Below are 461,373 nucleotides of genomic sequence, written 5' to 3'. Positions count from 1 at the left end.
ACACACCGAAAAAATTTTCAAAGTACGGCACTAATACTCGTCCAAAATCATATTCGAACCACTCGTCAAAAATGGTAGTAAGGAATTGTCCCCATTGCGCAGAGTCGACACTCCAAGGTTCAACCTCACCTGATACGGGTATGATCGCTTGTTGGTTGCTCAACCATTTATTGTTGGTATGAGCCTCGCGCTTATCCACCACAGGAATAAACTGCAGCTGCTTCGAACCCACTTCATCGCGCAGAAAACGATAGACTTCTAACGGGTATTTTCCTGTCACATTATTCACGCAAGTTAGGGTCGCAAACTCGACGTTACTTTGTTTTAAGTAGCGAATACCACGCATTGTTTGAGAAAAAGTGCCTTTGCCTGCACGGTTGGTTCGGTAGTGATTGTGTAAGTACTCGGGGCCATCAATGCTCACGCCAATAATAAAGTCATTCTTCTTGAAGAACTCACACCAAGCATCATTCAGTAAGGTGCCATTGGTTTGAAGGTCATTGCTGATCTTGCTGTGGCTTGGGCAGTATTTTTTCTGTAATGCCACCACCCTTTCAAAGTACTCAATACCGAGAAGAGTTGGTTCTCCACCATGCCAAGAAAAGATGATTTCAGGCGTGTTCTGTCCTTCGATGTACTGCTTGATATAACGCTCTAACAGAACTTCATCCATCGTATATTGGGAGCCTTTTGGGTATTCGAGCAGCTGTTGTTTTTCTAAATAATAACAGTAGGTGCAACTGATGTTACACACCGCCCCAATGGGTTTTGCTAATGCCTGCAGCTTGCTGTGTGCTTTGCCATTGAACTGCGGAACCGAACTCAAATTTGATAGCGATAATGTCGTCATGAAGAGTGCCTCGATGTAAAAGTCTTTGTATTAGCCAAAACAATTCGTAATTCCTTTACACGGTGTTCATCGGCCAACCAAGCTTGATGGCATTAGGTTGGCCGAGTGGTTTTTTCCTCTATTTCACGTTTTCAAACGGGTTCCACGCTTCATCGACTGGGACGATATTTTGCGTTTTTTCGTATTCTTGATATTCAGCGACCATTTCAAGGAACAGATCTGGCATTTCATTTCTTAAGTCATGTTGCTCAGCAGGATCTTTCTTGGTGTTGTATAAGTGCCACTCACTGTCACCGCCCATTCCTGTAGAAATTCGAATGATCTTGTAATCACCTTTAAGCAAAATCCCGCTACCAAACAATTCGAATGGAATCGCATTATTGGCACTGTGCACCTCTGCCGTTTCACCTTTGAAGTAAGGCAACAAGCTCACACCACTCATCGGCGCAACTTCTCGACCTTGATATTCCGTCCCCGGGTGCTCTACCTTTGCAATTTCAAGGATCGTGGCTGCGATGTCTTTCACTTGAGACAAATCATCCGTCTGAGTTCCCGGCTGCAACGCATTTTCATCTTCTAAAAGCACTTTTGCTGGCTTGACGATAAACGGCACACGGATACCGCCCTCTGCTGTATAAGCTTTATACCAAGACAGGCCGCCAGTTGAAGCACTTGCCCACTCAGGACCAAGTGACACACTGGAGTTCGCCTTACCCAAGTTTTCAGTCGAATTATCGAAGTGATGAGCGGTCCATGTTCGGATCAGATCACTGATATTTTCACCTGTAATATCCGTTGCTTCTGGACCATTATCCGCAAGATACATAATGTAGGTATTGTCGTATTCCCCGATGTCTTTCAGGTAGTCGACTATCTGCCCCACTTGTTGGTCCTGCATTTCCATCATGCCCATCGCGACAGCCATTTTCTTGCCATACCACTTTTGTTCTTTCTCAGAGAGCGAGTCCCAAGGTCGACTTAGTGCGTTACGATCTGAAATATCGGCGTCTTTTGGAATCACACCCATCTTTTTCATGCGTTGAAAACGGTCTTCTCGAATCGAGTCCCAACCATGTTCAACGTAGTAATCGACTTTGTCTTGATAGGCCGACTCTGGAGCTTGTAGCGGAAGATGTATTGCAGTGAAAGGGACATAGGCGAAGAAAGGCTTACCGTCGTCTTTTTTACTGTCGATCATCTTGATGATTTCGTTGGTGTAAACTTGATCGGAGTACTCGCCTTTGTATTTATCTTCTACCACTTCACCATTTCGGTAGATTGGCTCCAGTTCAACGCCGGGAATATCACCTTTTTGCAGCGCATCCGCTGTCGCGGCATTTTTGGCAGGGAACATCATGTCGCGGTTAAAGTGATTCGAGCCGCCAGCTAAGATCCCATAACTCTCTTCAAAGCCTCGATCGTCAGGTAAAAAGCCATCGTCGTGACCCAAGTGCCATTTACCAGAAAGGTAAGTGTTATAGCCGCTCTCTTTAAGCAGCGTTGCGACCGTGACGCCTTTCTTGGTGAGGTAACCTTCATAACCCGGTTTACCAATCGCGCCAGGATAGACGGCATAGTCGAAGGTGCCTAACCCAACCTCGTGGCTATTTGCTCCGGTTAACATCATAGATCGCGTTACCGATGAGGTCGGTGACGCGTGAAAGTTAGTAAACTTAACCCCCTCTTCAGCCAACGCCATTAGGTTTGGTGTATTAACTTCCGAGCCATAAGGCTGTGTATCGGCAAAGCCCACATCGTCACCAACAATGACAACAATATTCGGTTTGTCTGATTCTGCGGCCAGAGCAGCACTACTTGCCGCAGCCATTGCAGTGAACAGTAAAGATTTCTTGAATATCTTCATAAGACGTTCTCCAATTTCTGTGATTAACTTTTTCAGTAATTAACTTTTCTGCTATTAACTTGTTCTGTGAGTAAGTTTTTCTGTGATTAACCTGAGTTAGGATTTGAATTAGTGCGCGGCTTGCGACATCCAATGTAATAAGTCGAGCGCAGGGTCATACTCTTGAGCTGCTGCCAACCCGATCCAGGTGACAGCTTCCGCTTGGCTAACCTGAACGCCACTTCCAGAGAGATACATCAACCCAAGTTGTGTTTGGGCTTCAGGGCTACCGTTATTGGCTGCGGTGATAAACCATTCCGCGGCTTTTTCATCATTCTGTTCCACGCCTTCTCCGCTCAGATATAAGTAAGCAACAGAGAGTTGAGCTTCTAACTGTCCTTGGTAAGCTTCTTCCAACAGTTGGACAATATCTGGACGCTGTTGCGATTGAGCCATTGTGGCTTCATTCTCAGAGCTCTCACTTCCGACACTTACTTTGGAAAAAAGCAGAGCAACCAAAGCACCTATCAGAATCACGGTAGTTAAACGTTTCTTGAGCATTTACTTCCTCCTCGGGAATAAAGGTCACAACGTCCCTGTTGAATGAGTTAGGTGAAAAGCAGCAATGGCGCGATGATGCACAAGCTTGATAGCAATACGTTTTCAATTTTCATAATTGGCTCTCGAGTAATGATTGTTGAGTGGATCAGGGAGTGAATCATCGACTGAATTAAATAATCAAAGAATTCAGTCGATTAAGACAGAGACTTAAATCGCTTTCTCTATGATGGTTTCAATCGTTTGTTTCGAGATTGGGTAGAACTGAAAACATATATCTCTTTCAATCGCTTGAGCAATATTGCGCTTCTCTTGCTCATCAAACTTCCAGTTGCTGAAACGCTTCATCGCACCCACACTGGTTTGGAAGTTATTTAAGAAATCCAACACGCGTAGGTAAATCATTTCATCGGTTCCAGTGCTATCGACAGAGAATGCTTGAGCTAACTTCGCCGCATTCGGCATGTAGAACTCCGGCAGTGCTTCAATCACAACGGGCATCAATACCGTGTTGGCATCGCCATGTGGAATGTGACTAATCGCACCAAAGGCATGAGCACAGTTGTGAATCGGAATGCCACCTAAAGACGAATAAAATGCAGAGATCGCCATAGTACTTGCTTGAAGAAGGTTGCCACGTGCGGTTAGGTTTTCTGGCTCTTTAAGTGCCAAGGGTAAGTTTTCAACAATCAGCTTTGCTGCCTGAATGCCGTAAGCGTCTGTGAATGCATTACTCATTGGCGACACAATCGCTTCAACAGCGTGTGTTAGTGCATCCATGGCTGTAGAACGCGTAAGGTGAGCAGGCAACTTGGTGGTGACGGTCGGATCAAGAATCGCAATGTCAGCCTCCAAACCAGACGCCACTAAGCTTGCTTTAATGTTTTCATGCTCGTTGTAAAAAACAGCAATCGGAGAAGCTTCTGCGCCCGTACCAGCCGTTGTCGGAACAGCAATGTGTGGTACTTGAATATCTTTATTGTTTGGCCACACATCCATATGACCACCACCTGCAATCACCGTACGGATATCATCTATCTGCTTATGAAATGCGTATTTCACACCTTTAGAAGCATCAATCACACTGCCACCACCCACAGACAGAATGGCATCGGCGTCGACACTTTTAGCAAACCGAATCGCAGAGTTAATATTCTCACAAGTAGCATCCGGGGCAATATCGGTGTACACACCAACAAGCTGAACCGCTTGTGCATTGCCTTGCTGGTTCACCTTCTGGTTTACAAACAACGCCGAGAACTGTTCAACAAAGCCAAGAGACTCCAAGCCTTTATCAGAAAAGAGCACGACTCTTTGCGCACCTAAGCGACCAAATAGAGAAGGGATATTTTCAATGCCGTTCTCTTGAGCATGAACAATGGTTTTAAGTTGAAAGTTAAAATTATTGGTTGTCATGGTGTTTACCTCATTTCTAGTTGATGACTAAACAATAACCAAAACAAACCGGTCGGTCTAGAGTGACAATGTCAAAGATATGTCAATTAAGATCTTTATGGATCATTGCCCAAAAACGAAAAAAGCCCGCAAGTGCGGGCTGTAGTAATAAGTAAGCTGCTGATCATTAAATAAGCGCCATTGACTCACCATGGGCAACTCATTAACTATTAACTATTAACTATTAACTATTAGCGAAGATGAGCTGGGACCTTGCCTTTGTCTCTAGTAAAGTAGTAATACAGGTAAACCAACGAATAGACAGTTACAAATCCATCGAGCGCAAACACACCACTCCAACCATAAAACCAGTCATAATCGTTGATACACACGTTGTATAAAAATATGCCCACAAACATCGACTTCTCAAATGCACTGTAAATCATGGTCGAAGTACGCAGCGATTTGTACTTCGCCGAGAACATTAACAACACACCAATACTGCCAACCATGACTCCCCAGTGTTGATAGGTACCCATAAGATACTCTTTGTTCACCATCATCGTATCGTTGTAAGAAAATAGAGTCTGCATGCTCCAATCCGGCGCAAGAAAAGTAGAGAAAGCGGTTGCGGTTAAGAATCCTGTAACCATCAAATACGCTTTCATCGTTCGTTCAAAAAATCGCTCTAACATAAAAATAACCTCTTAAAATAACGTCGTAAAAATAACGCCTTAAAAATAACTTCTTGTAAATAAATTGAGTAATGACAGAAATGATTTACTTACCAAGCATGCTCATCACTGCGGTCTTTAATTCGTTGTCTTCTTTTGAAAACAGATGTTTAACTCGATGGTTTAAACCCGTTTCTAAGACTGTTTTTGCATGGGAGAAAGTAAGAAAACCTTCTTTACCGTGATAATTCCCCTGCCCTGATTCACCAATGCCACCAAACGGCGCGTCATCAACCGCTAAATGGAAAACACAGTCATTGATACACATCCCACCGGAATGAACTTGGTGTTTAACCTGAGCTTGTAAACTCAAATCAAAGCTCATCAGATAGAGCGCTAACGGCCTTGGTTTGCTATTGATGACTTGGAACGCCTCTTCGATATCGCGATAAGTAATCAAAGGTAATAGTGGGCCGAAAATCTCTTCGTTCATCACCTTAGATGACAAGCTTGGTTCAACAATCAGGTGCGTCACTAAACGGTGGTTATCTAAGTCCATCGCGTCGTCATGGCAGGCCACAGTTCGAGTTCCAGCTTGTTGCTCTTCATTCAACAAACCAACTATGCGGTCGCATTGACGAGGATTGATTAGGGACGTCAAATTCTCAGAATAGACACCTTCATCGAACAACAATTGGTACTGTTTTTTATACTCTTCAATGAAAGATTCAACTTTTCCTTCCGGTAGCAATACATAATCAGGAGCAACACACACCTGGCCGTTGTTTAGGCTCTTGCCATAAATGATTCGCTCTACCGCAATATCAATCGGCATGTCTTCTGCCACGATAACCGGCGACTTTCCACCGAGCTCTAGCGTGACTGGAGTTAGCGTGTCAGCCGCTGATCTCATCACTTGGCGACCCACTTGGGTTGACCCCGTAAACAGAAGATGATCAAACGGCAACGCCGAAAATGCGGCTGCGATTTCTACCTCACCTTCAACCAAGCACACCTCATCGGCATGGAAAACTTCCGCCAATAGCGCTCTCAATACTTGGTTTGTCGCAGGGGTAAACTCGCTCATCTTGATCATGGCGCGATTTCCCGCCGCCAATGCCGAAATAAGCGGGCCGACGGATAACATGATCGGGAAGTTCCACGGAGCAATGATCCCAACAACGCCTTTGGGTTGATAAACCACTTCAACACGAGAAGTTGAAAGCAATGGGCCAGAATGACGAATAGAAGATGTCGACCAATGAGGTAAACACTCTATGGTGTGATCAATATTTCCGATGCAAGGCAATATGTCGGCTATCAAAGTGTCTTGTCGACTTCGGTGACCATAATCTTCACTCACGGCTGAACACAAACAATCTGTGTAATCGATAAGCACAGATTTAAGTGCGAGCAACTGCTCAATTCTCACCGATACCGCTGGCATCGGGTTCTGTGCAAAAGCTCCCTGCATGTTGTTCAACGTCATGGTCATTTGTGTTGGCGTCAATTCGTATTTCATACATCACCTCGTGGTTAGGATAAGCACACAATAATACATAACAAACCGGTCGGTCTAGTGTTATTTTGTCAGAGAATCGTCAATGCTTTTGTAAGATAAGTGAATAAACGTTGAACAAATTAAAAATAGGAAAGCTTGGAAATTTATAATAGGAAGAGATAACTAGAAGATTTTGTAGACAAGTATGGGCGAAGAAATGGGGTCAGCAAGATCAAAAATGGTCGCTAGAAGCGACCATTCGATAATGTTCTAATACATTGTTTTTAAACAACTAAACCAGTTAACTGATTAGCTCTTAGCAACGTTAGCAATGCCTTCAAGCTGAAGTACTGGAGCGGCGTCAATGTCTTCTGCGTTCATCATTGATGATACTCGTTGCATTGAAGAAAGCAGTAAACTCTGCTCCCACGGCTCTAGGTTTTGGAATTTTTTCACGAAGTTATCTTGCAGCGGCGGTGGCGCATTATTTAGCAGCTCTTGACCTTTTTCGGTCAGGTTCGCGTGTACTTTGCGGCGGTCCGATGAACTGCGTACTCGTTGTACATAGCCGTTTAACTCTAGACGGTCGATGATCGTAGTCGTCGTTGCTTGGCTTACATTGGTCTGGTTAGACAATTCTTTGATCGTCACATTACCCATTTCTTGGATTGCTCTCATTAAGATTAATTGAGGGCCAGTCAAACCATACTCTTTACTCAGCTTCTTCGAGTGTAAATCGATAGCGCGAATAATTTGGCGAATAGCGACCAGGATTTCGTCATGTTTGTCCAAGATGCAGACCTTTGTACTAATATACTGTGAATGATTTTACAGCGTCGAAGCGATGAAATATCTCGAGTGATTACGTCACGCGCGCTCGAATTACACTGTAAATTGATAAATTACTTCATTGATTTTTCCGCATTGTACTGATGTTCATACTATTCTCAATCTTTTATATGCCTCTGAATTTGCGCATGGCAACACTTTTGTACAATGAGTAGCGATATTCAGTCTTAAAGCCGCTAACAAGGTAAGAAAAAGCGAGAAATTGCAGGTAAATAAAAAGGCGCATACTCAAGATAGTTGGATTTGCAGCTAGGCAACAAGTAAGTTCATCCCTACGAGCATAGAAGTTCTATGTGATTAGGGGGCACTTTAGCCGTTAACAACGCTGCAGCTTCAAGCATGCAGAGTATAGAGTCATATAGGTAGCGTGATTTTGAACTCCTCACTACCTATTTTATTCGTTAGGGAACGAATTAGTTCAGCTCAAGCCATTAAGCGGCGTTATTGAGTTGAAAATTACCCGTTAGCGCGTTGTAAAACTCGCTGTTATCCAAAATCCCGACCAATTGATTGTTTTCAACCAACAGAATTGGGTGGTTACTGATCTGTTTAAGCTTAATCGCATCACGCATGCCAATCTCCGGACTTGTCACTACCACACTAGACGCGTTAATCGCAGTTAGGTCGTCAGACTCGCTCCACTCAACAAGCTCCAAGGTAGATTCACCTTTCACCGATAAAGCACCTTCACTCTGTTCAATCCAGAGATCTTTAGAATCGCAGATCTTCCAGCTTTCATTCTCTTGCGTCAATGAATCAAGAGGCTGCATTAAAGAGCGACCTTTAAGCACATTCAATGGATTGGTGTGAGCAACGAAGTCTTTTACGTATTCGGTTTTTGGCGTCAGTACGATCTCTTCAGGCTTACCGTGTTGAATCAGTTTGCCTGACTCCATGATCGCAATGTTATTGCCAATCTTCAGTGCTTCATCTAGGTCGTGACTCACGAACAGAATCGTTTTGTTGAGTTTGTTTTGCAGCGTGATCAGTTCATCTTGCAGCTGAGCACGAATCAGTGGATCAAGCGCCGAAAACGGTTCATCCATCAACAGAATATCGGTATCCATTGCAAACGCACGCGCCAAACCAACACGTTGCTGCATGCCGCCAGAAAGCTCATGAGGGAATTTTGTTTCCCATTCCGCTAGGCCGACCATTTCTAATTGTTCACGCGCTTTTGCACGACGAACGTCTTTCGCTACGCCCTGCATTTCAAGACCAAATGCCACGTTGTCTAATACGTTAAGCCATGGCATCAAAGCAAATTTTTGGAAAACCATTGATACGCGGTGAGTACGAAGATGACGCAGGGTCGCTTCATCACATTGCTCGCCTAAATCCACCAGCTTGTCGCCATCTTTGATTGCTAAAGAACCTCGGCTAATTTCATTCAAACCGTTTACAGCACGAAGCAGTGAAGATTTACCCGAACCCGACAAACCCATCAATACACATATCTCGCCCTCTTTAACCGTCAACGACACATTATCCACACCAACAACTTGACCTGTTTCATCGATGATCTCTTGGCGAGTTTTACCTTGGTCGAGTAGCTCAAGCGCTTGTTTCGATTTATTACCAAACACTACATCGAGGTTTTTAATGGTAATCGCGTCCATTGTCTTTTTTTCCTGAGAGATAGACATGATTAAGCTTCCTTCTGGTTTGGTGTTTTGCACAAGCGGTCAAGAATGATAGCGACTAATACAATCGCCAGCCCGGCTTCAAAACCTTGCGAGATATTCACTGTGTTCAATGCGCGAACAACAGGTTTACCAAGTCCGTCAGCACCAACCAGTGCTGCAATCACCACCATCGAAAGCGACAACATAATACATTGAGTTACACCCGCCATAATGCTTGGTAAGGCAGCCGGTAATTCCACTTTCATCAGCAATTTCATGCGGCTCGCACCAAACGCTTTACCCGCTTCAATCAACTCTTCAGGGACTTTAGTTACCCCTAAGTAGGTCAAACGAATCGGTGCAGCTATCGCGAAAATAATGGTCGAGATTAAGCCAGGAACAATACCCAAGCCGAATAGAACCAGAGTTGGAATCAGATAAACAAACGTTGGGACTGTCTGCATCAAATCAAGGATTGGACGCAAAACTGTATAGAGCCAAGGACGGTGAGCAGCCATGATGCCAACCGGTACGCCAATTAATACGGAAATCGTTGTCGCCGCAAAGACGAGAACAAAGGTTTCCAGCATTTCTTGCCAATAGCCGAGGTTAAGAATAGTCAACAGTGCTGCGACCACAAAAATCACTAGCGAAGGTTTACGGTGTAAGTACCATGCAATCGCAGCAGTGATCACGATTGGCAAAGCAGGCGGCATCCACTTAAATACATCGACTAAAAACATAATGACGGTTTCTAAAAAGATAGAAATAGCATCAAAAAAGCCTGCTGCATTGATTGTTAGCCAATCAACACCCGCTTCCATCCATTGTCCGACAGGGATTTTGTTTTCCGTAATAAAATTCACAATATTGCCTTTTATTATGGGTGGGCTACTTCAAACCAATCGATAAATTGGCAAGCCCACCTTTATTATTTATGTAGCTGTTGAGATAGGTAGAACTAAGCTTTAACTTGCTTTAGGTATTCAGTAACGGCTTGAGTCGCTGATTCACCTTTATGCGTTTTTACGTTGTCTAACCAAGCTTCAACTTGTTGAGGGTTCTTGTTCAACCATTGTTGAGCCGCTTTTTCTGGCTTCACTTTTTGGTTAAGAATCTCTTCCATCAACTGGTTTTCCATCTCTAGAGTGAATTCTAGGTTTTGTAGAAGTTGACCGACGTTTGCACACTCAGACAGGTAGTTTGAACGAACGTTAGTGTAAACATTCGCGCCACCGTAGTTAGGGCCAAAGAAGTCGTCACCGCCAGAAAGGTATTCCATCTCAACATTGCTGTTCATTGGATGCGGTGCCCAACCAAGGTACACAATCCATTGGCTACGACGTGCTGCACGAGATACTTGCGATACCATGCCCGCTTCACTTGATTCCACTAGGCTGAAATCTTTCAAGCCAAACGCGTCAGAATCAATCATTGATTGGATTAAGCGGTTACCGTCATTACCCGGTTCGATGCCGTAGATGCGGTCTTTAAATTTGTCGGCATGTTTTGCTAGGTCGGCGAAGCTTTTTACGCCAGAGTCGTACACGTATTTTGGTACAGCTAGCGTGTATTTTGCGCCTTCAAGGTTGGCACGAACGGTTTCAACCGTGCCCGCTTCACGGTACTTAGCAATATCGCCTTCCATGGTTGGCATCCAGTTACCTAGGAATACATCAATATCACCGTTCGCCATTGAAGAGTAAGTCACCGGTACTGAAAGTAGGTCGGTTTTGGTTTGGTAACCAAGGCCTTTTAATAGTTCAGAAGTAACGGCGGTTGTTGCGGTAATGTCAGTCCAGCCTACATCAGCGAAGCGAACGTTTTCACATTGTTGTGGTTCAACTGAAGCGTTAGCACCAAATGCAAATGAACTGATGGCTAGTGCTGTTAACGTTTTCGTGGTCATGTTCTGAATATTTAGAGTCGTCATAATGGTTCCTTTTTATCTTTCCTTTTTCTGCTCGATATCAACACCGATAGAGAGCAGTTCTTCTGACTTTTGACTAATTAGTTTTGTTATTTTTTGCTTGTTACTTGTTGTTTTTATTCTTTGCTGCTTTTGCTATTTTTTAACCAATAACAGACGCTTACGCTTCTCGTACTGGCTTATTGATTCTTTGTGTTTCTTCCCATTCAGGTGCAATCCACACTGAAACGCCCTGCCCTTTAAGCATTGGCTTACCTAAAATCAAATCCGAAGCACGCTCGGCAACCATAATGGTCGGGGCGTTCAAATTACCGTTTGGAATGGTTGGGAAAACCGAAGAGTCGACAACACGTAAGTTGTCAATACCGCGAACGCGACACTCTTCATCAAGCACTGCCATTGGATCATCATCTGAACCCATTTTGCAGCCACAAGAAGGGTGATAAGCACTTTCAACGTTCTGCTTAACCCATTCGTCGATCGCTTCATCAGAAGTGACGCTCAAGCCTGGCTGAATCTCTTCACCACGGTAAACATCCATCGCAGGTTGCGACAAAATTTCACGCGTCAGACGAATACAATCGCGCCAATCTTGGCGGTCTTGTTCGGTCGAGATGTAGTTGAAAATGATCTCTGGCTTGGCATGCGGGTCAGTAGAAGTGATGGCAACCGTACCGCGACTTTCAGGTTTGTTAGGCCCAACGTGAACTTGGAAACCGTGACCATCAAAGGCCACTTGACCGTCGTAACGCATCGCTGCTGGCAGAAAGTGATATTGAATATTCGGCCACTTCAATCCTTTGCGAGAACGAATGAACGCGCACGATTCAAAGTGGTTAGTGGCACCCAGACCTTTGCGAGTCAAAATCCATTCCGCGCCAATCATGCCTTTGCTGACCAAGCCAAGCTTGCTGTTGAGCGTGATAGGTTCGTTACAGTGATATTGGAAGTAGACTTCTAAGTGATCTTGTAGGTTTTCACCGACGCCGTTCAGCTCATGTTTCAGCTCAACGCCTGCCTTTTCAAGCACGGCTTTCGGGCCGATACCAGAAAGCTGCAGCAGTTGAACAGAACCGATAGAGCCCGCAGAAGAGATCACTTCTTTGTTCGCCACAGCCACTTGAGTATTGCCTGACTTTTCAAACTCGACACCAACCGCTTTCAGGCCTGATTGGCCTTTTGTGTCTTGTACGTATTGTGCTTCAAGTAAGAAACGACGCGCCACGATACCCTTCTTCAAGGTAAGGTTTGAACGCTTCAATGCACGACGTAGATAAGCGTTAGAAGTTGAGGCTCTAACCCCCTTGTCTACCGTCATATGCATAGTACCGAAGCCTTCTTGCTGGTAGCCGTTGTAGTCTTGTGTTTCTGGGTAACCTGCGTCTTTACCTGCATCAATGAATGCTTGGTAAAGGGGGTTAAGCGCCATATCGTTACCGTTACAAGTGCCGACTGGGCCACTGTCGCCACGATATTCGTCACCGCCTTTGCTCCATGATTCAGCACGGCGGAAATAAGGCAGACATGCTTGATAGTTCCAACCCGCAGCGCCCTCTTCTTCCCATTGGTCAAAATCACACGCGTGGCCACGAACATAAACCATGCCGTTGATCGATGAGCTGCCACCCAACACCTTGCCGCGTGGACAATGCAGTTCACGTCCATCAAGGCCCGGTTCTTGTTGAGTTTCAAATTGCCAAGCGTACTTTTCAGTATTCATTGGGTAAGAAAGCGCAGTCGGCATTTGGATAAAAATGCTCTTATCCGTACCACCCGCTTCCAGTAATAAAACGCTATGTTCACCGCTTTCCGTTAGCCTATCCGCTAACACACAGCCGGCCGAACCCGCACCGACGATAATATAATCGTAGCGTTGTTCCATGTTTTGATTTCCCTGAGATGAGTCAGTAAGGCTAGCTCTTTTAAGCTAACCCATAAAATTGAGTGTTACGCGTTAGGCATAAGGGCTGGCGTAGTCGCCAAGTTCAATAAGAATGCTCTTAGTCTGCGTATAGTGGAGTAGAGTCTCTGGACCGTTTTCACGGCCAACACCCGAAAGCTTGTAACCACCAACAGGCATTTCTGCTGGTGAGTCGCCCCACGTGTTCACCCAACAAATACCTGCCTGCATTTGGTGAATAACACGGTGCGCACGAGAAAGGTTTTGCGTGAACACACCAGCCGCTAGGCCATATTGGGTGTCGTTAGCGCGGCGAATCACATCGTCTTCGTCCGTAAACTTCAACACTGACATTACAGGGCCAAAGATCTCTTGTTGAACGTGAGGCATGTTGTCTTCGCAATCCACAAACACGGTTGGGATAACAAAGTTACCGTTTTCGAGGCCGTAGTCTGTCACTCGATAGCCGCCAGTCAGCAGAGTTGCGCCCGTCTGTTTTGCCAGCTCAATCGCTTCGAGAACTTTTGAAAGGTGTTCTTTAGAAATCAACGCGCCAATCTGAGTCTCCATATCCATTGGATCACCAATGATCAGCTTCTCAGTGCGTGTTTTAAGTTGGTCGATGAATGCGTTGTAGATATTTTCATGTACATAAACACGAGTACCGTTGGTACACACTTCGCCTTGGGTGTAGAAGTTTGCGACCATCGAAGCCGATACCGCATCGTCCAATTTCGCATCATCAAACACGATCATTGGTGATTTACCACCGAGCTCCATCGTTACAGATTTGAGTGTCTTTGCACTGTCTGCCATTACCGCTTTGCCGGTACCGGTTTCGCCCGTGAACGACACTTTCGCGATGTCTGGGTGCGCCGTTAGCATCTGACCAACACGGTAATCGCCCTGAACCACGTTAAACACGCCATCAGGAAGGCCTGCTTCAGTAAAGATTTCAGCAAGCTTAAGCGCAGTTAGCGGGGTTTCTTCGGAAGGTTTGAAAATCATCGCGTTACCCGCGGCCAATGCCGGAGCCGATTTCCACATCGCGATTTGAATTGGGTAGTTCCACGCGCCAATACCCGCACAGATGCCTAGCGGCTCGCGGCGAGTATAGAAAAATTGAGATTCACTCAGCGGTTGTTGGTCACCTTGTAATGTTGGAGCCAAACCAGCAAAGTATTCAATAACATCAGCGCCAGACGCTACATCCACTTCAATGGCTTCTTGCAGCGGCTTGCCCGTATCAGCAACCTCAAGGTTTGCAAGATCATCATTTCGAGCTCTAAGTATTGCCACCGCTTTTAAAAGAATACGACTGCGTTCCACGGCGGTCATTGCTGACCACTCCGCAAATCCACGTTTCGCTGATTCAATAGCGCTATCCACGTCCGCTGAAGAGGCTTGTCCTAACGTCGCGATAGGTTCGCCGTTTGCAGGGTTGATGCTATCAAAGGTTTCACCAGACGTAGCTTTAACCGCTTCGCCATCAATGTATAACGAGTTCATTTCCATTTGAGATTCTGACTTATTTGTTGTTATTAGACTCTGCTGGTCTATGTATGAGTGTTTGTCGTTTGAGTGCAATGATTGCAGTACTACGACCACGTCTATTCGGTGTTACACGAGTAGAACGTTAGTTGTTTATCAAGATAATCATTGATGATGGCACGAGCTTTTTGAGCATCGATACCTTCAGGGTTTAATGTGCCTCTCAGCCACAAACCATCAATCAGAGACGCAATCCCGTGAGCAACAAGATCCGCTTGTTCATGATCCAAAATACCTTTCAACTCAAGACGTAAGTGTGAAATCAAACGCTTTTCATTCACACGCTGCAGTCTTTTCAGCTGCTCGTCATGCATTGAATATGACCAAAATGCCAACCACGCCTTCGCGACCTTATTTTCTGCTTGGTAACCTTCGAAGTTACCATCGATGATCGCGTTAATTCTCTGTTGGTGAGCATCAACAGGAAGCGCTTTTAGTGAAGTCGTAATGGTGTTGGAAAGTTGGCGAAGGATTTCACGCATGGTCTCTTCGAGCAGCCCATGCTTTCCGCCAAAATAGTGGTTAATAATGCCAGTGGAGACTCCCGCTTCTTTGCTGATTAACGCAATACTTGCGGCATGTAAACCCACTCGATCAATCACCGTCATAGTGGCTTGAACAAGCTGTGGTTTACGTATATCAGGCATCCCAACCTTCGGCATTTCTCAGTCCTTCTATTTTATATTGAACGTTCAGTTAAGTATAAAATGACAGAATTTTAATTAGGGTTCAAATGATTATTTAAAACAAACCATTAACAAAACATCACAGAAACAAAGATAATATAAACAAAAACAAAAACTTAAATATCATTTAGAGCACTAATTAAATTATTTAAAGATTTGAGGTGTGATGGTTATTGGTCGAATGTTTTTAGCTAAAAAGAATAAAAAACAATCAAGTTGGCAAGATGTAAGTCCTTAGGTAAAACACCTTAAAGTAGTTTGGGATACTGGAATTTAAGGGAAGGACAACAAATGAAGAAAACACAAAAAAGGCTGATAATGAAAAGATCATTATCAGCCTTTCCTTTGTGGAGCTGAAAATATCGAAGAGTGTCGCACTTCGCAGTTGAATTCGGGCCTAAGCTTACTCAATACGTGTTATGAAGCCATATTTATCTGAATCGCTCTTAGTCACCCAATGCTCACCAGAAGCAGGCGCAGAGTCTAAAGTGAAGATGTAAAAATCAATCCCTTTTTCTCCCATCACTTTTTTAAAATAGGTCGCTTGTTTACGATGGCTCACGTCGGTGTATGGGAATTCTTTGGCCGTTTTATCTCCTTCTGCCCAACTATGTACACCAACCTGCTTATTCTTTTCAATGGCTTTGGTGGTATCAGCACGTTGTAAAATTCGCGGATTACCAGCAGCGAACAGATCCGTACCGCCAGAGAATACCGACCCTGTTGGCGTTACGATCGTCGTCATATTGCTGTTCTTAATCATGCGCCCGGTGTACATATTGATATCGTCGTCAGCACTGCCACCTATGTGGTTATTAAATTTCAAGATCATTTCACTGCCTGGGTATAACTTAACGATATCGAAAAGCTGCGAATAGGTTGTCGCCCCAAGGGTAGAAGTAATGCGCTCAACGGCGCCAGTATTCTGGAATACATCACGGTAAAATGCGTTGAAGGCAAACGAAGTCGTGATCGTGATTTTGTTACCATTTTTAGTTTTGCTCAGAATTGTAGAGCCAAGGCTAGTCACGTATTGCGACATCTCATTATGATACTCAAGCTCAACCGCTTTTTTACTGGTTGCGCTCGTTTGAATTAACGTCGTATCATTCCCAATTGAACGCTGAGACGCCTCACAATCAAACGAATCATAGTAATTGCCTTCGCTGTAAATACCGCAGTCATCGACTCCTGCATCAGGCAGATACAGGTCAACACTTTGACCTAAACTATCCGCAAGCCTAATTACTTTTTGTTCGTCACTGATGTCTTCAGAAAACTGAATTGTTTCATACTGCACACCATCGTAAGTCAGCTTCATTGACTCTTGGATCTCTTGTCGCTCTTGATACAATTTACCAAGTTTAGCCGATGAAAATACGTAATCCGCTTTAGGTTTCACTTGTGCTTTAGTTGTCGGTTTACCCGAATTAGAGCTTGAGTTACACCCAGCTAAAATAATCAAAGGTAATGCCAGTAACGTTTTTCTATAGCGATTCATGTGGTAATTCCCAAAAATGTTTGATGGGAAAATTCTATTATTTAAAGACATAAACATCTGTCGTGCGAATGTATGAAAATGTATACCTTTTTGAACATTGTTTTTTATTTTCGCACAAATTCAAAATCATCATTGAACTGGCGTAGAAAGTGTTTAATCATTCACGTTAGGTATTTTACGTAAAGCATGCAAATTGGGTAGGTCACAATAGCTAACCACTAAAGAAGGCACCTTCACGTAATCTCAATAAGTGAAACGCACGACAAGGCTGATAATGGAATGACAAAACCTAAAATGATCATCGTGGAAGACGATTTGAAACTCCAGAAAATGTTGCAAGACTACTTTGTCACGCAAGATTTTGATGTCACGGTATTGGACGATGGCAGTGATGCCGCACAGACCATCCTCACAGAGCAACCTGATATCGTACTGCTAGATTTGATGCTTCCTGTAACGGATGGACTGACAATCTGCCGACAGACGCGTACACACTATAAAGGTAAAATTTTGATGCTCACCGCTAGCGATGACGACTTTGATCACGTCGCTGGTTTAGAGACAGGGGCTGATGACTATGTCACCAAGCCAATCAAACCAAGAGTTCTGCTGGCCAGAGTTCGTTCGCTATTACGCCGCCAAGACGTCAATACCGCTTCAACTAATGATTCAGACAACCTTCAGTTTGATCAACTCGTTCTGAAAAACACGTATAAGAAGTGTGAACTTTCAAGTGCAGTTTTATCACTCACTGATAGCGAGTTTGACCTATTGTGGTTATTAGCAAGTAACCCTGATACTCCGCTATCTCGTGACTATTTGACTCAAACGCTGCGTGGTATTGAGTACGACGGGATCGACCGGACGATAGACAACAAAGTCGTGCGTCTAAGAAAGATACTAGGCGACGACCACACACCAGCAGAGAAAATTCAGACCATTCGCGGGAAAGGTTACTTATTCGTTTCGACCGCCTGGCGTTAACTTCGCTCAATACGAGCGTAATAAAAGAGAGCTATTATGCGACGTATCTATTTGGAGTCTTTGTTAGGGCTGTTAGTTTGCTTTGTGACCGGCCTTGTGGCCTACGAGATCAGTGTCTATCAGCTCAATACTGACTACGAGTATGTGCTAGAAGATTACGAAGCGACAGCCCACCAGCAGCTCATAGAAAACATCGCAGAGAATCAGGGACTTGAAGCTGCTCAGCAAGCGATAAATCAGTTTGTAGAAACCACACGAAATAAACTGGTTATGTTCAGCCCAGAAGATGAAATACCAGGCCCAGTTTCAAAGTTCTTCAGTACTAACCCAAATACCTTTATCTTTCACGATGATGAACGTGACCTTTGGTTTCGCTTAGCAAGCAGTGACAATACCTATCATTATCTACCCAACAGTGAAGCGTTCGTTAGGCAAAAGATAGAGTTGGAGGATGACCTCATTTGGTTGTTCTTCCTAGCGAGCTTTATCTTGTACGGCTTATGCCATCTGATAATTATATTCCGCCGAGTTAAAAAGCTTGAATCTGCAACTCTACGCTTTGCCGAAGGCGATCTCTCCGCGCGAGCCGAAACTTCAAGCGGCATCGCAATTGGTTCACTGAACAAATCCTTCAACTTAATGGCCGACCGAATTCACCGTTTAATTGAAAGTAATCGTTCACTCACCAATGCGGTAGCTCATGAACTGCGCACGCCAATATTTCGTATTCAGTGGCAAGCTGAAATGCTCAAAGACACCCCACTCAACGAATCCCAGCAAGACACTATAGAAAGCATTGTCGAAGATACGGAAGAGATGGAAAAGATGGTCGATGAACTATTGTATTACGCCAAACTCGATAGTACTGACCTAGAAAACTTACAAAAACCATTAGAGATACAAGGCTTTCTCAACCACGCAATAACGCGTTGGAATAAAGACACTCAGCTCAACATCGATCTATCACTGCCAGAGCAACCTAGCTCGATACTGGCGGATGAAACGCTGCTCAACCGCGCACTAGATAACCTGGTCCGTAACGCGATGAAATTCGCACGCTCTCAAGTGTTGATTGAAGCAACCGTGCATCAAGAACAACTACAAATTGCAGTACATGACGATGGTGATGGTGTGGCTCAAGAGCATCAAGCTCGTCTGTTTGAACCCTTTTATGTTGGTGACAAAGCTCGTAACAAAACCAAGAGCGGTCATGGTCTAGGGCTTTCTATCGTCGAGAAGATCTGTGCTCAACACGACGCTACCGTGGAGGTTGGTCAGAGCCAAACCTTAAAGGGTGCGGTATTCACCATTACCATTCAGCTATGTAATAATTCAGCTATGTAACGATTCATCTGACAAACCCATACAGTAACTACAAAACACCTCTGGAATAATGTTCAACATCGGTCGGGAGATGCAGTCTCCCTATGAACTTATTAAGTCTAGGTAAACATGACACTGTCGCTTATGGCTTGTCATTACAGCACTGCTTATTAATAGCAAAGCACCACGGTTACTGGTTAACCCCGCTTTCTCAGCAGTTAAAGTCATAGGCTTACTATCTGAATTCCAATATTTCTTAAGGTGTTTTTATGAAAAAGTTATTAGTTGTTTTAGGCATTGTCTCTCTAGCAGGTTGTTCTGGTATTAGTCACAATGAAGAAGTTTACACAGCCCACGCTGAGAGCTTCAACATTGTAGGATTCCAAGTTCCTGGTAACACTCAAGATCGTGCAATGGAACTAGTGCCAGAAGGTGCTACGGTTGAGACAATTCGCTCAACAAACTCTGATACCAGCTCTGTTCTAGGTATCATCAACCGTATTATTGGTATCGACTACGTACAAGTTGGCGGTAAAAAGAAGTAATTCGTTAAAAAAATAGCTCGTTAGAAAGCAATAACTCGATAAAAAGAAATAATTTGCTAAAGCTTGCGTACCTTTAAACGCTAGTCGCACAAACTGAAATAACCTAAGCCAGTGACGTCCGTCGCTGGCTTTTTCATACCGCTTATTTTGTGCTCTGTGTCAAATAAAGCCCCATATGGCTAGCTCTCTTGTAACTAACAATTCAGAAAATAAGCCCACAAATCGTCAATTTCTTATCAAAATTGCCTTTAAACTCGCTTAATAGTCTTTTGCTCAAACTGAATCCTCCAAATCGTTGATCCTTCTATCAGCTCATCGTACGTAAATTGCGGCACAGTTCAATTTACACACAAAACTTAATTCTCTTGAAAAATTAAAACTTAACAAAAGTGTCACTATTTTATAAATAAAAAAGGTGAATTGGTTCAAAAATAAACAGAAATGATTACTAGCTGTAAATGCGCAAGATATAAGTTTCATGAATAAAAGAGACCATTGCCATGCTACTAATTAATCAGATCGAATGATGTAAATTCGTTGTGAAAATTTTGTTACGTTTTCATGGATTTTACATGGAAAGAGAAAATAACAATGAAAATGAATAAGCGTTTAGTTGCCGTTGCTATAGCCAGTGCTATGTCTTTATCAGTACATGCAAGTGAATCCGTTAACATCGATCAACCGATCAACTTTACTAGCTTTTCTGGGTTGAACACTCAGTTAGGTGTCAGTAACGCCTCTAGCTTTAAGATGGTAAAGGAAGTTAACCTCAAAAAGCGTGGTATCTATAAAGTTAAGATCCAACAGAACATCTGGGGAACGCCAGTATGGGGGCATTACCTAAATGCCACCCAAAGTGTACAAGGTGGCGCACTTAAGTCTGTTCAAGGCAACTACCTTAAAACGACGACCCTAGAGCGATCTTTTGTTAAGCCATCGATCAACAGCTCTCAAGCGGTTGAGCTTGCAAGTAAAGATCTCAAAGTTCAGGGCTTAACCAGCAAATCTTTAGACAACATCCAGCATGAACTGTTTATTTATCAGGGCTCCGGAAAACAAGGACATGACAAAACACGCCTAGTCTACGTTGTCTCTTACCTTGTCGAGGGTAGCGAACAGCCAACTCGACCATTCACCATGCTAGACGCGCACACCGGCGAAGTTATCGACCGTTGGGAAGGTATTGCTCACGCACAGATCGGTACAGGCCCCGGTGGCAACGAAAAAACAGGCATGTACGAATACGGCACCGACTACCACTACCTTGATGTGGTAGAAAATGGCACAGAGTGTGTGATGGAGTCTGAAAATGTCGTTACCGTTGACCTAAATGGCGCGACAGACGGCGACACCACTTATAGCTATGAATGTCCTCGTAACGAGTACAAAGAAGTCAACGGAGCCTTCTCTCCACTCAACGATGCACACTACTTCGGCAACATCGTGTTCGACATGTACAAGAACTGGTTCGACACTGCGCCACTCTCTTTCAAACTCATGATGCGTGTTCACTACGGTAACAACTACGAGAATGCATTTTGGGACGGCAAGGCAATGACCTTTGGCGATGGTGAAAGCTTCTTCTATCCACTTGTTAGCCTAGATGTGTCAGCGCATGAAGTGAGCCACGGTTTTACAGAACAAAACTCAGGTTTGGTTTACGCAAACCAATCCGGTGGTATGAACGAAGCTTTCTCTGATATGGCAGGTGAAGCGGCAGAATATTACATGAAAGGCACCAACGACTGGATGGTCGGCCGTAATATCTTTAAAGGCGACGGGGCTCTGCGTTACATGGACGATCCATCACGCGATGGTTCTTCAATCAACAACGCATCTGAGTATTACGATGGCTTAAACGTGCACTACAGCTCTGGTGTCTTCAACAAGGCCTTCTACCACCTTGCAACCACACAAGGCTGGGATACCAAAAAAGCGTTCGAGCTTTTCGTGCTATCTAACCAAATCTACTGGTCGGAAAACAGTGACTTCTGGCAGGGTGCTTGTGGCGTGAAAAACTCAGCAAACGACCTTGGCTACAATGCCGATGACGTTGTTTCTGCGTTCGCTCTTGTAGGTGTTACCCCATGTGCAGAGCCACCACTGCCGCCAGAACCGGAATATCAACGCCTTGAAAACGGTGTTGAATCCGCAGTTACTGGTGAAACTGGCTCAAAAACTTACTTCGATATCGAAGTACCAGAAGGCCAAGACAAGCTAACGATTGATCTTGCTGTCTCTACTGGTGATCCGGATATGTATGTCGGTCTAGATTATGCGCCAAGCTCTCAAGAGAATATCTGTAAGAGTGAAAGCGTAACCGATGAAGTGTGTGTGATTGATAACCCAACAGCTGGTCGTTACACGGTGAACATTCTGGGTTACTCAGATTACGCAGGTGCAAACCTAAAAGCATCATACGAATCAGGCAACGCTAACGTACCGCCAGTCTCTTCTTTCGAGCACACCATTGTCGGTAAAGAAGTCGAACTGCGCAGCACAAGTTCAGACAGCGATGGCCAGATCGTCTCTTACCAATGGAACTTAGGCGATGGCAACACACAAACCGGTGAAGTAACTCGTTATACCTACACTGAAGCTGGCGACTACGTGGTTACTCTAACCGTGACAGACGATGCAGGCGTTGCAACATCAACAAGCAAGTCGATTACGATTGAAGGTGACTCAGCGGAAGGCTTCCCATTAAAACTGAAGTTTGGTAACAAAAACCCGAACGGCAAAGCTCGCGTTAAGCTGGCATGGGATTACGACACCAATGACTACTTCGTGATTAAGCGTAATGGCAAGAATGTGGGGGCTACAGACTTTAACTCATACGTCGACAAGTTCCGTCACAACGGCACAGTAGATGTTGAGTACCAAGTGTGTACCTCAAGCGATATCTGTTCAGAAACCAAGCACTACCGTTTCATTAAAACACAATAATCGATAGTAAATTCAGGGCTCCGAAAGGGGCCCTTTTCGCGGTTATCTGTTCAGAAAATGAAACATCTACACAAAAACATCCACGTATTGCACAAAAATCCCCCCCATCAACATAACAATACTCACCATAAAAAGGACGACAAATGGCTATTCAAAAAAGCATGCTAGCTTTGGCTGTACTCGGAGGCTCTTTAGCCTTAATCAACAGTACTTCGGCTTACGCATCCCTAGGCATCACACCACCAGCGAACGAAGAAGTCTGGATTACCACCGATGCTGACGCACAGCATATAATGACTCAACATGGCGCAACGGTTTATCCAAGCGTGACTGGAAACAAGCACTCCATCGTCGCTAAAATCAACCAGAAAGAGCTGGCGAAACTATCCAGCCACATGCATGAAGAAACCCACCGCTGTGGTGGCTACATGGTGCACGAAGACAAAGCAAGCGCACTCAAAGCCGCAGCGATGCCACTGACAATGAACACCTTCGAAAAACCGGTGATCAGCCATCAAGACACAGTGAACGATCTGCTATCTCAGGTCGAGCCGAACAACATGGTCACAACCATTGAAAATCTAACCAACTTCACCAACCGTTTTTATACTACTTCTACTGGTGTCGCTGCTTCAGATTGGCTTTTAGAACGTTGGGAAACCGAGATTAAAGATGTATCGTACGCATCTGCACGCCAGATCACGCATGCCGAATATCCACAAAAATCCGTTGAAGTGACACTGCTTGGCGCTAAATATCCTGAAGAGATCGTCGTGGTTGGTGGACACCTTGATTCGACCGTTGGATCTTGGACAAGCGAAGGCACCATCTCACCGGGAGCCGATGATGATGCGTCTGGTATTGCAACGGTAACAGAGTCGCTTCGCCTGATGATCGCCAGTGGCATTCAGCCCGATAAAACCATTAAGTTCTATGGCTATGCTGCAGAAGAAGTAGGGCTACGCGGCTCACAAGATGTCGCCAACGCTTTAAGAGATGAGCAAGCAAACGTTGTATCGGTACTGCAATTAGACATGACCAACTACAACGGTTCGGCGCACGATATTACCTTCATCACGGACTATACCGACAGTAACTTAACCGCCTACTTAAGCGAGCTGATCGACACTTACGCTAATGAGATCAGTTACGGTTTCGATGATTGTGGCTATGCCTGTTCTGACCACGCCTCTTGGCACAATGTCGGCTACCCAGCCGCCATGCCATTCGAGAGTATGTTCAACGACTACAACCCAAGTATTCATACACAGCACGACACGCTTGAGAATTCCGATCCAACCGCAACACACGCGACCAAGTTCGCTAAGTTGGCGATTGCTTACCTTGTAGAAACCAGCCTTGATTCACCGGCTGCAGGCCCTAAAGAGCTGCAAAACGACGTCCCTGTTGACGGACTTACGGCAGGATATGGCGAAGAGCAATTCTTCACATTTACGACGGAAAGTGCAGGTCAGTTAACGGTAGCATTAACAGGCCCTCGTAGTGGCGATGCCGACCTATACGTGAAACACAACGGCACCGTATCGAAAGCGAGCTACGATTGCCGTCCATACCAGAACAGCAGCAACGAACAGTGTGTGTTAGACATGCCTGCAGGGGAATTCAACATCATGGTGCGCGGTTATCGCAACTTTAACGATGTCACTATCGTCGCTAATTTTGTCCCTGATTGGCTGTAAGACTAGTTAATTGACTAACAGTTAAACCGAGTAGACACGGCTAAAATTAAAAACCCGCAAATCCACGATCTTAAATAGAATGGGGCTTGCGGATTTTTATTGTCTACGTTCTTCACTTGCTATGAAAAGCCCTGTTCGAACAAACAAGCCATTAGTTCAATTAACAGTTAAGACGTTTTTTTCATCACCTTGCCACAAATATACTCACCAATCGGCATTGCCGAAGTCGCTGCTGGCGATGGCGCGTTACACACATGCAAACTTCTTGGGCTTTCAGCAAACAGAAAATCATGAACCAAAGTGCCATCTTTGAGCACCGCTTGAGCACGAATGCCTGCTGGGTAAGGTTTGAAGTCAGACACTGTAATACTTGGGCAGTATTTGTTCACTAACTTTAGGTACCCCGGCTTCCACCACGAGTTCTTAAGCTCGATCAAACCGGTTTTCAGGTTATTCGCAGTCACTTTCCAAAAGCCCGCAAAGCTCAGCATCTGCCAAGTGTCCTTAAAACTAAAGTTGAGCTTGCCATAACCTTCTCGCTTCCAACCTTGAACTGCGTTTGGCCCTACCGTTACCGAGCCATCAATCATACGTGTTAAATGCACGCCCAAGAAAGGCAGTTCTGGGTCAGGGATCGGATAGATAAGATGATTCACCACTTGGTTATGCTTGGCGTCCAGCTGATAATACTCACCGCGATAAGGAACAATTTGGAAGTCGGTTTCAATGCCTAACATACTGGTCATTCTATCGGCCATCAGGCCTGAACATGTGATTAAGAATCGGCTATTCAGTTGAAGAGTCTGACCATCGACCTTACACGTTAGCTGCACCTCGCCTTCTAGTTCATCAGCCATGATCACTTCTGTGCCGAGGCTTAGCTTGCCACCCGCCTCAACAAACTCTTGAGCCATCACTTCGGTGACTTTTTTGTAGTCGACGATGCTAGTGGTTTTGACATAAATCGCACCCAAACCGGTGATATTTGGCTCCGCAAGTTTCAGTTGCGCTTGATCCAAGAGATCGACATCAATGTCGTTATCATGACAACGTTGATAGAGCGCGTTCATGCGCTCCACTTCCTGCTCATTGGTCGCGACCAACAGCTTGCCACAGTTTTCGACAGGGATATCGTGCTGACTACAAAAGGTGATGGTGCGTTCTACGCCACGCTTACAGAAATCCGCCTTTAAACTGCCCGGAGCGTAATAAACGCCAGCATGAATCACACCACTGTTATGCCCCGTTTGGTGCTGCGCAAAGCCACGCTCCTTTTCGACTAAAAGGATACTTTTATCAGGGCGAGCTTGTTGTAGCTGCCATGCGGTCGATACACCAACAATGCCACCACCAACAATAATATAGTCGTATGTTGAGTTCATAATATTCCTACATTCAATCCTTTAATTATAGGGAGGACGCGACAGTGTTAGACCCGGTTTGAGGTAACTTTTGTTCCTCACTTTCTGATTCCTTTTTCACTTGATTAGCATCGTATTTACGACCGCTGTAGATGAAGATGCCAACAAAAATAGCGACACATACCAAGCGGATCACGACTGAAACATCAGGCCATACTAAAGCTGCCCCTATTGCTACCAACACTACTCGAGTAATGACATTAATTTCGCTCTCTAGATAACCCTCAATCGCCGCGATAAACGCGTAAGTACCAATAATAGCAAAGCCACCCGTGACTAAAACGGAGGTCACATCCCAACTCACCAAGTTAGTGTAAGCAATCAACAACGGCACTAGGTATAAGCCTTTGGCTATCTTCCATGCCATTAAGCCCGTTCTCATTGGTGGTGTTTTAGCGATAGTCGCTGCCGCAAACGCGGTTAAACAAACTGGCGGTGTCACGTTGCTATCTTGCGACAACCAGAAAATAATTAAGTGAGCCGAAAGCAATGCAAGGCTGATCGCTTCTAAGCCAAGACTTTGCTCAAGCAGAGTTTCCACAAAATCAGCGGGAACCAGAGCAATCATCTCTTTCGCCGTTTCCAGCGCCATCGGTGCATTCAATAAATCAAGCTTATCTGGCGCAGCCAACATGAAGATGGCTTTAGCTTGTTCAGGAAGCTGACCTGACACCAACAAGTCGAGCAACTGGCTTTCAGCAATCAATTTATACAAGGCAGGAGCAGACAATGTACCCAACACGATATAAGCCGCCGTCACTGGTAAGCCCATACCAAGAATCAAAGACGCCAACGCGATCAACGCAATCATCACCAGTAACTCGCCATTCGCCCAGCTGTTGATCATCAAAGAGAAGGTGTTACCAATTCCCGTAGTGCTAATGACATTAACAACTAGACCAATACCAACTAATAACACAGCCGTGGTCGCCATGTTTTTTGCACCTTGAGAAAGTGCTTCAATGACCGCTTTTGGTCCCATTTTATGATTTTTAGAAAACCACGATGCGACCACCACAGAGATAATCGAAATACCCGCTGCGTAAGTTGGTGTAAACCCCTTCACCAACAAGGTCACCAACACGGCCAGTGGGATCAGGTTGTGCCAACCCGACAGCAATACCTTCAACAAAGGTTCACAGCCAGACGTCACCTTTTGTACACCACTGCGCTTCGCTTCAATACGCACGAAAAAGGCCACAGACAAAAAGTAGATAAGCGCAGGAACAAAGGAAACCGCAATAATATCGACATAAGGAATTTGCGTGTAAGACGCCATGATAAACGCACCTGCACCCATCACAGGTGGCATCAGCTGCCCGCCAGTAGACGCAGCCGCTTCAACACCCGCGGCGAAACGCGAAGGGAAGCCCGCCTTTTGCATCAAAGGAATACTGATTACGCCCGTCGATACGGTATTTGCTACGCTCGATCCGGAGACAGAGCCCATTAAACCAGAGCCAATTACCGCGATGAAGCCAGGGCCACCAATCACTTTACCCGCCGCTGCGCGAGACACATCAATAATGAAATCACCGACACCCGAACGCACTAAGAATGCACCAAATAGGATAAACATGAACACGAAGGTCCAACTGATTCTTGAAATCGAACCGAACATCCCTTCTGATGAGTAAAAGCTTCTATAAAGCAGTGTTTCAAGGCTTAAACCCGGAAAATGAAAGATACCGCTGGTCCATTGTCCCCAAAGCACGACATAACTTAAACACACTAAGATAAGCACTGGAATGAACCAGCCCATAGTGCGTCTAATCAGCTCAATGACGATGGCAATCGCCAAGATAGAGAAAAACCAATCACTGGCGATAAATTTTACGCCTCGGTCATACAACGCATCTTCGGCAAAGGGAATGTAGATAAGGCAAGCTAAAGCAGCCAAGGCAATCCCAATATCGATCGCTAATGCTATTTTGCTTTTTTTAAGTGAAATGTGGGCGGGATACCAAAGTGCACAAATGATTGCGAAACCAGCGAAGTGGGTCGCCGAAACCCAAAGTTCCGGCAAAGTGGATAGTGTGTTAAACCAAATGTGTAATAAAGAGAGAATCACGCCCATTGTTGTTATCGCTTTACCCACCCACGGGAAATCCGTCCGGGTCGGTAATTCAAATTTTTTCAGTTCCTGCTGCAGCGAATCGCTCATAGAAAACTCCTGCTCTCCACAGCCAAACGCGCAGAGAAAATCCATAAAGTAAGGTGGTGCGTTTTCACTTCAAATAATCAAACGAATCGGAAACGGTCAAATCAGAAAAAATAGCCGAAACAGATGAAAACGCACCAAGCAATTAATTAACGTGAATGTTCAGTTCACGCCCAATAGCGAGTTAAAGATAAATGGCTAATCAAAGACAAAGGGTTAGTCGACAATCAACTCAGAGGGGATTTCGATGCCCGCTTCTTTATAGTAACGAGCAGCACCTGGGTGAAGCGGAACAGGAAGACCTGCGATCCCTTTCTCAAGTGCCATTGCTTTGGTTGCTTTATGAATACCTTGTAGGAAAGGTAGGTTTTCATAGATAGCTTTGGTTAGTTGGTACACATCTTCTTCAGAGATGTCTTCACGAACCGCTAGGAAGTTAGGCTGGGCGATGGTGGTGATCGGCTTATCAACACCTGGGTAAGTGTTTGCTGGGATCTCATATTTTGTCCAAATATTGTAATCACCGTTGGCTTGTTTGATCTGCGCGTCGGTAAACGACAAGATTTGAATATCTTCACCCAGTGCTGCAAAGGCTTGGGTCACCGCGCCAACAGGCACGCCAGCGGGTGTGTTCATGCCATCAATGGTGCCATTTTGTAATGCACTCGCACTGCCGCCGTAACCCATAAAGGCGAGTTTAAACTGTTCTGGGTCTACCGACAGGCCTTGCATGATCTGACGACCTGAATTTTCAGTACCTGAGTTTTTCTTACCGATAGAGAATTTCTTACCGTTTAGGTTCTCTAAATCGCTCACCGTACCTGTTGTCGCTAAGTCAGAGCGCACAATGAAGTGTTCTACGTTTTGCCATAACATGGACACCGAGCGAAGCTGAGTTTGTTGACCTGACTTTTCATATGGACCAAGCCCTTGCCACGCCCACGCACCATACAAACCTTGTAAAATGGCAAACTGTGCTTCGTTCTCGTTCAACAACTTTACGTTCTCACCTGAGCCCGCAGAGCTAATAGCCGCCAAAGAAAAGTGCTGCTTAGGCGCAAGCTTAACTTTACTCAATGTCGCTAGAGCAACCCCCACAGGATAGTAAGTCCCACCCGTTGAGGCCGTCGCTAGAATGTAGCTGCGGTCTTCTTGCGCAGAGGCGTTGCTGATAAGGCCCATAGAGGCCATTGCGATCGCTAAAGTTTTAACTAGCTTGTTATATTTCATTGTTACTCTCCATGTAGAATTATTCACGTTATATTTTTGTTAACAACAATGACTAGAAAGCAAGCACAATGCCAATTCATAAGAATCTGTTTTTATTGAAATTTATTTTAAAACCCACCAAAAGTAAGCCATTTTTTGCTTATTTGGCTACGAATGAATAAGCTATTTTTTGCTTATCCAATGCCGCAATTAGCCCCCGGATAAAGGTGGCTAAGTCACACCATGTTACATTTATGTGATCAATGTTTATGAAGTGATAAATACACAATGAGCCATTTATTGCTCATCAATATCCAATAAACACAACGGTCAAACCGCTCATTGAGCGTCAACATAGTCACTTCGGTTCAACGCATAGCGCACCATTTTTTGGTTCAATGTTCGACGGGGTAAATCTAAGTCTTGCATCACGTCATTAATACGCCCCTGATAACGAACTAAGGCATCATGAATGACTTTCCTTTCAAAGCTCTGCACCTGAACCGCCAATGGGATACCTGCCGTTGTGGGTTCTGTGACAGAATTGGGACGACACGCCAAGATATCTCCAACCGTCAGGCTTTCATCCAATGCAAAACGAATCGCAATATTACGTAGTTCACGCACATTGCCCGGCCACGCATACGACAACAAGGCATAACGATCAGCCTCACTAGCAACCCGCGTTTCGGTATTGGCTTCTTGGGTAAAATGTTCGAAAAGAATAAGAGCATCTTCTTCTCGCTCACTGAGGGGAGGTAAATGCAGTTGGGCAACGTTCAAACGATAGAAAAGATCTTGGCGAAATTCAGGATGATTCAATAGATCACTTTTCGAAGCAGAGACCACCCGCAAATCAACATGTTGTTGCTGATTACCACCCACGCGTTCAACAACATTATCTTGCAAGGTGCGTAGCACTTTGACTTGCATCGATAGCGGCATGCTCTCTATTTCATCCAGAAACACGGTGCCCTTATCAGCAAATTCAAGCTTACCAATACGTCGTTTGGCCGCTCCAGTAAACGCCCCGGCTTCGTGTCCAAACAACTCACTTTCAAACAGGTTTTCTGGGATTGCACCACAGTTCAGCGGCACAAAAGGGTGACTTTTACGCAGGCTAAATTCATGCAAACAAGAGGCAACGAGTTCTTTACCACAACCCGTTTCGCCATAAATGATCACATTGGTATCAATCGAGGCAACCTTTTGTATTTGCTCTCGCAGATCACACATCACTTTACTGCGGCCAATCAGAACTTGTTCAATGCCTTTCAGGTTATCCAGATAATTTTGACGACTGTTTCTGTCTTGACCACTTTGATATTTATCGACCGCTTCCAACACTGTCTGAGATAGACGTTCTGGGTCGAATGGTTTTTCAATAAAATCATACGCCCCTTGCTGTAACGCTTTCACCGCCATATCGACATCACCGTGGCCGGTGATCAAGATAACTGGCACGTCTGGCACAACATTTTTAAAACGCCCTAACAGCTCAAGCCCATCTATATCAGGTAAGCGCACATCAGTGATGATGGTATGAAAATCACCCCGCTCTACTGCGTTTAATGCATCTTGGCCAATCTCAAATGCGGTGACATCGAAGCCCGCTAATTGTAACCATTGGCTAGTTGCTTGACGCACAATTGCATCATCTTCAATCAAAGCTATACGCTGCATAGTTTGGCTCCGCCACTTACATCTGAATAATGTCGTCCACGGTATGTAAAAAATCCGCAGACGAAAAGGAGCTAGCTCCCACTTTAGATAACACTCCTTTAACAGTTTTATGATGTTTGTTAGCTTCAACTTATCTCATTCGCCACTCGCTTAAAAAGCAAACAGATAGCTTTCTCAAGCCATGAGTTTAAAAGGGCAAGTCACTAATTTTAAAAGGATTTAATCAGCAATGATGAATAACAATCGGTATTGGTTGTTCCTATGTGCCTGTTTATTAATTGGTTTGGTTCAGGTCACCACCAAAAGCGGGATAAGCCAATGGAAGCTTGAGCAAGCCCAGCGCTATGCAGAACAACGCTTTCTTGGGTACATTGCTGAAGCAAGGCGCACTCTGAAACGTTTTTATTATTTGCCCTACCTCGTGACTAACGATGAAACCAGTGTCCGTTTTATCGATGGTGAAACTCGCCTCGAAAAGCACATTAAAAAGCAGCTGATTCAGTTAGACAAAGCCGCCAACACTAAGGGCTGGCACCTGCTTTCTGGGAAGGGCGATTTGCTGGTTTCTAGCGTTGAAAGAAGTAAGTTGAGCAAGAAGAACGCCGACACAATTGTGTCTAAGATCCACCAGCAAGGTGGTGCGATTTCAGTGGTCACCAAAAATAAAGGCGTCACACCCGACTACTTTATTGCAGCGCCCATTTACCGAGCATCCGATGTAGTTGGGATTGTTGCGGTACAAATCGATTTATCGCTGCTGATCGATCAATGGTTTGCCGATGGTGAAGCAATACTGTTCCAAAACCCTCGTGACCAGTTCTTTCTTTCCAGTGATCACCGATTGAGTGCCGATTGGTTCAATGAAAATTTCACTTCACAACCGCTCACCACAAAGCGCGAACTGTACGATCAAACCCACATTCGAGTATGGAGACTAGAAAATAAAGATTACCTTATTCAGTCGATAAAGTTGGACGACCTCAATTGGCGTTTGACCTACCTAACGCCGTTAACCAACCTCAACCAGACCACTAACTGGATAAGTTGGAGCGTCGCGGTTGGCTGTCTTTTCATTCTGTTACTGTTGGTAATTCTTTATCAAAGACGCCAGAAAAAACGCAGTAACCTGCGAATCCAAAAGCTTATCGAAGAGTCTGAAAAACGATTGTCTGGGATGATCAACAAGACACACGTTGGGTTAATACTGATCGATAAACATGGTCACATCCACGATATTAATCTGATGGCGAAAAACTACTTTTCCTTATCCGATTCGATGATCAATAACATCAAGGCGTGGCAGTTATTTGAGGCGGGCAACCCGAATTCAACCACATTGCAGTTACTCAAGAACTTAGAACAACACCAAGAGTTGGCTGAGATAACCAGCGTCGAAACCATGGCAAGGCGCAGCGATGGCAGCTACTTTCCTGTGTTGTTTTCTATCAGTGCCTTTCCTTGGCATGCCACGACTTACTACCTGTGTACGGTGATCGATATCAGCAAGCGTAAGAAAGCCGAAATTGCGGTGCAAAACGCCAATAAAACGCTGCAACTACGGGTAGAAGAGCGAACACAAGATCTCAAAGATGCGCAGCAAGAACTGGTGGAATCGAGCAAGCTTGCCGCATTAGGACGTATGTCGAGTGCGATCACTCATGAACTCAATCAACCGCTTACTGGCCTAAAAACCCTACTTTCAAGTAATCAATTACTGATGGAAAGGGGTGAGACCAAGATGTTGAAAGCGAACATGGATCTCGTGATGAGCCTCATTGACCGAATGGCCAACATGACCAGTCAACTGAAGTCGTTCGCCTTTAAAAGGCTTGAGAAGCCCTATCCAGTCTCACTCACCGAAGCACTGCAAGAAACCCTACGCATTCACCAAGCCGAATTAGACAACGTCGATATTCGCGTGCGTGTCGCCTCTAATATTTCGATGGTGATGGGAGAAGAAGCACGACTTCGCCAAGTGCTTGGCAACTTACTTAGAAATGCTGTGGACGCTACGCAGAATCAAACACTCGCGACCATCATTATCAGCGCACACACCGATCAACAACGCGTAATCATCAAGGTACAAGATAATGGCTGTGGCGTGTCAGAAGACCAACTCGAAACTATTTTTGAGCCGTTTCATACCAACAAAAAGATGGGCGAAGGTTTGGGTCTCGGCTTGGCCATCACAGCAAACAACGTGCGAGATATGCAAGGTACCTTGATAGCAAAAAACAACCCAGACCAAGGCATGACATTCACGTTAACGCTACAAAATAGTGATAGTGAGTAATTGCTTACATAAAGCTTAGCCACCACGTTTATAGAGACGCTAAAACAAAAAAACCGCCCACAGAGGGCGGTTTGATTCATTTGTTGCGTGTGACTTATTCGCTAATACGTTAACGGCTTACTCAGCTAACTGCTTCAACAAGAGCTCTGTCGGACGAACAATCGCGATGATCGATTCATCATAGATTTTCGCTGATTCAGACAGTATCGCTTGGTAGGCCTTCGTATCTGATGCTCTAACTTTTTCACCCGCTTGTGTTTTAGCAATCAAGGTTAACGCCAAGTCTGCTACTTCCGCCGTTTTCTCTGCGACAATCACAGTATCTACCGAAGACACATTACCTGCGAAGACAGTTTTAGCAGCGAGTGCAGCCGCTTTTGCTTGATGATAATGCTCTGCAAGTTGCTCAAGCGCTTGTTGATTACCCGTCGCGACTTCGTTGACCAAATCTTGCATCTCATACACAGCGTAGCTTTCCACTGGCAGCGCATCAACGAAGCGGTTTAGACGCTCGTATTGGCTGTATAAAGTGCCCTTAAGTTCAGTAGAATTCCACTTCTCCCAGTTACGCGCGTAGTACTGTGCTGGTTCAGTGTATTTCGCAAGCACGCGTAGGTCGTGGATATCTTGGCCTTTTGCAATACGCTTCAACAACATGTCAGCATCCGCATGATGACGAAGTCCAACCGACACTTCAGACCATGTATCCATCGCTTTCATGCGCTTGTACATGCTGCGTTCGTCCGTCAATTCCGCATCAGACCAGAAGCGCTCTGCAATCGCATAGCTGCGTGGCCATAGGTAGTTTTCAACCGTGAGACTGTCTTTGTTCTCTAGCCACATGGTGATTTCGCCACCTAGGATCAACTCTTTTTCTTTATCTGTTAATTCCGCTGGGTAACCACCATTTGGTTCAGGAATCACGCTGCCTTCAACATCACTGCTCGCAATCACTTCACCTGTGGTTGGCCAACGTACATTGCCGACCAATTGGTAACTGCCTTCGGCAAAACCCTTTGGATTCAGGTTTAGGTTGAACTCAGTGTACGACATGAAGTTATCGAAATGACCAACAAAGGTTTTACCCGGCACATAATCAAGGATGAAGATCTCTTCGCGAGACTTGCCGTTGTAATCACTGAATGCGCGGAAAGTGCCATCCTTAGCTTCAATAATAGTTAGTGTTCCCTTACGTGGGCCGCCTTTTGAACGAGGCTTCTGCCATTGATACGTCACGAATTTTTCGCCGCTGTGCAGCTTATCGTCAACTGTGATGCCACTTGGCATTGGGTCATTGCGATAGTGGTAGCTAGTTGGCTGAGGCTGGTCTAGGTAGTAACCCGTAGAAAGAATACCTGGGTAGCCCTCTTTCGCAGCACGACCAATGCTGTCGTGCCCTTGCCAGCTTTGAATCACGATGGAAGTCGGCAGATCTTTATGCCAAATTTCATCCCAACCAGTCATTTTCTTACCGCGCTCTTCGAGCATCTTCTCAACTTTTACATTGAGGTAAGACTGCAGACCACGTTCGCCATCGATATTGTTCTCTTCAATGAACTGTTGGTGCTTTTCGCTGTTTTTCCATTGCGCATAGTTCGGCTCATCGCCACCGATATGAAAGTACTCATCAGGGAACAGCTCGGTCACTTCGTCAAACACGTCACCTAGCATCTCATAGACTTCTGGGTTCAGTGGATCCATGAGAGGTTCAAACACGCCCCAGCCTCTTTCTTGCTCGTAGTTTTGCCCTTCACCGCCCGACATCAAACGCGGGTAAGCGTGAGCAACCGCAGAAGAGTGCCCCGGAAGAGACACCTCTGGAATCACACGAATACCAAGGTTACGCGCGTATTCAACTAGGTAACGAACTTGGTCTTTGGTGTAGTAATTACCATCAGCGGTTTCAGACCACAGACGCGGCCATGATTCGGTTTGAATTCGAATGCCTTGATCGTCCCAGAAGTGCCAATGGAACACGTTCATCTTCGCCGACGCCATCGCATCTAATTGACGAATCAACACATCGAATTCAATGAAGTGACGTGAAGTATCGTAAGAGACACCGCGCCAGCGGAAACGGGGCTCATCTACAATTGTTACAGCAGGAATATGGTAGCCAGTCGCCGTAGTTTCAACGAGCTGTAAAAGGGTTTCGATGCCGTGAATTGTGCCGTATGGGCTTGGAGAGCTCAGCGTGATTTGTTCACCCTGAGTGGTAATTTTGTAGGACTCTACAGAGTCGATGTTCTGTACTTCAGACTTTGGCGCTGCGTCGATATCGATGATCAGGTTCGCTTGGTCTTCACTATCCACCTGCCAATTTAGAATCGGTACACCCGTTTGGCGTTCAAGGCGATCAATAAAGCGTTTCGCCGTGTATTCAACGCGATCAGAATTAAAGCCTTTGATATAAACTTTAAAATTACCATCTACTTTCACTTGGCCTGATTTTAATTCCACAGTTTGTGGATAAGGCATTAAATTCAAGTCTGTATTTGGAGCCATTGCTAAAGCCATTGGGGACACTACTGAACCTGAAATCAATAGGGATAATATAGTTTTTTTCATTATTAGTTTTCCTATATAAATATGGTTCTGTTTTGTTTATCGGAGGCGATTCACAAAACAGAACCATCAGCCACTGCTGTTGCTCGTTATCTCTAATTCGAAAGCTTGTTATCGCTAGTTCAAAAACTTATTACTCGTTAACAAGAGCGACCGCTTCTCGTACCAATACCGCAATCTCGTCCCATTGCTCGTTCTCGATCATCTTTGGCGACACCATCCAAGTACCACCACAACACACCACGCGATCCACTGCTAGGTAGTCATTCACGTTGTGTTTACCGATACCGCCCGTTGGCATTAAAGACACATCAACGTATGGCGCTAGCAGAGACTTCACCATGTTGATGCCACCAGACGCTTCTGCAGGGAAGAACTTCAAGAAGTTAAGGCCAAGTTCCAACGCTTGTTCAACTTGGCTTGGGTTGTTTACACCCGGAACGATTGGCATACCGATCTCTTGGCAGCGTTTTACGGTGTTTGGATTCATGCCCGGAGCTACGATGAATTCACTGCCCGACTCTTTAGCAAGGTCGATCTGCGCTGGCGTTAATACTGTGCCGGCACCGATACACATCTCTGGATACGCATCGCGCATCGCACGAATCGCGTCTGCTGCCGCTTCAGTACGGAATGTTACTTCAGCAACTGGTAGGCCGTTTTCTACCAACACTTTTGCCAGTGGAATCGCGTGCTCAACCTTGTTGATTTGGATAACAGGGATAACTTTGAATTGCTTAAGTTTGTTGATAATTTCTTGAGACATAATAATTCCGCTTTTTATTTTATTTTTTAATCAGTTGGCTCATAGCGCTCACGGGGATGATTGCGCCAGAGTATTGAATAACGATGGAAGCCAGTTGGTGGCCAAGTTCGGCTGCGTCGGTGGCGCTCTCGCCAGTAAGACGCGCAGCTAAATAACCTGCGGCGAATGAATCGCCCGCCGCACAGGTATCAACCACGTTAGAAACACGAGTCGCTGAGACATAATTCTCAACAAAGTTGCCCTGTTCAACTTGAACAATCTTGCATGGCTCGCAGCCACTTTTGATGACGATCTCTTGGCAACCCAAACGAAGGCAGCGTTGTTGAACGCTCTCTGAGTTACCCCATACAAGCAGGTCGTCGTCTTCGGTAATCAAGGCGATGTCCACCAGCGGCAGTAACTTGGCGTACCAATGTCTAGCTTGCTCGGTGCTCCAAAGCTGTGGGCGATAGTTGTTATCAAAAATCACCTTGCCGCCTTGGTTTGAGAACACGCTAATAGCTTTGAATAGGCGCTCACGAGAGGCGTCATCCAAGATCGCGATACTGATACCGCTGATGTAAACCGCATCGACTTGTTTCTCTGTCAGGGCGATTTCAAGCTTGTTTAAGTTATCGATTTGGAAGTAGAACTTTACTGCCGCATCGTTGCGCCAGTAATGGAAGTGTCGCTCGCCTGTCTCGTCGGTTTCGACCATGTACAAGCCGGGCAACTTGCTTGGGATGCGTTCAACGAAATTGGTTTGAATACCCTCTAACTGCCAGTTATCAATCATGTTCTGAGACAGTTCATCGCTACCAAGGCCCGTCGCGTAATGAACAGAGAGGTTTCGATGCTGGGTTAAGCGAGAAAGGTAAAGCGCGGTATTGAGCGTGTCACCGCCGAATTTTTTGGTTAATGGAGAGCCGCTGATTTCGACCATGCACTCGCCAAAGAAAGCAATATTGAAGTTAGAAGATGCAGGCATAGCCGATCCTAAAATAGAGAGATAAATGGGGAAGAAGGCCCTACCGAGAAGCAAAGCCTGAGCTATCTGAACCACTCCACAGCTTGTTTTACTGAATTTGTTGTACTAACTAGCTGTGGAGAGTTTTAGATTAGCTTGTTTGATTTGCAGGACGTTGAGGTGACGCTTCTTCTTCAAGTACGCCAGTCTCAGACATTTCCATCTCCATCAGAGCACGCTCGTCATCAAGAATTGCTTTTGCCATTTCTGGTGTCACTTGGTTAGCCGGAGTACATAGACTTACCAGCACACCAGCCGTTAGAGCCACTAGACAAGAAGGAATCACAGGGTTACCCCAGAAAGCCGTGTAGTCTGCGTTTAGCATTACAACAAATGAAGCCACAGATGCACCCGCTAGCGTAGCAAGCGCACCCTGCCAGTTATAACGTTTCCAGAATCGACCCAACATACCGCACACAAACATGCCCGACATTACGGTTGAAATCATTTTCGTGATGTAGCCAATGATGTCGTTTGACGTCAGAGCGAACAACAGTGCAAAACCAATCACCACAATCAGTGCCAAGCGAGAATAGTTCACCATTGACTCTTTGTTTGGTACGCGGCCAGTGAACATCACGTAAACATCACGAAGTAGGATAGACACACCTGCTATCGCATCTGAACTTGCGCTCGACATCGTTGCAGAAAGACCCGCGATAAGAACAATCATACCAACGCCAACCGGAAGAACCGTTGCAGCAACATAAGGGAACGAGTAGTTCGGATTATCCAATGATGGGTCAATGGCATGTGCTGCCATACCAATGATTGCAGGGATGATTGAGAAGAAAAGGTACAACACACCTGATGCAACAAATGAGCGGCGAACGGTTGATACGTCTTTACCCGAGTAGATACGCTGACGGAATGAAGGCGTCGCTAGTACACCCACACCAATAACCACAGCCAGAGACACAGCAGGAAGAAGACCCAGTTTATCGATTGCTAAAAAGCTCGTAGCAGCAGGCTCCATGGCAGCGTAAAGGTTATCCATGCCGCCGATGTAATCGACGGACATTACCGCCATCAAGATGAAGCCAGCAAAAAGAATGATAGCTTGAATGGTATCGGTCCACACAACGGCTGTGTAACCACCGATCACCACGTAAATAGTGAATGCCGCGGCAATAATGATTTTCGCTAGATAGAGATCGATGTCTGCAATCCACGCTAGGTACATGCCGCCACCTAGAATGTGTGCGCCCAGCCAACCAATTGAAGCGACAAAAATCAGTACACCTACAACGTTTTTCACGATGCGGTTAGCACCAACATAGTAAGCGAGTTCTTCACTCATGGTCATGAAGTTCAATTTACGAACCGGAGCAAACCAAAGTGCAAGTAATAGGATGCCTATCGCACCACCAATGCCGTACAAAGCACCTGCCCAGCCATTTGCGTAGCCGAAGCCAACCGCCCCCATACTTGAACCCGTACCAACCATCGTCGCGACCGTTGTACCAAGTACTAAAAACATAGGTAGGCCACGGCCACCTAATAAGAAATCTTCGCCAGATTTTTGATTACGCGAGACAAACCAGCCTAACCAAATTAAAAATAATACGTACACGCCGAAGCCTGTAAGAAAAAGTGTGCTGTTCATTTGACACCTCTCAGTGAAATATTAAGTTCATTCCTGAACTTTATTTATGATTCATTCATTTTATATTTCATATAATTACTTTATTTGTTTTGTATATTTTAATTAAAGTAATTTTTATAAATGTAGGGTGAGAGTATTAAAGGATAATAACAGGGATGACTACCCTCTAATACTCTCTAAGTAGGTAATTGTGATTAGGTTATTACTATCCGCGATCGGCGCGGTAGCAAGTCACATCTACTTCAACCTTCACGTCTACAACTAAGTCGCAAACCATGCAGATACGAGCCGGAGGGTTAGCACCGAAGAACTCTTTGAATACCTTATTAAAAGATTGGAAGTAACGAGAATCCGTTAGCACAACCTTTACGTGCATTACGTCTTCTAGGCCGTAGCCCGCTTCAGTCATGATATCGACACAGTTTTGGATCGCTAGGCGAGACTGGTCAACAATGCCACCCTCAACCACTTCACCATCTGTCATCGGTGTCTGGCCAGAAACGTATAGGAAACCACCTGCTTCAGTAGCACGTGCAAATGGTAAATGTTGTCCGCCTGTACCTGTACCGCCTTCAACACCGTAACGTTTAATAGTCATTTTTTAACTCCACTTATTTATAGATAATATTGGGTTTATAGATAACATTAGCTTTATAGATAAAACAGTTTCTATTCCAATATATTTAAATTAATTCGCCGTTTTTATAATTACCTGAATTTAATAAATAATTTAAACTCTAGTTTCGGTAAATAAAAACGCCTGAACGATTATTTCTTACTTTTCCTTGCTGGTAAGTTAACTCACCATTTACAAATACACTTTCTATTCCTTCAGCAACTGAAATAGGATTTTCAAATGTTGCTGTGTCTTTAATATTCTTTGGATCAAATAAAACTAAATCGGCAAAGGCACCACAGCGAACTTCGCCTCGACCCGCTAAGTTGTAACGCTGAGCCGACATTCCGGTCATCTTGTGAATCGCTTCGGGCAACGAGAACAGTTTTTCGTCTCGGCAATAGTGACCCAATACTTTCGGGAAGGTGCCCCACAATCTTGGGTGTGGATGCGGATCATTAGGTAAACCGTCTGAACCGACCATGGTCAGTTTGTATTTCAATACACGCTTTACGTCGTTCTCATCCATGCAGTGGTAAACCGCACCCGCTGGTTGAAGCGCTTTTGCCGCGTCCATCAGGGGTAGATTCATTTCATCAGCGATCTGCTTCAGCGTTTTGCCTGCGTGTTCTGGTTTTGCTTCAGACCAAGTGATGAAGATATCGAAATCGTCAGTCACTTGTTTCAAATCTAATGTCGAAGAGCTCGCTGAGTATGGGTAACAGTCACAAGACACATCTTGGTGCTCAGAAACCTTGTCCATCAAATCAAGAACTTCAACGGTTCTGCCCCAGTTGCCCGCACCTGCACATTTAAGGTGAGAGATAACAACAGGCACTTTCGCGTATTGTCCTGTCTCAAACGCCTCTTCCATCGCGCTTAAGATCTCTTCAAATTCGGTACGCATATGCGTGGTATAGATGCCGCCGTGACTAGAAAGCACTTTCGCTAACTGCATCACTTCGTTGGCATTCGCTTGTTTCGCGCTGGCGTAAGCCAAACCCGAGCTCAAACCTAATGCGCCTTGCGCCATCGCCAAATCAAGGTTGGTTTGCATCGCTGCGATTTCGTCTTCGCTTGCAGTGCGCTGCAGGTCGTCCATCACTTGGTTGCGCAATGTGGTATGGCCAACTAACGCAGCGACGTTTACTGCGGGTTGAGCTTGCTCTACCGCTTGTGCATACGCGGCGAAAGTTGGGTATTTAAAATCAGCCTGCGCACCTAAAAGATTCATTGGGTCAGGTGGATCGCCAGCCAAAACGGTTGGTGATGCGCTGATGCCACAGTTGCCAACAATCACGGTTGTAACACCTTGGCTGATCTTAGGCAGGCAGTCTGGGTAACGAATTACGTTGGTATCGTCATGTGTATGTACATCGATAAATCCAGGAGCCAATGCTAAGCCAGCTCCCTCAACCAACTGGCCACAATCTTCGTGATCGATTTGACCAATTTCGGCTATTTTTCCATCTCGGATTGCTACATCGGCACAAAACGATTGTTCGCCGGTGCCGTCAAACACCTCTACATTTTTGATTATCGTATCGAACAACATTTTTCACTCTCTCAATCCACTGTGTTGATGGAGCTATATTAAGAATCCAGCCGATTATTTTCAGTGACAAAACACACATAATATTTTAATTTGTGTGATAGTTTCTACCACAAATTAGATTATAGATATATTTAAACATTAAATAACAACAACTTAAATCATGTTAGGAATCAACAATGAAACATAACCCTGCACATAAAGATGTTATAAAGTATCAGAACAATAGTTTTGTCTTGACTGAAAAAGGCCAAAAAGGGAGAGCGATATCACAATCTGAGAACGGTATTTACCGACTGGTTGATGAAGATATTTCGCTCCCGGTAGCAATTATCAAACAATCCGCCTTAACCAATAACCTGAATTGGATGCAATCATTCGCCGATCACCATCAGGTTAAATTGTCGCCACATGGCAAAACATCAATGACACCTGCTTTTTTCCGCCAACAGCTAGAAAATGGCGCTTGGGGTATTACAGTAGCAACGCCTGCACAGGCAGAAGTTGCCGCTATGGCGGGTGCAAAACGAATCATCATGGCCAACCAATTGGTGGGTAGAACCAACATGGCGATCGTTGAACAGCTGATCAGTGAGTTTGATATCGACTTTTACTGTTGTGTGGATTCTTCGGTAAACGTGCAGCAATTTAACCAATATTTCTCTAATACAAAACAGACACTAAAAGTACTGATCGAATTTGGTGTACCGGGCGGTCGCTGTGGTTGTCGTTCACCACAAGAAGTTCTAGAACTGGCTCAAACCATACAAGACACACCTGCCCTTTCGCTGGCAGGTATTGAGGTGTACGAGGGTGTAATTCACGGTGACAACGCAGAACAAGATATTCGTACCTTCTTAAATCAGGCGCTCAGTTCGGTCGAAAGCCTGGCATCAGATGGCCTAATTGCAGGGCAACCTATTATCACTGGTGCAGGCTCGGCTTGGTATGACGTGGTTGCAGAATGTTTGGCGAACCTAACCGATTACTTGGCGATCATCCGCCCGGGCTGCTATGCCATTCACGACACAGGCATTTACCTAGACGCACAAAGCAAGGTGTTGCAACGCGCCCAAGTAAACCAAGGCTACGCGTGTGAATTGGGTGGTGATTTAGAATCGGCACTAGAGGTGTGGGCTTATGTAATCTCTCGTCCGGAGCCAACAAAGTTAGTGGTTGGGCTAGGCAAGCGTGATGTGGCCTTTGATGCAGGTTTACCGATTGCCGAGCGCGGCTATCGCAACGGCGAAGCAATCTCAGTGAAAGGCTTAACCTCTACTGCGGTGATGGATCAACATACCTTTGTGGAAACCGACGGTTCTTCTGAGATTGAAGTGGGCGACATGATTGCTTTCTCGACCTCACATCCGTGTTTAACCTTCGACAAATGGCGCTACATTGCCATCAGCGATGACGACCATCAGGTCATAAACTGGGTGGAAACCTGTTTCTAAATCGAATTCTCGATAAGCTAGAATCAGCGAAGCAATAAGATATACTAACGGGGCTAAGGCTTAGTTTTAAGAGCTAGGTTCTTAAAAACTAAGTGATACGATTAGCCCCATCAACAAAGGATCAGGATTCTTGAGTTTAGAAGTAGATATCATTTCACAGATAACAGAGCGTTTCCCTGTTCTTCGTGATGCAGAAAAGAAAGTCGCCAAGTTGATCATGGACGACATTGATTTTGCTGCCAATGCCAGCATTACAGAGCTGGCCGAAGGCGCTCAAGTGAGTGAAGCCACCATTACGCGTTTTGCTAAGGCTATCGGCTGCAGCAACGTACGTGATATGAAGATCAAGCTTGCTCAAACACTGACTGTCGGCCAACGTTTTATTCTCGAACCGGTTGACCAAACGGGCTATCAAGGTATCTACGAATCGATCAAGCAGAGCCTAGACATCAACCGCACCCTGTTCAAAGAGCAAGACGTTGAAACTGCAGTCAGCTGGCTGCACAACGCAAGGCAGATCATTGCTATAGGTATGGGTGGTGGCTCGACAATAGCCTCTCAAGAGCTTCAACACCGACTGTTCCGTTTAGGCTACCCAGTGGTGTCGTACAACGATGGTTTGATGTCGAGAATGGTTGCCGCTACAGCCGATGCCAATGACGTCATGGTGATGATCTCAGCGACAGGTTTTACACCAGTGATCACTGAAACGGCAGAGCTGGCTAAGCAGTACGGACTTAAGATCATTGCGATTACCCCACAAGACACTCCATTGGCAAAGATTGCAGATATCTTATTGCCAATCAAGCATATGGAAACCGACTTCATCTACAAACCATCGGCTTCTCGCTACGCAATGTTGGCGTTAGTGGATGTGCTTTCGATGGGAATCGCGGTCAATCACAAAAACCGATCGCGCGACAAACTGCGTCGCTTGAAAGTTGCGCTCGATTCTTACCGAGGCGGTGGCGACAGACAACCTCTCGGCGACTAACGAATCAAGGATAGGATGGGTTTGAATTCTGGGGCGCGACAATCTTTCACTAGTTCGTACAGGCTCATTTCCAACCCAGTTATTTGGACTCCTGCATCTGCTAATCGACGGATTGCCAGTTTCTTATTCAATGCTGTTCGCGAGCTAACACAGTCACCAACTACCTGAACCTTGTACCGAAGATCTAACAACCCCATTGCGGTTTGATAGACACAAATATGAGCCTCAATACCACACACCAACCAAGTATCTACATCCTTGGCTTGCACAACCTCAACAAACTTAGGTTCATCACACGCGTTGAAAGTGAATTTAGGTATCGGCGTAGCATCACTCAATAGGCACTTAAGTTCGTCGACTGTAGCACCTAGTTTCTCAGGATTCTGTTCCAAACTAATAATTGGCAACCCCAAAACCTGTGCACCCTCAATCAACTTTCCACAATTAGAGATCAGTGTATCGCTCTCATCAACGAGACGTGCGAGCTTGCCCTGCACGTCCACAACCACCAAACCTGTATTCTGTTTCGTTAGCATCTTTATTCCTTGTTTTGAACAGCCTGACTCAATACGCAATTTAATGTATATTATTTCTAATATGTAATGATTCAGCTTACAAAGCCATACAGTAATACATAAAAGACTGCGGAATAATGTTCACCAACGGTCGAAAGGTCGCAAAACAAAAATTATTGATACTGGCATGACATTAAAGAGTGAGTAACAAAAATGAACAAGATAACGAAATCAGCATTAGCACTGGGCTTAATCAGCGCAGTTTCTCTTCCAGCTTTAGCAGCAGGTACTGACGGCGGTGCTTACATTGGTGGCGGACTTAGCGTCTATCAAGGCTCAGACACTGATAACGCGCCAAGCTTAGATTCTAGCGGCATGGGTTACAACCTATACGGCGGTTACCAGTTTAACCGTATCGTTGGTGTTGAGCTTGGTTACACGGATTACGCAAACTACAAAAATAGTGCTGAAAAGCTGTCTCCAACCTCTATTTCTTTATCAGCAAATCTTGGTTACACATTCGACAACACCATTCGCCCATTCGTATTAGCAGGTTTGAGCTCCGTAGACCTAAATGCAAGTAGTGGTTCAGGGTTTGATGATGACAGCGGCACTGGTTTCCACTTTGGCGTCGGCGTTGAATACTCACCTATCGAACACTTAACACTTCGAGCTATTTCTCAGGCAGATGCGGTAAGTGTAGATAATACGATTGGTGGCAAGACATACACTAGCGACACGCTAGCATTCAACAGCATTAGCTTCGGTGGTTCATACAACTTCTAATGTGATTGAACTACATAAAAGAAGCTGAACATACTAATTCACTTTGCTGTTCCACCTTGTCATGAAGGTCACTCAGTAAAGTGAATTTTTTGTTTCTACACGCCCTATCGCGTCATTTCACTTTAGTTGGTTTATCGCTCGCCATCACTTATTGAGCTTTGTACGTTGATATTAGAGCTTTCTTGGTAGCGGGACTAAAATAAAGGAATAAGAGACGCAGGAATCAAAAAGACAATGAATCTACCACGCTTAAATATGTCGATAAACAAACTCCCTTTCGTTTTGGCATTATATTACTTGCTTGTCATTAACTTGCCTATTTCGCGCGAGCTATTCAACATCCTTAGCGCATCAAAAGCCGAGAGTATTGGGTTCATCATCTCGATCCCCTTTTTCTTTCTCGCTGCATTCAACTTTATCTTTCAAGTTTTTAACTGGCCGATATTCGCCAAAGCCTTTTTCATTCTACTATTGCTTACTTCGTCGTTAGTCAGCTACAGCATGTTCAGCTATGGCATTTTTGTTGACTATGGAATGATAGAAAACGTTTTTGAAACCAACAGCGGAGAAGCAGCAAGTTATCTAAGCCTGTATTCGATTTTATGGTTTGTTCTAATGGGAGGTCTTCCATCACAAATGCTTTTGTTCACAAACCTTGAAAGAGAGTCATGGAAAGATTTTGCTATTTGGAAAGCGATTGGATTATTAAGTTCTTTGATCGTCATCGCCATCATTGCTGGGTTGTTCTACAAAGATTACGTATCGATTGGTCGCAATAACTCTCATCTTAAAAAGATGATCATCCCGACCGAATACGTCGCTTCAACGGCAAAATACATCAATAACACCTACATCAAAGAACCGATTCCTTACCAAGAAATCGGCTTAGATGCGCAGCTAAAACCGGAAGCTCAACAAGCAACCAAACCAACTCTATTGGTCTTTGTTCTTGGAGAAACGGCACGTGTGTATAACTACCAATATTATGGCTATGAGAAAGAAACCAATGCTCATACCAAACCCTACAACCCGATCTTTTTCTCTGATGTTCAGTCATGCGGAACAGCCACTGCGGTTTCTGTGCCGTGTATGTTTTCTAACATGAACCGCAGCAACTATGATCGCGACAAAGCCTACAACCAAGATAACGTGGTCGACATTATGAACCGCGCAGGGATTCATTCTATCTGGCGAGAGCACGATGGTGGGGATAAAGCCGTCGCACACCGAATCAAAGAGATGACTCTCGTCGCCAAAGACAGCGACCCGCTGTGTAATAACGATGTGTGCTACGACACAGCGATGCTAGAGAACTTCGAACAAGATACCCAAGATTTGACTGAAAATAACATTCTTTTCTATCATATTTCCGGCTCTCACGGCCCAACTTACTACGAGCGGTACCCTGAAGAACATAGGAAGTTTATGCCAGATTGTCCACGTTCTGACATCGAAAACTGCACCAAAGAGCAAGTCGTCAATACCTATGACAACACCATCTTGTACACGGATTTCTTTCTCTCACAGGCTATTCAGAAGCTAGAGAAACTCACCGATAAGTACAATGTCGCACTGATGTACATTTCCGATCACGGAGAATCATTGGGAGAAAATGGCGTCTACTTACACGGCATGCCTTATTCATTGGCACCGAAAGAACAAACCCATGTGCCTATGATCATGTGGATGTCTGATGGTTTTGCGGCCGAGAAGGGTATTAGTGATACGTGCTTGCGTAAAGAAGGAAAGGAACAAAGCTTTTCTCACGACAATTTGTTCGATTCTTTGCTTGGCCTGATGGACGTACAAACCAAAGAATACCGAGAGGAACAAGATATCTTCGCACCGTGTCGGTAGTTCTTTTCAAATACTGATTTTAAAGGGGGCTCATTGTATCAGCCCCTTTTTGCTTTCTATCTAATCTAAAACTGTCGTTTTTATTCAATACCGGCCTCAAGCAGTCGCCTACAATTGCTGTTATTGAAACGTGGCTCAGCTAATCAATTATCTCATCGTCTATCTACGTACCTGAGAAACAGACCGCAGTCACGCTGCTCTACCAAATCGATACAATAGGAATTCAAACGATGTTAGACATCAAAAAAATCTCCGCACTTAGCGACTTAAACGAACTTAAAACCGCTTACTTTACCGAAGCAACAGCCCCACTCGATGGTATGTGGCACTTTGGTTTTGTTTCTATGTCTGACCATTATGGTTTTTACGAAGACAGCAAGCTTGTCGGTTACTGCGTATTAAATGCTGAAGGCTACTTACTTCAGTTCTATCTAGCACCAACAGCCAGTACTCATATTGAAAACTTGTTCACCTTAATCGTAGAGAACAACAGTTCTGTGATTGGTAAGGTGAAAGGCGCATTCGTGAGCACCGCTGAACCACAATATTTATCACTGTGTGTCGACAACACAGAGTCATTTAAAGTGAATGCGATGATGTACCGCCAAAACTCTCAAGCCAGATCTGATTGTGATTCAGACCGCATTGAAGAGATAGAGATGAGTCTCGCGACGAAAGAACAACTCGATCAGTTAGTGAAGTTTGCTTCAGCAACAATTGGCGCACCAAAAGAGTGGCTGAACGGTTACTACAGCAACTTGATTGCTCGCGAGGAACTGTGGGGCTACTGGGGAAACAACAATGTTCTCGCTACAGGCGAGTGCCGTAAATTCGATGAGCACCAAACACAGTTTGCCGACCTGGGTATGATTGTCGCTCAACAAGAACGCGGTAAAGGCTTAGCAACGCGTGTTCTTAACTTTCTAAAGCAGCACGCTAACCAGCAAGGTTTGGAAGTTATTTGCTCGACAGAAAGCACTAACACTGGCGCACAAAAGGCCATCACAAGCGCTGGGTTATCATCAAAGCATCGCATCTTGCAGTTTGATTTTAGCGAGCTAAAAAAATAGCTTAGCCTGTATTTGGGCTAAGTATCAGAACGAAGCAGAAGATTTAGTTCTGATAATAGATACCGATAAAAACTGTCACCGATAACAATATCCACATATAGTTGGGTGACAGTCATCCGAAATAGAAGGTCTAATGATCAATTGGTTACAGTCTCCGAAATCCTCAGTTGTTGCTCAGTTCATTGATTGCTACTGGCTGATTGAAAAGACGCCCGACGTCCAAACTCATCAATTTCCGATACTCAATCCCGATCCATCGGCGCACCTGATCTTATCGCCAAGTGAACAGACATATCACTACACGATTGAGCAACAGGTCGATCAAGGCGTTGGTTGCCACCTGCTGCTGCCACACCAGAAAGCCATCGAATTGGATCACTCGAAACCGTTTATTCATTTAGGCATCAAATTCCATGTCGGTGCCTTGTATACACTGGCTATCCCAGATTGCTCTCACCCTAGCTTAGACAGCGTTATCCCAGTCAATCTCGTAGGTTTACTGGACAATCCAAACGCTGATGTAACGTCACTGATCAAGCTCGCCCAAAGCGATGTTGAGGCCTGCTGTCAGCAGTTAGATGATTTGCTGCAACCTTGGCTATCGATAGGTAAAACCGATAGACACAGCGAACTGACACGTAAGGTGTTGGATGTGCTTGGTTCGACACCAATTGCAGAGCTTGGTGACAAACTGTTTTGTTCGCAAAGGACATTGGAAAGAAGCTTCAACAAGGTGACAGGATTGACATTGAAACAGTGCCAATCGATGAACAAACTCGAGGCGATGCTCGAATACTTGTATAAGCGAAATTTTGATGACATTGATTGGATAGACGTCGCCTACCAGTTTGGATTTAGCGACCAGCCACACCTAATTCGTTACCTAAAGAAAACCATCGGTCTAACACCCAATACTTACGCTAAACAAGGCGGTTTAACCATAGATGTTTATGGTGGCGTGAGATCGGACTAACCCACCTTTTGTCCATCAAGCACTTATAACGCGCATTCTTTCTATAACGAACGCTCTATCTATAACAAACGTCCTGTCTATAGTGCACACCTTTGTCTTTTGTGTACCATTAGTAGCAAGTTTTATTGAGTTTAGATTTGCGACTAAATATACTGGGAACGCCATCAAACGGAGGACGAAAATGGATAATAAAAACAAACATATAGTTTTAATTCATGGCCTATATATGCCTGCGTTGATCATGCAATATCTGGATAGAAACTTCAAAAAACGTGGCTTTACAACGCACAAATTTGCCTACAACTCGCTGCGCTTCCCTTCGGCCGCTAAACGCCTCAATCGCTTTATTAATGCTCGTTTTGATGAATACGATGAAGTCTACTTCTTTGGTCACTCACTTGGTGGTTTGCTCATTCGTCACTATTTTAAGTTCTACCAACCCAACTTTGCAGACACCTGCATCATTACCGCAGGCACGCCGCACAATGGCGCGACTATCGCTAAAACACTGTCGAACCATGGGCTTGGTTTTATATTTGGTTCGAGCAAAATGATCTTAAGTGATGGCTTGGGTGACTACGACATTGATGTGCCGATTGGCGTGATTACAGGTACTTACGACGCCGGAGTTGGACGTATTGTACTGGGAAAAAATCCGGGCGATGGCACGGTCACACTCGAAGACGCAAACCTGAGAGGGGCAACGGATACATACGCTCTCAAACTCAACCACACGGCGCTTGTCTACTCTAAGGAAGTCGTGGCACTGTCGGCTAAGTTCATCGAACACCGAGCTTTTAAAGACGCTTCATAGCTTTTGCGTTAGCTGTTTTCCGTTAACTTTTGTACGCGTTAGCTCGTGTATCTAGCGCTGGTTCTCTTATTATTGTTTTCTTACTTCTGGTAGACCGATACAAAGATAGATAAAAACAAAAATACCACTCTGCGATAAGAGTGGTATTCATAGATTCATGACTGAAGTCAGTCGCTTGTTATACTTTCTATACTTGCTACAGGAGATTCACTCGCGTTGGCAAGAAAACCTCACCCAACATGCATCGCACCGAACCACCACCAATGTCTTCAATCGTTTTTACGTTAAATGGTAGTAGCTTTCCATGTGTCGAAAGCTGAGCTAATTGAGCTGGAGAAAATGCATCGTAAGCCGACTGAGACATCGCAATTACCTTATCGCCATTCACTGTTTCCAATTGCAGAATGTTGCCACAAAATCGATTCATCTGATCGATTGAGATTGAGATAACCTGTTTGTCTTTCGCAAGAGATTTAACCACAAAGCGACGCTCAAATTCAGGGATCACTTCATCACAGATCACGCAGAAGTTATCACCAATCGCCATCATTACATTGGTATGATAAATCGGTTGGCCAGACGGTAATGCTGTTTGGAATGAAACCACGCGAGAATAACCAATACGCTTCGCATAATCTTCTAATACTTCACGGTCGCAACGCTGAGAAAGCGCAGCATAGATAGTCTTATTAATATGATCGATAACCATCACGCCGGTGCTCTCTAGATAAGAACCTTGAGCAACGTACGACTCCATAGAATCACTATGGTTAACAATGCGACCAGACGCCTCCAACACTTCAATAAGAGCAGTAGGCTTAACTTCATGCTGACGGTTTTCACAGGCCATAGGGAAAGTGAATAAACTTCCATCACTACAAGTACTGAACCAGTTGTTTGGGAACACTGCATCAGGGGTTTCGACACCCGATTCTGGGTAATCAAACTCTACAACTTGCACACCTTCTTTACGCAACGAAGCCACCATAGCCTTAAATTCGGCCATCGTTTCTAGCTTCACCTCAGCTTCGGTCAGATTGACTCTGTGCTGAAACTCGTTATCACGTGCTGTTTCTTCGTTAAATCGAAACTCTTTTGGCGGAACCATAACAACGCAATTGGCGTTTTGAACATTAGTAATATGAAGTGATTTTTTGTGTAGGTTTAACATTTCAACCGTCCCTATCTTTTATTTACCTCAGAATTGTAAACAACTTGTTACGACAAGATTCACTGAAAATAATAATGATTTGAATATTTATCCCAAACAATCACTGAAGATCTTAGATTAATCGGTAATTTTTACTGCAAGATAACAGCACATCAGAAAGAACCAACTGTATGCATATTCGTTAAGTCGCTTTATGGATAAATATTCCGATTCCATTTTCTCGCTCACCACGAGTTTTGATTACAATTTAATCCATTTAACGTTAGGATTATCACCGTTGCATAACCATCAATTACGTTTGAAATAAGCTTAACTTTTCTTGCCTAATTCAATCTAAAATATGCGAAATGAACGACACTCTTTGAACCTTTCCTCCGTCACTTAAAAGAACTAACAACGAAAATCTATCTGATGAGGTCATACTGATAAGAACTCATTAGCACTTATAAAATTTCAAACCAAATTTATAAAAACAGAGCTACACGACGATGCAGTTGCTAACAGATGCAGTAGCTTATAAAGGAAAAACTATGTACAAGAAATTTGAAGGCTTTACTGAAGCCTTTCCAAAGGGAGAGCCGATACAACCTCCCACTGGAATACTGGCATTTTGTCGCCATTACACACGAGGTTTTGAAAAGCCGTTGATCTTGCTCGGCTTAATGAGCATGACCATCGCGATCATCGAAGTCGCGCTGTTCGGTTACATGGGGCAATTGGTTGACTGGCTATCAACAAGCAACCCTGACACCTTCTTGGCAGACAACCAATCTACTCTGATGGGGCTCGGTGTCCTGCTCTTGGTCGTGATGCCAGTCTTGATCAGTGTTTACTCGCTATTGCTTCACCAAACTTTGCTGGGCAACTACCCAATGTCGATTCGTTGGTTAGCCCACCGCTATCTTTTGAAGCAAAGCTTATCGTTCTATCAAGATGACTTTGCCGGGCGTGTTGCGACCAAGGTAATGCAAACCTCACTCGCAGTACGTGAAACCGTGACTAAAATGGTCGATGTGTTTGTCTACGTGACGGTCTACTTTACGGCGATGTTATTCATACTCGCAGAGTCAGATTGGCGCTTGATGGCTCCGATGCTGGTTTGGCTGTTCATTTACGTCAGCATTCAGCTGCACTTCGTACCGAAACTCAAAGATGTGTCTTCTGAGCAAGCCGATGCTCGCTCGTTGATGACGGGTCGTATTGTGGATAGCTACACCAACATCGCAACGGTCAAACTGTTCTCACACAGCAAAAGAGAAACCGAATACGCTGAAGAAGGCATGGAAGGCTTCTTAGATACTGTCCATCGCCAAATGCGCTTAGTGACCGGCTTCAACATCTGTGTTGAATTCGCTAACTACTTGCTGGTGTTCAGTATTGCCGGTATTTCTATCTACCTATGGTTAGATAACGCGATCACCGTGGGTGAAATTGCCATCGCAGTCAGCTTAGCTCTACGTATTAACGGTATGTCGAAATGGATCATGTGGGAAATTGGTGGCTTGTTTGAAAACCTAGGCACCGTGATTGATGGCATTAAAACGCTATCTAAGCCCATCGCTATTGAAGACAAAAAAGACGCTAAGCCTTTGGATGTGCCACAAGGCGGTATCCATTTCGATAACGTGAGCTTTAACTACGGCGAGAACAAGGGTGTGATTAACAACCTAAACCTAAACATCAAACCGGGAGAAAAAGTCGGCTTGGTTGGCCGTTCAGGGGCAGGTAAATCAACTTTAGTTAACTTACTACTACGTTTCCACGATGTAGAAAATGGCCGCATCCTGATTGATGACCAAGTGATCTCAGATGTCACGCAAGACTCACTGCGCAGCAACATCGGCATGGTGACTCAAGACACTTCACTGCTTCATCGTTCAATCAAAGAGAACATCCTTTACGGTCGACCTGACGCGACAGATGAAGAAGTGTATGCCGCAACCCAACAAGCGCACGCTCACGAGTTCATTGAAACGCTCACCGACCCATTTGGTAACATTGGCTACGATGCTCAAGTTGGTGAGAGAGGCGTTAAACTTTCGGGTGGTCAGCGTCAACGTGTGGCTATCTCACGCGTACTTCTGAAGAATGCACCGCTGTTGGTTCTGGATGAAGCAACATCAGCACTCGATTCTGAGGTAGAAGCCGCAATTCAAGAAAGCTTAATAGAGTTGATGGAAGGTAAAACGGTTATTGCAATTGCACACCGTTTATCGACGATTGCAGCAATGGATCGCTTAATCGTACTCGACCAAGGCAATATCGTTGAAGAAGGCACTCACCAAGAGCTGATTACACAAAATGGCATTTATGCTCAATTGTGGAATCACCAGACAGGAGGCTTTATTGCCGATAATCTTGACCAAGCATCGAGTGCTTAATTTGTGTGCTACTTTAAAAGTGCGGCGTAATTCACACCAATTTGTTAATTACTGGTAAATTACACGTGGCAGAATGTTATGTCGTAATTATATAATGACATTAACACCAAAGACGCCTCGCTTGCGCGTTCTGGAATAAGGCTAGACTTCGGGGGGAGGCTAGCCTTTTTTATACCTGTTATTCTTCGCCCCTTTCTCATCTATTTTCGTCTGTCCCATAAACTTCATCGATCCTTTTGTTTTTTTCTTGGCGTTTTTTTCTTAAAATGCGGGCAGTATTCTTTCTAGAGATCAACCATGAACAAAAGTATCTTAACTAACGTAATTGCGTTAGCACTGCTTGCTGCTGGCTATGCGACAGCAAACCAATACTTGCTTTATGCAGGCCTATTCGCCTTTTCTGGTGCCATCACCAACTGGCTTGCGATTCACATGTTGTTCGAAAAAGTACCCGGCTTATACGGTTCTGGCGTTATTCCAGCTCGTTTTGAAGAGTTCAAGGCGGCCATTAAACAACTGATGATGGAGCAATTCTTTACCGCAGGTAATATCGACCGCTTCCTAAGCAGCGAGATGACTGGAAAGTCTCTAAATTTAGAGCCTGTGATTCAGAAGATCGACTTTAACCCTGCATTCGATTCACTGGTGCACGTTATCGAGAACTCACAATTTGGTGGCATGTTAGCGATGGTTGGCGGAACTGAAGCACTACAGCCAATGAAAGCGCCATTTGTTGAGAAAATGCAAGAGTCTGTGATTGAAATCAGTAAGAGTGATTCTGTAAAAAATGCCATCAAGGATGAACTTGAATCGCCTGCAATGATGGATGAAATAAAAGAGAATATTGAGGCGATCATCGATCAGCGTTTGAATGAGCTGACGCCAAAACTCGTGAAAGAGATGGTTCAAGCCATGATCAAGAAACACCTTGGCTGGCTGGTCGTTTGGGGCGGTGTATTCGGTGGTGTGATTGGCCTAATCTCTGCGGCGATTACGCTATAAGCCGGACAAGTTTATCGGATTGCTCTCTATCTGACACCCAACAAAAAATGGAAGCTTATCGGCTTCCATTTTTATATCTAAACAAACTTGGTAAGACGAAAGTAGACCACTATTTTAGGGTGGCCAACAACTCAGGGTTTACACCGAAGCCTTTCTTATGCTCTTCAATCACCACTTCACTGCGTGTCTGAATCACACCAGGTAAGGTACCTAGCTTGGTTGCCATAAACGCTTGGTATGCCTTCATGTCTTTCACTCGAACCTTGATCATGGTGTCAAAGTCACCCGACAGCGAATAGCACTCTTCCACCTCAGGCATCAGTTCAACCGCTTGGGCGAATTTATCGAAAATCGAAAAGCTGGTCTGGTCGAGACGAATATGAATAAAGACCTGGACATCGAGTCCCAGCTTTTCTGAACAGAGCTCGGCATGGTAGCCCGTTATATAGCCTTCTTTCTCCAATCGCTTCAATCTATCAGAACAAGGGGAAGTGGTTAGGTTGACCTGCTTTGCCAACTCAACAACAGGCAAACGCCCTTTCATATGCAGAATTCTTAGTATCTCTTTATCGATACGATCGAGTTGATGCTGAGACATAACATTCCTTAAACATTCTAAATTCCGCTCAGTATATTCCATACCATGAGCAATCGAAGAAAACCTCGCTCACACATTTAAAAAACTAAACAGGCCATTCACATTCACACTAAATATAAATCAATAGAGAACGATAATAGCCCTTATAAATCAAACTCTGGGTATTAACAAATTATTATTAAAATGACCCGATTAACAAATAAGTTGAGCCAGAAACGAAAGAAAGGATATAGGCCAAAGTGAATAATATAATTATCAAAGAGAAAGGATAACTCTATTATGAAAACGCAAGAACTCTCATACAAGCCATACAGCATTGGCTCATGGACACACGTAACGGTTTCAAAAGATGTTGCTCAAGCACTAGCAAATGAGTACTCAAACTATGGATGGAAAGTGAAAATTGATGGCAATGCCATTGAAACCGAGCTTGCACTCAAAGCAGCATAGAAACGCAAAAACCTCCAAGTACGGAGGTTTTTTTAATCTAGGTTAGTGAGCACTTACTATAATTTAAGCTAAACCAACTTGGGGGACAGTACTTCCTGTTTCGCAACGGCAGTTACACGTTCGACAGAAATGCTGAGTTTCCATATCGTAGTACAGATTTCCACTAAATAGCTTTGACGTCCATTGCATCATACGACCTGAAGCTGTCTCAGGCTCAGATTCACAACGTTTCATTATAGACTTATGTAGTGTTGTTTTTTTACATCCTTTGCAATAGAGATTTGGCATACCTTTGTCCTATAGGTCTTTAGTGGTTACTGACAATTGACACATCATGTCTAATTCGGTTCCACTATTCACCGAGCTAATAACAAAAGTGAGCGCCAAGTTCAAAAAATAGCCATTTTTCCCTTTCGTTTTTTGACATCAAACGCTATCAAGATCCTTATTCTTCCATTTATCCTCCCCGTTCACGCGGTTTCGATTTACATTGTAAAACCCCACAACGACAGTACTTCCCCCTGTATAAACCTAAATCTGAAACAAGACAAAAGTCGCCCCCTCATCAAGGTAGTTCAGCTTTTAATGATCAAAAAAACATATTGGTCGACTGCAAAGCAATACCAAACATTAGGGAATCAGAAATTATTGGAAAAGAGCGTTGGGGTCGTATGATCGAAAACGCAGGGTTCAATTGATAGGAGATAAAACACTGTCACAAGCTGTTTGAGATAATGGAGCCGACTGCTCATCAAGAATTCTTCGAGTCATTGAATATCGACCAATAAGAGGTCGAAAGCATTAGAAAATGGTCAAAAAAATAGAGCCACCGAAGTGACTCTATTCTAGGGTTTACATTGTAAACTCTTTTCATCATTGAGCGAGTGAGCATCCAGCTCAATGACTTAGCTGAAAACCTGAGCCCAGAGGATTAGTCTAGTTCAACAAGGTTTTTCTCGAACTCAGCGTGTTGCTTCTTAACTTCGTCTTCTGGTTCGCCAGTAATTAGGCTCACGATAACGATAGAAAGCGTCGATAGGATGATTCCCGGTACGATTTCGTACACATCGAACCAACCGCCCGTGAACTGTTTCCAAAGTACAATCGTAACACCACCAACCACGATACCCGCTAGAGCGCCGTTACGGTTCATACGAGGCCAGTAAAGGCTCAATACGATAGCTGGACCAAACGCAGCACCGAAACCAGCCCATGCGTAAGATACAAGGCCAAGTACTGAACTGTCCGGCGTCATCGCTAGAACAAGAGCAATCAGAGAAATTAAGATAACCGCGAAACGGCCAACACGAACAATCTCTTCCGACGTTGCGTCTTTCTTCAGAATTTGCTTGTACAAGTCTTCTGCCATTGCAGATGAAGAAACAAGAAGTTGTGAATCAGCAGTACTCATGATTGCCGCTAAGATTGCAGCAAGTAGGATACCGGCGATAACTGGGTGGAACATTGCGTTAACAAGAAGCATGAAGATCTTCTCGCCATCGTCTAGCTTAGGCGCGCCTGAGTTAGTCACGTAAATTAGACCAACAAGACCCACTAGCATTGCACCAATCATAGACAGTGCAGTCCAGATAACTGCGATGCGGCGTGCTGTCACAAGATCTTTGTTTGAACGAGTTGCTTTAAAACGCGCAAGGATATGTGGTTGACCAAAGTAACCCAAGCCCCATGCCGCTAGCGAGATGATCGCAATAGCAGACAGTGGCTCACCTTTCGCATCATTCCATAGCGTTAGAAGCTCTGGGTTGATGTTGTGCAGGTCGCTAGATAGCTGACCAAGGCCACCATTCATTGCAGCAATTGGTACAATCAATAGCGCTGCAGACATCAGTAGACCTTGAACTAAATCCGTCCAAGATACCGCAAGGAAACCACCAAACAGGGTGTAAGAAACCACACATACTGTGCCGATAATTACCGCTATTGTGTAATCTAGGCCGAATACCGTTTCAAACAATTTACCACCTGCTACCAAGCCTGAACTTGTGTAGAAAAGGAAGAATAAAAGGATAAAGAAAGCAGAGATTGTTTGGATCAGCTTAGAATTATCATTGAAACGACGAGATAAGAACTCAGGCAACGTCAGTGATTCAGTTGTAATACTGTAAGTACGTAGGCGTTTAGCACTGATTAACCAGTTAGCCCAAGTACCAATAAGTAGGCCACCAGCAAGCCAAAATGCTTCAAAGCCAGCAGCGTAAGCGTAACCAGGCAGGCCAAGTAGCAACCAACCACTCATGTCTGATGCACCAGCAGAAAGTGCAGCAGGCCATGGGCCTAACGAACGACCACCTAGGAAGTAGTCAGTTGAGTTAGATGTACGTTTGTAAGCAATAACACCGATCGCTAGCATCATAATTAGATACGCAATGAACGTCGTCGTTATTGCAAAACTGTTTTCTATCATTTGATAGTCCTCATTTTGTAGAAAGCCTTCCATGCCTAATTCAATGCAAGGCACTCACCGTTAAGGCAAGCAAGTGCATTGAGTTAGGTATTCAGGCTCCAAAGCACTATGAGTTAAATCCAAAGATGGTGAAAACCAAAGTTGGAAAGAACCAAAAGTGCTTAGAGCCAATTTTACTGAAGGTTAGTGAGCTTCGCTTCCAAGTTCGAGCAAGGTCGCGTTACCGCCCACGGCTGTTATATTTATAGTTCGCGTACGCTCGGTAATGAAGCGCAGCGATAGGTGTGGATCATTGGCAACATTCATTGTCGCCAGATCCGTTTCAGCTACTAAACCGACGATTGCACCGTCACGCTTAGCAAGCTGTAAATTGATAGCTTGTGCCGTTTGCGAGTTACCTACGTAACCCACGCTACGTACATCGCAAGACAACAACTGTTGAGCAGCGTCATACGAAGCAACTTGCACCAAGTTAGTTGGCAAGTTCGCTACCTTAGCTGCGTCTGCAACTAAGGTATTGAACTGCACATCATCACTGCACAATTGAACGCTGTTACCTGCCAATAGCGCAGCAGTAATCAAAGCCATTGCAGTTTGCAGCGCTGGCACTTTCTCTTCGCAATCATCAACAATCACCAAAGCCACACCGCGACCAGCGGCGTATAACTCATTGGTTTCGCCCGTAGGACCTGCCATTAGGTGATGTTCAGAAAGCAGCGCAGACGCTTGCTCTAGATGATAAGTCGCCACCGTCGCCAAAGGCGCAGATTGACTTTCGATCTCTGATTTTAGTGCAAGTACCTGAGCACTCTTGTAATCAAAATCGGTAAGATTCCATTGTTCCCACGCTAGCAAAGCATCAGAAAAACCTGTCACTTGATGAACCATGATAATGCTCCTTATGCCTTGTCTTGTGATTGAGAGAAATGAACATCTGTAAAACGGTATAGGTAGTGAGGACCACCCGCTTTAGGGCCAGTACCTGACAAGCCTTGGCCACCAAATGGTTGAACCCCAACAACGGCGCCCACTTGGTCACGGTTGATGTAGCAGTTACCCACACGAACATGTTTTTCGATCCAACGGTAAGTTGTCTCGTTACGGCTGTGGATACCCATGGTTAGGCCAAAACCAGTTTGGTTGATTTGGTCTACCACTTGCGCTAGCTCACTCGCTTTGAAGCGAACAATGTGCAGCACTGGGCCAAACTGTTCTTCTTTCAAGCAGCTGATGTCATCAATTTCAAAAGCACTTGGTGGAACAAAATCACCATGTTCACAATCACTACCTAGAGAAAGTTGAGCCACCTTCTTCTGGGTATTGGTCATGTTTTCTAAGTGCGCCATTAGCTTCTGTTTCGCGTTTTGGTCGATAACAGGGCCAACATCGGTTTTATGAAGGTGTGGAATGCCAACACTCAGCTCGTCCATTGCACCGTGAATCAATCCAACCACGCGGTCTGCAATGTCTTCTTGGATGTAAAGCACACGTAGTGCAGAACAACGCTGACCTGCTGAAGCGAATGCTGAACGAATCACATCACGAACTACCTGTTCAGGCAGTGCAGTACTGTCGACGATCATCGCGTTTTGGCCGCCTGTTTCCGCAATAAACGGAACTGGCTTAGCATTACGAGTAGCTAATGACACATTGATACGCTGTGCCGTTGGCGTAGAACCCGTAAAGGCAACGCCAGCAATTGCATCATGGCTTGTTAGTGCACTGCCGATCTCAGCACCGCGACCCGGTAGTAGCTGAATCGTGCCAGCAGGGAAGCCCGCTTCATTCATCAGTTCAACCGCGCGAGCTGCAATCAAGCTTGTTTGCTCGGCAGGCTTCGCCACAACCGTGTTACCTGCAACCAATGCAGCTGTAATTTGGCCAAGGAAGATAGCTAGAGGGAAGTTCCAAGGGCTGATACAAACGAACACACCACGACCTTGTCGAGAAGCGATTCGTGTTTGGCCATCAAAACCTTTTAGTTCGAAACCTTGTAGGTTGTCCGCTTGTTTTGCGTAGTAACGACAGAAGTCGACGGCTTCACGTACTTCATCAACACTATCGTGAATTGTCTTACCCGCTTCTTGATGACAAATCGCCACCAGCTCAGCGAGGTTGTCTTCCATCAGGTCAGCTAACTTATCAAGTGCCGCCGCTTTGGTTTCAACCGAAGTTGCGTTCCAATCAGCGAATGCTGCGTCTGCGCCAGTGATCGCTGCGGAAACATGATCAAGGTTAGCGAAAGCCACCTGACCCACATGAATACGACGATCATAAGGTGCAGTCACTTGCTCAACGTTCTGATCAGCCTTGATCATGCTTTCGGCAAGAGATTCACCGTTGATCACAGGGCCCGCAGTCCATTGATTGTTTAAGAAGCCTTTTACTTGCTCTTCAAACTGATGCGCTTCGCTTTCAATATCAATATTCACACCGTAAGAGTTCTTACGCTCAGGGAATACCGCTGGAGGCAGAGGAATCTTAGTGTTGTGCAATGTATCGAACGCCAGAAGCATATCGACTGGGTGCTGTGTCAGCTCAGCCACAGGGCAACGCGCATCAACTAGACGGTGTACAAACGAGCTGTTTGCGCCGTTTTCTAGCAAGCGACGTACTAGGTATGGCAGTAGATCTTTATGGCTACCAACCGGTGCGTAGATACGTACCGACTGTTGGTAAGCTTCCATCGCGTGGTTGTAAAGAGAATCACCCATGCCGTGTAAGCGTTGGAATTCAAAGTCTTTATGCTCTGTCATTACGGCAATAGCTGAAACCGTGTGAGCATTGTGGCTAGCAAACTGCGGGAAGATATTGCCACGAACACTTGGGCTCAGCAGGTAACGTGCACATGCAAGGTAAGCTACGTCTGTCGCTTCTTTACGTGTGTAAACTGGGTAATCAGTAAAGCCAGCTTGTTGTGACCATTTGATTTCGCTATCCCAGTACGCACCCTTCACTAGGCGAAGCGGGATCAAATCACCCTGCTCTTTCGCTAAGCGGTTTAGCCATACAAGAACTGGTAGTGCACGCTTTGAGTAGGCTTGAATAACCAGACCAAATTTACCCCAACCTTTTACAAGATCAGTACGGTACAGTTTTTCGAATAATTTAAGAGAAAGCTCTAGGCGATCCGCTTCTTCCGCATCAATCGTAATCGCAACATCGAGCTCTACTGCTCGGCGCAATAACTGCTCTAGCGTGTCGCAAAGTTCAGTCAATACGCGGTCTTCATTCGCCACTTCATAACGTGGGTGAAGCGCAGAAAGCTTGATAGAAACCGATGGAGCAGGACTCGATTTTGAAGATACGTATGTATCTCGACCCACAGCTTCAATCGCCATGAGATAATCTTTGAAGTATTTATTTGCGTCTGCAGTAGTCAGTGCCGCTTCACCTAGCATGTCGTATGAGTAAGTAAAGCCTTTGTCACGCATAGACTTACCGTTCTTTTGCGCTTCAGCAATGCTGCGCCCAAGAACAAATTGGTGACCCATCACCTTCATCGCTTGGTGCATCGCTTTACGAATTACCGGCTCAGAAAGCTTGTTCACTAAGCGGTTCACGGCTTGACCCGCGCTCTGCTCTTTAGATGAAAGCCCAACAACCTTACCTGTTAGCATTAGGCCCCAAGTGGATGCGTTAACAAACACTGAGTCAGAATTCTTTAGGTGAGATTTCCAATCCGCAACGCTAAGTTTGTCACGAATCAGTGCATCAGCGGTTGCTGAATCAGGAATACGCATCAAGGCTTCCGCCAGACACATCAGCAAGATGCCCTCTTGAGTATCTAGGCTGTATTCAAGCAACAGTGCATCGATCATCTGGATAGAAGTCTTATCCGCGCGGATAGCTTCAATCAATGATGTCGTTTTGTCTGTGATTTGCTGCTTTTCAGACTCAGAAGGGGTAGCTAGCGGCAGGAGTTGCTCTAGCCATTGGGTTTCATCCACCATATATAATGGTGAGATAAGCGTCCAAAGATCAGCAAGCGACTGCTCGTTGAATTCTGGCTTTAACACATCAGTAGCTGTAAACATGCGTTTTCCTTAATCTCACACCCGGAATTAGCCCGGGATCTCTACAATGGCTGCAGTGTATTTAGAGTATATAAGGATTACTTGTCAAAAACTCCGAGTTTTTTGCTAAAAACTCGCTTTATTAACAAAACAAACACAAGGTCACATATGAAACTTTAAAATAATATGCCGTTTTGTTTCACTATTTAACAGAAATTTTCTTTTTGTATTGAGATGGTGACATGCCTTGAAGGCGTGAAAAGGTGTGAGTAAAGGAAGATTGGCCGGAGAAACCAGCCAGTTCAGCGACCTGACCAAGGCTCAGATTACCTTGTTCGATTAAACGGCGAGAACGATCGATACGCTTACCAAGAACATACTGGTGTGGAGTAATACCCATTTGATCTTTGAATAGCATGTGGAATTGGCTTTCACCCAAGAACACACTGCCTGCGAGTTGCGCGACTGAGATCTTATTAGCCAAGTGTTGTTCAATGTAGCGATCCAACGACTCAAGATCGAAACGCGAATCTTTAATCGAGGTTTCAAATGCCGAGATGTGTCTCTGCATCAACGCAATCACCGTGTCATTACAAGCTCGACTCAACAACAGATCATCAGGACTGGCCTGCATCTCTTGCACCAACATATGGATAAGCTTTTGAATTTGAGCATCTAATTGGAAGTAAACGTTCGATGATTCTAACTGGTTAATCTTCTCTAGCATCAGAGGGTCATCATCGGTTGGCATAGGCATGTTGAGCACGAGAATATCCGACTGACCAACCACTCCACCGAAAGCATGATCAGAGCGAGCCGTGACTACACAGCCTTGCCCTGGACCGACAAGATTACCTTTACCGCTCACTTCAAATTCCGCCTGACCTTTTAAACCAATGACTACCTGCGAATAATGGTGATCGTGACAATCCATATGCGAAGGCAAAGTAATGATCTCCGCAGGGCGAGGGCCAGTAAGGCTTAGCGGAGACAAGTCTAGGTTTGGAAAGGGTAACGGTTTAGGCATGACATCAAAATACTCTGGTCGACATAGTAAGAATAATACTCTGAAATCTGCATAAGATGAATTTGTAAATGATCATGAGAGTCATTTCCTCGCCTTAAACAAAAGATCATTATCGAGATCGTCTTGATCATGCCTCCGGAAAGATGATCAAGAGTGCACAAACTACGGGCATTGTAAAACCAATCGTTCCGGTGAGTTTAGGGGCTTCACAAGCAATCACACCGGCAAGCAAACCATGCCACCAATAAATACTTTGTCGCCCCAACATAATGAATAAATTTTCTTATATAGCTCAAATAATTGGCGATAAACCTGCAAAAAGTGTATCCGAAGTACCGAAACTTGGCTTTTGAGTAGATTGGATAGCAATAAAACGGTATAAAGACGGGTACTGTGTTAATTGCTAATAACTAGTGACTCACAACTAGGAAGTAGACACTTTATTAACGAGCCAATTTTCAATCTACAAGTTGCAGGGACCTATGACTAACTTTCGAATTTCAGCGCTTTTACTCGCGCTATCCCCACTTTGGGTATCTGCATCGGTATCCGCTGAAGAACTGAATCAAGTCGATCCCGTTTCAGCTATCGATGCAAAGCTAACAGAGAAAAACTCAGACATTGAGCGTATTTCAGCAACCAAAGTATCGGCGACTGAAAACCTAAAACAACTTCAAAACAATAACAGCAAGTTGTTACGCGAAGGTGAAGAACTTAAGGCAAAACGTAACAGAGCCAAGTCTGTACTCGACAAACAGTACAGTCGCTTACTTGAAGATCCAGAAACGGATCTGGTCTCTTTCCAGAAAAGTTACCAAGACGCTTGGGCTGCGGTTAAAGAGAATCAATCGTCTCAGCTAGATAACGAACAAGCGATGAACGAGAGCGAAATTCACCTTTCTCAAATCAAACAAAAGCAAGCTCGCTTGAACAATGAGCTGGCTAACTTGAGAGAGTCAAAAGTTGAAGCTCGCGTTAAACGTATTGCATCAGAACTTCGCGAAAGTGCAGTTCTTGAAACCAGCTACACCACCACATGTTCATCAACAATGACACTGGGTGAGTGTACTGCTCAAGGTAAACACCTGACCAATCAAAAAGCAGTGAAAACGTTCAAGAGCCAATTACTTGAGCAGCTCACAGAAAGTTCATTAGCAAAACAAAACTTGCAAGGTGTTCAACTGAACATCCATGTTCAAGACAGCCAAGCGATCAAGAGTGGCTTTTCTGGTAACAACTCTTACTTCATGCAGATGCAGGCTCAGCTTCAAGCAAAACCTGAAGCGGTTGCAGCGTGTAACTTATTGAACGTTTCAACGCGCTACTGTTTAACGGGCAGTGACGCAGCGGTCGTTAAAAAGAGTGACAAACAGTGGGCTAACGTGACGGTACGTTCTGATCAGTACAATGACTCAGTGACCATCAACGGCATTAAGTATGGCAGCACCCCTCTTGAGGTTGCGCTACCAAGTGGTCGTCACCAAGTAACCATTTCAAAACAAGGTTACGAGTCTTACAACCGTACAGTTACCGTCAACGGCAGCGACACTATTTGGGTTAAGCTTCTTCCTAGCAAGGAAAGCTAAGTCCGATATGAATATCTAATTAAGATAGCCGTGCCTATTTCACAAAGCTGAATGAATACTCGCCATTTTGTTGATAGTTATAAATTGTATGATCGTTATAAACTTGTATGGTCGTTATAACCTTGTTTGATCATTATAAACAGTAGCTGCAGACGAAATGGCGTTTTCGTTTAGAATATTCGATTAACCTAAATTACGATTGAAGTAGCCCATCATGCGCCAAGGTCTTCCTACTCTACTATTTGCACTTGCTCCCTGCCTAATGACTCCTGCTGTTTTCGCTGAGGCGACACCACCAGCGATCGCATCTTCTGTCAGCGACATTGAAAGCTCACTTTTCGAAAAGCATGCCGACTTAACGGCTGTAGAAAAGAAAGTAGCTAACAAACAAAATGAAGTCGACAATCAAGCGCAGCAAACAGCGCGTCTAGCCAAGTTATCGGCTCAAGCAGAGCTAACACTCGCAAAGGCAAAAGCCAGCCTAGAACAAGATTACACGCGCATGATTGATGAGCCCGATTTCGATATCTCGCCTGCTCAAAATCGCTTCCAAGACGCTTGGAAAACAGTAAAAGAAGGCAAGCTTGCGATTTCAGACTCAGAGCAGAAGCAGCAAGGCTTGGTGATGGAGCTTGAGGCTATCCAAACAGAGAAAGCGACGAAAGAAGCTTCAATCGATAATCTGAACCAAGACAAGCTAAGAGCAAGAGCTGAGCGACTCAGAAACGAGATCACTCAGACGGAAGAGCAAACCGTTAGCTTTACGAACCGTTGCAGCAACGATATGACACTGGCTCAATGTTCAGACCAAACGATGACCTTGGCACTTCAAAAAGCGGTAAAACAATTCCAGCACAGCCTTGTAAACAACGCGACCGAATCGAAAACAGTGAAAGAGCACCTTGCGTCTGCTTCACTGAATATTCACGTTCTGCAACACAAAGTGAAATCCTCGGGCTTCTCTGAAGATAACCGTTATCGAGCGGTGGTTGCGGCCAACCTTGAAACTCGTCCAGATAAAAACACACCTTGTCGTCTGCTTGGTATTCAGTCATCAAACTGTTTCACTCAAAGCGAACAACAAGCCAACGACCAGCAAAAAGAAGTCGCTTGGGTTAACTTGGTGGTTCGTTCAAATCAATACAAAGACAAGGTTTCTATCAACGGCGTGAACTATGGCAGCACACCCGTTGAAGTGATGTTACCGACAGGCCAACACATGGTCACGATCGAGAAGGAGGGCTACCTTTCTTTCCACCAAGAGCTGAAGATAGCCCGCGATCACAACCTACGAGCAGTATTACAAGCCAAACAGAATACATTGAATGTTGGTACCAAATTTGCCGACCAAATGGGAAACAACATTCAGAGCCCTGAAATGATTGTTGTCGGCTCAGGTCGCTACCTACTCGGTGAAAACAACGCAAAACAAGTGACGATCACACAGCCGTTTGCATTAGCCGCAACACCAACACGTGTTCAAGACTTTAGAACATTTGTAGACAGCACTGGCTACCAAACAGACGCAGAGCTGATGAACACCTGCGATACGTTCGTGAATGCAGAGATCACAACCGTTTCAGACAATGACTGGCAGAGCCCTGGCTTTAAACAAGCAGATAACTCACCCGTTGTATGTGTCAGCCAGAATGATGCAAAAGCGTATACGCGTTGGTTATCTCAAAACACAGGCTTCACTTACCGTTTACCTACACCACAAGAGTGGGAAGCTGCAGCAAGAGCAGGTCAAGACACTAACTTCTGGTGGGGCAACGAGTTCCGCTCAGGTAAGGCCAATACTGGCTGGGCGGGTACGCCTTGGTCAAACGTTAGCACATCTCCGGTTAAATCATTTCTGCCAACACCAACAGGCTTCTACGACATGGTGGGTAACGTATGGGAATGGACAACCATTCAGAAAGGTTTAGCGAAAGGTGGCGCGTGGAGCTTCTCTCCAGAAGAAGCAAAAGTGTTTAACGAACTTTACGTACCGCCTTCAACGGCAGCGAACTATCTAGGATTCCGGGTAGTACGAGAGCTGTAGGCTTTCAATTACCGACTCAGAATCTCAAATATTTACTCTAAGTTCTCAATTATCACATTGAGCAGCATTTATGGGGGAATTCCCCCCTTATGCATAAGCATTCCTAGGAGTAGATTCGTCGATAGAGTAGTAAGTCACTCTGGGTATCAAATTGATGCCTCAGTTTAGTTTGCACGACCCTCGTAAATTAAACTGAAAATCTTCTACATGTCGACAAGGCATATCTTGTCTTTAGCCAGCCCCTCTTCAGGCTGGCTTTTTTTTGCCTGTTTATCACCCTTTCTGCCCACCAATTCTCCGTGATTGAAGTAGTTAATCAACAATCCGTTTAACTGTCATTCACCGCCCTATTTTTCGAACAGAGTACAAACTCTAATTGCCATTGCAGCGCTATAAGAAACTGATACTATTGCTATACCTCTGATCACGAGATAAAACCTTGCCAGATCTATTCAACTCCATACATCGTTCTTTATTTGAACAACTTCCAGGCTGCTGGGGCTGCAAAGATACTGATTCGGTCTTCGTATACGCAAACCTCGCCTACAACCAATTGATTGGCTTAAAACCCGATGAGACTTGTACTGGCCTGACCGACTTCGACATGCCCAGCCAAACCATTGAGTGCGCGCAAGATTTCAGAGCTCAAGATAAACATGTGATGGATACACGCAGTACCCTTAAAATCCTCGATATTCACCCCTATCCAGACGGACGCTGGCACGCCCATATTTTTACCAAAACCCCTTGGTTTGATGATAACGGCAATGTCCAAGGCACTATCTTTTATGGACAAGAGCTCACTGATACTGCGATCTTAGAAGTCGGCCACTGGGTTTGTCAGGCAACAGGAGCGAAAGGTAATCAAGCATCACTTGCGGGGTCAGAGCCGCGCGTGTCTAAGCTTCAAAAGCGGCTAACTTCGCGAGAATCGGAGGTGTTGTTCTTACTGCTTTTCGGCAAGAAGCCTCAATATATTGCGTCTACGTTAGATATTTCAATCAAAACGGTCGAAGGTCATGTCGCGAGATTGAAACAAAAATTCGATGCCCGTAGCAAAAGCCAATTGATTGAGTATGCATTGGACTCGGGCTTAGGCTCCGTGATCCCAGAAACTCTGCTCAATAAACAGATCTCCGTTGTTCTGCACAGTGATAGATAAATTGAATAAAGTTGAATGACCAACTCATCGATGAATCTGGGAATGAACAGACAAAAAATACCGCTGCTTGATGTTTCAAATCACCAAGTCAGCGGTATTTTTGTATGTTCTATTCGATGTAAACGACTGAAGATAGATAAGCCTAAGGCGCTAGGCGATCAATATCCCAGCTGTTGTCTTGGCGTGAGAACAAGAAACGGTCATGCAAGCGGTGCTCACCACCTTGCCAAAACTCAATGCTATCCACGCGAACTCGGAAGCCCCCCCAGAAAGAAGGAACCGGAATCTCTCCTTTCGCAAACTTCTGTTTAAGCTCCAGATACTTGCCTTCCAAAATGCCACGAGCAGAAATACGACTACTTTGCTTGCTTGCAATCGCGGCCAGTTGGCTCTCTTTTGGACGTGACGAAAAGTATTTCATATTTTCCATTGCCGTTAGCTTTTCAGCCGTACCCGTAATATGAACTTGTCGCTCAAGAGGATGCCAAGGGAAGTGCAAACTGATTTTGCTATTGTGCCCAAGCTGGTGCGCTTTGCGGCTACCTAAGTTGGTGTAAAAAACGAAACCATCTTTATCGACATTCTTAAGCAAAACAATTCGTTGAAATGGCTGACCATTTTCATCAACCGTAGCAACTGTCATGGCAGTAGGGTCCGTCAACTTAGCTTCAATGGCTTGCTCTAGCCATAGATTGAATTGCTCAATCGGGTCTGCGGCCAAGTCTTTACGTCTCAATCCACCCTTAGCGTATTCACGACGAATATCTGTCAGTTCCATTTGGTTGCTCCTTTCAATTTTTTGTGATTTTGCGCTGTAATCCTTTGAAACACAAGTCTAAGCCATGGTTTTGTCTCACAGAAGGTGTTCGGTGTTAACAAGATCTCGGTACTCAATCAATCATATTGATAATCTTTATACAAACCGATTACAAACTGAGATCCAAGTGACCAAGATACTGCCTAACCTAATGACTCCTTTTGTTTTATTCTCATTATTATTGGGAGCAGCAGGGCTGACCGCAACCCACTTTATGGCAGTACAATTTCAAGAAAAAATCGTCACCCAACAACTCAATGAAGCCGCCAATAAAGCGAACCTACAAATTGATTCTGAACTGGATAAATTCAAACAGATCCCGGATTTACTCAGCCATGACCCTCGCTTGCTTTCTTATTTTGACTCAACACCACAAACAGACAAGATTTCCGCTGCGCAGCTCAATCAATTGTTGTTTGAATGGTCGAATCAAAGCCAAGCTGACACCATCTATATTCATGACCCGAGTGGTACTGTGGTCGCTTCCAGTAATTACCAAAAACCTCGTACCTTTGTGGGTGAAAACTTCTCGTTTCGCCCCTACTTTGCTTCTGCAATTCAAGGCAACAACACGCACTATGTCGCACTGGGTGCCCGCTCGAATGTACGCGGTTACTTTTTATCTTCACCGCTGTATGTTGAAAATGACATTGTTGGGGTTATCACCGTAAAAGTGAGTTTAGAAAACCTCGAAAGCATCCTAACCAGCGACGACTTTGAGATAGTGGTACTCGACTCTAACCAAGTAGTCTTTCTATCGAGCCAAGCTCCGTGGCTTTACCATTCATTGTTGCCATTAACTCAGCAGCAACAAACCGATATCGCACTTCAACGCCAATACGGTCAAAGCGAAATTTCGATCATCGAAGCCTTTCGTTCTTCAACCTCAGACAAGGAAAAGCAATCAGCTCAACCTAACAACATTCAAAAAGAGCTCACAACCAACCAACTATTCAAACTTGGCACTTTCAATCTCTACCCAGCAGCCGTCAGTAACAATCAGTACCAAGTGGTCGCCCTAAAAGAGACCAGAGCTGAGCTTATAAAAGTACTGCAGATCGATGTCATCTTTGTGGTTATTTACAGCTTGATGATGCTCATTGCTTGGTCGTGGCGTCAAACCTACATAGCAAAAGTGGCGTTAACCCGGCTCAACCAAAACCTAGAGCAAACCGTAGATAAACGCACTCACTACTTGAAGCAATCCAATCAACAGCTGCAACAAACCCTTTTTCAGTATCAAGAATCGCAACTCAAGCTTAAACAGACAGAACAAGAACTGACTCAAACCGCTAAATTAGCAGTACTCGGTGAGCTGTCAGCCAGCATTAACCACGAAATCAACCAACCACTAGCTGCCCTTCGAACATACAGTGAGAACAGCTTAAAACTGCTTGAAATGGAACGGACTGATTTGGTCAAAAGCAATCTCAATAAAATGATTGCTTTGAATACCTCGATTACTGAGATTATCGCGCGTCTTAAAGTCTTCACTCGCAAGGTCGCCAAGCAAGAACATCACGTGGCAAACCTGCATCAGTCGATCAACAACGCGACCAGTATTCTTAGTGCGTTAATGATCAAGCAAGGCATCACGCTAAGGCTAAGCACAGTGCCTGACAACATTGATATTGCGATTCACCCAACCGAGCTCGAACAAGTGCTGGTTAACCTGATTCACAACGCAACTCAAGCGCTTCAACAGCAAATTCTTGAACAGAAAGTATTGCAGGAGCAACAAAACCTGGAAAGCGTTGACCAACAGGCTAGCCCACAGATAGGCATCGAATGGCAGCTGCATCATGACTCTTGTCAGCTGCTCATTTGGGATAACGGAATTGGCATACAGGATAAAAAATTAGGACAGTTGTTCGACCCGTTTTTTACCACTAAACCGGAAGGCTTAGGGCTAGGGCTCTCAATATCGAAACGGATTATTGAAGCGTATCACGGCACAATCAGCGCGAACCGATTAGAGCCTTCAGGCATGGTATTCTCGCTAAACATCCCGTTATATAACGATAAGGGCTGACATGTCGTTATTATTGTTGATTAGAAAATGAATTTTACAGACAGCTAATCTCACATGCTGTTAACCTCACATACTGTTAAGGACTCGACTTTTGCACTCTATGCCTAAACTCTATTTTGTCGACGATGAACCCGCAATCCGAGACTCCATAGAACAAGCCATGCTCATTGAAGGCATCGATATCGTCTGCTTTCCCAATGCTATTGAGGCGTTAAAGAAGATAAATACAACGCAAGCCGGAATCGTCATCACCGATATTCACATGCCGGTGATGAATGGCATTCAATTAACGCAAAAGTTACTGAGTCAAAACCCTCATTTTCAGATCATCGTACTTACCGGACACGGTGACGTGCAAACAGCAGTATCCGCAATGAAAGCCGGAGCTTATGATTTCCTAGAAAAACCGTTTGTGGTCGATGCCCTACTCACTGCAATAAAGAAAGCCGCAGATAAGCTCGCCTTAGTTGAAGAAAACAACCTACTGCGTAAAGAGTTGGCGATGCAGAATCAGGTCGGACCAAAACTGATTGGTCAATCGCCATCAATGCAGGCATTACGCCGAGAACTGATCACCTTAGACACCAAAATTCACCCTCTTCTACTGTTTGTCGGCGATCTAGGGACAGGCAAAAGGGTCACAGCACAGTACACGCACGATCTGCACAGCCATCAAACCGCGGAACTGTTCCCTATCGCTGCGTTCAACTTGCCGCGCAATAACCAAGCTACGTTTGATCACTTTGTTATGCAATTATTCAACAAACATCAGGGCGGAACACTGTATATCCATGAAACAGAAACGTTAACTTCAGAACAATGGTACTGGTTAGCCGCTCTAAAACCCACTCTACTTCGTGAAAATTCATGCAAGACCAATGCAACCTGTATCATTATCGCAACCACAATAGTTCCAACTACAATTGTAGGTGAGTTTCGCCGATTTGATTTGTTAACCTTGGCGCAACGAACCGAAGATATTGGCTCATTGTTTAAGCATTTTGCTCGTGGTGCGGCAAGTCGATATCAGCTGCCGCCCCCTGTCATTAGAGAAAAAGAGATTCAACGACTCATTGCGACTCATTGGACGGAAAACATTCGCCAGCTTCGCCAACATGCCGAACTCAGAGTACTGACTCAAATTAAGCAGCCGTCGCTCGACAGCGATACTGGTAAACAAAGTGATGAGAATGAAGGTGATGTGAGCATAGAGGAGCAACAATTGTCGTTGAACCAACGCACTGATCGCTTTGAACAAATTATCTTAATTGAGGCGCTACATCGCCATCAAGGGCGTTTAAAAGAAATGCAGCAAGAGCTGCAAGTGTCGCGAAAGACATTGTATGACAAGCTGAGAAAGCACCAATTGGACAAAACAGATTTCAAGAACCAATAAGTAATAAAAATATATAAATTCAAAGATTTAAAGGAGCAAAATCTTAACATTTATCAAAAGTAAGAATACACTCAATAGGCTTGCACTTTTATTTAGCGAACAAGGACTGTTATGAGTCAGAAAAATTTCAGCAAATTGAACGAAACCGAACTTGAGTATGTCGATGATAAAACAGCGGCATTACTACTCAATACGCCCACCAGTGCGCGTATTATGTTATGGATGATTGTTCTGTTTTTTATTGCTGTTATTGGGTGGTCCGCTTGGGCTGAGATCGATAAAGTCACCGTTGGCCAAGGTAAAGTCATCCCCTCTTCCCAAATACAAGTTGTACAAAACCTTGAGGGTGGCTTGGTTAAAGAGATCTTGGTTAAAGAAGGCCAACGTGTTCAAAAAGGCCAACAACTACTGTTAATCGATGACACTCGATTTCGTTCTGACTTCCGCGAACGTGAACAACAAGTGGCGAACTTAACCGCCAACGTGTTGATGCTTTCCGCTTCACTGACCAGTGTCGTCATTAACGAAGAGTTCTCTGTAAAAGAATGGAAAAAAAGTGTGTTACTCGACTACGGTAAGCTCGCCTTTCCTCCAAAGTTCTACGAGCTTCAACCGAAACTGGTTAGTCGCCAAAAAGCCGAATATCGTCAAGACCTGAATAACCTAAAAAACCAACTTTCCGTTTTTGATCAACAGGTTGAACAAAAGCAACAAGACCTTATCGAAATTAAGGCACGTGTTCGTAACCTAAAACAGAGCTACCAGTTTGCTCGCCAAGAACTGGATATCACCAAACCTCTTGCCGATGAAGGGGTAGTACCAAGAATTGAATTACTTAAGCTTCAACGACAAGTCAACGACACTCGCCGAGAAATGACCTCAAGCGAACTCAAAGTCCCTCTTCTACGTTCAGCAATCAAAGAAGCGATGCTCAGCCGTATTGATGCTGCACTCAACTTCCGTTCCGAACAACAAGAAAAATTGAACCAAGCACAAGATAAGCTCTCTGCATTGACGGAGTCTGCAGTTGGCCTTGAAGACCGAGTAAACCGCACCGTAGTTGTCTCTCCCGTAACAGGTACAGTCAAAACACTAGGTATCAATACCGTGGGTGGTGTTATCCAACCGGGTATGGACATTGTTGAAATTGTACCGACTGAAGACTCGCTATTGGTTGAAGCTAAAATCGCTCCGCAAGATATCGCATTCCTACGCCCAGAACTGACCGCTATTGTTAAATTTAGTGCTTATGACTTCACAAAATATGGCGGTTTAGAAGGTGTACTAGAACACATCAGCGCCGATACCACTCAAGATGAAGAAGGCAACAGCTTCTACATCGTGCGTGTACGTACCGATAAATACAGTTTTGGACACAACGAAGAGCTACCGATCATTCCGGGAATGACCGCCTCTGTCGATATCATCACAGGCAAGAGAACCGTACTTGAGTATATGTTGAAGCCAATATTAAGCGCTCAAAACAACGCACTGAAAGAATAAGGGCGTTTGATGCTTAATAACGCCTTTCAGTACACAGTGAACAGACAAGAGCAAAGGTTATGAAATCTCGGATTTCGTTATTTTTGTTGGTCCTCACCTCTTTTACCTCTGTGGCGCTCAACAAGAGCGATCAAAGGTGGATAGACGCTGTTACTTCAACCTACGGGGAAAGAGCCGGCAAACGAGTGGCGACATGGCGCTCGAATATGACGTCATACGAAGGGTTAAGTGAAAAAGAGAAGCTGGATTCGGTAAACCAGTTCTTCAACCAAATGTACTTTGTCGATGACAACATACTGTGGGGAAAAAATGACTACTGGGCGACACCACTGGAGTTTTTAGGCAGCAACGCGGGTGATTGCGAAGACTTCACTATCGCAAAATACTTCTCTTTACTTGAGCTCGGCGTCCCAGATAAGAAATTACGATTGGTGTACGTAAAAGCACTTGAGTTAAACCAATTCCATATGGTGTTGGCGTACTACTCAACACCCAGTGCAGAACCACTAATTTTGGATAACTTAAACCCTGAAATAAAACGCGGCTCTCAGCGCAGAGACTTGCGACCGATATACAGTTTCAATGGTAAAAACCTTTGGTTAATTAAGTCGGCAGCAGGCAGCGGTAAGCTGGCAGGGAAATCTTCACGATTGAGCTTATGGAACGACCTACGTTCTCGTGAGCGCTCTCTAAATTTAAACAAACCCATTATCAATTACGATGAGTAGGTACAATGACTTTATATAAACAGCTTGTGGTCGGGATGGTTGCAGTATTCATACTGCTGATGACGTCAGTTTTTATGATCGAATTCAATACCACCCGTGGATACTTAGAGGAGCAGCAACGCTCTGAGGTAAGTAATACCATTAATACTGTTGGACTGGCTCTCGCCCCTTACCTAGAAGAAAAGGACAAGGTGGCAGTGGAGTCTGTTATCAACGCCCTATTTGATGGCAGTTCTTATTCCGTCGTGCGATTGATTTTTCTAGACACCGGAGATGACATTCTCCGTTCATACCCTGTAAAGCCAACCGGGGTACCGGAATGGTTTACCAACCTCAATCTATTTGAGCCAGTTCATGACCGCCGCGTGATTACCAGTGGCTGGATGCAACTTGCAGAGGTAGAAATCGTCAGTCACCCTGGTCCTGCCTACGATCAACTTTGGCAAGCATTCATCCGCTTGTTAACCATCTTTAGCTCGATCTTTCTATTGGGTCTAGTGTCTATCTCTTGGATCCTTAAACGCGCATTACGCCCGCTCTCGTTGATCATTACTAAGATGGATCAAATAGCGAAGAATCAGTTTGGTGAACCATTGGCTCGTCCGAAGACAAAAGATCTCACCTTGGTTGTCGACGGTATCAACCACATGTCGACCCAAGTTGAACTGGCCTTTAAAAACCAAGCGAAAGAAGCTCAAAAGCTGCGTGAAAGAGCGTATATCGACCCTGTATCTCAGCTAGGTAACCGCGCTTACTACATGTCTCAATTAACTCAATGGTTAGAAGAATCTAGTTTGGGTGGTTTAGCCGTGCTAAAAGCTGAATTTATTAGTGAAGAGTACGACGAAAAAGGCTACCAAGAAGGTGATGCCTTGGTTCATCAACTGGCTGAACAGTTACAGGCTTCAATTTCATCGCCAGATATCACCATCGCCCGTATTTCTAGTGATGAATTTGGCTTCATTATGCCAAACATTGATGAAAGCGAAATTAAACTTGTCGCTGACAGCATCGTAAACTGTATTCAAAACCTAGGTTCAGACCCAACAGGTATGGCGAATCCACACATCGCATTAGGTGTGACATACAGCAACACGCGTAAAACCAGTACCGAAATCATGTCGCTGGTCGATAATGCGCTCTCAAGTGCGAAGGCGAATCGTGAACTGACATACGGCTACGTAACGGCAGACGATCATGGCGCTGTGATGGGCAAACAACAATGGCGTATGTTGGTTGAAGAAGCGATCATCAATGACCTTGTCACCTTCCGTCTGCAAGCAGCAAACAATAGCTTTGGCAAAACATATCACCAAGAAGTGTTCTCTGCGATTGAAAAAGAGGGTGTTCGTTACGGTGCAAACCAATATCTATATGCACTAGAACAGTTGGAAATGAGCCATATTCTCGACCAATACGTTATCGAGAAGATGATAGAGAAACTGAATGCGAAAGAAGTAACGAGCCCAGTAGCTATTAATATCTCGCCGAGCAGTATTTCTCAGCCGAGCTTCATCCGCTGGATCGGAAAAACTCTTGAACACAATGCCTCAATCGCTCACTTGTTGCACTTTGAGATTCCAGAAAACTGCTTCATCAACGTTCCGCACTACACGGCACTACTGTGTAACACTATTCGCAATGCTGAAGCAGTGTTTGGTGTCGACAACTACGGACGTAATTTCCAATCATTGGATTACATCAACGAATACCGCCCTAGCTATGTGAAGCTAGATTACCTGTTTACCCACAACCTTGATGACGAAAAACAGAAATTCACCTTAACGTCGATCTCTAGAACCGCTCACAACCTAGGCATAACCACCATTGCGTCTCGAATAGAAACTCAGACTCAGCTAGATATCCTGTCTGATAACTACGTAGAAGTGTTCCAAGGCTTCATTGTTGATAAATAGTTGTAAGGGTTATATCGCATGCAAGATCCACTATTGAACTCACTGATCTACGTTAGCCGATATTACGGGTTAGCGAATTCGCCCGAGGCGTTGATCAATGGGCTACCACTATCCGATGGAAAGCTAACCCCTTTCCTATTCCCTCGCTCTGCGGAGCGAGCGGGATTAGTGGCGAAAGAAAACCGTTCCGACCTAGAAAATATCCCTCACCTGATTCTGCCTGCTGTTCTGCTTCTCAAACAGGGTGAGGCATGTGTTCTCAACAGCATCGATGTAGAAAAACAAGAAGCGGAAATTATTACAGCGGAAAGCGGCATGGTGCCAATCATCATTCCTATCGAAGAATTGAAAGAACAATTCATCGGCCGCTACTTCTTGGTAAAAAAGCAATTCCGTTATGATGAACGTTCACCTGAGGTTCTAAAAACACGCAAAGGTCACTGGTTTTGGAGCACCATTTGGGAATCCAAAAACATCTATCGTGACGTGTTGATTGCATCCATTCTGATCAACATCTTCGCCATTGCGGCACCGATGTTTACTCGTTTGGTGTACGACAAAGTGGTACCCAATCTCGCATTTGAAACCCTATGGGTGCTGGCGAGTGGTATCTTTGTGGTCTTCTTATTCGACTTGCTTTTGAAGTTAATGCGCAGCTACTTCATTGACGTTGCGGGTAAAAAATCCGATATCCTAATTTCATCTAAGCTTTTCAGTAAGGTGCTGGGGATTCGTATGGAAGCAAAGCCAGCTTCGGTCGGTGCTTTCGCTAAAAACCTGCAAGAGTTCGAATCTATTCGTGAGTTCTTCACCTCAGCAACTATTGGTTCATTAATCGACTTACCATTTGCACTGATGTTTTTGGCATTAATCTGGTTAATGGCTGGCAACCTTGTATTTGTTCCCGTCGCTGGTGTGGTCATCCTTGTCATCTACGCACTGCTAATCCAAGGCCCACTGCGTCGTACTATTGAAGAAGGCTCTCGTCTTGCATCTCAGAAATACGCGAACTTAATTGAGAGTTTAGCAGGGCTAGAAACCGTTAAGCTATTCAGCGCGCAAAGTCAGTTTCAATTCCGTTGGGAAGAAGCGGTTGCGCATATGGCAAACTGGAATATCAAGAGTCGTCGTATCACTGACAGCATCCAAAATACCGCCGGCTTTGTTCAGCAAAGTACCAATGTAGGTATGATCATTTTTGGTGTGTACCTCATCGCAGAAGGTGAACTCACTATGGGTGGCTTGATTGCTGCGACCATGTTGAGCGGGCGTGCGATTGGCCCTCTTGTTCAACTTTCATTGCTTTCTACGCGTTACAACCAAGCAAAGTCATCAATGACTTTGATTGAACAAGTAATGTCGATGCCTGATGAGCAGGAAGAAGGTAAGCGCTACATTCACCGCCCAATTATTCAGGGTCATATTGCACTAGATAAAGTGACGTTCCACTATCCAGACTCTCCAGTCGCTTCAATTAGAGACTTAACCCTCAATATTAAACCCGGTGAAAAAGTAGCGATCATTGGTCGAATTGGTTCCGGTAAGACCACGCTAGAACGTCTGATTATGGGCCTATACAAGCCCACAGAAGGCCATGTGCGTATTGATGACACAGATATGGAACAACTGCATCATGTCGACGTACGACGCAATATAGGCTGTGTACCGCAAGACAGTAACCTGTTCTACGGCTCGGTAAGAGACAACATTACTTTAGGCCGCCCGTTGGTCGATGACCGTGATGTGATGGATGCAGCCAACCGCGCAGGCGTGACCGCTTTTACTCAGCAAGATCCAGCCGGCTTAGAACGTCAAGTCGGTGAAGGCGGTGCTTTGCTCTCTGGTGGCCAGCGTCAATCGATTGCCATTGCCAGAGCATTCCTAGGTCGCCCACCCGTGCTGTTGATGGATGAACCGACCAGTGCGATGGATAACCGCTCAGAGATGCACATCAAACATCAACTCAACCAGTTATTGCCAAGCGAGACATTGATTCTTATCACCCACAAAACATCGATGTTGGACATTGTAGATAGAGTGATTGTGATGGAGAGAGGCAGCATTATTGCCGACGGTCCGAAAGCACAAGTTCTGTCAGACTTGAAGCAAGGCAAGGTAAGAGCAGCAAGTTAAAGCGCTCATGTGACTTAAAGAATCTAACTAAATCAATATCAGTAAAAAGCAAAGGGGGAGCATCAGCTCCCCCTTTTTTTGTTTGTTCTAATGAGTAAAAAAGAACGTGTCGGTCAATTGCAGAGTCATTCAATTACAATGAGATATCTTCTTGTTCCATCTTGAATGAACATTGAATCTCGTATTGATTGAACGAGAAAACACTGCCACCATGAGTTCGCTTGGTGGTAACTGTCTCATCACCAAATTGAATCGTCACCCGGGTATACACCTTTTCGTGTGCCTCGACTGTGCACTCGGCAAGACTAGTTTCAAACTCCGCTTCGAGTGTGTCCAACTGCGACTTAGTGTTTTCAATCGCGAGATTGTTCTTTTCTCGCTGCTGCTCAATTTTTAACGCTTGCTCTTCGCTTCTTTCTGCTTTTGGTCGCTTCTTAAATTCGAGCTCTTGGCGAATCACATCCATGGTCTGTTCTTGAGCGTGTTTATAAGTTTCTTTCAGCTCAGCTATCTTTTGTCGGTAACCATCGTAGCGTGCAAATCCGTGTACCTTGGTTGCGGTATCTCCTTCTACGCCTAAAAAGACACATTCCACTTTCCCACCGACTCTAGCTTCCCCGCCACTAAGCGTACCGTGCTTCTTCAAACTATCCATTACGATAAGGTTGTTACCACAACGAATGTCATTACTCATGCTGTGCACACCAAGTCGAAGGTCGGTGGCGGTTTGGAGCTCGGCGTTCTGCGCGTAGCTTGCTGTGATAGAACCTTTGCTAAACACCTTGCAGCTTTTCGGCTCACCCTCTTTGGTCGTGTGACCGATAATCCCCTTCGCAACTTTGATATCGCCCTGAGCTTGGACTTCTGCCGATTCAATAAAGCCACCAACGGTAACACTACCCGTCGCTTTAACGATCATTCCCGGTTCAATGTTTCCAGAGACAAATACATTGCCTTTAAATTTGACGTGTCCGGTTGACACATCTACGTTGCTAACACACAAAGCGTCATCTACTTCAATGGTTCGATCTTTGATTATGGGTAACCCAGGAAATGAAGCGAGTAATAAGTTGGGGTCGTCAGGGGAGATGTAGGTGCCCTTTCCAGGCTTAATTAAACTGTCTTGTCCAGGGAGCGGTGGGATAATTCGACCTTGGACGGTAAAGCCAGCGATACCTTTGGTCGCGGGAGTACGCTTCATCAAGTGATCATTTTGACCAACAGTAATGGTTTGCCCCAAGTCTCGCATATCAATCTTGCCCTCGTCTTTACTGCGAGGCTTCAATACTTGACGAGTAATGTCTTCAACCAAAGCGGCAAACTTAGCATCTTTGCCCTTTACTGGTTGCGTCCCTTTCGCGACAGGTTGAGTAAACTTTTCACCGGGTTTAAGCTTGTTACTCATCATCAGTACTTTTCTGAGTGCTAACTTATTAATTCCCTTTGTTATGTGAGCTTGGGCTAAACAGTGAATGATGTCGCTACCACGCAGCGGATGTCCATTATGGGGTCCCGTCACAACAAGACTCGCAAGCATCTCATCGTCAGACAGTTCGACCGCGACACTGGCATGACGAACTTCGGCAATCAAGATTCCCTCATAAGCTTCACCCTTGCCTTCTTTAGAAAGAGTAACAAAGCGCAGTACCTCTTCTTCGAAAAGAAAATAGTTAGACGCGTTCAAAGCTTCCAAGGCTGGTGGTAATGTCTTGTTGTCAAAGCTTGCGTCGACTACAAATCCAGATGGCAAACGAGCAACCACCTGCAGCTTATCTTCTGACAATGTAACAATGTTGTCCCACATTCGAATCGAGTATCCCTAATGACTCAGTTGTTATTCAGTCTATATAATTCGTTCTGAGCTTAAAATCACCACATTATAATAATCAGCGTCACATCACTTACTTTCGATTGTGCAAACATGACTCAGAAATAAGACACACGCATTTTATGAGCGGGCTCACCTTTACAATCCGAATCCGCAATTGTTTAAGGCAGTTTTGGAATGGAGCTCTAGAAGATGACAACAAAAAGTAGAGCATGAATACGCTTTGAATTAGGAGGTGAAAGGAAAGCCTCAGATGAAAACACCACACAAATACTCGATAAGAGCGATGGCGAAAATCTCTATTGAAACGTAAATCAGTAGGCCTAGATTCGGTTTGCCTGAGTTGATTAGACCAACGTTCAGATTCAAAACACTTATATGGCACTTTCAGATTCTCGGGCTGCTGGGTAGATATAAAATTTTAGGTCAAGCCAATAAGCTGAGGATACGTTTTAGAAGTCAGTAACCGAAGAAGAAGAAGAAGAAGAAAACAAACAAAAGATAGGCTTCAGTTTACAGTGTAAATCGCCATTTTGGATTTACACTGTAAATTAATTTGGAAAATTGTCCCGTCTATTTACACTGTAAATTAGACAATAAGATCGAGATATCTCGTCGAAGCTGAACTTCAGCCTGCTTACGCCCGACAAGATCGAGTTGCTCAATACAAGCCCCCCAACCTTTCTGCTGAACTATTTTTGCAATCATCAAATCAGATATAGCCGAGCAATCATCACTATGATGCTGTCGAACGGGCTTAATTGGTTGGTCTAATAATGGAGATGCAAGCGTGTTCGATAGTTGAGTGTTAACCGCTAGAATTAATTTCAACGCGATGAAACCGATACTGTCGTAACTGTTCCCACCCTCTACATAATTGCTGAGCAACTTAATTTCCAACTCACTAACCGGGACTGATTTGCTTGCTTGGCAACTGGTTGCCAATGAGTTAGTAGGTAACAAGGCACGAACCATATCAACCTCAAGAGAAGCTAAAGAACCAGAAACGAGGAAGCAAAAGCTTTGCTCAAACTGAAACTGTACCTGAGCGACCCAATTGTTAGTATCAATACCGAGTGGCCTAACCATCAATACCGAGTGACAGCCACTTGCCTGATCGCGCTGGTGGCCAATATGAACGGGTACAAAATCGTTATCACGCCAAAAAGAAATCAATTCACTAGTCGCACCGAAGCTTGTTGCCAGATAATCCGCTTGGCTGGTTTGCTCTGATAACTTAGCCAACATCCAACGGCCAATGCCCAAACCTTGATGACGAGTTGAAACTGCAATGCGCATCACTCGAAGGCAACGACTGGTCGCCGCTTGTGTGCAGCCTAGTTGGTTTGCTAGCAACACGGGAGCAAGGTGTCCTTGAGGCCTGCGTTTTCCAATTTGAATCTGAGTAATCAAATCTGTATCTAAACCACCCTCTTCAATGACTAACATACAACCTAAGCATTCATCTTGCAGCCATGCCGCGTACAAGTGGATTGCTGGATTGTTGAGAAACTGCATTAAATCATTTGGCGACGTCTGATAATGAGCATCGACAAGAAGAGAAAAACATCGTTGCAACTTGTGTGGATTAGCCAAGCAATCTGCTTTTGATAGTTCAACTAAATTTAACTGGCTGATTGTCTGACCAGAAAGGTTTTCTAACTTATGAAACGCCGAGTCACTTAGCGATTCGTCATTACCAAGCAGGAAGCAATCAAACAACCAATCTTCTAATGGGTCGTTGTTGCTCCAACGAATAGGTTGTTCGAGCTTAAAACCTTTCCAACCAGGGCGATGTATAGAAAGCCAAGATTCAAACTTAATTCCAAACCCTCGTCCACTGCCCTCGTAACCGTGTACCGTGGTTGAGAAAACCATACGATGATAAATACCGACCATGGATTTGAGCATAGGGATTGGAATAGCAGCCGCTTCATCAACCAATAGTAGGTCGCAATCGGGTTTAGATTTAAGTAATTCATCTGGTGCGACGAATCTTAGGCTGCCACCTTGATGGCTAATGTGAGTAGCATTGATAATCTCACAAGGGTCTAGTCGTTGGCTTGCGTGAACAAATACCGGCTCGACCGCTTTAACAGAAGGAGCGGTAACAATGATATTGAACCCGTGACGTTCAACTAAAAGCTGTGCTGCTGCGATACCTAATGTCGAACTCTTGCCGCGACCTCTGTCTGCAGTGAGAATCAAAGGACGCTTTCGATGTCCAAAGACTACTTTCTTAACTAACTCTACTGCCGTCTTTTGCTGTTCAAATCTATCCAATCCGTTTTCAGCGTTTTGTTTTCTGGGGAATGCGTTACTCGCTTGAGTAACATCACCTGCTTCATTCGTTTGTGAAACAGAAATGAGCTTATCGAAATGCCCCTTTAACCAACGTTGACCAAAGCGAGTACTCCCACTCTCTTCAGCTTCATTGACGTTTGGTGGCAGCACCAACAACAAACCGCCACCCACCAACGATCCCAATGCTGCACTGAACCCATTCGCGTCAAACTGTTCTCTAAAATCGCAAACAAGAACCTGGCATTCACGACCCAGAAGTTGCTGCCCCTTTTTAACCGGAGCATGCGTCACATCGTCGAATGGGACACCGCCAATCTGAAAAATGGATTTAACGTTCTTATCTTGAAAGAAAGTTGAAATAGCCGTGTTTTGCCAATCGACATCACCATTAAAGACCACGCCGTAACGGTGATCATTATGTTGAGCAACATCAGAAAGTGTATGTAGAAAAGAGTTGGTTGGGTTTGTCATAGTTAGCATCCAGATTCATCTAGACACAGTTTATCACAGCCAAATAAAAAGCCGCATAATGCGGCTTTAGAGTAGTAATGGAAAGTCGTCGACTTAGTCGAGCTTCGATTGAACGAAAGCTAAAATCTCTTCCATTGTCGCATCATCCACTTTCTTAAGGTTTAACGCCAAGTTTGAACCCTTACGGCTGTATGAAGCGCGGCCTTTAATAAGCTCAACTTTTGGAGAAGCTTTCTTCGCTGGCGCAGGTGCCAATTCAAGAATCCAACCTTCTAAAGTCTCAGTAACGTCTTTAGTTAAACGCGTAACACCTTGCGCTTCACTACGCTGCCATACAAAACCTTCCGAAGCATCACACTTAGTCAGTAATGTTTGTTGCTGTTCGCCAGTCAGGCCACCAAATTGTTTGTGTAGCTTAACTATTGTTGGGCGACCAAGATCGCTCACATTTGGGTAAGCTTGTAGCAGTTCAAGAGGTAAAGCCGCCGCTTTCAATGCGCCACTCACCAAAGCTTCACTGCACTGGAACATTTTCGCTAGTGCTTTCTGGTCTTCAGCTTCGCCTTTATCTAACTTCGCTTGCATCTCTTTACCCTTCTCGTACAGAGAAAGCGGTTTATGAGCATTAGCAACATCAGATAGGAACTTAGCGTGTTCGCCGTTAATGTTTTCAGCAACATAGATAAGGAACTCTTTGTCAGCCAAAATACACGACATACGACGGCGGCTACCATCAAGGACTTCAATCTTACCGTCTTTGTTTTTACGACCAACCGCTGGGTATTGCTGCCCACGTTCTTTCAATGTTGTAAGAACATCAGAAAGCGCGTGCTCGTTTAAGAAAGATTGCTCACGAGCATTTTCTTCGAAAACGACCGTTTGAGTTGCTACATCAGCCGCAGGGATTCGAACGAGTTCAAATGAAACCAATTCTTCGCCAGCAACAGAAAGCTCAATCACTTGAGCCTGTTCTTTTGCTGCTGTTTGCGCTTCTTGAGGTGTTGCTACGCGGCGTTTGTTTGCTTTACCAAATAGCTTTGCATTTAAGTCAGATGTTTTAATTGCCATTTTTGTTATCCCTGATTAAGTGAAGGCCAGTTGCTATGTAATACTCGCTCTAATTCTAGAGCACTTTTTTGCACCGCGTCTTGAGCAACGGCTAGAGTTTTCTTACCGCCCTCAAAATCGCTAACCGTCAGGTCGAAAACTGTGCTGTAAGTATCTGCACAGGTTTCAAAAGCACGGCTTCTTGGAATCGTTGCCATCATGACTTGGTCATTCAACAAGTAATTCATCTCAGTTAATACTGATACCTGCTTCTTGTTATCGTCTTCAAACATCGTCGGCATTAGACGAACAAATTCGAGCCCTTTCCAGTCGTCCGGGAACATCTCGTACACGGTTGGTAAGTGCTGGAAGAAGTTAACCGTTGAAGCCCAATCCAAACGCTTGGCAGCACATGGAATCAGAAGAGCGTTCGATGCGTACATTGCGTTCCACACTAGAGGGTCTACATGCGGGCCGGTATCAATCATAATCACATCAAAATCATCAGCAATTTTGTCGATAAGCTTCTCTTTTAAAAGACGAACAATATCAAGTGACTGATCTTGAGATAGGCTTTGCCACGCTTCAGCGTTGAACATAGCATCTTCTGGAAACGCCGAAATCGTCTTTAGATTCGGATATTGTGTTGGTAAAAGTACGTTCTTACGCAAAAATTCAAGGTCAACATCTTGGCCTTCTGGCACGTTGTCCAACATGATATCAACTGCAGAATAGATACTGTCGTGCTCTGCACCGCTAATTTGTGGGTTTAAGAACAGACGCAAAGAACCCTGTGGATCTAAGTCAATCAAACAGATACGGTAGCGCTTATCTAAGTTCAGAGACAAACAAGCCGCTAGGTGAACCGCTGTCATTGATTTGCCCGTACCACCCTTTTGGTTCTGTACGTTAATAACCCATGGTTTGTTATCGACATGCTGCTTACGTTGGTGGAACTTCGGTACTTCAGCCGCGTCCATCAGCATGTGAGCTTCGGTCAATGAAATCGAGTAATGATTGGCGTTGTTCTTTGTAAACTGATGACCATCCGCTTCAAGTTTGTTGATTGCCTCATCCAATTTTCGACGAGTTAAGCCTGAACGTGTCTCCATCATAGCTTTAGACATTGGAGGGAAATGTTCATCACTTCGCTCTTCCAGAATAATCTCAATTCGGTCAGCCTGAACTTGTTGAGTTTGTTCGGCCAGCTGATAGAGCTTATCAATCGTTTGTTCTCTTTTCATTGCCAGTTTCCGTAATGATTAACTAAGCACAAATTGTACAGCTATTTACACCAAACACAACAAAAACATGAACATGCATTTATGAGTAAAATCACATAAAATAGACTGTATTTTTACATTTTGATGAAACATTGACTTAGATGAACACAAAAACTCCTATTATTAACACCGCTAACAGTGTTATTTCCGGTCTACATTTAAAATGTTACATCGTCACTTATTTACAATGTAAATATATTTTTAGATAAAAAACTTCGGAACGATTGGAATACAACCATAGATTACGGTTGGTGTGATTTGTATTCGAATTTGTCAGATTTTCAATAAAAAATAACTAAACAGACTAAATGGATAACAAATTCAAAGTCGAAGTAAAAATCGAGCGTCATAAAACGAAAGAGGATTGTAACCTGCCCGGAAGAATGATCATGGAACACATCAACCGTTAGATAATTGATAAGACCAAATCGTGAAGCATGATCAAGGCTCAAACTCGTCAATATTGATCTGAGTAAATGCATGTTAGAAATGATCAACTCACGGAAAAATGATCAAGTAAATATCGTTCCGGAAGCATATAAATTTAGAGCTAGCTTACGGACAAATGCTTTTGCAATGGGGATTCAAGCTCTACAAGGCCTCATCGCTTAGAAATTCAATCTACACGGATTAGAAATACAGAAACATGGCAATTTCATGATCATGCTTCCTGATTTATTATGTTTCGAGCTAACAGTCCCCAACCAGTGATTATCTAACCAATAACGATTAAACTTTAAACATCAAAGGGGAGGAACGATATAAAAGGCTCATTACTTGATCATTGTTCCGAAGAATTGGCAGTCAAAAATATCCACATAGGTGACTTAGAAGCAACTTGGAACAACATGATCAATTACGGGCTGTGGATAAGCTGTATAAGCATAATGATCATGCTTTCGAACCGATAATGATCATGCTTACAATGACTTAATGATCATAGTTCTGCGGTTCTGTGATCATGCTTTCTTTGATTTAATGATCATAGTTTCGGGTTCTTTATGATCATGCTTTCCAAGTGAATTTATTTTAATTCTTATAATTCATAAGCTTAAAAGCAAATCCACGCCCAGATCATTAGATCACTTAATCATTTAAGATCATATTAATCAAAAAGATCAGTTATTTAAAAGCCAATAAATTCTCTTTATTTATGATCATTCTTTCTTTATCATTCAGGAACTATAGTGAAATTACGGTTAGTGTGATACGGATCAAAAATGAAACCAGAAGAAAAATTGTTAATTAAGGCACGAAGCCATAAAGATGGTCATTTATTTGAGGTCTCTGAAACAGCCGTTGCATGGATAGAGCAATATCAACACTTCAAAGGTGTCACCAAAAGCATCGTTGAACTTCTTAACCTAATTTCACTGCGTGGGTTTAGTAGCAAAGATGGATACGTCTCCACCACAGAGATCATTGAATCAACAGATGGTCAAGTGACTCGTGCGGCCTTGCAACAAAGGCTAAGAGCCGCTGTAAATATTGGCCTGTTCAAACAAATTCCCGTTCGTTTTGAAGAAGGCCTTGCAGGTAAAACCATGTTGCATCGCTTTGTGAACCCAAATCAATTGATATCGGTGCTGGGTGCTACCAGCTTAGTCACAGAAAGCGTGAAGCAAAATGAAAAGCAGAAGCGTTCTAAAGCGCTAGCTCAAACCAAAGTAAACAAACGCTTACTGAATGAACACGGACTGAATACACCCCCGACGATGAAAGACGAAGCGGACCAATTTATTGTTTCGCCAACCAATTGGGCGGGGATTATTGATCAAGCGTTGGCGCCGCCTAGAACACGTAAGAGCTACCAGAAATCTATGGTTTCGATCTCTGGCACTCGAGCAGTGATCGAGACACGATCTTCTAAAAACATCATGACGGTTGACGATTTGATGACGCTGTTCGCGTTATTCACGCTTACTGTTCAATATCATGATCACCACCAAGATGATTATCATCTAGACGCTAAACACACACCGAACAAAACACCACTCTATATCACTGATATTTTGTCTTTGCGTGGCAAGAAAGACAGCGGTCCTGCACGTGATTCGATCCGTGACAGTATTGATCGTATCGAATTTACGGATTTCCAACTGCACGAGCTTACGGGTCGTTGGCTTAGCGAGAACATGCCAGAAGGCTTCAAGAGTGATCGTTTCCGATTCTTAGCTAGAACCATTACGGCATCGGAAGAAGCGCCTACAGAGGGCTCTGATGGCGAAATTCGCATTAAACCGAACCTGTATATCCTTGTCTGGGAACCGTCGTTCTATGAAGAGCTCCTGACGCGTGACTATTTCTTCCTGTTCCCGCCAGAAATCCTTAAGCAACATACCTTGGTCTTCCAAATGTATTCGTACTTTAGAAGCCGTATGGCACGTCGCCACTCAGATTGTATGTTACTGAGCGAGCTGAACCAGAAGTTGGCTCGTAATATCGATTGGCGTCGTTTCTCGATGGATTTGATCCGCGAACTCAGAAAATTGGGCGAAGTAGAGGATCAAGAAGATACCTTCCTGGTGAACCTTTGGGGCTATCACTTGACGATCACTGCGTTGATCGAAAAAGGTAAAACCACCGATTATCAGGTTGATATTAAATGTAACGTCGAAGAAGTATTACGTTATTCAAGAGCGCGTACCACTAACGCTGGTAAGCGTAATATGGCACCAACGTTACCGAACCCACTGCGTAACGAGATGGTGTCTAAGCAGAAGCTGGAAGAGCTGTCTGAGATTATCGATGGTGAGTTTGAGCCAATTCAGCGTAAAGCTCCGTCGCCAAGAGGCAAATTGGGACGTCGAGTTAAGCAGCGTAAACACTCTGTTGAGATCAACGCTGATGAGATCATGATTACTCTATCTAAATATACCTCCGCAGAGGCTCTAGAACGCAGCATAACGGCTTTATCTGCTATGACAGGGCACTCACATGCCTCAATCAAAGAAGAGTGCTCAGAGCTCATTGAGAAGCTTGATTGGTTGAGAGTAGGGGAGGATGTTATCCCATACGAAACACTGAGTCGTTTGATTGAGCTGTACAACGATCGTGATAGCACCAGTAACCGACACCTGTCCATTGAACGTTTGATTTCTGGTTTGGCTGTACGTCGTAAAGTGTGTAAACAAGTTCACGAAGGTCATTTGGACGAGAATGTGTTTCTGGCGCTCGATGAGATGGCAATTGGCCATTAATAACTCGCCATTACTCAGTAGCAACAAGCCGCTATTTACGGTCGATGAATGGATAGTTTGAACACATTCGGTGTTGATTAAAACCGCACCTAACGCTGACAAAGTTCTGACAATGTAACGCATCCAGTTGATTATTATTTATCCCGAATAGACAACCTTTGTCCTTTCTTATGATTAATAGATTGGCTCATATTTTGTTACATCATACTGAATAGATTTTTGCGAGTTCCTAAGGGACTCGCTTTTTTTTTGCCTGAAATCCGCATAATAATTAAAATTCAATAACTTACGCATTGATCGTAACTGCTAGCCCTGAAGCATGATCAAGGTTAGATCGTGTTTTTCACGGATCCTATTTGTGAAGGGATTCTGCTTTGGTGTTTGATCGATCAGGGTTAAACCGTTGGGTGGATCAGTGGAGTTGACGTAGAGCTGCACCTTGATCATCGTTCTGGTGTTGGCTTGCCATAAAACGCACATGCGATTCGATCAGTTTTTCTGATTCTTCCTTCCAACGCGGTTCTTGTTGTTGGTTAGTAAATTCTAAAGCCAGTACACATAAATGCTGGAGCCGCTGCGTACACCACTCTTGCAAGTCAGGCTCTGATTTTAGGTCGCATGACACGGCTTGCAGCTTGCTATAGGCAAACATCAGGTATTGATAGGCCTTTTCTTGATAGTGCGAGCCACCAGCCTCGTTTGAGAGCGATGATGAGCTTGATGCTGCAAGCTTTGTTGATGTCGTTGGCGTTACGTCTTTATATCGATAAAACGTAAAGATTCTCAGGCATCCATCAAGCCAACACGCAATGCCTTTGCTCTGTTCATTTGTGATCATTGGCCCCCAGAGTGCATCTGGAGGCGTTAAGATCAAAGATTCTAACTGTTCCACTTGATCATGCTTTCGGTCTTTGTACCAATTACCGATCCGCTCTAACCAAGTATCTAGTTCATTCATGCAACGTTATCCCACTGTTTTACATAGTGATTATCAGCAACTTTCTTGACTTCATGCTGAATTTCACTGCTTTGCTCTCGAATACGATCAGCGTCCACTGAATAGTTTGGCTCATTTTTGACCAGTTCGCCAAATGGCAGATCGGGGTCGGGCACTGCAGAGATCAATAACTTGGTGTACGGGTGTTGTGGGTTGGTTAAGATCGACTGGGTTGATCCCCACTCAACGATCTGCCCTTTGTACATTACCGCTGTCTCTTCCGCGATATAGTGTGCAGTGGCGAGATCATGGGTTATGTACAAAAAGCCAATCCCCAACTCTTTCTTCATTTTTTGCATGAGGTTTAACACACCAAGTCGAATAGAAACGTCCAACATTGAGGTCGGTTCATCAGCAAGAATAACCTCGGCGCCAACCGCGAGTGCTCTTGCTAGGTTAACCCGCTGCCTTTGGCCACCACTAAGCTCGTGAGGGTACTTGGCGAGAGTTTCGATGGGTAACTCCACCAGCGTTAATAACTCTTTGAGACGCTCTGTTAGAGCTTGTTTCGTGGCAACTTGATTATGGATTTTAAGCGGGCGCGTTAAGTGGTGCTCAATGGTGTGGGTTGGATTAAGTGAGCCAAATGGGTCTTGAAATATCATTTGTACGCGACTACGGTAATCCAAGATATCTTTACGGCTTTTTAGGGTAGAGATGTCTCTGCCATTGAACAGTATCTCTCCCTCTGTCGGCGGGTAAACCTTGGTCATCAATCGGGCGCAGGTGCTTTTTCCGCAACCTGATTCTCCAACCAGTGCCAGTGTTTTACCGGCATGCAAATCAAAACTCACCCCATGCAATGCTCTGAAAATTTCTTCTTTACCAAATCCACCGCCAACGGTGAACTCTTTAACGAGGTTTTTTACTTGAAAAATAGGTTGTGACATAGAGCTCTCCTAGCACGCAGTCGTGTGCGCATGTTCGTGAATGTTAGGGAAAGAACTCCATAGCTTTTGGGTGTAGGAGTGCTGAGGGTTGTTGCGAATCTCATAGGCTTGGTTGATTTCAACGATCTGGCCGTGGCGCATGATGGCAATGCGGTCACATAACTGGCTCATTAGTGCGAGGTCGTGGGTAATGAACAATATCGAGAAACCAAACTCTTCTCTGAGTTGGTGTATTTGCTGCAGAATTTCGCGTTGTACAACCACATCAAGCGCCGTTGTTGGCTCGTCCATAATGATCAATTTGGGATTGAGGGCGAGCGCGATGGCGATGACTAAGCGTTGACGCATCCCTCCGCTAAACTGATGCGGGTACTCGGTTAGGCGGTGGCGCGGGATATTGACAAGGTCGAGGAGCTTCTCTGAGCGGTTTTTGGCTTGTTCGTTGGTCATTCCTTTATGGTGACGCAAAACATCAGCAAACTGCTCTTGAATGGTGAGTACGGGATTGAGCGAGTTCATCGCACTTTGGAACACCATGGCGATTTCGCTCCAGCGCAAGGTGTTCAAGTGGCTGTCCGATAAGCTCAACAGGTTTTGCCCATCAAATAGTATCTGGCCTCCAGAGATGAAAGCGGGCGGCTTATGCAGGCGGTTAATGGCAAATGCGATGGTGCTTTTGCCACAGCCTGATTCTCCGGCTAAGCCAAAAATCTCGCCTTGGCCTATGCTGAAGCTTACGGATTTTACGGCATTAAAATCACCGTCATCGGTGATGTAATCGACACATAGATTCTTCACTTCGAGAAGTGGTTTATCTGAATTTTCCCTAGACATGATAAATACTCAGTTATGATATTGATAACCATTATCATTAACTTGAAGTGAATTTAGTGAAAGCGATGAGCACAAAAAGAATGAAGTGCCTCGAAATTTATCTTGAGTTATTTCACGAAGTTTCAGTGGGAAACAATAAATGAGAACGGGGAAAATGAGAGGTGGATCAAACCACATTTCTTATGGGGAATCTTGTAAATGTAATTGCAGAAAATGGCTTTGGCAAAGTTTAAATGAGGCATTTATTAATTAGCTTTGTGAAGCGTCGGAATCATCACATTTCGGTACAGAATTTCTTAACAAGTGAAAGAGCATTTGCTACAGATTACCTGTCCATTACATGGTGCTTTTCGGAGGAAAACATGTCCATTAATTCTATCAACCATGATGAAATGACAAATATTGCAAACAAGTGGGATGCTGAAGAAGAAGTATCTTTCAAACCAGAAAAGAAAATGAAGTCTGCTGAAGCTCGTCGTCGTATTGAAGCTCTAAGAGAAATTAGAGAAAGCGGTTTTAGTCTGGAAGAAGCGAGGGAACTAGGTCTTATTCACTAAGAACCTCTATTGCATTTAAGAGGGTGGCACATCGCCACCCTTTGATTTATATGTCTTTTTTAAAAGGACAGTGTGCTTTTTATAAGTAAATAATGATCCTTGTCTCCCACCATTTAAACCTATTGCTTCTCTTCTACATTACCTGCTCTCGTCTAAAAGCATGCTCATGGCATACTCTTGAACTAAGTTGTTTGACAGCAATATGCAACGCCACTAATTTTAAAGTTAAAGCAAAAATATGCGATGTCGTGGGTAAGGAGAAGGCTATGTCTAATTCTGTGGCTAAAGCCAAAGAAGTGCTGTTTTATGAACCTGAAGATCCAAACGGATACCTATCAAATTTTGCAGCTTGCCCCATCAAGGTTGACGATAAAATTTGGGCAACCAGCGAGCATTATTATCAAGCGATGAAGTTTGCCTCTCAAGCGCTGCGCAACACTATTCTCGAAGCCAGTACTCCTGCTGAAGCGTTCTCTTTAAGTCGTGATTACGAAGACCAAGTGCGTGCTGATTGGTATGACATTCGTGTTGAAGTGATGCAATTTATTGTGACTGAGAAGTTCCGCCAGAACCCGAAGTTTGCTTTGTTTCTAACCAATACTGGTGATTCGGTGATCAAAGAGCATTCTCACAAAGATAATTTTTGGGGCGATGGGGGGGATGGTACTGGTGAGAATCGCTTAGGAGAGATTTTGATGACTGTGCGACAACAACTTCGTAATCAACAGTTGCATTTGATTACTTCGCATTAACCTTTCACATTAACTTCTCGAGAGCGAGTTAAAAGACAGTTTCTTTAAATGCTTAATTTGAAAGGCCGCTCTGCAATTTAGTATTAAGTTAGTCTAGTCTAAGCAGAGCAGAACGGCCTTTTCGTTGCAAGTTGAGCAAGGGGTGACTAAGAGTAGTAAAGTGCTTTACAGCGTCAGCTAGGCGCTTTTACAGATAAACTCGCTTTACAGATAAACCAAAGGGCTATAAGTATCCTTTTACGATGTCATCAAGTTGCCCATCATCTTTCATTTGGTCGAGACGCTGGTCGATGAAGCTTTGGAGCTTAGGGTCCATCTCAGGGTCAAATGCTAAATGGATAGGGTAGTTATTGATCACTGAACCAAACTCTTGCATCTGGTAATCATCAATACTTAACTTCTGCTCGTTTAGGTTGTATTTGATTCTCGATTCCATCTCAACAAAAACGGTATCACCTGGCGTTCGGTTTAACACACGAAAAGCCGCGCTGTAATCTTTAACTCGAATCTCATTGAGCTTGCCTTGTTTGATGTAAGGATCTAGGTTTGGATATTCGAACCCCACCAGCAAGACCACCGCTTTTCCTTTTAAATCGTCGATAGTATTGAACTCAAATGGTGCCTTACCGCTGCTGAGTAACACGTGTTTTACATTGTAAATCGGATCTTTAGACAGGTTTACAGATTGGATATTTCCCCAACTAGGGCTTCCGTAAGTTACCCAGTTTGGATTCTCTCTCGCGTCGAGCTTGTCAATCATGCGGTTGAAAGGGTAGGTGTGGTAGTCGATCTCGTATTGGCTGTCATCAAATACGGCCTCAACAATATCCGAAACCATTCCTCTGTGAGATGACCCATCAGTTTCGATCTGAAAAGGTTGCGCTTGGCTCGCAATAATGTAGTAGTGAACAGGTTCGCTTGCAAAAGCATAACTGCTTGAAAACAAACTGACTATGGATGCAAATATAAGATGTTTTTTCATAACCTTCCCTAGTTATTTGATGAATGACTACTATTATACTAGTTGAGTAATTGTAGTTTGCTAGGATAACAATAATGGTAATTTGTGTATGGTGACAAAAGGAAAACGCTATATTGGACTCTCCCGACAGTTGATCGGGATTATAATAGCAATCAGCACCTTATTCACAGTTATAGTGACAGGTCTAGGGTTGTATGTGGAGTACCAAAGTCGAGTTTCTTTTATCAGTTCTCAGATCGAACAGGTTAAGGCTGGCTATCTTTCGGGGTTAACGTCCAGCTTGTGGGTTGAAGATCGAGAGCAACTGTTTGTGCAAGCCGAAGGCATCTCTCGTTTACCCTCTGTTAGTTACCTTCTTATCGAAAGTCCCGATGAAATAATTCTAGAATTAGGTCAAAAGACTTCAGGTCAGTCTTATTCCCAGTCTTGGGAAATGGTGCACCAGATGGGGGGCACAGATTTCCCATTGGCGACGCTCACGGTGCAATCTGATTTGAGTATGATCCTCAATGACTTTGAAGAGCGAGTTCTACTATTGCTCGGCTTCGAAGCCGTTAAAATATTCTTACTGTCTCTGGTGTGTTTAACGATCGTCTATCGCCTTGTGGTCAAACGTTTAATGACTATGTCTTCCCAGATCAACCAACAACAAGCCGAAGACAACAAACCGCGCTTCATAACGCCAACCGACTCTACATACAGAGACGAAATCTCAACGCTAGAGAGTAGCTACAACCAGTCTGTCGAACGTATTCGCCAACAATACCAAGAACTAGAAAAAGCCAAAGATGTCGCTGAGGTTGCCAACCACAACAAAAGTGAATTTCTTGCCAACATGAGCCACGAAATCCGCACCCCAATGAACGGGATTATCGGGCTGTCGTCTTTGCTCTCTGAAATGGATATGCCGAAAGAGCAAAAAGAGTATGTCGATATGCTCAATACCTCTTCGCTTACTCTACTCGACTTAATCAATGACATTCTCGACTACTCGAAGATTGAGGCGGGGCGTTTAGAACTTCAGCAAGAACCCATGAAAATGATGGGCATTGCTGCAGATGTAGAGTCGACTTTCAGAGTTAAAGCCGAACAGAAAGGGCTCAGATTCCAACTGGCGATTGATCCTAAGATCCCAACCATGGTTATTGGCGATGGGACCCAGCTAAGACAAGTGCTGAATAACCTAGTCGGCAACGCCATCAAATTTACCGAGCATGGCCATGTTACGCTCTCACTTCGCTTGGAAGACATCATAGAGCCGGAACAAAAACTAAGAGTGAAATTTGAGGTTACCGACAGTGGTATCGGTATTGCGGAAGACAAGCAACAATCGGTGTTCGATAAATTTCAACAAGCCGACGGCAGCACCACCCGTATTTACGGAGGCACAGGGCTTGGTCTAACAATATGCGATAAGATCGTGACTTTAATGGGCAGTAAGCTTGAGCTAACCAGTGTCGTAGGCAAGGGGAGTTCATTCTACTTTACCGCTGACTTTGACCCGAGCTTGGACGTTGACGAGAGCAATATCGATTTTAATAAAGTCTCGGTGCTTCTGGTTGATGATAGTCAACTGAACATGCGTATTACCTCAACACAACTTCAATCATTCGGCGTTAAGTCAGAGTGTTGTGAAACCGCCATCCAGGCGTTAGAGCTTGTTTCGGAGTCTGTCGCGAAGTCATCGCCTTATGATCTGGTGCTGATTGATAAAGTCATGCCGTCTATTGACGGATTCCAGTTAGCAAGAAGCTTGATTGAGCGTTTTGACAAAGCTTGTCCCAAGCTAGTGATGATCTCCGCCGACCCACGAAAACAAGATGAAGTGCGTGCTAAACAAGTGGGTTTTGTTGCTTATATAGCTCGTCCTTATCAAGATAACCAGCTTAAATGGACGTTGAGTGAAGTCCTCGCGAGAGCAGCGGATACCTCAAACTTTACCTATCCAAACAGAGGTGAGGTCGCGTTCAAAGACAATGAACCAGTACCATTAACCAAACTAGCGGGTTCTGCTGAAGCTACATCAACGGCCTCTGTTAAAACCACACCAACAGATGAACAAGATCAAGCTAAAGGAGAGCTAAAATCAGTGGCTGCTGCGTTTAGTGGCAAGGTCTTGGTTGTTGAAGATTCTAGAGTGAATCAACAAGTCGCCAAGATGATGCTCAAGAAGTTGGGGTTTGAGGTTGATATTGCCGACAACGGTGAGATTGGTGTCGAGAAATTCAAGTCTAACGAATACGTGATGATTTTCATGGATTGCCAGATGCCGGTTCTCGATGGCTTCGAAGCGACTAAACAGATCAGAGCGATTGAAGCGGGCTCTTCAAAGCAAATTCCAATCGTTGCGCTGACGGCCAACGTCGTACAGCGAGACAAACACTTGTGTTTCGATGTCGGTATGGATGAGTTTTTACCAAAGCCAGTTAATCAAGGGAAACTGAGAGAGATTGTTGCCAGTTTCTTGTCGAAAGAGACAGAGTTAAGTAAGGAGCATGAGCAGAAAATAGTTTAGGTTCATTTAACTGATGTCTCGCTAAAGCATACCCAACCAATAAGAACTCCGACTGAATCAGTCGGAGTTCTTTTTCTAGCTACTTAAGGTTTGGTTAGTTAATGCATCGCTTATCAATATCGATCGAATCCATAAGCTGTTGTACTTAAAAAATAAGCATGGGGCGATTGTCATTAGTGTGAAACACAACTGCCACGAAAATACGCTTTAACTGTCACAATTCCGTTATAGCATGCAGCCAACTTGAACTGCTATTTAACCTGAACGAAATTCAACCCGTGAGAGCCTAAGATGTTCAAACCTTTGTATGTATTTGATATGGATGAAACGCTGATCAATGCCGATGCAGCGATGCTCTGGAATGCGTTCTTGGTTGAAAAGGGCATTGCCACTGCGCCCAACTTTATTGAAGAAGATAAGCGCTTAATGGGCCTGTATTCGGAAGGCAAACTGAACATGGAAGATTACCTCACGTTTTCCATGCAGCCTTTGGCCGGTATGCCAATAGAGCAAGTCACCGCATTGGTCGAAGAGTGTGTTGAACAGCATATTTTGCCTAAACAGTTCAAGCAGTCGAAACCTTTGATTGAGCAGCTTGAGAATGATGATATCGACATGTTGATCATCTCTGCCAGCGTGACTTTCTTGGTGGAAGCGGTCGGTCGCAAGATTGGTATCGAGAACGCACTCGGTATCGATTTAGTTGAAAACCAAGGCCGTTTTACTTCTCAAATATCAGGTGTGCCAAGCTACCGTGAAGGTAAAGTCACCCGTTTAAAAGAGTGGTTAGACAATCAAGAAACCAACTACTCAGACATTCACTTTTATACGGATTCAATCAACGACTTACCTTTGTGTGAACACGCTGACTTTGCTTACCTAGTAAACCCATGCCCGCGTTTGAAAGCACTGGCTGATCAACCGAATTGGTCGATCCTCGACTGGGATTAAACAGAATCTTACCTTCGAATTAGGTTCGCTCTAGAACTCATCAAGCCGCTGACTACGGCGGCTTTTTTGCATCATCAGTCTAATGTTCGATTTATTACCTTAGCTGACAAAAGGATGTATGTAACAATTCAATAACATTTCTTGCTCTGCTGTAAATCAAACCACCATCTTTCAATCCCTTGATGGCACTCACTTTCTTGTCTTGATGGTTTGTGTGTAACAAATATTTTACAATTTGACGGGTTTCTAGCGTTATTGCCCATTTCCTTCCATCCATTCCAATCTGTCGGCTTGTGGGCCAAATTTAATTAAGGATAAAAAACACACAACCACGTAATAAATACAAAACCAATAGGTACAAGGAGAAAGTTCATGGTGGAGTCATACAACCCGCTTGGCACGGATGGATTCGAGTTTGTTGAATACACGGCCGTTGACCACAAGGGAATTGAGCAACTTAAAGCGCTGTTTGTGTCACTTGGTTTTGCTGAGGTCGCCAAGCACCGCTCAAAAGAGGCTTGGCTGTATCGACAAGGTGACATCAACTTCATCGTTAATGAACAGCCACACAGCCAAGCGGAAGCGTTCGCTAAAGTGCATGGGCCATCGGTGTGCGGCATGGCTTTTCGTGTCAACGAAGCAACGGCTGCCATGGAGCAAGCATTCAAGGGCGGTGGTGAAGAGTACAAAACAGAAATAGGGCCGATGGAACTGAGCATTCCGGCTATTTACGGCATCGGTGAGAGCCTGCTCTATTTTGTGGATCGTTATGGCAAGCAGAGCATCTATGACGTCGATTTCCGATTCTATGACGATGCGGAAGAGCGTATGGCCGAAGCCAATGTTGGCTTGTATGAAATCGACCACCTCACGCACAACGTTAAGCAAGGCAATATGGATGTGTGGTCTGGGTTCTATGAGCGTCTTGGTAACTTCCGTGAGATTCGCTACTTCGATATCGAAGGCAAGCTGACAGGCCTTGTGAGCCGCGCCATGACCTCACCGTGTGGCAAAATCCGTATCCCTATCAATGAGTCTTCCGACGACAAATCACAAATCGAAGAGTTCATTCGCGAATACAACGGCGAAGGTATCCAACACATCGCACTCGCAACGGATGACATATACAAAACGGTCAAAACCTTACGTGAGCGTGGCATGGACTTTATGCCAACCCCAGATACCTACTATGAGAAAGTTGACGATCGTGTGAAAGGCCACGGTGAAGACACCGATCTGCTGCGCGACCTGCGCGTTCTGATTGATGGCGCACCGACCAAAGACGGCATTTTGCTGCAAATTTTTACGCAGACGGTAATCGGGCCTGTGTTCTTTGAAATCATTCAGCGTAAAGGCAACGAAGGCTTTGGAGAAGGTAACTTCAAGGCGCTGTTTGAATCGATTGAAGAGGACCAGATTCGTCGAGGAGTATTAGACGATGCATAAATGGATCTCGTTTCCTCATCGGGAGGGTGTGTGCTCTAAACAAGCGCACGCCGATTTTCCCGAAGAGGCAATCTATGAGCGAGAGGCAGGCCGGAGTGGTTTCTTCGGCCCAGCGGCTCACTTTCATCACCAACATGCCCCTACAAGTTGGTCGGAGTGGGAGGGCGATTTACGTCCTCGTGCTTTTGATTTTACGCTGGTAGAAAAAGCCAGCCAGATAACCCCTTGGGCGGTGCCTCATCTTTTGCACAATGCGGACTGCAAAATCCGCGTATGGCGCATGGATGAGAAGATGGATTTCTTGGTGCGGAATTCTGACGGTGATGAGCTGCTGTTCATTCACCAAGGTAGCGCCGATCTCTATTGTGACTATGGTCATCTAGCCGTGAGTGAAGGGGATTATGTGATGATCCCGCGCTCGACCAACTGGCGCTTAGAGCCAAGTGAGCCGATGTTCATCTTGATGATTGAGAACACAGACGCGGCTTACTCCCTGCCAGAGAAAGGCATGGTTGGTAATCACGCGGTGTTTGATCCTGCGGTGCTTGATATCCCCTCTATCAATGATCAATTCCGCGCTCAATATTCAGAAAGCCAGACTCAGGTTCAGGTGAAGCGCCACGACAAAGTCAGCGTGATCACCTATCCGTTCAACCCATTGGATGCGATTGGCTGGCATGGCGACTTAGCGGTGGTTAAAGTGAATTGGCGCGATATCAGACCGCTGATGTCGCATCGCTATCACTTGCCACCTTCTGCGCATACGACGTTTGTTGGCGCTGGATTTGTGGTGTGTACCTTTGTGCCACGCCCGATTGAGAGCGATCCTGGTGCATTGAAAGTGCCGTTCTACCACAACAATGATGATTACGATGAAGTGCTGTTCTATCACGCTGGTGACTTTTTTAGCCGCGACAACATTGAAGCGGGCATGGTGACCTTCCACCCTGCTGGATTTACGCATGGGCCTCATCCAAAAGCCTTCAAGGCTGGGCAAGCTCATAAGAAGAAGTTTACCGATGAAGTGGCGGTGATGATCGATACTCGCCATGCACTGCAGTTTTCTGACGAACTCGATAGTGTTGAGAACAAAGAATATGTCTACAGTTGGCAAGACTCTGGTTTGAAAGAAATGGCTGATGATAAGAAATAAGGGACAAGGATGAAATTAGCAACCAAGAAAAATGGCACTCGCGACGGTCTATTGATGGTCGTGAGTAAAGATTTAAAGCAGTGTGTGGCTGCCACCGAAATCTTCCATGCGATGCACCTTGCACCCACCATGCAGGTAGCATTGGATAACTGGGACAGCGTGGCTTCCCAGTTACAAGAGTTATACACCTCGTTAAACAACGGGCATGTGACTGGCAGTGAAGTGTTTGCACCTCAGTATTGTGAATCACCTCTGCCGCGCGCATATCAATGGGCTGATGGCAGCGCGTATGTAAACCACGTTGAATTGGTGCGTAAAGCACGTGGTGCTGAAATGCCAGAAAGTTTCTGGGTTGATCCACTCATGTATCAAGGCGGTTCAGACGCGTTTATTGGCCCTCGTGACAACATTGAATTTGCCAGCGACGAATGGGGTATCGATTTCGAAGGTGAGGTCGCGATTGTGACCGGTGATGTACCGATGGGCGCTAGCGCTAAACAGGTGCACGAGTCGATTCGCTTGCTGATGTTGGTGAATGATGTGTCGCTGCGTGGTTTGATTCCGGCAGAGCTCGCGAAAGGCTTTGGGTTCTTCCAGTCTAAACCATCTTCGGCGTTCTCTCCGGTTGCGGTAACACCTGATGAGCTTGGCGAACAGTGGAAAGGCAGCAAGGTACATCTACCGTTGATATCGACCTACAACGACCAGCCTTTTGGTTGTCCGAATGCGGGCGTCGATATGACTTTCAATTTTGCAGAGTTGGTCGTGCATGCTGCGAAAACTCGCTCACTATCGGCCGGTGCAATCATTGGTTCGGGCACGGTTTCCAATAAGCAAGGCACCGATCATGGTACCTCAATTGCCGAGGGCGGAGTGGGTTATTCATGCATAGCTGAAGTTCGCATGATAGAGACGATTCGCGATGGCAAACCGTCGACTCAATTTATGTCGTTTGGTGACTCGATCAAGCTTGAGATGTTTGATGCCGCTGGTGACTCGATCTTTGGCGCGATTGACCAGAAAGTGAGCCAGTATCGGGCGCTATAGTCCACATAATAGGATTTCTGTATGAGCGAGAGCATCGTGAACAAGATCATTATACTTTACGGTTACTGGCGCTCGTCTGCAGCCTATCGGGTGCGTATTGGGTTGAACCTCAAACAGCTTAGTTATGAGTCTAAATCGGTGCATTTGGTGCGTAATGGCGGTGAGCAGCATGATCCACAATATCGCGAGCTCAACGCCAGTGAATTAGTGCCCGTGCTGGTGGATGGTGATGTTCAACTCAATCAGTCTCTGACGATCTTGCAATACTTGGACGAAAGTTATTTGTGTGAGAGCGGCCCAGACACCTTGTTGATTCCTAAGCAAACACCATTGCGCTATCAAGCATTGGCTATGGCTCAGGATATTGCGATGGAAATTCATCCATTGAATAACCTGCGCGTGTTGCAGTATTTGGAGCGGGAATTGTCGTGCGAGCAAGAGGCAAAAATGGATTGGATCCACTATTGGATGAGCCAAGGGTTTTCAGCGTTAGAAGAGAAGCTAGCCAAACACCGAAAAACACACGGTGATTCGGTTTATAGCCTCACGGACTCACCTTGTATCGTAGATATTTGCTTAGTGCCGCAAGTCTACAATGCTCTGCGCTTTGGTGTTGATATGTCGCCGTATCCGCTGATTAACTCTATTGTTGAAGCGTGTAATCAGCTGCCGGCCTTCATTGATGCGATGCCTGAGAACCAAATTGATGCGAACGAATAGCCACAGTTAAACGCTGACTCAGATTTAGCGAGCGATAAGAGCAGAAAGGCCTTCATAGTATTAAAGCGGTGGAGGCCTGTTTGTTTGCTCGTCATTTGCAAGAACTCATCGGTTGCCTTGAATTCCACTGTCAATTTTACTTATTTTTTCACTTATTTTTCACAATGCGTTGCCTATCATTAATTAAATAGAGGGTGTTGCCCTTTAAGTTTTGGCGAAATGAAAGAGGAATGCATGAAAAAACTAACGTTGACGACTATTGCACTGTCGGTATCTTTTGCGGTCAACGCGAACGAACTTGGCGAATCTGGGTTTAGTGGCGAGGTTTCTGGCCTTATCGGAATGAGCTCTGAAACATCAAACTTCAATACTGATACCAAGAAAAAAACGGGCGATCTAAATACCAAAGGAGAATCAGACTCGGGATTAGCGGTCGCTCCTCTGGGACAAATTCGTTACACATTCGGTTCGGGCAACAATCATCAAGTGTTTGCTGGTACATCTAGAGACGATTTGGCGGTCGGTGATTTCGTTTTAGAACTCGGTTACAAGCACGGCTTTGGTGAAAACTCGTCGATCGCGTTTTCTTATTTACCATCCATGGGCGGTGAAACGTGGGCTGACCCGTTTATTACCGGTGACGACCGTGAAGCTACTGACTTCTCAAGCAATGCTTATCGTGCAAAGTACGACAACATTTTGGATTCAAATTTTTCTGCGGACTTTGCTTACTACACCATTGAACTTGATAAAGAAAATTCAGGTATGTTCCAAACTGGCTCGGCCATTAAATCTCTGGATAGAGATGGCAATGGTCTTTACTCAAAGATCTCATACTCTCATCAGTTAAGTTCTAATTCGATCCTTGAACCTTCTTTGTTGTACAAGACGTTCTCTGCCGATGGTGACGCGATGTCTAATACTGAGATTGGCACAGAGCTAACTTACAAAGCATTTTATGGTCGCCATGCTTTTGCTTTATCGGGCAAATACAGCTCAGTGAGCTTCGATGATACGCATGTTTTTTTCAACAAAAAGCAAAAAGACAGCAAGTTTGGGGCTTTTGGCGCGTACGAGTTTGACAAGTTAATGGGCTGGGAGAATGTCTCATTCAACGCGCTTGCTGGCTACGACGTAACAACGTCAAACATCGAGTTCTACGAGAAATCTGAACTCATTATTGGTGTTGGCGCAACCTATAAATTCTAAGAGGTCGATATGAACAAAATACTTCTCGCTAGCCTTATCTCCTGCGCAGTAGCGGCTCCTGTGCTTGCCCAAGATGACAATATGACGGCACATACCGCATTTAAGTCTGACTTAGCAGAAAATCAAGACCACTTTTACCGTTCTCTTCGTGTTAGCGAATGGGAAGAGATGGGGTTAAAAAAATCTGATTTTACCAATACCGTGAAGCGCCTTGAATCCAGCACAAAAGATGGTTTGCTCGATAGTAACAATGAGAATAGAAAAGGTTTCTGGACTTACGAGTTTACTCTGTCGGCAGAAACTATTGAGGCTCAAGCAGTTCAAGACAATCTGGCTGAAAGCTACGATCGAGCATCAGCGGCTTATCTTGTCGCTGCGTACCCGAACCTTCATCGACCTAATGAAATCATCGCGATGGAAAAAGCGGTCGAGATGTACTTAAAAGCCGCTGAAATACGCGGTGAAAACGTACAAAAGGTGATGATGAAGCGAGAGGACGGGCGAAGCATCGTTGGCCTTTTACACCTTCCTGAGACAAGCACTAACAACTTGCCAGCAGTGATGTGGTCGGGTGGTGTTGATAAAACATTAATCGAACACAAAAATAGTATTAAGCCGATGATCGACAAAGGCTTTGCCGTATTAACCTTTGATATTCCGGGAGCAGGCTTAGACTATAAAAACCATATCGAAGTTGGCGATGAGCGAGCTTCTCATGTGGCGGCGTTTAACTTCTTAAGCTCCATTCTGGAAGTCGATAGCACACGCATTGGAGTGTTAGGCTCTTCTGGCGCAGGTCCATCTCTCTTGGACTTTGCTCTGAACCAAAAAGGCTTAAAGGCTGTGGTTGCTCGGTGTGCGTTAGTTGATGGACCGATTGGTAAAACTGAAACACTGAAGTTTATCCCTCGAATGTCATCGGACTCTTTCATTGCAAGAATCGGTGGCGATATTTCAGATATGTCTTATTTCGAACAGATGGCTCCTCAGTTTTCTTTAAACAATAAAGGGCTGTTTGATGGTAAGGCGAGAATTGATGTGCCTCTTCTCGCGATAAACACTAAAAAAGACCCTATTGCGATGCCTGATGATGTGAAGAAAACCGCTTCATTATCGAGTAAGGGAGAAGTCTACATTTCTGATGAATTTGGCCACTGTCCAGACAGCAAAGCGGCTAGCGACAAAATTATTCAGTTTCTATCTGATAACATTTAACTGAATTAAGCCAATCTGAATCAATTCTATGACGAAAAAGCCCTCCATGGCGTTAAATCCTTGAAGGGCTTTTTATTTCGATATTATGTATTCATTATTTTCAGGAAGCATTAACGAAGTGTATTTATCTAAGCTAGTATTGAAATGACTTTAATAAAACAAGCCTAATTATAATCAAATAATAGGCTTGTGTGATGGTTTTATATTAACAGTAGTTATCAATCGATAATGTTAGTAATAAATAATACCTTCGCCTTTCGTAATCAGAGTACCAGCTTCATTAGTAATGATTTTATCTAGATCAAATAATGAACCAATTGCCGCATTACCCAATCCAGCTTCAACGAATTTACAAACGGCATCAATTTTTGGCCCCATAGAACCAGCCGGGAACGAGAATTCTGCTAAACCAGCAGGCGTTGCTTGCTTCATTTCTGCTTGGTCTTCTTTACCATAGTTACGGTAAATCGAACCATCGGTTAAGATAATAAATAGGTCAGCATGGATTTTTTCAGCCAGTAATTCAGCCGTAAAATCTTTGTCGATTACGCACTCTACGCCAGTACTCTTATCTTGCTCAATGCTCACAGGAACACCGCCGCCGCCACATGCGATAACAAGGTTTTCAGTATCTAGCAGAGTTTCAATTTGCTGAATTTCAACAATGCTTTTTGGCATAGGAGAAGGCACAACGCGACGGTAGTACTCGCCATCAGCTTTAAACTGCATTGTGCTTTGAGCCATTAACTCTTTAGCTCGTTGCTCTGTATATACAGGTCCAACAAATTTTGTCGGGTTAGCAAACGCAGGGTCTTTTTTGCATACTTCAGTTTGCGTGACTAGCGTAGCTACGTCTAATTCAGGGTCAATGTTTCTTAGCTCTTGTTGTAACATGTAGCCCACCATGCCACAGGTCTGAGAGCCGAGTACATCCATTGGGTATGGGGTAGTCTCTGGTGAATATTCGCTATAAGCTGCGTTTTGCTCCATCAACAAACCCACTTGTGGACCATTACCATGAACGATAACAATCTCATGCTCGCGTGCTATCGCAGCAATACTCGCCGCTGATTTGATTATATTTTCACGTTGGTTCTCAGCCGTTAATGCTTGGCCTCTTGCTAAAAGAGCGTTACCGCCTAAAGCTAATACTATGCGCATGATAATGTCTCCAATCATTTAATAATGATTTTATTTTAAGTAGGGATTAACCGCTTGTTATCTCTAATTGAATTCAAGCTTATTAATAACAATGACTAGTTTTTTAATTACTCTTAAGTAATTAACATGCCGAGATAGTATGAGAAAATAATCGTTCTAAATGTGATAGCTATCAAATTATCATTTCACTAGAAATGGGGCTGTGGAAATGAAAATTATTGGAATTCGATTAAATATCCATAAGCTTGGATGTAATCTAGCGGTGGACTCTTTTTTTGTATAAATGATTCGGCTTTAGTGAATATTATCTCAGGCCATAAAATGAATAATTTTCTATTTTTGTTTTAAATATGACGTTTAGATCGCATTAAGAGCTTTAGAAAAGGTACGGGGCTAAATTGAAGCGAGGGACACGAGCTTAAATAGTGGTTTCGATTCGGTTTTTATCGGCCAATCAAGGGCTGCTTAAAGTGTTTGGCATGTAATGTTTCCCCCGTTGCTTGCTTTATTAAGTCATTGGTTTTCAATCGGCTGCCTTTACTCCAGATGTTATCTGACAGCCAAGTGAAAGTTGGAGATAGCTCGCCACTTTCTAGGGCTCAACGCTAAAGCGAAATCACGCGTTTTATCTCTTCCAAAACCTCGGCGTTAGCAATGGCACCGAGATTTTCTACATTCTTGCCATTGATCACCTGTTTCACTGCTAGCTCCACAAGCTTGCCCGACCGTGTTTTTGGCACATCGCTGATAGCAAATATCTGGCTTGGCACGTGTCTTGGTGAGCAAGATGACTTGAGCTTACTTTTGATGGCTGTCAGTAACGTCTCATCTAGACTCAGACCGTGCTGGAGTTGAACGAACAGCCATATCTGCTCATTGCGATCGATGTCTTTTCCTACCGCGATAGAATCGATAATGCCCTCAATGGTGTTCACTTGCTGATAGATCTCGGCAGTCCCAATTCTTACCCCTCCGGGGTTGAGGGTGGTGTCGCCTCGCCCGTAGAACAGGTAGCCGCTATGTTCGCTCTGTGCGACTTCATCTCCGTGATGCCACACATTATCGAACCTATCCCAATAGGTGCTGTGGTATCGCTCTCCGGTGTCATTCCAAAAGCCTGCGGGGAAGTTGGGTAGGGAGTTTGTACACACTAATTCGCCACGTTCGTGATCGACCTTGTGACCAGAAGAGTTGAACACCTTGATGTCGACGCCGAGCCCTGCCTGTTGGCATTCGCCGCGATATACAGGGGAGATAGGGTTGCCTAAAACAAAGCAGCCACAAATATCCGTACCACCAGAAATGGACGCTAAATGCAGATCTTGTTTGATGTGCTTGTAAACGTAATCAAATTGCTCAGGGTAGAGCACTGAACCCGTCGAGCACAGTGTTCTTAATTGAGGCAGAGAGTGGCTGTCGATCGGTGAGAGTTCCGCTTTCTCTATCGCTTCTAAATACTTGGCTGAGGTGCCAAACAGCGACACATCAGCACGCTGCGTTAAATCCCATAGAACGTCAGGTTGCGGATAAACCGGGCTGCCATCAAAGATCACCAAACAAGCACCGCTCGCGAGCGCTGATACGTGCCAGTTCCACATCATCCAACCACAAGTGGTGTAGTAGAACACGCGATCTCTTGGTTTAATATCGCAATGAAGCTGATGCTCTTTTAGGTGATTGATGATGGTGCCGCCAACAGAATGCACAATGCATTTAGGCTTGCCTGTTGTGCCGGAAGAGTAGAGCACAAACAGTGGTTCATTGAAGCCTACACGAGTAAATCGAAGAGGCTTTGGCTGATAGTGATTAATGATGTTTTGCCAGCTTTGGGGCGACACATCATGTTCAACGTCGCTCTTATCTAAATCGTTTTTCTCTAAATCGCTCTTCGCTAAATCACGAGTCGGTTTCAAATAACCGATCTTACACACCTGTTTTAACGCGGTTAAGTGTTCGATGATTTCACGGTTCTTGTCCGTCATATCGAACGTCTTGCCATTGAAGGTGTATCCATCACAGGTGAACAACACTTTGGGTTTCACTTGGCCAAATCGCTCAATCACACTCTCGACGCCAAAATCAGGCGAGGTCGATGTCCAAATCGCCCCTAAGCTGGTGGTCGCTAGCATCGTTATAACGGTTTGTGGCAGGTAGGGCGTATATGCAGCAACCACATCACCTTGTTGTACTCCGCAATCCTCGAGCCATTGTTGAACGCTAGAGATTTCCTCACACAAGGTTTGCCATGTGTAGCTTTGCTGCTCGCCACGTTCATTTTCAAACCAAATCGCAAGCTCGTTTGGTAACGTTTTTGCTGAATGCAGCAAGTTTTCGGCGTAGTTAACTTGAGCATTCGGAAACCACACCGCATCGCGATTTGATTTCGGCTGCTGCCAGCGGCTTTCGCCTTGAGTTTTGATGAGCTCTCTTTGTGCGTTATCAATACTGTCCTGCGATCCCACTATTCCACAATATTGCCATACGTTCTGCCAAAACGACTCTGGATATTCCACAGACCATTGATGAAGTTCCGTGTAGTTTTGTAATTCCCGCCCGAGTACGCCCTGCTGATCAAGGCTATCCATAAATCGGGTTACGTTGGCGTTTGCGATACGCTGCTCGCTGGGTTGCCAAATTGGCTTATTGCTCTCGTGCATTCCTTTACCTTTAACAAAAAGTTAACGATTTCAGTCTGGTATTTAGGTTTTACAAAGTCAAAAGATCAGCAAAATAAGGGGGTAGCGGAATTGTGTAAATAAAATGTTACACGATCGCCTGTTTCGAAAAATCGCACAAATTGGCGGATATAAGGAGTGGAGATAGGCTTAAAGTGAGACATTCAAAAGGAGTGTGTAATGACTCAATATCATTCTAAGCCCGTGAGCCAAGAGGGATGGGTTGAGTGGAGCCTCGAAGAAGACGCCATTTGGCACGACTTAGTGAAAAGGCAACTGGACGTCATTAATGACCGCGCATGCGATGCCTATTTGCACGGTTTGACCCTGCTGGATCTGCCATTAGACCGGGTTCCCCAGCTTCCAGAGATAAATAAAGTGCTAATGGAAACAACAGGTTGGCAGGTTCAGCCTGTGCCTGCATTGATCGATTTCGACCGTTTCTTTGATTTGCTCGCCAACAAAAAATTCCCAGTCGCGACATTTCTGAGAACACGAGATGAGTTCGATTATTTGCAAGAGCCTGATTTCTTTCATGAAATTTTCGGCCATTGTGCCATGCTCACCAATGCCGATTTTGCGACATTCACTGAGCATTACGGGAAATTAGGCCAAGCAGCGACAGCCAAGCAACGCGCGTATCTTGCCCGTTTGTATTGGTTTACAGTCGAGTTCGGTTTAGTAAAAGAAGGTCATAGGCTGAAAATCTATGGCGGCGGCATTCTTTCGTCTCCCGCTGAAACCATGTATGCGTTGGGAGGGGATTTGGCCGTTCGTGAGCGGTTCGATCTGCAAACCGTGCTAAGAACGCCTTATCGTATCGATATTATACAACCGAAATATTACGTGATTTATGAGCTGTCTGAGCTCTTCAAAATCAGTCAGGAAAACCTATTGCAGCAAGCAGATCTCGCGATGGACGAGGGATTACTACCACCACTTTTTGAACCCAAGGAACCAACACATGTTGAATGAACAAAAATGCGAAGCCTGCAGCATCGACGCGATTGCTCTGAGTAAAGACGAGCAACAGTCTTTACTGTTGGAGTTGTCTGATTGGCAGATCATAGAAAGAGGCGGCATCCCGCAGCTTGAGAAGGTGTTCAAGTTTAAGAACTACAAACAAGCATGGGCATTCAGCAATAAAGTGTCAGAGTTGGCAGAAGAAGAATTCCATCACCCTTCGATTTTATTGGAGTGGGGCAAAGTCACCGTCACTTGGTGGAGCCACTCAATCAAAGGCCTGCACAAGAATGACTTCATCTGCGCCTCACGCTGCGATGTGTTTGCGGTGATTGAATAGCCTTTTGGGTCTAGATGAGGCATTTTTCCAACCTCTGTGATGTGATTATCTTATTATTCGGCTCACAAGGTGAGTCGAATAACTGCTTAAACGGCTCATGTTGTGAGTTGGATAATCGATACTTTCGTATCATTGGGCGTAACTTCTCCCAAACTAGCTTGACCTGCATCAGCGACTTGCTGCTTTCTCGTCCTACAACCCCCACTATTGCTCATAGTATTGGTTTTATGAGGCTGCTCTATGATATATTTCTCGGCCAAGCGTATTACAGACGAAGGCTAATAATGTCTATCAACCTTTCACTCCTTCCACCCAGTGAGAAAAATAAAATCGAACTGGATAAGCAAGCATCGTTTCTTGTATGGAAACTGAAGCAAGCGAAATGTGGCCCTGAAGCCATTGTTGAAGAAGCAATGAAGCTAGGTGATCCAGAAGAAAAGGCTTGGTTTGATCAGTCTGTAGAAAAATACAAACGAGTAATGGGTGTCGCATAAACGCAGACAAACCTTACCCAGCAAAGCTGTTGAATTGAAATGACGCAGTAATTTGCTAGAATTTGCACCGTTAATTGAATCAGAGAGAAGATCCCGATGGGAAGAAGTTTTGAAGTGCGCAAGGCCTCAATGGCGAAAACTGCAGGCGCAAAAATTAAAGTTTATTCTAAATACGGTAAAGAGATTTACGTACTGGCTAAGAACGGTAGCTCTGACCCAGACATGAACTTACCTCTTAAGCACCTGATTGCTAAAGCGAAGAAAGACCAAGTACCCGCTCACGTTATCGACAAAGCGATCGATAAAGCGAACGGCGGCGGCGGTGAAGACTTCCAACCAGCTCGTTACGAAGGTTTTGGCCCCGGTGGCACAAGCGTAATCGTTGACTGTTTAACAGACAACGGCAACCGTACTTTCCAAGACGTTCGCCAATGTTTCGTTAAGACTGGCGCGAAAATCGGTGTTGAAGGTACTGTTTCTCACATGTTCGCTCACCAAGCTGTATTCCAGTTTGCTGGCGAAGATGACGAGATCATCCTAGAAATGCTAATGATGGAAGACGTAGACGTGACTGACGTTGAGCTAGAAGACGGTGTTATCACTGTATTCGCTCCAACGACTGAGTTCTTCAAAACGAAGACGGCACTACACACTGCGTTCCCAGAGCTAACTCTAGATGTTGAGGAAATCACTTTCGTTCCTCAAACAACGACGCCAGTAGCTGAAGAAGATTCTGAGAAGTTCCAGAAGTTCTTAGACATGCTTGACGACTGTGATGACGTTCAGCAGGTTTACCACAACGCTGAGCTGTAATATCAATCTATAATTGATAGCTTTGCTCTTGTGAGTAGAATTTAGAATGCAAAAAACCGAGCCTAGTGCTCGGTTTTTTTATGCCGTTTATTCAGAGATAGAAGAACTTAAAAGTGTGCCTCTGAGTATTGGCTGTTTTCTTTGGTCTTCTTCTGTAGTTGCTAACTGTTTTTGCTCACCGTATCTGTTCGCGGTATTTGTTCGGAACAGCTGACCGAATTCCCCTTGATCATCGTTCCATGATAGCGACATGATCCACCTCGTTGCGTGATCTACCTAGTCGCGTGATCTACTTATTCGTGTGATCTACTTAGCTAGTCGTTTTAGGTGAAACCAATGGGTTAGGTATCGCTTTAGTTCTTGGCTTACATATCCAAGCTGCTAGTTTTCGAATCAATGGCAGAACGGTTAAGTTGAGTGTAAGTGCGCAGGGCCAAGCAATGAAAAAGCTCTGCAGCCAGATTGGTGGCCACTCGTGGCTGAAGCCCATTTTGTAACCTGAGATAACGCCAGACATAATCGTTGCCATGGTCAAGGAAGATAAAATCGCGGTGACCCAAAATTGTTTGTTGTTCATACTATGTTCTCCCGTGATTTTCTGTTGTTGATGAGATAAGGTTACATCTATCCATTAATGAGAAAAATAGGCACATATAGAAGTATGAATTCCATATTTGGAAACATTGATGATCTGTTCTTATTCTGTGCAGTGGTTGAAGAGGGTTCTTTGCTTTCGGCATCGAAACGTCTGCAATTGCCTGTGTCGACCATGTCGCGTCGGTTAACCGCATTGGAAGAGCGCCTGAATATTCGTCTTTTGGAAAAGAAAGGTCGAGAGTTGGTGGCCACTAAAGACGGTGAGGCGGCCTTTGCTGCACTGAGCAGTGGCATGGAGTCTATCCATCAAGGCTTTAATAGCTTGTTGGAAGAGCGTGATGCTATCCAAGGCAAGATTAAGCTCGCAGTACCTCATAACTTCTATGGTGGCTTCTTACGGTCGACGGTAGAGCAGTTTCTCACTGAGTATCCAAATGTGCAGCTCAATCTCATCTTGAGTCAGCAACAAGTGGTTCCCGAAACCGATCGTGATTTGTTGATTACCTTTCAGATTTCCGAGATGGACGGCATGATTGCTCGACCACTCTTTAAAGCAAAACATGGCTTTTTTGCGAGCCAAGAATATTTGGATTCCCACGGTGCGATTACAAAGCCGGATGATTTAGAGCATCAAGACTGGATTAATGTCGATGATGTGTTTGATATGCCGCTCTACAAATCTGACCGCCTAGCGCAGATGATCACGATTAAACCGAAGTTTATTGTTAATGATATTCTCGCTGTCGCTGCCGCGGCGCAGAAGGGATTAGGCATCGCTTCACTGCCTTTTCGTCATGTATCCCCAGAGATGAATCTAATTCAAGTGCTTCCTGAGTATCATCGGGGTGATCGCCAAGCGTATTTAGTGTACAAAGAAAGAAAATATCAGCCAAAGGCTTTGACCCTGCTTATCGATGCATTGATTGAGAGTGTTCGATCTTTCCATCGCGATGACTTGGTCAAATAAAAGGAGAAAGGAATGAAAGTAAGTTTTATCGGGCTAGGCGTAATGGGTTTCCCAATGGCAGGTCACCTAGTCAAAGCCGGTTTTGAAGTAACGGTATTTAACCGCACTCATAGCAAAGCGCTAAACTGGGCTGAGAAACACCAAGGTAAAGCCGCAGAAAGCGTGGCTGAGTGCGTCGTGGATGCTGATGTTGTTCTAGTTTGTGTTGGTAATGATGACGACGTTCGCAGCATGACAACCAGCGAAACAGGCGCATTGGCAGCAATGAAGCCAAATGCAATTCTTGTCGATCACACCACAACGTCTGCGGTTCTATCTGAAGAGCTTGAAGTGGCTGCGAAACAAGCGAATGTTCGCTTTATGGATGCACCTGTATCTGGTGGCCAAGCCGGCGCAGAAAACGGCGTGCTAACCATCATGTGTGGCGGCGAACAAGCGCTATTCAACGACCTTCAACCTGTATTCGAAGCTTACGGAAAATCGTCGGTTCTGATGGGTAAAGTCGGCCAAGGCCAACGTGCAAAAATGGTCAATCAGATCTGCATCGCGGGTGTATTGAATGGCCTTTCTGAAGGCTTGGTTCTTGCAGAGAAATCAGGTTTGGATATCCCAACTCTGGTTGATTGTCTTAAAAACGGCGCTGCGGGTTCATGGCAGATGGAAAACCGCGCAACCACAATGGCGCAAGATAAATTTGATTTCGGTTTCGCCATTGATTGGATGATCAAAGACTTAGGCTTCTGTCTAGATGAAGCAGAACGCCAAGGCATCCAACTTCCATTGACGGAAAAGACCAACAACGCCTACAAGGCATTGTCTGCTGAAGGACAAGGCCGCATGGATACCTCGGTATTGATGAAAGCTGTCGTTGAAGAGACTAAAAAGTAGAAGAGACGAAGAAGTAGAAAGATCGAAGTAATTGAAGCTTCGTTTAGATAATTAAGAATAGCCGCTGATTAGCGGCTATTTTTGTTTGTATGAAACGATAACGAGCCTTTTTAACTCGTTTCGAGGCACTAACTATCTAGATTAAAGTCTATCTAGATTAAAGTCTATCTAGATTGAAGCATAACCCTTTTTACCACATCATGAACTGCAAGGTTGAGAGGGCTTTGGCGATCGACAAGACGCATGCAGGATACAAGATTTAGATCAATCCTAAGCTCCTTGGGTGGCTCTATGGTGTTAAGCGAAGCGTCCTTCCAACTATCGCTCAATACGCAGGCGTGCTCACCCTGCTCTAGAATTTGCCTCGCAACTGAAAAATTGTCCACCGTGATACTGATGTGCGGCTCAATCCCACTGCTTTTCAACATCTCTAAATATCGGTAACGATCTTCATTCCAACCTTGACTGCGGATCTTGATAAAAGGCAACTGCAGCGCCTCTTCCCATGTTAGTCGCCCCAATGACTTTGATACGGCGATCACCAGTTGGTCAGCCATGATGCGTTTCTGGAAGATATTCGTACTACGGTCTTCATTTAGAAAGTGCACACCTAAGGTGATATCACCCTCTTCTAGTTTTTGCTCTGTATCTGATGTCCAAGTTTTCAGCTCTATTTGTGCTTTGGGAAATGTATTCGAGAGTTCCCTAAATAGATCAACACCTGAAAACTCCAGTGTGTAGGCGAAAAAAGCAAGAGTGATTGGCCCTTCATAGGTGGCAGGATCGAATGTCACAGGTGAAGTCGCAGAGTGCACCAAGGACAAGGCTTGTTCGATGTCGGGTAGAATAGACTTGCTATAATGAGTTGGCCTCAGCCCTTCCGTGGTGCGCTCAAAAAGCGCATGCCCCAACTGTTCTCTTAGCTTGGTCATTTGCTTGCTGACTGCACTCTCTGATATTCCCAGCTTCATCCCCGCCCTTTTAAGGCTATTCGACTGACACAGCAATACAAAAGTACGCAGCAAATTTAGGTCTATACTTTCCATTTGGGCAAGTCCTATTTTCCATGCTTTCCATCTTGGAAGTTTAAAGTAATCACTATCGGTAGAGCAAATAATACTCTTCCAAATGACATTCACTTTGAAATATAAAGGTCGCTATTATGAAAAAGCTATTCCCCCTTACTGCTGTCGCTTTATTCTCAACCTGCGTTTTTGCAACGCCAACCATTGTCACGGAAGATAATTTTGCTCAGGCATACACAAATATGCGTCTCGATGCCGTGATAGAGAAAGCCGGTGGTATCAATACATTCTTTGAAATGCCAGTACCAAGCAGCGTTCCAGAAGAGCAGTTCGTTGTGCGAATGAATCGAGACACCTTTTATTCCGTTTCTGTCATCGATATGTCGAACGATGATGTTTACGTGACGGTTCCAGAAACTGACCAATATGTATCACTACAAGTTGTTGATGAAAACCACGAGACACAACCAATGATCTACGGTTCGGGTCGTCATAAAATCAGTGCTAAGACTGACCATGCATTTGTCATTGTCCGTGCTCTTGAAGATGATGCACGCCGTAACCTGAAGATTGAAACCAGCAGTGAGAAACCGTTTGAATTAAAAGAGTGGGACATGGCGTCTTTCAAGGCCACGGATAAAGCTGGCAATATCGATTTCAGTGACGGGTATGATCAATCAAAGGCGTTCGGTAACAAAGAAAGCGGCCAAACTGATTATATGAATTATGTTGGCGCAGCTGGCGGTTGGGGTGGTGCGATGGTCGAAGACAATATCTATCAAACCAGCCAGTACTTCGATGCGAATGCATGTTACGAGACGACTTTCAAAGATCCGAAGGCTGGCTCATTCTGGTCCGCAACGGTATATAACGCTGATGGTCGCATGTTTAACGATAAAGCCAATATTTCGAGTGAAATGGCACCCGTTATGAATAGCGATGGAACCTACACCCTCCGTTTTGGGTGTGAAGGCCAGCCAAACAATATCCCAACGATGGAAGGTAATACGACGGGTAAATTTAATGTTCTCATGCGCCATTACAACCCTAGTGAGCCAGTGAGTAAAGGTGAGAAAGGTTACAATCCAGCGACAATGATTAAGAAAGTAGGTTAAGTTAAGTCGTCGGTTCTGGTGGGTAAAGCAGTCCAAGGTCAACGTGCGAAAATGGTTAACCAGAGTTGTATCGCGGGTGAATTGAACTGCCTACATGACGGTTTAGTACTTGCTGAAAAATCAGGCTTGGATATCCCAACTCTGGTTGATTGCCTTGAAAACATTGCAGCAGGTTCAAGGCCGATGGAAAAACGCGTTACTATAATGACGCAAGACAAATTCGATTGCGGTTTCGATTTCGACTTCGCGAGAGATTGGATTTTCAAAGGCTTAGGATTCTATCTAGATGAAGCTGAACGCCAAGGTATCTAAATCCAAGTCCAAGTCCAAGTCCAAGGCCATATGGTGATGAAAGCCGTGGTTGAAGATACTAAGAAGTAGTTGCATCGAAGAAACAATAAAAGCTTCGCTTGGATAATTAAAAATAGCCGCTGAATCAGCGGCTATTTTTGTTTGAGGTAAGTACAATTTAAAGTGCTAATTTGTGAAACGTGCGTGGAGTGGTCAGGGATGCCAGTAGTTTTAGATTTTGCATTTGTACAAGATGATCTAACCTTGCTCTCGTTGATTGAAAAATGAGCAAAAACGAGCTTGGTGCTTTGCTAGTTTAGTGTTTAATGTATTGATTAATATTCATTAAATCGGATTTATGTAATAACCAATTAATCTGGGTTTCGTTTTATTAGAAATTAACTTGCACTAGATTGAACGGTGTTTGCGGTAACTATACGGTCGGTCGGCTTTAAAAATGTGGCAGTAAGATAAATCGCAAACCCACATAGGCAGTAAAAGGTAGCGATTGTCATCCATCGCTCGTCCCATAAGCTCATTACAAGCCATGAGAATATTGAGGCCATAATTAATGGCAAAGCCCCATTTATTGAAGATGCTCTGCCAGACTGGTGAGCAAACTCGCTAAGGGCAAGAGTGGTTCCAGCTGACATTAAGAGTGCAAACCCAAAGCTTCCAAAGCAAGAAGGTATAATGAAGTACCAAACATTAGTGTCTGCTGTAAAATAATTCAGATAGAAACTAACGCCCGCGACAATCAGCAATATTGCCCCTGCTTTAATAATTATCTCTTCACTGTACTTACCAATTAACTTAACTACTAAGAGGCTGCCCAGAGTAATAGAGAAAGCATTCACAGCGAACAGAAACCCGAAGTATTCTGTATCTATCTGAAATTGCTTAATAATTACAATCGGTGAGCTTGAGAAAAAAACTAATTGGGTAGAGAAACCCAAGGAACAGGCCGTGCATCCTACTACAAAGCTTTTCGTTCTTAGAAGTGTTAAGTAAAATTGGAAACCTATATTAGTGGTTTCACTTGACACTGAATCTCTTGAAGGAAGGGGTTTAAAGCAATTGAGAATCATACAGAAAATCATGTATGCCGTTAGAAATGTAAAACAAGCCGTCCAACTATAAGTTGCAGTTAAGAAACCTCCTAAGATTGGAGCCAGAACAGGAACAATACTTAGAACGCTGCTAAAAATGCTGAATACTTTGCCGATAAGATCTTTACTAAAGTTTTTTGGGACACTCGAGAAAATCGATACCGCAATTGCGCCCCCTCCAAGGCCTTGTATAAATCGTGAGGCTAACAATGTCGTATATGAATCGGAATAAACGATTGCGACATTAGCTGCTGTAAATAAGACAACCCCTAAGATAAAAGCTTTTTGACAGCCGTATTTGTCGATTAATAGACCAAAGATTAATTGGCCAATACTTAGAGCAAATACATAGATACTGATAAGCAGTTGGGTTGAATCTGGACTTGTGCCAAAGGTGTCACTTATTTGTGGTAAACCTGGTATGAAAATATCTAATCCCAATGATGACACCGCGACGATAGGCAAGAACCAAAAACAGTATGATAGTTTGTTGTTCATTGTACACCTATGCTACTTTGTGTTTTTTTGAAAGGCTTGACTCACCATTCATTTTCAGTGGCATACGAATCAGTGGAGAGTTATCTGTCAGTTGATTACACATAGATTGGTAAACTGCGGAAACAAGAACTGCTCCATGCTCATGTTGACTGAAGTCGGATTTCATTTCTTCTTTCAATAACCTCCCTTGCATCACGTCAACAAACTCAAAGAAACATTTACTTTTCGGTTTATTTAAAAAACCTTTAAGCTCACTCTCGAGCTTTTCTAAGTCATCAAGTCTAATGACTTCCGTTGGTTTTCCACCGATAAGTTTATTGTTTCTGAAAATGAATATCGCAATATGTCTTTTCGTACCAATTACTTCATGATCGGGCTCTACTATTTCATCTGGATCGTCTGATTTGTATGAGTGTAAGTGGATAGTTTGGAAGGGTCCTTGTTGAATTATATGAGACTCATGAGATACGCGACCATTTCCTTTGTATAGTTCTATGCCGTCGATAGAGGGCCAACTTCTTCGCGAAAATCCGTTGTGAGTTAAATTAAGTAGAGCTGTTGTAACAACGTTTTTGCCATTTTTGAACGCAATGCTGCTCTGACAATCAACTTCACCTAAGTCTTTCATTAAACCATTGAGCTCAACTTCATTGTGAGGGTTATGCTCCGTATATTCTTTTAGCCCGAATAAGTTTTTGTAGTCATTGAGATTGAATTGCGATAACACATCCAAAGGCCTAACTGCATGTGAAAATACTTCTACATGGTCATATGACTTGGTTTCACTTAAACCTGCGGAGAGTATGTATGGGACAATGTCGAAAAAGTGATATCCAGTATGTGAACACTTGCCATAACCTTGGTTGTATCCGTGATAAACCTCATTGATGCACTCTGTTGGTGTTCTCCATTGTCCATCTGAATGGAAAGTTTGGATGTTGGTTACCGGGCAGTTTGTTTTGGTAAAACAGTTTCTAATTTCGTTTCGAATGATGTCTATGGTCGTCTGGTATCTTCTTTGAGCAAGTAGCGAGAATATGAGTTCAGGATCTCTGTTTTGTGCTTTCTGATATTCGTTATTTAGAAAATAGTAATCTTCCGCAATTTTCTCTGCATTTTTGACATTGGATGAAACATCCATGTTTGCTGAGATTGGTTTGTCCATTAGAACCGATAACCCTTTTCTCAGCCCCCACGTCGCATAAGCTCTATGAACTAAAGGTTCTGTTGCTATGAGAAGTACGTTGATTGAATGCTTTTTGACAATAGAGTCTAAGAGAGTTGTTGTCTTTTTACTAAGTAAGTCTTGGACCTGCTCATCATTGGATAAATAGAACATTTCTGGTTGTACACTTTTGTGTGCAAGATAGTTCTCAATTCGTTCCTTTTTCGATGTCAGATCAACGCCAGCTTTCAAAGCAATAGATTGGTTAGTTGTACTTTGTTCGAAAATAGGATGAAAGATTCTTTTTGAGTGAGGGCCAAAACCTATTAAGAGAAAATTAAGTGTTTTATTTTTGTTATTCATTTGTCTAGCCATTTGGTTGTTATGATAAATGCACATGATTGATAATTAATCATGTGCAACTAGACTATATTTGATTTGTAAACGTTTTCACGGTATTGATAAATTTATAAAATAAAATATGTTTTATCTTTAAAATTAATGATATTGATCTATGTAAACGAGTACATTTATTGTTGGTTTTGTCAATATTAAGCCGATTCAGGCTAGATTCATGACTAGATCGCTTGGTTGAAATAACAGCATGCATGGTTGGAGTTATTTCAATTTTCAAATCACCTGTTAATAGGTATTTGATAACCGTTTTGTTTCAAAACTAGTGGACTTCGAAAGGCATTACTATTTTCTGTTTCCTTACTCATGCTCCAGCTCCACCATTTGTTCCTTGTTATTACCATTCGTCGCATTGATAAAACGGCGTGATAGTTGGTCGGCATTACAATTCAGAGACATCCGCGAAGATTTTATATTGATGTATCAACCCCTGTTTGAAAGATAAGAAAGTCGCGAACTTAGTGGCATACGTGCTGCCATTTAGGCGCACATAGTCAACTTGCCCCTCACACGCAACCGTATCATCGTTTACGTAGATCCCAGAAAACGTATGCGTCATTGATTCAATTGATCCAAAGAACGCGGCATTGACCGCTTCGACAGCTGGCTTTCCTACTACTGGTGCGGCGTTCGAAAAATGAAACGACACGTCATCATGCAGCAGTGCCATTAGGGCGTGGACATCCTTTTGGTCGACGATTTGATATAGATTTTTTGTCTGTTTGATTAATGGTGACATAGCAATTGCTCCTTTGAATTTGAACTAATTTGGATTTGAACGAGATTAAGATTTAGCGTGATTAAATAAGTACAGGCTTATCAGCAACAGTATTACGGCAGCGATCAATTGCAGCGTTAATGGCTCGCCATACCACGTGATCCCAATGGATACGCCGACGACGGTCACCACATTTCCCACTTGGCTAAAACCCAGCCCATCCGTGATCCGTTGAAAACGAAACGTCAGTAAATAACTGAGTGCCGATAGGCTTGCCATGAGCGCAAGTACGCCAGCTCCGTTTGTAATGAATTCACCATCGACCTTATGAGTAAACGGAAGCCATATCATGCTCTGTAATGTCAACATGCCAGTGGCCAGAACCATTGGATTGGCAAGAGGGGGGAATGCGCGACTGCGATAGACATTGCCTGCGGCCAAAAATATGGGTACGAGTAGCGCAATGGCCAGTGCTGACCAAGGGGATGACATATTCATTTGTGGTGATAAAGTCACAGAGAGTGCGGCGATGACACCAACTATGATCCCGAATACTTTTCGTCTGGTTAACGAGGAGCCTTGAAAAGGTAAGGTGAATAATAAGGTAAAGATGGGTGACAAAGTGACGAGCACACTGAACGTACTGGCATTAAGAGATTGTAGGGCGTAGGTTGATGCAAGATTAGGGATTGCGACACCCAGTAAGCCAGCCCAAAGATAATAACGGTAATGCACCAATGCGGCTCGGTTGAGCTGACCTCGCATAACCAATAGCGCCATCAACAATAAAGCGGCACCTGCCATCGGTATTATCGCAACATCAATAGGTGGAATACCAATGGTCACAGCATATTTGGCTAACGCAAAATTCACGGCGACAAGACTGCCAATGCTGACCACATACAGCGGAGATTGGAATTGCAAACCGATACCATGAATGGGCCTTCTTACCATTGCCGCTTTTATCAGTGATTTCATGTCTTACTCTATTGGTAGAAAGTCGATGTAATCAGCATAAAAGACATAGATTGATTAGAGAATAGGCTCTACACTCTCCATACTGTATCCAAATTGGCGACAATCATGCAGCACTTAGACGCTATTCCTTATTTCCTTGCGGTGGTAAAACAATCGAGCTTTGCGGGCGCAGCGCGTGAACTGGGCGTGTCACGTTCGGCAGTGAACAAACGGGTTATTCAACTGGAGTCGAGTCTTGGAGTACGTTTGCTGCATCGCACTACGCGGCAAGTCTCGCTTACTGAATCCGGTGAGCAGTTTTATGATCATCTCACCAAAGCCAATTATTGGCTGAAAAAAGCTGAAGATGCGGCAACCAGCCAACAAAATCAGGCGATTGGTACATTGCGGGTCAGTGCACCGATGTCCTTTGGTCGCCTTGTATTAGCCCCTCTCATCCCCCAATTTCTTAAACGCTATCCCCATATTCACATCGACATGACGATGGATGATGGTTACGTCGATATTGTGGAGGGAGGGTATGACGTAGCGATTCGAGCTGGTGATTTGAGTGACTCAAGTTTAGTCGCTAAGCGGTTAACCAGTGTCCGTAGTGTCATTTGTGCTTCTCCTACCTATTTTGAAGAGAATGCTTTAACCATACCCACAGAGGTTTACGAACTTAGTGCGTACAACGCTTTACTCTATCGCCACACATCCGAGAGTGCCGAATGGTTTTTTGGCCATCAAGATCAAGTGACAAGTGTGGTCGTGAAAGGCAATTACCGAGTCAACAACAGCGAAGCATTACTGTGCGCGACCATTGCAGGATTAGGGATCGCTAGGCTACCCGACTTTATCGCCAATGCACCTATTCAGTCGGGACAATTGTTGCCCTTGCTACCTAACTATCTGATGCCAGAAAAGAATGTCTATGCATTGTTTCCTGAGCGAGATCCTATGCCACTCAAACTACGATTATTCATCGATTTTCTTGTTGATTCGCTCAGTGACGATTGAATATTTTCGAAGTTGATGAGAGGGCTTAGGCATTCCGAGCCTTTTATATTTTCACTATTCGTACTTTTTGTTTTCCACTCACGCCCCAACTCAACCATTCACTCCTTGTTATTACCATTCGTCGCATTGATAAAACGGCGTGACAAATTCTAGTTAACCTTTCAACGTCAACATTTGAAAGGGATTAGAAATCATGACTACTTCACACTCATTTACTTTAAGTTCTACCACTTCTCTGCTTAAGCGAGCATTACTGATTGCTCTTGTTTCATTTGTACCCACTTTGGCTTTAGCGAACCCAACTTCAGATGTGCTCGATATCTACAACCAAGCCGCGCAAGGCAATGAAGATCTGGTTGAAGTGGCGTATGAACGTCTTAACGACACGCTGCAACAAGACGGTGCTACGCCGTTAACCTTGGTTTATCTAGGTAGCACAGAAACCTTGATGGGGCGTGATGCGTTTTTGCCTTGGAACAAGATGAAGTATGTGGAGAAGGGCTTATCGACCATTGATAAATCACTGGTGCTGCTGAAAGACGAAGACCAACCGATTCATGAGCAACCTCGTGTTCAAGGGCTGCCAGATTCTTACCTAACTCGCGCTATGGCCGCGGTGACTTACACTTCTCTGCCAGACATGTTTAACCATTTTGATCGTGGTTATGACTTGTTCCTCTCGTTACTCGCGGAAGATGATTTCCAACAACAACATTTCGCGGCGACCTCGTGGATTTACCGTTACGCCATTACCGCATCGATTCGTGCTGAAGACTTCAAGCAAGCACAAGTGTGGCTAGAGAAAATGGAGAGTATTGATGCTGGCAACATCGAGACCATGACCGCTAAGGCCCTAATCGCGAAAGCTAAATAAAAGCTGCGAAAGCACAGTAACGGGCGTGAATGCTAAATAACGGTTTACTAAAGCTCATTAACGGCTTGCGAACGCTTAAGAATGAATTGGTAATCAGAGGGAAATGGAATGATTGAATTTAACGGTATCGGCAAATCGTATGTGATTGGCGGTCAACGTGTTGATGCATTAGATGGAGTCGACGGACACATCCAACGTGGTGAAATGGTCGCCTTGTGTGGCCCATCGGGTTCTGGAAAAAGCACGCTTTTGAATATCCTTGGTTTGTTGGATATGGACTATCGAGGCCAAATCAGTATTGATAGTCAAGCTTACCCGACCGAGCAAATCGCCGCTGCGCGTTTTCGTCGTCAGTCGCTGGGTTTTGTGTTTCAGCGCTTTAATCTGGTTCCTGTAATGACAGCACTTGAGAACGTCGCGTATCCATTGATGTTGAACCAATGCTCTAAGCAAGAACAACAGAGCAGAGCGCAGGACATGTTAGAGCGTGTTGGGCTAGGAGATTACGTTCATCACCGACCGGACAACCTTTCAGGTGGCCAGCAACAGCGTGTTGCGATAGCCAGAGCATTGATCCATAACCCAAGCTTGGTGATTGCTGATGAGCCGACCGCGAGCCTAGACAGCCACACTGCCAACCTTGTGATCGACATTATGAAAGAGCTCGGCCACGAAATGGGCACGACTTTTATTGTCGCGACTCACGACCCAAGAATGGCAAAGCGTTGCGACAGAATCATAGAGTTAATTGATGGACAACTGGCTCCACAAGCCACATCAACGGAGGCGATCTCATGGGCAAGCTAACACAAAAACTCAGCACACTATTGATGCCGACTTCAGTGCGTTTGGCATGGCTTAACCTATTGAGAAATGGCCGACGCAGTATGCTTTCGGTATTGATTATCGCGATTGCCGTTTTTGCACTAACCAGCGCTGGTGGATATGGGTTGTATACCTATGAGTCGTTGAGAGAAGCGACGGCGCGCGATACTGGACACCTTACATTGAGCTCGCCGGGTTATTTTGAACAAGATGAAGACATGCCGCTGAGCAATGGTCTGGATAACGTGCAAACACTAACAAAGCGCATTATTGGCGACAGTGACGTGCGTGGTGTGCAACCGAGAGTCTATTTTAGTGGCTTGGTTTCCAATGGCAGCAAGTCGACTATTTTTATGGGAACGGGCGTGAATGAGCGTGAGTTCGATATGAAAGGCCCGTTTCTTGATGTGCGCAGCGGGCAAACGCTCTCGGATGTGAAGTCTCCAAGATACGACAGCCAAGAGCCACAAGTGATGCTGGGAACCGATCTTGCTCGTAACCTCAAAGTGGCCGTTGGAGATTGGGTAACATTGCTCGCGACCACCAGTGATGGTGCTTTGAATGCCTTTGATTTTAAGGTGCAGGGCATCTACTCGACAGGGGTTCCTGAGCTAGATAAGCGTCAGCTGTATGTCCACATCACAACAGCTCAAGAGCTTTTGGCTTCAGATAAAGTCAGCACCTTATCGGTGTTCCTATTTGAAACAAATAAGACCTCGACGGTTCAACAGCGTATCCAAACAGCTTTAGATCGAAATAACGCTAGCCACAGCGATCAAGGCACAGAGATCGAGATCACCCCATGGCAAGATCGCGCGTTTTTCTATACCAAGGTTAAAGATCTTTATGACCGGATCTTCGGCATCATGGGCGCAGTGATGGCGTTAGTGGTGTTTGTATCGCTGTTTAACACGATGACTATGTCGGTGACGGAACGCACTCGTGAGATTGGCACCTTGTCAGCACTCGGCAGTTATCCTTCTGAAATCGTCGCAGGCTTCTTAAAAGAGGCGGGGTTACTAGCACTGATTGGTAGCGTGATTGGCGCGCTAGTAAGTGGCTTGGTGTCGTTGCTACTGCTGGTGGTTGATATACAAATGCCACCACCTCCCGGCAGAACCGAAGGCTACCCACTCAACATTTATTTCTCATTCGAGCTCGTTGGTTACGCGACATTAGGCGTACTGACCATCTGTTTGCTTGCTGCCTATTTCTCTGCTCGCAAAGGCGTGAATAAACCCATTACGGAGGCGCTGGTTTATGTATAAATTCACTCGTTCAATCAAATCATTAGTTCCGGTTTTGGCTTTGGTCTTAATATCTTCGCAAAGCTGGGCGGTCGATTCGCAACAAGTCACAGAGATGATTGCCAAAGCTGATAGCTATCGTTTGGACAACGATAAAGCGTCTAAGGTGGTTTCCTTGGTGACGCTGTACCAAAACGATCAGCTTGATAAAACCCGCGAATACAATGTTTACACAAGGCCGAATCGAGAGTCGTTAGTGGTTTTCAAATCGGCCGTGGAAGCGGGACAAAAGATGTTGATGATTGAAGACAACTATTGGTTGTTAATGCCGAAATCACGTAGACCAATTCGTATTACACCTATGCAAAAACTATTGGGTGAAGCCTCGGTTGGCGATATTTCGACCCTAACTTGGAGCGAAGATTACCAAGGTGAGTGGGTGACTCAGCAAGATATTGAGATGCCATCTGGCGAGCAACAAAGTTCTCATCATCTTAAACTAACGGCGAAAACCAAAGGGGCAAGTTATCAATCGATTGATCTGTGGTTAACGTCAGATCGCGCGTTTCCTATCAAAGCCGATTTGTATCTGCGTTCAGGAAAACTGGCGAAGCAAGCGTGGTTTACCGAAGGTGTGCGTGATGGTTTACCAAGCGTTGTGTCGATGACCTTGCTCGATAAGATTCAACCGAGCAAAAAGACCGTGATTGAATACAGTGAAATCAGCGAGCAAACCTTAGCGGATAAGTATTACAACCCCGCTTATCTGTCGCGTAACAGTGTGTCTGGATTGTAGGTGAGCGTTATGAAAGCCTCTCATTGCAAACACCACCTAAGCTCTTCAGTCACCGTCTTGCTTGCTTTGTGCTTTATGAACAACGCAAGCAAGGCGGATGAGTTGAGCTTGGCCTGGGACTGGCAACTCAGTGCAGAAGCCGTTGAATCGAGAGAGTCGCCATTCAGCCCCTTACCATCTGATAATCGTCAGTCTTTAAATGGCTTGTTGGATCTTGAAGTCGGCTATGGTGATTGGCTTGGTTTGTTGGCCGTCAAAGGCAACGACATATTGAATAATACTTCTGAAGCTCAAGCGGCGAGCTTCGAATCAGAGTTCATCGTACGTGAGTTGTTCTGGCAAGGTGGCGTCGAGTTGTCGAACTCTGTGTTAGGTGACCACTATCTTGATATTACGCTCGGAAAGGTTCGCCTAGATTGGGGCGTGGGTTATGGCTATCGACCGCTAGATATCATTAAGCCTTACCGCCAAAACCCAGTAGGTATTGTGGCTGAAGAGGGCGCAGGCGTGGCTTCGGTTTCCCTATTTGATATGACGGGCGAATGGACGCTGCTTTATAGCGATTCTTCGTGGACTTCCCAAGACGTGAATGATTTCGAAAAACAGAATCAGCAACAAGGCGTTGGCTTGCGTCGTTACAACTTAGTGGGCGATCACGAGTATCAATGGGTCGCTTACTACGACGATGTGCGCCATGGCTTGCTTGGAGCGAGTTTAGTCTCGGTATTGAATCTCGCGTGGGAATTTCATGGCTCGGCAGTCTATCAGCGACAAAGCTTAGGCTACAGTCAGCCTAGCTCAATGCTTAAACCGGTTTATCTTGAAGAGCAGGGAGAGGCTTATCAAGCGCTAGCCGGACTAACATGGGCCAATGACACAGGGCATAATGTGGTTCTGGAATACTGGTTTGATAGCCGAGCTTGGAGTCATTCTGAGTGGCAAAGCGCAATAGAAAGTGCAGAGTCTTTGTCGGTCAATTCGATGACTGCGTCATTGGCTGGTTCTTACGCTCAAGGTTTTCAACATGCCAATTTGGTCCAACATAACATCATGTTTCACTGGTCTTTGGATTCAACAAATGGTTGGCTTGAAAATATCACGCCGACATTCGATGTCATGTTGTCTCCCCAAGACGGTGGTCTTATTGCAACGCAATGGATCAATTATCGAGCTTTAGATAACGGTGACTCATCGTTGGATTTGGAACTTGCTGCACGCTTTCTAGGCGGTAAAAGTGATTCTGCTTACGCCAACTTACCCGATAGTCATATGATTCTTATAAATCTTAAGGGACGATTTTAATGAACACTTCTTCCGATAGTGAATACTCGTGGCTGAAAAGCCTTACTCTGACGAGCATCTTTTGCTTTTTGATTGCAGCTATTACCCAAATTGTAAGAGGGAGCGATTTTATTGTTAACCTCGCGATAAGTTTTGGCTTTGGTTATAGCGCGGTGGGCTCTTCTTTCATTTTGGTTAAGTTGTTTAAAACTCAATCTAGAGTGCTTGAAGTGGGCATCTCAATGGTGGTTGCGATGACAGTGGGTACGTTAAACGCACATTATTGGTTAAACCACTCCTTTGGCGATAGCTTTTCAGATCTTAAATCCGTGATGCTGTTGGGCGTGATTTTTTGTTCGGTTTGTTATTATTATTTCTACACCAAAGGTGAGCAACTCAGAGCTGAAAATGAGTTGGAAATCGCCAAACGCCGCCAAGCTGACCAAGATAAAGTCGTGGTAATGAGTCAGCTTAAGCAACTGCAAAGCCAAATTGAACCGCACTTCTTGTTCAACACACTTGCGACCATCAATGTGTTGATTGAGAGTGACAGCGCGAAAGCCAAGTTGATGCTCGAAAAACTCACTGACTTATTGCGTGTGACTTTGAAAAACAGCCGCACTGAGCAATCAACCATCGCACAAGAGGTCGATTTGCTAGACGCTTATCTGAATATTCAGAAGATACGATTAGGTGAGCGTTTGACGTTCTCGATTGAAACACACGAGATTGGCGATTTGCAGGTGATTCCCCCGTTCTTGATTCAACCATTGGTCGAGAATGCACTCACGCACGGTATCGAACCCAAAGCAGCGGGTGGCCGAGTGAATATCCGCATAGCTCAACAAGCACAGCAGCTAAAAATTGAAGTGGCTGATAATGGCGCTGGGTTGAAAACGCCTTCTGCGAATACGGGTCACGGTGTTGGGTTGAGCAACATTCGTCAAAGAATCGAAACCCTTTATGGTGATAAGGCGAGCCTAACGATTACTGAACACGCTGAAGGTGGGGTAGTCTCGACGATCTTGTTACCGCTTATCAGCGAAACAAGATCCGAGAGCGATGAGCCGAAACTCTAATAGCAGTGATTATAAACAGACGATTTACAGTGTGAATTTAAAGGACTAACCATGAACAACTCAGCATTACAGCCGATCGTAACGGCGATTATCGCAGACGATGAAGCACTGTTAAGGCACCACCTAGACAAGAGTCTTGCTGAAGTTTGGCCTGAGCTCGAGATCGTCGGTAAGGCAACAAATGGTTTGGAGGCGATGCAGAGTATTCAGCAGTTTAAGCCCGATGTGGCTTTTCTCGATATTCGTATGCCAGAGCTGGATGGTATCTCACTCGCTAAACAACTGACCAAGCTCGACTCGCCGCCATTGATAGTGTTCATTACCGCTTATGACGAATATGCGGTCAAAGCCTTTGAACACAATGCGATGGATTACCTGCTTAAACCGATCAATGAAGAACGCTTATTTGCCACCTGTCAGAAGGTGCAAGCGCGCTTGTCGAGCAACCAAACGCAATCAGGTAGCACTCCGGAACAGCCCGATATTGCGGCGCTAATGAACCAGCTTCAACAGTTATCACAGTCAAACCCACAGCAAACTCAACCTCCTTATCAATCGCAGCCCCTTTATCAACAGCAGAAGAAGTATCTCACGTGGCTTAAAGCCAGTGTCGGGGAAGACATTCACTTAATCGCCGTCGATGATGTTGCTTACTTCAAAGCAGAAGACAAGTACGTGTCTATATTTAAGAAGGGTCAAGGAGGTTCGCTAGAGGAGTTTATTCTTCGCGTGTCGTTAAAAGAGTTGATCGCCCAGCTCAATCCTGATGAGTTTTGGCAGATCCATCGCTCGGTAGTGGTGAAAGTCTCCGCTATTGATAAGGTGAAGAAAGGGCTCTCAGGCCAGATGTCTGCTTATGTGTTGGGTGAGAAGCTGCCGATCAGCCGTGCTTCGCAATCCCTGTTTAAAGGGATGTAGAGAACAAATATAAGACGCAACATATCGGTTCTACAATTAATTCATGTAATTTATAAATTTAACACTTTCATACTTATATCGAGTGACTCTAAAATTTTAGTCGTTTGATTTAATGGCGAACTATTACACTTTGGCGATCGGATATATTGGAGGAAAGCCCTTCAAAGAGATCGTTATGAAAGCATACTATTTAGTCGTCGTATTGAGCTCCGTATTGCTAGGTTGCAGCTCTACTCCTCAGCAACAAACGTTATTGAAATCCGATCCATATTGGGTCACTGGAGAGTTAGATAACGGATTAACTTACCACGTGTATCCTGACCAAGAACAACCGGTATCGGTACGCTTACTTGTGCATGCCGGCTCTTTGCAAGAGAGCGGACAACAGAAAGGGTACGCCCATTTTGTTGAACACATGGCGTTTAATGGCAGCAAGAACTTTTCAGGAAATGATGTGGTAGAGCTATTTGAGCAATCTGGTGCCAGCTTTGGTGCTGACTTAAATGCTTACACCTCTTACCAAGAAACTCTCTATAAGTTAGATCTACCCGACAATAAGAATCTAGACAAAGCGTTGGCTTGGTTCAGAGATATTGGCGATGGTTTATTGCTGTCCGAATCTGAGATCGAAAAAGAGAAAGGTGTGATATTAGGGGAATTTCGACACACACGAGTTGAAGATAAGCCTCTCTCATTTAAGTTTTACGATCATCTGGTTGAAGGGACGACTTACCAAAGTAATGATCCCATTGGCAATAAAGAATCCGTTTCTAATGTGAATGTTCAAGAATTAAAGAACTTTTACCAAACCTGGTATCAACCTCAGTTAACCGAAGTGATTGTCTCTGGCGATATTACTTTGGCAGAAGTGATCCCTTTGATTGAAGAAAGTTTCTCTGGCTGGCAAAGAGGCACAACACCGGTTCCCGTAAAGAACACGTCAGCGGATTACAATACTCAAGATTTTGTGGCGTATGGATCTGGGGTCGAGCCACCGAGTATCGGGATAGTGATTGATCGTGGGGAAAGAGTGACACAGAGCCATGAGCAACAACATCAGCTTTGGTTAGATGATATTGCTCAACAACTTATCCAACAAAGGTTGAATTCAGATTTTGTTGACGCTGCATTGCCAGTGCAATGGGTTGCTTCAACTCCTTACTTATTAGAGTACCAAAGGTATTCCATTACTACCGTCGGTTTTCCTGTTGATAGCCGAGAGCAAAGTCAGCAGCAGTTTGTTTCTACTCTCGCCTCTTTACGTGATTATGGGGTAAGCGAATATGAGTTGATGAGTGTGTTACAACAATACCAAGCGAACCTTGATGACATTCAAGCTAACTGGGAGAAAATGGACGCAGTAGCTCATGCTGACGGTAAATCGACGGCATTGGTAATTAACCAACCCGTTCAATCACAGCTCGATTATAAGTCGAGCTTGAAAGCGTTTCTTGCGAATACGGATCTTGAGGCCGTGAATGATAACTTAGATGACTTGCTTTCTAGCCCTTATATTTTGGGGTTAGGTTTATCTTCTAAAGAAGACTTGCAGGTAATGAATAACGAACTAAAAGGTGTCAGAAAAGCCTATAAAAAGACAGGTAACAGACCATTGCTCGTTACTGCAAGCTCGGCGTTTAGTGTACCAGCGTCTCAAGGCGAAATTGTGAAACAAGTTCAGGTGAGAGAGGAGCCTAACTTACAGCAATGGACACTAAGCAACGGCATTGAAGTTTTGTATCTCCGTAACTCTGAGGCTGGTAATAGTGTTGGGGTTTACTATGCAAGTGAGGGGGGAAAAGCGGCGTTGGATCCTGCGCTGTTTCCTGCTGTAGAGATTGCCCTGCCCGCTTCGATTCGTAGTGGTGTTGGCAAATTTAGTGGTTCGGAGTTAACCGCTCACTTGAGACGCGAAGACATTGAAATCTATCCCTTCATCAACTTTACTCATCACGGCTTAGAAATAAGCGCCAAGAAAAAGACGCTTGCAGAAAGTTTGGCTGCGCTGCACACCATTGTAACCGAACCTAAAATAGACAGTGAACAGCTTGAGGCTGTGAAATCTGAATTTGCTCAAGATCGTACAGCATATTTAGAAACTCCAGTTGGTCAGTTTATTCAGATGGTTAATCGCAATAGCTATCAAACAAGCAGCCGTCACATGATGCTTGAAAGTGACGACATTAAGGCTGTCACGTCGCAAGATATATTAGACGTGCAGCATCAACTTTTTCAAAAGCTAAGAGACAATACGTTGGTTATTGTTGCTGATATTAACCCAGCTGAAATTAAGCCTCTTGTACGTCAATATGTTGCTTCATTGCCATTAGAAGCGGTTGCGTCTCCTGATTATCAAGTTGCCTATAGCTCTGATTCGAAAGAACGAATCGAACTATCCATCAATAATGAAGACAGCAGTCAGTATTTATTACGTATTATTTCTCAGCAAGCTCGGGAGAAAACAGCAAAGGATGTGTTCATGGACGATATGCTGCAACGTGTATTGTCCAGCCGCCTAACGGCTTACGTTCGTGAAGAGTTAGGCTTAGACTATGCGCCTTTCGTGTATTCGGTCGCTCAAGACAGTGAGCCTAGTTACGACTGGTTGGTTGGCTCTTCAGTTGCACCTGAGAACTCAGAATATATTGAACAGGCGATTGATAAGGTTATTGTTGAAGCCGTTAAAGGCATCTCTGAAGATGAGACTCGAACGGCAGCTAAGCAGTTAGTGGCCGACCTTACGCCACTTCAATATAAGCCCACTCAACAAGCCTGGTTTATTTCACGTTACTTAATTCATGACTATGGTGTTGAGGCCCTGTTTGACTTTCAGGGAACGGCAGATTCCATTTCTAGTAAAGACATGACTGAGTATGCCAAAGAAATTTTTGGTGATAACAGCTATCAACTGAAGAATTTGTTAAGGCCACAAAGTTAAACTTATTGAGTAAAGTGACTTTTCAGAAACGTCGCTTTCAACCCTGAATATAAGATGTCGAATCTAAGCCAAATGCTAAGTCACTTGGCTTTTTTAGTTAGGTTGGGGCTAGTCTTTTAAATGCTCGTAACTTACATCTTACATAACGCACGGTGATTTATAAAATGAAGATCTAGATCACAAAGATATTCATCGGGTTAAATATTAAATAATAATCGTTAGCTCAATCTGTATATTGTCGATGAATGACATTAAGAGGTTGTTATGAAAACATATTATTTAGCGGCGGCAGTATGCCTTATCTTAGTTGGCTGTAGTTCAACATCAAATATCACCGAAACCTTAATCCAACCGGATCCGGCATGGACTTCGGGTCAGCTAGAAAATGGCCTTACCTATCATGTTTATCCAGATCATGAAGAGTCTGTCTCTGTACGTTTAGTCGTGCACGCGGGTTCGTTCCAAGAAACTGACCAACAAGAAGGTTATGCGCACTTTTTGGAGCACATGGCATTCAATGGCAGTAAGAATTTCTCTCAAAATGATGTGATACGTCTATTCGAAGATGCAGGCGCTAGCTTTGGTGCTGATATCAACGCCTATACCTCTTACCAAGAAACTGTGTACCAATTAGATTTACCTGATAATGTCCAATTACAGTCTGCCCTGACGTGGATGCGAGACATAGGTGATGGTCTGGACCTATCAAGTTCAGAAGTTGAAAAAGAAAAAGGCGTGATTCTTGGTGAGTTTCGTTATGCACGTTTAGACGACAAACCATTTGCAGAACAATTCTTTGACCACTTCATTGAGGGTGGCAAGTATGAAGGTCAAGATGCCCTTGGTACTAAAGAATCTGTGCTCAACGTGACTTCTCAAGGGCTAAATAGCTTTTATCAGACGTGGTATCAACCTCAGATCGTTGAAGTGATTGTCTCGGGTGATATCGACACAAAAATCGCTATCCCACTCATTGAAGAGAAGTTTTCAGATTGGCAGCATGGTAAAACTCCAAAGCCAGAAAAACAAAGAATCACAAGCTTCAATGACGGTGATTATATCGAGTATGCAGAAGGGGAAACCCCAAGTATTTCTTTGATGATAAACCGAGGTTCAAGCGAGATAGAGACTCGCGAACAACAACATCAGCTTTGGCTAGATGAGACCGCGCAGCAACTGATCAGGCAGCGACTCAATACCAAGTTCAATGATGCGGCCTTAGCGACTCAATGGGTGGTGGCTGAACATTACTCTATGGAATATCAGCGTTATTCATCGATCAGCGTTGGTTACCCTGTGGGCGCGCGTGAGGTGACTCAACAAGAGCTTATCGCGACATTGGCATCTCTGCGTGATTATGGTGTCTCTGAAAATGAGATCATCAGCGAGCAGCACTATTACCAAGATTTGCTCGATAATGTAGAAATTGACTGGGACAACATGGACAGCGTACAGCACGCTAACCAGAAAGCGATGGCTTTAGTGAACGAACAGGTCGTGCAATCACAACGAGACTATGAAGCGAGCCTTGAAGAGTTTGTCGCAAACCTCGATCTTGATGTGATTAATGCCAATATTAAGGCTTTGCTTTCTAGCGACTATTTCGTAGTGGTTGGTATGAATGAAAGTGAAGATAAAGTTGCGATTACCCAAGCCATCGAGAGCTTAAAAGCAACTTATAGCGAAAAGGGTGCCAAACCGTTGTTTTCGGTGACCAGCAGTGTTTTTGCTGTACCGAGTTCGCAAGGCGACATTGAGTTAGTTGAACAGATGTATGTAGACCCATATGTTCAAAAATGGACGCTTAGCAATGGTATCGATATGTGGTATTTGCGTGATTCTCTTGCAGGCGGTGACATAGGTATTTATTACACGAGTTTAGGCGGCAAGGCTGCACTTGATCCTAGCTTATACCCAGCGACAGAATTGGCTCTTGCTGCTGTAGGTAGAAGTGGTGTTGGCAGTTTTACTGGCACAGAGCTCGATGCGCATCTTGATCGTGAAGATATTCAGGTTTATCCGTTTATCGATTCTACTCGCCATGGCGTCGAGTTTAAGCTCAACAATAGTGGCTTAGCGGAAACTTTTGCCGCACTCAATGCGATCGTGACATCAGTCAAAGTATCGCCAGAGCAACTTGAGGCAGTTAAGCAAGAGTTCATTCAAAATCGAGATTCTTACTTAGCAAGCCCGACTGGTCAGTTCGCATATGCAATGAACCAGAATACCTATCAAGCGGACAGTGATCATGTGTTGCTCGATAGTAAAAGTGTGGAAACGGTTTCTGTTGAAGAGATAAAGAGCGTCCATCAACAGTTGTTTGGTCAATTTCGAGATAATCAGTTGGTTATTGTGGGCGACATTGATCCAAGTGAGCTGAAACCTCTGGTTCGTCAATATTTGGCTTCTATTCCGTTGGAAAAAGCGGATGTGCCTGACTTTAACGTCGCGTACAAGCACCCATCTAAAGCGCGCATTGATTTGGCGGTCAATACTACTAACAGTACTGAGTACATGCTAAGAGTCATTGCTGAGCCTTCAGCCCATACTGGAATGGTAAGAGGACAAACGGCGAAAGATGTCTTTATGGAAGACATGCTACAACGCGTGCTTGCTACTCGCTTAGACGCGTACATACGTGAAGATTTAAGCCTAGATTACTCACCTTATGCTTACTATGCATCCCAAGATGGTGAAACAAGTCATGACTGGTTTATTGGTGCGATGATCGACCCTAAAAATGCTGATCAGATAGAAGTGGCGATTGATAAAGTGGTTGCAGATCTTTTGAAGGGTGTCTCACAAGACGAAGTTAGAGTGGCAGGCAAGCAATTAGAAGCGGACTTTACGCCTTTAGATACTATCGTTGTTGACCAAGCATGGTTCGTGTCTCGTTATCTTTTGCACGACTATGGTGTAGAAGCCTTGTTTAACGTGAAAGCGACGGTTAACTCGATTTCTCGTGAAGACATGAATCAACTTGTCCAACGCATCTTTGGTGAAAATAGCCGCAAGGTTAAGAACATCATGCGCCCTAAAGCCTAAAGCCTAAAGCGAACAGAAACACTTAACCCAAAGCCAAGCGAGCACCGCTTGGCTTTCTTGTTTCCACCATTCGTAACACCTATACATTACCTGTTGTTAAGTACTTTTAGATCTATGTAAATCTAAATTGCGAGAGCGCTTAATCGGTTGCATCGAATCATTTTCTAAAAAAATGTTTTAAATCAAGACAGCGTTTCATTTGTATTGTAGATTGGCGATCTATGAGAATGTTGTTTGGATATTAGATTGCTTAAACTGGGTACCCGATTAGTCTTAATGTTGTTTTTACTGAGCTTTGGCTTAGTGAATTCTAACGGCTATTCGTTCCCTTCTAAGCCATTCCAAATCCACTCCGCTCAAGAGCAGTCTTCGCAGAATGAACAATCTTCCGCGAAAAAACAGTGTAAACAAGCTACTGCGGATAATCCGTCGAGCTACATGGAATGCGATCAGGTTCAGTTTGACACTGTGTCTTTAGGTGATAGTTCCAACTATCACGACACTGAATCGAGTCTCCAAGCGGTAACTTTTAGACGTATGCTCAGCAACGAGCAAGAAAGCGTGGCCGATCTTGAGCCTGCTTATCATCTATTGATCGATTTCTCTCCTCCTTCAATATTGGCTTCTCTGCTCTTCAACACGCCGTTGTTGGATTCCAAGCAGCACTGGACCAGCATTGTGAGTTCTCCGTCCTCCCGGCTTTCGGGGTGGAAAGAGGGCAATATCCAATACTCGCATTTCCGAGAACTTCTTAGCTAATCGTTTGACCCTAAATTGGTCGTATCGGTGGTCACTTTGTGCCCGTTGAACTTACCAATTAATCAAATATAGCGACACACCATTTTTAGCATTACTACTCAATCAATTGGTTCTGGTTGTGGCTAGTCATCGCTCGTGTTCGCAAAACATTAGTTGTACCAATCGTAGTAAATAACAGGTCACCCTAGCGGGTTAAAATGCTCGGCCACTGCTTTTTTCCGGCGCTATTTTTGAGCACGTGTTTACGATGATTGGTAAAAAGAAGAGATCTTGACTGTGAAAAAACGCATTCCAAGAAAACAAATTAACCACTACTCAAAGTGGAAATACGTGGTGCTTATTGCCACCATTATCATCATGATTCTGAGTGCTCTACCTTCTTGGTTTGGTGAGAATGCATCGGTTCAAATCAGCAATCGTTCTGAACAGACAATCGACGCCACTCAAATTACTCAATACCTTGCTAGCGAGGGTATTCAAGCCAAATCAGCCTTTCAAAAAGACAAACGCTTAGTGGTGATCTTAGAAGACGCTGAACAACAAGCGAAAGCCAAAGAGGTGCTGAATGAACATCTATTGGATAACGCGACTGTTGCCTTAGCGATGGAGCCAGCAGCACCAAAATGGTTGACTGACATGGGCTTTGCGCCGATTCAGTTAGGCCTTGATTTACGTGGTGGTGTGCAGTTCTTGTTAGAGGTGGATATGGCGCCGGTTTATCACGCGCAAGCTCAAGCGATGGTCGACGAGGTCACCAGCGAAGTGCGTTATGCCCGCGGTAAAGTGGTCAACAACCAAGTTCAGTTTGATTTCCGTACCGACGCCGATTTTGAAAAAGCACAGAAGCTGATTCGTCAAGAGTTCCCACAATGGCTACGTAACCGCTCAGACAAGTCGCTAACGTTAACTCAGTCTGAAGAAGAACAAAGAACGCTACGCAACCTAACAGTTCAACAAAACCTGCAAATCATGCGCAGCCGTATTGAAGAATTAGGCATCACAGAAGCATCGATTCAACGCCAAGGTGAAAGCCGTATTCGTATTGAATTGCCAGGTGTACAAGATCCTGCAGCGGCGAAAGACGTGATTGGTGCTACGGCTTCATTGGCGTTCTATTCGGTGTACGACAATGCAACTCGCAATACTCAAACACTGAAAGATTCAGATGGCAACCGTGTCGTTGTTGCTCGCAAAGCCGTGTTGAGTGGTGAACACATTATCGATGCTCGCAGCGGTATTGGTGAGATGGGCAGCGCAGAAGTAAACATTACCCTAGATTCTTCTGGTGGTAAGAAGATGTCTGAGTTCTCACGTCATAACATCGGTAAGCCAATGGCAACCGTGTACAGCGAATACAGCCGTGATAGAGCGGGTAACAGCAAGCAAGACAGCGAAGTGATTAGTGTGGCAAACATTCAATCTCAACTGGGTAGCCGTTTCAGAATCACTGGCGCTGGCAGCTTGGCTGACGCGCAAGAGCTTGCGTTACTGCTGCGTGCGGGGTCATTGACTGCGCCAGTGACCATCATTGAAGAACGTACCATTGGCCCGTCTCTGGGTGCAGAAAACGTAACCAACGGCTTTGCTGCTCTGGCGCTTGGCCTTGGTCTTACTCTGACGTTTATGGCGCTATGGTATCGCCGCTTAGGTTGGGTCGCGAACTGTGCATTGGTTGTGAACATGACCACATTGTTTGGTTTGATTGCGTTACTACCGGGTGCGGTATTAACTCTGCCGGGTATTGCAGGTTTAGTTCTGACGGTCGGTATGGCGGTGGACACCAACGTGCTTATCTTCGAGCGCATTAGAGACAAGATGAAAGAAGGACGCAGCTTTGCTAGCTCTATCGATCGTGGTTTCGATAGCGCATTCTCGTCTATTTTTGATGCTAACGTCACCACCATGATTGTTGCTGTGGCTCTGTATACCATTGGTAATGGACCGATTCAGGGCTTCGCTCTGACACTGGGCTTGGGACTTCTAACCAGTATGTTTACGGGCATTTTTGCTTCACGAGCAATCATCAATTTGGTTTGGGGGCGTGACCAACGCCACGATGTAAGGATTTAAGCATGAGTACTTCAAAAATGATTAATTCAAACAGCAATATTTCAGACCGCTATATTACAAACAGCAATATGACTTGCCTTCGTAAGGTGATGTCTATGATCTCTATTGTGTTGTTCATGAGCTCTGTGATGCTGGTGGCAGTGAAAGGCTTTAACTGGGGTTTGGACTTTACAGGCGGTGTGGTTGCCGAAGTTCAGCTCTCCGATCAGGTAACTAAAGACGCGTTAAAAACAAAACTCGATACAGCTTTCCAACAAGACGTGCAAGTGGTTGGTATGGCAGAGCAGGATCGTTGGACGATTCGTTACAGTCAGCTGACCGACGCTCCACAACCGAATTTAGTGGATGCTTTGACGACGGTCAGCGACCAAGTAAAAGTGCTCAACAGCAGTGTGGTTGGCCCTCAAGTAGGTCAAGACATGGTTGACCAAGGTGGCTTGGCGGTATTGGTGTGTTTCTTGATGATCATGCTGTATCTGAGTGTACGATTTGAGTGGCGTTTGGCACTGGGCGCACTCGCAGCGATCATCTATGACGTGACGCTCATCTTGGGCTTGTTCGCTTTTACTCAGTTTGAGTTCAACTTGACGGTATTGGCGGCCGTGCTAGCGATTCTCGGTTACTCATTGAATGACTCGATCATCATCGCCGACCGTGTACGCGAAATGCTGCGCGGCAATCCAAACGGTGATACTGATAACCTGCTTAACGAATCGGTTAAAGCGACCTTCTCACGCACCATGGTGACCTCAGGAACGACTCTAATCACTGTATCGGCGCTTTGGTTACTTGGTGGCTCTGCGTTGCAAGGTTTTGCGATTGCATTGGTTGTCGGCATTGTCAGCGGTACGTGGTCTTCTGTTTCTGTAGGTATCACACTGCCTAAGCTACTTGGCTTACAACCTTGTCACTACCAAGTGAAAGCGCCGGTAGAAGTTGAGGGTGAGTACCCTTAGTCAATCTAAGCTAGCTTATGCACGGTAGGCCGATTTACTTACGCTATTAACCGAAATCAATAATAAAAGCCCTTGAACTCACTTAACCCCCTAAGTAAGTTCAGGGGCTTTATTTTTATATAAGAGTCAAATGGTTAGCCAAAAGAGAGCCTGTTTCAAAAAACGATGGATTGAGCAGGCAAGCCCTCATGATATGAAGTATGTTTAGATGACGTTAGTAGAAATGAGGCAAGGGAATGGAATATCGACATCAATGTCATGTAGGCGACCATGGTGATGCACTGAAGCATCCAGTATTGAGTGCACTGGTTCAGTCATTAATGCAGAAGCATTCGCGCCTCAATGTTATCGACACGCACTCAGGTACAGGGTGTTATGACCTCACCACCGCACCAAGCAATCACGCAGGTGAGTTTGCCGAAGGGGTCGGGTACTTGTGGCGCAATAAGGCTTATCTTCCTCCGGCGTTCACTTCTTTTATGTCGGTTCTTGAATACTACAATCCGAATCAACTTATCTCTTTGTATCCGGGTTCTGCCGCCATCACTTACCAACAAGGTCGCAGCCAAGATAGCTTCTATTTTTCAGACATTCAGCAAGACGAAGCTGATTTACTACAAACCAATATCGATAAGTTACAATGTAACCTAAATGTTTCGAGCAAGCTTACGATTAGCGCCGGTGATGGGCTTAAAGCGTTACCTGATGATGTAGCTAAACACGACAGCCACCATCTGATTGTTATTGACCCGCCTTACGAAACCGATTCTGAATATCTCGCGGTGATTGATGCCTTGGTTAAGGCGTATCAGCAATCTGAGAAGGTGTCAGCCCTTATTTGGTATCCGCTTTACACGGACGACAAGAGCTCACTGATTCTGAACCACTGTGTGACCGCAGTGAAAGATGGTTTGCTGCCAAGCCCAATTAAGTCGGAGCTTCGCCTTCGAGATCCTAAAGGTGATGATCGCCTAATCGGTAGTGGTTTACTGTTGTTCAATCCACCACAAGGTATTGCTGGAACCGTGGCTGACACTCTGGATTACTTACACAGTCAACTCGCGACCAATGGCGAAGGTTACTGGCAAATGAGAAGCCTATAGATCTGATTTTTATGGGATTTGTGATAATTTTCGAGATGTAGATCGCTAAATCATTTCAATCTGTATGGTTTAAATTGACCAAACTCTAACTTTTATCGATTGATTAATTGTAGTGAATCATTTAAAAATAGAATATCAATGCGCACAAGTGCATAATGGCTCATAAGTTAAATAATTAATCTTAAAATTAAACTAGATTGTGGTTTACCCCCTAAACTGCATAAGGCTCGCACTAGTCATGCGAGCCTTTCTTTTGCCTGTCGGAAATGTTTTTAGTGGTTAGAAACCATCATCTCCTCCAAATTCACTACAACGCTGGGTAATCGATATAGCCTTTTTCGTTGCCGCCGAACAGAGTCGCGCCATCAAGATCGGATAGTTCGCTGCCGTTTTGTAGGCGTGAAACTAGGTCTGGGTTAGCAACGAATGGGCGACCAAATGCGACGAGATCGGCGTAGCCTTTGCTTAACACTTCTTCGGCGCGCTCTGGTGTGTAACTGCCAGCAACGATGATGGTGTTTGAGAACAATTCTCTTAACTCCACACGGAAGCTCTCAGGTATCACCGGCGCGTCATCCCAATCGGCTTCTGATAGGTGCAGATAAGCGATATTACGAGCTTGCAGTTTCTTTGACGCCTCGAGAATCGTTGGCACGATGTCTGGGCAGTTCATGTCTTTGAAGGTGATGAAGGGAGCTAAACGTACGCCTACTTTGTCAGCACCAATCGCTTCAATTACCGCATCCACGACTTCAATTAGAAAGCGAAGTCGGTTCTCACGATTGCCACCATAGTTGTCGGTGCGCTTATTTGAATTGGTTCTTAGGAATTGATCGATGAGGTAACCATTACCACCGTGGATTTCCACTCCGTTGAACCCTGCCTCGACGGCTTTCTTCGCTGAGTTCGCAAAATCTTGAACCACACGATCGATGTCTGCTTGGTTCATCTCTCTTGGTTGGATGCAATCCACCATGTTGCCGTTACCATTTTCATCAGAGATCCAAACCTGAGTTTCTATTGGCGCTAATGCTGAAGGTGCAATCGGCAACTCGCCTTTTTGAAAGGTAGGGTGTGATACTCGACCCACGTGCCATAGCTGGCAGAATATCGCGGCACCTTGTTCTTTTGCGGCCGTGGTTACTGACTTCCAACCTTCGATTTGTGCATCGGTATAAACGCCGGGTGTGAATGAGTAACCTTGAGAGTCATCTGAAATCTGTGTGGCTTCAGTGATGATTAGCCCTGCACTTGCTCGTTGTTGGTAATAAGTCGCCATCATGTCGTTTGGCACATTGCCAGGTTGGCTAGTGCGAGCGCGAGTCATGGGTGCCATAACCACGCGGTTTTGCAGCGCTAGGCCTTTCAGTTCTGATGTTTCGAATAATTTGTTCATGGTGTCTACCTTGTGTCGGTCATGTGTTGATTGATTTAGCGTGCGGTGGTCACTATTTCGATTCCGCAGGGCTGAAGATCGAGTTGCTTTGTGGTTTTTCAGCTCGGTTGGCTTTCGCGATAAGCAGTAAACCAATAACAGGGACAACAACGGCTGCGAATGGAATCATTCCTGCACCTAACTGGCTGTCGAGTACCATGCCGCCAAGGAATCCACCGAAGGCATTAGCCAAGTTAAACGCTGAGATATTCGCAGTTGCTGCTAGCTCTTGTCCTTCGCCACCGTGGTTCATTACTCGAAGTTGCATGGCAGGAACGTTCGCAAATGATGCAATACCAAAGATAAATGCAGCTGCAACGAAGAGGATTTTGTTGTCTACCACCAGGCCAACCACAACTAATGAAACGATCATTGCGACAGCCCAAAACATTGAAGCTTTGCCTAGGTTTTTATCTGAAGAGCGTCCGCCCAAGGTGTTACCGATGATTAAGCCAACACCCACTATCACTAAGATCCAAGTTACGGATTCTTGACTGTAACCTGTGATGTGCATGGCGATTGGCGCAAGGTAGCCGTAAAGCGTCATGAAGCCAGACCAAGCAAAAGCGGTGATCGCTAAGCTGATCAGTAACATTGGATTTTTGAACGCTAGAAGCTGAGTTTTGATGTCTTTCGCTTCACTGTGACCAGTCGATTTAATCGAAGTCAGAATGGCAAGCATCGCGATAGTGCCAAGTGCTGCCACGGTAAAGAAAGTGGTATGCCAGCCGAATTGCAAGCTGACCCACGTACCAGCTGGAACGCCAAGAACGTTAGCGAGTGTTAAGCCTGCGAACATTTGGCCAACGGCACGACCTGCCATTTTTTCAGACACTAAGTTGGTTGCAACAACTGCACCTATGCCATAAAAAGGACCTTGAACTAAGCCTGCGATAACGCGACTTGCCAGCAGCAATGGGTAGCTCGGCGCTAAGGCTGACAACACGTTACCGATGATGAACAGTGCCATTAAGCCAATCAGTACGATCTTCTTGTTAAAGCGAGCAAGGTAGATGGTTAAGATCGGGCCGCCGATAACGATAGCCAACGCGTAGGCACTGATTAGGTAGCCAGCTTGACCTTCGGTGATCGAAAGGGATGTGGCGATTTGTGGAAGGATGCCTGCGATAACAAACTCAGCCGTGCCGATTGCAAACGCTGCGAGTGTCAGTATCCAAACTTGGAATGGGATCTTTTCTTTATGGATCGCTTCTGATTTCATAGTGAAGTACCTGTGTTAATTCTTGTTTGTTAGGACGCTTAGATACACGCCCTAACGATTGTTCTTTGCTTCTTTGCGGAGTGTTAGCCGAGTAGAGCGCCGCCGTCGATATCGATGATTGACCCTGTGACGTACGGGTTATTTATCGCGAACAGGTAACCCATGGCTATCTCTGAAGGCTCGCCAACCTTGCCTGCGGGTAGGTTATTTTTAGCGTTGTCGTACATGTTTACACGAGCGGAATCGTCCATGTTCTTATACGCTTCTGTCATGGTTAAGCCGGGGCTCACTGCGTTGACTCGAATCGGTGACAGTTCTTTGGCAAGCACTTTAGTTACGCTCTCTAGTGCGGCATTAATCGCGGTTTTTACGTAAGTACCAGCAACCACTTTGCGTGACAGCATGCCCGTGGTGAAAGTGATTGAGCCATTTGATGTCATGTAACGCGCAGCATGTTTCGCAACGTTTAGGCTTCCCCAAAACTTGGTGTCAAAGGCTGTCTTAGCGTCTGCGGTTGCTACGTCTGTTACTTTTCCTGCGGGAGCGGATGAGCCAGCCGTTACGATTAAGTGGTCAAACACGCCAATCGATTCGAAGTATTCACAAATCGACTTTTCATCGGTGATATCTACGCCTGTGTGTCGGCTGGCAATGTGTACCGTGTTGTCTTCGTTTCTCAATTGCATTGCCAATGCTTTTCCGATGCCTGATGTTCCACCGATGATGACGAATGTACGTTTCTCTTGTTTTGAATGCTCAATTTGCATATTCCGAATTCCTGCGTTGTTCTGCTGATGGTTGTTATTATATTTGTTCGACTAAATTTGATAATTGACTAAAATATGAATTCATTATTCGGTTAATATGAATAATGTGGCTAGGCATTAAGATCGAGCAGTAAGACGAAGGGGCGGAAGCGCGAAGAGTATGGATAAGTTTTCAGATATGGCGATGTTCGTAAGCATCGTGAAGCATCAAGGTTTAGCCGCTGCAGGGCGCGAACTGGGTCTCTCCCCTGCAACCATGACAGCAAGGCTTCAGGCGCTGGAAGAACGATATGGCGTGAAGCTACTAAACAGAAGTACAAGGCACGTTTCTTTGACCGATTCGGGGGAGCTGTACCACAAGGCGTGCCTGGAGATATTAGATAACGTAAGTGAGGCTGAAAACCTGATTCAAAACGGTGTCAAAGAGGTCAAAGGCCCCTTAAAAATAGCGGCGCCGAAGGATATCGGTAAGCAGTACATTCTTCCGATACTGTCTGAATTCTGTCAGCAATACCCCGATGTTATCCCTTACTTATATTTGGACGATCACTTATCGAATATTGCCGAATCGGGTTTGGACATTGTGATCCGCTATGGAGACTTAGTGGACAGCAGCCTTATCTCCAGACGCTTATCGCCAAGCCGACGAGTGTTGTGTGCCTCACCGGAATATCTTGCCAAGCATGGAACGCCTTTAAAGCCACAAGACTTAGCAGAACATGACTGTTTAGCCATGCTCCGCAGCAATGAAGAACTCAAAACTTGGCACTTCCAAGATCATGACATGAAGAAGGCTGTCACGGTCGTACCTAAGCGGTTCTCGGATGATGGCGAAGTGATTCGATACTGGGCATTAAAAGGCGAGGGTATTGCGCTTAAATCAGTGTTGGATGTGCAAGACGATATCAATAACCAGCGCCTCGTGACGTTACTTAACGGCTACATGAAGAACTTCAATACCGCGATGTCGGTGTCCAGTGCCGATTTGAATGTGGTGTACATCAGCAAGAAGTATCAGCCAAAACGTATCCGGCTGTTTCTGGATTTTCTGTTTGAAAGGTTTAGTGGCTTGATCGAGAAGTCAGAGTAGTTTCTATTGAGATATTCTAAAATACCGATGGTATAAAAAGTCCATTCAAACTAGGGAATGAATGCTATGCCATCGGTGTTTAGGAAAGAAAACGTTGAATCATCATCTCTAGCTACCACTGAAAAGATCAACTCGACAACTGGTTTAATATATACCTAGGCGTTTGGTACCACTCTGAGTTTCTTTTCGCCGTTGTAGTGAACTTCTTGCAGCTCTGCATCACCTAACTTGAACTGGCGAATTTGACCATCTTGAACAATTGTTGAGGAACGTCCTTTGGCGTTACGAATACGGATTTCTACACCATCGCGATAATCTGATACAACATCACCAATGATTGCACCTCCGACAACTCCGCCAAGAACTTCCCAAGCATCGCCGCCAGATATAGCCGTGCCAACACCCCCTATGACCGCTGCATCCCCTGCGCTATTATAACCTAGCTCTACCTGTTGAACTGAAGTGATGGTTACCCAATCTGCTAGAGTTGGAAGTGAAATAGATAGTGCTACGATAGTTACAACTTGTTTAAACATGGCGCTTTCCTAATTAATAATCTTGATAAAATGTGGTGAAACTTAGACAGATCAGTACCTGTATTTCGTTTGATTCCTAAGTCGCATTGGCCACCTTTAAAGTGAATATGAAAAGTTGATACCTTGAGCATCTGTGTTACCAAATCGAGCGGGTTCGATGGATAAATTTGGATCTTTATATTCAGACGTAACTAAATAACTCACGGTAATGGCCAGTGCTGCACCCGCTATAACGTCAGTTTCCCAGTGCTTCGTGTTTTTTACTCTTGAGTAACCAACGTATGAAGCCGCTAGGTAACCTGGTATGCCATATTTAAGGCCATAACGATGATGCAAGAAGGCTGCTCCACTAAAAGCTGCGGATGTGTGGCCTGATGGAAACGATTGATAATTAGAGCCATTAGGTCTCAGAACTCCGGTTGTGTTCTTTAGCAAATGAGTGACTCCCGCAGTAATCGCGATGCCTTTAGTTGCCTGCCAAAACCCTTCTTTGTCGTCATGGCCAATGGTGGCGCCAATAGCCACTAACGGAATTGCTATTTGTCCTATGTCCCCCCAATCTTCGCTGTTCAATGAATTAGCATGAGATAAGCTAGGCATTAGAATTGCGGCAGTGAGCATGGCTCTTTTAAACATTTTGCATCGCCTCTATTTCTTTGCTTTTCTTAGCCCATCGAGATAGCTTTTTATTCGAAATAGCTTGGATCATTTCTTCTATCTGGTGCGAGTTCGTTATGCCATTGGCTGCCATCTGTAGAAAAATGATATCGAGTGAGACGTTGATTACGTCAATCGCTTCTCCAACCACCCCGTCGACACCGCCTTTTGCTTTTGGCAAGTGACCTTTAGTGACCTGTATTTCTATAGCCAACTCGCCAACTTCCTCCACAAGTTTTGCTAAATCAAACTCTAAAGTACGAGTGACTCCTGTCGTCCCAAATAATGCTGATTGAGCCAACTTTTGTTCAATAAACATGACTTATACCTCCAACAGGTAGTTAAGTAGCGACTCAAGTTCAGGAAAGCTATTAAGGGCTTGAAGGTTAACTTGCTTGTTTCCGTTTACGACAATAGTTGGCGTATGTTTGACGTCGTATTCATGGGCTATTTGATCGAGTTGTTCGGCTTGCTCCGTTAATTGAGAGCAGCGCTTACGGTAGTCGCTAGCATTGCCGCCCGTCTGTTCAAGAAGTAGGGCTAAATCTTCACGAGTTCGTGGGTTGTTTGCTTGTTGCATATGTATCTTTGCCAGAAGAGCAATCGTGAATTTTTCTTCTAATCCCTGATTTTTAGCGGCGATTACACACTCTTGAATATCTCGACCAAAGCTCCCTATGTTCATGGGAACGTCAATAAATTTGGCGTTGGCGCGCTTAGTCATCATTTGAATTGGCGAGTGAACAAGGGCGCAAGGGCGGCAAAAAGTCGTATAGAAGATTTTAACCTCGGGTTCGCTGCTTTTTGGGTGATCAAGAGTGATGTAGTGACTACCATTAATGAACTCTGTACCAGCAAAAGCTTTTGGCATGTGTTTAATACTAACGACGGTAAGAACGGCAATAAGAGAGAAAAAGCCGAGCGCAGATAGATGCACTTGTTTAGTAAATATCATGGATGATCTCATTGTTATAAGAAGGCCACGAGTGGCCTTTGATTAGGACAATAAACACCATCCATGGCACTTTAGGTATCGAGTGGTTAGAAGATGTACTGTGCGCCAACGCCAGCAGATAGTTGGTCGTTAGAAACCTTACCTTTTGTTTCGTAGTTGACACTCATCGTGCCTGACCAGTTGTCTGAGATTTGGTAAGCGCCACCGATAGCGATAGCTTGTTTTGAACCCGCAGCACCCATACCTACACCCATACCAAATTGGCCAGCAGAATTAAGAACAGGGCGTGCGTTTGTGATTGCGTGAGAAGAAGCAACAACACCATCCATGCGGTCTTCAAGAACTAGCATCTTGTTACCCATTGCTTGCATGTCTTTCTCAAGAGAACCGATACGGGATTCATGGTTAGCTAGTTTTGCATCAGTCGCTGTAGCGTAAGCAGAAGCTTCGTTGTAAGCAGCGGCACCTGCAGTTCCGATTCGTTTGTCTACTTCTTTAGAAATAGCGTTAGCTGCGTCATCAATGATTTTTTCTGCGTGCTCTACATCACCAGAAGGATCATTGCTTGGGTTAAGTGGTTCATCAACGTTTGGTGGAGTGATAGGCTCCATGTCGTTATCAACAACCTTTGCATCAACAATTTTTCCGTTTGTATCTGTATAGATAATGTGTTGATTGCCATCATTGTCAGTGTGAACTTGGTATGTCTCACCAGTGCGAGGGTCAGTAATCACACCTGACTTGCCATCACGATCAATCTTGCCTACTTTCTGGTTGCCGCTGTAAATGCCGCCATTTTCTTTAACAACAAGGTTGTCGTTGGCTACTGCATCTTTAATAGCGTGAGATACTTCACTTTCTGAGACGCTAATTTCTTTGCGTTCTGGAAGCGGAGCAGGGTTATAGTCATCAACGATTTTAATATCAACACCATTTGTATCGTTATCGCCAAAGTGTACTTTTCCAGAGCCGTTTTTATCTAGGTCAATCTGATAGCCGTTTTTGCCTTCTTTATCTCGCTTGGTGATAGTAATGCCACCATTATCACCGTCAACAGCGTCACCGATGTAGTTACCGTCAGCATCTTCTAGACGATATGTACCTGCGCCTGTTTCAGTAATTTTTACTGTGTCCATATACTCAGCAACTTTAGTGCCGCTTACTTCATATCCTTGGATTGGATTAACATTAGCCATTGCAGGAGCAGCGAATACAGAAGCAAGAGTTAGAGTTAGAATTGTCTTTTTCATGGGTTTTACACCTAATTTAATTTGTTTGGTTTCGTTTGAAAGGTGGAAATCCGTTTCCCATGAGCATCCATTAAATCGTTTTAGAAGCTGAACTTAGCGCCTAGCTTGATTTGGTTATCTTTACTATCGTGGTTGTGTGCGTACTGAACATAAGGAGCAACACCGCTGTAAGAAGTAAGCGTTGCTTTCACTTCACTGGTCCAAGAAGAGTTAGATGTACCCAACTTGTCTACGTCTAATGGTGTCGTGTCAGCAAACTTATCGAAGTCATTCAGAGCATCGTTAATCTTGCGAATATCTTTGTTGAGTTGAGTCTTATGAATGGCTTTAGCAGTAAGAGTTACAGCATCAAAGTGGTAACCAATAAGAAGATCGGTACGACCAATGCGGCTTGTTTCGCTTACCAGGTCATCTGAAACCACTTTTCCAGCAGACTTAGGTCCAGTCGCGGTGAGTTTGTTTTTTGAAGTATCCATCTCTATGCGGTAGCGAACAGAAGTGAAGAACTCGCCGAAGTTAGCGCCAGTTTCCAGACCTGCTTTCATAACGTTTGAGTTTGGAATGTTTAAGTGAAGTTGGTCATAACGATTTTTGATTGGGTCAAGGTTAGCGAATTTACCTGTAGATGCTTTATAGCCATCCTCAGACTCAATTACGTACCCCATTTGTGGTTTTAGATAGAAGTTAGAACCCAATTCAAACTTGTATGCCACACCTAAATCTAAGTCTTTGTCAGTAGTTACTTCCGCATCAAAATCTAGATTTTCAATTGGAGAGTAACCAATCACCACGCCTTGTGTTGCTTTGTCTGCGTTTGCGAAATCTTTGTTAGTTGTACGGTCCCCATAAATATCGACGGTAACTTCTGCGAATACTGATGATGCTGCCAGTGATGCTAGAACAGCTGTTGTTATTGCTAGTTTTTTCATTGGATGTTCCTAATTGATTCAAATTTGAAAAAACCATCCTTGGGCTGCATCACAAATGGCGGCAATCCTACCTGTGGTTTCATTTGTGATCTCTTGGTGCGAACTATACTCACGATGTGATCATTTGTGAAGTGTTATTTTTAAATAAAATCAAATAAGTTTGTTTTTTAGTTAAAAAAAAGCCCTAACAGAGAATGTTAGGGCTTTTCGGTTTCATATTTGATTCATTGATTAGAAGTAATAGCTGAAATTGAACGATGTATTGTCTTCTTTTTTATTTAAGAAAGAACTGTATTCATACTTAACTCCTAAGCTCGATCTGTCGGTTAGCATATAGCCTGCACCGACTTCAATTTCATTATTCCATTCTTTAAGGTGCTGTACATAAGTACTTTTAGGGTTCGCATACAACCAATGACCAGCGTCAAAACCGTACATTGCGTAGATTCCGGGCTGTGCAACAATTGAGTCCATTTTGACTTTTTCATTAGTGCTGGAGTTTGTTGCAAACACTTTACCAACCGAAAGCATTGGAGCGACAATGATGTTAGGGGTCACGTTGAATTTGTGAAGATAACCAGCCAGTAATCCTAATGATTTCGTGCTTTTACCATTGCTGCCGATAACATCTAGTGATACCCCATCTCCCGCATCAGACACTTTGAAGTAGCGTATGCGATAATCCACGATATTCTTTTTGGTGTTTTTACCTATTTCGGCAGAACCGATATTGCCGTCATCATCACCGTATACACCGGATAATTTGTAAGACTCTTTATCGCGGCTAAAACCTACACCTTTATAAGACGCAGTGGGGTCGCCATAGTTAACCTGCTGAGTGGCGCTGTTTGCTCCGTCATAGCTGTCCATTGAGCCGCCAAGCACGTCTTGCGAATTCCGACTGCTTTCATCGTCTATAGTGTGTTCCGCGACAATGACGACTTCCCCGCTTTCTTCATCTAGATATGCCGCCTCGGTATTGGCTGAATGACCTAAGGCGATAGCGAAAGCCGAGAATGAGATAGCAGCGTAAAATTTAGCGCTTTGAGTTTTCATAAATCTGTTTCCACATTGACAAAGCCGCCTAAGCGGCCTCTAAGTTGATTGGTTAAGCGTTACTTTAGTGCTGTAAGCAGAGTTGGTACGACATCGAGGAAGGTCATTGATACAGTGCGATGTGATTCACGCTCGTCTTGAGCCCCAGTCATCGCAAGAACGATACCTGTAGAAGGTTCACCGATAACCACTTGGCCGTGAATACCAACGAATGCTAGAAATTTGTGTCCATCAACGTTAAACGTGCGGATTTGGTCTTTGTACCATGCGTCAGCAACCATCTTGCTCTCTTTGCCTTTTGACCAAGCACTCTTCACATCGGCATTGCCTGTGATTAGGTTGTCGACGAATGTTTTAGGGACTATTTGTTCACCACGGCGGTTCTTACCGTCATTGACTAACACGTCCATCATGCGGGCAACGTCTCGGGTTGTTGCGTTTAAACCACCAGAGGCAACCGCCTCACCAACAGAGTTTGTTTGCATGTAAGCATTGCTTTCAAAGCCGACTTTTTTCCAAAGTTTTTCTTCCATAACTTCTGATGTGGTTTTATCTGTTACCGATGTGATTACCATTCCAAGCATCTCGGTGTTAACGCATTGATAGTCGTATGCTTCACCTGAATTAACGTCATCTCGTGCGCCAAGTAGAGCGCCGAATTCAGCGACAGTGGTGATTTCTGGGTAAGCATTTGCTCCGTTCCATTCTTGAACATTAGTCATGCGTTCATCCCATGATTTACCATTAATGCCTTTAACAAGAACACCAGAGCGCATATCGGCGACTTCTTGTACTGTAGCTTTAGCGTAAGCAGGTGAAGCTTTAAGCTCAGGAACGTATTCAGTGATGAGTGCATTCATATCGACTAGCCCATCGTTTGCCAGTGTTGCTAATGTCATAGAGGTAAATGACTTAGTGACACTCATCATTAAGTGTGAGTGATCTTTGTGCATACCAGACCAGTAATACTCATCGACTAATTGGCCGTTTTTAAGGATGACTAAAGATTCTTGATTTAGACGGTCTCGTAAAATGACAGACATTGGTTGTTCGCCGTCGAAGTCTTGCGCCGTCATACTATTTAAATCAAAACCAGAAGCTTGACCGATGTCGTGGGTGTATTCCCCCTTGGACAATTCCACATGGTGTGTAAAGCGGTACGCGTTTTTGATTGTTAGTTTTGCTGCTCTTCCACTATCCCAGTTTGCTTGTGTGATGCCTACTTGTGCTACTTTCTGAATGAATTCAACGTCAGGTTTGTGGACTTCTTTTGCATTAATTCCAAAAGTAAGTGCTGATAATGCAACTGCCAAGATTGTTTTTCTCATAAATGAAACCTCTCATGGTTGTTATGTTCATGTTTGCTCTCTATGGTTGGTAATATACACGATAAAAATCATTTGTGAACCTTTGCGAATGTGTTTTTGAGTTATTTTTGATTTTTATTTCTATTTTGGTGTCATTTGTGGTTGTTTTAATGTGTTTTGGTTTCATTTTTGGTTTCTAATGAGCAAAAAAAAGGCCAACAATAAGTTGGCCTGTTACATTTTAAGTCACGGAGGAAAAGCAAAAGGTTATGTAAGGATCATTTCAATATCAATAAAGGGGTAAGAGCTCACGAGTTCTTGATGTAGCTGAGTCTTTTTATTGATAAGAGTGCTTTGGTTATTTGGGTTGAGTTTAGTTAAGTCTAGACCTATGACTACAAGGTAACTTGAACCTGTTTTTGAGATATGTAGTGACGTTATGTGGTGTGTTTGGGCATCAAATTTGGATTCAACTTTAGACTTTATGTCTTCGTAGCTTTCAGTGTCCTGAAGTTTACCACCAGCCAATTCAACGAAAGCTTCTTTAATAATATTGATTGGTTGGGTAATCATCATGAGCGCTAAAGTAATCACAAGTATAGAGTCACCTATATATAGAAGAGGTGAAAATGTACTTGTTGGTTCTATGAATCCTATAACTACCAAGATTACACCTGTTGACGCGGATAGAATGCCATCAATGAAGGATGATTTTTGGTCGACTTTAAGCATTGAGCTGTTGCGGTTTATTCTTTTGTTCTGACGATGATAAAAGAATGACAACCCCCAACAGATCACGACCATGGCGATAGCGTAGTAAACAATAACCCCAGTTTTGATCGGTTCTATTTCTGCGCCTTGCCAATAACTTAAGACTTTCGAGCTGTTGCTGCTAATTGCTGATATCACGACTCCAAGGAGCAATAACCCTTTCATTAGAGAATACAGAGCTTCTGCGACGTATAGACCAAAAGGGAAGATATCGGATTTGTTTGATTTTATTTCTGTGATTTTTAAAGCAACGAGGGTAGTGATGAACAAAATGAAAGACATGTTCCCGTCTAGAAGTAATGCCTCGGAACCGGAAAGGTTAAAGGCCGCCCACCCTGAAATTGCCATAACTAAGTTAGCTATTACACCTATGATTAGTGCTCGTTTTTCAATGTGAGCAATGTGTTTTGTCATTCATTTACCCTGAAATCAAAATTGATTATTCACATTATCAATTGTTGAGCCTGTGGATCAAACTTGAATCTGAGTATTTCGACCTAGTCGAGGTCTGTAGGGCTATATTTTTGGCGGTAAAAAGCAGGACTTTAAAGGAAAAAATTGATGCAGCCAACATTGCTTCTTTAGCTTGTATATATGGCTTGAACGTAGGCACAAAAGAGACTATCGTTCACTTGGTTTCATTTTTGATTCATTTTTAAATATCACTCTCGAAAGGTACATCATAAATGCAAGAAAACTACCAAGATCGAATCGCGTCATTGATGAAAGAACGTGGCGAAAACAATGCGACTCTTGCAAAAGGTATTGGCAAAGGTAAAGCAACCATTGGACGTTATCTTTCTAGAGCGGAAAATAGAACTTATCCTAGTTTGGAAGAGCTAGAGGATATTGCTAAGTATTTAGAAGTTGAAGCTCATTGGTTGTGTTTTGGTATTGGGGAAAAGCATACCGATATTGAAACTATTAATAGTTTGAGTGATTCAGATGCGACGACGGTTAATGTTTATCGAAGAGGTGATGTGACGGAGTTTCTTGAGACAGGAAGCGCTCCTGTTTTTGATGTTATGCCGGTCAAAAAAGAACATGCTAACTGCTTTGCTGTTATCTACCCTGTTTTAGGTCATATTGGAAAGTCATGGGACTGTGCTGCTCTGATTGCTCGAGATCGACAGTGGGTGAATGACGATATCGTATTGGCAAGAATCGGTACTAATCCCATTCCTGAGTTTTTCACGCTAGTGAAAGTCGCGGATACAATCAATGTTTGGTACGGCGACGATACAAGTAAAAATCCAATTCAAGCGATCACCGAAGATGATATTGATGTAATAGGTGTTGCCTACTGGGGCACTTGGTCAAAAAGGTATTAGGCTCGGAAGCGTCCCTTTCTTGTAATATGGATAGTTTAAAGCATTTGAACTATCCCGCTGCTAAGCGGAAACTCATAGCTATCCCTGAAGGTAAACTAACCTTGCTTGTTTGCTTGTTTGCTTGTTTGCTTGTTTGCTTGTTTGCTGAACTGAACTTTCTGTTCGAAAGATTTAGTGGCTTGATCGAGAAACCTGGCAGAGATTAATTATTGTTAATCTATTGGAAATCAAACCTCAATGCAGGTGGATTTATATTGTCATTGAAGCTTTATTGATGAAATAAAGCTTCATTACCGAATTGCCGTTTACCCCCTAAACTGCATCTGGCTCGCATTAGTCACGCGAGCCTTTCTTTTTTCTGACGATAAATATTTTGTTTGCGATAAAATTTATCTTCGATAAAGAGGGCTATCAGTGAAAATACTAATCATCGAAGATGACACCACCACCAGAGAATTTATTGCCAAAGGCCTTGAAGAACATGGATATGCGGTCGACCAAGCGGAAGATGGCAAGAAAGGCCTGATGATGGCGTTGAGCTCTGAATATCAACTGGTTGTTCTTGATCGCATGCTGCCTTACTTGGATGGTATGAAGGTGCTTTCTGCCATTAAAGCCACAGAAGAAAACTTACCGGTTTTGATTTTAAGTGCCATGGACAGTGTGGAAGATCGCGTGAATGGCCTACAAGCGGGAAGTGATGATTATCTGATAAAGCCTTTTGCGCTCGCCGAGCTTATCGCAAGGGTTGATATCATTATTAATCGGACTAAACGTCAAAGCTCTAGCGATAACGGCCTCGCGTACGATTGCCTAAAAATAGATTTACGAGCACACCGTGTGATGTGCATGAATCAAGAACTTCAACTTCAGCCTAAAGAGTTTCAACTGATTCAGTATTTCGTGGAGCACAGCGAGCAAGTGGTATCAAGAATGCGCTTGTTTGAGGCGATTTGGAGTTACCACTTCGATCCGAAAACCAATGTCATCGATGTTCATGTTGCGAACCTGAGAAGGAAGCTTGAGGAAGCTGGATGCCCGGATCTACTTCATACGGTGAGAGGGGCAGGTTATGTCCTTCGTCGATGATTACTCCCTCACTCGTTCCTCGGTATTTAAAACCTTAGTTGGGTTGTTTGTGTTGGTGACGGTGATTAATGTCATCGTGATTAGGCAGGTATACAAAGACTCCGATGCTTTTCATCGAGAACAATTGGTCAAGCAACTGCAAGATGAATCTTCTGAATTTAGCTATGTCGCCAAACAGAGCAAAGCCGATGTTGAGAAGCTACTGGCCGCTAAACAGACCTCTGACACCAACTTTTACTATCATTTGGTAGAACGCTCAAATACCCCTGCCACTGTTCCTATTTACCCTGTGAGTTCTGTCGTATCAGAGACGGCTGATATTCCAGTCGGAAATACGCATCGTCTTGTTATCGGTATTGACCAAAGGGCGGTAGAAGAATACCGTAATACCCTGATTCCCATCGTCTTCTCTGGAATCGTATTACCGATCGCTGTGATGTTGATTGCGGCTCTGTTTTTCACAGTACTAATCTTAAAGCGCTTGGAAAGAGTCAACCAAGCGATGAATCGAGTGCTGTGTGGCGAACAACGCGTAAAAATCCCAGTATCTAAGCAAGATGATGAGTTCGATATTCTGGCGATCCATCTCAATTTCATGATTGAGCAGATGGCCAAAAATGAAGAGTCTTTAAAATCATTAACGGTCGGTATGGCACATGACATGCGCACTCCTATGGCTCGACTGAAATTGCGATTGGAAGAGGTGCTTTCAGACCCAACGCTGACCGAAGCACATCAAGACCAGTTTTCTGCTTGTCACGATGAGCTTGAGCTTATCTTGTCTCTGTTTAATAGCATGTTAGAGATCACCAAGTTAAATAGCGGCCAAACGCCGATTGCCACAGAGCGCGTGGGCCTTGGGAAAATAGCCCAAGATGCCATCGAATTCATCAGCCCTATCGCTGAGATGAAACAGCAAAAATTGGTTTGTCGTTTAGACCAAGAGTGCGAAGTATTAGGCGATAAAAGTCTACTGTTCAGGGCTGTTTTCAACTTGGTTGAAAATGCAGTGAAGTACACGCCTGAAAAGGGGGAAATTGAAGTGGTGGTTGATTACTTTGGTGTCACGGTGGCAGATAATGGCATTGGAATTTCAGACAGCGATAAGATGAATGTTTGTCGCCCTATGTTCCGTGCTGACAAAAGCCGAACTGAGCTTGGCAATGGACTTGGATTGTCTCTGGTTGATGCGGTAGTAAAGCGTCACCATGCTCATCTTATCTTAAGAGACAACACCCCCGGATTAAGAGCGCGCCTCTATTTTGAACGTTAACCTTAGGGAATGTTTGTAGCAGTCTAAAGAGATAACCACAGCATCTTCAGAATCACGATGTGTAATGGCTATTGAACTTGCATCATTAACGACACCATCCCAAACCGCCTTGAGACTATTTCTAACTTCAGTAAAAGATACGATTTTCATAAGAACCTCCACATGTACGAAATCAGAGGAGACATGACGAAGAAAGACACGAAAAATAGCTAACTGGTTGTTACGATTGCTATCGTAACCTTATCTTGGCCTCGCTCGCCTTGAGAAAAACCTCAAAGCGATGTGCCCTTCAAATTCAATCGTACAATTTACTTAATAAAGTGGCTTCGAGCTTGTTCAACGCTCGGGATTCAGTGTTGGCTGCGCAACACCTTAATCCTTATTTGTTAAATTTTTTCTATCAGCGCGTCTAAATGTTTATTAAACCGCTCACTCATTTGAGCTATCGTGCATAATTTCTCCTTTTGAATTTCACCTAATAGTATCTTTGCTGTTCTTTGCATTTGCATAATATCTGAAGGAGACAAAGGTGAATCCATTAGTCCAGCTTTAAACGCCTTTTTAAAGTGCCAATGATTGAGATATATGAATGAATAAAATTCATCTTCGTTTTCTGCTGCAAGCAACTGTTCAATAGGTAAATTTCGAAACTTAATCAATTTTTCTTTATAGCTTTCGGGTGTATTACACAACTTCTCATAACTGTCGAAATGAACAGAGTCATAACTTTCGACAACCTCACCTTTATGCTTATTTGTTCTAACACCAATATTCATTGGTGATATTTCACACTCCCACCACTTAGAAAACAATGATGGATATAAATCTAGCTCTAGCAAAGTATTAACCGAGTTAAATTCTTTCAACTCTCTATAGAATTTAATATCACACAAGATCCCATGCAAATTAGCATAACTTTCAGAAATAGCATCTAGTAGATTCATGGAAAAATTAAATATCAAAGAATATACATCAACAACTTCATTAAATGACTTACTTTTGTCTCTTGTTTGAAACTTAACTTTAAATAACCATCTTCTGCTGATGCCTAAACATTCATTTAATGCTGCATGTTCAAGATCCATGAATGCAATACTATGGAAAACCAATAAATCATGAAAAATATCACGAGTATTTTTCATGGCTAAGTCCCATGAATAATTACCGGGACTAGCAAGATCACCCATACCAATTTTAACTACATAGTTATGATTTGAACGAATACGGTAAAGACCTGTAAGTATTGATTCATTTGGAAATATGAGCGCTTGGTGTGCACTCATATCTCTTAATTTTTTTAGAATAATATAACTATCACTATTTTCAGCAATATAATCCTTGATTATTTTTTTCTGCCAGCTCGGAGCGTTTTTTTGAAGCGTTTCTACAAAAAATAGTAATGATCTAAGTGCATTGTTTAAATTTAAGATGAACAGTTTCGGGTTGTGATACGAAGAATCCAACGCATTCTGATTTTCAAAGACTATTTCAATATTTTGTACTAGTTCAGCATGCTCATTAGCCATTGACTCAAAAAATAGAGATTGTTTTTCTAACTCAAACACTACTTTGCCCTCAAAAAATTTAACGCTTTGCTAAGCGGCAATAAATAGCTGGCTAAAATTAGCGAAGAACGAGCAAAAGCCAGCTGTTTTTTGTCCGTTTAAGCAACTTGTTAGTTTTCAGTGTCTGGGCCTGTTTCCTCATCGGAACTTGGGTTAGATATTACTTTTTCAGCTAGTTTACCCGCTGAATTACCGCCTAAAATATTTGCGTTCATCGCAGCGATTTTAGCGGCTGAATTACCACCTAAAATATTAGCGTTCATTGCAGCGATTTTAGCGGCTGAATTGCTACCTAAAATACTAGCATTCATTTCAGCTAGTTTAGCCGCTGAATTACCGCCTAGAATATTAGCGTTCATTGCAGCGATTTTAGCAGCTGAATTGCCACCTAAAATACTAGCATTCATTTCAGCTAGTTTAGCCGCTGAATTACCGCCGAAAATATTAGCATTCATTGCCGCGATTTCAGCAGCTGAATTTACATTTATACTATTTGTACCTATTGCTTTTGCAATAAAACGTTCTGTAGCAGAAACATTATTTTCATTATATGTTCGAGTTTGAGAGTTAGCCCTTAATTTTTGGATCTCACTGCTTAGCTTATTGACCTTACTATCTTTGCTTTTACTCTTATTTTTCTCATTAGATAATTCAGATGCTAGCTCTTCTATCTTTGAAAGATGAAGTTCTTGCTCTCTATTGACCTCATCTATTTTAAGTTCTTGAATGGTAATTTCTGATGTTAAATTCCTAACAAATGATCCCATCTCATCAGCACTTCCTGCCATACGATTGAAAATAGTTAAAAAATAAGAAATTAATTCATTATTTGAAAAGTTTGGGTAACGTATTTTATGATCAATTTCACTCCAACCTTCTTCAAAAATTGTTCTGACTTGAATTTCAGAAAATACTTTTTTTAAAGTTGGTTGTGTAGATATAACATAATGAATAGAACGATAACCTACGGGATGATTTTTAACTTCACAAGAGTTGGCTTTATAGCTTTCAATAATTTCCCCTTCGTCACCTGAGCGAATGTATGCAACGGGAGCTTCTTCGGTTTTCCAATGTGCTAAAATATGCTCTTGAATATTCACCCATTCATATTTGAATAGATGAAGAACTCTGACTCCAATTAAATCTGTTATTATTTCTGTATAGTTTTCAGTATTGATTGTTAGATATTTTTCACTTCCAAGAACACGCTTTCGGACAATTTTTTCAATTAAATGCTCGGGATCTTTTACCCTCCACCTTACAGAGTGAACCTGTGGGCATTTTTGTAAAATTTTAGCTAAATAGCTTGCTGCGTCATCTAAGCTTGTGACTTTAACTGCATGATCTAATGCTATTGCCTTTAGATCATCAAACTCTATTGCAGCTTTCTCCCAATCCTCATGAGTAATTCGGTTATTTTCTAAAAACAACTCTAATGATAAGTCCACAATACTCAAAACTATCTCCTTTGAAAGCTAACATTTTAATATCGCGCAAGCACGAATCTATCCGCTTAACATATCAAGATTATTGCTTATAACCAACTGAATGCTATGCATATAATCTATAATCGTCCTAAATTTTAAGTGAGTAACCGTGCAAGCACACATTACCGCCTACAAAAAAGGCCAAAGCGAATGCTTTGGCCTCAGTGTATTAATGTGCACCGTAACGTGTGCAGTGTTTAAGTGGTGCTAGGTTTAACTCGGAAGTGGGACCGATGTTAGGTCTTGGCTTTCAGGAATCTGCTTCATTGCGTGCGCAATTTCTTCTGCTTCTGTCCCGATGATGACTTGTAGGTTGTTTGAACCAATCTTAACAACGCCCATTGCGCCAATCGCTTTCAGTGTCGCTTCTTCAACAAGGCTGATGTCTTCAAGTGTTAGACGTAATCGTGTGATGCATGAATCGATACTGGTTAGGTTGGCATGTCCACCAAGCGCTTTTAAGTATTGAGCGGCTTTTTCATTCGATGACGCTTGGTTTACTTCTGCGATTTCAGCATCTTCGCGGCCTGGTGTTTTTAAATCGAATTTTAGGATAGCGAATCGGAAAATGGAGTAGTAAATCGCAGCAAAACATAAGCCTTGGAGTACAAGCATGTATGGTTTAACGGCGAGTGGTAGGTTGTAAGACAACACGAAATCAATCAAACCACCACTGAAGGTGAAGCCTGCGATCCACTGCATGCTTGCTGCAAGGTAAAGTGAGATAGCGGCCAAGAACGCATGAATAACGTAAAGCACCGGTGCCACAAACATGAAGGCGAACTCAATGGGTTCTGTTACGCCGGTTAAAATAGCGGTTAGTGCTGAAGCACCTAGAATACCGCCAACTTTCTTTTTGTTTTCTGGTTTTGCACAGTGGTACATCGCTAAACAAGCGGCAGGTAATCCATAGCCCATTACTGGGAAGAAACCACCTTGATAGATACCCGTCACGCCAAGCTCACCCGTACCTGACCAGAACTTCGAAATATCGTTAATACCGACTAAATCAAAGATGAATACTTGGTTTAAGGCATGGTGCAAACCGACAGGAATTAGAAGTCGGTTAAAGAAGCCATAAAGCCCAGCTCCCACCGCACCCATTTCAGAAATTGCGATACCAAAGTTAACAAGTGCACCATAAACAACAGGCCACACATAAACCATGACCAAACTGATACCGATAGCGGCAATTGACGTCACTATCGGAACGAATCGTTTACCACCAAAGAAACCAAGAACGGCGGGCAGCTTAATGGTGTGGAAGCGGTTATAAAGTGAGGCTGCAACTATACCCATCACGATACCAGTAAACGCACTGACAGCTGCTTTCGATGCGATAAGCTCAGGTGCACCCATGTCAGCAACAGGCACGCCTGTAATTTGCGAAATAACATTCACATCACCGACAATCATCTCAATGATCAACAGACCTAATAGGCCGGAGAGTGCTGCGGCACCGTTATTATCTTTCGCTAAACCATAAGCGACACCAACGGCAAATAACCACGCTTGGTTATCCATGATGCCTTTACCGCCATAAACCAAAATGGTTGCCAGCGGGCTGTTGGCTCCCCAGCCTGTTGGGTCAATCGCATAACCTAACCCCAGCATTAAACCACCGGCCGGCAGCACCGCGATCGGCACCATCAGTGCTTTACCTATTTTTTGTAAGTATCCGAGTATATTCACTGTTCATTCTCTCTATATTTCGATTAATACTGGAAGCTTACTTGCACAAGGATTAAGGGCGGATTGTGCTTAGATTAACGATTATTAATGTAAGGCAATGTCTTTGAAATACTGAGAATTGTTGATGACTTTGTCGATCAGTTGATTGTTCTGAAAGTGCTAAATCTAAAGCTTCATTACGGACAACGTAAATGGTTCTCGTTAAAATAGTTCGAATACAAGGACGTGATTGGAGAGAAAAATGAAAGTAGTCGGCAATACGATTATCCAACCTTTTCACAAGGCAAGCTGTCACTGCGGTGCGGTGGAATTAGAGCTCAGCCTACCTAACGGGATAGAAAAGCCACGTCGTTGCGATTGTTCTATCTGTCGTCGTAAAGGCGCGATAGTTGGCTCTGTGGCGTTAGATGGGATTAAGATCCTGAAAGGTGCTGAGCATCTTAAGCTTTATCAGTTTAATACCAACACCGCGAAGCATTACTTCTGCTCGAACTGCGGTATCTATACCCATCATCAACGCCGTTCTAGCCCGAATGAATATGGCTTTAATATTGGCTGTTTGGAAGGGGTAAACCCTTTTGATATTGGTGATGTGGTGACCAACGATGGCGTTAATCACCCTGCTGATCGCTAAGTCGTTACACAATATAAAAGGAATTAATTATGTCTGAATATGGAGCGGTCATTCGCTGGCAAAAAGCGGAAGATGAAGCCTTTAGTGATAATCAATACAGTCGAGGTCACTCGTGGGAGTTCGATGGTGGTGTCACTGTGCCAGCTTCATCTTCTCCTCATGTGGTGCCACTGCCGTTTTCGGTAGAAGCGAATGTTGACCCAGAAGAGGCTTTTATTGCTGCGCTCTCTAGCTGTCATATGCTGACTTTTTTGGGCATTGCGGCTAAGCAGAAGTACGTGATCGACTCTTATGTGGATGATGCGGTTGGTGTACTTGAGGAAGATGAATCAGGCCGTTCGTCGGTTACTGTAGTGACACTAAGACCTAGGATTGAATTTGTAGGCAGCAAGGTTCCAAGCAGTGCGCAGCTTGATAAGTTACATCACTTAGCACACAACAATTGCTTTATCGCTAACTCAGTCAAGACTGAGATCAGAGTAGAGATGCGAGATTGATTTCAATTTTTGCACATTATTTTTTGCAAAGTTTCGTCTTTTTGATTTTGCCGTCGTCTTAAGGGTATTCATGCAATTCAGTTGATTGCAAAAAGACAGAATACACTATTTGAGGAAACCTCCATGACAGCGTTTAACAGTGCATCTAATTACGGTGAAAATGCGTTTATCAAAAGCAAACCGCAAATGCTACAGAACATTTATAACACCACAGATGTATTCCCATACTGGGTTGCCGATATGGATTTTCAGGTAGCAGAACCTATCACTAAAGAGTTGAACCGTTTAGTTGAGCGCGGTGTGTACTCTTATGAGTTTCATGAGCAGGCTGTATTTGAAGCGCTTTCTCAATGGTATTCAAAACGTCATGGTTTGACTCTTTCTGCTGACAAATTTGTGCAGGTACCAGGTGTGCTGTCTGGTATCGCGTTGTTATTGCGTCAATTTACCAATGAAGGCGATGGCGTACTTATCCATACTCCGGCTTACCATCAGTTTGCTAATTTGGTAAACAAAGCGGATCGCAAAGTGGTGAAAAGCCCGCTTATTAATGATGAAAACGGCTACCAGATTGATTTCGCAGGTATGGAGCAACAGATCATCGAGCAAAAAGTGAAAACGATGATTTTCTGTAATCCACACAACCCAACAGGCCGAGTGTGGACGCAGCAAGAAATCGAACAAGTCATCGAGATCGCCAAGCGCCATGATGTACTGATCATCAGTGATGAAGTCCATTCAGACATTATTTTTGAAGGTCACGCTTTTACGAGCTTAACCAGTTTTGATTACGACAAAGTTATTACCTTGATTGGATCTCCGGCAAAAACATTTGGTATGCACAGCATCTCAAACGGCTATGTGTATACAAACAATGATGAACTATTTGAAGCGTTCAAAACCAATGTGGTCGCGATGTATCTTGATCACGGGAATGCATTCAGCACGTTCGCAACCGTGGCGGCCTTTGAAAAGGGCGAAGCGTGGTTAGATGGCATGTTGGTGTATTTGCAAGACACGGTTAAGTGGATCACTCAATTTTCTGAGCAACGTATTCCTCAGTTGAAAGTCTTTCAGCCGCAAGGGACTTACCAAGTGTGGTTTGATTTCTCAGGCTTAGACTTTTCGGAAGAAGAGCTAAAACATGTGGTGTTTGAACAGGCGAAGATGGGGTTAACACCGGGTGGGTGGTTTGGCGCTGAGAATCCCAATTTTATGCGAATGAATATTGCTACTTCACGCGACAATATTGAGAAGTCGTTTACGGCTTTGGCCGACGCTATTGATGGTTTTGAGCGAGGAAGTGAAGAGAGTTCAAACTGCTGTGATAGCGGAAATTCAAAAAGCTGTTGCTGATTGATTTAAGCTTAGGCTTTGGCGTTGAATAGCCGAACCTGAAGAACGGATATAACAATGTAAAACCGCGAGTCTGCTTAGCGCATGACTGGCGGTTTTTTTGTGTCTGTGTAATCCTAAGCATGATTTTATTGAGTTATTGAGTTATTGAGTTATTGAGTTATTGAGTTATTGATTCTAGATAGAGCACTTAAATTATGGGTAGATATTGGTTGGCAGAGAGTTATGTTTAGCGTTCCACTGAATAGTTTTGTACATCGTGTGAGTGATAAAAGCCAAGTGATGGTCAATGCTGCAAGTTGTGGGTGCCAGTTGAAGCGAGTTCGACGTTCGCGTAATTGGTTATTGGTGGCTCAAGAACATCAGCTCGTTGAATTTAAAACCATGCTAACCCATGAGAAAGACGATTGGATAGCAACCGCAATCGACAAAGTGCTACCTAAACCTGTGGTTTGCTTGGCGTCACTATTGGCGGCTAACCCCTCTATGACTGTCGCACAATTGGTGATGGAATCGGGTTGTTCAATGGCAGAAGCAAGGCATGCTATTGATGAGCATGAAGGGTTGTAAGCGCAAACTATAAGTGAATAGATTGTGTTGTGAAACGCTGTGAAAAGTGTTGTAAAAAAAAGCGCGAGCAGCAAAAAGCCCGTAACGATATTATGCTTTTTCAGCGGAATATCGTTACGGGCTTTATCATCTGTGCTTACTGTGAAGCTAGATCACGAGGCAGTTCAATTGCTTGTTCTTGTATAGCGCTAGTTCTTATTAAGAGTTAGCGACTTTTACACGAATCGTGTTTTTGCCAAGCTTTGACAGGTTTAGCTTGTTTAGTGCTGCTTTAGCTTCTTCGTGCTCTGGCATTTCAACAAAAGCAAAGCCTTTAGATTCGCCAGTCTCTTGGTCTAAAACTAGGCTGCACTCTTTTACTGAGCCAAACTCAGAAAATAGAACACGGATGTCTTGCTCAGCAGTAGAGCGCGATAGGTTACGAACTAGAAGTTTCATAATAAACCTTGAATATGAATTTACGCCGAGCATTGTCGCACACTTTCGTGCTCATCCTCACAAATAATTAGCTGATAATCTCTGTTTAAGCTGAATAGCTCTGTTTACTTGTTCGCAGCTCTCTTTGACCGTTAACCGCGGTTTATCGTGATATCTGATACATATCCATGCTCAGTGCTGGTTAACGCCTGCTGCAGCATTTGAGCAGCCTCTGTCGCTGTCATAAAGCTTGAGGTATCCATCGCTTTGCCGCTGGTTCCCCAAAATTCAGTTGCCATCCCGCCGGGGTAAACCGCAACAATCTTCATTGGGTGACCTTTTAACTCCAACCTTACCGATTCGATAAAGCCCTTAACGGCCCATTTTGCTGCGCAGTAAGTCGACTCTTCTGCTTTAGCGCCTTGAGCCGCGGTCGACATTACGACAGCAATGGTGACAGGTTGATCCTTGTAACGCTGAACAAGCTCGCGAATCAGAAATATCGAGGACTCGATGTTGTTTTTCAGCATGTCGCTAATTGCTGTGGGATCTTGTTGTTCAATTTTACCGAAGTACCCACTGCCTGCGCTATGAATCACCAGCTTTGGTGTTTCTGGTAAGGCATCAAGCAGTTCGCTCACGGAGCGCGGGTCACATAAGTTACAGGCTTGGCTAACGGTATCCGCTGGTAGGCTCTTCGCTAATTCAGTTAAACGCTGAGAGCTGCGGCCAGTGATCATTAGGCGTTGATTGCTGTTCGATGTGTTCGCATATTGCTTGGCTAAAGCTGCGCCTAAACCGCTGCTTGATCCGGTGATTAAAATCATGGGGACTCGGAGTTGTTGAATTGAATTGAGATAGTAAGGCTTTGAATCCCTGTTTTCTGAGATCTAAGACCAAGATGCTGAGGCTTATGATTAAGATTGGTCGATAGAATTGAGGTGTGAGAAAGGTGATGTAAACAGGGAAGGAAAAAAGAAGGAGAGCTAAAAAGTAAAAACGCCGGCACAGGGCCAGCGCTTTCGAAATCAGATTACTCTTCGTCGAACTGTTTGGTCGTGAATGAGTCTTCGATTCTGTTGAGCTCTTCTTGATCTTTCACACGCTGTTCTTCTTGGCGAATGACTTTCGCTTCATTGAAGCGTTTCTTTTCCGACTTAGTCAGGAATTTTACAGCTTTCTTGTTGGTCAGTGCGTAAGCAACTACGTCTTCGCCTTTTTCTCTGCGGTCGTTTACACGTTGTGAGAAACGTTCATTGTCGCGAGCTTTACGCTCCGCTGAGGTCAACTTGCTCATGCTTTAAAGCCTTTTCAATTATTCATGGTAGGGAATCTACGCTTAGCGAAACCAATGGGGAAGTGCTCTTAATTGGTGGAACTGTGTATCACATCCGTTCAACTGAGTTTAGCCCATTTGTATGCTGGTGGCGCATCTTAGCACAAAGGCTTGAGCATGCAGGTATGCTATTCGAGGGATTAAACAGAACAGCCCACAGTTTTCTATTGTGGGCTGAGAATGTATCGTGGGCTGAGATTATATTAAGGGCTGAGATTATCTGTTGGGGTAAAGGTTATCGTTGAAGAAACTGAGAATAAGAAACGACGGTTAAATTAAATCTTCTCGATATACAAAATCACTTCACCAACTTTAAATCCGAACTTAGACATCTCGGTTTTGTTAAATAAGCGTTTTTCGTCCATTAAGAACATCCAATCATCAAGCACCACTTCATAGGTGCTACCGTCTACTTCGATTTCTAAATCGTATTTCCAATACAAAGCCGAGCCTTGAGTCTCCCCATAAGCTGTACCAACCACATCATTGGCGGTGCCGGTGTAGGTGTTGTCACCGGTTTTGATGAGGTTCCAAACGCGGGTTGAACGCTCGCCATTAGCAAAGGAGAACCACTCTTTAATCTCTCCGTTGTTTCCCTCCCAAGTCGCGACAAGCTTAACATCGAAGCGGCGCAGTAAATCACCCGAACGATCGAGTACCATTCCATAGGCCTTGAGTTCACCATTAAAAAAGGTTTCAAGCTTTAGCTCTGGGGTCGTGCCTGCGTGGTTCTCTAAACTGGCAGAGCCACAGCCCGCTAACCAAGTGAGTGACAAAATGGCTAATGCGAATTTGATTATTTTTGTTTTTGGGTTCATTTATTCAGACCTAAAAGTTGCTTGCGTAGAACGGGTTCAGATGTGTTCTCAGACAGCCAAATCGCTAAGAAGGCTTCGCCAAATTGCTTGTCTTGGATAGTGCCGATAGGTTGTTCATCAAAATAAAAACGACTTATGTTGTCTTCAGCGACACGGATGGTGAGCGTGCTTCCTTCTTCAACGTTGGGCCACATCGCGTACAAGGGTTTCAACCAGCGCTGAATGTTATTTTTAGAATAACCAAGTTTGCTCCACTGATCTTTGGTTGCGTCTACCAGATCTTTACTATCAATCGAACGGAAGTACTCAATCTTTAATGCTCGTTCAGAGTTTGAAGGTGTGGTGTAGAATTCGGCTGAATAGAGAGTCCAAAACAGGTAACTCATTTCTCCTTCGCCGCGCTTATTTAAATCATCGACGGCAGACGCTTTGGCATTTCCGGTAAATAGGAGCGCTGCACAAATGAGGGTTAAGGTGACTAAGCTAAATAGTCGGTTTCTTGATTGCTCGCTTGTTTGAGTGCGAACGCAACTTACATCGCTCTCAGATTTGAACGCTTGCGTAGGTTTGCGTGGAAAAGCCATAAGTCACCTCGTTGTTGCCATTTTGGGTTGTACTAAGTTGGAGTAAGCGGCCACCAGTAAGGGCAACAAAATCCCCCAACTTATTGCAAGGGCAGCTAACACCGATGCGTCTGGCCAAGTAGTCAGAAGGGCACCTGCTTTGATGCCTCCCCAATAACTACTAGTACCTGCTACGAACCCTATGACAAACAAGATCACTTTTGAGCATTTTAAAAGCCAATTTAGGCTGTGGTTAAAGCTGATTAAGAACATGATCCACAGGCAAACAAGCCATATTGGGAACCACGATTGATTGGCAATTTCAGAATCTACGGCAAACACGCCGAAGTGAAGTAAAAGGCTATCAAGTAATAGCCCTAATGGTAATAAAGCGAGTATTTTAAGGTCGCTACTGCGAGTAGGGGAGAGAAGGAAGTGAACGGCCACAATCAGTGGCGCCACGAACGGGGCTTGCGCGGTAAAGAATGCGCTGCAAACCCAGGTCGCTTGAAACAGAACGAGATTAATAATCCAAAACCGTTTCATCTTTTGCTCCAAAGTAACGAGGTTTTCTAGCAACTAGGTGATGAGTGCTGATCACGCGCTCTTTGAATGCGCCTTCACAGTAGCAGAAGTAGAAGATCCATAAGCGCTTAAACTCTTCTGAATAGCCTAATGATTCGAGCTCTTCCCAACTGTTTTCAAAGGCAACATTCCAATCATTAAGTGTTCGAGCGTAGTGCAGGCCTATGTCATCAATTTCTTGGACAACAAGGTCTGTGCTAGTCGCGAGATGTTGGGTCATCACTGAAACTGAAGGTAAACAACCGCCAGGGAATATGTATTTTTGAATAAAATCGACGCCTTTACGGTATTTATCGTAACGACTGTCGGCGATGGTGATCGCTTGAATTAACATTTTTCCCGAAGGCTTTAATAATGAAGAACACTTTTCAAAGAAGGTCTCTAGATATTCATGTCCGACCGCTTCTATCATTTCGATAGAGACCAGTTTGTCATACTCGCCAGAGAGGTTTCGATAATCCTCTTTGAGGAGGGTGATTTTGTCGGTTAAGCCGAGTGCTTTTACTCTCTCTTCTGTGAGAGCGTGTTGGGCATCTGAAATAGTGGTTGTGGTCACTTTGCAGCCGTAATGCTGAGCCATGAATATGGCTAAGCCACCCCAGCCTGTGCCTATCTCGACCACGTTATCGGATTCAGACAGCTCTAAGCGTTCGCAAATCGTTCTCATCTTGTTTTGCTGAGCTTTGGATAGGGTTTCTGCTTCTTCACTGTAGATTGCTGACGAGTACTGCATTGAACTGTCTAGGAAACGTTCATACAGCTCATTACCGATATCGTAGTGAGCGAGAATGTTTCGTTTAGAGCCTTGTTTGGTGTTGGCATTTTTACGACGTAATAACAGATTTTTGATGCGAGAAATCCATTGTGTTTTATCATCAAGCTCGTCGAGTTGAGATTGATTTCGAGCCATAATTTGAATCACTTTGGTGAGATCTGGGCTGGTCCATTTACCGTCAATGTAGGCTTCCGAAGCACCAATACTGCCGTTGATGACCACATCTCTGAAAAAAGTGGCATCATGAATTACGATTTGACCTTTGAGGTCTGCTTCACGATCACCGAACACCGAATGTTGGTCACGCTCAATGATCTCGAGTGTCGCGAATTGTAGACGCTCAAGCACTTTGAATATTAAAGCCCGATATTTACAGTTGCTCGAAACAGCAACGGCTTTAGCTTGTTGTTCAATATTGTTGTTTTGTTTTGCAAGCTGTTCCATGTAAACCTCGCTGAGAATTCATTCTAATATTTAGCCAACTAAGGTTATCTGTTGCTCGTCTGGTTGAGCTAACCGAAGTCTTCTATTTAGTCATAATGCAGACGCTTAAGATGCTGAGTCTGGGTGCGTCACAAACGGTACTTTTTTGAGAAATAATTTGAGAGCCTGATAATAAATACCCATTACGACTTTGATGGTCATTGCAGGGATTTTGAGTACCGTTTTTCTAATGTTTGTCTTTGATACTGACTGCTTTGTCAGTGCTAGAGTCGCATCAAAAAGCTTTTCTTCTCGGCGGCTTTCGATGTGGACGAGTGTTCGCTTCGCTGGTGGTTGAATCTTCCAAAAGTAGGTCATGTTTAAATCCATAAATGGCGAAACGTGAAACTCTTTTTTAACCTTCAACTCTTGATGCATGTCGATCAGGTAGTAATGTCGTTGGCGCCATGGCGTGTTACTCACTTCTGCCAACATATAGCGACAATCTCCAGTTTCGTCGTAACAGAAAAAACAGTTGATTGGGCTGAAATAGATACCTAGACAACGGCACTGAGCCAACATCGTCACTCGATTTGATTCAGACCAAACACCACCGAGTTGTTGTACTTTGGAAGCTATACGTTGCTTAAGTGATTTAGGTTCACCATTGGTGACATTTTCTTCTTTTTCAGCGAGATAATCCGATTCAACAAAGCGAATCGGGTTGTACCATTGAGTCCCAAACAGCGCACTGCGCGCTGTGGTCTGGGGCAGTTCGTCAAGATCTAACCCCATCATGTAAAGCTCGTAGCTAAATTCGTGAGTGATATCGCCAAATCGGCGGTGTCTGACATTACCCCAATAGATACCGCTGAGTTCTTCACTCTTTTCGGATGCGATCCCCATTTCGGATGTCAGGGTTTGGCTGCTCATAGCGTTGAACTCGTACTCAAATCTAAACCAAAGCGTTTGGTCACATCGAGTGCACTGTGAACCCCATCTTCATGGAACCCGTTGTACCAGTATGCGCCGGCGAAGTGAGTCTGGTTTTTGCCACAGATCTGCTCGCGCTTGTGCTGAGCTTCGACCGTGTTCGAGTTTAGAACGGGGTGGTGATAAACAAAGCTTCTAATAATTTTGTTTGGGTCAATGGCTTCGCTCTGATTCAAGGTCACACAGAAGGTGTGTTGGCTTTCGATCCCTTGCAGAATGTTCATGTTGTAAGTCACACAGGCAGGTCGTTTGCTGTCGCCATCCAACATGTAGTTCCAACTTGCCCATGCAAGCTTTCTGTCTGGTAATAATCGGGTATCCGTGTGCAAAACCACTTCATTACGACTGTATGGGATCTCGCCTAGAACCTGTTTCTCTTGCTCTGTCGCATCGCCAAGCAGACGTAGTGCTTGGTCTGAATGACAGGCAAATATAACTTCGTCGAAGTTTTGTGTACCGCCATCTTCGAATTCAACGGTGACACCTGATTCTTGACGAGTCACTTGTTTGATCGACGTGTTTAACGCGACGGGTTTGCTTAAGCGAGAAAGTATGATCTCAACGTAAGAGCGAGAACCTTTAGGGACGACGTACCATTGAGGGCGGTTCGCAATGTCCAGTAGGCCGTGGTTGTAGAAGAACTGGACGAAGAATTTAAGCTCAAACTCTTCCATCTCTTCTAAGCTTGTCGACCAGATAGCGGCGCCCATCGGCAAGATGTAGTGCTGACTAAAGAAGTCTGAAAATTGGTTGTCGCGTAGGAAATTACCAAGGGTTACGTCTGGCGTAAACTCGTTACTTTCGAACTGGGCTTTGCATAGTTTATTGAACTTAAGAATGTCAGAGACCAAAGACCAGAACTGAGGTTTGAAAATATTACTTCTCTGAGCAAACAAAGAGTTGATGCTATGGCCGTTGTATTCAAACTTGGTTGTCGTGTTGTGAACGCTGAAGCTCATCTCGGTCGGTTGCCTTTCGACACCCAATTGTTCGAGCAGTTGATTAAAATTTGGGTAGGTTCTGTCATTGAATACGATGAAGCCAGTGTCTATCGAAAACGCCTCGCCTTGATGTTCAATATCAACCGTGGCGGTGTGCCCACCGACGTAATCATTTTTCTCGAATACCGTGACGTCGTGATGTTTATCTAATACGTGTGCGCAAGTCAGCCCGGAAATACCGGAACCTATAATGGCGATTTTCTTCATTGTTATACCATCCTTGAAGCGAGTTTTTGCCAAACTGGAGTTGGAAGCATTCTTAATAGCTTCATCAACATAATGAATCTTCTTGGGAAATCGATTTCACTCTTTCCTTGAGCAATACCATTTACGATTCGCTGAGTTGCGGCCTCACTACTAATAATCATAGGCATAGCGAAGGAGTTTCGCTCGGTTAATGGCGTTTCAACAAAGCCTGGGTGCACAATTGAGACATGAATATTATGCTCGGCCAAATCAACCGACAGTGTTCTGCCTAAATAGGTGAGGGCTGCTTTCGAGGCGCCATAAGCTTCTGCTCTAGGTAAGGGCAAAAAACTGGCGCTGGAGCTGACTAAAACCAAGCGGCCGCCGGTCTTAATGTTTTTTAGCCAGGCTTTAAGGGCGTAACCAATTGAAATCAGGTTTATGTTGATGACGCGCTCAAAAAGCTCAGCGTCAAAATTCAACGGGTCGTCGATGTACTCACAATCTCCGGCGTTCAAAATGAGCAGGTCGAGAGGTTCGTCTTGAGAAAGCTCAGGAAAATTTTGGTAATCGGTTAAATCAAAGCAGAGAGGTGTAATTGATGAGTTGGACAGGTCTGTCTCGTGAGAATCTACGAGTGCCTGTAATTTTTCTGGGTTGCGCCCGCAAGCAATCACTTGATGCCCTTGCTGTGCATAATCTAGTGAGAGGGATTGGCCGATTCCAGAGGTTGCGCCGGTTATCATAATACGCATTAGCGGCTCGCTCTTTTTTTGATGGATTTGATTGCGCAGCCTAAAACTGGGATGTGCTCGTACAACATGGATCCGACATCGAGATAGTCTCTGTGGTAGATGACTTGGTTTTCATGCATCTTAAGGTGACTGTGCCCTTGAACTTCGATAGGCTTTTGACCGTTCAGCTGCTTGTGAGCGAATTGCATCGTCCAGTAGACTGAGGCCTCGTTGCCGCTTTCAAAAGCGTGTTCGATGTGGAAATAACAACTGGTAACTTGGGTGTAGATGTTTTCGAAATAATGAGTCAATGCGTCGATACCGCTGACTTGATGCAGCGGATCTTGGAACTCGATGTCAGGGTGATAAACCGTCTTCAGAACCTCAAAGTTATCGGTTCCGAGTTGCTGATACATGTTGAGAAAATTATTAAGCCATAGAGAGTTATCCATAATCTTCGCTCTAATTATTTGAAAAAGGCTAAGGCTCTCAATCGTGCTTCTTTGTGTACAACGATGGGTTGCCAGTATTCGCTGTCTATTCCGTTTTTCGCGATATAGTCATGTGGAAAATGTACATGCTTATCAGGAATATTTTGCAGCTCTGGTATGTACTTACGAACAAAAATTCCTTTCGGATCAAACTTTTCGCTCTGCGTGATCGGATTGAAAATTCGAAAGTAAGGTTGTGCGTCACAGCCAGTACTTGAAGCCCACTGCCAACCGCCATTGTTAGCACTGAAATCACCATCGATAAGGTGAGACATAAAGAAGCGTTCGCCCCAACGCCAATCAATGAGTAAGTGTTTGGTCAAGAAACTCGCCACGACCATTCTTAATCTGTTGTGCATCCAACCGGTTTCAACTAATTGACGCATTGCCGCATCAACCAATGGGTAGCCTGTCTTACCCTCACACCAAGCCTTGAAGCTAGGATGATCGTGATACCAATCTAAGCCATTGTATTTCTGTTGAAAGTTAGCACCTTTAACCAGTTTAGGATGATGGAACATTAAATGCTTATAAAAATCTCGCCAAATCAATTCATTGAGCCAAGAAAAGGCTGGCAGTTGTGTATCAAATAACAAATCGGGCTGTTGTTGAATTAACTGAATTGCTAACCAGCGCGGACTTACCGCACCAATCGTTAAATATGGTGACAGACCAGAGGTCCCTTTAACTGAAGGGATATCTCTAAATCGAGCATAATCGCCGACTTTATTCTCTAAGAAGTTGGGAATCACGGCCTCTAATACATTTTGGCTCAGTGGCCAGCGGTTTGAGTCAACGCGTGGGAAGTCAAAATCATAGTCAGCGGCAAGTCGAGAAGCGGTTAGGTCGCTAGGCGATTGGTCTTCTGAAAATTGAGTCTGTGTAAGTTTTTCCGGTATCACTGGAGCAGGGCTGCAGTTAATGCCTTTGACTTGCACTTCTTTTAGCCATGCATTTTTAAACGGCGTGAAAACCTTGAACATCTCACCTTGTTTATTCAAAACACTTCCCAAAGGAAGAATGGTGTCGCAATCGGTGATCTTTAGTTTGACGCCATTCACGAGCAGACGTTTGTCTCTCAGCTGCTCATCCACTTCAGGTTCAGAATTCGCATATACACACTTGGCATCAAGCTGCTTATACAAATGTGTGAGTTGCGTGGCTTGGTCGTCAAAGTCGGTGGCTTTCAAGTGCAGCAACGTTATCCCGAATTCAGCGAGCTGTAATTCAAGTTGCTTTAGATGGCGATAAATGAAATCCGCTTTGATTGGTGCAAGATAGTGTTGTTGCCATTGCTGCGGTGTTGAAATGAAAACGGCGGTAGTTACACCGTTTTCAACAGCCGCGACGAGCGCTGGGTTATCGTGAATCCGCAGGTCTCGTCTTATCCATAGAATATCGCTCAATATCCGTATCTCAGTTTAAGTTCTTGAGGGTGAGGGTTAAGGTAAACTTGTGATTCTAGGTACTCGTTTGGATATTCCATCAGATAATGATTGATTAACGTTAACGGTACTAACAGTGGAACCAGCCCTTCCCTGAATGATGAAATCTGATTGGTTAGCTCTTGCTTGTGAGCACTGCTCAATTGCTTCTTAAAGTAGCCTTGTAAGTGATGCAAAGTATTGGCATGACTACCACGGTTCGCATGGTGAGATAATGCCGTCATCAGGCCTTCAATGTACTGATTTGCCAATTCGTCGATTTCAAGATCGTTGCTTGCCAACAGTTTGCCAAGGTTCTTATAACCTTCAATGTGATGACACATCACTAAGTACTTGTGCACACTGTGGAACTGGATGAGCTTGTGTTTGGTCACGCCTTCGTCAACAAGGTCGAGCCATTTTTGGTATGTGAAAACTCGTGTCATGAAGTTTTCGCGCAAAATAGGATCATTCAGGCGACCGTTTTCTTCAACAGGAAGTAATGGGTTGCCTTCCATCACTTGTTTAGTGAACATGCCTACGCCTGTCGATTCAGAGCCGCGACCGTGGTGATGGTACACTTTTACTCTTTCCATACCGCAGGTTGGGCTTTTTTGACATACAATGAATCCTGCGATGTGCTGGTTGCTCTTTGAATAGCTTTGTCCAAACTCGATCAGATCATTGGTCACGTCACCAGAACCGTCAGGTCGGGAAACGTGAATGATATTGTCTAGCTGACGAACTTGGCGAATGGTTGGGCGAGGTGTTGGAAGACCCACTGCCATCTCTGGGCATACTGGTTCCAGTTCTACATAATCTGCAAGGTCATCTGTACAAAAACGAGAGCGTTTGTGACCTGTATCGAAACGTACTTTGTGTCCTGCAACACAAGCGCTGATACCTATCTTAATTTTCTTTTCCATTGGCCAACTCCTTTGCTCTTGCTTTGAGCTATTTATTATATTTCAACATTGCTAATCGTACTTACAGAGCCGGGTGTGTTTGAAATCTCAACACCATTGATGTTTTAAGCCAGATCTACGGACGATATACAGGATAGCTTCATGCCATCCTGTATATTTATAGCGTGCAACTGGGTTAATAGATATACTTACCTAGCGGATTGAATAACTGACTCACACCTTTTGTGAAGTAAAGCGCATCACTAGAAACGGTGAGACAGACACAACCTTCTTTGGTTACGGGTTGATGCGTATGTTTTCCATCTAACCAGATGAAATCACCTTTGTTGTAGATACCCATTTCATCTTCGAAACTACCCTCTAGGAGTAATGTAATTTCGAAACCTTTATGAGTATGGCAAGGGACCTGTCCATCTTTATCGATATGCAGCAAACTGGTGTGGTGAGATTCATCATCGAAATCCAGTCTTGCGCGAGAAATCTTGCCTAGGTTCATCCAGTCTTTTCTTACCACTGAATTGAGCGCGCGAGGAACCGTGAAGGTCGTGTCAGACACTGTCTCTTGTTGCGCTTCAATGACGACTTCAACAGCCTGCGACAAATCAGCCGTGATTTTATCAATAGCATCAAAATCAAACTCTCCGTCATCGGCTAGGAACGCGTCCATTTCGCTTTCAGAAAGTTGTAGTCCCGAGGTATCGCTTTCAAAGTTAGAAGTATCGCTTTCAAAAGCAGGGATTTGGTTTTCAAAGACTGAGTCAGCGGCTTGGGCGGTCAACATGCTTACTTGTTTTTGGCAGTGTTCGCAAAGCTCAACATGGCTAGAAACAATCAGTGAAACAGAATCCGCTAGATTGCCATCGACAAAATCTTTCAAGATTGCCGCGTTTGGATGATGTTTAATCATGGTCTTGTTCCCCCATATGAACTTTAAGTTTGGCCAGAGCAAGTCTTAAACGTGATTTCACTGTTCCTAGTGGAACTCCGAGTTGTTGGGCAAGCTGCTCTTGCGACAACTCCTGAAAATATACGCCTTTCACTATGGTTTTTTGGGCTAGCGGCAGTTTTTCTATCTGGGTCATTACATGCCGACTCATGAGATGATCACCAAACGGTAAATCTTCGCTCTGAGATTCAGCGACCATTGCATCAATGGGCCAAATATCGTCAGCGATGGACTGTTCTGCCTTGGCTTTGACTTTGCGTAACATGTCAAAGGCTGCATTTCGCATCACGGTGTAAACCCAAGTAGTTGCAGCACCTTTCTCTTCATTGTAGAGATGTGCTTTCTTCCACACGTTGGTCATCGTGTCTTGAACCAGTTCGTTCGCGGCTGCTTCACCACCCAACTTACTGATGCCAAAACGTTTGATCTTTGGAGAAAAGAACTTAAACAAACAGGTAAATGCCTGTTTGTCCCGGTCTGAACCAACCAAAATCAACCAGCTTGAGAGCTCAGTAGGAACTTTGTTATCGGTAGGTACTTTGTTATCTGGGATAATGACATGCTCCTTGCCGTTCCCTGTACTTCTGCTTTCCACTTGCATAGTAAACAACCATCATGCGAATTTGAGTGGCATTACGTGGAAGGTGAAGGTCGGGATCACTTTAAATTAAAATAATTTCTACTATACAAAATTATAGTGAATAAAAGTGTTTATTGCCCCGTAATGATTTGATTCAGAAACGGAACTAACGACGGAAAACTAGCGGGCTCTGTGAACTCAGTTTTCTTTTCCAGAGGTATTGGCATCATTTCAAGCAATCGAGCGCATATCCATTGTGGGCTCTCAAAATCGGGTCTTGGATAGAGTGTTCTGATGGAGTCGTGATCTCGAAACAGCTGCGTCAAGAATGCAGTGAATACATTCGGTACTTTGCACTCTTGATCTGGCCAATGAGGCAGAGGGCGAAACTGGCTGTGAATCAGACCGTTTTCTGACCGGAATGGGGAGTGGAGTTGTACAAGCTTTTGACCTTCTACGTCTATTTCGAGAATTTGGTCATCAGACATATTGAAGTCAACGATAGAGACTTTTGTCCCCCAAGAGCTTAGGTGTTCAGAGTTAGTATCGTCTTGAGTGGCGAGAATAAACCCCTCTCCTTGCGCTGCATGTGCAACCATTGAAAGATATTTAGGTTCAAAGATACGGAGCCTCTGACGACCTCCGGGCAGAATAAATATCGGAAGTGGAAACACTGCGAGCTCTAGAGTGGGCTCTGTGGGTGTCTCTGGTTCGGCGTCTGTCCGTGTAGTCTTGCTCAATGAATTCGGCACATAGCGCTCCTTAGTTCAAATGTGGTCGAGAAGATATACGCGGAGCTAAGGGGGTTCGATCAATTCGGCATGGCTCTTATTTGGGGGTGCCAATTGCTGCTAGTGGGGCTGTGTCGCTGAGTGCAAAGCCGAGGCTCATGTTTTAAAAAGAGATAGGTTTGTCGAGGTATGGGTTTCACAACGGTTTATGTTTACGGAAGATTATATTTGCGAAGGTATGGTCTTTTTGTTGCACATGCTCATAAATTCATTGTTTTTACCTTCTTTCGTACGCGTCATTAGGTAATATATGTACAAATAGTAAGCGAATGGATAGTCGCCAGACGATGCTTCTATCTAACTTTCTTCTTTACCTAAAATCGCATCAAAGGAATGGTCATGATTGTTATATATGGTATCAAAGAGTGCTTAAATCCAATTAAGTTGCAGCTCTCTAATGTGTTGCAACAGTGCTTAAACAGTGAGATGGGTTTACCCGATGACAAGCGAGCGCACCGATTTGTGCCATTGGAGCGAGATGATTTCTTTTATCCAGACGGAAGAACAGACGCCTATACCGTTATAGAGATCAATATGATGGAAGGTCGAGCGGTAAACACCAAGAAGCGCTTAATTAAGAAGATATTCTCTGAAATAGAAAAGCAACTTTCCATCTCTCCAATAGATATCGAAATTACCATCAAAGAACAACCATCGCACTGTTGGGGGTTCCGTGGCATGACTGGCGATGAAGCTCAAGATCTTAAATATAAGGTGAAGGTCTAAGGTTTATCTCATTTCATATCTTGAATTAAAAAATCACTATGGGCGGCTTAGAAAAATACTAAGCCGCTTATTATTGAATAAGACTGTTATTGATGAAGATTAGTATTGAAGAAGGCTAATAGAGGGTTAAACCATTAGCTCTCGTCGTTCTCTTTTAGGTAACGGTGCCAGTTGGCATTGATGACATCAAAGTGCTCCACACAGAACTCTTTCCTATCTTTTAGGTAGTCGTTTTCAACTTCATCGAGCAAGTTTTTATAGGCATCAGGATCGCTGCCATACACCAAACATAAAGTAGAGAAGTAACGCTGTAGGTCAAAGCTGTGTTCATCGATGTATTCACCCAAATCGTAATACTCAGGGCGGTCTTCTGACTCGAAAGCAAACAGGTCAGCGGCGCTGATTGCGGCATCTCCGCCATGTTCTACATAGTTAAGTAAAAGCACTGTCGCGAGGTTATCAACGGCATCTTCCTCTTTGCCCAGTATGGCAATATTCTGGTCTTCGATATAAGCGTGCCCAGCTTCGTGCAGTAGAGTATGAAGCAAAGTATCGATAGCGCCAGTTTGCGCGGTCTTCCCATACTCTTTTTCGTATTGGTTCTTTTCAAAGTAATTGAGCGACTCAGAGTAGAAGTTATAAGGGACCAGCACTTGATGCGTCTGTGGATCGTAGAGTGGACCTTCTTCTCCGCCGTATTGAATGGTTAATGGCTTTTCAAACATGAAGAGCTGATTTGATAGGTCAACCATAGTGTCATTGACGCCACTGTTTTGAATCTCACGTTTTACTTGTTCTTCTTCGGTATTTTGTGGTGAAGAGAACTCAACGATCAGGTTATTTTGGTTTTTTTGTTCACTAGATGCATAAGTTGCGGCAAACACTGAGCTAAGGACTAGGCTGTAGGTCAGTGTTCGTTTCAATAATGTCATCGGTTATCCTTGTGATTATGTTACGAATCAGACTCGGTGCTAAGGTGAGTCCACTGAATTATGTAACTCAAGCCGCGTACCCCAAGTTATGTAACTTAACGTCACTTAACTTAAGCTATCTACTGTAGTTAGAGTACAAGTTTAGACTGAATTTTGAAGTATTGAAGAGAGCAATTTTTGAAGTCAACACTAGCCGGTTAATGAATAACCCGCTTTGAGGTTCGGCCACAAAGAATTGGCGAGCTGAATCACCCGTGTTGATGTGATTCGTTTCTGTTGGTAATTGATAGATAAATTTCGGTTCAAGTGAACCCTTGTGCTATACTCCGCGCCCCAATCCGAATTGGCTTGTTAAATCTTAGGAAATTATTATGAGTGTTAAAAACGAACTTCAACAAATTAACAACCGTCTAGACAAGTGTCGCAACAAGTTAGCGGCTGCTAAAACTCGTAATGATCGTCCTGTTGTTCGTCAATTTGAAGACGAGATTAAGAAGCTAACCAAGAAAATTGCTCAGCTGAAACACAAAGAAAGCTTCGATGTAAATCAAGAACGTAAGTCTTTGGTTGATATGCCATTTAACCGTGAGATTACAAAAGCAGAGCAAGCGGATATGGGTAAACTTAAGAAGTCTGTCAAAGGGCTCGTGATTGTTCACCCAATGACGAAGATCGGTAAAGAGCTTCGCATTGAGGTTATGACTGGTTACGCACCGAAAAAATTCTAATTACCAGTGATGGTGATGAAAGAGGAGCTAGCAATAGCTCCTTTTTGCTTTTTTAAGTATTAAAAAAGCAGAGTCAGCGGCAAGGATACTCACGCCGTTATCAACTTTTTGGAGGTGATTATTGTCACAAATCCTTTTACCTCTTATAAAAGTTAACGTGTCACTAACATGGCACCAAGTGAGCGCAGTAATGTGTTCACTTTTCGAATCTACAATTTCTCTCCAGTTTGTATAAATATAGGTAGAGCAGCACAGATAATTACAGATAAAACTAGACTCATTAAGGAAGATGAGAACGTAAAAAAATAGAGGTTATATGAATCAATTAATTTCAATTGGACCACTAGAATCCTTCCTAATCGCGATTAGTGTTTTGTTTCTAGGTCATTTCGTCAATGCAAAGCTTCCGGTTCTCAAAAAGTACAACATCCCAGAGCCCATTGTCGGCGGCTTGATTGTCGCTTTTGCTATTACAGCCCTGCACTTTAACGGCCTTGATCTTGAGTTCTCCTTGCCCTTGCAGAACACGTTTATGTTGATGTTCTTTGCAACGGTCGGCCTTGCGGCTAACTACACGCAGCTGATTAAAGGTGGTGCTAAGGTATTCCTATTCTTAGGGGTGGCTTCGGTTTACATCATTATCCAAAACGGTGTAGGGGTAACACTTGCGACGGCACTAGGCCTTGAACCCTTGATGGGTTTGATTGCTGGTTCTATCACGCTTTCTGGTGGTCACGGTACGGGCGCAGCTTGGTCTCAAACTTTTTCAGACACGTTTGGCATTGCCAATACTCTAGAGATCGCGATGGCTTCAGCGACGTTTGGTTTGATTATCGGTGGTATTATCGGTAGTCCAGTAGCCCAAAAGCTGATTGATAAAAACCAGCTTGAATCCGAGTATGGCACTGGCACGCAAACCCACGAGCGTTTTCCTGAACTTGTTACTTACAACGAGTATGAAGAAGACAAAGTGACAGCGAAGAAGGTGATTGAAGTCTTATTCATTCTTCTTATCTGTATCACGGGTGCGAAATACTTAGAGCAGTGGGTGGCGACTTTTGAAATTTCTTGGTTGATGATTCCTGACTTCGTTTACGCGTTGTTTATCGGTGTGTTCATCACTAACGTTTTTGAAGTGACTAAGCTGCATAAAACCGACAGCGAAACGGTCGATATTCTTGGTACGGTGTCATTGTCGCTGTTTTTAGCTATGGCGCTAATGAGCCTTAAGCTTTGGAACATCTTTGACCTTGCGATTCCGTTCTTGGTTATCCTTGCGGTTCAGGCTGTGGTGTTGGGTATCTTCTCTTACTTTGTGACGTTCAAAGTCATGGGTTCTAACTACGACGCAGCGGTTATGGCGGGTGGTCACTGTGGTTTCGGCCTAGGTGCAACACCAACAGCAGTAATGAACATGGGTTCTTTGGTGAACCGATTCGGTCCGTCGCCACAAGCTTTCATGGTTGTGCCAATCGTAGGTGCCTTCTTTATCGATATCGTTAACCTGATCATCCTACAAGGTTACATTTCGTTTATTGGATAGTGCGAACGCACCAATAACGAAGTATGCAGATACAAGAAAGCCAGTCGATTGACTGGCTTTTTTTGTTTTAGCGAATGCCGCTTATTTTATTCAACGTATATTATTGAGCCTATGCGGGTGAGCTTGCCTGTAGCTCTTTGAGCAGAGAGAACGCCGCTTTGGTGTGCTCTCCCGTCACAATGAATCCAACCAACTGGTTATCTTCATTGAAGCCTTTAGCGATAAGCCCGTTAGGTTCAAATCGTGTTTCCCAACTCTGGGTTGTGTGAATATCACGACCGGCCAGTTGAATAGGATAACTCGGTGTTTTCACCTTGGTGATCATATGGGGTAAGCTGAACTTGGTTTTTGTCATCGAGAGCTTCTCTTCAACTATCGAAAAATTCTTTTCTTCCCTCAAGAGTTGTTGAGCCAACACGTTTGCAGACAAAATGGCGGGCTGCAAATAGGCCATCACGCGGCCTTCAATTTCGGCGCAGTCACCAATCGCGTACACATTGTGGGCACTGGTTTTCAGGGTGTCATCGACCACAATGCCTTTGTTTACTTCTATACCCGCTTGCGTGGCTAAAGCCGTATTTGGCCTTAATCCTGCTGCTGCAATCACGGTATCTGCTTGTATTAATCGAGAAGCGGTAGTTTGTAGCCTGACTCCATCGTTCAGGTAAGTCGCTCGACAAATCGCAGAGTCCGTTTCAACGGTAACCCCTGCTTTTGTCAGTTCTCTTTCCAACTCAAGCGAAACGAAAGGCGGCACAAGGCTGTTCAATAGATAACTTGCGGGTTCGATAATCGTGACATCTTTACCCGCAATTTGAAGGTCGAATGCAAGCTCGACTCCGATCAAGCCTCCACCAATCACTGTGATGCGTGTAGCGTCATCAACCTCAGCTTTGTGTTTCTCGAACTCTTCTAAACTATTTAACGTAATGGTTGCGCTGTGTTTAAGCCCTTCCGCTGGTGGTATGAAAGGCGTCGCGCCCGTTGCTAATACCAATTTCGAATAATGGATAGTTTGTCCGTCAACATGAACACACTGCTGCTTGGTATCTATTTCGTTGACTAACACCCCGGTTTTGATGACCACGTTGTACTGCTCTGCCAATTGCTGAGCGTTATTAACGGCTAACGCTTGTGGTGTTTGAGCCTGGCTGAATGCGTGTGAAAGATTCGGCTTACTGTACTCAACCCCTGCATCTGCCGTGATCATAGTAATCGCGACGTCTTGGTCAATTTTACGTACCATCTTTATGGTTTGTAGGGCAGCGAAACCGCCGCCCACAATCACAATGTTCGACATGCTATTTCTCCACAAACACTTCTTTGCCTAAATGGCATTCTGGGCAAAGGAAATCATCAGGCACTTGTGCCCAAGGTGTTCCTGGTTCAACGCCTTGGTAGGGTTCACCCAATTGTGGGTCGTACACCCATTCACAAACAGTACAACGCCAGCAAGTGCAGTCTGCTCCGTGTACTGGCTTATCTTGAGCAACTTCAGGCTTCTGCTCTGTCGTGTCTCTGAGTTCTGCCGTCGTGCTTGTTTGTGTTGGTCTTAGTGTTGGTGCCGGTGCTGGTGTGGCTTCAAGCGGTGTTACATTACGTGATACTTGTTTTGGTGTGCTCACTTCACCTGCTTCTACACGCCAAACTTCTGCAAGTGTCATTCCGTAGTCAATACACTGGCGAAGTGCGTCTGTGTCAGGTTTCCAGTGGATGTGTTGTGGCGCACTGACTTCGAAGTTAGCTTCATGTAAGCGAGCGTCGATACGTTTTACTGCGCCCCCCGTCCAACCTGAAGAACCAAATGCTGCAGCTCTTTTACCTGCAAAGCGTAATCCGTGGATCTCTTCTAGTAGTGCAGCGATTTGTGGCATCATCACGTTGTTCATGGTCGATGATCCAACAAGCACGCCCTTTGAACGGAAGATATTGGCAAGAATGTCGTTCTTGTCGTGTTTAGATATATTGAAAACTTTGATTGCTGTTTCTGGGCTGCCTTTACGGATACCTTTTGCGATTGCGTCAGCCATCATGCGAGTGTTGTTCGACATAGTGTCGTAAACAATGGTGATACGATCTTCTTTGTAGGCTTTAGACCACTCGTAATACTGCTCAACGATTTGCGTTGCGTTGTCGCGCCAAATACAACCATGAGAGGTTGCGATAACATCGATAGGTACACCTAAGCTGAGCACTTCTTCTATCTTCGCTTTCACCAAAGGCGCGAAAGGTGTGAGGATGTTCGAGAAATAACGCAGACATTGGTCATGCAGTTCGACTTGGTCTAGTTGATCATTGAATAGATTTTCGTCACAGTAGTGCTGACCAAAAGCGTCGTTACTGAACAGAATTTCATCGCCAGTCAGGTAAGTCGCCATTGAATCTGGCCAGTGCAACATTTTCATTTCGACAAAGATAAGCTGTTTACCGTTACCCACGTCAAGTGTGTCGCCGGTTTTAACGGTTCTGAAGTTCCAGTCTGGTTGGTGATGATGGCCAACAATGGAGTTAACACCTGCTTCGGTGCAGTAGACGGGTGTGTTCGGAATTTTGGCTAGGAGCGCAGAAAGAGCACCTGAATGGTCTTCTTCTGCATGCTGACAAATGATGTAGTCGATCTCGTTGATGTCGATTTCCATCTCAAGGTTTGCAAGGAATTGCTCAGTAAAGCGATGGTCAACAGTATCAACTAGCACCGTTTTCTCTTCACGAATCAGATACGAGTTATAACTTGTACCTTTGTTCATGTGGTATTCCTTACCATGGAAGTGTTCTGTTTCCCAATCGTGGACGCCGACCCAGTGAACATTTGATTTAACGTGAATAGTCATAATGATAATACCTTATTTAAATATCTAAGCTCATCATTGCATTAGCTGTGCCATGTTTTTAAGGTGTTGTTTTAAATGGACTTGTTTGGTTTTTGATCTTCTTGTTGTGTCTTTTTGACTGCCTGTGTTGTGTAATCAAAATGAATCTTAAGTGTCTTTATGACTAATAATTGTGCTAGGGCTACTCAAGGTCTTAAATCGCAGGAATAAAAAAGGCCAGACGAGTGTCTGGCCAAAACAAGGCAGTGTAATTTAACAGTCTAAAGTGCTGTTAAAACTATATTTTTGAAAAACGAAAAAGCGTTTTAAAGATTAAAGCGTTGTAGCAGTTAAGCATTGTAGCTATTAATACATAATGCATTGGAGCTATTAGCACATAATGCATTAGAGCTATTACAGTGTTGTAACCACTTCATCAAGAGCTAGGCGAGCTTTTGGTTTACCGTGGTTGTAGTCTTCGCCGTCTTTGTGGTAGCCGATAGCTAGCGCGACATCAACAACGTGGCCTTCTAGTTCGTCAGCAAATTCTTCGCCGATCATTGAAGCGTCTACGCCTTCCATAGGTGTAGAAGCGATACCAAGACGAGCCAATGTGTGCATTGTATTGCCCAGAGCGATGTAAACTTGTGACTTAGTCCAGTTACCGTTGAAACCAGTCTCATCTGTGTTCATTTCTGCAAATGCGTAAGCACCTAAGAATTGCTCGTACATTTCAGCTGGTAGGTGACCAGAGCTTACTTCTGTATCTGCGCGTTTAGCGAATTTCTCTTTAGTGTACTTAGGGTCATGAGCGAACAAGATCGTGTGTGATGCTTCTTTCGCATGTGGTTGGTTAAACTGGAACATGTTTTCGAATGTGTTGTGGAAGCGTTGTTTTGCTGCATCACTCTCAATGATGATGAATTTCCAAGGCTGAGAGTTGATAGAAGAAGCTGACAAACGAAGTGCTTCTTTGATTACTTCCATGTCTTCCGCAGAGATGCGTTTTTCGGCATCGTATTTTTTAGCTGTGTAACGAGTGTTTAGATCAGTAATGATTGGATGAGTCATGTTGAATCCTAATATCTATCAATAATAAATGTTGTAGGGTTTTATGTTCAGTCACGTCAACAATAAACGGATAACGCATTTTGGCTGTATCTCTATAGAAACCGTTCTAGAACAGTAAGTCTCTAAAAGACCGAACGCTTAAATGGCTATCGAACATGCCCCAATAAATCGAGTATCTGCGGTAGCTCAAGTCGATGGGTGTAAGATAATAGAAGATTGGCTTGGGAAAAATAGCGAACACATCAAATCACTATGGTTAATAATGTCCATAATGATTTAATTAGTGTGATCTAGATGTGTGTTGGCTTTCGAAAATCAGCCAGTTAGTACGCTTTGATTCCATATTGGCGTAGTAAAGAGGGAAGTACGCTGTCGAGGTTTGGGATATCTTCAGGGTTAAGTTCAATCAAGCTAAAACCATGCTCTTGGTAAACTTTCTTGGTCGCACTTCGTTTGTCCTCTTCTATAGGGCCTGAATCTGTTCCCCAGAACTGAATGTATACCTTGCCGCTTGGCAGATAGAAATCGCTCATTACTTCTTTTGATATCGGCAGCGGACGTTCATAGGCATGAACCACTCCCGCCATATAAAGCCAGTTATCGATGATCAGCTCGCCTTTTGAACGCACATAATGTCCATCTAAGCTTCGGTGCTTCGCTTCAAACTTCTGACGAAAACTGGAAAATGACACATCGGTAGAGTGGCTTTCAGCATCATGCCCTAGAAATTCGACAACAGATTGCTTCAAACGTTTATTGCGAACCAACGAATCGTGCCAAACCACAAATAAGTTTTGAGTGGCTTTGTCTTCCCTTTGTTCACCACCGGCTTTTAAGCCTGTAGAGGTGACATGCCAGCCGTCGTCTTCTTTTGTTATCCAGCCAAGCTCATTGAGCAATAAGTTGATTTTCTTTGCACTGAGCTGAAAGGCACCGCCGAGCTGAGTGGCGGTCAATGTGTTTCCTGAGAATGAATCCAAATCGATAAGCAGTTTCTCTGGCCAGACAATAAAGACACCGAACTTCTTGTGCTCGATGTATTCCCCACCAAAGCTTTCTCCTCGTTCTGTGAGAACCCAGCGTTCTTGTGAGCGCACGATGTAACCCGCCGATTTTAGATCGCTAAATAAAGTTTTAGCTTCTATGCCTTTTTGTTTAGCGAGTGCGGATGTGGAAATTTTGTCTGGCATAGTTTATTTCTCAATTAGCAGTAGAACTGCTGAATAATGTTGAGGGGCTGTTGTATAGAATAGATAAATACAATAACACAACTGTTGATACTAACTGCAGTTCACTGGTCTATGTTTTTAGTAGAAAGTCATGTCTTATTTTGACGTTATGGGAAATGTCGCTCTTTTTTGTAATTAAATTACACAAATGGCAATTCTTGTCATCTAGGTGCATATCTCTTGTGTGTGATACGGCGTTCTTTTGTGCGATATAAATGGAATTTAGGTGCCATCTTTTTGTAAATGTGATTTGAATCACTATTTATTTTTAAGTATTACAAAATAAAGTGCGATCTATATCACCATTAAATGAGAGTTATTCTCACTGATTTGCCTTTGTAATTTTAATTCATGGTGTTTTTGTGATCTAAATTACTCTTGTTAACCCTAAAGTGTTTTTTGAGTGTGATGCTCGTCACTAAAATTGGGTTGAGGTGCATTTTGGAAATGTTGTGATACATTTTAATCGACTTTTGAGTACACACTTTCGGTCATTTGACCAACCAATACATTACGGGGTTCTACCTATGTTATCACCAGAAGCAAAGATTAAGGTTCAAAACTTTGGTCGTTTCTTATCCAATATGGTAATGCCAAACATCGGCGCATTTATTGCGTGGGGTTTCATTACTGCACTATTCATCCCAACAGGTTGGTGGCCTAACGAAACGTTAGCATCAATGGTTGGTCCTATGATTACATACCTACTGCCACTATTGATTGGTTACACCGGTGGTAAAATGGTTGGTGGTGACCGCGGTGCGGTAGTGGGTGCCATCACGACAATGGGTGTTATCGTTGGTACTGATATCCCAATGTTCATGGGTGCAATGATTGTAGGTCCACTAGGTGGTATCGCAATTAAGAAATTCGATGAAGCTGTTCACGGTAAAGTGAAGAGTGGTTTCGAAATGCTAGTGAACAACTTCTCTGCCGGTATCATCGGCATGATCTGTGCGATCATCGCGTTCATCGTGATTGGTCCTGCGGTTAAGATTCTATCTGGCGGACTTGCTGCTGGCGTAAACGCAATGGTAGATGCGGGTGCATTACCTCTAGCATCTATCTTTGTTGAACCTGCGAAAATTCTATTCCTAAACAACGCAATCAACCACGGTATCTTTTCTCCACTAGGTATCCAGCAATCGGAAGAAATTGGTCGTTCGATTTTCTTCCTAATTGAGGCGAACCCAGGTCCTGGTTTTGGTCTTCTACTTGCTTACATGGTGTTTGGTAAAGGAAGCGCGAAGCAATCTGCGGCTGGTGCATCAATCATCCACTTCCTAGGTGGTATCCACGAAATTTACTTCCCTTACGTTCTAATGAACCCACGTCTAATTCTTGCGGTAATCGCAGGTGGTATGGCTGGCGTATTCACTAACGTAATGTTCGATTCTGGCCTTATATCTCCAGCATCACCAGGTTCTATCTTCGCAGTCTTACTGATGACGCCAAAAGGTTCTTACATCGGTGTTGTATTGTCAGTTATCGCAGCAACAGCAGTATCTTTCGTAGTGGCTTCAATCCTACTTAAGACTTCAGCTCAAGGTGATGACGAAGACTCTCTAGAAAAAGCGTCTGCACAGATGAAAGACATGAAAGCGTCGTCTAAAGGTGCTGCATCAGAAGCAAACGTAAACCTAGCAGATGTAAAAGCAGTTTATGTAGCATGTGACGCGGGTATGGGTTCAAGTGCGATGGGTGCGGGTCTGCTACGTAAAAAAGTAGCAACAGCTGGCCTAGACATTGAAGTAACCAACTACGCAATCAACAACCTACCGGCTGATTCGCAAATTGTTATTACGCATAAAGACTTAACAGACCGTGCTCGTAAAACTGTACCAGGTGCGATGCATATGTCTCTAAGCAACTTCTTAGACGGCGGCGTTTACGACCAGCTAGTTGTAGAACTTGTAGATGCTCAGTCTACGAATGCTCAAAGTGGTGAAGCGAAAGTAGAAGCTCCGGCTCCAGCACAAAAAGGCAACAAGCTTGCACTCACTGATGACAGCATCTTCCTTGGCCTTAAAGCGACTCAAAAAGAAGACGCAATCAAGTTTGCTGGCGAACAATTAGTAAAACTTGGCAACGTATCACCAGAATACGTAGACGGCATGTTTGCTCGTGAAGAGCTTGTGTCTACTTACCTAGGTGAGTCTATCGCAGTACCACACGGCACAATCGAAGCGAAACAGTACGTACAAAAAACCGGCATCGTTTTCTGTCAGTACCCTGAAGGTATTCAGTGGGGCGAAGATGAAGATGATATCGCGAAGATGGTTATCGGTATTGCCGCACAAGGCGATGAGCACAACATGGTGCTGATGGCTATTACCAATTCACTTGATGACGAAGAAGCAGTGGAATGCTTACAGAACACAACTAACCCAGATGATGTTCTGCGTATTCTAAACGGAAATTAATACGCTCTAGTCAAGCTCCCGAGTGAAGGAGGCCGGTGTCCCCCCACTGGCCTCATTTTCGGTCTTACTCTTTATCGGTTTTAAAGATTCAGTCTGAATAGCTTACTGTTTAATGCTTAAAACGACGATTTCAAGGCATGTTGTTGAGTGGTTAGCTATCTAGATTCAAATATTTATAAGGTCTAAAATTATGAAAGCGTTACATTTTGGTGCAGGTAATATCGGTCGTGGTTTCATTGGTAAGCTTCTTTCTGATGCTGGTATGAAGGTTACGTTTGCAGACGTAAATGAAACGGTTGTTAATGCGTTAATTGAACGTCAAGAATACCCAGTAAAGATTGTTGGCGAAGAGTGTGTTGTTGAGATCGTGAAGAACGTAACAGCAGTTAACTCGGCGACAAGCGCAGTGGTAGATTGCATTGCTGAGTCTGATCTTGTGACAACAGCAGTTGGTCCTACGGTTCTTAAAATCATCTCTAAGTCTATCGCTCAAGGCATTGAAAAGCGTGCAGCAGCAAACAACACTGCACCAATGAACATCATCGCGGCAGAGAACATGGTTCGCGGTACTAGCCAATTAAAAGCAGCAGTGTTAGAGCATCTTTCTGATGAAATGAAAGCGTTCACTGAAGAGCACATTGGCTTTGTTGATTCAGCGGTCGACCGTATTGTTCCACCAGCAGAAGCGGGCGAAACCGATCCTCTAGCGGTAACCGTTGAAACGTTCAGCGAGTGGATCGTAGACCAAACACAATTCAAGGGTGAGATTCCAAACATCCCAGGTATGGAATGCACTGACAACCTAATGGCTTTCGTTGAGCGTAAACTATTCACGCTAAACACAGGTCACTTGGTAACGGCTTACCTTGGTGTGCTTGCGGGTCATGAGACTATTAAAGACTCTATCGAAGATGACGTGATCCGTGCTGAAGTAACAGCGACGATGGAAGAGAGCGGTGCGGTTCTGATTAAGCGTTACGGATTTGATCCAGAAGCTCACGCTGCCTACATCCAAAAGATTCTTGGTCGTTTTGCTAACCCGTTCCTACGTGATGAAGTAGACCGTGTTGGTCGTCAGCCAATTCGTAAACTGAGCCCACAAGACCGTCTAGTTAAGCCTCTGAATGGCACGTTAGAGTATGGTCTACCGAATGCTCACCTAGTAAGAGCAATCGCTGCTGCGTTCCATTACAAGAATGAAGACGACCCACAAGCGGTTGAACTTCAAGCAATGTTCGCAGAAAAAGGGTTTGCTGAGACATTAGCGCATTATTCTGAGCTGAATAGTGACTCAGAAGTTGTTAAACTAGCGGAAGAAGCTTATCTAGCATTGAAATGATAAACCATCAAAGTGCCACACCAGTGGCACTTTCTTATTGTCGAGCCGTTATGCCAATACAAACTAGCCACGAAACTGAATTACTCGAAGCCCTATCTGAAGCTGAGAGCGCTAGCGCCTGTCTAATGGCGGCTTACGATGCATTGGACGACACGGTAGATGCCGTATTAAAAAACATTTTTAAGAAAGACGACACGGCAATTAAATTCGTTGTTGAACCACTTCTCAACAGTGGTGGGCCGTTAGGCGAGATTATGATCCGCGCTAAGCTGCTATTAGGGCTTGGTGTGATCAGTAAAGAACTCTACGATGATTTAGAGATTTTCGTTACCTTGAAAGAGTGGGCAAAAATACAAGGTGAAGACACCAGCTTCACAGAAGTCGACGTTATATTTGAGCTCAATAAGGTGCAGGCGATTCAACGCATAATGCCTATCGAATATGACGCAGAGATGGTGGAAACCATGTCGGGCCCAATGCTTCAAATGTTCTTGGGTCGACACAATCAGAAAGTGAAGTCGACGATCGTTTTGGCTATCACTGACATTATCACTACGTTATGCCGAGATAACGCTCTGAGTTCTTAGCTCTTCTTTTTCGTCCTACGTATCGCGTCTTCCTCATACGTAGTCAGCAGTTGCTCGTTTGTTTCATTCCAAAGCTTAAATGATAGCGGTTTCTCTCGTTGGAGAAATCGCTTTGTTGTTTTTGTGCCCCTTAAGATGCTCGAAAGTTCTCCTCATTAAATACAAAAGCAGCAGGCACAAAAAAGCCACATTCAGTGGCTTTTTCTATTCAGACGCTTTTCTATTGCAAACGCCCTTCTATTCAAGACGCTCTTTCTATTAAAAAAGCTCTTCTATGCAAGACTATAAGGATTATAGGTCTTGGATGTTCTCAGCTTCTAGCTCTTGGAAGTAGCGTAGAGTCTTAACTTTTAGCTCTTGTTGAGCTGGCTCATCAGCAACGATGATAGCTTTACGGTGCATCTGTAGAGCGGTAACAGTCCACATGTGGTTTACAGAACCTTCGATAGCCATTTGAAGCGCTTGTGCTTTGTTGTGGCCTAGAGAAAGGATCATCACTTCTTCAGCATCTAGAAGAGTAGCAACACCGATAGTTAGTGCGTATTTAGGAACTTGGTTGATGTCGCCATCGAAGAAACGAGAGTTCGCGATACGAGTGTCTTCAGTCAACGTCTTGATACGAGTGCGTGAAGATAGAGAAGAACCTGGTTCGTTGAATGCGATGTGGCCGTCGATGCCTACGCCGCCCATGAACAGGTTAATTTTGCCGTATGAACGGATTTTCTCTTCGTATGCTGCACAGTGAGCATCGATGTCTTCAGCTTTGCCGTCTAGCAGGTTGATGTTTTCTGCTTGAACATCAACGTGGTTGAAGAAGTTCTCGTGCATGAATGTGCGGTAAGACTCTGGGTGGTTTGGTTCGATACCAACGTACTCATCCATGTTGAATGTTACAACGTGCTTGAAGCTTACTTCGCCAGCTTTGTAAAGTTCAATTAGCTCAGCGTAAGTAGTTAGAGGTGTGCTACCAGTAGGAAGACCTAGTACAAATGGACGCTCAGCAGTTGGAGCGAATTTGTTGATCGAATCTGCGATATGACGAGCAGCCCATTTACCTACTTTTGCTTTGTTGCTTAATGGAATAAGTCTCATTGATTTTGCCCCTAGAAATTAAATTTTATAGTGTTCTGAAACATTAATTCGCATTATAAAATAAGTTGTCGTGTTCCGCTATTGTTTTAGGTCAAGTTTTTACTTTTTTCGTCGTATCTGTGATTAGAACTCTCAAAATTGCACAATTATTGTATGGATATTTGGTAGCGTTAAACAAGATTAATACGTTTGTCATATATCATCAGGTGGGTTTGATTCAGGGTCTGAAAGATCAACAAGCTTTGTTGGTTTGTTGGTTTGTTGGTTTGTTGGATAGTCAGGAGTGCAATGAACATATGATCAAAGAGTGGTGGTTATGTGGTACTGCCGTGCAAAAAAGAAGAGAAAAAGTGAGGAAGTTTCACCGATAGGCATGAATTAACATCGGTATATTTAAGAATAGTGGTTATTCAAAGCTATCACTATGAATTATCTATAAATATTGGTAAAACTGGATAGGTTGACTAAACTTACTAATTACGAAGAAGATGCGTGTTTGTTTTAAGTTGCCGCTAACCTGCTATGAACAAAAAAAGCCCAAAGTGATGAGGTATCACTTTGAGCAGTTTTACTAATCTTCTAACACTAACTCTCTTTCGTATTCTTCCGTAGGCACTTCACCGCGTTTGCAGCCGTTTAGGGTATGAAAGCGACGACGTCCACGAGCCAGTTGAATGTATTTTAACCAAACACGGTCTAACTTGGATTTCGCCTTGTGAGGATGAGCCAATACTTTGATGAAGTGCCTTTCTTCAGCATTGGTTGGTGTTAGTTCACCAGTCTCAAGTGCAAGCATAGTGTCACCAAACAAGGTTAGGATTTCTTCTTCTGAAAGAGTAAAATCACCTGACTTAGCGAACCCTCGTGGGAATTTAATGGTGTCATAAAAACGTTTTTTTCCGTGTCGGAATTCGGTCTCAGACATATCAGCCTCAGTAATGTGGTTAGATAGAAATTAGTGTTTATTGCTCACGCGAAAATATTGTTAAAAGGCTAAAATAGGAAACAAAACGTTTTTGCCTTTACGATAAACAATCCTAGATCGGCTATTTAGCAGATTTATTACAGAGATGTATTTTTGATGGATGTGAAAGTATTTAGAACCTTTCTTGAGGTTGCAAGGGTGCGCCACTTTGGGCGCGCAGCTGAAAACTTGTATTTAACACAAGCGGCGGTGAGTGCGCGGATCAAACAGCTTGAAGGCTATTTTGATACGCAGCTCTTCATTCGTGATCGCAATAACATCAAGCTTACCTCTTCCGGTGAGCGTTTGATTGGTTATGCTGAAGTGATGGTGTCCACCTTACAACAAGCAAAATTTGAGCTGTCGTTAGAGAGTGGAAAAGCTTTGCAGTTAACGCTGGGTGGTACGCCGAATATTTGGGATGCGTATCTGCAAAACTGTTTAAGCGTAGTGACCGACTCTTTTGGTGGTTACGGCTTTATGGCAGAGGTGATGGGGCGCGAGCAACTGAACCGTAATTTGCTAGAGCGAACCTTAGATATGGCTTTCGCCTTCGATCAAATTAAAGCGGAAGAGCTAAACTGTAAAAAAGTCGCTGATTTGGTTTTGGTGTTGGTATCAACGCAGCAAGATGATCTGGAATCTGTGTTCCAACATAAGTATGTGTATGTCGATTGGGGAACGCGCTTCGGTTCAGAACATGCAGAACGTCACCCAAAAGTGCCAGCTCCGTATTTACGTACCTCTACGGCTCGTATTGCCCTCGATTTCATTTTAGAGAAAGGTGGCAGTGCGTATTTACCTGTTTCTATGGTTGAACCTTTTATCGACTCAGGTCAGCTGCATAAGGTGAAAGGGGTTGAAGATTGGTATCGCCCAATTTATCTCAGCTACCGCAAAAGCAGCACCTCGGTTGATGCGATCATGCAGGTTGAGAAGCTGGTGAATGAGATTGACCCATCGACCGCTTATACGTTGCAGCAAGCCGCTGAACAAGCACCAGAGTAACGGCTATGTTGTAATGAATATCGTGAGTTGCAACCAATATCGCTTGTTGAAATATGCGTTGCTGAATTAACGTTGTTGATTGGATAAAAAATGGCTCCTAACTAGTTATATAGTTGGGAGCCATTTTTGTTTTTAAACCAGAGATGAACTTCATTGCCGAATCAGAGATAGCCCTCACTCGGATAAAATCGTTTAAGCCTGGTATGTGTAACCTTCTTCAAGGCTCTATCACTTCAAAGCACTATACTTTTAAAGGACTGTTCTTCGAAAACTCTACTCTTCAAAAACTCTATTCTTCGAAAGTTCTAGAGATTCATCAGGTTCTCAATAGACTCTTCAAGAGAGTGTGACAGGTATGAATGGATTTGATTGCCATCCGTTGCGTCAATCTCAATTTTAGAAATCCCTTTACTTGCTTCGTCTTCAAGAAAGCTGAGAGACTGCTCGACTGATTGACTGGTGAGAACCTGTTGGTTTGATAAAACAATACGACACGTGTGAAGAACCATAGCCTTTTCCTTTTTATATTCGACAGGTCTCTGCATCTTAGTGTGCTAAGTACCTATCGTTGACGTTGTGAGAAGAATTTTTTCTCAAGGTTAAATTTAGTCGAATTGCGTAAAAAGAAAACCCTTTTTTGTGATTTATCTAACCTTCAGTTCCGAAAGTGGCTAGCGACAATGACAGTTCGCGGTAAACTTTGAGGTATCGAGTAAAAGTTATGGCAAATAGGACGAGCGCAGTATGTCTAAAAATATTCATCACAACAGTACGTTAACGAGTGAGCAGTGCCATTTGGCTCGATATGCGCGAGACGCTCGCTTTGATGGGATGTTTTTTACGGCAGTAAAAACCACCGGAATTTTTTGTCGTCCAATTTGCCCTGCAAGCCCACCCAAAGAAGAAAACGTCGAGTATTTTTCGCATCAAGCTCAAGCCTTGAAAGCTGGGTATCGCCCATGTTTGCGTTGCCGACCTGATAGCGCGCCTTTTTCTCCTGCATGGAAGGGGGTTGAAACGACTTTCTTGCGTGCTTTACAGTTGATTGATCATGGTGCGCTGAACTCAGGGTCAATCGTCGACCTTGCCACGCGATTAGGTATTTCAGATCGTTATCTACGAACCCTATTCGACAATTACATTGGGGTGTCACCGAAGCAATATAGCCTTTATAGCCAATTGATGTTTGCCAAGCAGTTGCTGCACACTAGTAGCATGAGCATTACTGATGTTGGCTTTGCAAGTGGCTTTAATAGTACGCGACGTTTTAATGATGCCTTTCAAAAAGAGTTGCAGCTCTCGCCAAGCCAAATCCGACGAGCAAAGCCAAATAACAATTTGAGCAATCATATTCAGCTAGGCTTTCACGGCCCATTAGATTGGAAGCATTTGTTGGGCTTTTATCGACGAAGAATGATTGAAGGTTTAGAAGACGTTGGCGAAGATTATTATAAGCGCACGGTCAATGTGAACGGGTCAAAGGGCTGGTTCAAGGCAACTTTGGTCAAAGAGAATCGCTTAGATATTGAATTTGAGTTGGACGATATAAGCCAGTTAAGAAGCTTGATTGCTAACATTCGACGCATGCTTGACCTTGATGTCGACATTGCTAAGGTCGAAGCCTTCTTTACAAGCATTGACCCCAACTTGGTGGCTAAGAGTGGCATCCGTATTCCTGGCGTGTGGAGTGCTTGGGAAGCAGGAGTGAGAGCGATCCTCGGGCAGCAAGTCTCGGTTACAGCAGCCATTGGTCAGCTTAACTTGTTAGTACGAGAGCTATCAGCTTTAAAAGATCAGAGTGACTTACAAATAAATTCAGATGTATCCGAGAAAGCGCATTTCCCAACGCCTAAACAGATAGCGGAGGCTGATGTTAGCTTCTTGAGAATGCCGGGAAGTCGGAAAGAGACTCTAAAGCGTTTTGCCGAATACATGGTCGACAACGAATCCGAACACCCTTCTAAATGGATAGAACTAAAAGGCATTGGGCCTTGGACGATTCAATACGCGCTGCTTCGTGGGTTAAGTGAACCTAACCACTTGTTGGTTGGCGACTTAGTGGTGAAGAAGTTTATTGAGCATCGCCCTAAGATTAATACAAAGAGTGTTTCGCCTTGGGGAAGCTACGCCACGTTCCATTGCTGGAATCAGTCTTAATAGAATGAGCACCCACAAGCATTGGCAATCCACAAACATCTGCAATCCACAAACATATGCAATAGCAGGCTAGGAGATATTATGGCTAACCGTTTTACTTATTATGAGAGCCCATTGGGAACCGTGACTTTACAGGCGAACGATGAAGGGCTGCTTGGCCTTTGGTTTGAAACATACACCACCAAGCCAGAACAGCTAGGCGTTCAAGATGACAGCTTTCCGATTTTTGAATCGGTCATTGACCAGCTCAACCGTTATTTTTCTGGTGAAGTTATCCAGTTTTCTGTGCCGATCGCAGCCAAGGGCACTCCATTTCAGCAGTCGGTTTGGCAGGCGTTGACGACCATTCCTTATGGAGAAACATGGAGTTATGCTCAATTGGCCGACGCGATTGGTAACCCAAAAGCGGTGCGTGCAGTGGGTTTAGCGAATGGAAAAAATCCGGTGTCAGTGATTGTGCCGTGTCATCGTGTGATTGGTAAAAATGGTCAGTTGACAGGTTATGCCGGTGGTGTTGAACGTAAACAGCGCTTATTGGTGATTGAGGGGAGAGAATTAAATTAGGAAGTTGTATAGATAGCGATTTGAAGCATTCTTCTGTGAATAAAGGTGGAAGATTCTGCACGATTCAGGATGGATCTCAAGGACGCTCAAACTGTGACTTTGCAGTTAAAACGAGACCTTGCAATAAAAATGTGACTTTGCAATAAATTCGTTACTTCCTGGAAAATACTTGTCTGGTTGCATATTATTTAACTATGTTCTCTAGGCAAGGATGCCCAAATGAATAGCCACTATTCACTTATACTCTGCTGTAGTAGCACACTATTGCTTACGGGCTGTTTAACCGACACCAGTCGCCCTTTCGAAGTGCCACAGCTTGCTCTGTTCAAAGGTGTGTTTGAGAACGCAGATAATAACAGTTATTTACTTTTTGAGTCTGGGCAAGTGACCTATCAAACAACGGATAACTCGGTAACTCGAACCTATAGTGTTGATGAAGACTTGATTACCATTGAGTTCAATTCAGGAAGCAGCCGAACTGACTCTAGGCTAGTGATGCGAATTCAACAACAGGGTGAGATGTTAACTTGCAACCAGTGTCCAGCGATACAATTGAGTAACGTCTGGACACGCGTCGAGAAGCCTCTAACCGATATGCCTTAGGGCGTTTTACTAGAAAAGATTGCCATTAAGCCATAGGTGAGCGGCGATACTGACGGCATAGCCAATCATGATCACTGGCATCCATTTCAAGTGACCAAAGAAGGTGTACTTGCCATGCGCTGCTCCCATTAATGCCACTCCTGCAGCACTACCTATAGACAATAAGCTACCGCCGACACCTGCGGTTAATGTAATCAGTAGCCAGTTGCCCATCGACATTTGTGGTTCCATTGATAGCACGGCAAACATTACCGGAATGTTATCGACAATCGCCGATAAGAACCCCACCATGACGTTAGCCCAAATTGGGTCCCATTGGCTATACATCACGCCTGAGGCCAATTCTAAGTAACCAAGTAAACTCAAGCCACCGACACACATTACCACGCCGTAGAAGAACAACAACGTGTCCCATTCGGCATGCGAAACTCTTCGAAATACATCAAATGGAACAACAGAACCGAGTCGCTTCAGGGCACCCTCATCGTTATTGGCGATCGCCACCGCTTTTTTCTTCGCGAGTGAGTTGGGTAAGGTCTTACGTAAGTAATAACCAAAGAACTGCAGGTAGGCGAGCCCCATCATCATCCCCATCACTGGAGGGAAGTGGAGTACAGCATGGAAAGCAACCGCGGTAGCGATCGTCATGATGAACAAGAACACGATGCGTCTTGCACCGCGTTTTAATTCAACATGTTGGTGAACCGTGTCGGGTTGGGTTGTGGGAACAAAGTAAGACATGATCAACGCAGGGACGAGGTAATTCATCACTGAAGGAATAAACAAAGGAATGAACTCACTAAAACTCACATAACCAGCCTGCCATACCATTAGCGTTGTGATGTCACCGAATGGACTGAACGCACCGCCAGCATTAGCGGCTATCACGATATTCACACAAGCTAGGTTAACGAATTTAGGGTTGGAGCCTGCGACCTTAAGAACCACAGCACACATCAATAGAGCTGTCGTGAGGTTATCGGCGATAGGTGAGATAAAGAAGGCCAGAATACCGGTTATCCAGAACAGAGAGCGGAAATTAAAGCCTTTGCCTACCATCCACGCTTGCAGCGCATCAAACAATCTTCTCTCTTCCATGGCACTGATGTATGTCATGGCGACGAGTAGGAAAAGTAATAGCTCGGCGTATTCCAGAAGGTTGTGTTCGAGTGCTTGTTTGGCGACTTCAACAAGGTTGTGTTCTTGGTAGGTAAAACCAATAATTATCCAGATTAGGCCCGCCGCAAGTAGAACAGGCTTGGATTTTCGGAGCTTTAAGTATTCTTCCATCATCACCACTATGTAGGCGACAACGAAAATGGTCAGCGACAGGTAACCAGCAAATGAACTGGTTAGTTTGAGCGGCTCTCCTAGCTGAGAAGTGGCAGCGCCTGCTACCGTAGAAAAAAATAATAAAGAGAGAACAGCAGAAAGCTGGATACCTAACATGGATTACGCTCCGAAGTTAATAAGTTATTAACACGGGTAAAAGCGTAGACCTAAATAACCATGTTCAGTGTGATAGATATCTTAATAATTCAATAGATTATATAGAAAACAGTCGATTGGGTTAAAACGTGAGGTCACAGTGAAAGCCGCCGATTATAGGAACTTCGTCGTTCACAGGAAAACGATCGATCATAGGAAGCTCGTCAATTATAGGGAAAATGGAGATTATAGAGAAAATAGAGGTTAGGGGAAAAGCCCTACCGGATGTAGTACCGATAGAGCTTTCCCTAAATTGCCAACATCATGCTGCATTACGATCAAACGTCATTGCTTGTTCTGCGGCACATATTTCAACAGGCCAGCCATAGGATTGGTATTCCATTGCGAGCTTGTCCGCAACTGCGCAAGAAACTGTTGCTGTAATCCACATGCCTTGGCCCATTACTTGATATTTAAGCGTTTTCATTTCCATTATCATCACCGTTCACCTTCGATTTTGGCAGCGCGAATTCTATAGCACCTCTAAGGGCTGAAATTTCGAATTAAGCTCAAATTCTTTATAAAATGGCTCACTATTTAAGCTTTGTTCAAAACTTATCTAACAACGGGTAAACGGTTACATTTTAGAAACGTAACCACGATTTAGACCGCTGTATTATGACCGAATTAAAATTGAACAAAAAAACCTGTAAGAGATCACTTACATCATTATCAGAGATCAGACTAGGTAAAAACCTGTCATTTGAAACCTTATTTGTGTGGTGATTGTGTGCGTTTTTGGTTGCGCTGTTGAAGAGAATTTTGTTTAGTTTTGTATGTGAAATATTCTAATTATTTTAGCGTATACCTCTGCTTTTAAATCTAAATCACAGTTTTATATGTTGCTGAGGTTCTTTTGTTTAAACCGATACGCTATTTGATTTTGGTCATTAACCTTTTGCTCATTAGTTTGCACTATCTATACGTGTTCTGTTCCACATAAACGAGATGTATAGAGGTCCTTATGACTAATCCAACCAAAACCGATCGTAAAGTCACGATCGGCAGCTATATAGCACTCGCATTCGCGATTGTGTTCTTTTCAGGCTTAATGCAGTCCAATGAATGGTATGGAGTGCTCGATTTTACGACGCTCAATGGTTCATTCGGTAAGGTCGCTTACGATGTGAGTGAATCGGCTGATGGCATCCAAGCGGCAACGACGTCACTGCGTGGTAAAGGTGGTAGTGGTGCTCGTGACGGTTTCATTTTTGCTTTGACACTTATTCCGACCGTGATGTTTGCATTGGGTATGATCAACGTTCTTGAGCATTACGGTGCACTGGACGCGGCTCGTAAACTACTGACACCTCTGCTTCGTCCTCTAATGGGTATTCCGGGTAACTCAGGTTTGGCATTGATTGCTTCTCTGCAAAGTACCGATGCGGGTGCCGCGATGACAAGACAGCTGAAAGACGAAGGGCATCTGACTAAGCGTGAAACTGATGTTTTCACCATGTTCCAGTTCACGGCGGGTGCGGCAATCGTTAACTTTTTCTCTTCAGGTGCGGTGCTGTTTACTCTAACGGCGATGGATGGTTCTTTGGCGGTGACATCGTCAATTGGCCTTGCTGTAGCCGTGATGTTTATCTTCAAATTTGTCGGTGCGAACCTATTCCGTATTTACCTCAATATTACTGAAGGCAAAGAAGACAAAACAAAATCAGACAAAGAACAAAAACTGGAAGAGGAAGTAGCATAATGAGCGACGTTAAAGCAAAGAAACCAATGGTTACTGATATTTTCGTTGAAGGTGCTAAGAAAGGCTGGGTCATTGCTACAACCTCTACAGTACCTAATGTTCTGATGGCGTTTGTGATTATTAAGGCGTTGCAGATTACTGGTGCACTGGATCTGATGGGTAGTGTGTTTGCACCTATCATGGCGGTATTTGGTTTACCGGGCGAAGCGGCAGCAGTATTGATTGGCGCGTGGATGTCGATGGGTGGCGCAGTGGGTGTGGTTATCACGCTATTTGACCAAGGCATTCTGAACGGCAACCATATTGCGATCTTGGCACCAGCTATCTACTTGATGGGTTCTCAGGTGCAATACATGGGACGCATAATGGGACCTATTGGTACTGAAGGTCGTTATATCCCTGTGATGATCGCGATTTCAGTATTGAATGCGTTTGGTGCTATGTTTTTGATGAACATTATTCTGTAACGTGGCTTTGAACGGTTAACTACTATTTGAACGGTTAGCGGCTAATAGCTTTTAGACGTTACAAAAAAGGAAACCCCGCTTGGCTTTCACCAAACGGGGTTTATTCTTTTCGTAGCCATCCTGCTACTGCGCGTTACTTATCTTTCAATAGGTAACTGGTGCTCCCTGCATCGTTCCTTGACGTGGCTAAATCCTTTAACCTATCCAATTCATCGCCTTCCTAGCGGTGTCCTTGCTAACTCATCATCCTGACAAGCGACTCAATCCTAGAGCAAAACTTCCTTGCTGATAACTCATCCTAAGCCATCAAATCTTCATCCTGAAGATACCTAATCCGTTAGGCTTTTTCCTGTTCCTGCCAACTCCTTGTCGACATGTGTATTAAACACTGCAGAGGCTTTACTCACAATCCACCTCAAGAAACAAATGTACTCACTAACCGAAAGAAATATGCGTGGATTCATACAAAACAAGGAGTTGGGTTTGTATTTTAGGAATTTTCTGCGAAGCTTGATTGTGATCTCTTACGTTCGGTGTGAGAGATCTCTTACAAGTGCTCGGGCGTGATTATCATTTTATCTCGACGGTTATTGTCGAAAAGATAAAAAAGAACACTGAGTGAAGACAAAATAATAGGGAAATATGATGGTTACAGCACTTTATGCAGCCTTGCTGACGGTCGTAATGATTTGGTTGGCGATTGAAGTTATTAAGCAAAGACGAATCAATCTTGTTGCTCATGCCGATGGTGGTGTTGAGTCATTGCAGATAGCACGTTCGGCACAAAGTAACGCAATGGATTACATCCCAATCACGGTGATTTTGATGGGGTTGTTGGAGATGAATGGTGCTGGTGTATGGCTTATTCATGTCATTGGTGTGGCGTTCATTCTGGGGCGAGTGATTCATGCTAAAGGGATCTTAGCGAAGAATTTCAAAGGCAGAAAAGTGGGGATGGTGCTAACGCTTATCTGCATGATCTCCTTGATTGTCCTAAACTTAGCTTACCTACCTTTTGATAAAATGTTCTAGGGAGCATTATGGCATTGCGCCTTCTTCCTGCTTGGGCGGTTGTCCTTGCAGGGCTAATACTCAATATCATGGCGATTGTCATGTCGAGCTTGGTGTTGGACAAAATTGAAGCGGAGAAATCGGAATATAACGATCGTAAATACGGCAATGTGTACTCTATACAACTATCCTGGAATATGATCGAAACCCTAGAACGTAAGCGTGAAGCGATTCTGATTCACCTTGATAAGCTATCCACAGAAATCGCTCAACCTGCCACTGTTCTTGATGAAGCGCTTCGCGGACAACTTCGGAGTTGGGTGAATGATGAGGTGCCGGCCATCTCGTTGGCTAATTTACCTAAGCTTATGATGCTGATAAATAGTGCCCAAGAATCGCAACGATCACGAATCGATGATTACTATTTGGATAACCTAACCTTGGTTGAGTTAATCCAAAGGCTTGATGAGAAAATGGCTTTTTATAAGAACATCGCCCTGTTTCTTCAGGTGTTTGGTCTAGCGCTTATTTTGGCTCGCGATCTCGCTAGAAGACCTTAGTCTTATCTACTTATCTACTTATCTACTTATCTACTTATCTACTTATACCGTTAGCGAGACTTACTTGGCAGGTTAGGGTGCTGCTGGCCTTGGTATTTTGGTAACTGACTTTTGAGCTTATTAAAGGTACTAAACGCATTGTTTGCTGATAATCGGTTCATCAACCAGTCAGGCAGAATCCCGCCAGCATTCGCATACGCAGTGTAACTAATATGTGTGAATCCATTTGTTAACGCATCGAGTGTCCAGAGTGCATCGACCTCTTTTATTCGGATATATCCAGGCTCTTTGGCCAAGTAATTAGAAGCATCTTTAATGGTGAGGGTGAACTGATTATCTTCAACACCATAGCTTGAGTAGGTCACCATATCGCGGTCACGAGCAGGCCAGGGGGCTTTGAATTGAGTGTATACAATGTTTTCATTGCTGGATATTTGCATTAACACTTCGCTGTTTGACACGTTGTCGATCCAGTTTGGGATATTATCGCTATCTTCCAGCAGTAATAAAAAACCTGAATAGCTGGTTTCAACTTGCATTTGCGCGCGCACTTCAACTAAACCATTACCATGATTTCTTTTATGTATTGTGATGCCATCTTCACTTTTGACGAACTGCCACGGGGTCGCGTAAGCAAGTGTTGATAGGGCATAGAAACCAAGCACCAAAATCCTAGGTAATATCATTATTCTTCCATGAAAATAAAAGCTTATCTTTTAGGAGTATAGAACAATAGTGGGTTTGATTCGCGCTGAAATCATTTGTGCAAGAGTGAAGAATGATTGAGGTAGGGAGGGATAGCTAGAGCTCTACGCTGGAGAAGAAAAAGGTCGTGAAGCTTAACGCTCCACGACCCTAAATGTAGCGGTCTAGATTATTGCCCCAAACACGCTTCCCCAAGTCGAGCTGGGGCAATTTTATCAAGAACTACATTTAATTCTTTCCAATCATTGGCCATTTTATCAGCCTGTTTTTGTGTCAGAACAGAGCCATATTGTTTAATACGATCATGTTCCACTTTTGTGTAGTGGAAAATGTTCATGTCGATGGAGGCGTCATCTTTGTATGCCTTCTCCATGTTCGTGATGTTCTTCTGACTATCGTCGATAAACACGACGCTGCTAAAGCTTTGGCCGGTTTTATCAAGGATGTAGTCCAGCATCGTTCCCTTGTTCATACCGGTCGTCATCATTATACCGTTAATGTAGCTCAGGGGACGTTTAGGGTTGTCGATATAAATGGGCAGCTCGTCTGAACCTTTTGCTTTCAATGCAGTACGTGTCATGTCAAATTGGTTGCGAACCATCTCGCGTTCGGTAGCGTAGCGGTAGTTTGGCGAACGAGAGGTTAGAGCCATGACGGTAAGCCCCTTATCTTGCCATTTACTTACAGTGTTCGGTACATCGTCTTCAATGATTTTCATTGGAATGAGTTCGTAAAGAAGGCCGATCGAGTCTTGGAAAAGGCAGTCTACTTTGTCTTCTGCTGATGGCTTTACGTCCAGCTTGCCTCGCTGCCACTGATACCAGATATCACCACCAATATTGCTTGTTGACGTGAGAAGTGTGTTATCGATATCAATAACGATCAGCGGTTTTTCGCCATTCGCTGTCAGTTGGCTGATTTTCTCTGCCACATCTTGGAATCTGTCCGTTTTCTTAACGGTGACGTCTGCAAATGCGTTTCCTGCAACAGCGAGTGCGCACAGCGCCGCTAACTTATGTAGTTTCATCATACTTTCCTTTGACTCAATATTGACTTCTTAAATGCACAGCGGAAACATCACCGCAGTCAGAAGTTGTGAAATGTTATAACATAACAAATATCAATATTTAGACTATCAATAAGTTACCCCTTAAAAACGCAGCCTAGATCACACAGATAGAGGCCGATAAGGAATATTGATAGGGAAAATAGAGGTTTTATGGCCGCAAACAATTAACCAATAGGATTGGTTAACAACCATTTATCAAAAAATGAAAGGTTTAAAAAAGCGAGTCACTCTCATGTGATGTGATGTGATGTGATGTGATGTGATGTGATGTGATGTGATTGGGGTTGTGGTTATAACTGCGCAAGCTGAAAAAACGGAAGAGCTAGGCTTTTCCGTTTTGATATAGGGAGGGGGAAGCTTTTAGTTTAAAGTTTGTACGCCTCAACAGTTTTGATGTTAGTCCAGTTGCTGTTGGCGTCTTGGATGAACTCTTGCGTATCTTCCAACCATCGTTTTTGTACTGATTTGTCTAAGTTCAGATACAGCTTTCCATCTTCGACTTTCCAAGCGTTAGGGTCGGTCTCAAATTTCTTACCCATAGCCACACCAAAGGCACAATAGCCACCGTATTGAGGCGCATAAGCTTCAGGGTTGGTGCGGAACTGATCTCGGTTGTCACTGTTTGCGAACTGATAAATAGCGTTCTTATAAGTAGCAGTGAATTCTGATGAACCTTGAACGGCACCAGCATCAGTAAAGTAAGCCACTGGGTCATAGCCTTTGATCGCGATGTCATTGCTATCAACGCTCATGTCGATGTCTGCTGCCATCAGTGAAAAGCTGGTTCCTAGTAACGCGGCCAATAGAGTGATTTTTTGACTGGTCGATTTCATATGTGACATTTCAAGTTCCTTGTCAGTGTTGGTTATCTTGTTTGAAATAATTTAGCCCACTCGTCCGGTCTATAGAGGGACAAAAAAACTTAAAAGTAAGCGAATCGTTCGGAGGATGCATGGATCTGCTTTCACAACTAATGGAACATTTCTCGATACGTACCGGTGTTTTCTATTCTGGCAATTTGTGCGGAGTGTCGTCATTTAAGCCGCAACAGGGTAAAGAAGGGCATCTTCATGTATTGAGCGCGGGTGAGTTGACCTTGTCTAGTGCGCACACGGAGTACAGGCAACTGACACAGCCCTGCATTGTTTACCTTCCAAATAGCACACCACATGTGATTGAAGGCGTGGGAGACGGTGCTGAGGTCGTGTGTGCGAATGTCGAATATCGTTCAGGGCAGATGAATCCTTTATTGTCTGCTCTCCCTGACGTGATAGTCATTCCGTTTGCGGATGCACCTAACTTAATGCCAGTGATAGAGGTGCTATTTCGAGAGTCGAGCCAAGATTCATCGGGGCAACAATATCTAATGGACAAGTTGAGTGACGCCTTGATGGCTTTGATTTTCCGACATCTCATTGAACAACAGCAGATCGATCAAGGCGTATTTTCTGCGCTTGCTCATCCGCGGCTTGCTCCGGTCGTTACTGCGATTCATCTAATGCCTGCTCGCCACTTTTCGATAGAGCAAATGGCTTCATTGGCAGCGATGTCTCGAACTCAGTTTATAGAAGCGTTCAAGCGTGAAGTGGGTGAAACCCCAGGTGACTATGTACAAAAGTGGCGGGTATCTGTGGCTCAGTCGTTGCTGCTACAAAATAAGCCGATCAATTGGGTGGCGGATGAAGTGGGGTACAACAGCTATTCTGGCTTCTCTCGAGCTTTTCAGCATGTTACGGGAATGTCGCCGCGTTTGTGGCTAAAGCAAAATGTGTCGTGAATCGCTGGGCAACCCTAACTGAAATGTGGCTATTAGCATGAGGCTAGTCTATGTTTTAGCGGAAATTGAGCGTAGTTTGTTCAATTCTCAACTGACGGTGTAAAAAGGTGGACTTTATAAGCTCGTTGTAACATTCTGCCCGTCCTATTTTATCAGACATCAATGAGACGAAGTGCCTGCTGAACATTATTCAGCCTCCCGTATCTCATTAAAGCACTAAGGAGTTCAACTTGAACCTATTTGTAAGAGACCTTACCGTTATCGATTCTTCATACATCTGTGAACACAGAGGGGTCGTAGGAGATAGTTGGATTTTAGATGTCACCATGTCTGGTGAACTGAATGAGATGAGCATGGTGTTGGACTTTAGCAAGGTCAAAAAACAGATCAAACACCTTGTTGATCAACACGTTGACCACCGCTTGCTGCTGCCGATGCAAAGCGCTGCAGTTGTTCTTCAAGCGAGCAAAGCGGGCTACTCTAAGGTTGATGTATTACGTGGTGACAAGAGCCTCCACCTACATTGCCCTGATGAAGCGTACTGTCTGATTGATGCAGAGGCGATCACCATCGAAAGTGTGACCGCACATGTTTATCATATTCTTCGCGATAACCTACCAAGTAACGTCACAGGGTTAGAGATCACCCTTCGTCATGAGAACATTAATGGCGTGTTTTACCACTATACCCATGGCTTGAAAAAGCATGATGGCAACTGCCAACGCATCGCACATGGCCACCGTTCTCCAGTCGAAATACTGGTTGATGGTCAGCGTGACGAACAACGCGAGCAGGCGTTTGCTCAGCGCTGGGAAGACATTTACTTAGGTTCTCAAGAAGACCAAGTTTCAGTTTCATCACTTAACCTGAGTGAACACGCGCAAAGCGTTAATGATGAAAGCCACTATGGTTTCCGCTACACGGCACCACAAGGTGAGTTTGAACTAGCGATTGCTAAGAGCGAAACGGAAATCTTACCAACCGATACCACGGTGGAATTGCTGGCAGGCTATATCGCGGATCAAGTGGCTCCAAGCTTGGCAGAAAACCAGTCATTACAAATCGTGGCTTATGAAGGGGTCGGTAAAGGCGCGATGGCGTTCTTATAACACCTCACGAGTGAGATAACCTCAGTTCCAATATTATGAAATAAAGGCAAGATATTAAGTTATCTTGCCTTTATTTTTTGTTGCGCTTTAAAACTGATTTAGCTGATGGTTTTAGGCACAAATACTAACGAAGTAGCACGCGTCGTAATGGTGTTTTTTCGATCCCAACAACCAACCCGAAGCTCAACAATACGGTGCCAAAAAATACCGTAACGTCTTTTGCCAATTCTGTAATGCCCAAGACTCCGCAAACATTGAACAGCACAATAATGATCAAAAGGTGGCAAACGTAGATACCCAGCATGCGATTCGAAATGGCGCGAACCCACGCATAATCACCGATGTTTGGATTAGCTAAAAGCCACATGAACACACCAATCCCCCACAAAGCTGTACCAAACAAGAAATCGTGAATATTAAAGGCGATATCAAATTGGGTTAACCATGCGGCTTCTGTGAAATGAATGATCATTCCCACCGCGAGTAAGCCTAATGCCTTGGCTGAGGACACTTTCCGTTGATGTTGGCGAATTAGAAAACCAGCGGTAACGAGCAGAGTGCTAAAGAACGGGCCGTTACGCGTGAAGAAGGGGGCTTCCAATCCGGTCAGCGTAGCGTAGCTTCCTGCCAAAACACCATAGCCATAGAGTGCAATAGCGATCGGTAATAGAAGCTTGGTGAGCTTCAACTCAACCAATAAAGCGATGATCAACACTGCGCAAACAAGGGCTGGAATGAACCACAAATGCACCAGACCTCCCTCTAAGAATGAGTTAAGAGGAGTGCTCATTAAGAAACCCCAATAGCCTTCGCGCTCACCTAGATAGCCAAACTCTCCTACCTTCGCGAGATTGAATGGCATCACTAAGCAAATGATGCTCCATGCCAACCAAACTTTAAGCAGTGGTTTAGAGTAGTTAAGGACGGTTTCCCATGGCGATGCAGCCAACTTAGGTTGAATAAGATAACCAGAAATCAGGAAGAACAGAGGCACGGCGAAGCGAGCAGTTTGGTTGAGCACATAACCGATCCAAGGCACTTCATCTATTTGCCAATAAGTGAGTGCCATTTGGCCGTGTAGACCAATGATCGCCAATATAGCAATCACTCGGCCTAACTCGATACTGGCGATGTGTTGTGAAGGCGTATGTTGAACGGAAGACATATCAGATCTCTTAGTAAAATTTTTACGAAATCTAGCAGCCTTTATGCCCAACTAGTTAGTCCTAAATCAAGGCTTATGACCGTTATTTCAGGGCTTGTGTCGGTTTTTTGAAGCCTGTCGCAGCTATATTAAACCCATTGCGGTGAGTGCAAAAATACCGAGTGTGCAAGTGATAAGAGAAACAACGGTCGTGAGTGCGATGATGTTAGCCGCTAGGGTTGAATTTCCTCCCATTGCACGAGCCATAACATAGCTCGCTGCTGCCGTTGGTGCAGCGCTCATCAAGAAGATAAGCCCGAGATCGAGTCCTTCAAACCCCAAGTACCCAGCAGCCAATGTAATCAGTAAAGGTGAGGCAATTAGCTTGTAGCTAGAGGCGAACCACGTCGACAACTTTTCTTGCTTGAGCGAGCTAATATCCAGCGACCCGCCAGTACAGAGAAGAGCCAAAGGCAACGTCATGTTGGCAAAGTATTGCCCAGCATCGGTTACCATTTTTGGAATCGGAATTGAAAGTGCATAGAAGACGACCGCTAAGAAAATAGCGATGATCAATGGGTTTTTGGTGATCGACTTGGCTATGACTTTTATGGCTTTCGTGCCGGTGTCTTCGCCTTTGGGTGTCAGTGCAATCACGGCTTGAATGTTATACAGCACGGTTAGGGATGCGACATAGATAGCAGCCAATGCCACGCCTTGATTGCCATAGATATTCGCCACATAGGCGAGGCCAATGATCGCGGTATTAGCGCGGAATCCACCCTGGATAATCACACCTTGATCTTTCGAGCCTCTAAATACCAACTTGGTCGAGAAAATAGCAAACAAGAAAAAGACAAAATTAGCGATGACGCCAAACGCCACTAACGTGCTACTGGCTGAAAAGTTATGATTCGATTGAACAATACTCAGAAATAGCATCGCAGGTAAGGTGACTTGAAATACGACCTTAGATGCGACATCAATGAAATTATCATTGATCAAGCCGATTCGTTTGAGCATCACACCAAGAAACAACATTAAACAGATAGGGCCTGTTACTGACGCCGAAAACGCAAACTGTTCCCAAAGTGTGTTCATTTTTCTTCCTTTGTTAGTCGATTTCAATTTCCTTTGAATACTGTCGCATTTTTCCACAATTCTTTGATAATACAAAATGAATACCAAGGGTTAAGTAAAAAACTTGAAAAAAAGTACGAACGTGCTAAAAATAAAGCATCAGTTTTATTATTGGTGAATAATGAGCAAAGGAAAGATAACCAAAGAGTATATTTTGAGCCATGCATTTGCACTTGCGAGTGAGAATGGTCTTGAGAGTTTGACGATTGGCGAATTAGCCAAGCAGTGTGGTATGTCTAAGAGTGGATTGTTTGCGCACTTCAACTCTAAAGAGAACCTGCAACTCTCTGTACTCGAATATTCCAACGCCATATTCACTGAAAGAGTCATCATTCCGGCGAGAGAGTTGGGCGACGGTGATATTGAAGCCAAGCTGAAGCAACTGCTCGATAACTGGCTGGGCTGGAACCACTCGTTCCAAGGCAGCTGCATGTTTATTGACGCTTGGAAAGATGCAGGCAGCGAAACCTCTGTGATTCAGAAGGCACTGCAGAAAACCATTTCAGTGTGGATTGACTACTTGACGATTCAGGTAGCAAAAGCGGTTGAGAACAAACAATTCAGAGCCGATTTAGACCCGAAACAGGCAACCTTCGAGTTGTACGGTCTCTACTTAAGTGCGAACTTGTTTTACTCCTTGCGAGGGCAGCAAGCGAGCCACACTCACTTCTGGAGTGGTGTCGAGCGCTTGGTTGCCAGTTGGAAAGTCACTTAATTCGTTTTTAAGCGGAGCATTTCTTAGTTAACTTAACTTAGGTCTGAGTGACCAATAATTTTAAGAGAAATGGCGGAAAGCTACGATTAACTTTTATAAGTAGCAACAGCGCCATTTTTTACATTAACAAATAGCACGGTCGTTCGATTTTTAGGGCCGAGCTCGATCCGCCAATAATGATGGCGATACAAGGAACGGTCATGAGTGACAAAATCTATTTCAATACATCGAATAAATTTAGCTTCAAGCGCAGCTTAATTGGCGCTACAACCAATTTGCATTACATTTTAGCGCCAAGTCATGCGAAGAAAACAGCACGTAAGCTGCTGCTCACTCCGATGCGTACCGAGCAAAAAAATGCCGATCCACAAGGTTTAATTAAAAGTGAAATCAAAGGCCGAGATGGTGTTTTGAAAACTTACTCTTTGGGTACTGGTCCCGTTTGGCTTCTGACTCATGGTTGGTCTGGTACGGCGAGTCAGTTCTTCCCTTTGATGGAACACATCGCAGCTAAAGGCTTTACTGCAATGGCTTACGACCATCCTGCTCATGGTGGCAGTGATGGCGTACATGGTCATATTCCTGCGTTTGTGAACGGTTTAGAGGCAATCCTAGATTCGGTTGGTGAAGTGGCAGGCTTGGTCGGTCACAGCATGGGTACCGCTTCTGCGTTGGAGTGTAAGCACGTTAAATTGGAAAACAAGCCGTTATTGCTCATTGCACCTGTGTTGGATTATCTAGAAAACCTATTTGGCAGTGTGGCTCGTTCGGGTTACTCAATGAAGCTGTTTGAGGCGGTAGTCGGCGAAGTGGAAGAGCAGTTTAACTACCCAATTCAGTCTGTCGATCCTTATGGAAAACTGGCGCTTCGTGAGTCTCAAACGATCATTGTTCATGATGAGCAAGACAAGTTTACTAAGTTTGATGTGTCTCAGCGTGCCGCTAATGAAATGGGTCGCGTTACCTTGATTGCGACTCAAGGCCAAGGTCACGGGCGAGTGATGAAGTGCCCACAAGTGTTTGAGAGTTTTGATAACTTAATTGGCTAAGCCCAACTAACGTACTTGAAAAAACCTTCAGTAAAAAGATCGTAAGCTCAAAACTCAGAAACATAAATAAAAGGCCAACCAGACATTGTCTGATTGGCCTTTGTTTTAGGGATTTAGTTGATGCTTAGTCAGTATTTAACTAAGCACTATTTTTAGTTAGCAGCTTGCAGGACCGATCTCTTTCCACACGCCCCATTGGCCTGTCGTTGTTGGATCTTCACCAGTTGTCCACCATTTCGCTTCCCAAACCTTACCACCTTGAGTCACTTGGTCGCCGCCAGTGTAGACCGCACTTGAATCCCAAGCGTTAGTACACGTACCGCCGCCTGTGGTTTTCTTTAGGACTTTAACCGACATAGCCGCTACCGATGTATCTGTACCATCACTCACTGTCACAGAGAAGTTCAGTACCGTGTCTTGCGTGTATTCCGCAGCCACAAAGCTTACTGAAGAACCTTGAACCGTTGCATCAATACCAGCAGGTACATCCCACGTGAAGGTCAATGTGTCTTGGTCAGCATCGCTCGAAGACGAAGCATCAACCACCACTACATCACCCGTATTCACTTCAGCCGGAGCCGTAACCACAGCAACTGGTGCTGTATTGACTGGGCCTGTGTCTTTAGGAGTTACCGTTACAACAACGGTGTCAGTTGCAGTAGCACCTTCGTTGTCAGTTACCGTTAGGCTGAACGTGAGTACTTCTTGTTGAGCGACTTCAACCACATCGAAGCTTGCAACTGCAGCATTCGCGTTGGCCAGAGTTACGGCTGTTCCGCTTACTTGTGACCAAGCGTAGCTTGCAATCGTGCCGTCGCTGTCTTTTGAAGCGCTACCGTCTAGAGAAACAGAAGCTGGGCCTTCAACTGATTGGTCGGCACCCGCAGCTGCGGTTGGTTTACGGTTTACAGGGTCAGTAGTTCCACCTGCTAGACCTTCATGCATCGCATTTAGGATATCGCCGTTATCCGCATCAATTTCCCAAGAGAATAGACCCGCAAGGCCAAGACTACGAACGTACGCGCCTTTTGCTTTCACTGAGCGGTCATCATCAAATGTGATCAACTTGCCTGAAGTACGGTTCCAAACGTAAGGCGCTTCTGCCATTTCGTCGTAGCCATATTCAAAGCCGTTGATGCCTTGGTTATTCGCACCAAGCATGTTTGCTTTAATGCCTTTGTAGTCAATAACGCCGTCTTCCCAAACACCTTGTGCTGTGCTGCCTTTAAGCTTGCCGTTACCCACACCCGTCATAGGATCGGTAGGATCCGTGAGTGATGAAGGTAATACGCCTTCCCAACCACGACCGTACATTGCTGTACCAACAACGAGTTTGTTCGCTGGAACACCTTGTTCAAGCAGCAATTGGATGCCGTTGTCAGTGGTGTAAGCGGGGCCAGTGTACTGTTCGCCATTTTCATCAAGGCCTGTGCCATCACATTGACCAGGGCGCATGAAGTTACCGCAGTTGAGTGCTGTTTGGTGACCTAACACGTTGTTCCAACCGCCGTAGAAGTCATAAGTCATTGCGAAGATGTAATCCATGTATTGGATAGCATCGCCGTAGTTCACGTCTTCAATCTTGTCATGACCAACGCCAATCGCAGAAGTTAGCTCGTAAGTGCGACCGTTTTCCGCTTCTAGTTGATCAAGCATAGCGCGCAGTTCTGCCATCAATGCAATGTAAGCAGGGCCGTCATTCACAGGGTCACCAAGATCGGGAGCAGCACCGCCTCCACCAGGGAATTCCCAGTCAATATCGACACCGTCGTAGAATTTCCATGTGCTAAGGAATTTCTTAACCGATGCAACGAACGTGTCGCGGTTCGCTTTTGTAGTGAAATCGAAGAACGGGTCAGACAGTGTCCAACCACCAATTGATGGGATGATTTTTAGATCTGGATTGCGCTGTTTCAGCGCCATCATCATTGCGTAGTTACCCTTGATAGGTGAGCTGTATTCGTGACCTGCTTGAGGGAAACTCTTCTGGAAAGCCGCCCAAGGGTCATGAATGACCACTTCGTAATCGTTAACACCCTGACATGCCGTCATTAGTGCGTTGTAGCTGTTACCGCCTACTGATTTCACTGATTCATTAGGACCACAAATTGGGATGAAGCCATAAAGGATATGGGTCAAGTTGTCAGCGGGTAGGTTATCAACCGTGTAATCACGACCGTAAATGCCCCACTCAACAAAGTAAGTACCTACTACCGTGTTTGGGTCAGTGTTGTATGACTTGTTGTTCGGGTCAACATTCATCGCAAGTGGTGCTAAGTGTGAGCCATCGGTATCGGCGATTGTGATCTGAGCGGGTGCACTCTTGCTACAGCCTGTTTCATCACATGCTTCGATTTCCATCTGAAACAAGCCGCCTTGGCCGTATTCGAATGAAGCCGTGGTTTGGCTGCCAGTGATTGGGCCTGTAGCAATTTTAACGCCATCAAAGTAGATGTTATACGTGTTTCCTGACGTTCCACTCCATTGGTTGAATTTAACATCGACCTTTGCTTTGTCGTGGTATTTAACCATCTGGTTGTAGCCAGACGTTGTTTCCATCGCGAGTTCAATTTTCGAAAACTGCAGGTTGTTGGAACCGTACATGTCGATGCTAGGTGCTGTTGGAGCAGCTAATGCTGTGCCAGATAGCGCTAGAGCAATGCTCGCCGCACAGGTATTTATACGAATCATACTTTTTCTCTCATTCCTTGAAGGTTACGAGAACCAAATGGCCCCATAAACGGCTCCAGTCAGTTTTGAAGGAGCTTCCCAGTCAGTATTCGAGAGAGTTTTAATTTTATAACTGAAAATAAATCCGTTTTCGATGGACAACTAAAAAATAGTATTTCGTTACAATTCTGTTGCTTAATGAGTGAGAGGCTGAGTCCATGTTTTATAAAATAAAACATCATTCAGAAGTAAAATCTCATAAGTGAAAATCCACGACATGAAGTTATGAAAAGGTGCGACAAACGATAAGAAAATATCGTGAATTGAAGCAGTATCACAAAGCTAAGTGTATTGGATGAGTGGGGCAGATCGATAAGGAAATATAAAGGGTAGAGCTGCAGAGAATGCTTTTATTGAGAAGACAGAGGAGAGGTCATTTTTTGAATTGCTCAGCTAAGGAAGCGCGTCTTTGTTGCATCACACTGTGGGTATCACCCGTCGCGGTATCTTCGAAGCCTTCTTTGATGAATTGCTGAGATGGCACACTTGGCGCCAGTCGCTTTAAGCGAGGTGAATCATAAGTGCCACTTATGGTGTAAATCGTTGCCCCGGAACCTGTATTGATTGTGACAATCTTGCCATCAAAATCAAACGAGGTAGCAATGAGGCGATGATTCATCATCACACCATTATCTGAAAGTGTCAGGGTATCAGTATTGTAAGGTGGCGCTGCAATCTCTATCCATGTGCCGTAGACATTGCTTGGGCTGACAGATTGTTGGTGGGCTTGGTAAGCAAAATAGCCTGCGGCGAGGGCAATCATAAAGCCAGCTAATAGAAAGCTGTAGAGTAACGAGTTGGCAAATATATCTCTGCTTTTAGTCGGCTTTTTTGCCATTATCTCTTCATTTTTCCACTGATATTGTTTTAGATTCTATTAACTAAGACCTTAGTTTGCAAAAATTGTTATAAGAGTTAGAAGCAGGATCGAATGTTCCAATAAATTTGGTTGCGTTGGCGGTTTTAGCCTTACTCTTCAGTATTTACGCTATCAATGAAAATGAATTCCAGAAATGCCTAAGCTATGCGTATTTATTTCTTGTAGGACAGTCTCGAATTGGTTAAAACAATTATTACTTAGATTCACGCAAAGGCTTATTCGTTGAGCCCAATAATTGCAATTTTGAGATAACAAGGAAGTACAATGATTAAAGAAAACACATACTTTGAAGGTGGCGTTAAGTCGTTAGCGTTTAACCAATCTGGTGCGGACGTGAGTGTTGGTGTGATGGCCGCTGGTGAATATACGTTTGGTACTGCGGCTCCAGAAAAGATGACCGTTGTTAAAGGTGCTTTGATTGTAAAGCGTGTTGGTGATGACGATTGGACGACATATCAATCTGGTGAGTCTTTTGACGTTGCGGGTGACTCTTCATTCGACCTGCAAGTAAAAGAAGCGACAGCTTACCTGTGTGAGTACTTATAACCAGGTCTAAATTCGTTCAATTAGGGTATCGTTTGTCTCTGATTTAATAGAAAAAAACCACGCTCTAAGAGCGTGGTTAAATAAGTGATAGTAACCGGCAGTGGATAGTGTCACTTGTTTTTACAGTCATCAAATGGACGACCAAAATTCGTTGTTTGTTGCAAAATCTCTTCAATCTTCAATCTTCAATCTTTAAAGCCCAAAGCCCAAAGCCCAAAGCCCAAAACTCAAAGCCAGACATCTGTAAATCAGTAAGTCTCAAAAACGCCGTTGTTGTAGTCCTGAATCGTCTGTTCAATTTCTTCCATCGAGTTCATGACAAACGGACCATAGTGCACAACGGGCTCATTAATCGGTTGACCAGAAAAAATCAGCACACCTGAATCCTCTAGGCTATTTAAAGACAATAATTCAGCTTTTGTTAGTAGGGCGAGTTGGCCTTGGTTGATGACTTTGTCGTCGACTTTGATACTGCCTCGGTACACATAAGCCATGGCATTATGATCAAGCTGAGTCCTTAACGTCACTTTTTGTCCTGAATTCGCTCGCCAATCCGCGACGCTTAATGGCACACCTGTTGTTTGTAATGGACCTTGCGCTTGTAAAGTGTCTACATCACCTTGGCTATACAGTTCAAATCCACCTGCAATCACTCGTAATAAACCGCTTTGTTCGTTTTGATGTTCAGCAATGCTTTCACTTTGGAAGTCATGATACTGCGCTGGCTGCATTTTGTGTGTTGCTGGTTGGTTGATCCAAATCTGAAAACCATGCAGTGCGCCTTCTTCCATCATTGGCATTTCGCTGTGAATCACCCCACGACCTGCGGCCATCCACTGTGCACCACCGCTGCGCAGCTCCCCAACATTTCCCATGTGGTCTTTGTGTTGGAAGTGACCTTGGAGCATGTAAGTGAGCGTTTCTATCCCGCGGTGAGGATGGGGAGGAAAGCCACCAACGTAGTCTTTGCTCTCATCCGATTTAAGTTCATCAATCATCAAAAATGGAGAGAAACGCGTATTATTGAAACCAGCGAGTCTTTGGATTTTGACACCATCACCATCAGAGGTGGCATGCGCTGCAATCACATGATCTACCGTTCTTACTCTCGTCATTTTTAAATCCTCGTAAACTTGAATAGCTGTAGTTTATGTAATTTGATTTAAAAAGAAGATGGCATAGCGTTGAGTGACTTATTCGAAAATTTTGAACAGGTAACAATAATTTTGAGCAGGTAACAATATGAAATTATGTCTATACTCAATATAGATTAGACCGCCAAGGAGGCCGCTATGGCAGTACAGCAAAAACATGGCGAAAGGCATGGTCGGATGGACTTTGATAACGACTTTACAACGGAACAAGGACAGCGTTTTACCGAGGTTGCGAACAGCGCGGTTAAACGTCGCGTGAAAAAACGTGAGGTTGAAGCTCCGTTTATTCAGTCGGCTAAGCAAGCTGCTTTTAAAACGGTAGTGAGACCTAGAGGCAATAACCCAAACCGTACACGACAAGTTGTATGGATTATTGTGATCGGATTAGTGAGCCTTTGGCTTATGTACATGGCAGGTTAGTGCGCTTAGCTGTAAGCGATATTAACGGTTAACGTTGGCGAGTTTTTAAAATCGTAACATTGTTTCCTTCGACCTTTGCTTCAAGACAATCTTCAAGCTCAGATGAATTCGATTCTGAGAAGTTTAGGTTCGTCGGTAGTTCTTCTATCAAGGTCGATACTGGATTGTCGTGATAATAAGCGTAACGGTTTTTTCCTGAATGCTTAGCAACATACATCGCTTTATCAGCACATCTCGTCAGTTCATGTAAATCTTGAGCATCTTGCGGATACAAAGACACCCCAACGCTGAGCGTCAATTCCTTGATTCTCTCGTTTGTCTGGCAACCACTTTCGAATAACCCACAAATCCTATCTAAAATACCGTCTAGATCTTTACGAGTTGGTACATCGTAGAGCATCAAAACAAACTCGTCGCCAGCAAAGCGCGCAATCGAATAATCGTATTCATGGCTTTTTCTGTCTCTGGTTCGAATGTTGTTGCTCAAGCGATTCGCAAAGTGCTGTAAGACACTGTCTCCTACGTCGTGCCCGTAGCTGTCGTTAATGCCTTTAAAGTCATCAATATCTAAGAAGACCAATGCCGTAAGTGATCGCTCACTATCCACTGTCGCAAGCTTTTCCGACGCCCAGCGCTCAAAGCTCCAACGGTTTGCCAACCCGGTAAGTTGGTCTCTGTAGGCCAGATCTTCAATGCCTTCTTTATAAAGACGTTGGATATAACTGACGGCTTGTGTGTAGTAATAAGCGGATGTGTGACACACCAAACTCATAGTAAACAGGCTAAGAATAAATCTGTGTGTACTGTTAAATGGCAAAGAAAAGTTGTTTGGCATCGCTGTAATTAAGGTGCTGATAAACAGGCAAAATGAGGTACTGAAGATAATGCCAATTCTGAAATCGTTAATGAAAATGACGGCTGCCAGAATCGGATAGAGCCAAAGTATCCGGTCGGGAATAGCGTGACTGTATAGGAATAGGATGACTCCTTGCACCAGAAGAACGCCACTCAGAATCAATTCTGAATACTCAGGGTTAATGACTTTTCTTACGTAAAATGCATTGGAGATGGCGATAAGTGCAAAACACAATTCGAAAGCCGATAGTGTGTAATGTTGGCCTTGGAAGTAAGCCCAAGTGTAGAAAATGAATAACGTAGCGGCAGTCAGTGAAAAGGAGTGAACAATTTTTTGCTTGCGGGTGGATCGTATGTCCGCCATTTCTTCTAGGTGTCTGCCGACGAGCCTTTTCATGTGATTTGTGCCAAAGATTTTGATAATGGTATTAATAATAGATTAAATAATAAGCTACGCGGAGACTTAGATAGCTATTTAGTGTGACTGTAATCAATCTTTCACATGAAAGAATAATCAAATCATTATAAATCGTGATGTACGTCACCGACGGCGCAGGTCGTCTCTAGAGTGTGGTATTCAAAGATCAGGTTGGTAGAGGCGATTTGATTATTATGTACTTGCTTTCCAATGATTTACTCAACATAGTTTATAGACAGATAAATGTTTGCAGATAACTAAATGTTTGAAGATAGCGAAATGTTTATAGATACCTAAATTTGATAGAGGCTCATTATGTTAATTACCTTTAGTTGCAAGGCTCATGCTAGCGTCACGATGTTTGGTGAGGTGGGTCTTCAGTTCATTAAGATGCTTGGACATAGTGGTACGATCCCAGGAGCAATTGATGCTTCAGCGGTCCCTCAAGCGCTAAACAACTTACGAGCTGCGGTCGCCGCTGAGCAGATCAAACCTATAGAGCAAGAAAATGCTAATGACGAGAGTGAAGAAGAGGTTGTTGAAGCGCCTGTTAATATCGGTAGCCGAGCTTTTCCGCTAGTCGAATTATTAAAAGCAGCGATCAACGATGAATGCGAAGTGATGTGGGAAGACGGCAGCGGTAAACGACTTTAATACGATTTTCGCGAAACGTAACAAGCCTATTGAATCTATTTTAATCAGAATCAATGTTGAGTCAGTATCGGTCATGTCATGGAGTTTGATGGCGATGAATCGACACTGGCGCTTTTTTAGGCGAAGTGTTTCATTTCTGTCTGTCTGTCTGTCTATTTGCTTGCTTACAAAATTCATCAACCTTGAAATGAGTTACTTTTGTTATCGTAATATCAATACATAACAGACCGTAAACAAAGTGATGCTGTTCACGCTTTCTTGACTCCCAATTCTGAACTAGGAATTTTTCCTAGTTATTCTAAGACCCTCTCTCATGCGGTCGATTTTTAGACTCCTTATTATTTCACGGTCAACTAACAAAGAATGCATGGTCGCAATTATGCCGTGTAGACCTCATAAATAATAAGAGAGTTCACAATGTTAAAGTTCCTAGATCAGGTTCGAAAACCGACACTGGATCTTCCGGTCGAAACTAGAAGAAAAATGTGGTTTAAACCCTTCCTACAATCTTACTTAGTCGTGTTCATTGGTTATCTAACCATGTATTTGATCCGTAAGAACTTCAATGTCGCGCAAAACGACATGATTTCTACTTATGGTTTATCAATGACGGATCTAGGTCTTATCGGCCTCGGTTTCTCAATCACTTATGGTATCGGTAAAACCGTCGTTTCTTATTACGCCGATGGTAAAAACACCAAGCAGTTTCTACCGTTTATGCTAATCCTATCTGGCCTTGCCATGTTGGGCTTCAGCTTCAGTATGGGCGGCGGCAGTGCTAGCTTATTCATGATGATTGCCTTCTACGCATTGAGTGGTTTCTTCCAAAGTACCGGTGGCCCCTCAAGTTACTCGACCATCACTAAATGGACGCCTCGTAATAAGCGCGGTTCATACTTAGGCCTTTGGAACATGTCACACAACGTGGGTGGTGCCGGTGCTGCTGGTGTTGCTTTGTTTGGTGCGAATTACTTATTTGATGGCAACGTTGTTGGTATGTTTGTTTTCCCATCTATCATCGCGATTGTGGTCGGCTTTATTGGCATGCGTTTTGGTAATGATTCTCCAGAAGCATACGGTCTCGGTACGGTTGAAGAGTTGTTTGATGAAGAAATCAGTGAAGAAGATACTATCGCTGAAGAAAATCAAATGACCAAGAAAGAGATCTTTGTTGAATATATCCTTAAAAACAAAGTGATCTGGTTGCTCTGCTTCGCGAATATCTTTTTGTACATTGTTCGTATCGGTATCGATCAATGGTCTACCGTTTATGCGTATCAAGAGCTAGGTCTATCAAAAGAAACAGCGATTTCAGGTTTTACTCTGTTTGAAGTGGGTGCTCTGGTCGGTACGTTGATGTGGGGTTATTTATCAGATCTTGCGAACGGACGCCGCGCTCTAGTTGCTTGTGTATCGCTTGGCTTGATTATCGTTTCTCTAGAGTTCTATCAGCATGCAACCAGTGAGTTCATGTACCTAGCATCACTGTTCGTGCTTGGTTTCCTAGTGTTTGGCCCTCAGTTGCTCATTGGTGTTGCAGCTGTTGGTTTTGTGCCTAAGAAAGCAATCAGTGTTGCGGATGGTGTTAAAGGTACATTTGCTTACTTAATTGGTGACAGTTTCGCAAAACTTGGCCTAGGTATGATTGCAGATGGAACACCTATTTTCGGCTTAACGGGTTGGAAAGGAACGTTCGCAGCACTTGATACTTCAGCTGCCATTTGTATTGTACTGCTGCTATTCGTTGCGATTGCGGAAGAGAAGAAGATTCGCCAAGCTAAGAAAATACACTTAGCAGCTCAAAACGCTTAGCTAGTCTCGTGTGCTTGCTTTCGCGTGTTTTCTTTCGCGTACTAGCTTTCACGTACTTGTTCTGGCGTACTTGTTCTCGCAAATAGAGTTTCGGATAGATCGTCTCACGTACTTTATCGGATTAAAGCACGTGAGATCATACTAATCGTTAGTTCGATTCAGTATTATCTCTATCAATAAACTTAATTTTATATAGCTCCTATCGGGGCTATTTTTCTTTCTTACTCTTAATTTTGGTTGATATCATGATTAATGTTGCGCTTGTTGATGACCACGTCATTGTTCGTTCGGGCTTTGCTCAATTACTCAGTCTTGAAACTGATATTACGGTCGTGGGTGAATTCAACTCTGCGGCAGAAGCTCGCCTCGGATTACCAAGTTGTCATCCTGATGTCGTTATCTTGGATATTTCAATGCAAGACGAAAGTGGCCTGAGCTTATTGGAAGAGATTCCATCAGGTATTGCCAGCATCATGCTGAGCGTGCATGACTCTCCTGCGATGGTTGAAAAGTCATTAGAGTTAGGAGCCAAAGGCTATCTCAGCAAGCGCTGCAGCCCAGATGAGTTAATCCAAGCCGTACATACAAGTGCAAATGGCGGTTGTTATCTCACGCCTGATATCGCTATAAAGCTCGCGACACCAATAAAGAGTAAAGCTTCGTTAAATCAGTTAACCCGTCGAGAAAGTGAAGTGTGCCAGTTATTGGCGACAGGGCTCGATGTGAAATCTATCGCCGTTGAACTAGGGGTTAGTCATAAAACGGTGCATGTACACCGTGCTAATGCCATGGACAAACTCAATGTTAAGAACAACGTTGAGTTAGCTAAATTGTTCACTCAAGACCAGTACTAATGCGTTCCTATCTAGCCACCTCCTTATGCGGGGTTTTTATGGCTGGCTGTGCATGGTTCTGTTTATGGGTTATTGCCTTTTATTTCATTAATGACCCTGAGTTAGCCATTCTGCTTTTCCCATTCTCACTCAGGTTAGGAATGACGCTGCACACTCGCACTCACTATTGGCCTGCTATCTATATTGCAGAGTGGGGGCTCGCGATCGCTCTAGCTCTACTACTTGATGAACCCCAATGGCTGACGATACTCATCGCCAGTGGACTAAGTATTCCCGCTACTCTAATTGCCAAACGTTATTATTCTGGTGACCAGAATCGTCATTTGTTAGTGATGGCGAGCTTAATCATGGTGACAGCACTCATTAATGTTGCCGTGGTCAGTTCTCATGTTCCGGCTATTTACATGGTGTGGTTGGTGAGTATCACTGGTGGTTTGATGTTGGTGCCGATGTGTTATCTGGTCTGGAACTACTTATTTCAAAACAAGTGGGCGCCGTTGAGCTCTTACTTAATCCATAATGTTGTAGAGTTCAAAATCCGCCACATCGCTTTATACAGTGTGTTGCTGGTGGCCAGTATTTTGATACAAACCAGTTTGCCTGATGAACTAAGACGCTTCGCCCCATTCTGTATGGCGATCCCTATTATTTTGCTGGCCGTTCGTTACGGATGGCAGGGCGCTTTACTGGCGACTCTATTAAACAGCGTCGCGCTGATTGCAGCTCACAGCGGAACATCCAAACTCGAAATTACCGACTTGCTCTTGTCTCTATCTGCTCAAACCATCACAGGTATATTGCTTGGTCTTGCGGTTCAAAAACAGAAAGATCTTAACTCGAAATTACGAAGTGAGCTTTCCAGAAATCAAAATCTTTCACGTCAGTTGGTAACGGCTGAAGAGTCGGTTCGTCGTGATATTGCCCGTGAGCTGCATGATGAAATAGGCCAGAACATCACCGCTATTCGCACGCAGGCAAGTATTATTAAACGTGTCGATGCCGCTGAAATGAGTGTTCGTTGTGCAGGTACGATTGAGTCATTGTCTTTGAATGTTTATGACACCACCAAACGTCTACTTACAAAACTAAGACCTAAGATGTTGGACGATCTTGATCTAAAAGATTCCGTGGAACAGCTTATTCGAGAGATGGAGTTTTCGGATCACGGTGTTGATATCCAGTTAAATTGGCAAGGTGATTACTCGTGTTTGAGTGACACGCTTAAGGTCACCCTCTTCAGGTTGTGCCAAGAATCTCTAAACAATGCCTCGAAATACGCCAACGCGAGTGAAATTAGAATTGAACTGATTCTCGATGAACATGTTGATCTTCAAATCTCAGATAATGGCGTTGGCTTTACAGCGCAAGATCTTCTCAAAGGAATGGGTGTTCGTGGTATGCAGGAGCGTGTTCAGGCGCTCGGTGGCAAAATGACAATCAACGCTAATGGCTCATCTTCGGGTACCAAAATCAGCGTTATATTACCTAAAGTGTGAGAACGAATATGTTTGGATTTCTGCGCTCAACAACGTCAAATCGTCATGGTCTAACGGATGATGAGGTCAATCAGAGTTATCGCTACTGGCGCCTCCACATCATGATAGGAATGTATGTCGGCTACGCAGGTTTTTACTTCACTCGTAAAACCTTTAACTATGCCGCGCCAGCTATGATCACCGATCTTGGCTTGGACAAAGGTGATATCGGCTTAATTGGCACGCTCTTTTATCTTTCTTACGGTTTATCTAAGTTTATCTCAGGCACGATATCGGATCGTTCAAACCCGCGCTACTTCATGGGGCTTGGCCTAATCGCGACAGGCTTAATCAATATCGCGTTTGGCTTTTCTAGTTCGTTGGCCGCTTTTATCTCGCTTTGGGTACTGAATGCATGGTTCCAAGGTTGGGGGTGGCCATCATGCTCTAAACTACTCACGACTTGGTATTCTCGCTCCGAAAGAGGCTTTCGCTGGGCTATATGGAATACAGCACACAACGTTGGTGGGGCATTGATTCCTATTCTCGTGGGCTATCTAACTCTCCAGTACAGTTGGCGAGCAGGGTTTATCTGGCCGGGTGTGATTGGTGTTTTTATTGGTCTTATTGTGTGTTGGCGCTTACGTGATAAGCCCACGACCATGGGGCTTCCGACGGTAGGGAAGTGGCGCAATGACCATCTAGAGTTGGCGCAAGAGAACCATGGACAAGGGTTAAGTTATCGAGAGATTTTGAAAACTTACGTGTTCAGCAACAAGTATATTTGGCTGCTCGCCTTTAGTTATGTGTTGGTTTACATCGTAAGAACAGCGGTTAATGATTGGGGTAATTTGTATCTAACTGAAGAGCACGATTACAGTTTGATCAATGCGAACGCTGCTTTGTCTCTGTTTGAGATTGGAGGTTTCGTCGGTTCACTTGTTGCTGGGTGGGGATCGGATAGACTGTTTGGTGGTAACCGCGGCCCGATGAACATCTTGTTCGCGATTGGTATTTTCCTCTCGGTATCCGCTTTATGGCTTATGCCTTTGACCAACTTTGTGTTTCAAGCGGCTGGGCTGTTTTGCGTTGGCTTTTTTGTTTTTGGCCCTCAAATGCTTATTGGCATGGCGGCGGCAGAATGCTCGCATAAAGACTCTGCCGGGGCCGCGACAGGCTTTGTTGGTTTGTTTGCTTACATGGGCGCTGCACTGTCTGGTTACCCATTAGCGCTTGTTCTGGAAACCTACGGTTGGAGCGGATTTTTCATTACCATCTCAACTTGTGCGGCCGTTATTGGACTGCTTCTTCTGCCTTTCCTACAGGCTCAATCACCTCAGAAAAGTACAGAGGCTCGCTCTGGTTTTTAAGGTGTTTATTCGTAAATAAAATAGCTGTAAATGGTCCTCTGGTTGTTGTGCAGCTATCTTATCTTCAACGTTTTTATACGTAGCATTCAAATGTGACTCTTTTCACGCTTTTCATCGATATCATCCGTTTCTAAGAATTTTTCCTATTGCGTCTAAGACCTCATCTCATGTGGGTTCTAGCTGCTCTCTGTAGTCTTTCTAATTATTTACGTTATTAGAAATCAGCTCTCTGAATAGTGTTCAAAGGGCTCACTACGGAAAACGCCATGTCATTCAGCCACTTCTCAGAACACTCATTTTTCCCAATGGAAAACACCATCCAAAATTATGCATGGGGGAGCATTTCTTCGATACGTGAACTGTTTGGCTTTAAGAATGAGTCACAAGAGCCGCAAGCGGAAGTTTGGATGGGCGCGCATCCGAAAGGTTGTTCAATGGTCAAGTTGGACCAACATTTGGTGCCTCTCTCTGAGTTGATTAACAAGAATAAACCGGCCTATCTATCTACTGATATTGCGCAGGAGTTCGGTGAACTGCCGTTCTTGTTTAAGATTTTAGCGGCAGAAAAGGCGCTATCTGTTCAGGTTCACCCAAACAAGCACCAAGCTGAAATTGGCTTTGCGAGAGAAGAGCAAGCAAGTATTCCTTTGACCGCAGGGCACCGTAATTACAAAGACTCGAACCACAAACCTGAATTGGTTTACGCGATCACTGAATATCAAGCGATGAATGGCTTTCGAGAATTCGAAGAAATATTAGGTCTGTTCAAAAAGTTGGATTCGAGCGAACTGGCTGGTTTGGTTGAAGAGTTTGGCAACCACCTTGATTCTCTAGGCTTAGAAGCGTTTTTTCGTGATCTGTTAACGCTGAATGACCAGCGTAAACATCATGCATTAGAGCAACTTCTGACTTACGCTGCCGCTCACCAAGATCAAGCTGAGTTTGCTTTGGTTACTGAGCTTAGCCATCAGTACCCGAACGATATCGGTCTATTTTGCGTTCTGCTGCTTAACTTGATCACATTGAAGCCGGGTGAAGCGATGTATTTGAATGCGAACACTCCGCATGCTTACATTAAGGGTACTGGGCTCGAGATCATGGCAAATTCAGACAACGTGTTACGCGCTGGTTTAACGCCAAAACACATTGATGTCGCTGAGTTAGTTGCGTGTACAGAGTTTACGCCAATCCCGTTCGAACGCTTATTATTGGCACCTTCAAAATTAGGCCAATGTGATAGCTATCATATTCCGGTCAGTGATTTTGATTTCAATATATTTCATTGCCCTCATCAAGAAGAAGTCATCACAAGCGGTGCTGAAATTCTAATGGCAATAGATGATGATTTAACGCTAATGAGTCAGAAAGGCGAGCATTTAACTCTTACTAAAGGGCAATCGGTGTTTATCCCTGCCTATATTGGCCATTACGAATTGAGCAGTAACGGCCGAGTGGCCAGAGCGTTTAATTGAGGAAATAGCTGTCGTCTAACATTAGAAAGCTTTCGGACTTTGGGTATGCGGTAAAGTCGTAGAGATATTAGTAAGAATGAACATTTCATAACAATAAGAGCTCTTCGAATCAGAAAACAAACGTTTTCATAGGTTGACTAATAAATGCAAACTGAAACAATAAGTCGCATTTATAGAAGTGTGTTGATCTAAAGGAAATTTGATGAGCTCTTATTCTCACGTTCGCAGTTACGCCAGTTTATTCAGTGCCTTATCGTTGGCGCTTGCGTCAGCTCCGAGTGCCGCTGATATATCAACAACGCCCGTCATTGGTGGTGTGTTTAGCTCCAGTGAAGTGCTGAAAAATCAGGTGCTTTCAAGCCTAAGTTACTCAGCATCACTCACTCGTGATGCGGCTCTTTTCACAATTGGTGGTGTTGCACTAGATGCGTATATTCTCGCTCTCCCTTTAGATGTAAAAACCAAAGCTCGGGTTATTGCTCAGTTATCCAATCCGACGTACTCAATTCCTTTGGGTTATTTTCTCTATAGTTATTACGATCGCTATTCAGGCTTGGGCAGTGAAGATGTGTTCAAATCTTACTTGTCGACGGTTTATGATAAGCAGGCGCTAAAGGGCTTTGAACATAGCCTCTATCATGTTGGAGATAAGCCTACCTCAGAGCATCACGAGCCAAATACCTCGACTGAAGCAACGGGACATCATGAAGGGATTCGTATCGATGAACAGTTCATTGCCAACATGGTGGTTATCTACGATGCGTTATTCGAAATTGGTGTTTGGCAGGATATGGACACGCTCCCTGCGAATTACACATACTTAACCAATAGTCATGAAGATCTAGCGATCATCGCTCAGATTCAACCGATCATCGTTGATTTGATCGGTAAAGCGGCATTGGGAATAGATGACGGCGACATGAAGTCTGCAATGTTGGCGATTGCAGAAGATGGTAAACCAGAAAACGCTGATAAGCAGAATAACAAAGCACAAGCTCTTACCATCACGCTTATTGATTTTGTGCGCTTAAACTTGCTGAAAGCCTACCGACAGTTTGTGTTTAAAGAAGAACGTGCAGAAGCGCTCGATGATTGGATGCAGCAAGCGTTCAGTGACCAACCTGATGCGCTCATTCAGTTCTTAGAATCCCAACAGAACAAACGTTTTGCGGTCCAAGTGACTGTCGATGGTTTACAGCAAGGATTGATCGAAGGCTTGGTCGATGAAGATTCACCTTTCATTTCGGTTGCTTATCAGAACCATAAAAACCGAGCGCAATATAAACCTCAGTTAGAAAAGGTCATTGAGCCTGATCATCAACAGCAGGTGAGGTTCATGGAGGTTCTGTCTGAACAAACCTACCGTGATCCGAATTACCTTCCGTTCTTTAAAAAACTCTATCAAGAGAATCGAAATAACATAAGCCGAGTGGGTATCTCTTCTACTCCGACAATCAGTGTTCGAAATCTACCTATCATTAAAACGGGCGCGAAAGTGTCTGGTAACGGTGGTACAGGTATCCCTAACTTCCACTTTGTCGACCGAGAGATCGACCGCGCTTATTACTTCTTCGGCAATGATGCCTTACAGCTGGATGTGTTGATGGCAAACAACAAGGTTCAGACCATGTTTGATCGCCTTGATTACCTTAAAACGCTGAACTGCAACGCCCAATACGATTGGAATGCTCATACCACTTACGATGGGCTGGTGAACCTAGGCTTGGGTGAGTCACTGCGTGATTATGGTGAGAAACGTTGCGTTAAAGAGCTTCAAGAACGTTCAGAAGTCGAAGTGGTTTTGCAAGAAAAGCGTCAAGCCTTGATTGAAGATATTGAAGCGTATCAGTCTATATCTGGCTTTGATTTTTTCACTAAATTTTCAAAGAGAGCTCAGGTTAAACAGTCGATCACTCAGTTTGCCGAGTTAGATGGCAAAGGGATGCCAGACTACACCTTGGTTTATAACCCATGGCCGGATCACTTCGCACACTTTACCGGTCCTTTTAGTGACGAGATTTTGATGCCGACTGGAGAGCTTAACCGACTGGACTATTGGATTCGCCAGATTGAAGCGACCTACCGCAGTGCAGGCGTTTACGATAAAACGCTATGGGGTATGGCAGGGGATCATGGTTTAACACCGGTGTTCTACGCGCTCAATCCCGAAAAGCAGGTATTTGAAGGCTTACAAGCAGAGCTAGAGTATCCAATTGTGGTTAAGAAGATATCTTCAGACGAGGGTGAAGGGCCTAAAATCACCAATGCGCTAAGCTACCCAAGCTCGAAGGGATTGGATGTGGTGGTCGCCTCTACTGCGGGTGGTAACTTCATGATGGACTTTTTTAATTCGGCTCAAGGGTGGCAGGTTCAGCCGGTTTATCAAGAACTCACGCAGTGGTCTCCGATTGCAGCGCCAGCTGGTCAGAACATAGACATCATTAATCAGATAGCGCAACGCTTGCCTGAAAGTCTTGATTATATGGTCGTAAGAGAAAGCACATGTGATCAACAACGTTGCGCTGTTCGTGTGATTGGCAACCGTGATTTAAAACGGGTCGATGAATTGATCACACGTGAAGGTGACAAGCTTTTCTATGAGTCAGTGGAAGGCAACCGAGCGCCGATTTTGTTGAATACTCAAGAGCTTAACCATTATCTAACATCACCGAGTGAAGCCGATTTTGCACAGTATTCTCAATTGGTCGAAAAGTGTATTAACCGAGCGGTTAAGGTGGATGTGACAACGTGGTGTAGCAGTGCTGAGTGGACTTCATTAACGCAACCAACACCTCGACCAGATTCAGTGAATCAACTGGCTAATATCTACCTTGAAGATAGGGCTGGCACGGTTAACTTGTTCCCTAGAGCGGGAATTGGCTACAACACCAAGGTACCGGGGCGTCATGCTGGTGAGGATTACTTAGAGAAAGATGCCTTCATCGGATTCTGGGGAGCGCCAATTGGCGATAAGTCTCAGCAATTGAAAATCGAAGCTAACGGATCCTTAGCGCCAACGCTGTTTGAGTATTTGACCGGAGAAGCTGTGGTCGAAGGCGAGAACGGTTGGGGCTTTCCGTCGTTAATCGATAAGTTGGATATCTCTGCAGGCCGCTAGTCATTAAGCTCTCTATCTACTCACCGTTTACTTGGTTAGTTAGGTAGAGAGTTAATCCCACAAAATCATCATCTCCTTCATCAACAACTCGGTAGCCAAGTGACTGATAAAAACTAATGGCGCGAGTGTTACTTCTAAAACTCGACAGGGTGACTTGCTCACGTCGCTCTTCCGTTGCTCTCTTATGTATGAGGCACATGACTTGTTTACCTAGAGAATGACCTTGGTATTGAGGGGAAATGATCAGCAGATGAATATGGTATGCGTTGTCATAAGGCTTAAAACACACAAGTCCAATCCTCTCTTTTCCTCGGTATACCCAATGAAACCAAGAGGGATGGTAATCGTTTAAAAGTCGTTGACGTTGGAAGTCGTCATCCCAACCGAAAACGCTATCGACGTGTATGAAAAGACCTTGTTTAACACTAGCAAACAGTTCTTCGAATTCGAGATTTGAAACGAGTTGGAATTGTATGTTCTCTTCTTTTATTGCCACCGTGTTCGCTTCCTTATCAAACGCCTTAGAATAAATAAACAGTAACATAATGTCTTAGGTGTTTTTTGTGCTTACTTGGATCATTTATCTAAAATATTTGTATGGATACTGTGTACTATTTACTGAATCTATCTAGTTAGCGCTCAGATGTTGACGTAGCCCTTTTCCTATAACGCTTCCAATAAATTCAACCAATTAATGGGTATGTTATTAGTTTTCTTGGTTTTTTTCTAAATGGAGAACTAACGTAAGATTATTGGATTGATCTTTATCAGCGTGAGAGTTTTATTGATCCAAATCAATACTCAAAGTTGGTGGTTCTCGTTAAATACGGGAAAATGAAGAGGTTATGTAGTACACCAAATTGTGTTCTTTCTAAGGTGAATGCACAACATATAGTGTTTTTTGATATTTAAATAGGAGGTAAAAATGACAATGTTTGAGATGTAAAAAAGCCTACACAAGGTAGGCTTTTTTATCTGTATCACGCACGTTGTAATAAGCAAAGTTTAGAGTCTTCTCCTACAAAGTCTTAAAACTTCAGGACAACAATTATGATGACTTGTTTCAAGGCGAATCATATCAAAGTCCACGCAAAAAACAATGTGCTCCATTTATATAAAATAGAGAGTACAGTTCATGATGAACAAAATTAGTATTTTGTTAGACGTAACTGAGAGAGTATTAGCAATTATCGACTTCTTAGTATCTGAAGATTTTGAATTACCGACCGCTATCATTCAGATTTTCACTAAGTTAGCTGCGTAAACTTGTGGTAAACAGCCCGTCAACGGGCTGTTTAAAAAATGTTTTTGAGGACAAGTGTATTCTGTTAAACGATCTTAAGTGCGTGGTGGCGCGTGAGTTGTTTGTGTAGCGAGTCTTTTAACGCCATTCGCTCTACTTTGAGGTTATGCATGCTGTCGTCATCAATAGGGCTGCCAGAGATTTCTAGCTGACGGATGTCGTAGTCGAGTTGGTGGTATTTCTGCATGTCTGCTTTGAATTTTTCGTCGTCGTGGTTGAGCTGAACAATGTCTAATTTAAGATCTGGGAAATCTAAGATAAAGGCATGGTTTTCATTGAGCATTGGCACTTCCTCCCTAGTCGAATTATCTTCAGTATAGAGCCTATTTTTGAAGATAAATGTGTTCCTAGACACAAAGCGAGAGCAGGATCAAAAAAGGGCATTGGCGTTCCATTATAGATTCGCTGATGCCCTTTGTTATTTTCGTAATATTAAAAACTACTTCGCTTTCTTGCCAGAGCGTTGTTGCTCTTTGTGTGCTAGCTTTTCTTTCTTACGTTGATCGATAAGGTGAGCGGCTTCGCCACCTACGTGGGTTTCGCCACGAGCATTCGACAGTTGAACTTGTTTTTCACGTTCGCGGAAGCGGGCTTTCTGCTCATCGCTGTGCTTATCAATACACTTAGGGCAGCTTACGCCTTTCTCGAAGTGCTCAGAGGCTTTGTCTTCGTCAGTGATTGGCAGACGACACGCATTACAAACATCGTAACCGCTCTTTTCTAGCTGGTGGTTAACTGCAACACGGCCGTCAAATACGTAGCAGTCGCCTTCCCACATGCTCTCTTCTTCTGGTACTTCTTCTAAGTACTTAAGAATGCCGCCTTCAAGGTGGTATACCTCATCAAAGCCTTGCTCTTTCATGTAGGCTGTTGATTTTTCGCAACGAATACCGCCCGTACAGAACATCGCGACTTTTTTGTGTTTCTTAGGATCGAGATTTTCTTCAACGTATTGAGGGAATTCACGGAAGGTTTCTGTATTTGGGTTTACTGCATTTTTGAATGTGCCGATATCGACTTCGTAGTCGTTACGAGTATCAACCAAAATCACATCAGGATCAGAAATCAGAGCGTTCCACTCATTTGGTTTTACGTAAGTGCCAACAACGTGGCGTGGGTCGATACCCTCAACGCCCATGGTTACGATCTCTTTCTTAAGCTTAACCTTAGTGCGGTTGAATGGTTGTTCTTCGTTGAACGACTCTTTGTAAACAACATCAGCCAAACGAGAATCTTGTTTGAACCATTGAAGAAGAGCGTCGATAGATTCGCGCTTACCTGCAACGGTGCCGTTGATACCTTCACTCGCAAGTAGCAAAGTACCGCGGATTTGGTTGGCTTCTAACACGTCAGTGAGTGGCTGGCGAATATCTTGGTAATCATCAAGTGCTACGAATTTATACAGAGCACATACAACATATTGAGACATGGTTTTTCCTTTCTGCGAGCTGGAACGTAAATCCAGAGCGGTTGCCTTTTATGATACAGACTGAGTTTGATTTACTCAGGTTTGCCCATATTGGCTTATTAAAATCCGCCGCAGTATAACCAAGCCAAGGAAGGACAAAAACCAACTAAAAGTAGGGCTATTTAGCATTATTATCCGTGTGGTTTATAGGCTGGAAAATGCAATGAAACTGTTTTATCTGGTTCGAATTACAATACGTATTCCTAAACAAAAAGCCCTGCTGTAAGAATACAGCAGGGCCTTGGTATCTAGTCTGTGTTATTTAAGCAGTGATTACGCTTGGTTCAGTACTTCCGCTAAGCGTTTCACCGCTTCCGTTAGTTCTTCTGGGTTGGCATTGGTGAAGTTGAGGCGCAGTGCTGCTTTTGCTTCATCTGCTTTTGGATAGAAGACTGGGCTTGGTACAACCGCTACGCCATTCGATAGTAAAGTCTTAGCTAATTCGAAGGTATCGCACTCTGGGATTTCAACCCAAATGAACATCCCGCCATCTACGGCTTTTAACACGCAATCTGCAGGCAGTTGTTTTTCTAGCTCTGAAAACAACACTTCATAACGAGACTTGTAAAGGGTACGAATGTTTTCCATGTGCAGGTTGAAATCTTCATGCTTCAGAAGGCCAACAAGCAGCGCTTGCATTGGTACACTTGAGTGTAAGTCCGCGCCTTGCTTCACTTTAATCAGTGGCTCAAGGTAGCTGCGTTTGCCGGTTACTGCGCCAATGCGTAAACCTGGCGATGCAATCTTAGAGAATGAACGAAGAACGATAGAGTTGTCAGGGCAGAACGAAGAAACCATTGGCAGTTCAGTGCCGGTAAAGCGCAGCTCGCGGTATGGCGCATCTTCAATGAATGCCACGTTGTATTTGATACACAGCTCAGCCACTTTTTGACGAGTTTCTGTTGCCCAGCAAACGCCCGTTGGGTTATGGAAATCAGGTACGGCATAGAACATTTTCGGTGATTGCTCTGCAAAGCACGTTTCTAGTTCGTCTAGGTTCGGACCAAATTCTGTTTGAGACACAGTCACGATGTTCGCTTGAACTAAGCCAAACACTTGCATCGCACCCAAGTAGCTTGGTGCTTCCATCACTACCACATCACCCGGATCAACATAGGCACGTGCAATCAAATCCAAGCCCTGTTGAGAACCAGTACAGATCATTGCTGTGTGAGTTTCTGGTAATTGGTAGCTTTGTGTTAGGTGATCAAGCAACGGGCCATAACCTGCGGTCGAACCGTATTGGAAAACTTCAGGCATGTTCGCTAGGTTTTCTAGCGTAGGCTTCATTAAATCGATAGGGAATGTTTTCGCATCGGGTAAACCACCGGCCAACGAAATAACATTAGGATCGCTTGCGGCTGCGAGGATCTCTCGAATGTATGAAGATTGAATCTGTTGTAATGACTGTGCGATTTCCATGTGTTGTGTCTCGTCGTTTATCGTTTTTATTCTATCGCTTGATATTACACGGCAATTGTAAAAACTAGCGTGTCCGTTTATGCTCTTAAACATGTCCATTTATGCTATTTGAACGATGTCACGACAACACATATCCCGAATCAATGATGTTTTGTTCCATATTCACCAAGACATCAGTCAGCCTTTGTCGGCAAAAGCGCTCTCTGAGATTGCTGCGTATTCAGAGCAACACTTTCATCGCACGTTCAAAAGTGTGGTTGGGGAGTCGTTGCATCAATACATTCGACGCACTCGAATGGAGTATGCGGCCAATCAATTAATGTTCGATACCAGCTCGTCTGTGGTTGAGATCGCCCATAAATGTGGCTTTAGCTCTGTGTCTTCGTTTAGCCGAGCATTTAAAGCGACCTTTAATATGTCGCCAGGAGAATGGCGTAAGCATGATTTACAGATTGCAGAAAAACCCTATTTGAAAGATCCCGAAGTGGCGGCAGGCTATTTGAATGTGTCGCAGCGGGAGTTGCCGGAACCTAAAATTGTTGAAGTATCAGACCGAATGGCGGCTTATGTTAGACATACTGGTTATAACCGCTCCATTCGCAACGCGTGGCTGATATTGAAAGCATGGGCGAACTCTGAACAGCGTGATTTTTCGAGTCAGTTCGGCTTGCATCACTCTAACCCTGCTTGGGTTGAAATGGATCAGTGTCGTTATGTAGCGTGCATCGCGATAGATGAGCCGATCAAGTATCGAAGTGTCGTGAACCAGATGGTGATTCCAGGCGGTTTGCATGCCGTGTTTCGACTTAATGGTCGTTATGGTGAGCTGCTACCACAGATCAGTATGGTATTGGAAAAATGGTTGCCGGCTTCTGGTTTCAAACAGCGTTCGACTCCTGCGTATGTGCATTATCATCGGAACCACTTTCTCAATAGTGATGAAGTGTTTGAGCTTGATTTCTACCTCCCTGTGAGTTTTTACTGAGTCTTTATCTGGCTAACTAATGAATTGGCTCGGTAATTCGTTTTGTTGTGTTTTTTCGAGCGTGGCTTTACTCATTTGTTGTGGCTAATTTGCTCACTCAATGGCTGAAAGGCATCTTATGTTGATGATGTAATGAAGAGAAAGCTTGTTGATAATTTACCTCAGTAATTGATGACAACGTACGGATTAAGCGATAGCATTCCGTTCTAATTGCAAATAATTCTTAATATCACTCGCTAGAATATATGACCATTACCCATAAAGATTATCTGAAAATCGCCTTCCCCTTCATCATCTCAACGGTGACACAGCCTCTGCTTGGTGCGGTGGATACTGCTGTTATCGGCCAGCTTGGCATTGCTGAATTGATTGGTGGCGTGGCGATCGGCACTATCATTATGAACACCATGTATTGGTTGTTTGGTTTTTTCCGTGTTAGTACCACGGGACAAAGTGCGATGGCACTGGGCAAAGGGAATCGTTCTGATTTAGCGGGCAGCTTGATGCGTCCATTTGTGTTGTCTGGTTTGGTAGGTTTGATCTTTATCTTGATACAACCACTCATCTGGCAAGGCGCGATGTGGGTGATAGAACCTGAAGCGAAAGTGGCTGAGCACGCGCATATCTACTTCAGTATTTTGATTTATGGTGCACCTTTTGTACTGCTCAACTACACCATTATTGGTTGGTTAATGGGGCAGGCGAAAGCCAAAGAAGTTCTTTACACACAAGTGTTTGGTAACGTGTTGAACATTGTATTGGATGCGGTGTTTGTACTTTATTTCGACTTGGGTGTTGCGGGTGTGGCCTACGCAAGTTTGATTGCACAAGTCACTACTTTCGCTATTGGTATGACACTGGTGATTAAGACCAGCAATATCTCGATCTCTGAGTTCCTACAAGGTTCGAAGATGACTAAGAAAGACCTATCGACAATCATCTCTTCAAATACTGATCTCTTACTTCGTACCATCTGTATTTTAGTTTTCTTCAATATGATGGCGCGTACTGGTTCTAAACTGGGTGCCGATGTTCTGGCTGCTAACGCGATCTTGATGCAGGTGACCTTCATTATCAGTTACATGTTTGACGGCATTGCCAATGCATCGAGTGTGTTCGCGGGTAAAGCGGTAGGTCAGAAAACCCCTTCAATGTTGGATCGTGTATTAAGACTTAACTTCCAATGGACGGCGAGCTTTATTGCCGTACTAACCCTCCTCATCTTGGTATTCAAAGACAACATTGTTTTCTTGTTTACCGATATCCCAACGCTTGTCGCTCTATATCAAGAGATGGCTCCGTGGTTGATTGTGTTCCCGCTGGTGTCTGGCTTTGGCTTAACGGTTTACGGCATCTTTACCGGAACGGGTACCACGCGTCCGGTTAGGGACTCTAGCATCGCTACTATGTTGGTTTTCTTAGCGGTACAGGCATTATCAATCGATATGTGGGGCAATCATGGTTTGTGGTTGGCGTTTACCTTGTTTTATCTTGGACGTATTGCCTTCTTGTATCCGTTCATCGCACAAGTTAAGCAGAAGTGCCTTCCAACAGAAGGTGCATCCGCGGCGTGTCATTAGGTTAGAAACACAATCGTTATTGCCAGTACTTTTGAAAGCGCCTGACAGCATTATGCTAAGGGCGCTTTTTCTATCTAATGACCTAGTAAAAATGGTCAATCAAACATCAAATAAAATGCGATACGGTTCAATGTTCGCTTTTCATCATGTAGGCTTAATGATAGAGTTGTTATGTTATAACATCCATTTATGAGTATCTGCGTGAACGCCCCACTTCTGTCTGTTGACCAATTAACGATCAAAACCTCTTCGAGAACACTTTTTCAAGATATTCATTTCGATGTATATCGAGGTGAGCTGTTGGCGATCATGGGTCCGTCAGGCATTGGTAAGTCGATGCTCTCACGCGCGATTGCAGGCTTTCTTCCAGAAACGGTTGATGTTGAAGGTCATATTTCTTTATCTGGTCACGCGGTGTGTGGTTTGCCTATATTGCAAAGAACCGCAGCACAACGACCTGCGATTATCTTCCAAGATGCACTTCAAGCTTTAAACCCTCTTGTTTCCATTGAAGGCCAACTCAGTCTGGCATTAACGGGTACTCGCACTAAGCTTAAACCACAAGACAAAACCAAACTCACGGAATTATTAGTTCAACTTGGTTTCCCTAATCCTGAGACCATCTTGCCGTTATACCCGAGCCAAATTTCGGGAGGGCAACGCCAACGAATTTGTATTGCGATTGGGTTGTTGAGTAACGCTGATATTATCATTGCCGATGAGCCAACCAGTGCGTTAGACCCGGTGACAGAGCAAGAGATACTTAAGTTGATTCGAGACAATGTTAAACAGCGACAAATTGGTGGCTTGTTGATTACTCATGACCTGCACAGCGCATTAGCGTGTGACAAGTTGTTGGTCATCGATGATGGTGGAGTGGTGGCTTACGGCGCACCAAAACATGCGCTTGAATCAAGCTCTCATGCTTTCTGTTGTTCATTGAGAGACTTAATCGAATGAGCCCGACCTTACCACTCAATTCAGAAGCCTCGCCGCCAATGCCAGTGACTGATTCAGACACACAAACACCGATCGAGATTAAGTTCGAGAATGCTGGTGTGCACTATTACTCAATCCCGAGTTGGTTGGGTGGTAAGGCATTTAAAGCTCTACAGAACATCGACCTCAATGTTGAAGACAAAAGTTTAGCCATTGTTGGGCGTTCTGGTGCCGGAAAGTCGACACTGATTGAGTTGTTATTTGGCCTTAAAGCCCCAACTGTTGGTCGAATCAGCCTATTTGGTTATGCACTGCCTATTTGCGATAGCAAAGCGCAAGCAACGGTGTGCCGCCTAATCCAATTGGTACCCCAAGAGCCGCACACCAGTCTCAACCCTTACTATACCGTTCGACAGATCTTAGCCGAGCCGCTCAGCAATTTAGATGTTTCAGGCAATCATGAAAGCATCATTGAAGAGACGTTGTCGGACGTTGGATTGCCAGCCAGTTTGCTCTCACTGAAACCTAATCAGCTTTCTACAGGCCAAGCCCAACGTGTGGCGATTGCTCGAGCTCTTGTTGTTAGACCCGCCGTGTTAGTGGCCGATGAACCGACTGCCAGCCTTGACCCGGTGAACCGTCAAAGGTTGTTGGATTTGCTTAACTCACTGAAAAAGAAACGCGACATGCGAATAGTTTTGGTGACGCACGATCTCGGCGCGGCAAAAGCGCTTTGTGAAGAAATCTTGGTGCTTGACCATGGCGAGATGGTGGAACACGGACCGACCGCTCAAGTGATGAGTCAACCTGCTCATTGTACGACTCAATTGCTGATTCAATCTCAGCCTCTTTCGAAATCGACTTGTTAACACAACCTTATTCATTACGAAATACAGTTTGTTAACGAAATATGGTTTATCAACGAAATCCAGCTTATTAACACAACACAGCTTACAGAGAAAAATAACTATGCGTTTTAATTCAATCAAACTGGCTTGCGCTCTTGCGTTGGCTCTGCCTTTGACGGGCTGTTTTGACTCTCAACCAGAGTCGAGCGATGCCGCAGTCAAATCTGAAATCCGTGTTGCGATGATGCAACCGCCAAGAACAGGCTTATCGCCACTTTCTGATGATGCTTTTAAGTTGTCTCGTTGGAGCACAGCAGAAACTCTGGTTAATCTGAGCTCAACTTCAGAAGCACAGCCGATGCTGGCAACTGACTGGAAACATCTTGATCCACTGACTTGGCAATTCACGATTCGCCAAGGTGTTAAGTTCCACGATGGTTCTACATTAACGGCAAACTCTGTAGTGAACTCTCTACAAAAAGCGCTTGAAGCTGCGCCTAAGCCACGCATTCTAGATGGTGTAGATCTAGAAGTGAAAGCGATGGATAACTACCGCGTAGAGATCAAAACCAGCTTTGATGATCCTCTTTTACCAAGCCGTTTATCAAGCCCTCAACTAGCAATTCTTGCAGCAAGTGCGTACCAAGAAGATGGCCGTGTTATCCCAACGGGCGCGGGTACAGGTCCGTTTGAATTGACTGAGATTAACGGTACAACAAGCGCGAAACTAAAACGTTTTGATGACTACTGGGGTGAGAAAGCGCAGGTTGAATCTGTGATCGCAGAATACGTTCCTAACGGTTTTGCGCGTGCTGCGGCTCTAAGAACCGGAACGGCAGACATCGTTGAAGCGGTACCCGTTTCACAAATCGCGACCATCGATCCGAATCTACTTTACGAAGTGGCAATGCCTCGTACCAATACGCTTTACCTGAACAACAAGTCTGGTGTGTTCAGCGATATTAACCTGCGTAAGGTTGCAGCTGCTGCGGTAGACAGAGAGCAGATCGTTAGTACTGTTTATGAAAACCATGCGGACATCGCACAAGGCCTATTAGGTCCTGCACTTGCTTGGGCTGAGCCAATTCGACCTGAAGGTCAGACATTGGATAAGACGCTAAAAGCGAACGGTGAAAGCATTGTTATCGGTACCTTTACCGACCGTGCAGAGCTTCCAGAAGTAGCAGCGCTGCTTAAACAGCAACTTGAAGCGGCTGGTTTCAAAGTTGAGCTGGATATCCGCGAGTACGCTCAGATTGAAAACGATGCGCTATCAGGCAAGTTTGATGCGTTCATCCTTTCTCGTGCAACCGTTCTAGATTCTGGTGACCCAGTGGCTTACATGATGAGTGATTTTGGCTGTAAGGGTTCCTTCAACCTTGGTCAATTCTGTTCTCAAGAAGTAGACCAAGCGCTGACTCATGCTGACTTACAACCACTAGGTGCACTGCGTCAGCAAGCTATCATCGAAGCTGAGCAAAAAATCTTGAATGACTTTGCTGCTATCCCATTGCTTCACGAACGTGTGATTCAAGGTGAAAGCGAGCGCGTAAGCAATGTGGTTCGTGACCCAAGTGAGCGCCGTTTAGTTGACCAAACTACACAGATTAACCAAGCGAAACAGGCTAACTAAATAGATGCTATCTGCTGAGACTCTGCGTCGAACCTTGTTTATCTTGACGCCTTGGCTATCAAGAATCGCCTCACTGATCGTGGTGGTGATTCTTGTTGGTTTGATGCCTGACATTGCAGGCATCGACCCAAGCCAATCTATTCTGCGAGCGAGAGCGGGACAACAACACCTGCTTACGCCTGAAGCTCTAGCTGCCGTACGCGCTGATCTTCAGCTTGACCGTTCGGCAAGCGAGCGCCTGATTGACTGGGTAGGAAGTGCTTTTTCGGGTGACCTAGGGAAATCATGGATTGATGGCTCTTCGGTTGCATTCGGCATTCAAAAGACAGCGTCTACGTCTCTGTTTCTGATGTCGAGTGCACTTGTGATGACTTTCGTACTGTGCGGTGCAGGCTTGCTTGCCACCTTACGCAGCTGGAAGAAGGGCAAACTGGGCCAGAGTTACAGCAGTTTAAGTACGGTATTAATATCTTTGCCAGAGTACGTGGTCGCCTCGGTATTAATACTGGTGTTCTCTATCTGGTTAGGTTGGCTGCCGCCGTATGGTTGGCAAGGTTGGCAAGACATCTGGTTACCGAGCTTAGCGCTTGCATTGCCTGCCAGCGGCCTGTTTAGTCGCCTACTCAGAGACAGTTTACAACGCGTTCTCAATGAACCTTGGGTGATCACTTGGCTCAGTGCCAACGTTCACTCCAATCAAATTATTCGCTTTGCGCTGAAAAGAGCGTTGAGCAGTCTGATCCCACAAATCGCGATGATTGTGATTGGTTTGACTGGTGGCGCAGTCGCGGTTGAGCTTATCTTCTCGATTCCCGGTATCGGTCGCATGATCTTAGGCGCAGCCAAAGCGCAAGACTTGCCGATGTTGCAAGGCGGCCTGTTGGTATTGCTGCTATTTTCAATTGCCGTGAGCAGCATGAGCTTGTTTGTTCAACAGCTGATTCTGGGTCACACTCTGAAAAGCGGTAAGCTCATTAGTAGCCACTCTTCGTTTCGCTTTACACAAAGCCGCACCAAGCGTGCTGTTGCTTTTTCAATATTCTCATTCCTGATTGCTATCGTGGTTTGGGCTGCATTTCGTGACCCATACACCAGTCAATTTTCTCGTTTAGCAGATCCAAGTTGGCAAGCACCATTGGGTGCGGATGGCATTGGCCGAGATCTGTTAGCGAGAATCGGGTCGGGCATGGTCTCGACCTTCCAAGCGGGCATATTGGCAACGTTTTTGAGTTTGGTTACAGGCATCATCATGGGTTTCAATACCCGCTTTAGCCAAGGCCTTATCGAGATCACTAAGGGTATCCCTTACATCATTGCAGGCTTGCTGATTGCGGGTTTAACGGGAATGAACCCGAGTAGTGCATTAATCGCGATTGTATTGGTGTCTTGGGCGCCATTGGCGGCGCATTGCTCAAGCTTAATCGTGGAAGCGAAGGCTCAACCTTATACGCATCTCGCGCCATTGTGGGGAACCAGCAAGCTTCGAATTTTCCGTTTCTACTTACTTCCTTATGTATTGCCGCCTTTGCTAAGGCACGCGATGTTGAGGCTGCCAGTAATTACATTGAGCCTGACATCGCTGAGCTTCATCGGTTTAGGTGCGAAACCACCTGCACCGGAATGGGGTTTGATGATTGCAGAGAACTTGCCCTACATTGAACGCGCGCCATTAGCTGTCATGGGGCCAATTGTTGGTCTGATTCTATTAGGTGCGGCCATTAATATGATGTTTGATGATTAACGAAAAAGAGCAGGTTGCTTAAGTTTTCGACGAGCTATTCGATTGAGTGTTCGATTTGGCATTTATGTTGTAACCTTGGCCTGTTTTTTGGAATTGGCTTTCGGATCGGTTGTCGATCGGTTTTTAGCTTAGTTAAGTGTTCAGCGTTAAGGATTCAACATGTATCTCGTTTTGTATTGCCACAATATTGGTATGACCGACTTCTCCTTCTTTGAGACGGAAGATTTCGACAAAGAAGAGGGTTATATCGTGCGAGGTAAATGGCCGAACGAAAAAGCATTTCGTGATTACTTGACCAAAGAGTTTGGTGATATGAGCGAATTCAAAGTGATTGACCTAATTGCCAAAGGCGCAGAAGCAAAACACTACTCGCCAGAAGAGTTGATGCGCCTAGCTCAGTAGCCGTTAGCTCAGCAATATCTAGCTCGGTAATACGTTTTAAATCGAATAAAGAAATGGCAGCCTGATTGGGCTGCCATTTTTCGTTTTAAGCTAAAGCGCATCACTCGGAGTAAGCGCGAAGCTATTGCGCGACTTCGTCCACCAAGTACAAGATGGATTGATAGGGAATGCCACTGTGATGTGACAAACCAATCTCACAGGTTCGGCTGTTGCTGAATCCGCGAGTGCAGTTGCTTGGTACTTGTTCTTTGAGTGGGTGTACTGCCGCTTCATTCAGCTCTGGTGTGGTAAAGCCTTTATCACCCGCCCAACCACAGCATTGAATATGCTCTGGAACAATCACCTCTTCGGTACAGGCTTTAGCAAGGCTCAACATCGCGCCTTCCAAACCCATTCGACGAGAGCTACACGTCACATGTAGCATCACGGTTTCTTGCAGCGGCTCAAGTGTCAGGTGCTCAAGCAAGTATTGGTTCACAAATCCAGTTGGTTCTAGCACTTGCAGTGGTTTTGTGAATTGCTCAATGCTGCGCTTAGCACACGGACTGGTATCCATCAACACTGGGTATTCACCCTGACGACTGGCCTGCCACAACACTTCTTCCAGTTGCTGAGCTTTAGACTGCGCGAGGTCGGTCATGCCTTTGCTGTCATATGGCATACCACAACATTGGTCATCTAGCTTCTTCGGAAGAATAACTTCAAACCCTGCCTTGTTAAGCAAAGACATGGTCACTTCAGTTAGAGGACGTTGGTCGCCCGCATCGCTTTGTTGCCCCATAGTTCGACTTGCACAGGAAGGGAGGTAAACCACCTTCTTATGATTGCTTGAGGATTCTGCCGTCACTGGTGATGAGACTAGCGAATGGCTATTGGATTGCGGCATCTCAGGCATCCAAACTGGCGTTGCGCCTTTAGTCATAGAGCGCAGGCCGTTGGTTAACTTGCCGACTGTACTAGCACCTAGAACTTTACTTGCTACTTGATTGGCTTTGAGGCCGGCCTTTGTCAGTTTGGTGGTGGTTGAGAAATGATCCGCCGTCCACTTTGCAATTGGAGTGAATTTTTCATATTTGGCGATACGAAGCTTCTTCACCAAATCACCGGTGTTGATGCCGACTGGGCAACGCTCGGCACACAAGCCAGTTGCGGCACAAGTATCAATGCCTTGGTATTCGAAGGTTTTCTCTAACTCACTTGCCTCTATCTCTTCACCTGCCGCACGACGGCGTTGCAGCTCGCGGTACAACACAATACGTTGACGTGGAGATAGGGTTAAGGTGCGAGAAGGGCAAACCGGTTCGCAGAATCCACACTCAATACAACGATCGACAAGGTCGTCGGCAGCCGGCATTGGTTTCAGATTAGTAATATGAGAGTTCGGATTGTCGTTAATAATAACGCCCGGGTTGAGCAGTTTTTCTGGATCAAACAAGGCTTTGATTTGTTGCATCAAGGCGTAGCCATCTTTACCCCACTCTAATTCCACGTAAGGTGCCATATTGCGGCCAGTACCGTGTTCCGCTTTCAATGAACCTTGGTATTTGACCGCAACCAATTCAGCAACGTCGTCCATGAAACCACCGTAGCGGTCGATCTCTTCTTGGCTATCAAAACCTTGAGTAAACACAAAGTGCAGGTTGCCTTCTAAGGCATGGCCGAAGATGATCGCTTCGCTGTAGTCGTATTTATCGAACAATTCTTGCAGCTCGCGGATACCGTTGGCGAGGTTCTCTACAGGAAAAGCCACGTCTTCGATGATAACGGTTGTGCCGACTTCACGAACGGCTCCGACGGCTGGGAACATGCCTTTACGGATGCCCCATAGGGTTGCGACTGTCTTCGGATCGGAAGTGAAAGGAACCGATTCAACAATCGTGTACTCAGTTAATGCATCCAAAATTGATTTACATTGTAAATCTAAATCCTGCTGGGAGCTGGCGTGAGATTCAATCAAAATAGCCGCTGCTTCTACGTTGAGGCTCGGCATAAATGCGGGCATCCCCGGATTGTCTGCCACAGAGCGCAGTGCTCTGCCATCCATCAATTCAACCGCAGCAACCGGTGTTTTGGATAGCGTGGTGACGGCCTTACTGGCTTGCTCGATGTCGGCAAATACCAATAGAGCAGAAGCTTTATTCGGGTGTTCAATAACGGTGTTGTAAGTGATTTCGGCAATAAAACCAAGTGTGCCTTCAGAACCAATCATCAGGTGTTTGATGATTTCAATGGGGTCGTGGTAATCAACCAAGGCATTGAGTGCATAGCCAGTGGTATTTTTTAAGCGATATTTGTGACGGATTCTGTCTGCGAGCTCTTGGTTTGAGCAGGTCTGTTTGTGTAAATTAACAATGCCTTCAAACAGCTCTTTGTGTGATAGCTTGAACGCCTCAACACTTGCGTTATCCGCCGTATCAAGCAAGGTGCCATCACTTAATACGATTTTCATGCTGTCGACGGTACGGTACGAATTCTGCGCGGTACCACAGCACATGCCACTGGCGTTGTTCGCCGCAATACCACCAATTTTACAGGTATTGATTGAGGCGGGATCTGGGCCGATTTTACGTTGGAAAGGGGCGAGGTATTTGTTGGCGTCAGCTCCAATCACACCGGGTTGAAGAATGATTTGATTACCGTTGTCCACGATCTCGTGGCCGCGCCAGTCGTCTGTCAATGTGATGAGTACAGAGTCTGAAACGGCTTGCCCTGAAAGACTTGTGCCTGCTGCACGGAAAGTAAAGTGGATACCGAGTTCACGACAGCTTTGAATGGTAAAGATAACTTCGTCTAGGCTTTTAAGCCTTAGAACCATTTTCGGCACCAAGCGATAAAAACTCGCGTCGGTGCCGTAAGCCAAGCGCTTTGCCTCTTGAGTGACAATGCGTTCTGTTTCAATTTTTTGAGCCAATATCGATTCAAGCTGCTGATAAGCTTGTGCGTCTACTACTCGCTCATGGGATGTGGTTGTCTCCATCTTTGCTTCCTTGTGCTTTTTAAATTGGCACTGATTTGTTTTTTTGTTTTATTTTCCAGTGCTTAAACGGTGTCACAACGGCAGTGGAATTGCTGTGACACCGATTGAACTTCAGTCTCAGTAGACCAAAGCATGAGTCTGAATCGGTGTGGTTAACTTAACCCAACTAAAGAGTCGCGATTTAAATCTTTGATAGTCTTAGCGCCAGTCAATGTCATCGCAACGCGCATCTCTTTGTCGTAAAGGTCGAGTAGGTTCTCAACGCCTGCTTGACCTTGTGCAGCCAGCGCGTAGACGAAAGAGCGGCCAAGTAGGGTACAGTCTGCGCCCATTGCCATCATACGAACTACATCTAAGCCAGTACGAATACCTGAGTCGACCAGAATTTTGGTGTCACCTTTTACTGCATCTGCAATCGCAGGTAGTGCTTTGGCACTTGATAAAACACCATCAAGCTGACGACCGCCGTGGTTTGAAACCACGATACCGTCTGCGCCAAATCTTACGGCGTCTTTTGCATCTTCTTCATCAAGAATGCCTTTGATGACCATCGGGCCGTCCCAGAAGTCACGGATCCACTCTAAGTCTTTCCATGAAATCGACGGGTCAAAGTTGTCACCCAACCAACCGATGTAGTCTTCCAGTTTGGTTGGAGAACCGCGGTAAGTAGAGATATTGCCAAGGTCGTGTGGTTTACCAAGCAGGCCAACATCAACTGCCCAGCTAGGATGACGCATCGATTGAAATACACGACGTATTGCTGCATTTGGGCCACTCATTCCTGAGTGCATATCACGATAGCGAGCGCCAGGTACGGGCATATCCACCGTAAAGACCAGTGTTGTTACGCCTGCTGCTTTGGCACGTTCCAATACGTTCTTCATGAAGCCACGATCTTTTAGCACGTAAAGTTGGAACCACATTGGGCGCTCAATCTTAGGTGCGACTTCTTCAATCGGGCAAACTGATACGGTCGACATCGTAAATGGGATGCCTTTGTTGTCAGCCGCTTTTGCAGCTTGTACTTCGCCACGTCGTGCGTACATGCCTGTTAGGCCAACGGGTGCTAAGGCAATCGGCATCGCCAGCTTTTCGCCAAACAACTCAGTTTCCAAATTCAGATCTGACATGTCATTGAGGACACGCTGCTTGAGCGCGATCTCTGCAAGATCGGCCGTGTTGCGGCGTAAGGTATGTTCTCCGTAAGAACCGCCGTCAATGTAGTGAAAAAGAAACGGTGGTAATTTCGCTTTTGCTGCGGCGCGGTAATCAGTCGATGCGGATATGATCATAATTTCAGTCCTAAATTCTTGGGATGTTGCCCTTCTATGAGAGCTTGGCTTGGGCTGCTTGCTTTCTTAATAAAATGGCGTTAATACCCGAGGGTGTTGATGTGTTTTAGTATCCATTCCGAAACTCATCAACTGTCTTATTAGACGGTGTTGCAGTCGGGGAATTGAGTATTAACGCCAAGTGCTTTTGTAACGACTTATGGGTTTACATAAGTGCGTCTGTCATTTTGAAACCGTAGACAACCACTAGGCCAATGATTCCGGTCATTACCAGGTAGTAGAACGTTGGGATAATGGTTTTACGTAACGTTGCGCCTTCACGTCCTAGTAAGCCAACGGTTGCCGATGCGGCGACCACGTTGTGAATAGCAATCATGTTACCGGCAGCTGCGCCAACAGCTTGTAGAGCAACAACTACAGCACTAGAGATAGACAGAGTTTGCGCTACTTCGAATTGGAACTGGCTGAACATCATGTTTGAAACTGTGTTCGAACCAGCAATGAAAGCACCTAACGCACCGACGGTTGCACTTAACGCTGGGAATGCGCCGCCGACTAGGTCAGCTGCAAAGTTTGCAGTGGTTACTGGCATACTTGCTAAATCAGCGCCGTTCACGCCTGAGTTAATGAAGATACGAACCATTGGGATGGTGAACACCAACACAAAGCCAGCGCCTATTAGAGTTTTGCTCGACTCACCAAAGGCTTTAGCCAGTGGTGTTGCGCTGCGTGATTGCATTAGAACAGCAACCAGTGCGACGAATACCAAGATACCGCCAGGTAGATACAGAGGTTGAATCGCTGTACTTACGCCTGTCTCGCCAAGGATGTTGCTGAATGAAAGGCTAACGCTCTTAAGCAGGCCTTTGAACTCAGGGCTAACACGGCTAGCAACTAGAGTGACAGCGAGCAGCACGTAAGGTGCCCATGCCATCGCCATGCTCATTTTCTTATGGCTTTGGTTGTTGTCATCAAGGTCGATTTTCAAAGAACCTAACCATTCTGCTGGCCACTTGTCTTCGCTCTCAAAATCCCATTTTGATTTAGGTACTAGGAAGCCGCGCTTTGCTGCTGTTACAACAATCGCAAGGCCAGCCAAACCACCAATCAGTGATGGGAACTCAGCACCTAAGAAAACACCTGTTAGTGCGTAAGGAATAGTGAAAGCAGCACCTGCGAACAGTGCGAACGGCAGGATATCAAGACCTTCAGTCCAGCTTTTGTTCTTACCGAAGAAGCGAGTCAGCATCATCGCCATCAATACAGGAATCATCACACCAACGCAGGCGTGGATGATCGCAACACTTGATGTGATCTGTTGTAGGTAAGCATCCCATGTTGAGCCATTGGCGATCAGGCTTTCACTGATTTTGTGCGTATCCAAGCCTTTGTTTACGCCAACGATGATAGGTGTACCAACTGCGCCGAACGATACCGGCGTAGATTGAATCATCATACCCATCAGTACCGCAGCTAATGCTGGGAAGCCGATTGCAACCAGTAAAGGAGCGGCGATTGCAGCCGGTGTGCCGAAGCCTGATGCCCCTTCAATGAATGAACCAAAACACCAAGCGATGATGATCGCTTGCACACGACGGTCTGCTGAGATGTCAGTAAAGCCGTTGCGGATGGTGGTGATAGCTCCAGTGTGTTTTAAAGTGTTTAATAAGAAGATGGCGCCAAACACAATCCAGAGAACCGACACCGTAATGCCGAAGCCTTGGAATACTGAAGCCAGCACGCGAGTGCTAGACATATTCCATGCGAATAGGGCGATAGCAACGGTTAATGCAAATGCCACTGGCATCGCTTTTTTCGCAGGCCAGTTAAGGCCAACCAGCAGAATCGCTGCAACAACTATTGGCGAAAAGGCCAATAAAGCTAGTAGAGTTTCACTCATGGGTACTTCCTCGTACTTGTTTTCAAACGTTCATGTTTGAAATGAATAACACATTATTGTTTGACGTTATTTGAATCGCTTTTGGTCTCTAAAGGGCACCATAGTTGGGCGACTCTTGTAATTGGAATGACTGTTTTGTAATTGTTTTGTTAATTTGGCGTGAATTTACCCCTTTATTTTTTATTGATATAGGGAAATAATGAAAATAATTAATTCCAAAATTGGCATAATCAAATGCGAGCAGACGATTTGATCCTGTTTTCACAGGTAGTAGAACTGGGTAGTTTTAGTAAGGTGGCAGAACAAAATAACCTTACAAATTCGGTAGTTAGTAAGAGAATTGCGCGTTTGGAAGAAGAGATTGGCGTGCAACTATTATATCGAACTACGCGTAAATTGACGTTGACCGAGGCAGGTAAGGCAATGTTACACGGAGCCAAAAATGTGAAGCAGGCGGCTCAAGAGGCTATGGACGCAGTTTCAGGCTTTGGTGAAAATGTCAGTGGTCATATCAAAATGTCAGTGCCTACTATCTCCGGAGATTTGATTCTCGCAGACGCTGTTGCCGAGTTTTGTAATATGCACCCAGGTTTAACGGTCGATATGTCTCTTAACAATCGATTTGTAGACTTGGTTGATGATGGTCTCGACTTGGTCATTCGAACCGGTTATTTGGAAGACTCCAGCTTAATTGCCCGTCATATCTTGGACTCTCAATGGGTGGTATGTGCCTCTCCGTCTTATATAGCTAAGAATGGTAAGCCGATGCAGCCCAAGGATTTGGTTGAGCACAATTGTCTGCAATACGCTTATCAAACAACGGGTGCCAGTGAGTGGCAATTTCTGCATAGTAAAGATGGCTTTACTGATAACGATAAATACATCGTGCGCGTCTCTGGTTCTTTCTCTACCGATAACGCTACAGCACTTCGTAAAGCGGCGTTGGGCGGTCACGGTGTTGCGTACGTGCCACGTTGTCTGGTTTATCACGATATACGTAACGGCCAGCTGGTGGATATCTTCCCGGACTTAGTCGGCAAAAAGTTGGGTATTTATGCGGTGTATCCCTTTACTCGCCAACCACCGAACAAAATTAAGCTACTGATCGAACACATCAGAACGCGTTACTTAACGATTTCACACTATTTTTAATGCTATGAGTTTCAAGCTTGGTTTTATAAGAAAACTTGGTTTCATGAGCAGAGTCATAGCATTACAGCATATAAAATAAGGATCACGATGAGCGATTTTAAAGAGTATCAATATCCAATGACTAACCAACAGATCGTCAACGATGACTATTTTGATCAAATAGTCGAAGACCCTTATCGCTGGTTAGAAGACGATAGAAGTGATGAAACCGCGCAGTGGGTGGCAAGTCAAAATGAAGTGACGTTCGATTACCTTGCTCAAATTCCGTATCGAGCAGAACTGCGAGAGCGATTAGCAAAAGCGCAAGACTACAAAAAGAGCTCGCAGCCGTTTGTACGAGGAGATTACACCTACTTCTATAAGAACGATGGCCTGCAGAATCACAGTATTCTCTATCGTCAGAAAGAAGGGCAACAAGAAGAGGTTTTCTTAGATCCGAACACCTTCTCGCAAGATGGCACTACATCACTGGGTTCTGTGTCGTTTTCCAAAGATTATAGCTTGGCGGCGTATAGCATTTCAGAGGGTGGTAGTGACTGGCGTAAGATCTTTGTGATTGATACCGAGACTAAAAAGCAGCATGAAGCTGAAATCACCGATGCGAAGTTTACCGGCATTTCTTGGTTGGGTAATCGCGGCTTTTATTACTCTAGCTACGATAAGCCAGACGGCAGCCAGCTTTCTGCACGTAACGAACAACACAAGCTTTACTTCCATGAATTGGGCACTGAGCAAGCCAGCGATAAGATAATTTTTGGTGAGAGCAACGCCGAGCAACACCGCTATGTATCAGGCTATACCACTGAGGACGACCGTTACTTGATCATTCTAGGGCGAGAGTCGACATCGGGTAATAGGTTGTTCTATATCGATTTAAACTCACAAGAACAGTCACTGAACACGCTGATTGATCATGTGGATAGCGACACTTACCTCATCGATAATCAAGATGAAGTCTTCATTTTATACACCAATCTCGATGCGCCTAATGGCAAGGTGGTGAGCTTTGATACTCGCGATGGGAAATGGCTCGAAATCATCCCTGAAAAGCCACAACCATTGGATATCAGCACGGGCGGTGGTTACTTGTTTGCTCACTACATGGTGGATGTGGTGTCTAAGATTGAGCAGTTGGATTACCAAGGTAATCTGGTTCGTGAAATTCATTTGCCTGGGCTGGGAACGGCCAGTGGCTTAGGTGGAAAAAACGAGCAAACTCAGCTTTATTACACCTTTACCAACTATGTAACGCCGCCAACGATTTTCTCTTTTGATGTTGAATCTGGAAGCTCTGAAGTCTACCAACGCTCTGAGTCTCCGTTTGAGTCGGATCAATTTGAGTCTAAACAAGTCTTCTATACGTCGAAGGATGGCACCAAGGTTCCGATGCTTATCTCTTATAAGAAGGGATTAGTGTTAGATGGCAATAACCCAACCATGTTGTACGCCTATGGTGGTTTCAATGTCAGCCTAACGCCTGCTTTCTCTGGTACGGTCGGCAGCTGGTTGGAGTTGGGTGGCGTGTATGCCGTGCCTAACTTACGTGGCGGCGGTGAATACGGTAAGGCATGGCACAAAGCCGGCACTCAACAACAAAAGCAAAACGTATTTGACGACTTTATTGCTGCTGCGGAGTTCTTAATCGAAGAAAACTACACCAGCAGTGATAAGTTAGCGATCCGCGGCGGTTCTAACGGAGGCTTGCTAGTAGGCGCTTGTATGACACAAAGGCCTGAACTGTTTAAAGTGGCCTTGCCTGCCGTTGGGGTACTGGACATGTTGCGTTACCACACTTTTACTTCTGGCGAAGGCTGGGCTTACGACTACGGTACTTCAGCGCAAAGCAAAGAGATGTTCGAATACCTACTTGGCTATTCACCGGTTCATAATGTGGTGCGTGGCACGGACTATCCAGCAACTCTGGTCACTACCGCCGATCATGATGACCGTGTTGTGCCCGCACACTCTTATAAGTTCATCTCAGAACTGCAAGATAAGCATCAAGGTGACACCCCCGTGATGATTCGTATTGATGTGAATGCTGGCCATGGCGCAGGAATACCGCTGAGCAAAGCTATCGATTTAACAGCAGATATCTACGCATTTACTCTGTTCAATATGGGAATAGAGCTTCTAGATTCACTTTAGCGAATACTTGATTTTAGATAGCTGGGTATTTGACTCAAACCAAAAAGCCTCAAAATTCGCCTTAGATTTTGAGGCTTTTCATATATATGAAAGCCAATCAAAAATGCACTCTATTCTCGTCTCTTTACTACACACTTTTTCGTGATAGCGGCCACCAATACTGATGAAATGAAAGCGATTTCAAGCTGATATGTTACGCATTTTCGAGTGCAACTTGTTGTTCTAAAGGCAGTATTTTTCTGCACGAATTCTCTAAAAGTTTCATGGCATTTAGGCTGATTTATCAGTGTGAACAGCGACCAACTTTTCAACTCTTTCATTGCTTAATATTTCCCTGTTCGATGAAAACTCAAAAAAATAATAGGGAAATAAAATGCAAAAATTTAAGCTTTTGCCAATAACAGTCGCAGTGGCGGCGTCGCTTGCTTCACTCTCTTCTTTTGCTGCTGATACTAATATCGAAGCACTAGAAAAACGAATTCAAGAGTTAGAATCTAAGGTTGTTGATATTGATTATATTAACGATCAACAACCCGCAGTTTTAACTGCAGAAACTAAGGTGCCAGATGGCATCGTCTTCTCTGGTTATGCTCGTTACGGCGCTCACTACAAGAGCGGTGATGAGCGTTACGTAGACATCGGTACAACAGGTCGTTCTGTCGGTCGTTTGGGTAACGAAGCCAATGGTGGTGAGGTTCAGCTAGCTAAGTTATTCGAAGCTGACAATGGTGCTATTTGGGATATCGTATTCATGGCTGACCACTGGGAAGCAGACGCTTGGGCTGACGACGGCGGCCTAAGTATGAAAAAAATGTACGCAGGTGTAACCAACGTATTTGAAAGCCAACCAGAACTTTATATGTGGGCTGGTCGTGACTTCCATCAACGTCCGCAACAAGGTTTGAACGATTACTTCTGGATGACACACGATGGTCAAGGCGCTGGCTTTAACAACCTAGATTTCGGCGGCGCTAAGCTAGATATGGGCTTTGTTGGCCAAGTGAAAGGCGGCCTCGTAAATGATAATGGTCGATACGCCGTGACTGCTAAACTACACAGTATTGATGCTGGCATTGGTAACCTAGATTTCTACGCGAACTATGGTTTTGCATCTAGCGAAGCGGATACGTCAACGACAACTGAATACGTATACGATCCAGTGACAGACACGATGAAGCCAGTGGTAACTCAGGGGCAGAAAGTCAGCGATGAAACGGCATACCTAGTAGGTGCAACATTAGGCTTGGGCGACTCTAACAAGTTGGTTGTTAAATACGGTGACGGTGCGGATTCATCAGTATACGACCTTAAAGGTGACTACCAGACTTTGTATGCAAGTGTTGAGGGTAGCTACGCGGCATCTGAACAGTTCATCATCGATTACCTAGTGTCTTACAAAGACAATTCTGGCTCAGACTTAGATCGTGAGAATACTGAATACGCAGGTATCGTCCGTCCACAGTACCAATGGGATGATGTGCACTCTACATGGTTAGAAGCGGGCTACGGTATGGTTGATTACGATGATGACGGTGAAGAGAACGCATGGAAAGTCACTCTGTCTCAAAACGTATCTCTAGGTGGCTTACCTTGGAGTCGTCCAATGCTTCGCTTCTACACAACCGTGGGTGATGTAGAAACGAAAGGCAACACAGTGAAGACAACCAATGTTGATACATTGTCGTTCGGTGCAATGTTTGAAGCTTGGTGGTAATCACAAGCTAGAAAGATCAACTCTTTGAATTAGGCATATTTTCAAAGAGTCATACTTTCAAATCTTATGCTTTCGAATATCCATGCTTTTTAAGAGCACGTAAATACTGTCCGTTTTAGCCCTAAAGGCAGATTGATTAGGGCACGTTTCAATTAACTCCATTCTTGGGCACATTTTTTGTGCCCTTTTTTTCGCCACTAGATCAAGGAATAACGATGAGGCTTTCTTCCATAGTGTCTCGAGTTTATTTAGGTTTCTTCACGCTGATAGTCATCATGCTTGGTAGCGCATTGTTGAGTATTAGCAGCAACAAGAACATAACCTCACACATCGAAACCATCACTCAACAAGCAACTCCTTTAATGCTTCAATCCTCTGCGCTGACGATTCGATTCTTGGATATTAATCGCAGCACCACTCCCTATTTATCCGCCAATTACATTGATGAACTTGAACCACTGAAACAAACCGTCTTGAATAAAATCGAGCTGTATCAGACGCAATTGAGCTGGTTTGAAGGTAAAGGCGCAGCAGGCTCACAAATGGAAGCCATGCTTAACAATATCGCTCAAACAGGCGTGTCGACTATCGATAAGATAGATCTGGTATTAGAACTTTACGTTGAGTATCTGGATAGCAAAGACCTCGGTTCGATGGAGCAGACACAATTTCAATCGGTAGTGAATCAACTTAACAATACTTTGGTTAATCAATTGGCGAGCGCAAGCTCAGATGTAACGCAAAAAGCGGTAGAAGCATTACTGGTTCAGTTGGGCTTGATTGCGGCAGAAGCGAATGAGGCTTTCTCTCTGCAAACCTCATCGGAGGTTCGTGGTGTTGAGCGTCGCCTACAAAGTCGTAAAGAGCGACTCGAACAAGCTGTATCAGAACTGGATAATCTGGACTCGTCTTTGCTACGCCGGAGTAAGCAGTCTTTGTCATTGCTCACGTCCCATGCCTTTTCAGCGCAAGGCTCAGTGTCTACACACATGGAAACCGTTAAGTTGCATGAATCAATAACTGAACAAAAAGTGGAGATAGAACAGCTAATTGATGTCCAGTTAGCTCATTTCGACGAGCTTTCTATGTACGCCGAAAACACCGCGACAGGTTTGTATCAAGAGTCGATGGAGTCTTCTGAACAAGCACTTTTGATGCAGGTCATCATCTCAGCGTCATCGGTTTTCATTGCCATGTTGATCGGGTTGAACATTGCTAAAGGGATCCGCAAGCCAAGTAAATTAGTGCAAAGTGCGTTAGACCAAGTAGCGAACAAAGACCTGAGTTCTAAGGTTGAGTATCAAGCTAATAATGAATTTGGTTCAGTGAGTGACAAAGTTAATTTGGTGATCAGCCATCTAGCTCAAATGATTGAGAACATGCGTCAGTCGTCGATGCACTTACAGCAAGCTTCTTTGGAGAACCAGAGCACGAGTAGTTCACTGCGTGAAGCGATGCAAGACCAAACCAATCAAACTGTTATGGTGGCAACAGCGATGGAGCAGATTGAGTGCTCAGTGACGGAAATCACTCAAGCGGCTAACCAAACTTTAACACTAGTGACTGAAGCGGTATCCAGTTCAAGTGATGGTCAAAAGACCATGGATAAAAGCGTCGAGATGATGAGCGGTTTAGAAAGTCAACTGGCTGAATCGACAGTGACCATTGCTCAGCTTGAAAAAGAGAGTGCTAGTATTGGCTCGATTCTCGATGTGATATCGGGCATCTCAGAACAAACCAATCTATTGGCACTTAACGCGGCTATTGAAGCGGCACGAGCAGGGGAGCAAGGAAGAGGTTTTTCTGTGGTTGCTGATGAAGTTCGAGTATTGGCAGCGAAAACCAATGCATCAACTCAAGAGATCCACAATAAAATTGAACAACTGCAAACCAGCTCTAAGTTGGCGGTTGAGCAAATTAACCAATGTGTGGAGGGGATGATTCAATGCGTAGAACAGACTGGAGAGGTTAATCACTCAATCTCCACTGTGTTTGATCTTCTCAATGAAGTTGAACAAAGAAGCCATCAGATCGCTACCGCGACCACCGAACATCAGGTTGTGGCCTCTCAAGTCACTCAAAATATCAGCCAGATACACATGTTGGCAGAAGAGAACTCCAAGCGTTCTCAACTGCTTTTTTCACATGGTCAACAGCTTGAAGTGATGTCCCAAGAGCAGTTTTCGTTAACGCAGGAATTTAAGTTAGCGAAGCATCCACATGTCAGGGGTTAAACACAGCATCGAGTTTGTCGATAATTTCACGCCCAGCCTTGCGCTGGGCTTTTTTGTCTCTGGGTGCGTGAATTAAAGAAGCAGTGAAATGTTCTCATACAATTTCGGGTTATCCTTGAAATAATAAGGTCAATTTCCTCGCGTATTTTGTCTCTGTGTATATTGCCGTCAGCTGCGGATTTATCATGAAATGACGCTTTCAAAAAATGGATTTTGACGTACTTGTTTGATCTGATGAGTAAGTAATCGAACGTCATACTGATAATGTAAACAATAATCCCATGAAACAGTTTCATGACGTGAAGGGAATCTGTAAGCGCTTTCATGATTTCCACAACTGGCCTTTTTACCTCCAACTTTAGTGTGATGCCACTCACTTCAACCAAGACGCCTTTCTTTAATAATCGTTTTGAAAGCGGTTACAAGCTAATGAAGTATCGAGGTTCGAGTGGCGACAATTAAACACGTATCGGAACATGCAGGTGTGTCTCAGGCGACAGTGTCTAGAGTCATTAATGGCACCAGTAGAGTCAGTCATGACAAGAAGCTAAAGGTAGAAAAAGCGATCAAAGAGTTAGGCTATCGTCCTAATTCTATCGCTCAAGCCTTGGCGTCAAGTCGTACAGGTAGTGTTGGTGTTGTTGTTCCAGAACTTGGCGGTTCGTTTTATTCAGGCATCTTGCATTGCATAGAAGAGAACCTACGCCGCTTTGGTTACCACGCTGTTGTCACGGCGGGTTCTAACACAGAGCAAGGGCAGCGCGAGTCTGTAGAGTTTTTATTGGGGCGTCGAGTTGATGCTTTGATTCTTCATACTCAACTGCTGAGTGATGACTATTTAATTGAATTGGAAGAACAGGGGACCCCTGTGGTTTTGATTAACCGCTTCATCCCCGAAATGGCGATGAGTTGCATAGATATTGATAACGAAGTCGGGGGGCTACTCGCTACTCAATATCTTTTGCAAAAGGGACATACAGATATCGCGTGTATTACCGGGCCTTTAGATAAAGCAGATGCTAGGGGGCGTTTGCAGGGGTATCGAAAGGCCTTGGAAGAAGCGGGTGTGCCATACGATGAAGCTTTAGTCTCGGAAGCGGGCTTTACTGAAGAGACTGGCATAAGTGCTATGAAGAAGCTGATTAATCGTAAGTGTCATTTCACAGCAGTATTTGCTTCCAATGATCACATGGCATTTGGCGCCTTCGAGGTGTTGCATCAAGAGGGGCTGTCTGTTCCGAAAGATGTATCACTAGTGGGCTTCGATAACACCATCTTCGCGCGCTATCTGACACCTAGTTTGACCACCATTAATTTCCCTATCGAAGAGATGAGCGTTGAAGCAGTACAGCTCACTCTACAGAAGCTAAAAAAAATCAAACATGACGTGAACTTTAAATTGCTGCCGACGTTGGTCACTAGAAACTCGGTATCGGATTTACCAGTTACCCTATAAAAATATTAAGGATAGAACATGAAATTTAAGACCTTAGCGCTTTCATGCGCGGTTGCTTTAGGATTAGGTACAACGGCTGTTAATGCGGCTGACAAAGAAATTCGTTTCGATGGTTTCCCTGATTTCGATAGCAGCCTGAAGGTGTTACTGCCTGATTTCGAAAAGGAAACAGGGATTAAAGTTGATTACCTTATGAACAACCACGGTGACCACCACACCAAATTAACGACTAACCTAGCAACGGGCTCTGGTGCAGGTGATGTGATCGTTGTAGATGTAGAAAAAATCGGTCCATTCGTGGGTTCTGGTGGCTTAGTTAACTTGTCTGAAAACTACGGCGCAGATAAGTACGAAGAACGATTCGCACCTTACGCATGGGCACAAGGCAAAGGCGCTGATGGCAACATGTACGGTATTCCTGTGGATCTAGGTCCTGGTGTTATGTACTACCGCACAGATGTATTCGAAAAAGCAGGTATTGATGTAGAAGAAGCAATCAAAGATTGGGATTCATACATTGCTGCTGGTGAAAAACTGAAAGAGCAAAACGTACAACTTATCGCTTCAGCAGCAGACGTTGCACAAGCGATTATCTTTACGACTGTTCCTGAAGGTGAAGGCCTTTACTTCGATAAAGATGGCAACCCAGTTGTGACGTCAGAACGTTTCGTTCACGCTTTTGAAGTAGCGAAAGAGATTCGTGACAAAGGCTTAGATGGTCAAATTCTGGCTTGGTCTAACGAGTGGTACGAAGGTTTCCGTAACGGCACTTTAGCAACTCAACTATCTGGCGCATGGCTGTTAGGTCACCTTCAAAACTGGATGGCTCCAGATACAGCGGGTAAATGGGCAGTATCTAACCTTCCAGATGGCATCTACGGAAGCTGGGGTGGTTCATTCCTTTCTATTCCAACTCAATCAGACAACCCAGATGAAGCGTGGGCTCTTATCGAATATATGACAACTGATCGTGATGTTCAATTGGGTGCCTTTGAAACTATCGCGGCCTTCCCTTCTAACGTAACCACGTATGACGATGAGTTATTCCAAGAAGAGATGGAGTTCTTAGGCGGACAAAAAGCACGCCTTCTGTTTGCTGAAGTTGCGCAAAACATCAAACCAGTATCTCCAGCACAAGGCGACCACGTTGCACGTTCTATTATCTTAGAGAACGCATTGATGGAAGTACTTGATGAGGGTAAAGACATCAAGACTGCGCTAAAAGAGGCAGAGCGTCTAATCAAGCGTCGCACGCGTAATCTTTAATTTGTTTTTACTTTAAGTAAGTGAGGAAGCGTGGATAACGCGCTTCCTTTTTAAGAGGTCGTTACTATGAATCATACAGCGAGCACAACGATAGAACCTTCGGAGCAAAGCTTTTTTTCTCGTCTAAATTTGAAAGCGCTTTCACCGTATGGATTTCTTCTGCCGTTTCTGATCATTTTTTCTGTATTTGGGATCTTCCCGCTGTTGTTCTCTGTTTACCTGTCGTTCCACGAGTGGAATCCGGTAAGAGGCATGGATGCGATGGAGTTCGTTGGTTTTGAGAACTATTACATTGCATTGACTGACCCATGGTTATGGCGTTCGTTGAAGAACACATTGTGGCTAGCGGTTACATCAGGCGTGGCTCAGCACTTGGTTGCTATTCCAGTGGCTTACATGTTGGTTTCAATGGGTGACCGTATGCGTCACTGGTTAACATCAGCGTATTTTCTACCGTTCATTACATCAACGGTCGCAGCGTCACTGATTTTCTTCAATATGTACTCTCCTAACTCAGGAATTATTAACCAAACGTTGATGGCATTGGCTGATAGTACCTTGTTTGGCTGGGCATTCGCTTGGGTTAACGATTATCAACCAATCCGATGGTTAGAGGATGCCACTATGGTGAAGCCGTCTATCGCGATCATGGTTTTCTGGAAATACACCGGTTTTAACATCGTTCTTTACACCACAGGTTTAATGACGATTCCTAAAGACATTTTGGAAGCGGCTCGTATGGATGGTGCCAATGCCTTCCGCCGCTTCTGGAATATCTCATTACCCATGATTCGCCCGTTTATCTTCTTTGCTATCACGATGACCATCATCGGTAACCTGCAAATGTTTGAAGAACCGTTCGTCTTAACGCGTGGTACGGGTGGTACAGGTCAATCTGGTTTAACCATTTCGATGTACCTTTACAAAGTGGGTTGGGAATGGCTAGAAATGGGCACAGCATCGGCTATCTCGTGGTTACTGTTTGCACTTATCGCGACTTGTACATTGGTTCAATTTTTACTCTTCGGTAAGAAAGGCTTAGGGGAACATTAATATGTCGACATCAATTAAGACAAATACCTCACCACTAAGTGGCTTGATACCAAGCGAACGTGCCATGTTCATCATGACAAAAATCTTGATGGTTATGCTAGGCATCTTACTGGTTGTTTCAGCGATTATTACGGTATTCCCGTTCGTGTGGTCAGCACTACTATCAACTCGTGACCGCTCTGAAATTTTCGGCACGGGCATTAGCTTTGCGATTGGCGATAGCTTAGCAATCAACTATGCAAAACTGCTTGAAATCATGCCGTTTTGGAAAGCGATGTTTAACTCGATTTACGTGGCTTTCTTGGGGACCACCATATCGCTGCTGTTTTGTAGCATGGGTGGTTACGCATTTGCTGTGTTTAAGTTCCGCGGTAAGAACGTGTTGTTCGGTATGTTGGTTGGCTCAATGGCAATTCCGCCTGTGCTGAGCTTAATCCCTTACTTCATGATCGTGAAATTCTTAGGCTTGCTAGATAACCATATGGCGGTATGGCTACCATTCACCACCACGCCATTTGGTATCTTTTTGATGCGCCAGCACGTGATTGCATCGATTCCAAAAGAGCTGCTTGAAGCGGCGAAATTGGATGGTGCAGGTGAGTTCAGAACGTACTGGAGCGTGGTACTGCCACTGATGAAGCCTGCATTGGCAACACTGGCTATCGTTCAATTCGTTTTCTTCTGGAACATGTTCATGCAGCCTCTAGTTGTGCTTAACAACCCAGATAATTACGTGATTACACAGGCGCTACGAAGCGTTCAAGGCATTCCGAATACGCCATGGGGCGCGGTAATGCTAGGTACCACAATTTCAATTTTGCCACTCGTGATTACTTACCTGTTCGCATCGAAACAGATGATCAGTGGTTTAACGTCCGGCGCAGTCAAAGGTTAGGTTTAAGGGTTATAACAATGAATAAATATCAACTTCCAAGTGATTCAAAGTTACGCAGTAAGGAATTTGTATTCGGTGTCGCGACATCTTCATACCAAATTGAAGGCGGCGTTGAAGAGGGTGGTCGTACACCGTCTATCTGGGACACTTTCTGTAAGACGCCTGGCAAGGTCGATAATAACGATAATGGCGACGTGGCGTGTGATCATTACCACTTGTGGCAACAAGATATCGAGATGATTCAAGGTTTAGGCGTTGATGCTTACCGTCTCTCTATTGCATGGCCACGCATCCTGCCGCAAGACGGTGTCGTGAATCAGCAAGGCCTAGAGTTTTACGGTCAGATCATCGACGAGTGTCATGCTCGTGGCATGAAGGTTTACGTAACGCTATATCACTGGGATCTACCGCAATACCTTGAAGACAAAGGTGGCTGGCTAAACCGCGAAACGTCTTACAAATTTGCAGAATACGCAGAAGTGGTGAGCAAATACTTTGGTGACAACATTGATGTATACACCACGCTCAACGAACCGTTTGTCTCTGCATTCCTAGGTTACCGTTGGGGTGAGCATGCGCCAGGAATCAAGGGTGAAAAAGAGGGCTACTTAGCCTCTCACCACCTAATGTTGGCACACGGCTTGGCGATGCCGATTCTTCGTAACAATGCGCCTCATGCTAAGCATGGTGTGGTATTCAACGCGACTCCGGCTTATCCGTTCACGCCACAAGATGAAGCGGCAGCAGACTACTGTGAAGCCGAGAATTACCACTGGTTCATTGACCCAGTATTAAAAGGTGAGTACCCACAGCTTGTGGTTGAACGCCAAGCGATGAACATGCCGATGATCCTTGACGGTGACTTAGACATCATCAGCGCACCAGTCGATTACATCGGCATCAACTACTACACACGCAATGTCGCTCGCTTTAATGAGAACGGCGATATTGAATCGGTCAAACAAACCGATGCTGAACACACCTATATTGGTTGGGAGATCAACCCACAAGGTTTAACCGATTTATTGGTAAGACTGGATGCTCGCTACGAAAATATGCCGCCAATCTACATCACAGAGAACGGTGCTGCAGGCAACGACGAGTGTGTTAACGGACAAGTGATGGATGAGCAACGAGTTCGTTATTTCCAAGGTCATATCGAAGCGGTGCATAACGCAGTAGAAGCCGGCGTAAAAGTCGATGGCTACTTCGCGTGGAGCCTGATGGACAACTTTGAGTGGGCATTCGGCTACTGCCAACGCTTTGGCATTGTCCACGTTGATTACCAAACCCAAAAAAGAACACTAAAACAGAGTGCTATCGCGTACCAAAATATGCTTCTAGAGCGCGCTGAGGAGAACAAGTAATGGCTAAAGTTGAATTTAAGAACATCAAAAAATCATTTGGCGACGTTGAAGTTGTAAAAGAGTTTGATTTTACGGTTGAAGACGGTGAGTTCGTTGTTTTCCTTGGCCCATCTGGCTGTGGTAAATCGACAACGCTACGTATGCTTGCTGGTCTTGAAAGCATCAGCTCTGGTGACATTGTAGTTGGCGGCAAGCTGATGAATAAGGTCGACGCGAAAGACCGTGACTTAGCGATGGTATTCCAAAGCTACGCACTGTACCCGCACATGACCGTGTACGAGAACATCGCGTTTGCGCTAAAACTGAAAGGCATGCCGAAAGCTGAAATCGACGCAGAAGTGCTAAAAGCGGCGAAAATGCTTGAGCTTGACCCACTACTGAACCGTAAGCCGAAAGAGCTTTCTGGTGGGCAACGTCAGCGTGTGGCAATGGGTCGTGCAATGGTTCGTACGCCCAAGGTCTTCTTGTTTGATGAGCCGCTATCGAACCTTGATGCAAAACTTCGTGGCGTGATGCGTGAAGAGATCAAACACCTACACCGTGAACTTAAAACCACCACGATCTACGTAACCCACGATCAGATCGAAGCGATGACACTGGCGGATCGCATCGTGATCCTGAAAGACGGTTATGTGGCTCAAGTCGGAACACCAACCGAAGTGTTCCAACGCCCAGCCAATAAGTTTGTTGCACAATTTATTGGTAACCCGTCAATGAACATGTTGGAAGCGAAGCTGACTGAGGCAGAAGGCGAATATTTCGTAGAGCTTGGCGATGTGAAAATCCCACTTCCTGAGCGATTCAAATCTTTAGCGTCGAAAAACCTAGCGCTGCATTTCGGTGTTCGTCCAACAGACATTCATCTACGTGCCGAGCAAGTGGACCACGACCGCGTGTTGCCATTCCCTGTGAAAATCAAAGACAAGGAACTCCTAGGTGCAAGCATCCTTCTGAAAACAGAAATTGGTGGTCAGCCGCTAATGGTTGAAACCCAAGCTGCTGAAGTGGACGTGAAAGAGCTGACGCTTTACTTGGATTTGGATGCTTTCCATCTGTTTGATGCACTGAGCGAAAAATCGCTAGCAAGCTGATTTACAAGAACTAGTTATTTTGCAAGAACCCGTTTATTTAAGAAAGCGAGTTCGATAAGCCTAACTCAAAAGGCGGATTCAAACGGTTCAGTCAGACAGTGAGCTGATACCAACCAACTTACGACAAATTGTTTTGGCTCCTCCTGATTTGGGAGGGGCTAGGGATAGTGATGATGAAATTCGGATATTTTGACGATAAAAACAAAGAATACGTAGCAACCACACCGTGTACACCGATCAAATGGTGTAACTATGTGGGCACATTAGATTTCGGCGGTATTGTGGATAGCAACGGCGGCGTGTTGTTGTGTAAGGGCGATCCGGCACTCAACCGCATCACCAAGTACATTGCTCAACTGCCAAATTCAGATTTTAAAGGCTCGACCATGTACCTCAAGGTACGTGATGAAGCGGGTAATGTAGAAATATTCTCACCTTTCTACACGCCAACCTTGAAGCCGTTGGATAAGTTTGAAAACCACACGGGTTTGTCTTACACAACCATCATTGCAGAAGCATTTGGTGTACGTTGTGAAGCGACCTTCTTCGTACCAAAAGCTGACCAAGTACTGCTACAAGACATCAAAGTCACCAACATTTCAGACAAAGCGCTGCACGTTGATGTGGTGCCTGTGTACGAATTCACACACTTCGATGCGCTTAAACAGCTACTCAATGCGGACTGGGTTCCACAAACCATGACGCTTAAAGCGCACCAGCAAGAGTCGGGTCATACCGTGCTTGAGCAGTATGCCTTTATGAAGCGCGATTATGCAGTGAACTTGATGACTGCAGATCGCCCTGCAACCTCGTTTGATGGTGATCGCCAGTCGTTTTTAGGTAATTTAGGCTACGGTACATGGGCAGCGCCAGAAGCGCTAAACAATGATGAATTGGGTAATACTGAGTGTTTGCGTGGCGACAACATTGGCGCACTGAACCTGCGCCTAGGTTGGTTATCTCCAGAGCAGACAGAGCGTACTGTTGTACAAATCGCACAAGACGAAAGCGTAGAAGCTGCACTGCCTTTGCTAGCTAAGTACCGCGACCATCAAGTGGTCGATTCTGCTTTCGCTGAACTGGCTGAACATTGGGATGGTTACCTACAAGCGGTTCAAGTTGAAACGCCAGACCCTGCAATGAACTCAATGCTTAACGTACATAACCCACGTCAGTGTCACACAACCAAAAACTGGTCTCGTTACTTGTCTCTGTACCAGCTTGGCTATGGCGCGCGTGGCATCGGTTTCCGTGATTCTTCGCAAGATACATTAGGCGTAATTACTCACATGCCAGAAGAAGCGCGTGAGTTCATTGAGCGTCTGTTGTCTGTTCAGAACACTAACGGTTCTGCGATGCACCAGTTCTTCCCATCAACGATGGAAGCGAACGCGGGTGACTCACGTGAAGAAGAAGATCGCCCTGATTACTATGGTGATGATCACCTATGGATCATCTATGCGGTGACTCAATATGTGAAGGAAACGGGAAATGCAGACTTCTTGAATAAAGAGATCCCGTTCTATCAAAAGGATAAAGACGGCAACGCGCTTGAAACTGGAACGGTTTGGAATCACCTGTGCCGCGCGATTGAATTTACTTACTGCAATACTGGTGAGCACGGCCTACCACTGTTAGGTTTTGCTGACTGGAACGACACAGTGAATCTGCCAACGGGTGCTGAGTCGATGATGGTTGCCAATATGTACGGTAAAGCATTGCTCGATATGTTGGATCTGTGTGAGTTGCGCGGAGAAGCGAAACTGACGGCTAAGTTCAAGGACCAATATCAGCAGATGCAGAGTACGGTCAATGAATGTGGTTGGGATGGTGAATGGTTCGTTCGTTATTTCGATGAGCAAGGTTTGCCAATTGGTTCTCACAAAAACGAGCAAGGTCAGATCTACACCAACGGGCAAAGCTGGCCTGTGATCTCTGGTTTTGCGACTCAAGAACGTGCAACGCAAGCGCTAGATTCGGTTTACAACAAACTGAACACTACCAATGGCATCAAGCTTTCAACACCGGGTTACAACGGCTTTGATCCACAGTTAGGTGGCGTATCAACATACCCGCCAGGTGCGAAAGAGAATGGCGGTATCTTCTTGCATTCAAACCCATGGGTAATGATCGCAGAAGCGAAAATGGGCAACGGCGAACGTGCTTACGAGTACTACCGTCAAATCAATCCAGCGTCTAAGAACGATGACATCGATACCTTCGAATCTGAGCCTTACTGCTACCCACAAAACATTTTGGGTGATGAACATAAGCAGTTTGGTTTAGGGCGCAATGCGTGGCTTTCAGGTACGTCTTCTTGGACGTACGTGGCGGGTACGCAGTGGATTCTGGGTGTTCGCCCTGAAGTGGATGGCTTACTGGTGGACCCATGTATTCCGGCAGAATGGCCTGAATTCAAAGTCCGTCGTCAGTTCCGTGGTGCGACATATCATATTCATGTCACTAACCCGAATAACGTCTGTAAGGGTGTGGCTGAAATGAAGGTCAATGGTGACCTGATTTCAGGTAATAAAGCGCCAGTATTTACATCTGGTGAGCACACCATCGAGGTGATTTTAGGTTAACAAGAGAAGGGCGCTTTATGCGCCCTTTATTGCTTTTTGGTTTCTCTTTAGTGTGGCTTTATTTTGGTTGCATCACTTTGGTAGATAGCTAGCTTGGCATTGCCAAGTAAAAGTTTGAGATTGGTTTGGGCTAAGCGTCAATAAGCCAACCTGGTTATTGAATGCGTCGGCTGGGCAAGTCATTGGTTCTATTGCAATACTTTGCTCGCTAGTCGGTGTGTACAGCTGAACGAATGGGTAGCTTTCATCTTGTTGATAGCGAATAGCGGCAGACGAATCTGAGCGTGTAAACGAAAGTTGATTGGTTGTTTTGGAATCAAATTCAAAGCAATGATTTAAGCTTTGATTGATGAGTGATTCGTCCAAAGACAAACGGTCAAAAGCGTACTTTTCACCATTGGGTAGGTCGTTTTCGTGTATGACCTCAGAGCAAGGCGACATAGCGAGTCCACATTGCGCTAGCTCAGTACCGAGTGAAAAATAAGGGTGCCAAGCATCACCGAATGGGAAGTCTGAATCACCCAGATTAGAGACGGTCGTTGAGGAAGTGAGTCTACCCGTGATATCGACAGTGAAGATCACTTCAAGGTTGAATGCAAACGGGAAAGCTGAATGCAAAGACGATGTTTGATACTGCAACGTCACACTGGCGGATTCTTCAGTGGCTACGCTGTTTGTGATTGAAAAAGGTTGGTTGTAGAGCAGGCCGTGTACGGCGTGATCAGACCAAGGAAAGTTAGCTGGGAGTTGATGGTTTTGGTTATCGAAACTGTAACGACCTAAGTTTAAACGGTTTGGAAAAGGGAATAATTTAGCACTGCGGGAAAAGAACGGATGTTGGTTGATCAGTTCATCATAATTCTGATAACCACAAATAAAAGAGAATGGACTGTTATTTACGGTATATTTATTAATAACAGCACCAAATCCACTGATTATTTGAAGTTCTATACCATGCTGGTGGTTTATTAATGTGACTGAGTCAATATTTCCAAATTTTTCATTTATAATTTTAAACATGTTGATGTCTCCATTTTAAAAAGATATTAACAAGAAGAAAAAAATATTCAATGGCGGTTTTAAAATGAATAATAAAATTCCATATACGAGCTACTCAGGAAATTCAGAGCACTTGTGTAAAAAAGGTGATGCAGTTGAATTTATTCAACCTTGGTACACGCCAATTTCTACAACACCAGAAAATACTGGTATGGCGGTGGGCGGAATTGGTAACACATTTACACTGACACCAAATGGCAACACGCCAAACTTCAGTTTTATTCCGGGAATATTTGTCGATTGTTCAGAGCAAGTTGTTAATTTTAATGATTTTTATGCGTCAGTGATGAATGTGCCGACCATTGATACGCTGCAAGTCATTGATGAGCAAGAGCTGAGCGTTCACCTGAACTTTTATCCTGCCTTGTTTGATGGCAAGAAGATCGAAAGCAAAAACATATCGAATGCGATTAACCTAATTCGAGCAGCATTAAAAAATGGTCGCTTCTACCAAGAAAATAAAACTAACTTTACAAAGTGGAAGGTTGAATTTTCCAATAAGACTCAATTGTTGATTGAAAAAAATTCAGATTCAACAATTTGTCAATTATATGTAGCCTTAGATTTCTTTAATGGTTTATTAATAAATGATACAACGAGATTATTATCACTCACTGCGGTTGATAATAATGATATAGATAGTCTTAATAGCTGTGATATAGATAGTGTTAATGGCAGAGATATAGAATATCAAGCTTTGTATCCATTGGCTGAATATAAATACAATAGCTTCGAAGATATTAATATAAAACGCAAGGTAGTCTCGCCGATCGTTAAAGAGAACAAACGCCTGTGTTCTTTACCGATGCACTGGAATCACTTTGAATTGACTAATAATTCATCGAAAAAACGCGTGATCACACTTGCTCAGCCTCTACAAAACTTGATTGGATCAACCTATCAAAAAGGTCGCGATGGCATTCAGGATTCGGCGTGTACCTTGTCTCAAAATCCAATCGCTCAGAAGCATGAAGTGGTTAACATAAAGGGCGAACGTCGCAGTTTTACGGGTGTTCAACTGACTAGCCAATCGCCTTATCAAAGCGATATTGAAGGCGAAGTGGTGTTTGGTGTTCAAGCAGACAATCTCTTGACGGAATCTGGCAAGGTCTCGATTTCTGTGAAACCAACGCTTTATACCTCTAAGACTGTTCAGCAAACAGAGTTCGCACTGAAAACCGGCCGCACAAATGCCGAATTCCAAACGGGTATTTACACAGGCCGTGAGGCTCTGAGCGGATTGGTTGTGGTTCAGGTTGAATTGGAAGCGGGAGAGTCAGTTGACCTGCGTTTTGCACAGGTGATGGCGCACAGTAAAGTCATGCTTAATGGCTGGCACTCAGATAAGGCTTACACACAATTCTACCCGCAAGCGAAACCGGCTCTGCCGATGTTAGAAGATGTATTACCAGAGCTAGAAGCGATTGAGCAACAGATTGTCGAACAACAAACTGATTTTCTGAAACAAGCGAACACTAAGATCTCTCAGCCTGATTCAGTACTTCGTTACGCAACGATGGCAATGAATTCATTATCTTTCTTAGCGGAATCAACTGTGTGGGACAAAGAGGATAAGTTCCTAGTCAAAGAGTGTGTCGACTACCCATTCTTTAACTCTTTGGATGTGTATTTCTATGGCTCCTTTTCACTGCTTTACTTACTGCCTGAGCTTGATGGCTGTGTGATGAAAGAGTTCTCGAAAGCCATTTTGGCGGAAGACTTTACCGAGCGCCGATACTGGGAATACGAAGCGACGCCTAATGCCGAATTGATTGATGACAAGTACCAAGGTGTGCGTGCCATTCGAGGTGCAGTAATCCACGACTTAGGCAGCCCATTCGACATCCAGCCCGATGCTTATAGCTGGCACAACGTGAAAGAGTGGAAGGACTTAGCGCCCAAATACATTCTGATGGTGCACCGCCATTACCAAAACACCCAAGATATCTCTGTGGTTAAAGCGTGTTGGCAAGCGGTAACTGAAAGCATCGATTTCTTATCGAATTTGATCGCTGAGGGCGATGATTTACCGCTAACCAGAGGCACAGACGATACCTTTGATAACCTTGCGTCTCACGGTATCTCTATTTACTGTGCGAGCCTTTGGGTCGCTGGTCTTCAAGCCGCAAGCGAGCTTGCAAAATTGATGGATGAGAACGAACTAGCCGCGGGTTACTTAACGCGTTCGAAAAAGGCGTTAGTCACGGTTGAGCAAAGCTTGTGGGATGAGAAAGAGGGCTATTACCACTTCTTCGTTACTCCTGTTCAAGCTAAGCATTTAACGGGACAAGGCTACCAAGTATTGGAAACCTTAGGGCTTACGTTGACGGGCGATGCGATTGCCGATAAGAACATTCTGAATGATTATCTTAGCCAAACAGATACTTCAATAGATGTTAGTAAGGTATGTCAAAGAGTCTCTAAGAAACGCTTACTGAGCGAAACAGCTCCTCAAGCTTTTACACAAGAGTATTTAAATTTAGTGCCGGACTCTGACAACAGTTTTGGTGATGCGCTGTTGGCTGATAGCTATCTAAAGCTCATCGGTCTAGAGGGGATTTTCCCAGAAGATAGAATCCAACGTGCGCTAGACTACGTCTATAAGCATAACTTTGAGATCAACAGCCCTACGCTTGGGGTCGCGAATATGACGCTGGCCGATGGTTCGCCGCATCAGGCATTTCAGGCTCAAGATGTGTGGATTGGTGTACAGTTTAGTGTGGCAACCGCGTTGAGTTTGGCAGGTAAAAACCAACAAGCTGAAACATTGATGGATACCGTGTATACCGCGCTCTATGACTATTCGAAAATTCCTTTTGCTGCGCCAGAGGGGTTCAATTGTTCAGTCTCAATTGATGAGAAAGATCTGACAGAGTCTTTTGAATTGTCACAAAATGATGCGAAAAGTTGGCTTATTGCACTTAAATATCAAAAATGTGTGCTATCTGACGGTCGAGTGAGTCCTAGCCTGACTAAAGACAGTGATAAATTTGTTAATATGCTGCAAGGCGAAATATCAACGGAACACGCCACTGTTCTTCATCAATGGTTATTGAGTACGGGATTGAAATATACCGCAGGTCGCTACTTCAGGCCGGGGATGATATTCGCCTACTTGTATTAACTTAATGATACGATTTTCAACGAAAGCAGTGGTATGCAGGTTGAAACTGATGGGGAGCTTAACGCTCCCCAAATGTCACTTGATTAGGGTATCGAGATGCGTACAAAAACAAAAAAAACCACCGTATACGATGTAGCGAGACTGGCAGGGGTATCTCCAAGTACTGTTTCTCGTTTTCTTAATCGAACGACTTATGTGTCCGATGATAAGAGTCAGAACATAGAACAAGCGATCAAAGACACGGGCTACAAACCTAACTTCCAAATGCAAGAAAATACCAACCGACGCTCGCTCACTATTGGTGTATTGGTGCAACACCCTGACAGCCCCTATACCAGTCGTATTCTCAACGACATGGAAAAAACGCTGATCGCTCAAGGCTATTCATTAGTGATCGCGACAGGGCATTGGCAGAAAAAGTTAGAAATGCACGCGTTGGAGTATCTCGCAAAAAGCAACGTAGATGGCATGATCATCGTGACTGGCAGTATTACTCAGGAAGAAATTGCCAAATATGCACAAGACATTCCTATCGTGATGGTTGGCTACGATTTTGTTGAGAATAACGTCCGCTCCATCAACATTGATAACGTGTTGGGCGGCTACATGGCAACCTTACATTTACTGCAACAAGGGCATGTGAATATTGCTCATATTAAGGGGCTTTCAAGTCAACCTGATTCGGGAAATCGCTTTGAAGGCTATAAGAAAGCACTTCAAGAGGCGGGTATTAAAGTGATGCCAAAACTTGTTAAACAAGGTGATTTCAGTAGTGAATCTGGCTACGAGAAAACGGTAGAGTTGATTGAATCTAAGGTTCACTTCTCAGCCTTGTTTGCTGCTAATGACCAAACGGCTTACGGTGCGATTAAGGCGCTGTCTGACCACGGTTATAAAGTGCCAGAAGATGTGTCTGTGATTGGCTTTGATGATTTGCCGACGTCTAAGTATTTCACGCCAGCCCTGACGACGTTGAGGCAGCCGATTGAAGAGATTGGTGAGGTGTGTGCTCAGTCGATCTTGAACTTGTTATCTGGCGAGAGGCATGAAGCTCGACTACCACCGATTGATTTAATTGTTAGAGAGTCGACCAAGTCTTTGTATCGCTAGTTTGTAATGAAGTGATTTGATGGCAGGGAATGACATCTCAAGATCGATTATTACTCTTCAGAAACGAAAAATGTCGCATCCATGCGACATTTTTCTTTTGGCGGCCAAACCAGTTTTGCTATATCCATTCTAGAGTGCAATCCATTAGGAGATTATTCAGAATGTACTTATAAGACGCTGTTAATGTTGATTAGTTCCCTTTAAGCGGCATTTTTTTTCGATTTATTTTCTAAGTCGAATGACGCCTCAATCAATTTCTTGGTGTATTCATTTTTCGGGTTATTGAAAATATCTTCTGCAGAGCCTTCTTCCATCACTTCGCCCTTTTGCATGACTAATACACGATCCGACAGTGCTTTCACTACCGAGAGATCATGGCTGATGAAAAGGAAACCGATGTTGTGCTTGGTTTGAATGTCTTTCAACAGGTCAATCACGGTCAGTTGTACCGAGCGATCGAGTGCTGATGTTGGTTCATCCAGCAAGATAAAAGAAGGTTCAAGAATCAGCGCACGAGCAATCGCGATACGTTGTCTTTGTCCGCCAGAGAACTCATGCGGATAGCGGTTAATTGAATTGGGTTCTAGACGTACTTCAATCAGCGCTTTGCGTGCTCGTTCCAATCGTTCTTTCTTAGATAGTTGAGGTTGATGCACCGTTAAGCCTTCGGTGATGATTTCCCCAACTGTCATACGTGGTGACAAAGAGCCATAAGGGTCTTGGAACACCATTTGTACATCTTTCTTGAGTTTATGGCGTTCTTTGTCGGTTAATAAACTGACATCTTGGCCTTTATAAACAATACGTCCGGTACTTGGTAGTAAACCGATTAACGCTCGTCCCAGTGTTGATTTCCCTGATCCGGATTCACCAACAATGCCCAAGGTTTCACCCTGTTTAAGGTTCAACGAAATACCTTTTACGGCTTCGAAGTACTGACTTTTACTCTTAATGAAATGTGATTTAACCAAGAACTGAACTCGGATATCGTCAGCAGACAATAGCTCTGGGGCTGATGCCTCAACAGGAACCTTAGCGCCTTTAGGAATCGAGTTAATCAGCATGCGTGTGTAATCGTGTCTTGGGTTCTCGAATAAAGATTGAGTCATCCCTTCTTCAACTAGCTCACCTTTGCACATTACCAGAACACGATCAGCAAAGTGTCTTACTACGCCAAGGTCATGGGTAATGAACAAAATTGCCATGCCCATTTTGCTTTGGATTTCTTTGATAAGAGAAAGCACTTCCGCTTGGACGGTCACATCTAATGCGGTGGTGGGTTCGTCGGCAATCAGAATGTCTGGCTCGTTGATCAACGCCATAGCGATCATGATGCGTTGTAACTGACCGCCTGAAAACTCATGGGGATACTTGTTGTAAGCCTGCTCTGGCATTGGCAAGTGCACAAGATTGAAGAGCTCTAGCACGCGCTGTTTTGCTTGAGATTTCGATACCTTACGATGACACATAATGGCTTCAGCCACTTGAATGCCTACACGCAGGTATGGGTTGAGAGAGGTCATCGGTTCCTGAAAGATCATTCCGATTCTATCGCCCCGAATCGATTGCATTTGGCGCTCTGTTTTTTCTAATATTGATTGCCCTTCAAACTCTATTTGAGATTGAGGGTCAATAATCGCGTTATCAGGAAGTAAACGCATGAGTGCGTTAGAAGAGACTGATTTACCTGAACCCGACTCACCAACAATGGCCAAGGTTTCGCTGGAGTTAAGGGTAAAGTTAACCTTTTTAACCGCATCAATGATTCCATCATTGGTTGTGAAGCTAACGGAGAGGTTATTGACTTTGAGAATGGCCCGGTCCGACATGATATATCCTTATCAATTTAAGACATTAGGTGAAGATTGAACTTCTGACGTTGTTTTTAGCTGCCCAAAATGGTGATGAGCACGCTGAATTTGTTCTAGCTCAAGCATCCAATGTGAGCTGCGCTGAGCACTGCAAAAAGCGATCAAGTGATTGAGTAGATCTTCACTTTGCTTCTCTAGTAGTGAATAAGTACGTTGAATCAGTTCAGTGCTTTCTAGAGATATAAACTGCATCAGTGCGTAAGACTGATTCAATGTGTCGAAGGCTTGCTGTTGTAGTCCCTGACGGTTAAGAATTTCTGATTGAGCTACGCTTGCGTCTCTTAGCCCTGCTAATAAACAAGCAAACTGACAGGGTTTGATGTCGCTTTGGTATGCAGCATCTTGGATGTGGTGAGGAAGAGACGTTAGAACATCACCATAAAGGCGCTGTGCTTCTGGCCAGTGACCTTGTTCCATTAACTGTTCAGCTTTTAGGTAGTGCATCCAGCATCGTTCAATTTCCATATCCACATCCTCAATTTATAATATTTTCAAATGTTAATGATATTTATTATCAAATGCAAATTAAAATCATTCATACGTTGAGTTGGCAAATAAAATGGCCGGTTATTCTTAAAAATGGCTCAAATTGTGTGTTATTTGTTCGGTTGAACAGCAGTACAGCGTAAGTCACTAAATTTATAGGAAATTACATCTACACTGATTTTATCTACACCCAAGTAATGAAGGACTAAGGAGGCGGCGATGGCGATGCAAAGACTCAATACAGAACAGCTGTATAAGGTAGCGGAACTCGATAAGCTACCATGTAAGTCGACCAAAGAACTGGCTCCAATTGACGAGATCGTCGGGCAAGAACGGGCGCAAAAGGCCGTTGAGTTCGCGATGTCAATCAAGGAAAAGGGTTACAACATTTATGCGATAGGTCGAAATGGTCTTGGTAAACGCACCATGATTTTGCGCTATCTAAACCGACACAATCAAGAGGTTCAGGAGCTTTTTGATTGGTGTTATATCGCGAATTTCGACGATATTCGGACACCTAAGGTGCTGAAATTGCCTCGCGGCGTTGGAAGCAGCTTAAAGCAAGACATTGAAAAGCTGATGCGTAAATTGCTTAAAGCAATGCCGCTCGCATTCGACAATGAGATGTACTTTAGCCGTGCTGATAGGCTTAAAAACCAATTGGCTACGAAGCAACAAGCTGCATTAGAAACGATTAGCCAAGAAGCGAAAGATAAGGGCATCAACCTGACGATTACTACTCAGGGTGATTACCAGTTTGTCGCAATGAATGGTGATGAACTTCATACCGAAGAGAGCTTTGATCTGCTTTCGCCGGAAGAACAAGATCAATTTGATAAAACCATTGATGGACTAGAAGTGGGGCTACGAACCATTTCTCGTGAACTGACCGAGCTTGAAGAGACGTACACGGAGAAAATTCAAAAGCTCAATGATGATACGGCGCGAGATGTAATCACGCACTTCATCAAGCAGTTGAAGCAGGATTACAGTCAATATCCAGATATCAAAAAGTACCTGACGGCGCTGCGTAAAGACATTGTCGACAATGCAGATATTTTCTTGGAAGAGAGCACAGAGCAAGCAGAGGTTGCGACCGCCTCTTTGGATAAGAAAATGCCGCGTCGCTACAAGGTTAACGTGATTGTGAGCCAGAAGGAGGAGACACTGCCGATCGTGGTTGAAGAGAATCCGAATTATCACTCTCTGTTTGGCTACGTTGAAACGGCAACTTTTAAAGGCACCGTATTTACGGACTTCTCATTGATTCGAGCTGGTAGTTTGCATCGAGCCAATGGCGGTGTATTGCTTATGGATGCGGTGAAAGTACTCGAACAACCTTATGTTTGGGAAGGCCTGAAGCGCGCGCTACGTTCGCGTCAATTGAGCTTCACTTCATTAGAAAAAGAGGTGACGTTAACGGGGGCGGTATCGCTTGATCCAGAACCGATTCCATTAGACGTTAAAATTATTTTGTTTGGTGATTACCGCACTTATCAACTGCTGCAACATTACGATGCGGAGTTCGGTGAACTGTTCCGTGTCACAGCCGATTTTGAAGATGAGATGAAGCGTACTGCGGATTCTGAAATGCATTATGCACGCTTCATTTCGAGCATCGTGCATGACAACAACATGCTGCATTGTGATCGTAAAGCGATAGCTCGCATCATTGAGCACAGTTCTCGTCAGGCGGGTGACCAAGGTAAGTTGTCGCTGCACTCGGCACACATTGCGAATTTGCTTCGTGAGTCAAACTATGTAGCGAGAGGCTCAAAATCGAACCTGATTCGTGCAACGCACGTCGATCAAGCGTTATCCAACCAACAGATGCGTGTCGGACGACTGCAAGACAGCGTAATGGAAACCTTCACTAACGGTACAACGCTTATTCATGTTGATGGTCAGGCGGTTGGGCAAGTTAATGCTCTGTCGGTACTCAGCACAACCGATCATATGTTTGGTGCGCCGAACCGAATCACGGCTACCACAGCTTACGGTGACGGTGAAGTGATTGATATTGAAAGAAACGTAGACCTAGGTGGCAGTATTCACTCGAAAGGGGTGATGATCTTGTCTGCTTATCTTTCTTCAGTGTTTGGTAAGACAGCGAAAGTCCCGCTCACCACTAACATCACCTTCGAACAATCGTATGGTGGCGTTGATGGTGACAGTGCGAGTATGGCCGAGTTCTGTGCGGTGGTGTCTGCGTTTTCTAAGCAGCCAAACCGCCAAGACATCGCAATTACCGGATCGATGAACCAGTTCGGTGAGTCTCAGCCTATTGGTGGTGTGAACGAGAAAATTGAGGGTTTCTTTGATGTGTGTGAAATCAAAGGACGTTCAAATGAACAAGGGGTGATCATCCCGCGTTCGAATGTTCATAACCTAATGCTGCGCAGTGACATCGTTAAAGCGGTTGAAAAGGGCGAGTTTAATATCTGGGCTATCGATCACGTGACGGAAGCGATTGAACTGTTCACTGGTAAAGCGGCAGGAGAAGCGAGTGATGAGGGTAGCTACCCAATCGATACTATCTTTGGTATCGCTCAAGCTAAACTGAACGCACTGCGTAAATAGCTGTATAGCTAGACTAGATAGTTAGCTAGTTTATGCCTAGATAAACAGATAAACAGATAAACAGATAAACAGATAAACAGATAAACAGATAAAAACAGCCAAAACGCAAAGCCATCGATTCTAGAGTCGATGGCTTTTTTATTGGTTGCGACTTTGCTCGCGAGTGAGCAGTTTGTGTTTGGTCAATTCACTGGATTAGATGAACGCAGCGTGTTCAATGACCTTAGCCGTTTCGTAAGCAGAGCTTGGTGCCATCGAACTTCAATTTTGCCAACAAGTGCTTAGCGTTAGCTCGGCCAATATCATCGAATTCCACACCGTATCGAGCGTAGTGCGTCGATTTTTGCAGATTACAGATGATGCCTCTCAATGGCGGGATAAGAGGCCCATTGTAGTTCTCAGGCGTAATCTCGATGGACACTCGATCGGCAATCTGGATTGCACGAGAGGTCGGTGAGGTCACAAAACGACAACCACTTTTCGATAAGTCTCTTATCTCACAGTTTGCTCGTTGGTCGTTGAAGATAATTCTTGAAGCCAAGTTCACTTCATAGCGTGTTTCTTTACGCAACTGAGTGACTTGCATCGTGCTTGGTGTAGAAAGCACAAGAATAGGGAAGGGTTCACCAATCTTATGGTGAATTTGGCTTCTAAAGTGGATAAGTGCGCCTTCACCTCGCAGAGAATAGGCACGAGCGGTCATCCAAAAACCTTCTTGAAAGAAAAAATTCAGATCTTCATTGGAAACCTCGGGAACCTCAACCACAATACAGTTATCACTGTGCGTACCGATAAATTTGGTGGTGGCGAGAAACTTAGTGCCAACTGGAGTCGAGATATTTAATGTCAGCTCACTACCGTGCTCAATCATGGCTAGGGCATCGGTGCTATTAATCGTAGAAACGATGCGGTTACGAGGGTCTTGAAGTGCCTGATTATGCTCCAAAGGCTTCTTCAGTGGTGCGTTCATTATTTGTTCTCCATGCGCCAACATGCGTCTGTTAGTTATATTGGTAACTTGCTAACAAGGGGGTGTTACGTGCTAGATTTGATATAAGTACTTTGAATTATTTATAGAGTGTGATTACTTTCTTTTGATTTTATGTAAATCAGCGATCTCTAAAAATATCCGTTGTTTGAAGTACTTAGTTTTGTTTATATGCACTTGCGTTAGTCTATTACATGAAACTCATACTTCAAACTTTAATTGTTTGTCGTATCAATTATTTTTAGGAGTTGAGAATGCAGGCAATAAAATGGGTTCAAGACGAGAACTTGATCACGGTTGAGTTAGAGCCTAACCAGTTCGCGGTTGTTGGATATCAAAGGGACGGAGATGTACTACGTATCACGTCGACACGTATTCCTGATGAACTGCAAGGCAAGGGCTTTGGTAAGGTGATGATGGAGTCGGTCTTGCCTGAAATTGAACAAGCAGGCTTCAAAATTGTTCCAGTGTGCAGTTATGTCGTGCACTACATGAACAGGCAAAAACAATGGTCGCATCTTCTATCCGATAAAGCATAGCAACGAGTTATATGTCTCAATCAATACCGTCAAACAATCTTGCTCAATCACAAGTGAGTACAAGTCAAAATCAGCCAGAGCTTTATCAACAAGAGTTTTATCAAAATGAGCTTTATCAAAAAATAGCGACCTCGTTGGGGTGTTACCAAGGATTTGATGTCCAAGTAATTCAACGTCTGTGGGGGGGATATGGCGAGTTAGTTCGCTTAGTCTTTTCTCGAGAAAGCCATGCTGAACTTAAGAGTGTGATTGTTAAGCATGTCGCATTGCCAGATAAAGCAGAACACCCAAAGGGTTGGAATACCAAACTCTCTCACCAACGAAAGGTGCACTCTTATCAAGTGGAAACGGCTTGGTATCAATCGTTCACTCAGCAATGGGATGAGCGTTGCCCTGTGCCTGTTGGGCTGAAATGTGAGTTACAAGAGAACGAGTGGCTGATTGTGATGGAAGACTTAGCGGATATCGGCTTTCCGTTAACTTCTCTGTTTGATGTGCTTGCTGTTTCTGACGATCTGGCAACCAAAGATACTCAACCTGAACTGGCGTGTGGTTACACTCTCGCAGAGCAAAAACAACGTGATGCCTGCTTAAAGTGGCTTGCTAATTTTCATGCAAAGCATATCTATATCGACCAAGAGCAGTCTGCATCATTATGGAAAATAGGTACTTACTGGCATTTAGACACACGTCCTGATGAGTTCAATGCCTTGGTTGACTTACCATTGAAGAATCAAGCGCAACACATCGACCGTTTACTCAGAGAGTGTCCGTATCCAACTTTGGTGCATGGTGACGCCAAGCTCGCTAATTTCTGTTTTGATTCAGAAAGCCAAAACGCTGCTGCGGTCGATTTTCAATATGTGGGTCATGGTTGTGCGATGAAAGACGTGGCTCTGTTTATGAGCAGTGCGGTGAGGCCGCAAGATTGCGCTGAACTTGAGTCACATATGTTAGAGACATACTTCCGATTCTTGGAAGAGGCATTGGCATACTATCAGCCACAGCTTTCGTTTGATGACATCGAAGCTGCGTGGCGACCTATGTTTTATGTGGCGTGGGCTGATTTTCAACGTTTCGTAAAAGGTTGGAGCCCAGAGCACTGGAAGATCAACCCGTATACTGAGCAATTGACTCAAACGGTTATTGGTCAGCTAGAAAACCCAAAATAAATTGCCTCATACCTGCAAACCAGATAAGAAAAAATCGCCCAATTTATGATTGGGCGATTTTGATTTTATCTCGCGTAGGCCTTAGTTCGTTTGGCTATCAGCTTCTGTTGTTCGTGTGTAAGCGAGCTTATTGGCAAGTTTGAGTTTTTTATTGAAACCCTCTTTATCAATATCCCCCATTACTCGCGCAGGCTCTATTTCACCACTGGCGGGTGAGTAAAAGAAAATAGCTGGTGGACCGAACACATTTTTGTTGTTGAGCCACGCCATTTGCTCGGGGGAGCTTTCTGTTACATCAAGTTTTATGGTCTTCCACTCTTTAAGCTTTAGGCTCACTTGTTGGTCGTTGAACACATTCGCTTCAATTACTTTACAAGACACACACCAATCTGCGTAAAGGTCGACTAGCACTTTTTGGCCGCCGCTCGCTGCGGTTTGCAACTGTTGTTCTAACTGAACAATAGAGTCTGTTTTTTCAAATGGAGTGGTCGTAATGGATTGGACTGACTCCCTGTTTGCAAGTGGATTCAGAGGATCGGTATTACCCAAGAAGAATCCGACAAACAGAACTAACCCATAGCTCAGTGGTAGCAAAGCAGAGAACTTACGTGTACGCGCCCAACCCGGTTGGGCGGCTTCTAAAGCCCCGAAATGGACCCCAGAACCGATGGCGAGCAGCGCCCATAAGATCATAATGATCGATGGAGCGACAAAGCGGCTTAATAGCACGATAGCAACAGCCAATAGCAGCACGCCAAATACTTGCTTAACTGAAACCATCCATGCGCCACTTCTTAATAGCAAACGCCCGCCACTCGCTCCGATAGCGATAAGTGGTACGCCCATACCAAGCGCCATTACGAACAGAGTCGCTCCGCCAAACATCCAATCTTGAGTGGTTGAAACGTACAGCAACGCACCAGCTAATGGCGCACTGACACAAGGTGACACCACCAAGGCTGAGATTGCGCCCATGGCAAAGACACTGGCGATCTTACCGCCGCCAAGCTTGTCTGAACCGCTGTTGAGTTTTTGCTGAAGAGCGGCAGGCAGCTGAAGTTCATAGAATCCGAACATCGCCAACGCAAGCAGAACAAAAACCGCCGCAAAGCTACTTAACAACCAAGGCTGTTGCATCGCGGCTTGTAGGTTGACCCCTTTTGCCAAGGTGGTGACTAAGATCCCCGTCATGGCATAGCTGGTCGCCATACCCAGAACATAGGAACTGGAGAGTGCCGCACCTTTCTTGCCTGTCATCGCTTTTTCGCCACCGATGATGCTAGCCAAAATCGGAATCATCGGTAGTACACATGGCGTCAGGGACAAGCCTAAACCAAGCAAGAAGAACACAAGAAGCGCTTGTAACTTACCGGCTTGGGATAGGAACGAAGATAAGCCATTCGTATCCTCACTGATCTCACCTAGGGTTTGATATAGAGAGTTTGATGGCTCCTCAATCAGAGCTTCAGCTACGGTTTCGAGCATAGGTAAATCGAGCACTAACTTTTGCGGCAGATAACAAAGTCCTTTGTCTGCGCAGCCTTGATAACGCACGGTGAGTTTCCCACTTCCCGAGTAAGGAACAGTAACGGTAACGGGCTCGTGAAATACGACGACGTTGCCAAAGTTAGGGTCCTCTTTCTCTTCACCTGGCAGCGAATAACTCGGTTCTAACGTTGATAATGAGGACTCCCCTTTGAACGAAAATCGAGATTGATACAGGTAGTAACCCTTGTGGGTATCAAAGCTGATGACCGCGCCTTGGTTTGTGGCTTCCCATGTAACAGGGAAGGCCTCTTCAACGGGAAGGAACTCGTTTTCTTGAGCATGTAACAATCCGCTAAACAATAGAATTAACGTAAGTAGGTAGCACTTCATGGATGAAGGAACTCCGTGTTTTGGTGAATGTGTAATTGATCGTCGATGTAAATAACAGCACTGTCTTCGGGCACCGAAATATTAGAGTTCAGTGTTAGAGAAGTGCTGAGCACGCCCGCTTCTAATGTGGACGACGCGATAGCAGTAACAGACATGATTTTCTTTTCAACATCCTGCTTCGACAGAATATGAGAGGTGGTCTTGTCACCAAATTGCACTTGGCGCTCACTGTGAGCCGAAGTCGTGAGCGCTGCGTCCGTTAACGGAACGGCGAAAAATGGGGTCTTGTTGTCTCTTGGGTCTAAGACAGCAATGTTAAATGCCGAGCCATCCGGTTTGGTTCCCAACGCATAGATGTCACCGCCAAAATTCACCAACATCGACGTCGCGCCGAGCTGTTTTCCGATCGCTACGGCTTGGTCGACGGCGTACTCTTTGATTACGCCGCCAAAATCGAAACGAGTACGGGAATCAGGGACGTGTAGCCTTGTCTTTTGTAGATCGAGGGTCCCTTGTAGATCCACGGCCCCTTTTTGATCCATTGTCCCTTTCAATTCCCAAGCTTGCTTACCCAAAGCTGAAGACAAGGCTTGGAACGCGTGGCTGTGCAACATCTTCGGTTTCTGTTTTAAAAGATGTTTGATGCTGCCGACCGTGGTATCAAAGGTATCGAATGTCAGTTGACTTAATCGGTCGAGATGTTGAAAAACCTCGGCAGATTCAGAATCGAGTTCGACATCACATGACGCTCGCTGATTAATGCATTGTGTTAACCACGAGTCGTTGCAGTAAAAGTTATATTTTTGTTCCAATCGGCGTGTGTTTTGCTCTATCTCCTTGGCTATATCTTTTGCGCTTGTCTCTGGAAAGTTAGCCAAATCAATCGACAAAATTTGCACTTCACACGGTACGGTCATGGCATGAAAACGATGCACAAAGGTTAGATTAGAACTCATAGGTTGCTCCAACCGCCCACCATTGCGCTTCAAAACCGTTGCTCTGTTCGTAATACGCAGCAAGCGCATTTAAGCGTAATTTCTTATGTACCTTGATACTCGCCCCTAGCTCATAGGCATTGGCGGTGAAGTTGCCTAAGCGAAGGTCTGAAGTCGCGTAGCCTGACGATGCAAAAGAAGGATCGGCACTACTAGGGTCGCGATAGAAATCGGCTGCATCTTGCGTGTACCAAAAATAGCCCGGTGCCAAGGTTAACCACTCACTCACTCGCCAAGATAATTTGCCGCCTAACTGGTGAGACATTACGCCCCAATCATCCATAAACCATTTGTATCTTGGTCGGATTTTTAGACTGTCGGACAATGAGTAAAAGGCTTGGATATTGATACCGCCAGAGAGTCGCGTATCCGGTCGAGAATCTTGTCCCAAGAACACTTCATTATCATCGATTTTACCGTCGTCATTGATATCGACTTCACGCAGGACCGTTAAATAGTGATTGCTCAAATAGCCACTTCGGTAACCCGTGTAAGCGGTAAAAATGCTGTATAGATTCGGTGTGAAGGTTTGTGATAATCCGGCTTCCAAACTGCCGGTGAAAATGTCTTCCCAGCTCTGGCTGTTTGATGAAGCCAGCGAGTATTTTCCGAACGCTTGAGTCTGATCGAAAAGGGCAGAGCCACCTAGACTGTAAGAGCGGTTCTTAGTGCTATCGGCATAGATCAAACCTTTGGCGTTGATACCAAGGCTTTCATAATCTTCTTCTTGAGATGCGTTGCCACCTAAGGTCCATTCATTACGTAACGTGTCACGATAGGTCGCGCTTAAGCTGATCGACTTTCTGGTGTCTTCAAGCCCTACTTTTTGGATTTCATAGCCACTGCGGTGAGGATCGTAGCCTACACGAATAACCTCGTCGGTTTTATTCTGTGCTTGTTGAGTTTTCAGGGCGCGGTTGACCTGATCCGCATCCGAAGCGAGAGGTGTTGTTGGCCCCCATGCCGGAGATGCACCAGAAACACTGTCGTAGCTTATCTCTGCGTTGAGTGTCCAATCTAAGCCGATACTTTTCTCAATCGAAACCATGGTGTCATTGGCTGATACTCTGTCATCGTATTCCTCATAGCTCAGGTAATGAACAGAGATATGATCTTCAGCTAATGCCACGTTAGCCACTGCCGCTGCACTCAGCAGCGTAATTGGTAATTTTTTCATTTTGTTCTTATTTTGTTTTTTTAAATACTGATTTGTTCATTGATGGAGCGGTTAGTTACAACCACAGCCACCGCCACCAACACCACTGCCGCCGACGGAACCTTGTTTGTAAGCGAAGACCTTTTCAGAAAAGACGTCGAATTCAGGCACCGGGCCACCGGGTTTCATCTCTTTTTGAGCCAATGTGCCTTTTTCCCAAGGCTTTACAGGTTCAATACCAAGAAACTCATCAACGAAAGCCAGAGCAGAAGGTTTGTTGTTTACTTCTTGTGCTTTCTGTTCGATAACCAGTTGCTTTGCCTTGGGTTTCACCATTTCAATGTTTCGTCTGGTTGCACGTTTCGCTTCTGGGTTTGAATAATCACCGCCACTTGAATAAACGGTGCTGGAGATGATCTCTTCTTCAATGATTGGGCCTTCGTTTTTTCCGCTATCGTTGGCTTGCTGTTCAGCGGGCTTCTTTCCTAAACCACTAAGATCGAGTTCAAGAGCCGCATTAGCCGTCATTGGAATAGCGAGTAGCCCAACAAGGGTGGCTTTGATTAGCATTACAGTTGCACTCCCATCTTGGTGAGGTCGTCAGTAATGACGTCGCTAATGTGGTTGATGGCACCAAAACGAATCTTGATAACCTTGCCTTGATAGATGTAATAAAGCGCTGGCATGCCGATCGGCTTGAACTCGGCAATCAATGCTTGTTCAGGGTCGTTAACAACAGGGAACTCCAGTCCGAGCTGCTTTTGAAACGCCAAGCCAACCTCAACATCTTCATCAACGTCCACGCCTTTAAACGTGACACCAGTGCCTTTGAGTTCGGTGTAGAGCTGATTGACTTCCGGTAGCTCTTCGCGGCAAGACACGCACCACTCTGCAAAGAAGTCGATAATGGTCAGTTCATCCTTGTTAAGTTGCAGTTTCTCGATAACGTCTGGTGATAAAGAATCGCCTTCTTGATAAGCCAATGCGGGTAAAGAAAGGCATAGCGCCAATAGCGCTAGGGCTCGTGTAAACATGTTTTTCTCCATATTGTTTTTAACTTGTTTGTTTTTAATTCAATGCTTAAATTCAGGTGTTTCGAATCAAACGCTTTGTTTGGATTAGCGAGTGAGTTTGATGGTTGCCGAGTATTCAACCGCTAAAATATCGGAAAAGTACTCGTTGAGTTGAGCCGTGCTAGTGGCACTAAACACGTGTTGTGGATCCCCGGCACAGTTCTCGAATTGAGCGATTCGAGAAGGGCTGACGCCATAGCCGATGAAGTTCATTTCGATGCCATATTGATTGATTGCGGTAGTACAGAACCCTGCGTTAACCAGTTGGTCAAACGTGTCTCCTTCGTCAGCACCGTCGGTGAAGAGCACCAATTTTCTTCTGATTTCGGGTACTGTGCTGGCGTTCAATCCCCACGCTTTTTGCCAGCGTGGGATAAGCTGTCTCACTCCCCATACCAAACCGTGATAAGAGCGAGTGCCGCCATTTGCTGTTAGGTTGTTTATCGAGTTTTGGACGCGGGAAAAGACGCTGGTCAATGGCAGCATTGGTGAATCTTGATTGCAGTCGCTTAACCACTTACTCGGTGGTGTAAATTTCACTGGTCGCTCTGAGTGAAGCGTTGCGAGGTTATCGACGGTCAGTGCCGCAGAGAAATTGCCATTACGATAGCTAAGCCCATCGATACAGTAGATTCCGGCTGCTTCTTTGGATAACCAAGGTGGGCGCTGCGCTGAAACTCCAGAGTCGAAAGGAACGATTGAAATTCTTACTGAGTCTAAATCGTTAGCGTTCTTACTCTGAGATTGAATCGTATTCAATGCATTGGATAAAATGGATTTCAACGACTGGATGTTTGAACCCATCGACCCAGACACATCAAGTACTAAAACCAGCTCCGTTGGAATCGAAGATTGCTTGCTTTCAACCACACCTTTATAACCACCACCCGTTGCCGTTACCTTGTTTGCATAGCTCTCATATTTAAAGTTGGGCAGTAATGTTGAAACTGAATAACCCAAACTAATACGGCAGCCTTGGTTTTCTGGTGTTAAGCCACTCACGCCTTTCAGTGTTGGGTGATAGTAATCTCGGTAAGCCATCATCATTGGGAGAGTGGCTTGGTCAGCAAAAGCACACGCTAATGCGGCCGAATCGGCGGCTTTCGCAGCTCGGTTTGAAACCATCACTTGTGCGGAGATCATCAGGGTGCCAACAGCGATGAAAAGCGCTGGAAATAGTAACGCTAACAATGAAATGGTCATGGAGCCTTGCTGCTTTTTAAGCGCAATGCTGCCAAATATTGGTTTAACCATAATGCTTTCCTATCACGGCTGATGAACTTGAGAGTGTTTTAGGAAGATTGAGTCGCTTGTAGTCAAACGGTGTATTCACACATAAAGTGAGTTGAACCAAGGTGGATGGTCTTCCAACTAACGCAGGGTCGCCGCTACCCTCAACGATAAGTGTCTCTAGTTGATCGATGGGTGTGTACTTTTGACAGATGATCCCGGCATGGATGTGCTTGTATTCCCAGTTCGAAGCAGTGGTATCAAATACACGGCTTTCAAGTACCAACCCAATATCGATGCGCTTGATGTCTTGCGGAAGATAACGTTCGGCGAGATCGAGAAGCTGATCCTTTAACGTATTAGGTAATCCGTTTGGGCCTTGCTCTGGTTTCAGTTGCGTTAGTGAAACGGCGTTGACTAGGTTATATGTTACGTTGTCGAGCTGAGTCTGTAGGTTGAATAAGCGATAGACTGCAACAAGCCCCCACAAAATGATCATGAGTGCGAGTACAACGAAGGGGAATTCAATCGCTGCTGAACCCGCTTGTTTTTTTCGAGGTGTTTTATTTGTTGTCATAACTAACCAGTACCTTTCTTTTCAAGGTTGTCATGTTGCCGATAGACTCAGAAAACTGAGTTGATAGATTAGGTAATAAGGCAAATGAAAATGAGTAAGACACCTTGTACTCGCCTAACACTGCTCTGCTTTTGGATACCGGTTTCTCATTAACTAAATCTGAGAAGTTTTCGGCGTATAGCGGCGATGGATCCAAGACGAGCTTGCTCTTATCTATCAGTGGGAACTTTGCGATAGTCTCGGCAAAAGCGAGATCTGAAATAGGACTAATCGGCCGTGTCTTAGCCTCTCGAACGCCCGCATTAACGGCTACATCAAAGATGATGTTGACCAGCAGCAGACGGCAGATCTCAAAGAAACCAATGATCAGTATCAGAAACGGTATCACCAACATTGCAAACTCGACGCTCTGCGCCCCTTTTTGACGAGAGAGCATCACAGTTCTCCTTGCTCAGTTTTAGAAGCAAGCTCTTGGTAATACAGGCTATTGTTGGCGAACTCAGGTTGAGATAGGTGTGCGCGAGCGATACTTTTCGCGGACGCACTGTCTCCAGAAAGCGCATAAGCCAGTGCTAGATTGAGTTGCAGCTTTACGCTCGCTTCACCTCGGACAAAGATCGGGTGCAGAATTCGGATCCCTTGCTCTGGTTTTCCATCGAGTATCCAAGCCATGGCTAAGTTGTTGCGGTACTCATTACTGGATGGCATCAAACTAAGGGCATGAGAGTAAGATTCACGCGCTTTTGAATACTGCTTATTGAGCGAGTAACTCACGCCTAGACTGTTGTGGGCGACATCATCAGTTGTAACTAATCTGACAGATTCTTTGAGTGCTGATGTGGCTTGTTCAAGCTCACCAAGCGCCAACCACGCACGGCCAAGTTCTCTGTAAATCGCGCTCGATTGATTAAGCTCGATACCGTGCTTTAGATAATGCAGTGCCTCATCATAACGACTGGCTTGATTCGCGGCGGACCCCATTAGCAATAGCAACTGCGGATCATCAGGCTTCGATACCAGCATCTTTCGGTACAGCTCCATGGCACTTTCTGGTTTGCCATTCATCAGTGCAACCTCTGCGACTTTCATGTCTTCAGAGGCCTCTTTTTCAACGTTATTCGTTGATTGGCAGCCGACTAAAATTAGCGCTAAACCCAAGAGAATGATCTTGTTCATAAGCCCCCCAGAGTTTGTTTAAGGGATAACATGATTGGCACGACAATAATGCCCACGACAGGTAGCATGATGAAGACCACTAAAGGGAACGACATCTTAGCTGGTATTTTTCCTACCCACTCTTCAAGCTCTAGGAAGTGATATTGGCGACTATCAGAGGCAATCAGCTTTAACGCCTCAGCGAGAGGTGTGCCGTATTGAAGCGCTTGATTCATGGTGGTCACAATATTGTTGATGTCAGGAAGCTGGACTCGTTTGTCTAGGTTTGAAAGTGCCGTTTGTGGTGAATCAAGAACCGATATCTCAGTCGCAGTGAGTAGCCATTCGCGTGACAATGCTGGAGAGATCGCACGCATCTCTTTACCGACACAGCGAAATACCGCTTCGAGTGTTAGACCTGATGCGACACATACCACCATCAGATCGACGGCATCAGGAATAACGCGGCTAATTTGCATTCGGACTTGGTTCACGCGCCAATCTAGAATGCGGTCGAACAGGATGCCAACCACAATGGCGATTGCGATACATTCGGCCACAGAGTTCATGTTAAGCACTTGGATTCGAGTGACATACCAAGCAATAGATCCCGTCACCATCGTCAGTAGTCTTAAGCCAAGAAAATAGATCTCTGCATTAGGACTCAACCAGCCAATGAGGATTAACTTCTGGCGTCGTGGTTTTGCACCTTGGAAGCGCCATTTACTTGAAGCGGTGGTGTACTTAGAGGAGTAGCTCGATACGCGAGTCAGTCGTTCAGCAACAACATCTCGTTTGAAGGAAGACAAGTGTGCGACAACTGTGAGTAGTAATGCACATCCCAACAGAAGCAAGGCAACATACATCATGATGAGAACCTTCTGTTACGAGTCAGAGCGTTCAAAATGAGTGTGCCTGAGCTGATGCTAATGACGGCGTAGGTCAGTACCCGCTGTCCCGATTCTGTGTTGAACAATTGGATTATCATGGTGGGTTCCATCAAATAGATACCACCCAATAACCCCAAGGGTAAGATAGAAAGAAAGAGGGCTGTCATACGAGGCTCTGAGGTTAAGCTCTTGACCTTTTTTCTCATCGCTCGATTATCATGCATGGTTCTGCTTAAGCTTTGAAGAATGTCGCGCAGTTGGCCACCATTCGATTGATTCAGGATTAACGCGACCGAGAAGTAGCGGAAACTGCTGTAAGGAAGGCGAACGCATGCATCATCGAGGCTTTGTCGAAGGCTTAAACCGAGCGTTAAGTTATCGCGAATATAGGAGAACTCACGTCCTAATAGCCCTGGTTGGGTTTCTGACACTTGTTCAATTGCTTGTGGGACTGAGAGCCCCGCAGCCACAGCTCTAGAAATTAAGCCAAGTACATTGATGATGCCCTGTTCGAACTCTTCTACCTGCATTTTTCGGCGGTACATCACCAAGGCACATGTGCATACAAACCAAAGTCCAACAGCGGCGAAAAGTTGATGATGTATTGCCAGTTGGGGAAATAACATGTGGCCTGATGCTGGGAAACCGATAGCTGATAAGACAATAAAGTACTTATCCCAAACTGGCAGCAATGCATTCATTCGTAAAAAGAAAGCATGCAGTTTGTTGCTACGCTGGTGGTTGGTTTTTTTGATTGAAACGTCAGCTGTAAGCGGTCGTTGACTGCTGCTTACCAATAACAGCCGTTTATTGACGATGGCTTGCTTTGAGCTCAACCTGATTAACCCGATCGCGATAAATAAAACGAAAACAGTGAGAACTAAGATCATCAGGCTTCAAGCTCCATCGCTACTCTTAGTTGAGCATCGAGTTGGTGGTATTTGGCTTTTTCATTGAAGCTTGGTACGCACTTAGCACTCTTGTATTCGCCAATCAGGTTGCCTTGTTGATCCTCTGATAACGGCTTGAATTTGAACAAGTCTTGAGTGATGTATTGTTCTCCTTCTAACCCTTGCACCTCGGTGATCGAAACAATGCGTCTTTTGCCATCACGCATTCTTTCAACTTGTATAACGACATCGATGGTGTCTGCGATTTGGCGGCGCAATGAGAACAGAGGCAGGGTCGCTTGGCTCATCATCAACATGTTTTCCATGCGAACGAGTGCGTCAGTCGCCGAGTTTGCGTGCAATGTACAGAGTGAACCATCATGACCGGTGTTCATTGCCTGCATCATTTCAAAGGCTTCATCGCCACGAACTTCGCCTAAAATGATGCGATCTGGTCGCATACGTAGAGCATTTCGCACCAACTCTCGCTGGGTAATTGGCGTTAAGCCTTCGGCATTAGCTGGGCGAGTTTCAGCGCGCACAACATGAGGTTGTTGTAGACGCAGTTCTGCGGTGTCTTCAATGGTAATGATGCGTTCTTGAGGTGAAATGCTAAAAGACATCGCGTTGAGCAGTGTGGTTTTACCTGCACCAGTGCCTCCCGCAACAAGCACATTAAGGCGTGAGCGAACAATAATATCGATAAGTTTAACCATCGATTTCGACATTGCGCCAAACTGAGCCAATTGGCTGAGTGTTAGCTTATTCTCATTGAATTTTCGGATGGAAATGTAGGTTCCATCAAGCGCTAGCGGTGGGATCATCACATTGACACGGCTACCATCATCCAATCGAGCATCGACTAATGGATTCGATTCATCGATTCTTCGTCCAACCTTGCTGACGATGCGTCGCGCTAGGTTGAGAAGTTGTTCTTCATTACGAAATTGAACTGCCGTTTTTTGCAATTTCCCTGAGCGTTCTACGTAGACTTCACGGTACCCATTGACCATGATGTCGGTAATGCCTTGGTCTTCAATTAAGGGTTGCAGTGGACCTAATCCTAGAAACTCATTGAGCAATTGTTCCACCGAATGAGCGACATCTTTGTGACCAAGCGGTAACTGCTTAGAGACCACGATATCTGATACCATTTCGGCAATTCTAGCTTCAAGATCGGGTGCGCTTAAGCTCACTACAACCGATGGGTCGATCGCCTTGATGACCTCTTCATGAATTACATGATAATGCTCACGAACTGAGGGTGTTGATGTTAGGGCTTCATGTGTTCGAGCTCTATTCGCTTCAATCGGATCTATGGCTTGTGTGTTCTGACCAAACATTATGCGCCTCGCTTCCAAAAACGGCGGCTGCCTTGTTGCGGCTCACCAGTGACTAGTTCAAGTAGAGAGTTAAACGCGAGCTTCACTTTCCTATTGCCTTTATGGGCAGGCTGACCAAGCGATGACTTGCTCAAGAAATGGTTAGGCAAAAATGGAATCACGACGTCTACGGATGTACCGAGTGATTTCTTCACATCATTGACCGAAATAAGGGATGCGGAATCGGATTTACAATGGTTCAACACCACAATGGTTTGTGAAGCCGTTTGGTTTTGAAGTCGTTTGATTATCTGGCCTGCATTGCGAATGGAACTGAGTGTAGGTTCAACCACAATGATTCGAATATCGGCACTTTTAAGCGCTTCAAAGCCAACCTGGTCACGCAATGAATAGGTCGGGATGTCGATCAGTAAGTAGTCTGAACTTTGCAGGCAGAACTTTGTAAACTGATCGAATGCACTCTTTTGTGGCCAAAATGGTGTGGTGTCTAAAGGTAGATAACCGGTAAAGAGCGTGTGCTCGGGTGACACACTGATCCCACTGCGCTCAAATACGAGAGGTTCTAATCTTTCTGGGTATTGTAAAAGCTCTACCAACGCCGTGTTGCCTTCGACATTGAGTAGCAAATCCAAATCACCCATCGAAAAATCGAGGTCCATACAAGTTACTCGTTTATCGAGTTCGGCAAGCTGTTGCGATAACGTCGCTATAATGGTGCTGCTTCCTGAGCCACCTTTTGCACTGACAATGGAAACGACTTTTTCATTTCGTTTTTCGTTGTTGAGTTGCAAAGCAGCAAAGGAGACGTGTTCAAGATCTTGTGGTGTCACTGGGTTGACTAAGTAGTCACTGGCACCGGATGCGAGCATTCCACGGTAAGCAAAAATTTCGGTTGAATGACCAATCGCGATAACTTGGCACCCAGTACGTTGTATTAAACGCTGCACAACCTGTTTCGACTCTGGCAATTCGCTATTCAGTACATCGAGGAAGATGGTTTTAACGTCATTCTTAAGTACCTGTCTCACCACGTCATCTTCTTGATTCGAAGAGGTTGTGATGTTGTTGATACCGAAATCATTCAATGTGTATGTGAGCGCTAATGTATCGAGTTGCTCCGATGCCGCGATCAGTACCGTTAAGTTGTGTACTTGATTCATTGCGAACCTCCTAGCGTGGTATTCGAAGAACCAGAGTTTGTCTGTTGGTTTTGTGCTGGTGGTGCAAAGTAGTTATCGATGCTAGACACCGCTTTTTGTCCTTGTGCACTGTCGATGGGTTGCCCAACAATCAGGTCTTTTGGATTTGCGACCATTTGCGCCAGTGCATTGGCATTCGCACAACCAAAATTGCGCTGAGTACGATAAGCGTTGAGTGTGGTTCTTGGTGTTTTACCCGCGTCACATGCTGTTACTTTGGCACGATAAGATTCAACAAAAATCGTGAGATCACCTTGACCTTGTACCGATGGATTAGATACTGAAATTTGAGAAGGGTAGAGGCCTGACTCGATCAGATGAAGCCCAACTTTTTCACTTTGGCTTTCTCCTTTCTGAGTCGTATTTTCAATCTTGACCATTAAGTTGGATAGCGTGCCTCGGCGAGCAATAAAATCAGAGATGTCATCTTTCTCTTGAGCCGATAACGTTTTGCCCGACAGTGTTAAAGTCAGTTTGTTTGTCACGGACACCACATCCACAGAAGGTTGTTGGGTTGTAGGTGTTGGCGCGCAACCCGCAAGCGCAATGAGAGCGGGCAGTAATAAGGATAATTTGTTCATGATGTCCTCAGTAGTAGAACCCGTTGTCACCCAGTAAGCGAGGCTTCTGGTTGTCGGTGTAAGTCGCTTTATTATTTGATGTTTCTTGTTGAATCCTTGGCCATGCCAGCAAACGTTCAACATCGCTCAACGGGATTAAGCCATCGGTTGGTAGTGGCATTGAGTCCGAACGAGTTGGCTGAACTAGGTAAGCCGTTACAATGATGATCAGCTCTGTTTCTCTACGAGTGAATTCAGTCGAGCGGAATAGGCTACCGAGTACTGGTATCTCACCGATAAGTGGGACTTTTTGTAGTTGCTCAATGTCTTCTGATTTCAACAACCCGCCTAAAGCAAAGCTCTGCCCACTCGCCAATTCAATGGTGGTGGAGGCGCTACGAGTGGTAAAAGAAGGGAAGTTAGTTCCGTTTATCACTTGTTGGCTCTCGATTGAGATGTTACTGACCTCGGGATTTACTTTTAAGCTGATACGGTTTTGACTGAGCACGGTTGGGGTGAAGTTCAGTTTTACACCGAAATCCTTGTATTCGATTTGAGTGGTGTCAGCCGTAATCAGTGGCAGCGGTACTTGACCACCAACCAAAAACTCCGCATCTTCGCCTGACATCGCGGTCAAGTTAGGTTCAGCAAGCACAGACATCATGCCGTTGGTTGCTAGCGCATCAATTAGAGCAGTAATGCTCGGCTTGCCCCAACTACTGACATTAGGCAACTTTGAAAACGAAAATTGCCCCACACCGCCAGCGATTGAACCCCATTTTATTCCCAACTTATTGGATACATTTCGTGAGACTTCAGCGATTTTTACACGAATGTTGACCTGATTTGGCATGGTGACAACCAATTGATTGATCAGCTCATCATCATTGGGTTGAGTCTGCTGATTTTGATTGGTTGAACTACTGTTGTTGCTATTGTTTCCTTCCGAACTTGAGCTTTCTGGTTGTCCGGTAGAATCGACAACCGGGGATAGGTAGCCTTTTGCTAGCGACACGATATTATGTGCCATCATCGGAGAAGGAACGCGTCCTTTAAGCCATAATTTTCCGCCCAGAGATTCCGCGTTGACTGACGCTTCAGGGAATTTGTTTTTAACCAGTTCATTGAACTCACGGCTGTTGTGCGTGACGCGAATTTTATTGGTATAAATCACGCGCTCTTGCTCATTCAAAACGGTGATCGTAGCGCTGCCCGCTCGCTTACCGAATATCATCACCTTGGTATTGGTTAAGGTTTGGTAATTAGCGATATGGGTGCTAGAGATGAAAATGGATTTCGCTTTTTCGGGTAAGCGAATCATTCTCGCCTCATTGATCGTGACATCAAATGTTGATGCTGCAGATGCAAAAGAGACACATAGGCTTGATAGCAGGAGAACACCCCACCAACGACAGATGTTAGCCATTGTTATCAGCTCCAGTTTTATTATTGACGGTTTTATTTTCGGCTCTAAATTCCACCAAACCCACGTCAGGTAATACCTGAGTTGTGTCTGGAGAAATGACTTTTAGCGTCACGGCATTTGCATGTTGAGGTTGATCTTGAGCCTCGTTTTGACCGCGCAATACAAGGGTTAACTTTCCTAATTGTTTCGCAAGGACCACTTGGTTTGCTTGCTCGGGTGTCACTTCTAAAGAGACACTGCTGTCGTCAGGGATACCATCTTCGAAGCCATTCGATTCCCGAGCCTTTTGATAAGATTCTGCCGTTTGCTTGTTATTAAATGCCAAGACTCTTGCATCGTGAACTATCGTTGTGACGTACAATCCTTGAGATGAATTGCCATAACGTAGTAGTTCACCATCTTGTGAACCGAGCAGGAGAATATCCACTCGGTCGCCCGGCTCAATGAAGCCTGAATTAGACGTGACTTGATCGACAGGGACTGAAATCGCGCGATAGCCTGGTTGCAACTTTAATGAAAGCGAGTAGCCACCTTCCGGCTCGGTAATGTCCGCTTTCGACAATATTGAGTCTTTGACAAGTTTGGTGCGTGCAAGCCCCGACATCGTGTGGTCGGCAGAAATATCTTCCGGTGTCACGTGGTCGATGTAGTTCTCTAACTCTTGCTGTGGAACTTCTTTCCATCGAAACGAGTTTGGCGTGTAGGTTTGGCCTATCTCAATCGTACGAGTTGGAACCAGCACTTTGACCGTTTGCTTAGCGGCTTGTTTAGAAGAGGTGGTCGCAGACTCGCTATTGGTTTGGCTCAACAGTAAAACGGACAATCCGAGCACCGAGCAAAATAACGACAGCAACATGAGTCGCTTGGCAGTCATAACTATTCCTTTAATTTACGGTAAACGGGCTTATTCTGATTTTTGAGCGTCTTTGAGCTGCTTGACGACAGTTTGGTAAGCGTCAGTAATGGCTTCGGTTAGATCACCATTCTCGCCGCCTACAAAATTAAGCAAGACCACTGACATTGCTGCTGCGAGAATTGCGTATTCGATAGCGGCCGCGCCGCGCTGCTTTTTCTTGTTTAACATGTTTTTGTGTCCTAGATAAAAACAGCCTCAGCTGAGGCTGTTGTGGTAATAAGTAAAAACTAATAGGTCTTGGAGTTATTAATTGGCAACGAGTCGGTATAGGTAAGATGAGCCATAACTCGCCGTAGTCACTTGACTTTCTGCCATGTTACTCATGCTGATACTAATTTGACGCCCATCCTCATTCATATCGCTAGTAATATAAGATGCGTTGCCAAAACCAGTAGCTTCATTAAATTTGAATACATTGGTGTCTATTGGAATTAGTCCGTAGAGCTCAGGTTTTGTTGGATAGCGCCAATTCGACTTACCACATATATTGTTTGCGCTCTGTGCTGCGATTAATGGTTGAATATCGACATATTTTTTGAATCGACTGCTATCACCTTTCGAAAATAGTTGCCAGATTAAGCCACTGTTTGTATCACGAGCACATATTGCATTTGATCGTGTTTGAACGACTGCACCACTTGAGTCTAGGTATTGATAGCTGCTCGATTCTTCACGTACTAATCGAGCTAATACCACTAAATCTTCTGAGCCATCGGTATAAGCACTACGAGTATTTTGACGGTTTGCTCTTGTGTTGTAACTCGCTGCGAATTGCTGGTTGCTATATCGATTCACACTTGACCAGTAATAGAAAACTATGCCGTTATCGAAATATGATTTGTCATACTCAGGTTGCAACGATAAGTTGTGTGGGAATGCATCGCTGTCTAGTGTCATTTTTGAACTATAACCAGGGACAGGTTTGGTTTTTAGAGACAGAAGCTGAGCCAAATGAGGGACTGTCCAGTCACTAAAACCACATAACTTGTTTGTATTAGTGTTCGCAAGAAGCTCGTTGTTGCCTAAAACGCTTTGTATCCCTGCCGATGAAGCATCGTAAGCGATATCATCTTTGCCATTGGGAAGACCATCCTTAAGTAGCGTCCAGACTCGACGTTTTCCTGAAATCTTCGTGTCTTCAACACAGCGCCAACCTTGTTGATAGGTTGTGTCGCTTGGCAGGTAGTTTCCTAGTTCGTCAAGTTTAGCGAAGCGGTTGCTTACCATTGCGTTGGCTTGAGATACCTTAAACCCATTATCTGCTGCTTGTTTCAACCCATCTTTTGCTACAGTTTTGGATTGAGTGAGATCGTGGATTTTTGCTGTCGAATTCATTTCCAAGATAAACGTTTGATACAGACTGATGAGCGTATCGAACTCTGCATCTACTCCGTTGGTGGAGGCGTTTAGTTGAGTGATGAGATCAGTGACTTGCGCATATTGGGTCTCTAAAACAGCAATGGCGTTGTAAAGGTCTAAACTTGCTTGATGCAGTTCTGCAGCCAATGACGCTGAGCTTATAGCATTTGTTGCATTTGTTAACATCACCGAGTTTTTCTGGATGACTGCCATTTTCTTAGCAAACTTAGCACCTTCAACTAGTGCATTTAGCCCGTTTGAGTTTTGCTGTAGTTTCGCTGCTTTTTCTTTGTAAGCTTTTACTTTGGTAATGAACTCAAGGCTCTCCGCATCAGTACGGCTTTGAGCAACCGACATCTGAAAGTCGTAAATGGTGAGCTTCGTGGTCACTGCACTCAATTCGTCTGACCATGGCTTAACAAATGCCGCCAGTTCAAGAGTTTTGGCTTGCGCTTCAGTTTCTAGCGCTGTGTAGCTTTTAGCCTTTTTCTGATTGTTCGTTAACCATGTTGTTAGGTAAGCCTCTGCCCCTTTTACAATTGAGCTTTGTGTATTGAGTAGAGTGTCCACAGAAGTTGTTGAAGCATCAATGTGACTGACTAGCTGTGCCCCAGATGGTAATTGCCATTTAGGGTATGCGTATTTGCTGTAATACTGTTCAAGGGATTCTTGCCCATTGTTTATGGTGACTGCAATACCATTTTTATCAGCCCAAATATTTTTGGTCTGATTCGATGTTAAGTAGTTTCTTAAGCCTGAAGGTAGTATTGCCGGATCACGGTTTGAAAGTGTAATGACTTCACTGTAAGTTGGGAGTTCCCAACCAAGAATGCCGCATTTATTTATCTCTGAAATCTTATCAAATACAGTATCGGCTTCAGCTGAAATCGCTTTTCCCCAAAAGACAGGTTCACCTTGCCCATTGCTGTCATATTCCGCGATACAGTTTAAGTTGTAGGTGCTCCACGAACCGTTGTAATTAAAGCTGACGACCGAATCTTTGGTTTTCATTGGTACAAACCTAAGTGCGGTGAAGTGACTCGTAGCCCCTGTTGCCCAAAGGGTGTCACTGATAGAGTTTGAAATGTCTTCTTTTGCATTCTCTTTCAATCGAATGCCGACATTAGCCTTGTCGTATGCTTCAGGACCAATGAATTGAGGGTTCGAAACGACAGGGTGCCAAGTGAGGCCTTTGTCGTTGGTGAACTCATAGTATTCGGGTTTATTAAAGCGAACCGATTGACCTTCGAGGTTTGCGGTTAAGTAAGCCCAGTTAAATCCATTTGTGTTTATTGGATAACTGCCTGTAAACGTATTTACAATTTTCGGCGAGGTTGGTGCTGGTATCTCGAACACTTTGGTAAAGGTTTGTGTGGTTGGAGCTGCCGCACCATGAGGCATGCCATTGGTAGGGTTTGTACCTACTCGTAATTGTACTTCAGCGATGTTCTTGTCTACATTGCCAATCACAACAGGTTTCGCTGTTACCTTTGTCCAAGTTGAACCTGAGTCGAGTGTTACTTCGAAGTGCTCGGGCTGAGTGAACTCGCCGAAGTATGTCCAATCGAGCGTGTTGTCGGTGTCGTTAACCACTAGACCTGTAGGGGCGCTTGGTGCTGACGGACGAACAGTAAAAGGAGCATCGTTGGTAAGCTCTGAACCGCTAGGACGACCCGTAATCTGATCTCGTTTAACGCGTACTTGGATTGAATCGATAGCGTAAGCTTGGTCATTTAGCTGATATGGTTTTGTGGTAACCACTGCCCAGCCGGTGTTGAGTGTATTGATCTCGTAATCCGTTACCTCTGAAACCCCAGTAACAAACGTCCAGTCAAATGTATCTAATCCATCATGAGAGATTGGTGATGTCGGTGCGGCAGGCATATTAGGAGTAACAGAGTAGCCCTTGTCTGAACACAGCGCTTCGCCAGGATCATGTTGAGGATCCGATTCCGCTATTACTCGCACACAAACTTGCCCCTGGGTAAACACCTCATCAGGGATAGCTTGTGGGTTGCTAGTTACAGGGGTAAAAGTAATGCCTTTATCGAGAGAGTATTCGTAGGAATCACTTCCCGTGAACCCTTTAACTTCAGTCCATGCGAATGTATTTTCTGCGTCGTCAACAGTCGGTGAGGTTGGTGCTACAGGTTGGTTTTCTGAGCGAGTGAAGGCAGAGCTGATAACCAACGAAACGCCCGTTGGACGAGCATCCAATGTATTTGACTTTACACGGACCGAGATTGAGTTTGCTGGAAGTGAAATATTGCCAACAAGATACGGCAGTGCGGTGACGTCTTTCCAACCGTTACCTAGATTAATCTCGTAGAAAGACGGGTCGGTATATCCATTAACCCAAAGCCAATTAATTTTATTGGTGCTGTCGTCAGCAAATTCTAGGGTCGGTTGCGCGGGTTGGATTGGGGTTACCGTCAGCGGTTTTTCTGACGCTGCACTTAAACCGGTTGGGTGTCCTAGAGAGTCATCTTTAGCAACACGAATCTTTAAGTCTCCAAGAGGGATATCTAGATCTCGAATGTTCTGTGGCTTCTCTGTCGCTTTTGTCCAGCTTGAACCGTTATCTAATGAATATTCATATAAACCTAGTTCATTAAACGAATCGACAAATGCCCAATCAAATTGATTGATCGCGTTATTCACAGTAACCCAAGCTGGAGCTGCAGGCACTGTAGTTAGCGTAAACCCTTTGTCTGAGAGCATTGGCTTTCCGGCAGGAGTATTACGAACGTTAGACGCGGCAACTCGAACTTGAACGGCTCCTTTATCGAACGCCAGTTTTCCTACAACAATCGGCTTGCGAATTACCGTTGTCCAAGTATTACCAGAATCTAGCGAATACTCGTAATCTGTGTTTTGGTTGAAGCCACGCACCAACTGCCAGTTGAATGTGTCTGAGGCATCATTGACCTGACCGTGTTTAGGGGCCGGCGGTCTAGTGATGATTTCGTTACCATCGATGTCTTCTTGGGAAACTTTGAGTTGATCTCGGTATTCCTTACCAAGTTGCTTCAATGCGCTATCGGTTCCTGATGCGCCATGAGACAGCAAATCGGTCTTGGCTTTAAATTCTGCTAAATCAAGCTCTGCCAGCTTGTACATAGAGCCTTTTCGAGCATTTACTTGGTCGACTCCTGCATCAACAGAGGCCATTTGTGCTTCTTGAAGTACTCGCGTAACACCGCGTGCAAACATGTGTACTTCACGACTTATCGCTGAGTTTGATGCGGAATAATCACCAACAGCCAGTTGTTTATCTATGCCTAAGTCGCTGGCCACAAGCTGAGTTGCTTCATCAAAACTGATTCCACTGGTTTTCGACACACTCGCAATAAGAGATGTCATAGGGCTGATCACGTTCGAAGTGTTACTCGGCACTTCTAACGTAAATCCGGATTCAATAGGCTGATTCGGTGAATCCATATCGATGGTTATACCGGCAACCGCTTCAACCAATATTGGGTATTGGGCGACATCATTGTCGACGTCTAACTGAAATCGTCCTTCGGCGTCCGTAGTGGCAATTTCCCCATCAGCAGAGTCACACATGGCATTGCTATTTTTGTCTAAACAAACCTTCGCATTGTGCAAATAACCATCCAAAGCTATGCCCGAAATATTCTGAGAATTTGGTTGAGTTTGTGACTGTTTGAGCTTCGGATCTGACTCTGCTCCACCACAAGCAATCAGCATTGTGGAAACGAGTGAAACACTCATTAATTTGTATGGATTTCTTACCACCTGAACTCCAAATAATTTATAAATTACCCATAAGAAAGGCGAAGAATAGTAATTTAAATGATAGTTATTATCAATATCATTTGATCTTTTATTTCGTTAAGTGATTTAATGGCCAAATTAAATACTATCCATCCAATGATAAACTAGGTGAATCGGTCGAAAAAATGCACAATAAATTCTTAATATGCAAATTGTCACTAGCAATCTCTAGTGCCTTGATGATCTCAGGATGCGGAGGCAGTTCTGATAGCGAAAATCCCGTTGGGTCTACAGCTTCAGGCTATGCGTTTTTAGATTCATCAGTGTGCGCTGATGCAGATCTGAACGGTTTATGTAGTGACCAAGAGAAAGAGCTAGAAGAGGTTTCTGGGTACGCGAAACAGAGGCAAGATGATGGTGCAATTTTGACCGCTTCTCCCAATATGGAATTGGTCACACCTTTCACGACCTTGATTCATAGTGAGATGATGTTTAATCCCGGCGTAAGCAACGATATTGAACAAGCAAAAGCGTCGCTTCAAAGTAAGTTAGGCGATCATGTTGGTATCAATTTCAGTACGCTCGATACCACCTATGGCCCTAAAGATTCATCTGATTTATTGCTAAATTCTTTGAAAAAGGCACAGAGTGAAGGTAAGCAGTCTTCTTATACAAACATTGCTCATGCTCTCGACTTGATGATAGAACATAAAACTTTAGACTTATCTAATATTGACGTTGCTGGTACGGTTTCTCGGCATCTACAAATTGAAGATTCTTTGGTTGTTCGCGGTTCACAATCGGTACCGCAATTGTCTGGTGCGAAGTCGATAGCTCTGAATCCAGCGAGCAGTCAAATTGTGTTTTTAACGGCTAATGATGTGGTTATGCAAATTGATAGTTCTTCACGCAATAAGCCGGTGACAATCAATGGTGACCCTGCATCTCAAGCTGTTTCTGGTCTGGTTAGTATCCGTTCGCACGACGACGATGATTATGACGACCATGACCATGACCATGACCATGATGATGATGATGATTATGATGACGATCACGGAGGTGGCACTGGAGGCGGAGAAATACCGGTAGATTCGAGTGAAATCATTCAGTTAGTTCCTGCGCTAAATGGTGTTCAGGCATACAAGGTTTACAAACCGACCGCTTACGTCTCACCCACATCGAGTGATATTTGTAATAGCCAAGGCGCTAATGGTGTTTTCCTCACAAGCCTCAATGGTTCGAATAATAACAATATTGGCGTGAAGGCTTTTGCGATTGATACATACAGCAGTCGTAGTGGAGGTACGCTTCCACCCATTCCAAAACCTAATCCAGCCGTGCCGACTAAATCGAGTGAGTCGTGCATCAATGATAACTTCGCAGCAGTGGTTCCTCTGTTACAAAGTGGTTCGTTACTGGCGATTAAAAATACCGGAAGCTCGATATACTCACAGCAAGAACTCAAATTGCTAAGTGCTAATAAGCTTGATATGAAAAGCTGGAGTCACGCATTGAAAGCTTCTTCACCTCAAGTCATGTCATCTTATGACGAAAGTGAAGCATTAATTGTTTATAAGAATTACTTTTCAAACAGTAATTTAGCGGCAGAAGTTATCGATACGGCTAACCTATCCACTAAGATGACGATTGATAAGTTAAACCTTAAAACAGCCAATATTGTCGTAAATCAGCAGATATTGTTGGGGTTGGATAGCAATAAGGTTGAGTGGGTGTCTAACTCGATACAACAAACCGTACTTGGGGATCTGACCGTTGATTCTGCTATTAGCAAGATAGCGACATCGCGAGACGGAAAAACCAGTGCTATTACCACAGCAAGTGCTCTTTATATTGTTGATAACATGGCGAGAACCTTACTTGTAACAGAGTCTCTGAGTAACAATGCCATCAAGTCTTTGTATGTGTTAGAAGATAAGGTGATTGCGTTAACTTCTTCGGGGGCGGACTATTATCAGTTCCGAAATATCAGCGGCCCGGCTCTCAAGGTTGGCAGTCAGTTGGTGACCAAAGAACTCCTCAAAAAGTGGGAAGACGGTGGAAACTCAAGCTGGAATTCTACCAACTTGGGCTACATTCTTTCTCAAACAGGAATGGAAAGTGAAATCTCCGACAAATTTAAAAATGTAAACCTCTCGTTTTCTCCAACTAACGCAACGACCTCGAGTGGTATCTCTGGGGTACATGTGAGTGGTTTAGAGCGAGGCGAGTGGGTGACTTTTTATAAGGCGCTGTAAACCTAATAGTTCAATGGAAGGGGAACATTTTTTGTTGAGCTAGGAAGTCAACTTATGTGTTTGGTTGACTTTTTTCCTTGCTACTAGTTCTATCTGAAATTAAAAGCGTGGTATTACTTAAGTGTTGTATTGCGCTTTTCTGTTTTAGATATTGCCTTTTTTGGTGTTCTTTGAACCTATTTACCTTATCGGAATTCAAGGTAAGTTGTTGTGTGAAATTTCCTCCTGATCTTTACTCCTCCCAAAGTTCTACTACATCCAACATGGTGTCTATATCATTATTATTTTTGTCCTCTTTATTCTCCAAAATGACGTATAAAGATGATGATATCTTATCGATGTTGGAAGTTTTTTCCGAAGAGAATACGAGGTTTTCCTCTTTATCGTACTGGAAGTTAGTATTTTCTATCGAATGCTTACAAACGATACTAGAACAACTTCTATCTAGGGGGAGGTATTTTTCATTATCAGCATAGGCTGTATTTATCCATAACATGAAAATACAGCTAGTAGTAATGACCGATATTCGAGTGAGCATGGCTAAAACCTTGGGTTTTGTTGGCGTTGAATTTTTTATTGTACTATTCATTATCGATTAAATGAAACTGTGACGTAAATAAATATCGAAAATAGTATTTATTACGTCATTCTATTTGATGTTAATAAGTGATTCTCTCACCATTGATAGTTCAACGCTGTAGGTGGATTCTTTGATTTCTTCATTAAACATATAATTTAATGAAAGTGAATTTAATAAATTTTATATTCAGTTGGATTTCTATCTAATATTTACTGGTCGCACATCTTACCAGTGTCTGTTAATTCCCTTAAATAAAGAAAATTAAGTCTAGTCGTGAGTGGTTATTAACAAAATGTCCATGTTGTTAAATTATGTTTAAAATTGCGACTGGTTGTTAATAGAGTTTAATGTAAAAACATACAAAATATCATTGAATACACCCTAACTAAGTTGTACTTTAGCCTTGATTTATAAAATGTATATCTGGATGTATAATGAAAAAAATAAGTAAAATAATCATTGCGTTACCTATCATGCTTTCTAGTTTCGCGCATGCTGAGCAGAATTACTTTAATAGTTTCAGTTTTGGCCTTCAAGGTGGGCAAAATGAAGGTTTGGACCAATATTTAGGATCCAAGTTTTCAGAGAAAGAAGAACAAGACCTTGTGGGCGCATATGCTTCATTATCTTTCTCATTGACCAACAATGTATTCGTGGAAACTGAATTCTCTGGGATGAGCACCGGAAAAACTCAGTTTAGAGATCATTATGCTGGATTAGGGTTTAACGGTAACTATGTCAATGGAGTCGTGCCTTTTTTATCTGTTGGCGTAAATCGTATCGATGCAGAGCGACGCAAATTTGAGTTTAGTGAATATGCTCCTTCTGCGCATGTTGGTTTCAAATATACCCCAATTAGCTTTCTGACTTTTACTCCTAGTTATCGTTACTCTTACGTTGATAAAAATACGATGAATAAATACTCGCTAATGGGCGAGATAAACTTTACTGATTTTTTTGCGATTGAGTTAGGTGCAAGCTATAAAACTTATAAAGAATCTGAACAATGGTCTGGGGTAACAGGTTTAAAGTTCTACTTTTGATTTAAAAGTAAACCTGATTCCTTTCAGGGTTGCTACTTTGTAAGTTAAGAAAACAGATCCTCATAGAATTCTTCTATGAGGATTTTTTCGTTCTTGCTGCTTATCTATAATACCCATTCAGTCTTCAGTCATTGTAGAGCTATGAGGATGCATTATGTACACCGAATAAATGCTACTCAATCACCGATTAAGGTCGATATGGTGTAATTCATATCTTTTCGACATTTAAAGCCTCCTCGTTTACCGCCACATTCGAATTTTACTATCAAAGGTTTCGTTGCTCATCTTGTAAATGCCGAGTTAATCATTTGTTGATTCTAATGAAACGAGAGTATGATGTTGGATTAATGATAAGGAAATTCTACTCATGAGTGAACCTGTTACGAATTGGAAAACGCCGCAAAACTTTTTGTTACTGATTTCGATTGTTGTCCCTATCGCGTTTTCGAGCTGGATGGCTCTACTTAATAACTTCGTGATTGAGAAAGCGAACTTTGATGGTTCGGATATAGGCCTATTGCAAAGCGTTCGTGAGATTCCTGGCTTCTTAGCGTTTACGGTGGTGTTTGTGCTGGCTTTCATTCGTGAGCAACGCTTCATGTTGATATCGTTGGCTATGCTCACTGTGGGCACCGCGATTACCGGTTTATTTCCTACACTCACAGGCTTGTTGCTGACTACGATTTTGATGTCGACGGGTTTTCACTATTTTGAAACGCTGAAGCAGTCTTTGTCACTGCAATGGCTGAATAAAGAAGAAGCACCAGAGATGTTGGGTAAGATGATTTCGGTCGGTGCATTGGCATCATTAATCACTTATGGATCAATTTGGGTGATGTTAGAGCAGCTCAAGCTTGATTTTGCATGGGTTTATGGCATCACTGGGGGCATCGGTTTCATTTTAGTATTGATGATGACCTTTGGTTTCCCTGAGTTTCAAACCAAGACCCAGCAAAATAAAAAACTGGTGTTGAGGAAGCGTTACTGGCTCTATTACGCGCTAACGTTTATGAGTGGCGCAAGAAGACAAATCTTCACGGTATTTGCAGGCTTCTTGATGGTAGAGAAATTTGGTTACTCAGCAGCAGATATCACATTACTATTCTTAATTAACTACCTGTTTAATTTCTTGTTTGCTAAACGTATCGGTCGATTTATCGGTGTAGTTGGCGAGCGCAAGGCGCTGATCTTCGAGTATGTCGGCTTGATTGGTGTGTTCGTTGGGTATGCTTTAGTACAAACGGCGGAGTGGGCAGCCGCGCTGTATGTTGTCGATCATCTGTTCTTTGTGTTGGCATTGGCGATCAAAACCTACTTCCAGAAAATTGCAGACCCTGCTGATATGGCTTCAACCGCTGGTGTCTCTTTCACCATCAACCATATTGCAGCGGTTGTTATTCCGGTCGTGTTTGGTGTGATTTGGTTGTCTTCTCCAGCGACAGTTTTTTACATTGGTGCAGCAATGGCAGTGGTTTCTTTGGCGTTGTCTTTAAACATTCCTAAGAAGCCAAAAGAGGGAAATGAAGTTCGGGTGCTTAGCTGGCGCTAATGTTGGTCTCGATCTTATGAAATAAACAAAAAGCGCCAATAGTGATATTGGAGCTTTTTTGTATATGTGGGATGGGTCTCTCTAATCCGCTAAACAGATTTCAGTCGGATCAGTTTCTTACCGTTTTTAATTCTGTACGCAGCTTGAAAATTCCCTTTGGTGCCTTGGTGAGTAAGATGCCGCAAAGTAGGGGAATCATCATAAACAATGACTGTTCAGACAGAACTTCACCATTGGCGTAGCAAGAGATAAGTAGAGCAACTACAGGGAAAATGAGGAAGCAGATAGAAGCTTGGAAAGGTGTCGAAACCTGACCTAATTTAAAGTAAGCAACAATGCCGCCAACACTCGCGACAAAGCCTAGGTACACCACAGCTGAGATTGAATCCCAAGTGAAAGATTCAACATTTACGTTCTCGCCCATAGCTGATACGGCAAATAAGAATAGAGCTGCAATTAGGCTCGGTACGGCGTTGTAGGTCAGTACTTCAATGCCTTTGCAGTGCTTTTGAACTAATACATACATCACTGCGTGAATCGCAACAGCAAGGCCTAAGCAAACCGTGCCAATTACGTAGTCATCGCCACCCATTTGCATTTCGTTGCCAAGGATTAAACATAGGCTCACAACAGCAGTAATCAAACCGAATATCTGGTGCTTCGCCAGTCGTAGACCTAAGAATAAGCCAGACATCAGCATCACAGCGACCGGCATGTTGGCAAAGATGATCGACGCTAAACCAGAAGAGATGTATTGCTCACCATAGATCATCAACGTAAACGGAATCGCGAAATACATCAGCGCAACAATAAGCAGCCATTGGCGCTTACCTTTAGGGAACAGCAGAGGTTGGTTGAAGACTTTCGCCAATACCGCAAGCAGAGGTGCTGCAAGTAAAAAGCGCAACGCAGTAGCAAAAATAGGTGGGATAGAATGCAATGCTACTTCCATAGCGAACCAAGTGGTTCCCCAAATTAAGCAAACAGAGACAAAAAGCAAGATAGTTAGCGACTTCGAATTCATGGTGACTACTCATTAATAATTATTTTAAATCATAGGCTTGTAGCGCCTTAATGACGTGTCACAGTATAGAAAGGTAGTCGGAGAAAAGTTTTGCCTTTTTATCTATAATTAAAGTTTTCTGTGGAAATTAAATCTCTAATATAATTATTTTATAGAAAATAAATTCACTTTAGATAGTTAAAGTAAAGTCGTCATTCTTTGTGGGGTTTTTGTTGAATGATGGAAAGTTAAAACAGAGGAAGAAGCGGCGAAATTGATTTAAGTTGATTACGGTATTCGCAACTGATTGGAAAGGTTATTACATGAAGTAAAAAGCCCCCTTTACTCAAACAGATCGTAAAGGGGAGAGAGCTACCACACGAAACGGTAAACTAAAAACGAAGGTTGAAGCCTAGCTCAACGCTGCCATCAGAACGAAATATGTCTCCCGGGCTAACGCGTTTTTGGCCGAATGTATATTTCACATAAGGTTCCACCCATTTGGGTTTCAGCGTAAAAGTGACGTCTTGGCTGTTGTAATAACCTTTTGAACCCGTTAATTGGCGGTCATGGCTGAAAGAGTAGGAAAAACTCATGTGCTTGGAAGGTGAATAGCTCGTACCTATGGTGTTTTTCCATTCGCGATTCGCATCGTGAAGATCGGCTAGCGAGAATTTCCGCCATTCATGCGAAGTGTTGGCAAACAACATGATATTTTCTGAAAGCGCCGTTCCGCTAAAAATACCAACGTCATAGATATCAATAAGGTCAGCGCGGCCATAGCTAACGAAAGCTTCGGTGTAAAATTGCCCTAAGACTAAGCCATAGCCAGTTCCAAGCTCAAGGTAGCCTTCGCTGTCGATCTCTGCATTAATGTTTATCCCATCGGTCGCTTGAATCACGCCTGATACCGTGCCGACCCAAGTATCACCAGCCTTAGCGGTTTGGAAGCTGAGGCTAGGTTCATGGTAGCTCAGTTGTTGTAGCTGGTGGTCGTTAGCGGAAACACTGAGTGTCACCAGCATAGCCATTGCCAAAGATATTCGTTTCATTTCACTTTCAACCTTGGTTCAAACAAAAAGGAGCCACTTAGAAAGCGGCTCCTTTGCTTTTATTCACTGTTTTATTTAGCCGCGGCTAACACGGTCTTTTACAGCTTGTTTGATTTGCTGACGTTGCTCTTGTGAAAGTGATTGAACTTTCTGTTTTAGTTCTGCTTTTTGCTCAGCGGTTAGATTTGGCTTTGCAGGAATCCAGTCATTAACTGCGTCTGAGATAGCTCCTTTCGCAGCCGTGCGAAGTTCATCTACAGTTTTCTTTTCACCAGTTAATAAGTAGTAGCCCAAAGAATTGCCTTGAAGATCCATTTCAATGTTCGCGATTTTCAACATGGCTAGCTTGTTGTCTTGAGACCACTCTTTCGTCATCTCTTTAGTTACAGTCCAAGCTTTCACTCGCATATCTTCATTGATGGCACCAGCACCTTCATTGGCAATAAACGCAAGTGCCAGGAATTTCTGTTCTTCTTTTGTTAGATGAGTCATTGCTTCTTTGTAAGCGTTCACTGTCTTTACAGAAACAGTGCTGCGGCCTTCATCTCCTGATATAATGACACCGGTAGCTGTATCAGTAATTGTTACTTCACTCGCACCTAAAGTGACAACGAGTTTATTATCGTCAACCATTTCGAATTCGAAGCCAACTCCGTAGTCAGGATCTGTTAAACCCCAGCCGTTGTCAGTATCGCCATCAATAGATACATTAGTGTCTCCTGTCGCACTATCCCATGTGTAGATCATTCCGTCTTTGTGTACGGTGACAATGGTAGTTTCAGTCGATACTGAGTAATTGAGGGATGTCCCGTTGTACAGTGTCACGGTGCCTTCGTCGGAACTACCTTTGAATTCACCTACAATTTGTCCATCCTTGATAACGTAACCATCATCACTAACTGAGCCGATTAGTTCGTCTCCAACAAAAATCAGTGTTTTTCCATCAACAGGAATTAACTTAATTGAGCTTGCGCCTTCGTCCCCCCACTTTGGTGGTGTTTCAATAACAACAGAATCTGCAATCAAACGTCCATCGACAACCGTAAGTGTAACTTCGACTTTTTCACCGTTTACCACGCCGTTAAACACGATTTGGTCGCCTTGATTTTCGATGTGACCAATTTCATTGTGGTCGTTATCAGTAACAACACCATCTTCAATGTGATACAGGTTGCCATCAATTAAAACTAAAGTGGTTGTTTCACCATTTTCACTCGATATATCACGAATAATTAATGCGTTGTAGTTGCCTTCATCACCGACTACACGAGCTGCGTCCAAGTTTTCGCCTTGGAAGTAAGTAACATCTGCAATCCCATCTTGAGCTGCTGGTGGATTGCTACTTGAACCAGAAGAAGAACAACCAGCAAGGAATGTTGCCGCAATAGCAGCGCTCAGTAATTTTAGTTTCATGGTTTACTCTCAAATAATTGTTAGGAACAAAGTTTGCTTCTTGCAGTGTTATGTGGCGTTCCTAGCCGATGAGAGAAGTATATGGACTGAACAAAAAAGCCTCTAATCTCTTAAAAGAATAGAGGCCTTAACGATGAGTTATTAATGAAACAGAGTAAAGAGGGTGATAACTACTGGTTATTATTGAGTTGTGATTCAAGTATTTTCCTCAACCACAGCGTCATTGGGCTATTTCGGTTTTTGTGATGATAGTACGCACAAACCGTTGGTTCGTAATAGCTACTATCAAACAGCAACTTGATGGCTCTTAATGAGGTTTCTTGTTCAATATCTAGGAATTTAGATGCTGGGAATAACATGTCTGAGTTTTTGACGACATCAATAACTGCAGACGGTAATTCTGAACGGAAACCAATGTTTGCTTTCAACCCTTTTACTTTGAGTATTTTCTCTGCTTGTGACTGGTGTGAATTCCAATCAACCGCAATCACTGAAGCTAATTCAAAATTTACTCCGTCTTTAATTTCTAAAAATTCTTTTTCGTATGGGTGATCTTTCCTGACATACCCTTTGAAAGTATCTTGTGCGATAGGCTTTTGCAGTAGTTCTTTAGGGGCATGGTTAATCTCGTAGTTCAACCCTATGTAAACTTCATCATTAATAATGTCGGTCATGGTTGTGCCTGACCAATTCAATAGCTGAATTTGTACTAGCGGTGCTTCAGAACGAATGGCTTTAAAGAGCTTACTTGAAAGAGACGACAGCAAATATGGGGACAATGCGACTTTGACCACTCCTTGTAGTTCAGCGGGATTAAAATCATTGCTGTTATTGATAGCGAAAGAAAGTTCATCAAGTATTGGTGAAATGCTTTCCGCTAGCATAGTCGCGTGATCAGTTGCACGTAATCCGTGGTGCGTTTTTACAAATAGCTCATCGCCAAAATGATCGCGCAATCTTTGTAGAGCTTTACTGATCGCCGGTTGAGATACGAACAAACGTTCGGATGCTTTGCGCATATTCCGCTCTTGATGCAGGATCATAAAAGTTCGCAGTAGATTTAAATCTAAGCTAGAAAACAAGTCTTTTGCCATATTGAGCACCTTATTATTAGTTATTTAACTATAAGGTTGGGTCGGTACGAGAACAAATACATATTTTATATAGGTGTGATGCCTGTAAAGAAAAACCCGCACTTGGCGGGTTTATAAGTAACAACCTAAATCTTTTACTGCGTAATGGGTTTGACCGTTTTGGTTTGTCTTACCGCAAGGATAAGTTGCGGCAGCAGCGACATCACGATCATGCCGGTCATTAATGAATACTGGACTGGAGTAAAGGATTCATCCATCAACACCATGCCTGTCACGATCCCAGCTACTGGGTTTGCGATGCCACCGAACGTGAAATCAACCACTGACATACGTTGTAGTAACCACACATACATGCCGTAACCAAGTGCCGTATTTAGTCCAATCACCCACATCAACCCCATAGCATTACGAGTATCGAAATGAGTGACAGCGTTAACATAAGGCTGCGGGTCGATGAACGCATGAACGCCAGACGCAACAGACAAAATCGTACCACCCAAAATCAGTTGCCACGTTAACACCTTCCACCAGTGCATGCGGTTACCTAGTGACTTGGTAATGCTGCTGCCGATGACAATACACATGATTGCGGCGAACATGGCACCTAAACCGATCGGGTTTAATACGATTTGGCTTGGGTTAAACAGTATCCACGCTAAGGTGATCAAGCCAATACCAGAAAGGGCTTGAATTAGATGCGGGCGCTGCTTTTTCACTACCCAGTGAAAGATCATCGCAAATACAGGCACAGAGATCATGCCCACGCCAGAGATTGCCGAAGGCAGCGTTAACGCCATTACGAAGATCAAGCCAAAGAAGGTCGCGATATTGATAAGGCCCAGTGTGAAAATGATCTGCCACTCGCCTTTTTTAGGCAGTGTTGGCTTTACCGCTAGCAATAACAAACCAGCAGGTAACGCACGCAAAGCACCCAATAATAATGGTGGCCACTCCTGTAGCGTAAATTGCGTCACTGCATAGGTTGTTCCCCAAAAGAACGCGGGGATCATTGCTAATAATATGTTCATTTAAAATATCTTTACGTTAAGATAACTATTGTGTGAACTGTATACTGAGAACTAGTGGTTGTAAAGTATCTTTATGTTAAACTAGTTTGAAGTAAACAAGACTAATCACGGAGCTAGATTGCAAATGGATGCTATCGACCGCGTTGTAGAGCAATGGGCAAAGGAAAAGCCCGAATTAGAAACTGAGCCTATGGCAATGATGGGCCGGATTATGCGTATTGCCAAGTATATGGAGACGCAAGTTGCCGAGCTTCATAAAAAATACGACATGAAGCTGGGTGAGTTTGATGTGCTGGCGACGTTGCGACGTTCTGGAAAGCCTTACCGACTCACTCCCTCTGAGCTTATAGGTTCGATGATGCTGACATCAGGTGCGATGACCAATCGCCTTGATAAGCTAGAAGCCAAAGGGCTGATCAGCCGTGAGCACAGCAAAGAAGACAGACGTAGCGTGAGTGTTCAGTTAACCAAAGATGGTTTGATTTTGATTGACCAAATGATGACTGAGCATGTTGAAATGCAGAAAAAGCTGGTTAAATCTCTGTCTGCGAGCCAGAAGAAGAACACCAACCAACTGTTAAAAACATGGTTGAGCGCTTACGAGTAGTTTTGCTGATCTTCCTTTAGATTCATAAAAAAACCGAAGCTATCTGGCTTCGGTTTTTTATTCCTGTCTAAGAACTTCAAGTACAGCGAGTTGGCTAGTTAAGCTTGCAGCATCTCGTCGCTAAACAGCTCTGCACAGCCAATGCCGTTGATGGCGCAGCTTTCATCAATGTCTGAAATGTCACCGCTCACGCCGATAGCACCCAATACCGTTTTATCTTTATCTCGAATCAGTAGCCCCCCTGGCACTGGCACCATGTTTCCGTGTGCCAGCACGTTAACGGCGGAGATGAATGCTGGTCGGTTGTCAGCATCTTGGGCGAGTTTTCTAGAGGAACAACCTAGTGCGAGTGCCCCCCACGCTTTAGCAATCGCGATGTCTGGTCGCATCATGCTAGAGCCGTCTTGACGTTGCAGAGAAATCAGCTTGCCACCGCTGTCTAAGACGGCGACCGTCAAAGGTTCTGTGTGGATCTTGCTTCCTGCTTTTAAGGTGCCATCAATGATGGTTAACGCTTGTTGTAGAGTCAAACTTCCCATGTTATCTCCTAGTTTTTCAAGGGGCCGTGTACCAAGCTAAGTCAGCCAATCATTACTCTGTTGTGAATAATCATTGACTGATTCAGCTCGGTACAAGAGTCCTAACTGGACTCTTGTAATAGCCCATAGCTGGGTAAAGTTAGGAAGGCAGCGAACTCTTTGGCTGTAGAAAGTTGATAGAAAAGATTAGCTGTCTCTTCAAATCGACCTGCTGCGTAGCGCGAGTCACCGACTTCATGTTTTATCGTGTCTAATTCCTGGTAAAGCCAAGAGTGGAACAGTTGTTTGGTAAAGATTTGGCCGTCATCGAGTTTTACCCCATGGTGGATCCATTGCCAGATATTGGCTCTTGAGATCTCTGCGGTGGCGGCATCTTCCATTAGTCCGTAGATAGGCACACAGCCGTAGCCTTGAATCCAAGCTTCGATGTAATACAGCGCGATGCGGACATTCTTACGAACACCCGCTTCGTCACGGCTGCCTTCACAAGGTTTTAGCAATGAGTCTGCATTGATCACATGCTCTGGGCTTTGGAAATCCATTTGGTTTACTTCGCCATCTAAGTGCTTATCAAAGATCGACATTGCCAAATCAACCAGTGCAGGGTGCGCGACCCATGTGCCATCGTGTCCATTTTGAGATTCTCTCTGTTTGTCTTCGATAACTTTGGCGGTTACACGCGCCATTTCTTGCGGATCTTTTGCTGGAATAAAGGCCGACATACCACCCATCGCCAGTGCACCGCGAGCGTGACAAGTACGTACCAACAGCTGGCTGTAGGCATTTAGAAACTCTTGATCCATGCCGATCCCGTGGCGGTCAGGCAGGATGCGGTCTTTATGGTTTTTCAGCGTTTTGATGTAGCTAAAGATGTAATCCCAACGGCCACAATTCATCGCTACGATATGATCGCGCATTGCATACAAGATCTCTTCCATTTGGAATACAGCTGGAAGTGTCTCAATCAAAACTGTCGCACGAATGGTGCCTTTGGGTACGTGGAAATAGTTTTCGGTGAAGCTGAAAATATCGTCCCACCACTGTGCTTCTTCCATACTCTCAAGTTTGGGAATGTAGTAGTAAACCCCTAAACCTTGTTGTGCACGTGATTGATAGTTGTGGAAAAAGTATAAGGCGAAGTCCATTAAGCAACCGCCGATAGGCTGATTGTTGAATTGGATAGACTGCTCTGGCAAATGAATACCACGTGGACGAGCGATTAGCAGTGCAGGATCGTCGTTTAATTGGTAACGCTTCTGCTTCTTCTCATCGAAGTAGCTAATGGTGCCAAGGTTGGCGTCTCTTAAGTTGATTTGCCCTTCGACCATATTGGCCCAAGTCGGGGAAGACGCATCTTCAAAACAGCACATGAAGACTTTCGCGCCTGAGTTTAGCGCGTTGATCACCATTTTTCTTTCGATAGGGCCGGTGATCTCTACGCGGCGATCCAGTAGCTCTGGTGGCGGTGTTGCTACCTTCCACTCTTTATTCTGACGAATGGAAACGGTGTCTTTTCTGAAGTTGGGTAACTCACCCTCGTCATATTGAGCTTGTTTTATGTCGCGGTCACTTAGCAGGGCATGACGGCGATCTCCAAACTTATTAACAAGGGCTTCTAAGAACTTTAATGCATCTTTAGACAAGATCTCTTTGTACTCGGAGTTGTCCATCTTCCCAAGTACCTGCATACACAGCACATCTTCTCTCTCTTTCACGTCATTCATCATTGCTTGTCTCCTTTACACAATACGATGTAGTTTTGTATGCAAAATGTTCTTTTTAAGGGTATTTATATGGTAGAAATTGTAAACAAGCAAACTGTATTTAACATTTATTTATCATTTGATCTTTTTGTAATTTATTTTTACGTAAAGATATTTTATGTAAAGCAATGAATTGTAAGCTTTTCAGGATGAGTGCGTACTTAATGTGATGGGTTGATGTAACAAAATTGTTTCATTCTGGGGTTGATAAATAGCGAGGATGGTTCATAGTACACAAAAGTTAGTTTAATTGTATGCAATCTGAACTGGAGGTTCGAATGGCAATTATGAAAGCGATTGAAGCAGCGGTAGAAGTGCTTAAACGTGAAGGTGTAGACATCGCATTTGGTGTTCCCGGCGCAGCAATAAACCCTATGTATGCGGCTATGAAAAAGCTCGGAGGAATCGACCACGTCTTAGCTCGTCACGTAGAGGGTGCATCCCATATGGCTGAAGGGTACACGCGTACTAATCAAGACAATATAGGTGTGTGTATTGGTACCTCTGGCCCTGCGGGAACGGACATGATCACGGGTCTTTATTCTGCGTCTGCCGATTCGATTCCAATTCTATGCATCACAGGCCAAGCGCCCCGTGCTCGTCTTCACAAAGAAGATTTCCAAGCGGTCGACATTGAATCTATCGCCAAGCCTGTGACCAAGTGGGCAACCACGGTACTGGAACCTGCACAAGTGCCACGCGCATTTCAAAAAGCCTTTCATTTGATGCGTTCGGGTCGCCCGGGACCAATCCTGATTGATCTACCGATTGATGTTCAGCTGGCTGAGATTGAGTTTGATATCGATACCTATGAACCACTAGAACCTTACAAACCGCAAGCAACTCGCGCGCAGGTTGAGAAAGCATTAACTATGATGTCTCAATCGGAAAAACCGTTGATTGTATCGGGTGGTGGCGTGATTAACGCTGGCGCATCTGAATTGTTGCAACAGTTTGCCGAGATCACTGGTGTTCCTGTGATTCCAACCTTGATGGGCTGGGGCTCTATCCCAGATGATCATGATTTAATGGCGGGTATGGTGGGGCTACAAACGTCTCACCGTTACGGTAACGAAACCATGCTCAACTCTGATTTTGTGTTTGGTGTCGGTAACCGTTGGGCCAACCGTCATACCGGCTCTGTGGATGTTTACACCGAAGGTCGTAAGTTTGTTCACGTTGATATTGAACCAACCCAAATCGGCCGCGTGTTCTGCCCCGACTTAGGTATTGTTTCTGATGCGAAAGCAGCACTAGAGCTAATGGTTGAAGTGGCGCAAGAGTGGCGTGATGCTGGCAAACTGCCGAACCGAAATGCTTGGGCAAGTGAGTGTCAGGAACGCAAATCGACCATGCTGCGTAAAACCAATTTCGATGAAGCACCAATGAAACCTATGCGTGTTTATGAAGAGATGAACAAGGCATTTGGTCGTGATACTTGCTATGTGAGCACCATTGGTTTGTCGCAAATCGCTGCCGCTCAGTTCCTGCATGTTTATAAGCCGTGTAACTGGATCAACTGTGGTCAAGCAGGCCCACTAGGTTGGACAACACCAGCCGCATTGGGTGTAAGAGCGGCTGATCCTGATCGCGATATCGTTGCCATCTCTGGTGATTACGATTTCCAATTTATGATCGAAGAACTGGCAGTAGGTGCTCAATTCAACCTGCCATACATTCATGTGTTGGTGAACAACTCGTATCTAGGTTTGATTCGCCAAGCACAGCGCCAGTTTGATATCGATTATTGTGTACAACTGGCGTTCGATAACCAGAATGCGCCAGAACTTGAAGGCTACGGTGTTGACCATGTCGCGGTTGTTGAAGGTTTAGGCTGTAAGGCGATTCGAGTTCGTGAACCAGAGCAAATTGCCGCTGCGTTTGAACAAGCCAAAGAGTTGATGAATAAGCATAAAGTACCGGTTGTTGTTGAGCTGATTCTTGAGCGAGTGACCAATATTGCGATGGGCGTAGAGATCAACGCCATCAACGAATTTGAGCCACTTGCCGAAAGCCGCGGCGATGCTCCAACGGCACTAGCGTACAAGTAATCATTAAGTCATGTGTATCCGTAGAGCTGAGGTTTAGCTCTACGGCAAGCCTCCGATAGAGCGAGGCTTTACTACAAACAACCAGATTTTTACAGATAAAGAATAAGGACAGAGTCATGGCAAAATTTGCAGCAAACTTGTCAATGTTATTCACGGAAGTTGATTTTATAGATCGCTTTGAGGCCGCTGCAGAAGCGGGCTTTCAAGGTGTGGAATATCTTTTCCCTTACGCCTTTGATGCTCAGGCAATCAAAGCAAAGCTCGACGCTAATAACCTAGAGCAAGTGCTATTTAATTTGCCCGCGGGTGATTGGGACGCTGGCGACCGTGGTATCGCGGTCGACCCAGCACGAGTTGAAGAATTTCAAGCGGGTGTACCTAAAGCCATCGCTTACGCAAAAGCACTCGGTTGTACTCAAGTGAATTGCTTAGCCGGGATTGTTCCGCAAGGTGTGACCCAACAAGATGCGCAATCGGCGTTTGTGATTAACCTGCATTACGCGGCAAACGCGCTAGCAGCAGAAGGCATTAGCCTAGTGATTGAAGCGATCAATACCCGTGATATTCCGGGCTTCTTCTTGAACACGACTGAGCAAGCCAAAGCGATCATCAAAGAGGTAGGGAGCGATAACCTTTCTATCCAATACGATATTTATCACATGCAAATTATGGAAGGCGATCTTACGCCGACCATGCAACAAAACATTGGCCAAATCGCACACGTGCAACTGGCGGATAACCCAGGCCGACACGAACCGGGTACTGGTGAAATCAATTACCCATTCGTGCTCAATTATCTTGATGAGCTTGGCTATCAAGGCTGGGTTGGCTGCGAATACAAGCCAAAAACAACGACGACAGAAGGCCTTGGTTGGCTACACCAGTACCGTTAATTGCGTCTGGTAACCCTCAAACGTTAAGGAGAACAACATGTCTAAAATTGCATTTATCGGAACTGGCATCATGGGTAAACCTATGGCGAGTAACCTTCAAAAAGCAGGTCACGATTTGATTCTGTCGGATCACTTTAATGCAGCACCTGCCGACCTTGTGGCAGCGGGCGCAACGGTCTGTCATTCACCAGCGGAAGCGGCTGAAGCAGCAGATATCATTATCCTAATGGTGCCGAATACACCACAAGTTGAAGATGTCCTGTTTGGTGACAACGGCGTCGAGAAAGGCCTAACGGCGGGTGGCGCAACGGGGAAACTGGTTATCGACATGAGTTCGATCTCGCCAATCGCGACCAAAGCAATCGCAGCGCGAATCAACGAAGGCGGGGCGTCATACCTTGATGCTCCGGTTTCAGGTGGTGAAGTAGGCGCGATCAATGCAGCGCTGACTATCATGGTGGGCGGTGAGCAAGACGCCTTCGATAAAGCGCGACCTCTATTTGAAATCATGGGCAAGAACATCACGCTAGTAGGCGACAACGGTGCGGGTCAAACCTGTAAGGTGGCGAACCAGATCATTGTTGCTCTGAATATCGAAGCCGTGTCAGAGGCGTTAGTCTTTGCTTCGAAAGCAGGCGCTGATCCTGCACGTGTACGTCAGGCGCTATTGGGCGGTTTTGCTAACTCTAAGATCTTGGAAGTGCATGGCGAGCGTATGGTTGAAGGCACATTTGATCCTGGCTTTAGAATCTCACTTCACCAGAAAGACCTGAATCTTGCGCTAACGGGCGCACAAGAATTAGGTGTCGCGCTACCGAACACGGCAAATGCACAAGAGCTGTTTGGCGAGTGTGCCGAAATGGGCGGTGAAGGTTGGGACCACTCTGCGCTTATCCAAGCGATTGAGAAACGTTCTGATCACTCGATTCGTTAATTAATTAGGGCTGCTATCGATTCTTAGCCCAACAGTTTGTTTATAAATCGCGTAGTTTCGTCTCCTTTTATACGCGTTCCTGATACGAGGCAGAGGTTGAAGTTGTTCCTTTCCAACTTGATCTTAGCAGGCACCCTTTGGCCTTGTATCGGGGTTCTTTTTTTCTCCGTCAACTAAGGAGTGGCTGATGGACATTGATGCTAAGCAGTTTCTACAAACCCTTTTCTCAAGTGCTGTTAATCAGGCGCTACCTAAAAATCACATCGAACCTTTTCTTCCTCAAGACATTTTCTATCGCTCTGCTAATCAAGCCGGGCGTACTGTGGTGATAGGAGCAGGAAAAGCGGCCGCATCAATGGCAGCTGAGCTTGAAGCGGGTTGGCAGACAAAGAAACAACAAGATCTTGCACTGCGTGATCTTGAAGGCTTGGTGGTGACCCGCTACGAACACACCGCCCCTTGCCAACATATCGAAGTGATTGAAGCGGCGCACCCTGTGCCAGATGCGATGGGCTTAGAAGTAAGCCAACGTATGCTGCAATTGGTGAGTGGCTTGTCTGCTGACGATACGGTGATTTGCCTACTGTCGGGGGGCGGTTCCGCTTTGTTAAGTCTGCCCGGTGGCGACATCAGCTTGGCAGAGAAGCAACAAATCAATAAGGCGCTGCTCAAATCAGGCGCTGCCATTGATGAGATGAATTGTGTTCGCAAACATCTATCTTCGATAAAAGGCGGTCGACTCGCCAAAGCGGCGTATCCTGCAAGGGTTGTGTCACTGGCGATTTCAGATGTGCCGGGTGATGACATTAGTGTGATTGCATCAGGTCCGACTGTACCCGACACCACCACACGTTTTGATGCGATGGCAATTTTAGAACGTTACCAAATAGAAACACCACGCTCGGCATTTGAATGGTTAAATAATCCAGAGTCAGAAACCGTAAAGCCGGATGACGTCTGTTGGAAGAACGCCGAACACCACATTATTGCGACCCCGATGTCGGCATTGGAATCCGCTGCAGCAGAAGCTGAAGGCTTAGGCATTCCGGCTTATGTGTTGAGTGATTGTATAGAGGGAGAGGCACGAGATGTCGCCAAGGTTCACGCTGCGCTGGCTAAGCAAGTGGCCAATCATAAGCACCCATTTGAGACGCCTTGCGTGATACTTTCCGGTGGCGAAACCACAGTAACCGTTAAGGGAAATGGTCGCGGTGGGCGTAACTGTGAGTTCTTGTTGAGCCTATATAACGAGCTTAAAGGCCAAGACAACATATTTGCATTGGCTGCTGATACCGACGGGATTGATGGCGTGGAGGACAATGCGGGCGCGTGGATTACCCCACAAACATGGCAACAAGGTTCGAGCCTGTCGCTTAAAGCGCAGGACTATCTCGATGCCAACAATAGCTACGATTTCTTCAAGCAAGTCGATGTGCTTCTTACCACAGGGCCGACGCTGACCAATGTGAATGACTTCCGCGCAATATTGATTCTTTAACTTGAACAGTTTAAAAACACAGTATGGAATGGTCGCTTCTTAACAAATAGAGCGGCCATTTTATTGTTATCAATGCGGTGACCTTGAGTTCTGAGATTATCTGCTGGACTAATGAAGCACGTTGATTACTATGATTTTAGTAACGAGCTGTAAAGGATGCAATATGTCTAGGATCAGACAAAAGAATCAAGATTTAATCATCGAAGTCGCGTGTGAACAATTCGCCACTCATGGTTATGCCGCAACAAAAATGGCTGACATCGCAAAAGCGGCCGACATTCCCAAACCTAACGTATTCTACTATTTCAGCTCTAAAGATAAGCTCTACAATGCTGTGCTTGAAACCGTCACTCAGCCCTTACTAGAAGCATCTCGTCCGATTGAAGAGCTGAGCGATCCTGTTGAAGCTTTATCTCAATATATTCAAACCAAACTGATTATTTCTCGTGACCATCCACATGCCTCTAAAGTATTTGCCAATGAAGTGATGTCGGGCGCGAAAGTGCTGCCGAAAGAGATTGGTGACGAGCTGTATAAGCAATCACAGATGATTATTGATAAGTTCTCAACGTGGTCAGCACAAGGCTTAATGGATGACGTTCCTGCACACCACCTGATGTTTACCATCTGGGCAGCCACCCAAACCTACGCCGATTTTGGTTGGCAGATTTGCAGCGTAATGCAGAAAGAGCAGCTCGATGATAGAGACTATGAAGATGCCGCTGAGTTCATCACCCAGCTAGTGATTAAAGGGTGTGGTGTAAAAGGAAAGGCGGAATAATTCATTCCTTAGATTCATTAAAAAAGGACATCACTTGATGTCCTTTTTTGTATACGCTGTTTCTTGTAACAGCCGCTTTTGAATAGACGCCGTTTTTATACATCGTTTCGAGCAAAGGTCGCAGTGCAGCCACAAGTTTTTGTTGTCGAGTCTGAATGCGCGTTATCAGTTAGAGTTGATGTCCAGCCGTAACTGTCTCCGATACGTTTGACGATGATTAGGCCAAGGCCGTGTTCAGTTTTTGTATCATCACTCAACCCTGAGCCGGTATCTGAAACCGAAATCATGTTTGAGTTGATGGTCACCGTGATTTCACCTTGCGTGGTAAATCTAATCGCGTTTTCAATGTAGTTCTTCAACACCATATTCACCAATGGCAACGGCATATTAAGCGTGGTGTTTGGTTCAACGTTTAACATCAACTCAACGCCAGAGGCAAGCATTGAGTGGTACTTTGATAAGTCGATAGTGGCATCGTCGATAGCGGTGAATGTTTTTTCGGTTGAAGAGTTCTCTTGTTTAACAATGCTCAATAACACCTCAACGGTGGAACTCATGCCATTGGCTGCGCCGAGAATACGATTACGTTGTTTGGTTTGAAATGCTAGGTCGCTAGGCTTCATTGCTTGCAATTCGGCAGCGCCAGTCACAATCGCGATCGGTGTTTTCAATTCATGGCTCGCGTACTTCGCGAACATCATCTCTTGCTTTGATAGGCGGTCTTTCATCTTTGAGTAGCTATTGAGGTGTGAGGTGAGCATCTGCAATTCATCAACGGTATGCGTCGGGACATGGAAGTTGTCAGACTCATGCCTGCTGAGTTGAGTACTGAGGTCTGAAATGGGCGCCATCAGTTGGTCAAATACCCGCTTGAGGGTAATCCGCAATACTATGATCAGTCCGATCATCAACAGAGTCGAAATTGCCATCAATACGCCCCAACTGTCGTCCCACAGATCCATATCAAAAGAGCTGATGGCGATGTAAGTCGGAATGTTTTTGCCTTGGTCTTCGAAGGAAAAGTGATAGACGACCACGCCGGGAATAAGAATGTCTTTTTCAGAGAGTCTTATTTCAAAACGTTGGCGATCCACTGTATCCAGTGCCATAGGCGGTAGTTTTTTGAGTTGTTCGGTAAAGTCGCCTTCACCATAATAAGCCGTCACGTTGTCCGAGAGCTTTAGGCTACCTTCGGGTGAAAGGCGTTTGTAGAATTGCTCTGCCACCCCTTTGAATGACTTGAGGTGATTCTCTATTTGAGCTTCTTCCTGCCAGACTAGACGAAGTGAGAACACAAAAAATATAACGCACGAAGAGACTAGAGCGATGACAGCAAAGGTACGCATGGTGCGGATCCTGACATCCTCGATGGAGTTGCCTAGCTTGGTTCGAATCTTCATGTTTATTGCGGCTCACTTACTGATAGGATCAATTGAAAACCGTGTTTAGGAATCGTCTTCAACATAGGAAAGTTGAATGGCTTATCGAGGACATTCCTTAACAAATAGATATGGCTACGAAGTACATCTTTGTCTGGGATGTCATCGCCCCAAAGCATGTAGATTAGGCTTTCACGTGACACGACGCCACCTTGAGCTTTCACCAATTCTCTCAGGATCTGAAACAAGATAGGAGTCAGAGTGAGCGTTTGTCCGCCTCTTGAAGCGGTGTGTGTTTTCTCATCAATCGTCACTTCGCCAAAGCTTAAGGTCTTTTGAGCAACCAAGCCTTTATTACGTTTGATGAGCGCGCAAAGACGAGCTTCCAGTTCTGGAAATTTAAACGGTTTAGTGACAAAGTCATCGGCGCCGGAATCAAAGCCGCTTAATAGATCTTCTTGGCCGTTCAAGGCTGTTAGCATCAAGATAGGCGTCGTGATGCCATTTTGACGCAGTTTCGAAGCCACTTGTATACCGTCAAGCTTGGGCAGCATTATGTCTAGGATGATTGCGTCGAAGTCGTTTTTCATGGCTAGCTTGAAGCCTTGTTCGCCATCGGAAGCAAAATCCGTAACAGCCTCTTTGACCTCTAAGAAGTCAGCAATAATGCCTTGTAGTTCGATATTGTCTTCAACTACTAAAATACGACTGCGTTCAAGCATCGATCTGCTCCATTAAAATATCTGCTCTCATCAAAACGTTTGTTCCCATCAAAGCATCGACTCACAAAAAAAATGTAGCCTACCTAAAATTATGTCGAATTTATGTCTAATTGATAGCGTTGATTAAAAAATGGAGCTTCATCAGATTCTTTTTCAATGTCGAATCGACTTCGACTTTAATTCGACAAAGCCAGTTCAACAATAGTTCACATCAATAGGTGAAGGTTGAATTATGAATACTAAAGTTATCGCGCTAGCGGCATTACTCGGCGTCTCAACGACTCAAGCAACAGAACTGATCGGCCACGTTCAGGGTTTAAATAAACACAGTGTCGTGGCAGAAGTGTCCGGTGTGGTCGAGATGAATAACCTTGAAGTCGGTGACGCAGTAAACCAACAACAAATACTCGCTCAGATCAAAGCCGATGATTTTAAGTTTAGCGTCAATAAGGCCAAAGCAAACCTTGAACTTGCCGAAGCGGATCTTGCGTTACGCAAAGCGACTTATAACCGCTATCAAGCACTGATTAAAAAGAACAGCCTTTCAATGGGGGAGTTAGATACTGCTCGTGCTGAGTTTTTAAGTGCTAAAGCTTCAGTTTCTGTGGCTCAAATCGATTATCAACAGTCTCAGATTGACCTCGATAATACTCAAATTGAGTCCATTATTTCAGGGTACATCTCTAACAAATCCGCACAATCGGGTGCTTGGGTGAGTGAGGGGGATTTACTCTATGAAGTGGTCAATATCGACAAAGTCACCTTGTCTTTCATGGCGAGTGAATATGATTTAAAGCACTTCACAGTTGGTCAGGAAGTGGTGGTTTGGTCTGAAACGAGTCCAGAAATAAAAATGGAGGCGAACGTGCAGCGTATTGGTGTAGAAATGCATAATCTGACCTATCCAGTGCTGGTAGAGATCACCAATCAAGGCCATCAGTTTAAACCAGGTATGTCGGTTTACGCCTCAACGGATCTTTCTATTCAGAACAACACCGCACGTCAGAACAACACCACGGATCCAATCGTATCGAACGAAGGTAAAGGGCAGTAGAGATGAACTTTTTAGCTTACTTTGCGAATCGTCAATTTTTGGCTCGTATCATCACCGTTATGGTGTTATTGACCGGCGTTATGTCGTTGATGCAACTCAACTTGCAAGAGTACCCAGATGTTGCGATGGACACGGCGGAAATCGAAACCAGCTATCCCGGCGCAACAGCTCAAGACATTGAATTGAACATCACTAACCCGATAGAGAAAGAACTTCGCTCTGTGGATGGCATTGCCTACTTTTCATCAGAATCTTCAGAAGGGCGTTCTTTTATTGAGGTCGAATATTTACCCGGTGAAGACGCGGCTGTGATCTTACGAGATATTCAGCAAGCGGTAGACCGAGTCGGTAACCTGCCGAAAGATATTGACTCGCCCCCCGTTGTGACTCAGCAGAAAACCTCTTCTTTAGATGTGTATCACTTTGGCGTGAGTTTATCAGACAGCAACACTGATCCCGCCTCATTACAACACTACGCGTATCAGCTAGAAAAGAGAATCAACAACCTTGGAGGTGTAGGTTCTATCAAGCTTTCTGGTTTTAACGAGCGTGAGTTTTGGGTTGAAGTTGATCCTGAAAAAGCACGCCGATATCAAGTTACGTTCAATGATGTCAGCACTGCAATAGAGCAACACAACCTATCGCAATCGGGTGGTTTTGTAGAGTCATGGAGCCAAGAGCAGAAGATCGTCACCATGACTAAAGTGGCGTCGACGGGTGATGTGTCTAACATCGTGATTAAGGCGCTGGATTCTGGTCAAGCCGTTCGTGTGTCAGATGTAGCAACGGTGATTGATACTTTCGCACGAACAACTGAAGACCCGGTTCTGAGCGGGAAGTCTGCGGTGATTTTCTCTATCACCAACAGTGGTAGCGCGGATGTCATTACCACCATCGACAGTATTAAAGCTTTGTTAGACAGAGAAAGCGAACGTATTGGCGACCAGTTCATTTTTCAGACCAGCCTCGATCTTGGTAAGGATATGGGTGAGAAGTTCTCTATCGTGGCCACCAATGATGCGATAGGTTTGGTGTTGGTTTTACTGATCTTGAGTATGATTCTGCAACGACGTGTCGCTTTCTGGGTATCGGTTTCGATTCCGTTTTGTGTGTTCGGTGTGATGATGGTCCTGCCAATCATGGGGCTGAACTTAGACAGCATCACATTGGCAGCATTGCTGTTGGTGAGCGGTATTATCGTTGATGATTCAGTGATCATTGCCGAAAGTATTTTTCAAGAAAAGGAAGCGGGCAAAAAAGGTGTCGATGCTGCGGTGTCGGGTACTTTAAAAGTGATCAAACCATTGATGGCGAGCCTAGTGACAACGGCTTTGGTGTTTATCCCGATGATGTTTATCCCAGGCACCATGGGCAAGGCGGTTGCGGTGATTCCAATTACCGTTATTGCTGCGCTCGTGTTCTCATTCATTGAATGTACCTTGACGCTGCCAGCACATTTATCTTTGGCTAAAGAGAGCAACTCAAAGACACAAGAAAAGGATCGATTTGAATGGATCTCAAACCGTTACTGCTCCCTACTGCATATGGCTCTGAACTACAAAAAATCGGTGATCGCATTAGCCATCGTTGGGTTCGCGGTATCTGGCTATTTAGTGTCTTCGTTGAAAGTGGATATCTTTCCAACAGAAGCGGGTAAATACATTGAGATTTACACCGAAGTAAAGGCGGGAACTCCATTATCTAAAGTGCGAAACGCCCATCAGTCTATCGAGCAAGCGATCGAATCTCTGCCGGAAACGGAACTGGTTAGTTATGAGTTGATTTACTCGTCACCGGTATCGCAGGGCATCATCAACCTAACGAACTTTGACCAACGCACCCGTTCAGCCGAACAGATTATCACGGCGCTCAATGAAGAGTTGGCAGCGCTATCGGATGACATGTTCATTAAGTTCTCGATTGATGCTGGTGGCCCGCCTCCATGTGACCCAGTCGAAGTCCGTGTGCTGGGTGGAACAGAGAGTGAACGTAATCAAACCGTTGATTTGGTGATGGCTTGGCTAGAAGACTACCAAGGCGTGACCAGTATTAATTACAGTGAGGCATTAAAAGATCCTCAGTTGAACATTGTGCCTCAGTATCACTGGTTGGCGAAATACAACCTAACCGTGAGCGATTTATCGAATGCGCTGCGTGTCGGGTTTGATGGTAATAGCGTGACTTCCACTTGGCTTGGTGATCAAGAAGTCGATATTCGAGTGGTATTGGACGAGCAGTTCCGCGATATCGAGAAACTGAAAACCACTAAAATTTACACGACAGACGGACAGCAAGTACCGCTCAGCCGATTAGCAATGGTTGAGCAGATAGAAATCCCGCGTTTGATTAAGCATTACAACGGTGAGCGTGAAGTGACGGTGTCTGCCGCTCTGTCTGACGAGAGCATTAGTCCTGTCGCATTAGCCGATGAGCTAATCACTGAGCTAACAGGTCAATACCCATCGAGCGTGACTATTAACGTGGGCGGCGAAGCTGAAAGCACCAATGAAACCATGAGTGGCTTTATGGTGGTGTTCCCTGTCGCTATGGTCGCGATCTACTTCGTATTGGCGGTAATGTTCAATTCGTTGTTGCAACCACTGCTCATTATGGCGGTTATCCCGTTTGCGATTATGGCTTCACTAATGGCACTCGTGGTGCACATGCAGCCAATGTCTCTGTTTGGATTGATTGGTGTACTTGGGATGACGGGGGTTGTGGTCAATAATTCCTTGGTGCTGATTAATCGAATCAACGAACTAAGAATCGAAGGTCTGAACGTGATGGATGCCGTGACTCAAGCTGCGGTTAGTCGTCTGCGTCCGATTGTGATGACATCACTGACCACGGTGGCTGGCTTGCTCCCCTTGGCGTATGGATTAGGTGGAACCGATGTGTTTATGGGGCCAATGTCGCTGACGCTAGGCTATGGTCTGCTGTTCTCGTTACCTGTCGTACTCTTGGTGATTCCTGCAATGTATGCGTTGTTCTTTTCTAAAGGCTCGATTTTGAGAACTAAGGACAGTTTGCATGTAGAGAGTTCGTTAAACATTAAGGAGTCGTGAAGCGCGGTTTTGTGACCCGTTGTGCAATAACTCATTTATCTTGAAATCGGTTCGATTAGGTACGCCATTTTATTTAAATAACAGGTTATAGTGTTGCAAAAATTAGCGGCACTTATTGTACTTAGAAGTGAACAACTCAGAACATCAAAGTGAAGCTTCTAACAATATTACACGCACAACATATAGGTTTAGCAATGACGCTTAAAAGCTTGGCATGCACCATCAGCGCAGTTCTACTGGCAGGCTGTGGTTCGACAGTCGCGACGCAAACATACAACGCCGATCTGATCATCACCAATGGACAGGTTCTAACAATCAATTCAGAAATGGATGTGATTGAAGATGGTGTTGTCGTCGTGAAAAACGACCAGATCATCGCAGTGGGCAATGAGGATTTGATTACTCAGTACCGTGCTGAAAAGGTGATAGATGCTCAAGATGGGATCGTTATGCCGGGCATGGTGAACGCGCACAACCATCTTCCTATGATTGCATTTCGTGGCTTAGGCGAAGAGGGCATTTCGAATCGTCTGTTTGCTTACTTTTTCCCACTCGAAGCCGAAAAGCTAAGCCGTGAACTGATTTACAACGCGACTAAGCTTGGCTCGATCGAATTGGCACAAAGCGGTGTAACCACCTACGCCGACATGTATTACCACATGGACGAAATGGCCAAGGCGACCAAAGAAGTTGGCCTGCGTGCAGTGCTTGGCGAGACGGTGATTAAGTTCCCAGTGGTCGATGCTAAAGAACCTTATGGCGGAATTGAATATGCCAAAGGTTTTATCGAGCAGTACAAAAACGATGAGTTAATCACACCCGCTTATGCACCACACGCGGTGTACACTGTGAGCAAAGACAAGTTGCAAGAAATCAATAAACTGTCTGCTCAATACGATGTACCGGTGTTGATTCATGTTGCTGAATTCCCTAATGAAGAAAAGCGCATCAAAGATGAAACCAAAGCGACGTCACCAGTGGAATACATGGATGAAATTGGTGTGCTCGATGAGCGTGTAGTGATTGCTCACGGTATCCACCTGTCAGAGAACGACCAAAAGCTTCTGAAACAGGCGGATGCGGGTATCTCATACAATCCAATGGCGAACGCCAAGGGTGCGACAGGAATAGCTCCTGCGTGGGAGATGTACCGAGCTGATATGCGTATTGGTTTAGGCACAGACGGGCCAATGAGCTCCAACCAAGTTGATATCATGCGTACCCTAAGTTACGCAGCTAACATGCAACGCTTAAAGCATTCAGACCGCACCATTATGATCCCTGAACAAGTGATCGAGATGGCGACATTAGGCGGCGCGAAAGCTTTGCATATGGAAGACCAAATCGGTTCTCTTGAAGTCGGAAAGAAAGCAGATATCGTGATTGTAGAGACACAATCGGCGAACATGATGCCAAGCTACGACCCATACGCGACACTGGTTTATCAAGCGAATCCAAGCAATATCGACACGACCATCGTTAATGGCCAAATCGTGATGGAAAACCGAGTGATGCAGACGGTTCAACTGGATGAAATTCGCCAAAGCGTCGATGGATTTGAAACTGACATTAAAGCGTTTGCTAAAGAGCTTTCTAAGAAGGCAATCAAGTCGAAGAGCTTGATGGATTAGGATGTAAACCTAGTTCTTAAAATCGAAAAGAATGAACAAGGCCGACGTAATGTCGGCCTTTTTGTTGCTGGCTTATCCCCTTAACCTCGGTTCTTTGGATTAAAGCAACGCCTCGGTTAATTAAAGTAGCTCTTGGTTAACGAGAGTAACATTTGCTTAATTAAAACAGCACTTGCCTAATTAGAGCAGCTATTCCCATTCGGGATACCGCTGCCTAAGAACTCGACGCGAATCTGCTCGATATCTTGTAGATACTGGTTGTTCGCTTGTTCGGTTTTATCAAAGTTGTTGAGTGTGACATTCCATGATGAAAACGGAGTGGGTTGGAAGTAAGCGTATTCGAATTTATTCGCCACGGCGCCATCGGTGATGATGCTAACATCGTTGGTGGTTGGATCATCTAGGCGGTAATAGAACGCACGTGAAACAGGGTTAGAACTGAACTGGTAATCTTGATTTTCATATCGGTCTAAATAGTTACCCGAACTTGAAACTCGCAGGTTGAGTTGTTTGCCATAAGGTAAGTTTTCACCCTCTAAGAACACTCGTACCGTGGATAGCCTAACGCGGTCAAACGAACAGAGTTGGACTTGCTCCAATGGAATAGAGAAGTTGAGTTGTCCTGTCGTTGCAAAGCTCTCGAGTTGCTCCGGGCTGGAAATGGTGTAGTTATCTATGGTGAAGTCTTGTGGTGCGGGTTGGAAAGAAGACAGTGCATTCACATACTCACTTTCGATGGACGCCAAATCAAACTGGTAGTCTAAGTAGCTTTTATTCAGAGAAGGCGTGACCTCGCTTGGCTTCAATGCCCAATATTCGTATGCCTGAACATAGTTAGATAAAGCAACGTACATCGGGCGTTTGAAGTGCATCAATACTCTTGATAGTTCACGTTCAATCGAATCGAAGCTGTCGGTGTCTACCTGATAACCCCCAATTGCATCATTCAGCCTTTGCTGTTGATTAATGGTTACGTTCTTGGTTAACAACAAGTCGACCAGCTTGGCTTGCTCCTGAGCAAAGTTAAGCTGCGTGATGTTAATGGCTTTACCTAACAGAACCTGCTTTTCGAGTTCGAGCAGGTATTGTCTTGATCCTTTGATACCTAAGCTATCGGCATATCTTAAGTTGCTGCGGATCTCAGTGATCATCAGATCCCACGCCAGATTGCTTTCATTGATGGTTGGGATGTTGAAGTTAAAGCCATCCATCGCTTCCGATATCTTCTGGAGTTTGATGGTTGATTTAATATCAGCGGTCAGCTGAGAGATACCAGAAATCGTTTTGGTCACGCTATCAATAATGCCCGTGACCGACTTGATATTGGTGACTAGGTTTTTCGCTTTTTCTAACGCTTCGGGCGTTTTAGCCAATTGCTCAGTTAGGTCGTTGACACCTGAAAGGTTGCCTGTGAATACGCCACTTACCGCACTGCCAATCTCGGCTATCGCTTTGAATATGGCCAAAGCTGCTTTGAGCTGTTGTTGGGTTTTCCAATTCTCTACGCCAACTAAGTAAGTCGTTCTCGCATCAAGGGTGACTAACTCTTGTGCTTTGTATTGGCTATCAACCTCAGTAAGGCTGTCTCCTATCTTGTCTATGTTTGATTGGGTTTGCGTAATGATTGAACTTTGAGCGCGAAGAACGTCTTCAATGTTAGCGAGTGCTAACTTAGCGGCTTCTATTTTGTCTTCAATGACGGTGTTTCTGTCTTGAATAATGTCCCATTGAGCTTGGTAGGCGACCATCGCCTTCAGATACGCTTCGTACTTGTCTTGGTACAGAACTTTGTCCAGGTAAGGTACGTAGTGGCTCTCTTTAGTACTGAAGCTAATGAACTGTTTGAACGCGACCGTTTGCAGGTAAAGATCTGAAAGAATAGGGTCGTCTTCTACTACAGAACCTGAGTAACGTAGGCTCTGTTCAATCCAGTTGATGAGGTCGAGGCTAAGCTCTGGGTTAGTGTCGTATAAGCTAGCAGCCATATCAAAAGAACGATTTACAATGTCTGTAAAAGGCTCAGAAGCTAATTTCATTTGCCCAGTGATGTTTGAGTCGATGGTGGTTCTTCGGTAGTTTTCTCCAGCTAAGACAACGGACTCACCATCACCGATTTTTCCTGTTAGAGCATCTCGTGTAATACTGCCATCACTTTGAAAAGCAAGCACATTGATGGGTGTTTCTATCTGGCCCGCAATCACAGAAATCGAGGCAGCAGAACCTTGCTGTCCGAGCACAAACGTTGGTGTGCCTTGACCAACGATTCTACGTGCAAATATCAGGATGTTTTGGTTATTTACGAGTAAGTTGAAGTTCTCTGGAACCTCAATCGTATCTGCAAAAACAACGATTTTTGAAGGCTTAGTGACGTAGAGGTTCTGCTCTGCAATCCAGTCACTTAGGTTGATGTGTAAATCGGATGTTGAACGCGATAGGACGCCAACATTGGAATAGGCAGACTGAACCCAGGTTGGGTATTCGGTTGAATTGGGTAAATTGTTTAGTTCAAGCCAGTCGCTAGAAAAAGCCTGTGGAGAAAATGAAAGAGAAATAATAATAGGTAGAAGTCTCATATCTATATCCTGTCGAAATTAGTATTTGCCAAATTTTGGATAGCAGAAACCGCCACCTTAATTTGCTTAAGGTGCGGCTTCTTATTCGGAAGATAATTTGGCTATCTTGTTATATTTTTAGCAGTTTATTTACTGCGTATAGAGTTGTTGTATATAGCGTTGATTTTATCTGTCGCGCTATTTTTCGAGAGGTATAGGGACTAATCCATTTTTTGGATATATGCATTGTTTGCGAACGCTTTTGCTTTCTCACTAATATTCGTCCAATTACTTTCCGCAACTGTTGTATTCGCAAGAGCGCCTATCGCACCCAACATGGTGTCATCTTTCATGATGTCGGCGTTATCCTGAGCTTGTTCAAGTGCAACGAGCAGTGAAGTAAAGTCGGCATTCATTTTCTGCCAGTTCAATTTCAGCTTATTAATATGTGGAATCGCATTTTCAATTTGCTGAGAAATTACATCGATACTCTCTGAAGATCGATGATAAGAGTTATATATCTTCTGCGTGTAAGTTAACTGCTCTTGAAGCTCTTTTACTTCGTTTTGTAATTCGTTACGAAGTTTGCGTGCTTTTTCTGCTTTATCGCCGAAGACGCCCATGATTGGCCCTGCAACCAGAGGGAACCATGCATAAGTCACAGCAGTAGAGGCGACCGTAACGTAGTGAGTATAATCTTTATTGAGTTGAGTAATGCGCGCATTGATGTCATTCACTCGTTGCTGAAGGGCACTGCCATCATCGCTTAGATAGCCGTTGTGTGTGCCTTCCAGCACATCTAACTGCAATTTTTGCGTGTCCAGTGTGGCTGAAAATTCCAATAGACTGCCGCCAACGTCAGACACTTCTTGTTGGTATCTCATCGAAAAGTTCTGCAGGCTTTTTAGGTAAGCGATCGCCATCTTTCTATTGCGTTCCACTGCTTCAATATCTTCTGGCAGTGGCGAGAATGCTTTGGCCAGCATTTCATTTAAGGCGTCGCTCAAAGGGTTGAGCATATAGTCTTTGATTTGTGCGTAATTGGCTAAGCTTAATGAAAGATCAACGATGCTTGGGTAAAGGTCTTTTTTCCAATAAAAGGCAGTATCGTGAATGCTTGAGTATTGCTCGACAAGTGCTTGGAAATTAGAGAAAGGAATATCGTTAGGGATACTTAAAGTCGACTTCATACTGGCTTCTGTCACGGGCAGCGCCAACGCACCTTCGACATAAGCTTGGATCTGATACCACTCTTGTTGCTTTAGGATAAAGTTGTCGGTCTCTAGGTCAATAAAGACGCCATTCTCACCGATGATCGTATTGTAGGTGATTTGAGGTATGTTTTGTTCAGCTGACGCTTGGTTAATTTGAACTGACGCTGCTTGAGAAGTGAAAGCAAAAGAGGAAAGTAGCCCAATTGAAATTGAAGATAATACGAGTGTTTTTGTGATTTTTTTCATCGTTTAGCCCTGTTAGATTTGTTATTAGCTTTTTGCAAAGACAATAATCCCCCTGCCATTTGATGGCATTATTTAGATATTTATGAAGGGTTATTGAATAGTTTTATATTGTTATTCTTGTGATTATTTTATGGTTTTAAAATTCACTCCTTTAATGTGTTTTTTGTTTTTATAAGATTCGGCCAATCTATAGCAGATTTATAATGAAAAGTTCTATTTAGATCACACATTTGGATTCATATTGATCGTTTGCTGATCTATTGAATTTAATGATATTTGAATCATTAGTTTTGTTTCTTTTGTCAGGCTAGGTATGGAAAGGTCTCGAGGGGTTTTCATTCTATTCATAAAGGTGGTAAATGATAAAAGTATAATTACAGTCATCATTATGATTATTACTAAATCTGTTGATTAATTTGATGAATATATAAATAGAACGAACGTTTTAAATTTGATCTGTGCCAAACAATGTACGAGTGTCTTTATATTAATCGAATATTTAATTAGTGAATGTTTTATTAGTAATTATTAAATTAGATTGCATTAAATTAGGTTATCTTCAATTAGTTAAGGTTTATTTTTTAGTTTAATAAAGATAGAACTATTTAAGAAAACTGACTGATACATAAACTGAGAGGCAATTATGTCTTCAGATTTTCTTTGCAGGTTTTCGTAGATGTTTGCGTGTGTTTTCGAATGTTTTTAGATGTTTCGGATACTTATGAGTGTTTGCCCATCTTCGCCACGCGCATTGGCTTGCAGTGTTTGATGGGCAAGTAAAGTAGTTAGTTGTTATTCATCGCCAGCTTACCTAGTTTCATGGCCGCGGCGTGGTGGCGGTGCATCAGTAGCTCCATGTCTACGCCAATCACGGCACCATCATTCACTCGCCACTTTCCAGCTACCATCACCTTATCCGCTTGTTGAGCGCCACAAAGTAGCAATGCCGCCAGTGGATCGTGGCTACCAGAGAAACGAATATCATCGAGCTTGAACATCGCGATGTCGGCTTGTTTGCCGACTTCTAGCGTACCAATATCGGTTCTCCCCATCGCTCGTGCAGAGCCTGACGTTGCCCAGCGCAGCGCGTCGAAGTGAGATACGTTTGCCGAGCCATATTGCAAGCGTTGTAAATACATCGCCATGCGTACTTCGGCAATCATATTAGAGCCGTCATTTGAGGCCGAACCATCCACGCCAAGGCCGACTTTGACGCCAGCGGCTTCAAGGTCGTTGTTCTTACAAATACCGGAAGCCAACATCATGTTGGACGTCGGGCAGTGGCTAATACCAATTCCTGCTTTACCTAAGCGCTTGATCTCTTCTGGATTGAAGTGAATACCATGAGCGAGCCAAGTGCGTTCGTTGAGCCAACCGACATCTTCTAGGTAATCAACTGGGCGCAGGCCAAACTTCTCGATACAGAAGTCCTCCTCATCGAGCGTTTCACATAAGTGCGTGTGCATCATTACGTTTTCACGTTCGCTGATCTTGGCGGTTTCTTTCATCAGGTCTGTAGTGACCGAGAATGGCGAACAAGGCGCGAGCGCGATTTGAATCATCGCCCCTTCATCACGCTGGTGGTAATCGCGAATCAAGCGTTGGCTGTCATCAATAATGGTCTGTTCGGCTTGAATGGTGTGTCGTGGAGGTAGTCCACCTTCATCTTCCCCAAGGCTCATGGAGCCGCGCGTAAATATTGCTCTTACACCCAGTTTCTCTGCCGCCTCGACTTGTAAATCGATGGCGTGTTCTAGCCCACTGGGTAGCAAGTAATGATGGTCTGATGCTGTCGTACACCCTGACATCATTAACTCGACCAGAGCCAGCTCTGTGGCAAGGCTCATCATTTCAGCATCGAGATTAGCCCAAACAGGATAGAGGCTTTGCAGCCAATGGAAGAGTTCTTTATTGAGTGCTCCGGGGTAGGCACGCGTTAGGGTTTGATAGAAGTGGTGGTGCGCATTGATAAGCCCTGGGGTTACAACATGACGAGAGGCGTCGACGCTGTAATCTACGGGTGAGGTTGGCTCTTTGTGTTTGCCAACCAGCTCAATGATTTTATTACCTTTAATGACAATACCGCCTTCTGCATCAACTAGTGAGCCAGTGTAGATTGCGAGAGGATTCTTAATCCAGATGGTTTCCATTCATAGTAGTCCTTAGCCATCTCAGCCTTTTCAGGGAAGAGGGTCTTTATTGGTATTTGCTGTTGGTAGATAAATTCGAATCAGGGACGTTAAAACGTTCAATGCTCTAATCAGCCCTGATCCTACGGAAATCGGTTTTACGTTAGTCAGTGAACCAGTTAATTTGAGAACCAGCTAGTTCGCTTTGGGCTCAGGGTTTTCTGAAGCCGCTTGAACATCTGCTTCTGTACTTGCTTGTTGAATCTCTAATTGCTCGTCTGAGTGTCGTTCTTCTTCAGCCTGTTCTTTCATTTCTAGCTGAACTTGGGCTTGGCTCTCGGCTAACGCTTCTTGCTCTTCTGCTCGTGAAGATTTCGGCAACACAAGGTTTAGCAGAACTGTCATGATGGTGCCCGTGGTAATGCCAGAGTGAAGGAAATTCGCCAAATCATGCGGTAAGTGTTGTAGCAGTCTTGGTTCGAAAGTTACGGCCAAGCCAGACGCCAAACCTACACAAATTACCAAGGCATTTCGCTTAGTGTCTGCGGCTTTGATCAACATGCGGATACCCGCGTAAGCAATCATACCGAACATCACGAAACCTACACCACCTAGAACAGGTTTCGGAATTGTGACGGCAATAGCGGCTAATTTCGGGAATAAACCTCCTAAAATTAGCAAACCACCGGTTGCAGCCACTACGTAACGGCTTGCTACACCTGTGATGCCTACAATGCCGACGTTTTGGCTGAATGACGCCAATGGCATTGCCGTTAAAATTGAAGATAAGGTACTGCCAAGGCCATCGCCCAGCAGACCGCGTTTTAGATCTTTACCGCTGACTTGGGTTTGGCAGTTGTTACCCAGAGCCATGAAGTCACCCGTTGCTTCGGCGATAACCACGATGTACACCAAACTCATACTGATGATGGCACTCGCAGAAAAGGTAAAGCCGTATTTGAAGGGTTCAGGACCACCTATCCAAGCGGCAGAGCTGATTTGCTCAAGGTCGACCATGCCGAGCGATAGCGCCACAATGTAGCCGCCCGCTAAACCAATCACGATGGCCGAAGCGGCAACTGCGCCTTTACAGTAAACCGATACGCCCACCACAATCCCCAAAGAGATCAGTGCTAGAAACAGCTTTGGTAGTGTAGCGAATTGTTCAGTATTGGCAGGAGAGTCTCCGACCCAATTCATGGCAACGGGTAAAATGGTTAAGCCGATTAGGGTAACCACCACACCACTTACCACGGTAGGGAACAGTTTCCTAACCTTGTCCATATAGAAACTGGCACCAATCACCACGAACGAGCCGATAAGCGCCGAGCCCATGATCGCGGCGACACCGCCTTCGTTGCCGATTGAAATGGCGACGCCCAAAAAGGCAAAGCTCGAACCCATCACAACGGGCAGTCGAATACCAATAGGACCAAAGCCAAGACATTGAGCGACAGTCACAATACCTGAAGCCAGTAGCGCAGCATTGATCAGTGAGACGATCTCTGTGTTAGGTAGGCCAATGGAAGCGCCAACAATAAGGGGGACTGCAACGATGCCACCAATCGAGGCGAGCATATGTTGCAATGCGAGTAGAAGGGTTAAGCCGTGAGGCGGTCTTTCATTTAAGGTGTACAGAAGTTTCATTTGATATTCCTCTGCCTGCTTTTCCATTTACAGGCGAATGGCGGTCAAATAATGACTTCTACAAACTGCGTAGGGTCATAAAAAAGGTGCACTAAAGCGGCAGAGGGCATTTGCTCTCCACGAATTAGTACTATTAGCTTTCTTAAAAATCATGTTGTTCGTTAATTGTGACAATTAACGATGATGGCTTAGCTCGTTGTTGAGCCAAACCACCATGATCTAGCGGTATTGAATGGCTGATTAACCGATGAACACTAGCTTGGCGATGAAGATAGCCGCTAGGAAGTACATCGAAATTGAGACGTCTTTTGTTTTACCTGTCGCCAGCTTAAGCACTGTGTAGGTAATGAAACCCAGGCCGATACCATTCGCGATAGAGAACGTCAGTGGCATCATTAGTGCCGTAATGGCTGCGGGTGCACCGTTGGTGAAGTCTTTCCAGTCTACGTGTTGCATGCTGCTCATCATTACGAACGCTACGTAAATCAGCGCACCAGAGGTTGCGTAAGCGGGGATCATGCCTGCAAGTGGCGATAGAAAAATCGCCGCTAAGAACAACACGCCAACCACAATCGCAGATAGGCCAGTTCGCGCACCTGCTGCAACGCCTGCGGCACTTTCTACGTAACTGGTGACTGGCGGACAACCCATACACGCACCTGCCACGCTTGAGATACTGTCGGCTTTCAGCGCTTTGCTCAGACCTTCGATCTTGCCTGTTTCAGGGTTCGTCAGATTTGCACGCTCAGCCACGCCCATCAAAGTACCTGCGGTATCGAACATGTTGACGAAAAGGAAAGCCAAGATAACGCTGATCATCGAAACATCAAGCGCACCCATAATGTCCATTTTAAGGAACGTAGGCGCTAAACTTGGTGGAGCAGCGAAGAAGCCGTTGTAATGCACTAAACCAAGCATCATGCCGACCAGAGTCACACTCAAAATTCCGATTAACACTGCACCAAATATTTTACGCTCACTGAGTACCGCGATGATCAAGAAGGCGATAGCGGCCAGTAGAGCTTCAGGTTTAGTGAAATCCCCTAAAGAAACCAAAGTCGCTGGGTTTTCGACGACAATGCCCGCTGTTTTAAGGCCAATTAGACCTAAGAATAGGCCAACACCCGCTGTCATGGCATAACGAAGACTCACCGGAATACTTTCAATGATCCATTGGCGGACTTTGTAGAAACTCATCCCAACGAACAAGATGCCGGAGATAAACACCGCACCCAACGCCACTTCCCAGGTGTAGCCCATTTCGCTTACTACCGTGAACGAGAAGAAGGCATTCAAGCCCATGCCCGGTGCAAGACCGACAGGCCAGTTCGCAAATAACCCCATTAACAAACAACCGATCGCAGCACCAATACAAGTCGCGACAAATACCGCTCCTGTATCCATGCCTGACGCAGCCATAATTTGTGGGTTAACGAAGATGATGTAAGCCATAGTGGCGAAGGTAGTCACACCCCCCATTAATTCATCTTTCACGCTGCTTCCGTGGGCCTTAATTTTAAAGAGTTTCTCTAAAATTCCGTTATTCGCGTCTTGGTTGAGTATTTCTGTTTTACTCTCACTCATGTCAGCAAGTCCTTTTATGTTGTGATCCATTTATTGAATACAGCGAGATTTCAATATTGAGTTTTTAAGTTGTTCCCTAGCCGTTATTTCTTTAGCTATCAGTTGTTTAGTCATCAACTTTCTAACTAACAACGTTGTTAGTATTTTTATATGAGCGTGTTTAGTGAGTGCACACCCTTTGGGATGTACACGTGAATCTGTTTATTATTCGACGGTTGAGCCTAGTTCTAAGTGCTAGGACAAGGGACTAACTGCCCCGATAGGTTGAGAAACTGTAAGGCGAGACGAGAAGAGGAACGTGATAATGCGCGTCTGGATCATCTAGACCAAAGCGAATAACAACATCGTCTAGGAAAGGCACACCATCCAATTCCACACCTTTGCTTTTGTAGTAATCCGCAACGTAGAACACCAATTGATATTTCCCCGGTCGGAAATCATTCCCTGCCAGAATGGGCGCATCGGTTCGGCCATCGGAGTTAGTGATTACCGTCGCCAGCTTTTCTGTTGAGTCTTCATTGACCTTATAAAGCTCTACCTTGATCTCTGCACCCGGTAAGCCGTGAGTCGTGTCTAATACGTGTGTTGTTAATCTTCCCATAGTCCTTTAATAGCGCTTTTAGCGCTCCTCTGTTCCGTGGTTTATCTGTCTGCTTCGACCTTGCAAAGAATGCAACTGGTCACTTTGTTATCACTAACTATGTACGAACTGTACACAATTAGTAAAGCAAATTGTTGGAAAAATGTTAACCATTGTGTCGTTTTTTTTGGATTTATAGATCTTGGTTATCGTTTTTTAGTGAGTTTTAATTTTGTTAAATCATTGTTTTTAAATGAATATAGTGCGCAAATTTAACTTGAATAACAAAATCTTTACATTGAGATAAATAATTGTATACAATAAATGTACAGGGGTAAGGTTGCTCTGTTTATTGAGAATCCATTTGATTGAATCATCCGGTGACTCACTTAACGAGCGGCTAAGCCAACCACTTATGTTAGGAGTACTTGGATGAATAAGGATTATTCAAGAAATTTGATCGGTTACGGAGCTAACCCTCCAAACCCTCAATGGCCAGGTAATGCGCGCGTCGCGGTTTCTTTTGTATTGAACTATGAAGAGGGCGGTGAGCGTTGTTTGTTACATGGAGACGACGAGTCTGAAGCCTTTCTTTCAGAGATCCCGTCAGCACAACCGATCAAAGGCGAACGTCACATGAGCATGGAATCCATTTATGAATATGGTAGCCGTGCGGGTGTATGGCGTGTTCTTCGCTTGTTCGATGAATATGAAATCCCACTGACCGTCTTTGCTGTCGCAATGGCGATTGAGCGTCATCCAGACGCTGCCAAGGCCATGGTCGAAGCCGGGCATGAAATTTGTAGCCACGGTTATCGCTGGATCGACTATCAATACATTGATGAGTCTGAAGAGCGCGACCACATGACCAAAGCGATTGAGATCATCCAACAAGTGACGGGTCAGCGCCCGCAAGGTTGGTACACAGGTCGAACGGGGCCAAATACGCGTCGTTTGGTTGCAGAAGAGGGCGGTTTTCTTTACGACTCAGATGCCTACGATGATGACCTGCCTTATTGGCACACCGAGACTGGTTATCCGCAACTGGTGATCCCATACACTCTCGATGTGAACGACATGCGTTTTTCAACCGCGCAAGGCTTCAACTCGGGTGAGCAGTTCTTCCAGTATCTAAAAGACACGTTTGACACCCTGTATATGGAAGGCGAAACCGCACCGAAAATGATGTCGGTTGGGCTTCACTGTCGTTTGATTGGTCGCCCCGGTCGTATTGCTGCCTTAAGACGTTTCCTCGATTACGTCAAAGAGCACGACAGCGTGTGGTTGTGTCGTCGAATCGATATTGCTAACCATTGGCACCAACATCATCCATATCAACCAAATAACGCTAATCATCAACAGCAAAAGTAGCAGTGAAGCAAGGAGGCTTAACGTGACTGAATTTCGATCATGCCAACCAACAACCATGGACCGCGATACCTTTGTCGCTCACTTTGCTGATGTTTACGAATACAGCCCGTGGGTTGCAGAAGTGGTGTATGACCAAGGTTTGAATGCCGAAGATGATCATATCGAGAATCTTCATCTGAAGATGGCATCAACCTTGTTAAGTGCAGACCAAGGCAAACAGTTGGCTTTGATCAATGCTCACCCGGATTTAGCCGGTCGAGCTGCAGTAAACGGCGAACTCACCGAGTCGTCGACCAAAGAACAAGCGGGGGCGGGCATCGACCAGTGCAGCGCCGAAGAATTTGAAAAATTCACTTCTTACAACAACAGCTACAAAAGTCGCTTCAATTTCCCTTTTATCATGGCGGTAAAGGGAGCCAATCGTTACCAAATTCTTGAGTCGTTCGAGATGCGATTAGGAAATGATAGTGAAACTGAGTTTGCTACGGCGATTCGAGAGATCAACAAGATCGCGATGTTTCGTCTCTGGGATATGTAAGTTAACGGAGTTAACAGCTATCTCAGCCCAGTCTTAGTGCGCTAAGAGCTTTGTTTATCAGAGCGCTGCTTATTAGAGCTTGATTTATCGAAGGCTTGTTTATCAAAGCCTTATTGAATAAAGCATAAGCCACTAAGTTCTCATTTTATTATTACTTGATTAATTGGATAGGATTACACGGACATGACCCAAACATTTGAACAATACATAAACCTTGCAGACGAAAAACTCGGCGCAGAAGCTATCTTCGCAACCGACGATTTTTTCGCGGATAAAAGCCGTCTACTCAGCCACGCAGCGCCAGAGTGGAAAGACGACTTATACGACGATAACGGCAAGTGGATGGACGGTTGGGAAAGCAGACGTAAACGTGGTGAAGGTTACGACTACTGTGTCGTTCGCCTTGGCCTAGCTGGCACTATTGCTGGCGTTGATATTGATACCTCATTCTTCACCGGTAACTTCCCACCTTCGGCATCAATTGACGCGTGTTATTCACCACAAGGTGAACCAACTGATTCAACAGAGTGGCAAGAAATTCTGCCTTCAATGGCACTACAAGGTGATCATCATCATCTTGAAGCAATCGAAAGTGACCAAGTCTTTACGCACCTACGTTTGAACATTTACCCAGACGGCGGTGTCGCGCGCTTACGTGTTTATGGCCGACCAAGTGTCGATTGGGAAGCAATAGATTCTCAGCAACAAGTTGACCTAGCATCGGTTGAACACGGTGGCCGAGCATTGGCATGTAGCGATGAGCACTACGGCAACAAAGCCAACATCTTAGGCCCAGGCCGCGGTGAAAACATGGGTGATGGCTGGGAAACAGCACGTCGTCGTACACCGGGTAACGACTGGGTAATTGTGGCACTAGGCCACCCAGGCAGCATCGAACGCATCGTTGTTGATACAGCCCACTTCAAAGGTAACTACCCAGACAGCTGCTCAATTCAAGCGGCTTACGTTAAAGGCGGTACCGACGACCAAGTAGAAACACAAAGCCTATTCTGGCGTGAACTGTTGCCAGCACAAAAGCTGCAAGCGCACGAAATTCACGAATTCATTTCTGAGGTTAACGACCTTGGTGCGATTACCCACGTACGTGCAAACATATTCCCAGATGGCGGTATCAGCCGTTTGCGTCTGTTTGGTACGAAAGCGAAATAGGTAAGGAAATGAGTATGAGTAATGGAATACGTCGTTTATCCATCGAACCGTTAACCAAGCAGGCTTTTGCAGAGTTTGGTGATGTTATCGAGTCCGATAATAGTGATTTCTTCATGATCAACAGTGGATCAACACGTCGCTACCACAAGCTAGCGACAACGGATGTGCAAGACGAAGACGGAGAAGCGATCATTAGCATCTTCCAAGCCACACCGTTGAGCTACCCACTGACCATCAAAATGTTAGAGCGTCATCCACTTGGCTCTCAGGCATTCATTCCATTACTTGGTCAACCCTATTTAATTGTTGTTGCGCCAAAAGGCGACGATCCAACATTAGCCAATAGTCGAGCTTTCTTGAGCAACGGCCGTCAAGGAGTGAACTATCACAAAGGGGTGTGGCATCACCCAGTTCTCGTACTCACCGATCAAGACCAGTTCTTGATTGTCGATAGAGGCGGCGAAGGGCACAACTGTGATGAAGTTTATTTCGACAGCGACCGAGTAGAATTGCATTTGGAAGATTTGCCAACGGAAAACAACAAGGAAGAGCAACGCTTAGCTAAAGCGTTGTGATACAGGAGTTTATTATGGATCCGCATATTACAGAATGGTTGAATTTAGCAATACGCTGGGCTCACATGATTGTTGGTGTTGCGTGGATAGGCGCATCATTTTACTTTGTTTGGTTAGAGAACAACCTTAACCGAGTAAACCCAAAAACGGGCCTTTCAGGCGACTTATGGGCAATTCATGGCGGTGGTATTTATCACCTAGAGAAGTACAAACTTGCGCCACCAGAAATGCCAGAACATCTGCACTGGTTCAAATGGGAAGCCTACTTCACGTGGATCACCGGTGTGTGCCTACTGGGTGTGGTTTACTACCTCAACGCTGAGATTTACCTGATTGCACCGGGCTCTGGCCTTGATTCAACAACGGCAATCGCGATTGGTATTGGTTCATTCGTTGCTGGTTGGTTTATCTACGACTTGCTGTGTGACTCGCCATTAGGTAAAACGCCTGTGTTGCTTGGTGTTGTGCTGTTTGTGCTGCTCGTCGCTGCAACATATGGCCTAACTCAAGTGTTCAGTGGTCGTGGTGCTTACATCCATGTTGGTGCGATCATTGGTACCATCATGGTGGGTAACGTATTCCGCGTTATCATGCCTGCGCAGCGTAACTTGGTGAAAGCGATTGAAGAGAAGCGCGAACCGGATCCTGCACTGCCAGCGAAAGGTCTACTGCGTTCTCGTCACAATAACTACATGACACTGCCAGTGTTGTTCATCATGATCAGTAACCACTTCCCAAGCACTTATGGATCGGAATACAACTGGCTGATTCTTGCTGGCCTCGCGATTTTCAGTATCTTGGTGCGTCACTACTTCAACACCCGTCATGGTAGCCAGAAGTTTGCATGGACAGTACCTGTAGCAGCATTGGGTATGATCACGCTGGCGTTTGTTACCTCACCTTACGCGAAAAAGCAGATGACTCCGGTTGTGCAAGCATCAGTCGTTCAAGAAGTGCAAGTAAGCGCGACTGAATCGGCGACAGAAGAGGCTGTTTCGAACAGCACAGCTTCAACTTCGGTAGATGCCCCAGTTGTACCTGCAGACCACGCAATGCAAACGGCTAGCGCAAGTGTAAGCTTTGAAACCATCAACAAAGTCATTCAAGAGCGCTGTTCTGTGTGTCACTCATCAACCCCGAGCCACGCCGCTTTTGCTGCTGCGCCAGCCGGTGTGATGTTTGATACCCCGGAAGAGATCAAAGCCAACGTACCAAGGATTGTTGCTCAAACTGTCACAACCAAGGTGATGCCGCTCGGCAACATGACTCAAATGACCGACGAAGAACGCGCACTCATCGGCACTTGGGTTGAGCAAGGCGCGACGCTTCAATAACAGTAATTTGTAATAGCAGTACTTTGCAATAACAGTACTCAGTATCCTTTACCTAAGAGCATGAGTCTTAGGTGAGGCTTGGGGAGAGTTTGGTTTCGGGCACGCGCCAAACTCATCCCACCCTGTTTCCCCGGTTCCTATAACCGGGGCTTTTTGTTTTTGGACAATCGGAAATAGGAAAGAGAAAACAGGAAATGTGGAGCTGAATATAGGTCGCTTTATTCGTTAAATCTGCGAAATGAAGATAGGCGAGTTAAGCTGATTGGCGAGATTGAATATTACAAACCGCATAGCCGATACAGTGATAGATACAGTCGAGTACTTCTTGCTCTTCGCCTTGGATCTTGGATTGCAGCCCTTTGATGCCTTTCTCGGTTGGCATAATAGGACCAAACGCGATAATGGCCGCTACAAAATTCGGTTCGCTATTAATGGCTTTCTGCCACGTCTTAGAAAAGGCTGCGGTCGACTCGTAGCTTAAGTGCTCATTGATGATTTTTGCAAACATAGGCTCAAGCTCTTTGGCAATATCGACTTTTCTGTCGAAGTGAGCATTAATCCCTGATTTAGACACACCGGCTTTTTTAGCGATATAAGCAAAGGTTGCCTTGTCGAAGCCTTCATTTAATGCGATATCAAATGCAGCATCGATGATCTTTTGTCGTGTAATAATCGCTTGTGCAGCGCTTGCTCTTCCCACTCTTGCCTCCGAACGTTGGATGATGGTTGTATTTTATGTGCCATCGATAATAAGCAATAACAGGCCGTAGAATAAAGGCACAAAGCTTGCGATACAATCGATCGTTGAGTAACTGGACATTAATGGGCCCAAACAGGCCTCATCGAGTTCATGCTATTGAAATTATACATTTATCATATAGAATAGAGGTTGTTAACCTTTATTTTTTTGAAAGGCTCGAAATGATGACCAACCTGATACATTCCCCACTGAGCAGTCACAAACTGAATAGCGCCACTGATTACATCAACACGACGTTTTCAGCGAACAAGGCCGACCTGTCAGCCAAGCTAGATAGCCATAAGCAAATTGTCATCTCATCGTCTAACGGAACGGTATTAAAAAGGATTCAAGGGGAAGATGTGGTTAAGAAAATGAACAAAATAGATCTGTATGTATAGCGGTTTCAACTTAAGTTTAAGGTTGTAGAAAGTCCTTTTTCTAAACCAGTTTTACTAATATTCAATTTCGTTAAACTCGCTCAAGAACATTAGAAAGTGTAGCTTACTCCAACATTCCCAATAACCGATGTTGTACTTTCAAGTATCGGGCTTTTCTCGATTTCAGAGTCGAGGTTTTCATATCTAACCCCACCCGTTAAACGTAATTGCTTTGATAAGTGCATGTAACCGGTCAAACCGACAAAGTAACGTCCACTCCAGTTTGGGTTAAATTCTTCAAAGCGAGTATTAGCTGCTTCAGACGCCGACACACCATACAAATGCTCATTCAATTTATCGCTATTGAGTGAATATCCTATCGCTGGGATAAAACCAAATGGCCCCATATTGATGTGGTAACTGTAACGAGTTTCTGCATAAAGGCCATTGTGAACCGAACCAATATCTGTACCCACGCCCGCTCTGAGTTCTCCAACATTCGTCGTCAATACATAAGCGACCCCACCCACAAATGAAGGATCGCGATCATTGAGCTTCTTGATATCGGGATCATTGGATTCCTTCGCGTCTAAGGTGCGAGGATCGTAGGCCGCAAAGATAACGAGATTGTTCACGCTGCCTTTTGGAGCCAAGCGATAGCCAGCTTGGACACCTTCAATGAAAAAATGGCCATTATCGTAACTAATTAAAGGGAATGGTGTAACTTCGGTATCGCCTCCTTTGTAAACATTTGGCGAGTAACTGGCGGTTAGGCCTACGCCAATTTCAGCGTTAATTGGTGCCGATAAAGACATGGCTAAAATGAGGGTAGTAAGTGCTGCTTTTTTCATGTTTTGCTCTTGTAAGGGGTGACCCTATGTTCAAATCTAGGAACCCAACTCCAATAGAGTTGAGCGGTTATTCTAACTTTTGACTACGAAGTAGCTTGACGATAAGCCTGACTAAACGTAGACTTCAAAAAATAAAGGGCGACACCCCTTATTTAAGGCAAGTATAACAACAGTTCGTTGGCTTTGGCTAATTAATAATTAGCGATAAAACAAAAATCACAGTCAAATAAAGGGTGTTGCCCCTTAAATTATCATTAAATATTAGTATGTTACTGATGGTGTCAGAGTCATCGATGCTTATTTCTGGAGAGAGTGATGGGAGAAGAAGTGGAACCAATTTACGTTTTTCTTTGTATAAGCAGCATCGTGATGACTGTTCTATGCATTGTCGCTGCATTTCTGGTTTATCGCATGATCAAAGGAGATATCGAGGATAGATGGTGACTAATTCTTTAGCAGCGCTAAGCACTACGTTTCAACGACACATTGCCAGCCCTCAACTAGGACATCAATTTTAGATGAGGTTTCGGGGGAGTTTGATCGCAGGCATACGTCAGACTCATTTTCCCCATCTTCCCCCGGCTCCTATCGCCGGGGATTTTTTGTTTTTGGACAAAGGAAATGCAGAAATACTATTTAGTTAATAACATATGTGTATATATGTTGCTTAGAGTGTTTTAAGTGTTTGAGTAATAATATGCCAAGCTATATTATATGCAGTTAATTGCTCTTTAAGGTGTGTTTTCAATGAGAAAACCGAGAATATTTATAGCGTCTTCAGTAGAAAGTTTGGATGTGGCAGAAGCTATTAATGTCAATCTAGATCATGAGTTTGAGGTTACTATTTGGAAAAATGGCACTTTTAAGCTTTCTTCCACTAGCGTTGATGACTTAGTTGCAAAGTCATCTTCTGTTGATTTCGCGTTGTTTATTTTTGCTCCGGATGACATTGCTATGATAAGAAGCAGAGAGCAACATGTGGTGCGGGATAACGTGCTTTTTGAGATGGGTTTGTTTGTTGGAGCTATCGGGAAGGAGCGTACATTTTTTATTAAGCCTCGAAATCAAGAAATGCATTTACCAACAGATCTTCTTGGTTTAATGCCAGCAGATTATGAAGCTAATAGAAGTGATGATGATCTTGTTTCTGCAACGAATAGAGCTTGCTCGTTAGTTAAGGCTGAAGTTAAAAGGTTAGGTTTACTGAATCGAGAATCCTTAAAAGCTAACACTGTGTTGGAAGTTAACTCTAAAAATTATCCTATTTCTACAGTGGATCTAAAGTTCTTATCGGTTGTTCTTTCCTCACACACATCTCGACCTGATGGCTTGGACTTTTTCCAAATTTGTAATGATGTTCAGGAGTCAGATAGTTTAACCAGTTTGGCTGCAATCAAATTGGAACGTCTTGGTTATATTGAGAAAACCATCGAGCATGATAGCTGGGGGAACGGCGTGTATCAGTACTCAATCAATGAAGCAGGGATCGATTTACTATTGGATTCTGATTTAACGTCATGATGTTCCAGCTAAATAATTGTATAAAATACCTAATTCAAGGGCTTTGGAGGAGAGAGAGGCCGTCAGAAGTCCCGTATAATACACTTGATCTGAACCTCTACCCATGGCACTTTCTGTTCTAAATTGACTTTAGTTAGGACAAAAAATGGAAGACTTGATAGTCGCGTATTTTAGAGCATTAAGCGCATTCTTCAGATATATGTTTCAGTCGCTCGTGATCGAATTTATTGGTTACGGTTCTGGCTGGATAGTTTGTAAAGTATTCGCGTTAGGACGCTTCCCCTCATTGACTCCTACTGAAAAAGAGCGAACCAGAATTTCTTATATCGGGGCGATTAGTCTCGCGCTATTTCTGTTAGCTATCGGTGTCTTTAATAGTTTTTAGTGCTCAGACGCCTGCAATAGAAGTGAGTAAGTATGAAGTTCTACCCCGCGGAACAATACCAAGCGGCTTGCAACGAGCTGTTTATCCGATACGAACGTGACATCAAAAAAGCTAATCCCTAACGCGAGAGTTGAGCACGTAGGCGCATCTTCTATTCCTTTTGCCGTGTCTAAAGGCGATCTAGATATTTTCGTAGGTGTTGAACTTGGTGAACTTGAGGATGTTATAGAGAGACTCACAACACTCGGCTTCAATGAGAAACTCGATACCTTAAGAACGCCCGAACTGTGTATGTTGGAGTCTACATCAGGGGATGATGTGGCCTTGCAAGTGGTCGCCAATGGTTCTGAGTTCGAATGCTTTCTAAGGTTTCGTGACAAGCTACGAGTGACCCCCGCTTTAGTGGAGCAATACAACACCCTCAAAATGTCTTATGAAGGTTGGCCACAAGATGAATACCGCGAAAAGAAGTCGACTTTTATCGAGCATGTATTGGCTCTGAAATAGTCAGAAGTCCTTACCCCCTTTGTCTCCAATCTATAAACCCTAGTTAAACCACTAGACGTACGTTTTCTAGTTCTCACTATCTAAAGGCTTTCACCTCGTAACGTCTCCTGTTCATTAGAGGTGATTACAAAAAATAGATCCTCTAACCATTTGATTAAAGTTGCATGTAAGTGATTAAGTTAATACAGAACAATGGTTTAGTTCTATTTAACTGATTTTTTTAATTTTAACCACCCATTACGCAACGTAGCTCACACATCTACATGCAAGTTTGAAATTAAACCATTTGCATATGTTATGTTTTTCGCGTTTTTATAAAGTCTAGGTTATTACATGAAAAATAAGGTATTTCTTTGCTCTGCTCTTCTTCTCGCATTATCTGGGTGTGCTTCTGTGCCAACAGTCGATTCATCAGTTTCTGATCAAGCGAAAACGTTCCCTGCTCCTAAAGAAGGTAATACAGGTATCTATATCTATCGTGAAGATACTTTTGTCGGTGGCGCGCTCAAAAAGTACGTATATGTTGATGGAGAATGCGTAGGTGAAACGGCTCCTGGTGTTTTCTTTTATCACGAAGTCAAAGGAAACGAAGAGCATATTGTCAGTACGGAATCTGAATTTTCTGAAAATCACGTCTCCCTTTTTACTGCTGAAGGTCGTAATTACTTCGTTAACCAATACATTAAAATGGGCGTTTTTGTCGGTGGTGCAGGTGTTGAGTTAGTCGATGAAGAAGTAGGGAAAGCTGAAGTACGCAAAGTCGCAATGGCTGAAAGCGGTAACTGCCTTTCTATATAGTGATTCAATCTAATTCAAGATGACGTCAGAGCTTCGAGTTTCTGACGTTTTTTAATTTATAGGTACTTTGACGTTAGGAAAAGACATGTCTGAAGTAATAGAAAATACTCCTGCAGTTATACTCTCGTCTCGCTCGTCCCGAGTAGGGGCAAGTTTGATTGATGGCCTGATTGGTATCGCTATGATGACGCCAATTTTTCTCTATACCGATTATTTTCAAAAAATATTCGATACAGGGCAAATTGATATGACAGAACTACTTGTAGTCTCAGCTTACGGTTGGTTGGTGTTCTTTTTGTTACACGGATATTTGCTGCATAAAAAGGGGCAGACGATTGGCAAAAAACTAATGGAAATTGCGATTGTTGATATGGAAGGTAAACAAATAGGGTTATTCAATATAGTAGGCAAACGAATGATGCCGATGACAATCGCTACGTATATACCTGTAATTGGTCATTTTATAACGACGCTAGATTATCTGTTTGTTTTGCGTAAAGACAAACGTTGCCTACATGACTTAATTGCGGGAACTCAGGTTGTTAGTGTGGCGGTACCTAAAAGCCTAGATTTCAGTACTATCGAATAGAAATTCATAATCAAGCACTTACATATTTTAGGAACTTCATGATTCATAAGCTTTTCTCAGCCATTTCTATTTACAGGTATTTACCGAATAATATCTATTATTTAGCACTGGCTAGAATGATTCTGGGAATGGGTAACTTTATCGTTCCATTTTTAGTTTTACTGTTAACCGATAAGTTGGGTTATTCCGCAACAGTCGCAGGTTCCCTTGCCATGGGTGTGACGGGCTCTTACCTTTTAGGGAGCTTTTTAGGTGGGAGATTAGCGGATAGGTTGGGACATAAACGGGTCATGGTATTTGGCGAGTTTATGTGTGCTGTATTATTGATTATTTGTGGTTTCTTCGCCGATGCTTCGGTAGTCGTACCTGTGTTTTTGTTTTGTGCCTATTTCTTTGGCGGTTTAGCGTTGCCCGCGAGTAATGCTTTAGTTGCTGACCTTTCTACCCCTCAGAATCGTGATGCAGTCATGTCACTGAGTTATCTTGCCTATAACTTTGGTTCAGCTCTTGGTCCTGTTATGGCTGGGTACTTGTTCTGGAATCACACTGACTGGATATTTTTCGGCAACGGTTTTGCGGCTCTTTTTTGTGTTTTTATTGTGGCTGCATTTGTGAAGTTGCAACCTGGAACGGAATCGACCAGCGAGAGTGAACTGGAACAGCCCGTTTCTGGTTCGGTTTGGTCAGTTTTAAAATCAAGGCCACGGCTTTTGTTGTTCACTTTTCTATGTGGATTGCTGTGGTATTCGCTAAATCAAATGACTATGGCGAGTCCATTGTATTTGAGCCATGTGTTTGGAGAGCAAGGCCCAATTATTTTCGGGCAACTCATGACTTACGCTTGTGTTGTAGTGGTGCTGATTACGCCAATCTTAATGAAGTTCACGTCAGGTAAGGCTGAAACCGTAAGCCTTGCTTATGCAGGCTTTATGTTTGCCTTTGGTTATATGCTCGTCATGTTGTTCCCCAACATTCCTGTTCATTTTTTTGCATGGCTATTTCTATCTGCGGGCGAGGTTCTTCTTTTGACAAAAGAGGGCATATATTTAGCAAACAACTCTCCGTCGAGTCATCGTGGACGCATTCAAGGCGTGCTCATTACCTTGCGAACGGTTTTCGTTATGCCTAGTTTTATCGTGATTGGCTACTTTATCGATGATTATGGGTACACTTTCACTTGGTTTAGTGTGATATTAATTTCAGTTGTTGGTGCCGTTGGTTTTTATCTTATGTCAGCTAAGGGGAAGCAATCTCCAGCGTTAGTCACCGAGTAGTTATTCGATTTACTAGCAAGTAGTATCTTTTAATCACCAGAGGTAGGCTTATGATTACAATTAGAAAAGCGGTTGAGTCTGATGCTCAGGATATTTTCGATATTCGACGCCGTGCCATTGTCGAGAAGTGCTCGGCTTATTACTCAGAAGAACAGCTGTCAATATGGACGCAGGGTGGAATGTCTGATGGATTCATCAGTGATGTAGTTGAAACCTTCCACGTTTCAGAAGTTGATGGTCGAGTGATTGGCAGCGGTAAGATCAACATCGAAACCGGTATGGTTGATGCTATTTTTGTTGACCCAGATTTTTCCGGAAAAGGCGCAGCGAAGCAGATGTTGCAGTTCTTAGAGGAACTCGCGATTCAACACAACTTGCCCTTAATGAAGTTAGAATCGACCCTGAATGCCGCTACGTTTTATCGTTCGTGTGGCTTTATTGGCGATGAACTTTCCACTTATCACTCGCCTAGAGGTATTAGCCTCGATTGCATCCCTATGGAAAAGCCGGTGGTTGCTTAAATAAACAGCGCCAATACCAATCTTGGTGCTGTTTTTACTTTCCTCTTACACTCTTTTTTAATATCGAACCTAGTATCAAATTTCTCTTTGTTATACAGGCAAGTCTCTCATTATGAAGAACTTCTTCGATAGCGAACTCATGCTCTCTAGCTCCTTGAATTTCGTTTTGCTATCACTAGGGCTAACGCTCATCTTACATATTCCAATTTGGTGTGGGTTCAATTTGAGCCGACGAAAATGGAAGCTTATGGATTATTTATGGCCGTTGTTGGCGGGTATCGGGATGCTGGGTGCGGTGTCTGAGATTCGTGCGTCGGTTGCAGGTGATTGGGTCGAGACAGAACAAACCAGAGCAGTCACTACTCTTGAGTCGATTCAACAGTTCTCTTTGGATAAATTAAGAAGTGATACCTGCACTGGTCAGCCGTCTTTAGACACTCATGCCCAGCACCATGAAGCGTGTTTGTGGTATTTGAATACAGCGATCACGTTCAAAGATGTCGATTTCACCTTGTTGCCTAATGCCGCTGATTTTACGGTTCCTGCGCCTAGTGTATCGCTGGTGGAAAGCGATGCAGTGTGGGTGGATGGTATGCTGAGTCAATATGAGAAGCAGAAAAACCAATACATAAAAACCAGAGAAGCGCAGGTGAAGCAACCTTTAGAAAGCCTCTTCTGGTATGTGAGTCCTTACTTAGTCTGTTTCGCTATTGCGTTGCGTTTGACGAAAGTAACCGCAGAGCTCAAATTAGATAAGTGCGCGTAACTTTAGCTCTTAATCATTGTATAGAAAGGTGAAGTAATGAATGTAAGTGAGTTTTCTCGGTTGGTGGGTTTGTCAGCTCATACGCTTCGCTACTATGAAAAAATAGGTTTGCTGAAAAATATTCAACGAAACAGTAGCGGTCATCGAGTGTATACATTAAAGGACGTCACTTGGATTGAGTTTGTGAAGCGGTTGAAAGTTACCGCAATGCCACTGGATGAGATTTTAGAATACGCAAAGCTAAGGGAGTTAGGAGCAGAGTCAGTTTCACAGCGTCAATTGCTACTGGAACAACATCAAGCAAACTTGCGCTCTCATATCGAGGAGCAACAAAAGCACATGGCAGCGTTGGAAGAAAAAATTAGTTTGTATCGAGATGGAAAAGTCCGTTGACTTAGAGTCGACTCTAACTTGTAAGGTGTTCCTGTGAACTATAAATACAGGAACAGACTCATGAATCAATCACGTTTTGAAACTGGCTTAGAAAGACTTAATCACATCGATGGAGAAGCAGGGCAACAGGTTATCGAAAGCCTGCAAGACATCTGCCCTGATCTTGCCAAATATACTATCGAGTATCCCTTCGGAGACATCTATTCACGACCCGGTTTAGATTTGAAATCACGAGAGATTGCGACCGTCGCCGCTCTCACCGCTCTCGGTAATTGTGTCCCTCAGCTTAAGGTACATTTGAATGCAGCGCTTAATGTCGGCTGCAGCGAGGAGGAGATCAAAGAAGTGATATTGCAGATGTCGGTCTATGCGGGATTCCCTTCGGCACTAAATGGCATGTTTGCTTTCAAGGAAGTGCTTGCTGAGAGAAAACCCACCTCAAACATATAGAACCTCAATCGACTCAAGATTAGCGTCAGTATTGGATTGCTGACGCGATTGGATTTCTGGAATGGGTAGGCTTTTCTATTCAATATCAATAGTTAACTCGACATAGACAGCGCGAACGACAGCAAGATAGGCAAAGTCACCACGCTTAGGAAGTTGCCAAATAGCACCATTGAAGCAACTTTTGGTGGTTCTACATTGAAGCGTTCTGCAAACAGGTAGTTCATCACGGCGGGTGGTAGCATGGTGAACAACACCATCATTTGCAGGTGCAGCGTTGGCAGCGGAATAAAGAAGTAGATGATGGTAAAGGCGATGGCTCCGGTGAACAGTGATTGAGCCGTACATAGCAAGCCGACTTTTAGACCGCTCAACCTCAAGTTGACCATTTGTGAGCCCAGCGACAATAACATGATAGGCACGGCGGCTTGGCCGAGTAGCGATGTGGCTTCATAGATTGGATTCCACACTGCAATGCCAGATAGGTTGAGCGTCATCGCTAGTGAAGCGGCTAAGAATATCGGCATCTTGAGGATCTGCTTGATCGGGTTACCTTCACTCAGTAACGCCAAACCAACACTAATGTGCACACAAGCGGACACGACGAACAGCAATACTGCAGGGGCTAACGCGCTCTCACCAAAGGTATACGTGAACAGCGGAATAGCGAGGTTACCACTGTTGCGGAACATATGTGGTGGAGCCCAAGCTTTGAAATTCAGCTTAAAGATCTTACAGATCGGAATCATCAACAGTGCAGGCACTAATACTGCGACCAAAGAGGCGGTGATGAGTGGCAGTTGTTCTGTGTCGAGAGGCATGGTGGTCAACGAGGCAAACACCAACGCAGGAATGCACACATCCATGTTGATGCGATTGATCGGTTTGAAATCGGGCTTGAGCCAACGACCGACCGCAAAGCCAGCACTGGCTAAAGCAAAAACGGGAAACAGAATGCTGACGACCTGTTCGAACATAGAATTCCTTTCTAGATTGGGTGCTTCCATTTAGCCGAGAAACGAATGTTTTAGAAAGACGCTAAAGTGAAGTATGAAGCCGATATGTATAAACATTAACCTATCAATATAATGAGTTGGCGTCACCGAAGATCGTTGTCTGTGAGCGGTTAATTTATATTTCTTTGAATGAAGCACAAAAAAGACCAGTGGCATCAGCAACTGGTCTTTAAAGACTAGATAAATCTGGACGGATTTTTAATTAACGACGGCTGTCGCTGTCTAGCGATTGCTACTCGGTTTTAAGTCTAGCTAACGAGCTTTTTGTAATCTTTGAAATTTACGTCGTAGGCTTTTTCGCCGTAGATGTAAGTCTCGCTGACGGTTCTGTCGTCACCCAAACTCATCAGTACAAACAGCTTCTCTTCAAGCTTGGTGGCTTGTTCCATTCTAAAGCGCATCAGTTGTGTAGCGTGCAAGTCGAGTACTACGAAATCCGCTTCTTTACCCACTTCTAAGTTACCGATCTTGTCTTCTAAATGCAGTGAACGTGCACCGCCTAGTGTTGCTAAGAACAGCGACTTAGCCGGGTGCAACTTCTTATGTTGTAGTTGCATGATCTTGTAGGCTTCGCTCATGGTTTGCAGAATTGAGAAGCTGGTGCCTGCGCCTACATCAGTACCCACGCCGACACGAATACCGTGATTTTCCATCTCTGGTAATCGGAACAACCCCGAGCCTAAGAAAAGATTAGAAGTTGGGCAGAAGGCGATGGCAGATTCGGTATCCGCAAGGCGTTTACATTCACAATCAGAAAGGTGAATACCATGAGCAAATACCGAACGTTTGTGAAGTAGTCCGTAATAGTCATAGACATCTAGGTAACTGTCACGCTCTGGGAACAGCGATTTCACCCACTCGATCTCTTTCTCGTTTTCAGAAAGGTGAGTGTGCATGTACACATCTGGGTACTCTTCTAGCAGTTTACCGACAGTAGCAAGTTGCTCTGGTGTGCTGGTTGGCGCGAAACGAGGGGTTACAGCGTAAAGCAAGCGACCACGGTTGTGCCATTTTTCGATCAGCTCTTTTGAGTCTGCATAGCCTGATTCTGGAGTGTCGGTGAGGTAGTCTGGCGCATTGCGATCCATCAGAACCTTACCCGCGATCATACGTAGATTACGCTTCTCGGCCTCTTCAAAGAATACGTTAACCGACTCTTTGTGTACCGTGCCAAACACGAGTGCAGTGGTGGTGCCGTTGCTTGCTAATTCATCTAGGAATAGCTTAGCGACTTTGTGTGCATAGACTGGGTTTTTAAAGCGTTTTTCTTCTGGGAAGGTGTAGTTTTCTAACCAATCAAGAAGCTGCTCACCATAAGACGCGATCATCCCTGTTTGAGGGTAGTGGATGTGCGTATCAATAAAGCCAGAGGTGATCAGCTTGTCTTTGTATTCTTTTACTTCGAGTGTTTTAGGTTGGCGAGCTAATACCTCATCGGCATGGCCTAAGTCGACGACATGGCCGTTCTCAACCACTAAAACACCGTCTTCAAAATAGTCGTAAGACTCATCGATACCGACGTCTTTTGGGTCGGCGACGCTGTGTAAAATGCTGGCGCGATAAGCTTTGCGTTGCGTTGTCATGTTTACTTCCTTTTAATGACTTCAGCGACTTTATGGCTACTGAAGCTTTGCGACTTGTGTTAGGCGATCTTCTCTTCCAGTGGTGGTTCGCCTACGTCGCTTGGTTGACTGTGTTGATCGGTCAAATCCTGATTTCGATATTGTTTGGTTGGGCGCTTTTGTTCAAGGGCTTGGCCTTGATAGTGTGCGATCAGTTCACCCGCAACCGATACCGCAATTTCGGCAGGGTGTTTGCCATTCACAGCGCTAATACCAATCGGGCAAATCATGGTTTCAATTTGCTCTTGGCTATAGCCGCGTTGCTCTAAGCGGAAGTCGAACTTCTTGCGCTTAGTCAGAGAACCAATCATGCCAAAGTAACGGCTGTCTTCACGGTCGATGATGGCTTTGGTTAAATCGAAATCAAGCTGGTGGTTGTGGGTCATCACAAGGTAATAGCTATTCGGTGGCATGTGTTTTACTTCACCGACCGGATCGTCGCTTACTAGCTTTTTCACACCGTGTGGCAGCGTTTCAGGGAATACTTCTTCACGTTCATCAATCCAGGTCACGCGGAAGGGCAGGGTCGCAACAATATGTAGCAGCGCTTTGGCAACATGGCCTGCGCCGAACAGCACGAGGTGGTTCTGTTGAGTGCCAATCGGTTCAAAGCTTAACGTTGCCATTCCGCCACAACATTGGCCTAAACGAGCACCGAGGTTGAAGCGTTCTACTTTGAGTGATTTCTCGCTGGCAATCAGCATCTCGCGCGCCATTTTAGTAGCCACATGTTCAAGGTGACCACCACCAATCGTAGCGATGATTCGGTCACGAGTGACAAGCATTTTGGTGCCCGCATCGCGTGGAACGGAGCCTCTGTCTTCAAGAACCGTCACCATCACACACGGTTCGTAGTTCTCTTCCAGTTTTGCCAGTTCGTGAATCCAATTATCCTTAAACATACGTCCTCCTAAATCCCTTCTGTGCTTCCCTAGCTGTTTATTACGTCCTAAGCCATACCTATCAGCTCTAAGCCGTTTCTGATTGAGCATCGACCGAAGTCGGAGTCGTTTCAGTTACTTCCTGTATTGCCATCAGAATGCGTTCAGGCGTTGCAGGTGTGTTGAGCTTAGGAATCGCGCCATCGACGGCGACATAGCTAATGGCATCTTTCAGTGCGCTCCATACCGACATACCCAACATGAAAGGGGGCTCACCCACGGCTTTCGAGTTGAAGACGGTGTCTTCTGGATTGTTACGGTTTTCTAAAAGGTGCGTTCTGAAATCAATTGGCATATCAGCAATCGCAGGGATCTTGTAGCTCGCTGGGCCATTGGTCATCAAGCGGCCTTGCTGGTTCCAAACCAACTCTTCCGTGGTTAACCAACCAACACCTTGCACAAAGCCACCTTCGACTTGGCCGATATCAATCGCAGGGTTCAATGAAGCGCCTACGTCATGCAGAATATCGACACGCAGAATCTTGTTCTCGCCGGTTAAGGTATCGACGATAACCTCTGAACAAGATGCTCCATATGCGTAGTAGTAGAACGGGCGACCGCGTGCTTTCTCGTGATCGTAATAGATCTTCGGAGTGCGGTAGAAACCGGTGCTCGATAGCGAAATTTGGTTAAACCAAGCCAGTTCAACAAAAGAGTTGAAGGTCATGATCTCGTCGCGTATCTGCACCATGCCGTTCTTAAACACCACTTCTTCAGGCCACACTTTGAAGTGCGCAGAAGCGAAGTCAATCAGGCGCTGCTTAATGGTCATTGCGGCGTTTTGCGCGGCCTTACCGTTGAGGTCGGTGCCCGATGAGGCTGCGGTTGGTGATGTGTTCGGAACTTTGTCTGTGTTTGTAGCGGTGATCTGGATACGTTCGACATCGACTTGGAACTCCTGTGCAACGATCTGTGCCACTTTGATGTTCAAGCCTTGCCCCATTTCCGTACCACCGTGATTCAAATGAATACTGCCATCGGTGTAGATATGGATGAGCGCACCTGCTTGGTTCAAGAAAGTCGCAGTAAACGAGATACCGAATTTCACTGGCGTGATCGCTAGGCCTTTCTTCAAGATAGGGCTTTGCTTGTTGAACTCTGCAATGTCTTTACGACGTGCGTGATAGTCACTGCTGCGTTCAAGCTGTTCGGTTATCTCAGGTAAAAAGTTGTCTTCAACGGTTTGGTAGTAATGGGTCACGTTGCGGCCTTCTTCGCCGTAGTAGTTCGCCTTACGCACTTCCAAAGGATCTTTTTTCAGGTAACGCGCAATCTCGTCCATGATGTGTTCAATGGTCATCATGCCTTGCGGGCCACCAAAGCCACGGTAAGCGGTATTCGATGCCGTGTTGGTTTTACATCGGTGACCGACCACTGTTGCATCACCTAGGTAGTAGGCGTTGTCTGAGTGGAACATCGCACGGTCGACGATAGAACTTGATAAGTCTGGTGAGTAGCCACAGTTACCTGCAACGGTAATGTCGGCACCTTGAATCACACCATTGTCGTCAAACCCGACTGTGTATTGATTGTAGAACGGGTGGCGTTTACCGGTTTGCTGCATGTCTTCACTGCGCAGCAAACGCATTTTGGTTGGTCGGCCTGTTAGGTGGGCAATCACCGCTGCCATACACGCGGGAGAGGCCGCTTGAGTCTCTTTACCACCGAAACCACCGCCCATACGACGCATATCAATCACGACTTTGTGCATCGGTACGCCAATCACTTCCGCGACCAGCTTTTGAACTTCGGTCGGGTTTTGGGTCGAGGTATAGACGATCATGCCGCCATCTTCGGTTGGCATCACGCTACTGATTTGAGTTTCTAGGTAGAAGTGTTCTTGGCCGCCGATCTCTAGGTCACCAGAGATCACGTGTTTTGCTTTTGCCAGTGCGGCTTTAGAGTCACCACGCTGTTGGGTGTGGCTCTCTGTCACGAAGTGTTCTTTCTCTAGCGCTTCTTTTACATCAAGAATCGCAGGGAGTTCTTCGTATTCAATGATTGCAGCGTGTGCGGCTTTGCGCGCGGTTTCTAAATCATTGGCTGCCACGGCAATCACAGGTTGGCCGTAATATTCGACTTTGCCATCAGCAAGCAGTGGGTCACCTGGAAGAATCGCACCGATATCCAGCTCGCCCGGTACGTCTTTTGCTTGAATGGCTATCGCCACGCCTTCGAATTCGTAACACGGTGACAAATCTATCTTGGTGATATTGGCGTGTGCTTGAGTGCTCAGGCGTGCGTAGACGTGCAGCTGATTTGGGAACTCTAGGCGGTCATCAATGTATACCGCTTCGCCCGTTACTTGCTTAGCTGCACTGTCGTGTTTAACACTTTTACCTACGCCAGTTTTTAGGTCTTGTTTTGCAATGGTAACCATCTCTTCGTGGGTCATCGCATTGCTCTTGTGAACAAAGGAATTTGATTTAGACATAAGACGTTACCCTTGTTTCGATTTGGTTGTTTTTGTTCTGTTGTTCAATGAAGTAACGACGCAACATATTGGCTGCCGACAATGAACGATATTCTTGGCTGGCACGGAAATCAGATAGCGGCTCAAAGTCGTTATACAGTTCCTGCATCGCTAACTTAATATTAGCGTCTGTCCACGGTTCGCCTAATAACGTATTTTCACAACGAGTTGCACGCTTAGGCGTTGCTGCCATACCGCCGAAAGCGATACGAGCGTAAGAAACCTTGCCATTTTCAATTTGAATATCAAACGCGCCACACACCGCAGAGATGTCGTCGTCTAAACGTTTCGACACTTTGTAAGCTCTGAAGCTGTCGTTGCTTGGCTTAGGAATGATGATCTGTTCAATGAATTCACTCTCTTTCTGCGCCGTCACTTTATAGCTGATGAAGTAATCTTCAATCGGCATAGTGCGTGACTTCTCGCCGCAACGAAGTTTGATTTTCGCGTCGAGAGCAATCAGCAGAGGAGGAGTATCACCGATAGGTGAGGCATTCGCCACATTACCACCAATGGTGCCTTGGTTACGCACTTGCAGTGAAGCAAAGCGGTGTAGCAGTTCACCAAAATCTGGGTAGTGCTTTTTCAGTAGTGCGTAAGAGTCACTGATAGGTAGGTTGGCACCAATGATTAAATCGGTGTCGGTCTCTTCGCATACCTTCATATCTTCAACAAGGTTTACGCTGATCAGCGTTTCAATCTCGCGATGGAATTGGGTCACTTCCAGTGCTAAATCCGTGCCGCCAGCAACTAGTTTCGCGTTCGGATGTGCTTGAAAAAGTTTGGCCAGCTCATCGGTGCTTTTCGGGGAGAAAGCGGTGAGGTGACCAAGGCGTAAGTTGGCTTCGGTGTCTTGAATACTTACTAGCTTCTTGATGGTGTTGCGTTCAAGTTCAGAAAATTGGTCGATCAAAGGTTGGTCTGTTGAAAGCGACATCGCAGCATCAACAATTGGTCGGTAGCCAGTACAGCGACATAGGTTACCCGCCAGTGATTCCATGACGTCTTCTTTGCTCGCGTCGGGTTTGTTCTTGCCTAGCGCAAACATCGACATGATGAAGCCAGGTGTGCAGTAACCACACTGTGAACCGTGAAAATCAACCACCGCTTTCTGCACTGGGTGCAAAGAGCGATCTCGGTTTTGTAGATCTTCTACCGTGATCAGTTGCTTGCCATGCAGCGCTGAAACGAACGTAAGGCAAGAGTTCACCGAGCGGTATTGCAGTTGTCCATTAACCACTTCACCGAGAACTACCGTACATGCACCACAGTCACCTGACCCACAACCTTCTTTTGTACCCGTTTTATTCACCTTGGTACGAAGGTAGTTGAGCACTGTCATATTTGGCGACAAATTATCTTCACGTCTTATTTCCTGATTGAGCAAAAAAGTAATCAAGAGACCTCCTTGTAAATCGACATATTTCCATGTGTATTCTTTTTGACTTCTAGGTCAATAATTATCCATCCTGACCCTGTGGTCAACTATTTATTTACAAAAATGCAACAAATAGAGCTTATTATGGATTGTATACAATTTTATTTTAACCATAGTTATCTGTTTTATAAGGGTTTTAATTGATTGTGAGCAGTTTTATGGCGTGAATGAATTGATAGCTATGTATACAAGATAAAGACAAGGTTTATGGCACTGTTGGAAGTGATTCTGTAAAGGCTAAGATCGTTGTTGAGGTCAGAATAGACAGTGTTTTTAGATGGATGTGAGCCGATCGTCGTCTTTATTTTTAGGGGAGAGGGCATAAAAAAGAGAAGTAAACGCAGAGGCTTACTTCTCTCCAGTTTTGTTAATCACTTGTTGAATCTACTATGACTTACTCTTAAGCAGATCTGAGAACACAACATGCAGGTCGCTCGAAGCTGTGCTGCTGTCTAGGTTGAGCTTCGAACGAATATGGCTTAGGTGTTCTTGCATCAATTCTACGGCTTGTTGTTCGTTGCCTGACTCTATCGCATCCAGTAAGCCTGAGTGTTCGTCTAGAGAACAGTTCGAGTGGCTGCCCGTTTCGTATTGAGCGATCAGCAATGAGGTTTGCGATACCAAGCTGCGTTGGAAAGCCAGCAGTGGCGCGTTCTCTGCCATTTCAGCCAATTTGATGTGGAACTCACCAGACAAACGTAGGCCAGAGCCGTAATCACCTTGGTCGAAAGCACAGTTCTCTTTCGCGACTAATTTTCTGCATTCTTCTATCTGAGCTTTGGTCGCGTTTTTCACCGCCAACTCAGTGATAGCAATTTCCATCACTTCACGTGCTTTAAAGATCTGTTTGGCTTCGTCAACCGTTGGCGCAGCAATCACGGCTCCTCGGTTAGGACGGATCACCACAACTTGTTCTAAAGAAAGACGCAGTAAGGCACGGCGGATAATGGTGCGGCTAACGCTAAAGATTTCTGCTAACGCTTCTTCGCTTAATTTGGTGGCTGGTGGCAGCCTTTGTTCTAGTATCGCGTCGAAGATATGGCAGTAAACAACATCGTCTTGAGTCTGGCCTGTTACTTTCGTTTTTACACCTTTGGAGACAGAGTTTTTGAGAACTGTCATAGAGATAAGGACCCTTGTTTAGTCGAGTTGGGTTGGTCGAGAATAATTCATGAGCATTACTCTATATTGTATACATTTATCTATACAATGCCACCGGATGAAAGTGCGATGCACGCTTATTTGTTAATGACTTATAACATTTTGTTTGCAGGGAACTGTGTGCAATCTTTAGCTTTAAGCCATTTTTAATTTAACTAAACTCGATTATCACCGCAGCTGTAGGCAACAATTTGGCTGATTTCGCTCAAGCTACGCCCTGACTGTTGTTGCCATTCGTTGAAGGCTTTACCCGCTGCCAGTTGTGCTCGCTTGGTGTTACGACCGCTATCCACCACGTCTGTGCTACGTAGGTGTGCTTCAACATCTGATGATAAGATGAACGTGTCTTTACCCATTTGGCGCAGAGTGTAGGCTCCAGTATTACCACCTAATCGCTTGCCGTGTTTTTTCAGGTAATCCCACAGCTCGGTGATACGTTCTGATGGCCAGTCGGCAACCATTTGCGAGAATGAATCGGCTTCACGCTTGGCGTTGTGGATCATGGTGGCATTGGCAGGGATGGTCATCACCTTGGTGAGGTGGCGAATAATACGCGGGTCTTGTGCTTTCTGTTCCCACATTTCATTTGGCAGCATCAGCATTTTTTCGATATTGAATTCAAAGAACACCTCTTCAAATTGCGGCCATTTCTTTCTCACCACATTCCACGAAATACCACACTGGAATACCTTTTCAGTAAAGGCGGCCAACCAACGGTCGTCTGTGATCTGTGATAGTTCAGCTTGTGAAAGAGGCGCACGAACAATCTTTTCGAGCTCGGCTGCACCGCCTTTACGGTGAGCCGCACGTTGATAAATGGTGTCGAATTTTTCTTGGGTCATTGAAGGTTCCAAATTACATCTGTGTATCTTGAGTGTGTAGCCAATGCTTAATGATATGGGGTCAAATCTGGTAATTAAAACAATTCTGTTAACTAAAGTAAGTCTGTTAACTAAAACAATCTTATTAATTAAAATCAGTCTGATAATTAGAACAAGCTAGCAGAGCTTTAACTCCATCTGATACAAGGGCCAGGTTTTACCATTGAACTCTTTTACGCTCGGTTCCTTATCGACCACTTGAAAGCCTGCTTTGTCGTAGCAGCGTTTTGCGCCATAGTTTTGCTTGAATACGGCCAAGGAGATGGTGGTGACATTTGGTATTTCTTTCGCCGCTTCTAATGCCATTTCAAGCATCGATTGTCCTAACCCTTTACCTCGAAGGTTTGGGTGAATCGCGACTCGGCAAAAGCGAAGTTCGTTGTCTGTCATGCGTTGAAATTCCATAAAGCCAAGCAAGTCATTGGTATTTGAGTTGGCGTTTGAATCGGCGTTCGGTTCAGAGTCTGACTTAGATGCAGAAAAGGTATACAGCTCGACCTGTGGTTTTAGAGAGCGTTCGATGATGGAGGCAGCTTCCAACGGCCAACCAAATGTTCGGCCGCCCCATAGAACGTAGTCTTCTAGGGACGTAAACCAAGTAACGATCTCTTCGGCGTCAGATGCTTTAAAGCGGTTTATTTCCATATGCTTTTCTCTGCCTTATCGTGTGTCTCTTTTGTTTAAGCCGTTAAACTTCCGTGCCCAACTGTTGAAGAAAGCCACGCATGTAGTCGGTGCGTTTGTTGGCTTCTGACTTGGCTGATTCTGTATTCATGGTTTCAGCGAGCTTAAACAGCTTTACGTAGAAATGGTCGACGCTGTAATTCTTGTCATCCAAGTCGCGCTGCTTCGCGAACGGGTCTTCGTGGTTATAGAGTTCGGCATCGAAGCTCTGACCCACATATAAGCAACGAGCAATACCAATAGCCCCGAGAGAATCAAGGCGATCGGCATCTTGGACGATCTGAGCTTCTAAGGTTTCAGGTGTGATGTTAGCGCTATAGCTGTGAGTGACAATGGCGTGATGGATTTCATCAAGATAGGATGCGGGATACTCGATAGATTTGAGATAAGAGATAGCTTTGTCAGCCGCCATTTGTGAGCTTTGAGCTCTGTCTGGATGGTTCTTAGGAAAGGTGAAGCAATCATGAAGGTAAGCGGCGGGCATTACGACTTCAAGCTTAGCTTGTTCTTGAGTACATAAAGCCTTGGCAGTTTTGACTACGCGCTTGATGTGGCTGATATCATGTGCCGCATCTTGTGTCATCTCTTGCTGTGCAAAATCAAGCAGTTGGCTTTCAAATTTTTCTATCACGCGTCCCTTTCTCCATTTGTAGACATTATCAATGTTGATCATCACTTAGCATGTTTTTCAAATCGACTGTAACAGTTTCAAGCGCGATTTTTTATCTTTTATAAAAGGAATATCAACAAAAAAACCGACTCTGTGAGTCGGCTTAATAGAAAGGTTATTCTGTGTTGATTAAAGCGTTATCAACGGTAATCAGAGCCTAAGCTGCAGTTTGTTGAAGCTGTGCTAGCACATGATGCAGAGAAGGGCTGATGGTGTGACCTAGGGCTTTGACTTCTTCGCAAGGTTCCACTAAATCTGGAATTTGGAAGCTAATCATATTCGCTGCCATCGATGCGCGAATACCGTTGTTTGAATCTTCAAACGCGAGGCAGGTTTCAGGGGCGACACCTAGGCGTTCAGCCGCTAACAGGTAGATCTCTGGGTGAGGCTTACCATGAGTCACTTCACAGCCAGTGCTTAGTGAGGTGAAGTAAGAATCTAGGCCAGCCAGCTCAAGCTTCTTTTTAGCGATATCAAGCTGAGTCGAGGTCGCAACCGCGATTGGAATGTCGTTTGATTTTAGCCATTCAAGAAGCTCAATTACGCCGTCTTTTACTGGGATCGCTTGGTGCTTAACAATTGCACTGTAGCGAGTTCGCCATTCGTTGTTCAGCGCTGGGTAATCTAATCCTTCACCGTAGCCATTTCTAAAGATCTGTTCGATGGTTTTTGCGTTACAGCCAATGATGCCTAGGTAGACATCTTGCAAAAACGGAACACCTTGTGCGTGACATGCTTCTTCAAAAACCTGCATACAAAGTCGCTCGGTGTCGAGCAGCAGTCCATCCATATCAAAAATAGCAGCTTGAAAATTCATATCCGTGGTTCTTTATGTGTTGTCATCGTAAGGGCGAGTATTTTGACATAGTGTCTAAGGATAGGCGAGTCAGCGTTGAGTGATAATCAGAGGTGTTGGCTGTGTAATATGCTCCGGATTGACTTAAGGTGCGATTGTTTTGGGTTGGATTAATATCGTTTGGTTATGAGCTTGGTGTTTTATAAGCCGTAACGGTCTAACCAATACAATAATGGTTATCGTACATAACAAATCTAGGTTGAGCGCCTAGCTTCCTATTACAATTCATAAACTTACAGGCGTGTTAGCGTGACCATAATCTTATAAAAAACAATTTGTGTAAGCCTGTAATGATAGTGTGACCAAGCAAAAAGTAAATGGAGGAACTTCCGGACAAAATATAATTAATCCACATTTTTAGCAAGGTTGCTTATGTTGTATTTTGAGTTTCTATTTTTATTGGTCGTACTTTATATCGGGTCTCGGTATGGCGGTATTGGCTTAGGTGTTGTTTCTGGTATTGGTTTGGTTATCGAGGTGTTTGTCTTCAAGATGCCACCAACGTCTCCACCTGTCACCGTAATGCTGATCATCCTCGCAGTTGTTACCTGTGCTTCGATCCTCGAAGCGGCTGGTGGCTTGAAATACATGCTGCAAGTTGCGGAAAGGGTACTGAGAAAGAACCCGAAACGCGTCACCTTGATAGCACCGTTCGTGACTTACTCGATGACTTTCCTATTGGGTACTGGCCACGCGGTTTACTCAATCATGCCAATCATCGGCGATGTTGCGTTGAAGAATGGTATTCGTCCTGAGCGCCCAATGGCGGCAGCATCGGTGGCATCTCAATTGGCGATTACGGCGTCTCCAATCTCGGCAGCCGTGGTCTATTACCTCGCGCAACTTTCTGATATCCAACACTCGATTACTCTGCTTTCTATTCTGATGGTGACGGTTCCTGCAACGCTGTTCGGCACACTTTTGCTTTCTCTGTATAGCTTGAAACGTGGTAAAGAACTGAACGACGATCCTGAATACCAAGCGCGTCTAAAAGATCCTGAGTGGAAGAAGCGCATTGAAAGCACTACTGCGACTTCTTTGGATGAAGTACTGCCAACTTCGGCTCGTAATGCGGTATTGATTTTCCTACTTTCAATTGTTGTGATTGTTATCGTGGCGATGGTGCCTGAGATCAGAACTATCGTAGACGGCGACAAGCCAATCAAGATGTCGGTAATCATCCAAATGATGATGCTCTGTTTCGGTGGTATCATCTTGTTAGCGACCAAAACTGACCCGCGTGACGTGCCAAACGGCGTGGTATTTAAATCCGGTATGGTGGCAGCGATTGCTATCTTCGGTATCGCTTGGATGTCGGATACTTACTTCCAATACGCAATGCCTCAGTTTAAATCTGGCATCGTGGAAATGGTAACGAATTATCCATGGACGTTCGCACTAGCGCTATTCATTGTATCGGTTGTGGTGAACTCTCAAGCCGCGACGGCGCGTATGATGTTGCCTGTTGGCCTTGGCTTAGGATTAGACCCAGCCTTGCTGATCGGTTTGATGCCAGCAGTTTACGGCTACTTCTTCATTCCGAACTACCCATCAGATATCGCAACGGTTAACTTCGATGTCTCTGGCACTACCAAGATTGGCAAGTGGTACTTCAACCACTCATTCATGTCGGTTGGTTTAATCGGTGTGGTCGGTGCATGTTGCTTAGGCTACGCACTGGCACAGATTTTTATCGCTTAATGAATTAGCTTTTTTGAGTTAGCTAAGACAACAAACAAAAACAGCGCCTAAATTGGCGATGTTTTTGTTTGATCTGTCTTGGGAATTAGCTTTGATACGAGCTCTTAAGCAGTATTAGCGAGCCTCAAAAGCCAAAGACTGAATCGCTTCTTCGATCGTTAGGAAGTGGATCTTCATCAGGCATACTTCGGCTTTCTGGAACTCGTGATTTCGAATCAGTTTGGTCACGCTTTCAACCGAATACTGGTCTGCTCGTTTCGCTAGAGACAGTTGGTTTGAACTCGATTGAAGCGAATAGCTGTCGCCCTCTGAATCGATGAGATAATCATCTTCGCCTAAGATCATGTCTGAGCATTCTGCCTGAAAATCGTTCTCGGATGCGACGTAAATAAGTTCATCATCACCGTCGAGTTTTACCAAAGATGGCCAACTGATCATTATTGCCTCTAAATCATGGATGTTGAAATTTGTAGTTTACGACTATAAACGCTTTTGAACCTTTGGTCATGTGCTGTCCCTAAGCCTTATTTACTCAAAGATCGACCCAACGGCGCGAAATAACCTTGCAGCGCTTGATAAATCTCTTTGCGATGCGTGAGGTCTGGATAGAGAGGGAACATATCCGGTTTGGTCGTGCCATCGACTAAGTAAGAATTCTCGATATCTGAGCAGGATTCAATCGTAGCTTCAAAGGCACGAGCCATCATCTCTGTTGGTAACGAGAAATACCGGGCAGACATTGCTTTGTCGGCAATAACACTACGTGCAACGTAATCGTGTTTATCCAGGTTATTGTCGCTGAGTAGTGTGGCATCGAACAGTGACATCAAACTTTCGTTTAATGGATGAGGTCGTACTTTTCTATCGTGAAGCCAACAATCACTGGCGAACAAGATTTGCTTGCGAGGGCCGGAGGTGTCACCAATCTCAAATGCTTTCTCTGCGATATAGTGGTCAAACGCATGCCAAAACTCGTGAGCGAGCGCACCGGCGCCAGCGTTCTTGGCGAGGGCTAATTCTCGTTGGTTCGGTGCGTAGTGTGCTTGTACGCCTTTTCTGCCACCACTGCCAAACGCCAGGCCTAATGTGCCGCGAAGGCCAATTGCTTCTGGTGGCAACGCCAAGATGTAAGCCAAGTCTGCTAACGAATCGAATATCAGATTGGCAGCCAACTCTTTCTCTTCTTTTGTTACCCAAGCGCCCACACGAATACTGCCCATACCAAAGGTCTGTTTGATGTCCATAAAAGACACCTGATCGCCATGTCGGTAGTCTGGGCCTTTGCGAGTCTTGTATTTAAAGTGGGTTAACTTCAAAGGGATCCTTAGAGAAAGACATAAAGTGGAGGTGGGATTATGCCTTTAAAGGGAGGGATTCCTTTAAAGCACATTGTTATTAGCCGTATTTTTATGGTCGATATTTTTAAAAACCGTATTTTTACGAACGAACAAAAGTTAGCATTTTTGACCGCGAATTGCCGAATAAAATTAACTGAAATTGAACTCACGAGCTTCCCATGACGTTGGGCTTCCTTCACGAGTCAGTGGGAACAGAGACTTGTTTGGCTTGGCATAGCTTAATCGATGAAGCCTTTGAGTCACGTGGTAGCTGTCTAGTCCTGAAATCGTGACTAAATCTAACGCTTCTAAATCGAGATAGCCATCCGGCATCACGGCTCGTTTGGGTGCTTGAATCGTCATGACTTCGCCAATCAACATTTGCGTTTGATTGCTTTCTATTGTGATTTTTTCTTTAAAGGCTAAGCCTATTTTTAGAGTGCTTTCTAACACAAAAGGTGCGGGAAAATCATCTTTATAATAGGGTGTGAGTTCGACTGCATCGAATTCGGATACCGATTTTGGATAACGTGCTGACGTTTGATGTGCTTTTTGTACGAAGTCGGCTCCAACACTGTTGATCGTGAAATGCTTGGTTTCGAGAATATTGTCCAAAGTATCTCGACGACTTTCGGTTGGCCGAACAATGAAGCCAAACAAAGGTGGATTTGATCCTAGGTGAACCACAGAACTCACCACAGCAAGATTTTCTAGCCCTTGTTTATCGCAGGTGCCAATAAGATTTGCGCTTTTAAATCCCGACAAAGAATTAATTAAACGAGCGCGCTCACGCTGCTCCATTGTTTGGATATCTTGCTTTGAAAGGGTCATTTCCTTCATATCTTCTCTTCTTCTCATTTTTGTTTTCGACGACTTGTTCACTAACCAAACTATATTTACGCAGAAGCATCCTCTATCGATCAGCAAAGTGCTTAGTTTGGTCGTGGGCTGCCCGTCTCTTTTATCTCTGCTACAGCCAACGGACGCGAGCCTTTGCATAGATTTACGCATGTTGACGTCCCTTTACATCACGCAAGCTAAAGTAATGATGTCGTCTTTATGAGTGTTAAAAAATGAAAACAGCCCGCAATATCATCTGGGCAATGATTGCCATAATGTCAGCCTTTTGGTTTGCGATGGAACCGCAGCTCTTCGCTTCGCACAACGTATTTGAATGGCGATCCGCTATGATTCAGTATTCGGGTATTTTGTCTCTGATGTTAATGTCCATTACCATGATCTTGGCGATGCGTTTACCTATAGTTGAGAATTGGCTCAATGGTATGGATAAGGCGTATCGCGTCCACAAATGGTTGGGCATCGGTGGTGTCGCATTGGGTGTAACACATTGGTTGTGGTACCAGATCCCTAAGTGGCTAGTGACGTCTGGAGTGTTGGCTAAACCTGTTCGTCATGATGGTTCAGGCCCGGCAAGAACTTTGTCTGGTTGGGAAGCGTGGGTCAATGGACTACACGGTTTTGCTGAAAACATTGGAGAATGGGGTTTTTACTTATTACTCGTTTTACTGGTGGCGTCGTTGTGGGCGGCAGTGAAATACAAACCGTTTAAATTGTCGCATCGCCTGATGTCTGTCGCGTATCTGTTGATCGCGTTTCACTCGGTATTACTGCTCAAACATGCTTATTGGGGCCAGCCTATTTATTACCTAACGGTGGCCTTCGCTTTGGTTGGATCTATCGCAGCGATTTACAGTTTGTTGGGTTTTGTCGGGCGTCGTAATCGGCATTCTACTTCTGTTGTGTCCACTCGCTACTTTCCAAAAGCAGAAGTGATGGAGTTAGTGTTAAAGCCCGATACATCTTGGCGAGGCCATAAAGCAGGGCAGTTTGCGTACTTGCGCTTCGGCAATGAAGACCCGCACCCGTTTACCATTGTGTCAGGTAGCGAAGACTCAGAACTGCGCTTCTTGATTAAAGAATTGGGTGACTTTACTAATGGGTTAGTTGAGCGAGTAAAGGCGGGCGATGCGGTTACGGTGGAAGGGCCTTATGGTCGACTTGAGTTTGACCTAAACAAGCCACAAATTTGGATTGCGGGTGGTGTCGGAATAGCGTCGTTTTTTGCAACGCTTGAAGCGCTCAAAACAGAGAAGACTCACCCTCGCATTGAGTTGTTTTATTGTACCCGTGGTGTCGATGAGCATTTAGTCGATGAATTATGGCACCTTGCACATCAAGTTGGTGTGAAGCTGAACGTAATAGATACCTTGCACTCACCGCGATTAAACGCTGAACGCATCGCTCAACAGTGTGGTGATTTAAACGATTATGAGCTGTATTTCTGCGGGCCAGAGCGGTTCTCAACATCGCTTAAAAAAGAACTCGATGCGTGCAAGTTCAATGTAGATCAGAATTATCACGAAGAGCTGTTTGTGATGCGTTAAAAAGTCCGAAAGAGGTATCAATAGCGTCAAGTTTGGCTATTTGTCGCGGGGTTGGGGAAGCTGTCTGATTTGTCGTTATTGATACCTGACGACAAGTACTCGTTAAAAAGGCAAAACTTGCTCAATTTTTTATTGCAGCGGTTTGCTATTGAGCGATACCATGTACGGCTGTTTTATTGGTAAAGATCGCAAAATGTCAGATGAAAAGCTCGCGCTAGAGTGGATGCGCCAACAAGCGCACAAAATTGATCCGTATGTTATAAATCCATCATTTGATGAGTGTGTTGAACTGCTTGAACCTGCTTTCAAAAAAGGGAAAAGTGTCGCGCAGCTAAAATATCTATTATCAGAAGCGGATCGCCGAGCGGGGGCTGCTGAGCGTAAACATGCTGCTTTAAAGTTCGCCAAAGAAAAAAGCCCAAAGGCAGGTCAAAACCTTCGTCTGCAAAGCAAACTTCAACAAGTTCAGTTGGCGTTAAAGCTCGCAACTGGCGATAACAACATGACCATATCGCAGTTCTGCTCTGAGTATGATGTCAGTAAGCGAGACGGCAACGAAGCGTGGAATGAAAAGCTGGTTGAGCAGAATAGTAAGAAGTAATTTCGTGATGTCTTATGCTTTCTCATTTGAGAGCGCTTAAGGTTTGCTTGCTCGTGAGATTTAATTCATAAAGTCATTTCAAACCTTACCAATAAATGTTGTTTAACTTTGTTTCAAAAGCCTGAAAAGCATCTTTTCTTCTCAGGCTTTACTAACGACTAGTGACTTCTCTCTTCCGTCTTAACGGGAAACCTTTGCTAAAAGTATCGACGAGTGAATATCAGACGCTAAGGTCGAATGTTATTGAAACTGACTTTCTGCGTTCCATCGCTCTGATTTTCTAACTTAACCACGTCCCCTTGATAGTAGTAAGGTTCCATTGGCATCTTGCTGTTGGTTGGCCTTGCGTAATGCAATACGGCCGGTTTAGCGTCAACTTGCTGAGCGTATAAATAGCCAATCAGTGCATGTTCAAATTGGTGATAGCCATTGCCCCAATGGAAAGCCTTGGTACGTTTAGGTTCAAGCCCTACGCCGCCATACTTATGGTCAACCCACACATCATGAAAGGTCGGTAGGGTGTATTGCAGTACTTCTTTCATCGAGCCATCAACAAGCGATACCGTCATGGCTGCTTGATCGAGCTCTGCCCATTCCCATGATGACGCCCAATTAGTATTTGGCCTACTTTGCCAGCCAGTAATCTCTTGTCCTTTCCACGCATTCTGAAGTTCCTCGCCAAAATATTGAGATACGCTGACGAAATCTTTCTGGTATTGCGCCTGACCCAGAGTGTGTTTCATACCATCTAAACCAAATTCCGACCAATCGGAATTTTCTAATGCATGGCCTGTTAGATAGGTCATCCAATACGCTTTGATGGTGTGCCCAAAATCATTGTGATTGGCATTCGGCATCATCGCTGCTTTGTCGTGAATAGCCCCGTAGAAGCGTTGTTCATCTTCAGAATGATAGTGATCAACCATGGTTTGTGTGAGCCAATTCAGGTCATCAAGCCATTTTGATTTGGTGGGCTCTTTCAGCAAAGGGGCGACTAACAGTATGTAACCGTTAATTTGATCAAGTTGCGCGACCAATTCACGTCGTTTTGCACTGCCATCTTCACCGTCAGCAAGTACCCAAGCAAGACCACTGTTGTCGCTAAGTCGATATTTATCAAAGATAAAAGCTTGTTGGGCGATGAGTGCTTCTTCTACCTTTTTGTCTTGCGTCAGGTAGTAATACATCGCGAGTCCAACCAGCGCATACGCTTGATCTTGAGAGGTACGTTGCTGCCAATTCTGACCTGCTTTCCCCTCTTTTGTGTAGCCAATAAAGCCACCATTTTGCTTATCTTCTAGCTGATCAATGAGGTAGTAGGCGCCTTGTTTGGCAAGCGCTAAAGCCTGTTTGTCGCCGGTAAGATGGTAGAGCACGCCATAGGCATAAGTTTGACGTGATTTCATGCGCGTAAACTCTTTGCCGAAGTGAGGAGTGATCCAGCCTCTGTCTAATTCAGGACACACATCAGAAACATCGAGCAAGGTACCATCATCACAACGAAACGTAGGGTAGTTGCCTATCGGTTCTCCCTGAGCACTAGGCATTAGCCAGTAAGGTGCCAGCCCTTCAGAAGCATGATTGATCCAGTCTTCTCCAGAGGGAAGGGTGACATTGGCAGATACAGCGAAACTGGTCACGCTGAGTAATGCGATCGTTGCTCGTAACATGATGTTTATCTTAATGATTTGAATTTAGTTGAATATAAACAATCAGGTCTGCGCATTGTGATTAGGCGATCACAATCGATCAAATTATTAGGAAGTAAATGGAAGTCTTATGAAAATGGACTTTTAGGTTGAAGTTTTAGAATCCAGAGGTTGTCTATCTTATTTTTTTGGCAGTACTCAGGCTCGATTGGCTTAGTCAGTTGAATCTAAAATTGATATTTAATTATCGTTTATCGATAATTTTTTGTTGATCATCATTTGTTTTGATCTTAGTATCTCTCCGTCAACTTAACAGGAATATAAGTATGTCTAACATTCAAAAACAAAGCCGCCGTGTGCGAATGCTACTGCAGTCTTTTCTTGCACTCACTCCGATCATGGTGTGCTACTTCTGGCTAACCGTTCAAACACCCTATGACTTTCTTAGTGAGATGGGCATTATTCAGTTTTCTCTCGAGATGGAAAACTTCACAACCTCATCACTCACTATGACAACAAGAATCATCGCAATGTTCACAAGCTTGGTGATGTTTAGCATCCTTATGTATGCACTAACGGTTCTGATTCGTTTATTCCGCAACTATGAACGAGGCGAAATATTCTCTTTAGAAAACGCAATGTCCTACCAGAAGCTCGGATATAGCCTGTTTTATTGGGTATTGGGGTCTGTTATCTATGGCGCACTTATGTCTGTCGTCTTGTCGTTTAATAACCCGCCAGGTGAACGCGTATTTGCAATTAGTTTTGTCGGTATGGACTTTTTGACACTGATATTGGGTATAATTATTTTGATCATCTCATGGGTGATGAAAGAAGGTTATATTCTGGCTGACGAACACAGCCAAACGATTTGAAGGACTTGTCATGACTATCCGCATTAATTTAGACATTGTGATGGCCAAACGAAAAATGCGACTAAAGACATTGGCAAAAGAGGTTGGGATTACAGAAGCCAACTTATCCATCTTAAAAAATGGTAAAGCCAAAGCGGTAAGGCTATCGACACTCGATAAGCTGTGTGAAGTTTTAGAGTGCCAACCTGGTGATATTTTGGAGTTTGAGCCGAATGATCATCAAGACAGCGTTGCTGAAGAATAGCCGGTAAGGAAATCGCTTTCTAATCATCTAATAATGAATGAGTCTCGATGCCCTTATCGAGACTCATTGCTAACTATTTATACAGTCTCGCCTGCCTCGTCCTCTTCAACCACATCGGTTTCTAAGCTTGCCTCTGCCAACCATTTTTGTATTGATGGGCTGTTGAGCACGCGTTGTTGATACTGTGATGCCTTTTCGGAAAGTTGTATTCCATAGGTTTCTACACGTAAAGCCACAGGTGCAAACATCGCGTCGGCAATCGACCATTCACCAAATAACCACCCTTCAGGGTATTGTTCCATCTGCGTCGACCAAATGGCATCGATACGAGCGATGTCTTTCAAGGCGTCTTCACTGAGTGTGAGCTTTCGTTGTGCGCGGCAGTTCATCGGCATTTCATTTCTGACGGCAAAAAATCCAGAGTGCATTTCTGCGGAAATTGCTCGGGCATGGGCGCGTTCTTTCACTGAACTGGGCCATGCTGCGCCGTTCAAGTGAGCGTCGTTAACGTATTCGAGAATGGCCAAGGAATCCCATACCGCGACGTCACCATCAACTAGGGTTGGAACCTTAGCCGTTGGTGTCACTTTAGCCAGAGTGTCATAGAAATCAGAGGTGAAAAGCTTGAGCTTGATGACTTCTGCATTTAGGTTGTAGTTGTCGAATATCAGCCATGCGCGCAGTGACCAAGTTGAGTAGTTCTGGTTTCCAATATAAAGCTGCATAGGGGCTTCCTTGCGTTTAGTGAGTATGCTTTTGAGCTTAGGGGCATGCATTTGAGCTTAGGGGATTGTGTTGCGGCGCACTAACGGATAATTTTGATGCAATACATTAATAAAAACGATGGGTGGTGATTTCAATATGGACATTGATGCTTTGCGAGGCTTTCTCGCGTTCGTAGAAACCAGTAGCTTCACGCGTGCGGCGAAGCAGATAAATCGCACCCAATCGGCATTCAGTGCTCAGATGCGTAAGTTGGAAGAAGAACTCAACGTGACTCTTTTCCAAAAAGAAGGACGCAACTTAATACTCACTGAAGCAGGCTTAGCGCTACGCTCTCATGCAGAACAGTTGGTCGCCCTTCACAATTCGGCCCTGAAGCAGGTAAAGCGATATGGGGATAAACAACCTTTGCGACTTGGTTGCCCAGAAGATTATAACGATACTATTCTGCCGAAAGTCATTGGTCTGTTACAACAAGCGGAACCAACGTGCTCAATCCAAATATTCAGCCTGCCCAGCGTTACGCTGAGAGAGTGGTTGGATGATGGCAGACTCGATGCGGCGATTGTCACCCGAGCGCCCGACAGTGAAGAGGGATATTGGCTAACTCATGATGTTGGAGTTTGGATAAGCAGCCCTGATTATGTGTTTGATGATTCTAAACCTATTCCATTAGCCTTGTTTCAAACGGACTGTAAATATCACGCTGCAGCAGTGAATGGTTTAACTAAGCAGGGTACGCCTTATCAGTTGTTGGCATGCAGCAATACGGCGTCAGCGCAGCGCGCCATCGTCAAAGCAGGTTTAGCTATTGGTGCGATGGGTAAACTCAGCGTGACTCCGGATTTGAAAATACTTGATGATATGCCACCACTGCCTTCGGTAGATATTGTATTGATCTTAGCGAGCAAACATCACCCGGTGTTAGACAAAGAAGTGCTCAATCAACTTGTCGAGTTGGATTCCAATTAGATTTTTGCTCGGAAAGGGTAATGTTGAGTGTGGAACTAAAATAGATAGGCCGAAAACACTGCGTTTCTCGGCCTTATTTTTATGGAAGACTGAACGTGAGTTAAGAGAGCTTAAACTTACTCAATTCTCCGTGTAAATCTCCAGCTTTTACGGTCAGTTCATTACTGATTGCTACTGATGATGTCATGGTGTCCATCACTTCCATTGCGGTGTCATTGATGGTCACTACATTACGGTTAATCTCTTCTGATACTGAGCTTTGCTCTTCAGCAGCGGAAGCAATCTGATTGTTCATGTCGTTAATCACTTCAATCGCTTGGTTGATTTCCGACAAGGCCAGATGTGCTGCTTGGGTTTCCCCTTTGGTGTCATTCGCTTGCTTCTGGCTTTGCTCCATCAATATCACGATAGATTGAGTTTCTTGCTCTAGGCGAGCTAACATCGAGCGAATCTCTTCTGTCGAACCTTGAGTGCGATTTGCGAGGTTACGTACTTCATCAGCAACCACTGCAAAACCTCGTCCGGCTTCACCCGCACGTGCGGCCTCAATCGCCGCGTTAAGCGCAAGTAGGTTGGTTTGTTCTGCAATGCCACCAATCTCGCTCAAGATACCCTGAATAGCGGTACTTGAATCCACCAAGTTTTGCGTTTGTTGCTGTGCGTCATTGACCTGAACAGCCAAGCTATCTACTGCGCTTGCGGCATTGTCCATACGAGTCATGCCATTAAGGCTGTTGCTTTGTACTTGGCTTGCTGCCGCGGCTGCTTGAACGGCTGAACTTGCTACTTCTTGAGCAGTTGCACTCATTTCATTGATCGCGGTGGCAAGTGAGTTCACCTCGTTAACCTGAGAATTCAACTGGTCACGTGAAACTTCGGCACGAGCTTGGCCTTCTGTTGCGTTCTTATCGACTTGATCGGCCGTTACCATCACGGTAAGTAGCATCTCTTGCATACGAGATAGGAAAGTATTGAACCAGTGTGCAAGCTGAGCGGTTTCATCTTTTCCTTTCACTTTAATGCGGTAAGTTAAGTCACCTTCGCCTTGTGCTGCATCTTTAAAGCGCTCCACTAAGTTGTTTAGAACCTTGCCCAGAGAATTGGCAATGAATGCCATTGAGGCAATACCTAGAATAGCTGCGATGATCCCCGCCCACACACCTTTTTCAAGTGCTTTTGAATTCTGAGCATCACTCCATTGCGTGTAACCGTCGACGCTTTTTGTAAGGTGACTACTGGGAACCGACACCATGACTACCCATGGGGCGTCACTCGTATCAATGGCTGTTATTGCGTACTCATCGCCGCCGAAATTAATAAGACCAGCCCCTTCTCGCTTAGCGATAGATTGAATTGTCGACCATTCCGATTCCAATTCAGAAGAGACTCTTTTACCCACCATGTTTCCAGCTCGGCTGTTGGCGAGAGTGATGCCTTTCCATGATGTGATAAGGATTTTTCCTTCGCCATCAAACAAGTTACGTGCAAGCAATTCACTTTGGCTTTGAAGCTCGAACAAAGACAAATCAAAGCCAATTGAGCCAATGATTTTTCCGTCTTGTTTGATGGGTTGGCTGATGGTGGTGATGAGCTCTTGCTTACCGCGAACTGGATAAAAATAGGGTTCCATCACAAATGTCTTACCGGTTTGATATGGCATTAAGTGCCAGTCGTCTTTGCGCTCACCGTTGCTGTTGAGTTCGGTATTGCTGAAGCTCTCCATTGCGACGGCGTCAAAGCTGTTCTGATCATTTGGAGAGAAGAAAGGCGCAAGATAGCCCTGACTGTTAAAACCTAATTTGGTGTCCAAGCCGAGCTCGCCATTTAGATCGGTTTGTTGTGGCCAAGTCTTGTTCTCCCAAACCATGTAGCCCGCAAATACAGCTTTGTTTTGAGCTTCCAAGGCAGCAGTAAACTGTTTAACGATAAGGTCTGCGCTTGCGTTGGTTTCTGAACTTAACTCTATGATGGAGCGTGCTTGCTTGAGGTTTGCTAGTACAGGGTCAAGTTGGTTGGCAATGTTCAAACCTTGTTGAATGGCTGTGTTTTGCAAATCTGTCGTTGTGGCATCTGTCAGCTGTGTCTTTACTTTTTCAGTGACTTGTTTGTTCACATCGGTAAATGCGCTGGTGGTCATGCCCATTGCGATCAACAGAGTGAAAGCCATTGCTCCACCTGCACTCACCGCAATTCGCGTACGTATACTGTTAAACATATGATCCCTGTAACCAGATAGTGGTAGTTTCCCAGAGATTTTAAACAAGATACGTGAATGGAAAATTCAAAATAATGAACACAAAAAGAATAGGGTGATCAAAATTATAAACAAGATTACATAATGTGCAGTTATGGCTTTGAACGCTACGTTTAGAGGGAAATATAAATCAACATCAAGCCCTTACTAACCATCTGTATTTATTGGTTTTTGGATCGCTTTGGCGAGTTTGATTTTTTATCAAGGCCGGACTTTTGCATCTCTAGCTGTGACCGTGTACTGATTACTCATTACGTGATCAGTATCACAATTAATTTTATTTAACATTCTGAAGCCCTTCTCATTCTATAAGTGTTTAAGTTTGGAAAGCACTTGTGTTAGTTCGTTCGTGTCGCTTTGCTTTGTTTCTTCGACGGCCTGACATGGCGAGCCAAAATTCGACTCCGCTCTTGTTTTACCTCGGTGAGTTTTCGCCAAGACCATAAACGCACCCGTGCGTCTTTTGCGCTGGTTTCGAGATCTATGACTGGATTGAGGTAAGGGGAGTTAGGCTCAAACTCATGCATCATCACTTCCATTGGTGTCATCTTCCAAGGCTCAAACAACAATGGCGTCGGAACCTCTGAAAGTTCTGGAACCCATTTTCGAATGAAGTCACCATTGGAATCGTGCTCTTGTGCTTGCTTCGTTGGGTTATAAATTCTGATTGTGTTGATCCCAGTGACTCCCGCTTGCATTTGAAACTGTGGGTAATGAATGCCGGGTTCAAAATCGAGAAAAAGCTGCGCTAAATGAGTAACACCATCTCGCCAATCCATATTCATATGGTGAGTGAGAAAGCTCACCAGCATCGAACGCATCCGAAAGTTGATATATCCTGTGTGATGCAGACAGCGCATGCAGGCGTCGACCAATGGCACGCCCGTTAGTCCCAGCTTCCAAGCCTCTAGAAGCGTCGGATCTTTTACCGTTTCATTCTGTAACAGTGCTTCGTAGGCGTGGTTGATGCAACGAAATTCCATCTCGCATTCCGATTCAAACTTCTGCATGAAATGACAGTGCCAATGAAGCCTGGAGGAGAGCGCAATCAAGCTGCGACGAAACCCTGCTACTTGCCAGTGTTCCAACAGATGTTGATAAACTTCACGCAGTGAGATGTTACCCCAAGCCAAATACGGGGACAGGCGAGTGCAAGCATGTCTCGATGCTTCTGGACTTGAGATACTGCGGTAGTAATCGCGACCTCGCCGCTGAAAGAAATCATGCAAGGTTGCCCATGCCAATGTACTGCCGCCCGTTTGTACCCCATTGCTTTTGGTCAACCACGCTTCTGGGGGGACTATTGCTAAACCAAGCTCATCAGCATTTAGAGTATGCAGTGATTCTGTGGTCAACTTGGTTTCGGCTATTGGTTCGCGCATGACACTGTTCCAATGTTTGTCCCAGCCGATTCGGTTTTGGGAACCTCTCACAACGGCGCCCTGTGCTAACTCTGTCCAATGGATGTTGTGATCTTTAAACCAGCCACAGAGTTGCTTGTCGCGCTCGAAAGTGCAATTTAAGCCTATCTCTTGATGAGAGAATACATTTTGGATGTGGTAACGAGATTGGAGCGTTTCGAAGCAGTCGATAGCACTACCATGAAGTATTGATACTTGATGTCCATGATCGCTCAAAGACTGATTCATGCATTGCAGTGATTGCCAAACAAATCTCCAGTGCCGCTCTGAGTAGTGCGGTTCGTTTAACAGCATGGGTTCAAAAATGTAAACTAACACCGTTGGGTGTTGCTCTGATAAAGCCTGCCGTAATGGAGCGTGATCGGTAAGGCGTAGATCTCGTTTTAGCCACACTATGTTGATTGTTTGCATTTGAACCCTCTGTCGTTTTGAAGCATTACGAGTCAGAGGGCAAAATGTCTCACTGGAAGTGAATTTTATTTATTGATAACGAAATGGCAAGCCAAGATCGTCAGTGGCTATTACTGAAGAATGCCTAAACTTTTCAGCTTTCGATAAATGGTATTACGGCTGATACCCAGTATTCGCGATGTCTTGCTGATGTTGCCTTGGTTGGCTTGATAGGTTTGTAACAAGGTATCTTCAACGGTGCTTTTTAAATCGGTATTCGCTGTTGTAACTTTGATGGCACTAGGAGTCGTCAGTTGATGCTGATGATCTTGCGTTAACGACGTCAGCTGCTGAGCAAGGTGGCAGGGTACATGCTCAAGTGTGAGTTGTGCTTCATCACTTGCCAGTAGAGCTGCAACCTTAAGTAAGTTGTCTAATTCACGTATATTGCCCGGCCAAGAATAGGCGCACAGTAAACTCATCAAATGTGGGCAGATTGTCTGTTCATCTTCGGCGTATTTACGATGAATGTGCTCGATTAAGGCGTGCTTGTCTTGTCGGTGTTGCAAGCTTGGCAGAGTAAAGGCCAAGCCATTCAGGCGGTAAAAGAGATCTTGTCGAAACTCCCCCGTAGCGACTAACTGTTCTAGGTTTTTATGCGTCGCGGCGATGATCTGGCAATCGACTTGGTAACTCTGATTTGAGCCAACAGGGACGACTGACTTATCTTGTAGAACATGCAGCAATCGACATTGAGCCTCCAATGGCATGTCGGCAATTTCATCGAGAAACAGAATTCCCTTGTCTGCTTGGCGGATCTTACCTTGGAAACCTTTGTGGCTTGCGCCAGTAAAAGCGCCCGGCGCGTAGCCAAACAGTTCAGACTCGATAAGATCTTTCGGTAGTGCCCCACAATTGACCGCCACTAACGGCGACGATTTACGCTGGCTTTGCTTGTGTAATGCTTTAACAAACTCGCCCTTACCAACCCCTGTTTCTCCTAAGATTAATAGGCTGATCCCTTTATCGATAACCTTGTTAGCTTGCTGCCAAGCGTGTTCTATTTGTTGTTCGCCATGGTGTAAATCACACGCTGCTGAGAGTGAACGTGTGCGTTTTGCTGTTTGACGTTTGAGATGCTGTTTTTCAAACACAAAGGGTGTATCTAATGAGGTTCGGTTGAAGAGAGTCTCGATGCATGCCCCGACGATTGAGGTTTGATCCAGCAATTGAGAGGCAACCTGATTGTGAGCCACAACCTCGCCAGCTTCGTTGGCTATCACAATCCCTTGCCAACCACTGTGCAATAACGACTTGTCGCACGCGAGGTCAATTCGAGTGGTGCCTTGTGGGATATGGCTGAGTAGCTGGTTTTCAACTAACTGAACCATATTTTGCACCAGCAATTGGACGGAACTGTCGTGTTGTTGCTGTTCACTGGTAATGTCTAACACCCCAACCATTTGACCTTGATGGTCGAACACAGGGCTTGCTGAGCAACTGATAAATCGATGCTGGTGGATGAAGTGTTGTTCGCCAATGATCGATACTGGTTTCGCTTCAACGATGGCGGTGCCAATCGCGTTGGTGCCTTTCAGTTGTTCCTGCCAACACGCTCCAGAGCTGAGTGCAATTGATGTCAACTTCTCCTTAAACCGCTCCTGTCCCCAACTCGCCAGAATCACCCCTTCAATGTCGGTCAGAATCAAACGACTGTCGGTGCGTGCAAACATCTGATTAAACAGAGGTAGAGCATTACGTTCGACTATTTGAATTAAGCTCGAAGATTGGTGACGTCTCTGTTTAAGAATCGATTGTGGCAGGCGAATGTCTTCGGGTAGTCGTCTCTGTTTTAGACCCGCTTCTGTGCTGCGGTGCCAAGAAGACGAAAGCCAATCTGAGGTGTTTGCTTGTTGAAGGTGCATGACTGTTCCATGTCGTAACAGTGAGGGTGTACCAATTTGGAACAGTTGAACACTGGAGTGCTTTCCAGACGTCCGTTCAATGCCAACTCACTTTGGGTTGTAAACGTTTGGTAATCATAGTTTTACAATTTATTAACAACAAGTTTTGAAGTTCTGGCGTGTGATTTGCGTTGTTACTGTTGTGAAGAAAACACGAAGTATCAGTGTTTTAAACAGAAAGGATAAACATGGTGGCTCTCTTCTTACGAGCTTTCTTCTCACGAGATCTCTTCTCAAGATAAGCCGCCATGCTAGCTCGACAACATAAGCTCAATAACGAATGAGCAACGACTAAAAATCTAAGAAGGATCTAACTATGATTTACGCACAGCCGGGTAGTGATAACGCAGTGGTTAATTTTAAAGCGCAATACGATAACTTTATCGGTGGCGAGTGGGTGAAGCCTGTTAGCGGCGAGTATTTTGATAACATTTCTCCAGTAAATGGTCTTGTGTATTGCCAAGTGGCACGTTCGACAGAGGCAGATATTAGCTTGGCACTGGATGCGGCGCATGCGGCTCGTGCTAGTTGGGCTGCGACCAGTGTGACTGAACGATCGAACATCCTACTTAAGATTGCCGACCGAATTGAAGCTAATCTTGAAGAAATAGCGGTTGCTGAAACGTGGGAAAATGGCAAGCCTGTGCGTGAAACCTTAGCGGCAGATATCCCTTTGGTTGTCGATCACTTCCGTTACTTTGCGGGTTGTATTCGTGCGCAAGAAGGCAGCGCAGCAGAGCTCGATTCAAACACGGCGAGTTACCACTTCCCTGAACCAATTGGCGTGGTTGGGCAGATCATTCCTTGGAACTTTCCGATCTTAATGGCGGCTTGGAAACTAGCACCGGCACTGGCAGCAGGATGTTGTGTAGTGATGAAACCCGCCGAGCAAACACCAACGTCGATCTTGGTGATGATGGAGAAGATCGCCGATCTTCTACCAGCAGGCGTGGTCAACATCGTGAATGGTTTTGGTAGCGAAGCGGGTCAAGCGTTGGCAACCAGTGATCGTTTGGCGAAGTTGGCGTTTACTGGCTCAACAGAAGTCGGCCACCATATCCTGAAATGTGCCGCAGAAAGCTTGATTCCATCAACGGTTGAGCTTGGCGGTAAGTCTCCAAACATCTACTTCCCAGACATCTTTAACCATGAAGACGAATACCTCGATAAGTGTGTCGAAGGCATGTTGCTTGCGTTCTTCAACCAAGGTGAAGTGTGTACTTGTCCATCACGTGTGTTGATTCATGAATCGGTATACGACAAGTTCATCGCGAAAGTAGTCGAGCGTGCTCAAACTATTAAACAAGGTAACCCGTTAGATACCGATACTCAGGTGGGCGCACAAGCTTCTAAAGAGCAGTTTGATAAGATCTTGAGCTACCTAGAAATCGGTCGTCAAGAAGGTGCGAAAGTGCTAACAGGTGGTGAAATTGCGCAACAACCCGATGATCTTGGGAATGGTTATTATATTCAACCAACCATGCTCGAAGGCAACAACAAGATGCGTGTATTCCAAGAAGAGATCTTTGGCCCTGTTATCGCGGTAACGACGTTTAAAGATGAAGCAGAAGCGCTAGAGATCGCCAATGACACCGAGTATGGCTTAGGTGCTGGCGTGTGGACTCGTGATGCAAACCTAGCGTATCGCATGGGGCGCAACATTGAAGCGGGGCGTATTTGGGTGAACTGTTACCATGCTTATCCAGCGCATGCCGCGTTTGGTGGTTACAAAAAATCGGGCATTGGCCGTGAGACACATAAGATGATGCTCGACCACTACCAAAACACCAAGAACCTGCTAATTAGCTACGATACCAATCCGTTGGGCTTTTTCTAAAGCCGATATGTTCTAAAAAAGATGAGTTCTAAGTGTTTGAACATATTTACAAATAAAGAATAACTAACAACGCAGTAGGCTTAATAAATAGAAAAAGAGAAATAGAAGTAAAACTACAGCGCCCAGTTCATTAGAGTTGGGCGCTTTTTATTTGGGAAGAGTTTTAGTTTTTCGAAAAGAAGATCTCTGGCTTGTGCACAGGGCCGTAGTTTCCTTCTAGCTGAGTAAGCTCCAGTCCTTGTTTTCCTATCAGAGATGCGACCAATTGACGGTTAAACGGGTAGCTGTCGGGGTTATTAATATACTCTTCAACATCAATCCATTTTGCTTCTGCTATTTCGTCGGTGTCTTGAATCGCAATCTCTTGGGTTTGAGCGATAAGATGGCAGATAAAGTAGAGGTTCGATTTACCGAACTGATACGGGTGTCTTGTCGCCATGCCAACCACAGACACGAATGTGGCTTCGATGCCAGTCTCTTCCAAGGTTTCACGAACAACCGATTCCTCAATACCTTCACCCAACTCAATATGACCGCCAGGTAACTTGTAGCCTGTCATACCGTGCTCTTTAATCATCAGAACTTGGTTGTGTTCGTTGGTGATCAATGCACCTGCACCCAAGGTGTGGGTAGGGATGAAAGGCACAAACTCTACAATCTCGGATTTGTGGATCAGCGTAATCTCGTCTTCTAGACAGTTGTGAAACACAAAGCCAAGCTCAGTCGCCACCGGAATAAGGTGCGAGAGAGAAATTGGTAAACTAATCCAAATGATGCCTTTGTTATTCTGCTTTGAAAATTCGGTGATCTGGTTAAGTTCGGCATTGAATGAGTCAGCATCGTGAGGGGCTGTTGCTGGGTCGATGATGATGCCGTTAAATTTGTCGAGCGTAAATTCCACGGGTGATCCTTTATTATTTTTGATTTATAGGGAGTCGAGCATAGGTGGAGCTTATAACATCTTAAGGGCTTATAAAACCTGCTCTGCTTGCAGCGTTTTTAAGAGCACGGCTGTGGTGGGTAAAAAGTGAGGGAGAGTTTAAAGCGGGCGGCTTGAAACAAAAATTACGCTTGAAACAAAAACTGCGCTTGGAAGCCAAAGCGCAGTCTGAAGATATATCTTATCTTAGGTCTATTCTAACGAACATAGTTCGCATCAACACTCACGTACCAGTGCTGCAGTTTGCCGTCGGCCTTTTTGACCCATAAATCGTTGGTGTAGCTCTCGATCTTACCGTTAACCGTTAAATTGAAGGTGTTCTCGTCGAATTCACCAAGCTTCACGAACTGGTCTGTGGTAACTAGGAACGGGTCCATGTCGTCCACGCCAACTACATCTGAAATCACATAGTAGTGGTAGGTCAGCGGCTTGCTCGCATCATTCGGGTTGCTGCGGTACGCCACAAGCTTGAACGGTTCCGTTAATGGAACGTCGAGCGTTTGCTTGTCCATGGTCGCTGGAATCGGGATAAACAGCCAAGCGGTAAATAGACCGCTCAATAAAACCATCAGGAAGAAAAGAGTCTTAATTGCTTTCATAGCAACCTTCAAAATAGGTGATGTTGAAGACGCTATGGTAACAGGTTTGATTTGTTGATTGTAAGAGTATGAATAAGTGAAGGCGACACCCATTTGTTAGTAAGTTCGAATTGTTAGTAAGTTCGAACGAATTGACACACTGTTCATCAATCTCCATTAAGACAGCATGCTTATGACAATCTACTCACAACGCAATGTTCATATTCTTGCGAATAAATAACAGGCACAAAAAAGCCCACACCTAAGCTTTTGCCAGGTGTGGGCTAAATAGGTATGACTACTTGTTTAGGTAAGCTGCGTGGAACTCAATATGCTCATCAATAAAGCTAGAGATGAAGAAGTAGCTGTGGTCGTAACCTGGCTGCATACGTAGTTCTAGGTCAGCGTTAGTTACCTTAGCGGCTTCTACAAGTTGTTCAGGCTTAAGCTGTTCAATTAAGAAGTTATCGGCTTCGCCTTGGTCTACCAACATTGGTAGTTTAGTACCTTTGGTCTTTAGAAGCTCAGAAGCGTCGTAGTGCTTCCACTTTTCAATATCTAAACCTAGATATTGGTTGAATGCTTTTTGTCCCCAAGGGCATTGCATTGGGTTCGTGATTGGGCTGAATGCTGAGATAGAACGGTAGTTTTCTTGGTTCTTGATACCAATCGTCAGCGCGCCATGTCCGCCCATGCTGTGACCAGAAATAGATTTCACAGAAGTCACTGGGAAGAAAGACTCGATCAAGGCGGGAAGCTCTGTTACCACGTAATCATACATGCGGTAATGGCGGTCCCATGGTGCTTGAGTGGCATTCACGTAGAAACCAGCACCTTGGCCTAAATCGTAACTTTCATTGTCGGCAACGCCTTCGCCGCGTGGGCTAGTATCAGGCGCAACAATCGCAATGCCTTGTTCTGCCGCGGCTTTGAAAGCACCGGCTTTTTGCATAAAGTTTTCATCGGTACAGGTTAAGCCTGATAACCAATACAAAACAGGAACTGGGTTTTCTTTGCTTGCGTTAGGTGGCAAAAAAATCGCAAAACGCATGTTGCAGTCAAGCGTTGTAGAAAAATGGGTGTATTGTTTGTGCCAACCACCAGCAACCTTTGCTTGGCTAATGTTTTCGATTGTCATCTATTGTGCTCCGTTAGGTTGATGGTTTTTGGGAATAGCGTGTCTGTGTTAATTAAAGTTTCACCACCTACCGGGCAGGAGGTGGTGAAGACAGTTTCGCTCTGATGTTTAAGTCAGAACTGTGGTCTCGACACTTAAGTGCCGAGACCAAGGAGTATTATTTATCCATGTGTAGAACAGTGCGGATAGATTCACCTTTGTGCATGAGGTCGAATGCTTCGTTTACGTCTTGCAGGCCCATTGTGTGAGTGATGAACTCTTGAAGTCCGAACTCACCCGCCATGTAACGGTTTACGATTTCTGGAAGCTCAGAGCGGCCTTTAACACCACCGAAAGCAGAACCACGCCATACACGACCAGTCACTAGTTGGAATGGACGAGTTGAGATCTCTTGACCTGCACCCGCAACACCAATGATTACTGATTCGCCCCAACCTTTGTGACAGCACTCAAGTGCTTGGCGCATCACGTTTACGTTGCCTATACACTCGAAAGAGTACTCAACGCCGCCGTCTGTCATATCAACAATCACTTCTTGGATTGGCTTGTCGAATTTCTGTGGGTTAATGCAGTGAGTCGCACCAAGTTGTTTTGCTAGTTCGAATTTGCTCTCGTTGATGTCAACACCAATGATGATTTTCGCACCAGCCATACGAGCACCGATGATTGCAGAAAGACCAATACCACCTAAGCCGAATACAGCAACATTATCGCCTTCTTCTACTTTCGCTGTGTTTAGCACTGCGCCCATACCGGTTGTTACGCCACAACCTAGAAGACAAACTTCTTCAAGTGGTGCATCTTTGCTTACTTTCGCTAGTGAGATTTCTGGAAGTACAGTGTACTCAGAGAAAGTAGAGCAACCCATGTAATGGAAAATTGTTTCGCCATTGATAGAGAAGCGGCTTGTACCGTCTGGCATTAGGCCTTTACCTTGCGTTTCACGAACCGCTTGGCATAGGTTAGTTTTACCAGATTTACAGAACTTACATTCGCCACATTCAGCGGTGTAAAGTGGGATAACGTGGTCACCAATCTCAACACTTGTAACGCCTTCGCCGATCATCTCAACGATACCGCCACCTTCGTGACCAAGAATTGAAGGGAAGATACCTTCTGGATCGTCACCTGATAATGTGAATGCGTCAGTGTGACAAACACCAGTAGCAACGATGCGAACTAGAACCTCACCCGCTTTAGGAAGTTGTACATCTACTTCTTCCATTTTTAGTGGTTCGCCAGCTGCCCATGCAACCATTGCTTTTGATTTGATATGAGTTTGACCAGGTTTAATTTCGATTGTCATTGGATGTTTCCTATATATGTCAGTACAGCGGATAACTGTGCAATTAGCTTCAACCCGTTAAGAGTAGTTGAGCTTAATTGTTTCCGCTCTCTCGTTTTGTTGGAGCTAGTATAGGTGTGAGTGCATGTTTTGATAATCCCCTTAAATAGAAAATGATTATTACGTATTTGTAATAATAGGCGTATTCAGAAGGGTTCAGAAAGGAGGGTTAGTTACTCAGAAAATCTAAGGACACTGTAAACAGGAACTATGTAGGTAAGACATTTATTAGAAACAAATGGGGCGTAAGCTTTCCGCCTATTTTCTCGTTGTAGATTCAAACATGCTTTTATCTCTCCCACCTCCAGTGATGCTATCATTCGCCATCGTGCTTGAAGTTGTCGCCACTTCTCTATTACCTAAAACGCAGCAGTTTACTTCTCTACCTGCCACTGCCGCGGTATTGGCTAGCTATGGCTGTGCCTTTTATCTGTTGTCTCTAACGGTGCAAACCATGTCTTTGGGTGTGGCGTATGCGATTTGGTGTGGGGCTGGGATAGTGCTAGTCGCAGCTCTGTCTTGGTTGGTCTATGGGCAAAAACTCGATATCTTCGCGATCATAGGCATTGCTTTGATTCTGGCAGGCGTGGTGATTATCAACTTGTTTTCGACGTCGGTGAGTCATTGATTTTTCTAATTTCTTGCAGGCTGGATAGCAGCTAAATCATTTCTTGATTATTGCCAATTAGAGCATGCTTATATAATAAATGTATTTTCGAACTATCTAGCAATTTGTGTTTTTTTAAATTTAGTATTGTAATAATTAAGTGACATCTTTAATTTAAAGGAGGGGAATAAAACCCCTTCGATGGATAAGCACAATTTAGTGGTATGTATCTTTGTATAAGTTGATATCATTATTAATTTTTGGCATACACGTATCGCAAGGAATATTACCGACTTTCACCAATACACGTGGTTGTGTCTGCCTTTTTTTAAACTCACTTATATGTTGACCAGATTTATCGCCGAAACGATCTTTATAATCAGCTTTAGCAACTTCAAAGGCTTTATTAACAACGTTTTGGCAGATAGCTTGCATTACCTCTTCTATGTTGTGACCTCGCACAAACAAAAATATATTATCCTTCGTTAGCCCTTTGTTTTGAAGAGATACAAGTAATTCGTCTTCGAGGTTAAGTGGTTCAATGACTAAATCACTGTAGTTACTACTAACTTCGATTTTAATTGAGTCTATTATCTCTTGTAAACCGCTCGTCTCAGTGCGATTAGTCTTTAAAAACCGAATAAAATCAGGGTATAGCTTTCTTGACCAAGAGGAAATCGAATACCATATGTCATTATCTGCAATAAGGTGATCGCAACACGCGGCAGTTTTACATATGGAGTCTAATCGTCTTGGGTGCCACAATAAGTTCTCGATGGAATAAGCATATGTTTGAAAAACGAATTCACTAGAAAAAATATCGTTATTCAAGTCCATTAAATAGTCGTAATCGCTGTCCAGTGCTACTATCAGAAACTCACCTAAATCAAGAGTTCCGTTTCTGATATCGCGAATTATCGTACCTTTACCATTGGCATCAGCCGAAAACACATATGCTACTACTTCAACATCGACAGATTGTTCAAGAAATAGGTTTCTCCAAAAGGGAACATCCTCATGCCCTTCAACATATACTCTAACTTTTTGCGATGGTTCAAAAACCTGCGTGGCTTCCATAAAGTCTGAAGAGATACCAAAACTGGCACCAGCGATTACTTCACTCATGCTATGTTAAATTCCTTTAAGATCCAAACAATTACCTAACCAGCCATTCATTACCAAACTAGGCGAGTGAGTGGCAATGATAAATTGGTTATTTGGTGCAATTTCAGCCAAATCACTAATTAAACTCTTTTGCCAATTAACATGAAAGGATATTTCTGGTTCATCCAATAGGAAAGCCAATACGCGATCTTTATAAAAATATACAGAAAGGAATAAGTATATTAATGTTTTTTCTCCACGAGAAAGTAAATGCCAGCAAATTACCTGTGGCTCTTCATCAATATTATTTGAAGTAATGCCTAGAGTTATTTTGTTATCATCATCGCGAACAATACATTTCCCCGACTCTTTGAAGTATCGATTCAAAGTGTCCATAACACTTTCTATTTCATTTAGTGAATTAGCAATAGATTTAAATTCACTAGAATTCATTACGTCGGAAACCGTGTTGTCTTGGTTTACTTTCCTAAATTCTAAAACTTGTCGTTTATTTAGTTGAGATTCTCTTACTTGAATCGTATCTCGAATAAATGCCAGTCTAGTATCAATTGAACTACTATAGGCATACCTATAGAAAGCACTACCTGATGATATTTCTTCTGAGTTGTGCAGAGCATTACGATCTTCTTGAAAAATGAAGCCAAGAGATTTTGACGTTAAATAGCTTTCGATCTCTTCGTTAAATTCATTTTCCTGATTGATCGTTTTACGCCATTGCTCTCCTTTAGGCATAATATCAAAGTCTATGAAACTGACCGAGCCATCGTTATCACCATTTTCATGAACAGCCTGCACAGCCTTTAACAGTTCCAAATCAAAAAAGTCTTGTTCATCTAGCAGTTCATCGACTTCTTTATCAACCTTTTCAAGCTGAGCATAAGGCAACACCAATGTTTGAGCTGATACATTGGTGTTAAAAATAAGCTTAGATCCCCAGAATCTATGCTTGGATGTGGATGGTTTTTGGTGTTCTTTAGGACTACCAACAAGGCTATCAAAAATCACATTAAGCATCGAACTCTTGCCAGAACCGTTGATGCCGGTCAAAAACGTAACTCGTTCTTTGAATGGAATAGAAATTTTATCTTTTCCACACCAATTTAAAAGTTCAATTTTGGCTATATGGTTTGGTTTGTTTTCGAGATTCACTTAATAAGTACCCTGTTAAGAACCAAATACGTCAATCTATATACTATAAGAAGCTCGAATTTTAGACTGCTGCTTAAGATTTAAACGTTTTCAGGTTGTTTTTTTACACCACACAAATACTATAACAACTACCCCTTATTATAAATAGAAATCTGTCTTAACTCTGATTTTGGAAGCGAAGCTGCATTGACATGGCTACATACGGATAGCTTAACTTCAAACTTCTCATGGCGAAGATATTCTTGAACTTTGGGATTTAGTTGCCCCTAAAAAGTGATACTTCCTCCACTTTTATTTCCATCTAGAGGAGGCTCAAGTAAAAAGAGGAAAGCTAACCAACCGAACTAACGTGTTTTATCTACATATTATTTTGTTATTTTTAAACTTCTGAATCACCGAAATTTACCGGAGCTTACCTAGTCACCACGCCCCAACGCCGCCACAAACGCATCCAAATACTGCTCGATAGTCAGATCCGCTGAAACGGGCGGTAGCTCCACGGTGATGCACGGTAGGTTTCTTTCTTGGCACCAAGTGCCGAATGAGCCTGGGGTTTCGTAATCGACGTCTTCGACAAGTGGTAGGTTGAACTGTTTGCCCAGCCAAATGGCGAGTTCAGATTGGGTTGGGTCGTCGACCATAGCGAGTGGTTCGTGGAAAGAGATGACGAACTTGGGTTGGCGCTGTTCGATGAGGTTGATAAGCGATTGCACTTCCGGTTCAAGTTGATCGGCTTGGCCGGTTTTAACTTTTACATCTCTTACTGGGGTGTGAGAACTCCAGCGATAGACGGTGCCGTTTTCTGTCCAATTTTGCGTTGGGAAGGCGCGGTTCAGATCGACTTGGTTTGCGTTGGCGCGAGTGCCGAGTTGATTGCCGTCTGGGTTCATCGATAAGATAACATCGTGTCGTAAGTTGGCGGCAGGCAAACTTCTTAGCGCGCAAGATAAACCTGCGATAGAAGCGGTTTCATCGCCGTGTGTACCCGCTAAGATCAGCCCGCGAGATTCGCTTTCTATTTGCGCAGGGAAATAGAGCAAGGGTGCACCCAACACCGACTTTCCATATGACAGCGGCTTTATCGAAAACGCAGCTCTTTCCGTTCTTGGAATTAAACTCACCTTAATCTCCTGATTGATCAAGTAGTATCAAAGAGTCACTACTATTTAGATGACCTCTATTAAATAAACCATAGCGTCAAAACTCGTCAACCGTCGCATTGTTAATTTTATTACTTTGCTTCAAAGATAGGCTAGGAGAGCAAAAAAACATGGATTTTAAGAAACATTCAACGGCTTTAATCATTTCATCTTTATTGACCCCTTTTATCTCAGTGACTGCCGTTGCTGACACATTGCCTGCCGGAACTTCTCTGGCGAAAGAGCAACATTTGGTACGTGCCAATGATGCAGAAGCTGCGACACTCGATCCGGCGAAGGCAGAAGGCTTGCCTGAAATGCACATACTGCGTGACCTATTTGAAGGTTTAGTAATTCAAGACCGCGATGGCAATATCACCCCGGGTGTTGCGGAATCTTGGGAAACCGAAGACAACCAGACGTTTGTATTCCACCTGCGCAAAGATGCGAAATGGTCGAATGGCGATCCAGTGACGGCCGATGATTTCGTGTATGCGATAAGACGAGCGGTCGACCCTAAACTCGCTTCGCCAAACGTGTGGTATCTCAAACTCACCAAAATCAACAATATTGCTGACGTAGCAGAAGGTAAGAAGCCTGTTGAAGATTTGGGGATCTCTGCAGTCGACAAGCACACGGTGAAGTTCGAACTCGATAGCAAAGTGCCTTACTTTGTGGCGATGACAGGCCACACCTCCATGATGCCCGTTCATAAGGCAACGCTAGAGAGCAGCGATAAACCATGGAGCGATCCCAAGCAGTTTGTGGGCAATGGCGCGTTTGTGTTGGACGAGTGGGTGATTAACGAGCGTATTGAACTGAAGAAGAACACGAAATATTGGGACAGTTCAGATACCAACTTAACCCAAGTGACTTACATTCCGTTTGAGAACCAGAATGCGTCGATCAACCGTTATGCGGTGGGCGAGGTGGATATCACATCTGATGTGCCGACACATATGGCGCAGCAGCTTAAGACTAAATACCAAGATGCGTTTACTGCAGTGCCTTTGTTGTGTACTTACTACTACGCATTCAATACCACACGACCTCCGTTTGATGACGCGAGAGTGCGTAAAGCGGTGTCGTATTCCATGATGCGTGATGTGATCACCAATGGTGTCACTCAGGTGGGTAACTTGCCGGCTTATACCTTTGCTCATGAATACACGGCAGGCTTTGATGCGACTCAGCCTGAATACAGCACATGGACTCAAAAGGAACGCGACCAAAAAGCGAAAGAGCTGTTGAAAGAAGCGGGGTACGATGCAGCTAATCCATTGGATTTCAAGCTGCTTTACAACACCAGCGAATCGAACAAGTCGATCGCAGTGGCTATCGCGTCCATGCTGAAAGGCAACCTAGACGCGCAAGTTGAGTTAGAGAACCAAGAGTGGAAGTCTTACCTAGTATCACGTCGCCAAGGTGATTTTGATGTAATGCGAGCGTCTTGGTGCGGTGACTACAATGAAGCGTCGACCTTCTTGAGCCTATTGCGCTCAGAGTCATCGGGTAATTTTGCTCGTTACAACAACGACAAGTACGACTCAGCGATGGACAGCGCATTAGCCGCAACCAATGAGCAAGATCGCCAAGGTTTCTATGATCAAGCGGAGCAGTTACTGGCTGAAGATATGCCTATCGCACCAATCTACTACTACATGCAGGCTCGCCTAGTGCGACCAAGTGTTGGCGGCTTTGCAAAGAACAACGTGGAAGGGCGCATCTATTCTAAGGATCTTTATATCAAGCAGTAGAACGCTTTGAACATGATATAAAAAAATCCCCATTCGCTGACAAAACGAATGGGGATTTTAGTTACTAGGGGGTAGTAATTTTATCTTCTAACTTTTTTCAGGTTCTAAATAGCCACCATGTCCGCGGCTTTCTTCATCGCTTCTTTCGTTGAACACTCAATCACGTTCGCGTTAGCAAAGCGGTGAGCGTCTTTCACTTGAATATCGTGAGCCAAGATAACCAGTCTCGCATTCGCCACATCTAGGTCGCTGATGCGGTTTTGAATACCGTTTTGACCTTGTGTTTCTACCTTGATTTTTAGACTTGCCGCCGCACCTGCTTTCTCTAGAGCTTTCGCTGCCATGAAGGTGTGTGCAACACCAGAAGGGCAACATGTTACGGCTACGATGTCGTACTCGCCTTCGCCTGCTACAGGCGCTGCTTGAGCTTGTACTGGCGCTTCAAGCATGTCTTCTTCTGATTCAACCGCGACTGGTTTCCAGAAGCCAACGATAACCGCTGTAGTTAGTGAGCCAAGCGCAATACCGACAACGTACATTGGAATGTTGCTTGATACTGGCGCAGTGATTAGGCCGCCCCACGGTGCGTGCAGTAGTACGTCTGTCATGAAGCCAAACACACAACCCACGATACCACCGGCAACGATTGAAGGAAGCACGCGCATTGGGTCGTTCGCTGCGAACGGGATAGCACCTTCAGAGATACCGATAGAACCCATGATTGCCGCCGCTTTACCTGCTTCTTGCTCTTGTTTCGAGAACTTGTTTTTGAATAGGAACGTTGCCAGTGCCATGCCTAGAGGTGGTGTACAAATCGCGATGCCTACGCCGCCCATTAACCAAGGTTGTGTGTCTACTTGAGTTTGAGCAAATAGGGTCGCTACTTTGTTGATAGGGCCGCCCATATCGAATGCAGTCATACCACCAAGGATTGTGCCTAGAACCATCTTAGATGCGCCAGCCATTGAAGCTAGGAACTCGTTCATTGAAGACATGAACAGTTTGATTGGCTCACCGATGCCCCACAGTACGATACCTGCAGAGATTAACGTACCTAGAAGCGGGTAGATGAAGTAAGCACCTAGCGCCGTCATGTTTGCAGAAAGCGGGATCTTCTTAAGTTGGAACACCACGCCACCGGCGATAAAGCCTGCCACTATACAGCCAAGGAAACCGCCGCCCATGTCAGCCATGATGCCAGAAGAGATCATCGCAGGTGCTAGTGCTGGTTTATCTGCAATGGAGTAACCAATAAAGCCGCCAAGAATGATTGGGAAAAGAACAAGGCCTTTGATACCGATATTAGAGATGTCTGCCAGCAAGCCGTCGGCTGGTACCGCACCTTTGCCTGATGCCATGACCGCTAAAGCCAGTAGAACACCACCGGCTACGATGAAAGGCAGCATGTGTGAGGTTCCGAAAAGCAGGTGGCCTTTCATGGTACTAAGGATTTTTTTAAAGTCGCTACTACTGTTTTTATTATTGGTATTCGTAGCTTGAGTTGTTAGGGTGCTCATAATTTTCTACGCCTTATGAATTAATTAAAATATTAAGGATCTGTTGTTCGTCTTTTGCGTTATGGATATCTTGAATAAATTCATCGCTGAATTTTCCAAATAGTTCTTGTAGTACATAAATATGATGGTCAGCACCGTTGTCGGGTGAGGCAATCATAAAAAATACGGTTGGATTGATGCCGTCTTCATCGCCATACTCGATACCTTCACGCTTAACACCAACAGCGATTGCCGGCTCAGTTACCGCCTTGCTTTTTGAGTGTGGGTAAGCGATACCATCCATTGAGGTGATGCTTTGAGATTCACGAATTTCAATGTCTGCCAAGAAGGCTTCTTTATTACTGATTCGGTTGCTCTCAAATAACATGCCTGCCAATTCTTCAAACAGTTCTTTTTTATTATTCGCTTGAAGGTTGTTATTAATTAAGTTGACGTTGGTTAGCTGTGTGATCATTTATTAACTCATTCACTATTGAAGTTCTTGAATTAAAATTAATGGATTAACCCGATTCGCGAAATAGCAAATAAAAGCCCTTCACTGTACATTTGTATCCAGCAAAATTAAGTGTGATTTGCATCATTAATGCTGTGTGATATGGGTCATACTTGATGGCGTTTTTGACTATGTTTTTGATATGCCAATAAGCTTCGTCAGAAACAAAAATGCCCCGCATGAGCAGGGCATTAAGACTTTGTACTGATTTGTGAGGGAACTAGCTGTAAGCGCGCGCTACGCGTCCAACGCAATCCAGTTTGTAACTCTCAGCATAAGCCGGAATGAACACGGATTGGCCTTTCTCTATCACGCAGGTTTCGCCACATTGGTGAGTGAGCTCCATGGACTCATCAAGCGGCAATAGGATCTCGGCACCTTCGGTGGTGATCTGTCGTTGATGCGAATTTTGCACGATAGAGAACTTAAAGTCCTCAACTGGAATTTGGTATTCCATCACATCGCCTAGCTCAATCGGGCTGAGCAGTAATCTATCCGCAGGTTTTTCATTAAATCGAGTACAAGAAACCAACTCATTTACGTCCATGTATTTAGGCGTCAACCCAGCGCGAAGCACATTGTCTGAGTTCGCCATGATTTCTAAGCCCGTGCCTTTGATGTAAGCGTGGGGTGTTTCGGCATCCAAATACATGGCTTGCCCTGGCTTTAGGGTGATCACATTCAATAGCAGCGGTGCAAACAGGCCGACATCACCTGGGTATTGATCTTCCAGTTCTGAAATCAATTGGAATACACGTTTATCTGAAAGCTTGGCCTTCATGATCAACATGGTAAGCGCCATGCCTTTTTGCTCGCCCTCCAAAGACAACAAGCTTGCGAAGAAGCAAGCTAATCCATTGGGTGTTTGGTCGCCAGTTAAGTCGTTAACCATTGAATGCAGCTCTGGAATATCGAGGTAATGAAAGTGCTCTAGGATCTCGTTGATCGACCTAAAGCCATTCATCGCGGTGTAGTCGGTTAGGGCATACACCAGTTCGGGTTTGTGATTGGCATCTTTATAGTTACGGTTGCCTGCCGTCATCGGAATACCTTGTTGCTCTTCGAGGGCATATCCAGATTCGGCTTGTTGCTTGTTTGGGTGCACTTGAACCGAGAGTGCTTTCTCTGCCGCCAACACCTTAAACAGATACGGAAGTTCACCAAAACGGCTCGCGACTTTCTCGCTTAGAAACAAGTTTAGGTTCTTAGAAATCAAGCTCGACAGGGTGGTCTGTTGCCCGTTGTCAGTGACCATAGAGCAACCATTCGGGTGAGCGCCCATCCATATCTCTGCTTGCGGCTCACCAGATTGGTTATCAATACCAAACAGTTGGCTAAACGAAGAAGGACTACCCCATGCGTAGTTTTGAATCACGTTGGTCATAGGGTAGAAAAAACGTTGCACGAACGAGTCGTTCGCTAAAGAAAAATCAGACATCGAAATCACCATGAAGGGAAACATGGCTTGAGCTCTATTCGGCCTATTTGCAACTAAAGTATTAGCTACTAAAAAAAGTAGAGTAGAAGGGCTCAAGCCATTGGAGTTGAAATGGCTTAAGCCGCGGCTGTCGTTAGCTTGGCTTTGCGTAGATTTTTAAGCGCGATACAAGTAACCGCAGTTACGCCCGCACCTGATGCCATGCACAGAAGAGCCAGCAGTGGGTAGTTCATTGCGCCTAGTAGAGCGACAACTGGACCACCGTGAGCAACGCTGTTGGTGATGCCGAATGAGAACGCCATAACCGCTGCTGTCATTGAACCAAGCACGTTGGCAGGGATAACCGACATTGGATCTTGAGCTGCGAAAGGAATCGCACCTTCAGAGATACCCACTAAGCCCATTGCGCCAGCGGCTTTACCTGCTTCAATTTCAGAAGATTCGAACAGGTCGAATTTACGGCCAAGTCTGGTTGCGATAGCCATACCCAGTGGAGCGACAGGAATTGCACACGCCATCGCACCCATGAATTGAGTTTGACCGCTGGCAATCATGCCCACGGAGAACAGGAACGCCACCTTGTTGAATGGGCCGCCCATATCGAAACCAGCCATGCCACCAAGCACGATACCAAGCAGAACCACGTTGCCTGTGCTCATGCTGGTTAGCAGTGCCGTAAGAGCATCCATTAGTCCAGCGATAGGTGCGCCAATCACAAAGATGAACAGACCTGCGATGAATAGAGAACCAGTGATCGGAGCGATCATGATAGGCACAAGCGGTTGAACGAATTTGTGGTAGTTAAACGAGGTGATCCATTTAACGAAGTAACCAACTAATAGACCTGCGATGATTGCGCCGATGAAGCCTGTACCCGCGTCAGCGCCATAGAAAGAACCGTTGTTAGCAATCCAACCACCGATAAGGCCAGGGGTTAGGGCTGGGCGGTCGGCAATCGCGTAAGCAATGTAGCCAGCTAAGATTGGGATCATCAATGTGAAGGCAACCACACCGACTTCTAGAATTTGGTTCCACATGCTGCCAGCAGGAATTGCCATGCCTGATTCACTTGGCTCGCCACCAATCGCCAGTGCTAGGGCAATCAATAGGCCGCCAGTGACTACGAATGGGATCATGTGTGATACGCCATTCATCAGGTAACGATAAAGGTCTGAACGCGCTTGTGAGGCTTTTTCTACAACAGATTGGTTGGTCGGCGTTTGTTCAGCTTGGTAACTAGGTGCATTGAGAGCTTGCTTAATTAAGCCTTGCGCGTCTTTGATTGGTGCTTTTACGTTGGTGCTAATGACGCGTTTTCCGGCAAAGCGAGCCATGTCGACCTGCTTGTCACAAGCCACGACAATCGCATCGGCACGTTCGATCTCTTCTTGAGTCGGGCTGTTTTTAACGCCAATAGAACCGTTGGTTTCGACCTTGATGTCGTAACCAAGTGCTGCAGCGCCTTTCTCTAGTGCTTCTGCTGCCAAATAAGTGTGTGCAACGCCAGCAGGACAGCCAGTCACGCCAATGATGAAACCTTGCTTCTCAATGTTGGTTTCGGTCGTTGAAGGTTCAGGTTTGGTAAGCAGTAGTTCCAATGCGGCTTGTTCAGAGTCGGCATTCATGAAGTTCTCGATAAAGCCTTCTTCAATCAGTTTTGAAGAAAGCTCTGCCAGTACTTCGATGTGATGGTTATCGCCGCCATCGGGAGAAGCAATCATAAAGAACAGTTTTGATGGCTGACCGTCATCGGCGCCGTATTCGATGCCCTGTCTATGGACGCCGATAACAACCGCGGGTTTGATCACCGCGCTACTTTTTGCGTGTGGCAGGGCGATGCCTTCTTCAAACCCTGTATTACCTTGTTCTTCACGCGCCTTAATGTCGGCAAGAAACTGTCCTTTGTCTGAAATTCGACCTTGTGCATAAAGCACGTCTATCAGCTCTTTAAATACGTCTTCTTTTGAATTAGCGTTAAGCGAAAGCTTAATCAAATCTTGATTGATCAATGTCGTGATCATAATGAACCCCTACTCTGTTTTTATTTTGTTAGGGGTATTCTGGAATCTACGGCTTACCTTCTGTAGTGAAGAAAAAATGCATTTACTGGATGATTGTGGCGTTATAAATAGAGTGTGATTTTGATCGGTCGAATGGTCGTTTTCGAGGCCATGTTGACAAGTTTGATGAGGTGTGGAGACCTTTATTTATAAGGAATTTAGCGTGTTTGGTTTTCCTTGGAATAATGTGCTGTATCAGTTTCTTGACTGGAAATTTATTTCCATCGCTAGATTTTTGTAACCTAGATCTCAAATTGTGATTTTGCTCAATAGCGCTATGTTTCACTTAGGGGTATATCTATTTCCGTAGCCTTATTGCTGCCCATAAGAGTTCGAATAATGATATTTCATGACTTAATCTCCTCTGTGTTAAATGAGCGAGAACCGTTTCATAACATCTGGTTTGCTGGAGATTTTCATACGCCTTCAGCGTGTAGCTATCAGGTGAACTTTCCGCGTTTGGAGTTGGTGTTAGACGGAGAGTACGTTAATGAAATGGAAAGTCATGATCGCAAAATAAACAACGTTATTGCCAAAGCGGGAGACGCGATTTTCATCCCACCCAACTGCTGGAATAAACCCAATTGGGACACGGACTGCTCGGTGTTGAGCATGTTGTTTGGTCGTCGTCAGCTTGGTTTAAGTTTGGTGAGTAAGCGTAAAGGGGAAGAGAGTTTTTACGATATCCAAAAGCACAGTATTCAGACTCGCTCTGGGTTTGCGATTGATAACATCTTGGAGGCGCTCAGCTCGTTAGCGAGAGAGAGCAACAAGCAGCCGATGGATGAGTTATTGCTGCAAGCGCTACTTCAATACAGTAAAACAATGCTAGAAGCCCCCGTCGAAAAATCTCACAGCCGAGTTCAGGATGTGTATCAGGGGATTTGTATCTACATTCAAGAGAACTTCCATCGCCAAATCACTCGAGACAGCATTGCCTCGCGCTTTAGTATTTCATCCAATCACCTGTCGCGAATGTTCCGTCAACAAGGCCACATGACGCTGGCAGAATACATCACCCGTGTACGAATCGACCGTGCTAAGTTTATGCTTAAGAAGTACAACTTCAAGCTTAATGAAGTGGCATTACGTTGCGGCTTTAAGGACGTGAACTATTTCTGTCGCGTGTTTAAGAATCGCACCGGTAGAACCCCAACAGAATACCGTGGTTCAATCTAGTTACCCTCTAAATTACCTTTTTTGATCTGAGTTTATACACTTCAATTTGTATGACTTGATCATCACTACTGACTCCGTGCTGTGGTGATCAATTTGCTTTGTGTTTTCTTCTACGTTTTCTCTTCTCGACGGATTTTCCTTATCTATTGCTAAACCTTTATCTACGCTTCATCTATTTATCGCGTTTCATCAAATAGATCCGATTAATAACAATAAGGGCTGGTTTTGCGAGTTGTTTAATATTTTTCGTACCGTATTTTTAGAATTAAACGTGTAGGACATTAGATATTAACGAAATACATTAAATGGATTTAAAGTAAATTTAATTTCATTTATCGAGACGATAGAATCTTGCTATTGTTGGCTGAGTTGTTGATTGAAATGTTCATAAGATATTGATTTTAAATGTTTAATTTGTGGTGCGTTATTCTTTATTTACTCACGTGTCATTCATGTCTAGAAATCAAATATTCAGGTTTATACGGTTCATCACAATGTTGACTTATAATACTACAAATTAAAAATTCTATGGATAATATGCTCTTCAGATATTCATCATAAAGAAGACTTATACATGGAACTCAATACTCTGATCGTAGGAATTTATTTCCTTTTCCTTATCGCAATAGGTTGGATGTTTAGAACGTTCACCAGTACAACCAGTGACTATTTTCGCGGGGGCGGTAACATGCTTTGGTGGATGGTTGGTGCCACTGCGTTTATGACTCAGTTCAGTGCTTGGACTTTTACCGGTGCAGCAGGCAAAGCATATGCCGATGGTATGGCTGTCGCGGTTATCTTCCTCGCGAATGCCTTTGGTTACCTGATGAACTACCTGTACTTCGCTCCGAAATTTCGTCAGCTGCGTGTCGTAACGCCAATTGACGCGATTCGTATGCGCTTTGGTAGCTTCAATGAGCAAGTGTTTACTTGGTCTGGCATGCCGAACAGTATTGTTTCTGCGGGTATCTGGCTAAATGGTTTGGCGATTATCGCATCGGGTATCTTCGGTTTCGATATGACAACAACCATCGTTCTAACAGGCCTTGTTGTACTTGTTATGTCGGTGACAGGCGGCTCATGGGCGGTTATCGCATCTGACTTCATGCAGATGGTTATCATTATGGCAGTAACGGTAACGTGTGCTGCGGTTGCTATCGTTCAAGGTGGCGGTGTCACTGAGATCATCAACGATTTCCCTGTAGAAGAAGGCGCATCATTCGTTTCTGGTAACAATCTTAATTACGTAAGCATCTTCGGAATCTGGGCATTTTTCATCTTCTTCAAGCAGTTCAGCATCACTAACAACATGTTGAACTCTTACCGTTACCTTGCGGCAAAAGACTCAAAGAATGCGAAAAAAGCGGCTCTTTTGGCATGTATTCTGATGACAATCGGTCCAGTTATTTGGTTCATGCCACCTTGGTTTGTAGCAGGGCAAGGCATCGATCTTGCGGCGCACTATCCTGACGCAGGTTCTAAAGCGGGCGACTTTGCTTACCTATACTTCGTAGAGCAATATATGCCAGCCGGTATGGTGGGTCTTCTTATCGCAGCGATGTTTGCAGCAACCATGTCTTCTATGGACTCAGGCTTAAACCGTAACTCAGGTATCTTTGTAATCAACTTCTATCAACCGATTCTTCGTCCAAACGCGACAGAAAAAGAGTTGATGATTGTTTCTAAACTGATGTCTTCATTTTTTGGCGTCGCTATCATCCTTATCGCGCTATTTATCAATTCGCTAAAAGGTTTGAGCTTGTTCGACACCATGATGTACGTGGGTGCCTTGATTGGTTTCCCAATGACCATTCCAGCATTCTGTGGCTTCTTCATTAAGAAAACCCCGGACTGGGCAGGTTGGGGTACGTTAATGGTTGGCGCAATTGTGTCTTACATCGTTGGTTTCGTGATTACTGCTGAAATGCTACAGAACTGGTTCAACCTAGAACCGTTAACAGGCCGTGAATGGTCTGACTTGAAAGTAGCGGTAGGCCTGATTGCTCACTTAACGTTTACAGGCGGCTTCTTTATTATGTCGACTTTGTTCTACAAACCACTTGAAGCGTCTCGTCAGAAAGATGTCGACACCTTCTTCACGAACCTATCAACGCCGTTGGTTTCTGAATCAACCGCGCAGAAGAAGCTGGATAACAAACAACGTCATATGCTGGGCTCATTGATCGCTGTGTCTGGTGTGGCTGTGATGGCGATGTTTGCTCTACCGAACCCATTCTGGGGAAGAATGATGTTCGTACTGTGTGGCGGTATTGTGTTTATCGTTGGTCTGATGCTGGTGAAAGCCGTGGACGACTCGGTGGAAGATGCGAAACAAGAGAACAAAACGGCTTAGGTAACTAAACCTACAAGATAAGCCATTTAGAATAGAACGGCTGAGCGTAATTGCTCAGCCGTTTTTTATTGTGTGAACAATGGAGATTACAACTAATGGAGTGAGTAACTTAGTTGATTAATAAATTGAATTTAAAAAAGAGAGAAGAACTAAATCAGGCGTGAAGAGATGTACATCAACAGGGCCTGTAGGTCGACACTGCTTCGAGTCTTCTGTAAACGCTCGTTGACCTGATCATGGAGTAGGTTTCGTGTGAGGTTAGTGGCTGCCACAATATGTTCTCGTTGCGGCTTGGTTGGTAGTACTAAAGCGATAGCAACGTGTACTTCGCCGATACGTGAAGCCCAATCGATCGGGTCGTCACTGACGATCACCGCAATGGAGAGATCTTGAGTGGACTCAAACATTACATGAGGCAGTGCGATACCCGGTGACACGCAAGTTGAAGAGCGTTCCTCTCGTTTAATAAACGCTAGAATCAGTTCATCTGGATCTTGTGGGTAAACGAGGTGAGCAAGCCCTTTTAGGCATTCAAATTTGGTCAGTTGAGTTTGTGCTTTGGCATGGTGCCACTTGATGTCACAAGGCGGGCATATCTGTGGCATACGCTGGATTAAATCGTTAGAGAACTCATGGTTCACTTGTGAGCCAACCATGGAGTAATGCTCGGCAATCACGTCTTTTAATACAAAACAAGCTAGCTCTGCATCGATGCCAATGGCGGTGATCTGACACAAATCGCCACGAAGCAAACCCACTTGCAACATCGCGACAGATTTGGAGAGATCGGCGGTTCGATTTTGAGTGATGTTGATAATACGAATGGTACTTTTGAATTTCTTCGCTAAGCGACTAAGGGGCTGCGCGACGTGTGAGTTCGCGGCAGGATCGTCAACAAAGAAGGTGATCTGATATTCATTCATACCGAGGGTTAGGCTCGACCGCTTTTTATGTCGCGACTTGGTTTTAGAGCACGGCAATGTTTAATAAAGACTTTATCAACACTCAACAACACTTCTTCCATTGGAATGAATACGGTTTTAGCAGTATCGAATCGGCTTGGTTGTTCAATGTCGATATCAGAGACGATCAAGACTTTGTCTGCGAGGGAAATGTCCTGTGCAGAGAGTAAATTTTCAATACCCATAGCGCCTTGTGTTTCAACCTTGATTGAAACGTTGAATTTAGGGGCTGTTTTATTTAATGCATCAGCTGCCATATAGGTGTGTGCAATGCCTGTAGGGCACGCAGTTACCGCTACAATTCTCATTATTATTCTCGGCTTAATCTCGCCTCTAGTTACCTTACATAAGCTATCTTGCAACAAACTATCTTGCAATAAGATACCTTGCATAGGGAATTTAGTATGGCAAGTTCGCATCGGGGAGGGGCGATATTGTTATGGGTTCTGTGGATTTTATGGATTGGCGTTTTTTATTCTAAGGTGGACGTCACACTCTGAGTTCTTGGTTACAATAATCCAGTCAATGCACCTTTCGTCCTATATATTGAGTGCCCCCACACCGTTAATCTTTTCATCTTATTGACCTCTTTATCTCATTCACTCAAATTGGTACTCGGACGAGGCAGCATATGGATATCACTAACATTATCGAGCCCGAGATTATCTGCTTGGAACTACAGGCAGACTCAAAACAGGCGGTATTTGAAGAGCTTGTTGAACTGCTCGACCGCGCTGGTAAGCTTTCCAATAAAAGTGAATTCCTTGATGATATCTGGAAGCGTGAGGCCATTGGTAATACGGGCTTTGACGATGGTATCGCCATCCCACATGCGAAAAGTACCGCCGTTGCCAAGCCTGCTGTCGCGATAGGCATTAGCCGAACAGGCATTGACTATGGCGCCGACGGCGGTGAATTGTCTGATGTGTTCTTCATGCTCGCTTCGCCTGACAACAACGATGACCATCATATCGAGGTACTGGCACAGATCTCGACCAAATTGATTGAAGATGACTTTGTTACAAAATTAAAGGCGGTAGAGTCGGTAGAGGAGGCTCAAGAGCTGTTTCTCGAAGCCAATTTTGAATCGTTCGATAGCTACGCATCTAGTCATCATGAGGTTTACGTCGAACCACTAAGCCCTTGGGCTCAATCTCTCAATCGTCTCAAAGAACACCTGTTATATGGCACTTCACACATGATCCCATTCGTGGTCGCGGGCGGAGTCTTGTTGTCTCTGTCGGTCATGATGTCGGGTCACGGCGCAGTACCAGATAGCGGTGTTTTGGCTGATATCGCTCAGATGGGTATTGCGGGTTTAACTTTGTTTACTGCGGTACTCGGTGGTTACATCGCGTATTCAATGGCCGACAAACCGGGTTTAGCGCCTGGCATGATAGGTTCTTGGGTCGCGGTGAATCAATACAACACGGGCTTTCTTGGAGCGATTGTGGTCGGTTTCTTTGCTGGCTTTGTGGTTAACCTACTTAAGAAAATAAAACTGCCAGACAGCATGATCTCGCTGAGCTCTATCTTCATCTATCCACTAGTCGGCACCTTTGTGACTTGTGGTGCTGTTATGTGGGTGATTGGCTCACCGATTGCCCAAGTGATGCTTGAGATGAACCAGATGCTTACTGGCATGGCAGGCTCGGGGAAAATGGTGCTCGGTAGTATTTTGGGTGCGATGACGGCATTTGATATGGGCGGCCCAATCAACAAGGTTGCAACGCTATTTGCTCAAACTCAGGTGAATACTCAGCCATGGTTGATGGGTGGTGTTGGAATAGCGATTTGCACACCGCCATTGGGTATGGCACTGGCGACTTTCATATCGCCGAAGAAATTTAAACGCGATGAACGTGAAGCTGGAAAAGCGGCGGGGATCATGGGAATGATCGGCATCAGTGAAGGGGCTATTCCATTTGCCGCCGTCGACCCTGCACGTGTTCTGCCTGCTGTTGTTGCTGGTGGTATTGTCGGCAACGTGGTTGGCTTTATGTTTCATGTGGTAAACCATGCACCATGGGGCGGTTGGATTGTGCTACCTGTGGTTGATGGCAAGATTGGCTACATCATTGGTACTCTTGCGGGATCTCTAACCACGGCTTTAATCGTGATACTGCTGAAAAAGAATGTGGTCGAAGGAGAGGCGAGTTCCAACCCGTTTGCTGGTGGTTCGGTGACAGAGGAAGGGCAAGCGGATGTACTTGCTATTACTTCATGTCCGTCTGGTGTTGCTCACACATTTTTGGCGGCCAAATCTTTAGAAAAAGCGGCGTATCATCTTGGAGTTCGGATCAAAGTCGAAACACAAGGTGCAAACGGGATAGACAATCGCATCACACAGAAAGACATTGAAAGGGCGAGGTTGGTGATCTTTGCTCACGATGTGGCGATTAAAGAAGTCGAGCGCTTTGCGAACGTGAAAACCTTAGATGTCAGCACCAAAGAAGCGATGCTCAATGCGCAGGCGTTGATTATGAGAAAAGTATAATTTAATCAATTGCTTAATCAGTTGGGTTTGTTGGCGATAAACTAAAAAAACTCCACTCTAGACCTGTTAAGGTAAAAGTGGAGCCTTTTTGTATGGCTTTTAATACGTAAGGTAGACTCTAGAAAGGGTGGTACTTAAATACGTCTTCGACCATAGAGTTCAGCAATTCGATATCGTCACACGTTTTTGCATAGGTACGCAGGCCTGCGATTTGAACCTGAACATGACGAGCAAGTTGAGCGGGTTCGCGTTCTTTGCTGATTTCACCAAGCTCTTGCGCTTCTGTAATCAGCTTAGTGAATTCACCTTCCATTACCTTCAGTGACTTCTTCGCTTCTTCTAATAATTCAGCGTGCTCATTAGTCAGTTCTCCGACCGTTTTTGCCAGCATACACATGCCATTTGGCGAACTTTGTTTTGATTCGACAACGGCGCGTTTTACGAAGTTTTCGAGCGCTTCGATTGGCGATTCAGTTTCACTTCGAAATCGGTTCAGATTCTGGATGCCAAGTTCGGTATAGCGAGCCAATGTCTCTTTAAACAAGCCTTCTTTGCTGCCAAACGTCGCGTAGATGCTTCCCGGACGCATATCAATAACGTCCTGCAGGTTACGCATAGACGTTGCGTGAAAGCCTTTTTCCCAATACAGGTTAGTTGCTTTATCTACTACATCTTGTCTATCGAACTTTGCCGTTTTAGCCATAACATCTACTTCATTAAACTGAACATATACTCAATATTTTATGCTGAACGTTCGTTCTAGTAAAGGGGGGATTGATGATGCATCATTTGAATCTGCTTCACTTGAGTCGCTTTAAACAACTAAGTCTTTGACAATCTTCCTACTTGTTCAAGTACTTGCTAACTACAGAACGGATATAATTAATTTCTAGTTTTCCACCACATAGAGTTTGATGGGTTAGCAGGCCGATAAGGATGCTATACAACTCCAATGCACTCTCTTTATCTATGTACTGGGCGATAAGTTGTTGATACTTGGTGTTAGCGATCTCGATACTTGCATCTTGGGCAACAGCGTCTTGGCCAATCACATCAATGTAATCGAAGACCAGTTTCATTTCTTGAAAGTGGCGTGATTCTATCGCTTGAAAGATATAAATGAAGTTTTCAATTTTTTGCTTGGTTGTGGCGTTCGCAGCTAGAGGCAATTCGGCGAGGTTTCCGCTATCGTGTCGAACAATAGCTTCTGTAGCCGCCTTAAACAGTTCGTCTTTACTTTTGTAGTAGTGATAAACCGCACTCTTGCTCATGTTGAGGTGTGAACACAACTGTCTCATCCCTAATTCTTTATAACCAAACTCCAAAAATACGCCTGCAGCTTTTAATGCGATTTCTTCGCGTCTTTTGTCGTGGTCTACGATCTTTGGCATGAACACTCTCACTATTAGTTAAATGAAGTCTTATTCTTGTTCTTCTAAATATTGATATAAGTATAAGTATAAGAACAAGACTTCGACTGACCAGTGTCATTTTAGTTTTAATTAGTCCAAATGGTCAAAATAAATCTTTACAGCATTCAAGCTACGGCCTATGTTAAAAAGACCAGGTGTCCTAAATAAAAATCAAACGATACATGTTCGAGGTAAAAATGAGAATTGACTGGAATTTACCGCCGTTCAGAGAAGGCTTTTTAGGTGGTTTTGATAAGTTTATCGGCCCCGGAGCAACGAAAGCTGAGAAGAACATGCAGTTGTATATTCCGTTAATCGCGGGTGCATTTATCGCGACTTACGCTAGCCTTGCTGAGTTAGGTTGGTCTTGGGGACAATACTTAGCAGCAGTTCTTTTAACCATCGATTTGTTGGGTGGGGTGATAACTAACGCCACATCCAGCGCGAAACGTTTTTATCATCGAGAAGGTGAAGGTTTCAAGCAGCACATGACCTTCATTGCTATTCACTTTGTTCAGCTCACAGTATTCAGTTGGTTGTTCTTGGATTGGGACCTGACGTGGGTAGCGGTGACCGGTGGTTACATGATGTTAGCGTGTGCGCTTGTACTTAAAACTGAGCTTTACCTTCAGCGGCCTGTTGCCCTTATTCTGTATACTCTGAGCTTAATTTTATCGCTTTATATCGTGGAATCATCTATTGGCTTAGAGTGGTTCTTACCTGTGTTTTATCTGAAGTTGTTAGTCAGCCATATTCTACGAGAAGAACCTTACCGTCCGGAAAATGAGGTGATCAAATGAATGATTTTAAGAGTCGAGTTCTTGTAGCAGGTGCGACGGGATATTTGGGACGTCACCTTATCGAATCCCTGCAAGCTTTTGATTTTGATTTCCAAGCTTTGGCTCGTGCGCCTGAAAAGTTGAAAGATCTTGGCTTAACAGGAGCTCAGATCAAAACCGTGCAAGTCACGGATGCTGCAAGCTTACAAGGCTGCTGTGATGGTATTGATATCGTTATCTCTTGCATTGGTATTACTCGCCAGAAAGAGGGTTTAAGTTACATGGATGTGGATTATCAAGCCAATCTAAACTTGTTGGAAGAAGCTGAACAAGCAGGTGTTAAAAAGTTTGTCTATGTGTCTGCTTTTAAGGCAGATGCGATTATAAATGTTCGCTTACTCGAGGCTAAGGAACGTTTTGCACATCGCTTATTGAACTCAGAACAACTAACGCCTTGTGTGATTCGTCCCAATGGCTTTTTTGCAGATATTGATGAATTTTACAATATGGCTCAGTCGGGACGAGTTTACCTATTTGGTTCCGGTGACGTCCGTGTGAATCCGATTCATGGTAGGGACTTAGCCGATTTTATCTTGGCATCGCTGCCCAATACTGAAACCGAGTTGGATGTGGGTGGCCCCGATGTGTACAGTGCCACGCAAATTGCACAGTTAGCTTTTTATTCACAAGGTAAGACGGCGAGAATTACCTATATTCCCGATTGGATGAGAAAGTTGGCTTTGATAGTAGTAAGACGACTTCCTGAAAGTAGGGTTGGGCCGATAGAGTTTTTTTTGAGTGCAATGGCAGAGGATGCCATTGCACCTTGCGTGGGGACTCATCATTTGAATGCGCATTTCTCTCGGCTTAATGATGAGTCTAGCTAACGTTAGCTATCAACAACTTCTACCGTTTTATGTTGCGCGCCGTAATAGGTGCCTTCATCAATGGTATACATTAAAGTTTCATCGCATTCTGGGCAGTTGAATTCTTCGTTGGGTTCAATTGCTGCCTCTTCTACCCATTCCCATCCAATATTTTCTTCGCAAGCAGGACAATCCATAAAAGCCTCTAATTATGCATCTACGTTAATTTTACGAGCTCGGCATTATACATATTTGATGTTGGATATATAGATGACCGCGAGTGCATAGCTTGGTAAGAATTATACAACGAGCATTTCTCTACCTCTTTATGGTTATGCATAAGCTGTCAATTTTTAGTCACCACGTCAAGAAAATGCTGTTACACGCATTTGCATGGCTACTAAGGTTGCATAGCTAACAGTTTTATAAACAAATCAATGAGTTTTATAAGGTTAAGTGTTAGTTTTATCGGTCGCCGTCGATATAGAACGGTAATTGTTAAAACTGAATAATTATATGATCTCAACAAGGGCATACCGGTTTAGAAGTGTGTCTAATTACGTGACAGATTGAGATTTGTTAGCAGCTAGGGAAAAAAAATGAAATTATCCGATATGTCTTTTAAGCAAAAAATTATTGCTTTGCTTATTTTGCCTATCTTAGGCTTTCTATGGCTTAGTGTTTCTGCGATTTCAAAAGGCGTAGAGACCACCAATGAAATGTCATCATTAAACCAACTCACGCGTTTGTCGGTTGTGTACAGCGAACTGGTACATGAGCTACAAAAAGAACGTGGAATGACGGCTGGTTTTATCGGTTCACAGGGCACTAAGTTTGTAAGTGAACTGCGTTCACAAAGAACTAACGCGGATAATAGACGTGATCAGAGAAACGAATACTGGCAGTCTGAGAGTATTGAACTACCACAAATCACCAAGTTGAATACCGAAATCAGCAGAAGCCTCAATCAGATCACTTCTATTCGTAACCGAGTAGATTCTCAATCTATCCCGCTTTCTGAGGCTTTAGGTTACTACACTCAGCTCAATGCAAAGTTACTGAGTGTATCGGCTTTGATTGCGGAACTGAGTTCAGACTCGACGATTACTACTGAAACCATCGCTTATTATAACTTCCTTCAAGGTAAAGAGCGTGCAGGTATTGAACGCGCAGTGCTAAACAATACGTTCTCAAAAAATGAATTTGGCCCCGGTATGCTGGTTAAATTCATCTCATTAGTGACGGAGCAAAATACGTATTTCTCTAACTTTAAAGTGCTAAGTGAACCAGAGAACGTACGTTTCTTTGAGCAGCAATTGAATGATCGGTCTGTTGCCGAAGTTGAAAAGCTTCGCCAATTAGCAGAATCGAAAATGAGTGGTTTTGATGTTGATCCTGTGTATTGGTTTGCGCAGTCAACGGCGCGCATTGTCCAGTTGAAAAAGACAGAGAATCAGGTAGCAGAATCACTTATCGCACTCACTGAACAAAAAGCGACAGATGCCCGTTCTGCAATGATGGCTAGTATCACGATGTTTGTTGTGATTACTTTATTTGCAACCTTCGTCAGCTTTAAAACTATTACTGACCTAACGACTCGAGTTAAAGATCTAACGCAAATGCTTTCTAAGGTCCGTGATGACAACGACCTAACCGTTCGCGCTCGATATCTAGGCGACAGTGAACTGGGTCAAATCTCTTCGTCGCTGAATGCAACGTTAGAGAAGTTCTCTCAAGTTATTGATAGCTTGTCTCAATCTAGCCTGACACTCGCTTCTGCAGCAGAAGAGACGGCGCAAACATGCCAATACAACTCTAATACCTTGGTTGAGCAGCAAGATCAAATCGGTTTGATTGCAACGGCGACAGAAGAGTTATCGGCAACGGTGAATGAAGTTGCAGCTAAAACACAGCAAACGGCAACGTCAGCGAAAATGGTGGATCAACAGTCACAAGAGGGCTTGAGTACGGTTCAACACTCCTACCAATCGATTGAAATCTTAGCCTCTGAGATCAATGGTTTAGCTGAGAAAATTACCCATCTACACGAAAGCAGCAATAATATTAACAGTGTGATTGATGTGATTAAGTCTGTGGCCGACCAAACAAACTTGTTGGCACTAAACGCGGCGATTGAAGCAGCACGTGCGGGTGAACAAGGTCGCGGTTTTGCTGTGGTTGCTGATGAAGTTCGTACTTTGGCTCAGCGTACTCAAGAGTCTACTTTAGAGATCGAAGGTTTTATCAGCTCATTGCAATCTGATGTTCAAACGGCATTCAATGTCATTGATAACAGCAAGACGATGTCATCGAAAGCGGTGGAAGATTCAAAAGATGTAGAGAATACGCTTCAAAGTATTTCGACTGCAATCAGCGAGATATTCAGCATGACAGAGCAGATTGCAACGGCAACAGAAGAGCAAGCGGTAGTGACACAAGACATTGCTCAGAACGTGGTTGCGGTAGAGCAAAAGTCGACTGAATCGACGACAGGCGCGACTCAAATTGCAGCTACAGCCAAAGAACAAGCGGAATTGGCAACATCACTGAAAGAGCTCTCGAATACGTTTAAGAGTTAACCTTTCCGAGTTAAGTGTTAAAAGTTAAGAGCTATTTATCTTATATGACGAATATAAGATAAATAATGAATTTAACGAAATGTCCCGCCTAGTGCGGGACATTTTTTTGGAAGAGATAAAGTTACCAATACAATAGTTTATGAAGACAGCAAGCTAAAGCTCAAACAACACATCAGTACGAATAATGTACTTGGTTCCAGACAGTATCGGCGCAGAACCGTGTATGCAATGTGCAGGGTGAGTACCGTGAGGAAAACACAGAACACTACCACTTGGTGTTCTAACCGATTCTATATGCGCATTCTCCTGATGATGCCCTTGACGACGAGCGGGCTTACTCGGGTCATTACGGTTAACCATAAATTGAGTTTCGCCACCGACAAAGTCATCACTTAATAGAATTAAGAAGGTGTACATGCTCCAGCGATCGCCAAATGAATCATCGACCAATTCTCCATCGATAACCTGACTACCAGGCCACGACCCATCGGTGTGCATCTTAAAGAAATCCCCTTCATCGTAACGATAAAAGCGAAAACGACCGTTAATACCCAGAGGTTTCACACCAGCAAAGTGGTCGTACTTATCAACGAAATGATCTCGGCAACGCTTCCAAATAACGTCGAGAGTTTCAGTATCTGCGATCAAGTTGAGATTCTGATTGTGACGAACTTCTCTCGGTAAAGAAACAGCAGCATCTTCCGTAAATCCAAGCTGGTTGGCTTCATCCAAGATACGCTGAACTTCTTCAGGGAGCAGTACATCTCGCAACTGGAACGCACCGGGAACATTAGCGACTTCAGTTCGTGATGTCGTATTCGAATTTTCATCAAGTGCAAATGGATTTACAGACTTTGGTGCCCAAACGGGAAGGTCACTGCGTTGAGTGCCTGATTCTCGTCGAACGACATAGAAGTTATCTTTATTACTCATCATGAATCCCTATTTTGAAACCACTTTTACTTGTGCAAACTGACGGTGTCCGTCAACAGAACCATGATAGCCAAGGCCGCTCTGCTTTGCGCCAACCCATGGAGCATCTCCACCACCGCCTTGACCTTGATTGATACCAACCATCCCAGCATCAAGTTCGTCAGCTACCTTGTTAGCCCCTTGGTTACCAAAGACCACAGCTCCTAGGCCATATTCGCTGGCATTGGCTCGTTCAATCGCATTGTTGATGTCAGAATAACGACTGATCGCGACAACCGGGCCGAATGTCTCTTCTGTTTCCAGTTTCATTTCTGGCGTCATTCCGGTGATAACGGTAGGTCGGATATAGCGCTCAGGTTGCTCAGAACTACCGAAAAGAAAGGTTGCTCCTTTTTGCTGTGCGTCTTTCAGTTGGTCGACAATCTTGCCATGCTGTTTCGCATTAATGATTGGGCCTATGTTTACGTTAGGCATATCCCATGGGCCAATCTGATACATATTGGCAATTTCAGTGACACGTTGTTCAAATTTCTCGGCGATACGATCGTCAACATAGATACGTTCGATAGAGGTACACATTTGTCCTGAGTTTTCAAAGCTTCCAGCAACGGCAAACCGTGCTGCTTGCTCTAGGTTTGCATCGCGCATTACGATCATTGGGTCTTTACCACCCAATTCCATCACAAGGCGTTTTACCTTGCTGGCAGCGCGCTTCATGATGTCTTTCCCCGTCGCTTTTGAACCGGTGAAGGCGATCATCTGAATATCACCTTCGACTAAAGCTTTACCTGTTTCACCATCACCTTGCACAATGGTCAAGACATCGTCGGGTAGATGTTTTTGCAGCTCACCAAAAAAGGCTTGAGCGATAAGAGGTGTTTCTTCAGAGGGCTTTAAAATAACGCTGTTGCCCGCGACCAGTGCTGGCACAATGAGGTTGTTTGCCATCATCACAGGATAGTTCCATGGTGCGATCACACCAACAACACCAAGAGGGCGATATTGAAGTTCGGTTGAACCTGATAGGTTACGGGTATTGAATGCCTGCTTAGCTTCTTCTGCATAATGCTGACCCATAAAAATGGCACCCGTTGCTTCACCCGTTGCCCGGCGTATATCTTTGCCCATTTCTCGAGCAAGTAACTCAGAGAAGGAGTCAGCATATTGGTCAAGTTGTCGGTATGCGTTAACAATGCTTTTTACACGTTCATTGATAGAGAGCTTTCGCCATGCATTTTGTGCCGTTTTTGATTGATTAATAGCTTGAGCTACCTCGTCTACTGAGGTGCAGTTCACCTCACCAAGTAACTCTCCATTACTTGGGTCAAAAGATTGAATAGATTTGCTCATGTTGACTAGCTCCAGTAATTGTTTTGTATCTTCACTTGCTACTCACTTGAATAATTAGATATCGAGAAATGTCGATATTATGAGTCGCAAATAAACAAAAATAGTTAAAAATAATAGGGTGTCATTGTGCACCCTATTTAATTGGGTTCGACTCGTTAGAGAGAGTCGGACAGTTCTTTTAAAAACTTCTCAATATATTCATCATTACGCTTGTAGTAAGTCCACGAGCCAATGCGTTTTGAAGTCACTAACTTTGCGCGTTGCAAGTTAGAGAGGTAAGAAGAAACGGTTGACTGAGACAAGCCACTCTTCTCTTGGATAATGCTGACACATACCCCTTCAACGTCGGTGTCAACGAGTTGTTTCTCAAGATTAAAGTGCTCGTGAGGCGACTTTAACCAGTGAAGGATATCTCTGCGAACAGGGTTGTTGATCGACTTTAGAACTTCATTCATATCTGACATGGTGTTTGACTACCGTTTTCGATTTGAATGGAATATACCCTTAAAAATAAGATATCGCAATATCTCGATATTCTATTTTTGAGGGTGTTAGGTTCTTATTGATAGGATTAGTCGTAATCTAAGTGCGGACACAGCCAAGTTCATGCTGTTTCTTTTTGTTTAGTTTCATAGATATTGAGCGAAGATGATCACGATCTGCTCGATCTTCCACGGCGTCTAACTCAACGTTTAGCCGAAGTGCTTCAGAGAAAAATGTCAGGTTAGTCGATGCTAAAGCTTTAACTAACGTCACTTTCAGAAATGAAAAAGGAGCAGAATTGACTGCTCCTTTATCTTTTGGGCATTGGATTGGTTGGCTAAGTCTTACCCAGATAATCAACCAATCAAGCCTTAACCCATAAACCAAGAGATAAAGATCAGAGCTCCAAACCCGAATGTTGCCATCAGTGCCGTGTCGCCACCGGCTGCGGTATAGCTGCCTTCGGTTTGTAGGTGAGGAAAATCAGGTCTACGAACCTTAACTACCATCGCCAGTGGACCCCAGATAGCTAGGAACACCAACACCATGCCTGCATAGTCCAGCATGCTTACGAATTGGCTAGCAAACAGCTCAGCGAGTACCAAAGGCAGTACGAAAGTTAATGCGTAAGCCAACAGCTTGTTGTTAGTGACAGCGTCTTTGTTTTGGTCGTACAGCGCCATCGACACGCCAAGGAAAGAGGTCACCAATGCCAATGCTGAGAAAAGGGCAATCACCACTTTCAACCAAGCAGATTGTCCGCTAAACGCCGAGATCAGTTCTGAAATGTTGTGGAACTGACTAATTGCGTCAGTACCAAGGTTACCAATAATCGCGAATAACCAAGTTAGGTAGCAGATCAATGGGATCACTGAACCCAATAGAATCATATTGCGGATCTGTTTTTGAGTCGCTTCTCGGTTGTAGATAACCAGTGACGGTATAACGACCATAGAGGCAAAGCTGGTAAAGATAACCGCGCTGTATTGCACTACATCATTAGCCGTGTATTTGCTAGTTTGAGTCAGGTAATCAAGACGAATATTACTAAACAAAGAGGCAATAACAATAAGTAGCATCACCACCATCATGATGAATAAACCACGATTTAACTTGTCGATATACGACTTACCCGCCACCACTAACACCCCCATCAATAGGCTGAAAATGGTATAGGCAACCGATGTAGACACATCGACGCCAACATCGAGCAGTAGCTTATGAATGATGTCGCCGACACCCAAGATATAAGCGATGAGCATGCACACCAACAGCAGGTAAAAGAGTGCATTGATAAAATGTTTACCTTTGCTGCCTAGCGTTAGGTAAGCAACACTGCTCATGCCACTGTTGTCTTTAGTTTTGGTGCACGCTTCTGCTAGTAGAAGAGCAGAGTAAGTGGTGCCGATAAAGATAAGTAGCATCAGCACTGAGCTGATCATAAAGCCAAATTGGGCCAACACCATGGGAATGGCAAGCATACCAGCCCCTAATGCAGTTCCTGAAAGAATCAAAGAACTGCCGAATAATTTCATATTCAAGAAAGCAACCTCAAGGTATCCAATTAATTTTTAGTTGGATTGTAAATATTTGTTGCCAAGCCTACCAAATTAATCAGTAAAGTTAGGGGTTAAATTCTAATAATTTTTGAATTTTTCTAAAAAATTTACGAAGAGATTTGCGTTGTATATGGCTGGTTGTTTTTGGCATTCACCTTGTGAGTTGTTTTATCTTTCTGATAACTATCTTAGATTGGCCGCTCACTCATGATCTGTGTTCATTCGTTGGTTAAGACGACTTTTAGTTTCAGTTAGATTCGTTCAAAACCTTGCTAATTTGCATTAACCCTGCATGTATTTTCATTTTTTGTCATCAAAAAAAGAATCAGAACGATCGTTCAAAATAACGCTTGAACGATCGTTCTATTTTTTCTATATTGTTTTCACGCCAACGGAGAGCCGTCATGTATCACTCCGATTGTGAGTCAAATTTAGGTAGAGAATTGAAAGGAAAAAACGATGACCAATTTCAAAATTCACTCAGTAGAATCAGCACCAGAGCAAAGTAAACCTATTCTTGAAGGTGCAGCTAAACAGATGGGAAGAGTACCAGGTCTTTTTGGTGTGATGGCTGAATCACCGAATACTCTGAAGGCTTACACTCAACTTCATCAAGCTTTCAGTGACACATCTTTCGATGCAGACGAATTGACAGTAGTGTGGCAAACCATCAACGTTGAACATGAATGCCACTACTGCGTACCAGCGCACACAGGCATCGCACACTCAATGAAGGTTGACCCTGCTATTACCGAAGCGCTGCGCAATCGCACAACAATGCCAACTGAGAAGCTGCAAGCACTGCACGACTTCACGCTAAGCATGGTTCGTAATCGTGGCAATGTGTCAGCGAACGAAATGGAAGCCTTCTTTGCGGCGGGTTACGGCCAACAACAAGTGCTCGAAGTCATTCTTGGTTTGTCTCAGAAAGTGATCAGTAACTACGTAAACCGTGTTGCTGAAACACCGGTAGATAAGGTGTTCGAACAGTTTGCTTGGCAAGGTTAGTCGCTTTTGATTAAGTGAAGTAATCTTGTCCCAAGAGGTAATGTGAATAATCAAAGCCCCGCTCGGTCGAGTGGGGCTTTGTTGTATTGGTTTGAGTTCAGTAGGGATTACTTGTCCGTTTAGCGTGCATGGTCTGTTCAGCGTGCATGTTTGGCGATCAATTTCGCCAGTGTCACGATCCCCTGTTGCCAATCTTTATTTTCTTCAATGTTAGCGACGGTAAAGCGTAAGCAGTGCTTGAATTGGTCGTGAGTGCCAAACACGGTACCGGGTAATATCCCCAATTTATGTTTCAAGCAATCTTGATAAACGGCATAACTATCGACGGATTCTGGCAGTGTTATCCAGTTTAAAAAAGACCCTTCAGGTTTCGATAAATGGTAGCGGCCGATAAGGTGCGGATAGCTATCCAATGCTTGTATTAATAGGCTTTGGAACTGTTTCTGATTGGTTTGATAGAGCCGCTTCATTTTAGATAAATGGCTGCGGTATTTGCCTGTGGTGAGAAACTGTCCGACTGCGGATTGCATGAGATTGGAGCTGCCCATGTTGTCGCAAAGTAGATATTTTTCGACTTGAGCTTGGTAACGTCCTGAGAGTAACCAACCAATGCGTAGGCGAGAGTCTAGGGTTTTAGATAGCGAATTCACGTAGATAACTCGATCTTGGTCATCAAGTTCTTTTAAGCTAGCAATTGGTGTATCAAACGCCAGACTGCCGAACACATCATCTTCAATGATTGGTAAAGTTCCGGTGATCTCTAATAGTGCCTTTCTATTGGCTAAAGGCATTCTTGAGCCGGTAGGGTTGGTAAAATTTGGCGTCAGTAACAGCGTTTTTACTCCCCATTTATCAAGTGCATTTTGTAGTGATGGAATGTCGATCCCGTGGCTAACGCTACTTGGTATTTCAAGAGCTTGTAACCCCAGAGATTCGAGCAAAAGTAGGTTACCGAAGTAACATGGTGACTCAACAGCGACAATGTCCCCCGGTTTGGTCAATGCACGCAATGCCAAACTGATCGCCTGTTGTGCGCCGTGGGTAATCGCAATCTCTTTCGATCCCGCGGGCACACCTAGATCATGGGTGATCTTTAACAATTGCTTTACTAATTGCTCGTCGCCAGGAGGTAGTTGGTAGTAACCGGGTAACTGGGTTTGTAAACGGCTGTGGCGGCCAATTTCAGCATATAGGCTACGAATAGCGGGGTTGTTGATGTTTGGGTGCGCAGAACCTGCCAACAGTTTCAGACGACCTTTCGGACGAGAGAGCACCGATTTGGTGACAGACAAGAGGTCAACTTTTTGAGGTTGGCTAGGTGAATCCCAACTTGTGGTGTTGGGTGCTTTAACGCGATAACCCGACTTGGGAACTGAGTACACCCAACCTGTAGCTTCCAGTTCTTGATAGGCGCGAATCACGGTATTTTTGCTCACGCCAAGCTGTTCACTGAGTTGGCGAATCGAGGGTAGGCGATCATCTGGGTGAAAGAGCCCTTTATCAATCTGAGCTTTAATGTGTTGTTCGGTAGCTAGATATTTATTGTAGCTGAGTTCTACATTCACATTTTATCCCTCGTTACTGATCATCTATCTGTAACCATTTAAAGTGTTATATCTGTGTCTTTATTAGTTATCTGTACCCAACTAAGGTAACAGTATTGATGAAGAGTTGACCAGAGGTTTGTAATGCTGATTAAAATGATTCCATTTGTGTTTGTAATATTGTGGTCGTCGGGCTTTGTTGGCGCCCGCCTTGGTGTGGAATATGCTGAACCCGCAACGTTACTTTCACTCAGGATGGTAGCCAATGTGGCGTTGTTCTTGGTTTTGATCGCAATCCTCAAGCGTCGAATCCCTCGTGGTCGAGCATTCTTCCACGCTTGTGTGGTCGGTATTTTAATTCATGGTTTCTACCTTGGTGGCACTTATCTGGCGATTGATATGGGTATGCCTGCTGGGTTGAGTTCTCTACTTGTTGGCTTACAACCGATCCTGACTGCCTTGATTATGATTAGCTATACTTCACAGCGTTTTAACTTAGCGCAATGGCTCGGTTTGGCTCTTGGTTTCGTGGGTATTAGCCTAGTGTTGATGGGCAATATTGAATGGCAATCAGATGATCAAAAGGGCATGGCGACGTTGTTGTGCTTGGTTTCGCTGGTGGGTATTACGGTCGGTACTCTATACCAAAAGCGTTTCTGCAAAGGGACGGATATGGTCGGCGGCGCGATGGTGCAATATCTTGCTGCAGCTTCGTTATTTTTACCCTTTGCGATGCGTTACGAAACCATGCAAGTGAACTGGACTATTGAATTCACTCTGACGCTTGCTTGGTTAGTGATTGTTTTATCGTGCATCGCCATTCTGTTGCTGCTTTACATGGTAGAGCACGGTGCGTCTTCAAGTGTGGCGTCGGTGTTTTACTTAGTACCACCAACGACGGCAATTCAAGCTTGGCTTATCTTCGGTGAGTCGTTCGATATCTACGGTGCTATGGGCTTTGCTCTGTCGGCCGCTGCGGTTTATCTGGTGGTGAAAAAGCCGGAATGGATTAAGGCTCGCAGGCGAACAGCGCTAGAGCGGTAAGTGTTTCATCAAAACTAGCCGAGTGATAGAAACAAAAAAGAGCCTGAACATTCAGGCTCTTTCTGTATCAAATATTGGCTAGCGACTATTGATTAGCGCTGCATTAAACAAGCGTAAGCCGTTGTAAACGGTGCTTCTTGGTATTGCTTAAGGCCAGTTTCTTTGAACTTCATCATAAGAGGGTTGCGCTTAAGGCTCTCTTTGATGTCAGCAGGTGATACAACGGTTACGTCTAGGCCATCGATCAATTGAATTGCTGCTTCTAGTTTAAAACCAAAGCCACCGCCAGCAAATTTACCTTTTGTTTGGCGTTGACGAATCACAACTTTGTCTACTTGGTAATCTTCCATTAACTTTGCAAAAGAGAATTGAAAGTCTTTCATATTCTGCGTGTCGTTTGCGTCGCTAATCGCAACCTTTGAAACTCGGCAATCAGGGATATTAAATACACCATCTGACAGAGAAAGAAGACAGATGACTGCATCGTTACCTTTGATTTCAACACCACAAATTTTCATGTTCATACCTATTTACTTTTGAGCCGTACATTATGGTGTTATTTCCGATACTTCTCCAGTAATAGCGCTCCTAAGTAGTAAATAAGTACAAAAATAATGTGGGCACGGTGTTTGGAGCAATCGCCAATTTAGTTTCTTAGTTGGAAGTTGAAGGTATTGGCAACATTTTTGGATACGACTAGTTTGATTGTCCCCTTCGTATTCAGATGCGTAAGTATCTTCGTTTTTAGCATGAGCAAAAAAGCCCGTACTCAATGAGTACGGGCTTTCTTTTTGGATGCGAGATCGGTTTTTAAAACTGACCAATCATTCGGTGTTAGCTGCTACGACCGTCTTTGTATGTGTAACGGTAGTCAACTTTTACGTTCGCTTGGTAATGAATGTCGCCGTTCATATTCGTGATTTTTTTCACTTCCATGTTCGCGTCATCAATCTTGAACGAATCGTACTTTGTTGTTTGTTGGAACGATTGTAGGTCGAGAGCTTTTATACGCTGAGCATATTAAGCAAGGTGACACTGATTTATAACTTCAATACACTGTATGGGTAACCATCGTTCAATATAAGGTAAAAACATGGCCAATTGGGAAGGGGTAAGTGAGTTCGTTGCAGTGGCTGAGCGTGAAAGCTTTACCGGTGCTGCCCAGAAACTCGCTACGTCGGTAGCTCAAATCAGTCGTAGAGTGGCAAACCTTGAAGAACGACTCGCAGTAAAACTGCTCAATCGAACGACGCGTAAGGTTTCTTTAACAGAGGCTGGGCAACTCTATTATCAGCAGTGTAAGTTGCTGGTCGAAGGCTTAGAAATTGCTGAGCTTGCGGTTACGCAGATGCAATCCACACCAAAAGGCTTACTGAAAGTCACGGCGCCTGTCACTTATGGTGAGCGTCAACTCGCCCCAATACTTCACCAATTCTTAAAGCTTCACCCACAAGTCGAACTTGAGCTGATGTTGACCAATCAAAAGCTCGATCTCATCGATTCTGGCGTTGATGTGGCGATTCGTCTTGGCCGTTTGGAAGATTCAAGCTTGGTAGCAAAGAAGCTATCTCAACGACAGCTTTATGTATGTGCAAGCCCTGAATATATTGAACGCTATGGCGAGCCACATACATTATCTGAACTAAATAATCACCAATGTTTAGTTGGTGGGTTTGAACATTGGCGCTTCAAAGAGAATAAACGCCCTCGCTCGGTTCGTGTTAATGGACGAATTAGGTGTAACAGTGGCTTAGCCTTATTGGACGCCGCCAAACAGAGCATTGGCTTGGTTCAACTGCCTGAATATTACGTGAGTGAAGATCTAGAGTCGGGAGAGTTGGTCGAAGTGCTATCCGATTATCGAGACGACAAAGAAGGGATATGGGCGCTTTATCCTCAGAACCGTAACCTGTCTTCAAAGGTTCGCTTACTAGTGGACTTCTTATCTGAGCAACTGGATTAGTTCTATGACCCAAAGCCACTTCAATTCAAAGGGTCAAGCCGAGCTGATCCTTAACGTGTTCGACTCCCTTGAGCAGCACTATGGCTATTTTGATTGGTGGCAAAGGGAAGACCCTTACGAGATAGTTTTAGGCGCTATTCTGGTTCAGAACACCAACTGGAAGAACGCAGAGAAAGCACTCACCAACTTAGGCGATAAGTGCGATCCAAGCTCAGTAGCCGATATGGATCTTGATGATCTTGCCCAAAAGATTCGTTCGAGTGGCTACTATAATCAAAAAGCCATTAAGTTGAAGGCCGTGACTGAGTGGTTTTCGAAGTATCAATACGATATGTCTGTGGTGCGAGAACAGGACAAAGATAAGCTGCGAAATGAGCTATTGGAAGTCAAAGGAATCGGTGGTGAAACGGCTGACGCGATTCTGGTATATGCGATAGGTAAACCATCTTTTGTGATTGATGCGTACGCAAGAAGGATCTTCACTCGTAATGGGCTCGATGTGCCTAAATCGTATGAAAAATTTCGAACCTTGATGGAAAGCGTGATCCCTCTAGATACTAAAAAGTACGGCCACTATCATGGTTTGCTAGTCGAACATGGTCAGCAGTTTTGTAACCCTAAGCCCAAGTGTGAACATTGTCCTTTGAATCAAAGCTGTGTTGAGGCTGAATTTGGGTCTTAGAGCGGTGCAATATGCTTCCTTATTCAATACCCCATTTAATTAAAAACGGGCTTCAGAGTTGAGATTCTGAAGCCCGTTTTTATTTAGTGTGAAAAATCTTAACGTTAAATAGCGTTTACTTGCGATTTATAGGCAGCGTTTATTTACTGTTTAATAGGCCATAAATATCCTAGACCGTGAAGCGATCCACCAAGTGGTACAGCTCATTTGCGCGGCTGTTGAGGTTTTGGCTACCCGCACGGTTTTGATTCGCTAATGATGCCGATTGTGAGCTTTGATCGGAAATCACCACAATACGTTGAGATATCTCTTGGCCAACAATGTTTTGCTGCTCTGTCGCGGTAGCAATCAATGAGTTCATGTCCATGATCGTATCAATCGACTCTTGGATTTTCGCCAGTGCTGCGGCTGCGGCATTCGCTTCTTCCACCGTTTGAGCACTTTTATTTTGGCTCGAATCCATGGCTTTTACGGCAGCATCTGAGGCGGCTTTTAGCTGCTGAATCATTTTATGGATGTCGCCAGTGCTTTCTTGAGTTCGGCTTGCCAGTTTACGAACCTCGTCCGCGACCACTGCGAATCCACGCCCTTGCTCACCAGCTCGAGCGGCTTCAATTGCGGCATTCAGTGCTAGTAAGTTTGTTTGTTCGGCAATATCTTGAATGACCGTCAGTGACGACGAAATGTTTTGTACATCACCCTCTAATCTAGATACCACAGTGTTGGCTTCGGATACTTCACTAGCGAGACCAGCAACAGAATTGGCAGCAGCGTTCACTATTTGTTGAGCTTCTTTGGCATTACCTTCTGCAAGCTTCGCTGAGTCAGCCGCTTGGCTTGCGTTACTTGAGATCTCTTGTGCTGTTGTTGTCATTTCGGTCATTGCTGTTGCAACTTGTTCAGTCTCTTCACGCTGACCTGTGGCAATTTCATCAACCTGAGCGGCGCGAGAAGACATACTGCTGGTTTCTGCGACGACTTGCTGGCCAACATCACTCACGCTGCGGATGATGGTTTGTAGGCTAGCAACGAAGGCGTTGAAGTTTTCACTGAGTTTAGTGAACTCAGGGGCTTTGAATTTTTCCATTCGAGCGGTTAAATCCGCCTCACCACTTGCAAAGGCACTAATTGAACGGTCGAACTGCTCAAGAGGTTGCATGATGGTGCGGTTCACTGCAACAGCGAAAACTGCTACTACTAGGGCAATCAATCCACAGAAAATCGCGATAGCAGTCAGGGAACTTTGTAACGCGGCGTTCGAACTTTCTTTCATCTCGGCAATAACAGCGTCGATGTCATCGGTGTAGAAACCAGTACCAAGCATTAAGTCCCACTGCGGAACAAATACTGAGTAGCTGAGTTTTGGCAACGCGACAGATTGGCCCGGCTTAGGGAAGTAGTAAGTTGTAAATTCGCCCAATTTTGAGTTCTTGATTAGATCTCGGATTAGGTAATTACCTTGCTTGTCTTGAAGGTCATAGTAGTTTTTACCAATACCATCGTTACTTTGCCCAACGACCACTCGGACACCTTTAGAGTCATAACCAAAAATATAGCCTGATTCGCCATATTCTAGGGTTTTTAATGTTGGTAAAGCTTCTTCTAGCGTTGCCCCTTTATCTAAAAATGGGCTGATCGAAGAATAGGCCATTTGCAGGTACGCTTTGAGTTCCTTTTCTTTCATCGCCATCATATTGCTACGCGTCGATTCTACTTGCTGTGCGGTTAGCTCGGTGCTCTTCATATACGTCACGCTCATCATGCCAATTGCCATTAGTAGCAAAGGAATGAAAGAGAGAATATAAAGGCGGTTTTTGATGGTTAGGGTCATGTCACGCTTCCTGTGTGATTTTCTCATGCAATTTTCAACACATTATTAATGTGGTTTCAAAATGTAAATGGGCTTGTTGTCTAATTGTTACTCTAGAGAGTTTTTGTTTGATAAATATGATGATGGTTAAGTTTTTCAAGTGAGAAGCCTTGCAATTAGAGGCTTAAGAGCGAAAAAGCGAGTTTGTATCGATGCTTTTGAATTCGACGTTGCTTTGGTAGAATGCGGCCCTTTGTAGCACCTTGCTATGTTTATTCGTTAAGTGAGAAAATTCATGAACAAAAGCCATGTCACTATTGGTTTAACTAACCCAAAGAGTCCGACGAATGTTGGTGCTGTTATGCGAGCGGCTGGCTGTTACCAAGTCGACGAAGTTAAATACACAGGGCTACGCTACGAAAAAGCCGCTAAATTCCACACTGACACTAAGAGTGCAACTCGCACTATTCCGCTGACTAGTGTCGAGTCATTTTTAGATAACCTTGATACAGAAACACAGATTGTGTGTGTAGAACTAGCAGAGGGTGCGACACCGCTGCCGCGTTTTAAACACCCGGAAAATGCTATCTATATATTTGGCCCTGAAGACGGTTCTATTTCTCAAGATGTTGCAGACCGAGCTGACCACGTTGTGTATGTACCAACGGTAGGCTGTATGAATCTAGCTGCGACGGTCAACGTGCTACTTTATGATCGCCTTGCTAAGTCAGATGAAATGGACGAGAGCAACGAGCTGATTAAGAAAAGCCGTGATAACCGTAATCATTTACAAGTGAAGTCGGTATAGATATCGTTCTAATTAGTACTCGGTTTCGTTAAGGTCCATGTAGATTGAAGAAAGCCCCCTATTACCCACTATTTTCTAGTCAAAGGCATATAAGGGGCTCTTTTGTGGTTTATCGCGGTTTTTAGTCGTCCTTAAATATGACTATTCAGTACATTTGGAAGCCATGATTTTGAGTGGTTGCCCTGCATCATCAAATTTTAAGCTCCATACATACTGTCCTGCATTACGAATAGTGACTGCGGTATCTTGCCCGTAACCACCTTTAGTTAATGAGTTAAGTTGCCCTAGTTTCAGGTTGAGCCCATCAGCTGTAAACTGAGGTGACCAAGCTTTTGAAGCATATTGCATGCGATAGCTGCCAGGCGTTTCAGTGGTGACGACTTGGTAAGTGTTATCACCTTTATATTCAAACTCTCGTTGATCCACGTGCTTCCAACCTGAATCAGCAAAGTTGCCAACCACATAAAGTGGGCTCGAAATAGGGCCTTCAGCTTTTATTGTTGGATTGTCACATTGAGCCATGAAGCCTTGTCCAACTTCATTTCCTGTCGCTAGTATCGCCGCGATTGGCCCTTTCTCACTTGGCTGTGTTATCGACAAGAAACGAGCTTCAAATGGGCTTAGAACGATAGAGTAATGACCACCAATAGCTGAGACCGATTGCTTGGATTCAATATCCTTCAGATCAGCTACGGAGCCTGATTTTTCTTTGGTTAGTTTTATGATTTGTTCTTTGTTGGTAACGTTCACTGCGTAGATAACAGCATCGCCTTCATAGGCTTTGTGATCGACATAGGCGACATCATTGGCCATCAGGTTTGTACGTTTACCTTGTGATAGAGCGGGGTGCGTTTCTCTCAGTTTCATCAAGTTTGTCACGTATTGCTTTAAGTCTTTTTCGTGCGCATTGAGTTGGGCTGTGACACCTTCAATTTTACCGCTAGTACGGGCTACGTGATCATCACACAGACCATTAATTGCACAGTCATCAGTCCAAACTTTATCGGAGAACCCCTCTAGCTGGTCGCCAATCTCGTCCCCATAGTAGGTCGTAATTGGGCCGGTATAAGCTGCTTGGAATGAAAATGCCGCTTTATAGCGCTGCCAATATTCTTTGTCTTGTGGAGAAGCGATATCACCGCGCTGTAATAAGTCACCAAAGCGCACAAGGTCATGGTTACCGATCATTAAATTTGGCTTTGCGTGGTCTGGGTATAACGAATGTAAAGACATGCCTTCTGCAAGCCACTCTCCACCTTTGTTCCCCACGCCAGCTTCGTTTACAGCAAATGTTTCCGTCAGGCGGTAGCGCATCGGGAAATCAAACGCAGAACATAAGGCCGGCGCTTCATTTGAACCGTAACCAGTTTCTATGATGCGGTTCTCACCTGCCCAAATTTCCGCGACCATATAACCCAGAGGGTTCACGGTTTTACCTTCGCTGTTTACGTATTCGACTTGAGAAGATGCGGTGTCTACCGTTTCTCTGATTTGACTCCAAGCTTCTTTTGGCACTTGATAAGCTTGATCTAAGCGCCAACCATCAATTTTGAGCTCTTTGATCCAATACTCGGCAACTTCTTGATAGAAGGCTAGGCTCTCAGGGTATGATACTGGATTATCCTCTCCTTGGGGCACCTTACCTGTTGGTGACGGCACTACGTTTTTTTTGTGGTGGCCAAATACGCCATCAAAGAAGACATAAAGCCCTCGAGCATGCGCTTCTTCAACTAAGGTTTTAGCTTCTTCCATCGAGCCAAATCTAGGGTCGATATTAAAATAATCAGTGGCAAAATAACCGGTTGCATCCAGTCTATCAGCCCAGTGGTCTTGGTTTTCGATAGGCTCTGAATTAAAGATTGGAGTTAGCCAAATACCGTTCATGCCAAGAGATTCAATGTAATCAAGTGAGTCGATAATACCTTGGATATCTCCGTTATGGTGACTGGTTCCGTAGCCAGTCCCATGACCAATTGAGTCATCGCCATTGACAAAGCTTTCGACCATCACTTGATAGATTCTCAAGTCATTCACGTTGGCATTCGTATTCGCTTGGCATTGGTATGCTGTTGGTTCTTGAACTGATTCAGGTGCAGATTGGCAACCTGCAAGTAGGATGGCGGTAACGGCCAACGCGGTATTGGATAGAGAAAGTTTCACGTTAAGGTCCTTATTATTATGATTTAACTTATTATTCACCATCCTGATATTCTATAAATCCTCCGTTAAATAGTGGCAATAGGAGTAGACGGTAGGCTGAGAGATTGAGGTCACAATATGTGGCTAATTTCTTATACATATTATGATGAAGTGCTGATTTTTGAGTCGGAACGAGATTTGTCCAGGAAGATATTTTTATGCGGTATGTAAACAGCCTTGTTGATAATAAGTCATTCTCTGTTTCTAATGTTATCTATCCCGTAAGCAATCGGATATTATCTTTGGTTCATCATTAGATAATTGAAGGGTTAGATAACACCATGGAAGACAAGCAATTACTTGCCGCGCTGCAACAACACCCTGTCCTCGATCTGTATCAGTTATTCCAAGAATTTGGTCAAAATAGCTCTCTATACGCACTATTAGAGAGGTTATCTTCCCTTAAAGAACAGCATCAATTAAATACTCGTCTGAGCCCTTTCAAGCCTCACATTGAAGGGTTACTGGCTCAATTCGATAGCACCACGCCGGATAGTGACATCCTTAAGGCGGTCGCTGTTCAGTCTGAGATTCAACAACGAGGCCATAGCATGAGCCGTTACATCATGACATCAGATAATCACCGCCATTTTTCCCCAAATGCAGACCTAGTGATGTTTGGTGATTCGATCACCGAGTGGGCCCCGTGGGCGGATATTTTCCGCGATATCTCGATGGTCAACCGTGGCTTGGCGGGTGATACCACAACGGGCATGTTGCGCCGTATTGATACCACGTTGAATGTGAATCCAAAGTTGGTGTGTTTTATGGCAGGGATAAACGATTTAGCGCAGGGTTATGATGTTGAACATATCTACCAGAACTACATTGATATGCTTGAAGTGTGGCAAGAAAACGATATTCGAATCTTGGTGCAATCAACGCTTTATGTTGGTTCGAAACTGCAAGGTTTGAATTCGTCGGTTGAGCTACTCAATAGCAAGATAAGCGAGTACTGTTCCCAGCAAGGCATTGCGTTCTTAGATGTGAATTCAGTCTTGTCACCTAATCAGATTCTATCGAATGAGTACTCGTGTGATGACTTGCACTTGAATGCGAAGGCTTATCAAGCTTGGTCAAAAGTGCTCCAGCCTAAGATAGAAGCGTTACTAAAATAAACTCGTTCAGGTAACGGATTAGATAACTGGATAGATAGTTAAATAGATAAGTTAAATAGGCAAGTGAACCCAAAAGGACATTGATTTGAACCTAAGACAGTTGGAAGTCTTTTATGCCATCATGCAAACCGGAACCGTATCTGGAGCCGCACGTAATCTACATGTGTCGCAACCCAATGTGACCCGTATTTTGGCGCACACTGAGCAACAACTCGGGTTTGGTTTATTCGAACGAGTTAAAGGGCGCTTAGTACCAACGGTTGAAGCAAAAACCTTACTGCCAGAAGCGGAAAAGGTGTATCAGCAATTGGGTCAATTTCGATCTCTGACCAACAAAGTGAAGCAAGGACATCAGCATTTACGTATTGGTGCGCCGCCGATACTGGCGACTAAATTGCTGACTCCGGTGATAGCCCAAATGTCTCGAGTACAAGAGCTCTCTTTTGAGTTACTGACTGCCAACCGTGATGAACTATGTGCTGGGCTGTTAAAGCATGAGCTTGATATTGCTATCGCGTTTGGGGACGAAACACCGCCTGCAATATTAAGTGAAACGCTCTTAACCGAATCACTCAAGGTTTTGGTTCCATCCCACACTATTGAACAGTTACCTACAGAATTAACCCTCGATGATCTGATCAATTATCCTTTGCCAATCATCGGGCTCGATAGCCGCGATCCATTAGGTCTTCTATTACATCAAAGCCTTATTGCGCGAGATGAGCATTATCATCATCCGATAACTGTACGTGGATATAGCGCGGCGGCGGAACTGGTGAAGCACCAAGTGGGGTTTGCGATTGTGGATCCGTGGACGGCAGAACAGTATCAACATGACGATCTGGTTTGTGTGTTGTAATTGCAACAAGAGATCCAATTCTCAGTGTCGATGCTTTGCGCAGAACACACCCCTCAGTCGATTTCCGTTAAGCAATTTATCGCTTCATTGAAGAGCCATACTCAACCTATAACTTAAGGTTATAGGCTCGCCATAAATAGGTATTCGGCAGCCTTCAAATTCTTAATTAAAGTAAACCCATACAAGGACTTATTAATTAGGAATGCTCATGTCTATCGCTCAACCTTATCTTCTTTTTCTTGGGGATGTTACTGACCCACTCGCAGCAAAAACGGCTCGTGGTATTCATCAATGGCGACCAGAAATCTGCCTAGGCCAACTGCGTTTAACCGACGACACAGTTTCACTTGGCTTAACGGACATGACCTTGCAAGAGGCACAAGCACAGGGCGCGAAAACCCTAGTGATTGGTACGGCAAACCCAGGTGGCGTTATTCCTGACTCTTGGCAGCCAACCATAATGGGAGCAGCAGAAATGGGATTTGAGATTGCATCGGGCATGCACCAGCGCTTGAGTGAATTCTCACCGCTTGCTGACATGCAGCAGCGAGGATTGACTAAGCTTCATGATGTACGCCATTTTGATGGTGACCTGAACGTGGGTAATGGTAAGCCTCGTCAGGGTAAGCGCCTGCTTACGGTCGGAACCGATTGCTCAGTAGGAAAAATGTTCTCGGCGTTGGCCATTGAAAAATCGCTTAAACAAGCGGGAACGTCAGCTCAGTTTAAAGCGACAGGGCAGACAGGTATCTTGATTGAAGGTCGCGGTATTTCGATTGATGCTGTGGTCGCGGATTTCATTTCCGGCGCGGTTGAAGCGATTAGCCCCGATTTTACTGACCACGATTGGGACATCATTGAAGGCCAAGGTTCGTTGTTCAATCCGTCTTTTGCAGGCGTGAGTTTGGGGTTATTGCATGGCGCACAAGCTGACGCTTTGGTGCTATGTCACGAAGTAGGGCGACCACACATTCGCAACCTTCCTCATGCTCAATTGCCAAGCATAGAGCAGACCATTGAAGCTAACTTGCAAGCAGCGCGATTGACGAACCCAGACGTGAAACTGGTCGGTATCTGTTTAAACACATCGGCGATTAGCATTGAAGATGCTGAGACATTGTGCCAAGAATGGACCACACTTTATCAAGTACCAGTGACGGACCCGGTTCGTTTTGGTGTACAACACATTACTGATCATTTGCGACATTCACTTTAACGACTTCATCATTTCTACGTTTCCATTTGTTAAAGCGAACATCAACCGAGTGAAATTATGAAGATTACAGCAGAACCCATTACTATCGCGATGCAAACGCCTTTTCGCATCTCTCGTGGCAGCCGAACTGAGTGTCACGTTGTTCGTGTTTACATTGAACATGGTGGTAAACAAGCTCAGGGCGAATGTACGCCTTACCCACGATACGGCGAGTCATCGGAGTCTGTGTTAGCGCAAATTCAACAAGCGTCTAGTGCCCTTGAAGCTATGTTTGAACGAGGCGTTACCGATCCCGCAGAGCTAAGAGATCATCTTCAGTCTTTATTGACTGGAGGAGCAGCGCGAAATGCGGTCGATTGTGCGCTTTGGGATTTTGAAGCGCAGCAGAACGAACAGACGTTTCCAAATAGCTTGTTTGAGTTACCTGCTCAAATCGTGACTGCAATGACAGTCTCCATTGGCACACCGGAAGCGATGGCGACACAAGCTCGAGATTATGTGGCGAATGGGGCGAAACTTCTAAAAGTGAAGCTTGATGGCGAGCAGGTAGTAGAGCGTGTTCGTGCTGTGCGAGAAGCTGCGGCAGATGTTCAGATTGTACTGGATGCCAATGAAGCCTGGACAGGGTTGAATCTCGAAGAGTTGTTTAATCAACTAACAGAGTTTGATATTGCGATGATCGAACAACCTCTTCCACAGCAACATGATGCCTCACTGGCACACATCAAGCACCCGATCCCATTGTGTGCTGATGAAAGCTGTCATACCACTTCACAGCTCTCATCGCTGTTGGGTAAGTATGAAATGGTCAACATCAAACTCGATAAAACGGGTGGCTTGACCGAAGCATTGGTACTTGCTGAAGAAGCTCAAAGGCTAGGATTTACTCTGATGTCGGGTTGTATGTTAGGTACCTCATTGGCGATGCGTGCAGCATTACCTATTGCGGTTCAATCTGAGATTGTCGACCTCGATGGCCCTGTGTTACTCGGGCAAGATGTTTCGCCAGCACTGACTTATCGAGATGGGATGATCATTCTCTAAGATCGTTTAGTTTCAGCTAGTAGATGGACATGCCACAAATGAAATCGCACGAGTGAAAGCTTGTGCGATTTTTTTTGGTATCAATAAACCTTAACTGATTAATATTACGTGAGTTTTACTGCTTAATTGAGACTGATGAATTCACTTTACTCGGCTGGTATTGATAAAGTAATCACGTTTCTGTCGGTGAGGTCACTTTCTATTATCGCAAAACAGACAGCTCAAGCTTTATAAAATAATTGTTATGATATCTTATGTGAAATGTTAATGATTACTCTTCATTTAATAGTTTCACTAAAGCTATTAGATCTAAGATTAAATAGGTAAACCACCTAACTGATTGAATCATTGACGGATCCTGTTAATTTTATGATGAGAAGAAGGTGGAGCGAGTGAGTAGTCATGTCTCCGAGGTGATAGAAAACAAAGACAGTTTTGAGCGCCCATTTTCGATCAAAATCCCGCGTCGCAAGTGGTTTGGTTGGAAAGGTATTGAACTGCGCTTGGTATTGGCATTGGCTATGTTATCAATGACCACCATCTTCCTCTCAGTTGTCTCTAGCTTCACCTTTGACGATTTAAACCAACGCCTTGTCGAATTAAAAGAGAGCGAAATCCCCGCCTTAGATAACGCTGCACGCCTTAATGATATGGTGCGTGTGATTATCACGACTTCATCTCAACTCAGTGATGCTGAATCCAATTTAGAGCGTAAACAGGCGATGCTTAAAATTGAAGAGGCCATTTCAGTAATGAATAGCGTTATGGTTCATTTTTCTGACTATCATGCCTATTTTAAAGATCTTATCGCCCAAGTTAATAATAGTCTGAGTCTGTTGTATCAAAGTGAGATTGAGTCAGAACAACTCAATCAAGAACTTCGTAATTTGCTTGAAGGCTTTTATCCTCTATTGCAACAAGCCAGTGATTCACTCGATAGTTTGCCTGAGTCAGCCAAAGATCAAATCCAATATACTCAGTTGAAATCTCTGCTTTATTACCAATTAGGCTTAGTAGAGAAGCTGTATAACGACTCAAGCTTTAATGAGCTCGATTACACTAGCTACCGTCTAGAGCAAGTCGGGGAAGAGTGGTGGAAGCTTTGGGTCAGTGGTGATTTAAGAAATGATTTTCCTGAATTAGATCATCAACTCACAGTGATCTATAACCTTGCCTCAAGCGATAGCAGCTTGTATGGGATGAAAAACAAAGCGCTCGATCATCTCTATCAAGAGCAATATTTCCTGCAAAACAGCCGTGAACATTTGAACCAGTTAACCGTGCAGATCGAAAGCAACACCAGCAAGGTGAATAGCAATATTGACCAATCGATTCAGCTGGCGCAGCTGTCTTTACAATCGAATCAGCAGCTCTCTCTTTTTCTTTCTCTGTTTAGCGTATTGGCTGCCGCTGCCATTTCGTGGTTCTACGTACGTAAAAGTATTTTAGAACGGCTTTTACAGCTCAAAGACAACATGTTTGCGATTTCTACCGGTCATTTAGATACCGAGGTTTCTATTCGTGGCAAAGACGAAGTGACGCAAATGGCCAAGTACCTGAAGGTATTCCAAACCACGGCCAAAGTCGTTAAGCAAACCAATCGTAAATTAGAGGCAGAGGTTGAAGAGCGCACCTTAGCTGAAGCCAAATTACGAGTGACCCAAGACGAATTGATACAAGCGGGGAAATTGGCTGCGCTAGGTCAACTAAGTGTTGGGATCACTCATGAGATCAATCAACCTCTGACCGCTGTGAATAGCCACGTTCGAAGTGCTCAATTATGGTTAGGTAAGCAAAGGCCTGACAGGGCAGAAGAGAACCTGAAAAAGATCGAGGTCTTATTAGATAAAGTGGCTGCGATTACTCGTCACTTAAAAGCCTTCTCACGCAAGAGCGATGGCAAGATTGATAACGTCGAGTTGGATAAGGTCGTCGGTGATGCGATTGATCTGTTTGAAACCAGACTGAGCGCAGTGTCGATTCAGTATTCACCGCAAAGTTACCAGATGGTTCGAGCCAACAGTATTCGTTTGGAACAAGTATTGGTTAACTTGATCAGCAATGCTCTGGATGCCGTTGAGCACAAAGAGCAACCTAAGCTCTGCATCTCTACTCAAGTGTTTTCGAACACCATACAGATTTCGGTCAAGGACAACGGATTGGGTATCCCTGAAGAAGATATCCCGTATTTGTTTGACCCATTTTATTCCAGCAAAACAACAGGTAAGGGGCTCGGGCTCGGCTTGTCTATCGCATACAACATAATAAAAGACTTTGGCGGCTCGATTCACGTGGAATCGGTTGAACACCAAGGCACCACCTTTATCGTCACCCTACCAAAAGGCACAGGTTCATGATTCCAGAAAAACACATAGTTCTTATTGACGATGAAATTGATGTCGTCGAAGCCGTGAGCGAAATGTTAGAGCTAGAAGGGTTTAGCGTCACCACCTTTACTGATCCCAACCTTGGCTTGAAGTCGCTCAAAGCGAACAGTCAGTCGGTTGTGTTGTGTGACGTACGCATGCCGAAAGTGGACGGTTTGACGTTGTTGAGCTCAATTCAACACCGTGCCCCGAATGTGCCCGTTTTGTTGATGAGTGGTCATGGCGATATTCCAATGGCGATCGAAGCGATGAAGTTGGGCGCTTTTGATTTCTTGGAAAAACCGCTTAATTCGAGTGAGCTGGTGGAAAAGCTTGATTTGGCGATTACCCAATGTCAACACAATTGCCCGTCAACCTCGCGTGGCGATGAACAAGAGGATCTACCGATTGAATCTGTGATTATTGGCCAATCAAAAGCGATGGATACGATACGTAAGCAAGTACTCGCACTGTCTCATACTGGTGTTGATACCATCATCAACGGCGAAACAGGAACAGGCAAAGAGGTGATTGCTCGCGCGTTGCATCAATTTAGCCGTCGTAAGGCGAAGCCCTTTGTCGCGATCAACTGTGGCGGCATGACTGAAAGCATTATCGAAAGTGAGTTGTTTGGTCATGAAGCGGGCTCGTTTACCAGCGCGAACAAGAAACGCATTGGCAAAATAGAACAAGCCAATGGCGGTACTCTGTTTCTCGATGAAATAGAAAGTATGCCGATTGCGGTGCAAATAAAACTGCTGCGTGTGATTCAAGAGCGAATGATAGAACGCGTTGGCGGCAATGAATTGATCCCTGTCGACATCGTCGTGGTCGCAGCCAGCAAAGCCGATCTTGTGAGCTTGAGTGAGTCTGGGGAATTCAGAGCTGATCTCTTTTATCGCTTGAACATTGCGAGCTTAAACCTTCCGGCACTGCGCCAACGAAAAGAAGACATTCAGGTGCTGTTTCGCCATTTTGTGATTCAAGCGAGCCACAAATATAAGACGCGCCCATCAACGATTTACCCTGAGCAGATACAGCAGCTATGTCGGCATGAATGGCCAGGTAACGTTCGTGAACTGCGTAATGTCGCTGATCGATTTGTGTTGGGTATCGTCGGTGATGGCTTCGATCTTCAATCGCCGATTTGTGAAGCGTCCGGAGAAGATTTCGCCTTTGAAAAGCAGATGGAGCAGTACGAAAGGAATGTATTGACTGAAGCGCTAATAGAAAGCGCAGGCAACATTAACGAGGTATCAAGTAAGCTGAATTTACCGCGTAAAACCCTTTATCGAAAAATGAAGAAACACCAATTGGATAAAGAGAGTTTCAAAGCTTAATTCGTTCAGGTGTTTGTTAAATGGAAACCCAAAAGCAAAACCAAAAGAAAAAGCACAAGACAACAATGACCCATTTGGTTTTTAGTCGAATGGCTAACTGTTTCAAGTGGTTGTAATAAAAGAGCTTTAACATCTGGCACAAAGCGTGCAATCCCTACATTGTGGCGTCAGCCCACATGAGGTTATTCGGTGTTGAGTCAAAAAATATATGACAGCTATCTATATATGACAACTATCCAACATTGAATGATCGAATAAAGGACATTAGAAAAATAATTGCTTGTTGCAAGGAGATACAAACATGAAGCAAATACTGAAAGGTTCGATTGCTCTGATATTAGGCATGAGTTCAATAACGGCATGGGCCGCTGCAGAACCAGCAAACTTAGGACCTCGTCCCCTCTTTTTAGTCAACAATATGGATGAGAGCCCTTTGAAAAATAAGCTGTTGAGTTGCAGCGAAGGACCTTTTCATCGTAGTGATTTTTCTATTGGGCATCGCGGAGCTGCGATGCAGTTTCCTGAGCACACTAAGGAATCTTATTTAGCGGCGATTCAAATGGGCGCTGGCGTTGTCGAGTGTGATGTGACCTTCACCAAAGATAAGGCGTTGGTATGCCGTCACTCGCAAAGTGATCTGCACACGACGACCGATGTATTAGCACACCCAGATCTTGCTGAGAAGTGCTCAACCCCATTTACACCAGCTAATCCAGCGACAGGCGAAGATGCTCAGGTTGAGTGCCGTACTTCTGATTTCACGTTGGCTGAGTTTAAGACGCTCAAAGGGAAAATGGATGGTGCGAACCCAAAAGCCACCACGGTTGAAGAGTACATGAATGGCACGCCTGGTTGGAGAACCGATCTTTACAGCCAAAGTGGGACATTGATGACACACGCAGAAAGTGCAGCACTGTTTAAAGAGCACGGCGTGAAGGTCACTCCTGAATTGAAATCAGCAGCGGTAGATATGCCTTTCAATGGCTTTAGCCAAGAGATGTACGCGCAGAAGCTGGTGGATGAACTGAAAGAGGCGGGTTTCAAGCCTTCTGAGACTTATCTACAGTCATTCAACCTGGATGATGTGAAGTATTGGATCAATGAAACACCGAAGTTCGGTAAACAAGCCGTTTACCTTGATGACCGTGTTTATGAGCAAGCGGACTTTGTCGCGTCTGTTGAAAATATGAAAGAGCTACACGATGCGGGCGTGAATATCATCGCACCACCTCTGTTTGCTTTAGTTGAGCTTGATAAGAACAACGAGTTGGTGGCGTCTAACTACGCGAAACTGGCTAAGGATGTAGACCTCGACATTATCGCATGGACACTGGAACGTTCTGGCCCGCTAGCGCAAGGCGGTGGTTGGTATTACAAGAGCGTGACAGACGGCATTAATAATGATGGCGATATGATGAAAATGCTTGATGTACTGGCGCAAGATGTTGGTGTTATGGGCGTATTCAGCGATTGGCCTGCAACGGTAACGTATTACGCTAACTGTATGGACAGCGACGCTTAGGCGATTCAGAGAGCGCGTAGCCAAAGAATAACAAGAGAAAAAGCAGTGAATCAAAGAGCCTTCGGGCTCTTTTTTACCACCGAAATTAGCGGGACATAAATGACCCAAATGGTGGTTTGTGAGTTGGACAAGAATGACACAAAAGTAATTTGCCAATTTGGGTTTTAAATTAAGTTGTTGAAATTAAATGAATTAAAAGGTGGCACAAAGGCTGCAATAGCGAAGATGACTTTCAACAATAAGTAAAAGTAAGGTTTGAATATGAAAATCAGTGTTAAAGGACTGTTAATCGCTAGCTCATTACTACTTCCTTCAATGGCTATGGCAAGCGACTGCTCTAGCCGTGGTGTGTTAGACGATCGATACTGTGATGAAAACCAAGATTTGGTCGCCGATTCACCGAAGAATCCAGATGAGTGGAACGACCCAAGTACGCTTGTGTTTACTTACACTCCGGTAGAAGACCCAGCGCTATACAAAGATGCGTTCGCCGACTTCCAAGCTCACCTAAGTAAAATTACAGGTAAGCGAGTGATTTACTACACGGTGCACTCGAATTCTGCGCAAGTAGAAGCGATGCGTTCTGGTCGATTGCACGTTGCAGGTTTCTCTACGGGCCCAACAGGCTACGCAGTTAACCTCGCGGGTTACGTTCCAATCGCAGTGAAAGGCGATGAGTCTGGCTTCCAAGGCTACAACCTAATCACGATTGTGCGTAAAGACAGCGGCATTAACAAAATGACTGATCTGAAAGGCAAAAAGGTTGCACACACTTCTGCATCTTCCAACTCTGGCAACCTAGCTCCACGTGCGTTATTCCCTGCGAAAGGCCTAGTGCCAGATGAAGATTACAAAGTGCTTTACTCAGGTAAGCATGACCAATCGATTCTAGGCGTCTTCAATGGAGATTATGACGCAGCACCTGTGGCATCGGACGTTTATGACCGCATGGTCGCAGCAGGTCGTGTCGACGATTCTGAACTGAAGATCATCTACCGTAGCCCACGTTTCCCAACGTCTGCGTTTGGCTATGCTTACAACCTAAAACCAGAGCTAGTTGAGAAGATCAACGAGGCTTTCTTTAGTTACCGCTTTACACCAGAAATGAGCGCATCGTTTAAAGGTGCAGACCGTTTCTCGCCAATCAGCTACAAAGAAGAATGGGATGTGATTCGTGATATCGCTCATGCGACAGGTACGGCTTACACCAAAACTGGTTTGAAGAAACTGGCTGAAAAAGATGCGGCTAAACGAGCAAAGAAAAAAGCAGCTGAGCTAGCAAAACAAGCAAACAACGGCTAACTCTTTTTCTATTAGAAGACTAAGTTTTAGAAAGACTTAGTTCTTTAAATACTTACCTTAACTAATACCAATCACAGTAAGTAAGTGATCAAACATAGCGTAGAAAAAAAGCTTGAGAACAAGGCAGAATTTTTCGATAAGTAGTTATTCTACAATCAAAAATTCTAACGAAGTTATCGAGGTTTTTAACAAGCTAGGGTGAGCAGTTATTTACTACGATTGGTATCAGTATCTATGCCCTCGCGGGTAGGGCATAGATCATTCTAAAATTCGCACAAGGAAATGCAGTATGGCCGTAGCAAGCTATGAAGGAATAAAGATAAACAACCTTTTCCACGAATACGTGGCAGGCAAGCCAATCCTTAAAGGCATTAATATTGATATCGATGAGCCAGGTATCATCGCGATCATTGGTCCATCTGGTACCGGTAAAAGTACGCTTCTGCGCTGTATCAACCGACTCAACGATCCAAGCCAAGGTGAGATCATATTTGATGGCGCAGACCTGACTCAACTAAAAGGCCAAGCGCTACGTAAACAGCGTCGACACATCGGCATGGTGTTCCAAGAATATAATCTCGTGGAACGTCTAACGGTTATCGAAAACGTGTTGAGTGGCCGTTTGGGTTACATGACCGCTTGGAATGCATGGCGTCGCAACTACTCTGCACAAGACCTAGCCAAAGCGTTCGAGTTACTTGAATTTGTTGGCCTACAAGACTTTGCTAACCAACGTGCCGACAGTTTATCGGGCGGCCAAAGACAGCGTGTCGGTATCGCTCGTGCCGTTATGCAAGACCCCTATATCTTATTGGCGGATGAACCGACTTCATCACTCGACCCGAAAACTGCGGTTGAGATCATGGAGTTGATGGAGACATTCGCAGAACAGAAAAACATTCCCGTGTTGGTGAATATCCACGATGTGAATTTAGCTAAGCGTTATGCCAAGCGCATCATTGGTATGTGTAATGGCAAGGTGCATTACGATGGCAGCCCTGAAGGTATTTCAGAAGAAGACCTAAAAATTATTTATGGGGGTGAGTCATGGCTGGATTAAACCCAAGCTCATCGCCAAGCGTAGCGTCAAACCAATCGCCAGCGAAGCATGAAAACCCGTTCAAAACCTCGTGGGCTAACCGAGCAATAATAGCTGCGATAGTTGCGTATCTGTTTTACAGTTTCTCGACTTTAGGGCTGACCTTTGATCGTTTGATCATCGGCTTTGGTGAAAGTGAGCGGTTACTATCAAGAATGTTTCCGCCTGATTTTTCGCGTACTAGCTTACTGCTGAGCGGGTTAGCAGAAAGTTTACAGATTGCGATTATCTCAAGCTTCTTTGGCATCGTTATTTCATTGTTTCTGGGCTTGTTAGCTGCGAGAAATATGATGCCTTCAATAGTATCTACACCAATACGTTGTTTCATCGCACTGTGTCGCTCTTTTCATCCGGTGATCATCGCAATCCTATTTGTGAAAGCGGTGGGCTTTGGTGCCCTTGCTGGGATCCTGACCTTGGTCTTCGCATCGATTGGTTTTATTGCCAAGCTTTTTGCAGAAGCGATTGAAGAGATCTCTTTTAAACCGGTTGAAGCGATTAAAGCAACCGGTGCCAGTTTTATCAGCGTCATTTTGTATGCGGTAATGCCTCAAGTCTTTACTCGTTTTATTGGTTTTGCGAGCTACCAGTTGGATTCGAATTTACGGAACTCAACCATGGTTGGCATCGTGGGTGCGGGTGGCCTAGGTGGCACGTTATTCTCGGCATTCCAACGCTTTGACTACGACTTCGTCGCCGCTATTTTGATCACCATTATCGCATTGATTCTTGTGGGTGAATTTCTTTCCAACATTGTTAGGAGAATCTTTTAATGACAACAGCATCTATCGATAAAGAGTGGCAGCGCTTTACACCAAACGAACGCGTGGCTCGATTTGCCGTTTACCTTAGCTTAGTGTGTGCGATTGTTTGGTCTTGGCAGACAGTTGAAGTGATTCCTGAGTTCCTATACGACGCGCCAGCGCAGTTTGCTGACATGTTTGAGCGTATGGTGCCAGTGGACTACGCTTTCTATCCTGAATCAATTCACGCAGCGATGATTGAAACACTGCACATTGCGACGTTAGGTACCTTGTTTACCTTGATATTTGCGATTCCTTTGGCGTTATTGAACGCGCCAAATATCACTCCGAATAAAGCCTTGAACTGGATTGCTCAATTCTTTCTCGTGTCTTCACGTTCTGTGAACTCATTGGTTTGGGCATTGCTGTTCATCGCACTGTTTGGCCCCGGTGTTCTCGCAGGCATTATGGCAATTGCCATTCGTAGTATCGGCTTTGTAGGGAAGCTGTTAGCGGAAGCAATTGCTGAAGTGAACATGGGGCCTATCGAAGCTTTGCGCGCAACCGGCGCTTCTTGGATGAGTATCTTGCTTAAAGGGTATTGGCCACAAGTGATGCCCGCTTTCTACTCCATCGTGTTGTTCCGTTGGGACATCAATGTACGTGAATCTGCGGTATTGGGGTTAGTGGGCGCTGGTGGTATTGGCGTGGTGCTAAACGATGCGCAAAACCTTTTTGAGTGGCAAAAAGTTTCGATGGTATTAGTGAGTATCTTCGCAGTGGTTATCGTTGCAGAAGCGGTGGTGATCCATATTCGTAACAAACTTATATAAACATATGGTGCAATGCAGCGTGTTTTGTGTGATGTGTCAAAGTTAAGAGCTTATCTAGCATTTTGAAGCTCAAACGACCCTAGGTACTTCGGTCTACCTAGTGGTCGTTTTTTTATGTCTATTGAGTGACCTGAGACCTTGTTAGAAGTAGAAGGGTGTGACTCGTTTTTAAGAGTCTAGCTTTTAACTGCCAGCAGCGCATCCACAAATTCTGCAAACCCATAGCCACCCGGCTGTGACATCACCTTACTTGGATGATGATCTAACTTATTCCAATAATGCTTAATGTTTGCCACGCCAACGGTGAGTGGTAGTGATTCGAACATCTGTTGATCGTTCATTGAATCGCCGACATAGCAGGCCTGATTGTGAATTTTCTCAAGCGATAAGCCTTTATCAGCCAGGAAACGGTGCACGGCGTTTTTCTTTGAGTGCTCGCCGTACCAAGCGTTGATATGAATCGAACTTGCCGTCGCGTGTGCGCCTAAAGCGTGTATTCTTTCGAGTACCGCTTGAACAGTTTCAGGATCAACAGGCTTACGGTTTTGGCCGATATCAATCGCGACCTCACACAAGCGATAGGCTTGATCCAATGTTAAAGATAGGTCTGGGTAATTCAACAAGATCGTTTCAACTTCTTGTTTTAGCTTGGCTTGGTTCTGACGCACTTGTTCTAGTGGTGTTTCAGATGAGAGTTGTAATGCACCATTTTGCTTCTCTAGTAAGAAGGCGCCGTTCTCTCCAAGCACGGCATCGACAGGCCAAAGCTGCGCAATATGATCACACCAACCAGCACAAGCTCCCGTTACTGCGACCACTTTGATTTCACTGTCTCTCAGCTTTTGTAACGCAATCAGGGTTTCTGGAGGGAGTGAGCCTTTCCAAGTGAGCGTGTCATCGACGTCGGTTAATACCCATTCGATGTGCTTCCAGTCATTACCTAGTTGGTGTCCCATACTCAAACTCGCTTATTCGGGTTCATTGTGTTGCGTGGAGTGCTCAATTCGTCGTTAAACGTCTTTCACTCAGTGTTATCAAGTGTTGTTAATTAACGCTTAGCAGTGTTTAGAAAATACAATGCTTAGCAAAATCACCAGCTTCATTGGCAGTCCAGTCGCCTTTCGGCTTTTCTTTCATATCTGTACACCAAGCTTCACTGCCTACTTCTGTACAAGCCATCAGTTGAGTCGCTAGAAATAGAATTAGCGCGATTTTTTTCATAATCAACATTCCTTTATTGTTTAAATTTCTGCTTATAACTGTACCAAATACGACTAGTCATTGTTATAGCAGCCTGTGACATAAGTCTGTTAAAACGAGATAGAGTTGGGCTTGGTTCTAAGATGGGAAGCAAAAGGGATGTTAGACAGCCGAGATAAGCCAAATCAAAGTGATAAATAGACAAATAGACAAATAGACAAATAGACAAATAGACAGGTTGATAAATTGATTGAGGTGTAGATCGAAAAAGCCAGCAACGTGTGCTGGCTTTGCAATTCTTGTACGCTTCTATTCGTTAGTGCGCTGTAACTACTTGTCGAGTTATACCAGTTTCATCTCTTGGATGATGTCCGAAGCAATCTCTGGCTTCGTGCTCGTTGGCTTCTCGTGTAGATCGGATTTCAATTGTCCCTTACGGTTACTTAGACCTGCTTCAAGTTTTTTGAGTGCTGCAGCGATTGCTGGGTACATAACATCGTCTGTAGATTTTGCTGTTACTCTTACACCTTCGTAGTTGGTGAATACTTCAACCTGGTGTTGACCGTGTTCTTTAGTAATGATGATGTCGCAGCTGATCAGTGATGGGAAATGGTTAGATATCTTCTCGAATTTACCTTCGATGTCTGCACGTGACTCGTCGTTAATTGATACATGATGTGTTTGAACATTTATTTTCATAAATCATACCTTTCCAATGACTGTGTCATTTAAACGTAGCAAACATCGGATGGATTGACCAACAGTGAAAGTACACATGTGTGATTGACTTCAGTGTTATCAAATAATCTATCCTTGCTCCCTTGAAAGTCTGATAAACTGATCGCATATTATGTTTCGTGTTTTCAATACATGTTCAAAAAAAACTCATTATTGATTATTTGTTCTGTCTTTGAGCTCAGACCCAGTGAATATCTCCTTATCGGTTTTGTAAACCCGAACTTGTCTCTTTGGTTCATAGTCGTAGCTTGATAAATATTTCATCTCAGAGCGTGAATCTATAAACACTCAACCGCCCACTCCATATTTAAGTGAAACTCTCCAGCTGTCAGTTGCAATTCTGGTATAGCGATACGCGCTTTAATTTCTACTTCATTATTTGATGCGAGATGCTCGATAGGAAATTCGACTCCTTGACGCCAATAGTTGATGTCACCCTCATAACGAGCAGGCGTTTCAACTTGGAAACGAACGAGTTCAGTAAGGCGAGGTTCATCAATAGAGCCTAGGTCAATATGTTGGAGTTTGAGTAGTAATCGCGAATCTTTGCGATTGGACTCCAGTTTTAAGATGATCGCTCGGCCATCGTAATCTTGTCCAAATGTCATTTCACCTTGATTGTTGATGACTTCTAATCCACAACGTTCTCTGATCTGTTGTTTAAAACTGAGCGTGGAATGGTTGGCAGCTAATGTGTAACTCGACAGAGTCAAAAGAATTAAGATAGCAATAGTGCGTAGCATGTTAGTTCACCATAACGCGGACAATAAAACCTGTAACGGCTTGTTGAGTAACTGCAACATTACTGATGGTCTGTTTATCATCCAGCGAGACCTGATAAGTTGAACTCAGAATAATATCTGTGTGGTGGCATTTGTATTCGACAATAAGATCACACATAACGCGATTTGTTCGCTTATTCCCAATAGTCGTATCGGTATAGTTAACACGGCTTTCTGTATCGATTAATTCAATGCTCGACCAATCAATGTATTCTGAATTCGAAAGTGCATCAAAGATTCGACGTTCATGGTTGTTTGAACCGTTCACACACATTTGGTTTAAATGCTCGACTTCTTGCCTATCTAAACCTGCGCTTAAAGCGTAAGGAGCAACAAACAATATCGAAAAAAATAAAAGTAAGGTTTTCATATTACCTCTGAGTACTTAAGCCCTCGTGGTGTGAGGGCTTGTCGTAGGAGAGTGAATGAGTTAGTTACACTCAATCTTCCATTTTGTTTTTACTTCGTAATCTTCACTCGCATCAAGATTGCTTTCATCAACCGCAACTCGGGCAAATAGATTCATATTGTTATCTTCTCGGATTTGGTCTCGAGTGATGTCTACACCAGCCTCCCAACTTTCAGCTGGCTGGGAGATCTCAGTTGTGCCTGTTGATTGGAAATACACATCGCTTTTTTGAATTTGTCCATGGAATGACTCTAACCTGATCTCTTCCGCTCGAATTTTAATACTGTTTTTGTTACTAACGAGCTTCACGGTTGCATGGGATTCATTGTAACTTTCGCCAAAAGCTAGATTAGCCTTGTCTTCCGTTGCTTCTATGCCACATTGAGACTCTACAGATGCCGAGAACACGACATCTCCTGTCTTATCGTCTTTATGACCAGGGGGATGTGCATAGGCAGTGCTGGTTGCAAAAATAGCGATGGCAGTAAGGCCAAGTAGAGGTTTTTTATTAAGCATTTTTTACTCCGAAAAAGTGGTATTGCTTTGTTTCATCTTCAGCAGACGATATTTCTCTGCTTCGATTTGTAATAGCTTTAACTCATGCTCCGCTTGAGCAAGCTCTTCTATACGTTCTCGCTCACGGAGCTCGAACTCGTAGAGTCGACGACAGTCAACTCGATCCTCACCACCAAACTGCAGTGTGACAGCCGCATAAACGCCTGCCTCATCCTGATTCTGGTAGTAATAATTGTTGTAATAGCTGTCGCTATCTTCATTGCCCGTTGAACCATAGGTACCGAATTGAACGGTTTTGCCTGTGGAAATGGCTTGTTCACAAGAAGCCCCCTCAGAGGTACGAATTCGGTCGGTTCCTGATGGGTTAGATACACTCGGTATCGGGTTCGCAAGTACAGGGCTCGTTACAGAAATACTGGCCAATGAAGCGATAACCAGGGCAACGGCAGTCAATAAAACTCTGCGTAGCGTTGTAATGGTTTTGTACATAGTAAGTACCATTTGAATTTAGTTAATACCGTTTGAACCTGAGATTGGTGCACACTTCGTAGCTGTTCGGAGAATCCGTCACCATGCGTGTGCAGATCTTTTTCTTGGTAATTTGAGAGGCTGGAGTTTTTACATTGATATCTAGCTCTATCTCTTGGTTTGCATCCAATTGGATCTTGTTTGGAAATTCTTTGTCATCAATTCGCAGGTAGTAATCCGCTTGTTTGGTGTAACGGTTTACCAATAAAAATCTCACCTGCGTTTTATCGGAGTAGGTCTGAAATTGGGTATTTTTCCATTTGTGCACGTTTGCATTTGCTAAAGAGCTGCTCAGCAATAAAGCTGCAGTAATGATGTAAATAGCCTTCATGAGAACCTCAAAATGATCATCGAGATCTCATTTTAGTTTCGTTCGAACGCAGGACTTACCATTTTGCGCCACTGACATAAGGCTGACAGTACGGTAAAAATGATGTCGGTTTTTCATTTGAGATAGTTTTTCGTTTGAAATCGAAGGAGAGTTGAATCTTTGAGAGGGGAGGTCAATCGTGGTAGTGGTTTTTATCAATTCGTCACTCAGTATCACAATTACTGATGTAAAGAATAGTTAAGCGTTGAGGCGACCATTGGTACGGGATACTCTAACAACTTCATTATACTTGGACCCATCACCATGAAAATGCCTGTTAAATTAGCTGCAATCGCGGCATCTCTTTCTTTCGCTTTTAATGCTTTTTCTGCACCTGTTGAGTTTCAGAAAATTCCAGAAATCATGCAACAGTTTGAAACCGCAGAGCTGTACGTCAAGAAGTCGGTCACCTTAGGGCGTTTGCCAACAGAGTCTGAAATTGGCGTTGATTTTCCGACTTATGTTTCAGATGGTAAGGGCGGTTACAGCTTAGAGACAAATAATGTAATGACGAGTGATGTAGTGATTGCAAGTATGCCTAAAACGATTGTGGATGACATTTTCAATCAATGGCTAGTACCAAAAGAAACCTGGATCAGCAGCTATGGTTCATTGCCAACATCGACCACTGAATTTAAACCGTTTAAGCGTATTAAAACCATCAAAGCAATTAAGATTGACGATGAAATGCTCGAACTGATGGGCAGTGAAGATGGTAAAACAGCGGTGATCAAAGTCAGTTGGGATGAAAAGGGAATGAAGGTTTATAAGGATGGTTATCTAGCGGATTATGAGTATGGAATAGCTCCTCATGAGATGCAAGAGAACTATGAGCTAGCACCTAAGTAGTTCGATTCGATTTTAGAAAAGCGCCCTGTTTTTATGGGGCGCTTTTTGTAAGTAAAGGGGTGTTACTGATGAATGCTGAGTGACCAGTATTAGAGGTTAAGACTCATTAAACTCGTAAGAAGAGGGCACCACAATTACGCCTTTTTTCGATATGTGGAAGCGTTTGGCATCGGCCAGGCTATCAATGCCGATTTGGGTTCCATCTGGCACCTTAACGTTCTTATCGATGATGCAGTTTTGAATGTGACAATTTTTCCCAATTTCCACATCTTCAAACAGAATACTATCAATCACAATCGCGGCATTGCTGACTTTGACCTTAGGGAAGAAGATAGAGTTTTGCGCTGAACCGCCTTCAATCACCACCCCATTCGCGATCATCGAGTTGATGAATATCCCCTGGTTACCTTCGACCGAAGCAATGGTTCGCGCGGGCGGCAGTTGCGGCTCGTAGGTGCGGATTGCCCAATCGGGTTGGTATAAATCGATAGGGGAAACTGGCTTTAGCAAATCCATATTGGCTTGATAATAAGAGTCGAGGGTACCAACGTCTCTCCAATAAGCATCTTGTGTCACTCGGCCTTCGGTGTCTCCAAATTTGTAGGCATAAACGCTTTTATCCTCCACCAATTTAGGTATCACATCTTTACCGAAATCGTGGCTGGAATTTGGATCTTCTGCATCCGCCAGCAGTGCTTGTGTAAGCACTTCTTTATCGAAAATATAAATTCCCATAGAAGCCATGCTTCGTGTTGGTCTTCCGGGTACGGAGGCAGGATAACGGGGCTTTTCTGTGAAGTTATTTATCTGATGCGATTCGTTAATTTCCATAACGCCAAACTCTTTGGCTTCATCAATCGACACTTCCATACAAGCCACCGTTAAGTCGGCTTCGCTCTGTTTATGTTGTTTGAGCATTGGCGCGTAGTCCATACGATAGATATGGTCACCGGATAGCACCACCACATGCTTGGCTTCACTACGTGAAAGCAGATACAAGTTTTGATAAATCGCATCGGCCGTTCCGCTATACCAGCTATCACCTGTGCGCATTTGTGGGGGAACATTGGTGATGTATTCGCCTAGCTCGGGGTTAAGCACCGACCAACCATCTCTTAAATGTTTTTGCAAAGAGTGAGACTTGTACTGAGTCAGTACCAAAATTTGCCGTAGCCCAGAGTGTAAGCAGTTCGCGAGAGTGAAATCGATGATTCGATATTTGCCACCAAAGGGTACCGCAGGTTTTGCGCGGTTATCGGTGAGGGGAGAAAGCCGAGAGCCAACACCGCCGGCCAGAACGATCGTTAGAGTGTCTTGCATAGTCAGAACCTCAATGTACTTATGATTATGAACATAGACTTGCAAGCACTAAGCCAAATGTAACTTGTTGAATATTAAGTGAGGTGTGAGCTAAGAATACGAGGCTGCACCAAATTGATGCGCACGAAATGCTGGCTTGCTTCATTTTGATCCAAAAGATTCGAGTAAGGTTGAGGTGTTGGATTTAACGGCATGACGCACGGGAAAGTTGCATTACAAAACTGTCAATAAAATGGAGGAATAAAGTGATCGAATCGATATAAATTTACATAAATAGTTACAAGTTTTCACAAATTGATTTCCATCAATAAAGTAGGGTTATTATATGCTACCTTGCACGCAAAATAAGAAATGATTACTCATTCACAATTAGAACAAGCCCTACAAAAGGAAATAATAATGAAAAAAACAGTATGTGGTATTGCGGTTATTGCGGCTCTTATGTCTACCAATGTACTTGCTCATAAAGAAGGTGATTTCATCATCCGTGCAGGTGCAGCGACCGTTTCTCCAAACGACAGCAGTGGCGCTGTACTTAACAATTCAGACCTAGAGTTTTCGGTTGATTCAGATACTCAACTTGGTCTTACGTTCGGCTACATGTTTACTGATAACATCAGTTTTGAAGTACTAGCAGCGAGCCCATTTTCACATAATATTTCTGTAAATGGCTTAGGCAAAGTTGCTGACACTAAACACCTACCGCCAACGTTTATGGTGCAGTACTACTTCGGTCAAGCGAACAGCGACTTCCGACCTTACGTGGGTGCGGGTATCAACTACACGGTATTCTTCGATGAAAGTTTGAATGGCACGGGTAAAAGTGCAGGCTTAAGTGACCTATCTCTGGATGACTCTTGGGGCTTGGCGGCTAACATCGGTATTGATTATATGATCAATGAAGATTGGTTCCTGAATGCGTCAGTTTGGTATGCAGATATTGGTACAACAGCTAAGTACAAACAAACAGTGGGTGGAACTACAACACAATACTCAACAGACGTTGATATCGACCCATGGGTATTCATGATCGGTGGTGGTTACAACTTTTAATTCACCCCATTAGTTTACTAAAGGCGCTCAAGCACCAGCCAGCTTGGGCGCTTTTTTTATTGCTTGCTAATAAAACGCTCACTCCAACTTGCTGTTGTTATGGGTAAAGCAAACTGATTGCCGTCATTTATTATTAATAAAAGAGAAAGATAAGTGTCATAACAACGCTCTATGATCGCGATTCTAATTATGGAGGATATATGAATCGTAAATTTAATAAGCTGACTTTATTACTGCCTATCGCGGTAAGTTCTGCTCTGGTTGGGTGTTCTCAGTCAACTTCAACGACTGCAACACCATCAACAACTGCTACGCAATCTCAAACGTCACGTGATGCTTTTAACCTTCAATGCCAATCCATCCAACCAATCGCATCCGATGCCGCGGTTACTGGCATTAGTCTGGTTGGTCGTTCAATTGCCGATGCCCCATTTGATACCTCAGCAGCCGAAATCGTCAGCTACGACTCATGTACCGACAAGCTTTATGTTGTGAACGCCCAAGCTCAGAAAGTTGATGTGTTATCAATGAACTCGGTTAGTGAACCAACATCTTCAGGTTCGATTGATCTTCAATCAGCGGCTGTCGCTTCTGGTATTGATATTGGTGCAGCGAACAGTGTATCGACTCATCAGGGTTTGGTGGCTGTAGCGATCGAAAACGCCGACAAGCAACAAAATGGCATCATTGCGCTTTATCGCTCAGACACATTAGAGCTGATCACCACTTACGTTGCAGGCGCACTGCCAGACATGGTGAGCTTTTCTAAGGACGGCCGTTACATCGCATCAGCAAACGAAGGTGAGCCGAATGCGGATTACAGCATTGATCCTGAAGGCTCGGTGACGCTGGTTGATTTAGCTAATGGTCCTTTACAAGCAAAAGTGACTCAAATTGATTTCAAGGCATTCAATAAGGGTCAGTCTCGCCATGCAGAACTGACCGACAAGGTTCGAATCTCGGCGCCTAATGCAACCGTTGCTCAAGATCTCGAGCCCGAATATCTAACGTTTGCGGATAACGGAAAACTCTACGTAGCTCTTCAAGAGAACAATGCATTAGCAGCGATTGACGTGGCGAGTGCAGAAGTCGATGCGATTCTGGGACTAGGCGGCAAACCTTGGGATACCGCTCAGTTGGATGCGTCAAACAAAGACAAAAACATCGGTAACCTACAAAGCTACGCAATGTTAGAAGGTCTTTATATGCCAGATAGCATTACCAGTTACAGTGTTGATGGCAACACTTACATCGTGACTGCGAACGAAGGTGATGGTCGCGAGTATGGCATCAAAACCACGCAAGAAATGTGTGACGAGAAAGGTTTTGAGTGGGATGGTGATGATTATCAAGGCACCGAAAACTACACAACAGAAAAAGACTTTTGTATCGCTTATGTCGATGAAGTGCGTGGCAAGAAGTTAGACGTTGATGCTAACCACCCATTGGCTGGTGCATTGAAAGACAACAAACAACTTGCACGTCTTAAGGTGATCAAGCCACAAGGGACACTTGCAGCTGACCAAAAGGTTCAAGCATTCGGCAGCCGCTCGTTCTCTATTTGGGATGAGTCAGGCGAGCTCGTGTTTGATAGCGGTGATGATTTCGCTCGAATCGTTCTGGAGCAAGATCCTGCAAACTTCAACAGCACCAATGATAACAACCAAAGCGGTGATGATCGTAGCGATGATAAAGGGGTAGAACCTGAAGCCATCGAAGTGGCTGAGATCAACGGCAAGCATTATGCCTTTATTGGACTTGAGCGCCAAGGTGGCATCATGGTTTACGACGTAACGCAGCCTAAGAGTGCAAGTTTCATCAGCTATCTAAATAACCGCGATTTTACTCAGCCTGTGTGTACTAAGGTTGATGAAGACGGTGATTGCGACAACGATACGTATAACTCGAAAGCAGGTGACCTAGGGCCTGAATCAATTAAGTATTTCACACGTTCAGGTAACCACTTTATTGCGGTTGGCAACGAAGTAAGTGGCAGCTCGTCAGTTTATAGCGTTGAGTTTTAATCACGGTTACTGCTTGTAGCTAGATTCAATAAAAAAAAGCGCCACTACTGAATAAGTAGTGGCGCTTTCTATTTATGCATCACCAATATATGCGTGATAATTAACTTCTATGGTTGTTGCTTAGTTGGCGCTAGAGCAATTTCACGGATACAAACGTTCTGTGGTTGCTGGTAAGCGAATGATACAGCGCGAGCAATATCGTCAGCGGCCAATACGCCGCCCATGTCTTCTTTCCAAGAATCGTAACCGTCTTTGATCTCTTGAGAGGTTGTGTGAGACAGAAGTTCTGTTTCTACAGCACCCGGTGCGATAGTGGTAACACGAACATTTGAAGCAGCAACTTCTTCACGAACGTTCTCAGAAATAGCGTGTACCGCGAACTTAGTACCACAGTAAGCTGCGTGGCTTGGGAATGTTTTCTTACCCGCGATAGAGCTGATGTTGATGATAGTACCTGTGTTGCGTTCCATCATCGGAGCAAGTACAGATTGCATGCCGTTTAGAAGGCCAATTACGTTCACGTCGAACATTGTCTTCCACTCTTGAGCATCTTGAGTATCAATTTGACCAAGAAGCATTGCACCAGCGTTGTTGATAAGCGCGTCTACAGGGCCAAACTTCGCTTCACCTTGTGCGATTGCTGCATCAAAAGATGCTTTGTCTGTTACGTCTACTTTTACTGACAGTGAGTTTGGTAGGTTCAGTGCTTCAAGGCGGTCAATACGACGAGCTAAAAGTAGCAGAGGGTGACCTTCATCGCTTAGACGACGAGCGATTGCTTCACCAATACCAGAGCTTGCACCTGTAATTACGATTAGTTTTTTCATTTTATTTCCTCTGTACTTTTATTGCGTCGGTTGGCTACGACGTATTGTTTAAGTGCATTCGAATCAAGTGTTTGTGCCTTGCTTCGTTGCGATGGAGGTATATTAAGGAAAATAGCATTGTTGATATATAGCGCTTTACTTGAAACACTGTTGCTGTAATGCAACAATAAAGGCGTTCACGTTATTACTTCACTACTTCATTACTTTAATTTCACAAGTAAGCAGGCGACTATGCTAAATCAAATTAACCTGTCCGATATTCGTTCCTTCGTGCTCATCGCTCGTTTAGGTAATTTCACTAAAGCGGCGGAGGAACTTGATGTGTCTCGCTCCCACGTTTCACGCCAAGTGAGTAGTTTAGAAAAACAGATGGGTGTGACTTTGTTTATCCGAACCACTCGAACTTTAAGGTTGACTCATGCCGGGCAAGATCTGTACGTGAGATGTGAACAAGCCTTAGATAATATAGACCAAGCTCTGATTGCTGCTGTGGACGATGTCGAAGAAATACGTGGTGACATAAAGGTAAATTGCGTCGGTGGTTATCTTGGTGAGGTGGTTATCGCGGATCTGGTCAATGAGTTTATGCAGCTTTATCCAGATATCAGTATTAGCCTTGATTTCAGTAGCAACCGAGTCGATTTGATTGAAGACGCTTTCGATATCGCTTTTCGAATGGGAAGCATAGAAGATGCAGGGTTTATTGCGAGAAAGCTATTGGACATCGAGATGGGAACACTCGCGAGCCCTGAGTATTTCGCTCGCAAAGGGAAGCCAAATCACCCCAAAGATCTGATCCATCATGATTGCTTAACGGGGTCAGTGCGTAAGTGGAGTTTTCAAGCGTTGGACGACACCAAGAAAACGGTCGATGTGCATGTGACGGGCAAACTACAATGTAAAAACGGCCGAGTGTTGGTGCAGGGCGCGAAGTCGGGCAACGGAATTATTCGTGTTCCAACCATCTATTGCTTACAAGAACTGAACGACGGACAATTGGTGCAAGTGTTTGATGAATGGATAGTGCCTAAGGTCGACTTTTCAGCGATTTACCATCGAGACCGCTATCAACCGAGCCGAATTCGAACCTTCATTGATTTTGTAAAAGGCCGTTTTGAGCAAATGCCAGTGAGCTAAGCGTGTTTGCTGTCTTCCTTCTTTTGTCTTCTGTTTTATTACAATCGTTGGACTGACTCGAACTTACATCTCGTTGATTTCGTTTTGTAGGTTTTCCAGCTGGTCCAAAATCAATAAAAACTTCTTACCGAACGGCGTCACTTGGTACTCCACTCTTGGTGGCAGTTCGTTGAACATCTGCTTATCTAAAATCCCGAATTCTACATTTCGTTTCAAGCATTCATTCAATACCTTGGTCGATAACCCTTCGACCGAGCGCACCATTTCACCGGGCCGATTAATGCCATTTGCCAATAATTGATAAACTGTAAGCGACCATTTGCAGCCATAGATGGTTTCCACCATACGAGCTGAACGCTCTGGTGCTGATTTTCTTGAAAAAAAGTTTTCCTGATTTTTCATAAAGATGTACCAATAAGTACCTACCTAACCGATTTGTACTTACTATTCATAGTGTTAGTTCAAAGCCTAAGATTACCACGTTCACATGACTTAGGAGATAACAAAATGAACTTCACTAAAAATGGTATTGCAGTAGTAATCGGTGGCACAAGTGGTATGGGCTTTGAAACAGCGAAGCAGTTAGTCGCTCAAAACATCCATGTGTTGGTTGTCGGCAATAACCCAACTAAGTTAGATAAAGCGGTGTCAGAACTGCAATCACTAGGCCACGCTTCTGGTTGGCAAGCTAACCTTTACGATGATGTGAGTGTGTCTCGCCTTATTGCGCATTTAGAGTCGCTCGAAGAAGGTATTGGTTATCTTGTTAATGCTGCAGGTTACTTCAACCCTAAAGCGTTTATTGAGCACCAAGAATCTGATTACGAGCAATACATGCAGCTTAATAAAGCAACCTTCTTCATTGCTCAAGCGATAAGTAAATTGATGATCAAGAACGGCGGTGGCAGTGTGGTTAACGTTGGTTCTATGTGGGGTAAGCAAGCAATCAAAGCGACGCCATCTTCTGCCTATTCAATGGCTAAAGCTGGCCTGCACGCATTAACACAACACATGGCAATGGAACTGGCTGAGCACAACATTCGTGTGAATGCGGTTTCTCCGGCTGTGGTTAAAACGCCGATTTACGAATCTTTCATTAAGCCCGAAGAAGTGGATCAAGCGTTAGAAGGCTTCAACGCGTTCCACCCTATTGGTCGAGTAGGTTTGCCGAAAGATATCGCCAATAGCATCTCTTTCTTATTGTCAGACAGTGCAGATTGGGTAACAGGTGCAATCTGGGATGTTGATGGCGGTGTGATTGCTGGCCGCAATTAATTAGGATTCTTTTAGGTGGCTGTCGCGCAGGAAAAATGCAGCGAGATGGCCTCCTTGATGAGTATTCGCGTAGAATAAAAGCTAGAAAGATAATAAGAATAATTAAAACGATAACAAGAGTAAGGTCGCCATTATGTTCAACATGGACTTTTCAAAAAAGCTGGTTATTGAAACCGAATCATTAGACTGGATTGCAAGCCCTGCCAAAGGGGTTTGGCGCAAGCCGCTTGAAAGAGAAGAGAGAGAATCAGGTCACACGACTAGCGTGGTGAAGTACGATCCTGAATCTTCGTTTTCTGAGCACCCGCATCCGCAAGGCGAAGAGATCTTCGTATTAGAGGGTGTGTTCTCAGATGAAACTGGAGATTTCCCTGCGGGTACTTATATCCGTAATCCGCCGGGTAGTGCGCATTCTCCATCAAGCAAAGATGGCTGCACGATCTTGGTGAAGCTTAATCAGTTTGATGCGAGAGACTTAACTCAAGTACGTATCAATACTCAAGAAACGGAATGGCTTCCGGGCATCGGTGGTTTGCAAGTGATGCCACTGCATGAGTTTGAGCACGAACATGTTGCCTTGGTGAAATGGCCCGTTGGCGAACGTTTTCAGCCACACCGTCATTTTGGTGATGAAGAGATCTTTGTATTGTCTGGCATTTTTAAAGATGAACATGGCGAGTATCCAAAGCACACATGGATGCGCAGCCCTCACATGAGCGAGCATTTCCCTTATGTGGAAGAAGATACGGTTATCCTAGTGAAAACGGGTCACCTTCCATTGAATTAAAGGAATGCTCAATATAAAGATAAGAAAGCCGCATTGTTTTGAACAAGCGGCTTTTTTAGTTTTTGTATATGAGCTGACTAGGTCAACAACCCCTAGTAAGCGACACCGATACGTTGGCGTGGGAACTTGCCCGCTTCTAGTTCATCAATCATCGCAATAGCGTAATCGCTGACGGATATTTTGCTGTTGCCATCTTCGTCGGTGAGCAGTTGATCACCACCAGTGCGGTAGGTTGATAGCTTATCGCCCGGGAAGATTTCTGCTGCAGGGCTAACGAACGTCCAGTTAACTTCGTTATCAGATTGTCTGAACACTTCAAGAGCTTCGCCCTGTGCTAGCGCTTCGTTTTTGTAGTCCGCAGGGAAATCAGAAACGGTAACTAACGGAACGTTTGGCGCGACTTCCAATGATCCCGCACCGCCCACCCACAACAAGCGCTCGATACCAATGCTTGGCAATGTATCAAGCAGCTTAGCCGCTGTGTTTTTTACGATATCGTGATTACCTAGAGCACGTCCGCCAATCGAAGCAATAACAGCATCAACGCCAGAGAACACGGTCGCTAGACTTGCTGCTTCGTCTTGTAAATCAAATGTACGAACTTCAACATCGCTGATTTCTACGCGGCTTGCGTCTCTTACGACTGCAACGACTTCGTGTCCGCGAGATTGAGCTTCTTGTGCGATGTGACTACCAATCCAACCTGATGCGCCTAATACTGCAATTTTCATAATGTCTCTCCAATTATCTAATTTATTGAGTCTGTTTCTCGACAGCCATTGCAGTCTAATAGCTCACTAGGTTGCGATAAATATCGCAAAATGATGTAGATTGTATCTATATAGTGATCTAATAAGATTCGGTTAGCTGCTAAACAGCTCAAGGAGAGTGTGATGGATAGGTTGACGGCGATGCGCAGCTTTGTCGAAGTGGCAAATTGTGCCAGTTTTACGCAAGCGGCAGAGCATTTGGACATGAGTCGATTACAGGTTTCACGCCATGTTCAAGAGATCGAAGGGTGGTTAAAACAGAGGTTATTACACAGAACTACGCGTAAGGTAAGCTTGACGGCGGCAGGGGAGATTGCGCTACAACGCTGCGAGAAAATACTCCATGAAACGGCGGAGTTAGAAGTGACCGCACTGAATCAAACCGACGCTCTTTCCGGAACCATCCGAATCGCCGCTCCGATTGGCTTGACTCAAAATATGTTGTTGGATGTGGTTGAACAGTTCACAGAACTTCACCCTAATATCACGGTCGAGTTGTTTGCATCCGATCGTTTTGCGCAGCTGGTAGATGAAAGAATCGATATTGCCCTTCGTTATACTGACCAACCTGACGATAGCTTGATTGCTCGAAAGCTAATGGAAATTGATTCAGTGGTGTGTGCCTCTCAAGTCTACCTAGACAAGCACGGAGAACCTCAATCTATCGAAGCACTTCGACAACATAATTGCTTTCGCCACCTGAGTGTGACGAAGTGGGACTTCGTGAAAGATAACCAACATTATTCGGTTGAGGTGTCTGGCACCATCAAAGCCAACGATGTTGGGGTGTTAACCCGCGCCGCACAGCATGGCAAAGGGATCGTGCGATTACCGTGTGATTTAGCGAACCCATTGATTGCTGAGGGTAAGTTGAAACGAATTTTAGATGATTTTGTTTCACCGAGTAGTGCGCTTTGGGCGGTGTATTTGTCTCGCAGTTATCAGCTTCCTGTTGTTCGCCAGTTCATTGATTTTGCGGCAGAAGTTTGGTCTAGCGATATAAAGTCTGGAGATGTTTAAAGCGACATCGTTCATAACTTGTCTCGCCCTAAAATAGAACTAAATATGTAAGCCCATAAATACAAAAATCCGATATCAATGGTGATATCGGATTTGAACTCAATAATTCAGAGTTCCAGCACCTCTCCTCTCACGAAGCCTTTATATGTAGTGATGTACGGATAATCGTGTGTCTATCGCCTTTTCGTTAATGTCAGGTAAAGGTCGATATAAGCTTCTGGTAATGTCCGTCAATACTTGGTCGTATACTTTTGAAACGACGGTTGATATATCGCTTGTTAATTCGTACATGGTATCTGCCGGTTGAGTAGCTTCTGTACTTGATGCGATCTCGGTAAGTGCATGCATCGCACGTGTACAAATGGGTGACCCACTGCTGATAGGGCAGATAATCGATAATTGGTTGAGTTTGCGGTGTGTCTGAGATGCGTAGAATTTGAATCTCGCATACTCCTCAGGTTTCTCCATATCAGGTATGCACACTCTCAGCTTGGTCAAGATCTCCATGCAGTCTAAGATCTGTTGCCAATTCATGTGGTATTCACGGCTCATGTCTTCTCGCTCAGACTGAATCAACCAAATGATCATCACCTCATCCATTAAAAACATGCTGTGACGAATCGTTTTGCCATGAATTGATTGGTTACGTACCAAGCTGCGGTTTTGCCAGTCGCTGTGCATAGCGATGAGCTTGAGGTGATAGATGCGATACATAGGACGGCTATCAAACGACACATGAGATTGAAGCAGTTCAGACACCTCAAGTATGTTGTCGTAAATGTCATTCACTTTGCGAATCGAGTCGCTAGACAGCTTATAACCAAGAGCATAATGCGTTGCGGCGCGATGTTTGCGTGATAGCAGCAATAGTTCTCTGAGTAGAACTAAGGTTTCAAACCTATGTGATAGCGCCGTTTGTTTCTTTTTGGAAAAATGAAATAGGGCAGCAAGTACTGCTATGGATAAACCAACTGAAATAATTACAAACATATTTAACTCCTAATATGTGCATACCTACTTAGTGGTAGTGCAGACACCGTGCCAAAAAAATAAGTGCTATATTTCAGTGGCTTATGTTTTCTCTCTATTTATGGATGATCAATAATGGTGCATGACTTCACCATTCGAGTGAATGTTTCTCATATTTTGCAGGATTTTTTGAGAGGTTACGCTTTTCTAAGTGACTTGGCTGAGTAGGTTTCAATAACTAGACATACTTCGGCGATCCATCGTTGGCTCGCCTCAAAATACGGAAATGAAAAAGGCCTCACCCTTTATATACTTTTAACTAGAAAAAGTAGTAAGAGTGAGGCCTTTCAATATGCATTTCTGAGTTTAGTTAGCTTCAATGCTAAGTGCTAAGTGCTAAGTGCTAAGTGTTAAGCATTGAGGGCTGAACTAAACGTTACGCAAGTTTAAGATCGAACTCGTTGCGATACATCACCATGTCTTCAATGGTCAGTACTGGCATGTTGTGCATTTTACCGAAAGCAACGATCTCTGGCGCTTTTGCCATCGTGCCGTCTGGGTTGGTTACTTCACACAGTACGCCTGCCGATTGAAGACCAGCCATTTGCATAAGATCCACAGTGCCTTCTGTGTGACCGCGGCGAGCAAGTACACCACCTTTACGAGCGCGCAGTGGGAATACGTGACCAGGGCGCGCGAGGTCAGTAGGCTTAGCTGTTGGGTTTGCAGCTGTCTTGATCGTTGTTACACGGTCAGCGGCAGAAACACCTGTCGTTACACCAACTTTTGCTTCGATAGTTACGGTAAACGCAGTTTGGTTTGCGCTGTTGTTATCAACAACCATAGGTGGAAGTTCAAGTTGGTTTGCTTGCTCGTCGGTTAGACATAGGCACACAATGCCGCTGCATTCGCGGATCATAAGCGCCATTTGAGCGTTCGTTAGGTGTTCTACAGAGTAGATGATGTCACCTTCGTTCTCGCGATCTTCATCATCGAGTAAAAGTACGCCACGACCTTCGCGTAGAGCTTGCAGTGCGTTTTCAACGCGAGTGATTGGTTCGCCAAATTCGGCAAGTAGTGAAGACTGATTCATGGTTAAACTCCTAAAATATCACCAGAATCAGGGCTGTATGAGGGATCTCAACCGAGCACAGCAAAGCCTACTCATTACAAGAGACTTTAGCTCATTATGGTTTTATCCAAAACGAAATGCACCCGTCTAAGTTAGTGGTATGAACCCAGCTCACGCGGGCACGCCTTTCCAACTTAAACGAGTGTGTTTTCATTCTCTCTCATCCGGACTATGACCGTCGGCTCTGGCATCTCACCAGATCTGCTGACCTCGACGAATCGAGCGCTCGCGGGCTTATCTTTAGATTTTGCTAAGGACATACCGCCGGTGGGGAATTTCGCCCCGCCCTGAGAATAAAAATTAATAATCTGTTTTGCTTTTGAAAGCAGACCAGATGGTAATCCTTTCAATAGTGGATTTAAAGGACTGACAGCAAAGTATTTAAGATTTTGGCCTTATAATCCGGTAAGTGTTCACTTTATCGGCAGAACACGTCAGGCAGTCTTTAGTGGGATGATGCCTTTGTCTCGTTTGATTTCTGTGGTCTTTACTTTCTCTATGAACATAAGTGGATGGTGAACATTATTGGTGTTGGCGTGGCTGTTCAGCGAGTCAATATTCAAGCTCCGCATTAATCGGATATTGTTACGCCATGACAGCTCACTGACCGTTTTGACATAAAATTGATATTGGCGATGCTAAGCTGCGATAGCATCCGACCACTTTCTTCAAAAGGTCTTAGCCATGACTTCTCTGTTCTCTAACAAATCCAAAGGCTTATTACTGCTCGTTTTAAGTTTGTATTCTCTCGTACCTTTTTTGATCTTTGGATCGGACTTTGACCTTGGAAGTGCGGTTTTGCCTTTCTATGGCGCCTTCATGACGTTCGTGACTTATTCAGCAGGTAATCAAGGGTTCTTGGTAACGCTCGCTGTGTTGTCTTTAGTATTGCTCACGATGAAGTTTTCCAAAGCTAAGTTATTCAGCCTTTGTCTGCAGCTCGGCCTGTTGTTGGTGCTTAGCTTTGCAGCGAAAACCTTCTTAAAGCATTCAACAGAAAGTCCTCGACCTTATTCTGAGTATTTGGTGACGCAAGAAGTTGTCGAAATGCCAGAAGTGTTTTATGAACTGCCACTGGTAGAAAAGAACGCAGCGATTGCATCTGTGCAAGATAAGGTGAGTGAGTGGCGAACGCGTCACTGGTTGGGTGAAACCGACTACTCTTTCCCATCTGGACACATGATTTTCGTCGGTGTGTGTTTGGCGTTCTTCGGTGGATTGTTTTTAGAAGCGAAGCGTTTTTATTTGGTAGGTGGTTTACTGGTTTGGGCTGGTGGTGTCGCTTACAGCCGAGTTTGGCTTGGCATGCATCGTCCAGAAGACTTAGCCGGATCTATCGCTTTTGCAGGTCTTATCTATTTATTGGTACCGCTTATCTCAGAGCAAAAAATAGAACGCTATTTACCTGCATTTTTGAAACAGACTTCCTAGTCATTGTTCCTCACTACAAAAAACTAGGGCTCAGAGTCGCAATACGTGACAAACGTTATTGATTGAGTCCGAGTTCTGCTTGTTTCTTCTTGGTTAGCCCTAAAGATACAATTCGGTGTGATTCAGTGAGGTAATACTTCAGCTCCTCATCTCTTTCTGATGTGCTTTCAAAAAGCTGAATCCACTTCATTCCGCGCGAAGCAAAGTAGGGAGCAGGTTTATAGCCTGACTCTTCTTTCAGGAAATCAAAATTCTGATTGGATGCCTTGAAGATAAACGCAGGCTCGTCATTTGGTCCCCAACCACCTATCGCAAACACCTTGCCACCCACTTTCCAGACGTGAGAGTTATTCCACTGCATCACATAACTGGTTGCAGGTTGTGACTGGCAGAATGCATTGAATTCGTCGTATGTCATAGAACGTCCTTTTCAATAGTTTAGTGTTGGCTCTGTTGTTTGCTTCTTTATACGGTCCCGCTATGAACTAGCCAGCTAAGCCTTGCCAGATAGCAGTAAAGCCACTGATAGAACATAGCAGTAAAGAACCGATGCGTATTTTCTCCTTAGGGATGCTTTGCGTCGTCAGCAATGCCACTTTGTAACCCAACCAAGCCGCAGGAAGCAACGGGATTGTGATGATCAAATGGTGCATCGTGAAGAAGCCAATTGGGATTTGCACAATCAATGAAATGATCGAACTAAACACGAAAAAGGCAGACAAGTTACCACGTAGTTGATTTGCATCTTGATGCTGCAGTAGTAGCGCCATCGGAGGGCCACCAATACCGGAACTGGTGCCAAAGAATCCTGAGAAGAACCCCGCAATACCCATCTTAGTTGGGGTTGGTTCGAGTCTGAATGGCAGTAGGCTAACAATCACGGCAAATACCACCAATAAGCCTAACCATAGTGACAGCACGCTCGTTGAAACCATTACCAGCAAGGCTCCGCCTGCAATTGAACCTGGAATACGGCCAAGCAGTGCAATTTTTAATCCGCCGATAGAAATGTTTGCTCGGTGTTTAAACGCATTGAATATAGAAATGAACAGGCCAACGAGACAGATAGGCGCGGGTACGTAATCAGGTGAGACTAAAAACAACAGTGGGGCTGCCACAATAGCCAAGCCAAAGCCGATTGCGGTTTGCACAAACGAGCCGACAAAAATGAGTGCCATCGCGATAAGTACTGTCTGATTTAGGTATTCCATAAGCCTGCGGGTTAATTTTAAAGGAGCTAACGAATACTATAAATTAAAACGAAAAGAATAGTCTTATTATTCAGTGAGGTTTATGCAAATATCGACCTTTATTATTGTCGATATAACGGGCAACGAAAAAGAGAGCGAATACCTTAGGATGTTATCCTTCAATACTCACTCTCTTTATTGGAATGACTGTTGGTTTTTAGCTGATGGGGGAGTCAGCGTTAAACGTTAAGCCATTGCCAATTTCAGGCGTTCAATAGGTTTGTCATTAATTGGTAAATGGATAAGCGCAGCCGCAAATGCCAGTATCACTGTTGACCACCAGATTGGCTCGTAAGATCCGTAGTAATCGTAAATACGACCACCAACCCAAGCGCCTAAGAAACTACCCACTTGGTGAGTAAAGAAAACCAAACCGTACAGAGTAGATAGGTAACGCGCACCGAAGATCTGACGAACTAGTCCAGAGGTGAGTGGTACAGTTCCTAACCAACAGAAACCAATCGCCGCACCAAAGATAGCAGCCGTTGATTCAGTTACCGGAAGAGTCACAAACGCACCAATAACTACAGTACGAACTAAGTACAGTGCCGACATAACGTGGCGTTTGCTGAACTTGTCGCCCATCACTCCCCAGAAGTAAGACCCGAAGATGTTGAAGATGCCAACGTAAGCCAGAGCCATAGCAGCGCTGCTCGCAGGCAAATCTTTGTCTGCTAAGTAGCTTGGTAAGTGCGTTGCAATGAACATGACATGGAAGCCACACACGAAAAAGCCTGCGTGAATTAACCAATAACTTTTGTTCGCAAATGCTTCAGACAGCGCTTCTTTTAGTGTCTGGTTGTCTTCAATCTGTTTATTGGCTGCCGACTTCGGCGCTCGCATAAACAGCGCAAATGAGATCATGAAACAACAAAGCACGCCAAAGACTTGCATCGCACTCTGCCAATCGAATTCGTTCAACATGTATTGGGCGCCTGGAATCACAGCGAACATGCCAAACGAGCCTGCTGCTGTGGTTAAACCAAATGCCTTAGCTGCGTGCTCTGCAGGTACTGCTTTTGCTACGGCACCTAACACGATCACATAGCTCGTCGCACTCAACCCAAGACCAACTAACGCGCCTAATGAAACGTAAAGCATGCTTGATTCGGTAGAAATTGAGGTAAGAAGTAAACCCAAACCATAAGCACATGCGCCAGCGATAATGATGCGTCTTGCTCCCCATTTGTCAGCAGCCATACCAACAAAAGGTTGGAACACGCCAAACAATAGGTTTTGTAGCGCAATCGCGAAGCTGAAAAACTCGCGACCCGTGCCGAAATGCTCTGAAATTGGCATCATGAAAATGCCGAATGATTGTCTGATCCCTAGACTGATAATAAGTGTGCCGATCCCAAGCCATACCAGTAAAGGAAAACGGAAAATGCTCATTCTAATACTCTTAAATTAATGGTGGTGATGTGAGTGGTTTTGCGCTGACATGTGTTGGTCTGTCATATCATGGTGATGCTCGTGCCCAGAATGTTCATGCGCTGACTTTTGGTGGCATCCACTGCTCACGGCATGCTGAGCCAAGAGATCAATCAATGGCTGACTGTGATGCACAATAACCAAACTAATGACGAGGAATAGCGTCATTCTGGCCAGTTGGGCAAAAAGAGATTGTGAAAACATAAGGTGTTTACATGCGCTCAATGTTGTAAGAAGTCGCGCATCATAGTGACGAGTAAGATATGTATCAAATGACCATTTGTGATTTAGTCTATGCGTTTTATGCATAGATTTATGCATAGATTTATGCATCGTTAGAATTAGGGCGAAACGTGGTCAATAAATAGGAAAACTCGAAGCTCACTCATTCCGGGATAGAAGTATGCAGTTAATAATGAAAGCCTAGTTACAGGTTTTTAACTATCTGTTTAATTGAAGAATTCACAAAACTGTAAAAACTAATATACAAACTAATCACTAAACAACATTGCTTGTTTACTCGACTTATCTGTCAAACATCGTAAATTTGGGCGTAAATCGTTTCAAAACTACTGAAACGCGATGTTCAAAGATTCAGGGAGAGTCATTCACATGGATAAAGATCATAATCTTCGCGAAAACTTACTGGCACTGCTCTTAGGTAGCGCACTGGTTTCACTTGGCGTTATCTTTTTCAATCAAGTCGGTTTGCTCACTGGAGGCACGGCTGGTCTAGCGATCTTCATTACCAAAGTAACAGACCTAAGTTTTGGTCAAGTGTTCTTCGCGCTCAACTTACCTTTCTATATTTTGTCGGTTGCTCGTATGGGCTGGCGTTTTACTATTAATACCTTTATCGCGGTTTCGATTGTTTCGTTCGCTGTGGACCATTTGTATCACGTGATTCAGATTGCCGAAATTCATGCATTGTATGCAGCTTTAATCGGTGGTGGCTTGATTGGTACCGGCATGCTGGTGATCTTCCGCCATAAGATGAGTTTGGGTGGCTTCAACATTTTGGCGTTATTCTTACAAGAACGTTTTGGTATTCGAGCGGGCAAGGTTCAGATGGCGTTAGACTGTACGATTGTAGTGCTTTCACTGTTTATTGTTGACGTGTCACTGGTTCTATTGTCTGTGCTTGGTGCGATAGTCACCAACTTGATTCTAGCGATGAACCATAAGCCTGGGCGCTATCAACCGGTCGTCAAAGCGGAAGCGGCGTAGTAAGTGGAAGCAGAGTGTTAGGTTCGCTCAAGCACTAGGTTAGCTTAAGCAAAGTGATTTGTAGATTCTAAAAACAACAAAGCCAGCATCAATTGCTGGCTTTGTTCTATTTCAATGCAACGATTAACAGTTGTTGCAATCGTTGTCTGGCTTGAGCTCGCAGTCAATCACATTGCCTTGTTGATCAAGTGACAGGTTACAACACTCTTCAAACAAGTTCTTAAGATCTCCGCGACTTTTCTGAACACGAGACTTAACGGTTGAGTAGCTGACATTTTGCGCCTCTGCGATCTCTTTTTGGCTTTGGCCTTTGATGTCGACAGCAAGCAGTAACGATGAACTTTGTTCTGGCAGCGCCTGAATAAAGGGTTCAATACACAACGAAAGCTTCTGCTTAAACTCAGAATTGTGGTCTAAATCGGTAAACCAAAGATCTTCAGCATCAATTTGGCTATCACGTTGTTGTCGAGCGTGCTTACGGTAGAAGTCGATGATCGTGTGATTGGCTAATTGGAATAGCCACGATTTTACGCTGCTTGTATCTTGGATTTTGTCTAGGTTTTGATAAGTCTTAATCAAGATCTCTTGAAGCAAGTCGTCTACATCGGCGGTGTTGTTTACCTTAGAATGCAAGAATGACTTTAATGCTTGCTGATACTCAGCCCAAACCTGTTCTAAGTTTAAAGATGCCCTATTCAAAGGTGCCCCGTTCAGAGGTGCATTAGTTGCACTGTTCATTTACGCAACACTCGTCTTGTAAGAAATCAATCACACCTTCTAGGCACTCATACTCTGCTACACAGAATAGGGTTCTTCCTTCTCGTCTTTGACTGATGAGGCCTGCCGACGCTAGGCTTGAAATGTGGTGAGACAAGGTGGAACCAGGGATACCTAGCTCTTCTTGTAGGCCGCCAACTGCAATGCCTTGGTAGCCAGCTTTAACGACACTCTTATAAATAGTTAGGCGAATAGGGTGGCCCAACTCTTTAAGTGCTTTCGCAACGACTTCTAAGTTCATATTAACTCCTCAAGATTTAATTTCGATGTTAGTCGAAATGTATGCTGAATTCAAATTTAAAAACGATGGCTGTGTAAGTCATTGAAAAACCGTGTTTTAGAAAATTATTTCGATTTTTATCGAAATAACTCTTGATCTGGATCTGTTTATTTCTATAATTCGAGAATATTCGAAATTAAGGGTTGGTTACTTTTCTCATAGAGCCCGACCTTCAATCCAGTTTGGAGTTAATTATGAGCAATGAAATGTTAACAATGCTAAAAGACGCACTTGATATGTTCGCTTTCTTAGCAGTAGAGCTAATTATCCTTTTCTTAGCGATCAGCTACATTGTTGGGATTCTTCAAGAGTTCCTTACACCAGAAAAGATTCAATCTATCTTGAGTTCACGTAATGGTAAGGGTTATGTGGTTGCAGCACTATTGGGTGCAATTACACCTTTCTGTTCATGTTCGACCATTCCTTTCCTAAAAGGATTGCTGCGTGCAAGAGCGGGTTTCGGTCCAATGATGGTGTTCCTATTCGGTAGCCCTCTATTGAATCCAGTGATCATTGGTTTGTTCGTGATTACGTTCGGTTGGCAAGTGGCGGTGTTCTACTTCTTAGTCGCAATGACAGTGTCGGTAGTGGCAGGTTATGCACTTGAGAAGCTTGGCTTTGAGCGTTACGTAAAACCTGAAGCGTATGAATCTACAGGTTCTTCTTCAAGCTGTGGTACTAACTGTGGTGATTCTGCTCCTAAGAAAGTAGCGCCAGCGAAGGCAGAATCTTCATGTGGTACAAGTGCATGTGGTGAACCTGCACCAGTAATGGCTAAAGAGACATCTTGCTGCGATTCGAAAAAAGAAGAACCACAAGTAATGGTTTCATGCTGTTCAGCGGATGGAAGCGCGACGGTGGAAATTGTAGAGAAGAGAGAACCTAGCCGTTGGATGAGAATTTGGTTCTCAACTTGGAAAGACTTCAAACAAGTTTTCCCTTACCTAATGATGGGTATCGCGATTGGTTCATTCATCTACGGCTTTATTCCTACAGACCTAATTGCACAGTATGCTGGCGAAGGTATGTGGTATGCGATTCCAGTAGCAGCCGTGATTGGTATCCCATTGTACATTCGTGCTGAAGCGGTAATCCCACTAAGTGCGGCTCTAGTACAGAAAGGTATGGCGTTGGGTTCGGTAATGGCATTGATCATTGGTAGTGCAGGTGCAAGTTTGACAGAAGTTATTCTGCTTAAATCAATCTTCAGAAACCAAATGATTGCAGCATTCTTATTCGTTATCCTAAGTATGGCGATGGGTGCAGGCTTCCTATACAGCTTCATCTTTGGTTAATCAGGTCTGATTGCGAGATAACACCATTGATACCAATAGATAGATAACAAAAAAGAGCTCACTAAATGAGCTCTTTTTCTGTTCAGACTATTAGTTCGGAGATTAGAACCCGCGAATGTCCAGCTCATTGTTGATCAATACAACACACTGAGAAGCAAACAGCATGTTCGGACCTAAACTGATTTTCTCTGTTCCGAGACGCTTTAAGCTGTTGTAGCTTTTCTTCGGCATAGGGATGTGGTCAGTTAGAAGGAAACATGGGTTTTCCACAATCTCTGCATCACGGATAAAGTCGCCTTTCTTATCCATCATGTACAGCTGGTGGTCTTCAGCCAGTTCTTTAACCAGCTTTTCAAAACTCATAGTACGAACAGTGATGCCCGGTTCAACCTGACGTGTCTGTTCTTTTGTCATACCTTGAGATGCATCAACCGCTCTTACTACCGCAGATAACAATGCCGACTCATGGAAGCCACCAATGTTGGTGATCTCATTTGAATCGAATGTAATGGTACGTGAAAAGTCTTTAGTACTCTCTAACACAAGGTGCACGGTGACATTCTCTCGGTGAGATTGAGCAACGAAGATCGTGTTCATCAGAGTATGAGCCAGAATCTCAGTATGAGCGTCTTGCCCAACACCTTCTAAGATAAGTTTGCTCTCTGTAGGGGCTGCGCGAGCGCGTAATACAAATGAACGCATGAAATGTACCTTGTCAGTGTGTGATAAAGCGAAACAGACTTTATCAACATGAATTGATGAATAACCAAAATTATGGAGGTATGTAACTCTTTTCTATTAATGAAGTCAAATGGAGTTATGTATAGTACTGATCAGAATAACTCTACGTATTAAATAGAGAGTGACCACATTACAAGATGGTAAAGGTTGAAGCGAACCAAGGTTTACATAGATAGTATGCGCAAATTATTAGGTGACTTACATAAGGAAGTAGTCGATGAAGTTACAGAAGATTAATAAAGAAGAATATAGAAAGAAGATGAACCTGCTGTTGGTGTCATTGGTTGGGTCACTCGCCTTGTTTGCCATTGTATTCGGTAGCATTCTGATTGAACTTTTTGGTTCAGTTGGATCTGTTACTGGGGAAACAACAGGTAACTTCCATTTGAATGTACTCGGGGTGATTTTATCAGTCGCACTGAATGCGTTTATTGCGAGTCGTGTGAAAGGTCATGATTACTTTAAAGAAGCCCTTTATGTGTGGAAACTTAAACAAATTCATAATCAAATCTATCGTAAGCTCAAGCGTATTCAACCAAAAGCTGAGCAAGGCGATCGAGAAGCATTAACTATCCTTTACTTCTATTACACTACGCAAAAACAGGTATACGACCTAGATAACAATACATTGACGATAAAAACGGTTCAGCAATCGCTAGATAACATAGTGGAGTTGAGTGAAAAGTGGAGTATCAAACTGGATATAGAGGCATTTTCAAAAGATCTAGTCGCAAAATTCTAAGTTATATGCTCTTGATTGTACGAGCTTTACCCTGCGAAAGAGGGTTTTGACGTAAAAGTAGCCGCTTAAGCAATTTTTTTGAATTTTTATCAAAAAAGGGGTTGCCATGTTTTCGATGATCTCTATAATGCCGCCTCACTGACACGGCAGACGCCACAAGGCTTCAGCAGTAATCAGTAAGACGAAAAGTTCGAGAGGAATTAATTTTAAAAAGTGTTTGACACTTAAGATTAAATCGCTAGAATTCACGTCCGCTTTCAAGGGTTTCTTTGTAAAAAGAAAGTTTCGATAAGCAAAGCTCTTTAACAATT

General features: G+C 44.4%; 396 protein-coding genes, 5 pseudogenes and 1 riboswitch (1 of these 402 only partly in view). Of the genes and pseudogenes, 188 read left to right on the top strand and 213 right to left on the bottom strand.

What is annotated here, in order from left to right; all coding sequences use genetic code 11:
* The 14 genes from BCU75_RS11055 to BCU75_RS10990 all read right to left on the bottom strand — a co-directional run.
* On the bottom strand, nucleotides 1–850 hold the 5' portion of the coding sequence (locus BCU75_RS11055) for an anaerobic sulfatase maturase (RefSeq protein ID WP_102473871.1). It extends 398 nt beyond the left edge of the window; the window shows 850 of its 1,248 coding nt (coding positions 1–850); the start codon lies at nucleotides 848–850; the stop codon falls past the left edge of the window.
* Between the two features lie 118 nt (nucleotides 851–968).
* Nucleotides 969–2,714, bottom strand: a complete 1,746-nt coding sequence (locus tag BCU75_RS11050) for an arylsulfatase (RefSeq protein ID WP_102473870.1) — start codon at nucleotides 2,712–2,714, stop codon at nucleotides 969–971.
* 108 nt (nucleotides 2,715–2,822) lie between these two features.
* Nucleotides 2,823–3,254 (bottom strand): tetratricopeptide repeat protein, encoded by a 432-nt coding sequence (locus BCU75_RS11045; RefSeq protein ID WP_102473869.1) that lies wholly within the window; start codon nucleotides 3,252–3,254, stop codon nucleotides 2,823–2,825.
* A 207-nt stretch (nucleotides 3,255–3,461) separates the two neighbouring features.
* Complete coding sequence (locus tag BCU75_RS11040) at nucleotides 3,462–4,667, bottom strand: iron-containing alcohol dehydrogenase (protein ID WP_102473868.1); 1,206 nt, start codon at nucleotides 4,665–4,667, stop codon at nucleotides 3,462–3,464.
* A gap of 230 nt (nucleotides 4,668–4,897) precedes the next feature.
* Nucleotides 4,898–5,341 carry a hypothetical protein gene (locus BCU75_RS11035; protein ID WP_102473867.1) on the bottom strand — a complete coding sequence of 148 codons (444 nt, stop codon included), beginning with the start codon at nucleotides 5,339–5,341 and terminating at the stop codon, nucleotides 4,898–4,900.
* A gap of 85 nt (nucleotides 5,342–5,426) precedes the next feature.
* Nucleotides 5,427–6,842 (bottom strand): coniferyl aldehyde dehydrogenase, encoded by a 1,416-nt coding sequence (locus BCU75_RS11030; RefSeq protein ID WP_102473866.1) that lies wholly within the window; start codon nucleotides 6,840–6,842, stop codon nucleotides 5,427–5,429.
* A gap of 288 nt (nucleotides 6,843–7,130) precedes the next feature.
* A complete protein-coding gene (locus tag BCU75_RS11025; RefSeq protein ID WP_017066477.1) occupies nucleotides 7,131–7,613 on the bottom strand; it encodes a MarR family winged helix-turn-helix transcriptional regulator in 483 nt (160 codons plus the stop codon).
* Between the two features lie 488 nt (nucleotides 7,614–8,101).
* The gene (choV, locus tag BCU75_RS11020) at nucleotides 8,102–9,316 is read right to left on the bottom strand and encodes a choline ABC transporter ATP-binding protein (protein WP_102473865.1); all 1,215 of its coding nucleotides are present in this window, start codon (nucleotides 9,314–9,316) and stop codon (nucleotides 8,102–8,104) included.
* Between the two features lie 2 nt (nucleotides 9,317–9,318).
* Nucleotides 9,319–10,161 carry a choline ABC transporter permease subunit gene (gene choW, locus BCU75_RS11015; RefSeq protein WP_012600072.1) on the bottom strand — a complete coding sequence of 281 codons (843 nt, stop codon included), beginning with the start codon at nucleotides 10,159–10,161 and terminating at the stop codon, nucleotides 9,319–9,321.
* A 95-nt stretch (nucleotides 10,162–10,256) separates the two neighbouring features.
* Nucleotides 10,257–11,228: a choline ABC transporter substrate-binding protein gene (locus BCU75_RS11010; RefSeq protein WP_076679312.1), complete on the bottom strand. Its 972-nt coding sequence runs from the start codon at nucleotides 11,226–11,228 to the stop codon at nucleotides 10,257–10,259.
* Between the two features lie 157 nt (nucleotides 11,229–11,385).
* Entirely contained in the window at nucleotides 11,386–13,107 is a 1,722-nt protein-coding gene (gene betA / locus BCU75_RS11005) for a choline dehydrogenase (protein ID WP_102473864.1), read from the bottom strand.
* 72 nt (nucleotides 13,108–13,179) lie between these two features.
* Nucleotides 13,180–14,640, bottom strand: coding sequence for a betaine-aldehyde dehydrogenase (gene betB, locus BCU75_RS11000; protein ID WP_102473863.1), 1,461 nt, complete (start codon nucleotides 14,638–14,640; stop codon nucleotides 13,180–13,182).
* A 95-nt stretch (nucleotides 14,641–14,735) separates the two neighbouring features.
* The gene (betI, locus tag BCU75_RS10995) at nucleotides 14,736–15,338 is read right to left on the bottom strand and encodes a transcriptional regulator BetI (RefSeq protein WP_102473862.1); all 603 of its coding nucleotides are present in this window, start codon (nucleotides 15,336–15,338) and stop codon (nucleotides 14,736–14,738) included.
* A 427-nt stretch (nucleotides 15,339–15,765) separates the two neighbouring features.
* Complete coding sequence (locus BCU75_RS10990; protein WP_102473861.1) at nucleotides 15,766–16,863, bottom strand: alpha/beta hydrolase; 1,098 nt, start codon at nucleotides 16,861–16,863, stop codon at nucleotides 15,766–15,768.
* Nucleotides 16,864–17,142: 279 nt separating this feature from the next.
* On the opposite strand from BCU75_RS10990, the gene BCU75_RS10985 reads away from it, so the two are divergent.
* The 6 genes from BCU75_RS10985 (at nucleotide 17,143) to BCU75_RS10965 (ending at nucleotide 24,361) form a co-directional block, all read left to right on the top strand.
* Nucleotides 17,143–17,847, top strand: a complete 705-nt coding sequence (locus tag BCU75_RS10985) for a response regulator (RefSeq protein WP_076679307.1) — start codon at nucleotides 17,143–17,145, stop codon at nucleotides 17,845–17,847.
* Nucleotides 17,848–17,883: 36 nt separating this feature from the next.
* A complete protein-coding gene (locus BCU75_RS10980) occupies nucleotides 17,884–19,191 on the top strand; it encodes a sensor histidine kinase (RefSeq protein ID WP_102473860.1) in 1,308 nt (435 codons plus the stop codon).
* Between the two features lie 83 nt (nucleotides 19,192–19,274).
* Nucleotides 19,275–19,400: a hypothetical protein gene (locus BCU75_RS24695; protein ID WP_277868909.1), complete on the top strand. Its 126-nt coding sequence runs from the start codon at nucleotides 19,275–19,277 to the stop codon at nucleotides 19,398–19,400.
* Nucleotides 19,401–19,439: 39 nt separating this feature from the next.
* Nucleotides 19,440–19,715, top strand: a complete 276-nt coding sequence (locus tag BCU75_RS10975) for a hypothetical protein (protein ID WP_102473859.1) — start codon at nucleotides 19,440–19,442, stop codon at nucleotides 19,713–19,715.
* A 591-nt stretch (nucleotides 19,716–20,306) separates the two neighbouring features.
* Complete coding sequence (locus BCU75_RS10970) at nucleotides 20,307–22,661, top strand: M4 family metallopeptidase (protein WP_102473858.1); 2,355 nt, start codon at nucleotides 20,307–20,309, stop codon at nucleotides 22,659–22,661.
* 143 nt (nucleotides 22,662–22,804) lie between these two features.
* Nucleotides 22,805–24,361, top strand: coding sequence for a M28 family metallopeptidase (locus BCU75_RS10965; RefSeq protein ID WP_102473857.1), 1,557 nt, complete (start codon nucleotides 22,805–22,807; stop codon nucleotides 24,359–24,361).
* A 167-nt stretch (nucleotides 24,362–24,528) separates the two neighbouring features.
* Here BCU75_RS10965 and lhgO read toward each other — a convergent pair whose 3' ends face one another.
* From lhgO to BCU75_RS10945, 4 genes are all read right to left on the bottom strand, one after another.
* Nucleotides 24,529–25,743, bottom strand: coding sequence for an L-2-hydroxyglutarate oxidase (gene lhgO / locus BCU75_RS10960; protein WP_102473856.1), 1,215 nt, complete (start codon nucleotides 25,741–25,743; stop codon nucleotides 24,529–24,531).
* 25 nt (nucleotides 25,744–25,768) lie between these two features.
* Nucleotides 25,769–27,946 carry a TRAP transporter permease gene (locus BCU75_RS10955; protein WP_102473855.1) on the bottom strand — a complete coding sequence of 726 codons (2,178 nt, stop codon included), beginning with the start codon at nucleotides 27,944–27,946 and terminating at the stop codon, nucleotides 25,769–25,771.
* 213 nt (nucleotides 27,947–28,159) lie between these two features.
* A complete protein-coding gene (locus BCU75_RS10950) occupies nucleotides 28,160–29,173 on the bottom strand; it encodes a TAXI family TRAP transporter solute-binding subunit (RefSeq protein ID WP_076679301.1) in 1,014 nt (337 codons plus the stop codon).
* A gap of 318 nt (nucleotides 29,174–29,491) precedes the next feature.
* A complete protein-coding gene (locus BCU75_RS10945) occupies nucleotides 29,492–30,835 on the bottom strand; it encodes a sigma-54-dependent transcriptional regulator (RefSeq protein ID WP_102473854.1) in 1,344 nt (447 codons plus the stop codon).
* 229 nt (nucleotides 30,836–31,064) lie between these two features.
* On the opposite strand from BCU75_RS10945, the gene BCU75_RS10940 reads away from it, so the two are divergent.
* Nucleotides 31,065–33,128: a sensor histidine kinase gene (locus tag BCU75_RS10940; RefSeq protein ID WP_102473853.1), complete on the top strand. Its 2,064-nt coding sequence runs from the start codon at nucleotides 31,065–31,067 to the stop codon at nucleotides 33,126–33,128.
* 117 nt (nucleotides 33,129–33,245) lie between these two features.
* Here BCU75_RS10940 and BCU75_RS10935 read toward each other — a convergent pair whose 3' ends face one another.
* The 6 genes from BCU75_RS10935 to BCU75_RS10910 all read right to left on the bottom strand — a co-directional run bounded on the left by BCU75_RS10935 (nucleotide 33,246) and on the right by BCU75_RS10910 (nucleotide 41,242).
* Nucleotides 33,246–35,696, bottom strand: coding sequence for a family 20 glycosylhydrolase (locus tag BCU75_RS10935; RefSeq protein ID WP_102473852.1), 2,451 nt, complete (start codon nucleotides 35,694–35,696; stop codon nucleotides 33,246–33,248).
* Nucleotides 35,697–35,826: 130 nt separating this feature from the next.
* Entirely contained in the window at nucleotides 35,827–36,459 is a 633-nt protein-coding gene (locus tag BCU75_RS10930) for a bifunctional 4-hydroxy-2-oxoglutarate aldolase/2-dehydro-3-deoxy-phosphogluconate aldolase (protein ID WP_102473851.1), read from the bottom strand.
* A 19-nt stretch (nucleotides 36,460–36,478) separates the two neighbouring features.
* On the bottom strand, nucleotides 36,479–37,426 hold the full coding sequence (locus BCU75_RS10925) for a sugar kinase (protein WP_102473850.1): 948 nt from the start codon (nucleotides 37,424–37,426) through the stop codon (nucleotides 36,479–36,481).
* 130 nt (nucleotides 37,427–37,556) lie between these two features.
* Entirely contained in the window at nucleotides 37,557–39,071 is a 1,515-nt protein-coding gene (locus tag BCU75_RS10920; RefSeq protein WP_102473849.1) for a sodium:solute symporter family protein, read from the bottom strand.
* Between the two features lie 205 nt (nucleotides 39,072–39,276).
* The gene (locus BCU75_RS10915; RefSeq protein WP_004732497.1) at nucleotides 39,277–39,669 is read right to left on the bottom strand and encodes a RidA family protein; all 393 of its coding nucleotides are present in this window, start codon (nucleotides 39,667–39,669) and stop codon (nucleotides 39,277–39,279) included.
* A gap of 139 nt (nucleotides 39,670–39,808) precedes the next feature.
* A complete protein-coding gene (locus tag BCU75_RS10910; RefSeq protein WP_017089369.1) occupies nucleotides 39,809–41,242 on the bottom strand; it encodes an N-acyl-D-amino-acid deacylase family protein in 1,434 nt (477 codons plus the stop codon).
* A gap of 176 nt (nucleotides 41,243–41,418) precedes the next feature.
* Between BCU75_RS10910 and BCU75_RS10905 the strand changes: the two genes are divergently transcribed.
* Together BCU75_RS10905 and BCU75_RS10900 are read left to right on the top strand one after the other, a co-directional pair.
* Nucleotides 41,419–42,693: an amino acid deaminase gene (locus BCU75_RS10905; RefSeq protein WP_102473848.1), complete on the top strand. Its 1,275-nt coding sequence runs from the start codon at nucleotides 41,419–41,421 to the stop codon at nucleotides 42,691–42,693.
* A gap of 130 nt (nucleotides 42,694–42,823) precedes the next feature.
* Nucleotides 42,824–43,687 (top strand): MurR/RpiR family transcriptional regulator, encoded by an 864-nt coding sequence (locus tag BCU75_RS10900; protein WP_017082877.1) that lies wholly within the window; start codon nucleotides 42,824–42,826, stop codon nucleotides 43,685–43,687.
* Here BCU75_RS10900 and BCU75_RS10895 read toward each other — a convergent pair.
* Nucleotides 43,684–44,223: a hydrolase gene (locus tag BCU75_RS10895; protein ID WP_102473847.1), complete on the bottom strand. Its 540-nt coding sequence runs from the start codon at nucleotides 44,221–44,223 to the stop codon at nucleotides 43,684–43,686. The two genes, BCU75_RS10900 and BCU75_RS10895, sit on opposite strands and share 4 nt — an antisense overlap.
* A gap of 192 nt (nucleotides 44,224–44,415) precedes the next feature.
* On the opposite strand from BCU75_RS10895, the gene BCU75_RS10890 reads away from it, so the two are divergent.
* The 5 genes from BCU75_RS10890 to BCU75_RS10870 all read left to right on the top strand — a co-directional run bounded on the left by BCU75_RS10890 (nucleotide 44,416) and on the right by BCU75_RS10870 (nucleotide 49,702).
* Nucleotides 44,416–44,988 (top strand): porin family protein, encoded by a 573-nt coding sequence (locus tag BCU75_RS10890; RefSeq protein WP_076674484.1) that lies wholly within the window; start codon nucleotides 44,416–44,418, stop codon nucleotides 44,986–44,988.
* Between the two features lie 234 nt (nucleotides 44,989–45,222).
* Nucleotides 45,223–46,845 carry a phosphoethanolamine transferase gene (locus tag BCU75_RS10885; RefSeq protein WP_102473846.1) on the top strand — a complete coding sequence of 541 codons (1,623 nt, stop codon included), beginning with the start codon at nucleotides 45,223–45,225 and terminating at the stop codon, nucleotides 46,843–46,845.
* Nucleotides 46,846–47,075: 230 nt separating this feature from the next.
* Nucleotides 47,076–47,915 carry a GNAT family N-acetyltransferase gene (locus BCU75_RS10880; RefSeq protein ID WP_102473845.1) on the top strand — a complete coding sequence of 280 codons (840 nt, stop codon included), beginning with the start codon at nucleotides 47,076–47,078 and terminating at the stop codon, nucleotides 47,913–47,915.
* Between the two features lie 133 nt (nucleotides 47,916–48,048).
* A complete protein-coding gene (locus tag BCU75_RS10875; RefSeq protein WP_102473844.1) occupies nucleotides 48,049–48,888 on the top strand; it encodes a helix-turn-helix domain-containing protein in 840 nt (279 codons plus the stop codon).
* Between the two features lie 181 nt (nucleotides 48,889–49,069).
* On the top strand, nucleotides 49,070–49,702 hold the full coding sequence (locus BCU75_RS10870) for an esterase/lipase family protein (RefSeq protein WP_076674494.1): 633 nt from the start codon (nucleotides 49,070–49,072) through the stop codon (nucleotides 49,700–49,702).
* Between the two features lie 196 nt (nucleotides 49,703–49,898).
* Here the strand turns inward: BCU75_RS10870 and BCU75_RS10865 are convergent, their stop codons facing one another.
* On the bottom strand, nucleotides 49,899–50,873 hold the full coding sequence (locus BCU75_RS10865; RefSeq protein WP_102473843.1) for an arginine deiminase-related protein: 975 nt from the start codon (nucleotides 50,871–50,873) through the stop codon (nucleotides 49,899–49,901).
* A gap of 530 nt (nucleotides 50,874–51,403) precedes the next feature.
* Here BCU75_RS10865 and BCU75_RS10860 point away from each other — a divergent pair.
* Nucleotides 51,404–53,254, top strand: a complete 1,851-nt coding sequence (locus BCU75_RS10860; RefSeq protein WP_102473842.1) for an ABC transporter ATP-binding protein — start codon at nucleotides 51,404–51,406, stop codon at nucleotides 53,252–53,254.
* A 297-nt stretch (nucleotides 53,255–53,551) separates the two neighbouring features.
* A complete protein-coding gene (locus BCU75_RS10855) occupies nucleotides 53,552–54,256 on the top strand; it encodes a DUF445 domain-containing protein (RefSeq protein ID WP_102473841.1) in 705 nt (234 codons plus the stop codon).
* 109 nt (nucleotides 54,257–54,365) lie between these two features.
* Here the strand turns inward: BCU75_RS10855 and BCU75_RS10850 are convergent, their stop codons facing one another.
* The gene (locus BCU75_RS10850; protein ID WP_017075645.1) at nucleotides 54,366–54,854 is read right to left on the bottom strand and encodes an Lrp/AsnC family transcriptional regulator; all 489 of its coding nucleotides are present in this window, start codon (nucleotides 54,852–54,854) and stop codon (nucleotides 54,366–54,368) included.
* A 279-nt stretch (nucleotides 54,855–55,133) separates the two neighbouring features.
* Here BCU75_RS10850 and BCU75_RS24395 point away from each other — a divergent pair, with 279 nt between their 5' ends.
* Nucleotides 55,134–55,304, top strand: a complete 171-nt coding sequence (locus BCU75_RS24395) for a hypothetical protein (protein WP_198593416.1) — start codon at nucleotides 55,134–55,136, stop codon at nucleotides 55,302–55,304.
* Between the two features lie 63 nt (nucleotides 55,305–55,367).
* On the opposite strand, the gene BCU75_RS10845 is transcribed toward BCU75_RS24395, so the two are convergent.
* The 5 genes from BCU75_RS10845 to BCU75_RS10825 form a co-directional block, all read right to left on the bottom strand.
* Nucleotides 55,368–55,538, bottom strand: coding sequence for a hypothetical protein (locus tag BCU75_RS10845; RefSeq protein ID WP_371715420.1), 171 nt, complete (start codon nucleotides 55,536–55,538; stop codon nucleotides 55,368–55,370).
* A gap of 697 nt (nucleotides 55,539–56,235) precedes the next feature.
* A complete protein-coding gene (putP, locus tag BCU75_RS10840; protein WP_198593415.1) occupies nucleotides 56,236–57,762 on the bottom strand; it encodes a sodium/proline symporter PutP in 1,527 nt (508 codons plus the stop codon).
* 150 nt (nucleotides 57,763–57,912) lie between these two features.
* A complete protein-coding gene (locus BCU75_RS10835; RefSeq protein WP_102473840.1) occupies nucleotides 57,913–58,617 on the bottom strand; it encodes a 1-pyrroline-5-carboxylate dehydrogenase in 705 nt (234 codons plus the stop codon).
* Nucleotides 58,618–58,628: 11 nt separating this feature from the next.
* Nucleotides 58,629–61,766, bottom strand: coding sequence for a bifunctional proline dehydrogenase/L-glutamate gamma-semialdehyde dehydrogenase PutA (gene putA / locus BCU75_RS10830; RefSeq protein WP_076674504.1), 3,138 nt, complete (start codon nucleotides 61,764–61,766; stop codon nucleotides 58,629–58,631).
* Between the two features lie 181 nt (nucleotides 61,767–61,947).
* Nucleotides 61,948–62,772, bottom strand: a complete 825-nt coding sequence (locus BCU75_RS10825) for an AraC family transcriptional regulator (protein WP_076674506.1) — start codon at nucleotides 62,770–62,772, stop codon at nucleotides 61,948–61,950.
* A gap of 482 nt (nucleotides 62,773–63,254) precedes the next feature.
* Here BCU75_RS10825 and BCU75_RS10820 point away from each other — a divergent pair, with 482 nt between their 5' ends.
* The 3 genes from BCU75_RS10820 (at nucleotide 63,255) to BCU75_RS10810 (ending at nucleotide 67,564) form a co-directional block, all read left to right on the top strand.
* Nucleotides 63,255–64,358 carry a PEGA domain-containing protein gene (locus BCU75_RS10820; RefSeq protein ID WP_102466374.1) on the top strand — a complete coding sequence of 368 codons (1,104 nt, stop codon included), beginning with the start codon at nucleotides 63,255–63,257 and terminating at the stop codon, nucleotides 64,356–64,358.
* 214 nt (nucleotides 64,359–64,572) lie between these two features.
* Nucleotides 64,573–66,402 (top strand): formylglycine-generating enzyme family protein, encoded by a 1,830-nt coding sequence (locus tag BCU75_RS10815; RefSeq protein WP_102473839.1) that lies wholly within the window; start codon nucleotides 64,573–64,575, stop codon nucleotides 66,400–66,402.
* Nucleotides 66,403–66,841: 439 nt separating this feature from the next.
* Nucleotides 66,842–67,564 carry a helix-turn-helix transcriptional regulator gene (locus BCU75_RS10810; RefSeq protein ID WP_076674512.1) on the top strand — a complete coding sequence of 241 codons (723 nt, stop codon included), beginning with the start codon at nucleotides 66,842–66,844 and terminating at the stop codon, nucleotides 67,562–67,564.
* Between the two features lie 142 nt (nucleotides 67,565–67,706).
* Here the strand turns inward: BCU75_RS10810 and pdxH are convergent, their stop codons facing one another.
* On the bottom strand, nucleotides 67,707–68,342 hold the full coding sequence (pdxH, locus tag BCU75_RS10805; protein WP_076674514.1) for a pyridoxamine 5'-phosphate oxidase: 636 nt from the start codon (nucleotides 68,340–68,342) through the stop codon (nucleotides 67,707–67,709).
* 166 nt (nucleotides 68,343–68,508) lie between these two features.
* Here pdxH and BCU75_RS10800 point away from each other — a divergent pair, with 166 nt between their 5' ends.
* From BCU75_RS10800 to BCU75_RS10775, 6 genes are all read left to right on the top strand, one after another.
* Complete coding sequence (locus BCU75_RS10800; RefSeq protein ID WP_102473948.1) at nucleotides 68,509–70,413, top strand: sensor histidine kinase; 1,905 nt, start codon at nucleotides 68,509–68,511, stop codon at nucleotides 70,411–70,413.
* A 100-nt stretch (nucleotides 70,414–70,513) separates the two neighbouring features.
* On the top strand, nucleotides 70,514–71,809 hold the full coding sequence (locus BCU75_RS10795; protein ID WP_102473838.1) for a sigma-54-dependent transcriptional regulator: 1,296 nt from the start codon (nucleotides 70,514–70,516) through the stop codon (nucleotides 71,807–71,809).
* 111 nt (nucleotides 71,810–71,920) lie between these two features.
* Entirely contained in the window at nucleotides 71,921–73,312 is a 1,392-nt protein-coding gene (locus BCU75_RS10790; protein WP_102473837.1) for an HlyD family type I secretion periplasmic adaptor subunit, read from the top strand.
* Nucleotides 73,313–73,371: 59 nt separating this feature from the next.
* Nucleotides 73,372–74,040, top strand: a complete 669-nt coding sequence (locus BCU75_RS10785) for a transglutaminase-like cysteine peptidase (protein ID WP_102473836.1) — start codon at nucleotides 73,372–73,374, stop codon at nucleotides 74,038–74,040.
* A gap of 5 nt (nucleotides 74,041–74,045) precedes the next feature.
* Nucleotides 74,046–75,956, top strand: coding sequence for a bifunctional diguanylate cyclase/phosphodiesterase (locus tag BCU75_RS10780; RefSeq protein WP_076674522.1), 1,911 nt, complete (start codon nucleotides 74,046–74,048; stop codon nucleotides 75,954–75,956).
* An 18-nt stretch (nucleotides 75,957–75,974) separates the two neighbouring features.
* Nucleotides 75,975–78,089, top strand: coding sequence for a type I secretion system permease/ATPase (locus BCU75_RS10775; RefSeq protein WP_102467088.1), 2,115 nt, complete (start codon nucleotides 75,975–75,977; stop codon nucleotides 78,087–78,089).
* A gap of 133 nt (nucleotides 78,090–78,222) precedes the next feature.
* Here the strand turns inward: BCU75_RS10775 and BCU75_RS10770 are convergent, their stop codons facing one another.
* The 4 genes from BCU75_RS10770 to BCU75_RS10755 form a co-directional block, all read right to left on the bottom strand.
* Nucleotides 78,223–79,893 carry a DUF342 domain-containing protein gene (locus BCU75_RS10770; protein WP_102473835.1) on the bottom strand — a complete coding sequence of 557 codons (1,671 nt, stop codon included), beginning with the start codon at nucleotides 79,891–79,893 and terminating at the stop codon, nucleotides 78,223–78,225.
* Between the two features lie 597 nt (nucleotides 79,894–80,490).
* Nucleotides 80,491–82,692 carry a GNAT family N-acetyltransferase gene (locus tag BCU75_RS10765; protein WP_102473834.1) on the bottom strand — a complete coding sequence of 734 codons (2,202 nt, stop codon included), beginning with the start codon at nucleotides 82,690–82,692 and terminating at the stop codon, nucleotides 80,491–80,493.
* 93 nt (nucleotides 82,693–82,785) lie between these two features.
* Nucleotides 82,786–83,760: a ParB/RepB/Spo0J family partition protein gene (locus BCU75_RS10760; RefSeq protein WP_004732564.1), complete on the bottom strand. Its 975-nt coding sequence runs from the start codon at nucleotides 83,758–83,760 to the stop codon at nucleotides 82,786–82,788.
* 5 nt (nucleotides 83,761–83,765) lie between these two features.
* Nucleotides 83,766–84,983, bottom strand: coding sequence for a ParA family protein (locus tag BCU75_RS10755; RefSeq protein WP_004732566.1), 1,218 nt, complete (start codon nucleotides 84,981–84,983; stop codon nucleotides 83,766–83,768).
* Nucleotides 84,984–86,242: 1,259 nt separating this feature from the next.
* Here BCU75_RS10755 and BCU75_RS10750 point away from each other — a divergent pair.
* Nucleotides 86,243–88,222 (top strand): replication initiator protein RctB domain-containing protein, encoded by a 1,980-nt coding sequence (locus BCU75_RS10750; RefSeq protein WP_102473833.1) that lies wholly within the window; start codon nucleotides 86,243–86,245, stop codon nucleotides 88,220–88,222.
* A gap of 412 nt (nucleotides 88,223–88,634) precedes the next feature.
* Here the strand turns inward: BCU75_RS10750 and BCU75_RS10745 are convergent, their stop codons facing one another.
* From BCU75_RS10745 to BCU75_RS10735, 3 genes are read right to left on the bottom strand one after another with little or no spacing between them, the layout of a single operon-like run.
* Nucleotides 88,635–89,180, bottom strand: a complete 546-nt coding sequence (locus BCU75_RS10745) for a transcriptional regulator (protein ID WP_102473832.1) — start codon at nucleotides 89,178–89,180, stop codon at nucleotides 88,635–88,637.
* Nucleotides 89,177–90,109, bottom strand: coding sequence for an ATP-binding cassette domain-containing protein (locus BCU75_RS10740; RefSeq protein WP_102465024.1), 933 nt, complete (start codon nucleotides 90,107–90,109; stop codon nucleotides 89,177–89,179). Before BCU75_RS10740 ends, BCU75_RS10745 begins: the two co-directional genes overlap by 4 nt.
* A gap of 9 nt (nucleotides 90,110–90,118) precedes the next feature.
* On the bottom strand, nucleotides 90,119–90,943 hold the full coding sequence (locus tag BCU75_RS10735) for an ABC transporter ATP-binding protein (RefSeq protein ID WP_102473831.1): 825 nt from the start codon (nucleotides 90,941–90,943) through the stop codon (nucleotides 90,119–90,121).
* 362 nt (nucleotides 90,944–91,305) lie between these two features.
* Here BCU75_RS10735 and BCU75_RS10730 point away from each other — a divergent pair, with 362 nt between their 5' ends.
* Both BCU75_RS10730 and BCU75_RS10725 read left to right on the top strand, forming a co-directional pair.
* On the top strand, nucleotides 91,306–91,500 hold the full coding sequence (locus BCU75_RS10730) for a PA3496 family putative envelope integrity protein (RefSeq protein WP_004732575.1): 195 nt from the start codon (nucleotides 91,306–91,308) through the stop codon (nucleotides 91,498–91,500).
* Nucleotides 91,501–91,766: 266 nt separating this feature from the next.
* Nucleotides 91,767–92,252: an NADAR family protein gene (locus BCU75_RS10725; RefSeq protein WP_102473830.1), complete on the top strand. Its 486-nt coding sequence runs from the start codon at nucleotides 91,767–91,769 to the stop codon at nucleotides 92,250–92,252.
* Between the two features lie 223 nt (nucleotides 92,253–92,475).
* On the opposite strand, the gene BCU75_RS10720 is transcribed toward BCU75_RS10725, so the two are convergent.
* On the bottom strand, nucleotides 92,476–93,234 hold the full coding sequence (locus BCU75_RS10720; RefSeq protein WP_102465027.1) for a substrate-binding periplasmic protein: 759 nt from the start codon (nucleotides 93,232–93,234) through the stop codon (nucleotides 92,476–92,478).
* 88 nt (nucleotides 93,235–93,322) lie between these two features.
* On the opposite strand from BCU75_RS10720, the gene BCU75_RS10715 reads away from it, so the two are divergent.
* Together BCU75_RS10715 and BCU75_RS10710 are read left to right on the top strand one after the other, a co-directional pair.
* Nucleotides 93,323–95,749 (top strand): response regulator, encoded by a 2,427-nt coding sequence (locus BCU75_RS10715; protein ID WP_102473829.1) that lies wholly within the window; start codon nucleotides 93,323–93,325, stop codon nucleotides 95,747–95,749.
* 291 nt (nucleotides 95,750–96,040) lie between these two features.
* On the top strand, nucleotides 96,041–96,700 hold the full coding sequence (locus BCU75_RS10710; RefSeq protein WP_102473828.1) for an HAD family hydrolase: 660 nt from the start codon (nucleotides 96,041–96,043) through the stop codon (nucleotides 96,698–96,700).
* 94 nt (nucleotides 96,701–96,794) lie between these two features.
* On the opposite strand, the gene BCU75_RS24565 is transcribed toward BCU75_RS10710, so the two are convergent.
* A complete protein-coding gene (locus tag BCU75_RS24565; RefSeq protein WP_102473827.1) occupies nucleotides 96,795–96,977 on the bottom strand; it encodes a hypothetical protein in 183 nt (60 codons plus the stop codon).
* A gap of 95 nt (nucleotides 96,978–97,072) precedes the next feature.
* Between BCU75_RS24565 and hppD the strand changes: the two genes are divergently transcribed.
* From hppD to BCU75_RS10675, 6 genes are all read left to right on the top strand, one after another.
* Nucleotides 97,073–98,146: a 4-hydroxyphenylpyruvate dioxygenase gene (gene hppD / locus BCU75_RS10700; RefSeq protein WP_102473826.1), complete on the top strand. Its 1,074-nt coding sequence runs from the start codon at nucleotides 97,073–97,075 to the stop codon at nucleotides 98,144–98,146.
* Complete coding sequence (locus BCU75_RS10695; RefSeq protein ID WP_102473825.1) at nucleotides 98,139–99,299, top strand: homogentisate 1,2-dioxygenase; 1,161 nt, start codon at nucleotides 98,139–98,141, stop codon at nucleotides 99,297–99,299. Before hppD ends, BCU75_RS10695 begins: the two co-directional genes overlap by 8 nt.
* Nucleotides 99,300–99,308: 9 nt before the next feature.
* Entirely contained in the window at nucleotides 99,309–100,346 is a 1,038-nt protein-coding gene (locus tag BCU75_RS10690; protein WP_102473824.1) for a fumarylacetoacetate hydrolase family protein, read from the top strand.
* A 21-nt stretch (nucleotides 100,347–100,367) separates the two neighbouring features.
* A complete protein-coding gene (gene maiA / locus BCU75_RS10685) occupies nucleotides 100,368–101,066 on the top strand; it encodes a maleylacetoacetate isomerase (protein WP_102473823.1) in 699 nt (232 codons plus the stop codon).
* 234 nt (nucleotides 101,067–101,300) lie between these two features.
* Nucleotides 101,301–102,275 (top strand): DUF2860 domain-containing protein, encoded by a 975-nt coding sequence (locus tag BCU75_RS10680; RefSeq protein WP_157933905.1) that lies wholly within the window; start codon nucleotides 101,301–101,303, stop codon nucleotides 102,273–102,275.
* 9 nt (nucleotides 102,276–102,284) lie between these two features.
* Nucleotides 102,285–103,490, top strand: coding sequence for an alpha/beta hydrolase (locus BCU75_RS10675; RefSeq protein WP_102473821.1), 1,206 nt, complete (start codon nucleotides 102,285–102,287; stop codon nucleotides 103,488–103,490).
* Between the two features lie 231 nt (nucleotides 103,491–103,721).
* Here the strand turns inward: BCU75_RS10675 and BCU75_RS10670 are convergent, their stop codons facing one another.
* From BCU75_RS10670 to BCU75_RS10665, 3 genes and pseudogenes are all read right to left on the bottom strand, one after another.
* Complete coding sequence (locus tag BCU75_RS10670) at nucleotides 103,722–104,651, bottom strand: carbamate kinase (protein WP_102473820.1); 930 nt, start codon at nucleotides 104,649–104,651, stop codon at nucleotides 103,722–103,724.
* A gap of 443 nt (nucleotides 104,652–105,094) precedes the next feature.
* Nucleotides 105,095–105,250, bottom strand: a pseudogene (locus tag BCU75_RS24830) (carboxypeptidase M32); the annotation flags it as partial.
* A 6-nt stretch (nucleotides 105,251–105,256) separates the two neighbouring features.
* Nucleotides 105,257–107,308, bottom strand: a complete 2,052-nt coding sequence (locus BCU75_RS10665) for an acetoacetate--CoA ligase (RefSeq protein WP_102473819.1) — start codon at nucleotides 107,306–107,308, stop codon at nucleotides 105,257–105,259.
* A 198-nt stretch (nucleotides 107,309–107,506) separates the two neighbouring features.
* Between BCU75_RS10665 and phhA the strand changes: the two genes are divergently transcribed.
* The 4 genes from phhA to BCU75_RS10645 all read left to right on the top strand — a co-directional run bounded on the left by phhA (nucleotide 107,507) and on the right by BCU75_RS10645 (nucleotide 109,936).
* Entirely contained in the window at nucleotides 107,507–108,301 is a 795-nt protein-coding gene (gene phhA / locus BCU75_RS10660) for a phenylalanine 4-monooxygenase (protein ID WP_102473818.1), read from the top strand.
* Nucleotides 108,291–108,629, top strand: a complete 339-nt coding sequence (locus tag BCU75_RS10655; protein ID WP_102473817.1) for a 4a-hydroxytetrahydrobiopterin dehydratase — start codon at nucleotides 108,291–108,293, stop codon at nucleotides 108,627–108,629. Before phhA ends, BCU75_RS10655 begins: the two co-directional genes overlap by 11 nt.
* 284 nt (nucleotides 108,630–108,913) lie before the next feature.
* Nucleotides 108,914–109,123 (top strand): DUF3283 family protein, encoded by a 210-nt coding sequence (locus tag BCU75_RS10650; protein WP_004732615.1) that lies wholly within the window; start codon nucleotides 108,914–108,916, stop codon nucleotides 109,121–109,123.
* Between the two features lie 96 nt (nucleotides 109,124–109,219).
* Nucleotides 109,220–109,936, top strand: a complete 717-nt coding sequence (locus tag BCU75_RS10645) for a YebC/PmpR family DNA-binding transcriptional regulator (protein WP_102473816.1) — start codon at nucleotides 109,220–109,222, stop codon at nucleotides 109,934–109,936.
* Nucleotides 109,937–110,023: 87 nt separating this feature from the next.
* Here BCU75_RS10645 and BCU75_RS24250 read toward each other — a convergent pair whose 3' ends face one another.
* Nucleotides 110,024–110,188 carry a hypothetical protein gene (locus BCU75_RS24250; RefSeq protein ID WP_157933904.1) on the bottom strand — a complete coding sequence of 55 codons (165 nt, stop codon included), beginning with the start codon at nucleotides 110,186–110,188 and terminating at the stop codon, nucleotides 110,024–110,026.
* Nucleotides 110,189–110,246: 58 nt separating this feature from the next.
* Nucleotides 110,247–110,513 (bottom strand): DUF2798 domain-containing protein, encoded by a 267-nt coding sequence (locus tag BCU75_RS10640; protein WP_076674576.1) that lies wholly within the window; start codon nucleotides 110,511–110,513, stop codon nucleotides 110,247–110,249.
* An 84-nt stretch (nucleotides 110,514–110,597) separates the two neighbouring features.
* Between BCU75_RS10640 and BCU75_RS10635 the strand changes: the two genes are divergently transcribed.
* Nucleotides 110,598–111,500: a LysR family transcriptional regulator gene (locus tag BCU75_RS10635; RefSeq protein ID WP_102473815.1), complete on the top strand. Its 903-nt coding sequence runs from the start codon at nucleotides 110,598–110,600 to the stop codon at nucleotides 111,498–111,500.
* Between the two features lie 12 nt (nucleotides 111,501–111,512).
* Nucleotides 111,513–112,388 carry an NAD(P)-dependent oxidoreductase gene (locus tag BCU75_RS10630; RefSeq protein WP_076674580.1) on the top strand — a complete coding sequence of 292 codons (876 nt, stop codon included), beginning with the start codon at nucleotides 111,513–111,515 and terminating at the stop codon, nucleotides 112,386–112,388.
* Nucleotides 112,389–112,552: 164 nt separating this feature from the next.
* Here BCU75_RS10630 and BCU75_RS10625 read toward each other — a convergent pair whose 3' ends face one another.
* On the bottom strand, nucleotides 112,553–113,434 hold the full coding sequence (locus BCU75_RS10625) for a LysR family transcriptional regulator (RefSeq protein WP_102466323.1): 882 nt from the start codon (nucleotides 113,432–113,434) through the stop codon (nucleotides 112,553–112,555).
* A gap of 116 nt (nucleotides 113,435–113,550) precedes the next feature.
* Here BCU75_RS10625 and BCU75_RS10620 point away from each other — a divergent pair, with 116 nt between their 5' ends.
* Together BCU75_RS10620 and BCU75_RS10615 are read left to right on the top strand one after the other, a co-directional pair.
* Nucleotides 113,551–114,528 carry a DUF1214 domain-containing protein gene (locus BCU75_RS10620; protein ID WP_102473814.1) on the top strand — a complete coding sequence of 326 codons (978 nt, stop codon included), beginning with the start codon at nucleotides 113,551–113,553 and terminating at the stop codon, nucleotides 114,526–114,528.
* 3 nt (nucleotides 114,529–114,531) lie between these two features.
* A pseudogene (locus BCU75_RS10615) lies at nucleotides 114,532–114,837 on the top strand (NAD-binding protein); the annotation flags it as partial.
* Between the two features lie 380 nt (nucleotides 114,838–115,217).
* Here the strand turns inward: BCU75_RS10615 and BCU75_RS10610 are convergent.
* From BCU75_RS10610 to BCU75_RS10595, 4 genes are all read right to left on the bottom strand, one after another.
* Nucleotides 115,218–116,426, bottom strand: a complete 1,209-nt coding sequence (locus BCU75_RS10610; RefSeq protein WP_076674592.1) for a multidrug effflux MFS transporter — start codon at nucleotides 116,424–116,426, stop codon at nucleotides 115,218–115,220.
* 7 nt (nucleotides 116,427–116,433) lie between these two features.
* Nucleotides 116,434–117,954 carry a Gfo/Idh/MocA family oxidoreductase gene (locus tag BCU75_RS10605; protein ID WP_241904467.1) on the bottom strand — a complete coding sequence of 507 codons (1,521 nt, stop codon included), beginning with the start codon at nucleotides 117,952–117,954 and terminating at the stop codon, nucleotides 116,434–116,436.
* Nucleotides 117,955–118,387: 433 nt separating this feature from the next.
* The gene (locus tag BCU75_RS10600; RefSeq protein WP_102473813.1) at nucleotides 118,388–118,744 is read right to left on the bottom strand and encodes a nuclear transport factor 2 family protein; all 357 of its coding nucleotides are present in this window, start codon (nucleotides 118,742–118,744) and stop codon (nucleotides 118,388–118,390) included.
* A 45-nt stretch (nucleotides 118,745–118,789) separates the two neighbouring features.
* Nucleotides 118,790–119,701 carry a DMT family transporter gene (locus tag BCU75_RS10595; RefSeq protein WP_102473812.1) on the bottom strand — a complete coding sequence of 304 codons (912 nt, stop codon included), beginning with the start codon at nucleotides 119,699–119,701 and terminating at the stop codon, nucleotides 118,790–118,792.
* 105 nt (nucleotides 119,702–119,806) lie between these two features.
* Between BCU75_RS10595 and BCU75_RS10590 the strand changes: the two genes are divergently transcribed.
* The 14 genes from BCU75_RS10590 (at nucleotide 119,807) to rlmJ (ending at nucleotide 138,591) form a co-directional block, all read left to right on the top strand.
* The gene (locus tag BCU75_RS10590; RefSeq protein ID WP_102473811.1) at nucleotides 119,807–120,700 is read left to right on the top strand and encodes a LysR family transcriptional regulator; all 894 of its coding nucleotides are present in this window, start codon (nucleotides 119,807–119,809) and stop codon (nucleotides 120,698–120,700) included.
* A gap of 193 nt (nucleotides 120,701–120,893) precedes the next feature.
* Complete coding sequence (locus tag BCU75_RS10585; protein WP_102473810.1) at nucleotides 120,894–121,574, top strand: hypothetical protein; 681 nt, start codon at nucleotides 120,894–120,896, stop codon at nucleotides 121,572–121,574.
* Between the two features lie 108 nt (nucleotides 121,575–121,682).
* The gene (locus tag BCU75_RS10580) at nucleotides 121,683–122,381 is read left to right on the top strand and encodes an ABC transporter ATP-binding protein (protein WP_102473809.1); all 699 of its coding nucleotides are present in this window, start codon (nucleotides 121,683–121,685) and stop codon (nucleotides 122,379–122,381) included.
* Complete coding sequence (locus BCU75_RS10575; protein WP_102473808.1) at nucleotides 122,369–123,667, top strand: ABC transporter permease; 1,299 nt, start codon at nucleotides 122,369–122,371, stop codon at nucleotides 123,665–123,667. Before BCU75_RS10580 ends, BCU75_RS10575 begins: the two co-directional genes overlap by 13 nt.
* On the top strand, nucleotides 123,660–124,442 hold the full coding sequence (locus BCU75_RS10570; RefSeq protein WP_102473807.1) for an outer membrane lipoprotein-sorting protein: 783 nt from the start codon (nucleotides 123,660–123,662) through the stop codon (nucleotides 124,440–124,442). The genes BCU75_RS10575 and BCU75_RS10570 overlap by 8 nt, the downstream gene beginning before the upstream one ends.
* 9 nt (nucleotides 124,443–124,451) lie before the next feature.
* Nucleotides 124,452–125,744 carry a hypothetical protein gene (locus BCU75_RS10565; RefSeq protein WP_102473806.1) on the top strand — a complete coding sequence of 431 codons (1,293 nt, stop codon included), beginning with the start codon at nucleotides 124,452–124,454 and terminating at the stop codon, nucleotides 125,742–125,744.
* On the top strand, nucleotides 125,744–126,802 hold the full coding sequence (locus BCU75_RS10560; RefSeq protein ID WP_102473805.1) for a sensor histidine kinase: 1,059 nt from the start codon (nucleotides 125,744–125,746) through the stop codon (nucleotides 126,800–126,802). The genes BCU75_RS10565 and BCU75_RS10560 overlap by 1 nt, the downstream gene beginning before the upstream one ends.
* Nucleotides 126,803–126,853: 51 nt before the next feature.
* Nucleotides 126,854–127,720 (top strand): LytR/AlgR family response regulator transcription factor, encoded by an 867-nt coding sequence (locus BCU75_RS10555; RefSeq protein ID WP_102473804.1) that lies wholly within the window; start codon nucleotides 126,854–126,856, stop codon nucleotides 127,718–127,720.
* A gap of 175 nt (nucleotides 127,721–127,895) precedes the next feature.
* Nucleotides 127,896–130,658 (top strand): M16 family metallopeptidase, encoded by a 2,763-nt coding sequence (locus tag BCU75_RS10550; protein ID WP_102473803.1) that lies wholly within the window; start codon nucleotides 127,896–127,898, stop codon nucleotides 130,656–130,658.
* 264 nt (nucleotides 130,659–130,922) lie between these two features.
* A complete protein-coding gene (locus BCU75_RS10545) occupies nucleotides 130,923–133,703 on the top strand; it encodes a M16 family metallopeptidase (RefSeq protein ID WP_102473802.1) in 2,781 nt (926 codons plus the stop codon).
* A 276-nt stretch (nucleotides 133,704–133,979) separates the two neighbouring features.
* Nucleotides 133,980–134,462 carry a hypothetical protein gene (locus BCU75_RS10540; RefSeq protein WP_102473946.1) on the top strand — a complete coding sequence of 161 codons (483 nt, stop codon included), beginning with the start codon at nucleotides 133,980–133,982 and terminating at the stop codon, nucleotides 134,460–134,462.
* 270 nt (nucleotides 134,463–134,732) lie between these two features.
* Nucleotides 134,733–136,532, top strand: coding sequence for a protein translocase subunit SecD (secD, locus tag BCU75_RS10535; protein WP_102473801.1), 1,800 nt, complete (start codon nucleotides 134,733–134,735; stop codon nucleotides 136,530–136,532).
* 2 nt (nucleotides 136,533–136,534) lie between these two features.
* A complete protein-coding gene (gene secF, locus BCU75_RS10530; RefSeq protein WP_102473800.1) occupies nucleotides 136,535–137,488 on the top strand; it encodes a protein translocase subunit SecF in 954 nt (317 codons plus the stop codon).
* 236 nt (nucleotides 137,489–137,724) lie between these two features.
* On the top strand, nucleotides 137,725–138,591 hold the full coding sequence (gene rlmJ, locus BCU75_RS10525; RefSeq protein ID WP_102473799.1) for a 23S rRNA (adenine(2030)-N(6))-methyltransferase RlmJ: 867 nt from the start codon (nucleotides 137,725–137,727) through the stop codon (nucleotides 138,589–138,591).
* A 307-nt stretch (nucleotides 138,592–138,898) separates the two neighbouring features.
* Here the strand turns inward: rlmJ and BCU75_RS10520 are convergent, their stop codons facing one another.
* From BCU75_RS10520 to BCU75_RS10510, 3 genes are all read right to left on the bottom strand, one after another.
* A complete protein-coding gene (locus BCU75_RS10520) occupies nucleotides 138,899–139,987 on the bottom strand; it encodes an alkene reductase (protein ID WP_102473798.1) in 1,089 nt (362 codons plus the stop codon).
* A 52-nt stretch (nucleotides 139,988–140,039) separates the two neighbouring features.
* Entirely contained in the window at nucleotides 140,040–141,248 is a 1,209-nt protein-coding gene (locus BCU75_RS10515; protein ID WP_102473797.1) for an MFS transporter, read from the bottom strand.
* An 83-nt stretch (nucleotides 141,249–141,331) separates the two neighbouring features.
* Nucleotides 141,332–142,015 carry an SDR family oxidoreductase gene (locus BCU75_RS10510; RefSeq protein ID WP_102473796.1) on the bottom strand — a complete coding sequence of 228 codons (684 nt, stop codon included), beginning with the start codon at nucleotides 142,013–142,015 and terminating at the stop codon, nucleotides 141,332–141,334.
* Between the two features lie 160 nt (nucleotides 142,016–142,175).
* Between BCU75_RS10510 and BCU75_RS10505 the strand changes: the two genes are divergently transcribed.
* A complete protein-coding gene (locus tag BCU75_RS10505) occupies nucleotides 142,176–143,105 on the top strand; it encodes a LysR family transcriptional regulator (protein WP_076674641.1) in 930 nt (309 codons plus the stop codon).
* A gap of 155 nt (nucleotides 143,106–143,260) precedes the next feature.
* On the opposite strand, the gene BCU75_RS10500 is transcribed toward BCU75_RS10505, so the two are convergent.
* The 9 genes from BCU75_RS10500 to BCU75_RS10460 all read right to left on the bottom strand — a co-directional run bounded on the left by BCU75_RS10500 (nucleotide 143,261) and on the right by BCU75_RS10460 (nucleotide 150,980).
* A complete protein-coding gene (locus BCU75_RS10500; RefSeq protein WP_102473795.1) occupies nucleotides 143,261–143,641 on the bottom strand; it encodes a hypothetical protein in 381 nt (126 codons plus the stop codon).
* Between the two features lie 96 nt (nucleotides 143,642–143,737).
* The gene (locus BCU75_RS10495; RefSeq protein WP_102473794.1) at nucleotides 143,738–144,277 is read right to left on the bottom strand and encodes a phosphatase PAP2 family protein; all 540 of its coding nucleotides are present in this window, start codon (nucleotides 144,275–144,277) and stop codon (nucleotides 143,738–143,740) included.
* Nucleotides 144,270–144,617 carry a hypothetical protein gene (locus BCU75_RS10490; protein WP_102473793.1) on the bottom strand — a complete coding sequence of 116 codons (348 nt, stop codon included), beginning with the start codon at nucleotides 144,615–144,617 and terminating at the stop codon, nucleotides 144,270–144,272. The genes BCU75_RS10495 and BCU75_RS10490 overlap by 8 nt, the downstream gene beginning before the upstream one ends.
* A 3-nt stretch (nucleotides 144,618–144,620) precedes the next feature.
* Nucleotides 144,621–145,253, bottom strand: a complete 633-nt coding sequence (locus BCU75_RS10485) for a disulfide bond formation protein DsbA (RefSeq protein WP_102473792.1) — start codon at nucleotides 145,251–145,253, stop codon at nucleotides 144,621–144,623.
* Between the two features lie 86 nt (nucleotides 145,254–145,339).
* Nucleotides 145,340–146,503, bottom strand: a complete 1,164-nt coding sequence (locus BCU75_RS10480) for a YadA C-terminal domain-containing protein (RefSeq protein ID WP_102473791.1) — start codon at nucleotides 146,501–146,503, stop codon at nucleotides 145,340–145,342.
* Between the two features lie 80 nt (nucleotides 146,504–146,583).
* Nucleotides 146,584–147,432 (bottom strand): hypothetical protein, encoded by an 849-nt coding sequence (locus tag BCU75_RS10475; RefSeq protein WP_102473790.1) that lies wholly within the window; start codon nucleotides 147,430–147,432, stop codon nucleotides 146,584–146,586.
* A 231-nt stretch (nucleotides 147,433–147,663) separates the two neighbouring features.
* Nucleotides 147,664–148,488 carry a hypothetical protein gene (locus tag BCU75_RS10470; protein WP_102473789.1) on the bottom strand — a complete coding sequence of 275 codons (825 nt, stop codon included), beginning with the start codon at nucleotides 148,486–148,488 and terminating at the stop codon, nucleotides 147,664–147,666.
* A 59-nt stretch (nucleotides 148,489–148,547) separates the two neighbouring features.
* A complete protein-coding gene (locus BCU75_RS10465; protein WP_102473788.1) occupies nucleotides 148,548–149,816 on the bottom strand; it encodes a serine hydrolase domain-containing protein in 1,269 nt (422 codons plus the stop codon).
* A gap of 246 nt (nucleotides 149,817–150,062) precedes the next feature.
* The gene (locus BCU75_RS10460) at nucleotides 150,063–150,980 is read right to left on the bottom strand and encodes a cation transporter (protein WP_102473787.1); all 918 of its coding nucleotides are present in this window, start codon (nucleotides 150,978–150,980) and stop codon (nucleotides 150,063–150,065) included.
* 272 nt (nucleotides 150,981–151,252) lie between these two features.
* On the opposite strand from BCU75_RS10460, the gene BCU75_RS10455 reads away from it, so the two are divergent.
* The 3 genes from BCU75_RS10455 (at nucleotide 151,253) to BCU75_RS10440 (ending at nucleotide 154,259) form a co-directional block, all read left to right on the top strand.
* Nucleotides 151,253–151,897 (top strand): helix-turn-helix domain-containing protein, encoded by a 645-nt coding sequence (locus tag BCU75_RS10455; RefSeq protein WP_102465419.1) that lies wholly within the window; start codon nucleotides 151,253–151,255, stop codon nucleotides 151,895–151,897.
* Between the two features lie 414 nt (nucleotides 151,898–152,311).
* Nucleotides 152,312–152,986 carry a response regulator transcription factor gene (locus BCU75_RS10445; protein ID WP_076674670.1) on the top strand — a complete coding sequence of 225 codons (675 nt, stop codon included), beginning with the start codon at nucleotides 152,312–152,314 and terminating at the stop codon, nucleotides 152,984–152,986.
* Nucleotides 152,970–154,259 (top strand): sensor histidine kinase, encoded by a 1,290-nt coding sequence (locus BCU75_RS10440; protein WP_102473785.1) that lies wholly within the window; start codon nucleotides 152,970–152,972, stop codon nucleotides 154,257–154,259. The genes BCU75_RS10445 and BCU75_RS10440 overlap by 17 nt, the downstream gene beginning before the upstream one ends.
* On the opposite strand, the gene BCU75_RS10435 is transcribed toward BCU75_RS10440, so the two are convergent.
* The 4 genes from BCU75_RS10435 to nagE all read right to left on the bottom strand — a co-directional run bounded on the left by BCU75_RS10435 (nucleotide 154,230) and on the right by nagE (nucleotide 159,003).
* The gene (locus BCU75_RS10435) at nucleotides 154,230–154,409 is read right to left on the bottom strand and encodes a type II toxin-antitoxin system Phd/YefM family antitoxin (protein WP_102473784.1); all 180 of its coding nucleotides are present in this window, start codon (nucleotides 154,407–154,409) and stop codon (nucleotides 154,230–154,232) included. The two genes, BCU75_RS10440 and BCU75_RS10435, sit on opposite strands and share 30 nt — an antisense overlap.
* Before the next feature lie 236 nt (nucleotides 154,410–154,645).
* On the bottom strand, nucleotides 154,646–155,824 hold the full coding sequence (locus BCU75_RS10430; RefSeq protein ID WP_102473783.1) for a hypothetical protein: 1,179 nt from the start codon (nucleotides 155,822–155,824) through the stop codon (nucleotides 154,646–154,648).
* Nucleotides 155,825–155,934: 110 nt separating this feature from the next.
* Nucleotides 155,935–157,272 (bottom strand): RelA/SpoT domain-containing protein, encoded by a 1,338-nt coding sequence (locus tag BCU75_RS10425; RefSeq protein WP_241905375.1) that lies wholly within the window; start codon nucleotides 157,270–157,272, stop codon nucleotides 155,935–155,937.
* Between the two features lie 252 nt (nucleotides 157,273–157,524).
* Nucleotides 157,525–159,003, bottom strand: a complete 1,479-nt coding sequence (gene nagE / locus BCU75_RS10420) for an N-acetylglucosamine-specific PTS transporter subunit IIBC (RefSeq protein ID WP_076654126.1) — start codon at nucleotides 159,001–159,003, stop codon at nucleotides 157,525–157,527.
* Between the two features lie 241 nt (nucleotides 159,004–159,244).
* On the opposite strand from nagE, the gene BCU75_RS10415 reads away from it, so the two are divergent.
* The 4 genes from BCU75_RS10415 to BCU75_RS10400 all read left to right on the top strand — a co-directional run bounded on the left by BCU75_RS10415 (nucleotide 159,245) and on the right by BCU75_RS10400 (nucleotide 162,060).
* Entirely contained in the window at nucleotides 159,245–159,637 is a 393-nt protein-coding gene (locus tag BCU75_RS10415) for a GFA family protein (RefSeq protein WP_076674689.1), read from the top strand.
* A 29-nt stretch (nucleotides 159,638–159,666) separates the two neighbouring features.
* Nucleotides 159,667–160,134 (top strand): OsmC family protein, encoded by a 468-nt coding sequence (locus BCU75_RS10410; RefSeq protein ID WP_102473781.1) that lies wholly within the window; start codon nucleotides 159,667–159,669, stop codon nucleotides 160,132–160,134.
* 123 nt (nucleotides 160,135–160,257) lie between these two features.
* Nucleotides 160,258–161,490 (top strand): MalY/PatB family protein, encoded by a 1,233-nt coding sequence (locus BCU75_RS10405; protein WP_102473780.1) that lies wholly within the window; start codon nucleotides 160,258–160,260, stop codon nucleotides 161,488–161,490.
* Between the two features lie 225 nt (nucleotides 161,491–161,715).
* Nucleotides 161,716–162,060: a ribosome recycling factor family protein gene (locus BCU75_RS10400; RefSeq protein ID WP_102473779.1), complete on the top strand. Its 345-nt coding sequence runs from the start codon at nucleotides 161,716–161,718 to the stop codon at nucleotides 162,058–162,060.
* Between the two features lie 198 nt (nucleotides 162,061–162,258).
* Here the strand turns inward: BCU75_RS10400 and BCU75_RS10395 are convergent, their stop codons facing one another.
* From BCU75_RS10395 to BCU75_RS10315, 16 genes are all read right to left on the bottom strand, one after another.
* A complete protein-coding gene (locus tag BCU75_RS10395; protein ID WP_004732698.1) occupies nucleotides 162,259–162,498 on the bottom strand; it encodes an RNA recognition motif domain-containing protein in 240 nt (79 codons plus the stop codon).
* 131 nt (nucleotides 162,499–162,629) lie between these two features.
* Nucleotides 162,630–163,304 carry an SDR family NAD(P)-dependent oxidoreductase gene (locus BCU75_RS10390; RefSeq protein ID WP_102473778.1) on the bottom strand — a complete coding sequence of 225 codons (675 nt, stop codon included), beginning with the start codon at nucleotides 163,302–163,304 and terminating at the stop codon, nucleotides 162,630–162,632.
* Between the two features lie 206 nt (nucleotides 163,305–163,510).
* On the bottom strand, nucleotides 163,511–163,774 hold the full coding sequence (locus BCU75_RS10385; RefSeq protein WP_004732701.1) for a hypothetical protein: 264 nt from the start codon (nucleotides 163,772–163,774) through the stop codon (nucleotides 163,511–163,513).
* A gap of 314 nt (nucleotides 163,775–164,088) precedes the next feature.
* The gene (locus tag BCU75_RS10375; RefSeq protein ID WP_102473777.1) at nucleotides 164,089–164,631 is read right to left on the bottom strand and encodes a DUF3833 domain-containing protein; all 543 of its coding nucleotides are present in this window, start codon (nucleotides 164,629–164,631) and stop codon (nucleotides 164,089–164,091) included.
* Nucleotides 164,628–165,215, bottom strand: coding sequence for a chalcone isomerase family protein (locus tag BCU75_RS10370; RefSeq protein ID WP_102473776.1), 588 nt, complete (start codon nucleotides 165,213–165,215; stop codon nucleotides 164,628–164,630). The genes BCU75_RS10375 and BCU75_RS10370 overlap by 4 nt, the downstream gene beginning before the upstream one ends.
* A gap of 3 nt (nucleotides 165,216–165,218) precedes the next feature.
* Complete coding sequence (locus BCU75_RS10365) at nucleotides 165,219–165,740, bottom strand: DUF2878 domain-containing protein (protein WP_076674708.1); 522 nt, start codon at nucleotides 165,738–165,740, stop codon at nucleotides 165,219–165,221.
* The gene (locus tag BCU75_RS10360; protein ID WP_102473775.1) at nucleotides 165,718–166,998 is read right to left on the bottom strand and encodes an SAM-dependent methyltransferase; all 1,281 of its coding nucleotides are present in this window, start codon (nucleotides 166,996–166,998) and stop codon (nucleotides 165,718–165,720) included. Before BCU75_RS10360 ends, BCU75_RS10365 begins: the two co-directional genes overlap by 23 nt.
* Nucleotides 166,999–167,103: 105 nt before the next feature.
* Nucleotides 167,104–167,910, bottom strand: a complete 807-nt coding sequence (locus BCU75_RS10355) for a DUF1365 domain-containing protein (protein WP_102473774.1) — start codon at nucleotides 167,908–167,910, stop codon at nucleotides 167,104–167,106.
* Complete coding sequence (locus tag BCU75_RS10350) at nucleotides 167,907–169,178, bottom strand: NAD(P)/FAD-dependent oxidoreductase (RefSeq protein ID WP_102473773.1); 1,272 nt, start codon at nucleotides 169,176–169,178, stop codon at nucleotides 167,907–167,909. Before BCU75_RS10350 ends, BCU75_RS10355 begins: the two co-directional genes overlap by 4 nt.
* Nucleotides 169,179–169,180: 2 nt before the next feature.
* Nucleotides 169,181–169,912 carry an SDR family NAD(P)-dependent oxidoreductase gene (locus BCU75_RS10345; protein ID WP_102473772.1) on the bottom strand — a complete coding sequence of 244 codons (732 nt, stop codon included), beginning with the start codon at nucleotides 169,910–169,912 and terminating at the stop codon, nucleotides 169,181–169,183.
* Nucleotides 169,912–170,343 (bottom strand): nuclear transport factor 2 family protein, encoded by a 432-nt coding sequence (locus tag BCU75_RS10340; protein WP_076674720.1) that lies wholly within the window; start codon nucleotides 170,341–170,343, stop codon nucleotides 169,912–169,914. The genes BCU75_RS10345 and BCU75_RS10340 overlap by 1 nt, the downstream gene beginning before the upstream one ends.
* Nucleotides 170,344–170,357: 14 nt before the next feature.
* Nucleotides 170,358–171,788 carry a deoxyribodipyrimidine photo-lyase gene (phrB, locus tag BCU75_RS10335; protein WP_102473771.1) on the bottom strand — a complete coding sequence of 477 codons (1,431 nt, stop codon included), beginning with the start codon at nucleotides 171,786–171,788 and terminating at the stop codon, nucleotides 170,358–170,360.
* Nucleotides 171,785–172,732, bottom strand: a complete 948-nt coding sequence (locus tag BCU75_RS10330) for a YbgA family protein (RefSeq protein WP_076674725.1) — start codon at nucleotides 172,730–172,732, stop codon at nucleotides 171,785–171,787. The genes phrB and BCU75_RS10330 overlap by 4 nt, the downstream gene beginning before the upstream one ends.
* A 175-nt stretch (nucleotides 172,733–172,907) precedes the next feature.
* Entirely contained in the window at nucleotides 172,908–173,639 is a 732-nt protein-coding gene (locus tag BCU75_RS10325) for a ChrR family anti-sigma-E factor (protein ID WP_102473770.1), read from the bottom strand.
* Nucleotides 173,632–174,279: a sigma-70 family RNA polymerase sigma factor gene (locus BCU75_RS10320; RefSeq protein ID WP_076674730.1), complete on the bottom strand. Its 648-nt coding sequence runs from the start codon at nucleotides 174,277–174,279 to the stop codon at nucleotides 173,632–173,634. The genes BCU75_RS10325 and BCU75_RS10320 overlap by 8 nt, the downstream gene beginning before the upstream one ends.
* Before the next feature lie 110 nt (nucleotides 174,280–174,389).
* On the bottom strand, nucleotides 174,390–175,010 hold the full coding sequence (locus BCU75_RS10315) for an LON peptidase substrate-binding domain-containing protein (RefSeq protein ID WP_102473769.1): 621 nt from the start codon (nucleotides 175,008–175,010) through the stop codon (nucleotides 174,390–174,392).
* A 378-nt stretch (nucleotides 175,011–175,388) separates the two neighbouring features.
* On the opposite strand from BCU75_RS10315, the gene BCU75_RS10310 reads away from it, so the two are divergent.
* The gene (locus tag BCU75_RS10310) at nucleotides 175,389–175,775 is read left to right on the top strand and encodes a tautomerase family protein (RefSeq protein WP_076674736.1); all 387 of its coding nucleotides are present in this window, start codon (nucleotides 175,389–175,391) and stop codon (nucleotides 175,773–175,775) included.
* Nucleotides 175,776–175,909: 134 nt separating this feature from the next.
* Here BCU75_RS10310 and BCU75_RS10305 read toward each other — a convergent pair whose 3' ends face one another.
* Nucleotides 175,910–176,707, bottom strand: coding sequence for a DUF4344 domain-containing metallopeptidase (locus BCU75_RS10305; RefSeq protein WP_102473768.1), 798 nt, complete (start codon nucleotides 176,705–176,707; stop codon nucleotides 175,910–175,912).
* Between the two features lie 371 nt (nucleotides 176,708–177,078).
* On the opposite strand from BCU75_RS10305, the gene BCU75_RS10300 reads away from it, so the two are divergent.
* Both BCU75_RS10300 and gltS read left to right on the top strand, forming a co-directional pair.
* Nucleotides 177,079–177,435, top strand: coding sequence for a YibL family ribosome-associated protein (locus tag BCU75_RS10300; protein WP_076674740.1), 357 nt, complete (start codon nucleotides 177,079–177,081; stop codon nucleotides 177,433–177,435).
* Between the two features lie 316 nt (nucleotides 177,436–177,751).
* The gene (gene gltS / locus BCU75_RS10295; RefSeq protein WP_076674743.1) at nucleotides 177,752–178,978 is read left to right on the top strand and encodes a sodium/glutamate symporter; all 1,227 of its coding nucleotides are present in this window, start codon (nucleotides 177,752–177,754) and stop codon (nucleotides 178,976–178,978) included.
* Between the two features lie 109 nt (nucleotides 178,979–179,087).
* Here gltS and norW read toward each other — a convergent pair whose 3' ends face one another.
* The 4 genes from norW to BCU75_RS10275 all read right to left on the bottom strand — a co-directional run bounded on the left by norW (nucleotide 179,088) and on the right by BCU75_RS10275 (nucleotide 184,049).
* On the bottom strand, nucleotides 179,088–180,278 hold the full coding sequence (gene norW / locus BCU75_RS10290) for an NADH:flavorubredoxin reductase NorW (RefSeq protein WP_102473767.1): 1,191 nt from the start codon (nucleotides 180,276–180,278) through the stop codon (nucleotides 179,088–179,090).
* 1 nt (nucleotide 180,279) lies between these two features.
* Nucleotides 180,280–181,809: an anaerobic nitric oxide reductase flavorubredoxin gene (gene norV / locus BCU75_RS10285; protein ID WP_102473766.1), complete on the bottom strand. Its 1,530-nt coding sequence runs from the start codon at nucleotides 181,807–181,809 to the stop codon at nucleotides 180,280–180,282.
* A gap of 393 nt (nucleotides 181,810–182,202) precedes the next feature.
* On the bottom strand, nucleotides 182,203–182,859 hold the full coding sequence (locus BCU75_RS10280; protein ID WP_076674752.1) for an NAD(P)H-dependent oxidoreductase: 657 nt from the start codon (nucleotides 182,857–182,859) through the stop codon (nucleotides 182,203–182,205).
* 323 nt (nucleotides 182,860–183,182) lie between these two features.
* Nucleotides 183,183–184,049, bottom strand: coding sequence for a glycerol kinase (locus tag BCU75_RS10275; RefSeq protein ID WP_102465466.1), 867 nt, complete (start codon nucleotides 184,047–184,049; stop codon nucleotides 183,183–183,185).
* Nucleotides 184,050–184,615: 566 nt separating this feature from the next.
* Between BCU75_RS10275 and BCU75_RS10270 the strand changes: the two genes are divergently transcribed.
* From BCU75_RS10270 to BCU75_RS10260, 3 genes are all read left to right on the top strand, one after another.
* Entirely contained in the window at nucleotides 184,616–186,511 is a 1,896-nt protein-coding gene (locus BCU75_RS10270; protein ID WP_076674757.1) for a PTS mannitol transporter subunit IICBA, read from the top strand.
* A gap of 190 nt (nucleotides 186,512–186,701) precedes the next feature.
* Nucleotides 186,702–187,850, top strand: a complete 1,149-nt coding sequence (locus BCU75_RS10265) for a mannitol-1-phosphate 5-dehydrogenase (RefSeq protein ID WP_102473765.1) — start codon at nucleotides 186,702–186,704, stop codon at nucleotides 187,848–187,850.
* 50 nt (nucleotides 187,851–187,900) lie between these two features.
* A complete protein-coding gene (locus BCU75_RS10260; protein WP_198593414.1) occupies nucleotides 187,901–188,437 on the top strand; it encodes an MltR family transcriptional regulator in 537 nt (178 codons plus the stop codon).
* 291 nt (nucleotides 188,438–188,728) lie between these two features.
* Here the strand turns inward: BCU75_RS10260 and nagB are convergent, their stop codons facing one another.
* Both nagB and BCU75_RS10245 read right to left on the bottom strand, forming a co-directional pair.
* Nucleotides 188,729–189,529, bottom strand: coding sequence for a glucosamine-6-phosphate deaminase (gene nagB / locus BCU75_RS10255; RefSeq protein ID WP_076674764.1), 801 nt, complete (start codon nucleotides 189,527–189,529; stop codon nucleotides 188,729–188,731).
* A gap of 571 nt (nucleotides 189,530–190,100) precedes the next feature.
* Entirely contained in the window at nucleotides 190,101–190,454 is a 354-nt protein-coding gene (locus tag BCU75_RS10245; RefSeq protein ID WP_102466104.1) for a DUF413 domain-containing protein, read from the bottom strand.
* A gap of 156 nt (nucleotides 190,455–190,610) precedes the next feature.
* Between BCU75_RS10245 and BCU75_RS10240 the strand changes: the two genes are divergently transcribed.
* On the top strand, nucleotides 190,611–191,501 hold the full coding sequence (locus BCU75_RS10240) for a LysR family transcriptional regulator (protein WP_004732733.1): 891 nt from the start codon (nucleotides 190,611–190,613) through the stop codon (nucleotides 191,499–191,501).
* 305 nt (nucleotides 191,502–191,806) lie between these two features.
* On the opposite strand, the gene BCU75_RS10235 is transcribed toward BCU75_RS10240, so the two are convergent.
* Nucleotides 191,807–192,010 (bottom strand): hypothetical protein, encoded by a 204-nt coding sequence (locus BCU75_RS10235; protein WP_004732734.1) that lies wholly within the window; start codon nucleotides 192,008–192,010, stop codon nucleotides 191,807–191,809.
* A 235-nt stretch (nucleotides 192,011–192,245) separates the two neighbouring features.
* On the opposite strand from BCU75_RS10235, the gene BCU75_RS10230 reads away from it, so the two are divergent.
* The 3 genes from BCU75_RS10230 (at nucleotide 192,246) to BCU75_RS10220 (ending at nucleotide 194,825) form a co-directional block, all read left to right on the top strand.
* The gene (locus BCU75_RS10230) at nucleotides 192,246–193,658 is read left to right on the top strand and encodes a DNA-3-methyladenine glycosylase 2 family protein (protein WP_102473763.1); all 1,413 of its coding nucleotides are present in this window, start codon (nucleotides 192,246–192,248) and stop codon (nucleotides 193,656–193,658) included.
* An 81-nt stretch (nucleotides 193,659–193,739) separates the two neighbouring features.
* On the top strand, nucleotides 193,740–194,222 hold the full coding sequence (locus BCU75_RS10225; protein WP_076674774.1) for a methylated-DNA--[protein]-cysteine S-methyltransferase: 483 nt from the start codon (nucleotides 193,740–193,742) through the stop codon (nucleotides 194,220–194,222).
* A gap of 219 nt (nucleotides 194,223–194,441) precedes the next feature.
* Nucleotides 194,442–194,825: a hypothetical protein gene (locus BCU75_RS10220; protein ID WP_102473762.1), complete on the top strand. Its 384-nt coding sequence runs from the start codon at nucleotides 194,442–194,444 to the stop codon at nucleotides 194,823–194,825.
* A gap of 9 nt (nucleotides 194,826–194,834) precedes the next feature.
* Here BCU75_RS10220 and nhaD read toward each other — a convergent pair whose 3' ends face one another.
* Both nhaD and BCU75_RS24390 read right to left on the bottom strand, forming a co-directional pair.
* Nucleotides 194,835–196,274 carry a sodium:proton antiporter NhaD gene (nhaD, locus tag BCU75_RS10215; RefSeq protein WP_076674779.1) on the bottom strand — a complete coding sequence of 480 codons (1,440 nt, stop codon included), beginning with the start codon at nucleotides 196,272–196,274 and terminating at the stop codon, nucleotides 194,835–194,837.
* Between the two features lie 301 nt (nucleotides 196,275–196,575).
* Nucleotides 196,576–196,746: a hypothetical protein gene (locus tag BCU75_RS24390; RefSeq protein WP_165690344.1), complete on the bottom strand. Its 171-nt coding sequence runs from the start codon at nucleotides 196,744–196,746 to the stop codon at nucleotides 196,576–196,578.
* Between the two features lie 531 nt (nucleotides 196,747–197,277).
* On the opposite strand from BCU75_RS24390, the gene BCU75_RS10210 reads away from it, so the two are divergent.
* The 4 genes from BCU75_RS10210 (at nucleotide 197,278) to BCU75_RS10195 (ending at nucleotide 200,053) form a co-directional block, all read left to right on the top strand.
* Nucleotides 197,278–198,015 carry a nucleoside recognition domain-containing protein gene (locus tag BCU75_RS10210; protein WP_076674782.1) on the top strand — a complete coding sequence of 246 codons (738 nt, stop codon included), beginning with the start codon at nucleotides 197,278–197,280 and terminating at the stop codon, nucleotides 198,013–198,015.
* Entirely contained in the window at nucleotides 198,015–198,482 is a 468-nt protein-coding gene (locus BCU75_RS10205; protein WP_076674784.1) for a YjiG family protein, read from the top strand. Before BCU75_RS10210 ends, BCU75_RS10205 begins: the two co-directional genes overlap by 1 nt.
* A gap of 645 nt (nucleotides 198,483–199,127) precedes the next feature.
* Nucleotides 199,128–199,514 (top strand): MAPEG family protein, encoded by a 387-nt coding sequence (locus tag BCU75_RS10200; protein WP_004732742.1) that lies wholly within the window; start codon nucleotides 199,128–199,130, stop codon nucleotides 199,512–199,514.
* Nucleotides 199,515–199,522: 8 nt separating this feature from the next.
* The gene (locus BCU75_RS10195; protein WP_102473761.1) at nucleotides 199,523–200,053 is read left to right on the top strand and encodes a DNA mismatch repair protein; all 531 of its coding nucleotides are present in this window, start codon (nucleotides 199,523–199,525) and stop codon (nucleotides 200,051–200,053) included.
* A 50-nt stretch (nucleotides 200,054–200,103) separates the two neighbouring features.
* On the opposite strand, the gene BCU75_RS10190 is transcribed toward BCU75_RS10195, so the two are convergent.
* The 3 genes from BCU75_RS10190 to BCU75_RS10180 form a co-directional block, all read right to left on the bottom strand.
* Nucleotides 200,104–200,739, bottom strand: coding sequence for an START domain-containing protein (locus BCU75_RS10190; protein WP_102473760.1), 636 nt, complete (start codon nucleotides 200,737–200,739; stop codon nucleotides 200,104–200,106).
* 188 nt (nucleotides 200,740–200,927) lie between these two features.
* Nucleotides 200,928–201,785 (bottom strand): DUF2608 domain-containing protein, encoded by an 858-nt coding sequence (locus BCU75_RS10185; protein ID WP_102473759.1) that lies wholly within the window; start codon nucleotides 201,783–201,785, stop codon nucleotides 200,928–200,930.
* A 407-nt stretch (nucleotides 201,786–202,192) separates the two neighbouring features.
* Nucleotides 202,193–202,669 carry a YHS domain-containing (seleno)protein gene (locus tag BCU75_RS10180; RefSeq protein WP_076674798.1) on the bottom strand — a complete coding sequence of 159 codons (477 nt, stop codon included), beginning with the start codon at nucleotides 202,667–202,669 and terminating at the stop codon, nucleotides 202,193–202,195.
* Nucleotides 202,670–202,779: 110 nt separating this feature from the next.
* On the opposite strand from BCU75_RS10180, the gene BCU75_RS10175 reads away from it, so the two are divergent.
* Together BCU75_RS10175 and BCU75_RS10170 are read left to right on the top strand one after the other, a co-directional pair.
* Nucleotides 202,780–203,604: an AraC family transcriptional regulator gene (locus BCU75_RS10175; protein ID WP_076674801.1), complete on the top strand. Its 825-nt coding sequence runs from the start codon at nucleotides 202,780–202,782 to the stop codon at nucleotides 203,602–203,604.
* Between the two features lie 230 nt (nucleotides 203,605–203,834).
* Nucleotides 203,835–204,713, top strand: a complete 879-nt coding sequence (locus BCU75_RS10170) for a 6-pyruvoyl trahydropterin synthase family protein (RefSeq protein WP_102473758.1) — start codon at nucleotides 203,835–203,837, stop codon at nucleotides 204,711–204,713.
* 124 nt (nucleotides 204,714–204,837) lie between these two features.
* On the opposite strand, the gene BCU75_RS10165 is transcribed toward BCU75_RS10170, so the two are convergent.
* Nucleotides 204,838–205,878 (bottom strand): acyltransferase, encoded by a 1,041-nt coding sequence (locus tag BCU75_RS10165; protein WP_102473757.1) that lies wholly within the window; start codon nucleotides 205,876–205,878, stop codon nucleotides 204,838–204,840.
* A gap of 123 nt (nucleotides 205,879–206,001) precedes the next feature.
* Complete coding sequence (locus BCU75_RS10160; RefSeq protein WP_102473756.1) at nucleotides 206,002–206,958, bottom strand: AEC family transporter; 957 nt, start codon at nucleotides 206,956–206,958, stop codon at nucleotides 206,002–206,004.
* Between the two features lie 160 nt (nucleotides 206,959–207,118).
* Here BCU75_RS10160 and BCU75_RS10155 point away from each other — a divergent pair, with 160 nt between their 5' ends.
* The gene (locus BCU75_RS10155; RefSeq protein ID WP_102473755.1) at nucleotides 207,119–207,712 is read left to right on the top strand and encodes a TetR/AcrR family transcriptional regulator; all 594 of its coding nucleotides are present in this window, start codon (nucleotides 207,119–207,121) and stop codon (nucleotides 207,710–207,712) included.
* 200 nt (nucleotides 207,713–207,912) lie between these two features.
* A complete protein-coding gene (locus tag BCU75_RS10150; protein ID WP_102473754.1) occupies nucleotides 207,913–208,761 on the top strand; it encodes an alpha/beta hydrolase in 849 nt (282 codons plus the stop codon).
* Between the two features lie 156 nt (nucleotides 208,762–208,917).
* Here the strand turns inward: BCU75_RS10150 and BCU75_RS10145 are convergent, their stop codons facing one another.
* Together BCU75_RS10145 and BCU75_RS10140 are read right to left on the bottom strand one after the other, a co-directional pair.
* On the bottom strand, nucleotides 208,918–211,452 hold the full coding sequence (locus tag BCU75_RS10145; RefSeq protein WP_102473753.1) for a glycosyl hydrolase family 18 protein: 2,535 nt from the start codon (nucleotides 211,450–211,452) through the stop codon (nucleotides 208,918–208,920).
* Nucleotides 211,453–211,864: 412 nt separating this feature from the next.
* The gene (locus BCU75_RS10140; RefSeq protein ID WP_076674821.1) at nucleotides 211,865–212,329 is read right to left on the bottom strand and encodes a DUF2850 domain-containing protein; all 465 of its coding nucleotides are present in this window, start codon (nucleotides 212,327–212,329) and stop codon (nucleotides 211,865–211,867) included.
* A gap of 306 nt (nucleotides 212,330–212,635) precedes the next feature.
* Between BCU75_RS10140 and BCU75_RS10135 the strand changes: the two genes are divergently transcribed.
* The gene (locus BCU75_RS10135; protein ID WP_017057600.1) at nucleotides 212,636–212,917 is read left to right on the top strand and encodes a pyrimidine/purine nucleoside phosphorylase; all 282 of its coding nucleotides are present in this window, start codon (nucleotides 212,636–212,638) and stop codon (nucleotides 212,915–212,917) included.
* Between the two features lie 248 nt (nucleotides 212,918–213,165).
* On the opposite strand, the gene BCU75_RS10130 is transcribed toward BCU75_RS10135, so the two are convergent.
* Nucleotides 213,166–214,032, bottom strand: coding sequence for a pirin family protein (locus BCU75_RS10130; protein ID WP_102473752.1), 867 nt, complete (start codon nucleotides 214,030–214,032; stop codon nucleotides 213,166–213,168).
* Nucleotides 214,033–214,209: 177 nt separating this feature from the next.
* Here BCU75_RS10130 and BCU75_RS10125 point away from each other — a divergent pair, with 177 nt between their 5' ends.
* Complete coding sequence (locus tag BCU75_RS10125) at nucleotides 214,210–214,491, top strand: hypothetical protein (RefSeq protein ID WP_076674826.1); 282 nt, start codon at nucleotides 214,210–214,212, stop codon at nucleotides 214,489–214,491.
* A gap of 28 nt (nucleotides 214,492–214,519) precedes the next feature.
* Here BCU75_RS10125 and BCU75_RS10120 read toward each other — a convergent pair whose 3' ends face one another.
* On the bottom strand, nucleotides 214,520–215,710 hold the full coding sequence (locus BCU75_RS10120) for a GGDEF domain-containing protein (protein WP_102473945.1): 1,191 nt from the start codon (nucleotides 215,708–215,710) through the stop codon (nucleotides 214,520–214,522).
* A gap of 369 nt (nucleotides 215,711–216,079) precedes the next feature.
* Between BCU75_RS10120 and BCU75_RS10115 the strand changes: the two genes are divergently transcribed.
* The 7 genes from BCU75_RS10115 (at nucleotide 216,080) to BCU75_RS10085 (ending at nucleotide 226,519) form a co-directional block, all read left to right on the top strand.
* Nucleotides 216,080–216,418, top strand: coding sequence for a DUF1840 domain-containing protein (locus BCU75_RS10115; RefSeq protein WP_102473751.1), 339 nt, complete (start codon nucleotides 216,080–216,082; stop codon nucleotides 216,416–216,418).
* Nucleotides 216,419–216,835: 417 nt separating this feature from the next.
* Entirely contained in the window at nucleotides 216,836–218,230 is a 1,395-nt protein-coding gene (gene uhpT / locus BCU75_RS10110; protein WP_076674831.1) for a hexose-6-phosphate:phosphate antiporter, read from the top strand.
* A gap of 245 nt (nucleotides 218,231–218,475) precedes the next feature.
* Nucleotides 218,476–219,084, top strand: coding sequence for a transcriptional regulator UhpA (gene uhpA / locus BCU75_RS10105; protein ID WP_076674834.1), 609 nt, complete (start codon nucleotides 218,476–218,478; stop codon nucleotides 219,082–219,084).
* Nucleotides 219,084–220,580: a signal transduction histidine-protein kinase/phosphatase UhpB gene (uhpB, locus tag BCU75_RS10100; RefSeq protein WP_102473750.1), complete on the top strand. Its 1,497-nt coding sequence runs from the start codon at nucleotides 219,084–219,086 to the stop codon at nucleotides 220,578–220,580. Before uhpA ends, uhpB begins: the two co-directional genes overlap by 1 nt.
* An 8-nt stretch (nucleotides 220,581–220,588) precedes the next feature.
* Complete coding sequence (locus BCU75_RS10095) at nucleotides 220,589–221,929, top strand: MFS transporter (protein ID WP_102473749.1); 1,341 nt, start codon at nucleotides 220,589–220,591, stop codon at nucleotides 221,927–221,929.
* A gap of 266 nt (nucleotides 221,930–222,195) precedes the next feature.
* Complete coding sequence (gene manA, locus BCU75_RS10090) at nucleotides 222,196–223,401, top strand: mannose-6-phosphate isomerase, class I (protein WP_102473748.1); 1,206 nt, start codon at nucleotides 222,196–222,198, stop codon at nucleotides 223,399–223,401.
* 202 nt (nucleotides 223,402–223,603) lie between these two features.
* Entirely contained in the window at nucleotides 223,604–226,519 is a 2,916-nt protein-coding gene (locus BCU75_RS10085) for an alkaline phosphatase family protein (protein WP_102473747.1), read from the top strand.
* A gap of 16 nt (nucleotides 226,520–226,535) precedes the next feature.
* Here the strand turns inward: BCU75_RS10085 and BCU75_RS10080 are convergent, their stop codons facing one another.
* The gene (locus BCU75_RS10080; protein ID WP_102473746.1) at nucleotides 226,536–227,063 is read right to left on the bottom strand and encodes a GNAT family N-acetyltransferase; all 528 of its coding nucleotides are present in this window, start codon (nucleotides 227,061–227,063) and stop codon (nucleotides 226,536–226,538) included.
* 591 nt (nucleotides 227,064–227,654) lie between these two features.
* Here BCU75_RS10080 and BCU75_RS24690 point away from each other — a divergent pair.
* Complete coding sequence (locus tag BCU75_RS24690) at nucleotides 227,655–227,783, top strand: hypothetical protein (protein WP_277868907.1); 129 nt, start codon at nucleotides 227,655–227,657, stop codon at nucleotides 227,781–227,783.
* 64 nt (nucleotides 227,784–227,847) lie between these two features.
* Here the strand turns inward: BCU75_RS24690 and BCU75_RS10075 are convergent, their stop codons facing one another.
* From BCU75_RS10075 to BCU75_RS10065, 3 genes are all read right to left on the bottom strand, one after another.
* Nucleotides 227,848–228,105, bottom strand: a complete 258-nt coding sequence (locus BCU75_RS10075; protein ID WP_010432560.1) for a YdcH family protein — start codon at nucleotides 228,103–228,105, stop codon at nucleotides 227,848–227,850.
* Nucleotides 228,106–228,261: 156 nt separating this feature from the next.
* Nucleotides 228,262–229,251: a rhodanese-related sulfurtransferase gene (locus BCU75_RS10070; protein ID WP_102473745.1), complete on the bottom strand. Its 990-nt coding sequence runs from the start codon at nucleotides 229,249–229,251 to the stop codon at nucleotides 228,262–228,264.
* Nucleotides 229,252–229,563: 312 nt separating this feature from the next.
* Nucleotides 229,564–230,712, bottom strand: coding sequence for a PLP-dependent aminotransferase family protein (locus BCU75_RS10065; RefSeq protein WP_102473744.1), 1,149 nt, complete (start codon nucleotides 230,710–230,712; stop codon nucleotides 229,564–229,566).
* Nucleotides 230,713–230,827: 115 nt separating this feature from the next.
* Here BCU75_RS10065 and BCU75_RS10060 point away from each other — a divergent pair, with 115 nt between their 5' ends.
* The 7 genes from BCU75_RS10060 to BCU75_RS10030 all read left to right on the top strand — a co-directional run bounded on the left by BCU75_RS10060 (nucleotide 230,828) and on the right by BCU75_RS10030 (nucleotide 238,840).
* Nucleotides 230,828–231,697: an AraC family transcriptional regulator gene (locus BCU75_RS10060; protein WP_017085035.1), complete on the top strand. Its 870-nt coding sequence runs from the start codon at nucleotides 230,828–230,830 to the stop codon at nucleotides 231,695–231,697.
* Between the two features lie 245 nt (nucleotides 231,698–231,942).
* Nucleotides 231,943–233,277, top strand: coding sequence for an MATE family efflux transporter (locus BCU75_RS10055; protein ID WP_102473743.1), 1,335 nt, complete (start codon nucleotides 231,943–231,945; stop codon nucleotides 233,275–233,277).
* A 201-nt stretch (nucleotides 233,278–233,478) separates the two neighbouring features.
* Entirely contained in the window at nucleotides 233,479–234,237 is a 759-nt protein-coding gene (locus tag BCU75_RS10050; RefSeq protein WP_102473742.1) for an ATP-binding cassette domain-containing protein, read from the top strand.
* Nucleotides 234,234–235,085, top strand: a complete 852-nt coding sequence (locus BCU75_RS10045; RefSeq protein ID WP_102473741.1) for an ABC transporter ATP-binding protein — start codon at nucleotides 234,234–234,236, stop codon at nucleotides 235,083–235,085. The genes BCU75_RS10050 and BCU75_RS10045 overlap by 4 nt, the downstream gene beginning before the upstream one ends.
* Nucleotides 235,086–235,185: 100 nt before the next feature.
* Complete coding sequence (locus BCU75_RS10040) at nucleotides 235,186–236,697, top strand: ABC transporter substrate-binding protein (protein WP_102473740.1); 1,512 nt, start codon at nucleotides 235,186–235,188, stop codon at nucleotides 236,695–236,697.
* Nucleotides 236,698–236,701: 4 nt separating this feature from the next.
* The gene (locus BCU75_RS10035) at nucleotides 236,702–238,438 is read left to right on the top strand and encodes an ABC transporter permease subunit (RefSeq protein WP_102473739.1); all 1,737 of its coding nucleotides are present in this window, start codon (nucleotides 236,702–236,704) and stop codon (nucleotides 238,436–238,438) included.
* Between the two features lie 159 nt (nucleotides 238,439–238,597).
* On the top strand, nucleotides 238,598–238,840 hold the full coding sequence (locus BCU75_RS10030; RefSeq protein WP_102473738.1) for a hypothetical protein: 243 nt from the start codon (nucleotides 238,598–238,600) through the stop codon (nucleotides 238,838–238,840).
* A 121-nt stretch (nucleotides 238,841–238,961) separates the two neighbouring features.
* On the opposite strand, the gene BCU75_RS10025 is transcribed toward BCU75_RS10030, so the two are convergent.
* The 3 genes from BCU75_RS10025 to BCU75_RS10015 all read right to left on the bottom strand — a co-directional run bounded on the left by BCU75_RS10025 (nucleotide 238,962) and on the right by BCU75_RS10015 (nucleotide 245,009).
* On the bottom strand, nucleotides 238,962–241,817 hold the full coding sequence (locus BCU75_RS10025) for an FAD-binding and (Fe-S)-binding domain-containing protein (RefSeq protein WP_102473737.1): 2,856 nt from the start codon (nucleotides 241,815–241,817) through the stop codon (nucleotides 238,962–238,964).
* A gap of 152 nt (nucleotides 241,818–241,969) precedes the next feature.
* Nucleotides 241,970–243,109: an FMN-dependent L-lactate dehydrogenase LldD gene (lldD, locus tag BCU75_RS10020; protein ID WP_076674872.1), complete on the bottom strand. Its 1,140-nt coding sequence runs from the start codon at nucleotides 243,107–243,109 to the stop codon at nucleotides 241,970–241,972.
* A gap of 205 nt (nucleotides 243,110–243,314) precedes the next feature.
* Nucleotides 243,315–245,009, bottom strand: a complete 1,695-nt coding sequence (locus tag BCU75_RS10015) for an L-lactate permease (protein ID WP_102473736.1) — start codon at nucleotides 245,007–245,009, stop codon at nucleotides 243,315–243,317.
* 234 nt (nucleotides 245,010–245,243) lie between these two features.
* On the opposite strand from BCU75_RS10015, the gene BCU75_RS10010 reads away from it, so the two are divergent.
* From BCU75_RS10010 to BCU75_RS09950, 11 genes are all read left to right on the top strand, one after another.
* Complete coding sequence (locus tag BCU75_RS10010) at nucleotides 245,244–246,161, top strand: LysR family transcriptional regulator (RefSeq protein WP_017081288.1); 918 nt, start codon at nucleotides 245,244–245,246, stop codon at nucleotides 246,159–246,161.
* Nucleotides 246,162–246,248: 87 nt separating this feature from the next.
* Nucleotides 246,249–248,309: a prolyl oligopeptidase family serine peptidase gene (locus tag BCU75_RS10005; protein WP_102473735.1), complete on the top strand. Its 2,061-nt coding sequence runs from the start codon at nucleotides 246,249–246,251 to the stop codon at nucleotides 248,307–248,309.
* Nucleotides 248,310–248,682: 373 nt separating this feature from the next.
* The gene (locus BCU75_RS09995) at nucleotides 248,683–250,023 is read left to right on the top strand and encodes a carbohydrate porin (RefSeq protein ID WP_102466945.1); all 1,341 of its coding nucleotides are present in this window, start codon (nucleotides 248,683–248,685) and stop codon (nucleotides 250,021–250,023) included.
* A gap of 215 nt (nucleotides 250,024–250,238) precedes the next feature.
* Nucleotides 250,239–252,257, top strand: a complete 2,019-nt coding sequence (locus tag BCU75_RS09990; protein WP_102466946.1) for a methyl-accepting chemotaxis protein — start codon at nucleotides 250,239–250,241, stop codon at nucleotides 252,255–252,257.
* A 448-nt stretch (nucleotides 252,258–252,705) separates the two neighbouring features.
* Entirely contained in the window at nucleotides 252,706–253,713 is a 1,008-nt protein-coding gene (locus tag BCU75_RS09980; protein ID WP_009846150.1) for a LacI family DNA-binding transcriptional regulator, read from the top strand.
* Nucleotides 253,714–253,731: 18 nt separating this feature from the next.
* Nucleotides 253,732–254,979, top strand: a complete 1,248-nt coding sequence (locus BCU75_RS09975) for an ABC transporter substrate-binding protein (protein ID WP_102466948.1) — start codon at nucleotides 253,732–253,734, stop codon at nucleotides 254,977–254,979.
* Between the two features lie 66 nt (nucleotides 254,980–255,045).
* Nucleotides 255,046–256,032, top strand: a complete 987-nt coding sequence (locus BCU75_RS09970; RefSeq protein ID WP_076674887.1) for a carbohydrate ABC transporter permease — start codon at nucleotides 255,046–255,048, stop codon at nucleotides 256,030–256,032.
* Nucleotide 256,033: 1 nt separating this feature from the next.
* Nucleotides 256,034–256,927: a carbohydrate ABC transporter permease gene (locus BCU75_RS09965; RefSeq protein ID WP_076674890.1), complete on the top strand. Its 894-nt coding sequence runs from the start codon at nucleotides 256,034–256,036 to the stop codon at nucleotides 256,925–256,927.
* 17 nt (nucleotides 256,928–256,944) lie between these two features.
* Nucleotides 256,945–258,294, top strand: coding sequence for a GH1 family beta-glucosidase (locus BCU75_RS09960; protein ID WP_102466949.1), 1,350 nt, complete (start codon nucleotides 256,945–256,947; stop codon nucleotides 258,292–258,294).
* A complete protein-coding gene (locus tag BCU75_RS09955; protein WP_102466950.1) occupies nucleotides 258,294–259,385 on the top strand; it encodes an ABC transporter ATP-binding protein in 1,092 nt (363 codons plus the stop codon). The genes BCU75_RS09960 and BCU75_RS09955 overlap by 1 nt, the downstream gene beginning before the upstream one ends.
* Before the next feature lie 170 nt (nucleotides 259,386–259,555).
* Nucleotides 259,556–261,970, top strand: a complete 2,415-nt coding sequence (locus BCU75_RS09950) for a GH36-type glycosyl hydrolase domain-containing protein (RefSeq protein ID WP_102466951.1) — start codon at nucleotides 259,556–259,558, stop codon at nucleotides 261,968–261,970.
* A gap of 72 nt (nucleotides 261,971–262,042) precedes the next feature.
* On the opposite strand, the gene BCU75_RS09945 is transcribed toward BCU75_RS09950, so the two are convergent.
* Nucleotides 262,043–262,990, bottom strand: coding sequence for an aldose 1-epimerase (locus BCU75_RS09945; RefSeq protein ID WP_102473733.1), 948 nt, complete (start codon nucleotides 262,988–262,990; stop codon nucleotides 262,043–262,045).
* 64 nt (nucleotides 262,991–263,054) lie between these two features.
* Here BCU75_RS09945 and BCU75_RS09940 point away from each other — a divergent pair, with 64 nt between their 5' ends.
* The gene (locus tag BCU75_RS09940) at nucleotides 263,055–266,153 is read left to right on the top strand and encodes a GH116 family glycosyl hydrolase (RefSeq protein WP_102473732.1); all 3,099 of its coding nucleotides are present in this window, start codon (nucleotides 263,055–263,057) and stop codon (nucleotides 266,151–266,153) included.
* A gap of 96 nt (nucleotides 266,154–266,249) precedes the next feature.
* A complete protein-coding gene (locus tag BCU75_RS09935; RefSeq protein WP_004732795.1) occupies nucleotides 266,250–267,263 on the top strand; it encodes a LacI family DNA-binding transcriptional regulator in 1,014 nt (337 codons plus the stop codon).
* Nucleotides 267,264–267,463: 200 nt separating this feature from the next.
* On the opposite strand, the gene BCU75_RS09930 is transcribed toward BCU75_RS09935, so the two are convergent.
* Both BCU75_RS09930 and BCU75_RS09925 read right to left on the bottom strand, forming a co-directional pair.
* Complete coding sequence (locus BCU75_RS09930; protein ID WP_102473731.1) at nucleotides 267,464–269,092, bottom strand: ABC transporter ATP-binding protein; 1,629 nt, start codon at nucleotides 269,090–269,092, stop codon at nucleotides 267,464–267,466.
* 12 nt (nucleotides 269,093–269,104) lie between these two features.
* Nucleotides 269,105–269,599, bottom strand: coding sequence for a hypothetical protein (locus BCU75_RS09925; RefSeq protein ID WP_076674910.1), 495 nt, complete (start codon nucleotides 269,597–269,599; stop codon nucleotides 269,105–269,107).
* Between the two features lie 240 nt (nucleotides 269,600–269,839).
* Here BCU75_RS09925 and BCU75_RS09920 point away from each other — a divergent pair, with 240 nt between their 5' ends.
* On the top strand, nucleotides 269,840–272,200 hold the full coding sequence (locus BCU75_RS09920) for a Lon protease family protein (protein WP_102473730.1): 2,361 nt from the start codon (nucleotides 269,840–269,842) through the stop codon (nucleotides 272,198–272,200).
* Nucleotides 272,201–272,423: 223 nt separating this feature from the next.
* Here the strand turns inward: BCU75_RS09920 and BCU75_RS09915 are convergent, their stop codons facing one another.
* Nucleotides 272,424–273,170, bottom strand: coding sequence for a flagellar brake protein (locus BCU75_RS09915; RefSeq protein ID WP_076674916.1), 747 nt, complete (start codon nucleotides 273,168–273,170; stop codon nucleotides 272,424–272,426).
* Nucleotides 273,171–273,442: 272 nt separating this feature from the next.
* Between BCU75_RS09915 and BCU75_RS09910 the strand changes: the two genes are divergently transcribed.
* A complete protein-coding gene (locus tag BCU75_RS09910) occupies nucleotides 273,443–273,727 on the top strand; it encodes a GNAT family N-acetyltransferase (protein WP_076674918.1) in 285 nt (94 codons plus the stop codon).
* Between the two features lie 11 nt (nucleotides 273,728–273,738).
* Complete coding sequence (locus tag BCU75_RS09905) at nucleotides 273,739–274,899, top strand: aminoglycoside phosphotransferase family protein (RefSeq protein ID WP_102473729.1); 1,161 nt, start codon at nucleotides 273,739–273,741, stop codon at nucleotides 274,897–274,899.
* 81 nt (nucleotides 274,900–274,980) lie between these two features.
* On the opposite strand, the gene dsbD is transcribed toward BCU75_RS09905, so the two are convergent.
* The 18 genes from dsbD to BCU75_RS09815 all read right to left on the bottom strand — a co-directional run bounded on the left by dsbD (nucleotide 274,981) and on the right by BCU75_RS09815 (nucleotide 295,281).
* A complete protein-coding gene (dsbD, locus tag BCU75_RS09900; protein WP_102464703.1) occupies nucleotides 274,981–276,777 on the bottom strand; it encodes a protein-disulfide reductase DsbD in 1,797 nt (598 codons plus the stop codon).
* Nucleotides 276,774–277,733, bottom strand: a complete 960-nt coding sequence (locus BCU75_RS09895; protein ID WP_102464704.1) for an FAD:protein FMN transferase — start codon at nucleotides 277,731–277,733, stop codon at nucleotides 276,774–276,776. Before BCU75_RS09895 ends, dsbD begins: the two co-directional genes overlap by 4 nt.
* On the bottom strand, nucleotides 277,723–278,949 hold the full coding sequence (locus BCU75_RS09890) for a DUF3570 domain-containing protein (protein WP_102473728.1): 1,227 nt from the start codon (nucleotides 278,947–278,949) through the stop codon (nucleotides 277,723–277,725). The genes BCU75_RS09895 and BCU75_RS09890 overlap by 11 nt, the downstream gene beginning before the upstream one ends.
* Nucleotides 278,950–279,000: 51 nt before the next feature.
* A complete protein-coding gene (locus BCU75_RS09885) occupies nucleotides 279,001–279,498 on the bottom strand; it encodes a DUF4266 domain-containing protein (RefSeq protein WP_102473727.1) in 498 nt (165 codons plus the stop codon).
* Nucleotides 279,498–279,962 (bottom strand): TlpA family protein disulfide reductase, encoded by a 465-nt coding sequence (locus BCU75_RS09880; protein ID WP_065111803.1) that lies wholly within the window; start codon nucleotides 279,960–279,962, stop codon nucleotides 279,498–279,500. Before BCU75_RS09880 ends, BCU75_RS09885 begins: the two co-directional genes overlap by 1 nt.
* Before the next feature lie 84 nt (nucleotides 279,963–280,046).
* Nucleotides 280,047–281,255 carry a vWA domain-containing protein gene (locus tag BCU75_RS09875; protein ID WP_102473726.1) on the bottom strand — a complete coding sequence of 403 codons (1,209 nt, stop codon included), beginning with the start codon at nucleotides 281,253–281,255 and terminating at the stop codon, nucleotides 280,047–280,049.
* The gene (gene tadF / locus BCU75_RS09870; RefSeq protein WP_102464708.1) at nucleotides 281,248–281,808 is read right to left on the bottom strand and encodes a tight adherence pilus pseudopilin TadF; all 561 of its coding nucleotides are present in this window, start codon (nucleotides 281,806–281,808) and stop codon (nucleotides 281,248–281,250) included. Before tadF ends, BCU75_RS09875 begins: the two co-directional genes overlap by 8 nt.
* A complete protein-coding gene (locus BCU75_RS09865; protein ID WP_102464709.1) occupies nucleotides 281,795–282,244 on the bottom strand; it encodes a TadE/TadG family type IV pilus assembly protein in 450 nt (149 codons plus the stop codon). Before BCU75_RS09865 ends, tadF begins: the two co-directional genes overlap by 14 nt.
* Nucleotides 282,244–282,984, bottom strand: coding sequence for a tetratricopeptide repeat protein (locus BCU75_RS09860; RefSeq protein WP_102464710.1), 741 nt, complete (start codon nucleotides 282,982–282,984; stop codon nucleotides 282,244–282,246). The genes BCU75_RS09865 and BCU75_RS09860 overlap by 1 nt, the downstream gene beginning before the upstream one ends.
* Nucleotides 282,981–283,832 carry a type II secretion system F family protein gene (locus BCU75_RS09855; RefSeq protein WP_102464711.1) on the bottom strand — a complete coding sequence of 284 codons (852 nt, stop codon included), beginning with the start codon at nucleotides 283,830–283,832 and terminating at the stop codon, nucleotides 282,981–282,983. The genes BCU75_RS09860 and BCU75_RS09855 overlap by 4 nt, the downstream gene beginning before the upstream one ends.
* Nucleotides 283,829–284,743, bottom strand: coding sequence for a type II secretion system F family protein (locus BCU75_RS09850; protein WP_102464712.1), 915 nt, complete (start codon nucleotides 284,741–284,743; stop codon nucleotides 283,829–283,831). Before BCU75_RS09850 ends, BCU75_RS09855 begins: the two co-directional genes overlap by 4 nt.
* Entirely contained in the window at nucleotides 284,743–286,086 is a 1,344-nt protein-coding gene (locus BCU75_RS09845) for a CpaF family protein (RefSeq protein ID WP_102464713.1), read from the bottom strand. The genes BCU75_RS09850 and BCU75_RS09845 overlap by 1 nt, the downstream gene beginning before the upstream one ends.
* Nucleotides 286,086–287,246, bottom strand: a complete 1,161-nt coding sequence (locus tag BCU75_RS09840) for an AAA family ATPase (protein ID WP_102464714.1) — start codon at nucleotides 287,244–287,246, stop codon at nucleotides 286,086–286,088. The genes BCU75_RS09845 and BCU75_RS09840 overlap by 1 nt, the downstream gene beginning before the upstream one ends.
* Nucleotides 287,243–287,866 carry a CpaD family pilus assembly lipoprotein gene (locus tag BCU75_RS09835; RefSeq protein WP_102464715.1) on the bottom strand — a complete coding sequence of 208 codons (624 nt, stop codon included), beginning with the start codon at nucleotides 287,864–287,866 and terminating at the stop codon, nucleotides 287,243–287,245. Before BCU75_RS09835 ends, BCU75_RS09840 begins: the two co-directional genes overlap by 4 nt.
* 7 nt (nucleotides 287,867–287,873) lie before the next feature.
* Nucleotides 287,874–289,271 carry a type II and III secretion system protein family protein gene (locus BCU75_RS09830; protein WP_102464716.1) on the bottom strand — a complete coding sequence of 466 codons (1,398 nt, stop codon included), beginning with the start codon at nucleotides 289,269–289,271 and terminating at the stop codon, nucleotides 287,874–287,876.
* Nucleotides 289,264–290,145 carry a Flp pilus assembly protein CpaB gene (gene cpaB / locus BCU75_RS09825; protein WP_102473725.1) on the bottom strand — a complete coding sequence of 294 codons (882 nt, stop codon included), beginning with the start codon at nucleotides 290,143–290,145 and terminating at the stop codon, nucleotides 289,264–289,266. The genes BCU75_RS09830 and cpaB overlap by 8 nt, the downstream gene beginning before the upstream one ends.
* A gap of 30 nt (nucleotides 290,146–290,175) precedes the next feature.
* Nucleotides 290,176–290,355 (bottom strand): Flp family type IVb pilin, encoded by a 180-nt coding sequence (locus BCU75_RS09820; RefSeq protein ID WP_076674958.1) that lies wholly within the window; start codon nucleotides 290,353–290,355, stop codon nucleotides 290,176–290,178.
* A gap of 78 nt (nucleotides 290,356–290,433) precedes the next feature.
* A complete protein-coding gene (locus BCU75_RS09815; protein WP_102473724.1) occupies nucleotides 290,434–295,281 on the bottom strand; it encodes a DUF1566 domain-containing protein in 4,848 nt (1,615 codons plus the stop codon).
* Between the two features lie 242 nt (nucleotides 295,282–295,523).
* Between BCU75_RS09815 and BCU75_RS09810 the strand changes: the two genes are divergently transcribed.
* The 3 genes from BCU75_RS09810 (at nucleotide 295,524) to BCU75_RS09795 (ending at nucleotide 300,711) form a co-directional block, all read left to right on the top strand.
* The gene (locus BCU75_RS09810) at nucleotides 295,524–297,539 is read left to right on the top strand and encodes a hypothetical protein (RefSeq protein WP_102473723.1); all 2,016 of its coding nucleotides are present in this window, start codon (nucleotides 295,524–295,526) and stop codon (nucleotides 297,537–297,539) included.
* A 1,014-nt stretch (nucleotides 297,540–298,553) separates the two neighbouring features.
* Complete coding sequence (locus BCU75_RS09800; protein ID WP_102473721.1) at nucleotides 298,554–299,162, top strand: hypothetical protein; 609 nt, start codon at nucleotides 298,554–298,556, stop codon at nucleotides 299,160–299,162.
* A gap of 367 nt (nucleotides 299,163–299,529) precedes the next feature.
* Nucleotides 299,530–300,711, top strand: a complete 1,182-nt coding sequence (locus tag BCU75_RS09795; RefSeq protein ID WP_102473720.1) for an MFS transporter — start codon at nucleotides 299,530–299,532, stop codon at nucleotides 300,709–300,711.
* Between the two features lie 109 nt (nucleotides 300,712–300,820).
* Here the strand turns inward: BCU75_RS09795 and BCU75_RS09790 are convergent, their stop codons facing one another.
* The 5 genes from BCU75_RS09790 to BCU75_RS09770 form a co-directional block, all read right to left on the bottom strand.
* The gene (locus tag BCU75_RS09790; RefSeq protein WP_102473719.1) at nucleotides 300,821–301,735 is read right to left on the bottom strand and encodes a DMT family transporter; all 915 of its coding nucleotides are present in this window, start codon (nucleotides 301,733–301,735) and stop codon (nucleotides 300,821–300,823) included.
* A 371-nt stretch (nucleotides 301,736–302,106) separates the two neighbouring features.
* Nucleotides 302,107–302,766, bottom strand: coding sequence for a hypothetical protein (locus BCU75_RS09785; protein WP_198593413.1), 660 nt, complete (start codon nucleotides 302,764–302,766; stop codon nucleotides 302,107–302,109).
* Between the two features lie 75 nt (nucleotides 302,767–302,841).
* On the bottom strand, nucleotides 302,842–304,179 hold the full coding sequence (locus BCU75_RS24560) for a hypothetical protein (RefSeq protein WP_241905369.1): 1,338 nt from the start codon (nucleotides 304,177–304,179) through the stop codon (nucleotides 302,842–302,844).
* Nucleotides 304,180–304,349: 170 nt separating this feature from the next.
* Nucleotides 304,350–305,273 carry a LysR family transcriptional regulator gene (locus tag BCU75_RS09775; RefSeq protein ID WP_065206413.1) on the bottom strand — a complete coding sequence of 308 codons (924 nt, stop codon included), beginning with the start codon at nucleotides 305,271–305,273 and terminating at the stop codon, nucleotides 304,350–304,352.
* Between the two features lie 134 nt (nucleotides 305,274–305,407).
* Complete coding sequence (locus BCU75_RS09770) at nucleotides 305,408–306,301, bottom strand: DMT family transporter (RefSeq protein ID WP_102473718.1); 894 nt, start codon at nucleotides 306,299–306,301, stop codon at nucleotides 305,408–305,410.
* Nucleotides 306,302–306,425: 124 nt separating this feature from the next.
* On the opposite strand from BCU75_RS09770, the gene BCU75_RS09765 reads away from it, so the two are divergent.
* Entirely contained in the window at nucleotides 306,426–306,908 is a 483-nt protein-coding gene (locus BCU75_RS09765) for a MarR family winged helix-turn-helix transcriptional regulator (RefSeq protein WP_017054932.1), read from the top strand.
* 98 nt (nucleotides 306,909–307,006) lie between these two features.
* Here BCU75_RS09765 and BCU75_RS09760 read toward each other — a convergent pair whose 3' ends face one another.
* Both BCU75_RS09760 and aceB read right to left on the bottom strand, forming a co-directional pair.
* Entirely contained in the window at nucleotides 307,007–307,447 is a 441-nt protein-coding gene (locus BCU75_RS09760) for a GlcG/HbpS family heme-binding protein (RefSeq protein ID WP_016795812.1), read from the bottom strand.
* A gap of 101 nt (nucleotides 307,448–307,548) precedes the next feature.
* Nucleotides 307,549–309,174 (bottom strand): malate synthase A, encoded by a 1,626-nt coding sequence (gene aceB, locus BCU75_RS09755; protein ID WP_102473717.1) that lies wholly within the window; start codon nucleotides 309,172–309,174, stop codon nucleotides 307,549–307,551.
* Nucleotides 309,175–309,488: 314 nt separating this feature from the next.
* On the opposite strand from aceB, the gene gcl reads away from it, so the two are divergent.
* The 5 genes from gcl to BCU75_RS09730 all read left to right on the top strand — a co-directional run bounded on the left by gcl (nucleotide 309,489) and on the right by BCU75_RS09730 (nucleotide 315,367).
* Nucleotides 309,489–311,261, top strand: a complete 1,773-nt coding sequence (gene gcl / locus BCU75_RS09750; RefSeq protein WP_102473716.1) for a glyoxylate carboligase — start codon at nucleotides 309,489–309,491, stop codon at nucleotides 311,259–311,261.
* A gap of 116 nt (nucleotides 311,262–311,377) precedes the next feature.
* Complete coding sequence (gene hyi / locus BCU75_RS09745; RefSeq protein ID WP_102473715.1) at nucleotides 311,378–312,154, top strand: hydroxypyruvate isomerase; 777 nt, start codon at nucleotides 311,378–311,380, stop codon at nucleotides 312,152–312,154.
* 37 nt (nucleotides 312,155–312,191) lie between these two features.
* Nucleotides 312,192–313,088 carry a 2-hydroxy-3-oxopropionate reductase gene (locus tag BCU75_RS09740; protein ID WP_017111423.1) on the top strand — a complete coding sequence of 299 codons (897 nt, stop codon included), beginning with the start codon at nucleotides 312,192–312,194 and terminating at the stop codon, nucleotides 313,086–313,088.
* Between the two features lie 187 nt (nucleotides 313,089–313,275).
* Entirely contained in the window at nucleotides 313,276–314,586 is a 1,311-nt protein-coding gene (locus tag BCU75_RS09735; RefSeq protein ID WP_102473714.1) for a glycerate kinase type-2 family protein, read from the top strand.
* 163 nt (nucleotides 314,587–314,749) lie between these two features.
* Nucleotides 314,750–315,367 (top strand): TetR/AcrR family transcriptional regulator, encoded by a 618-nt coding sequence (locus BCU75_RS09730; RefSeq protein ID WP_102473713.1) that lies wholly within the window; start codon nucleotides 314,750–314,752, stop codon nucleotides 315,365–315,367.
* A gap of 95 nt (nucleotides 315,368–315,462) precedes the next feature.
* Here the strand turns inward: BCU75_RS09730 and BCU75_RS09725 are convergent, their stop codons facing one another.
* Nucleotides 315,463–316,713, bottom strand: a complete 1,251-nt coding sequence (locus BCU75_RS09725; RefSeq protein WP_102473712.1) for an ATP-binding protein — start codon at nucleotides 316,711–316,713, stop codon at nucleotides 315,463–315,465.
* 56 nt (nucleotides 316,714–316,769) lie between these two features.
* On the bottom strand, nucleotides 316,770–317,468 hold the full coding sequence (locus tag BCU75_RS09720) for a response regulator transcription factor (protein ID WP_102473711.1): 699 nt from the start codon (nucleotides 317,466–317,468) through the stop codon (nucleotides 316,770–316,772).
* Between the two features lie 232 nt (nucleotides 317,469–317,700).
* Here BCU75_RS09720 and BCU75_RS09715 point away from each other — a divergent pair, with 232 nt between their 5' ends.
* The 3 genes from BCU75_RS09715 to BCU75_RS09705 all read left to right on the top strand — a co-directional run bounded on the left by BCU75_RS09715 (nucleotide 317,701) and on the right by BCU75_RS09705 (nucleotide 323,218).
* Entirely contained in the window at nucleotides 317,701–318,522 is an 822-nt protein-coding gene (locus BCU75_RS09715) for an efflux RND transporter periplasmic adaptor subunit (RefSeq protein ID WP_102473710.1), read from the top strand.
* Nucleotides 318,523–318,524: 2 nt separating this feature from the next.
* Nucleotides 318,525–321,587 (top strand): efflux RND transporter permease subunit, encoded by a 3,063-nt coding sequence (locus tag BCU75_RS09710; RefSeq protein WP_102473709.1) that lies wholly within the window; start codon nucleotides 318,525–318,527, stop codon nucleotides 321,585–321,587.
* A 194-nt stretch (nucleotides 321,588–321,781) separates the two neighbouring features.
* A complete protein-coding gene (locus BCU75_RS09705; protein ID WP_102473708.1) occupies nucleotides 321,782–323,218 on the top strand; it encodes an amidohydrolase in 1,437 nt (478 codons plus the stop codon).
* A gap of 176 nt (nucleotides 323,219–323,394) precedes the next feature.
* Here BCU75_RS09705 and BCU75_RS09700 read toward each other — a convergent pair whose 3' ends face one another.
* The 6 genes from BCU75_RS09700 to uraH all read right to left on the bottom strand — a co-directional run bounded on the left by BCU75_RS09700 (nucleotide 323,395) and on the right by uraH (nucleotide 333,191).
* The gene (locus tag BCU75_RS09700; RefSeq protein ID WP_102473707.1) at nucleotides 323,395–325,791 is read right to left on the bottom strand and encodes a hypothetical protein; all 2,397 of its coding nucleotides are present in this window, start codon (nucleotides 325,789–325,791) and stop codon (nucleotides 323,395–323,397) included.
* 200 nt (nucleotides 325,792–325,991) lie between these two features.
* On the bottom strand, nucleotides 325,992–327,230 hold the full coding sequence (locus BCU75_RS09695) for an alpha-xenorhabdolysin family binary toxin subunit A (RefSeq protein ID WP_102473706.1): 1,239 nt from the start codon (nucleotides 327,228–327,230) through the stop codon (nucleotides 325,992–325,994).
* Nucleotides 327,231–328,015: 785 nt separating this feature from the next.
* A complete protein-coding gene (locus BCU75_RS09690) occupies nucleotides 328,016–329,380 on the bottom strand; it encodes an 8-oxoguanine deaminase (RefSeq protein WP_102473705.1) in 1,365 nt (454 codons plus the stop codon).
* A gap of 174 nt (nucleotides 329,381–329,554) precedes the next feature.
* A complete protein-coding gene (locus BCU75_RS09685; RefSeq protein WP_102473704.1) occupies nucleotides 329,555–331,006 on the bottom strand; it encodes a nucleobase:cation symporter-2 family protein in 1,452 nt (483 codons plus the stop codon).
* Nucleotides 331,007–331,246: 240 nt separating this feature from the next.
* The gene (locus BCU75_RS09680) at nucleotides 331,247–332,590 is read right to left on the bottom strand and encodes an NCS2 family permease (RefSeq protein ID WP_102473703.1); all 1,344 of its coding nucleotides are present in this window, start codon (nucleotides 332,588–332,590) and stop codon (nucleotides 331,247–331,249) included.
* Nucleotides 332,591–332,837: 247 nt separating this feature from the next.
* Nucleotides 332,838–333,191: a hydroxyisourate hydrolase gene (uraH, locus tag BCU75_RS09675; RefSeq protein ID WP_017069064.1), complete on the bottom strand. Its 354-nt coding sequence runs from the start codon at nucleotides 333,189–333,191 to the stop codon at nucleotides 332,838–332,840.
* A 411-nt stretch (nucleotides 333,192–333,602) separates the two neighbouring features.
* On the opposite strand from uraH, the gene puuE reads away from it, so the two are divergent.
* The 5 genes from puuE to BCU75_RS09650 all read left to right on the top strand — a co-directional run bounded on the left by puuE (nucleotide 333,603) and on the right by BCU75_RS09650 (nucleotide 338,158).
* Nucleotides 333,603–334,541 carry an allantoinase PuuE gene (puuE, locus tag BCU75_RS09670; RefSeq protein WP_102473702.1) on the top strand — a complete coding sequence of 313 codons (939 nt, stop codon included), beginning with the start codon at nucleotides 333,603–333,605 and terminating at the stop codon, nucleotides 334,539–334,541.
* Between the two features lie 22 nt (nucleotides 334,542–334,563).
* On the top strand, nucleotides 334,564–335,079 hold the full coding sequence (gene uraD, locus BCU75_RS09665) for a 2-oxo-4-hydroxy-4-carboxy-5-ureidoimidazoline decarboxylase (protein WP_102473701.1): 516 nt from the start codon (nucleotides 334,564–334,566) through the stop codon (nucleotides 335,077–335,079).
* Nucleotides 335,080–335,262: 183 nt separating this feature from the next.
* Nucleotides 335,263–336,249, top strand: a complete 987-nt coding sequence (alc, locus tag BCU75_RS09660; RefSeq protein WP_102473700.1) for an allantoicase — start codon at nucleotides 335,263–335,265, stop codon at nucleotides 336,247–336,249.
* A gap of 14 nt (nucleotides 336,250–336,263) precedes the next feature.
* Nucleotides 336,264–336,824, top strand: coding sequence for an ureidoglycolate lyase (locus tag BCU75_RS09655; RefSeq protein WP_102473699.1), 561 nt, complete (start codon nucleotides 336,264–336,266; stop codon nucleotides 336,822–336,824).
* Between the two features lie 14 nt (nucleotides 336,825–336,838).
* Entirely contained in the window at nucleotides 336,839–338,158 is a 1,320-nt protein-coding gene (locus BCU75_RS09650; protein ID WP_102473698.1) for a urate hydroxylase PuuD, read from the top strand.
* A 253-nt stretch (nucleotides 338,159–338,411) separates the two neighbouring features.
* On the opposite strand, the gene BCU75_RS09645 is transcribed toward BCU75_RS09650, so the two are convergent.
* Nucleotides 338,412–338,858 carry a TetR/AcrR family transcriptional regulator gene (locus BCU75_RS09645; RefSeq protein ID WP_102473697.1) on the bottom strand — a complete coding sequence of 149 codons (447 nt, stop codon included), beginning with the start codon at nucleotides 338,856–338,858 and terminating at the stop codon, nucleotides 338,412–338,414.
* 221 nt (nucleotides 338,859–339,079) lie between these two features.
* Here BCU75_RS09645 and BCU75_RS09640 point away from each other — a divergent pair, with 221 nt between their 5' ends.
* Entirely contained in the window at nucleotides 339,080–339,298 is a 219-nt protein-coding gene (locus BCU75_RS09640; RefSeq protein WP_132970713.1) for a hypothetical protein, read from the top strand.
* Nucleotides 339,299–339,387: 89 nt separating this feature from the next.
* Here the strand turns inward: BCU75_RS09640 and BCU75_RS09635 are convergent, their stop codons facing one another.
* Nucleotides 339,388–340,128: a MipA/OmpV family protein gene (locus tag BCU75_RS09635; RefSeq protein ID WP_102473695.1), complete on the bottom strand. Its 741-nt coding sequence runs from the start codon at nucleotides 340,126–340,128 to the stop codon at nucleotides 339,388–339,390.
* A gap of 747 nt (nucleotides 340,129–340,875) precedes the next feature.
* On the opposite strand from BCU75_RS09635, the gene BCU75_RS09630 reads away from it, so the two are divergent.
* From BCU75_RS09630 to BCU75_RS09585, 10 genes and pseudogenes are all read left to right on the top strand, one after another.
* Nucleotides 340,876–341,649, top strand: coding sequence for a TIR domain-containing protein (locus BCU75_RS09630; RefSeq protein ID WP_102473694.1), 774 nt, complete (start codon nucleotides 340,876–340,878; stop codon nucleotides 341,647–341,649).
* Between the two features lie 145 nt (nucleotides 341,650–341,794).
* A complete protein-coding gene (locus tag BCU75_RS09625; RefSeq protein ID WP_102473693.1) occupies nucleotides 341,795–342,034 on the top strand; it encodes a hypothetical protein in 240 nt (79 codons plus the stop codon).
* A gap of 32 nt (nucleotides 342,035–342,066) precedes the next feature.
* Nucleotides 342,067–342,541, top strand: a pseudogene (locus BCU75_RS09620) (GrpB family protein).
* Nucleotides 342,542–342,874: 333 nt separating this feature from the next.
* Nucleotides 342,875–343,339, top strand: a complete 465-nt coding sequence (locus BCU75_RS09615) for a DUF2846 domain-containing protein (protein ID WP_102473692.1) — start codon at nucleotides 342,875–342,877, stop codon at nucleotides 343,337–343,339.
* A gap of 85 nt (nucleotides 343,340–343,424) precedes the next feature.
* Nucleotides 343,425–343,928 carry an RDD family protein gene (locus BCU75_RS09610; protein ID WP_102473691.1) on the top strand — a complete coding sequence of 168 codons (504 nt, stop codon included), beginning with the start codon at nucleotides 343,425–343,427 and terminating at the stop codon, nucleotides 343,926–343,928.
* A 38-nt stretch (nucleotides 343,929–343,966) separates the two neighbouring features.
* Complete coding sequence (locus BCU75_RS09605; protein ID WP_102473690.1) at nucleotides 343,967–345,202, top strand: MFS transporter; 1,236 nt, start codon at nucleotides 343,967–343,969, stop codon at nucleotides 345,200–345,202.
* 50 nt (nucleotides 345,203–345,252) lie between these two features.
* Nucleotides 345,253–345,723 carry a GNAT family N-acetyltransferase gene (locus BCU75_RS09600; RefSeq protein WP_102473689.1) on the top strand — a complete coding sequence of 157 codons (471 nt, stop codon included), beginning with the start codon at nucleotides 345,253–345,255 and terminating at the stop codon, nucleotides 345,721–345,723.
* A 247-nt stretch (nucleotides 345,724–345,970) separates the two neighbouring features.
* Nucleotides 345,971–346,489, top strand: a complete 519-nt coding sequence (locus tag BCU75_RS09595) for a hypothetical protein (RefSeq protein WP_102473688.1) — start codon at nucleotides 345,971–345,973, stop codon at nucleotides 346,487–346,489.
* Between the two features lie 36 nt (nucleotides 346,490–346,525).
* Entirely contained in the window at nucleotides 346,526–346,882 is a 357-nt protein-coding gene (locus tag BCU75_RS09590; protein WP_102473687.1) for a MerR family transcriptional regulator, read from the top strand.
* A gap of 60 nt (nucleotides 346,883–346,942) precedes the next feature.
* Nucleotides 346,943–347,332, top strand: a complete 390-nt coding sequence (locus BCU75_RS09585) for a carboxymuconolactone decarboxylase family protein (protein ID WP_102473686.1) — start codon at nucleotides 346,943–346,945, stop codon at nucleotides 347,330–347,332.
* Nucleotides 347,333–347,424: 92 nt separating this feature from the next.
* Here the strand turns inward: BCU75_RS09585 and BCU75_RS09580 are convergent, their stop codons facing one another.
* The 10 genes from BCU75_RS09580 to BCU75_RS09535 all read right to left on the bottom strand — a co-directional run bounded on the left by BCU75_RS09580 (nucleotide 347,425) and on the right by BCU75_RS09535 (nucleotide 359,032).
* Nucleotides 347,425–348,306, bottom strand: a complete 882-nt coding sequence (locus BCU75_RS09580) for an AEC family transporter (RefSeq protein WP_102473685.1) — start codon at nucleotides 348,304–348,306, stop codon at nucleotides 347,425–347,427.
* A gap of 287 nt (nucleotides 348,307–348,593) precedes the next feature.
* Nucleotides 348,594–349,928, bottom strand: coding sequence for a guanine deaminase (guaD, locus tag BCU75_RS09575; RefSeq protein WP_102473684.1), 1,335 nt, complete (start codon nucleotides 349,926–349,928; stop codon nucleotides 348,594–348,596).
* 59 nt (nucleotides 349,929–349,987) lie between these two features.
* On the bottom strand, nucleotides 349,988–350,869 hold the full coding sequence (xdhC, locus tag BCU75_RS09570) for a xanthine dehydrogenase accessory protein XdhC (RefSeq protein WP_017630713.1): 882 nt from the start codon (nucleotides 350,867–350,869) through the stop codon (nucleotides 349,988–349,990).
* A 67-nt stretch (nucleotides 350,870–350,936) separates the two neighbouring features.
* Nucleotides 350,937–353,342 carry a xanthine dehydrogenase molybdopterin binding subunit gene (gene xdhB, locus BCU75_RS09565; protein ID WP_102473683.1) on the bottom strand — a complete coding sequence of 802 codons (2,406 nt, stop codon included), beginning with the start codon at nucleotides 353,340–353,342 and terminating at the stop codon, nucleotides 350,937–350,939.
* On the bottom strand, nucleotides 353,335–354,780 hold the full coding sequence (xdhA, locus tag BCU75_RS09560) for a xanthine dehydrogenase small subunit (protein WP_102473682.1): 1,446 nt from the start codon (nucleotides 354,778–354,780) through the stop codon (nucleotides 353,335–353,337). The genes xdhB and xdhA overlap by 8 nt, the downstream gene beginning before the upstream one ends.
* A 426-nt stretch (nucleotides 354,781–355,206) precedes the next feature.
* Nucleotides 355,207–355,941 (bottom strand): GntR family transcriptional regulator, encoded by a 735-nt coding sequence (locus BCU75_RS09555; RefSeq protein ID WP_102473681.1) that lies wholly within the window; start codon nucleotides 355,939–355,941, stop codon nucleotides 355,207–355,209.
* Between the two features lie 194 nt (nucleotides 355,942–356,135).
* A complete protein-coding gene (locus BCU75_RS09550; RefSeq protein ID WP_017067459.1) occupies nucleotides 356,136–356,822 on the bottom strand; it encodes a DNA-3-methyladenine glycosylase I in 687 nt (228 codons plus the stop codon).
* A gap of 156 nt (nucleotides 356,823–356,978) precedes the next feature.
* A complete protein-coding gene (locus tag BCU75_RS09545; RefSeq protein ID WP_102473680.1) occupies nucleotides 356,979–357,506 on the bottom strand; it encodes a GNAT family N-acetyltransferase in 528 nt (175 codons plus the stop codon).
* Nucleotides 357,507–357,549: 43 nt separating this feature from the next.
* Nucleotides 357,550–358,176 carry an HD domain-containing protein gene (locus tag BCU75_RS09540; RefSeq protein WP_102473679.1) on the bottom strand — a complete coding sequence of 209 codons (627 nt, stop codon included), beginning with the start codon at nucleotides 358,174–358,176 and terminating at the stop codon, nucleotides 357,550–357,552.
* Between the two features lie 196 nt (nucleotides 358,177–358,372).
* Nucleotides 358,373–359,032 (bottom strand): HAD family hydrolase, encoded by a 660-nt coding sequence (locus tag BCU75_RS09535; RefSeq protein ID WP_102473678.1) that lies wholly within the window; start codon nucleotides 359,030–359,032, stop codon nucleotides 358,373–358,375.
* Between the two features lie 411 nt (nucleotides 359,033–359,443).
* On the opposite strand from BCU75_RS09535, the gene BCU75_RS09530 reads away from it, so the two are divergent.
* Nucleotides 359,444–360,772, top strand: a complete 1,329-nt coding sequence (locus BCU75_RS09530; RefSeq protein WP_004732879.1) for an anaerobic C4-dicarboxylate transporter — start codon at nucleotides 359,444–359,446, stop codon at nucleotides 360,770–360,772.
* Between the two features lie 114 nt (nucleotides 360,773–360,886).
* Here BCU75_RS09530 and BCU75_RS09525 read toward each other — a convergent pair whose 3' ends face one another.
* From BCU75_RS09525 to BCU75_RS09515, 3 genes are all read right to left on the bottom strand, one after another.
* Nucleotides 360,887–361,210, bottom strand: a complete 324-nt coding sequence (locus BCU75_RS09525) for a DUF4144 domain-containing protein (RefSeq protein WP_102473677.1) — start codon at nucleotides 361,208–361,210, stop codon at nucleotides 360,887–360,889.
* 86 nt (nucleotides 361,211–361,296) lie between these two features.
* Complete coding sequence (locus BCU75_RS09520) at nucleotides 361,297–362,088, bottom strand: CLCA_X family protein (RefSeq protein WP_102473676.1); 792 nt, start codon at nucleotides 362,086–362,088, stop codon at nucleotides 361,297–361,299.
* Nucleotides 362,089–362,259: 171 nt separating this feature from the next.
* Nucleotides 362,260–362,949, bottom strand: coding sequence for a flavin reductase family protein (locus BCU75_RS09515; protein WP_102473675.1), 690 nt, complete (start codon nucleotides 362,947–362,949; stop codon nucleotides 362,260–362,262).
* Between the two features lie 233 nt (nucleotides 362,950–363,182).
* On the opposite strand from BCU75_RS09515, the gene BCU75_RS09510 reads away from it, so the two are divergent.
* Nucleotides 363,183–364,514, top strand: a complete 1,332-nt coding sequence (locus BCU75_RS09510; RefSeq protein ID WP_102473674.1) for a ferredoxin reductase family protein — start codon at nucleotides 363,183–363,185, stop codon at nucleotides 364,512–364,514.
* A 193-nt stretch (nucleotides 364,515–364,707) separates the two neighbouring features.
* Nucleotides 364,708–365,115: a hypothetical protein gene (locus BCU75_RS09505; protein WP_076675359.1), complete on the top strand. Its 408-nt coding sequence runs from the start codon at nucleotides 364,708–364,710 to the stop codon at nucleotides 365,113–365,115.
* A 227-nt stretch (nucleotides 365,116–365,342) separates the two neighbouring features.
* Here BCU75_RS09505 and BCU75_RS09500 read toward each other — a convergent pair whose 3' ends face one another.
* Nucleotides 365,343–366,785: an N-acylglucosamine 2-epimerase gene (locus tag BCU75_RS09500; RefSeq protein WP_102473673.1), complete on the bottom strand. Its 1,443-nt coding sequence runs from the start codon at nucleotides 366,783–366,785 to the stop codon at nucleotides 365,343–365,345.
* Nucleotides 366,786–367,090: 305 nt separating this feature from the next.
* Between BCU75_RS09500 and BCU75_RS09495 the strand changes: the two genes are divergently transcribed.
* Together BCU75_RS09495 and BCU75_RS09490 are read left to right on the top strand one after the other, a co-directional pair.
* A complete protein-coding gene (locus BCU75_RS09495) occupies nucleotides 367,091–367,639 on the top strand; it encodes a DUF2975 domain-containing protein (RefSeq protein ID WP_076675148.1) in 549 nt (182 codons plus the stop codon).
* A gap of 10 nt (nucleotides 367,640–367,649) precedes the next feature.
* On the top strand, nucleotides 367,650–367,883 hold the full coding sequence (locus tag BCU75_RS09490) for a helix-turn-helix domain-containing protein (RefSeq protein ID WP_102473672.1): 234 nt from the start codon (nucleotides 367,650–367,652) through the stop codon (nucleotides 367,881–367,883).
* Nucleotides 367,884–367,960: 77 nt separating this feature from the next.
* On the opposite strand, the gene BCU75_RS09485 is transcribed toward BCU75_RS09490, so the two are convergent.
* A complete protein-coding gene (locus BCU75_RS09485) occupies nucleotides 367,961–368,608 on the bottom strand; it encodes a glutathione S-transferase family protein (RefSeq protein ID WP_102473671.1) in 648 nt (215 codons plus the stop codon).
* 118 nt (nucleotides 368,609–368,726) lie between these two features.
* Between BCU75_RS09485 and BCU75_RS09480 the strand changes: the two genes are divergently transcribed.
* Entirely contained in the window at nucleotides 368,727–369,578 is an 852-nt protein-coding gene (locus tag BCU75_RS09480; RefSeq protein ID WP_102473670.1) for a LysR family transcriptional regulator, read from the top strand.
* 100 nt (nucleotides 369,579–369,678) lie between these two features.
* Here the strand turns inward: BCU75_RS09480 and BCU75_RS09475 are convergent, their stop codons facing one another.
* The 3 genes from BCU75_RS09475 to BCU75_RS09465 form a co-directional block, all read right to left on the bottom strand.
* Entirely contained in the window at nucleotides 369,679–371,793 is a 2,115-nt protein-coding gene (locus BCU75_RS09475) for a methyl-accepting chemotaxis protein (RefSeq protein ID WP_102473669.1), read from the bottom strand.
* 377 nt (nucleotides 371,794–372,170) lie between these two features.
* Nucleotides 372,171–373,664 (bottom strand): cryptochrome/deoxyribodipyrimidine photo-lyase family protein, encoded by a 1,494-nt coding sequence (locus BCU75_RS09470; RefSeq protein ID WP_102473668.1) that lies wholly within the window; start codon nucleotides 373,662–373,664, stop codon nucleotides 372,171–372,173.
* Nucleotides 373,665–373,774: 110 nt separating this feature from the next.
* Entirely contained in the window at nucleotides 373,775–375,568 is a 1,794-nt protein-coding gene (locus BCU75_RS09465; RefSeq protein ID WP_102473667.1) for a sigma-54-dependent Fis family transcriptional regulator, read from the bottom strand.
* Between the two features lie 355 nt (nucleotides 375,569–375,923).
* Between BCU75_RS09465 and exaC the strand changes: the two genes are divergently transcribed.
* Entirely contained in the window at nucleotides 375,924–377,444 is a 1,521-nt protein-coding gene (gene exaC / locus BCU75_RS09460; RefSeq protein ID WP_102473666.1) for an acetaldehyde dehydrogenase ExaC, read from the top strand.
* Nucleotides 377,445–377,607: 163 nt separating this feature from the next.
* On the opposite strand, the gene BCU75_RS09455 is transcribed toward exaC, so the two are convergent.
* The 4 genes from BCU75_RS09455 to BCU75_RS09440 form a co-directional block, all read right to left on the bottom strand.
* Complete coding sequence (locus BCU75_RS09455) at nucleotides 377,608–378,345, bottom strand: NUDIX domain-containing protein (RefSeq protein ID WP_102473665.1); 738 nt, start codon at nucleotides 378,343–378,345, stop codon at nucleotides 377,608–377,610.
* Nucleotides 378,346–378,581: 236 nt separating this feature from the next.
* Nucleotides 378,582–378,983 carry a hypothetical protein gene (locus BCU75_RS09450; protein ID WP_102473943.1) on the bottom strand — a complete coding sequence of 134 codons (402 nt, stop codon included), beginning with the start codon at nucleotides 378,981–378,983 and terminating at the stop codon, nucleotides 378,582–378,584.
* Between the two features lie 277 nt (nucleotides 378,984–379,260).
* Complete coding sequence (gene fghA / locus BCU75_RS09445) at nucleotides 379,261–380,100, bottom strand: S-formylglutathione hydrolase (protein ID WP_102473664.1); 840 nt, start codon at nucleotides 380,098–380,100, stop codon at nucleotides 379,261–379,263.
* 157 nt (nucleotides 380,101–380,257) lie between these two features.
* On the bottom strand, nucleotides 380,258–381,406 hold the full coding sequence (locus BCU75_RS09440) for an S-(hydroxymethyl)glutathione dehydrogenase/class III alcohol dehydrogenase (protein WP_102473663.1): 1,149 nt from the start codon (nucleotides 381,404–381,406) through the stop codon (nucleotides 380,258–380,260).
* Between the two features lie 322 nt (nucleotides 381,407–381,728).
* On the opposite strand from BCU75_RS09440, the gene BCU75_RS09435 reads away from it, so the two are divergent.
* The gene (locus BCU75_RS09435; RefSeq protein ID WP_102473942.1) at nucleotides 381,729–382,073 is read left to right on the top strand and encodes a DMT family transporter; all 345 of its coding nucleotides are present in this window, start codon (nucleotides 381,729–381,731) and stop codon (nucleotides 382,071–382,073) included.
* 195 nt (nucleotides 382,074–382,268) lie between these two features.
* Here the strand turns inward: BCU75_RS09435 and BCU75_RS09430 are convergent, their stop codons facing one another.
* The 3 genes from BCU75_RS09430 to mpaA all read right to left on the bottom strand — a co-directional run bounded on the left by BCU75_RS09430 (nucleotide 382,269) and on the right by mpaA (nucleotide 385,447).
* A complete protein-coding gene (locus tag BCU75_RS09430) occupies nucleotides 382,269–383,177 on the bottom strand; it encodes a DUF4435 domain-containing protein (RefSeq protein ID WP_102473662.1) in 909 nt (302 codons plus the stop codon).
* A gap of 6 nt (nucleotides 383,178–383,183) precedes the next feature.
* On the bottom strand, nucleotides 383,184–384,326 hold the full coding sequence (locus BCU75_RS09425; RefSeq protein WP_102473661.1) for an AAA family ATPase: 1,143 nt from the start codon (nucleotides 384,324–384,326) through the stop codon (nucleotides 383,184–383,186).
* Between the two features lie 416 nt (nucleotides 384,327–384,742).
* Nucleotides 384,743–385,447, bottom strand: coding sequence for a murein tripeptide amidase MpaA (gene mpaA / locus BCU75_RS09420; protein ID WP_102473660.1), 705 nt, complete (start codon nucleotides 385,445–385,447; stop codon nucleotides 384,743–384,745).
* A 149-nt stretch (nucleotides 385,448–385,596) separates the two neighbouring features.
* On the opposite strand from mpaA, the gene BCU75_RS09415 reads away from it, so the two are divergent.
* Complete coding sequence (locus BCU75_RS09415) at nucleotides 385,597–387,222, top strand: ABC transporter substrate-binding protein (RefSeq protein WP_102473659.1); 1,626 nt, start codon at nucleotides 385,597–385,599, stop codon at nucleotides 387,220–387,222.
* Nucleotides 387,223–387,326: 104 nt separating this feature from the next.
* Here BCU75_RS09415 and BCU75_RS09410 read toward each other — a convergent pair whose 3' ends face one another.
* The 4 genes from BCU75_RS09410 to BCU75_RS09395 form a co-directional block, all read right to left on the bottom strand.
* Nucleotides 387,327–388,739: a fructose-specific PTS transporter subunit EIIC gene (locus BCU75_RS09410; RefSeq protein WP_102473658.1), complete on the bottom strand. Its 1,413-nt coding sequence runs from the start codon at nucleotides 388,737–388,739 to the stop codon at nucleotides 387,327–387,329.
* 13 nt (nucleotides 388,740–388,752) lie between these two features.
* A complete protein-coding gene (locus BCU75_RS09405) occupies nucleotides 388,753–389,193 on the bottom strand; it encodes a PTS sugar transporter subunit IIA (RefSeq protein ID WP_102420624.1) in 441 nt (146 codons plus the stop codon).
* Nucleotides 389,194–389,452: 259 nt separating this feature from the next.
* Nucleotides 389,453–390,670, bottom strand: a complete 1,218-nt coding sequence (gene manA / locus BCU75_RS09400) for a mannose-6-phosphate isomerase, class I (RefSeq protein ID WP_102473657.1) — start codon at nucleotides 390,668–390,670, stop codon at nucleotides 389,453–389,455.
* A gap of 116 nt (nucleotides 390,671–390,786) precedes the next feature.
* Nucleotides 390,787–392,691 carry a PTS fructose transporter subunit IIABC gene (locus BCU75_RS09395; RefSeq protein ID WP_102473656.1) on the bottom strand — a complete coding sequence of 635 codons (1,905 nt, stop codon included), beginning with the start codon at nucleotides 392,689–392,691 and terminating at the stop codon, nucleotides 390,787–390,789.
* Between the two features lie 378 nt (nucleotides 392,692–393,069).
* Here BCU75_RS09395 and BCU75_RS09390 point away from each other — a divergent pair, with 378 nt between their 5' ends.
* Both BCU75_RS09390 and BCU75_RS09385 read left to right on the top strand, forming a co-directional pair.
* Complete coding sequence (locus tag BCU75_RS09390; protein ID WP_102473655.1) at nucleotides 393,070–393,909, top strand: helix-turn-helix transcriptional regulator; 840 nt, start codon at nucleotides 393,070–393,072, stop codon at nucleotides 393,907–393,909.
* Between the two features lie 574 nt (nucleotides 393,910–394,483).
* Entirely contained in the window at nucleotides 394,484–396,262 is a 1,779-nt protein-coding gene (locus BCU75_RS09385; RefSeq protein WP_102473654.1) for a sodium:solute symporter family protein, read from the top strand.
* Nucleotides 396,263–396,411: 149 nt separating this feature from the next.
* Here BCU75_RS09385 and BCU75_RS09380 read toward each other — a convergent pair whose 3' ends face one another.
* Both BCU75_RS09380 and BCU75_RS09375 read right to left on the bottom strand, forming a co-directional pair.
* Nucleotides 396,412–397,185: a PTS sugar transporter subunit IIA gene (locus BCU75_RS09380; protein WP_102464926.1), complete on the bottom strand. Its 774-nt coding sequence runs from the start codon at nucleotides 397,183–397,185 to the stop codon at nucleotides 396,412–396,414.
* An 8-nt stretch (nucleotides 397,186–397,193) separates the two neighbouring features.
* Nucleotides 397,194–397,532, bottom strand: a complete 339-nt coding sequence (locus BCU75_RS09375) for a PTS fructose transporter subunit IIB (protein WP_102473653.1) — start codon at nucleotides 397,530–397,532, stop codon at nucleotides 397,194–397,196.
* A gap of 323 nt (nucleotides 397,533–397,855) precedes the next feature.
* On the opposite strand from BCU75_RS09375, the gene BCU75_RS09370 reads away from it, so the two are divergent.
* A complete protein-coding gene (locus BCU75_RS09370; protein WP_102473652.1) occupies nucleotides 397,856–399,721 on the top strand; it encodes a fructose-specific PTS transporter subunit EIIC in 1,866 nt (621 codons plus the stop codon).
* 118 nt (nucleotides 399,722–399,839) lie between these two features.
* Here BCU75_RS09370 and BCU75_RS09365 read toward each other — a convergent pair whose 3' ends face one another.
* The gene (locus BCU75_RS09365) at nucleotides 399,840–400,424 is read right to left on the bottom strand and encodes a TetR/AcrR family transcriptional regulator (protein WP_102473651.1); all 585 of its coding nucleotides are present in this window, start codon (nucleotides 400,422–400,424) and stop codon (nucleotides 399,840–399,842) included.
* A 139-nt stretch (nucleotides 400,425–400,563) separates the two neighbouring features.
* Nucleotides 400,564–401,112 (bottom strand): TetR/AcrR family transcriptional regulator, encoded by a 549-nt coding sequence (locus tag BCU75_RS09360; protein WP_102473650.1) that lies wholly within the window; start codon nucleotides 401,110–401,112, stop codon nucleotides 400,564–400,566.
* A gap of 218 nt (nucleotides 401,113–401,330) precedes the next feature.
* Between BCU75_RS09360 and BCU75_RS09355 the strand changes: the two genes are divergently transcribed.
* Together BCU75_RS09355 and BCU75_RS09350 are read left to right on the top strand one after the other, a co-directional pair.
* Nucleotides 401,331–401,933 carry a hypothetical protein gene (locus BCU75_RS09355; RefSeq protein ID WP_102473649.1) on the top strand — a complete coding sequence of 201 codons (603 nt, stop codon included), beginning with the start codon at nucleotides 401,331–401,333 and terminating at the stop codon, nucleotides 401,931–401,933.
* Nucleotides 401,930–402,799: an SDR family oxidoreductase gene (locus BCU75_RS09350; RefSeq protein ID WP_102473648.1), complete on the top strand. Its 870-nt coding sequence runs from the start codon at nucleotides 401,930–401,932 to the stop codon at nucleotides 402,797–402,799. Before BCU75_RS09355 ends, BCU75_RS09350 begins: the two co-directional genes overlap by 4 nt.
* 2 nt (nucleotides 402,800–402,801) lie before the next feature.
* Here BCU75_RS09350 and BCU75_RS24385 read toward each other — a convergent pair whose 3' ends face one another.
* Nucleotides 402,802–402,975, bottom strand: a complete 174-nt coding sequence (locus tag BCU75_RS24385; protein ID WP_198593412.1) for a hypothetical protein — start codon at nucleotides 402,973–402,975, stop codon at nucleotides 402,802–402,804.
* Between the two features lie 402 nt (nucleotides 402,976–403,377).
* Here BCU75_RS24385 and BCU75_RS09345 point away from each other — a divergent pair, with 402 nt between their 5' ends.
* Complete coding sequence (locus tag BCU75_RS09345) at nucleotides 403,378–405,357, top strand: methyl-accepting chemotaxis protein (protein ID WP_102473647.1); 1,980 nt, start codon at nucleotides 403,378–403,380, stop codon at nucleotides 405,355–405,357.
* A gap of 153 nt (nucleotides 405,358–405,510) precedes the next feature.
* On the opposite strand, the gene BCU75_RS09340 is transcribed toward BCU75_RS09345, so the two are convergent.
* The 4 genes from BCU75_RS09340 to BCU75_RS09320 form a co-directional block, all read right to left on the bottom strand.
* On the bottom strand, nucleotides 405,511–406,290 hold the full coding sequence (locus BCU75_RS09340; protein WP_102464918.1) for an oxidoreductase: 780 nt from the start codon (nucleotides 406,288–406,290) through the stop codon (nucleotides 405,511–405,513).
* Between the two features lie 9 nt (nucleotides 406,291–406,299).
* Nucleotides 406,300–407,640: an aldehyde dehydrogenase family protein gene (locus BCU75_RS09335; RefSeq protein ID WP_102473646.1), complete on the bottom strand. Its 1,341-nt coding sequence runs from the start codon at nucleotides 407,638–407,640 to the stop codon at nucleotides 406,300–406,302.
* Nucleotides 407,641–407,795: 155 nt separating this feature from the next.
* Complete coding sequence (locus BCU75_RS09330) at nucleotides 407,796–408,104, bottom strand: ArsR/SmtB family transcription factor (protein ID WP_076675234.1); 309 nt, start codon at nucleotides 408,102–408,104, stop codon at nucleotides 407,796–407,798.
* Nucleotides 408,105–408,494: 390 nt separating this feature from the next.
* The gene (locus BCU75_RS09320) at nucleotides 408,495–409,658 is read right to left on the bottom strand and encodes an amino acid permease (protein WP_102473644.1); all 1,164 of its coding nucleotides are present in this window, start codon (nucleotides 409,656–409,658) and stop codon (nucleotides 408,495–408,497) included.
* 483 nt (nucleotides 409,659–410,141) lie between these two features.
* On the opposite strand from BCU75_RS09320, the gene BCU75_RS09315 reads away from it, so the two are divergent.
* Complete coding sequence (locus BCU75_RS09315) at nucleotides 410,142–410,690, top strand: carboxymuconolactone decarboxylase family protein (RefSeq protein ID WP_102473643.1); 549 nt, start codon at nucleotides 410,142–410,144, stop codon at nucleotides 410,688–410,690.
* A 137-nt stretch (nucleotides 410,691–410,827) separates the two neighbouring features.
* Here BCU75_RS09315 and BCU75_RS09310 read toward each other — a convergent pair whose 3' ends face one another.
* Nucleotides 410,828–412,255: a PLP-dependent aminotransferase family protein gene (locus tag BCU75_RS09310; protein WP_102473642.1), complete on the bottom strand. Its 1,428-nt coding sequence runs from the start codon at nucleotides 412,253–412,255 to the stop codon at nucleotides 410,828–410,830.
* 123 nt (nucleotides 412,256–412,378) lie between these two features.
* On the opposite strand from BCU75_RS09310, the gene BCU75_RS09305 reads away from it, so the two are divergent.
* Nucleotides 412,379–413,278, top strand: a complete 900-nt coding sequence (locus BCU75_RS09305; RefSeq protein ID WP_102473641.1) for a DMT family transporter — start codon at nucleotides 412,379–412,381, stop codon at nucleotides 413,276–413,278.
* 92 nt (nucleotides 413,279–413,370) lie between these two features.
* Here BCU75_RS09305 and BCU75_RS09300 read toward each other — a convergent pair whose 3' ends face one another.
* Nucleotides 413,371–413,796 carry a DUF3010 family protein gene (locus BCU75_RS09300; protein ID WP_010432976.1) on the bottom strand — a complete coding sequence of 142 codons (426 nt, stop codon included), beginning with the start codon at nucleotides 413,794–413,796 and terminating at the stop codon, nucleotides 413,371–413,373.
* A 316-nt stretch (nucleotides 413,797–414,112) separates the two neighbouring features.
* Nucleotides 414,113–414,274: pseudogene (locus BCU75_RS09295) on the bottom strand (DUF3316 domain-containing protein); the annotation flags it as partial.
* A gap of 97 nt (nucleotides 414,275–414,371) precedes the next feature.
* Between BCU75_RS09295 and BCU75_RS09290 the strand changes: the two are divergent.
* Nucleotides 414,372–415,241 carry a LysR family transcriptional regulator gene (locus BCU75_RS09290; protein WP_076675247.1) on the top strand — a complete coding sequence of 290 codons (870 nt, stop codon included), beginning with the start codon at nucleotides 414,372–414,374 and terminating at the stop codon, nucleotides 415,239–415,241.
* Nucleotides 415,242–415,245: 4 nt separating this feature from the next.
* A complete protein-coding gene (locus BCU75_RS09285; RefSeq protein ID WP_076675250.1) occupies nucleotides 415,246–415,923 on the top strand; it encodes an endonuclease III domain-containing protein in 678 nt (225 codons plus the stop codon).
* A gap of 169 nt (nucleotides 415,924–416,092) precedes the next feature.
* Here BCU75_RS09285 and BCU75_RS09280 read toward each other — a convergent pair whose 3' ends face one another.
* Complete coding sequence (locus BCU75_RS09280; RefSeq protein ID WP_076675253.1) at nucleotides 416,093–417,754, bottom strand: methyl-accepting chemotaxis protein; 1,662 nt, start codon at nucleotides 417,752–417,754, stop codon at nucleotides 416,093–416,095.
* Nucleotides 417,755–418,028: 274 nt separating this feature from the next.
* Here BCU75_RS09280 and BCU75_RS09275 point away from each other — a divergent pair, with 274 nt between their 5' ends.
* The gene (locus BCU75_RS09275) at nucleotides 418,029–418,541 is read left to right on the top strand and encodes an RNA methyltransferase (protein WP_076675256.1); all 513 of its coding nucleotides are present in this window, start codon (nucleotides 418,029–418,031) and stop codon (nucleotides 418,539–418,541) included.
* 141 nt (nucleotides 418,542–418,682) lie between these two features.
* Here BCU75_RS09275 and BCU75_RS09270 read toward each other — a convergent pair whose 3' ends face one another.
* The gene (locus BCU75_RS09270) at nucleotides 418,683–420,743 is read right to left on the bottom strand and encodes an alpha-amylase family glycosyl hydrolase (protein WP_076675259.1); all 2,061 of its coding nucleotides are present in this window, start codon (nucleotides 420,741–420,743) and stop codon (nucleotides 418,683–418,685) included.
* A gap of 278 nt (nucleotides 420,744–421,021) precedes the next feature.
* Between BCU75_RS09270 and BCU75_RS09265 the strand changes: the two genes are divergently transcribed.
* From BCU75_RS09265 to phnE (BCU75_RS09215), 11 genes and pseudogenes are all read left to right on the top strand, one after another.
* Nucleotides 421,022–421,858, top strand: a complete 837-nt coding sequence (locus tag BCU75_RS09265; RefSeq protein WP_076675262.1) for an SGNH/GDSL hydrolase family protein — start codon at nucleotides 421,022–421,024, stop codon at nucleotides 421,856–421,858.
* An 85-nt stretch (nucleotides 421,859–421,943) separates the two neighbouring features.
* A pseudogene (locus BCU75_RS09260) lies at nucleotides 421,944–422,834 on the top strand (LysR family transcriptional regulator).
* Between the two features lie 91 nt (nucleotides 422,835–422,925).
* On the top strand, nucleotides 422,926–423,933 hold the full coding sequence (dgcN, locus tag BCU75_RS09255; protein WP_102473640.1) for an N-acetyltransferase DgcN: 1,008 nt from the start codon (nucleotides 422,926–422,928) through the stop codon (nucleotides 423,931–423,933).
* A gap of 57 nt (nucleotides 423,934–423,990) precedes the next feature.
* A complete protein-coding gene (gene dgcA / locus BCU75_RS09250) occupies nucleotides 423,991–424,977 on the top strand; it encodes an N-acetyl-D-Glu racemase DgcA (RefSeq protein WP_102473639.1) in 987 nt (328 codons plus the stop codon).
* Between the two features lie 383 nt (nucleotides 424,978–425,360).
* Complete coding sequence (locus BCU75_RS09245; RefSeq protein WP_102473638.1) at nucleotides 425,361–427,334, top strand: sensor histidine kinase; 1,974 nt, start codon at nucleotides 425,361–425,363, stop codon at nucleotides 427,332–427,334.
* Complete coding sequence (locus BCU75_RS09240) at nucleotides 427,331–428,683, top strand: sigma-54-dependent transcriptional regulator (protein ID WP_102473637.1); 1,353 nt, start codon at nucleotides 427,331–427,333, stop codon at nucleotides 428,681–428,683. Before BCU75_RS09245 ends, BCU75_RS09240 begins: the two co-directional genes overlap by 4 nt.
* A 301-nt stretch (nucleotides 428,684–428,984) precedes the next feature.
* On the top strand, nucleotides 428,985–430,205 hold the full coding sequence (locus tag BCU75_RS09235) for a glycerophosphodiester phosphodiesterase family protein (RefSeq protein WP_102473636.1): 1,221 nt from the start codon (nucleotides 428,985–428,987) through the stop codon (nucleotides 430,203–430,205).
* 261 nt (nucleotides 430,206–430,466) lie between these two features.
* The gene (gene phnD, locus BCU75_RS09230) at nucleotides 430,467–431,507 is read left to right on the top strand and encodes a phosphate/phosphite/phosphonate ABC transporter substrate-binding protein (protein ID WP_041473170.1); all 1,041 of its coding nucleotides are present in this window, start codon (nucleotides 430,467–430,469) and stop codon (nucleotides 431,505–431,507) included.
* 289 nt (nucleotides 431,508–431,796) lie between these two features.
* Nucleotides 431,797–432,567: a phosphonate ABC transporter ATP-binding protein gene (gene phnC / locus BCU75_RS09225; protein ID WP_004732991.1), complete on the top strand. Its 771-nt coding sequence runs from the start codon at nucleotides 431,797–431,799 to the stop codon at nucleotides 432,565–432,567.
* Nucleotides 432,555–433,379, top strand: coding sequence for a phosphonate ABC transporter, permease protein PhnE (gene phnE / locus BCU75_RS09220; protein WP_102473635.1), 825 nt, complete (start codon nucleotides 432,555–432,557; stop codon nucleotides 433,377–433,379). The genes phnC and phnE (BCU75_RS09220) overlap by 13 nt, the downstream gene beginning before the upstream one ends.
* Nucleotides 433,379–434,182 (top strand): phosphonate ABC transporter, permease protein PhnE, encoded by an 804-nt coding sequence (gene phnE / locus BCU75_RS09215; RefSeq protein ID WP_102473634.1) that lies wholly within the window; start codon nucleotides 433,379–433,381, stop codon nucleotides 434,180–434,182. The genes phnE (BCU75_RS09220) and phnE (BCU75_RS09215) overlap by 1 nt, the downstream gene beginning before the upstream one ends.
* Nucleotides 434,183–434,358: 176 nt before the next feature.
* Here the strand turns inward: phnE (BCU75_RS09215) and BCU75_RS09210 are convergent, their stop codons facing one another.
* From BCU75_RS09210 to BCU75_RS09175, 8 genes are all read right to left on the bottom strand, one after another.
* Nucleotides 434,359–435,138, bottom strand: a complete 780-nt coding sequence (locus tag BCU75_RS09210) for an HAD-IIB family hydrolase (protein ID WP_102473633.1) — start codon at nucleotides 435,136–435,138, stop codon at nucleotides 434,359–434,361.
* 109 nt (nucleotides 435,139–435,247) lie between these two features.
* Nucleotides 435,248–435,403 carry a DUF3012 domain-containing protein gene (locus BCU75_RS09205; protein ID WP_081279990.1) on the bottom strand — a complete coding sequence of 52 codons (156 nt, stop codon included), beginning with the start codon at nucleotides 435,401–435,403 and terminating at the stop codon, nucleotides 435,248–435,250.
* Nucleotides 435,404–435,724: 321 nt separating this feature from the next.
* On the bottom strand, nucleotides 435,725–436,081 hold the full coding sequence (gene hpf / locus BCU75_RS09200; RefSeq protein WP_076675292.1) for a ribosome hibernation-promoting factor, HPF/YfiA family: 357 nt from the start codon (nucleotides 436,079–436,081) through the stop codon (nucleotides 435,725–435,727).
* 317 nt (nucleotides 436,082–436,398) lie between these two features.
* Nucleotides 436,399–436,863: a hypothetical protein gene (locus tag BCU75_RS09195; RefSeq protein WP_102473632.1), complete on the bottom strand. Its 465-nt coding sequence runs from the start codon at nucleotides 436,861–436,863 to the stop codon at nucleotides 436,399–436,401.
* Between the two features lies 1 nt (nucleotide 436,864).
* Nucleotides 436,865–437,272 (bottom strand): hypothetical protein, encoded by a 408-nt coding sequence (locus tag BCU75_RS09190; protein WP_102473631.1) that lies wholly within the window; start codon nucleotides 437,270–437,272, stop codon nucleotides 436,865–436,867.
* Nucleotides 437,273–437,332: 60 nt separating this feature from the next.
* Nucleotides 437,333–437,827, bottom strand: coding sequence for a hypothetical protein (locus BCU75_RS09185; protein WP_102473630.1), 495 nt, complete (start codon nucleotides 437,825–437,827; stop codon nucleotides 437,333–437,335).
* Between the two features lie 3 nt (nucleotides 437,828–437,830).
* Entirely contained in the window at nucleotides 437,831–438,316 is a 486-nt protein-coding gene (locus tag BCU75_RS09180; RefSeq protein WP_102473629.1) for a hypothetical protein, read from the bottom strand.
* A gap of 22 nt (nucleotides 438,317–438,338) precedes the next feature.
* Nucleotides 438,339–438,686: a hypothetical protein gene (locus BCU75_RS09175; RefSeq protein ID WP_076675305.1), complete on the bottom strand. Its 348-nt coding sequence runs from the start codon at nucleotides 438,684–438,686 to the stop codon at nucleotides 438,339–438,341.
* A 303-nt stretch (nucleotides 438,687–438,989) separates the two neighbouring features.
* Here BCU75_RS09175 and BCU75_RS09170 point away from each other — a divergent pair, with 303 nt between their 5' ends.
* Nucleotides 438,990–439,574 carry a hypothetical protein gene (locus tag BCU75_RS09170; RefSeq protein WP_102473628.1) on the top strand — a complete coding sequence of 195 codons (585 nt, stop codon included), beginning with the start codon at nucleotides 438,990–438,992 and terminating at the stop codon, nucleotides 439,572–439,574.
* A gap of 96 nt (nucleotides 439,575–439,670) precedes the next feature.
* Here the strand turns inward: BCU75_RS09170 and glgC are convergent, their stop codons facing one another.
* On the bottom strand, nucleotides 439,671–440,894 hold the full coding sequence (gene glgC / locus BCU75_RS09165; RefSeq protein WP_102473627.1) for a glucose-1-phosphate adenylyltransferase: 1,224 nt from the start codon (nucleotides 440,892–440,894) through the stop codon (nucleotides 439,671–439,673).
* A gap of 399 nt (nucleotides 440,895–441,293) precedes the next feature.
* Between glgC and ompW the strand changes: the two genes are divergently transcribed.
* Nucleotides 441,294–441,947, top strand: a complete 654-nt coding sequence (gene ompW / locus BCU75_RS09160; RefSeq protein WP_076675313.1) for an outer membrane protein OmpW — start codon at nucleotides 441,294–441,296, stop codon at nucleotides 441,945–441,947.
* A 200-nt stretch (nucleotides 441,948–442,147) separates the two neighbouring features.
* Nucleotides 442,148–443,971, top strand: a complete 1,824-nt coding sequence (locus tag BCU75_RS09155; protein WP_102473626.1) for a choice-of-anchor I family protein — start codon at nucleotides 442,148–442,150, stop codon at nucleotides 443,969–443,971.
* Between the two features lie 107 nt (nucleotides 443,972–444,078).
* On the opposite strand, the gene BCU75_RS09150 is transcribed toward BCU75_RS09155, so the two are convergent.
* Nucleotides 444,079–444,798 carry an SDR family oxidoreductase gene (locus BCU75_RS09150; RefSeq protein WP_050643750.1) on the bottom strand — a complete coding sequence of 240 codons (720 nt, stop codon included), beginning with the start codon at nucleotides 444,796–444,798 and terminating at the stop codon, nucleotides 444,079–444,081.
* A 231-nt stretch (nucleotides 444,799–445,029) separates the two neighbouring features.
* Here BCU75_RS09150 and BCU75_RS09145 point away from each other — a divergent pair, with 231 nt between their 5' ends.
* On the top strand, nucleotides 445,030–445,935 hold the full coding sequence (locus tag BCU75_RS09145) for a LysR family transcriptional regulator (RefSeq protein ID WP_102473625.1): 906 nt from the start codon (nucleotides 445,030–445,032) through the stop codon (nucleotides 445,933–445,935).
* A gap of 63 nt (nucleotides 445,936–445,998) precedes the next feature.
* Here BCU75_RS09145 and BCU75_RS09140 read toward each other — a convergent pair whose 3' ends face one another.
* Nucleotides 445,999–446,337: a winged helix-turn-helix transcriptional regulator gene (locus BCU75_RS09140; protein WP_102473624.1), complete on the bottom strand. Its 339-nt coding sequence runs from the start codon at nucleotides 446,335–446,337 to the stop codon at nucleotides 445,999–446,001.
* Between the two features lie 105 nt (nucleotides 446,338–446,442).
* On the opposite strand from BCU75_RS09140, the gene BCU75_RS09135 reads away from it, so the two are divergent.
* Together BCU75_RS09135 and BCU75_RS09130 are read left to right on the top strand one after the other, a co-directional pair.
* Entirely contained in the window at nucleotides 446,443–447,210 is a 768-nt protein-coding gene (locus tag BCU75_RS09135; RefSeq protein ID WP_102473623.1) for an SDR family NAD(P)-dependent oxidoreductase, read from the top strand.
* 133 nt (nucleotides 447,211–447,343) lie between these two features.
* A complete protein-coding gene (locus BCU75_RS09130) occupies nucleotides 447,344–447,997 on the top strand; it encodes a cupin domain-containing protein (protein ID WP_102473622.1) in 654 nt (217 codons plus the stop codon).
* Nucleotides 447,998–448,089: 92 nt separating this feature from the next.
* Here the strand turns inward: BCU75_RS09130 and BCU75_RS09125 are convergent, their stop codons facing one another.
* Nucleotides 448,090–448,728, bottom strand: coding sequence for an NAD(P)-dependent oxidoreductase (locus BCU75_RS09125; RefSeq protein ID WP_102473621.1), 639 nt, complete (start codon nucleotides 448,726–448,728; stop codon nucleotides 448,090–448,092).
* A 162-nt stretch (nucleotides 448,729–448,890) separates the two neighbouring features.
* On the opposite strand from BCU75_RS09125, the gene BCU75_RS09120 reads away from it, so the two are divergent.
* On the top strand, nucleotides 448,891–449,787 hold the full coding sequence (locus tag BCU75_RS09120) for a LysR family transcriptional regulator (RefSeq protein WP_102465978.1): 897 nt from the start codon (nucleotides 448,891–448,893) through the stop codon (nucleotides 449,785–449,787).
* Nucleotides 449,788–449,928: 141 nt separating this feature from the next.
* Here BCU75_RS09120 and BCU75_RS09115 read toward each other — a convergent pair whose 3' ends face one another.
* Both BCU75_RS09115 and ribB read right to left on the bottom strand, forming a co-directional pair.
* Complete coding sequence (locus tag BCU75_RS09115; protein WP_076675321.1) at nucleotides 449,929–450,777, bottom strand: hypothetical protein; 849 nt, start codon at nucleotides 450,775–450,777, stop codon at nucleotides 449,929–449,931.
* A gap of 415 nt (nucleotides 450,778–451,192) precedes the next feature.
* Nucleotides 451,193–451,849, bottom strand: coding sequence for a 3,4-dihydroxy-2-butanone-4-phosphate synthase (ribB, locus tag BCU75_RS09110; protein ID WP_076675324.1), 657 nt, complete (start codon nucleotides 451,847–451,849; stop codon nucleotides 451,193–451,195).
* 187 nt (nucleotides 451,850–452,036) lie between these two features.
* Nucleotides 452,037–452,187: riboswitch (FMN riboswitch) on the bottom strand.
* A 385-nt stretch (nucleotides 452,188–452,572) separates the two neighbouring features.
* Here ribB and BCU75_RS09105 point away from each other — a divergent pair.
* On the top strand, nucleotides 452,573–453,319 hold the full coding sequence (locus BCU75_RS09105) for a phosphatase PAP2 family protein (RefSeq protein ID WP_102473620.1): 747 nt from the start codon (nucleotides 452,573–452,575) through the stop codon (nucleotides 453,317–453,319).
* A 55-nt stretch (nucleotides 453,320–453,374) separates the two neighbouring features.
* Here the strand turns inward: BCU75_RS09105 and BCU75_RS09100 are convergent, their stop codons facing one another.
* From BCU75_RS09100 to BCU75_RS24380, 4 genes are all read right to left on the bottom strand, one after another.
* On the bottom strand, nucleotides 453,375–453,737 hold the full coding sequence (locus BCU75_RS09100) for an MmcQ/YjbR family DNA-binding protein (RefSeq protein WP_102473619.1): 363 nt from the start codon (nucleotides 453,735–453,737) through the stop codon (nucleotides 453,375–453,377).
* 67 nt (nucleotides 453,738–453,804) lie between these two features.
* On the bottom strand, nucleotides 453,805–454,530 hold the full coding sequence (locus BCU75_RS09095; protein WP_198593411.1) for a sulfite exporter TauE/SafE family protein: 726 nt from the start codon (nucleotides 454,528–454,530) through the stop codon (nucleotides 453,805–453,807).
* A gap of 225 nt (nucleotides 454,531–454,755) precedes the next feature.
* Nucleotides 454,756–455,961 (bottom strand): MFS transporter, encoded by a 1,206-nt coding sequence (locus BCU75_RS09090; RefSeq protein ID WP_102473618.1) that lies wholly within the window; start codon nucleotides 455,959–455,961, stop codon nucleotides 454,756–454,758.
* A gap of 15 nt (nucleotides 455,962–455,976) precedes the next feature.
* On the bottom strand, nucleotides 455,977–456,204 hold the full coding sequence (locus BCU75_RS24380) for a hypothetical protein (protein ID WP_198593410.1): 228 nt from the start codon (nucleotides 456,202–456,204) through the stop codon (nucleotides 455,977–455,979).
* A gap of 408 nt (nucleotides 456,205–456,612) precedes the next feature.
* Between BCU75_RS24380 and BCU75_RS09085 the strand changes: the two genes are divergently transcribed.
* Nucleotides 456,613–457,227, top strand: a complete 615-nt coding sequence (locus tag BCU75_RS09085) for a YitT family protein (protein ID WP_029222369.1) — start codon at nucleotides 456,613–456,615, stop codon at nucleotides 457,225–457,227.
* A 123-nt stretch (nucleotides 457,228–457,350) separates the two neighbouring features.
* On the opposite strand, the gene sigZ is transcribed toward BCU75_RS09085, so the two are convergent.
* Together sigZ and BCU75_RS09075 are read right to left on the bottom strand one after the other, a co-directional pair.
* On the bottom strand, nucleotides 457,351–457,965 hold the full coding sequence (gene sigZ / locus BCU75_RS09080) for an RNA polymerase sigma factor SigZ (RefSeq protein ID WP_102473617.1): 615 nt from the start codon (nucleotides 457,963–457,965) through the stop codon (nucleotides 457,351–457,353).
* A complete protein-coding gene (locus tag BCU75_RS09075) occupies nucleotides 457,949–458,245 on the bottom strand; it encodes an ArsR/SmtB family transcription factor (RefSeq protein WP_004733042.1) in 297 nt (98 codons plus the stop codon). Before BCU75_RS09075 ends, sigZ begins: the two co-directional genes overlap by 17 nt.
* Nucleotides 458,246–458,478: 233 nt before the next feature.
* Between BCU75_RS09075 and BCU75_RS09070 the strand changes: the two genes are divergently transcribed.
* On the top strand, nucleotides 458,479–459,579 hold the full coding sequence (locus BCU75_RS09070) for a permease (RefSeq protein WP_102473616.1): 1,101 nt from the start codon (nucleotides 458,479–458,481) through the stop codon (nucleotides 459,577–459,579).
* A gap of 102 nt (nucleotides 459,580–459,681) precedes the next feature.
* Here BCU75_RS09070 and trmY read toward each other — a convergent pair whose 3' ends face one another.
* Nucleotides 459,682–460,281, bottom strand: coding sequence for a tRNA (pseudouridine(54)-N(1))-methyltransferase TrmY (trmY, locus tag BCU75_RS09065; RefSeq protein ID WP_102473615.1), 600 nt, complete (start codon nucleotides 460,279–460,281; stop codon nucleotides 459,682–459,684).
* A 256-nt stretch (nucleotides 460,282–460,537) separates the two neighbouring features.
* Between trmY and BCU75_RS09060 the strand changes: the two genes are divergently transcribed.
* Nucleotides 460,538–461,062, top strand: coding sequence for a DUF3087 family protein (locus tag BCU75_RS09060; RefSeq protein ID WP_102473614.1), 525 nt, complete (start codon nucleotides 460,538–460,540; stop codon nucleotides 461,060–461,062).
* Nucleotides 461,063–461,373: the final 311 nt, after the last annotated feature.

It is taken from the genome of Vibrio splendidus (assembly GCF_002873455.1).
GTDB lineage: Bacteria > Pseudomonadota > Gammaproteobacteria > Enterobacterales > Vibrionaceae > Vibrio > Vibrio splendidus_J.
Note: the sequence above shows the minus strand (reverse complement) of the source record. Positions and strands in the feature narration are given on the sequence as shown.

Coding starts and splice junctions, on each gene's coding strand:
- BCU75_RS11050 (WP_102473870.1), bottom strand. CDS start 2,714: ATGAAGATATTCAAGAAATCTTTACTGTTCACTGCAATGGCTGCGGCA.
- BCU75_RS11045 (WP_102473869.1), bottom strand. CDS start 3,254: ATGCTCAAGAAACGTTTAACTACCGTGATTCTGATAGGTGCTTTGGTT.
- BCU75_RS11040 (WP_102473868.1), bottom strand. CDS start 4,667: ATGACAACCAATAATTTTAACTTTCAACTTAAAACCATTGTTCATGCT.
- BCU75_RS11035 (WP_102473867.1), bottom strand. CDS start 5,341: ATGTTAGAGCGATTTTTTGAACGAACGATGAAAGCGTATTTGATGGTT.
- BCU75_RS11030 (WP_102473866.1), bottom strand. CDS start 6,842: ATGAAATACGAATTGACGCCAACACAAATGACCATGACGTTGAACAAC.
- choV (WP_102473865.1), bottom strand. CDS start 9,316: ATGTCTATCTCTCAGGAAAAAAAGACAATGGACGCGATTACCATTAAA.
- BCU75_RS11010 (WP_076679312.1), bottom strand. CDS start 11,228: ATGACGACTCTAAATATTCAGAACATGACCACGAAAACGTTAACAGCA.
- betA (WP_102473864.1), bottom strand. CDS start 13,107: ATGGAACAACGCTACGATTATATTATCGTCGGTGCGGGTTCGGCCGGC.
- betB (WP_102473863.1), bottom strand. CDS start 14,640: ATGGAAATGAACTCGTTATACATTGATGGCGAAGCGGTTAAAGCTACG.
- betI (WP_102473862.1), bottom strand. CDS start 15,338: ATGCCGAAGGTTGGGATGCCTGATATACGTAAACCACAGCTTGTTCAA.
- BCU75_RS10990 (WP_102473861.1), bottom strand. CDS start 16,863: ATGAATCGCTATAGAAAAACGTTACTGGCATTACCTTTGATTATTTTA.
- BCU75_RS10985 (WP_076679307.1), top strand. CDS start 17,143: ATGACAAAACCTAAAATGATCATCGTGGAAGACGATTTGAAACTCCAG.
- BCU75_RS10980 (WP_102473860.1), top strand. CDS start 17,884: ATGCGACGTATCTATTTGGAGTCTTTGTTAGGGCTGTTAGTTTGCTTT.
- BCU75_RS24695 (WP_277868909.1), top strand. CDS start 19,275: ATGAACTTATTAAGTCTAGGTAAACATGACACTGTCGCTTATGGCTTG.
- BCU75_RS10975 (WP_102473859.1), top strand. CDS start 19,440: ATGAAAAAGTTATTAGTTGTTTTAGGCATTGTCTCTCTAGCAGGTTGT.
- BCU75_RS10970 (WP_102473858.1), top strand. CDS start 20,307: ATGAAAATGAATAAGCGTTTAGTTGCCGTTGCTATAGCCAGTGCTATG.
- BCU75_RS10965 (WP_102473857.1), top strand. CDS start 22,805: ATGGCTATTCAAAAAAGCATGCTAGCTTTGGCTGTACTCGGAGGCTCT.
- lhgO (WP_102473856.1), bottom strand. CDS start 25,743: ATGAACTCAACATACGACTATATTATTGTTGGTGGTGGCATTGTTGGT.
- BCU75_RS10955 (WP_102473855.1), bottom strand. CDS start 27,946: ATGAGCGATTCGCTGCAGCAGGAACTGAAAAAATTTGAATTACCGACC.
- BCU75_RS10950 (WP_076679301.1), bottom strand. CDS start 29,173: ATGAAATATAACAAGCTAGTTAAAACTTTAGCGATCGCAATGGCCTCT.
- BCU75_RS10945 (WP_102473854.1), bottom strand. CDS start 30,835: ATGCAGCGTATAGCTTTGATTGAAGATGATGCAATTGTGCGTCAAGCA.
- BCU75_RS10940 (WP_102473853.1), top strand. CDS start 31,065: ATGATGAATAACAATCGGTATTGGTTGTTCCTATGTGCCTGTTTATTA.
- BCU75_RS10935 (WP_102473852.1), bottom strand. CDS start 35,696: ATGAAAAAAACTATATTATCCCTATTGATTTCAGGTTCAGTAGTGTCC.
- BCU75_RS10930 (WP_102473851.1), bottom strand. CDS start 36,459: ATGTCTCAAGAAATTATCAACAAACTTAAGCAATTCAAAGTTATCCCT.
- BCU75_RS10925 (WP_102473850.1), bottom strand. CDS start 37,426: ATGCCTGCATCTTCTAACTTCAATATTGCTTTCTTTGGCGAGTGCATG.
- BCU75_RS10920 (WP_102473849.1), bottom strand. CDS start 39,071: ATGAACAGCACACTTTTTCTTACAGGCTTCGGCGTGTACGTATTATTT.
- BCU75_RS10915 (WP_004732497.1), bottom strand. CDS start 39,669: ATGACTATTAAACGTTACGGTGTTGAAGGCGGTACAGGTACAGGCGGA.
- BCU75_RS10910 (WP_017089369.1), bottom strand. CDS start 41,242: ATGTTGTTCGATACGATAATCAAAAATGTAGAGGTGTTTGACGGCACC.
- BCU75_RS10905 (WP_102473848.1), top strand. CDS start 41,419: ATGAAACATAACCCTGCACATAAAGATGTTATAAAGTATCAGAACAAT.
- BCU75_RS10895 (WP_102473847.1), bottom strand. CDS start 44,223: ATGCTAACGAAACAGAATACAGGTTTGGTGGTTGTGGACGTGCAGGGC.
- BCU75_RS10890 (WP_076674484.1), top strand. CDS start 44,416: ATGAACAAGATAACGAAATCAGCATTAGCACTGGGCTTAATCAGCGCA.
- BCU75_RS10885 (WP_102473846.1), top strand. CDS start 45,223: ATGAATCTACCACGCTTAAATATGTCGATAAACAAACTCCCTTTCGTT.
- BCU75_RS10880 (WP_102473845.1), top strand. CDS start 47,076: ATGTTAGACATCAAAAAAATCTCCGCACTTAGCGACTTAAACGAACTT.
- BCU75_RS10875 (WP_102473844.1), top strand. CDS start 48,049: ATGATCAATTGGTTACAGTCTCCGAAATCCTCAGTTGTTGCTCAGTTC.
- BCU75_RS10870 (WP_076674494.1), top strand. CDS start 49,070: ATGGATAATAAAAACAAACATATAGTTTTAATTCATGGCCTATATATG.
- BCU75_RS10865 (WP_102473843.1), bottom strand. CDS start 50,873: ATGTTAAACCTACACAAAAAATCACTTCATATTACTAATGTTCAAAAC.
- BCU75_RS10860 (WP_102473842.1), top strand. CDS start 51,404: ATGTACAAGAAATTTGAAGGCTTTACTGAAGCCTTTCCAAAGGGAGAG.
- BCU75_RS10855 (WP_102473841.1), top strand. CDS start 53,552: ATGAACAAAAGTATCTTAACTAACGTAATTGCGTTAGCACTGCTTGCT.
- BCU75_RS10850 (WP_017075645.1), bottom strand. CDS start 54,854: ATGTCTCAGCATCAACTCGATCGTATCGATAAAGAGATACTAAGAATT.
- BCU75_RS24395 (WP_198593416.1), top strand. CDS start 55,134: ATGAAAACGCAAGAACTCTCATACAAGCCATACAGCATTGGCTCATGG.
- BCU75_RS10845 (WP_371715420.1), bottom strand. CDS start 55,538: ATGAAACGTTGTGAATCTGAGCCTGAGACAGCTTCAGGTCGTATGATG.
- putP (WP_198593415.1), bottom strand. CDS start 57,762: ATGGAAGGCTTTCTACAAAATGAGGACTATCAAATGATAGAAAACAGT.
- BCU75_RS10835 (WP_102473840.1), bottom strand. CDS start 58,617: ATGGTTCATCAAGTGACAGGTTTTTCTGATGCTTTGCTAGCGTGGGAA.
- putA (WP_076674504.1), bottom strand. CDS start 61,766: ATGTTTACAGCTACTGATGTGTTAAAGCCAGAATTCAACGAGCAGTCG.
- BCU75_RS10825 (WP_076674506.1), bottom strand. CDS start 62,772: ATGCCTAAACCGTTACCCTTTCCAAACCTAGACTTGTCTCCGCTAAGC.
- BCU75_RS10820 (WP_102466374.1), top strand. CDS start 63,255: ATGACTAACTTTCGAATTTCAGCGCTTTTACTCGCGCTATCCCCACTT.
- BCU75_RS10815 (WP_102473839.1), top strand. CDS start 64,573: ATGCGCCAAGGTCTTCCTACTCTACTATTTGCACTTGCTCCCTGCCTA.
- pdxH (WP_076674514.1), bottom strand. CDS start 68,342: ATGGAACTGACAGATATTCGTCGTGAATACGCTAAGGGTGGATTGAGA.
- BCU75_RS10795 (WP_102473838.1), top strand. CDS start 70,514: ATGCCTAAACTCTATTTTGTCGACGATGAACCCGCAATCCGAGACTCC.
- BCU75_RS10790 (WP_102473837.1), top strand. CDS start 71,921: ATGAGTCAGAAAAATTTCAGCAAATTGAACGAAACCGAACTTGAGTAT.
- BCU75_RS10785 (WP_102473836.1), top strand. CDS start 73,372: ATGAAATCTCGGATTTCGTTATTTTTGTTGGTCCTCACCTCTTTTACC.
- BCU75_RS10780 (WP_076674522.1), top strand. CDS start 74,046: ATGACTTTATATAAACAGCTTGTGGTCGGGATGGTTGCAGTATTCATA.
- BCU75_RS10775 (WP_102467088.1), top strand. CDS start 75,975: ATGCAAGATCCACTATTGAACTCACTGATCTACGTTAGCCGATATTAC.
- BCU75_RS10770 (WP_102473835.1), bottom strand. CDS start 79,893: ATGTGGGACAACATTGTTACATTGTCAGAAGATAAGCTGCAGGTGGTT.
- BCU75_RS10765 (WP_102473834.1), bottom strand. CDS start 82,692: ATGACAAACCCAACCAACTCTTTTCTACATACACTTTCTGATGTTGCT.
- BCU75_RS10760 (WP_004732564.1), bottom strand. CDS start 83,760: ATGGCAATTAAAACATCTGACTTAAATGCAAAGCTATTTGGTAAAGCA.
- BCU75_RS10755 (WP_004732566.1), bottom strand. CDS start 84,983: ATGAAAAGAGAACAAACGATTGATAAGCTCTATCAGCTGGCCGAACAA.
- BCU75_RS10750 (WP_102473833.1), top strand. CDS start 86,243: ATGAAACCAGAAGAAAAATTGTTAATTAAGGCACGAAGCCATAAAGAT.
- BCU75_RS10745 (WP_102473832.1), bottom strand. CDS start 89,180: ATGAATGAACTAGATACTTGGTTAGAGCGGATCGGTAATTGGTACAAA.
- BCU75_RS10740 (WP_102465024.1), bottom strand. CDS start 90,109: ATGTCACAACCTATTTTTCAAGTAAAAAACCTCGTTAAAGAGTTCACC.
- BCU75_RS10735 (WP_102473831.1), bottom strand. CDS start 90,943: ATGTCTAGGGAAAATTCAGATAAACCACTTCTCGAAGTGAAGAATCTA.
- BCU75_RS10730 (WP_004732575.1), top strand. CDS start 91,306: ATGTCCATTAATTCTATCAACCATGATGAAATGACAAATATTGCAAAC.
- BCU75_RS10725 (WP_102473830.1), top strand. CDS start 91,767: ATGTCTAATTCTGTGGCTAAAGCCAAAGAAGTGCTGTTTTATGAACCT.
- BCU75_RS10720 (WP_102465027.1), bottom strand. CDS start 93,234: ATGAAAAAACATCTTATATTTGCATCCATAGTCAGTTTGTTTTCAAGC.
- BCU75_RS10715 (WP_102473829.1), top strand. CDS start 93,323: ATGGTGACAAAAGGAAAACGCTATATTGGACTCTCCCGACAGTTGATC.
- BCU75_RS10710 (WP_102473828.1), top strand. CDS start 96,041: ATGTTCAAACCTTTGTATGTATTTGATATGGATGAAACGCTGATCAAT.
- BCU75_RS24565 (WP_102473827.1), bottom strand. CDS start 96,977: ATGGATGGAAGGAAATGGGCAATAACGCTAGAAACCCGTCAAATTGTA.
- hppD (WP_102473826.1), top strand. CDS start 97,073: ATGGTGGAGTCATACAACCCGCTTGGCACGGATGGATTCGAGTTTGTT.
- BCU75_RS10695 (WP_102473825.1), top strand. CDS start 98,139: ATGCATAAATGGATCTCGTTTCCTCATCGGGAGGGTGTGTGCTCTAAA.
- BCU75_RS10690 (WP_102473824.1), top strand. CDS start 99,309: ATGAAATTAGCAACCAAGAAAAATGGCACTCGCGACGGTCTATTGATG.
- maiA (WP_102473823.1), top strand. CDS start 100,368: ATGAGCGAGAGCATCGTGAACAAGATCATTATACTTTACGGTTACTGG.
- BCU75_RS10680 (WP_157933905.1), top strand. CDS start 101,301: ATGAAAAAACTAACGTTGACGACTATTGCACTGTCGGTATCTTTTGCG.
- BCU75_RS10675 (WP_102473821.1), top strand. CDS start 102,285: ATGAACAAAATACTTCTCGCTAGCCTTATCTCCTGCGCAGTAGCGGCT.
- BCU75_RS10670 (WP_102473820.1), bottom strand. CDS start 104,651: ATGCGCATAGTATTAGCTTTAGGCGGTAACGCTCTTTTAGCAAGAGGC.
- BCU75_RS10665 (WP_102473819.1), bottom strand. CDS start 107,308: ATGCACGAGAGCAATAAGCCAATTTGGCAACCCAGCGAGCAGCGTATC.
- phhA (WP_102473818.1), top strand. CDS start 107,507: ATGACTCAATATCATTCTAAGCCCGTGAGCCAAGAGGGATGGGTTGAG.
- BCU75_RS10655 (WP_102473817.1), top strand. CDS start 108,291: ATGTTGAATGAACAAAAATGCGAAGCCTGCAGCATCGACGCGATTGCT.
- BCU75_RS10650 (WP_004732615.1), top strand. CDS start 108,914: ATGTCTATCAACCTTTCACTCCTTCCACCCAGTGAGAAAAATAAAATC.
- BCU75_RS10645 (WP_102473816.1), top strand. CDS start 109,220: ATGGGAAGAAGTTTTGAAGTGCGCAAGGCCTCAATGGCGAAAACTGCA.
- BCU75_RS24250 (WP_157933904.1), bottom strand. CDS start 110,188: ATGTCGCTATCATGGAACGATGATCAAGGGGAATTCGGTCAGCTGTTC.
- BCU75_RS10640 (WP_076674576.1), bottom strand. CDS start 110,513: ATGAACAACAAACAATTTTGGGTCACCGCGATTTTATCTTCCTTGACC.
- BCU75_RS10635 (WP_102473815.1), top strand. CDS start 110,598: ATGAATTCCATATTTGGAAACATTGATGATCTGTTCTTATTCTGTGCA.
- BCU75_RS10630 (WP_076674580.1), top strand. CDS start 111,513: ATGAAAGTAAGTTTTATCGGGCTAGGCGTAATGGGTTTCCCAATGGCA.
- BCU75_RS10625 (WP_102466323.1), bottom strand. CDS start 113,434: ATGGAAAGTATAGACCTAAATTTGCTGCGTACTTTTGTATTGCTGTGT.
- BCU75_RS10620 (WP_102473814.1), top strand. CDS start 113,551: ATGAAAAAGCTATTCCCCCTTACTGCTGTCGCTTTATTCTCAACCTGC.
- BCU75_RS10610 (WP_076674592.1), bottom strand. CDS start 116,426: ATGAACAACAAACTATCATACTGTTTTTGGTTCTTGCCTATCGTCGCG.
- BCU75_RS10605 (WP_241904467.1), bottom strand. CDS start 117,954: ATGAATAACAAAAATAAAACACTTAATTTTCTCTTAATAGGTTTTGGC.
- BCU75_RS10600 (WP_102473813.1), bottom strand. CDS start 118,744: ATGTCACCATTAATCAAACAGACAAAAAATCTATATCAAATCGTCGAC.
- BCU75_RS10595 (WP_102473812.1), bottom strand. CDS start 119,701: ATGAAATCACTGATAAAAGCGGCAATGGTAAGAAGGCCCATTCATGGT.
- BCU75_RS10590 (WP_102473811.1), top strand. CDS start 119,807: ATGCAGCACTTAGACGCTATTCCTTATTTCCTTGCGGTGGTAAAACAA.
- BCU75_RS10585 (WP_102473810.1), top strand. CDS start 120,894: ATGACTACTTCACACTCATTTACTTTAAGTTCTACCACTTCTCTGCTT.
- BCU75_RS10580 (WP_102473809.1), top strand. CDS start 121,683: ATGATTGAATTTAACGGTATCGGCAAATCGTATGTGATTGGCGGTCAA.
- BCU75_RS10575 (WP_102473808.1), top strand. CDS start 122,369: ATGGGCAAGCTAACACAAAAACTCAGCACACTATTGATGCCGACTTCA.
- BCU75_RS10570 (WP_102473807.1), top strand. CDS start 123,660: ATGTATAAATTCACTCGTTCAATCAAATCATTAGTTCCGGTTTTGGCT.
- BCU75_RS10565 (WP_102473806.1), top strand. CDS start 124,452: ATGAAAGCCTCTCATTGCAAACACCACCTAAGCTCTTCAGTCACCGTC.
- BCU75_RS10560 (WP_102473805.1), top strand. CDS start 125,744: ATGAACACTTCTTCCGATAGTGAATACTCGTGGCTGAAAAGCCTTACT.
- BCU75_RS10555 (WP_102473804.1), top strand. CDS start 126,854: ATGAACAACTCAGCATTACAGCCGATCGTAACGGCGATTATCGCAGAC.
- BCU75_RS10550 (WP_102473803.1), top strand. CDS start 127,896: ATGAAAGCATACTATTTAGTCGTCGTATTGAGCTCCGTATTGCTAGGT.
- BCU75_RS10545 (WP_102473802.1), top strand. CDS start 130,923: ATGAAAACATATTATTTAGCGGCGGCAGTATGCCTTATCTTAGTTGGC.
- BCU75_RS10540 (WP_102473946.1), top strand. CDS start 133,980: ATGTTGTTTTTACTGAGCTTTGGCTTAGTGAATTCTAACGGCTATTCG.
- secF (WP_102473800.1), top strand. CDS start 136,535: ATGAGTACTTCAAAAATGATTAATTCAAACAGCAATATTTCAGACCGC.
- rlmJ (WP_102473799.1), top strand. CDS start 137,725: ATGGAATATCGACATCAATGTCATGTAGGCGACCATGGTGATGCACTG.
- BCU75_RS10520 (WP_102473798.1), bottom strand. CDS start 139,987: ATGAACAAATTATTCGAAACATCAGAACTGAAAGGCCTAGCGCTGCAA.
- BCU75_RS10515 (WP_102473797.1), bottom strand. CDS start 141,248: ATGAAATCAGAAGCGATCCATAAAGAAAAGATCCCATTCCAAGTTTGG.
- BCU75_RS10510 (WP_102473796.1), bottom strand. CDS start 142,015: ATGCAAATTGAGCATTCAAAACAAGAGAAACGTACATTCGTCATCATC.
- BCU75_RS10505 (WP_076674641.1), top strand. CDS start 142,176: ATGGATAAGTTTTCAGATATGGCGATGTTCGTAAGCATCGTGAAGCAT.
- BCU75_RS10500 (WP_102473795.1), bottom strand. CDS start 143,641: ATGTTTAAACAAGTTGTAACTATCGTAGCACTATCTATTTCACTTCCA.
- BCU75_RS10495 (WP_102473794.1), bottom strand. CDS start 144,277: ATGTTTAAAAGAGCCATGCTCACTGCCGCAATTCTAATGCCTAGCTTA.
- BCU75_RS10490 (WP_102473793.1), bottom strand. CDS start 144,617: ATGTTTATTGAACAAAAGTTGGCTCAATCAGCATTATTTGGGACGACA.
- BCU75_RS10485 (WP_102473792.1), bottom strand. CDS start 145,253: ATGATATTTACTAAACAAGTGCATCTATCTGCGCTCGGCTTTTTCTCT.
- BCU75_RS10480 (WP_102473791.1), bottom strand. CDS start 146,503: ATGAAAAAGACAATTCTAACTCTAACTCTTGCTTCTGTATTCGCTGCT.
- BCU75_RS10475 (WP_102473790.1), bottom strand. CDS start 147,432: ATGAAAAAACTAGCAATAACAACAGCTGTTCTAGCATCACTGGCAGCA.
- BCU75_RS10470 (WP_102473789.1), bottom strand. CDS start 148,488: ATGAAAACTCAAAGCGCTAAATTTTACGCTGCTATCTCATTCTCGGCT.
- BCU75_RS10465 (WP_102473788.1), bottom strand. CDS start 149,816: ATGAGAAAAACAATCTTGGCAGTTGCATTATCAGCACTTACTTTTGGA.
- BCU75_RS10460 (WP_102473787.1), bottom strand. CDS start 150,980: ATGACAAAACACATTGCTCACATTGAAAAACGAGCACTAATCATAGGT.
- BCU75_RS10455 (WP_102465419.1), top strand. CDS start 151,253: ATGCAAGAAAACTACCAAGATCGAATCGCGTCATTGATGAAAGAACGT.
- BCU75_RS10440 (WP_102473785.1), top strand. CDS start 152,970: ATGTCCTTCGTCGATGATTACTCCCTCACTCGTTCCTCGGTATTTAAA.
- BCU75_RS10435 (WP_102473784.1), bottom strand. CDS start 154,409: ATGAAAATCGTATCTTTTACTGAAGTTAGAAATAGTCTCAAGGCGGTT.
- BCU75_RS10415 (WP_076674689.1), top strand. CDS start 159,245: ATGAAAGTAGTCGGCAATACGATTATCCAACCTTTTCACAAGGCAAGC.
- BCU75_RS10410 (WP_102473781.1), top strand. CDS start 159,667: ATGTCTGAATATGGAGCGGTCATTCGCTGGCAAAAAGCGGAAGATGAA.
- BCU75_RS10405 (WP_102473780.1), top strand. CDS start 160,258: ATGACAGCGTTTAACAGTGCATCTAATTACGGTGAAAATGCGTTTATC.
- BCU75_RS10400 (WP_102473779.1), top strand. CDS start 161,716: ATGTTTAGCGTTCCACTGAATAGTTTTGTACATCGTGTGAGTGATAAA.
- BCU75_RS10395 (WP_004732698.1), bottom strand. CDS start 162,498: ATGAAACTTCTAGTTCGTAACCTATCGCGCTCTACTGCTGAGCAAGAC.
- BCU75_RS10390 (WP_102473778.1), bottom strand. CDS start 163,304: ATGATTTTAATCACCGGATCAAGCAGCGGTTTAGGCGCAGCTTTAGCC.
- BCU75_RS10385 (WP_004732701.1), bottom strand. CDS start 163,774: ATGAGCAAGTTGACCTCAGCGGAGCGTAAAGCTCGCGACAATGAACGT.
- BCU75_RS10375 (WP_102473777.1), bottom strand. CDS start 164,631: ATGAACCCAAAAACAAAAATAATCAAATTCGCATTAGCCATTTTGTCA.
- BCU75_RS10370 (WP_102473776.1), bottom strand. CDS start 165,215: ATGGCTTTTCCACGCAAACCTACGCAAGCGTTCAAATCTGAGAGCGAT.
- BCU75_RS10365 (WP_076674708.1), bottom strand. CDS start 165,740: ATGAAACGGTTTTGGATTATTAATCTCGTTCTGTTTCAAGCGACCTGG.
- BCU75_RS10360 (WP_102473775.1), bottom strand. CDS start 166,998: ATGGAACAGCTTGCAAAACAAAACAACAATATTGAACAACAAGCTAAA.
- BCU75_RS10355 (WP_102473774.1), bottom strand. CDS start 167,910: ATGAGCAGCCAAACCCTGACATCCGAAATGGGGATCGCATCCGAAAAG.
- BCU75_RS10350 (WP_102473773.1), bottom strand. CDS start 169,178: ATGAAGAAAATCGCCATTATAGGTTCCGGTATTTCCGGGCTGACTTGC.
- BCU75_RS10345 (WP_102473772.1), bottom strand. CDS start 169,912: ATGCGTATTATGATAACCGGCGCAACCTCTGGAATCGGCCAATCCCTC.
- BCU75_RS10340 (WP_076674720.1), bottom strand. CDS start 170,343: ATGGATAACTCTCTATGGCTTAATAATTTTCTCAACATGTATCAGCAA.
- BCU75_RS10330 (WP_076674725.1), bottom strand. CDS start 172,732: ATGGAAAAGAAAATTAAGATAGGTATCAGCGCTTGTGTTGCAGGACAC.
- BCU75_RS10325 (WP_102473770.1), bottom strand. CDS start 173,639: ATGATTAAACATCATCCAAACGCGGCAATCTTGAAAGATTTTGTCGAT.
- BCU75_RS10320 (WP_076674730.1), bottom strand. CDS start 174,279: ATGCAAGTGGAAAGCAGAAGTACAGGGAACGGCAAGGAGCATGTCATT.
- BCU75_RS10310 (WP_076674736.1), top strand. CDS start 175,389: ATGATTGTTATATATGGTATCAAAGAGTGCTTAAATCCAATTAAGTTG.
- BCU75_RS10305 (WP_102473768.1), bottom strand. CDS start 176,707: ATGACATTATTGAAACGAACACTGACCTACAGCCTAGTCCTTAGCTCA.
- BCU75_RS10300 (WP_076674740.1), top strand. CDS start 177,079: ATGAGTGTTAAAAACGAACTTCAACAAATTAACAACCGTCTAGACAAG.
- gltS (WP_076674743.1), top strand. CDS start 177,752: ATGAATCAATTAATTTCAATTGGACCACTAGAATCCTTCCTAATCGCG.
- norW (WP_102473767.1), bottom strand. CDS start 180,278: ATGTCGAACATTGTGATTGTGGGCGGCGGTTTCGCTGCCCTACAAACC.
- norV (WP_102473766.1), bottom strand. CDS start 181,809: ATGACTATTCACGTTAAATCAAATGTTCACTGGGTCGGCGTCCACGAT.
- BCU75_RS10280 (WP_076674752.1), bottom strand. CDS start 182,859: ATGACTCATCCAATCATTACTGATCTAAACACTCGTTACACAGCTAAA.
- BCU75_RS10275 (WP_102465466.1), bottom strand. CDS start 184,049: ATGCCAGACAAAATTTCCACATCCGCACTCGCTAAACAAAAAGGCATA.
- BCU75_RS10270 (WP_076674757.1), top strand. CDS start 184,616: ATGTTATCACCAGAAGCAAAGATTAAGGTTCAAAACTTTGGTCGTTTC.
- BCU75_RS10265 (WP_102473765.1), top strand. CDS start 186,702: ATGAAAGCGTTACATTTTGGTGCAGGTAATATCGGTCGTGGTTTCATT.
- BCU75_RS10260 (WP_198593414.1), top strand. CDS start 187,901: ATGCCAATACAAACTAGCCACGAAACTGAATTACTCGAAGCCCTATCT.
- nagB (WP_076674764.1), bottom strand. CDS start 189,529: ATGAGACTTATTCCATTAAGCAACAAAGCAAAAGTAGGTAAATGGGCT.
- BCU75_RS10245 (WP_102466104.1), bottom strand. CDS start 190,454: ATGTCTGAGACCGAATTCCGACACGGAAAAAAACGTTTTTATGACACC.
- BCU75_RS10240 (WP_004732733.1), top strand. CDS start 190,611: ATGGATGTGAAAGTATTTAGAACCTTTCTTGAGGTTGCAAGGGTGCGC.
- BCU75_RS10235 (WP_004732734.1), bottom strand. CDS start 192,010: ATGGTTCTTCACACGTGTCGTATTGTTTTATCAAACCAACAGGTTCTC.
- BCU75_RS10230 (WP_102473763.1), top strand. CDS start 192,246: ATGTCTAAAAATATTCATCACAACAGTACGTTAACGAGTGAGCAGTGC.
- BCU75_RS10225 (WP_076674774.1), top strand. CDS start 193,740: ATGGCTAACCGTTTTACTTATTATGAGAGCCCATTGGGAACCGTGACT.
- BCU75_RS10220 (WP_102473762.1), top strand. CDS start 194,442: ATGAATAGCCACTATTCACTTATACTCTGCTGTAGTAGCACACTATTG.
- nhaD (WP_076674779.1), bottom strand. CDS start 196,274: ATGTTAGGTATCCAGCTTTCTGCTGTTCTCTCTTTATTATTTTTTTCT.
- BCU75_RS24390 (WP_165690344.1), bottom strand. CDS start 196,746: ATGGAAATGAAAACGCTTAAATATCAAGTAATGGGCCAAGGCATGTGG.
- BCU75_RS10210 (WP_076674782.1), top strand. CDS start 197,278: ATGACTAATCCAACCAAAACCGATCGTAAAGTCACGATCGGCAGCTAT.
- BCU75_RS10205 (WP_076674784.1), top strand. CDS start 198,015: ATGAGCGACGTTAAAGCAAAGAAACCAATGGTTACTGATATTTTCGTT.
- BCU75_RS10200 (WP_004732742.1), top strand. CDS start 199,128: ATGGTTACAGCACTTTATGCAGCCTTGCTGACGGTCGTAATGATTTGG.
- BCU75_RS10195 (WP_102473761.1), top strand. CDS start 199,523: ATGGCATTGCGCCTTCTTCCTGCTTGGGCGGTTGTCCTTGCAGGGCTA.
- BCU75_RS10190 (WP_102473760.1), bottom strand. CDS start 200,739: ATGATATTACCTAGGATTTTGGTGCTTGGTTTCTATGCCCTATCAACA.
- BCU75_RS10185 (WP_102473759.1), bottom strand. CDS start 201,785: ATGAAACTACATAAGTTAGCGGCGCTGTGCGCACTCGCTGTTGCAGGA.
- BCU75_RS10180 (WP_076674798.1), bottom strand. CDS start 202,669: ATGTCACATATGAAATCGACCAGTCAAAAAATCACTCTATTGGCCGCG.
- BCU75_RS10175 (WP_076674801.1), top strand. CDS start 202,780: ATGGATCTGCTTTCACAACTAATGGAACATTTCTCGATACGTACCGGT.
- BCU75_RS10165 (WP_102473757.1), bottom strand. CDS start 205,878: ATGTCTTCCGTTCAACATACGCCTTCACAACACATCGCCAGTATCGAG.
- BCU75_RS10160 (WP_102473756.1), bottom strand. CDS start 206,958: ATGAACACACTTTGGGAACAGTTTGCGTTTTCGGCGTCAGTAACAGGC.
- BCU75_RS10155 (WP_102473755.1), top strand. CDS start 207,119: ATGAGCAAAGGAAAGATAACCAAAGAGTATATTTTGAGCCATGCATTT.
- BCU75_RS10150 (WP_102473754.1), top strand. CDS start 207,913: ATGAGTGACAAAATCTATTTCAATACATCGAATAAATTTAGCTTCAAG.
- BCU75_RS10145 (WP_102473753.1), bottom strand. CDS start 211,452: ATGATTCGTATAAATACCTGTGCGGCGAGCATTGCTCTAGCGCTATCT.
- BCU75_RS10140 (WP_076674821.1), bottom strand. CDS start 212,329: ATGGCAAAAAAGCCGACTAAAAGCAGAGATATATTTGCCAACTCGTTA.
- BCU75_RS10135 (WP_017057600.1), top strand. CDS start 212,636: ATGATTAAAGAAAACACATACTTTGAAGGTGGCGTTAAGTCGTTAGCG.
- BCU75_RS10130 (WP_102473752.1), bottom strand. CDS start 214,032: ATGACGAGAGTAAGAACGGTAGATCATGTGATTGCAGCGCATGCCACC.
- BCU75_RS10125 (WP_076674826.1), top strand. CDS start 214,210: ATGGCAGTACAGCAAAAACATGGCGAAAGGCATGGTCGGATGGACTTT.
- BCU75_RS10120 (WP_102473945.1), bottom strand. CDS start 215,710: ATGGCGGACATACGATCCACCCGCAAGCAAAAAATTGTTCACTCCTTT.
- BCU75_RS10115 (WP_102473751.1), top strand. CDS start 216,080: ATGTTAATTACCTTTAGTTGCAAGGCTCATGCTAGCGTCACGATGTTT.
- uhpT (WP_076674831.1), top strand. CDS start 216,836: ATGTTAAAGTTCCTAGATCAGGTTCGAAAACCGACACTGGATCTTCCG.
- uhpA (WP_076674834.1), top strand. CDS start 218,476: ATGATTAATGTTGCGCTTGTTGATGACCACGTCATTGTTCGTTCGGGC.
- uhpB (WP_102473750.1), top strand. CDS start 219,084: ATGCGTTCCTATCTAGCCACCTCCTTATGCGGGGTTTTTATGGCTGGC.
- BCU75_RS10095 (WP_102473749.1), top strand. CDS start 220,589: ATGTTTGGATTTCTGCGCTCAACAACGTCAAATCGTCATGGTCTAACG.
- manA (WP_102473748.1), top strand. CDS start 222,196: ATGTCATTCAGCCACTTCTCAGAACACTCATTTTTCCCAATGGAAAAC.
- BCU75_RS10085 (WP_102473747.1), top strand. CDS start 223,604: ATGAGCTCTTATTCTCACGTTCGCAGTTACGCCAGTTTATTCAGTGCC.
- BCU75_RS10080 (WP_102473746.1), bottom strand. CDS start 227,063: ATGTTACTGTTTATTTATTCTAAGGCGTTTGATAAGGAAGCGAACACG.
- BCU75_RS24690 (WP_277868907.1), top strand. CDS start 227,655: ATGATGAACAAAATTAGTATTTTGTTAGACGTAACTGAGAGAGTATTA.
- BCU75_RS10075 (WP_010432560.1), bottom strand. CDS start 228,105: ATGCTCAATGAAAACCATGCCTTTATCTTAGATTTCCCAGATCTTAAA.
- BCU75_RS10070 (WP_102473745.1), bottom strand. CDS start 229,251: ATGTCTCAATATGTTGTATGTGCTCTGTATAAATTCGTAGCACTTGAT.
- BCU75_RS10065 (WP_102473744.1), bottom strand. CDS start 230,712: ATGGAAATCGCACAGTCATTACAACAGATTCAATCTTCATACATTCGA.
- BCU75_RS10060 (WP_017085035.1), top strand. CDS start 230,828: ATGTCACGACAACACATATCCCGAATCAATGATGTTTTGTTCCATATT.
- BCU75_RS10055 (WP_102473743.1), top strand. CDS start 231,943: ATGACCATTACCCATAAAGATTATCTGAAAATCGCCTTCCCCTTCATC.
- BCU75_RS10045 (WP_102473741.1), top strand. CDS start 234,234: ATGAGCCCGACCTTACCACTCAATTCAGAAGCCTCGCCGCCAATGCCA.
- BCU75_RS10040 (WP_102473740.1), top strand. CDS start 235,186: ATGCGTTTTAATTCAATCAAACTGGCTTGCGCTCTTGCGTTGGCTCTG.
- BCU75_RS10035 (WP_102473739.1), top strand. CDS start 236,702: ATGCTATCTGCTGAGACTCTGCGTCGAACCTTGTTTATCTTGACGCCT.
- BCU75_RS10030 (WP_102473738.1), top strand. CDS start 238,598: ATGTATCTCGTTTTGTATTGCCACAATATTGGTATGACCGACTTCTCC.
- BCU75_RS10025 (WP_102473737.1), bottom strand. CDS start 241,817: ATGGAGACAACCACATCCCATGAGCGAGTAGTAGACGCACAAGCTTAT.
- lldD (WP_076674872.1), bottom strand. CDS start 243,109: ATGATCATATCCGCATCGACTGATTACCGCGCCGCAGCAAAAGCGAAA.
- BCU75_RS10015 (WP_102473736.1), bottom strand. CDS start 245,009: ATGAGTGAAACTCTACTAGCTTTATTGGCCTTTTCGCCAATAGTTGTT.
- BCU75_RS10010 (WP_017081288.1), top strand. CDS start 245,244: ATGCGAGCAGACGATTTGATCCTGTTTTCACAGGTAGTAGAACTGGGT.
- BCU75_RS10005 (WP_102473735.1), top strand. CDS start 246,249: ATGAGCGATTTTAAAGAGTATCAATATCCAATGACTAACCAACAGATC.
- BCU75_RS09995 (WP_102466945.1), top strand. CDS start 248,683: ATGCAAAAATTTAAGCTTTTGCCAATAACAGTCGCAGTGGCGGCGTCG.
- BCU75_RS09990 (WP_102466946.1), top strand. CDS start 250,239: ATGAGGCTTTCTTCCATAGTGTCTCGAGTTTATTTAGGTTTCTTCACG.
- BCU75_RS09975 (WP_102466948.1), top strand. CDS start 253,732: ATGAAATTTAAGACCTTAGCGCTTTCATGCGCGGTTGCTTTAGGATTA.
- BCU75_RS09970 (WP_076674887.1), top strand. CDS start 255,046: ATGAATCATACAGCGAGCACAACGATAGAACCTTCGGAGCAAAGCTTT.
- BCU75_RS09965 (WP_076674890.1), top strand. CDS start 256,034: ATGTCGACATCAATTAAGACAAATACCTCACCACTAAGTGGCTTGATA.
- BCU75_RS09960 (WP_102466949.1), top strand. CDS start 256,945: ATGAATAAATATCAACTTCCAAGTGATTCAAAGTTACGCAGTAAGGAA.
- BCU75_RS09955 (WP_102466950.1), top strand. CDS start 258,294: ATGGCTAAAGTTGAATTTAAGAACATCAAAAAATCATTTGGCGACGTT.
- BCU75_RS09950 (WP_102466951.1), top strand. CDS start 259,556: ATGATGAAATTCGGATATTTTGACGATAAAAACAAAGAATACGTAGCA.
- BCU75_RS09945 (WP_102473733.1), bottom strand. CDS start 262,990: ATGTTTAAAATTATAAATGAAAAATTTGGAAATATTGACTCAGTCACA.
- BCU75_RS09940 (WP_102473732.1), top strand. CDS start 263,055: ATGAATAATAAAATTCCATATACGAGCTACTCAGGAAATTCAGAGCAC.
- BCU75_RS09935 (WP_004732795.1), top strand. CDS start 266,250: ATGCGTACAAAAACAAAAAAAACCACCGTATACGATGTAGCGAGACTG.
- BCU75_RS09930 (WP_102473731.1), bottom strand. CDS start 269,092: ATGTCGGACCGGGCCATTCTCAAAGTCAATAACCTCTCCGTTAGCTTC.
- BCU75_RS09925 (WP_076674910.1), bottom strand. CDS start 269,599: ATGGAAATTGAACGATGCTGGATGCACTACCTAAAAGCTGAACAGTTA.
- BCU75_RS09920 (WP_102473730.1), top strand. CDS start 269,840: ATGGCGATGCAAAGACTCAATACAGAACAGCTGTATAAGGTAGCGGAA.
- BCU75_RS09915 (WP_076674916.1), bottom strand. CDS start 273,170: ATGAACGCACCACTGAAGAAGCCTTTGGAGCATAATCAGGCACTTCAA.
- BCU75_RS09910 (WP_076674918.1), top strand. CDS start 273,443: ATGCAGGCAATAAAATGGGTTCAAGACGAGAACTTGATCACGGTTGAG.
- BCU75_RS09905 (WP_102473729.1), top strand. CDS start 273,739: ATGTCTCAATCAATACCGTCAAACAATCTTGCTCAATCACAAGTGAGT.
- dsbD (WP_102464703.1), bottom strand. CDS start 276,777: ATGAAGTGCTACCTACTTACGTTAATTCTATTGTTTAGCGGATTGTTA.
- BCU75_RS09895 (WP_102464704.1), bottom strand. CDS start 277,733: ATGAGTTCTAATCTAACCTTTGTGCATCGTTTTCATGCCATGACCGTA.
- BCU75_RS09890 (WP_102473728.1), bottom strand. CDS start 278,949: ATGAAAAAATTACCAATTACGCTGCTGAGTGCAGCGGCAGTGGCTAAC.
- BCU75_RS09885 (WP_102473727.1), bottom strand. CDS start 279,498: ATGCTAATCAAAGCCACCCTTGTTGGGCTACTCGCTATTCCAATGACG.
- BCU75_RS09880 (WP_065111803.1), bottom strand. CDS start 279,962: ATGTTTACACGAGCCCTAGCGCTATTGGCGCTATGCCTTTCTTTACCC.
- BCU75_RS09875 (WP_102473726.1), bottom strand. CDS start 281,255: ATGGTTAAACCAATATTTGGCAGCATTGCGCTTAAAAAGCAGCAAGGC.
- tadF (WP_102464708.1), bottom strand. CDS start 281,808: ATGACAACAAATAAAACACCTCGAAAAAAACAAGCGGGTTCAGCAGCG.
- BCU75_RS09865 (WP_102464709.1), bottom strand. CDS start 282,244: ATGCTCTCTCGTCAAAAAGGGGCGCAGAGCGTCGAGTTTGCAATGTTG.
- BCU75_RS09860 (WP_102464710.1), bottom strand. CDS start 282,984: ATGAACAAGATCATTCTCTTGGGTTTAGCGCTAATTTTAGTCGGCTGC.
- BCU75_RS09855 (WP_102464711.1), bottom strand. CDS start 283,832: ATGATGTATGTTGCCTTGCTTCTGTTGGGATGTGCATTACTACTCACA.
- BCU75_RS09850 (WP_102464712.1), bottom strand. CDS start 284,743: ATGATCTTAGTTCTCACTGTTTTCGTTTTATTTATCGCGATCGGGTTA.
- BCU75_RS09845 (WP_102464713.1), bottom strand. CDS start 286,086: ATGTTTGGTCAGAACACACAAGCCATAGATCCGATTGAAGCGAATAGA.
- BCU75_RS09840 (WP_102464714.1), bottom strand. CDS start 287,246: ATGAATCAAGTACACAACTTAACGGTACTGATCGCGGCATCGGAGCAA.
- BCU75_RS09835 (WP_102464715.1), bottom strand. CDS start 287,866: ATGAACAAATTATCCTTATTACTGCCCGCTCTCATTGCGCTTGCGGGT.
- BCU75_RS09830 (WP_102464716.1), bottom strand. CDS start 289,271: ATGGCTAACATCTGTCGTTGGTGGGGTGTTCTCCTGCTATCAAGCCTA.
- cpaB (WP_102473725.1), bottom strand. CDS start 290,145: ATGACTGCCAAGCGACTCATGTTGCTGTCGTTATTTTGCTCGGTGCTC.
- BCU75_RS09820 (WP_076674958.1), bottom strand. CDS start 290,355: ATGTTAAACAAGAAAAAGCAGCGCGGCGCGGCCGCTATCGAATACGCA.
- BCU75_RS09815 (WP_102473724.1), bottom strand. CDS start 295,281: ATGAGTGTTTCACTCGTTTCCACAATGCTGATTGCTTGTGGTGGAGCA.
- BCU75_RS09810 (WP_102473723.1), top strand. CDS start 295,524: ATGATCTCAGGATGCGGAGGCAGTTCTGATAGCGAAAATCCCGTTGGG.
- BCU75_RS09800 (WP_102473721.1), top strand. CDS start 298,554: ATGAAAAAAATAAGTAAAATAATCATTGCGTTACCTATCATGCTTTCT.
- BCU75_RS09795 (WP_102473720.1), top strand. CDS start 299,530: ATGAGTGAACCTGTTACGAATTGGAAAACGCCGCAAAACTTTTTGTTA.
- BCU75_RS09790 (WP_102473719.1), bottom strand. CDS start 301,735: ATGAATTCGAAGTCGCTAACTATCTTGCTTTTTGTCTCTGTTTGCTTA.
- BCU75_RS09785 (WP_198593413.1), bottom strand. CDS start 302,766: ATGAAACGAATATCTTTGGCAATGGCTATGCTGGTGACACTCAGTGTT.
- BCU75_RS24560 (WP_241905369.1), bottom strand. CDS start 304,179: ATGAAACTAAAATTACTGAGCGCTGCTATTGCGGCAACATTCCTTGCT.
- BCU75_RS09775 (WP_065206413.1), bottom strand. CDS start 305,273: ATGGCAAAAGACTTGTTTTCTAGCTTAGATTTAAATCTACTGCGAACT.
- BCU75_RS09770 (WP_102473718.1), bottom strand. CDS start 306,301: ATGAACATATTATTAGCAATGATCCCCGCGTTCTTTTGGGGAACAACC.
- BCU75_RS09765 (WP_017054932.1), top strand. CDS start 306,426: ATGGATGCTATCGACCGCGTTGTAGAGCAATGGGCAAAGGAAAAGCCC.
- BCU75_RS09760 (WP_016795812.1), bottom strand. CDS start 307,447: ATGGGAAGTTTGACTCTACAACAAGCGTTAACCATCATTGATGGCACC.
- aceB (WP_102473717.1), bottom strand. CDS start 309,174: ATGATGAATGACGTGAAAGAGAGAGAAGATGTGCTGTGTATGCAGGTA.
- gcl (WP_102473716.1), top strand. CDS start 309,489: ATGGCAATTATGAAAGCGATTGAAGCAGCGGTAGAAGTGCTTAAACGT.
- hyi (WP_102473715.1), top strand. CDS start 311,378: ATGGCAAAATTTGCAGCAAACTTGTCAATGTTATTCACGGAAGTTGAT.
- BCU75_RS09740 (WP_017111423.1), top strand. CDS start 312,192: ATGTCTAAAATTGCATTTATCGGAACTGGCATCATGGGTAAACCTATG.
- BCU75_RS09735 (WP_102473714.1), top strand. CDS start 313,276: ATGGACATTGATGCTAAGCAGTTTCTACAAACCCTTTTCTCAAGTGCT.
- BCU75_RS09730 (WP_102473713.1), top strand. CDS start 314,750: ATGTCTAGGATCAGACAAAAGAATCAAGATTTAATCATCGAAGTCGCG.
- BCU75_RS09725 (WP_102473712.1), bottom strand. CDS start 316,713: ATGCGTACCTTTGCTGTCATCGCTCTAGTCTCTTCGTGCGTTATATTT.
- BCU75_RS09720 (WP_102473711.1), bottom strand. CDS start 317,468: ATGCTTGAACGCAGTCGTATTTTAGTAGTTGAAGACAATATCGAACTA.
- BCU75_RS09715 (WP_102473710.1), top strand. CDS start 317,701: ATGAATACTAAAGTTATCGCGCTAGCGGCATTACTCGGCGTCTCAACG.
- BCU75_RS09710 (WP_102473709.1), top strand. CDS start 318,525: ATGAACTTTTTAGCTTACTTTGCGAATCGTCAATTTTTGGCTCGTATC.
- BCU75_RS09705 (WP_102473708.1), top strand. CDS start 321,782: ATGACGCTTAAAAGCTTGGCATGCACCATCAGCGCAGTTCTACTGGCA.
- BCU75_RS09700 (WP_102473707.1), bottom strand. CDS start 325,791: ATGAGACTTCTACCTATTATTATTTCTCTTTCATTTTCTCCACAGGCT.
- BCU75_RS09695 (WP_102473706.1), bottom strand. CDS start 327,230: ATGAAAAAAATCACAAAAACACTCGTATTATCTTCAATTTCAATTGGG.
- BCU75_RS09690 (WP_102473705.1), bottom strand. CDS start 329,380: ATGGAAACCATCTGGATTAAGAATCCTCTCGCAATCTACACTGGCTCA.
- BCU75_RS09685 (WP_102473704.1), bottom strand. CDS start 331,006: ATGAAACTTCTGTACACCTTAAATGAAAGACCGCCTCACGGCTTAACC.
- BCU75_RS09680 (WP_102473703.1), bottom strand. CDS start 332,590: ATGAGTGAGAGTAAAACAGAAATACTCAACCAAGACGCGAATAACGGA.
- uraH (WP_017069064.1), bottom strand. CDS start 333,191: ATGGGAAGATTAACAACACACGTATTAGACACGACTCACGGCTTACCG.
- puuE (WP_102473702.1), top strand. CDS start 333,603: ATGAATAAGGATTATTCAAGAAATTTGATCGGTTACGGAGCTAACCCT.
- alc (WP_102473700.1), top strand. CDS start 335,263: ATGACCCAAACATTTGAACAATACATAAACCTTGCAGACGAAAAACTC.
- BCU75_RS09655 (WP_102473699.1), top strand. CDS start 336,264: ATGAGTAATGGAATACGTCGTTTATCCATCGAACCGTTAACCAAGCAG.
- BCU75_RS09650 (WP_102473698.1), top strand. CDS start 336,839: ATGGATCCGCATATTACAGAATGGTTGAATTTAGCAATACGCTGGGCT.
- BCU75_RS09640 (WP_132970713.1), top strand. CDS start 339,080: ATGATGACCAACCTGATACATTCCCCACTGAGCAGTCACAAACTGAAT.
- BCU75_RS09635 (WP_102473695.1), bottom strand. CDS start 340,128: ATGAAAAAAGCAGCACTTACTACCCTCATTTTAGCCATGTCTTTATCG.
- BCU75_RS09630 (WP_102473694.1), top strand. CDS start 340,876: ATGAGAAAACCGAGAATATTTATAGCGTCTTCAGTAGAAAGTTTGGAT.
- BCU75_RS09625 (WP_102473693.1), top strand. CDS start 341,795: ATGGAAGACTTGATAGTCGCGTATTTTAGAGCATTAAGCGCATTCTTC.
- BCU75_RS09615 (WP_102473692.1), top strand. CDS start 342,875: ATGAAAAATAAGGTATTTCTTTGCTCTGCTCTTCTTCTCGCATTATCT.
- BCU75_RS09610 (WP_102473691.1), top strand. CDS start 343,425: ATGTCTGAAGTAATAGAAAATACTCCTGCAGTTATACTCTCGTCTCGC.
- BCU75_RS09605 (WP_102473690.1), top strand. CDS start 343,967: ATGATTCATAAGCTTTTCTCAGCCATTTCTATTTACAGGTATTTACCG.
- BCU75_RS09600 (WP_102473689.1), top strand. CDS start 345,253: ATGATTACAATTAGAAAAGCGGTTGAGTCTGATGCTCAGGATATTTTC.
- BCU75_RS09595 (WP_102473688.1), top strand. CDS start 345,971: ATGGATTATTTATGGCCGTTGTTGGCGGGTATCGGGATGCTGGGTGCG.
- BCU75_RS09590 (WP_102473687.1), top strand. CDS start 346,526: ATGAATGTAAGTGAGTTTTCTCGGTTGGTGGGTTTGTCAGCTCATACG.
- BCU75_RS09585 (WP_102473686.1), top strand. CDS start 346,943: ATGAATCAATCACGTTTTGAAACTGGCTTAGAAAGACTTAATCACATC.
- BCU75_RS09580 (WP_102473685.1), bottom strand. CDS start 348,306: ATGTTCGAACAGGTCGTCAGCATTCTGTTTCCCGTTTTTGCTTTAGCC.
- guaD (WP_102473684.1), bottom strand. CDS start 349,928: ATGACAACGCAACGCAAAGCTTATCGCGCCAGCATTTTACACAGCGTC.
- xdhC (WP_017630713.1), bottom strand. CDS start 350,869: ATGTTTAAGGATAATTGGATTCACGAACTGGCAAAACTGGAAGAGAAC.
- xdhB (WP_102473683.1), bottom strand. CDS start 353,342: ATGTCTAAATCAAATTCCTTTGTTCACAAGAGCAATGCGATGACCCAC.
- BCU75_RS09555 (WP_102473681.1), bottom strand. CDS start 355,941: ATGACAGTTCTCAAAAACTCTGTCTCCAAAGGTGTAAAAACGAAAGTA.
- BCU75_RS09550 (WP_017067459.1), bottom strand. CDS start 356,822: ATGACCCAAGAAAAATTCGACACCATTTATCAACGTGCGGCTCACCGT.
- BCU75_RS09545 (WP_102473680.1), bottom strand. CDS start 357,506: ATGGAAATAAACCGCTTTAAAGCATCTGACGCCGAAGAGATCGTTACT.
- BCU75_RS09535 (WP_102473678.1), bottom strand. CDS start 359,032: ATGAATTTTCAAGCTGCTATTTTTGATATGGATGGACTGCTGCTCGAC.
- BCU75_RS09530 (WP_004732879.1), top strand. CDS start 359,444: ATGTTGTATTTTGAGTTTCTATTTTTATTGGTCGTACTTTATATCGGG.
- BCU75_RS09525 (WP_102473677.1), bottom strand. CDS start 361,210: ATGATCAGTTGGCCATCTTTGGTAAAACTCGACGGTGATGATGAACTT.
- BCU75_RS09515 (WP_102473675.1), bottom strand. CDS start 362,949: ATGAAGGAAATGACCCTTTCAAAGCAAGATATCCAAACAATGGAGCAG.
- BCU75_RS09510 (WP_102473674.1), top strand. CDS start 363,183: ATGAAAACAGCCCGCAATATCATCTGGGCAATGATTGCCATAATGTCA.
- BCU75_RS09505 (WP_076675359.1), top strand. CDS start 364,708: ATGTCAGATGAAAAGCTCGCGCTAGAGTGGATGCGCCAACAAGCGCAC.
- BCU75_RS09500 (WP_102473673.1), bottom strand. CDS start 366,785: ATGTTACGAGCAACGATCGCATTACTCAGCGTGACCAGTTTCGCTGTA.
- BCU75_RS09495 (WP_076675148.1), top strand. CDS start 367,091: ATGTCTAACATTCAAAAACAAAGCCGCCGTGTGCGAATGCTACTGCAG.
- BCU75_RS09490 (WP_102473672.1), top strand. CDS start 367,650: ATGACTATCCGCATTAATTTAGACATTGTGATGGCCAAACGAAAAATG.
- BCU75_RS09485 (WP_102473671.1), bottom strand. CDS start 368,608: ATGCAGCTTTATATTGGAAACCAGAACTACTCAACTTGGTCACTGCGC.
- BCU75_RS09480 (WP_102473670.1), top strand. CDS start 368,727: ATGGGTGGTGATTTCAATATGGACATTGATGCTTTGCGAGGCTTTCTC.
- BCU75_RS09475 (WP_102473669.1), bottom strand. CDS start 371,793: ATGTTTAACAGTATACGTACGCGAATTGCGGTGAGTGCAGGTGGAGCA.
- BCU75_RS09470 (WP_102473668.1), bottom strand. CDS start 373,664: ATGCAAACAATCAACATAGTGTGGCTAAAACGAGATCTACGCCTTACC.
- BCU75_RS09465 (WP_102473667.1), bottom strand. CDS start 375,568: ATGCACCTTCAACAAGCAAACACCTCAGATTGGCTTTCGTCTTCTTGG.
- exaC (WP_102473666.1), top strand. CDS start 375,924: ATGATTTACGCACAGCCGGGTAGTGATAACGCAGTGGTTAATTTTAAA.
- BCU75_RS09450 (WP_102473943.1), bottom strand. CDS start 378,983: ATGAAAGCAATTAAGACTCTTTTCTTCCTGATGGTTTTATTGAGCGGT.
- fghA (WP_102473664.1), bottom strand. CDS start 380,100: ATGACAATCGAAAACATTAGCCAAGCAAAGGTTGCTGGTGGTTGGCAC.
- BCU75_RS09440 (WP_102473663.1), bottom strand. CDS start 381,406: ATGACAATCGAAATTAAACCTGGTCAAACTCATATCAAATCAAAAGCA.
- BCU75_RS09435 (WP_102473942.1), top strand. CDS start 381,729: ATGCTTTTATCTCTCCCACCTCCAGTGATGCTATCATTCGCCATCGTG.
- BCU75_RS09430 (WP_102473662.1), bottom strand. CDS start 383,177: ATGAGTGAAGTAATCGCTGGTGCCAGTTTTGGTATCTCTTCAGACTTT.
- BCU75_RS09415 (WP_102473659.1), top strand. CDS start 385,597: ATGGATTTTAAGAAACATTCAACGGCTTTAATCATTTCATCTTTATTG.
- BCU75_RS09410 (WP_102473658.1), bottom strand. CDS start 388,739: ATGAGCACCCTAACAACTCAAGCTACGAATACCAATAATAAAAACAGT.
- BCU75_RS09405 (WP_102420624.1), bottom strand. CDS start 389,193: ATGATCACACAGCTAACCAACGTCAACTTAATTAATAACAACCTTCAA.
- manA (WP_102473657.1), bottom strand. CDS start 390,670: ATGTCTGATTTTTCTTTAGCGAACGACTCGTTCGTGCAACGTTTTTTC.
- BCU75_RS09395 (WP_102473656.1), bottom strand. CDS start 392,691: ATGATCACGACATTGATCAATCAAGATTTGATTAAGCTTTCGCTTAAC.
- BCU75_RS09390 (WP_102473655.1), top strand. CDS start 393,070: ATGATATTTCATGACTTAATCTCCTCTGTGTTAAATGAGCGAGAACCG.
- BCU75_RS09385 (WP_102473654.1), top strand. CDS start 394,484: ATGGAACTCAATACTCTGATCGTAGGAATTTATTTCCTTTTCCTTATC.
- BCU75_RS09380 (WP_102464926.1), bottom strand. CDS start 397,185: ATGAATGAATATCAGATCACCTTCTTTGTTGACGATCCTGCCGCGAAC.
- BCU75_RS09375 (WP_102473653.1), bottom strand. CDS start 397,532: ATGAGAATTGTAGCGGTAACTGCGTGCCCTACAGGCATTGCACACACC.
- BCU75_RS09370 (WP_102473652.1), top strand. CDS start 397,856: ATGGATATCACTAACATTATCGAGCCCGAGATTATCTGCTTGGAACTA.
- BCU75_RS09365 (WP_102473651.1), bottom strand. CDS start 400,424: ATGGCTAAAACGGCAAAGTTCGATAGACAAGATGTAGTAGATAAAGCA.
- BCU75_RS09360 (WP_102473650.1), bottom strand. CDS start 401,112: ATGCCAAAGATCGTAGACCACGACAAAAGACGCGAAGAAATCGCATTA.
- BCU75_RS09355 (WP_102473649.1), top strand. CDS start 401,331: ATGAGAATTGACTGGAATTTACCGCCGTTCAGAGAAGGCTTTTTAGGT.
- BCU75_RS09350 (WP_102473648.1), top strand. CDS start 401,930: ATGAATGATTTTAAGAGTCGAGTTCTTGTAGCAGGTGCGACGGGATAT.
- BCU75_RS24385 (WP_198593412.1), bottom strand. CDS start 402,975: ATGGATTGTCCTGCTTGCGAAGAAAATATTGGATGGGAATGGGTAGAA.
- BCU75_RS09345 (WP_102473647.1), top strand. CDS start 403,378: ATGAAATTATCCGATATGTCTTTTAAGCAAAAAATTATTGCTTTGCTT.
- BCU75_RS09340 (WP_102464918.1), bottom strand. CDS start 406,290: ATGAGTAATAAAGATAACTTCTATGTCGTTCGACGAGAATCAGGCACT.
- BCU75_RS09335 (WP_102473646.1), bottom strand. CDS start 407,640: ATGAGCAAATCTATTCAATCTTTTGACCCAAGTAATGGAGAGTTACTT.
- BCU75_RS09330 (WP_076675234.1), bottom strand. CDS start 408,104: ATGTCAGATATGAATGAAGTTCTAAAGTCGATCAACAACCCTGTTCGC.
- BCU75_RS09320 (WP_102473644.1), bottom strand. CDS start 409,658: ATGAAATTATTCGGCAGTTCTTTGATTCTTTCAGGAACTGCATTAGGG.
- BCU75_RS09315 (WP_102473643.1), top strand. CDS start 410,142: ATGACCAATTTCAAAATTCACTCAGTAGAATCAGCACCAGAGCAAAGT.
- BCU75_RS09305 (WP_102473641.1), top strand. CDS start 412,379: ATGCTGATTAAAATGATTCCATTTGTGTTTGTAATATTGTGGTCGTCG.
- BCU75_RS09300 (WP_010432976.1), bottom strand. CDS start 413,796: ATGAAAATTTGTGGTGTTGAAATCAAAGGTAACGATGCAGTCATCTGT.
- BCU75_RS09290 (WP_076675247.1), top strand. CDS start 414,372: ATGGCCAATTGGGAAGGGGTAAGTGAGTTCGTTGCAGTGGCTGAGCGT.
- BCU75_RS09285 (WP_076675250.1), top strand. CDS start 415,246: ATGACCCAAAGCCACTTCAATTCAAAGGGTCAAGCCGAGCTGATCCTT.
- BCU75_RS09280 (WP_076675253.1), bottom strand. CDS start 417,754: ATGACCCTAACCATCAAAAACCGCCTTTATATTCTCTCTTTCATTCCT.
- BCU75_RS09275 (WP_076675256.1), top strand. CDS start 418,029: ATGAACAAAAGCCATGTCACTATTGGTTTAACTAACCCAAAGAGTCCG.
- BCU75_RS09270 (WP_076675259.1), bottom strand. CDS start 420,743: ATGGTGAATAATAAGTTAAATCATAATAATAAGGACCTTAACGTGAAA.
- BCU75_RS09265 (WP_076675262.1), top strand. CDS start 421,022: ATGGAAGACAAGCAATTACTTGCCGCGCTGCAACAACACCCTGTCCTC.
- dgcN (WP_102473640.1), top strand. CDS start 422,926: ATGTCTATCGCTCAACCTTATCTTCTTTTTCTTGGGGATGTTACTGAC.
- dgcA (WP_102473639.1), top strand. CDS start 423,991: ATGAAGATTACAGCAGAACCCATTACTATCGCGATGCAAACGCCTTTT.
- BCU75_RS09240 (WP_102473637.1), top strand. CDS start 427,331: ATGATTCCAGAAAAACACATAGTTCTTATTGACGATGAAATTGATGTC.
- BCU75_RS09235 (WP_102473636.1), top strand. CDS start 428,985: ATGAAGCAAATACTGAAAGGTTCGATTGCTCTGATATTAGGCATGAGT.
- phnD (WP_041473170.1), top strand. CDS start 430,467: ATGAAAATCAGTGTTAAAGGACTGTTAATCGCTAGCTCATTACTACTT.
- phnC (WP_004732991.1), top strand. CDS start 431,797: ATGGCCGTAGCAAGCTATGAAGGAATAAAGATAAACAACCTTTTCCAC.
- phnE (WP_102473635.1), top strand. CDS start 432,555: ATGGCTGGATTAAACCCAAGCTCATCGCCAAGCGTAGCGTCAAACCAA.
- phnE (WP_102473634.1), top strand. CDS start 433,379: ATGACAACAGCATCTATCGATAAAGAGTGGCAGCGCTTTACACCAAAC.
- BCU75_RS09210 (WP_102473633.1), bottom strand. CDS start 435,138: ATGGGACACCAACTAGGTAATGACTGGAAGCACATCGAATGGGTATTA.
- BCU75_RS09205 (WP_081279990.1), bottom strand. CDS start 435,403: ATGAAAAAAATCGCGCTAATTCTATTTCTAGCGACTCAACTGATGGCT.
- hpf (WP_076675292.1), bottom strand. CDS start 436,081: ATGAAAATAAATGTTCAAACACATCATGTATCAATTAACGACGAGTCA.
- BCU75_RS09195 (WP_102473632.1), bottom strand. CDS start 436,863: ATGCTACGCACTATTGCTATCTTAATTCTTTTGACTCTGTCGAGTTAC.
- BCU75_RS09190 (WP_102473631.1), bottom strand. CDS start 437,272: ATGAAAACCTTACTTTTATTTTTTTCGATATTGTTTGTTGCTCCTTAC.
- BCU75_RS09185 (WP_102473630.1), bottom strand. CDS start 437,827: ATGCTTAATAAAAAACCTCTACTTGGCCTTACTGCCATCGCTATTTTT.
- BCU75_RS09180 (WP_102473629.1), bottom strand. CDS start 438,316: ATGTACAAAACCATTACAACGCTACGCAGAGTTTTATTGACTGCCGTT.
- BCU75_RS09175 (WP_076675305.1), bottom strand. CDS start 438,686: ATGAAGGCTATTTACATCATTACTGCAGCTTTATTGCTGAGCAGCTCT.
- BCU75_RS09170 (WP_102473628.1), top strand. CDS start 438,990: ATGAAAATGCCTGTTAAATTAGCTGCAATCGCGGCATCTCTTTCTTTC.
- glgC (WP_102473627.1), bottom strand. CDS start 440,894: ATGCAAGACACTCTAACGATCGTTCTGGCCGGCGGTGTTGGCTCTCGG.
- ompW (WP_076675313.1), top strand. CDS start 441,294: ATGAAAAAAACAGTATGTGGTATTGCGGTTATTGCGGCTCTTATGTCT.
- BCU75_RS09155 (WP_102473626.1), top strand. CDS start 442,148: ATGAATCGTAAATTTAATAAGCTGACTTTATTACTGCCTATCGCGGTA.
- BCU75_RS09150 (WP_050643750.1), bottom strand. CDS start 444,798: ATGAAAAAACTAATCGTAATTACAGGTGCAAGCTCTGGTATTGGTGAA.
- BCU75_RS09145 (WP_102473625.1), top strand. CDS start 445,030: ATGCTAAATCAAATTAACCTGTCCGATATTCGTTCCTTCGTGCTCATC.
- BCU75_RS09140 (WP_102473624.1), bottom strand. CDS start 446,337: ATGAAAAATCAGGAAAACTTTTTTTCAAGAAAATCAGCACCAGAGCGT.
- BCU75_RS09135 (WP_102473623.1), top strand. CDS start 446,443: ATGAACTTCACTAAAAATGGTATTGCAGTAGTAATCGGTGGCACAAGT.
- BCU75_RS09130 (WP_102473622.1), top strand. CDS start 447,344: ATGTTCAACATGGACTTTTCAAAAAAGCTGGTTATTGAAACCGAATCA.
- BCU75_RS09125 (WP_102473621.1), bottom strand. CDS start 448,728: ATGAAAATTGCAGTATTAGGCGCATCAGGTTGGATTGGTAGTCACATC.
- BCU75_RS09120 (WP_102465978.1), top strand. CDS start 448,891: ATGGATAGGTTGACGGCGATGCGCAGCTTTGTCGAAGTGGCAAATTGT.
- BCU75_RS09115 (WP_076675321.1), bottom strand. CDS start 450,777: ATGTTTGTAATTATTTCAGTTGGTTTATCCATAGCAGTACTTGCTGCC.
- ribB (WP_076675324.1), bottom strand. CDS start 451,849: ATGAATCAGTCTTCACTACTTGCCGAATTTGGCGAACCAATCACTCGC.
- BCU75_RS09105 (WP_102473620.1), top strand. CDS start 452,573: ATGACTTCTCTGTTCTCTAACAAATCCAAAGGCTTATTACTGCTCGTT.
- BCU75_RS09100 (WP_102473619.1), bottom strand. CDS start 453,737: ATGACATACGACGAATTCAATGCATTCTGCCAGTCACAACCTGCAACC.
- BCU75_RS09095 (WP_198593411.1), bottom strand. CDS start 454,530: ATGGAATACCTAAATCAGACAGTACTTATCGCGATGGCACTCATTTTT.
- BCU75_RS09090 (WP_102473618.1), bottom strand. CDS start 455,961: ATGAGCATTTTCCGTTTTCCTTTACTGGTATGGCTTGGGATCGGCACA.
- BCU75_RS24380 (WP_198593410.1), bottom strand. CDS start 456,204: ATGTTTTCACAATCTCTTTTTGCCCAACTGGCCAGAATGACGCTATTC.
- BCU75_RS09085 (WP_029222369.1), top strand. CDS start 456,613: ATGGATAAAGATCATAATCTTCGCGAAAACTTACTGGCACTGCTCTTA.
- sigZ (WP_102473617.1), bottom strand. CDS start 457,965: ATGAACAGTGCAACTAATGCACCTCTGAACGGGGCACCTTTGAATAGG.
- BCU75_RS09075 (WP_004733042.1), bottom strand. CDS start 458,245: ATGAACTTAGAAGTCGTTGCGAAAGCACTTAAAGAGTTGGGCCACCCT.
- BCU75_RS09070 (WP_102473616.1), top strand. CDS start 458,479: ATGAGCAATGAAATGTTAACAATGCTAAAAGACGCACTTGATATGTTC.
- trmY (WP_102473615.1), bottom strand. CDS start 460,281: ATGCGTTCATTTGTATTACGCGCTCGCGCAGCCCCTACAGAGAGCAAA.
- BCU75_RS09060 (WP_102473614.1), top strand. CDS start 460,538: ATGAAGTTACAGAAGATTAATAAAGAAGAATATAGAAAGAAGATGAAC.